The sequence below is a fragment of the Spirosoma pollinicola genome, from assembly GCF_002831565.1.
Classification (GTDB): domain Bacteria; phylum Bacteroidota; class Bacteroidia; order Cytophagales; family Spirosomataceae; genus Spirosoma; species Spirosoma pollinicola.
Genome location: NZ_CP025096.1, coordinates 6,948,020 through 7,409,392 on the forward strand (window position 1 = coordinate 6,948,020; position 461,373 = coordinate 7,409,392).

384 protein-coding genes, 1 tRNA gene, 6 pseudogenes, 1 CRISPR repeat array and 1 other annotated feature (2 of these 393 only partly in view) are annotated in these 461,373 nt (G+C 48.1%); of the genes and pseudogenes, 206 read left to right on the plus strand and 185 right to left on the minus strand.

Going from position 1 to position 461,373, the window contains the following annotated elements:
- On the minus strand, positions 1-171 hold the 5' portion of the coding sequence (locus CWM47_RS38850) for a hypothetical protein (RefSeq protein WP_170069389.1). 93 nt of this gene lie to the left of the window's left edge; only the first 171 of its 264 coding nucleotides appear in the window; it begins with the start codon at positions 169-171; the stop codon falls past the left edge of the window.
- 1 nt (position 172) lies between these two features.
- Here CWM47_RS38850 and CWM47_RS40400 point away from each other — a divergent pair, with 1 nt between their 5' ends.
- From CWM47_RS40400 to CWM47_RS29285, 3 genes and pseudogenes are all read left to right on the plus strand, one after another.
- The gene (locus CWM47_RS40400; protein WP_394341955.1) at positions 173-274 is read left to right on the plus strand and encodes an IS3 family transposase; all 102 of its coding nucleotides are present in this window, start codon (positions 173-175) and stop codon (positions 272-274) included.
- A gap of 195 nt (positions 275-469) precedes the next feature.
- Positions 470-679 (plus strand): hypothetical protein, encoded by a 210-nt coding sequence (locus CWM47_RS29280; protein WP_100992130.1) that lies wholly within the window; start codon positions 470-472, stop codon positions 677-679.
- Positions 680-701: 22 nt separating this feature from the next.
- A pseudogene (locus tag CWM47_RS29285) lies at positions 702-881 on the plus strand (IS3 family transposase); the annotation flags it as partial.
- Positions 882-1,274: 393 nt separating this feature from the next.
- Here the strand turns inward: CWM47_RS29285 and CWM47_RS29290 are convergent.
- The 4 genes from CWM47_RS29290 to CWM47_RS29305 form a co-directional block, all read right to left on the minus strand.
- Positions 1,275-1,961: a GNAT family N-acetyltransferase gene (locus tag CWM47_RS29290; protein ID WP_100992132.1), complete on the minus strand. Its 687-nt coding sequence runs from the start codon at positions 1,959-1,961 to the stop codon at positions 1,275-1,277.
- A gap of 91 nt (positions 1,962-2,052) precedes the next feature.
- Positions 2,053-3,474, minus strand: coding sequence for an MFS transporter (locus tag CWM47_RS29295; protein WP_100992133.1), 1,422 nt, complete (start codon positions 3,472-3,474; stop codon positions 2,053-2,055).
- A 64-nt stretch (positions 3,475-3,538) separates the two neighbouring features.
- On the minus strand, positions 3,539-4,279 hold the full coding sequence (locus CWM47_RS29300; RefSeq protein ID WP_100992134.1) for an SDR family oxidoreductase: 741 nt from the start codon (positions 4,277-4,279) through the stop codon (positions 3,539-3,541).
- A gap of 301 nt (positions 4,280-4,580) precedes the next feature.
- Entirely contained in the window at positions 4,581-5,183 is a 603-nt protein-coding gene (locus tag CWM47_RS29305) for a TetR/AcrR family transcriptional regulator (RefSeq protein ID WP_100992135.1), read from the minus strand.
- 118 nt (positions 5,184-5,301) lie between these two features.
- On the opposite strand from CWM47_RS29305, the gene fabF reads away from it, so the two are divergent.
- Positions 5,302-6,546, plus strand: a complete 1,245-nt coding sequence (gene fabF / locus CWM47_RS29310; protein WP_100992136.1) for a beta-ketoacyl-ACP synthase II — start codon at positions 5,302-5,304, stop codon at positions 6,544-6,546.
- A 646-nt stretch (positions 6,547-7,192) separates the two neighbouring features.
- Here the strand turns inward: fabF and CWM47_RS29315 are convergent.
- Positions 7,193-7,265, minus strand: a tRNA-Met gene (locus CWM47_RS29315).
- A gap of 145 nt (positions 7,266-7,410) precedes the next feature.
- Between CWM47_RS29315 and era the strand changes: the two genes are divergently transcribed.
- The 3 genes from era to CWM47_RS29330 all read left to right on the plus strand — a co-directional run bounded on the left by era (position 7,411) and on the right by CWM47_RS29330 (position 10,531).
- On the plus strand, positions 7,411-8,331 hold the full coding sequence (era, locus tag CWM47_RS29320) for a GTPase Era (protein WP_100992137.1): 921 nt from the start codon (positions 7,411-7,413) through the stop codon (positions 8,329-8,331).
- A gap of 187 nt (positions 8,332-8,518) precedes the next feature.
- On the plus strand, positions 8,519-9,826 hold the full coding sequence (der, locus tag CWM47_RS29325) for a ribosome biogenesis GTPase Der (RefSeq protein ID WP_100992138.1): 1,308 nt from the start codon (positions 8,519-8,521) through the stop codon (positions 9,824-9,826).
- Between the two features lie 396 nt (positions 9,827-10,222).
- Positions 10,223-10,531 carry an ArsR/SmtB family transcription factor gene (locus tag CWM47_RS29330; RefSeq protein ID WP_100992139.1) on the plus strand — a complete coding sequence of 103 codons (309 nt, stop codon included), beginning with the start codon at positions 10,223-10,225 and terminating at the stop codon, positions 10,529-10,531.
- Positions 10,532-10,617: 86 nt separating this feature from the next.
- Here CWM47_RS29330 and ruvB read toward each other — a convergent pair whose 3' ends face one another.
- Positions 10,618-11,646, minus strand: coding sequence for a Holliday junction branch migration DNA helicase RuvB (ruvB, locus tag CWM47_RS29335; RefSeq protein WP_100992140.1), 1,029 nt, complete (start codon positions 11,644-11,646; stop codon positions 10,618-10,620).
- Between the two features lie 98 nt (positions 11,647-11,744).
- Positions 11,745-15,413: a PKD domain-containing protein gene (locus CWM47_RS29340; RefSeq protein ID WP_240625516.1), complete on the minus strand. Its 3,669-nt coding sequence runs from the start codon at positions 15,411-15,413 to the stop codon at positions 11,745-11,747.
- 232 nt (positions 15,414-15,645) lie between these two features.
- Here CWM47_RS29340 and CWM47_RS29345 point away from each other — a divergent pair, with 232 nt between their 5' ends.
- Positions 15,646-16,677, plus strand: a complete 1,032-nt coding sequence (locus CWM47_RS29345; RefSeq protein WP_100992141.1) for a PorP/SprF family type IX secretion system membrane protein — start codon at positions 15,646-15,648, stop codon at positions 16,675-16,677.
- A gap of 170 nt (positions 16,678-16,847) precedes the next feature.
- On the opposite strand, the gene CWM47_RS29350 is transcribed toward CWM47_RS29345, so the two are convergent.
- Genes CWM47_RS29350 through ettA form a run of 3 tightly spaced genes read right to left on the minus strand, consistent with a single transcriptional unit; the run spans position 16,848 to position 19,255 of the window.
- A complete protein-coding gene (locus tag CWM47_RS29350) occupies positions 16,848-17,084 on the minus strand; it encodes a hypothetical protein (protein ID WP_100992142.1) in 237 nt (78 codons plus the stop codon).
- Positions 17,081-17,563, minus strand: coding sequence for a DUF6932 family protein (locus tag CWM47_RS29355; RefSeq protein ID WP_100992143.1), 483 nt, complete (start codon positions 17,561-17,563; stop codon positions 17,081-17,083). The genes CWM47_RS29350 and CWM47_RS29355 overlap by 4 nt, the downstream gene beginning before the upstream one ends.
- 24 nt (positions 17,564-17,587) lie before the next feature.
- Complete coding sequence (ettA, locus tag CWM47_RS29360) at positions 17,588-19,255, minus strand: energy-dependent translational throttle protein EttA (RefSeq protein WP_100992144.1); 1,668 nt, start codon at positions 19,253-19,255, stop codon at positions 17,588-17,590.
- 74 nt (positions 19,256-19,329) lie between these two features.
- Between ettA and CWM47_RS29365 the strand changes: the two genes are divergently transcribed.
- The 4 genes from CWM47_RS29365 to CWM47_RS29380 all read left to right on the plus strand — a co-directional run bounded on the left by CWM47_RS29365 (position 19,330) and on the right by CWM47_RS29380 (position 21,943).
- Positions 19,330-20,607: a DUF349 domain-containing protein gene (locus CWM47_RS29365; RefSeq protein ID WP_100992145.1), complete on the plus strand. Its 1,278-nt coding sequence runs from the start codon at positions 19,330-19,332 to the stop codon at positions 20,605-20,607.
- A 104-nt stretch (positions 20,608-20,711) separates the two neighbouring features.
- The gene (locus CWM47_RS29370) at positions 20,712-20,987 is read left to right on the plus strand and encodes a hypothetical protein (protein ID WP_100994110.1); all 276 of its coding nucleotides are present in this window, start codon (positions 20,712-20,714) and stop codon (positions 20,985-20,987) included.
- A gap of 34 nt (positions 20,988-21,021) precedes the next feature.
- Positions 21,022-21,474 carry an NUDIX domain-containing protein gene (locus tag CWM47_RS29375; RefSeq protein WP_100992146.1) on the plus strand — a complete coding sequence of 151 codons (453 nt, stop codon included), beginning with the start codon at positions 21,022-21,024 and terminating at the stop codon, positions 21,472-21,474.
- 22 nt (positions 21,475-21,496) lie between these two features.
- A complete protein-coding gene (locus CWM47_RS29380) occupies positions 21,497-21,943 on the plus strand; it encodes a DUF1572 family protein (protein WP_100992147.1) in 447 nt (148 codons plus the stop codon).
- Positions 21,944-21,952: 9 nt separating this feature from the next.
- On the opposite strand, the gene CWM47_RS29385 is transcribed toward CWM47_RS29380, so the two are convergent.
- The 12 genes from CWM47_RS29385 to CWM47_RS29440 all read right to left on the minus strand — a co-directional run bounded on the left by CWM47_RS29385 (position 21,953) and on the right by CWM47_RS29440 (position 33,295).
- Complete coding sequence (locus CWM47_RS29385) at positions 21,953-23,335, minus strand: sodium:solute symporter family protein (protein WP_100992148.1); 1,383 nt, start codon at positions 23,333-23,335, stop codon at positions 21,953-21,955.
- A gap of 87 nt (positions 23,336-23,422) precedes the next feature.
- Positions 23,423-23,746 (minus strand): hypothetical protein, encoded by a 324-nt coding sequence (locus tag CWM47_RS29390; protein WP_100992149.1) that lies wholly within the window; start codon positions 23,744-23,746, stop codon positions 23,423-23,425.
- Positions 23,747-23,800: 54 nt separating this feature from the next.
- Complete coding sequence (locus tag CWM47_RS29395; RefSeq protein WP_100992150.1) at positions 23,801-24,655, minus strand: inositol oxygenase family protein; 855 nt, start codon at positions 24,653-24,655, stop codon at positions 23,801-23,803.
- A gap of 82 nt (positions 24,656-24,737) precedes the next feature.
- Complete coding sequence (locus CWM47_RS29400; protein ID WP_100992151.1) at positions 24,738-25,826, minus strand: serine hydrolase domain-containing protein; 1,089 nt, start codon at positions 25,824-25,826, stop codon at positions 24,738-24,740.
- A gap of 5 nt (positions 25,827-25,831) precedes the next feature.
- Positions 25,832-27,469 carry a sodium/sugar symporter gene (locus CWM47_RS29405; RefSeq protein ID WP_100992152.1) on the minus strand — a complete coding sequence of 546 codons (1,638 nt, stop codon included), beginning with the start codon at positions 27,467-27,469 and terminating at the stop codon, positions 25,832-25,834.
- Positions 27,470-27,623: 154 nt separating this feature from the next.
- The gene (gene accC, locus CWM47_RS29410; protein ID WP_100992153.1) at positions 27,624-28,967 is read right to left on the minus strand and encodes an acetyl-CoA carboxylase biotin carboxylase subunit; all 1,344 of its coding nucleotides are present in this window, start codon (positions 28,965-28,967) and stop codon (positions 27,624-27,626) included.
- A gap of 90 nt (positions 28,968-29,057) precedes the next feature.
- Positions 29,058-29,528, minus strand: a complete 471-nt coding sequence (gene accB / locus CWM47_RS29415; RefSeq protein WP_100992154.1) for an acetyl-CoA carboxylase biotin carboxyl carrier protein — start codon at positions 29,526-29,528, stop codon at positions 29,058-29,060.
- Positions 29,529-29,597: 69 nt separating this feature from the next.
- On the minus strand, positions 29,598-30,161 hold the full coding sequence (gene efp / locus CWM47_RS29420) for an elongation factor P (RefSeq protein WP_100992155.1): 564 nt from the start codon (positions 30,159-30,161) through the stop codon (positions 29,598-29,600).
- A gap of 130 nt (positions 30,162-30,291) precedes the next feature.
- Positions 30,292-31,275: a beta-ketoacyl-ACP synthase III gene (locus CWM47_RS29425; protein ID WP_100992156.1), complete on the minus strand. Its 984-nt coding sequence runs from the start codon at positions 31,273-31,275 to the stop codon at positions 30,292-30,294.
- A 100-nt stretch (positions 31,276-31,375) separates the two neighbouring features.
- Entirely contained in the window at positions 31,376-32,317 is a 942-nt protein-coding gene (gene plsX, locus CWM47_RS29430; protein WP_100992157.1) for a phosphate acyltransferase PlsX, read from the minus strand.
- A 145-nt stretch (positions 32,318-32,462) separates the two neighbouring features.
- Positions 32,463-32,657: a 50S ribosomal protein L32 gene (gene rpmF, locus CWM47_RS29435; protein ID WP_100992158.1), complete on the minus strand. Its 195-nt coding sequence runs from the start codon at positions 32,655-32,657 to the stop codon at positions 32,463-32,465.
- Positions 32,658-32,746: 89 nt separating this feature from the next.
- Positions 32,747-33,295: a YceD family protein gene (locus CWM47_RS29440; RefSeq protein ID WP_100992159.1), complete on the minus strand. Its 549-nt coding sequence runs from the start codon at positions 33,293-33,295 to the stop codon at positions 32,747-32,749.
- Between the two features lie 245 nt (positions 33,296-33,540).
- Between CWM47_RS29440 and CWM47_RS29445 the strand changes: the two genes are divergently transcribed.
- From CWM47_RS29445 to CWM47_RS29460, 4 genes are all read left to right on the plus strand, one after another.
- Entirely contained in the window at positions 33,541-34,452 is a 912-nt protein-coding gene (locus CWM47_RS29445) for a DMT family transporter (protein ID WP_100992160.1), read from the plus strand.
- Positions 34,453-34,498: 46 nt separating this feature from the next.
- Complete coding sequence (locus CWM47_RS29450) at positions 34,499-34,708, plus strand: hypothetical protein (protein ID WP_100992161.1); 210 nt, start codon at positions 34,499-34,501, stop codon at positions 34,706-34,708.
- 141 nt (positions 34,709-34,849) lie between these two features.
- Positions 34,850-36,361: a S41 family peptidase gene (locus CWM47_RS29455; protein ID WP_100992162.1), complete on the plus strand. Its 1,512-nt coding sequence runs from the start codon at positions 34,850-34,852 to the stop codon at positions 36,359-36,361.
- Between the two features lie 129 nt (positions 36,362-36,490).
- Complete coding sequence (locus CWM47_RS29460; protein ID WP_100992163.1) at positions 36,491-37,033, plus strand: 3'-5' exonuclease; 543 nt, start codon at positions 36,491-36,493, stop codon at positions 37,031-37,033.
- Here CWM47_RS29460 and CWM47_RS29465 read toward each other — a convergent pair.
- Positions 37,030-40,233, minus strand: coding sequence for a ligand-binding sensor domain-containing protein (locus tag CWM47_RS29465; RefSeq protein ID WP_240625517.1), 3,204 nt, complete (start codon positions 40,231-40,233; stop codon positions 37,030-37,032). The two genes, CWM47_RS29460 and CWM47_RS29465, sit on opposite strands and share 4 nt — an antisense overlap.
- A gap of 234 nt (positions 40,234-40,467) precedes the next feature.
- Between CWM47_RS29465 and CWM47_RS29470 the strand changes: the two genes are divergently transcribed.
- Positions 40,468-42,588 (plus strand): prolyl oligopeptidase family serine peptidase, encoded by a 2,121-nt coding sequence (locus tag CWM47_RS29470; RefSeq protein WP_100994111.1) that lies wholly within the window; start codon positions 40,468-40,470, stop codon positions 42,586-42,588.
- Between the two features lie 69 nt (positions 42,589-42,657).
- Here CWM47_RS29470 and CWM47_RS29475 read toward each other — a convergent pair whose 3' ends face one another.
- Both CWM47_RS29475 and msrA read right to left on the minus strand, forming a co-directional pair.
- Complete coding sequence (locus CWM47_RS29475; protein WP_100992165.1) at positions 42,658-43,182, minus strand: hypothetical protein; 525 nt, start codon at positions 43,180-43,182, stop codon at positions 42,658-42,660.
- Between the two features lie 290 nt (positions 43,183-43,472).
- Positions 43,473-44,039, minus strand: coding sequence for a peptide-methionine (S)-S-oxide reductase MsrA (msrA, locus tag CWM47_RS29480; protein WP_100992166.1), 567 nt, complete (start codon positions 44,037-44,039; stop codon positions 43,473-43,475).
- A 182-nt stretch (positions 44,040-44,221) separates the two neighbouring features.
- Here msrA and CWM47_RS29485 point away from each other — a divergent pair, with 182 nt between their 5' ends.
- From CWM47_RS29485 to CWM47_RS29500, 4 genes are all read left to right on the plus strand, one after another.
- The gene (locus CWM47_RS29485) at positions 44,222-45,103 is read left to right on the plus strand and encodes a PPK2 family polyphosphate kinase (RefSeq protein WP_100994112.1); all 882 of its coding nucleotides are present in this window, start codon (positions 44,222-44,224) and stop codon (positions 45,101-45,103) included.
- 88 nt (positions 45,104-45,191) lie between these two features.
- On the plus strand, positions 45,192-46,073 hold the full coding sequence (locus tag CWM47_RS29490; protein ID WP_100992167.1) for a PPK2 family polyphosphate kinase: 882 nt from the start codon (positions 45,192-45,194) through the stop codon (positions 46,071-46,073).
- Between the two features lie 256 nt (positions 46,074-46,329).
- Entirely contained in the window at positions 46,330-48,777 is a 2,448-nt protein-coding gene (locus tag CWM47_RS29495) for a TonB-dependent receptor (RefSeq protein WP_100992168.1), read from the plus strand.
- Between the two features lie 83 nt (positions 48,778-48,860).
- Positions 48,861-49,763, plus strand: coding sequence for a DUF4249 domain-containing protein (locus tag CWM47_RS29500; protein ID WP_100992169.1), 903 nt, complete (start codon positions 48,861-48,863; stop codon positions 49,761-49,763).
- A 65-nt stretch (positions 49,764-49,828) separates the two neighbouring features.
- Here CWM47_RS29500 and CWM47_RS29505 read toward each other — a convergent pair whose 3' ends face one another.
- Together CWM47_RS29505 and msrB are read right to left on the minus strand one after the other, a co-directional pair.
- Complete coding sequence (locus tag CWM47_RS29505) at positions 49,829-52,459, minus strand: T9SS type A sorting domain-containing protein (RefSeq protein ID WP_100992170.1); 2,631 nt, start codon at positions 52,457-52,459, stop codon at positions 49,829-49,831.
- Positions 52,460-52,617: 158 nt separating this feature from the next.
- Entirely contained in the window at positions 52,618-53,025 is a 408-nt protein-coding gene (msrB, locus tag CWM47_RS29510; protein WP_100992171.1) for a peptide-methionine (R)-S-oxide reductase MsrB, read from the minus strand.
- 105 nt (positions 53,026-53,130) lie between these two features.
- Between msrB and CWM47_RS29515 the strand changes: the two genes are divergently transcribed.
- Positions 53,131-55,068, plus strand: coding sequence for a RecQ family ATP-dependent DNA helicase (locus CWM47_RS29515; protein WP_100994113.1), 1,938 nt, complete (start codon positions 53,131-53,133; stop codon positions 55,066-55,068).
- 39 nt (positions 55,069-55,107) lie between these two features.
- Here the strand turns inward: CWM47_RS29515 and CWM47_RS29520 are convergent, their stop codons facing one another.
- Positions 55,108-55,902 (minus strand): carbohydrate-binding family 9-like protein, encoded by a 795-nt coding sequence (locus CWM47_RS29520; protein ID WP_100992172.1) that lies wholly within the window; start codon positions 55,900-55,902, stop codon positions 55,108-55,110.
- A 157-nt stretch (positions 55,903-56,059) separates the two neighbouring features.
- Between CWM47_RS29520 and CWM47_RS29525 the strand changes: the two genes are divergently transcribed.
- The 5 genes from CWM47_RS29525 to CWM47_RS29545 all read left to right on the plus strand — a co-directional run bounded on the left by CWM47_RS29525 (position 56,060) and on the right by CWM47_RS29545 (position 60,732).
- The gene (locus tag CWM47_RS29525; protein WP_100992173.1) at positions 56,060-57,394 is read left to right on the plus strand and encodes a hypothetical protein; all 1,335 of its coding nucleotides are present in this window, start codon (positions 56,060-56,062) and stop codon (positions 57,392-57,394) included.
- 6 nt (positions 57,395-57,400) lie between these two features.
- Positions 57,401-58,681 carry a metallophosphoesterase gene (locus CWM47_RS29530; RefSeq protein WP_100992174.1) on the plus strand — a complete coding sequence of 427 codons (1,281 nt, stop codon included), beginning with the start codon at positions 57,401-57,403 and terminating at the stop codon, positions 58,679-58,681.
- Positions 58,682-58,815: 134 nt separating this feature from the next.
- A complete protein-coding gene (locus tag CWM47_RS29535; RefSeq protein ID WP_100992175.1) occupies positions 58,816-59,694 on the plus strand; it encodes a dienelactone hydrolase family protein in 879 nt (292 codons plus the stop codon).
- A gap of 163 nt (positions 59,695-59,857) precedes the next feature.
- Positions 59,858-60,304 carry a hypothetical protein gene (locus CWM47_RS29540; protein ID WP_100992176.1) on the plus strand — a complete coding sequence of 149 codons (447 nt, stop codon included), beginning with the start codon at positions 59,858-59,860 and terminating at the stop codon, positions 60,302-60,304.
- A 101-nt stretch (positions 60,305-60,405) separates the two neighbouring features.
- A complete protein-coding gene (locus CWM47_RS29545; protein ID WP_100992177.1) occupies positions 60,406-60,732 on the plus strand; it encodes a hypothetical protein in 327 nt (108 codons plus the stop codon).
- A 103-nt stretch (positions 60,733-60,835) separates the two neighbouring features.
- Here CWM47_RS29545 and CWM47_RS29550 read toward each other — a convergent pair whose 3' ends face one another.
- Positions 60,836-61,267, minus strand: a complete 432-nt coding sequence (locus tag CWM47_RS29550; RefSeq protein WP_100992178.1) for a gamma-glutamylcyclotransferase family protein — start codon at positions 61,265-61,267, stop codon at positions 60,836-60,838.
- Positions 61,268-61,334: 67 nt separating this feature from the next.
- On the opposite strand from CWM47_RS29550, the gene CWM47_RS29555 reads away from it, so the two are divergent.
- Both CWM47_RS29555 and typA read left to right on the plus strand, forming a co-directional pair.
- A complete protein-coding gene (locus tag CWM47_RS29555) occupies positions 61,335-61,535 on the plus strand; it encodes a hypothetical protein (protein WP_100992179.1) in 201 nt (66 codons plus the stop codon).
- Between the two features lie 259 nt (positions 61,536-61,794).
- Entirely contained in the window at positions 61,795-63,609 is a 1,815-nt protein-coding gene (gene typA / locus CWM47_RS29560) for a translational GTPase TypA (protein ID WP_100992180.1), read from the plus strand.
- A gap of 85 nt (positions 63,610-63,694) precedes the next feature.
- On the opposite strand, the gene CWM47_RS29565 is transcribed toward typA, so the two are convergent.
- The 9 genes from CWM47_RS29565 to CWM47_RS29605 form a co-directional block, all read right to left on the minus strand.
- Positions 63,695-63,883 carry a hypothetical protein gene (locus CWM47_RS29565; RefSeq protein ID WP_157816086.1) on the minus strand — a complete coding sequence of 63 codons (189 nt, stop codon included), beginning with the start codon at positions 63,881-63,883 and terminating at the stop codon, positions 63,695-63,697.
- Positions 63,884-63,952: 69 nt separating this feature from the next.
- Positions 63,953-64,534 carry a hypothetical protein gene (locus CWM47_RS29570; protein WP_100994114.1) on the minus strand — a complete coding sequence of 194 codons (582 nt, stop codon included), beginning with the start codon at positions 64,532-64,534 and terminating at the stop codon, positions 63,953-63,955.
- 8 nt (positions 64,535-64,542) lie between these two features.
- A complete protein-coding gene (locus CWM47_RS29575) occupies positions 64,543-65,832 on the minus strand; it encodes an LVIVD repeat-containing protein (protein WP_100992182.1) in 1,290 nt (429 codons plus the stop codon).
- 132 nt (positions 65,833-65,964) lie between these two features.
- Positions 65,965-66,396: a hypothetical protein gene (locus tag CWM47_RS29580; RefSeq protein ID WP_100992183.1), complete on the minus strand. Its 432-nt coding sequence runs from the start codon at positions 66,394-66,396 to the stop codon at positions 65,965-65,967.
- A gap of 2 nt (positions 66,397-66,398) precedes the next feature.
- Positions 66,399-66,842 (minus strand): META domain-containing protein, encoded by a 444-nt coding sequence (locus tag CWM47_RS29585; RefSeq protein ID WP_100992184.1) that lies wholly within the window; start codon positions 66,840-66,842, stop codon positions 66,399-66,401.
- Positions 66,839-68,077: a serpin family protein gene (locus tag CWM47_RS29590; protein WP_100992185.1), complete on the minus strand. Its 1,239-nt coding sequence runs from the start codon at positions 68,075-68,077 to the stop codon at positions 66,839-66,841. Before CWM47_RS29590 ends, CWM47_RS29585 begins: the two co-directional genes overlap by 4 nt.
- A 68-nt stretch (positions 68,078-68,145) precedes the next feature.
- Positions 68,146-68,619, minus strand: a complete 474-nt coding sequence (locus CWM47_RS29595) for a hypothetical protein (RefSeq protein WP_100992186.1) — start codon at positions 68,617-68,619, stop codon at positions 68,146-68,148.
- 3 nt (positions 68,620-68,622) lie between these two features.
- A complete protein-coding gene (locus tag CWM47_RS29600) occupies positions 68,623-70,203 on the minus strand; it encodes an outer membrane beta-barrel protein (RefSeq protein WP_100992187.1) in 1,581 nt (526 codons plus the stop codon).
- A 14-nt stretch (positions 70,204-70,217) separates the two neighbouring features.
- Positions 70,218-70,787, minus strand: coding sequence for an RNA polymerase sigma factor (locus tag CWM47_RS29605; RefSeq protein WP_100992188.1), 570 nt, complete (start codon positions 70,785-70,787; stop codon positions 70,218-70,220).
- Between the two features lie 233 nt (positions 70,788-71,020).
- On the opposite strand from CWM47_RS29605, the gene CWM47_RS29610 reads away from it, so the two are divergent.
- Both CWM47_RS29610 and CWM47_RS29615 read left to right on the plus strand, forming a co-directional pair.
- A complete protein-coding gene (locus CWM47_RS29610) occupies positions 71,021-71,878 on the plus strand; it encodes a sugar phosphate isomerase/epimerase family protein (RefSeq protein WP_100992189.1) in 858 nt (285 codons plus the stop codon).
- Positions 71,879-72,050: 172 nt separating this feature from the next.
- On the plus strand, positions 72,051-75,113 hold the full coding sequence (locus CWM47_RS29615) for a PVC-type heme-binding CxxCH protein (RefSeq protein WP_100992190.1): 3,063 nt from the start codon (positions 72,051-72,053) through the stop codon (positions 75,111-75,113).
- Between the two features lie 301 nt (positions 75,114-75,414).
- Here the strand turns inward: CWM47_RS29615 and CWM47_RS29620 are convergent, their stop codons facing one another.
- Together CWM47_RS29620 and CWM47_RS29625 are read right to left on the minus strand one after the other, a co-directional pair.
- Positions 75,415-75,996, minus strand: a complete 582-nt coding sequence (locus tag CWM47_RS29620) for a peptidylprolyl isomerase (RefSeq protein ID WP_100992191.1) — start codon at positions 75,994-75,996, stop codon at positions 75,415-75,417.
- Positions 75,997-76,062: 66 nt separating this feature from the next.
- Positions 76,063-77,748, minus strand: coding sequence for a PQQ-dependent sugar dehydrogenase (locus CWM47_RS29625; protein ID WP_100992192.1), 1,686 nt, complete (start codon positions 77,746-77,748; stop codon positions 76,063-76,065).
- A gap of 226 nt (positions 77,749-77,974) precedes the next feature.
- Between CWM47_RS29625 and CWM47_RS29630 the strand changes: the two genes are divergently transcribed.
- Complete coding sequence (locus CWM47_RS29630; RefSeq protein ID WP_100992193.1) at positions 77,975-84,094, plus strand: alpha-2-macroglobulin family protein; 6,120 nt, start codon at positions 77,975-77,977, stop codon at positions 84,092-84,094.
- A 66-nt stretch (positions 84,095-84,160) separates the two neighbouring features.
- On the opposite strand, the gene CWM47_RS29635 is transcribed toward CWM47_RS29630, so the two are convergent.
- The 21 genes from CWM47_RS29635 to recF all read right to left on the minus strand — a co-directional run bounded on the left by CWM47_RS29635 (position 84,161) and on the right by recF (position 107,520).
- Positions 84,161-84,538, minus strand: a complete 378-nt coding sequence (locus CWM47_RS29635; RefSeq protein ID WP_100992194.1) for a Rid family detoxifying hydrolase — start codon at positions 84,536-84,538, stop codon at positions 84,161-84,163.
- Between the two features lie 139 nt (positions 84,539-84,677).
- A complete protein-coding gene (locus CWM47_RS29640) occupies positions 84,678-85,013 on the minus strand; it encodes a phage holin family protein (RefSeq protein ID WP_100992195.1) in 336 nt (111 codons plus the stop codon).
- Between the two features lie 99 nt (positions 85,014-85,112).
- Positions 85,113-85,721, minus strand: coding sequence for a bifunctional phosphoribosyl-AMP cyclohydrolase/phosphoribosyl-ATP diphosphatase HisIE (gene hisIE / locus CWM47_RS29645; protein WP_100992196.1), 609 nt, complete (start codon positions 85,719-85,721; stop codon positions 85,113-85,115).
- Between the two features lie 16 nt (positions 85,722-85,737).
- Entirely contained in the window at positions 85,738-86,544 is an 807-nt protein-coding gene (trpA, locus tag CWM47_RS29650; RefSeq protein WP_100992197.1) for a tryptophan synthase subunit alpha, read from the minus strand.
- 135 nt (positions 86,545-86,679) lie between these two features.
- Entirely contained in the window at positions 86,680-87,879 is a 1,200-nt protein-coding gene (trpB, locus tag CWM47_RS29655) for a tryptophan synthase subunit beta (protein WP_100992198.1), read from the minus strand.
- 87 nt (positions 87,880-87,966) lie between these two features.
- Positions 87,967-88,608, minus strand: coding sequence for a phosphoribosylanthranilate isomerase (locus CWM47_RS29660; protein ID WP_100992199.1), 642 nt, complete (start codon positions 88,606-88,608; stop codon positions 87,967-87,969).
- An 11-nt stretch (positions 88,609-88,619) separates the two neighbouring features.
- Complete coding sequence (gene trpC, locus CWM47_RS29665; protein ID WP_100992200.1) at positions 88,620-89,429, minus strand: indole-3-glycerol phosphate synthase TrpC; 810 nt, start codon at positions 89,427-89,429, stop codon at positions 88,620-88,622.
- Positions 89,426-90,412 carry an anthranilate phosphoribosyltransferase gene (trpD, locus tag CWM47_RS29670; protein WP_100992201.1) on the minus strand — a complete coding sequence of 329 codons (987 nt, stop codon included), beginning with the start codon at positions 90,410-90,412 and terminating at the stop codon, positions 89,426-89,428. Before trpD ends, trpC begins: the two co-directional genes overlap by 4 nt.
- A gap of 79 nt (positions 90,413-90,491) precedes the next feature.
- Entirely contained in the window at positions 90,492-91,058 is a 567-nt protein-coding gene (locus tag CWM47_RS29675) for an anthranilate synthase component II (RefSeq protein WP_100992202.1), read from the minus strand.
- Between the two features lie 60 nt (positions 91,059-91,118).
- Positions 91,119-92,555 carry an anthranilate synthase component I family protein gene (locus CWM47_RS29680; protein WP_100992203.1) on the minus strand — a complete coding sequence of 479 codons (1,437 nt, stop codon included), beginning with the start codon at positions 92,553-92,555 and terminating at the stop codon, positions 91,119-91,121.
- A gap of 280 nt (positions 92,556-92,835) precedes the next feature.
- Positions 92,836-93,606: an alpha/beta fold hydrolase gene (locus CWM47_RS29685; RefSeq protein WP_240625519.1), complete on the minus strand. Its 771-nt coding sequence runs from the start codon at positions 93,604-93,606 to the stop codon at positions 92,836-92,838.
- Entirely contained in the window at positions 93,603-94,943 is a 1,341-nt protein-coding gene (locus CWM47_RS29690) for a family 1 glycosylhydrolase (protein ID WP_100992205.1), read from the minus strand. Before CWM47_RS29690 ends, CWM47_RS29685 begins: the two co-directional genes overlap by 4 nt.
- Positions 94,944-95,067: 124 nt before the next feature.
- Positions 95,068-96,621: a GMC family oxidoreductase gene (locus CWM47_RS29695; RefSeq protein WP_100992206.1), complete on the minus strand. Its 1,554-nt coding sequence runs from the start codon at positions 96,619-96,621 to the stop codon at positions 95,068-95,070.
- Between the two features lie 89 nt (positions 96,622-96,710).
- Positions 96,711-97,352: a gluconate 2-dehydrogenase subunit 3 family protein gene (locus CWM47_RS29700; RefSeq protein ID WP_240625520.1), complete on the minus strand. Its 642-nt coding sequence runs from the start codon at positions 97,350-97,352 to the stop codon at positions 96,711-96,713.
- A gap of 100 nt (positions 97,353-97,452) precedes the next feature.
- Positions 97,453-98,319, minus strand: coding sequence for a glucose 1-dehydrogenase (locus CWM47_RS29705; RefSeq protein WP_100994116.1), 867 nt, complete (start codon positions 98,317-98,319; stop codon positions 97,453-97,455).
- A gap of 148 nt (positions 98,320-98,467) precedes the next feature.
- The gene (locus CWM47_RS29710; protein ID WP_100994117.1) at positions 98,468-98,938 is read right to left on the minus strand and encodes a DUF2141 domain-containing protein; all 471 of its coding nucleotides are present in this window, start codon (positions 98,936-98,938) and stop codon (positions 98,468-98,470) included.
- Between the two features lie 327 nt (positions 98,939-99,265).
- On the minus strand, positions 99,266-102,703 hold the full coding sequence (locus CWM47_RS29715) for an efflux RND transporter permease subunit (RefSeq protein WP_100992207.1): 3,438 nt from the start codon (positions 102,701-102,703) through the stop codon (positions 99,266-99,268).
- A gap of 44 nt (positions 102,704-102,747) precedes the next feature.
- Entirely contained in the window at positions 102,748-103,875 is a 1,128-nt protein-coding gene (locus CWM47_RS29720; RefSeq protein WP_100992208.1) for an efflux RND transporter periplasmic adaptor subunit, read from the minus strand.
- 18 nt (positions 103,876-103,893) lie between these two features.
- Positions 103,894-105,552: a TolC family protein gene (locus CWM47_RS29725; RefSeq protein ID WP_100992209.1), complete on the minus strand. Its 1,659-nt coding sequence runs from the start codon at positions 105,550-105,552 to the stop codon at positions 103,894-103,896.
- Positions 105,539-106,165, minus strand: coding sequence for a TetR/AcrR family transcriptional regulator (locus CWM47_RS29730; RefSeq protein ID WP_100992210.1), 627 nt, complete (start codon positions 106,163-106,165; stop codon positions 105,539-105,541). Before CWM47_RS29730 ends, CWM47_RS29725 begins: the two co-directional genes overlap by 14 nt.
- Positions 106,166-106,395: 230 nt before the next feature.
- The gene (gene recF, locus CWM47_RS29735) at positions 106,396-107,520 is read right to left on the minus strand and encodes a DNA replication/repair protein RecF (protein ID WP_100992211.1); all 1,125 of its coding nucleotides are present in this window, start codon (positions 107,518-107,520) and stop codon (positions 106,396-106,398) included.
- A gap of 178 nt (positions 107,521-107,698) precedes the next feature.
- On the opposite strand from recF, the gene pdhA reads away from it, so the two are divergent.
- From pdhA to CWM47_RS29770, 7 genes are all read left to right on the plus strand, one after another.
- Positions 107,699-108,757: a pyruvate dehydrogenase (acetyl-transferring) E1 component subunit alpha gene (gene pdhA, locus CWM47_RS29740; protein ID WP_100992212.1), complete on the plus strand. Its 1,059-nt coding sequence runs from the start codon at positions 107,699-107,701 to the stop codon at positions 108,755-108,757.
- A 160-nt stretch (positions 108,758-108,917) separates the two neighbouring features.
- Positions 108,918-109,856 (plus strand): ring-cleaving dioxygenase, encoded by a 939-nt coding sequence (locus CWM47_RS29745; RefSeq protein WP_100992213.1) that lies wholly within the window; start codon positions 108,918-108,920, stop codon positions 109,854-109,856.
- An 89-nt stretch (positions 109,857-109,945) separates the two neighbouring features.
- The gene (locus tag CWM47_RS29750) at positions 109,946-110,596 is read left to right on the plus strand and encodes an alpha/beta hydrolase (RefSeq protein WP_100992214.1); all 651 of its coding nucleotides are present in this window, start codon (positions 109,946-109,948) and stop codon (positions 110,594-110,596) included.
- An 11-nt stretch (positions 110,597-110,607) separates the two neighbouring features.
- Positions 110,608-110,904, plus strand: coding sequence for a muconolactone Delta-isomerase family protein (locus CWM47_RS29755; protein WP_100994118.1), 297 nt, complete (start codon positions 110,608-110,610; stop codon positions 110,902-110,904).
- Positions 110,905-111,097: 193 nt separating this feature from the next.
- Positions 111,098-111,544 carry a barstar family protein gene (locus CWM47_RS29760; RefSeq protein ID WP_100992215.1) on the plus strand — a complete coding sequence of 149 codons (447 nt, stop codon included), beginning with the start codon at positions 111,098-111,100 and terminating at the stop codon, positions 111,542-111,544.
- A 102-nt stretch (positions 111,545-111,646) separates the two neighbouring features.
- Positions 111,647-115,000: a transcription-repair coupling factor gene (mfd, locus tag CWM47_RS29765; protein ID WP_100994119.1), complete on the plus strand. Its 3,354-nt coding sequence runs from the start codon at positions 111,647-111,649 to the stop codon at positions 114,998-115,000.
- Between the two features lie 40 nt (positions 115,001-115,040).
- On the plus strand, positions 115,041-116,318 hold the full coding sequence (locus tag CWM47_RS29770) for an SUMF1/EgtB/PvdO family nonheme iron enzyme (RefSeq protein WP_100992216.1): 1,278 nt from the start codon (positions 115,041-115,043) through the stop codon (positions 116,316-116,318).
- Between the two features lie 61 nt (positions 116,319-116,379).
- On the opposite strand, the gene CWM47_RS29775 is transcribed toward CWM47_RS29770, so the two are convergent.
- Positions 116,380-117,090 carry a ComF family protein gene (locus tag CWM47_RS29775; RefSeq protein WP_100992217.1) on the minus strand — a complete coding sequence of 237 codons (711 nt, stop codon included), beginning with the start codon at positions 117,088-117,090 and terminating at the stop codon, positions 116,380-116,382.
- Between the two features lie 56 nt (positions 117,091-117,146).
- Here CWM47_RS29775 and CWM47_RS29780 point away from each other — a divergent pair, with 56 nt between their 5' ends.
- The 5 genes from CWM47_RS29780 (at position 117,147) to CWM47_RS29800 (ending at position 126,109) form a co-directional block, all read left to right on the plus strand.
- Positions 117,147-117,500 (plus strand): hypothetical protein, encoded by a 354-nt coding sequence (locus tag CWM47_RS29780; protein WP_100992218.1) that lies wholly within the window; start codon positions 117,147-117,149, stop codon positions 117,498-117,500.
- A 19-nt stretch (positions 117,501-117,519) separates the two neighbouring features.
- The gene (locus CWM47_RS29785; RefSeq protein WP_100992219.1) at positions 117,520-120,822 is read left to right on the plus strand and encodes a DUF4175 family protein; all 3,303 of its coding nucleotides are present in this window, start codon (positions 117,520-117,522) and stop codon (positions 120,820-120,822) included.
- Positions 120,823-120,978: 156 nt separating this feature from the next.
- Positions 120,979-122,841, plus strand: a complete 1,863-nt coding sequence (gene mnmG, locus CWM47_RS29790) for a tRNA uridine-5-carboxymethylaminomethyl(34) synthesis enzyme MnmG (protein ID WP_100992220.1) — start codon at positions 120,979-120,981, stop codon at positions 122,839-122,841.
- 309 nt (positions 122,842-123,150) lie between these two features.
- Entirely contained in the window at positions 123,151-123,798 is a 648-nt protein-coding gene (locus CWM47_RS29795) for a class I SAM-dependent methyltransferase (RefSeq protein ID WP_317046666.1), read from the plus strand.
- Positions 123,799-124,285: 487 nt separating this feature from the next.
- On the plus strand, positions 124,286-126,109 hold the full coding sequence (locus CWM47_RS29800; protein WP_100992221.1) for a tetratricopeptide repeat protein: 1,824 nt from the start codon (positions 124,286-124,288) through the stop codon (positions 126,107-126,109).
- A gap of 95 nt (positions 126,110-126,204) precedes the next feature.
- Here the strand turns inward: CWM47_RS29800 and thrC are convergent, their stop codons facing one another.
- On the minus strand, positions 126,205-127,512 hold the full coding sequence (thrC, locus tag CWM47_RS29805) for a threonine synthase (protein ID WP_100992222.1): 1,308 nt from the start codon (positions 127,510-127,512) through the stop codon (positions 126,205-126,207).
- 139 nt (positions 127,513-127,651) lie between these two features.
- Between thrC and pruA the strand changes: the two genes are divergently transcribed.
- Positions 127,652-129,283, plus strand: a complete 1,632-nt coding sequence (gene pruA, locus CWM47_RS29810; protein ID WP_100992223.1) for an L-glutamate gamma-semialdehyde dehydrogenase — start codon at positions 127,652-127,654, stop codon at positions 129,281-129,283.
- A gap of 385 nt (positions 129,284-129,668) precedes the next feature.
- Positions 129,669-129,946: a sequence feature (16S ribosomal RNA rRNA prediction is too short), on the plus strand.
- Between the two features lie 551 nt (positions 129,947-130,497).
- Here pruA and tyrS read toward each other — a convergent pair.
- The 3 genes from tyrS to CWM47_RS29825 form a co-directional block, all read right to left on the minus strand.
- Complete coding sequence (tyrS, locus tag CWM47_RS29815; RefSeq protein ID WP_100992224.1) at positions 130,498-131,799, minus strand: tyrosine--tRNA ligase; 1,302 nt, start codon at positions 131,797-131,799, stop codon at positions 130,498-130,500.
- A 115-nt stretch (positions 131,800-131,914) separates the two neighbouring features.
- The gene (locus tag CWM47_RS29820) at positions 131,915-133,144 is read right to left on the minus strand and encodes an S-adenosylmethionine:tRNA ribosyltransferase-isomerase (protein WP_100992225.1); all 1,230 of its coding nucleotides are present in this window, start codon (positions 133,142-133,144) and stop codon (positions 131,915-131,917) included.
- Positions 133,137-133,646, minus strand: coding sequence for a hypothetical protein (locus CWM47_RS29825; protein WP_100992226.1), 510 nt, complete (start codon positions 133,644-133,646; stop codon positions 133,137-133,139). The genes CWM47_RS29820 and CWM47_RS29825 overlap by 8 nt, the downstream gene beginning before the upstream one ends.
- A gap of 198 nt (positions 133,647-133,844) precedes the next feature.
- On the opposite strand from CWM47_RS29825, the gene CWM47_RS29830 reads away from it, so the two are divergent.
- From CWM47_RS29830 to CWM47_RS29845, 4 genes are all read left to right on the plus strand, one after another.
- A complete protein-coding gene (locus tag CWM47_RS29830; protein WP_100992227.1) occupies positions 133,845-134,411 on the plus strand; it encodes a cob(I)yrinic acid a,c-diamide adenosyltransferase in 567 nt (188 codons plus the stop codon).
- A gap of 160 nt (positions 134,412-134,571) precedes the next feature.
- Positions 134,572-135,642: a branched-chain amino acid aminotransferase gene (locus tag CWM47_RS29835; RefSeq protein ID WP_100992228.1), complete on the plus strand. Its 1,071-nt coding sequence runs from the start codon at positions 134,572-134,574 to the stop codon at positions 135,640-135,642.
- Between the two features lie 140 nt (positions 135,643-135,782).
- Positions 135,783-136,961 carry a hypothetical protein gene (locus CWM47_RS29840; protein WP_240625521.1) on the plus strand — a complete coding sequence of 393 codons (1,179 nt, stop codon included), beginning with the start codon at positions 135,783-135,785 and terminating at the stop codon, positions 136,959-136,961.
- A gap of 194 nt (positions 136,962-137,155) precedes the next feature.
- Positions 137,156-137,731, plus strand: coding sequence for a nuclear transport factor 2 family protein (locus CWM47_RS29845; protein ID WP_100992230.1), 576 nt, complete (start codon positions 137,156-137,158; stop codon positions 137,729-137,731).
- A 7-nt stretch (positions 137,732-137,738) separates the two neighbouring features.
- On the opposite strand, the gene CWM47_RS29850 is transcribed toward CWM47_RS29845, so the two are convergent.
- From CWM47_RS29850 to CWM47_RS29870, 5 genes are all read right to left on the minus strand, one after another.
- The gene (locus tag CWM47_RS29850) at positions 137,739-138,323 is read right to left on the minus strand and encodes a hypothetical protein (protein ID WP_100992231.1); all 585 of its coding nucleotides are present in this window, start codon (positions 138,321-138,323) and stop codon (positions 137,739-137,741) included.
- 57 nt (positions 138,324-138,380) lie between these two features.
- On the minus strand, positions 138,381-140,144 hold the full coding sequence (locus CWM47_RS29855) for an ABC transporter ATP-binding protein (RefSeq protein ID WP_100992232.1): 1,764 nt from the start codon (positions 140,142-140,144) through the stop codon (positions 138,381-138,383).
- The gene (locus CWM47_RS29860; protein WP_100992233.1) at positions 140,128-141,882 is read right to left on the minus strand and encodes an ABC transporter ATP-binding protein; all 1,755 of its coding nucleotides are present in this window, start codon (positions 141,880-141,882) and stop codon (positions 140,128-140,130) included. The genes CWM47_RS29855 and CWM47_RS29860 overlap by 17 nt, the downstream gene beginning before the upstream one ends.
- A 148-nt stretch (positions 141,883-142,030) precedes the next feature.
- Entirely contained in the window at positions 142,031-143,980 is a 1,950-nt protein-coding gene (locus CWM47_RS29865; RefSeq protein WP_100992234.1) for an SPFH domain-containing protein, read from the minus strand.
- A gap of 219 nt (positions 143,981-144,199) precedes the next feature.
- Positions 144,200-145,636: a BamA/TamA family outer membrane protein gene (locus tag CWM47_RS29870; RefSeq protein WP_100992235.1), complete on the minus strand. Its 1,437-nt coding sequence runs from the start codon at positions 145,634-145,636 to the stop codon at positions 144,200-144,202.
- A 122-nt stretch (positions 145,637-145,758) separates the two neighbouring features.
- Here CWM47_RS29870 and CWM47_RS29875 point away from each other — a divergent pair, with 122 nt between their 5' ends.
- Positions 145,759-147,291, plus strand: a complete 1,533-nt coding sequence (locus tag CWM47_RS29875) for an MFS transporter (RefSeq protein WP_100992236.1) — start codon at positions 145,759-145,761, stop codon at positions 147,289-147,291.
- A 122-nt stretch (positions 147,292-147,413) separates the two neighbouring features.
- Positions 147,414-148,361: a carbohydrate kinase family protein gene (locus tag CWM47_RS29880; RefSeq protein ID WP_100992237.1), complete on the plus strand. Its 948-nt coding sequence runs from the start codon at positions 147,414-147,416 to the stop codon at positions 148,359-148,361.
- A 78-nt stretch (positions 148,362-148,439) separates the two neighbouring features.
- Here the strand turns inward: CWM47_RS29880 and CWM47_RS29885 are convergent, their stop codons facing one another.
- The 4 genes from CWM47_RS29885 to lgt all read right to left on the minus strand — a co-directional run bounded on the left by CWM47_RS29885 (position 148,440) and on the right by lgt (position 154,358).
- Positions 148,440-149,060, minus strand: coding sequence for a transposase (locus CWM47_RS29885; RefSeq protein WP_100992238.1), 621 nt, complete (start codon positions 149,058-149,060; stop codon positions 148,440-148,442).
- A gap of 396 nt (positions 149,061-149,456) precedes the next feature.
- Positions 149,457-151,091 (minus strand): M1 family metallopeptidase, encoded by a 1,635-nt coding sequence (locus CWM47_RS29890; RefSeq protein ID WP_100992239.1) that lies wholly within the window; start codon positions 151,089-151,091, stop codon positions 149,457-149,459.
- A gap of 15 nt (positions 151,092-151,106) precedes the next feature.
- Complete coding sequence (locus tag CWM47_RS29895) at positions 151,107-153,236, minus strand: S9 family peptidase (protein WP_100994121.1); 2,130 nt, start codon at positions 153,234-153,236, stop codon at positions 151,107-151,109.
- A 276-nt stretch (positions 153,237-153,512) separates the two neighbouring features.
- The gene (lgt, locus tag CWM47_RS29900; RefSeq protein ID WP_100992240.1) at positions 153,513-154,358 is read right to left on the minus strand and encodes a prolipoprotein diacylglyceryl transferase; all 846 of its coding nucleotides are present in this window, start codon (positions 154,356-154,358) and stop codon (positions 153,513-153,515) included.
- Positions 154,359-154,546: 188 nt separating this feature from the next.
- On the opposite strand from lgt, the gene yidD reads away from it, so the two are divergent.
- The 3 genes from yidD to CWM47_RS29915 all read left to right on the plus strand — a co-directional run bounded on the left by yidD (position 154,547) and on the right by CWM47_RS29915 (position 155,761).
- On the plus strand, positions 154,547-154,756 hold the full coding sequence (gene yidD, locus CWM47_RS29905) for a membrane protein insertion efficiency factor YidD (protein WP_100994122.1): 210 nt from the start codon (positions 154,547-154,549) through the stop codon (positions 154,754-154,756).
- Positions 154,757-154,874: 118 nt separating this feature from the next.
- Positions 154,875-155,249: a co-chaperone GroES gene (locus CWM47_RS29910; protein WP_100992241.1), complete on the plus strand. Its 375-nt coding sequence runs from the start codon at positions 154,875-154,877 to the stop codon at positions 155,247-155,249.
- Positions 155,250-155,359: 110 nt separating this feature from the next.
- On the plus strand, positions 155,360-155,761 hold the full coding sequence (locus tag CWM47_RS29915) for a DUF4174 domain-containing protein (protein ID WP_240625522.1): 402 nt from the start codon (positions 155,360-155,362) through the stop codon (positions 155,759-155,761).
- 184 nt (positions 155,762-155,945) lie between these two features.
- Here CWM47_RS29915 and CWM47_RS29920 read toward each other — a convergent pair whose 3' ends face one another.
- A complete protein-coding gene (locus CWM47_RS29920; RefSeq protein WP_100992243.1) occupies positions 155,946-157,916 on the minus strand; it encodes a sialate O-acetylesterase in 1,971 nt (656 codons plus the stop codon).
- Between the two features lie 101 nt (positions 157,917-158,017).
- On the opposite strand from CWM47_RS29920, the gene CWM47_RS29925 reads away from it, so the two are divergent.
- Positions 158,018-158,914: an SDR family oxidoreductase gene (locus CWM47_RS29925; protein ID WP_100992244.1), complete on the plus strand. Its 897-nt coding sequence runs from the start codon at positions 158,018-158,020 to the stop codon at positions 158,912-158,914.
- Positions 158,915-158,916: 2 nt separating this feature from the next.
- Here the strand turns inward: CWM47_RS29925 and CWM47_RS29930 are convergent, their stop codons facing one another.
- Both CWM47_RS29930 and CWM47_RS29935 read right to left on the minus strand, forming a co-directional pair.
- Positions 158,917-159,828 (minus strand): hypothetical protein, encoded by a 912-nt coding sequence (locus CWM47_RS29930; protein WP_100992245.1) that lies wholly within the window; start codon positions 159,826-159,828, stop codon positions 158,917-158,919.
- A 245-nt stretch (positions 159,829-160,073) separates the two neighbouring features.
- Positions 160,074-160,601: a DUF2911 domain-containing protein gene (locus CWM47_RS29935; RefSeq protein WP_100992246.1), complete on the minus strand. Its 528-nt coding sequence runs from the start codon at positions 160,599-160,601 to the stop codon at positions 160,074-160,076.
- A 250-nt stretch (positions 160,602-160,851) separates the two neighbouring features.
- On the opposite strand from CWM47_RS29935, the gene CWM47_RS29940 reads away from it, so the two are divergent.
- The 7 genes from CWM47_RS29940 (at position 160,852) to CWM47_RS29970 (ending at position 168,358) form a co-directional block, all read left to right on the plus strand.
- Positions 160,852-162,657, plus strand: coding sequence for an acyl-CoA dehydrogenase (locus tag CWM47_RS29940; RefSeq protein WP_100992247.1), 1,806 nt, complete (start codon positions 160,852-160,854; stop codon positions 162,655-162,657).
- Positions 162,658-162,795: 138 nt separating this feature from the next.
- The gene (locus CWM47_RS29945; protein ID WP_100992248.1) at positions 162,796-163,767 is read left to right on the plus strand and encodes a YheT family hydrolase; all 972 of its coding nucleotides are present in this window, start codon (positions 162,796-162,798) and stop codon (positions 163,765-163,767) included.
- Between the two features lie 11 nt (positions 163,768-163,778).
- Positions 163,779-164,066, plus strand: a complete 288-nt coding sequence (locus CWM47_RS29950; protein WP_100992249.1) for a nucleotidyltransferase family protein — start codon at positions 163,779-163,781, stop codon at positions 164,064-164,066.
- Complete coding sequence (locus CWM47_RS29955; RefSeq protein ID WP_100992250.1) at positions 164,059-164,430, plus strand: HepT-like ribonuclease domain-containing protein; 372 nt, start codon at positions 164,059-164,061, stop codon at positions 164,428-164,430. The genes CWM47_RS29950 and CWM47_RS29955 overlap by 8 nt, the downstream gene beginning before the upstream one ends.
- A 3-nt stretch (positions 164,431-164,433) precedes the next feature.
- The gene (gene serA, locus CWM47_RS29960) at positions 164,434-166,338 is read left to right on the plus strand and encodes a phosphoglycerate dehydrogenase (RefSeq protein ID WP_100992251.1); all 1,905 of its coding nucleotides are present in this window, start codon (positions 164,434-164,436) and stop codon (positions 166,336-166,338) included.
- 81 nt (positions 166,339-166,419) lie between these two features.
- Positions 166,420-167,511, plus strand: a complete 1,092-nt coding sequence (locus CWM47_RS29965) for an aminotransferase class V-fold PLP-dependent enzyme (protein ID WP_100992252.1) — start codon at positions 166,420-166,422, stop codon at positions 167,509-167,511.
- Positions 167,512-167,662: 151 nt separating this feature from the next.
- Positions 167,663-168,358 (plus strand): hypothetical protein, encoded by a 696-nt coding sequence (locus tag CWM47_RS29970; RefSeq protein ID WP_100992253.1) that lies wholly within the window; start codon positions 167,663-167,665, stop codon positions 168,356-168,358.
- A 72-nt stretch (positions 168,359-168,430) separates the two neighbouring features.
- Here CWM47_RS29970 and CWM47_RS29975 read toward each other — a convergent pair whose 3' ends face one another.
- Entirely contained in the window at positions 168,431-168,952 is a 522-nt protein-coding gene (locus CWM47_RS29975) for a DinB family protein (RefSeq protein ID WP_100992254.1), read from the minus strand.
- A gap of 274 nt (positions 168,953-169,226) precedes the next feature.
- On the opposite strand from CWM47_RS29975, the gene CWM47_RS29980 reads away from it, so the two are divergent.
- The 4 genes from CWM47_RS29980 to CWM47_RS29995 all read left to right on the plus strand — a co-directional run bounded on the left by CWM47_RS29980 (position 169,227) and on the right by CWM47_RS29995 (position 172,762).
- Positions 169,227-170,303, plus strand: coding sequence for a spore photoproduct lyase family protein (locus CWM47_RS29980; protein ID WP_100994123.1), 1,077 nt, complete (start codon positions 169,227-169,229; stop codon positions 170,301-170,303).
- 154 nt (positions 170,304-170,457) lie between these two features.
- Complete coding sequence (locus CWM47_RS29985) at positions 170,458-170,913, plus strand: DUF4920 domain-containing protein (protein ID WP_100992255.1); 456 nt, start codon at positions 170,458-170,460, stop codon at positions 170,911-170,913.
- 74 nt (positions 170,914-170,987) lie between these two features.
- A complete protein-coding gene (locus tag CWM47_RS29990; RefSeq protein ID WP_240625524.1) occupies positions 170,988-171,404 on the plus strand; it encodes a hypothetical protein in 417 nt (138 codons plus the stop codon).
- 80 nt (positions 171,405-171,484) lie between these two features.
- Positions 171,485-172,762, plus strand: coding sequence for a metal-dependent hydrolase family protein (locus CWM47_RS29995; protein ID WP_100992257.1), 1,278 nt, complete (start codon positions 171,485-171,487; stop codon positions 172,760-172,762).
- Between the two features lie 57 nt (positions 172,763-172,819).
- Here the strand turns inward: CWM47_RS29995 and CWM47_RS30000 are convergent, their stop codons facing one another.
- The 4 genes from CWM47_RS30000 to uxuA are packed head-to-tail and all read right to left on the minus strand — an operon-like array spanning position 172,820 to position 177,058.
- Complete coding sequence (locus tag CWM47_RS30000; RefSeq protein ID WP_100992258.1) at positions 172,820-173,692, minus strand: alpha/beta fold hydrolase; 873 nt, start codon at positions 173,690-173,692, stop codon at positions 172,820-172,822.
- A gap of 9 nt (positions 173,693-173,701) precedes the next feature.
- Positions 173,702-175,132 carry a glucuronate isomerase gene (uxaC, locus tag CWM47_RS30005; RefSeq protein ID WP_100992259.1) on the minus strand — a complete coding sequence of 477 codons (1,431 nt, stop codon included), beginning with the start codon at positions 175,130-175,132 and terminating at the stop codon, positions 173,702-173,704.
- 45 nt (positions 175,133-175,177) lie between these two features.
- Complete coding sequence (locus CWM47_RS30010; protein ID WP_240625525.1) at positions 175,178-175,819, minus strand: Uma2 family endonuclease; 642 nt, start codon at positions 175,817-175,819, stop codon at positions 175,178-175,180.
- A 54-nt stretch (positions 175,820-175,873) separates the two neighbouring features.
- Complete coding sequence (uxuA, locus tag CWM47_RS30015; protein ID WP_100992261.1) at positions 175,874-177,058, minus strand: mannonate dehydratase; 1,185 nt, start codon at positions 177,056-177,058, stop codon at positions 175,874-175,876.
- Positions 177,059-177,130: 72 nt separating this feature from the next.
- Between uxuA and CWM47_RS30020 the strand changes: the two genes are divergently transcribed.
- From CWM47_RS30020 to CWM47_RS30030, 3 genes are all read left to right on the plus strand, one after another.
- A complete protein-coding gene (locus tag CWM47_RS30020; RefSeq protein ID WP_100992262.1) occupies positions 177,131-178,480 on the plus strand; it encodes an MFS transporter in 1,350 nt (449 codons plus the stop codon).
- Positions 178,481-178,520: 40 nt separating this feature from the next.
- Positions 178,521-179,513: a sugar kinase gene (locus CWM47_RS30025; RefSeq protein ID WP_100992263.1), complete on the plus strand. Its 993-nt coding sequence runs from the start codon at positions 178,521-178,523 to the stop codon at positions 179,511-179,513.
- Positions 179,514-179,878: 365 nt separating this feature from the next.
- Positions 179,879-181,387, plus strand: coding sequence for a tagaturonate reductase (locus CWM47_RS30030; protein ID WP_170069461.1), 1,509 nt, complete (start codon positions 179,879-179,881; stop codon positions 181,385-181,387).
- A gap of 80 nt (positions 181,388-181,467) precedes the next feature.
- Here CWM47_RS30030 and CWM47_RS30035 read toward each other — a convergent pair whose 3' ends face one another.
- Both CWM47_RS30035 and greA read right to left on the minus strand, forming a co-directional pair.
- Positions 181,468-181,857, minus strand: coding sequence for an HIT family protein (locus CWM47_RS30035; protein WP_100992265.1), 390 nt, complete (start codon positions 181,855-181,857; stop codon positions 181,468-181,470).
- A gap of 89 nt (positions 181,858-181,946) precedes the next feature.
- Positions 181,947-182,429: a transcription elongation factor GreA gene (greA, locus tag CWM47_RS30040; RefSeq protein WP_100992266.1), complete on the minus strand. Its 483-nt coding sequence runs from the start codon at positions 182,427-182,429 to the stop codon at positions 181,947-181,949.
- Positions 182,430-182,741: 312 nt separating this feature from the next.
- On the opposite strand from greA, the gene fmt reads away from it, so the two are divergent.
- From fmt to CWM47_RS30065, 5 genes are all read left to right on the plus strand, one after another.
- A complete protein-coding gene (gene fmt, locus CWM47_RS30045; protein ID WP_240625526.1) occupies positions 182,742-183,665 on the plus strand; it encodes a methionyl-tRNA formyltransferase in 924 nt (307 codons plus the stop codon).
- Between the two features lie 24 nt (positions 183,666-183,689).
- On the plus strand, positions 183,690-184,895 hold the full coding sequence (locus CWM47_RS30050) for an AAA family ATPase (protein ID WP_100992267.1): 1,206 nt from the start codon (positions 183,690-183,692) through the stop codon (positions 184,893-184,895).
- A 5-nt stretch (positions 184,896-184,900) separates the two neighbouring features.
- On the plus strand, positions 184,901-185,779 hold the full coding sequence (locus CWM47_RS30055) for an HNH endonuclease (RefSeq protein ID WP_100992268.1): 879 nt from the start codon (positions 184,901-184,903) through the stop codon (positions 185,777-185,779).
- Positions 185,780-185,823: 44 nt separating this feature from the next.
- On the plus strand, positions 185,824-186,834 hold the full coding sequence (locus tag CWM47_RS30060; protein WP_100992269.1) for a polysaccharide deacetylase family protein: 1,011 nt from the start codon (positions 185,824-185,826) through the stop codon (positions 186,832-186,834).
- A gap of 61 nt (positions 186,835-186,895) precedes the next feature.
- Positions 186,896-187,393 (plus strand): dihydrofolate reductase, encoded by a 498-nt coding sequence (locus tag CWM47_RS30065; RefSeq protein ID WP_100992270.1) that lies wholly within the window; start codon positions 186,896-186,898, stop codon positions 187,391-187,393.
- A gap of 192 nt (positions 187,394-187,585) precedes the next feature.
- Here CWM47_RS30065 and CWM47_RS30070 read toward each other — a convergent pair whose 3' ends face one another.
- Positions 187,586-188,353, minus strand: a complete 768-nt coding sequence (locus CWM47_RS30070; protein WP_100992271.1) for an MBL fold metallo-hydrolase — start codon at positions 188,351-188,353, stop codon at positions 187,586-187,588.
- Positions 188,354-188,472: 119 nt separating this feature from the next.
- Between CWM47_RS30070 and CWM47_RS30075 the strand changes: the two genes are divergently transcribed.
- The 6 genes from CWM47_RS30075 to CWM47_RS30100 all read left to right on the plus strand — a co-directional run bounded on the left by CWM47_RS30075 (position 188,473) and on the right by CWM47_RS30100 (position 197,549).
- Complete coding sequence (locus CWM47_RS30075; protein ID WP_100992272.1) at positions 188,473-189,972, plus strand: sugar ABC transporter ATP-binding protein; 1,500 nt, start codon at positions 188,473-188,475, stop codon at positions 189,970-189,972.
- Positions 189,973-189,996: 24 nt separating this feature from the next.
- Positions 189,997-190,983, plus strand: coding sequence for an ABC transporter permease (locus CWM47_RS30080; protein ID WP_100992273.1), 987 nt, complete (start codon positions 189,997-189,999; stop codon positions 190,981-190,983).
- A gap of 102 nt (positions 190,984-191,085) precedes the next feature.
- Entirely contained in the window at positions 191,086-192,039 is a 954-nt protein-coding gene (locus CWM47_RS30085) for a sugar ABC transporter substrate-binding protein (protein ID WP_100992274.1), read from the plus strand.
- Between the two features lie 120 nt (positions 192,040-192,159).
- Positions 192,160-195,384, plus strand: a complete 3,225-nt coding sequence (locus CWM47_RS30090) for a DUF1553 domain-containing protein (protein WP_100992275.1) — start codon at positions 192,160-192,162, stop codon at positions 195,382-195,384.
- An 89-nt stretch (positions 195,385-195,473) separates the two neighbouring features.
- Positions 195,474-196,922, plus strand: a complete 1,449-nt coding sequence (locus CWM47_RS30095) for a DUF1501 domain-containing protein (RefSeq protein ID WP_100992276.1) — start codon at positions 195,474-195,476, stop codon at positions 196,920-196,922.
- A gap of 81 nt (positions 196,923-197,003) precedes the next feature.
- Positions 197,004-197,549, plus strand: a complete 546-nt coding sequence (locus tag CWM47_RS30100) for a hypothetical protein (RefSeq protein ID WP_100992277.1) — start codon at positions 197,004-197,006, stop codon at positions 197,547-197,549.
- A 64-nt stretch (positions 197,550-197,613) separates the two neighbouring features.
- On the opposite strand, the gene CWM47_RS30105 is transcribed toward CWM47_RS30100, so the two are convergent.
- From CWM47_RS30105 to CWM47_RS30125, 5 genes are all read right to left on the minus strand, one after another.
- Positions 197,614-199,410 (minus strand): ABC transporter ATP-binding protein, encoded by a 1,797-nt coding sequence (locus CWM47_RS30105; protein ID WP_100992278.1) that lies wholly within the window; start codon positions 199,408-199,410, stop codon positions 197,614-197,616.
- 179 nt (positions 199,411-199,589) lie between these two features.
- Positions 199,590-203,339, minus strand: coding sequence for a PAS domain S-box protein (locus CWM47_RS30110; RefSeq protein WP_170069462.1), 3,750 nt, complete (start codon positions 203,337-203,339; stop codon positions 199,590-199,592).
- 598 nt (positions 203,340-203,937) lie between these two features.
- Positions 203,938-205,044: a hybrid sensor histidine kinase/response regulator gene (locus tag CWM47_RS30115; RefSeq protein WP_100992280.1), complete on the minus strand. Its 1,107-nt coding sequence runs from the start codon at positions 205,042-205,044 to the stop codon at positions 203,938-203,940.
- 8 nt (positions 205,045-205,052) lie between these two features.
- Entirely contained in the window at positions 205,053-208,850 is a 3,798-nt protein-coding gene (locus tag CWM47_RS30120) for a PAS domain S-box protein (protein ID WP_100992281.1), read from the minus strand.
- Positions 208,851-208,959: 109 nt separating this feature from the next.
- On the minus strand, positions 208,960-209,703 hold the full coding sequence (locus tag CWM47_RS30125; RefSeq protein WP_100992282.1) for a response regulator: 744 nt from the start codon (positions 209,701-209,703) through the stop codon (positions 208,960-208,962).
- 738 nt (positions 209,704-210,441) lie between these two features.
- Here CWM47_RS30125 and CWM47_RS30130 point away from each other — a divergent pair.
- From CWM47_RS30130 to CWM47_RS30165, 8 genes are all read left to right on the plus strand, one after another.
- The gene (locus CWM47_RS30130; protein ID WP_100992283.1) at positions 210,442-212,034 is read left to right on the plus strand and encodes a response regulator; all 1,593 of its coding nucleotides are present in this window, start codon (positions 210,442-210,444) and stop codon (positions 212,032-212,034) included.
- Between the two features lie 21 nt (positions 212,035-212,055).
- Positions 212,056-215,733 carry a response regulator gene (locus CWM47_RS30135; protein ID WP_100992284.1) on the plus strand — a complete coding sequence of 1,226 codons (3,678 nt, stop codon included), beginning with the start codon at positions 212,056-212,058 and terminating at the stop codon, positions 215,731-215,733.
- A gap of 105 nt (positions 215,734-215,838) precedes the next feature.
- Positions 215,839-216,204 carry a response regulator gene (locus CWM47_RS30140; protein WP_100992285.1) on the plus strand — a complete coding sequence of 122 codons (366 nt, stop codon included), beginning with the start codon at positions 215,839-215,841 and terminating at the stop codon, positions 216,202-216,204.
- A gap of 9 nt (positions 216,205-216,213) precedes the next feature.
- A complete protein-coding gene (locus CWM47_RS30145; RefSeq protein WP_100992286.1) occupies positions 216,214-217,023 on the plus strand; it encodes a CheR family methyltransferase in 810 nt (269 codons plus the stop codon).
- Positions 217,005-217,595 carry a chemotaxis protein CheB gene (locus CWM47_RS30150; RefSeq protein ID WP_100992287.1) on the plus strand — a complete coding sequence of 197 codons (591 nt, stop codon included), beginning with the start codon at positions 217,005-217,007 and terminating at the stop codon, positions 217,593-217,595. The genes CWM47_RS30145 and CWM47_RS30150 overlap by 19 nt, the downstream gene beginning before the upstream one ends.
- A gap of 467 nt (positions 217,596-218,062) precedes the next feature.
- On the plus strand, positions 218,063-221,470 hold the full coding sequence (locus CWM47_RS30155) for a GAF domain-containing hybrid sensor histidine kinase/response regulator (RefSeq protein WP_100992288.1): 3,408 nt from the start codon (positions 218,063-218,065) through the stop codon (positions 221,468-221,470).
- The gene (locus CWM47_RS30160; RefSeq protein ID WP_170069463.1) at positions 221,467-222,297 is read left to right on the plus strand and encodes a CheR family methyltransferase; all 831 of its coding nucleotides are present in this window, start codon (positions 221,467-221,469) and stop codon (positions 222,295-222,297) included. The genes CWM47_RS30155 and CWM47_RS30160 overlap by 4 nt, the downstream gene beginning before the upstream one ends.
- A gap of 180 nt (positions 222,298-222,477) precedes the next feature.
- Positions 222,478-223,593 (plus strand): hybrid sensor histidine kinase/response regulator, encoded by a 1,116-nt coding sequence (locus tag CWM47_RS30165; RefSeq protein WP_100992289.1) that lies wholly within the window; start codon positions 222,478-222,480, stop codon positions 223,591-223,593.
- Between the two features lie 753 nt (positions 223,594-224,346).
- Here CWM47_RS30165 and CWM47_RS30175 read toward each other — a convergent pair.
- The 6 genes from CWM47_RS30175 to CWM47_RS30200 all read right to left on the minus strand — a co-directional run bounded on the left by CWM47_RS30175 (position 224,347) and on the right by CWM47_RS30200 (position 234,698).
- Positions 224,347-225,861, minus strand: coding sequence for a right-handed parallel beta-helix repeat-containing protein (locus CWM47_RS30175; RefSeq protein ID WP_170069464.1), 1,515 nt, complete (start codon positions 225,859-225,861; stop codon positions 224,347-224,349).
- A 400-nt stretch (positions 225,862-226,261) separates the two neighbouring features.
- The gene (locus CWM47_RS30180; RefSeq protein ID WP_100992292.1) at positions 226,262-228,676 is read right to left on the minus strand and encodes a right-handed parallel beta-helix repeat-containing protein; all 2,415 of its coding nucleotides are present in this window, start codon (positions 228,674-228,676) and stop codon (positions 226,262-226,264) included.
- 310 nt (positions 228,677-228,986) lie between these two features.
- A complete protein-coding gene (locus tag CWM47_RS30185) occupies positions 228,987-230,117 on the minus strand; it encodes an acyltransferase family protein (protein WP_100992293.1) in 1,131 nt (376 codons plus the stop codon).
- A 158-nt stretch (positions 230,118-230,275) separates the two neighbouring features.
- Entirely contained in the window at positions 230,276-231,757 is a 1,482-nt protein-coding gene (locus CWM47_RS30190) for an O-antigen ligase family protein (RefSeq protein ID WP_157816087.1), read from the minus strand.
- Positions 231,758-231,810: 53 nt separating this feature from the next.
- Positions 231,811-233,994, minus strand: coding sequence for a GumC family protein (locus CWM47_RS30195; protein ID WP_100992295.1), 2,184 nt, complete (start codon positions 233,992-233,994; stop codon positions 231,811-231,813).
- Between the two features lie 2 nt (positions 233,995-233,996).
- Positions 233,997-234,698, minus strand: coding sequence for a TolC family protein (locus CWM47_RS30200; RefSeq protein WP_157816088.1), 702 nt, complete (start codon positions 234,696-234,698; stop codon positions 233,997-233,999).
- Positions 234,699-235,224: 526 nt separating this feature from the next.
- On the opposite strand from CWM47_RS30200, the gene CWM47_RS30205 reads away from it, so the two are divergent.
- Genes CWM47_RS30205 through CWM47_RS30225 form a run of 5 tightly spaced genes read left to right on the plus strand, consistent with a single transcriptional unit; the run spans position 235,225 to position 240,226 of the window.
- Complete coding sequence (locus CWM47_RS30205) at positions 235,225-235,659, plus strand: response regulator transcription factor (RefSeq protein WP_100992297.1); 435 nt, start codon at positions 235,225-235,227, stop codon at positions 235,657-235,659.
- 19 nt (positions 235,660-235,678) lie between these two features.
- Entirely contained in the window at positions 235,679-236,851 is a 1,173-nt protein-coding gene (locus CWM47_RS30210) for a sugar transferase (protein WP_100992298.1), read from the plus strand.
- Positions 236,848-237,810, plus strand: a complete 963-nt coding sequence (locus CWM47_RS30215) for a glycosyltransferase family 2 protein (RefSeq protein WP_100992299.1) — start codon at positions 236,848-236,850, stop codon at positions 237,808-237,810. Before CWM47_RS30210 ends, CWM47_RS30215 begins: the two co-directional genes overlap by 4 nt.
- Positions 237,807-238,976: a glycosyltransferase family 4 protein gene (locus CWM47_RS30220; protein ID WP_100992300.1), complete on the plus strand. Its 1,170-nt coding sequence runs from the start codon at positions 237,807-237,809 to the stop codon at positions 238,974-238,976. The genes CWM47_RS30215 and CWM47_RS30220 overlap by 4 nt, the downstream gene beginning before the upstream one ends.
- Positions 238,977-238,981: 5 nt before the next feature.
- Positions 238,982-240,226: a glycosyltransferase family 2 protein gene (locus CWM47_RS30225; protein WP_100992301.1), complete on the plus strand. Its 1,245-nt coding sequence runs from the start codon at positions 238,982-238,984 to the stop codon at positions 240,224-240,226.
- Between the two features lie 54 nt (positions 240,227-240,280).
- On the opposite strand, the gene CWM47_RS30230 is transcribed toward CWM47_RS30225, so the two are convergent.
- Together CWM47_RS30230 and CWM47_RS30235 are read right to left on the minus strand one after the other, a co-directional pair.
- A complete protein-coding gene (locus tag CWM47_RS30230; protein WP_100992302.1) occupies positions 240,281-241,465 on the minus strand; it encodes a glycosyltransferase in 1,185 nt (394 codons plus the stop codon).
- Positions 241,466-241,535: 70 nt separating this feature from the next.
- Entirely contained in the window at positions 241,536-242,888 is a 1,353-nt protein-coding gene (locus tag CWM47_RS30235) for a lipopolysaccharide biosynthesis protein (protein ID WP_100992303.1), read from the minus strand.
- Positions 242,889-243,142: 254 nt separating this feature from the next.
- Here CWM47_RS30235 and CWM47_RS30240 point away from each other — a divergent pair, with 254 nt between their 5' ends.
- Positions 243,143-243,823 carry an acyltransferase gene (locus CWM47_RS30240; RefSeq protein ID WP_100992304.1) on the plus strand — a complete coding sequence of 227 codons (681 nt, stop codon included), beginning with the start codon at positions 243,143-243,145 and terminating at the stop codon, positions 243,821-243,823.
- Here CWM47_RS30240 and CWM47_RS30245 read toward each other — a convergent pair.
- Positions 243,714-244,874, minus strand: a complete 1,161-nt coding sequence (locus tag CWM47_RS30245) for a glycosyltransferase (RefSeq protein WP_157816089.1) — start codon at positions 244,872-244,874, stop codon at positions 243,714-243,716. The two genes, CWM47_RS30240 and CWM47_RS30245, sit on opposite strands and share 110 nt — an antisense overlap.
- Positions 244,875-245,162: 288 nt before the next feature.
- Between CWM47_RS30245 and CWM47_RS30250 the strand changes: the two genes are divergently transcribed.
- Entirely contained in the window at positions 245,163-246,026 is an 864-nt protein-coding gene (locus tag CWM47_RS30250) for a glycosyltransferase family 2 protein (RefSeq protein WP_100992306.1), read from the plus strand.
- On the opposite strand, the gene CWM47_RS30255 is transcribed toward CWM47_RS30250, so the two are convergent.
- Positions 246,021-247,238: a sensor histidine kinase gene (locus tag CWM47_RS30255; protein WP_100992307.1), complete on the minus strand. Its 1,218-nt coding sequence runs from the start codon at positions 247,236-247,238 to the stop codon at positions 246,021-246,023. The two genes, CWM47_RS30250 and CWM47_RS30255, sit on opposite strands and share 6 nt — an antisense overlap.
- 80 nt (positions 247,239-247,318) lie before the next feature.
- Positions 247,319-248,527: an acyl-CoA dehydrogenase family protein gene (locus CWM47_RS30260; RefSeq protein WP_100992308.1), complete on the minus strand. Its 1,209-nt coding sequence runs from the start codon at positions 248,525-248,527 to the stop codon at positions 247,319-247,321.
- 309 nt (positions 248,528-248,836) lie between these two features.
- Here CWM47_RS30260 and CWM47_RS30265 point away from each other — a divergent pair, with 309 nt between their 5' ends.
- Positions 248,837-249,172, plus strand: coding sequence for a Bor family protein (locus tag CWM47_RS30265; protein ID WP_240625528.1), 336 nt, complete (start codon positions 248,837-248,839; stop codon positions 249,170-249,172).
- Positions 249,173-249,199: 27 nt separating this feature from the next.
- A complete protein-coding gene (locus CWM47_RS30270) occupies positions 249,200-250,717 on the plus strand; it encodes an FAD-binding protein (protein WP_100992309.1) in 1,518 nt (505 codons plus the stop codon).
- Positions 250,718-250,947: 230 nt separating this feature from the next.
- Here CWM47_RS30270 and CWM47_RS30275 read toward each other — a convergent pair whose 3' ends face one another.
- Positions 250,948-252,909, minus strand: a complete 1,962-nt coding sequence (locus CWM47_RS30275; protein ID WP_100992310.1) for a glycoside hydrolase family 88 protein — start codon at positions 252,907-252,909, stop codon at positions 250,948-250,950.
- Positions 252,910-253,147: 238 nt separating this feature from the next.
- On the opposite strand from CWM47_RS30275, the gene CWM47_RS30280 reads away from it, so the two are divergent.
- The 4 genes from CWM47_RS30280 (at position 253,148) to CWM47_RS30295 (ending at position 260,126) form a co-directional block, all read left to right on the plus strand.
- Positions 253,148-254,731, plus strand: coding sequence for an NAD(P)/FAD-dependent oxidoreductase (locus CWM47_RS30280; RefSeq protein WP_100992311.1), 1,584 nt, complete (start codon positions 253,148-253,150; stop codon positions 254,729-254,731).
- A 22-nt stretch (positions 254,732-254,753) separates the two neighbouring features.
- Positions 254,754-255,383: an NUDIX hydrolase gene (locus tag CWM47_RS30285; protein WP_100992312.1), complete on the plus strand. Its 630-nt coding sequence runs from the start codon at positions 254,754-254,756 to the stop codon at positions 255,381-255,383.
- 358 nt (positions 255,384-255,741) lie between these two features.
- Positions 255,742-256,911 carry an efflux RND transporter periplasmic adaptor subunit gene (locus tag CWM47_RS30290; RefSeq protein WP_100992313.1) on the plus strand — a complete coding sequence of 390 codons (1,170 nt, stop codon included), beginning with the start codon at positions 255,742-255,744 and terminating at the stop codon, positions 256,909-256,911.
- Between the two features lie 101 nt (positions 256,912-257,012).
- Positions 257,013-260,126: an efflux RND transporter permease subunit gene (locus CWM47_RS30295; RefSeq protein WP_100992314.1), complete on the plus strand. Its 3,114-nt coding sequence runs from the start codon at positions 257,013-257,015 to the stop codon at positions 260,124-260,126.
- 128 nt (positions 260,127-260,254) lie between these two features.
- Here the strand turns inward: CWM47_RS30295 and CWM47_RS30300 are convergent, their stop codons facing one another.
- Positions 260,255-260,941, minus strand: a complete 687-nt coding sequence (locus tag CWM47_RS30300) for a CAP domain-containing protein (RefSeq protein WP_100992315.1) — start codon at positions 260,939-260,941, stop codon at positions 260,255-260,257.
- 282 nt (positions 260,942-261,223) lie between these two features.
- Between CWM47_RS30300 and CWM47_RS30305 the strand changes: the two genes are divergently transcribed.
- Entirely contained in the window at positions 261,224-262,000 is a 777-nt protein-coding gene (locus CWM47_RS30305; RefSeq protein WP_100992316.1) for a glycosyltransferase, read from the plus strand.
- A 31-nt stretch (positions 262,001-262,031) separates the two neighbouring features.
- Complete coding sequence (locus CWM47_RS30310) at positions 262,032-262,304, plus strand: hypothetical protein (protein ID WP_100992317.1); 273 nt, start codon at positions 262,032-262,034, stop codon at positions 262,302-262,304.
- 75 nt (positions 262,305-262,379) lie between these two features.
- On the opposite strand, the gene CWM47_RS30315 is transcribed toward CWM47_RS30310, so the two are convergent.
- On the minus strand, positions 262,380-262,607 hold the full coding sequence (locus CWM47_RS30315) for a transposase (RefSeq protein WP_100990054.1): 228 nt from the start codon (positions 262,605-262,607) through the stop codon (positions 262,380-262,382).
- A 56-nt stretch (positions 262,608-262,663) separates the two neighbouring features.
- On the opposite strand from CWM47_RS30315, the gene CWM47_RS39855 reads away from it, so the two are divergent.
- Positions 262,664-262,945 (plus strand): transposase, encoded by a 282-nt coding sequence (locus CWM47_RS39855; protein ID WP_100992318.1) that lies wholly within the window; start codon positions 262,664-262,666, stop codon positions 262,943-262,945.
- Between the two features lie 4 nt (positions 262,946-262,949).
- On the opposite strand, the gene CWM47_RS30325 is transcribed toward CWM47_RS39855, so the two are convergent.
- The 5 genes from CWM47_RS30325 to CWM47_RS30345 all read right to left on the minus strand — a co-directional run bounded on the left by CWM47_RS30325 (position 262,950) and on the right by CWM47_RS30345 (position 267,051).
- Positions 262,950-263,705 carry an alpha/beta hydrolase gene (locus CWM47_RS30325; RefSeq protein ID WP_100992319.1) on the minus strand — a complete coding sequence of 252 codons (756 nt, stop codon included), beginning with the start codon at positions 263,703-263,705 and terminating at the stop codon, positions 262,950-262,952.
- A 79-nt stretch (positions 263,706-263,784) separates the two neighbouring features.
- On the minus strand, positions 263,785-264,600 hold the full coding sequence (locus tag CWM47_RS30330; protein WP_100992320.1) for an alpha/beta fold hydrolase: 816 nt from the start codon (positions 264,598-264,600) through the stop codon (positions 263,785-263,787).
- 120 nt (positions 264,601-264,720) lie between these two features.
- Positions 264,721-265,794, minus strand: coding sequence for a catalase family peroxidase (locus CWM47_RS30335; protein WP_100992321.1), 1,074 nt, complete (start codon positions 265,792-265,794; stop codon positions 264,721-264,723).
- A 503-nt stretch (positions 265,795-266,297) separates the two neighbouring features.
- Complete coding sequence (locus tag CWM47_RS30340) at positions 266,298-266,735, minus strand: carboxymuconolactone decarboxylase family protein (protein ID WP_100992322.1); 438 nt, start codon at positions 266,733-266,735, stop codon at positions 266,298-266,300.
- A 70-nt stretch (positions 266,736-266,805) separates the two neighbouring features.
- Positions 266,806-267,051, minus strand: a complete 246-nt coding sequence (locus CWM47_RS30345) for a hexameric tyrosine-coordinated heme protein (RefSeq protein ID WP_100992323.1) — start codon at positions 267,049-267,051, stop codon at positions 266,806-266,808.
- Positions 267,052-267,821: 770 nt separating this feature from the next.
- Here CWM47_RS30345 and CWM47_RS30350 point away from each other — a divergent pair.
- On the plus strand, positions 267,822-268,559 hold the full coding sequence (locus CWM47_RS30350; RefSeq protein WP_100992324.1) for a LytR/AlgR family response regulator transcription factor: 738 nt from the start codon (positions 267,822-267,824) through the stop codon (positions 268,557-268,559).
- Positions 268,560-268,587: 28 nt separating this feature from the next.
- Here CWM47_RS30350 and CWM47_RS38370 read toward each other — a convergent pair whose 3' ends face one another.
- Complete coding sequence (locus CWM47_RS38370; RefSeq protein WP_157816090.1) at positions 268,588-268,779, minus strand: hypothetical protein; 192 nt, start codon at positions 268,777-268,779, stop codon at positions 268,588-268,590.
- 378 nt (positions 268,780-269,157) lie between these two features.
- On the opposite strand from CWM47_RS38370, the gene CWM47_RS30355 reads away from it, so the two are divergent.
- The 14 genes from CWM47_RS30355 (at position 269,158) to CWM47_RS30420 (ending at position 282,513) form a co-directional block, all read left to right on the plus strand.
- A complete protein-coding gene (locus tag CWM47_RS30355; protein WP_240625529.1) occupies positions 269,158-270,012 on the plus strand; it encodes an NAD-dependent epimerase/dehydratase family protein in 855 nt (284 codons plus the stop codon).
- A gap of 49 nt (positions 270,013-270,061) precedes the next feature.
- Complete coding sequence (locus CWM47_RS30360; RefSeq protein WP_100994127.1) at positions 270,062-270,550, plus strand: YybH family protein; 489 nt, start codon at positions 270,062-270,064, stop codon at positions 270,548-270,550.
- Positions 270,551-270,604: 54 nt separating this feature from the next.
- Positions 270,605-271,144 carry a nuclear transport factor 2 family protein gene (locus CWM47_RS30365; RefSeq protein ID WP_100992325.1) on the plus strand — a complete coding sequence of 180 codons (540 nt, stop codon included), beginning with the start codon at positions 270,605-270,607 and terminating at the stop codon, positions 271,142-271,144.
- Positions 271,145-271,231: 87 nt separating this feature from the next.
- Entirely contained in the window at positions 271,232-272,326 is a 1,095-nt protein-coding gene (locus CWM47_RS30370; protein ID WP_157816091.1) for a DUF4440 domain-containing protein, read from the plus strand.
- 94 nt (positions 272,327-272,420) lie between these two features.
- Positions 272,421-272,933: a YybH family protein gene (locus CWM47_RS30375; protein WP_100992327.1), complete on the plus strand. Its 513-nt coding sequence runs from the start codon at positions 272,421-272,423 to the stop codon at positions 272,931-272,933.
- A 114-nt stretch (positions 272,934-273,047) separates the two neighbouring features.
- Complete coding sequence (locus tag CWM47_RS30380; RefSeq protein WP_100992328.1) at positions 273,048-274,031, plus strand: dioxygenase family protein; 984 nt, start codon at positions 273,048-273,050, stop codon at positions 274,029-274,031.
- A 15-nt stretch (positions 274,032-274,046) separates the two neighbouring features.
- Positions 274,047-274,538 (plus strand): nuclear transport factor 2 family protein, encoded by a 492-nt coding sequence (locus tag CWM47_RS30385; protein ID WP_100992329.1) that lies wholly within the window; start codon positions 274,047-274,049, stop codon positions 274,536-274,538.
- Between the two features lie 152 nt (positions 274,539-274,690).
- Positions 274,691-275,185, plus strand: a complete 495-nt coding sequence (locus CWM47_RS30390) for a RidA family protein (protein WP_100992330.1) — start codon at positions 274,691-274,693, stop codon at positions 275,183-275,185.
- A gap of 108 nt (positions 275,186-275,293) precedes the next feature.
- Positions 275,294-276,538, plus strand: a complete 1,245-nt coding sequence (locus CWM47_RS30395) for a DUF1624 domain-containing protein (RefSeq protein WP_100992331.1) — start codon at positions 275,294-275,296, stop codon at positions 276,536-276,538.
- A 117-nt stretch (positions 276,539-276,655) separates the two neighbouring features.
- Positions 276,656-277,372, plus strand: a complete 717-nt coding sequence (locus CWM47_RS30400) for a GNAT family N-acetyltransferase (RefSeq protein ID WP_240625530.1) — start codon at positions 276,656-276,658, stop codon at positions 277,370-277,372.
- Between the two features lie 30 nt (positions 277,373-277,402).
- Positions 277,403-277,963 carry a cupin domain-containing protein gene (locus CWM47_RS30405; protein WP_100992332.1) on the plus strand — a complete coding sequence of 187 codons (561 nt, stop codon included), beginning with the start codon at positions 277,403-277,405 and terminating at the stop codon, positions 277,961-277,963.
- A 320-nt stretch (positions 277,964-278,283) separates the two neighbouring features.
- On the plus strand, positions 278,284-278,697 hold the full coding sequence (locus CWM47_RS30410) for a hypothetical protein (RefSeq protein ID WP_100992333.1): 414 nt from the start codon (positions 278,284-278,286) through the stop codon (positions 278,695-278,697).
- Positions 278,698-278,706: 9 nt separating this feature from the next.
- A complete protein-coding gene (locus tag CWM47_RS30415; protein WP_100992334.1) occupies positions 278,707-279,219 on the plus strand; it encodes a YybH family protein in 513 nt (170 codons plus the stop codon).
- A gap of 72 nt (positions 279,220-279,291) precedes the next feature.
- Positions 279,292-282,513 (plus strand): histidine kinase dimerization/phosphoacceptor domain -containing protein, encoded by a 3,222-nt coding sequence (locus tag CWM47_RS30420; RefSeq protein ID WP_394341957.1) that lies wholly within the window; start codon positions 279,292-279,294, stop codon positions 282,511-282,513.
- Positions 282,514-282,913: 400 nt separating this feature from the next.
- Here the strand turns inward: CWM47_RS30420 and CWM47_RS38375 are convergent, their stop codons facing one another.
- On the minus strand, positions 282,914-283,057 hold the full coding sequence (locus CWM47_RS38375; RefSeq protein WP_157816092.1) for a hypothetical protein: 144 nt from the start codon (positions 283,055-283,057) through the stop codon (positions 282,914-282,916).
- Between the two features lie 135 nt (positions 283,058-283,192).
- Between CWM47_RS38375 and CWM47_RS40405 the strand changes: the two genes are divergently transcribed.
- From CWM47_RS40405 to CWM47_RS30445, 8 genes and pseudogenes are all read left to right on the plus strand, one after another.
- Complete coding sequence (locus tag CWM47_RS40405; RefSeq protein ID WP_394342028.1) at positions 283,193-283,354, plus strand: helix-turn-helix domain-containing protein; 162 nt, start codon at positions 283,193-283,195, stop codon at positions 283,352-283,354.
- Between the two features lie 177 nt (positions 283,355-283,531).
- Positions 283,532-283,756 (plus strand): hypothetical protein, encoded by a 225-nt coding sequence (locus CWM47_RS38380; protein WP_157816093.1) that lies wholly within the window; start codon positions 283,532-283,534, stop codon positions 283,754-283,756.
- A gap of 155 nt (positions 283,757-283,911) precedes the next feature.
- A pseudogene (locus CWM47_RS40410) lies at positions 283,912-284,061 on the plus strand (transposase); the annotation flags it as partial.
- Positions 284,062-284,519: 458 nt separating this feature from the next.
- Positions 284,520-284,678 (plus strand): hypothetical protein, encoded by a 159-nt coding sequence (locus tag CWM47_RS38975; protein ID WP_206170556.1) that lies wholly within the window; start codon positions 284,520-284,522, stop codon positions 284,676-284,678.
- A gap of 88 nt (positions 284,679-284,766) precedes the next feature.
- Positions 284,767-284,871 carry a hypothetical protein gene (locus CWM47_RS40415; RefSeq protein WP_394342029.1) on the plus strand — a complete coding sequence of 35 codons (105 nt, stop codon included), beginning with the start codon at positions 284,767-284,769 and terminating at the stop codon, positions 284,869-284,871.
- A 604-nt stretch (positions 284,872-285,475) separates the two neighbouring features.
- Positions 285,476-286,102, plus strand: a complete 627-nt coding sequence (locus CWM47_RS30435) for a carbonic anhydrase (RefSeq protein WP_100992336.1) — start codon at positions 285,476-285,478, stop codon at positions 286,100-286,102.
- Between the two features lie 477 nt (positions 286,103-286,579).
- Positions 286,580-286,775: pseudogene (locus CWM47_RS30440) on the plus strand (IS3 family transposase); the annotation flags it as partial.
- A gap of 354 nt (positions 286,776-287,129) precedes the next feature.
- A complete protein-coding gene (locus CWM47_RS30445; RefSeq protein ID WP_100994130.1) occupies positions 287,130-287,870 on the plus strand; it encodes a nuclear transport factor 2 family protein in 741 nt (246 codons plus the stop codon).
- A gap of 306 nt (positions 287,871-288,176) precedes the next feature.
- Here the strand turns inward: CWM47_RS30445 and fucP are convergent, their stop codons facing one another.
- Entirely contained in the window at positions 288,177-289,421 is a 1,245-nt protein-coding gene (fucP, locus tag CWM47_RS30450) for an L-fucose:H+ symporter permease (RefSeq protein WP_100992338.1), read from the minus strand.
- 148 nt (positions 289,422-289,569) lie between these two features.
- The gene (locus tag CWM47_RS30455; RefSeq protein WP_100992339.1) at positions 289,570-291,312 is read right to left on the minus strand and encodes a M14 family metallopeptidase; all 1,743 of its coding nucleotides are present in this window, start codon (positions 291,310-291,312) and stop codon (positions 289,570-289,572) included.
- Positions 291,313-291,478: 166 nt separating this feature from the next.
- Between CWM47_RS30455 and CWM47_RS30460 the strand changes: the two genes are divergently transcribed.
- The gene (locus tag CWM47_RS30460; protein WP_100992340.1) at positions 291,479-293,071 is read left to right on the plus strand and encodes a serine hydrolase domain-containing protein; all 1,593 of its coding nucleotides are present in this window, start codon (positions 291,479-291,481) and stop codon (positions 293,069-293,071) included.
- Positions 293,072-293,232: 161 nt separating this feature from the next.
- Here the strand turns inward: CWM47_RS30460 and CWM47_RS30465 are convergent, their stop codons facing one another.
- From CWM47_RS30465 to CWM47_RS30475, 3 genes are read right to left on the minus strand one after another with little or no spacing between them, the layout of a single operon-like run.
- Positions 293,233-295,479: a xanthine dehydrogenase family protein molybdopterin-binding subunit gene (locus CWM47_RS30465; protein WP_100992341.1), complete on the minus strand. Its 2,247-nt coding sequence runs from the start codon at positions 295,477-295,479 to the stop codon at positions 293,233-293,235.
- Entirely contained in the window at positions 295,476-296,471 is a 996-nt protein-coding gene (locus CWM47_RS30470; RefSeq protein ID WP_100992342.1) for an FAD binding domain-containing protein, read from the minus strand. The genes CWM47_RS30465 and CWM47_RS30470 overlap by 4 nt, the downstream gene beginning before the upstream one ends.
- The gene (locus CWM47_RS30475) at positions 296,468-297,007 is read right to left on the minus strand and encodes a (2Fe-2S)-binding protein (RefSeq protein ID WP_100992343.1); all 540 of its coding nucleotides are present in this window, start codon (positions 297,005-297,007) and stop codon (positions 296,468-296,470) included. Before CWM47_RS30475 ends, CWM47_RS30470 begins: the two co-directional genes overlap by 4 nt.
- A gap of 220 nt (positions 297,008-297,227) precedes the next feature.
- Between CWM47_RS30475 and CWM47_RS30480 the strand changes: the two genes are divergently transcribed.
- Positions 297,228-298,184: a YihY/virulence factor BrkB family protein gene (locus tag CWM47_RS30480; protein WP_100992344.1), complete on the plus strand. Its 957-nt coding sequence runs from the start codon at positions 297,228-297,230 to the stop codon at positions 298,182-298,184.
- Positions 298,185-298,249: 65 nt separating this feature from the next.
- On the opposite strand, the gene CWM47_RS30485 is transcribed toward CWM47_RS30480, so the two are convergent.
- The 6 genes from CWM47_RS30485 to CWM47_RS30510 form a co-directional block, all read right to left on the minus strand.
- Positions 298,250-299,296 (minus strand): sialidase family protein, encoded by a 1,047-nt coding sequence (locus CWM47_RS30485; RefSeq protein WP_100992345.1) that lies wholly within the window; start codon positions 299,294-299,296, stop codon positions 298,250-298,252.
- Positions 299,297-299,413: 117 nt separating this feature from the next.
- Positions 299,414-299,728 carry an L-rhamnose mutarotase gene (gene rhaM, locus CWM47_RS30490; RefSeq protein WP_100992346.1) on the minus strand — a complete coding sequence of 105 codons (315 nt, stop codon included), beginning with the start codon at positions 299,726-299,728 and terminating at the stop codon, positions 299,414-299,416.
- 158 nt (positions 299,729-299,886) lie between these two features.
- Positions 299,887-301,023, minus strand: coding sequence for a glycoside hydrolase family 88/105 protein (locus CWM47_RS30495; protein WP_100992347.1), 1,137 nt, complete (start codon positions 301,021-301,023; stop codon positions 299,887-299,889).
- A gap of 27 nt (positions 301,024-301,050) precedes the next feature.
- Positions 301,051-302,463: an FGGY-family carbohydrate kinase gene (locus tag CWM47_RS30500; RefSeq protein WP_100992348.1), complete on the minus strand. Its 1,413-nt coding sequence runs from the start codon at positions 302,461-302,463 to the stop codon at positions 301,051-301,053.
- Positions 302,464-302,551: 88 nt separating this feature from the next.
- Positions 302,552-303,826 carry a TIM barrel protein gene (locus CWM47_RS30505; RefSeq protein WP_100992349.1) on the minus strand — a complete coding sequence of 425 codons (1,275 nt, stop codon included), beginning with the start codon at positions 303,824-303,826 and terminating at the stop codon, positions 302,552-302,554.
- 101 nt (positions 303,827-303,927) lie between these two features.
- Complete coding sequence (locus CWM47_RS30510) at positions 303,928-306,033, minus strand: bifunctional aldolase/short-chain dehydrogenase (protein ID WP_100992350.1); 2,106 nt, start codon at positions 306,031-306,033, stop codon at positions 303,928-303,930.
- A gap of 383 nt (positions 306,034-306,416) precedes the next feature.
- Between CWM47_RS30510 and rhaT the strand changes: the two genes are divergently transcribed.
- Complete coding sequence (gene rhaT / locus CWM47_RS30515) at positions 306,417-307,469, plus strand: L-rhamnose/proton symporter RhaT (RefSeq protein WP_100992351.1); 1,053 nt, start codon at positions 306,417-306,419, stop codon at positions 307,467-307,469.
- 114 nt (positions 307,470-307,583) lie between these two features.
- On the opposite strand, the gene CWM47_RS30520 is transcribed toward rhaT, so the two are convergent.
- The 12 genes from CWM47_RS30520 to CWM47_RS30575 form a co-directional block, all read right to left on the minus strand.
- Positions 307,584-308,348 carry a phytanoyl-CoA dioxygenase family protein gene (locus CWM47_RS30520; RefSeq protein ID WP_100992352.1) on the minus strand — a complete coding sequence of 255 codons (765 nt, stop codon included), beginning with the start codon at positions 308,346-308,348 and terminating at the stop codon, positions 307,584-307,586.
- A 62-nt stretch (positions 308,349-308,410) separates the two neighbouring features.
- Positions 308,411-309,370: a methylenetetrahydrofolate reductase [NAD(P)H] gene (gene metF / locus CWM47_RS30525; protein WP_100992353.1), complete on the minus strand. Its 960-nt coding sequence runs from the start codon at positions 309,368-309,370 to the stop codon at positions 308,411-308,413.
- Between the two features lie 51 nt (positions 309,371-309,421).
- Complete coding sequence (locus CWM47_RS30530; protein WP_100992354.1) at positions 309,422-310,276, minus strand: phosphatase PAP2 family protein; 855 nt, start codon at positions 310,274-310,276, stop codon at positions 309,422-309,424.
- A gap of 20 nt (positions 310,277-310,296) precedes the next feature.
- Positions 310,297-313,632 carry a UvrD-helicase domain-containing protein gene (locus CWM47_RS30535; RefSeq protein ID WP_100992355.1) on the minus strand — a complete coding sequence of 1,112 codons (3,336 nt, stop codon included), beginning with the start codon at positions 313,630-313,632 and terminating at the stop codon, positions 310,297-310,299.
- Positions 313,633-313,743: 111 nt separating this feature from the next.
- Positions 313,744-314,274 (minus strand): hypothetical protein, encoded by a 531-nt coding sequence (locus CWM47_RS30540; RefSeq protein ID WP_100992356.1) that lies wholly within the window; start codon positions 314,272-314,274, stop codon positions 313,744-313,746.
- Positions 314,271-315,407: a histidinol-phosphate transaminase gene (gene hisC, locus CWM47_RS30545; protein WP_100992357.1), complete on the minus strand. Its 1,137-nt coding sequence runs from the start codon at positions 315,405-315,407 to the stop codon at positions 314,271-314,273. Before hisC ends, CWM47_RS30540 begins: the two co-directional genes overlap by 4 nt.
- A 69-nt stretch (positions 315,408-315,476) precedes the next feature.
- Positions 315,477-316,379 (minus strand): MBL fold metallo-hydrolase, encoded by a 903-nt coding sequence (locus tag CWM47_RS30550; RefSeq protein WP_100992358.1) that lies wholly within the window; start codon positions 316,377-316,379, stop codon positions 315,477-315,479.
- A 130-nt stretch (positions 316,380-316,509) separates the two neighbouring features.
- Positions 316,510-317,604 carry a DUF3500 domain-containing protein gene (locus CWM47_RS30555; protein WP_100992359.1) on the minus strand — a complete coding sequence of 365 codons (1,095 nt, stop codon included), beginning with the start codon at positions 317,602-317,604 and terminating at the stop codon, positions 316,510-316,512.
- A 38-nt stretch (positions 317,605-317,642) separates the two neighbouring features.
- Positions 317,643-320,093: an outer membrane beta-barrel family protein gene (locus CWM47_RS30560; protein WP_100992360.1), complete on the minus strand. Its 2,451-nt coding sequence runs from the start codon at positions 320,091-320,093 to the stop codon at positions 317,643-317,645.
- A gap of 146 nt (positions 320,094-320,239) precedes the next feature.
- Entirely contained in the window at positions 320,240-321,010 is a 771-nt protein-coding gene (locus tag CWM47_RS30565; RefSeq protein WP_100992361.1) for a LytR/AlgR family response regulator transcription factor, read from the minus strand.
- A gap of 55 nt (positions 321,011-321,065) precedes the next feature.
- Positions 321,066-322,199, minus strand: a complete 1,134-nt coding sequence (locus CWM47_RS30570; protein ID WP_100992362.1) for a sensor histidine kinase — start codon at positions 322,197-322,199, stop codon at positions 321,066-321,068.
- Positions 322,200-322,462: 263 nt separating this feature from the next.
- On the minus strand, positions 322,463-325,024 hold the full coding sequence (locus CWM47_RS30575) for a TonB-dependent receptor (protein ID WP_100992363.1): 2,562 nt from the start codon (positions 325,022-325,024) through the stop codon (positions 322,463-322,465).
- 388 nt (positions 325,025-325,412) lie between these two features.
- On the opposite strand from CWM47_RS30575, the gene CWM47_RS30580 reads away from it, so the two are divergent.
- From CWM47_RS30580 to CWM47_RS30595, 4 genes are all read left to right on the plus strand, one after another.
- Positions 325,413-326,399, plus strand: coding sequence for an amidohydrolase family protein (locus CWM47_RS30580; RefSeq protein ID WP_100992364.1), 987 nt, complete (start codon positions 325,413-325,415; stop codon positions 326,397-326,399).
- Positions 326,400-326,487: 88 nt separating this feature from the next.
- On the plus strand, positions 326,488-327,648 hold the full coding sequence (locus CWM47_RS30585) for an esterase (RefSeq protein WP_100992365.1): 1,161 nt from the start codon (positions 326,488-326,490) through the stop codon (positions 327,646-327,648).
- Between the two features lie 415 nt (positions 327,649-328,063).
- The gene (locus CWM47_RS30590; protein WP_100992366.1) at positions 328,064-329,185 is read left to right on the plus strand and encodes a sensor histidine kinase; all 1,122 of its coding nucleotides are present in this window, start codon (positions 328,064-328,066) and stop codon (positions 329,183-329,185) included.
- Positions 329,182-329,952: a LytR/AlgR family response regulator transcription factor gene (locus CWM47_RS30595; RefSeq protein WP_100992367.1), complete on the plus strand. Its 771-nt coding sequence runs from the start codon at positions 329,182-329,184 to the stop codon at positions 329,950-329,952. The genes CWM47_RS30590 and CWM47_RS30595 overlap by 4 nt, the downstream gene beginning before the upstream one ends.
- A gap of 18 nt (positions 329,953-329,970) precedes the next feature.
- Here the strand turns inward: CWM47_RS30595 and CWM47_RS30600 are convergent, their stop codons facing one another.
- From CWM47_RS30600 to CWM47_RS30630, 7 genes are all read right to left on the minus strand, one after another.
- A complete protein-coding gene (locus CWM47_RS30600; RefSeq protein ID WP_100992368.1) occupies positions 329,971-330,885 on the minus strand; it encodes a helix-turn-helix domain-containing protein in 915 nt (304 codons plus the stop codon).
- Positions 330,886-331,052: 167 nt separating this feature from the next.
- Entirely contained in the window at positions 331,053-331,913 is an 861-nt protein-coding gene (locus CWM47_RS30605) for an SDR family oxidoreductase (RefSeq protein ID WP_100992369.1), read from the minus strand.
- A 32-nt stretch (positions 331,914-331,945) separates the two neighbouring features.
- Positions 331,946-332,827, minus strand: coding sequence for an NAD(P)H-binding protein (locus tag CWM47_RS30610; protein WP_100992370.1), 882 nt, complete (start codon positions 332,825-332,827; stop codon positions 331,946-331,948).
- 34 nt (positions 332,828-332,861) lie between these two features.
- Positions 332,862-333,533: a pyridoxamine 5'-phosphate oxidase family protein gene (locus CWM47_RS30615; RefSeq protein WP_100992371.1), complete on the minus strand. Its 672-nt coding sequence runs from the start codon at positions 333,531-333,533 to the stop codon at positions 332,862-332,864.
- A gap of 55 nt (positions 333,534-333,588) precedes the next feature.
- Positions 333,589-334,041: a nuclear transport factor 2 family protein gene (locus CWM47_RS30620; protein ID WP_100994131.1), complete on the minus strand. Its 453-nt coding sequence runs from the start codon at positions 334,039-334,041 to the stop codon at positions 333,589-333,591.
- A gap of 143 nt (positions 334,042-334,184) precedes the next feature.
- Positions 334,185-334,730, minus strand: coding sequence for a carboxymuconolactone decarboxylase family protein (locus CWM47_RS30625; RefSeq protein ID WP_100992372.1), 546 nt, complete (start codon positions 334,728-334,730; stop codon positions 334,185-334,187).
- A 203-nt stretch (positions 334,731-334,933) separates the two neighbouring features.
- The gene (locus CWM47_RS30630) at positions 334,934-335,488 is read right to left on the minus strand and encodes a TetR/AcrR family transcriptional regulator (protein ID WP_100992373.1); all 555 of its coding nucleotides are present in this window, start codon (positions 335,486-335,488) and stop codon (positions 334,934-334,936) included.
- Between the two features lie 207 nt (positions 335,489-335,695).
- Here CWM47_RS30630 and CWM47_RS30635 point away from each other — a divergent pair, with 207 nt between their 5' ends.
- From CWM47_RS30635 to CWM47_RS30655, 5 genes and pseudogenes are all read left to right on the plus strand, one after another.
- Positions 335,696-337,240 (plus strand): glucuronyl esterase domain-containing protein, encoded by a 1,545-nt coding sequence (locus tag CWM47_RS30635; protein WP_100992374.1) that lies wholly within the window; start codon positions 335,696-335,698, stop codon positions 337,238-337,240.
- A gap of 204 nt (positions 337,241-337,444) precedes the next feature.
- Complete coding sequence (locus CWM47_RS30640; protein ID WP_100992375.1) at positions 337,445-337,963, plus strand: SDR family oxidoreductase; 519 nt, start codon at positions 337,445-337,447, stop codon at positions 337,961-337,963.
- 55 nt (positions 337,964-338,018) lie between these two features.
- Positions 338,019-338,909, plus strand: a complete 891-nt coding sequence (locus tag CWM47_RS30645; protein WP_100992376.1) for an SDR family oxidoreductase — start codon at positions 338,019-338,021, stop codon at positions 338,907-338,909.
- Between the two features lie 17 nt (positions 338,910-338,926).
- Complete coding sequence (locus tag CWM47_RS30650) at positions 338,927-339,847, plus strand: helix-turn-helix domain-containing protein (protein WP_100992377.1); 921 nt, start codon at positions 338,927-338,929, stop codon at positions 339,845-339,847.
- 35 nt (positions 339,848-339,882) lie between these two features.
- A pseudogene (locus tag CWM47_RS30655) lies at positions 339,883-340,136 on the plus strand (SDR family oxidoreductase).
- 13 nt (positions 340,137-340,149) lie between these two features.
- Here the strand turns inward: CWM47_RS30655 and CWM47_RS30660 are convergent.
- Positions 340,150-341,118 carry a helix-turn-helix domain-containing protein gene (locus tag CWM47_RS30660; protein ID WP_100992378.1) on the minus strand — a complete coding sequence of 323 codons (969 nt, stop codon included), beginning with the start codon at positions 341,116-341,118 and terminating at the stop codon, positions 340,150-340,152.
- Positions 341,119-341,211: 93 nt separating this feature from the next.
- On the opposite strand from CWM47_RS30660, the gene CWM47_RS30665 reads away from it, so the two are divergent.
- Positions 341,212-342,384: an FAD-dependent oxidoreductase gene (locus CWM47_RS30665; RefSeq protein ID WP_100992379.1), complete on the plus strand. Its 1,173-nt coding sequence runs from the start codon at positions 341,212-341,214 to the stop codon at positions 342,382-342,384.
- A gap of 70 nt (positions 342,385-342,454) precedes the next feature.
- Here CWM47_RS30665 and CWM47_RS30670 read toward each other — a convergent pair whose 3' ends face one another.
- The 9 genes from CWM47_RS30670 to hisG form a co-directional block, all read right to left on the minus strand.
- A complete protein-coding gene (locus CWM47_RS30670; protein ID WP_100992380.1) occupies positions 342,455-344,065 on the minus strand; it encodes a Na+/H+ antiporter in 1,611 nt (536 codons plus the stop codon).
- Positions 344,066-344,151: 86 nt separating this feature from the next.
- Positions 344,152-345,396: a hypothetical protein gene (locus CWM47_RS30675; protein WP_100992381.1), complete on the minus strand. Its 1,245-nt coding sequence runs from the start codon at positions 345,394-345,396 to the stop codon at positions 344,152-344,154.
- A gap of 218 nt (positions 345,397-345,614) precedes the next feature.
- Positions 345,615-346,367 carry a LytR/AlgR family response regulator transcription factor gene (locus CWM47_RS30680; protein WP_100992382.1) on the minus strand — a complete coding sequence of 251 codons (753 nt, stop codon included), beginning with the start codon at positions 346,365-346,367 and terminating at the stop codon, positions 345,615-345,617.
- Entirely contained in the window at positions 346,364-347,992 is a 1,629-nt protein-coding gene (locus tag CWM47_RS30685; protein WP_100994132.1) for a sensor histidine kinase, read from the minus strand. The genes CWM47_RS30680 and CWM47_RS30685 overlap by 4 nt, the downstream gene beginning before the upstream one ends.
- Positions 347,993-348,213: 221 nt before the next feature.
- Complete coding sequence (locus CWM47_RS30690; RefSeq protein WP_100992383.1) at positions 348,214-349,872, minus strand: carboxylesterase/lipase family protein; 1,659 nt, start codon at positions 349,870-349,872, stop codon at positions 348,214-348,216.
- Between the two features lie 587 nt (positions 349,873-350,459).
- Positions 350,460-350,966 carry a peptide deformylase gene (locus CWM47_RS30695; protein ID WP_100992384.1) on the minus strand — a complete coding sequence of 169 codons (507 nt, stop codon included), beginning with the start codon at positions 350,964-350,966 and terminating at the stop codon, positions 350,460-350,462.
- On the minus strand, positions 350,963-352,147 hold the full coding sequence (locus CWM47_RS30700) for an aminotransferase class V-fold PLP-dependent enzyme (RefSeq protein ID WP_100992385.1): 1,185 nt from the start codon (positions 352,145-352,147) through the stop codon (positions 350,963-350,965). The genes CWM47_RS30695 and CWM47_RS30700 overlap by 4 nt, the downstream gene beginning before the upstream one ends.
- 127 nt (positions 352,148-352,274) lie before the next feature.
- Positions 352,275-353,564 carry a histidinol dehydrogenase gene (hisD, locus tag CWM47_RS30705; RefSeq protein WP_100992386.1) on the minus strand — a complete coding sequence of 430 codons (1,290 nt, stop codon included), beginning with the start codon at positions 353,562-353,564 and terminating at the stop codon, positions 352,275-352,277.
- A gap of 8 nt (positions 353,565-353,572) precedes the next feature.
- Positions 353,573-354,433, minus strand: a complete 861-nt coding sequence (gene hisG / locus CWM47_RS30710) for an ATP phosphoribosyltransferase (RefSeq protein ID WP_100992387.1) — start codon at positions 354,431-354,433, stop codon at positions 353,573-353,575.
- Between the two features lie 358 nt (positions 354,434-354,791).
- On the opposite strand from hisG, the gene CWM47_RS30715 reads away from it, so the two are divergent.
- The 6 genes from CWM47_RS30715 (at position 354,792) to CWM47_RS30740 (ending at position 362,693) form a co-directional block, all read left to right on the plus strand.
- Positions 354,792-355,418 carry a 7-carboxy-7-deazaguanine synthase QueE gene (locus tag CWM47_RS30715; RefSeq protein WP_240625531.1) on the plus strand — a complete coding sequence of 209 codons (627 nt, stop codon included), beginning with the start codon at positions 354,792-354,794 and terminating at the stop codon, positions 355,416-355,418.
- Positions 355,373-357,346 carry an OmpA family protein gene (locus CWM47_RS30720; RefSeq protein WP_100992389.1) on the plus strand — a complete coding sequence of 658 codons (1,974 nt, stop codon included), beginning with the start codon at positions 355,373-355,375 and terminating at the stop codon, positions 357,344-357,346. The genes CWM47_RS30715 and CWM47_RS30720 overlap by 46 nt, the downstream gene beginning before the upstream one ends.
- A 200-nt stretch (positions 357,347-357,546) precedes the next feature.
- Entirely contained in the window at positions 357,547-358,512 is a 966-nt protein-coding gene (gene trxB / locus CWM47_RS30725; protein ID WP_100992390.1) for a thioredoxin-disulfide reductase, read from the plus strand.
- Positions 358,513-358,621: 109 nt separating this feature from the next.
- Positions 358,622-359,692, plus strand: coding sequence for a peptidoglycan DD-metalloendopeptidase family protein (locus CWM47_RS30730; RefSeq protein ID WP_100992391.1), 1,071 nt, complete (start codon positions 358,622-358,624; stop codon positions 359,690-359,692).
- A gap of 106 nt (positions 359,693-359,798) precedes the next feature.
- Entirely contained in the window at positions 359,799-360,398 is a 600-nt protein-coding gene (locus CWM47_RS30735; RefSeq protein WP_100992392.1) for a hypothetical protein, read from the plus strand.
- Positions 360,399-360,446: 48 nt separating this feature from the next.
- Positions 360,447-362,693, plus strand: coding sequence for a B12-binding domain-containing radical SAM protein (locus tag CWM47_RS30740; protein ID WP_240625532.1), 2,247 nt, complete (start codon positions 360,447-360,449; stop codon positions 362,691-362,693).
- 200 nt (positions 362,694-362,893) lie between these two features.
- Here the strand turns inward: CWM47_RS30740 and CWM47_RS30745 are convergent, their stop codons facing one another.
- On the minus strand, positions 362,894-364,195 hold the full coding sequence (locus CWM47_RS30745) for an amidohydrolase family protein (protein WP_100992393.1): 1,302 nt from the start codon (positions 364,193-364,195) through the stop codon (positions 362,894-362,896).
- A 65-nt stretch (positions 364,196-364,260) separates the two neighbouring features.
- Positions 364,261-367,344, minus strand: a complete 3,084-nt coding sequence (locus tag CWM47_RS30750; protein WP_100994134.1) for an amidohydrolase family protein — start codon at positions 367,342-367,344, stop codon at positions 364,261-364,263.
- A gap of 347 nt (positions 367,345-367,691) precedes the next feature.
- Here CWM47_RS30750 and CWM47_RS30755 point away from each other — a divergent pair, with 347 nt between their 5' ends.
- From CWM47_RS30755 to CWM47_RS30800, 9 genes and pseudogenes are all read left to right on the plus strand, one after another.
- Positions 367,692-368,930 carry a BamA/TamA family outer membrane protein gene (locus CWM47_RS30755; RefSeq protein ID WP_100992394.1) on the plus strand — a complete coding sequence of 413 codons (1,239 nt, stop codon included), beginning with the start codon at positions 367,692-367,694 and terminating at the stop codon, positions 368,928-368,930.
- A gap of 124 nt (positions 368,931-369,054) precedes the next feature.
- Positions 369,055-369,618, plus strand: a complete 564-nt coding sequence (locus CWM47_RS30760) for a pentapeptide repeat-containing protein (protein ID WP_100992395.1) — start codon at positions 369,055-369,057, stop codon at positions 369,616-369,618.
- Positions 369,619-370,297: 679 nt separating this feature from the next.
- A complete protein-coding gene (locus tag CWM47_RS30770; RefSeq protein ID WP_100992397.1) occupies positions 370,298-371,890 on the plus strand; it encodes a site-specific DNA-methyltransferase in 1,593 nt (530 codons plus the stop codon).
- Positions 371,891-372,027: 137 nt separating this feature from the next.
- Complete coding sequence (locus CWM47_RS30775; protein ID WP_100992398.1) at positions 372,028-374,667, plus strand: DEAD/DEAH box helicase; 2,640 nt, start codon at positions 372,028-372,030, stop codon at positions 374,665-374,667.
- Positions 374,668-374,960: 293 nt separating this feature from the next.
- Entirely contained in the window at positions 374,961-375,563 is a 603-nt protein-coding gene (locus CWM47_RS30780) for a TetR/AcrR family transcriptional regulator (RefSeq protein WP_100992399.1), read from the plus strand.
- Between the two features lie 137 nt (positions 375,564-375,700).
- Positions 375,701-376,234, plus strand: a complete 534-nt coding sequence (locus CWM47_RS30785; protein ID WP_100992400.1) for a YceI family protein — start codon at positions 375,701-375,703, stop codon at positions 376,232-376,234.
- A gap of 11 nt (positions 376,235-376,245) precedes the next feature.
- Entirely contained in the window at positions 376,246-376,950 is a 705-nt protein-coding gene (locus CWM47_RS30790) for a DsbA family oxidoreductase (RefSeq protein ID WP_100992401.1), read from the plus strand.
- A gap of 160 nt (positions 376,951-377,110) precedes the next feature.
- Positions 377,111-377,362 (plus strand): annotated as a pseudogene (locus CWM47_RS30795) (IS701 family transposase); the annotation flags it as partial.
- Between the two features lie 42 nt (positions 377,363-377,404).
- A pseudogene (locus tag CWM47_RS30800) lies at positions 377,405-377,641 on the plus strand (integrase core domain-containing protein); the annotation flags it as partial.
- A 17-nt stretch (positions 377,642-377,658) separates the two neighbouring features.
- Positions 377,659-381,251: direct repeats of the CRISPR family, unit length 30 nt; unit sequence ATTTCAATTCCACTCTGGTACGATTAAAAG.
- Positions 381,252-381,467: 216 nt separating this feature from the next.
- On the opposite strand, the gene cas2 reads toward CWM47_RS30800, so the two are convergent.
- The 9 genes from cas2 to cas6 form a co-directional block, all read right to left on the minus strand.
- Positions 381,468-381,731 (minus strand): CRISPR-associated endonuclease Cas2, encoded by a 264-nt coding sequence (gene cas2 / locus CWM47_RS30805; RefSeq protein WP_100992403.1) that lies wholly within the window; start codon positions 381,729-381,731, stop codon positions 381,468-381,470.
- Between the two features lie 12 nt (positions 381,732-381,743).
- Entirely contained in the window at positions 381,744-382,757 is a 1,014-nt protein-coding gene (cas1b, locus tag CWM47_RS30810) for a type I-B CRISPR-associated endonuclease Cas1b (protein ID WP_100992404.1), read from the minus strand.
- A 45-nt stretch (positions 382,758-382,802) separates the two neighbouring features.
- On the minus strand, positions 382,803-383,315 hold the full coding sequence (gene cas4, locus CWM47_RS30815; protein WP_100992405.1) for a CRISPR-associated protein Cas4: 513 nt from the start codon (positions 383,313-383,315) through the stop codon (positions 382,803-382,805).
- Positions 383,316-383,319: 4 nt separating this feature from the next.
- Entirely contained in the window at positions 383,320-384,330 is a 1,011-nt protein-coding gene (locus CWM47_RS30820) for a PDDEXK nuclease domain-containing protein (RefSeq protein ID WP_100992406.1), read from the minus strand.
- 3 nt (positions 384,331-384,333) lie between these two features.
- Positions 384,334-386,610, minus strand: coding sequence for a CRISPR-associated helicase/endonuclease Cas3 (locus CWM47_RS30825; protein WP_100992407.1), 2,277 nt, complete (start codon positions 386,608-386,610; stop codon positions 384,334-384,336).
- A gap of 6 nt (positions 386,611-386,616) precedes the next feature.
- The gene (locus CWM47_RS30830) at positions 386,617-387,321 is read right to left on the minus strand and encodes a hypothetical protein (protein WP_100992408.1); all 705 of its coding nucleotides are present in this window, start codon (positions 387,319-387,321) and stop codon (positions 386,617-386,619) included.
- Positions 387,314-388,411, minus strand: coding sequence for a DevR family CRISPR-associated autoregulator (locus tag CWM47_RS30835; RefSeq protein ID WP_100992409.1), 1,098 nt, complete (start codon positions 388,409-388,411; stop codon positions 387,314-387,316). The genes CWM47_RS30830 and CWM47_RS30835 overlap by 8 nt, the downstream gene beginning before the upstream one ends.
- A complete protein-coding gene (locus CWM47_RS30840) occupies positions 388,398-390,410 on the minus strand; it encodes a hypothetical protein (RefSeq protein ID WP_100992410.1) in 2,013 nt (670 codons plus the stop codon). The genes CWM47_RS30835 and CWM47_RS30840 overlap by 14 nt, the downstream gene beginning before the upstream one ends.
- Before the next feature lie 139 nt (positions 390,411-390,549).
- Entirely contained in the window at positions 390,550-391,368 is an 819-nt protein-coding gene (cas6, locus tag CWM47_RS30845) for a CRISPR-associated endoribonuclease Cas6 (RefSeq protein ID WP_100992411.1), read from the minus strand.
- 143 nt (positions 391,369-391,511) lie between these two features.
- Here cas6 and CWM47_RS30850 point away from each other — a divergent pair, with 143 nt between their 5' ends.
- The 5 genes from CWM47_RS30850 (at position 391,512) to CWM47_RS30870 (ending at position 400,256) form a co-directional block, all read left to right on the plus strand.
- The gene (locus tag CWM47_RS30850; protein ID WP_100992412.1) at positions 391,512-392,492 is read left to right on the plus strand and encodes a helix-turn-helix transcriptional regulator; all 981 of its coding nucleotides are present in this window, start codon (positions 391,512-391,514) and stop codon (positions 392,490-392,492) included.
- A 1,123-nt stretch (positions 392,493-393,615) separates the two neighbouring features.
- The gene (locus CWM47_RS30855; protein ID WP_100992413.1) at positions 393,616-396,030 is read left to right on the plus strand and encodes a glycoside hydrolase family 15 protein; all 2,415 of its coding nucleotides are present in this window, start codon (positions 393,616-393,618) and stop codon (positions 396,028-396,030) included.
- Positions 396,012-397,553 carry a GMC oxidoreductase gene (locus tag CWM47_RS30860; protein ID WP_100992414.1) on the plus strand — a complete coding sequence of 514 codons (1,542 nt, stop codon included), beginning with the start codon at positions 396,012-396,014 and terminating at the stop codon, positions 397,551-397,553. Before CWM47_RS30855 ends, CWM47_RS30860 begins: the two co-directional genes overlap by 19 nt.
- Positions 397,543-398,268 carry an MIP/aquaporin family protein gene (locus CWM47_RS30865; RefSeq protein WP_100992415.1) on the plus strand — a complete coding sequence of 242 codons (726 nt, stop codon included), beginning with the start codon at positions 397,543-397,545 and terminating at the stop codon, positions 398,266-398,268. Before CWM47_RS30860 ends, CWM47_RS30865 begins: the two co-directional genes overlap by 11 nt.
- Before the next feature lie 1,142 nt (positions 398,269-399,410).
- Positions 399,411-400,256 carry a bacteriorhodopsin gene (locus tag CWM47_RS30870; RefSeq protein WP_100992416.1) on the plus strand — a complete coding sequence of 282 codons (846 nt, stop codon included), beginning with the start codon at positions 399,411-399,413 and terminating at the stop codon, positions 400,254-400,256.
- A gap of 225 nt (positions 400,257-400,481) precedes the next feature.
- Here the strand turns inward: CWM47_RS30870 and CWM47_RS30875 are convergent, their stop codons facing one another.
- Both CWM47_RS30875 and CWM47_RS30880 read right to left on the minus strand, forming a co-directional pair.
- Complete coding sequence (locus tag CWM47_RS30875) at positions 400,482-400,877, minus strand: hypothetical protein (protein ID WP_100992417.1); 396 nt, start codon at positions 400,875-400,877, stop codon at positions 400,482-400,484.
- A gap of 64 nt (positions 400,878-400,941) precedes the next feature.
- Entirely contained in the window at positions 400,942-401,163 is a 222-nt protein-coding gene (locus CWM47_RS30880; RefSeq protein WP_100992418.1) for a hypothetical protein, read from the minus strand.
- 69 nt (positions 401,164-401,232) lie between these two features.
- Here CWM47_RS30880 and CWM47_RS30885 point away from each other — a divergent pair, with 69 nt between their 5' ends.
- The 6 genes from CWM47_RS30885 to CWM47_RS30915 all read left to right on the plus strand — a co-directional run bounded on the left by CWM47_RS30885 (position 401,233) and on the right by CWM47_RS30915 (position 407,077).
- Complete coding sequence (locus tag CWM47_RS30885) at positions 401,233-401,658, plus strand: response regulator (RefSeq protein WP_100992419.1); 426 nt, start codon at positions 401,233-401,235, stop codon at positions 401,656-401,658.
- Positions 401,659-401,816: 158 nt separating this feature from the next.
- On the plus strand, positions 401,817-404,225 hold the full coding sequence (locus CWM47_RS30890) for a PAS domain-containing protein (protein ID WP_100992420.1): 2,409 nt from the start codon (positions 401,817-401,819) through the stop codon (positions 404,223-404,225).
- Entirely contained in the window at positions 404,222-405,436 is a 1,215-nt protein-coding gene (locus CWM47_RS30895; protein WP_240625533.1) for a response regulator, read from the plus strand. The genes CWM47_RS30890 and CWM47_RS30895 overlap by 4 nt, the downstream gene beginning before the upstream one ends.
- A gap of 134 nt (positions 405,437-405,570) precedes the next feature.
- Positions 405,571-405,867: a hypothetical protein gene (locus tag CWM47_RS30905; RefSeq protein WP_100992421.1), complete on the plus strand. Its 297-nt coding sequence runs from the start codon at positions 405,571-405,573 to the stop codon at positions 405,865-405,867.
- Between the two features lie 18 nt (positions 405,868-405,885).
- Positions 405,886-406,455, plus strand: coding sequence for a DUF308 domain-containing protein (locus tag CWM47_RS30910; RefSeq protein WP_100992422.1), 570 nt, complete (start codon positions 405,886-405,888; stop codon positions 406,453-406,455).
- A gap of 154 nt (positions 406,456-406,609) precedes the next feature.
- The gene (locus tag CWM47_RS30915; RefSeq protein WP_100992423.1) at positions 406,610-407,077 is read left to right on the plus strand and encodes a hypothetical protein; all 468 of its coding nucleotides are present in this window, start codon (positions 406,610-406,612) and stop codon (positions 407,075-407,077) included.
- Positions 407,078-407,125: 48 nt separating this feature from the next.
- On the opposite strand, the gene CWM47_RS30920 is transcribed toward CWM47_RS30915, so the two are convergent.
- Positions 407,126-407,473: a hypothetical protein gene (locus CWM47_RS30920; protein WP_240625534.1), complete on the minus strand. Its 348-nt coding sequence runs from the start codon at positions 407,471-407,473 to the stop codon at positions 407,126-407,128.
- A 426-nt stretch (positions 407,474-407,899) separates the two neighbouring features.
- Between CWM47_RS30920 and CWM47_RS30925 the strand changes: the two genes are divergently transcribed.
- Positions 407,900-409,480 (plus strand): vitamin K epoxide reductase family protein, encoded by a 1,581-nt coding sequence (locus CWM47_RS30925; RefSeq protein ID WP_317046669.1) that lies wholly within the window; start codon positions 407,900-407,902, stop codon positions 409,478-409,480.
- Between the two features lie 24 nt (positions 409,481-409,504).
- Positions 409,505-410,578 carry an NAD-dependent epimerase/dehydratase family protein gene (locus CWM47_RS30930; protein WP_100992425.1) on the plus strand — a complete coding sequence of 358 codons (1,074 nt, stop codon included), beginning with the start codon at positions 409,505-409,507 and terminating at the stop codon, positions 410,576-410,578.
- 58 nt (positions 410,579-410,636) lie between these two features.
- Here CWM47_RS30930 and CWM47_RS30935 read toward each other — a convergent pair whose 3' ends face one another.
- From CWM47_RS30935 to CWM47_RS30950, 4 genes are read right to left on the minus strand one after another with little or no spacing between them, the layout of a single operon-like run.
- The gene (locus CWM47_RS30935) at positions 410,637-411,626 is read right to left on the minus strand and encodes an SDR family oxidoreductase (RefSeq protein WP_100992426.1); all 990 of its coding nucleotides are present in this window, start codon (positions 411,624-411,626) and stop codon (positions 410,637-410,639) included.
- Positions 411,627-411,649: 23 nt separating this feature from the next.
- Positions 411,650-412,033 carry an SPW repeat domain-containing protein gene (locus CWM47_RS30940; protein ID WP_100992427.1) on the minus strand — a complete coding sequence of 128 codons (384 nt, stop codon included), beginning with the start codon at positions 412,031-412,033 and terminating at the stop codon, positions 411,650-411,652.
- A 2-nt stretch (positions 412,034-412,035) separates the two neighbouring features.
- A complete protein-coding gene (locus CWM47_RS30945; RefSeq protein WP_100992428.1) occupies positions 412,036-412,623 on the minus strand; it encodes a vitamin K epoxide reductase family protein in 588 nt (195 codons plus the stop codon).
- Between the two features lie 8 nt (positions 412,624-412,631).
- On the minus strand, positions 412,632-412,994 hold the full coding sequence (locus CWM47_RS30950; protein ID WP_100992429.1) for a SpoIIAA family protein: 363 nt from the start codon (positions 412,992-412,994) through the stop codon (positions 412,632-412,634).
- Positions 412,995-414,060: 1,066 nt separating this feature from the next.
- Between CWM47_RS30950 and coxB the strand changes: the two genes are divergently transcribed.
- The 10 genes from coxB (at position 414,061) to CWM47_RS31000 (ending at position 425,338) form a co-directional block, all read left to right on the plus strand.
- Positions 414,061-415,005 (plus strand): cytochrome c oxidase subunit II, encoded by a 945-nt coding sequence (coxB, locus tag CWM47_RS30955; RefSeq protein WP_100992430.1) that lies wholly within the window; start codon positions 414,061-414,063, stop codon positions 415,003-415,005.
- Positions 415,002-416,687, plus strand: coding sequence for a cytochrome c oxidase subunit I (gene ctaD, locus CWM47_RS30960; protein ID WP_100992431.1), 1,686 nt, complete (start codon positions 415,002-415,004; stop codon positions 416,685-416,687). Before coxB ends, ctaD begins: the two co-directional genes overlap by 4 nt.
- An 8-nt stretch (positions 416,688-416,695) precedes the next feature.
- Positions 416,696-417,274, plus strand: coding sequence for a cytochrome c oxidase subunit 3 (locus CWM47_RS30965; RefSeq protein WP_100992432.1), 579 nt, complete (start codon positions 416,696-416,698; stop codon positions 417,272-417,274).
- The gene (locus CWM47_RS30970; RefSeq protein ID WP_100992433.1) at positions 417,258-418,154 is read left to right on the plus strand and encodes a cytochrome c oxidase assembly protein; all 897 of its coding nucleotides are present in this window, start codon (positions 417,258-417,260) and stop codon (positions 418,152-418,154) included. Before CWM47_RS30965 ends, CWM47_RS30970 begins: the two co-directional genes overlap by 17 nt.
- The gene (ctaF, locus tag CWM47_RS30975) at positions 418,151-418,390 is read left to right on the plus strand and encodes an aa3-type cytochrome oxidase subunit IV (protein WP_100992434.1); all 240 of its coding nucleotides are present in this window, start codon (positions 418,151-418,153) and stop codon (positions 418,388-418,390) included. The genes CWM47_RS30970 and ctaF overlap by 4 nt, the downstream gene beginning before the upstream one ends.
- Entirely contained in the window at positions 418,365-418,892 is a 528-nt protein-coding gene (locus tag CWM47_RS30980; RefSeq protein WP_100992435.1) for a QcrA and Rieske domain-containing protein, read from the plus strand. Before ctaF ends, CWM47_RS30980 begins: the two co-directional genes overlap by 26 nt.
- Positions 418,889-420,277: a cytochrome b N-terminal domain-containing protein gene (locus CWM47_RS30985; protein WP_100992436.1), complete on the plus strand. Its 1,389-nt coding sequence runs from the start codon at positions 418,889-418,891 to the stop codon at positions 420,275-420,277. Before CWM47_RS30980 ends, CWM47_RS30985 begins: the two co-directional genes overlap by 4 nt.
- Before the next feature lie 135 nt (positions 420,278-420,412).
- The gene (locus CWM47_RS30990; protein WP_100992437.1) at positions 420,413-423,031 is read left to right on the plus strand and encodes an MGH1-like glycoside hydrolase domain-containing protein; all 2,619 of its coding nucleotides are present in this window, start codon (positions 420,413-420,415) and stop codon (positions 423,029-423,031) included.
- A gap of 384 nt (positions 423,032-423,415) precedes the next feature.
- Positions 423,416-425,152, plus strand: coding sequence for an APC family permease (locus tag CWM47_RS30995; protein ID WP_170069466.1), 1,737 nt, complete (start codon positions 423,416-423,418; stop codon positions 425,150-425,152).
- A gap of 12 nt (positions 425,153-425,164) precedes the next feature.
- A complete protein-coding gene (locus CWM47_RS31000; RefSeq protein ID WP_394341960.1) occupies positions 425,165-425,338 on the plus strand; it encodes a response regulator in 174 nt (57 codons plus the stop codon).
- A 96-nt stretch (positions 425,339-425,434) separates the two neighbouring features.
- Here the strand turns inward: CWM47_RS31000 and CWM47_RS39440 are convergent, their stop codons facing one another.
- The 4 genes from CWM47_RS39440 to CWM47_RS40425 are packed head-to-tail and all read right to left on the minus strand — an operon-like array spanning position 425,435 to position 426,823.
- Positions 425,435-425,647, minus strand: a complete 213-nt coding sequence (locus tag CWM47_RS39440; protein ID WP_240625535.1) for a hypothetical protein — start codon at positions 425,645-425,647, stop codon at positions 425,435-425,437.
- A gap of 24 nt (positions 425,648-425,671) precedes the next feature.
- Positions 425,672-426,178 (minus strand): hypothetical protein, encoded by a 507-nt coding sequence (locus tag CWM47_RS39445; RefSeq protein WP_240625536.1) that lies wholly within the window; start codon positions 426,176-426,178, stop codon positions 425,672-425,674.
- A gap of 51 nt (positions 426,179-426,229) precedes the next feature.
- Positions 426,230-426,496 (minus strand): DUF389 domain-containing protein, encoded by a 267-nt coding sequence (locus tag CWM47_RS40420; protein ID WP_394342030.1) that lies wholly within the window; start codon positions 426,494-426,496, stop codon positions 426,230-426,232.
- 12 nt (positions 426,497-426,508) lie between these two features.
- Complete coding sequence (locus CWM47_RS40425; protein ID WP_394341961.1) at positions 426,509-426,823, minus strand: DUF389 domain-containing protein; 315 nt, start codon at positions 426,821-426,823, stop codon at positions 426,509-426,511.
- Between the two features lie 94 nt (positions 426,824-426,917).
- Here CWM47_RS40425 and CWM47_RS31010 point away from each other — a divergent pair, with 94 nt between their 5' ends.
- From CWM47_RS31010 to CWM47_RS31095, 18 genes are all read left to right on the plus strand, one after another.
- Complete coding sequence (locus CWM47_RS31010) at positions 426,918-428,171, plus strand: cation:proton antiporter (protein ID WP_100992439.1); 1,254 nt, start codon at positions 426,918-426,920, stop codon at positions 428,169-428,171.
- Between the two features lie 415 nt (positions 428,172-428,586).
- Complete coding sequence (locus CWM47_RS31015) at positions 428,587-429,168, plus strand: fasciclin domain-containing protein (protein WP_240625537.1); 582 nt, start codon at positions 428,587-428,589, stop codon at positions 429,166-429,168.
- 140 nt (positions 429,169-429,308) lie between these two features.
- On the plus strand, positions 429,309-430,643 hold the full coding sequence (locus tag CWM47_RS31020) for a DUF2254 domain-containing protein (protein WP_100994137.1): 1,335 nt from the start codon (positions 429,309-429,311) through the stop codon (positions 430,641-430,643).
- 11 nt (positions 430,644-430,654) lie between these two features.
- Positions 430,655-431,041: a DUF1622 domain-containing protein gene (locus CWM47_RS31025; protein ID WP_100992440.1), complete on the plus strand. Its 387-nt coding sequence runs from the start codon at positions 430,655-430,657 to the stop codon at positions 431,039-431,041.
- A gap of 460 nt (positions 431,042-431,501) precedes the next feature.
- Positions 431,502-433,193: an OmpA family protein gene (locus tag CWM47_RS31030; protein ID WP_100992441.1), complete on the plus strand. Its 1,692-nt coding sequence runs from the start codon at positions 431,502-431,504 to the stop codon at positions 433,191-433,193.
- A 391-nt stretch (positions 433,194-433,584) separates the two neighbouring features.
- Positions 433,585-434,628, plus strand: a complete 1,044-nt coding sequence (locus tag CWM47_RS31035; RefSeq protein ID WP_100994138.1) for a YrzE family protein — start codon at positions 433,585-433,587, stop codon at positions 434,626-434,628.
- A 232-nt stretch (positions 434,629-434,860) separates the two neighbouring features.
- Complete coding sequence (locus tag CWM47_RS31040; protein WP_100992442.1) at positions 434,861-435,334, plus strand: YsnF/AvaK domain-containing protein; 474 nt, start codon at positions 434,861-434,863, stop codon at positions 435,332-435,334.
- Positions 435,335-435,372: 38 nt separating this feature from the next.
- On the plus strand, positions 435,373-436,224 hold the full coding sequence (locus CWM47_RS31045; RefSeq protein ID WP_100992443.1) for a YsnF/AvaK domain-containing protein: 852 nt from the start codon (positions 435,373-435,375) through the stop codon (positions 436,222-436,224).
- Positions 436,225-436,330: 106 nt separating this feature from the next.
- On the plus strand, positions 436,331-437,251 hold the full coding sequence (locus CWM47_RS31050; RefSeq protein WP_100992444.1) for a hypothetical protein: 921 nt from the start codon (positions 436,331-436,333) through the stop codon (positions 437,249-437,251).
- 131 nt (positions 437,252-437,382) lie between these two features.
- Complete coding sequence (locus tag CWM47_RS31055) at positions 437,383-437,862, plus strand: sll1863 family stress response protein (protein WP_100992445.1); 480 nt, start codon at positions 437,383-437,385, stop codon at positions 437,860-437,862.
- Between the two features lie 41 nt (positions 437,863-437,903).
- Positions 437,904-438,863: a sterol desaturase family protein gene (locus tag CWM47_RS31060; protein WP_100992446.1), complete on the plus strand. Its 960-nt coding sequence runs from the start codon at positions 437,904-437,906 to the stop codon at positions 438,861-438,863.
- A gap of 29 nt (positions 438,864-438,892) precedes the next feature.
- Positions 438,893-439,156: a hypothetical protein gene (locus CWM47_RS31065; protein ID WP_100992447.1), complete on the plus strand. Its 264-nt coding sequence runs from the start codon at positions 438,893-438,895 to the stop codon at positions 439,154-439,156.
- 47 nt (positions 439,157-439,203) lie between these two features.
- Positions 439,204-439,764, plus strand: a complete 561-nt coding sequence (locus CWM47_RS31070; protein ID WP_100992448.1) for a hypothetical protein — start codon at positions 439,204-439,206, stop codon at positions 439,762-439,764.
- Positions 439,765-439,799: 35 nt separating this feature from the next.
- On the plus strand, positions 439,800-440,771 hold the full coding sequence (locus CWM47_RS31075; protein ID WP_100992449.1) for a mechanosensitive ion channel family protein: 972 nt from the start codon (positions 439,800-439,802) through the stop codon (positions 440,769-440,771).
- Positions 440,768-441,301, plus strand: a complete 534-nt coding sequence (locus CWM47_RS31080) for a DUF421 domain-containing protein (RefSeq protein WP_100992450.1) — start codon at positions 440,768-440,770, stop codon at positions 441,299-441,301. Before CWM47_RS31075 ends, CWM47_RS31080 begins: the two co-directional genes overlap by 4 nt.
- A gap of 47 nt (positions 441,302-441,348) precedes the next feature.
- On the plus strand, positions 441,349-442,401 hold the full coding sequence (locus tag CWM47_RS31085; protein ID WP_100992451.1) for an AI-2E family transporter: 1,053 nt from the start codon (positions 441,349-441,351) through the stop codon (positions 442,399-442,401).
- 57 nt (positions 442,402-442,458) lie between these two features.
- A complete protein-coding gene (locus CWM47_RS31090) occupies positions 442,459-443,391 on the plus strand; it encodes a DUF3078 domain-containing protein (RefSeq protein WP_100994139.1) in 933 nt (310 codons plus the stop codon).
- Between the two features lie 177 nt (positions 443,392-443,568).
- Entirely contained in the window at positions 443,569-444,765 is a 1,197-nt protein-coding gene (locus CWM47_RS31095) for a baeRF7 domain-containing protein (RefSeq protein WP_240625538.1), read from the plus strand.
- 99 nt (positions 444,766-444,864) lie between these two features.
- On the opposite strand, the gene CWM47_RS31100 is transcribed toward CWM47_RS31095, so the two are convergent.
- The 9 genes from CWM47_RS31100 to CWM47_RS39460 form a co-directional block, all read right to left on the minus strand.
- On the minus strand, positions 444,865-445,866 hold the full coding sequence (locus CWM47_RS31100) for an endonuclease/exonuclease/phosphatase family protein (RefSeq protein ID WP_100992453.1): 1,002 nt from the start codon (positions 445,864-445,866) through the stop codon (positions 444,865-444,867).
- A 139-nt stretch (positions 445,867-446,005) separates the two neighbouring features.
- Positions 446,006-446,254 carry a hypothetical protein gene (locus CWM47_RS31105; protein WP_100992454.1) on the minus strand — a complete coding sequence of 83 codons (249 nt, stop codon included), beginning with the start codon at positions 446,252-446,254 and terminating at the stop codon, positions 446,006-446,008.
- A gap of 43 nt (positions 446,255-446,297) precedes the next feature.
- Positions 446,298-446,558, minus strand: a complete 261-nt coding sequence (locus CWM47_RS31110; protein ID WP_100992455.1) for a hypothetical protein — start codon at positions 446,556-446,558, stop codon at positions 446,298-446,300.
- Positions 446,559-446,809: 251 nt separating this feature from the next.
- Positions 446,810-447,082 (minus strand): hypothetical protein, encoded by a 273-nt coding sequence (locus CWM47_RS31115; RefSeq protein WP_100992456.1) that lies wholly within the window; start codon positions 447,080-447,082, stop codon positions 446,810-446,812.
- Between the two features lie 111 nt (positions 447,083-447,193).
- Positions 447,194-448,687: an NrfD/PsrC family molybdoenzyme membrane anchor subunit gene (nrfD, locus tag CWM47_RS31120; protein ID WP_100992457.1), complete on the minus strand. Its 1,494-nt coding sequence runs from the start codon at positions 448,685-448,687 to the stop codon at positions 447,194-447,196.
- 322 nt (positions 448,688-449,009) lie between these two features.
- Positions 449,010-449,360 (minus strand): hypothetical protein, encoded by a 351-nt coding sequence (locus CWM47_RS31125; RefSeq protein WP_157816094.1) that lies wholly within the window; start codon positions 449,358-449,360, stop codon positions 449,010-449,012.
- A gap of 724 nt (positions 449,361-450,084) precedes the next feature.
- Positions 450,085-451,419 (minus strand): chloride channel protein, encoded by a 1,335-nt coding sequence (locus CWM47_RS31130; RefSeq protein ID WP_100992459.1) that lies wholly within the window; start codon positions 451,417-451,419, stop codon positions 450,085-450,087.
- A 456-nt stretch (positions 451,420-451,875) separates the two neighbouring features.
- The gene (locus CWM47_RS39455) at positions 451,876-452,469 is read right to left on the minus strand and encodes an IS630 family transposase (protein WP_240625539.1); all 594 of its coding nucleotides are present in this window, start codon (positions 452,467-452,469) and stop codon (positions 451,876-451,878) included.
- Positions 452,411-452,884, minus strand: coding sequence for a winged helix-turn-helix domain-containing protein (locus CWM47_RS39460; protein WP_240625540.1), 474 nt, complete (start codon positions 452,882-452,884; stop codon positions 452,411-452,413). The genes CWM47_RS39455 and CWM47_RS39460 overlap by 59 nt, the downstream gene beginning before the upstream one ends.
- A gap of 201 nt (positions 452,885-453,085) precedes the next feature.
- On the opposite strand from CWM47_RS39460, the gene CWM47_RS31140 reads away from it, so the two are divergent.
- From CWM47_RS31140 to CWM47_RS31150, 3 genes are all read left to right on the plus strand, one after another.
- Positions 453,086-454,402, plus strand: coding sequence for a family 1 glycosylhydrolase (locus tag CWM47_RS31140; protein WP_100992460.1), 1,317 nt, complete (start codon positions 453,086-453,088; stop codon positions 454,400-454,402).
- A complete protein-coding gene (locus tag CWM47_RS31145) occupies positions 454,402-455,145 on the plus strand; it encodes an SDR family NAD(P)-dependent oxidoreductase (protein WP_240625541.1) in 744 nt (247 codons plus the stop codon). Before CWM47_RS31140 ends, CWM47_RS31145 begins: the two co-directional genes overlap by 1 nt.
- Before the next feature lie 592 nt (positions 455,146-455,737).
- A complete protein-coding gene (locus CWM47_RS31150; RefSeq protein WP_100992462.1) occupies positions 455,738-456,112 on the plus strand; it encodes a hypothetical protein in 375 nt (124 codons plus the stop codon).
- A 142-nt stretch (positions 456,113-456,254) separates the two neighbouring features.
- Here the strand turns inward: CWM47_RS31150 and CWM47_RS31155 are convergent, their stop codons facing one another.
- Positions 456,255-456,578 carry a hypothetical protein gene (locus CWM47_RS31155; RefSeq protein ID WP_100992463.1) on the minus strand — a complete coding sequence of 108 codons (324 nt, stop codon included), beginning with the start codon at positions 456,576-456,578 and terminating at the stop codon, positions 456,255-456,257.
- A 391-nt stretch (positions 456,579-456,969) separates the two neighbouring features.
- Here CWM47_RS31155 and CWM47_RS31160 point away from each other — a divergent pair, with 391 nt between their 5' ends.
- The 7 genes from CWM47_RS31160 to CWM47_RS31190 form a co-directional block, all read left to right on the plus strand.
- On the plus strand, positions 456,970-457,239 hold the full coding sequence (locus tag CWM47_RS31160; RefSeq protein WP_100992464.1) for a YtxH domain-containing protein: 270 nt from the start codon (positions 456,970-456,972) through the stop codon (positions 457,237-457,239).
- A gap of 233 nt (positions 457,240-457,472) precedes the next feature.
- Positions 457,473-458,516 carry a YrzE family protein gene (locus CWM47_RS31165; RefSeq protein WP_100992465.1) on the plus strand — a complete coding sequence of 348 codons (1,044 nt, stop codon included), beginning with the start codon at positions 457,473-457,475 and terminating at the stop codon, positions 458,514-458,516.
- Between the two features lie 124 nt (positions 458,517-458,640).
- On the plus strand, positions 458,641-459,009 hold the full coding sequence (locus tag CWM47_RS31170) for a hypothetical protein (RefSeq protein ID WP_100992466.1): 369 nt from the start codon (positions 458,641-458,643) through the stop codon (positions 459,007-459,009).
- A gap of 76 nt (positions 459,010-459,085) precedes the next feature.
- A complete protein-coding gene (locus tag CWM47_RS31175) occupies positions 459,086-459,538 on the plus strand; it encodes a YsnF/AvaK domain-containing protein (RefSeq protein ID WP_100992467.1) in 453 nt (150 codons plus the stop codon).
- Positions 459,539-459,608: 70 nt separating this feature from the next.
- Positions 459,609-460,481, plus strand: coding sequence for a YsnF/AvaK domain-containing protein (locus CWM47_RS31180; protein ID WP_100992468.1), 873 nt, complete (start codon positions 459,609-459,611; stop codon positions 460,479-460,481).
- A gap of 85 nt (positions 460,482-460,566) precedes the next feature.
- Positions 460,567-460,818, plus strand: coding sequence for a hypothetical protein (locus tag CWM47_RS31185; protein WP_100992469.1), 252 nt, complete (start codon positions 460,567-460,569; stop codon positions 460,816-460,818).
- 73 nt (positions 460,819-460,891) lie between these two features.
- A protein-coding gene (locus CWM47_RS31190; protein ID WP_100992470.1) for an OmpA family protein crosses the window boundary here: on the plus strand, positions 460,892-461,373 show its beginning. The gene runs 739 nt beyond the window's last position; only the first 482 of its 1,221 coding nucleotides appear in the window; its start codon is at positions 460,892-460,894; its stop codon lies beyond the right edge, outside the window.

Below are 461,373 nucleotides of genomic sequence, written 5' to 3' on the forward strand. Positions count from 1 at the left end.
TTTCCTGTTGAGAAGATGTGTAAAGTCCTGGATGTAAGTATCAGTGGCTATTATTATTGGCGTAAACATCCAGTTGGAAGCAGGCAACTCAATTAAGATGAGTAGATCAACTACATCCGACAAGTGCATGGTAAAATAAAAGCCAATCTCGGTACGGTAGCCCCGCGCCACGGTGGCCCGGATTGGGGATGAACTCCGCTACCAGGGCGTGAAAGCCTCCCGTAACCACATTGCCAGACTCATGCGGAAGGTAGGTCTTCGTAGCATCATGTAAAAAAAGCACCGGGTGCAGACTACGGAATCCAATTACAACTACCCCGTGGCAGAAAACGTGCTGAATAGAGAGTTCACGGCCGATAAACCAGGACAAAAGTGGGTCTCAGATTCGACTTATATCGCCACTGGTCAGGGGTAGCTTTATCTAACGGTTATTTTAGATCTGGCCGACCAAAAAGTGATCGGTTGGGCAATGAGCGATAGTATGAAAGCGATGGAAACGAGTATGTCTTCTTGGCGTATGGCTCTCAAAAACAGGATTATAGAGGGTGAACTTCTGTTTCATTCGGACCGTGGTTTCCAATATGCCTGCACGGACTTTATGGATGAACTAAAGGACTTGCCGGTGGTGCAAAGTATAACCGAGCTGCCGGAGCAGTCGGAAGGGAAACTGTTGGGATAATGCAGTTGCCGAAAGTTTTTTTAAGACCCTCAAGTTCGAGATGGTCAATCATACTTATTTTGCCACGCCGGTAGCGGCTCGGTTGGCTACCTTCGAGTATATCGAGAGTTGGTACAACCGCCAACGGAAACATTCGTTGTTGAATTACTGCACGCCCAGTCAGCAGGAATCATATTTTTATACTTCCTCAATGGCCGCTTAAAAAATCTCCCCTATACTGTTGCAAGTCCAATTGGGCGTAGCATACCGGTCTAATAAGCGTAATAAAACGAAGCTGTTCAGCGCTACATTCGTTATGTATCAAATTTTAGTTCGCTTATCCTACTTCGTGCTCAGTATGACAAAAATAGGTCCAGATTGACTTTATCTCATTAATACTGAAATGTTTTGCAGGCCAAAAGTAGAAACACCTTCCGGAACTATAGCCAGAAGGTGTTTCCATATGCGACAGAATGTCGTATACAGATATTAAAATTTGAGCACGGGATGCCCGTCCGAATCGGACGTTTTTGTGGAAGATTTATTGAGTCAACTGTTGCATACGATCCCGGAATGAATGAAGTACGCCTGCGGCTAAATGCCACGAGTTTATGGGCTAATTTTTCTGCAAAACATAAATGTACATGTCGGTTCGGATCTCGAAACCCATCGCTTCATAAAGATGGATGGCTCGTTGGTTCTCCGCCTTCACATGCAGGAAGGGGGTACCGGATGCGGCTTGAATTCGGCAAATCTGCCGCCTGAGGAGATGGCGGGCGTAGCCTTTGCTGACATGATCCGGGTGGGTGCAGACCGCACTGATTTCGGCAAATTCATAAGCCTGTAATCGTTGGCCCGCCATCGCGACCAACTCATCACCCTCAAAAATGCCTTCATAATGACCAAACGCAATCGTCCGGTTGGCAAAAGGGCCCGGGGCAGTTAAGGCTGTTAAAGCCAACATCTGAGGGACATGCTGGCTGGTTAACGACATGATTTCCGGGCCGATGGGTGCTGGTTCCGCTGGTTTGGTATAAACCAGTTGCCAACCATCTATCCGTTGCCGTAGGGTCCATGGGGCTGCTATCGCCAATTTTTCCGGGCTGAATAGCGCAATAGGCGAATCAAAGGGAATCGTCTGGTACAGCCGGGTCAGGTTAGCCTGAGTGAGTTCCGATAGCGCGGCAAAGGGGGATACGTCAGGCGTAAAATAAGGTATGGTATTCGGGCCATGGGCGAGGTGTTTATTGCCTGACCTTAAGGCATGCCAGACGGGGTTATCCAATACATGATTCGGGACCATAATGCAGAGAGAAAATTGATTCACCGTAAATAATCGTACACCGATTACTGATCAGGCGTGTTGCTGTTGAGGCTAGCGATTCCGACCAGGATCATTCCGCTAGGATCGTACTCGCCAGCCTGGCTACTTTCGTTGGCAAGAACAAGAGCAGAAGGCTCACTAAAGCCAGACAAATGATATTGGCCCCCATACTGTACTGAAAAGCCTTGATGTAGTTCGTATTGGGTCCAGATGACAGGAGAACCGAATAGAAAAGGCCACCCACAATACATACGCCCAGCGCCGAGGCTGTTTGCTGACAGGTAGAATAAATGCCTGCCGCTGCCCCCGCGTACCGGGTTGGCACGCTGCGTAGGGTGATATTCAGGAGCGAGGGCAGTACCAGCCCGTTGCCCAGTCCGTACATCCCCTGGAGGGCAAATACCGTAACGCTACTGACATTCCCCCGGAAGTAGACAATCTGAAGCAGAAGGGTAATCATGAGTAGAACCAGTCCAACCTGAAGAACACCCGGACCATAGTGGATGATGAGTTTGGCCGCGACCATCGATGAGAGGGTAAACAACAGGCCCGGTAGCACAAAATATAATCCGGAAACCAAGGGCGAGAGGCCAAGTCCATTCTGCATAAAAACGGCACTAATAAGTAGGTACGATGTATGCATCATAAAATGAAATACGGCGGCCAGCAGACCAATGTCAAAGTCCTTATTGGCAAACAAGGCCAGGTCAATGAGCGGCTCAAGACCGCGCGTACGCTTTTTCTGCTGATCGATAATGAAGTAGCCGAAAATGAGCCCGGAAAGAAAAAGTAGCGTAAAGCTCCACCAGGGCCAGCCTGATTCCCGGCCCATAATAAGGGGAACAATCAGGCAGAACAGACCCATTGTCAAGATCACCACCCCTGAATAGTCGAGTTTCTGTTGATCTTGCTTCGGGGTTTCCGGTAAATAGACATGCGTGGCCCAAAGGGCGGCCAGACCAATGGGCAGGTTAATGAAAAATATCAACCGCCAGCCATCAACAAGAAAATGTGTATCGGCCAGATACCCACCCAGTACCTGCCCGGTGATGGACGCTATCCCCAGGGTTATTCCGAAATAGCCAATGGCTTTTGATCGGTCTTTCGGTTCGGTAAACAACACTTGTATATAGGCAATGGCCTGAGGAACCATGAACGAAGCACTGACGCCTTGCAGAAAACGCATCGCATTCAATTGAAACGCCCTGTTTGACAGGCCGCAAAAGCAGGAAAAGACCGTAAAGCTGAGCATCCCCCAGAAAAATGTGCGCTTCCGACCCAGGTGATCGCCGGTTCGACTCCCGGTGATCAAGAAAGAAGCATACCCCAGCAAATAACCCGCAATGACGAGTTGCACCTGCCCATTGGTGGCATGAATGCCTTTTTGGATAGCTGGTACCGCGACATTGATGATGAACACATCAATGACCGAGAGTAAGGGGGCCGTTAGCACGACCAGTAGAGCAATCCAGTTGGAGGGTTCTTTTTTCATTCGCTGGGTAATAGTCCGTGAAGATCGTCTTGGTGATTCGTTGCCGGGTTAGGCCTGTGTAGGATTACCCAGCTGGCTGCATGACCTGTAAGGCCATGTCGGGCGATTGGCGATACAGCTCATAGATTACCTGCGTATTGCCAACCCGAATCTCGTAGGTGTCGGTTGCTAGCGCGTCGAAAAAGGCCTGAGCCACGGCCGACGGGGCGATGCCCGTGTGGCCGTTGATGATGGCTGAAAATTCCGTATCGACCAGCGGAGGCATCAATTCAAACACCTTCACCCTACTGGTCCGGCTCAGGGCCACCCGTAACGATTGGGTGTAGGAGTGAAGTGCTGCTTTGCTGGCCGAATAGGTAACCAAGCTACCCGGAACGAAAGCCACCACGGAGGAAACATTGACAAGGGCGGCTTCGGCTTGCGTTTTCAGGATGGGCAATAACTTTTCATTTAACCGGATAACGGCCAGGTAGTTGGTCAGCATCTCGTCCTGAGCGCTCTCAAAAGCCCCTTCGCTGTTGGCAATATCGTATAGAATAGCCCGGCCTGCGTTGTTAATAACCAGATTCAGGGTCGGAAAGTCCTTCGCCAACCGGCTAACCAGCGCGTTCACATCAGCCTCATTACTGACGTTGCTGAGAATACCCGTCGCCTGGTTTAACTGGGCCAGGGCGTTATCGAGCCGCGCCTGATCCCGGCCGGTTATAATAACGGTATTGTCGCTGGCCAACAATGATTTAGCGACTTCCAGGCCAATACCGGCACTGCCGCCGGTAATCAATACCGTGTTGTTGGTGGTTTTCATCGGTCTGTTTTTAGTTGATTCGTAATTAAGTTCGGTCTGACGACCTGCGTACCGGTAGGTTCAGCAAGACGGTCAGCGAGTCGTTAGTGCTCGGATAGGGAAATAAGCGTGGTCGGTTTAGCGGCACCTACCACCCGATCACGGAGGTCGTTCGTAAAATCAAACGCAGTAGGCTTGTAAAATACCGATTGGTATATTTTTAGATAAAAAAATAGGTCTGAATGCATTTACTAGTAGTTCAGGGGTAGACTGGCTGTTAACGGATACGGGTAAACAGGTGTGAATGGACGCGGGAGCCAGACTAATCCACGAGTTGATTAATGAGACCTTCCAGGGTCTTTAGAATTTTATTCAGGCTGGCCGGATTGTTGGTCACTTTAGCGATCATGATGCCCCCTTCAATTAAGGCAATCATGGCTAATGCCGTCGATTCGGGCTCCACCTTGGCCTTAAATTCTCCCGAGGCCATGCCCGTGTTAATGATCTCGACGATAGTTTGTTTCCAGGCCAGAACCGCTTTCTCGGCTTTTTCTTTCAACTGGTTGTTGGTATCATCGGCTTCGGTTGCGGTGTTCAGAATGGGACAGCCCCCAACGGGAAACCCTTTCTGATTGAAACTATGATACACCTGCGCATATACCAACAGTTTCTGCTGGCAGGAGAGGGCCTGGCTCATTTGTTGCTGAGTCGCCCGCTGAATCAACGAGAGGTTATAATCAAAGGCAGCCAGGGCTACTTCTTCTTTGTTGGCGAAGTTTCCATAAATACTCCCTTTGGTCAGCCCCGTAACGTCGGTCAAATCCGCAATCGACGTGCCGGCATACCCTTTCGTATTGAATACCCCGGCTGTTGTCTCAATGATGAACTGGCGGGTCCGGTCGGCTTTTGAGATCTCGTTATTCATGGTGCAAATATACCGTTTGGTATTTTTTATCCTATCTTTGTCGCACTATTTTTTTATCTACTAAAAATCAACCGGCTCTGGCGAGTGAAGTAGCCGGGGTGGTTCAATCGCGAATAGCATGTTACATCGAGTTGTAATTACGGGTATGGGCGCCCTGACACCGCTGGGCCATGATGTACCCACCTTTTGGCAAAACGTAGTTGCCGGGCAGTCGGGGGCCGCTCGCATCACGCGGTTTGATGCGTCTCTGTTTCGGACTCAGTTTGCCTGTGAGCTTAAAAACTATACCGCATCCGCCTATTTAAGCCACCAGGACATCAAGCGAACCGATCGGTTTACCCAATATGCCCTGATTGCGGCCGATCAGGCTATTGCCGATTCGGGGTTTGACCTGGGCCAGATGGACCCCTTTGATGTGGGTGTTATCTGGGGTTCGGGCCAGGGTGGTATGGACGTATTTGAAGAGCAGGTCAGCGAGTATGTCCGGGGTGACGGGCACCCTCGGTTCAGTCCCTTCTTTGTGCCCAAGCTGATCATCAATATGGCCTCGGGGATGATCTCCATTCGACACGGGTACATGGGTATTAATTACACAACGGTTTCCGCCTGTGCCACCTCCAATACGGCCCTAATGGACGCCTTTACCTATATCCGGCTGGGCAAAGCCAAGATTATCATCAGTGGTGGTTCGGAAGCACCGATCACACCGGCCTCGTTTGGTGGGTTTAGTGCGCTGAAAGCGATGTCTACCCGGAATGATGATCCCACCCGGGCGTGTCGGCCCTTCGATACCGGGCGGGACGGATTTGTGATGGGCGAAGGGGCCGGGGCCTTGGTCTTGGAGGAATACGAACACGCCGTTCAGCGGGGTGCCACCATTTATGGTGAACTGGTCGGAGCAGCCATGACGGCCGATGCCTATCACATGACGGCCACCCATCCGGAGGGTATTGGCGCGCTGAAATCCATGCAACTCGCCTTATCGGAAGCCAGGCTGACGATAGCGGATCTTGATTACCTGAACCCTCATGCCACCTCCACCCCCGTTGGCGATCTGTCGGAGGTCAACGCCATCTCGAACCTGATCGGTCACCAACCAACCCGGATGAGGATGAGTGCCACCAAGTCAACAACGGGTCATTTACTGGGTGCCGCCGGTGCCATCGAAGCCATTATCTGTTTGCTGAGTATGCGGGACGGTATTATTCCGCCGACTATCAATACGACGCAAGTTGATCCCCTCATTCCCGACACTTTACAGATTGTGTTGAACGAAGCGATTCAGATGCCGGTCCAAACGGCGATGAGTAATACATTCGGTTTTGGGGGCCATAATAGTACGCTCGTATTTCAGAAAGTGTAACTGTTTTTGTGAAAATCAGTCGGACGTTTAATTGAACAATGGAAAAGTAGAAGGAAAGTGGCGAAAATCTGCCTTGTTGCGTTCAATAAATCCGTGCAGTTTACTAGTTCAGTGTTTTCCACCGAGTTGAGGTTTATTTGGACGGTTTTTACAAATGCTACTAACGCGAACAAAATAGCAAAAAAGGACCTCTTTTATTTTCGCCTGCAATTGTCCACTTTAGGCTAACGACGTAAGTAGGACTTGCCCCCTTTAACTGGACACTCAGTTAGATCATGCTTAACTTAATGTCCAGTCAAAGGGAGCAGGTCCACCTTTGAGTATATCGAGGGTTGGTACAACCGCCAACGGAAACATTCGGTGTTGAATTACTGTACACCCAGTCAGCAGGAATCTTATTTTTACACTTCCTCAATGGCCGCCTAAAAAATCTCCACTATACTATTGCAAGTCCAGGATTAAGTGACAGGTAAGTTTAACATATAGATATAGGATAGTGGCTATAAACAGCTTTCGGGCTTGTTTATAGCCACTATCCTATTAGAAATTACTCTGTTTTTGACTAATTCAGTACACAAACCCGTACACGATGAAAAGAGAAAAACCCTTAACTAACTGATTAACAGTTAATTAAGGGTTTCTTGAGTAGCGGGAGCTGGACTCGAACCAGCGACCTTTGGGTTATGAGCCCAACGAGCTACCAACTGCTCCATCCCGCGGTGTTTGGTCTGCAAAAGTAGGCAAACTTTATAGAATAACAAGTACCTTTGCAAAAAAAAGTTTTAATCACTTCCGAAACGTTTTCTTTCTAAAGAGAGTTGTTTCCGAAAGCCGCTGGTAATCAGCCAGCGGGATCACCTAAGAATGAATACACAAACCATTGCCAATTTCCCAGCCGATCATAAGGCTGGCTTCGTTAGTATAGTCGGTAAGCCAAACGTAGGCAAGTCCACACTGATGAATCAACTCGTCGGGGAGCGGTTATCGATCATCACCGCTAAGGCACAGACCACCCGCCACCGCATCATGGGCATCCTCAACGGAGTTCATAATGGCCAGGAATTCCAACTCGTTTATTCTGATACACCCGGCATCATTAAGCCATTGTACAAACTCCATGAGTCCATGATGAGTTTTGTTCGTGGTTCTATTGAAGATGCCGATGTGGTGCTGTTCGTAACCGACATTTTCGAGCAACATGACGAAAACGACGTGATCGAGCGACTTCAGAAATCTGAAGTCCCTGTTATTCTGATCATCAACAAAATTGATCAGGCAACACAGGATCAGGTAAATGAGAAAATAGACTACTGGCAGGAGCATTTTAACGCGCAGGAAATCATCCCTATTTCGGCGTTGAACGCGTTTAACACGGAGCGTGTGTTTGAAGCCGTTATGAGCCGACTGCCGCAGCACCCACCCTATTTTCCGAAAGACGAACTAACCGACAAACCCGAGCGGTTTTTTGCGTCAGAAATTATCCGGGAGAAGATCTTCCTCAATTACAAAAAGGAAGTACCTTATAGTAGCGAAGTCGTTGTTACGGGATTTAATGAAAAGGATGATATTATTGTCATTCAAGCCGAAATTCTGGTTGAACGAGCTACGCAACGGGCCATTTTGCTTGGCGAAGGCGGCAAAATGATCAAGAAAACGGGCATTATGGCTCGTGAAGAACTCGAACGCTTCTTCGGTAAAAAAGTATATCTCGAACAATTCGTTAAAGTAGAACCCGATTGGCGGCAAAAAGAGCGTATGCTCAAGCGGCTGGGATATGATGAATAATATGTAAGAGCTGGGCGTGAGGAGCTATCCAACGGCATAATATGCGTCAGTTCTCCTAACTCCTCACACCCAATTTCTCCAAAACAAAAGGAGATACAGACAAGGAACAGAGCGTCTGACGCCGGCATACCATGAACGCGCCAGTCCTCCTCACTCCTCGCTCCCAACTCCTCACTCCTTAAAAAAAATGGCAAACATCGTTGCAATCGTTGGCCGCCCAAACGTGGGCAAGTCCACGCTGTTTAACCGCCTGACGGAACAGCGGCAGGCCATCATGGATAACCAAAGTGGTGTTACACGCGACCGGCATTATGGCACGGCTGAGTGGAACGACAAGTATTTTACGGCCATCGACACCGGTGGTTATGTGGTTGGCTCTGAAGATATATTCGAAGAGTCGATTCGCGAACAGGTGGAAATGGCCATTCAGGAGTCGACCGTATTGCTGTTCGTAGTGGATACGCAAACGGGTATTACGGGCTTGGATGAGGACTTCGCCGATGTATTGCGCCGGTCGAAAAAGCCGGTCTATGTAGTCGCCAATAAGGCTGAAACCGCCGAACGCGCCCACGGTGCCGCCGAGTTTTATGCATTAGGCTTAGGTGACCCTTACGCTATTTCGTCGCAAACCGGCACCGGTACGGGCGATTTGCTGGATGAAGTAGTGAAGCATTTTCAAACGCCAGGCGTCGAAAATCCTGATGCCGGTGTTCCGCGCATTGCGATTCTTGGCCGCCCTAATGTTGGAAAATCTTCTTTCCTGAACGTGCTTACCGGACAGGAGCGCAGTATTGTAACCGATATTGCAGGTACCACTCGCGATGCCATTAACACACGGTACAGAGCTTATGGTAAAGACTTCATTCTGACCGATACGGCAGGTATTCGACGTAAAGCAAGGGTCGATTCGAACATTGAATTTTACTCCGTCCTGCGCTCCATCAAAGCCATGGAGGATTCGGATGTGTGTATCATATTGCTCGATGCCACGCGAGGCTTAGAAGCCCAGGACCTGAACATTATTGGCCAGGCGGTGAAAGCCAAGAAAGGCGTCGTTATCATGGTCAATAAGTGGGACGCTGTCGAAAAAGATCATCGCACCGCCGATGTGTTGCGCAAAGAGATGATTCAGCGGATGATGCCGATTGACTATGTGCCCATTATTTTTGCGTCGGTCCATGAAAAACAGCGCATTTTCCAGGTTATGGAAAAGGCAATGGAAGTGTATGAAAACAAGACGAAGAAAATTGCAACCTCTAAACTAAATGAGGTTATGCAGGCGGAAATTGAAAAATATCCACCACCGGGCGTAAAAGGCAAGTTTGTGAAAATTAAGTATATGGTTCAGGTACCTACCCCTTCGCCAACGTTCATATTTTTCTGTAATCTGCCGCAGTATGTTCCAGAAGCGTATCAGCGTTTTTTAGAGAATAGACTTCGCGACCACTTCGATTTTACAGGTGTACCGATTACCGTCTTTTTCAGACAAAAATAAACTTTGTCTGAGTCAATGAGGAATGGCATGGTCAGGAATTGGGGAAGGCAAACGAAAACGGCTGCCTTCCCCAATTCCTGACCCTTTTTTGTACACCTGCTTTTGTAATAAACTATGCTTTTGCAACCCTTTCGTTCGTTAAACGGTATAGATAAATGTCTAATTGGGTGGTGTGCTAACTTCAACTGAGTAATATATTACAGATTGAGTATAAACACCTAATAACACATCACCTTACTTACCATAAAGTTACCAAGCGGACACATAAACCTATTGACATACCCTAATAGGATTTAAAAAACAACCATTAAATAAATTACTTCTCACTTTCAGGCTGTTAGTTGCTAATATGCGTTACCTTTCATTTACTATACCTTTTCGCTAAACGATATTCTTATGGCCATTGACAAAGTAATAGACGACGAGAAGCGCATCGATAAAGCCGCGTATGTACTCAAAGCGGTCGCCCATCCTTTGCGCATCAGAATCATTCAAATGCTGAATGATAACAGGGAACTTAATGTGTCAGCGATCTATAAAAATCTGAATGCTGAACAATCGCTTATCTCGCACCATCTTATCAACATGCGCGATAAGGGAATACTTGACATTCGGCGGAGTGGTAAAAATATTTACTATTTTCTGGTTGATTCAGCCGTAGCCGAAATAATCGAGTGCATTTACAAGAGCAAAATCCTTAACTAGGTAGCTCATTACCAGTAACAAAACGTGTCCCCGGAGAGCCATTAACGAATGGTTTTCCGGGGACACGTTTTTGTATTGAGTATTAGTTATCCGAACAACTCAGCAGCCTTATAGGGCGGCACAATGCCGAGGTGAACATAGGCCCGTTCGGTTGCTTCCCGACCACGTGAGGTGCGTTTCAGAAAGCCTTCCTGGATTAAGAAAGGTTCATAAACTTCTTCGATCGTTTCAGACTCTTCACCGCAGGCGGTAGCAATAGTTGAGAGACCTACCGGCCCACCTTTGAATTTCTCGATAATGGTTGTCAGAATACGAATATCCATATCATCCAGCCCATACTGGTCAACTTCAAGTGCGCTCAGTGCTATTTCGGCGATTTCTACGTTGATGTAGCCATTTCCTTTAACCTGAGCAAAATCGCGGGTACGGCGTAGCAGGTTATTGGCGATCCGTGGTGTCCCCCGGCTACGTCGGGCAATTTCGTAGGCGCCAGATTCATCAATGGGCGTTCCCAGAATTGCCGCCGACCGCTGTACAATGGTCGTGAGCAATTGCGCATCGTAATACTCCAATCGGGCACTAATGCCAAACCGCGCCCGCAAAGGCGATGTAAGCATACCTGCACGGGTCGTTGCACCAATGAGTGTAAAAGGATTTAACTTGATCTGAACGGTTCGGGCATTAGGGCCGGAATCGAGCATAATGTCAATCTTATAATCCTCCATTGCCGAATACAGGTACTCTTCCACAATTGGGTTGAGCCGGTGTATTTCGTCAATAAAGAGGACATCGTTTGGCTGAAGATTGGTTAGCAAACCAGCCAGATCACTGGGCTTATCCAATACCGGACCGGACGTCATTTTAATACCCGCACTAAGTTCGTTCGCAATGATGTGCGAGAGTGTCGTTTTGCCTAAGCCGGGAGGGCCGTGTAACAGCACATGGTCGAGTGCTTCGCCCCGTTGCATGGCCGCTCTAACAAACACTTCGAGGTTGTCGAGTATTTTTGACTGCCCCGTAAAGTCTTCGAACGATAAGGGCCGGAGAGCCCGTTCAATTTCTTTGTCGGTACTGGTCATCCCGTCGCCTGAACCTTTCAAAAAGTCGTTTCGCATGGTTTTGATTCGTGCAGTCCCGCTTCTATACTACCTGCAAAGCAGGCAATTTCGGCCGAGTCGTTTACCTCAAATTTACACAAAAAACAGGAGAATTACTACCGAATAAGTAGTACAGAACCTCGTTTTATGACCCGCTCCCGATCAGGGAAAAACTCGCTTTTGAAGATGACAACATAAGGGTAAAGCATCGCTGGATAAATGGCTCCCCGGTAGGTTCCATCCCATTTTTGCTCAGGGTTGTTACTGGCAAATATCACCTCTCCCCACCGATTATAAACCCTGAATTCATAGTCAGTGATGTAAGCTGTAAACACCTGTAGCAGGTCATTCATACTATCGCCGTTGGGCGTAAACGCTTCCGGCACATTGACCCTTGGTTCGCATAAATTCAACACGCGGGCCAGACCCACAGCCGTACAACCCAATGGGTCTGTTACCCGTATCGAATAGGTTCCTGCCTGCTGAACCGTTATGGTTTTCGTCGTGTCGTTTCGATCTACCCACAAATAGCTTAGACCGGCAGCCCCGCTAGCCGAAAGCTTTGTTGTTTCCCGATCGCCTTCGCAAAGAGATGCCTGCTGTGTGTATGAAAAGGCCGGTGGTGGCCGGTTATCAACACGAATGCTGGCCTGGCCTACGCAACCTGATAAGGTGTTTCGCAAAACCAGACTGTATGACCCCGTCTGTGTTACAGAGATAGTTGGGCTTGTAGCACCTGTACTCCATTGATATACGTTGCCGGGAATATCACCCGTTTGAGGCACCAGCGTTACAGCACTACCCACACATTTGAGGGTGTCGGGCCCTAACCGGGCAAATCCGGTGCTGTCCAACCCTACCTTTATGCTGTCCTCCAGCGCTTTACACCCATTTATGTCAACCACCTGTACGGAATAAAGTCCCGGTGCAGCCTGGCCGAACACAGCCGTTGTCGACACTACTTTTCCCGTTCCATCCAGCCATGAATAACTTGCGGCCGTTCCTCCCGAGACAGTCAGTGTAATAGTACCGCTATTTGGTATGCTACATAAAGCTCCTTTTACAATAGGGGTGAGCTGCAGCTGGTTTGCTGGTGATTTCAACGTGAAGCCTGTATCAGCTTTACATTCATGAAGTGTATCGGTTACGCTAACTTTATAACCGCCCTCAACAAGACCCGTCAGTTGGTTCGAGCTATCCGTTCTCGCTACGCCATCCGAACCCGTCCAGGCATACGTGTACGTTCCGGCGGGAGTCGTGGTGAGTACAATAGAGCCATCTGCCGATGTACAGGCTTTGGGGCCTGTGAGAGCTGCCCGCATTTGAATTTTGGGTAGTTCAGCGACCTTGATTGTGTCCGAGTTTACGCAGGTCGTTCCATTAACCGTTGCCTGAGCAGTTACCGAATACACCCCGGCCGCTGCTACAGAAATTGTCTTTGTATTCCCTCCATTACTCCACTGGAATTGCGTCCAGGTTTTCTGCGGAACGGTAAGGTCTACCGATGCTCGATAACAGAAAAGTGTATCGGGCCCTAAGTCAAGAGAGGGCACCGGCTTTATCTGTACTTCGATGGTGTCACTCTTGAAACATTCGCCATTTGCGGCTATACCAACCGCTATGTAATAGCCCGGCCTGTTTAATGTCAGGGTTCGTTGCCTGCTGACTACCGCGCCATTGACGACCCAGACGTACACTTTGGCCTGTACCTTAATATCGAGCGTAATTCCCTTTTTATTACAGATCGCGGTATCGGCCCCAAGCTTTATATCAGGGGGAAGTTCGACAATTGTCAGCGTGTCTTTAATGAGCGTATCCTTACATATAGCGCCTGTGCTGGTTTTCGTAATGATGCGCAGGCTGATAAAATATGGACCAGGCGTTTTATATGCGTGCGTTATGGGTTGCGTTGATGTGGTGGATGTGGGGCGACTACCATCACCGAAGTCTAATGTATAGGCTTCTTTTAATTTAGGGCAATTAGGACTTATCTGGAATACAGTAGGCGCATTAACGCATGTATCACTATAGGTTATTCCCGGCCCGCTGGAGTTATCGTTGAAATTAGCGACCAGGTTCGGTAATCCTAATTGGCTTGTCTGCCCACCCAATGATTGACCGGATGGATTAAAAACCAGGCTATCGAGCAAGCCACCATTTGGATTTTCAATAGTGCCGAGCGAACTACTTCCCTTTATGGCAACATATATTCGCCCGTCAGGCCCAATCTGAAGGGAGCCATATTGCCTTGTTGTACTGCTATCAATAACTGTTTTTGAGTTTGTCAGCAAGGAGTCCTTCTGATTCAAATCATATTTTAGAATATACGATGATCCTTTCTGACTACCGTCGGAATTGGTATCGGCCAGCATTGTAACGTATAGACTCTTGCCGTCAGGCGAAAACTCAACCCCATAGGCTTTGGGTGGCGCCGGGCCAAGATCGAGCGTTCGATCAAACTTCATTACGCCTGTTGAGTCATTAAACGTATAGAGATCAACAGAATTCTTGGGCGGCCCCGGAATAACAACGGCCATCGGACGATTACCGTTGTTACCGCCCGTCGTATCGGCTGGCCCAATTTTGATGTAGCCTTCAGCATTAGACAGTGAATCAATAGCCTGACCGCCATTGTATGTGGTTAGAACTGGCGATTCTGCTTTCGTTAAATGCCGTATCTCAAATTGGTTCGTTCCATATTTCCGGGTGATGACCCAGAAAGTTGAGTCGCGGGTATTTTCTACAGACGCCGATTGTTCTGTACCCTGGGTTGACAGAGGAACGTTCTTTTCAACAATGGCCCCTTTACCCCCATTCTGGCGCATATCGACCACGCTATACGTGAGTGTCTTTTGCCCGCGAATTTCGGATGTTGTATACACATAGTACAGATACTCACAGCCCCGACAGGTAGGTTTTGGTACAATCAGAGCCGATTGGGTTGAATTCTTACTTCCATCCAACGGCTTTTGTGTAGCTAGTGTATCGCCCGGCACAAGCGACTTCATCGGAATGCCACTTTTGTCATAAATGGTAATCCCGTCGGAGTAAAAGAGTAAAACCCCTTTTGTGTTAGCGATAGATGATGAGCCTTCTATAGTGCTTAATTTACCATCTGTGATGGGTTTTGGGGTACCCCCGCCACTAAAATCCAGACCGGCATTTTGACCAAAATACCATTTAACACCCTGAGATTCTTTTTTCTCTCCGCAAACGTCAACATTGATGCGATCCTGATAGGAGCAGCCAACGGAATTAATAACTTCTACTGAATAACAACCGGAACTATCGACTTGTATACTTTGTGTTGTATCGCCCTTGGGATACCAAATATACCGAAGTCCCGATTGAGGGGGAGCCCCGGCATAAGGATCTAAAGTTATTACTTCACCTTTACAAATTGTGGTATCTGTTCGCCAGTTGGCAAATGATTGTGGCCGGTTACCAACATACACTGGCGGACTTGATACTGTTTGTGTTACTCCATTGACTGTTCGAGTTAGGGTAACTTTATATGTACCAGGTGTCTGGTAAACGTGTTTGGCGACCGAGTCCCGCTGTGTAGTCAGCGTTGTTCCATCGCCAAAATCCCAGACGCGGGTTGTTGTACCCGTCAACACACTATCCGTAAAGACTGCGGAGTCGGCTTTACACTCCAGGTCGGGCACACAAAATTTACCACTGACTTTAAAGCCTGTCTGTGCCCAGGACGTAACAGGCCCGGCCAGCAGGAACAGCATGGCCAGAAGTCCAATTAACCGAATATGCTTTATAAAAATTAACATGAAGAAACGCTGAATAAAGCCCACCCTCTCAAATTCAATCCTCAACATAACAACAACAGGGGCATTACGTTAGTATAAACGACGTTGTTCAATTAAAATTTTATTGGATTACAACCACAAAAGCGGTTAAAATCCAACTAATTTTAGAGGTTAATGCTCTACTAAATACTTCGTTTGCACTACTAACGTTGCATCAATAATATTGGCCCAGTCTTTGCCCTGATCTGCGATTATGCTTAACAAATACATATTAACAATTTTGGTGCTGACCCTGGCGCGAACGGCATTTGCTCAGGACCCTCAGTTTACTCAATTTTATGCGGCTCCGCTCTATTTAAACCCCGCTTTTGCTGGATCGGCTTTAGCACCACGCATTACAGCAAACTACCGAAATCAATGGCCGGCCATCACGAATTATGTTACAACAATGGTTGCTGTAGATCACTTCATTGAAAAATATAGCAGTGGTGTTGGCCTACTTATCCAAAGCGACAACCAGGGTCAGGGAAGGATTCAATCAACAGACATAGGGTTGCAATATGCATACCAGTTTCAGGTTAGTGAATCCTCATTTGTGCGGCTCGGCTTACAAGGCTCCTACGTTAACCGTAGTGTTAACTATTTTGGTTTAACAACAGGTGATCAATTTACAGACCGTGGTTTCATAACTGGCAGCGTTTCTGGCGACCCAACCTTGCAGGGAGGTTTACCAACCAAGAAATATATGGATTTTTCGACAGGCGGTCTGTTTTATTCTGACTGGTTTTGGTTAGGCGCATCGGCGCACCACATTAATCGACCCGATCAGGGATTTTTTATTGGTGAGCGGGAACGCCTGCCTATGAAAACCAGCATTCAGGCCGGACTGAGGATTCCGCTTGGGGGCTTTACAGGCCGGGCCGACGAAGAGGATCGTGAGATTAGCTTCTCGCCCGTTATTATGTACAAGCACCAGGGAAAGTATGATCAGTTAGATTTAGGGGCTTATTTGACCTATTCCCCATTAACAATCGGCGCTTATTATAGAGGGATACCCTTCAAAAAATATAATCAAACGTTGAACAATCACGATGCTGTGGCTGCACTGATCGGCTGGCGTATGGAGAAGTTTTCCATCGGTTACAGCTACGATATGACCATTTCAACCTTAGGCAACAGTGGTGGCTCTCACGAACTATCGTTGTCTTACATTTTCGACAAACCCGAAGGCCGTCGGGCGGGCGTGAAACGCCGGGACAAGAAACTGCCCTGCCCTAAGTTTTGATAATAATCATATTTATAAGAAGCGGGTGGGTTTTTATACCCGCCCGCTTTTATTTTACGCCAGTTTCTTGTACTTAATCCGAGTCGGTGTAGCGTCGGTACCCAGGCGTTTGCGTCGGTTTTCTTCGTATTCCGAGAAGTTGCCTTCAAACCAGTAAACTTGCGAGTTTGCTATGGATGGGTCAATAAAAGCTCTTCAAGAACTGGTTTCAGTTCAAGTGCCAGTAATGTGCTATCTAACTTATCCAGCAAATCGACTTTTTGACTAATCAATTGCTGGAGCATAAAGTCATCCCAGTTAACTTCATATGTTTTATCTGAGAATTGACGAATCTGCTCATTAATACGCCGTATGCGTTCCAGCCTATAAACAAGTTCGTCAAGTGTTGGCAGTTCCTGTGAGCTCATGAGAAATGTAATTTAACAATGCCTTTCGGATCGGTGTTCTTTTCTATTGACGAGCTAAATGTGTCAATCCAATACTGGTAATGCGCTTCAAACTTTGCCTGATCAGGATTTGATTCATCAGGGATCAGAGAAAAGAAAGTATGCAAGCCCGATTTTGCCGAGGAAAACTCATACCGCTCAAATAATTCCCTTAACGACTGTTTCAACGTGTTGTTCTGCTCAAAAACATACGGAACAAACGTCACAATATCAATATCTTGCGGCCAAGTCTTACAAGTTACGAAACTGCCCCCAATCAATTGAAAAAAAGGCTGTTCGACAATTTTAAGCAATTCAGATACATACAATTTATATGATTTGAAAAGACCTCGTCGGTGAGGTTCATTATTCATTCCAGTAAATATCTCCTCGAATTCATCAACTGTTAAGATATATAGGCCGGGTGGCGAGATATACCCAAACTTATTAAAACTGATCATCAGCCATTCACTTTAACGGCACCTTTACGCCAGTTTCTTGTACTTAATCCGAGTCGGTGTAGCGTCGGTACCCAAGCGCTTGCGTCGGTTTTCTTCGTATTCCGAGAAGTTGCCTTCAAACCAGTAAACTTGCGAGTCGCCTTCAAAAGCCAGAATATGTGTGGCAATACGATCCAGAAACCACCGATCGTGGCTGATGACTACGGCACAACCAGCGAAGTTTTCAAGCCCTTCCTCCAGCGCCCGCAACGTATTGACATCCAGATCGTTGGTTGGCTCATCGAGCAGCAACAGGTTGGCTCCTTCTTTGAGAATCATAGCCAGGTGAACACGGTTACGCTCACCACCCGACAGAGTTCCGATTTTCTTTTCCTGATCGGCTCCGGCAAAGTTAAAGCGGCTAACGTAGGCACGAGCGTTAGACTGTTTACCACCCATCATAATCCACTCGCTACCGCCCGAAATCGTTTCGAATACTGTCTTGCTGGGGTCAAGGCCATCGTGTTCCTGATCAACATAAGCCACCTTTACCGTATCGCCCACATCAAATGTGCCCGCATCGGGTTTTTCACGACCGGTAATCAACTTGAATAATGTCGTTTTACCAGCTCCGTTTGGCCCGATAATGCCAACGATACCACCTTGTGGTAGTCGGAAGCCTAAATGTTCAAACAACAGCCGATCACCGAATGCTTTGGCGACGTCCTCCGCTTCAATCACTTTCGCACCAAGGCGTGGCCCAGCCGGAATAAATATTTCGAGTTTATCGTCCCGCTGTTTAGCATCTTCGTTCAGGAGTTTCTCGTAAGCGCCCAAGCGGGCTTTTGATTTAGCTTGGCGGGCTTTGGGCGCCATTTTTACCCACTCAAGCTCGCGCTGAAGCGTCTTTTGACGTTTCGATTCGGTTTTTTCTTCTTTCGCCAGGCGGTTTTGTTTTTGTTCCAGCCAGGACGAATAATTTCCTTTCCAGGGAATACCCTCTCCCCGATCGAGTTCAAGAATCCAGCCAGCTACATTGTCCAGAAAATAGCGATCGTGAGTGACAGCAATGACCGTACCTGCATACAACCGCAAATGTTCTTCCAGCCACAGGACTGATTCGGCATCGAGATGGTTGGTTGGCTCATCAAGTAATAAAACATCAGGTTGCTGAAGCAACAGTCGGCAAAGCGCTACCCGGCGTTTTTCGCCCCCGGAGAGGTTGTCTATCAGGGAATCGGACGGAGGGCATCGCAGCGCATCCATAGCCCGTTCGAGTTTCTGGTCAAGCTCCCACCCGTTGAAATGGTCAATCTTTTCCTGAACCTCCCCCTGCCGGGCAATCAGCTTATCGAAGTCAGCATCGGGGTCGCCAAATGCCTCGTTGATTTCATCAAATTCTTTCAGCAGATTAACGACCTCCTGGACCCCTTCTTCTACAATTTCCCGCACAGTCCGACCCGGTGTAAATTGCGGTTCCTGCTCCAGCATTCCAACCGAATAGCCTGGAGAAAAGACCACTTCACCGGTATAATTCTTGTCCATACCGGCAATGATGCGTAACAAAGTAGATTTACCGGAACCATTCAGACCTAAAACACCAATTTTAGCGCCGTAAAAGAAGGAAAGGTATATGTTCTTTAGGATTTGTCGGTTAGGCGGAATATTTTTACTCACGCCGGCCATTGAGAAAATTATGGTTTCCTGACTCATTAAAATCTGATAGATTTGTGGTTGGCATTAATGTCCAAATTTAACCCACAGCGCAGCCTTAACCAAGCACAGTAATGGAAAACGCTTCACTGGTAGACGAATACGGTTACGTCAAAGACGGAAAGGTATTTTTGAAAGGCTACCTGAATTATGAAGACCGCCAGATCGGCGAAGTCAAACGAACCGAGCAGGAAGCGCTCGATTATTTCAAAAACCGCTTCATAATCGCTGAAAACAAAGTAAGCCAGCTAGAAAAGGACATTGAAGAAGCCCAAAACAAAGGCTCTTATTTGACCAAACTGGTTCAACTCCGTAAGAAGCTTCTTGGCTTCGACGCACTCGGCGATTTCCCACCCCTGCTCGACCGTTTAGATGAACAAGAGAAACTGTTGGCCGATTTAATTACGGTCAATCAGCTCAAAAATCTTGAGATTAAACGGGCACTTATTGCGGAAGCAGAAGCAGTGGTGGATAGCACAGAATGGCGCGAAACGGCTGATGTGCTGCAGGAGATAAAGACCAAGTGGATCAAAACCGGTCCAGTCGATAAAGCCGCAGATGCCGAGGTTGAAGGTCGTTTTCAAGAACTTCTGGATGGATTCTTTACGCGTCGGCGTGAATTCTTCAACGAGCAGAATAAAGTCATTCAGGAACGGCTCGACAAGTATGATGAGCTTATCAGACTGGCGTTCCGGGCCAATCGCCTTGGCGATCTGGATGCTGCCTTCCAGGAAGTGCGCAAACTCAACAATGCTTGGAAGGTGGTTGGAGAGGTGCCGATCAAGAAGAGCGGTAAACTGTACAAGCAGTTCAAGAAAGCGACAACTATGTTTTACGCCAAGTACAACGACGCGAAGGGCATTGTTATCGTCCCCAAAATTGATCCGCGTATTGAAGCCCAGATGAAAATGGCCGAAGAGGTTGAAAGACTGGCGAAATCATCAGACATTTTTGCTGCGGCAGAACGGGCCAAAGTTCTGTTGAACAGCTGGAAAGAAATTCGGGTGCCGTTTAAGTTACAGGACAAAGTTGTTAACGAACGCTTCCGGGCCGCCTGCGACAAGATTTTCGAATTGAGTTATCTTGGCCGCGTACTTACCCGGAAATATCCTGCCTTTGAGCTTAAAAGCCAATCTGAACAAATCAGAACAAAAATTCGGGAAATGGAGTACCTCGTTAAGCGAGAGAAAAACGACCTGCAATTTGCTTTACAGGACGCCGATGGCCTTGACCCGAACAAAGACGAAGACAAGCAAATCCTGAATAAAATCAATACCCAACGTCGCAAAATTGCGATGAAAGAAACTATTCTGCGCGAATTGCAAAAGGAATTGGAAACGGCAGGTTATTAATTTTCTTGTCTGTCATGCTGATGGTTGGAAGCATAACAAAAACACGAAACGTGCCCCGGTTTACTACTGGGGCACGTTTCGTTTATAAGACTTGTTCTACTGACATGGAAACCAATCTAAGTAATTCCGATTTTATTGTTGATAAAACTTCCTTTAGGACAGCGATTATTCCCGGCAAATTTGTTCGACTTGAATACCTAACCGATTTAAACGAATTTATAAAAGCCGACGTAACCATCAAACAACTTCTGACTGAAAATGGCGTCGAATCACTGGAACTAGCCACCGGTGACGTAGTGCCTTTAGACCGAGTGGTCAGTATTTCGGGTAAGTTATCGCCCCGCTATCCGGGCTATGGGAATTACTCCTGCGATTGTTAATTTGGCAGGAATTTCCTGATTTATAGTGATTATTATGAAAGTTCGTCCGTCTGCTCTCATCTGGCGTCAGTTTACTGGCCAGACCCAAATCCTGCTTATGCGCTACAATTATGGCGGTCAGGACGTTTACGCCTTGCCCGGCGGTAATCCCGATCGGGGGGAAATTCTTACGCAGACTGTTATTCGGGAAATCCGGGAAGAGTTAGGTGTTTCGGTTGAGTTGGGCGAGATGATCCTAGCGGGAGAGATGCTTTTATCAGAACGTAATGACGATGTATTGCACGTAGTTTTTGCCGCTCGCAATCTTCAGGGCGAACCAATACTCAATTCCGACGAAACAACCGCGCTCAATCTAGTCTGGATACCGGTTGATGAATTAGACAAGCTTAACCTTTATCCTAATATTGGGGCAAGACTACAGCCCTGGTTTAGTAGTGCCACTTACTTGGGCTACGTTGGCAGGATTGAGCAACAGTATTTTGGATAAAAAATTATTCATCTCCCCACGTATGCTCATTCAAACCCTAAAAACGCTATTTCAACGGGATCTTACCCGTTTAAGAAAGGAGATTGACTTATACAAAAACGAAGCTGTTATCTGGCAGATTGAAAAAGGAATTGCCAACTCGGCCGGTAATCTGTGCCTGCATCTGGTGGGCAATTTGAACACTTACCTTGGCGCAGAACTCGGCAACACAGGCTATATCAGACAGCGTGAATTAGAGTTCTCTTCAAAGGATGTTCCCAAAACTGAACTTTTGCGGAAAATTGATGATACACTTATCGTTGTTAATACGGTGCTTGACCATCTTACCAGCCACCAATTAGAGGCAGAGTATCCACAATTGGTTTTTGAAGAAAAGACATCGACGGCTTATTTTCTGGTGCATTTGACAACACATTTAAGCTATCATCTCGGCCAAATTAATTACCATCGGAGATTGCTGGATGTGTAGCTCCTAAAGCTAAAGTTCTACAAACTGAGGCTTACTCATAAAACTCCCAACGACCATTGCCACGGTACTGGCTACTAATCCCCATAGCATTGGCGAATGCTCCGTATCTAACCACAGGCAGCCAAGCCATACACTAAAGCCTACTGTCATTGACAAGAGACAACCTGTAAGTGTAGCTCGTTTCCAGTAAATTCCAGCAGCCAGTGGTACGAACAATGAGACCAAACTAAAGGCTGAGGATTCGCTAACAAGATCAAAAATATTGGTATTACGGCTAATGCTCATCCCGACGCAGATAATGGTAATCAGCACCACCATCCATCGAATACTTTTCAATAAGGCCTGATCTGTAATGTCGGGCTGGAAGAACTTCATTATGTTCTCTCCAAAAACGGTTGCTGGTGCCAGTATAGCGCCACTCGACACACTTAGAATAGCCGACGTAACGGCCCCAAAAAACAAGACTTGCAAAGGCAACCCGCCATGACGCATCACCATATTTGGAATAATGAGTTGGTTGTCTTTCGGTAAATCGGGATGAAGCAGCTTTGCACTCAGCGCAATAAAAAGGGGCAGCATAGCAATGGTCAAGTACATACCCGATGCTAGGAAGGACGCCCGAACAGCCGTTTTCTCTGTCTTTGCAGCCATAACCCGCTGAAAAACGTCCTGTTGCGGAATAGACCCCAGCCCTATGGTCATCCAGGCGGCAATATAGGCGAGCCAGTCTTTAGTAGTGGATTGGGGCAAAAAGCGGAAGAAGCCCACAGGTGTTCGTTTTTGAATATTTTCCCATCCACCTACCTCGCCCCAAAGCATTACGCCCAGTACAGCTAAAGCCAGAATAATGATAAGGTTATGAAAAAAGTCTGTAACAGAAATCGACCACATGCCACCCAGTAATGTGTACGCCATCACGATAGCTGCACTACCAATAATACAGTACTCGCGCGGAATATCTGTTACAACGCTCAACACGATACCAATAGCCACAAGCTGAGCCGCAATCCAGCTAAAGTAAGAGGGTATTACCATGATGGCTGATAGTAGTTCGGCTGATCGTCCATATCGAATCCGGAAGTAGTCGCAGAATGTAATGATATTCAGGCGGTAGAGCGGGCGGGCGAAGAAAGCCCCCACCAGAAACAGGCATAATGATGACCCAAAAGGCTCTTCAATGACTGCCAAAAAGCCTCCCTCCACGAACATAGCCGGTGCACCCATTATCGTTTCGGAGCCAAACCACGTTGCAAAGGTTACAGAAGCCGCCAACATAAGGGGTAATCGACGACCGGCCAGTACAAAATCCTGCGAGGTTGTTACACGTCGAGCCGCCCAGGCCCCAACCGCTACGTTGGAAAGTAAATAAAGCGAAATAAAGAAGAGGAGCATTGACCAGTGGTTAAACACAAAGGCACAAAATATACAAATACGCTCTGTATAGCTTGTGCCTTACTAATTTTTAACGTTAATCCTGCTTTAAGGAAGCTTTTCCTGCAAATAGGCAAGAACTAATTGTAGTGTTTGTTTTATAGTGCCAACGTCCAGCTTTAGTTCGCTAACATCCTGCTTCAATACGCTTACATCCTGCTTCAATACGCTTACGTCTTGCTTCAATATGCTAACATCCTGTTGCAATACACTTACGTCCGTTTCCAATCGGCCAAGTCGGGCATTAACTTGTTTAAATCCTTCAGTTTGATCACGACGAATAGCGCGTACATCAACTGTGAGGTCAGCCACTGCGCGGGCAGTCGTGGCATTTTGTCTTTCAACCTGCTCAATGCGTTCTTCCAGATACATACTATACTATTTTCGGTGGGAGTTCCTTTTGAGCAGCAATTATAACAATAATAGTTACAACCGCAATGTGGCGGGCAAATACTTGGCTATCAATTCTTCGTAATAAGGTTTTAATTCACTAACAACCGGTGGCTTCGGACTTTTTGAGTACAGATCATATGGATTGAATTTACGCACCCATTTGAACATTTCATGGTCATGCTCATCCATCAAATGATTATAAGCCTCCTCGCGGTGCTGCGAATAAAACGAGTGATAGCGCATCATGTACAAAGCTGGCTCAGGAAGGTAATTCTTCATGATCTGGTACAGATACTCGTCGTGCCCCCATGACATATGCACGTTGCGCAACCCACAATTAGGCTCATAAACGCCGTATTTCGTGTTATAGCGCTCATCGTGAGCGTCAGGGTTATTGGCAAAATATTCAGGATAGACAATCTTATCTGAATGTTGGCAACCTACAGGGAATGTATCCCCCACAACGGCCCATTGCGGCTCACCAAACAGGCAAAGCACTTTACCCACATCGTGCAGAAAGCCCGTTAGTACGAACCAGTCCGGGTGGCCATCAGCGCGGATGGCTTCGGCCGTTTGCAGTAAGTGCTGAAGCTGGTCAAGGTCTGTGTCTGGATCGGAGTCGTCTACAAGTGTATTCAAAAACTCCATTGCCCCCCAAACAGGCAGTTCTTTTTTGTCGAAAGCCAAAAATTCGCGTTCCTTCTCCCGTACGAAATCGTATGTCTGGTAGGTATGGTTGAGTCGGTAAAACTCCCGAACTGTGTCGCGCTCCGGCGAGTCATAATTTCGGTAATCTTCTTTTGATTTATGCTCCGGTTCAGGGTAGCGGCTCAGCACATCGTCTTCCCATTGATCGAGGCTGGTAAGGGGAGCGGTTTCACTAATCATGGTCAAATGGATTTAGAACACAAAATTATCAATTAATTGCTGTCAACCAGTGAGATAGATCAAAAGTTATCGTTCGGAACAGTTACTGTGTCAAGTCATCTAACGTTAAAATAGTGGCAAGTTCAGGGTAGCCCGCGTCAACGAAAATTTTTATAATTGCCAACGCATTGGCTTTGTTATCGGCTTTATTAGAAAAACAGGCCATCAGAAACCGTTTCGACGGTATACTCACAACGTAATTGTTAAAGCCACAGGTACTTCCTGAGTGGAATAGAATTGGCTTATCGGGCTGTTGGTAAAACCAACCTGCAGCATAATAACTCCCCTTTGTTTGTGGAATGGATTTCCCGGTTCGTAGTAGGGCCTTGGGCAAATCAAGCAATGAACCGGTTCGAAGCGCATCATTCCATTTCTGATAGTCAGTCAACGACGTATATACTCCGCCATCTCCTTTGGTGGCGCTCGTTACACTCTGGTCAGAGAAGACAAATGCATTGTCTTTTTTTCGATAGCCCATCGCCCGGTTCGGTATCGGTCTTCCTGCTTCATAAACACTCGACTGATTCATATGCAGCGGCTGAAAAATTCGCTGTTTTAAAAACGAAACGAACGGCTTCCCCGACACGCGCTCAGTAATCAATGCGAGTAAGCAGTAAGCCGAATTGCTGTATCGAAATTGGGTACCCGGTTCGAAATAAAGTGAGTCATGAGGTTGTATCAGCATTAACACATCGGCATCTGACAGTTGTTTTTCCTGCTTAGGACTCATAACGGCCTCATAATCCAGAATGCCAGAGGTATGTATCAACAAATGCCGAATCTGTACTTGTCGACCCACATGCGGATTGAATTCGGGAAAGAATTTAGTCAATGGATCATTTAACGATAACTTTCCATCTTTCTCCAGCAACAGAATACCCATTGCCGTAAACTGCTTTGAGACAGACGCCATTCGGAAGTTCGTCTCGGGTGTAACAGGCGCCCTCGTATCTGTGTTCGCCAGACCATACCCCTGATTATATGTCGTTTTCCCGTCAATAATCACCAGCAAGGCAACCCCCGGCATAGCAGGCGGGTTAGCCAGTCTCATCAAAGAATCCAGTCGTTCCCGTACTTGTGCCGCTGCCGACAGTGAGACAAGCAGAAGCCCTATAACTAGTGATTTTGACATTAGTTCTACCAGAACTTAATATATAATACAGCCAAAACAGCGAAAATAACGACCGACCCAGCCACAAATGATGGTGTTACGCGGAACATTTTCTTGTCGACGATAACGCTTTTCCCGTTTGCGTAGCCTGCCGGATCCGTTAGCGATACAATCACCATGATGACCATGTCGATACAGAAAACGAGGGTTGTCCGGTGTAGAAAGGGGATAGAATCAACCTGAACATCGATGAGTCCCATTACTTCCGGCCAGAATTTGAGTAAGGTCGAAAACGGAATTGTCAGGATAGCTACTGCCATAGCGGCCCGGTTTGTGGCGCGTTTCCAGAAGAAGCCTAACAGGAAAATGGCGAATACTCCCGGCGTAATAAAATTGGTGTACTCTTGAATGTACTGATATACCTGGTCAAGCGAGCGGAGCATGGGAGCCAAGGAAATAGCCACCCCAAACGACGCAACAATAGCCCACCGACCCACATTGACCAGTTTCTGTTCCGACGCCGATTTGTCTATATATTTCTTGTAAAGATCGAGCGTAAAAATTGTTGAGATCGAATTGCATTTACCAGCCAATGAAGCTACTACAGCGGCTGTTAGGGCAGCAAACGCCAACCCTTTCATCCCTATGGGTAACAGATTCATCAAAACGGGATAGGCGTGGTCGGGTTTAACTACGCCCGACGCGTCGGTCATGGCATTATGAAATGGTCCGCTTTGGTATAGTACAAACGCGGCAATGCCAGGAATAACGACAATTATGGGAATCAAGAGCTTCAGGAAGGCCGCAAACAGAATGCCTGATCGGGCAGTTTTCAAATCGGCCCCCAGTGCCCGTTGTACGATGTACTGATTACAACCCCAATAGGATAAGTTGTTGATCCACATACCACCCGTTACCAATGCCATACCTGGCAGAACTTCATAATGAGGATGTCCCTTGGGGAAAAACATGTGAAAATGACTGTCAGCTTGTTCTCGAATGGCCACCAAGCCATTCCAGACGCCTGAAATACCTGATTCCTGCGCAACCAGTTGCAAGGCCAGATAGGTAACGACTAAGCCGCCAAAAATTAGTACAACAACCTGAATAACATCGGTATAACCAATTACTTTCATTCCCCCCAATGTGATAAAGATGGCAAACAACGCCAGTCCAATTGTGCAGGTTGTGAAAGAGATTCCTACAAGCGACTCAATCGCAATTGCCCCTAAGTAAAGAATAGACGTCAGGTTAACCAGTACATAAACTACCAGCCAGAATACCGCCAAAATGGTGCTGACGGTATCGCTGTACCGTTGCGCCAAAAACTGCGGCATGGTATAAATGTGATTTCGGAGATAGATCGGGATAAAAAATACGGCGACAATAATCAGGGTTGCCGCAGCAAACCATTCATAAGAAGAGATAGCCAGTCCCATTGCAAAGCCGGAGCCAGCCATACCAATAAAATGCTCGGCCGATATATTCGAGGCAATTAGCGAGGCACCGATGGCCCACCACGTTAACGACCCTTCGGCCAGAAAAAAATCGGTCGTGTTCATCTGAGCCTGACGTTTCCGCCGATAGACCCAGTAACCATACCCAACAACAATGATGAAGTAAACAAAGAAAACAACGTAATCGGCAGTAGCGAGGTGATTCATGCAGGAAGTACAAAAAACGGGGTGTCCTGACACTAAAGCAGGACACCCCGTTTTTTTAATGTAGCGCGGGAAGAAACCCGCGACTATGTGTCAGCAATGTTAAAGGCTAGTCGCAGGTTTTTCCGGCAACAGCCGACCGTCCGCCTTACCTATATTATAACTTGCTAAAGTCAAACGTTTCCAGAAAGGCCGTTGTGAACTGACCCGAGCGGAATTGGGGATCGTCCATCAGACGGATATGGAATGGAATCGTGGTTTTGATCCCTTCAATAACAAACTCCTGTAAGGCCCGCTTCATCCGGGTAATGACCTCTTCCCGCGATTGACCCGAAACGATCAACTTGGCAATCATCGAATCATAGTTCGGTGGAATGGTATACCCGCTATAGACGTGGCTATCAATCCGAACGCCATGTCCACCGGGGAAGTGAAGATTGGTGATCTTACCGGGCGACGGCCGGAAACCATTAGCAGGGTCTTCGGCATTGATCCGGCACTCCATCGCAAACAGTTTCGGCGTGTAATTACGGCCCGAAATTTCAGCTCCGGCAGCAACTTTGATCTGCTCTTTAATCAGGTCAAAATCCGTCACCTCTTCGGTAATGGGGTGCTCAACCTGAATCCGGGTATTCATTTCCATGAAGTAGAAATCCCCGTGTTTGTCGACCAGGAACTCCACCGTTCCGGCTCCTTCGTACCCTATGGCTTGCGCCCCTTTGATTGCAGCCTCCCCCATCTTCTCCCGAAGTTCGGGCGATACAACCGGCGAAGGTGTTTCTTCGATCAGCTTCTGGTGCCGGCGTTGAATCGAACAATCGCGCTCAGACAAGTGGCAAACTTTACCGTACTGATCGCCTACGATCTGAATTTCGATGTGGCGGGGCTCTTCAACGAATTTTTCCAGATAAAGTCCGTCGTTACCAAAGGCAGCACCCGCTTCAGTACGAGCGTCATTCCAAGCTTTTTCGAATTCTTCTTCAGCCCGCACAATGCGCATACCACGTCCACCACCACCAGCTGTGGCTTTCACAATAACGGGATAGCCCATACCTGCCGACAGCTTCTTACCCTGCTCAACGGATTCAAGTAGCCCCTCGGAACCGGGAATAACCGGAACACCAGCAGCTCTCATGGTTGCTTTGGCCGTAGCCTTGTCACCCATACCGTTAATTTGTTCAGCGGTGGCACCAATAAATTTAATGCCGTAGTCGGCGCAGATTTGCGAGAATTCAGCATTTTCAGACAGGAACCCGTAGCCGGGGTGAATGGCATCAGCACCGGTAACTTCGGCAGCCGAGATAATATTAGGGATACTTAAGTAAGATAGTTTGCTGGTAGGTGGGCCAATGCAAACAGCCTCATCGGCAAAACGCACGTGCAAACTATCGCGGTCGGCGGTTGAATAAACAGCCACCGTTTTGATGCCCATTTCGCGGCATGTCCGAATAATTCGCAGGGCAATCTCTCCCCGATTGGCGATTAATATTTTTTTGAACATAAGTTTAAGAGCGAAAGAGCGAAAGAGCGAAAGAGTGAAAAATAGCATAGGCTAGTGTTTCACTCTTTCGCTCTTTCGCTCTTTCACTATTTAGATGGGTTCTACCAAAAACAGCGGCTGGTCATATTCAACCGGCGTAGCATTCTCAACGAGAACTTTCACAATACGGCCCGATACTTCCGACTCGATTTCGTTGAACAGTTTCATGGCTTCGATAATACAGACCACTTTACCTTCACTCACGCTGTCACCCACCTCAACAAACAAAGGCGAGTCAGGATTAGCTGAGCGATAGAACGTGCCAATCATCGGCGATTTAATGGTAATATAGTTCGACGTATCGGCTTTAGGCGCTGACGGTATTGCAACAGGTGCTGCCGGAACGGCAACAGCCTGTGGTTGGGGCGCCGGAACCTGTGCTACCGGAGCAGGAGCTGCGGTGGGTACGCCAGTACCATAACGCTTAACACTGATTTTCAGATCAGTTGTTTCGATGTTAACTTCGTCTAAACCTGATTGTGAGATGAAGTCGATAAGTTGCTGTATGTCTTGTGTGCTCATAGTTTAGTCGATAAGTTGATAAGTCAGTAAGTCAGGTACATATAATACTTACCAACTAAATAACTAATGTTATTTCACGCGTTCTACATAATCGCGGGTGCGTGTGTCAACCCGGATTTTCTGACCAGATTCAATGAATAGGGGCACCATAATTTTTGCGCCCGACTCTACCTCAACCCGTTTTTTAGGGCTATTGGCCGTATCGCCTTTAACCCCGGGTTCGGCATAAGTCACTTCCAGTTCAACGAAAGGCGGCAACTCACACGAGAGTGGTGTGTCGCTTTCAGCATTAACTAATATTTCAACTTCCTGCCCTTCTTTCATCAAATCGGCTCCTTCTACGATTTTTTCGTCCAGGTTAATTTGATCAAATGACTCTTGGTCCATAAAGTTATAGCCCGATTCGTCTTTGTAAAGGTATTGGAATTTCCGGCGCTCAACCCGAACCGGGTAAATTGTTGCACCCGAATTAAAGGTATTATCTATCACACGGCCCGTTGTCAGGCTCTTCAACTTGGTGCGTACAAAAGCCGCGCCTTTTCCCGGTTTTACGTGTTGAAACTCGGTGATTTGAAAAAGATCGTGGTTGTAGTTAAGAACTAATCCATTACGGATATCTGCGGTCGTTGCCATTGGTTTTTAATGGATGATGATTAATGGATAATGGATAATGAAAGCGAATAAGAATGGCTCTACTACTTGTCTACTAGTGTTAAGCATTACTCATTCGGGGCCGCCCGTGCGGTTCATTATTCATTTAATTTCAGTAGGCCCATTTTACGTATGCGGCTCCCCAGGTAAAGCCACCACCGAACGCTGCCAATACCAGATTGTCACCTTTTTTCAGTTGCGACTCATAGTCGAACAAACAAAGCGGAATAGTGGCCGCTGTAGTATTACCATACTTATGAATATTCATCATGACCTTTTCGGTCTGAATACCCATTCGATGTGCCGTAGCGTCGATAATGCGTTTATTGGCCTGGTGTGGTACCAACCAGGCGACATCATCGCCAGCGAGGTGGTTCCGTTCCATAATCTCAGCCGATACATCGGCCATATTTTTTACGGCGAATTTGAAAACCGATGGGCCGTCCTGATAAACGTAATGCCAGCGTTTTTCGACGGTTTCGTGGGTGGGTGGATAGCGGCTACCGCCCGCTTTCTGAAACAGATGGTTTTGTCCAACGCCATCCGACTTGATAATGGTATCCAGCACACCAAGGCCTTCTGTATTAGGCTCAAGCATCACGGCTCCAGCTCCATCGCCAAATAAAACGCAGGTTGTGCGGTCGGTATAATCCGTAATGGCCGACATTTTATCTGCCCCAACGACAATAACCTTATTGTATTTACCTGACTCGATAAATTGCGTGCCAATCGTGAGGGCATACAGGAATCCGGAACAAGCCGCCTGAATATCGAAACTCCCCACATTGCGAATACCCACCATATCGCAAATCAGATTTGCGGTACATGGAAAAACAAAATCGGGTGTAGTCGTCGCGCAGATCAGCAAATCGACCTCTTCGGGTTTGATGTTCAGTTTTTCGAGCAGCCCTGCCACGGCTTTTGCTCCCATGTGTGAGGAACCCATGCCCTCACCTTTTAGAATATGCCGTTCTTTGATACCGGTCCGGCTAGTAATCCATTCATCATTTGTATCCACCATACGCTCCAATTCGGCATTGGTCAGCACGTAATCGGGAACGTAGCCGTGAACTCCAGTTATGGCAGCTTTACTCATAAGATGATAGTACAGTTATCAGTCAACAGTAGCTGGTGAACAGTTATCAGTGCATCAGATAATCAAAATCTGTTTACTGCTCACTGATACTTGCCCACTCTTAACTGAGTGCCTGTGCAATTTTAGTGTATGCATCGGATTCAACCTGCCGGATGGCTAAGTTGATCATATTTTTGATAGCTAACGGCGATGAAATACCGTGGGCAATAATTACATTTCCGTTAACGCCCAGAATTGGACTTCCGCCAACTGATTCGTAGTTGGTTTTATCCAGAAATTCATCGCTGAGACCTCGTTGTGCGGCCACTTTATAGAAGGACTCACCCAATTTAAACATCGCGTTACCCGTAAAACCGTCCGTAATAATTACGTCGGCATGGCCAGCGAAGAAGTCTCCACCTTCTATATTGCCAACAAAGTTAATTCGGTTATTGTCTTTTAGAAGTTGATGTGCGGCCTGGGCTATCAAGGATCCTTTTTGCTCCTCAGAACCAATGTTCATCAACGCCACACGTGGTTTTTCGATGTTAAACGTACACTGTGCATAGATAGAACCGATTTCGCCAAATTGAGCCAGCATCTCGGGTTTACAGTCGGCGTTGGCACCGATGTCGAGCATAACGGCATACCCACCGGTTAATTGGGGAACGAATCCGGCAATACATGGCCGCAAAATTCCATCAATAGCTTTTACGCTGAATAGAGCCCCAACGTGCATAGCGCCGGTATTCCCCGCGCTGCAAAATGCCTGCACCTTACCCTCTTTCAAAAGTTTAAACCCAACCCCGATACTGGAATTGGGTTTCTGCGAGAGCGCTTTGGTTGGGTGCTCGCTCATATCAATAACATCGTCGGCATTTACCAATTCGATGTTGGCAACTGCACCGGCACTATGTTTGTCAATTAACTCCTGTATTATAGCCTGCTTGCCAATTAGCACAATAGCTACATTCTCCGGCAATTCAGCAGCGGCCATCAACACTCCTTCCACAATTGCTTGGGGAGCAAAATCGCCACCCATTGCGTCCACTGCAATTTTCATTGACTCCGTTTGTTCAATACCTCCCAGTTAAGCTGGACTCTTAATAAATACGCGTAAAAATAGGGAGGTGGCAGGCAATAAAAAAGTATTTCGCGTTCATCTTGGGAAAGACGTCAACGAAATACTTTTCAGAAATAGGTGAGATTTAAGCTGTTTTAGCGTAATTCTCAATAACCATTTGCCCTTTGTAGAACAGATTGCCTTCAAAAACGTGGGCGTGGTGACGCTCGTGTACTTCGCCGGTTTGGGCGTCGGTTGAAAGCGCTACAGGAGTAGCCTTATAGTGCGTTCTGCGCTTATCGCGCCGGGTGCTGGAGTGGCGTCGTTTGGGGTGTGCCATATCAGTTTACAGTTGTCAGTTATACAGTTGCAGAATTCTAAAGTTGGTTGTCAGTAAAACTATACAACACGATAACTTTATCACTCAAATTAATTATCACTCAGTTTTCGCAAAGCGGCCCAGCGAGGATCAATATCCGGCTGGTCGTCTGCATCGTCATTATTCGTTTCTACGCCAGAACTGTAGATAAGTTTTACATCCTGGTCATCGTCATCCTGATCGTCCTCCGCTCGAAAACGGGGGTGAAGCCGCTTCATGGGTAGAGACAGGCTTATGAACTCAAAAATGTAACGGGCTACATTAATCGTTGATGTATTCCGTTCAATGAGTTCAATCTCGTCGCTTAACTCTTCATTGTGATCGCCGAATTTCAGCAACATTGACCGTTGCGTATCGACCAACTCATCATATTCATCGAGGCTGCGGTCGCAGGTCTGCTCAACCGCTCCCACAATATGAAAGTCCAGACGAATCATCGTCTCCGACTTATCGAGCACCAAATGTGTCTGAACATTGCCCGCTTTGATCAATTCCTGTTCAAGCGCGACAAAAAACGAACTATCCGACGTGAAGTCGTATTCGTAGCGTTTGTTGTCAAGACCAACAATGTGAATATCGTATGCGCGTAATGGGTTCACCTCGTATCTCCTCCGCTCCGGTTACCCGGTCAAAAAATAAGACCGCAAAGGTACGAAACGTTTGTTAATCAGGAAAGTGCTGCACCAAAAAAGGTTGCTCCTAATTGATTAATTACCTTGATTACAGCCGTTTTCACTGTAGAATCGCCATGTTATCATCCTAAAGTAGGATTCAGTATTTTCAAAGAGCGTCGGGATTGGTGGAGACAAGGGTTAATGTTCAGCGTTCTTTCAATGAGTAGACTATGCTTTTAACCATTCTCACGATCTCCTCGTTGGCAGTTTTGGTTCGCATTGTGGCCAATCCCCTCTCGAATGTATTTCAGAAACAGTTGACCCAGCGAGCAGCAAATCCATTGTTCGTTACGTCGGTTACCTACGGTATTCTGATGCTGGTTTGTCTTGTCTTTTGGACTCAGCTTCAGTTTACAGGTTTATCGTCCGGATTTTGGTTGAGCATGTTGATCGCCAGTCTGTTTGCTATGTTTGGCAATGTCTTTTTAGTAAAAGCGATGCATATTGGTGATTTGTCGGTGCTGGGTCCAATCAACGCCTACAAAGCCATCGTAGGAATGCTGATCAGCGTTTTTCTTCTCAACGAAGTTCCGGGATGGTGGGGGCTTGTTGGCGTGTTGCTGATTGTAGTGGGCAGTTATGTTGTGCTGAATGACAAAAAACGGCAATCGAATGAATTACCGACGCAGACAAATAAAACCGGACTGTTTCAGCGACCGGAAGTTAAGCTGCGGCTGGCAGCACTGGTGTTTTCGGCTATCGACGGGGCTTTCTTAAAAAAAGCCATTATTCTTTCCACGCCCTCAACTGCATTTTTTTACTGGTGTACATTGGGTTTCGCTTTTACCTTTATCTGGATTCTTCTGACAATGAGAACCACCTGGCGGGTCCAGACAGCTTTACTCCTTTCGCAGAAAAGTACCTACCTTGCCTTATGTATAACTGTTGGTGTGACTCAGATGGCCAGTAACATTGCCCTGGCCAATATGCCCGTTGGCTACGCGCTGGCTTTGTTTCAAACGTCAGCATTGGTGAGTGTTCTGTTCGGTTATCATTTCTTTAGCGAACAGGGTATTCTCCGAAAGCTCATTGGCGCGGGTATTATGGTTGCCGGTGCAGTACTAATTACCGTTCTGGGCTAACATCTTGCCGATTTACGAGTTATCGTTACCTAACTATTTTTCTATTATGGCACAGTATCAACTCGTCGAAAAACACAAAATTGAGCACCACAACGAATACTATGAGGTGCGTACAACACAGGATGATGACCAACCTAAAAGCCTGTTTTTCAGTACAAATGAAGAAAATCTGGAAGAGGTTGCTGCGGCTGTTGTCGCCGAACACCTGCCCGGAGCGAAACACTGGACTGTTATTCCACATCGGAAAGACAATTGAACCACATTATAAAAATTACCGAATACAAAATTTTAATGAAGTCTTAAACAAATATCATTGATTATAGTTGCGCTAAAGTTTATCTTCACGAAACGAATACCAAGAAGCCCTATAGAGTTTCTCTGACCGTAACGTGTACCGATGAAAATTAGCAAGATTCTGCGTTTAGTAAGTTTATTTGTTGGTTTAAGTTGCCAAATTTCACAAGCTCAGGTACTTACGCCTAGTCAGGCCCGTACCGACCTTAGTTATCTAAAACGGAAGCTCGATTTGCTCCATCCAGGCATGGGTTATTACACACCCCACGCCCGGATGGAACAACTATACGACTCCTTATATAATCGTTTGACATCCCCCGTCGACTACCTGACGTTTTTTCATCATGTCAGCCCCTTCGTGGCCGCTATCAAGGATGGCCACACAAACCTGAACCATCGAAAAAATTACATTGGCAAGTCCACCCGATTCTTTCCTTTCTATATTCGATTGGTCGAATCACAGTATTTTATCAGTCATAACGTGTCGTCAGATACGACCCTTCAGCGTGGCACCGAATTGCTGGCGATTAATGGGCGGGCGGTTGCCGATGTGCATGATGAATTGATGAATGCTGACCACTCCGGCTCTGACGGGGATAATCTTACAGGCCGACGCCAGTGGAGTCTGATACAATTTGCCGACTACTATGCGGCCTGGTTTGGCTCGGCAGATTCCATAAAAATCACCTATCGACTGGCAGACGACAGCCTTGTCCGGCAAACGAAGCTAAAATGCCTGACTCTGGACAATTTCCGGCACAGAATACAACGGCGGTATGGTATTGAAACAGACCGGCGTCCCAATTTATCGGTTCGGATGGTCGATACGCTTACGCACACGGCTGTACTGCGCATTTCCACGTTTATGGGCATTAAGAAGAAAGACCCATTTCAGTGGGCCTTCAATCGTCGCTTAAAACGAGCATTCAAACAGATACGGCAGGAAAACGTACAAAACCTGGTGGTCGATATGCAGGGAAATGGCGGGGGTATTGTTATGAACTCAGCGCACTTGCTACGGTACTGGATGCCAAAATCCTTCCGCATAATGGACCATGAGGAAATGAAAAAGGGCGCTCGTGCCGAACTCGTGACGCGCTGGAATCCTTTTTCGGCACTGAACTTCAGTCTGCAATACCGGGATGATAACCGGGGTGGCTTTGCAAGCCGGTTGGCAAACCGACGCTACCGACCCCGGCATCGGGATGCATTTGCCGGGAACCTGTATTTTCTCATGAATGGCGCGTCGTTTTCGGCTACTACGTCGGTACTGGCCAAAACGCTTGATGCAGGTATGGGCACTTTTGTTGGCGAAGCGAGCGGCAGCGCTTATTGGGGCGACTTTGCCGGACATTTCAAAACCGTAACGTTGCCCAATTCCAAACTTCAGGTACGAATTCCACTCAAAAAATTAACGCATGCCGTTGAAACCGAACGGGCAAATGGCTTTACCGTAGAACCGGATTTTATCGTTACACGCAGTTTCGACGACCTTATGCATAACCGGGATTATGTGCTGGATTATACGCTTCGGCTCATTCGCGAGGGTATCGTGGTGCGGCCCGGCGTAGAGAAACAGATGAATCGGAACCGGGCGTTGCAGGCTTCACGTTAAACTCGTACCTTTATATTGTATTCGGTTCATTCATTACGGAACTCGGTGATAAGTATAACCCAGGCAACAGCTTGTCAGACAATTGCCTACTATCACCGACGATCGTAAACGGCCGTAAACTATTCATTTGTGTATTGCATCGTTGACGTTGAAACGACTGGGGGCGTTAAAGGCCCTACTCGCCTTACCGAAATTGCCATCTTCCGCCACGACGGACAGCAAGTGGTTGACTCATTCCATTCACTGTTGAATCCCGGCTGTCTGATTCCTCCGTTTATCCGGCACTTAACCGGTATTTCGAACGAGATGGTGCAGGACTCCCCCACTTTTGCCGATGTTGCCAACGACGTGCTGAACATTACGAAAGACGCCATTTTTGTAGCGCACAACGTTGGTTTCGACTTTGGCTTTATCCAGAAAGAACTAAACTGGCTAGGCCACGATTACTTCCGGCGGACTCTCTGCACAGTGCGTACGAGCCGTAAATTATTGCCGGGTCACCCCTCCTATAGCCTGGGCAAACTTTGCCGTTCTCTTGAGATTCCGCTCAATGGTCGCCACCGGGCGCAGGGCGATGCAGCCGCAACGGTGTTGCTGTTCGAAATGCTGCTGCGAAATGACGCGCAAGGCTTAATTCCCCGCATAACTCCTCACATTGAGTACACCCGCTAATCGGGAAGAAGGCTATTTGTTTTTGATGAGGTTACAGAACGCTTGTTAACCTTACCAATGGGTACGTCGATTGTGGCTTGTACACCCCGCCCCACCTGCGTTAACCAGGTGATCTTTCCTCCTAACATAGCTACCCGCGACTCAATATTTCCGATGCCCAAACCAGCGGCTTTTTTTTGTGTTTGTTCATAGTTGAATCCCCGCCCATTATCCTGATAAATCAGTATGAGCCGGTCGGCCTGCCGTAGCATGTGCAATTCGATCTGATCGGCATAGGCATGTTTCAGCGAATTGCTGAGCAGTTCCTGCGTGATTCGATACAACATCACTTCGATGTCGGCCAGGAAGCGACTGCCTTGCTCGCTTAATTCAATCGGGTCAAATTGGGCATTAACAATACCGCTGGCTGTGATCCGGGAAAACAGTTCCTCAACAGCGGCTATATATCCATGTCGCTCCAGTGTTTGCGGGTTTAGTTTACGAAGCAGGTTTCTAACATCGCCGATGGTATCGTTAATTAACTGGAATATGGTCGTTCTGAGGGCCAGGATAGCGGGTGTTTCGCCGGCTTGCTGCGTCAGTTGAGTCGTATACAGTTTTATGGTGGCTAACCGGGTGCCGATCTCATCGTGTACATCGCGGGCAATATCTTTTTTTACCTGTTCCTGAATATTGTATGACAGCCGAAGCCGATCTTCCTGTTGTTCACGAATAGCATTTTCGCGTTGGCGAACCCACAACCAGATAACGGCCGCCAGCAAAAGAATAGCGAAGAGTACGAACGGCCATTTTTGCCAGAAAGGCGGTTCAATATGGATCATTAATGTGCGTATGTGCTCACTCCAGTGTCCATCCCGATTAGCGGCTTTTACCTGAAAGGTATAATCGCCGGGGGGTAAATTGGCATACCGAACGTAGTTGCGTTCACCGGCCATTACCCAGTGATCATCATAATTCGTTAGTTGATACTGATACACATTATGCCCGTTACTCGCGTAATCGAGGGCTGCAAACTCCAAGGACAGGGTGTTCTGGGTATGCTCAATATCAATACGTTTAGCCTCCCCAACGTAGGTGTTATTAACGAAAGGGACCTCGTTGATGTTCAACGAATAAATATGAACGTAAGGATTAAACGAACTACTCCGAAAGGCATCGGGCACACAGCGATTGAAGCCGTTGACACCCCCAAAGTACAACTCACCCGAAGCTGTTTTTAAAAAAGCGTTGCCATTAAATTCATAACTCTGGAGGCCATCGTTCAATCTAAAATTCTTGATCGTTTGCGTAGCAGGATTAAGTCGGGATATACCCCGATTTGTACTCATCCAAATGTTATTATCAGCATCTGACAGGGATCCATACACGAACGAATTGGCGAGTCCCTGCTGCTCTGTATACAAATGAAACCGGTTTGTTTGATCTGTTAATGCAACCAGACCTCTATCGCATGAAAGCCAAATTGTTTGCTTGCTATCGTCTGGCCGGATGTTAAGCACCATGTACCCTTTCAAACCCGATTTAACGAGTTTCCAGGGTTTTGTTGGTTGATTTACCCCCGGCATTTGGTAGCAATAATACCCGTTCAGAAAAGTACCAACCCAAAGTCGTCCATTGGTGGTATCATACGAAAGACTAAAAATATTTTCGCCTTCAAGAACGGGCACTTTTGACCAACGGCGCCGGGCTGTGTTCAGCGCATATAGCCCTCGCTCGGTGGCAGCAATCAGTGTCGTGTCAGAAATACTAACCATGGTTCGCACATAGTTATCCTCTACCAAACTAGCTGTAGATGAAGCAAATAGAATGGGGTCGAATGTTTTCGTTGTAGGCTTATAGGCCAGTACCCCTCCCGTAACACCCACCCAAATACGCCGTTTTGGGTCACGATACAAACTTTTAATGGTTGTTTGAGCAAGGCTGCGTGTCAATGATGAGCGAGTCAGGTATCGGTCAACGAGCCGATTGCTGCGTGGGTCAATAATATTGATTCCGTTTTCGGTAAGTACCCAGAGCCGATCGAACCGCTCCTCCAGAAAACCCCGAATCGAGTAATTATTTAGTTTCTGCCTATCGGGTAATGTATCGGTAGCCAACCGTTTTACCATACCCCCAAACAAAAAAGCATCGGGTAAAATACGAGCCAGTCCGTTGGGGTCTGTATTTGCCCAAATTATACCCAGATTATCCACATACACCTTACTGATTTTGAATTCATTCAACTGATGGGTATTGTTCGTAAAATCATTTACCCTGCCAAACAGGCGCGTCCGCTTGTCGAAATACAAAACGCCATCATCCTGCGTACCGAGCCAGATTCGCCCGCGTTGATCCGGCGCGATGCTGTAAATGGCACTAATGGGTTTTGTACCCACAGTTGCGTATATCTGTGACGTCTGTTTGCGGTAATCAAAGCGAATCAGGCCTGCTTTGGTGCCAATCCAGGCGATATCGTCGGTGTCGATAAAAAAAGAGAACACGACTTGCGCCGAGCCAACTTGATTGTTCGGATCACGGCTAAAGTAATGTGACAGGGTTTTGTTCCGAATAGTATACCGCATAAGGCCCGTTGGGGAATGCAGCCAGATATCGCCCGTTGGCGTCCGCACCGTCGAACTTTGAAGGTCGTATTCTTTTGTCGGATGAAGGTCGGGCGACAGTATGGTTTTATGCCCCGCCCTATAGTCGAAGCGTACCAGTCCTTCAGCATCGCTGAGGTACAGCAACTCTGTTTGATTGACAAAAAACGGCAACGTTCGGCTGGCCAGTTGTTTCTCTTTACGAGTACGATCACTGATAAAAAAACAGTCGAATCGATCCCGCTGGCGGTCATAGCGATTTAGGCCCTCTTCGGTACCAATCCATAAATTACCGTCGGGGTCTTCGATTATACCAAAAATATTGATGCCTCGGATAGAGCCTGTCAGAACAGCGCCATTTTTGCCTAAGGCCGGTCGGAAGGTGCGAAAATGATGCCCATCGTAGCGATTCAGGCCATCCTGCGTGCCAAACCACAGAAACCCCCGGCTATCTTTCAGCATGTAATAGACAGACCCCTGCGTTAGTCCGTCATTTACACCAATGTGATCGACCCGAAAAACGGGGGCGTTAGCAGACAAACTTGTTTGTGCCAATGCACCCCATGTGAATAGAATACAAATGCAAAATTGAACATAGATGCTATATAGAATTCGCATCATTAACAAGTACGGTTACAGGAAGGATACTGTAAATGAGCTACCTATTTGGCTAATATCCAAGCTAGTCTGCCGATAAATATGATTAGTCGCTTTCCACTCCTTCGAAACACGACTCTGTGTACACGCGCACTTCATTTGGTTTTTAACGCTTGTGGCTGTAACTAGTCAGGCATTTCATCCTTTCTTAACCACTATTCCTGTATGCGTTTTTTTCATTTTATCCGACCGCTTCTTATGTTGAGTTCAACAGTAGTACTGGGCCAAACGACCAATCCTATAGCCTATCCCGTTGCCCGAAAAACGAATCAGGTAGATACCTATCATGGCACCCAGGTAGCTGACCCATATCGCTGGCTGGAAGACGATCGATCAACAGAAACCGCCGATTGGGTAAAAGCCGAGAATAAAGTTACGTTCGACTACCTGGCCCAAATCCCCTACCGAAAGCAGTTTCAGGACCGGCTGGAACAGGTGTATAACTACCCGAAATACTCAGCCCCAAGTCGTAAGGGGAGCGGTCCGACGGGTCGGTGGTTCTATTTCTCAAAAAACGACGGGTTGCAGAATCAGGCCGTCTTGTACCGGCAGAAGGGTCTTGACGGTAAGCCTGAGCTAGTTATCGACCCGAACAAACTATCGGCGGACGGCACCACGCGGCTGGGTGCGTTTTCGCTATCAAAAGATGGTAAGTATGCGGTAGTTGGCTTGTCGAAGGGAGGTTCCGACTGGCAGGAGTACCAGGTGATGGAACTGGCTACCAAAACGTATTTAGCCGACAAAATCGAATGGGTAAAAATATCGGGAGCTGCCTGGCAGGGCGACGGCTTTTATTACAGCCGATACCCAAAACCGGAAGGCAGTGCACTGGCGGCTAAAAATGAGAATCATCAGGTGTATTTTCATAAACTAAACACCCCGCAATCGGCCGACCGGCTGGTGTATGAAGATCCGCAACATTTGCAGCGGTTCCATATTGTCAGCACGACAGACGATGAACGATTTGCTCTATTATCCATCAGCGATCGCGGACAGGGGAAAGACGGTAATTCGTTGCTCTTTATTGATGCAAAATCTACCAATAAAACCTTTGAACCCGTTGTTTCTGAAATCACCAATTTCAGCTATGGTGTTATCGACAACGATGGCGACCGGCTTCTGATTTTAACCAACGAAAAAGCGCCGAACAGTAAAGTCATAGCGTTCGACACGAAGAAACGGGCCTTTACAACACTCATCCCGGAGAAACCGGAGCCCATTGCCGAAAATAGTGTTAGTGCAGCCGGAGGCAAGTTATTTGTTGAATATGCTAAAGATGTGACCTCGAATGTGGAGATTTTTGATTATTCCGGGAAGTCAGAAGGAACGGTCAAACTACCTGCCATAGGCTCTACAAGCGGATTTGGCGGTGAAAAAGACGACAAATTCGTTTTCTATACGTTCACGTCTTTCACCTTTCCGCCCACAATTTACCGATATGATATTGCCACTCGGAAAAGCACTGTTTTCCGGGCGCCTGAAGTGGATTTTAACCCCGCCGATTACGAGACGGAGCAAGTCTTTTATACCAGTAAGGATGGGACCAAAGTGCCCATGTTCCTGACGTATCGCAAAGGACTTAAACTCGACGGTACAAATCCGACATTGTTATATGGATACGGCGGTTTTAATGTCAGTCTACCACCAGCCTTTAGCCCCTTTCGAATTCCATTTCTGGAACAGGGTGGTGTTTACGCACAGGCTAATTTACGGGGTGGCAGTGAATATGGCGAAAAATGGCACGAGCAGGGAATGAAGCTAAAAAAGCAAAACGTTTTTGATGATTTCATAGCTGCTGCCGAATTTCTGATTGCTAGGAAATACACGAGTCCAGCTAAACTGGCCATTCAGGGTGGGTCCAACGGGGGTTTGCTGGTTGGCGCGGTGATGAACCAACGGCCCGAACTGTTCCGGGTGGCCATTCCGCAGGTGGGCGTTATGGATATGCTCCGGTTTCATAAGTTCACCATCGGCTGGAACTGGATTGCCGACTATGGCAGCAGCGACAATGCTGATGAGTTCAACGCGCTTTATGCCTATTCGCCAATTCAGAACCTCAAACCCGGCATCAACTACCCGGCCACGCTAATCACCACCGCCGACCACGACGACCGTGTTGTACCGGCTCACTCGTTTAAATACGCGGCCACTCTACAGGAAGTCTACAAAGGGCAAAACCCGGTCCTGATTCGGATTGACACCAACTCGGGTCATGGAGCCAGCAACACCAAAAAGAATATCGAAACCGCTGCCGATATATACGCCTTTATCCTCTGGAATATGGGCGTGAAGAGTTTGAAGGAAGTAGCGAGCAAGTAATTCAGTTTACATACAGAAAAAGGCCATCTGACAATCAGATGGCCTTTTTCTGTATAAAATACGTTTCGACTACAGCTTAAACGTTACCCCTAGCATTAACGGAGCAATACCGCTGCCTAACTCAGCGAAGCCGCCTATTTTCTCACTAAAGAAGTACCGTCCACCAATGTGAACAGGAACAAAAATACCGCTACCAAAAGCACTGCCACTATAAATACTATTGCTATATGAAACGCTTTCGTAGCCTAGTCCTAAACCTGCATACAAATCAGCCTTATCTGTACTTAAGTTCAAAATTTCATTGAAGTGATATGAAGCCCGCGCAGCAAAATACAGGTAGTTTATTTTATCGTTATAGCCAATATAGCCATAATTAAAACTACGATAGGCCACTTGCCCACCTACCGTAATATTCGGTGCAACACCAAAGTCAGCTGAAGCTCCGAAGGCTATACCGCCTGCACTAGAATAACCACCTACGCCAATACCGAGGTTGATGAGTTTTGTGCCTTTGTCAACGGCAAGTTGTGCAAACGATTGAGTTCCGGCTAACAGGCCAAGAACCAGCAAAATAGAAAAGTGGATTTTTTTCATGTGACAAAACTGATTATGTTAAAATTTGAGACAAAGAAAGCGCGAAACCGTGGGGCCACCAAGTATAAATATACTTCACTTATTAATCGGTCATATAGTGTAACTACCGCAACACGCTATAAACCTAGCAAACTCACTGTAATTTATAAATATGCTAAGTAAAATTTTCATATTAAAAAGACAACATTTAAATTACTGTTTTGCATCAGTTGTATAAATAACTCTTATCATAAAAAAAGACAACTCCTATGGAGTTGCCTTTTTCAAAAAACCGTTAATCTAGCTTCCTGTTAATGAAGCACTTGAGTCTTCAATTTCTCTTTAAACACTTTCTTGAACTTGTCGACCTTGGGGGCAATTACAAATGCACAATACCCCTGGTTAGGGTTATTGGCAAAATAACTTTGGTGATAGGCTTCTGCTTCATAGAAAGTTTCGGCAGGACTGATCTCCGTAACGATGGGTTTATCATACGCACCGGATTTGTCCAGTTCAACTTTAGCGGTTTCGGCCAGTTGCTTCTGTTCGTCGTTGTGATAAAAAATCACCGACCGGTACTGAGTACCGACGTCTTCGCCCTGGCGATTCAGGGAAGTTGGATCGTGGCTGCGGAAAAACGCTTCCAGTAATTCCTGATAGGTAATTTTGGCCGGGTCATACGTTACCTCCACGCACTCGGCATGACCGGTTGTGCCAGTGCATACTTCCTTGTATGTCGGGTTTGGTTTCTGACCTCCTTCATAGCCGGATACAGCACCAATAACACCGTCCAGTGATTCATATAAAGCCTCTGTGCACCAGAAACAGCCGGTACCAAAGGTTGCTTTTGCCAGATTCTCGGATTGATTTGTGGTCATAAAATTTGATCTAGTTTGCGTTAGCGGTTGTGTGTGCCCCTTCAACCCAAAAGCCGAAGCAAGCCAGCTTACCAACCGGACAACTTGTTTGCGACCTGAGTCGCAACCATTCGTTAGGTTTGTGGTTGTAAAGTAATTCAAATAACATAACTGACCTGCGTAAAGTTTGCGCCCCCGTGCCTGTGAAAGACTTCGATACTGACCGTTTTCGCTATGATGGCGATAAAGCCTTTAAAATCAAAAAAGCACCCACCAAAGTAGATGACCTCTACGAAGATGATGAACATTACGAAGCATTGCTTCGGCAACAGGCTGCCGATATCGACAAATGGCAGGAGCGTATGTATGCCACCAATCGGTATGGCTTGTTAACTATTTTTCAGGCGCTTGATGCCGCCGGGAAAGACGGCACTATCCAGAATGTGTTTACGGGTACCAATCCGACCGGCGTGCAAGTCTATTCATTCAAACGCCCAACAGAACAGGAACTGGATCATGATTTTCTGTGGCGCTCCTGGCGCGAACTGCCCGCACGAGGTAACATCGGCATTTTCAACCGGTCGTATTACGAAGAAGTACTGGTCACAAAGGTTCACCCCGAAATCCTGACGGAGAGTCAACGCCTGCCTGATAAAACCACCGACGACCTGGATAAACTCTTCAAGCATCGCTATGAGGCTATCTGCAATATGGAGACCTTTCTGTACAGGAATGGCTTTTCGACGGTCAAATTTTACCTACATGTTTCCAAAAAAGAACAGGCAGATCGGCTGATAGCCCGTATCGAAGACCCTGAAAAAAACTGGAAATTTGAAGAGGGCGATGTGAAAGAACGTGAGTTCTGGGATGACTATCAGGATGCTTACGAACAATGTATCAATGCAACCGCTACAGACAAGGCTCCCTGGTACATAATTCCGGCAGATGACAAGAAAAATATGCGTTTGCTGGTAGGACGAATCATCATTGATGAACTCAAGAAACTACATATTTCAGATCCGGAACCCGATGAGGACCGGTTTAAAGCCTTACAGAAATTGATTCCTATTATAAAGGCACAGTAATCTCAATGCGGCAGGAAAGCCGTGATTTCCTTGTCGTCTAAATCACGGCTTTCCTGCCACCTAACGACAGGCCGGACGCTTTATACAAATGAAAAAACTCAACACAACCGCATTTCGGTACGATGGAAAACGGCCGTTTTCGAGCAAGGATGCCCCAACGCTCATCGACCCTTTTTATACCGACGAAGCCGACCAGAGTCGCCAGTTAGATGAACTGGCCGAGCGCATGGATCAGGCGCAAAACCGGATGCATGCCGATGAGCAGTATGGCTTGCTGGTTGTGTTTCAGGCTATGGACGCTGCCGGGAAAGATAGTATTATTCGGCGGGTGTTTAAAGGCGTTAATCCGTCGCGGTTTCAGATAGCTCCTTTCAAGAAACCGGAAAAAGAGGATTTGAAACACGACTTTTTGTGGCGTTTCTGGCAAGAGTTGCCTGAACGAGGCATTATTGGCGTATTCAATCGCTCGTATTACGAAGAAGTACTGGTACTGCGGGTGCATCCAGAGCGTTTGCAGGAGCAGTCCATTCCCCAAAACCTGCTACCAACGAACGAGAAAACACTCTGGAAACAACGTTTCGGCGATATTGTCCACTTTGAAGATTATCTGTTCCGTAACGGTTTCCCAATTGTGAAATTTTATCTTCACGTAGCAAAGGAAGAACAGGGAAAACGACTTGTAGCGCGGTTGGAAGACACCGAAAAACAGTGGAAATTCAGCGAGAATGATTTGAAAGAGCGTGAGTTTTGGGACGACTATTTACGGGCTTATGAAGACACGATCAATGCAACCGCAACCCAACAAAACCCCTGGTATGTGATTCCGAGCGATGACCGGGTTAATCAACAGCTTATCATCGCGCATATTCTAACTGAACTACTGGAATCACTGCCCGTGCATTTTCCCAAAACCGACAGCAAGGAAGCGCAGAAATTGATTAAACAGATCAAGAAACAGGATGGTAAATAAGCTGCAAAGAACACAATGTTTTATGATTAGTATGATTTTACGAAAAGATCGCAAGCTATCATAAACGTCATAAATATCTGTGTTCCATCATATCAGCAGCTTTTCGATTATTAGTTTTATCCTATATGGCGTGCCGTTCAGCCTTGTATTTAGGTGCTTCATCTATTTTTCATCTATAGTTACTACAGCCCTACGTACTTTTGCGTCAGCGATCTGAAACCACTATCGTGTGGCTAAATCGCTTATTGATAACGCAATGAAACATACGATACCACTTTGGCTGTGCGGCCTTTTTATTTTTCTCCTGCCGCTACAAGCCAGCAAAGCGCAGGGATCGCTGAGTACCAATACAATTGGCAGTACACCGCAAAAAGGTGTTCGGGCGGCAGGGCTGACAATCAGCGGCTATATTAAAGACGCCGTAAACGGCGAGGGGCTGATTGGCGTGTCTGTTTATGTGAAAGAAACGGGTACGGGCGCCGTAACAAACAGCTATGGTTTTTATGCCGTTACGTTGCCAGCGGGCAACTACAATCTGGTTATCAGCTATGTTGGCTATGCCAAGCAAGCCCGAACAATTGACCTTGTCGACAAGAACATACGACTTGACCTTGAGTTGAGCCAGGAAGGTAAAGAGCTTCAGGAGGTTGTTGTATCGTCGAAACGGGAGGACGATAACGTCAAAAATATTGAAATGAGCGTAAACCGGATCGACGTAAAAACGCTGCAACGGATTCCGGCGCTACTCGGTGAGGTCGATGTTATCCGGAGCATCCAATTACTGCCGGGGGTATCGACGGTGGGCGAAGGCGCAACCGGGTTTAACGTTCGTGGAGGCAGTATTGACCAAAATCTGGTGTTACTCGATGAGGCCCCGGTTTATAATTCTTCCCACTTGTTCGGTTTCTTTTCAGTCTTTAATCCCGATGCGGTGAAAGACGTGAAGCTGATTAAAGGCGGTATTCCGGCAAATTACGGCGGTCGGATTGCGTCGATATTAGATGTCCGCCTGAAAGAAGGTAACGCAAAAAAACCGGAGCTGAACGGAGGTATTGGCCTTATCTTCAGCCGATTGTCCTATGAACGTCCTTTGTTTAAGGGAAAAGGTTCATTTATTGTAGCCGCCCGACGCTCCTACGCCGATATTCTGGCTCAGCCGTTTTTGAATAAAGATCTAAAAGGGGCCAAGTTCTATTTTTACGACCTCACGGCAAAAGCCAATTACCACATCAACGATAAGAACACCGTGTTTATATCCGGCTATCTTGGCCGCGATGTGTTTGGTTCTGACTTTGGCTTCAACTGGGGAAACACAACGTTGTCGACCCGCTGGAATCACGTGTTCAGCGACCGGCTCTTTCTGAATACGACGGCCTATTACAGCAACTACGATTATTCGCTGAATACTGACCTGAAACAAAAAACACCAAATGATTACTTCCGAACAGATTCGCGCATTGTTGACTATAGTCTAAAGCCCGACTTTTCACTGTTTCTCGGCAAAAACACGATTACCTTTGGCGGACAGGCAATTATCCATGATTTTCAGCCCGGAACGGCTACGGCCGCCAGTGCGGGCAGTGTACGCTCGTTTGGTCTGGTCAACAAGCGTGCCCTCGAAGCGGCACTATATGTAGGCAATGAACAGCAGTTAACGCCCAAACTGCAACTCCAGTATGGGCTGCGCTATTCAATGTTCCAGTATGTTGGCGCGGGCGAGGCCTACACCTTTGCGACGGATGTGCCCGCTGGAACACGACGTCCAGTGCTTTCTACGCAGACATACAACACGGGGGATGTTATCCAGACTTATGGCAACTGGGAGCCCCGTTTTGCAGCCAAATACGAACTCAACAGCAACAGCTCGTTCAAGATGAGTTATAACCGGCTGGCGCAATATATCCATCTGATTTCCAACACAACAGCCTCAACACCACTCGATATCTGGACCCCATCGACCAATAATATCAAACCGCAGATTGGCGATCAGGTTGCCGGTGGTTTCTTCAAAAACTTTGGTCGGTCGAATGGTGCAGGCAGCGAATTTGAGGCATCGGTAGAGGTTTATTATAAATGGCTACAGAACCAGATTGACTACATCGACGGTGCCAGCCTCATCCTGAATAAATACCTCGAAGGCGATTTGATCAGTGGAAAAGGCCGCGCTTATGGAGCCGAGTTTTTCGTTAAACGAAATACGGGTGTAGTCAATGGATGGATTAGTTATACGTTGGCTAAAACTGAGCGGCAGGTATCGGGAATCAATAACGATAACTGGTATCCAACACGTTACGACAAACGTCATACCTTAACGTCGGTTCTATTAATTGATCCGTCCAATGCCAAACGCTGGAACTTCTCGGCCACGTTTACCCTGGCCAGCGGTACCCCCGGCACGTTCCCAACGAACCGGTTTGAATATGCGGGCTACGTGGTACCGCAAAACACCGACAATTCCCGCAATAATTACCGCATTCCGGCCTACCATCGGCTCGATCTGGCGGCAACGTTACAGGGCCGGAAACGTCCCGGAAAACGGAAAGAGGATAATTGGGTTTTCTCAGTTTATAACGTTTATGCCCGAAAAAACCCGTTCTCGGTGTATTTCCAGGCCAACGCCGATAATCCGCGCGTGACCGAAGCAATTCGATACTCGGTGTTTGCGACGCTGATTCCGTCGGTGACGTACAATTTCAAATTTTAGCAACGCCTTTTGGCGAGCTAGTCGATTAGTGTAGCTCTATTAAGATATTCATAAATACCCGACCGAGACGGTCGGTACTACATATGCAACGGTATTTTATTCTTTTATTTTTTCTGGCTACGGGTGCGGGCTTAACCAGTTGCACGACAGTCATTGATGCTAAATTAGACACAGGCCCGATCCAGTTGTCGGTAGATGGCACATTGACCGATCAACCCGGCCAGCAAACGATTCGACTAACACAAACGGCAGCCTATTTCGATAGTAGTACGCCAACGCCCGCTACCAGTGCAACGGTTACTGTAGTGGATAATGTCGGTAAAACGTATCCGTTTTCGGACCCCGATAATGATGGTTACTACGTGTGGCAGCCAACGGGTAAAGACACGCTTGGGCATATAGGGCGCACCTATCAACTTACCATTGCCTATCAGGGAGATACCTACAAAGCCAGCTCGAAAATGAACCCTGTTCCGCCCGTCGATTCGCTCATTTTTGTCAAGAGAAAGCTTAATCCGCTGTCTAAAACTGAAGGGTATCGGGCGGAGTTTTATGCGGTCGATATCCCAAACGAGGTTGATTATTATCGCATTCGATTCTTCAGAAACGGAGAATTACAGAGTGAACCGAACAACATTATCACATCACAGGACGGCGCGTTTCGGGGGGCAAGCACGGTCACGGATGGCTTAACGTTTATTGTTCCCATTCGGCGGTCTATCAATCCAGACAGTTTGTATGCGCTTAATGATGTTGTGAAGGTCGAAGTACAATCTCTCACGTTAGATGCCTTTGACTTCTGGCAGCTACTCCGAACGCAGATCACGAACGGAGGGTTGTTTGCTACGCCTTCGGTAAATGTTCCAACTAATATTAGTAACACCAACGCCAACGGCCGGAAAGCAACGGGCTTCTTTATCACCTCGGCCGTGCGAAGCCGAACAGCGACAGTAAACGATGCCAATATTCGAGTGCGAGAAGATTAAGTTGCTTTCGAGAAGCGAGGCTCCAAAGCAGCCTAACACAATATAATCCAAAATAACTTTATTCTTTACTTCGCCACGATCACTTTTTGGGTCAGCACTTGATCACCAACGGTCAGCCGAAGAAAATATAAACCTGCTGCCAGGTGACTGAGGTCGAGTGATTCGCTTAGTTTCCGACTATTCACATTGACTATTTTCTCGTGAAGAACCTGCCCGGTTTGGGCGACAACATTAAGTTTCACATGGGTAACGGCATTGAGCAATGTGGCTTCCAACTGTAATAGGCCGGTCGTAACTGGATTGGGGTAAACGCTGAATATACTGGCACTGATTGGCTCAACTCCCAGCACAATGGGGGCGGGAGGAGCCTGAATACGAAGATTATCAATAGCCCAACCCCAGCCGTAAGCCAATTGATCGGCCAGTAACCGAAAGCGAATCAGAATCTGGTCGCCCGCCCGAAAAAGGGTTTTCTGGTTTAGCAGAGGTATATCCCGATGCCGGTACAACGCCGGAACGCCTACCCTCGTTGAGTTTTGTTCACCCACCGCCCCAGTCGCCATGCTACTTTTGTAGGCGTTCAGCCAATCGGTTTTATCCGCCGAGCTATAGCCATCGAGTAGCGGCTTCCACGTCAACCCATTGTCGGCAGAGCCTTCTACCACAACATAATCATAGAAATTTTTATCCCCTGGCTTACTGCCGGCGTCACCCGGCTCCACCAACACGATCTCGTCGAATCGAATAACGGCACTATCGGGGTTGGCTTTTATCCGAATGGGCGACAGCAGTACGTACTCAGCATTGCTTTGGCTCTGAAAATCGGTACCGTTCCGGTATGGATGTTCCGAGTGAATAGCCGGGTCGCCAAATCCGGCGGGTGTAGTCTGGCTGAAACCATAGCTCACAAAATCGCTGGCTGTGGCGGCATCGCTAAAGGTGTTTATATATTGATCGCGAACTGCCTGCTGCGCGACAACAGTCAGTGCATAATAGCCAGTTGCTGGACTGATAGCCTGGTTTTTGGCTTTTGATGAATCCCTCGCCACAATTCGGTACGTAATCTTATCCCCTACCTTGAGCGAATTTGCCGGAAAGTCGAGCCGGCTTACATAAACGCTATCATACGTGGTATTATTCACCGTTTGGCGGCTGTATCGCAACGGGCGGTTTGCCTGTGCCACCCCATTTACCTGATACTCGACATAGGCTGCGCTCAGGCCACTTCGGTCGTCGGTAATGCGGGCATAGATGGGTAAGCTGTCGGTTACTGCCCTCGAAAAAATACTATTTTTCGAGGGGCTGTATTGGATCGTTGGGGGCGTATTATCGGGGCCAATGTGTATTTGATACCAGGCTTGTGCGCCATTCATCAGCTTACCCGGATTTGTAAACGTGCGTCCCGAGGCATCCTGCGCCTGAAAATAGTACCAGATATCGCCCTGTGCCTGTGCCGCCGGGAGGGTGTATTGATAGGTATCCGTTGTTCCTAATCGGCTTGGCGATACGGTCGTGGCTACTGTATCTTTCGCTGTCGGAGCCGTTTTGCGGTAAACCAGCCGGACCGAATTGGCGGTCAGAACCGTATCGCTAATAACCCGAACAGTGAACACAAAGTCTTTGACCTCTTCAGAATTCAGGATTGGCTCGTGTAGTACCGATGTCGTTTTCCATTCCAGATCAGTAAAGAAGGCCAACACCAGGGGACCGGGCGTGTGAATCGACTCAGCCCGCCCCAGCGAACTGGTCATCAGCGAGTTGATATCACCCGTAGGATAGGTCTCTTCACGTAAGTGATAAATACTTGTCGACCGATCGAACTGGGCTGGTGCATTTAGCCTCATTTTCTGGCCGGTTTGCTGACGTAAAATCGTTCCATTCAGAAATAGATCGCCCCCCGTTAATTGGCGGTTCAAGGGAATCGAGTTATTCGGATAATCGGTTTGCGATGTTACCAGTCGCTGTCGAAGGCCATTTTCAATAAAGTGGTCGTACACCGATGGCAGGTCGGCCAGGTATTGACCATCGCTCTGATCACCCTTATCACTTTTAACATTAAAGAAACCAATGAATCCTAATCCATGCGTCAGTTCATGCAACACCGCCGTTACCAGATCGGTCTGGCCTTTTGGGGTTTTCCCGTCTGTGCCGTAGTACCAGTCATTATTCCGGTTAAAATCGGCAATAATATCAGGATCGGTAGGGTTGTTAAGCTGGCGTCGGGCAATTTTCTCGGCCAGTGCCACCGGATAAAACGCGCGGGCTTTCTGACCACCATCAAAGCTATACTGATAGGACGCCGGCCCGGCAGAACCCAGTAAATTAGGCTCCTGCGAGACCCAATTTGCCTGGATTCGAATAGGCACCGACGACACAATCAGCGTCGACCAAATATCTACGGCATACTGAAAGGCTCGCTGTGCTTCGGGGGTAAAATTTCTGTAGGTAACAATAAATTGGGCCGTAGGGGCCATTGGGCGGCCTGATGGACTGTTACGTTTGAGGAAATCATCGGGCGCGGGTATGCGCGACGGAGCATCATAGCCCGTTGAATAATAGCTACTTGTTGAGCCCGGCAGCGATTGGCTTGTCGGTTTCGTCAATAACTCATGCAGGGCTGATGTCTGCGCCAGCCCGGGATTCACGCTCAGTAGTCCGATTGCCAAAACCAATCGGGATACAGTCCAATAATTCATACGAACAGCTACAAGTCGGTCAAGTCGGTTTGTTAACGACACAAAGTTCAGGGCTAAACGGTCACTAATGGCACAAAAAAAGGGCCGTTTAGTAGTAAAACGGCCCACAATATGGGAAGATAATCGATTACAAAGCCAATCGGCAGGAGAGCCGCAATTTATTCGGCATCAGCGGTACGCTTCAATACCAGCGAAACGGAATTTAGGCAGTAACGAAGACCGCCCGGCGGAGGGCCATCATTAAAAACGTGCCCCAGGTGGGCATCACAAATGTTGCACAGCACCTCAACGCGCGACATGCCGTAGCTGTTATCTTTTTCCAGCCGAACACGCTCTTCTTCGATGGGCTCGGTAAAACTGGGCCAACCCGTTCCTGACTCAAACTTGGTTTTCGATTCGAATAATTCCGTACCACAGCATACGCAGGCATAGGTGCCGGGCTCGTGGGCTTCGCAATACTCGCCCGAAAAAGCCCGCTCGGTCCCTTTTCCCCGCGCTACCCGATATTGTTCTGGTGTCAGTTGCTGCTGCCACTCTGCGTCAGATTTAATAACTTTCTGAATCATAGTCATTCCCGTTACGACGAACGTCTTTGTTTATAAATCTAAAACCGAAAGTACGCCGATTTGTCTTTCACCTACCGTAAATTTGTAACAACCAATGACAACCTATTGACCACCCGGCAGATTTTACAGCAATTTTGGGGTTACTCCACCTTCCGGCCCATGCAGGAAGACGTGGTCGATACGGTATTGGCCCGGCAGGATTCGCTCGTGCTGATGCCAACCGGCGGAGGAAAATCCATCTGTTTTCAGGTGCCGACACTGGCCATGAAAGGCGTTTGCATTGTGGTAACGCCCCTCATTGCCCTGATGAAAGATCAAGTTGAGCAGTTGCGGAGACGGGGTATACCGGCAGCGGCAATTTACTCCGGTATGCACTACCGTGAGATCGACACCGCCCTCGATAACTGCATTTACGGCAACACAAAATTTCTGTACGTCTCGCCCGAACGGCTTCGTACTGAGCTTGTTATCGAGCGAACCAAGCAAATGACCGTCTGCCTGCTGGCCGTTGACGAAGCCCACTGTATTTCTGCCTGGGGGTATGATTTCCGGCCACCTTATCTGCAAATCGCCGAGTTCCGCGAGCTCATTCCCGACACGCCGATTATTGCCCTGACCGCTTCGGCTACGCCCGATGTGCAAACCGATATTCTGGAAAAACTGGCCCTAAGAAACCCGCAGGTATTCCGGCAATCGTTTGCCCGGGCTAACCTGTCATATTCGGCGGTTCTGGAGGAAAATAAAGACGCTCGCCTGTTAAAAGTCCTGCAAAATGTACCGGGCTGCGCTATTATTTATGTCCGTAGCCGAAAGCAAACCCAAAACATAGCGCAGTGGCTTGTCCGTCAGGGTATTTCGGCCGATTTCTACCACGCCGGGCTAACCAGCCTGCAACGCGCAGAAAAACAGGATGCCTGGATACAGAACAGGACACGGGTAATCGTAGCCACCAACGCCTTCGGGATGGGGATTGACAAACCCGATGTGCGCGTGGTGGTGCATCTGGACGTGCCCGACTCCCTCGAAGCATACTATCAGGAAGCGGGCCGGGCCGGGCGGGATGGCCAAAAAGCCTATGCCGTAATGCTGTATACAAACGGCGATCTGGAGAATCTGCGATTTCGAACCGAACAGCTTTACCAGCCCGTCGAGATGTTGCGCCGGGTGTATCAGGCCATTGCCAACTACACGGCGGTGCCTGTTGGCGGGGGGGAGTTTACCAGTTATGATTTCGATTTAAGTGCGTTCACGAACACCTTTAACCTACCACCACAGGAAACGCACTACGCCCTGAAACAGCTTCAGCTGGAGGGATTTATTCAACTAAACGAGAATTACTACCACCCATCCCGGCTCACCATTATACTGGACAACAGGCAGTTGTACGAATTCCAGGTATTGAATCCGCGTTTTGATTCATTCCTCAAATTACTGTTACGGCTTTATGGGGGCGAATTATTTACGGATTTCATTACGATCTCCGAATCGACGCTGGCACGTGCTTTTCATATAAACCAGCCCGAAATTGAGGAGATGCTGGAGCAACTACATCAGCGCAATGTGGTTATCTACGAGAAACAAAAGGACAAACCTCAGTTAACTTATTTGTCGCCCCGGCTCGATGCGCCGTCGCTGCCTGTCAACGTGCAGGAATTGAACCGACGCAAGGAGCTGGCAATGCGAAAAGTGCAGTCGGCCATCCTCTATACCGAACACCCAACGCAGTGCCGAAGTCGACTCTTGCAGGCTTATTTTGGCGAAAAACCCGGCGCCGAGACGTCGGACCGCGATACGTCGGACCGTGCGTGCGGCATTTGTGACAACTGTATCAAGAGAAAGAAAAAAGCGGACGTTACGTCTTCGGTAGTGCGGGAGCAGGTGCGCGATTATGTAGCATTGGCAAATGGCCCCGGTGTGTCGCCCAAGCAGCTTTCGTATCATTTCGCCCAAACCGACGCCGACACGCTCACCCAAACGCTGAAGATGATGTTGGCCGAAGAGGAAATTCAATACAACAAAAACGGCAATCTGACACTGAAATAAGCATCTTACCACAAACCGCTCTTTCATTCTATAGCTAATTTACTCGTCGAATCGTACTCGGCTCCATTTCTCGGGTTGATGGGTATCGTATACTCCATGTGGCGTCATAACCATAGCCGGATGCGGCTGAACTTCTGTACCCGATACCATTAATTTCTGAAATCGCCCCAACAGCATGCGCCACTCATCGCCCGCTTTTGGAGGCAGGTTTCGACCGTTAGCCAGTAGCGCCAGACTGTTCCAGGGAATGGCGATTTCAAGTGTCCAGCCGGTATCTATATCGGTGTTATCGTTTAACGTGCCGTCAATGTGAACGGCCGTTTCCAAAGCCGGCATATCGTAGTTCAGAAAGGCCCACCGTAGACCACGGGGGTGTGTACCGTACCAGAACGATGGGCCACTGCGGTCAAGATCTCCGCCAAAAGTCAATGCCTGTGGCTGATGTACATCAAACTGTGGCACATCAAATCGGCTGCCCCGCTGGTAAGCATCCTTCCAGATAAAAAATACCTCGTAAAGCGTATTTCGGGCGTTTACTTCTAATTCGTAATAGCAATCTCCCCCATCAATGAACAGCTCAAGGTCGTTTTCGAGAAAGATAATCGAATCGCGTTCGGTCAAGTGAGCTTCTATAAAGGGCTCCTCAGCTCGAAACCCTACATACAAATGTGTATCATTCCAGAGGATGGCCGCTTTGGTGTCATATAGGCCCGGATCGCCCGTTACCATATCCACAAAGCGATGACTCCAGACCGCATTTTGCCAAACGGGTTTTGTCAGATCCCCGTCAATAGTTATTAAGTCGGTGATTTTATTAGCAGTATAATTGAGCATACTAAACTGGAGGTTAACAGTGTAAACCTAAAAAATAAAGAAGTATACAGCCCGAACGCCGGTTGTGTATTATGGCAATTTAGTAGTTGAAGCGTGAAGGCGCCTTATGCTTGTCTACCGATGTAAAGTTGATATGTCCCAACCTTTAACTGCTGCCATGAAGACAAATAAGTCAATCGTAAGAATACTGGTGTCAGGCCTTTTATTTAGTATGAGTCTGGCAGCCTGTTCCACCAAAAAAGAGACTACCCAAACGGTCAGGGTAACGCCCGATTACAAACTTATTCCGGCAAAAAAAATGCTGTTCAACTCGTTTGTTGATTGCAATATGGCTGAAGTCTGGGTAGGCGATACCTTCCGAATTTTTCCGGGTAAATACGGTGAAGACCCCCTTTGGGGAAACGCCCGCGACCTGAAGTATACTGATGGCGCAAACGCGGAGGAAACATTTGCCCGTAAAGGAACGGACTTTATCGAGCCCAAAATGCCGAAAAATGCCCCCGTTGGTTTGCCGGGTGTACACGGTGCCGTTTGGTTCGAAACGGTTTATCAGGACAGTACCGACAAATCCGGAAAAACGCTCTATGCCGTTTATCACAACGAAAATTACCCTGCCACCCTACCCTTCGATCCAAAGACCGGCGAAGGCTATAAAGCCGACAACTGGCCTCAGGGAATAACCGGCCCCACTTCGCCAGCCGCCGTTTGTCGGATTGGTATTATGAAATCAACCAATGGTGGGAAGGCGTGGGAGAATAAAGGAATTTTTATCGAGGATCTACAAGCCCGGATGATTCTAAAACCGCACAACACATCCAAAACGTTTGCCGGTGGCGTAGGCGACCCATCGGCTGTGGCAAGTGGCGAGTATCTGTATTTGTTTTATGGGGAATATGGCTATCCGGGTCAGTATGACGGCAAACGTTATGATCCAAAAAAGGAATCGAGTGGACAATGCATCAGTGTTGCCCGAATTCGCCTGAGCGATCTCGACAACCCCGCAGGAAAAGCCCGCCGATGGGATGGTAACGGATTCAATGCGCCTTACAACGGAATTGGCGCACCCATTGCATCGTTACAAATTCCCGAAAACGCGGGGGGCGGCCCGGCGTCATCACCTAAAGGCAGTTTTTACTGGGGACCGTCTGTTAGCTGGAACACCTACCTTCGTTGCTGGGTTATGCTCATGGGCAAAGCCGTTGGTCCATCGTGGGCGGGTAGTAGTATTCATATTTCGTTCAATACAAACCGGGATCTGGGCGAAGCACTCCAGTCGCAGCAATGGTCGAAACCTAAACTACTGCTGGATAAACCGGGATTTTTTCTGTGGTATCCTTCGTTGCAGCCAATGAATACGCCGGAAGATATTGCTCAAAAAAATACCTGCCTGCGGTTAGGGAAACGGGCAAGGTTGTTTGTTAAGAACATCAAACCCGAAAAAAGCGAGTACCTGTCCGAATACATCCTTGAATTCAGCGGGGACACTAACTAGAAATAAATGAATCGTTCTGTCTTATTTTTTATTCTTCCCGCTATCCTGCTGTTGATAGACTGGTATGTTTTTCAGGCGGTTAAGACCCTCAGCCGATCGGCTACAGAAGGCACACAGCGCATCATTGCCATTGCCTTTTGGGGGTTTACAGCGGTTTCGTTGCTGCTATACGTAATCATGCAGCTGCTTCCCCCCGACTCTATCAGCCGCAACACACGCACGTTTTTATGGGCATTTATCGCAATCCCGTATTTCTCGAAAATCTTTGCGGTGCTTATTATTTTGATCGACGACATCGGCCGGTTTTTTCGGTGGATTGTTTCGCTCTTCTATAAGCCTGAAGTGCAGGAAGCAGTTGAAGACACGACTCGCAAAACCATGCCCGCTACAGATACGATTACCCGATCTGACTTTTTAATGAAAACAGCGCTGGTCGTAGGTACTGTGCCATTGGTTGGTTTTACCTGGGGTATATTGTCTGGAGCACATGACTACCGTATCCGGCGTATTAAACTACCATTAAAAAATCTGCCGTCTGGTTTTAATGGGATGACCATTGCCCAGATTTCAGATATTCACTCTGGTAGTTTTTTCAACAAAACCGCCGTAAAAGGGGGCGTCGAAATGCTCCTCGGCCAAAAGCCCGACATGGTATTTTTTACCGGCGACCTGGTGAATAGCCACGCAGATGAGGTGAATACATATATCGACGTATTCAACAAAGTAAAGGCGCCCCTTGGTGTTTATTCAACCCTGGGTAATCACGATTATGGCAAGTATGTGCAATGGCCCAGTGCTCAGGCCGAGCGGCAAAATGTGCTGAACGTCATTGCAGCTCACAAGCAAATGGGCTGGAATATTATGCTGGATGAAAATAAGATTCTGGAACAGAACGGCGATAAAATCGCGCTCATTGGCGTTCAGAACCTCGGCTTTGGTCCGGCGGCACTTCGGGCAGGTGATCTTGCCAAAGCCTACAAAGGCACTGAAGACTACCCGGTAAAGCTGTTGCTCTCGCACGATCCAACCCATTGGGATGCCGAAGTCCGTCCGAAATACAAGGATATAGATGTTCAGTTTAGCGGCCATACACACGGTGCACAGTTTGGCGTTGACCTCGGCGATGTAAAATGGAGTCCGGCACAGTACTTCTACAAGCAATGGGCTGGCCTGTATCAGGACGGAGACCAACGACTGTATGTGAACCGGGGCTATGGCTACATCGGCTATCCCGGACGAGTAGGCATCCTGCCGGAGATCACTATTTTTGAGTTAGTGAAAGCCTGAGCAATCTATAAATTATATGTATTGACATCAATTATTGGGTAAGTTGGTTGCAAATTGTATCAGCTTACCCAATACGGCTTTAACTAAATCGGTTTACAGTCAGTTACCTTACTTTACTAACCATCACATACCTTATGAAAATCGTATTTATTACGGGACTAACATTTATTATGTCGCTGATTTCGTATCTGAAACCAGCCCAGCCTCAGGAATCAGCCATTCCTCTTTGTCATGTACCTGCTACCGAACTGCCGGGACTTGGTAATGATATGTCGGCAATGGCTGCTGATCCAGCTTTTCAGCGCTTGCACGTAGCTCCCCTACCCTTTACCTATACGGGTGCCGGTGAGATGGTTAAGTTCTCAACGCCCGATGGTCAATCGGCCAATGGTTTTTTGTTAAAAGCTAAAAAACCATCGAACAAATGGCTTTTAGTTTATCAGGAATGGTGGGGTTTGAACGACAACATCAAGCAACAATCCGAAACATTCTACAATGACCTCAAGGACGTAAACGTACTGGCGGTTGATATGTATGACGGTAAAGTAGCGACCGAACCAGCCGAAGCTGGTAAATTAATGCAAGGCGCCAGTAAAGACCGGCTAATGAGCATTCAGAAAGGGGCGATTGCCTATGCTGGCTCGAAAGCGGAGTTTGCTAGTGTTGGCTGGTGTTTCGGCGGTATGTTGTCGCTCCAGTCGGCTATGCTGGAAGGCAAGCAGGCCAAAGGGTGTGTCATGTATTACGGTCGGCCTGAGCAGGATGTTGAGAAGCTAAAAACCCTTGATACCGATGTATTAGGCTTCTTTGGTAGCCAGGACAAAGGCATTACGCCCGAGTCTGTAAAAGCGTTTGAAGAAAACATGGGAAAAGCAGGAGAAAAAGTAACCGTAAAAATGTACGACGCTGGCCACGGCTTCGCTAATCCAAGTAATCCAGTTTACAATAAAGAAGCTGCGGCCGATGCTTACAAACTGGCTTTAGCGTACCTGAAAGATAAATTGAAAGCCTAAGCGTTGTCGAAAAGGAATACCGTATTTGATCATCTGAGAGCCTGACTACTGCATAGTGGTCAGGCTTTTAATTAAACTTTAACCATAATCTTCTCGTTTAAATTAAACGCAATGGTCCTGGCTCTGTCTAACTAACAAATCGGGCGAAAAACCTGCCATAGCGATGAAAACGACAAAATGGAGTGGAGTTATAGCTGGCCTGTTGGTAGGCGTGGCTACAGTTAGTTTCGGGCAAGGATACGGGCCGGGCAACGGCTATGGTCAGGCATATCCACAGGGTAACGGGTATAATCAACCTTATTCGAATGGTAATGGCTACGGTCAAAACTACCCCAATCCGAATTACCCAAACGGATACAACAATGGCTATAATCAGGGGTATCCACAGGGTGGTTATAATCAATATGGGCAGCCTTACCCTGGTCAACCACAGGTAATAGTTGTTCCACCGCGAGTTATCATTGCTCCTCCTCCTGTTGTTTACGCGCCACCAATTATTGTTCGTCCCTATTCAAATTATGGGTATGGCGCTGGATGGTATGGTGGTCGCGGGGGATATAGTCACGGTGGTGGCCGTGGCGGTTATGGTCGTGGCGGACACCGTTGGTAAATTGAAAAAAGTGAATAATCGTATAGATTAGGTAAGCCTTAATTAAGTGTTGCTAATCCATACCAGTAATTAAATAGTTCAATGGATAAATTTAAGAGATCATGAAAACGATAAAAATCTTGCCCTTATTTATGGCTGGTTTATTAGTTGTTCTAATGACCAGTTGCGGGCCATCCTACGTAAGTACAGGCGTTGGCTATGGTAACCCGGGCTACTATGGTGCCCGGCCTTATTATGGTGGTGGCTATGGTTATAATCCATATGGCTATTATCGGCCGCCTGTTGTCGTTCGTCCACCAGTAGTTGTTCGCCCACGCTATTATTCGCCAGCTCCACGATATTATGGTGGTAGCCCACGTGGCGGGTACAACGGCGGCCGTAGTGGCGGAGGTTACAGTGGTGGTGGCCGTTCGCGTGGCCCTAGATAAGTTAATTGGTTAATAAGTTGATGGGTTATTAAGTTATTCGAGGCCGATAGCCTACTTGCGAATGACTTAATAACCCATTATCGCATTAACCAATACCTACTAATCAGGCTGGCCAGGAAAATGGCTTACCAATATGTATGGAATAATCACCTGACTCAATAAGGGGTTTGTCGTCTGTTTTCAGGTTATATAAGTAAATCCAGCAATCGGCTACGGTATCATTGAAGTGTACCGGAATCACCGAGCGAATGTATTCGGTAGGTTGCTCAAACCCATCGCCAACTCCCTCATAATAATCAAGATAGGTCAATATGGCACCTTTTTGATTACTAATCTCAAAGACGGAACCATGCACCCGGGTTTCGCTGTTTTCCTGGTAGATAGCACCGGGGTAACTGCCCATGTCGAACGATTGCCCCGAAAATGAGCCTTCGCCCACATAACGTCCTCGCTGCCGAAGGTACTGAGAGAACGTGTTATCGAAAGGTGGACGAAGCGTTCCGTACACAATCAGGAAGTCAGGATTACGGGTCATTTAATAAAAAAGTAGGGTAACGCGACGAAAGTAGGTGATTTGGCGTTACGTAAGAAATAGGTTGGTGATGAAAAAGACAAAAATCATTCTACTGCTAGCTGCATCGCTGGTGCTGGTTAACGTACCGTTGGAAACGATGGCGTCTAAAAATACGACCGAATCATCCATCTTTGGCCGTAAGCGAAAGGGCTATAAAGCCAAGCGTGGCGGACTGTTTAACACGGGCCTTTTTCGTAAGAAAAATGGCTGTGGCTGCCCGAATCATTAAGCAATTGTTAAGAAATTGTACTTATATCATAGTCAGGCCCTTAGATGGGCCATTTTTCTGTAAATTAGTTGTAAAAATCTGTGTTTCAGCGTAAAATTTTGTACCTTTGCGGCTTGAAACATCTGAACCGCTCCAGTAGCCCGGTAGAATTTATTTGATTTTTCATGATTTTCATGATTGCTTATAAATGGTTCAGACGAATACAATCAAATCATGAAAATCAAACGAATCAGGTAAACCCTGGTTCAAAACCATTTGTATGCAATCAATTCGCAATATAGCAATCATCGCCCACGTTGACCACGGCAAAACGACCCTGGTTGACAAGATTATTCACGCGTCAAAGCTCTTTCGGGACAATCAGGAGTTTGGAGACCTGATCCTGGACAGCAATGACCTCGAACGTGAACGGGGTATTACCATCGTTTCAAAAAACGTATCGGTTCGGTATAAAGACGTTAAAATCAATATCATTGATACCCCAGGCCACAGTGACTTTGGCGGTGAAGTTGAGCGCGTTTTAAAAATGGCCGATGGCGTTTGTCTATTAGTCGATGCCTTTGAAGGTGCCATGCCACAAACCCGTTTTGTGTTAGGCAAAGCGCTTCAGCTAGGCCTGAAACCAATCGTGATCGTTAACAAGGTCGACAAAGAAAACTGTCGTCCCGACGAAGTACACGAACAGGTTTTCGACCTGATGTTCAACCTTGGTGCTACCGAAGATCAGTTAGATTTCCCAACCGTATACGGTTCATCGAAACAAGGCTGGATGGGACCGGATTGGAAAAACCCAACCGACAATATCACTTACCTGCTGGACACGATCGTTGAGCATATTAAGCCAGCACCAATGAACGAAGGTCTGCCACAAATGCAGATCACATCGCTAGACTATTCGGCTTTCGTTGGTCGGATTGCTATTGGCCGTGTACACCGTGGTACGCTGAAAGAAGGCGACAACATGGGCCTCATCAAGTCTGATGGTACGGTTAAGAAAGTGAAAATTAAAGAACTTCAGTCATTCGAAGGTCTCGGTAAGGTTAAAGTTGCCGAAGTTGCCTGTGGTGATATCTGCGCTGTAACTGGTCTGGAAGAATTTGAAATTGGCGACACCCTCACCGATCTTGAAAATCCGGAAGCACTGCCACGTATTTCAGTTGATGAGCCAACGATGAACATGTTGTTCACGATCAACAACTCGCCTTTCTTTGGTAAAGAAGGTAAGTTCGTTACATCGCGGCACTTGCGTGAGCGTCTTTACAAAGAAATTGAAAAGAATCTGGCACTTCGTGTAGAAAACACAGACAGTGAAGATCGCTTCCTGGTGTATGGCCGTGGTATTCTTCACTTGTCGGTTCTGATTGAAACCATGCGCCGTGAAGGATACGAATTGCAGGTTGGTCAGCCACAGGTGTTGTATAAAGAAGACGAGAACGGCCATAAAATGGAGCCTATCGAAACCCTCGTGGTGGACGTACCAGAAGAAACAGCCGGAAAAGTTATTGAATTAGCTACTCAACGCAAAGGCGAACTGCTGATCATGGAACCGAAAGGCGACTTACAGCACCTTGAGTTCGAAATTCCTTCACGTGGTTTGATCGGCCTGCGGTCGAACGTTCTGACCGCTACCTTCGGTGAAGCCGTTATGAGCCACCGGTTCAAGGAATACCAGGAATACAAAGGGCCAATCGCTGAACGGATCAACGGTTCGTTGATTTCGATGACCAGCGGTCAGGCTACGGCTTACTCGATTGATAAACTTCAGGATCGGGGATCATTCTTTGTAGAACCCGGCGATGAAATTTACACGGGGCAGGTAATTGGTGAGCATAACCGTCAGAACGATATCGTTGTGAACGTGCAGACTGCGAAGCAGTTAACGAACATGCGTGCATCCGGTTCGGATACAAACGTTCGGATCGCTCCGAAAATCTCGTTCTCGCTTGAAGAGTCTATGGAGTATATCCAGAAAGATGAATATCTTGAGGTGACACCAAAGTCGATGCGTATTCGCAAGATTTTCCTGGATGAAAATGAGCGGAAACGGAACCAGAGCAAATTTGCAATGGCTTAAGGGATAGCCAGTAAACTATACTATAAAAAGAAACCCGGTCAGACTAGTCTAACCGGGTTTCTTTTTGACAATAAGCTAAGCTGTTTCAGAAAGTAAAATATTTTCCTGATCGGAATGCGAAAGCAGGCAGCGTTTTAAAAGGAATTGTGCTTACTGGCTTTTGAATACTTAGCTGAGCATCTTTTGTGTCGACAATAGCAGAATGGCGATGGACGTGGTAATAGCCAGCAACGAATAGCGAACCACCGATGACTGACATTGCAATTTTTTTCATAGCGTATTGAGTAGAATCCATGAATAATGTGTCTACTGTTGATCTTAACAGAGATAAATGACAAATTGTTTAAAAAGCGACCCCAATTCGAAAACAAATTCGGTTATAAACGCGATGCTCATCGCGTTCAATATCATTTCCCGCAAGCGGTTTTTGAACATCAGCGATCTGCCGCTTATACGACAGCGACATGACGAAGGCCGTTGACGATGGCTTCCCAACGCGTAAAGCTAAACCCGGATTGAGCATCCAACCACCTTTTGTTTCGTAACCGGTCGAGTTTTTATTAAACCACGCAAAACCATAGCCCGCATCGGCAATTGCCAGCAAGCGCACATTTTGTTGAGGATGCGGAATTAAATCAACCCGTAAGCCTGCACCAATAGGCATTAACAGAGCCGTTTTGTACCAGTCAACGCCAACCAAACCTCCCACAGCCAACTGACTGTTAAGCTGTATACCGTTGAATGTTTGTGCCGTGAAACTAAGTCGATTCTCCACCGTCTGAGCGGCAGCTGGTCCGGAAGCAACTCGCCCAAACAGCCCCCCAAATTCCGTGTAATTCACATATGCTGATCGCTGCATCGTAGATTGAGCCTGTACGCCTGCAAAGAAGAATACACTCGTGATGACTAGAAAAAGTCGTTTCATACCCATGCTTAGTAATAGGAAGGACGGCTAATCGGAATATGACTCAACTGGCGCATTTGGCGCGGATTACTGATGTCAAATTGATAAAACCCATCTTTACCAATCAGCAACAACGATTTTTCTAAAGGAATGACATCGTAAGCATTCAACGTCTCGATGTACTGCATCAGGTTTTTGTCGATGCTCATAGCATCTCGCATATCGAATGATTTCAGACCATAGGCCCCCTCGCAAATGAACAGGTTCGGGTAGGACACACCTAAGCCATGCGGATTGCGCATGGGATAGCTCTTGAGCAAACGCGGACTTAAAAGATTCGAAATATCGACAACATCAAGCTGGTTGGTGAAACCGCCACACTGGTTTCCCGAACGGAGGGTTACATAGGCAATATTGTCATGCACAACTACTGGATCGCATACGCGGGCGTGTTGGAAAACGGATAGAAGCGTCGGTTTTTCGGGATTGATATTGTCATAAATGTGCATTCCCGATTGCGAGCCGATAAACAGCTTGTCTTTATACGGGAAAATGGTTTCTATCCCCCACCCCAACTGCACTTGATTTCCGATTTTTGGATCGGCCGGAGTTTTAATGTTAAATAACTGCAAAGCCGATTGATTGACCGTATAGAGGTAATCATTATACAGGGCAAAGCGCGCCATGGAGCCCGCCACCCCGTTTGTTGTTGCGCTACCAGAGTTATCAGAGCTGAAAGACGCCTGTGCACTAAAGAAAATATCCGTTACCCACCCCCCCCTGTTCGGGCTGACGTTTTCTTCGCAGTTGGTGTCAACGGTTTCTGTTACATAGCTAACCTTCTGATCATACACTATCTGATTGTTAACGTCATGGCTCCACCAGCCCCCTTCAAAAGAGCCACTGGGAAACACATTCTGAACGCGTTTTACAAGCTGAATCGAAGACGGGTTGCTGATATCAAAGGCAATGAGATCCATGTAGCTGTCAGCATACAGAATATTATTGCGAATGGCCATATCCCCGTTGCCGGGAATCCGGATGAAGGCAACTGGTTTTGGCGTTGCTGGGTCACGGTTATCAATAACGTGAATACCTTCTTTCAACTCGTTGATAAGCAGAAACTGATCTTTTGCGTAAATCTTACCGGGATTGACCAGCAACTGGGGCGCTTCTGTCTGAACACCCTGCCGAAGTTGAGTTGTCGTGAACGTTATGGGTGAGTAACGACGATACGTGCGGGTCTCTTTACACGTGTCTGTACAACCCGATAAGAAGAACCATGGGAACACAAATAGAAGTAAATAATTTGGTTTCATATGCAAGATTAGTAGGGTTCGTGGATAGGATTCTGATAAAGGGCAAAGCGTTGTAAATCAGCAAAAAAATTACCCGGCTGTCCTGATTACGGCCGGGTAATATTGATCTTACACAAAAAAGTTAGCAATTAATTATCGTTGATACTCGTAGGTCGAACCATCAGCAATGGTTACGCCACGCGGGCTTCGTTCCGACAAGTATATTTTATTATCGGCTAGCCGGAAGGTTTGTTCTGTCGTGTCGGCCTGGAAAGAAATCAGGCCCTGGGTACTGCCACCGTTTGGGAAGGAAATAGAATATGTACTGGTTTTCAGGGGTAAGCCATTTCGCACTTGCCGAAAATTGCCGCCCGTGTCGGAGAAGCCCCCAAACGATACCGTTTCCGAGTAACCCGCTTCGGCGGCCGTAACGGTTTTCTGTGTCAGGCCATACGTAATGCGGGCCAGTACCCAGTCGCCAGCCAGGGGCGACGGTGGAAAAACGCAGCCACAATCTTTATGTTCACAGCCTAAAATCAAGCCAACGGTTAGGGCAATGATAATGTTGATCTTCTTGATAGCCATAATCAGTTCACGCGTTTATAGACCAATAGATGAGGCTGTGCTCCGCCATGTATCAGGTGTAGTTGGTTATCTGACGTTATTTCGTAACGCACAACGGCTTTCAAATTCGTAAAATAGGCGAGTTCAAAGGCCATAGCTTCAGCCGATCCGGCTACCTTTGAACTCACCAGCTCATCAGCCGACAACATGCCGTCTAACGTGGCAAACATATTTACCGTATAGTCATTTACAGCTGTTTTTCCACTGGCTTTGAAGGGTGTAACATCGTGCGGTGGGTTGGCCGTGTCATAGGCAAATCGCAGCGTTGTGGCATAGGCCGAATCGGGTTCAGCCAGTTGCCATGTACCAATTAACTTGGCTATTTGCGGAGCCACGACACTTTCTTTCTGACGACACTGACTGGCTAGAAAGAGGATCAATAAAAAAACGGTTAGTACGCGTCTCATGCATTTGTTTTCGTTGGATCGGCAATTTTGCCAATAAACAATACCGTTCCTGATGTTTTTTCGTGAATGACAAACACAAACGGGCGATTGCACAGCGTCGGCAGTTGTGCCGATGTTGTTGAAACCCCGCTGGTTGTAACGGCAGCGGCTTCTGTACCGGTCTCATCGACCGACACAAACGTATTTTGTTTTACAAAACTGAGTGTTAAGCCGCCCTGAGCGTTTATTTTCGTAAAGTCGGCCTGGTTTGTAAACGCGGTAAGCATACCCATAGTACTTAACGCCTTGTTCAGGTTGATCTCATACGACAACGTGAACTTTGGTAACCCGATATCCAGCTTTCCCAAAATCATATCTTTTTGTAATTGCGCCCAATCAGAACTGTTCAGGCTGCTTATGAGCGCGTCGGCGGTTGTGCTTTCGGCGGGTAGCAACACCGTCATAGCGTACTTATCGGAACCATAGGGAAGCTCAAACGCTACATAATTTGCCCGGAAAGCCCGCTTCAAGTTCATGTTCAGGCGCATCATGCGCACAGTGGCCGTAGCATCTGATACCAGCTTAAACGGGGCATCTATGGTTTTGGCCGCGTCGAACTGCGTTTTCCAATTGCCCTTGAAATACAGGGCGTTCATCAGAAACATGACATTATCGGGCTGTATCTGGTCAATGACCTTTGTAATCTTACCGTTCGTTTTTTGGCTCGCCCAGTTGTTAATTGTGCTAACTGTAGCCGGATTGTTAAAATCCTGCGCCGACACTTCGGCCTGAAATGTCTGTTTCAACAGGTCTTGAAACGATGTCTCAACCAAAAATGTGTTCCGATACCAGACCGAGTTGGCCAATGTCAGGGTAACTTTCGGGTCAACCGCCGGTAGGTTGGTCATCAGGTTTTGGTAGGTCGCATTCGCTTCGGCTAAAGTCTGCGCATCCAGTTTAAGCGTTTTCTGGATTTCCTGAGCCGTTTGCCCATTGGCCCCATTCAGAAGCATACCGAGTGCTATATGAAGACTTAATGGCGAGATAAATACATTTTTAGCCTGACCTTCTGCTGTGTTCACCTGTTTGGCCAAATCAAACGCAAATTGAGTTGTTTGATCGGCAAAGGGAGCCGATACCCGCAATTCGCCTGTAGGGCCAGGTGTAGGACTAACCGTTGATGTATGGCAGCTAACAGCAAGTAACAGCACAGCCGCCATAACGGCTGTTGTGATGGAAAAAAGAGTCGTTTTCATGGTAGTGTTGGATTGGTTTTGTTGCAGTCACGAACACGAAAAGCATTGAAAAGAACCGTTGTATGCGGTTATGGGCATTCGTCGAAGGCTTTGCGCTGTGTACGCAGGGCGTCAACCAGCAATTCGAAGCCCGGAATCGTTTGGCCATATTCGAAGGTGACCCGGTGTTTCTGGTCACCCGCTTGTAGCTCAATATACTCGGCTCCGCCATCAGCACAATCAGGGCAGCCCAATCGTTCGGGTTGCTTACTAAAAGCAACCGGATTCGCCAGCGTCTTTAATGACTGCCAGGTTTCCTGGCTAAGGGTTGTCTGGCATGCTTTTGACGAAGTTTGCGTTCTTGACCGATTGAGCATGGCCAGATCAACCCTGGTTCCGCTAAACACATAGTCTTTTACGCAATACCCAACGCACATACCAAATGATGTGCCGGTACGAATTGTGAGCGTATCGGTTGAGGATAGGCCTTCTGACAGGATCGTACTTTCCGAGCAACGCCCGAAAATAAACAGCAGCAATAGGGTGATACCTGTCAGTTTCATAGATTAAAAATGATAATCAAGACCGAAACTCATACCCGTTGAGGTAGGATGACTTTGTACCTGCGAATCGGCTTTGGTGCTCGATTCCAGTGAGGGTTGATAAACGCCAGCCAGCGACGCCGACCATTGGCGCGAGGGACGGTAGCGAAGGCGGGCACCCATTGTAGCCGCCAGAGAAACAGGCCGATACACACCATCTTTACTCGTAACTACCAGCGCATCGCCAATTGTATTACGAACAAAAATATTGGTCAATATGCCACCCAATACGGCCATACTCAGCTTCTTACGCGGACGCAACTGATAGCCGAGCTGAACCGGAACCTGCACATACTGATAATTATTCGTTATCAATTGCAGCTCGCGGCTATCAGGAACGATGTTTGCCTGATAGGCCCCACCAGACAAGTTCGCGTTACTGGCCAGTGCTAAAGTCGATCCAGTGGGTTGTATGCTGTTCCGTACAGCATCAACAAACACGTTGGTAGTCACCGTATTTCGGTTCCCCAGTAAATCCATTTGAGCCGATGCCCGCTGGCCCGGCGTCTCGACCGTAGAGCGACCGGAAAGGTAGCCAATCCCTGACTCCACCGACCAGTGTTCATTTAATTGCATACCAGCTCCTGCCTGATAGGCCACTGAAAAATTAGCCCGGCTACTAACCGATGCCTGATTCGGCGCGGTTGCAGTGACATAAGAGGTATTTGGCAACGATGTCTGCATGGAACGAACCGATACTGATGGATTGAACGAACCCGGCATCATACTCACCGACGCCCATAGTTCGCGTGGCTGGCGCTTCACGTTACGTATGTCCGGCTCCGTTGTTAACTCGGCAGGACGAACCCACACAATTCGCGAAATCATGCCCGGCCGACGCATACGAAGTGGCTTGCCGGACAATCTGTTGAACAACGAAAAGGCAGTCTGTTCAGACTCCGTGTTGCCTGACGGTGTGTGTTCATTGGATGCATACGAAACCCCCACCCTACTTTTGGCCGACTGACTGTTCATGGGTGTTGCCGCTTGCATCTCCCCTGAAATGGGCGAAATTTTTTCGGTGACATTCGACAGATTAACGCCGTTAATCGACTTTTTCCCCTGAACAACTTCGTCCTGAACGGCTGAATTGGCCATCAATGAACCAGCTGAACGACCGAACGGGTTTGGTGATTTCGGTAACGACTTTGTTGTTGCCAATGCGTCTGATTGAACATTCGGTGCTTTATTGACTGCCAACGCCGTTCTGGTTGACACCGATTGGTCTACTGATTTGGCTCCATTGCCTCTATTCGACGATTGGCTGGCAATCTGCATTGGCGCTGTAGGTTGTGTAACCGATTGAGTCGTAACAACCCACCAGCCAACGAGAAGCAACGCTACCGAAGCCGCCAGAAGACTACCCCAAACGAGCGGACGCGACGAAGCCAGACCCGTTCCCCAAAGCGGTAAAACCTTCGGCCCCTTGGACTCGTCCAGTCGTTGTTCGATGGTAGCCCAGACCCGTGGTTGAGGCATTTCGGCCGCATCCTCAAATGTCTTTCGCCAAAAATCGTCCGGTAAGTTTTTATCTAATTCATCCATTTTTGTACCGTTGGTCAAAGTGGGTTTCCCTGGGCTGGATACCCGTCAGCTAAGCGTTTATCCGATTGTAATTTTTGTTGTAATAGACCCCTTGCTCGGGAATATTGCGATTTAGATGTCCCCTCGGCAATGTCGAGCATTTCGGCAATTTCGGGGTGATTATAGCCTTCGATTGCATACAGGTTAAAAACCGCCCGACAACCGGGCGGCAATTCCTGAATTAATTGCAATAGATACTGATAGTTTAGTGCGGGCAAGCTTTCGTCGGCCTGTGGGAGTACAGGTGCCAGTTCCTGCACATCGGCGGTATTTTCCCAGGGCTTCTGTTTGCGTATTGCTTTCAGGGCCGTATTTATAACTATTCGTTTCAACCAGGCTTCCAGAGGGCACTCGAACCGAAAAGAGTCGATGTGCTTATAAATCTTCACAAAGGCATCTTGCAAAACATCTTCGGCTTCGTCAGGATCACGTATGTATCGTTTACAAACGACAAAGAGCTTCCCGGCAAACCGCTCATAGAGCTGTCGCTGCATAATCCGGTCCTGCCGTCGGCACCCTTCAACTAATTCGTATTCATCCTGCATAACAACGTTGACAACCCAATGACCTCATTTTCAAACGAACCGTTGTAAGCCCTTTGAAATTTTTTTCTTTTTTGTACAAGACAACCTAGCCAACAACGAACACCTGGTCTTACTTATAAAGGTAACGTGCGTATAAGCGAATTTGGAACGAACGTCTTAATGGTAGTATTAAGATAATTAATGTTGGCTATTTTATAGATATGTATATTTGAGAACCTAATCAATACACAACGATGAATCGGCGTGATGCATTACGTTACTCTTTAGGTGCCGGTTTTTCGGCACTGGCATACCCCGTTTTTTCTGAAACAAAACCGGTACAGGCTAGATTCACTATTGGCGCCTGCGATTGGTCTATTGGCCCGGCTGGCGATATCAAAGCCTTTGATGTGGCAAAACAGATTGGCCTGGATGGTGTACAGGTAAGCCTGAATACCGCTACTGACCATGAGCACCTTCGAAAACCGGCCATGCAGCAGATGGTTAAAGACGCGGCTCGTCAAGCGGGGGTGCAGATTGGCGGATTAGCCATTGGTATGCTGAATCAGATCCCTTATAAATCAGATCCACGCACCGAAGTTTGGGTGCAGGATAGCGTCGATGTTGCCAAAGCACTGGGCGTGAAGAACATTTTGCTGGCTTTCTTCTCGAATAATGATTTAAAAAATGACCCACAAGGGACTAAAGTCGTTATTGAGCGCTTAAAAGCCGTGGCCCCTAAAGCCGAAAAAGCCGGTGTTGTGCTGGGTATCGAATCATGGCTGTCGGCATCCGAGTTGATGGCGATTCTGGATGCTGTTGGCTCACCAGCGGTTAAGGTTTATTACGATGTTTGCAACTCGACAGATATGGGGTACGATATTTTCAGCGAGATTCGTACGTTAGGTAAAGATCGAATCTGCGAAGTTCACTTAAAAGAAAACGGTTATTTACTGGGGCAGGGAAAGGTCAACTTGCCCAGCGTTCGGAAAGCATTGGACGACATTAACTACACCGGCTGGCTTCATATTGAAGGCGCTGTGCCCAAAGGAAAGCCAATGCTGGAGAGTTATATAGAGAACAATAAGACTGTGCGGTCGCTGTTTGTCTGAATGTCCATCTGGCGCTGGCATTCGCCCGTGCTTGTTCTATAAACGCGAGCATATGCTCGCTATATTGATGGGCACGGGCAAATGCCCGCGCCAGAACGTGAATCGTGTGTTATTGTCATCCCGCTTTCGGCGGGATGACAATAACACACGATTCTAGAACTTAACACGAAAAATGAAGCTGACTTCTTCTTTACATCCACTGCCGGTCGTTCTAACAACGCTTGGTTTTTTATACCTGGCTGGCACAACATTCCGGCCAGATGCGCAGTTGACTGGCCCCTCGCCTAAAATCGAACCGTCTGGCTTGGTTGTTAGCGCCGATTCAAACACGCTCTACCTGCCCAACGACCTCGAAGCAACGCTTTGGGCCGAAGCGCCAATGTTCTATAATCCGACCAACATGGACATCGACGCCAAAGGGCGTGTATGGATTACGGAAGCTGTCAATTATCGAAAATTCAATAATAAACCAGACAGTCGGCTCGACCACCCCGAAGGCGAACGGGTTGTTATTCTGGAAGATACCAACGGCGATGGTAAAGCCGATGCCAGCAAGGTATTTGTAACCGACCCTGACCTTGTGTCGCCCCTCGGCATTGCCGTTATTGGGAATAAAGTCATTGTTTCAGCCGCTCCTAATCTGGTAGTGTATACCGATGAGAACGGCGATGACAAGCCCGACAAAAAAGAGGTGATGCTAGCGGGTTTCGGTGGATTGGACCACGACCACTCACTCCATGCGGTAGTAGCCGGACCCGATGGAAAATACTATTTCAATACCGGAAACGCCGGGCCGCACGTCGTGACCGACAAAGACGGCTGGACACTGCGGTCGGGGAGTTTATATGTAGGTGGAACACCGTATAGCAAAAGTAATCAGGGTAATCAGGTGAGCGACGATGGCCGCGTCTGGACCGGCGGTATGGCGTTACGCATTAATCCCGATGGGTCTAATCTGAAGGTGATGGCGCATAATTTTCGTAATAACTACGAAACAGCACTGGACTCCTACGGCAATATGTGGCAGAATGACAACGACGACCAAGTGGTGGCCTGCCGCACCAGTTTCCTGATGGAAGGTGCCAACGCCGGGTATTTCAGCAGTGATGGCACACGCTACTGGCAGGGCGACCAACGGCCGGGGCAAACCGTTCCTACAGCTCACTGGCATCAGGAAGACCCCGGTGTGATGCCTTCAGGCGACATTTCCGGAGCGGGCTCGCCCACGGGTATGGTTATGTATGAAGGGGATGAACTTGGGCCGCAGTACCGGGGTATGCTGCTCAGTGCCGAAGCCGGTCGGAACGTAATTTTTGGTTATAAACCCGAACCCACAGGCGCAGGATATCGACTTCCCCGAACCGATTTTATCAGCACCTTTCCCGAGGTAGACCCAAACTATAAATGGGATGCCGCTACGACCGACATTCGCAAATGGTTCCGCCCCAGCGATGTGGCTGTTGGGCCGGACGGTGCTATTTACATTGCCGATTGGTATGACCCCGTGGTGGGCGGGCATCAGATGCAGGATCGTAAAGGATATGGCCGTATCTATCGAATTACGCCCAAAGGCAAAAACCTGAGAACGCCAAAAATGGACTTACGTACAACACAGGGGCAGATTGCTGCCTTGCTGAGTCCCGCCGTTAATGTTCGGATGCTTGGGTTTCAGGCACTTGTTGCCCAGGGGGAAAACGCCGTTGAGCCAGTCATGGCTATCCTGGCGTCGTCGAACCCATACCACCGGGCGAGGGCTATTTTCCTGCTGGCGCAACTAGGCCGCGAGGGTCAGTTTGAAGTGGAGCGATTATTAAAGGCTGTCGATGCGCCCGTCAGAATCGCAGCGTTGCGGGCGTTGCGGAGTATTACGCCAGAGAACTCTAAGTCGATTCCAGCCATTACCGCATCTCAACGGGCGTTATTGCCCCTGTTAGGCAATCTGTCGCTGGATCGAAATGCGGCCGTTCGTCGTGAAGTAGCTATTGCCCTTCGGGATGTTCCTTTTGAGGATTGTCGGTTTATGCTGCTTAACTTATTGAAAGGCTACGATGGGCAGGATCGCTGGTACTTAACTGCCCTTGGCGAAGCGGCAGATGGAAAAGAAGAGGCTTTGTTCTTCGAGATGCGTAAGACAATGCCGGAAGACCCTGCCCAATGGGACCAGCGAACGGCCGACCTCGTTTGGGAGCTGCACCCGCCCTCAGCAGCTCCGATGCTGAAAAAACGGGCCGAAAGTGCGTCGCTTACCGCCGATGCCCGAAAGCAGGCTATCGTAGGTCTGGGATTTATCAAAAGTCCACAAGCCGCCAAAGCGATGGTTGACTTATCAAAATCGCCCGATAAAGACGTAGCTGATCAGGCCATGTACTGGATGGGTTTTCGGCGGGGCAACGATTGGGCTAAATTTCTGAATTGGGAAGAGGTGATGCCCACCAAAATTTCGGAAAGCGAACAAAAAATGTTAGCCAACCGACAAATTCTATTGGACGAATACAAGACCGATACCGAAAAGCGGAAAATAGCCTTAGAAATGGCTCGCGACCCCGAAGGCGGTCAGATCCTGATTGGTCTTGCAGCCGACAAAAAACTGTCAGACAAGCTAATCAAAGCTATAACACCCACGATTCTGAAAAACCCGGATCAAAGCGTTCGGACACAGGCGAAAGAATATTTCTCGATCAAAAAAGAGACGCCGGCTGTTGTCGAAACGGCTTCTGTTGCTGACTCTCCCGTTCAGGCCGTCACGCCCGAATCCGTGGCCAGTAAGCCTGTGGAAGTGGTTGCCAGCACTAGTTCAGACCCATTAATTGCACAAATTGCCATGCTGACGGGTAATGAACAAACGGGCCGGTCGGTCTTTAAAACTAACTGCGCCACCTGTCACAAGCACGGCCAGCAAGGAAGCGATGTTGGCCCGGAGCTGACAAAAATTCACCAGAAGTTTGATAAGAACAGCCTGTTAGATGCCATTGTCCACCCAAGTGCCGGTATTGCATTTGGCTACGAGCCCTGGCTGATTACGACAAAAACCGGGCAAACCTATTATGGCTTTCTGGTTAGCGATAGCGATCAGGCAGTTGTGATAAGAGGTATACGAGGGCCAAAACACACGATTCCGACCGATCAGGTTTCTTCTCGTCGGCAGTATAAAAGCAGCCTAATGCCTGACCCTGTCGCTATGGGACTTAATAATCAGCAACTAGCTGACTTAGCGGCCTTTTTGTTGAAACAGTAGATTCAAAGGCTTCACTGTTGTAATAGATTTTTTTAATCACAGAGGCACAGAGAACACAGAGGGTTCATATGCGAGCTTCTCTGTGCCTCTGTGGTTAAAAAAATCTATTATATACCTTATAAGCCTATCATAATGGCGCAAGGCCGGGCCACGTTGGCCCTGATGGCGCAAGGCTCTGCCTTGTGTCTACTATTCAGCGGCCTCTGGCCGATAAATGACAATGGCTAAAGAACGGCCAGAGGCCGCTGAATAGTAGACACAAGGCAGAGCCTTGCGCCATCAGGAGCCAAAATAGGTTTGTTCATTTCACCACGTAGCCCAGTTTCTTCAACTCTGCCGCTGTGAGCTTGATCACGTTTACGTCCAGCTTAATGGGCGATAGGGGCATATCTGTAGAATCTGTCTTGACCGCTACGATGGCGTCGACCACGTCCATTCCTTTAAAAACCTGCCCGAACACGGTGAACTTATCATCCAGACGCGCCAGTCCTTTCTTATTCTGCACAATATAAAACTGGCATCCCGCCGAGAGCATTTCCGGATTATTGTCCCGCCCGGCGCCAACAGCCCCATACACGTGCCGTATGGCAGGCACGAACTCAGGTTTTAGCAGGTAAGGCGAATCCGAAAAACCAGCTGGCGTATCGGGGCAGCCGCCCTGCGCTACAAAGTTGTTGATGACCCGGTTGAAGGTCAGTGTATCCCAATAGTTTGCTTTCGCCAGTTTCATGAAGCTGGCTTTGTGGGTTGGCGTTTCGTCATACAGCCAGAAAAGGATCTCGCCTTTGGAGGTCTTTATCTGCCCAACGGGATAGGTTTTGGGGGCCTTCGGGGGCGTAAAAAAGGATACCAGGCAGGCTAATACTAGTAGAATAGTAGGCATGATCGTTTGGGTTAATTAGTCAGGGTGTATTAATGATAAGACGCAACGGTTTTACAGTATACGAGATTATTTTATCACCTTATACATCATGCCGTCTGATTTGGTCATCAGGTAAAGTTCGCCCGCGGCATCCTGCCCGATTCGCAAATCGACTTTGCTGGCTTTACTTAGTTCTTTCAGGCTTGTTGGCTGGCCTTCTAACCTGAGTGGAAACTCATGGATCGTCGCTTGTGTCCCTTCTTTGATCTCATTTAGATTAACGTAGAAAACCCGCCCCCGAACGATTTCGCCAAATATGTATTTCCCTCTCAATGGTGGGAGTTGCTTCCCGGTGTATTCGAATCCACCTATAATTGCGTTACCCTCATCGTGGTCGAATTGTGCCACCGGATACGAATAACCATATCGGGCATCATTTTTAGGCAGTGGGTATACGTTGTTCACGTTGTCGGTCGAGTCGATTAGAAAGGTGCCCTCCCGGTCGGGCCATCCGTAGTTTTTTCCCGGTTTCACCAGATACAGGGATTCAATTTGCCGCTGACCGATGTTGGAAACCAGCATTTTCCCATCTTTAGCCCACGAAATCCGGTTGGGGTTACGAAAGCCTGCCGCGTAGACCTCATCCAGCCCATCTTTACCAACAAACGGATTGGATTTGGGAATACCGTATTGGCCGTTTGTACTCGTTCGGCCGGTTGGGTCAATGCGAAGTACTTTACCCCAGACGTGGTTTTTATCCCGCGCAATAAACGGGTATCCTTTTTCGACGGCCCCGCCATCGCCTATACCAATATAAAGCAACCCATAATCCATACTGTTTGGCGTTGCATACGGATTGAACGCAATTTCCTGCATACCGTGAATCTGGTCGACCACATTTACGCGGAGCAACTCACGGGGCTTTCCGGTCAAAACACGCGATGAAGGATCATCGACGGTCCATTCGTTGACCACCCATTGCAGCCGAACGGGAATGCTGTCGGCATAGGCGAAATCAGCTTTGGCCGTATTTTTGGGTTCCGTATGGGTCGTGTAGACAAGCCCGTTTTTGGCGTAGTCCGGATGAAAAGCGAAACTGCCTAAGCCCGTTGCCAGACCGGGCGAGTTGATAAAATTCTTAAAATGTTCCGTGGCCTCAAAATACACTTCGGGCTGGTTATCTGCCGTCAAAATGTAGATCTTCCCCTGTAGATCGGCCACCATTGTTTCTTTGGTTATCGGGTGAAAACCCATTTTATTGATCCGTGTACGGGGCTGCGTTTTGTTTGTAAATGGAAACTGCATGATCTTTTGCAGATTCAGAGCAATAGCCGATGGGGCTATTGTGGGAGCAATCGGGTTTTCCAATGCCACTTTTCCAGTCGAAATTCGAGCGATGGGAGCGGGTTTATCAAGAATATAGGCCACCACATCGTCGAGTTCTGTAGCCGTCAGTTGCTTGAAATCGGGCATAACGGTGCCGAATTTTTTGGCTTTATCAAGCGCCCGCGCCACCCGTGCATCAATCTGAGCTTTGGGGCTTTTAATGAATTCGGTCAGGTAGGTTCGGTCAACAACGCCTTTTAATCCACCCAGTTGAGGTCCAATGCCATCCTGTTTGAAATTATGGCAACCGGCACAATTGGTGTCAAAAAGCTTTTCTCCGCTTTGCACATTCTGAGCAACTGAGGACTCGCAGTACAGGATAACGAATACAGGGAAAATGAAAAGCCGACATAGTGATGCAAGAGAATACTGACGAAACAGGTGCATACGGTATAAAAATTACCAAACAGTTGAAAGAAACAGACTCTACACGCTTACTGACCGACCTGGCCTGACTAGCGCGGTTATCTGAACAAAGCCTGATGGATATCCTTATCTAATGTAAATTCACCGGCGGTTAAACCCTTACCCATAAATCAGAATCATAGTAGCGACCGTTGTGGAAATGTACCTTTATCGGCATCTATCCCAATAACTACCTTCGCAACCAACCATGAACGCTTATTTTTCGCTCTTCTTTTTGCTGATTACAATGGCTGCCACTACGCAGAATACTCCACAGCCTGACTACGCCCGAGACTGGAAGCGGGCCGACTCGCTGGCAGCCAAAGGTTTACCGAAATCGGCACTGGACATTGCGAATCGGATTTATAAAGAAGCAAAAGCCGCACACAATCACCAACAGGTAACCAAAGCCGCTATCTACCGCGCCATTTATCGGAGCGCGTCGGATGAAGACGCCTATGTTGACCTGATTAAATCAACTCAAGCCGACGTTGCCGAGACACCCGAACCTGCCAGGTCTGTTCTTGAATCTACACTGGCAGACCTTTACTGGCAGTATTTTCAACAAAATCGCTACAAATTTTATGATCGGGCCACGATAGGCCGCGCCACGATAGGCCGGGCCAATCCAGGCCGCGCCACGATAGGTAAAACGACAACGGGTAAAACCGATTCAGGCAAGCCTGAAAACACGAATACTTCAACCGCCGATTTTACAACCTGGGATGCTCACCAGCTTGTGGAAGCAGTCACAAAAGCTTATCTGGCGTCGGTAGAGCAAAAGGCGTTACTACAAAAAACACCCATTGCTACCTATGAAGCCCTGATCGAAAAAGGCGACGCCGACGCCCGGCATCTTCGCCCAACACTCTACGATGTATTGACTCACCGGGCTATCGGGTTCTTTCAAAACACCGAACCCGACCTATTGAAACCGGTTTTTAAATTCGAACTGAATCAGACTAGCTACTTTGCAGAACCGGCCGTTTTTGCCAAACTGACCATTCAAAGTCAGGATTCCCTTTCGGGTCGGTATCAGGCATTACTGCTGTACCAGCAACTACTGGCGTTTCATTTAGCCGATACGAATCCCGATGCACTGGCCGATGCCGATGTACTTCGTCTGGCGTTTGTGCACCAACACAGCGTTCTGCCTGCTAAAGATTCACTGTACAAACAGGCTCTTGAAAAGCAGATTGCCCGGTTTAAAAATCAACCTACTGAAGCGGTTTACGCCTATCAACTGGCCGAATTTTTGACGAATTCTGGTACGCCCATCAGACCATTCGATGAGAATGACGATTCGGCAACAGAGCCCGTTCCTGTAAGTCCGTCACGCTGGAACCGTAAACAGGCCGCAGATATTTGCCGGGATCTGGCCAAAAGGTTTCCAAATACGCGGGCCGGAAAGCAGGCCAGCCAGTTGCTGGCTCGTTTGCTGACGCATACCGTATCTGTTCAGCTTGAGCATGTCAATGCGCCGGGTCAACCTTTTCGGATGCTGGTCAATTACCAGAACACGCCTAAACTGATTTACCGAATTAGTAAGGTAAGCACCGCCGATATTCAGAACCGTATTTCGGGCGACGACGATCAACGCAAAAAAATCCTGACGGCTTTGCTCAAACAGGCGAGTGTCGTTGAAAAAACGGTTTCGTTGCCCGACGATGGCGATCTGAATCAGCACACTGTCGAAGTGCCGTTGTCTGGCTTGCCAGTGGGTCAATACATAGTGCTGGCTACGGCAGATGATAAACTTCAAAACAAACCAGAGTCGGTTCAATACGCGGCTTTCACGGTGTCGACACTTGGGTTTATCACCTTATCGGCGAATAACGCTGAGCCAAACCAGACCATTTACGTAACCAATCGACTAACGGGGGAGCCGATGAAAAATGCCTCGGTCGTTGTGATTCCGGCTCAAAAAAATACGACCGCCAGTAACCGGAATGCCATCCAGACGGATGGGGCTGGCCGAATAAAAATTCCTGTCAGCACCCTGCCGATGCAGGAAAGCTTTCAATACCTGATAACGGCCGGTACCGATACCCTGCTGTCCGATCCGCAATACAGTTACCGGTATTTCAGTGGCCGTAATGAAGAGCTAGCTCAAACCTACGCCAAGCTCTTCACCGACCGGGCCATTTACCGGCCCGGCCAGGCGATCTACGTTAAAGGCTTGCTGTACAACGGCAAAACGAATCAGTATGCCGTTGTTGCTAACCATGTTGTTGCCATTGAATTACTGGACCAGAACGGCGAACGAATTACAAAGCAAACCGTTCGGACAAATGAATTCGGGACGTTTACCACCACGTTTACGGCTCCGGTTGGGCGATTGACGGGCATTATGACCATTCAAACAACTTATGGCGGTACCAGCATCCGGGTCGAAGAATACAAACGACCAACGTTTGAGGTAAAGGCCAATCCCATAAAACAATCGTTTAAGCTAAGTCAGACTGTAACACTTACAGCGTCGGCAAAAACCTTTTCGGGAGCGGTTGTCGATGGGGCCGATGTGCGCTATCGGGTAGTTCGTAAACTCCGCCCACGCTGGGAGTGGTGGTACGTTCCGAGAAATACAAATCAAACAGAAATAGCCAACGGCACGACGCAAACGGATGCACAGGGAAATATCAGCATCGCGTTTCCGGCAACGCCAGACCTTGGGAAAGCCCGTCAGGAAAACCCGATTTTTGAATTTGAGGTTACCATTGATGTAACCGATAAGGCAGGCGAGACCCGAAGTACCGTACAAACGCTGTCAATTGGCTATTCGGCTTTGCAAATCAGCTTAGCGATTCCGGCCCAGATAGAGCTGGATAAACCAAACCCGTTTCCGGTAAAAATTACGAACCAGTCGGGCGAGAAGGTGTCTGCAAAAGGGCAGTTGACGGTTTACCGGCTTCAACCACCTGCGCGTCCCCTGCGTAGTCGCTTGTGGAGCCGCCCCGACAGGCAATTGCTGACGAAGGCCGAGTTCGAGAAATTATTCCCCAACGATCTGTATGCCAACGAAAATGACCCACGTTCGTGGTCTAAAGGCCCAATCGTTCAACAGCAGCCGATCAATTCACCTGCCGATTCGCTCGTAAAACCGGACATTAGCCGTTACACACCGGGAGAATACGTTGCCGAGCTAACCGTGACGGACTCAGCAGGTGATTCCACAAAAGAACAGGCGTTTTTTGCGGTTGTCAACGATAAACAGCCGGTCGCTTCTGCCCGTCCGGATAACTGGGTACAGGTTCGCAAAGCCACTGCTGAACCGGGAGAAGACGCTGTTTTCTGGGTTGGCAACAGTCTGCCCGGCTGGATTCTTATGACAATAGAAGAAAATCAGAAAACGGTTCGGCAGGAGTGGCTCAAAACGGATGGACGGCCCCAACGCGTTTCGTTGCCCGTTACCGAAAAACAGCGGGGCGGCTTTTCGGTGCATTTCGCCATGATACAAAATGGGCGACTGTACCAGAAATCACAGTTGATTACGGTACCCTTCACAAATAAAGAACTTCAAATCGCTACGCAGACATTTCGGAATAAGCTGAAACCCGGCGAACACGAAGAATGGACGCTGACGATTGGTGGTCTGAATAAGCAACCGGCCGAATTGGTCGCCACGCTCTACGATGCGTCACTCGATGCCTTCGACCGGCTCAACTGGCCCACAAGTTTTTATCAGACCTATTCACCTGATTTTTATGCCTGGCAGTCCAGCAGTTTCAACGCCCAGTCGAGTAGCCCAATCGTTTACCGTTATCGTCCGGAACTGGCTCTTCCCGCCCGGCGATATGATGTGTTAATCGGACTACAGAATGGTCAATCCAGGGTGTATAATTATCAAATGAGAATGGCTAAAGGGGGCGCGGTTCAGTCGATGGCAATGGCGGCACCCATGCAGGATAGGGCCATTGAACTGAAAGAGGCAGTATCTGCGGAATCTGTAGTTACTGCTTATGGCAAAGATGCCCCCAAACCATCGCTCCAGCCTATTATTAACCCCCGCCAGAATTTTAACGAAACAGCATTCTTTACACCGCAGGCCCAAACAGACAAGGATGGACATCTCGTTCTAAAATTTATCATGCCGGAAGCCCTTACGCGTTGGCGCTTATTGGCCTTTGCACATACCAAAGACCTGAAAACAGGAACGCTGGAACGGGAAATCATTACGCAGAAAGAGCTGATGATTACGGCCAACGCGCCCCGGTTCTTCCGCGAAGGCGATACCATCCGACTAACGGCCCGCGTCAATAACCTAAGCGAAAAATTGCTTAACGGTACCGCCACACTTCAACTCACCGATGCATTGACCGGGCAACCACTCGACCAGAAAATTAAGGTTCTGGAAAGTCAGGGGAAACTGGCGATAGCCGCAGGAGCGGGGCAAGCCGTTGGCTGGACGCTGGTTATTCCTACTGGAATCGAAACCGTAACCTGCCGTCTGACAGCCCAATCGGGTCAGTTTACCGATGGCGAAGAGTTCACCATTCCGGTTTTACCTAACCGCATGCTCGTGACAGACACGAAGCCGTTTTGGGTAAATGGCAAAGAAACAAAAACGTTTACCCTGAAGCCATTAGCCAACCTTTCGCCTGAATTGCCCGCCCAACATGAACGCTTGACGGTAGAAGTGACGAGCAACCCCAGTTGGTACGCGCTGCAATCGTTGCCGTATTTGATGGAATATCGGTACGAATGCGCTGAGCAACTGTTTAGCCGGTTGTATGCCAATAGCCTGGCGGCCCACATCGTAGCCAGCAAACCGGCTTTCAAACAGGTTATTGCCGAATGGCAAAAGAATCCCCCTCGTAGCTCGCTTCAATCAAACGAAGAGTTGAAAGCGGTAACGCTGGAAAACTCGCCCTGGCTGGCTGATGCCCGTTCTGAAGCAGAACGGCAGGCTCAACTGGGGCAGTTGCTGGATGCCAATCGGATGGAAAGCGAGCAAATCCAGGCGTTTGAAAAACTGAAACAACTGCAAACTGGCAGTGGTGGCTTCCGGTGGTTCGGAGGTATGGAACCTAATCTGCCTATGACCCTGCACATTCTGAGCGGATTGGGCCATTTGAAAAAACTGGGCGTTACGTTCCCCGCCGAGCTACAGAATGAACTGAGCGACATGCAAGCCAGTGCCATCAATTTTGCCGATGCCGAAATTCTGCGGTGGATTAAGGAGCAAAAGAAGCTTGAGGAGCAAAAGAAGGGTAAAGTAGCTGGTGGATGGTATTTTTCGGCCACCCAATATCTCTACGCACGAAGCTTTTATCTGGATAAACCAATGGATAAAAGTGTGTTGGCCTACCTGAAACAGCGTGTGGCTGGTGATTGGCTTACGCAAAGTTTACAGGGACAGGCGCTTTCGGCAATGGCGCTTAACCGGTTTGGCGATACCAAAACGGCGGATGGAATCATGCGTTCCCTGAAAGAACGGTCGCGAAAGTCCGAGGAAATGGGATTATACTGGCCCGATAATACGAGCGGGTTGCAGTGGTATCAAACGCCCATTGAAACGCAAGCCTATTTGATCGAAGCGTTTGACGAAATCAAGCCGGATCAGGTTTTGGTGGATGACATGAAACGCTGGCTCATTCGTCAGAAACAGACGCAATCGTGGTCATCGACAAAGGCAACGACCGAAGCGGTTTATGCACTTCTGCTCCGGGGCAGCGACTGGCTCGGAACGGGCGTACATACACAGGTTAGCCTTGGTGGACAGCCTATCGAAAGTCGTGTGACAAAGGCCGATGCGATTACGGGTTACGAAAAAGTGACCTATGCTGCCAGCGAAATAAAACCGGAAATGGGCGCAATCCAAATCACTAAAACTGGTGCTGGACCAGCTTGGGGCGCTCTATACTGGCAGCATTTCGAACCGCTCGACCAAGTAATGCCGGGCAGTGCAGGTTTATCCGTTCAGAAAACACTCTACGTGCAACGCGATTCACCCAATGGCCCGATCATTTCAACGGTGGCGTCGCAAAAGTCGCTCAAACCGGGCGACCTGATCAAAGTCCGGCTCGTGCTCAAAACCGACCGGGCAATGGAATATGTACACCTGAAAGACGGACGGGCATCGGGTTTTGAGCCCGTGGTAGCATTATCAGGCTATAAATACCAGAATGGACTTGGTTATTACGAATCTCCCCGCGACGCCAGTACCGATTTCTTCATGAGTTACTTGCCCGTTGGTACGCACGTATTCGAGTACAATTTGCGTGTTGCCCAATCCGGCGATTTCTCGGCGGGTGTCGCTACCGTTCAGTGCTTTTATGCCCCCGAATTTTCGGCGCATTCGGCCGGTGAACGGGTGAAAGTGAAGTAACGCGGGAGGAAACCCGCGATAGTGATTACGGATTAAATTCGCCGTCGTCGCGGGTTTCCACCCGCGTTACTCAAGAATTGCAATGGCTTCCAGTTCAATACCAAAGCCGTAATGAAGGGGAGAGCAAGGAACTACCGAACGGGCTGGACGATGGTCGCCGAAGAACTGAGCATAAATTTGGTTGACAGCGCCCCAGGCGTTTATGTCAGCGATAAAGACAGTAACTTTCAGCACCTTATTGCGCTGACTGCCAGCCGCCAATAGAATGGCGTCAAGATTAGTCAGTATCTGTTCCGTTTGTTCAGCAATAGTAGCCTGACTTAGTTTTTCGCCGGAGGGTGTGATAGGCAGAATGCCGGATATGTAGACCTGTCCGTTGTGAACAACGGCTTGCGAGTAATGGCCGCCCGGAACCGGCGCGTCTTGAGTCTCGATAAATGTCATGGCGTATACGGTTAATCGAAAATTGCACTCTGATGGATAGCAAAAATAAAAGTAGCTGGATAAGATAAGACAAATGCCATATCTTGAAGATATGGCATTTGTCTTATCTTATCCAGCTACTACCAGAAAGCTCAAACGGTTATACAATTGCGTCGATCAACGCGGTTACAATGGATACGACTATACTAAAGAGCAGAGCCGCAATGAAACCGGTAACGTGAAAATTAGGAATCAGGTAAGCCGTCAGATAGACCATCAATACGTTTAGCACCAGAAGAAACAGGCCAAGCGTGATGATCGTTATTGGAATGGTCAGTACGGTCAGAATTGGCTTGATGAAGGCGTTTAAAAAGCCCAACACAATAGCAACAATCAGGTAAGTACCAGCGCCACCCGAAACAGAAACGCCGGGAATAAAATACGCGGCTACCCAAACGGCAACTGCGCTAATCAGAATACGGATAATGAGGCCCATGAATGACAGGAGTTTTTAAGGTTCAACGATTACAGTTCCTTGTGGCCACTTGACGCACGCTCAACAGGGAACACGGAATCTTGAACATGAAACCCGAATCTATTGTTTGACGTGGCGCGTCTGCAACACGGCCACAATATCGTCTAAATCCATATTTTTCTGCTCTAGCAGAACAAGAAAGTGGAATAATAGATCGGCGGCTTCGCCTTTGAAGAGGTCGTCGTTGTCGTCCTTGGCTTCAATGACCAGTTCAACGGCTTCTTCACCTACTTTCTGTGCAATCTTGTTCACACCACGCCCAAATAGGCTCGTGGTGTATGACTTCTCGGATGGGTTAACCTTCCGATCATGAATAATGCCTTGCAGGTAATTTAAGAACTGACCCTTCCCCTGATTTACTTCATCGAAACACGTATCGGCACCTGTATGGCAGGTTGGCCCGGCGGGGGCAGACTTAATTAAAAGCGTGTCGCCGTCGCAGTCGATCAGGATTTCCCGAACGTGCAGGAAGTTATTAGAGGTTTCGCCCTTGGTCCAGAGCCGCTGTTTGCTCCGGCTGAAAAACGTCACCACGTTCTCAGCAACGGTTTTGTCGTAAGCTTCGCGGTTCATATACCCCAGCATCAGGACTTTGCCGGTTTCGACATCCTGAATTACGGCTGGAATGAGGCCGTCGGGCGACTTATCAAAGTTAATCTCGGAATTCATGCCGCAAAGGTAGTCGTTACGACCGAATCGTTTCTACAAACGCACGAATGCTCTCGGCCGATGTGCCTTTTTCAGACAAATGCCGGATAAACGCGCTACCCACAATAGCACCGTTGGCATATTGACTAGTCATATCGAATGTCTCGTGATCATTGATGCCAAAGCCAATCAGGCGTGGGTTGCGCAGATTCATAGCCTGAATCCGCTCAAAATACGTTTTCATGGTGTCACTCACGCCTTTTACCGAGCCGGTTATACTCGCCGACGAAACCATGTAGATAAATCCATCCGACTCGGCGTCAATGAAGCGAATCCGGTCTTCAGTGGTTTGGGGCGTAATGAGGTGGACATTCAGAATGCCGTATTTGCGGAAGGTCGGGGCGTAATCTTCCAGAAATAAATCCAGTGGGAGGTCGGGAAGTATAACCCCATCGACACCGACTTGCTGGCATTTTTGACAGAAATTTTCGACACCAAACTGGAGTACGGGGTTGATATAACCCATTAGCAAAATGGGAACCGTAACGGGTTCGCCGTTCGTAGCGTTCCGGCAATCGGCCAGTTGAGCGAAAAGCGTTTTGATAGACATGCCGTTATCAAGCGCGACGCCGTTGCTTTGCTGAATGGTTTCACCATCGGCAACGGGGTCGGAGTAGGGCATACCGATCTCAACCAAATCCACTCCAGCGGCTTGTAAGCCACGTAGAATGGTTGTTGTATCGGTAAGGCTCGGGTATCCGGCGGTAAAATATAGGTTCAGCAACCGCTCGCTTTTTTGCGAGAAAAGGCTGGTGATGCGGTTTTGTGTTAGTTCCTGCGTCATTGGTAGTGTAGAACGGAAAGGTTTCGCTCCGACGGTCCGGTCCGTTTATCCGTTAGGCTTACTTTTAATAATAGGCAATTAGCCTGGCAGCTAAACGGACCGGGTCGCCGGAGCGAAACCTCTTCGTTTTATATGTTACAAAAACTTCGAATATGTGCTTAAATCCTTGTCGCCACGGCCGGAGAGGCAAACCACCACGACATCGTCGGCGTTGAGGTTCATCTTTTCCAGCGCTGCCAGTGCGTGGGCTGTTTCCAGAGCAGGAATGATACCTTCTAGTTTACTTAGCTGGAAACCAGCCTGTAATGCTTCATCGTCCGTGATGGCATAGAAATCGCCCCGGCCCGATTCGAACAGGTGCGCGTGGAGCGGACCAATGCCCGGATAGTCCAGACCCGCCGAAATGGAATACGGCTCCGTTACTTGTCCGTCTTCGGTTTGCATCAGAATCGTGCGGCTTCCGTGCAACACACCGGGTTTACCCAGCGCCGTCGTGGCGGCCGAATGCCCCGAACTAACGCCTTGGCCAGCGGCTTCGGCGGCTACCAGCCGTACTGTTGGCTCGTTCAGATAATGATAGAAGGCCCCGGCGGCATTGCTGCCCCCGCCTACACACGCTACCACATAATCAGGATTCTCGTTACCCGTTTTGGCAAAGAGCTGCTTTTTAACTTCTTCGGATATAACCGATTGAAAACGCGCCACCATATCCGGGTAGGGGTGAGGCCCCACCACCGAGCCAATGATGTAATGCGTATCAATGGGATTATTAATCCAGTGGCGCATGGCTTCGTTGGTAGCGTCTTTGAGCGTCTGGCTACCTGATGTAGCCGGTACCACTTTAGCTCCCAGCATCCGCATCCGGTCGACGTTAGGCTTCTGGCGCTCCATGTCGATACTACCCATGTAGACAATACACTCCAACCCCATTAGGGCGCAAACTGTAGCCGTAGCCACGCCATGCTGACCAGCGCCCGTTTCGGCCACGATCCGTTGCTTACCGAGCCGTTGCGCTACCAGAATCTGGCCGATGGTGTTGTTGATCTTGTGCGCTCCGGTATGGCAAAGGTCTTCGCGTTTGAGGTAGATCGTAGCGCCGATGTGCGCTGACAACCGTTTTGCCAGAAACAACGGCGTTGGGCGGCCAACGTACTCTTCGAGCAACTGCCAGAACTCGGCCTGGAAAGCCGGATCGGCAATGATTTTCAGGTAATTCTGCCGTAGTTCTTCTACGTTCGGGTAGAGCATTTCGGGGATGAACGCTCCACCGAAGTGGCCGTAAAAGCCTTTATTTGATACCTCAAAAGAGGTTTTTGGTTCAAGAGTGGTTTGCATAATACTTAATGCTTAGCTAAGCGTAAGTCAATCATAGACTTATAATTGAAATTGTCACTCGTGCTGGTGATCTGCTCGTAAAGTGAATTACTCCACCTCTTCCTCAATGGGCCGGAGCCGGTCAATGAGTTCTTTTACTTTTTCTACATCTTTAACGCCGGGCGCCGTCTCTACCTGACTGTTTACATCTACACCGTACAGTTTCATACCTTTCAAAGCCGCCAACTGATCGAGGTTGTCGAGTCCAATACCGCCACTAATGAAAAATGGCTTCTCGTTGTCGTAGCGGCTCAGAATGCTCCAGTCGAACGTATGTCCATTACCGCCGGGTTGATCGCCTTTGGCGTCGAACAGGAAAAAGTCGCACTGGGCTTTGTAGTTGTTCAACATAGAGAAGTTAAACGACTCATCGACCCGAAACGCTTTGATGACGTTGATACCCCGGTTGCGCAGACTCCGGCAGTAGTCGGGTGTTTCGTTGCCGTGCAGTTGCACATATTGAAAATCGTATTTTTTCACAGAGCGTAGAATGAACTCCGGGCTGGCGTTTACAAACACACCCACTTTCCGAATCGAACGGGGAAGCGCTTTCACCACATCAGCATCTAACTCTTCGCCAACAAAGCGGGGGGACTGATCGTAGAAGATAAACCCAACAAAATCAGGACCAAGGGCGGCAATCTCTTTCAGGTTGTCGGCATCACGCAGACCGCACACTTTGATTTTCATGGCTGTACAAGCTAAATAGTTAACGTGTTATTGATGGAGTATTGTTTGACCAAATCCGCCAGAGCTTTTGCTGGGTCGGTCGTATTCATGAATGCTTCGCCAATCAGAAACCCATCGAAACCCGCCCGAAACAGTTTAAGCATAGTATCGGCATCGTGCAAACCACTTTCGCTGATCTTGGCGAAGGTGTCGGGAATCTTCTCGACCAGTCGCAACGATGTATCGATGGATGTCGTAAACGTTTTGAGATCGCGATTATTAACACCCACCAGATCGACATTATGCGTCAACGAGCGATCCAGTTCTTCTTCGTCATGGACTTCCAGCAATACCTGCAGGCTCAAGTCGTGTGCCTGAAGGCTAAGTTCGACGATCTCCTCGGGCGTTAGGCATGACGCAATGAGCAACACTAGGTCGGCACCCCAGGCTTTGGCTTCCAACAATTGGTAGCGATCAATGACAAAGTCTTTACGCAAAATTGGCGTTCCGGGATTTGCCAGCCGTGCGGCCTGTAGATCGGCAGGCGTTCCACCAAAGAACGGCTCATCGGTCAAAATCGACAGAATGGCTGCGCCCGCCTTCACATAGCCCTGCGTTGTCGTTACAACATCGGACCAGTCGTTGATAATACCTTTGGATGGCGATTTGCGCTTAAATTCGGCAATGATGCCTGTTGAGTGCAAATCCTGAATGGCATCTCGCGCCGATATAGTCTCCCGCAGGAAGCCGGGCATTTGTTCCAGCGACTGTACCGAATTAGCGGCTTTGCGCTGTTCTACTTCTATTCGCTTTTGGGCAATTATTTCGTCAAGAATCGTCATGCTATCAACTTCTTAAAACACGCCAACGCCCGTTTACTTTCCAGCGACTCGCGAGCCATAGTTACGGCCTCTTCGCGGGTTTTGGCTTTGCCCGCAGCCAGGAGCGCCATAGCTGAATTGGCTAAAACGGCCTGCTTTTGAGCCGGGGTGGATTCGTTATTCAGTACGTTCAAAAATATCTGCGCCGACTCGTCCAGAGTTTGCCCGCCCGCCAGCGATTCGGGCGACAATATGTCCATACCTAAATCCTGTGGCTCAAGCACTTGCTCGGTTTTATTGCTAATGACTTTAAACGCACCTGTTAACGAAATCTCATCGTATCCGTCGAGTGCGTGCAGAATCATAAATTGCTTGTCGGTTTGTTGATAAAGGTACGCATATAATCGTGCTAATTCAAGATTAAAGACGCCAACGAGCTGTTTAGCAGGCTTTGCCGGATTGATCATGGGGCCTAACACGTTGAAGAATGTTTTCACACCTAAATCCCGCCGAATTGGTGCTACGTTCTTCATGGCCGGGTGAAACAGGGGTGCATGCAAAAAGCAAATCCCAGCCGTTTCCATCTTACGCTGCAACTCGCCCACATCGTTGGTGAACTTATAGCCAAGTCGTTCCATCACTGTCGATGAGCCAACAAGCGAGGATACACCGTGGTTACCGTGTTTGGCTACGCATTGGCCCGCCCCCGCAACCACAAAAGACGACAGTGTCGAGATGTTGAAGGTGTCTTTTCCATCGCCCCCGGTTCCGCAAAGATCCATCGGGTCATAGGCATCGAGGTCAACGGGCAGGCAGAGTTCAAGCATGGCATCGCGGAAACCTTCGAGTTCTTCCAGACGCAAACTGCGCATCATGTAAACGGTGAGAAATGACGCTATCTGGGCGGGGTTATACTCCCCACGACCAATACCCAGTAACACCTCCCGCGATTGATTTTTCGTGAGGTGTTTGTATTCGAAAAGGTGATTTAAAATGGCTTTCATATAAAAAATAAAGAGTGAAAGAGCGAAAGAGTGAAAGAGTGCACTTTGGTCGTTTTGTGGGTAATCGCTCTTTCGCTCATTAAAAATTTAACCAGTTCTCGATCATCTTCACACCATTCTCGGTTAGTACCGATTCAGGGTGAAATTGCAGACCTTTTACGTCGAATCGGGTGTGTGACAAGGCCATTACGCGACCCTGTTCATCAACGGCGGTGGCGCGCAGGTCAGCGGGCATCGAATTGGGCATGACTGTCCAGGAGTGATACCGGCCAACCGTTAACTCATCGGGAATGCCGGAGAATAATTGTTCGGAACGGTCCGTTATAGTGGCTTTGTGGGCAACACCGTGCAGTACATCCCCAAGATTTTCAAGCGTTGCTCCGTAAACCTCGCCAATGCCCTGATGCCCCAGACAAATACCCAGAATGCTCTTTGTTGGGCCATATTCGGCAACCAATGGCTGCATGATGCCTGCTTCGGAGGGTATTCCCGGTCCCGGCGACAGCATAATTTTGTCGTACTGACCCACCGCATCGAGGGCGATTTTATCATTCCGAATAACATCAGGCCGATGCCCCAGCTCGCGTAAAATATACACGAGGTTGTAGGTGAATGAATCGTAATTATCTAATACCAAGAGTTTCATAGTAACGCGGACATCCTGTCCGCCAGTATAATATATATGAGTACGGACAGGATGTCCGCGTTACAATTGTTTCGCTTGTTCAATGGCGGTTCTCAGCGCAGCCAGTTTGTTGTGTACTTCCTGCGATTCGCTTTCGACTACCGATTTGGCTACTACACCGGCACCGGCCTGGTAGTAGAGGGTGTTGTCTTTGCTCATAAACGTGCGGATCATGATGCAGTGGTTAAACTCACCGTCGAAGCCCATATAGCCAATGCTACCCGCATAGAAGCTCCGGCTTATGTTCTCGTAGCGGTCAATCAGTTGCATTGCGTTGTGTTTGGGCGCACCCGAAAGCGTGCCAGCAGGGAAGGTTTCGGCTACGATCTGAAGCGGATCAGCGGTTTCGGTCAGATCGCCAGTAACTTTCGAGACGAGGTGAATCACGTGTGAATAATACTGCACCTCTTTGAAGGTTTCGACTTTCACCACATCGCAGTTACGGCTTAAATCATTGCGGGCGAGGTCGACAAGCATGACGTGCTCAGCCGATTCTTTCGGGTCGTCGTATAGTTTCTGAGCCAGTTCGGCATCCTGAATATCATTTCCAGTGCGACGAAAGGTGCCGGCAATAGGGTATATGGTGGCTTTGCGATCTTTGACAACGATCTGCGATTCGGGCGAGGAGCCAAACAGTTTGTAATTGCCGTAATCGAAGTAGAACAGGTAAGGGGAGGGGTTCAGTGAGCGCAGTGCCCGGTAAACGTTGAACTCGTCGCCAACGAAAGGCGTAGAAAACCGGCGAGACAATACAATCTGGAAAACATCGCCCCGCTGACAATGGTCTTTCCCTTTTTGAATCACCGCCCGGAACTCATCGTCCGTGAAGTTCGATTCCTCTGCCCCGGCCGAGTTGAATGAATAAGTTGGATAATTACGGCCCGTAATCAATTCACTAATGTAATCGAGGGTACTTTCTGCTTCGGTTTCGCCATTCTGCAGGTAGCTGTGCTCGAATAAATAGAGCTCATCTTTGAAGTGGTTTATGGCCAATACGTACCGGTAAACGGTAAAAACAGCGGCCGGAATCTGATTCTCCGTCGGAATGGGTGCGTGCAGTGAAATGTCTTCAAAGCTCTGCACCGCCGGATAACCGAAGTAGCCGAACAAGCCGTTAGTGATAAATGGAAACGGCGCTTTTTCGTGCTGAAAGCTGTCTTTAAATTCCTGAAGAGCACCCAGCATTTTGTGTTCAGGCAGTTCGTTCGTCTGCTCATTTCCGCCCGGCATTCGAATGGTTAACTTCCCGGAATCATACGAAAAGCTGGCTACGGGATCGAAGGCGATGTACGAAAAATTATTGTCGTTAGCGTGATAATCAGAGCTTTCGAGCAGAATGCTATTCAGGAAACGGTCGCGAATACGCAGGTAAATACTAACCGGTGTTATGATGTCGGCCAGCATCCGCTTATGTCGGCTGACAACACGATAGGTGGTTGAGGTTGTGAGGGTTGGCATAGTTTTTTTGTGGTTACAGGCAAAAAAATAAGGCTCACCGGGATGACGGTGAGCCTTTGTATATATGTTGGATAAACAACAATAGCGGCAACCTCATCCCTGTTGAGAAGAGTGCCACCACCAGATCATGTTGTTTACCGAATTATTCATGTCTTTTCTAAATTTTCCTTTTGTTGTCGGAGTTGCCTTGGCGGCCCCTCGGGATTCAAACCGCAACGGTGACTTCTACACATCGCCTTGCGGTCACAAATATAAAGCCTTTGTTTTGTCTTGAACAAGACTACTCTATTTTTTTCTGAATAAAAGTTGCCAGTTCATTCGGAATTTCCCAAGGCAGCAGGTGCCCGGCTTTTTGTACAATGTCGATTGTAACGTCCTTAAGATAAGGTAAAACCAGCCTGTCTTGCACATCGGGTGGTAAAGCCCGGTCCTCCTTCCCAACGATAATATGAACCGGCACACTGATCGACGTCATGCGATCTGAGATATTTTCTTTACTGCCCGCCAGCAGCCATGCATCCCAGGCCTGCTTGGATGTTCGTAAATCGTCGGCTATAATCTGTTCACGAACAGTTTCGGAAACGGGAGCTTCGGTTATGTTCTTTAACGTTTTTTTGGCTGATGACCGTTTCCCATGTCCGTCCAGCAGCTTTTGTCGCTCGTCATCGGGAATAGGTTCCGGAACGGGGGGCGAAGGCGACACCAGTATTAGTTTTTGAAGTCCGGCGGGTTGCCGGGCTGCCAGTGCCAATGCTACTTTGCCGCTCATGGAGTGGCCAACCAGTATAAACTCCTGAACGTCTAACTGACGAATCAGCTCCGAAATATCATTGGCCATATCGTCAACCGAATAGCCCGTTTGTGGTGCTTCGGAGTCGCCATGCCCACGTAAATCAACGGCGAGACAGCGATATTCTCCAGAAAGCGTGTTCATGACCGACTCCCATTCCAGTGCAGAACCACCGAAATAGTGTAAAAAAATCAATGTGCGTGAGCCGTTGCCCTTCTCCAACACATTAAGCGAAATGCCGTTAATGGACTGTTTCATCATACCTGAACTTTAAGCCGGGCGGGCCGGTCGGTTAGCTCAAGCACCTCGCCATACGGCACGACAGTAATCTGACCAAACTCATTCAGCAAGTTCTTGTAAGCCTCGGCCACAGGGCGCGGTTTGCGGTTGAGGTCATACAAACCACATTCATTGACGTGGTTGTTTAGCTCGCCCAGTTGCGTATCCCAGTCCATCTGGTCAATCAAACTATACCAGGTGAAGCCAAGCACCGGCACGCCATCCCGACGCATACGCATTACACTTACCCATTGTTTATAGAGCCACATAGGTGCCTGATCGGCTTCAAACACGTTAGTTTCGGTGTGCATCACGGGCATGCGGTAGCGCTCATAATAGTCTTTCGTGATTTCATACCACCCCAGCACATCCATTGACGTTTGGATTGACCCATCGGCCAGTCGAATGCGCTCGTTACGACCGTAGTAATCATTTCCCATGATCTGATAGCCCGGCGGTTTTCCGACCATAAACCAGTCATATTCTTCACGAGACATGCCATTGTCCAGCAAATACATGCCAACCGTAGCCGATGGCGCATTCGCATATAAAAGATCCAGCGATAGAAAGCGGAGTTCATTTTCCAGGGCTATTTGTGGCGAAGGCTTTGCGTACAGTTCGTGCGTGAATTCTGCACTTTCGCTCTGCACAATCACGCAGTCATTCCGGCGTTTAGCGATTTGCTGATTCGCCATGATGCTCGCGGCAGCACAGTGCTTAAGCGCGGTAACGAACCCTTTGTCACTTTTAAGCTGCTCGTTCCAGACGCCATCTTTCGCGCTGATTCGGGCCGTGACGTAAATTTCATTCACGGGTGTATAAAACCGCACCCACGGATAACGCTCGGCCACGGCTGCGGCATAGTCGGCAAAGTGAATAGGTAGCTCCGGGTTCTGAAAATTCTCAATCCAGTCCGGCACGCCAAAGTGCATCAGGTCCAGAATGGGTGTTATACCAAGCCGTTTGATTTCGGCCATCACTTCATCGGCAAAACTCCAGTCGAATTTTCCCGGTGCCTGATGTATGCTGTAATAAGGCAGACCGTAGCGGAGTACATTCAGACCCAGCTCCTTAACCAGACCAAGGTCTTCCCGCCAACGGTCGTAATGGCCGCATTCGCGCAGCAAATCCCGACGTACTTTTCCCTTCTGAATGGTTGGGTACGAACACTCAATACCCGTAGCAAACATAAAATTAGACGGGTTATTATCGGGTAGTCCGCTACCGTCGTGGCCACCGGCCCCGCCAAACTGGTCACCATCGTAATTGCCGTTACCGTATGTTTTCTTAATAATGTCGAGAAATCCTTTTTTTGCCATTGTTGTGCGGACGTTGATATAAAAGCCCGCTTTAGTTTTGTGTTGTATCTACCCCACGGCAGCGGCCGCCCTCCCCAACCCCTCCCCTAAAAAAAGGGGAGGGGTTGGGGAGGGGTATTCTCTTCTACCTCTTTAAAAATTTATCGGCTGTTCGCAACGCTACAGCCATAATTGTTAAAGCTGGGTTTACGCTCAATGCACTTGGAAATGTTGAGTTGTCACTGATGTACAGATTCGGAATGTCGAACGACTGCCCATTCGCGTTGACAACGGCAGTTTCAGGATCGTTGCCCATGCGGCAGGTACCAATAACGTGGGCATTTCGCTGGAAAGCCCAGCTATTTTTAGCACCAGCCGCAGTCCAGATGTCGCGCATGAGCTTATCGGCGTGGGCCGTCATCCGTTTTTCGTTTTCGCCGTTGGTGAAATAAATACGCGGTTTGGGTAGCCCACGGATGTCTTTCTCATCCGATAATTCCAGATAATTATGGTCGTAGGGTAAGCAATCACCCAAAATATTGATACCCGCCACATGATTGTAGGCGAGTGCAGCCTGCTTTAGGGCATCTCCCCAAAGTCCTCGTCCCCGCGCCATTTGTGTCATATACGTGACCGGCATCACACCGATTGACTGGAGGAGGTAGCCCCCAGCGAAATCGACAGATCCACCATTGCGGTCTTTCGGGCGGTGGGTATCTTCCGAAATCAACGCGCCGGGAATGCCTTTGTATGGGCGAACATCTTCGTCAAATTCGCCCCAGATTTGCAAACCGGGATGCGCCATCACATTTCGGCCAACCTGTCCGCTGCTATTGGCCAGGCCGTTCATTAGTAAAAGTCGGGCGGTTTCTATGGTACCGGCGCAGAGAAACACGTAGCGGCAGCGTTGCCGGATTTCCTGCCCATTGTGGATGTAAATGACTTCGCTGATAGTACCGGATGTGTTCCTGATCAGTTGGGTTACGAAACATTCCGGGCGGATCTCGGCTCCGTAATGGATTGCCAGCGGGATATACGTTACGTCCATGCTGGCTTTTGCACCGATGTTACACCCTGCCTGACAGAACCCCCGGTTGGCACAGGCAGGCCGGTGACCAACGCCTTCCTGATAGTAACCTGCGGATAAGGCTGCGTTGGCTGCCGGAGACGTTTTAATACCTACTGTTTTACAGCCCCGTTCCATCAGTTGCCCTGCCCCGTTGATGGGTAACGGGCCCAAGGCATAAGGCTGTTTTCGAGTTGGCCCCCAGGGGTAAGCCGCCGGGCCGGAAATACCCAGAAATTGCTCAACTTCCTGGTAATAGGATTCAATCTGATCAAAGCCGAATGGCCAGTCGTGCCCCACACCAAAATCAGTGTGAAGCTGAAAATCGTCGGGTTGGGCGCGGGGTGTATAGGCGGTATAATGAAGCGTGGAGCCGCCAACGCCGGTACCGGAATTGTTACTGCCAAAGGGCAGCGGGTTATCGCCCGCACTTAGCCTCTCGTCATTCCAGAATAATTTTTCCTGCTCTTTCTCGTCGGTGGCAAAGTCTTTGGCTGGATTCCAGTGTTTACCGGCTTCCAGCGCCACTACCCGCAGGCCAGCTTTTGCCAACCGGGCTAAAAGGGGGGCACCGCCCGCTCCTGTGCCAATAACGACCGCGTCAACGGTTTCTGTAGTTGAATACGTTTGCATAGAGTCCTGACTGTGGGCATACGATCTGCAAAGGGCGTTGATATACAGAACAAGCTATCTTATGCCCGTTGCCCAATTACCTTTGTCTTTTACCCAATGCTTTTTGGTTCGCGGTCTTCCAACTCATTCAAGCCGATGCGCTGCCAGGTTGGTACGTCGGCCATACCGACATACCCGATTTCTTCCTGAGCAAGCGGATGGCTATAGTAGTTTTCGACTGCTTCGGTTACTAATTCTTCAAAAAATCGGTTTGCGGGCAGATGTTGCCAGCTATCGCCGGGCGCTTCCTGCCGCTGAACTGCGTTTAGAATAAAGTCCTGTTGTTCAGCCGAAATGTTTAAAAATGGCTGTTTAAATGTTAATTGAGCACTTTCGTCAACACCTTTTAAGCCAAGCTTATAGGCATCTCCATCGGCGGGCATAGTGTCATACCGCCACCCGTCCGATTTGTTCTCGCTTAGCCTTTTGTCAATATTTCCAGCGACATCAATCCGGTCAGAACGATCATCCTGCGGTATCAGCCGGTCGCAAACGGCATGTAAAAGCGCAAATTCACTAGCCGAAAAGAAGGTCGGCTGGCGAGGTGGTGCGCTTAACCGCTCGGTCAGGGCCTGCCGTGTTGGTTCGGTTACCTGATTGGTGCTGAGTAAGTTACGAACTGTGTTAAGAGGGTAATGAGGCATGGTAGGCTGGCGCGAGTATTCACTCGTGCCTTTAAATAAAGTCAGCATTCGCTGACCAGATAAATGTTTATAAATCTTCGTCAGTAAATACTGACTTTATAAAAAGGAACGAGTGAATACTCGCGCCAGAAAAGCTCTACATAAATTCTTACCCCAGTTTCCCACCGGTTACTTCGACAATGCTGCCGGTCATGAAACTACCTTCGTTTGACGCTAGCAGCACATAAGCGGGGGCCAACTCTTCAGGTTGGCCGGGGCGGGCAAGGGCTACTTCATGGCCAAAGTTTTTGACTTCATCTTCGGGCATGGTAGCGGGTATGTTGGGCGTCCAAACGGGTCCGGGAGCCACACAGTTGACCCGGATGTTTCGCTTGCCCAACTGAATGGCCAGCGATTTTGTGAACGAGTGAATGGCACCCTTTGTAGCGGTGTAATCGACCAGAATTGGGTTGCCCACAATACCGACAATACTGCCCGTATTGACAATGGCGTCGCCCTCGTTCAAGTGCGGGAGGGCCGCCTGCGCCATAAAGAAATAGGCCAGAATATTAGTATCGAAGGTGCGCCGAAGCTGTTCTTCGGTAATGTCCTCCAGTTTCTCCTGCGCCATCTGAAAAGCGGCATTATTAACCAGAATATTCAACTTCCCGTAGTGGTCAACCGTTTGCTGAACGGCGTCTTTGCAGGCGGCCGAACTCCGAACATCGGCCTGAATTACCAGACACGAACGGCCTTTACTCTCAACAATGCGCTTTGTATACTTCGCATCGTCGGTATTTTCGTTGTAGACAATCGCGACATCGGCACCCTCCAGCGCAAAAGCTATAGCCACTGCCCGCCCGATTCCAGAGTCGGCACCCGTGATGATGGCAATTTTGCCGGTGAGTTTACCGGCGGGTTTATAGTTGGATAAGTCGCTGTCGGGGGCCGGGTCCATGTCCGACTGACGAGCCGGGTAGGGGAGTTGCTGGCCCGGTATCTCTTCAGCTTTTGGTCGAAATTCAGTAGTTTCCATATCTTCGTTGAGTACTATGATGTTAGCCGGGTTAAGGCCAGTCATACCATTCATAAACAAACTGCCGTTCAACGGTTTTGTTAAAACACAAAAGGAGCCTCCTACTACAAGAAGGCTCTCTATAGTCAGTAAAGAACACTTGCTGTTCTTACAAACTCATCATACCCACCTGAATCGACTTGTTCCCTGCCAGATCAAAGGCGCACTGGTCGAATGTAGGCGGTCCCATAAGCATGGTTACGTTCGAGAAACCGAATGGTTCTGTGGGCATCTGTCCCGAAAAGTCCATTTTCTGATTAGCATTTAAATCCTGATAGATTCGAACGGCATAGCGTCCCGGAGCCAGACCGTCGAAGGTAATCGTAACGTCGCCCGATGCGGGCACGTCGACCGCTATTTTATTTGTCGATTCACCGTCAAATGTCTCGGCACTGGTCGCCAGACCAGCATACAGCTTTCCCGAATGTTTTTCTATACCCGAAATCACCACGGTTAGTTTATAGGTAGCGCCAGCAACGGAGGTTGACGTTACGGCGGTTGATTGCTGCGCCAGGCAAGGCTTAACACTATTGCCTATCAGTAAGGCGATTGTAAGGAGGGTGGTGATAATTGTTTTCATAGTAGTCAGTAGAAAAGTTTCTGGATGTTGCCGCTCGTTCGACAGCACAAACATAGGCTCTCCTCATTTACCGACGCAACGAAAAGGGACAAACAGAACGACTGTGGTATGAATGACAAACTCAGGGGTAAATGGCGGGTGTTTTGGGGCAAATGGAACTTCACTGACTGATTTTATGATCAAAGAGCTCTGTGAGAAATTACGCAAAGTTTGCTGACGCATAACAGGTTCATAAGGCCACAGACTTTGAGATGAAGTCGTTATAAACACCAACTGCCGACCGGTGTTAACCCGTCGGCAGTTGGTGTCTTACATTCTATGATAGGCTTACACTAGCTCTTCTTCCAGTTGTCGCTCACGTATTTCAATTGCAGGGTCTTTTTTACCAAACCACTTCATCCGAATCCGCTCGTTTATCCAGTACATACATGGCACAATTACAAGTGTCAGGATGGTAGAGAACGTAAGCCCGAAGATGATTGTCCAGGCCAGGATATTCCAGAATACAGAACTATCACCACCCACGATTACGTGCGGTTTGAAATCGCGGAACAGACCAACGAAATCGACAGTGATACCCAGCGCTAACGGAATCAAGCCCAGAACGGCAGCCGATGCCGTAAGCAATACAGGTGTCAGACGGATACCGCCCGCTTCAATAATTGCCTCACGCAGCGGAACTCCCCGGCCACGTAGCTCTTCGATAAATTCAATTAGCAGAATCCCGTTTTTCACCACTATACCAGCCAGGGCGATAATCCCGACGCCCGACATGATAACCGAGAAGTCTTTGTGGAAAATCACGAATCCAAGCAGAACGCCAATCAGCGAGAACAGGATCGTTACGAAGATAATCAGCGGTTTCACTACCGAGTTAAATTGCGTAGCCATAATCAAGTAAATCAGCAACATCGCTATACCGAAGGCCGACACCAGGAAGTTCATTGACTCCTGCTGATCTTCCTGCTCGCCACCCATTTTGAGCGTATATCCGTTTGGAACATCAATATCTTTGATTACGTCCTGAATCTGCGCCACAATCTGGTTGGCGTTAAAGCCCGGCACAACGTCCGAACTTAACGTTACAAGACGTTCCTGATTTTTCCGGTTGATCTGGCTAAACGTTGTCGAATAGCTAATGTTCGTTACCGATGTAATAGGCACCTGACGCAATTGGCCACCCATTACCATATCACGATAGACTACATTCAGACTCAGCAAACGGTCAATCTGGCTGCGGTCATCGGGTTTCAGACGAACCATAATTGGGTATTCATCTTTAGCATCCCTGAACTTCGACACTTCAGTACCGAACAACGCTGTCCGAATAGCCAACGCCACCTGAGCCGACGAAATACCTTCGCGTTCGGCTTTGTCGCGGTCAATGTCGATCACGATTTCAGGCTTGTTCGTTATCAGATCTGACTTTAGCTGGTCAATTCCTTTAATGCCTGCCTGTGAGATTTTCTGACGGACCTGTTTTTCCAGTTTTTGCAGTTCACCGAATTCTTCACCCGCAATTTCAATTGCGATGGGTTTACCCGTTGGTGGCCCATTGGATTCACGTTCTACCGAAAGCTCACTACCGGGCAAACCACTCACGGCTACCCGAACTTTAGCCAACAGCGAATCGGTAGAAATACCGTGCCGCTCTTCGTTTGGTTTAAACGCAATCGTTACCTTCGATTTTTGTGGTGTTGCCGACCGGTCGGGGTTCATTGGGTCGCCCGCGTTCTTACCAACGTTCGATATTACGGAGTTAACAATATCCGTTGCCTTATTGTCGTCGAGCACCTTGAACACGCGTTTCTCAATCACCCTTGTAACTGAGTCTGTTACGCGGGCATCGGTACCAATAGGCATGACGTTGTAGACGTAAATATAATCGGGCTCACCGCTGGGGAAGAAAAGCACCTTGGGCTTGGCAATACCAACAATAATGAAGGTCAGAATCAACACGCCAAATGCAGCTACGATTGCCAAAACAGGTCTCCATCCGGTCAATATCCAGGAAATTAACCGGCGATATCCATGTTTAAGCGCAGGAAGCATACTTTCCTGGAAAGGCACGATCAATTTCGGCGTCAGTACATAATGGTTGAAAACATAAAGGGCAAGGAACAACACAAACAGGTTGCCGATACCCCGATCAATCACGTAGCCAATACCCGCCAAAACGGTCATGATAATCAACGGAGTTTTAATTTCGGCAAACGATTGCTTGTCTTCGTGATTATCATCTTCGTGCCGTTTCATAAACGTAACGGCAAACACCGGGTTGATCACGTAGGCCACAAACAACGAGGCAAACAGGGTCAGAATCAGCGTTAGCGGCAGAAACTTCATAAACTCGCCCACAATTCCCGGCCAGAACAAGAGCGGGAAAAATGGCGCAATGGTCGTGAGCGTCCCCGATAATACCGGCACGAATACCTCACCGGCAGCGGCTTTCACCGCTTGCTTAATATCCCAGTCTTTATTCTCATTAAAGAGACGGTGGGAGTTTTCGATAACCACAATGGCATCATCTACCACCAGACCCAAACCAAGCAGGAACGCAAAGAGTACCATCGTGTTCAGCGTGAATGAAGCACCCACTAAAGGCCCAAGAACCGGCATCAGCACAAAGGCTACCAGTGCCGATAAGGGTACCGATAAGCCTACGAAAATGGCATCACGAACACCCATGAAGAACATAAGCACCAAGACAACGAATATGAAGCCCAGTACAACGGTGTTGATCAGGTCATTAACATTTTCGCGTGTCCGCTCCGATTGATCGGCGGTGATTTTCACTTCCAGACCTTTTGGAAAACGAGTTTCTTTATACTCTTCGATCGTTTTCTCGATACGGTCGGCGGCTGAAATCAGGTTAGCACCTGCTCGTTTGATCACGTTCAGCGTCACAACCGACTTGTTGTTCAGACGGGCGAAGTCCTGCTGTTCTTCGAAATTATCCTGAACATCGGCAATGTCGCCAAGCCGCACAGTGGCGCCCGTTGCTGTTCTGATTTGCAGATTTTGCAGTTGGGAGACGTCCGTAAACTCACCTTTCACACGCACCGTCCGACGAACGCCATCGAGCGGTAATTCACCACCCGACACGTTTATATTTTCACCTTGAATAGCCTGTTGGATATCGCCAAATGCTAAACCTGCCGACTGCATTCGGGAAAGATCAACATTGATTTGAATTTCGCGCTCCAGCGCACCAACAATGTCCACACGTCGAATTTCGGGCATGCCTTCAATCACATCCTGTAAATCTTCGGCGTATTCTTTCAGTTGTTTCAGCGAAAAATTACCGGCCATGTTGATGTTCATGATCGCCATCTCCGAGAAATCAACATCCTGAGCGGTTGGTCCGGCATCCAGTTTTTGTGGTAAATCTGGTTTGGCTTTATCAATGGCGTCACGAACCCGTTGCAGCGCTTCGGCCGACTGTACATCGGGGTTGAACTCAACCAAAATAACCGATACATCCTGCAACGCATTGGATTTGATCCGTTTAACGCCCGAAATGGATTTTAGCTGCTTCTCAATCTGCTTGTTAATTGTATTTTCAATATCGGCCGGGGCAGTACCAACATACACTGTGTTGATATATACTTGGGGCACCTTGATATCCGGGAACTGCTCTTTCGGCAGGTTATTATACACGAACAGCCCACCAAGTGTAATCAGGAAGGTGAAGATGTAAATCGCCGTTCGGTTCTCAACGCACCAGTTGGTAAATCCGAGGGTTTTATACTGTTCAAATTTCATAAAGAAGGAGTTTGTCGTTTGTCTGTTAAAGACGAATCGTTCAATTAAAAACTAATTGCCTGACCGTCAACCAAATCCTGATACCCGGTTGTAACGATTTGGTCACCCGCGTTCAATCCTTGCGTAACGGCAATTTTACCACCGTACGACTGTCCCGTTTTAACGGTCCGTGCTTTAGCAACTTTCTTACCACCTTCGTTCACGGCCACATAAACAAGTTGCCCGTTTTCTGTATTCTGGATCAGGTTCTGGTTAATGACAATAGCGTTGGCGATAGTCTGATCGTTAATTTTAATACGAGCCAGCATATTCGGTTTCAGCACATTATCAGACGGAAGGGGAGCTTCAATGGTAAATGTCCGCGTAGCAGGATCTACAATCGTAGCCACAAACGAGATGCGCGAATTCATTGTTTTTTTCAGATCAGGGAATTCAACCATAACCGGATCACCTTTACGAACACTGCCCGAATAACTATCGGCTACTTTAGCCACAACTTTGAGTTGCGACAAGTTTACTACCCGAACCAACCCCATACCCGGTGCAGCCGATTGACCCACCTTCACCACAACCTGATCAACAACACCCGAAATTGGGGCTGTTACCGTTGACTGACCTAGCTGAGCATTCAGCGTCGACAGTCGGCGTTCGAGCGATTCTTTGTTGTTTTTTGCCTGTAAGTACTGAATCTCAGTACCTATTTGCTGTTTCCACAAAGCTGCCTGTTTTTCATAAACCGTATTTACGAGCGATAGTTGGGTTTTCAACTCTGCCATTGACTCCCGCAAAAGCTGATCGTCAATTTTAGCAATGGCCTGTCCAGCCCGAACCTGATCCCCTTCTTTCACATAAACCGCCGTCACAACACCGCCTGATTTGGGAGATACCTGCACGTTGTTCTTCGCATCAATCGTACCCTGTAACTCGACAAAGTGCCGGAACGTAGACGCTGCTAAAGGAGCTACCGAAACGTCTTTCACACGGGCGTCTTCCTCCTTTTTAGGATCAAGTTTGGCCAAATCGGTTTCCAGCGCTTTAATTTTCGTCGTTAACTCGGACTGCTGAGATTTCAACTCTGTGAGTTCATCCCGTTTGCCCTGTACATCTGTTTTCTTTTCCTGTGAGCAGGCAGCTAGTAGGCTCACGAGGACAATTGCGTAGTATGGTTTCATTGGTTGTTTTTTAAAATTTTAGTTTCCTACATAAAGCCGACCTAAGGACCTGTCCTGATCAACTTTCGTTATTAGAAAATCATATAAAGACGCGAAGTAGTTAGTCTGTGCCTCGCGGAGTGAAGACTCAGCGTTTAGAACTTCGATACTTGACCCAACACCTTCTTTGTATTTAATCTGTGTTACCCGGACAATCTCCTGCGCCAGATCGCGGTTGCGTTGCTGGGTCTGAAGCGTTTGCAGGCTATTCTTAAGGGTAATACTCGATTGCCTAATTTGTAAATCAATTGAGTTACGAAGCAGTTCACCGCTGTTCTGGGCTTTTTGCAGCGTAATCCGTTTCTGAACAATCTGGTATTTCTTCTGAAACCCGTCGAAAATAGGAACCTGTAAGCTTAACCCGATGGTCGAGAAATTGAGCCAGGGCGCAGTAATAAGCTGCCCAAGCGTATTGCGACCACTGTTGTAGCCATAGTTCGCAAACGCCGACAGGGATGGGAAATAGCCTTTCTGTGTTAACTCAATGTCCTGCTCAGCCAGTTTGATTTGTGATTCCAGGGTCGAATACTCAATACGACTACTATATCTAAACGTTGGATCAGGCGAAATTAAAGGCCGAAGGTCATCTACGTTTCGATCCTGAAGCTGTTCAGCCAGCGTTATCTCATCATTAATGCCTAAGCCCATCTGGTACTTCAAAAGGGTATAGCTTAGTTCGATAAGGTTCTGTACATTCTGACGTTCTGCCTTTAAGTTATTGGCCTGCACCTCCAACCGTTGAACATCCAGTCGCTCCACGAAGCCCTGCTTATTCAATGCGCCGGTTTCTTTCAACAGCGTATCCAGACGACCAATATTATAGTCGAGCAGTTTGGCACGTTCCAGCGCAACCAGCACACCATAATAGGCCTTGGCAACTTGTTCTGCTACAGTAACTTTGCTAGACTGCAAATTCCGCTGAGCCAGCTCACGATACGTTGCAGCAGCTCGCAGCCCAACGTTCAGACTGGCACTGTAAATGACCTGATTCACACTTGCCGTGGCATTGGCTGAGTAATTCACACCAAACTTTACCGGTATAGAAAGATCGGCGGGCGCAGTTGGATCGAACGTGTTTGCTGGTAAGAATGCTTTCTGAATGATTATGTTATCGGTCAGTGAAGAGCTAATGGCTACCTGAGGTAAAGCCGATGCTTTTATCTCCCGAATGCGTGCTTCGGCGCTTGCCCCATCGAGCTTGCTGTTCCGAATATTAATATTCTGACTAACGGCAAAGTCGATTGCCTCCTGCAACGTAAATGACCGGCCCGCCCCCTGCTGACCCGATGGTGTCAAACCTGTTGGCGCTAGTCCTAAGCCAGAATTAAATGTTGTGATAACGTTAGGCTGAAGATTTACTGGTCCATTTGACGAGTTTATGGAAGGAACTTCCGTTTGCGAATTTACACTTGGTTGCGATGGGACTGATACACCTGTACCTGGTGTAGTGCCTGGTTGCGCTACTATAGCCCCGGTACCGGCAGGTTGCTGAGCCCCTGGCTGTTGACCACTTGCTGCTGCTCCTGTTGGTTGCTGCCCAACAGAAGGTTGTGTAGCAACCTGTGCCCTTGCTCCAGCCCCAAGCCAAAGGCTCGGTAACCAAAGTGCAGCCACAAAAAGTATATTATTTGTTTTCATAGATAATCGGTTGTACTCCTTTATTCAAAAACTGGTTATAAACTTCAAAGCCTTTTTCGGTAAGCATACCACGTACGAAGTGATGGATCAGTTCTGACTGAATATCGTGCATGGAAAATTGGTCTGTTGGGAAAATCTCATTGTCGAAGGCCAGCTCGATTTGCTCTACTCGAAGACGAGCCAAAATAGTCGGCTTTATATCAGATCTGTATACTCCCTGAAATATACCTTTTTGGATATTTTCTAGAAGAGATCTCATAATATGTCCTTCTTTGTACTGCCTGAAAATGGCAAACGCCTGTGGGTAGTACCGTTTTATATCAATTAATAAATTAGGGCTAACCCCATCTGCATTCTTCTGCATCAGGGTAAGAACACTCATTAACTCTTCGACTGGATTATCGGTCTCAATGACCATACATTCCATAGCAGACTGATCTTTACCGGCTTTGTCCTGAATAACCTGGTACAAGATCTGTTCTTTATCAGAAAAATGCTGATAAATAGTCTTCTTCGAAATACCCAATTTTCGGGCAATATCTTCCATTGTAACCGAGCGAACGCCGTACTTCCAAAACAGTCGTTCGGCTTCTTCCAGAATTCTTTCTTTCATCAAGTAATAGAACTTTTACAGGATGAACTTTGGAAACTCAAATATAGTTCTCAGTTTCCGAAGTATTTTTACTAAAATGATGAACGGTCTTAAAAGTAGAGTGAACCAACTGAAAAGCCCGACGAACCTACAGGGCGCCGGGCTTTTTTGGAGTTATCTTACGAACAGAATTGACAGAGTTACTGTCATCTGACGAACAGCGATGACCTGTCTATTGAACCTTGGCCAGATTAATCATGGCTAATCTCAAAGAAGCGAACATCGGCCTTTACGTTGTTAAGTAATTCTCGTGTTCGCTCCGGACGGGCATCTGTAATGAAAAGCTGCCCGAAGGCTCCTTCATCCATTTGCTGAATAAGCTTGCCAATGCGCCGGTCGTCCAGCTTGTCGAAAATATCGTCTAACAGCAAAATAGGCTTAACACCTTTCTCAGCCTGTAGCTGGTCGAACTGCGCCAGTTTAAGGGCAATCACAAATGTTTTTTGCTGCCCCTGCGAACCAAATTTCTTTAAGGGTACGGCCGGTTGGTTATTGCCTCCACCAATCACAAACGTATAGTCATCTTTATGAACGCCCATCGTCGTGCGCTGCAACACGGTGTCCCGCCGACGAAAGTGTCGGAACTCATCGGCAAATCCCGGATTACTCACTTCCGATTCATATTGAATACTCACCTCTTCGCGCTCATCGCTTAGGAAAGCGTAGTGCAGCCTGAAGCTGGGCAGAAACTCCTGGATAAATTGTTGTCGGCGGTTATGGATTTTTTGACCCAGATCGAGTAGTGGTTCGTCGTAGGTGTCCAGCAGATCATTATCCACCTGGCTGCGTTCGGCAAAAAGCTTGAGCAGACTGTTTCGCTGTTTGAGCACCTGTTGATACATCAGGTAATCGCGCAGGTAATTCGGGTCGAGTTGGGAGAGTACACCATCGAAAAAATGCCGGCGATCTTCGCTATGCTCCCTCACCAGATCAGTATCATTCGGGGCTACCAGCACAACCGGAAACCGGCCGATGTGCTCACTTATACGCTCATATGGCTTTTTATCGGCCATTAGTACTTTCCGTTGGCCCCGTTGCAGGCTAATCGTTATTTGTGTCCGGCCTGGGTGGGCATTCCGATCGTCGTGCTCTTCAAAAACACCATCAATGATAAAATAATCGGCATCGTGCAGAATGCTCAACGCATCCTGCGTTTGGAATGCACTCTTACTTAATGATAAAAAATAAACTGCATCTAACAGGTTGGTTTTACCGCTTCCGTTCGGCCCTACGATTACATTTACCTGTTGCCCAAATACATAGCGGGCATCTTCATAATTCTTAAAATTGGTCAGGCTAAGCTTTTCGAGGTGCATAGATGTAGCGTATAACGCGATAATGCGTAATTTCGCAGAAGTTTATTGCTCGTATAGTTATTATAAATGCATGAGCAATAAAATTGGCAACAAAGATACGGTCGGTTTGTTAGGTAAACAGTCTCCTTCCGTAACGGCAGAGCGCCAGCGATAGCTCATTTTATCGAACACATTCCTCATGGCAAGCGTCAAAGAGAAACCCAAACAAAATGGTAAGGCTACGGAAGCCCAGTCGGCCGTTGCCACGAAAGTACAGCATCCCAAAGAGCGGTATATGTATTGGTATGAATCCATGCAGTTGCAACGGAAATTCGAAGAGAAAGCCGGGCAACTTTATGGTCAACAAAAAATCCGTGGATTCTGCCATCTATATATAGGTCAGGAAGCCTGTTCGTCGGGTTCTTATTCTGCCCTTACAAAAGATGACAAATGGATTACGGCCTATCGTGATCACGGTATCCCAATTGCGCTTGGCTCAGACCCCAAAGCGATCATGGCCGAGTTGTTCGCAAAACAAACTGGCTCATCGAAAGGCAAAGGTGGCTCGATGCACATCTTCGATAAATCTGTCAACTTTGTAGGCGGTCATGGTATCGTTGGTGCACAGATTCCAATGGGAGCGGGTCTTGCCTTTTCAGAGAAATATAACAAGACTGGTAACTTATCAATCACCTTCTTTGGTGATGGTGCGGTTCGTCAGGGAGCATTACACGAAGCCTTCAACATGGCCATGTTTTGGAAGCTCCCGGCCATCTTCGTTGTTGAAAACAACGGTTACGCAATGGGAACTTCGGTAGAGCGGACCTCGAACGTTACCGAACTTTACACCCTTGCCGAAGCCTATGATATGCCAGCAGAACCCGTCGACGCAATGAGTGTCGAAGCCGTTCACGAAGCGGTTAGTCGTGCCGCCGAACGTGCCCGCGCTGGTGAAGGCCCAACCTTCCTGGAATTCCGCACCTATCGTTACCGTGGTCATTCAATGTCTGATCCGCAGAAATACCGCTCAAAAGACGAAGTTGAGAAGTATAAAATGCGTGACCCGATTGAACAGGTGAAAGCAGCTATTCTCGAAAAAGGCTTTGCTACCGAAGACGAGTTAACGGCTATCGATCAGAAGATAAAAGTGATTGTCGATGAATCTGTCAAATTTGCTGAAGAGTCGCCTTACCCACTTCCTGAAGAAGCGTTCAAAGATGTTTATATGCAGGAAGATTATCCGTTCCTGATGGAATAATTTTAGTTGTTTCTCTTTGCTGAGAAAATCGTTCAACAAAAATGCCTGGCTATAATCAGTCGGGCATTTTTGTTGAACGATTTTCTAAAATTAAATGTATATACATCAAATACACATACACGAATTAAACCTTTTCAAACGTTAACCACTTTTCAATTGTATGAAAACTCTCATAAACGGCCTACACCACGTTACAACGCTTGCAGGCGACACACAGCGGAATGTTGATTACTATACCGACATTATGGGTCTTCGGCTGGTCAAAAAAACCGTCAATTTTGATGCGCCCGATGTCTATCATTTATACTATGGTAACGAAACCGGGTCGCCCGGTACGATTCTGACGTTTTTTCCCTACGGCAATTTGCCTCGTGGACGGAAAGGTGTTGGGCAGTTGACGTACACTGCTTTTTCTGCACCTATTGCCGCCATTAGCTTTTGGATGGATCGGCTACACGAACGTAACATTCCGTATGCTGGCCCTTACAAACGGTTTTCAGAAACCTATGTGCGGTTCGAAGATTTTGACGGCATGGGCATTGAGCTTGTGTTTACGGACGATGATCAACGGCCGGGTTGGGATAATGGCCGCATTCCCGCTGAGTACGCCGTTCGTGGTTTTCACACAGTAACGCTGAATGAGCTGAACCCTGACCGTACGATTAAACTGCTAACCGAAACCATGCAACATACGCTGGTAGGAGAGGAGGAAGGCCGCTTCCGGTTTACCGCCGGGAAAGGGGGTTCAGGCAACTTTGTCGATGTATTGCATTCACCTAAAGATGTACATGCATTACAGGGTGCTGGCTCGGTTCACCACGTTGCGTTCTCTACCGATTCTGACGAGACTCAATTGATCATTCACGAACAATTGGCAGAGGGTGGTTATCATGTGACGCCGGTCCAGGATCGTAATTATTTCAATAGTATTTATTTCCGCGAGCCAGGTGGTATTCTCTTTGAGATAGCTACAAATCCTCCAGGATTTGCTGTCGATGAGCCCGTAGTCGAGTTAGGTACTGCCCTAAAACTTCCACCTCAATACGAACCCCGTCGGGCAAAAATTGAAGCTGAATTACCTGTAATCAGTTTAAAATAATTTTTTCAAACACAGAGGCACAGTGAACACAGAGAATTACCATTTGCTTAAAAACTTTGTGCTCTCCGTGCCCCTGTGTTCATCGACTTATGATACACAATCCAAACAATTATCGCACCGCTGGCAAGCCGCTTGACGAAGCAAGTAAAGTCATGATATTGGTTCATGGCCGCGGTGGTTCAGCCCGGGACATCCTGTCATTGTCGAATTATATTCAGGATAAAGATTTCGCTTTCATCGCGCCGGAAGCAGAAGGAAACACTTGGTATCCGCAATCGTTTTTGCGACCTATGCATGACAATGAACCCTATCTTTCTTCGGCACTGGAAGTGATGGCAAGCATACGAGCTCGTTTGCAGTCAGACTATAATTTTAAATTGCCACAGATTTACTGGCTAGGATTCTCGCAGGGCGCTTGTTTAATGCTTGAATTTGTGGCGCGCAACGCTATGGAATACGGGGGCGTATTTGGTTTAAGCGGTGGCTTGATCGGCCCCGACGATACGCCCCGAAATTATGAAGGTTCATTTAGCAACACCCCTATTTTTTTAGGCTGTAGCGATATTGATTCACACATTCCAAAAACCCGTGTTCTGGACTCTGGGCGTATATTTGAGCAGATGGGCGCGGATGTAACAACGAAATTGTATCCAAATTTTCCGCACTCGATTAACGAAGATGAGCTAAACGTTGTTAATTTGCTGATAGCCGGAGACCGACAAACCTCGGCTGTTAGCTAATGCTAATGCCTATGAGCCAATATATGGTTGAATTTGATCTTCCGACCGTGATGGATGAAGGGTTCGAGAACCGGATACCAGCCCAGCGGCTCAAGGTGGAGGAGTTAATGGAAAAAGGGTTCTTGTTATCCTATTCGTTATCGATTGATCGTCAAAAATTGTGGTGCATCTTTAAGGCCGATTCGGAACTGGAAGTTATGGAATCTATTTCAGAATTTCCGCTCATCAAATACATGACGCCCATGATAACGGAGCTTATGTTTCACAGCATGGTAGCCGCCCGAATTCCCCTCTTTTCTTTGAACTAGATTGACCCAAAAACCCTCTCAAAAAAGAGGGTTTTTTTGTGCATGCAAATTGTACTTTTGCTAGTGCGTTTTACTAAAATCACTTAAGTCACCAGGGTTTAAGTGGTTACATAGCATTACAACTGCTTGATTATCAGTTTCACGTGGAAACATTTTTTAGATTCCACAAGTACCGCTTTTTTATAAAAAACACATGACACCCAACGTCCTTATCTGTCAATCTGAACGTGAGCTTGAAGCTCGATTTGCGACTGATTTTATAGCCCATATCGACGGAAAACACGCAACAACGCTTCGTCATTTTTACGAGGAAATGGCTGATATAATTGAGATTCCCAATTTCACTTTTAACCTGGAAGCGCTCAACGATTCGCTCAATGACTTACAATGGCTGGAAGACGAACGGCTGATTTTGTATTTCACAAACACAAACGAGCTCATCAGCAAAGAGCGAGATCCAGCCAAATTGGGAAGTATTTTAAACGTCCTTGATGCTACAGCCGAAGACTGGAAATGGGTGGATGAGGAGGAAGATATTGATAAAAAGGAGATCGTAATTGTATTTGAAGACAGTCCGCGAATTCAAAAAATGCTGGATAAAGAAGGCATAGCCTATTCGCAAATGTCGGAGTTGAAATGAATGATTGACGCAACAAATTTCTAAAACTTGCTGTTACCCTAACTTGCCGCCGGAGTATCCTTCGAGCGGCTTTTCGTGCTTGACAAACAACCTGACTTTCGCTTGAAACCTGAAGAATTGATCGGTCTTTATACCGATGATAGTTTTATAAAACTGCTAACAGAACCGTTTAGCCGAAAGCCTTCCAAAGAGCCACAACGGTTGCAAATAAAGGGGTTGGCAGGAAGCCTGGATGCAGTACTTGCCTCGGTAATTTTCAAATCCGTCGGGGGGAATCATCTCTACATTTTAACCGATCGCGATGAGGCCGCTTACTTCTTCAATGACCTGCAAAATTTGTTGAGTCGTGAGGTACTGCTATTTCCGATGTCGTATAAGAAACCATATCAATACGAAGAAGTAGAAAATGCCAACGTTCTGATGCGGGCCGAAGTGCTGAACAAACTTAACCCGGCACCTAAAGATGGCTTGTTGATGGTAGCTTATCCTGAGGCATTATCGGAGAAAGTTATCAACAAACGCTCCTTACAGGCCAACACATTAACAATAAGAGTAGGGGAGAAACTGGATACGCATTTTGTGTCGGAATTGCTTCAAACCTATGAATTCGAAAAGACAGACTTTGTATACGAAGCAGGTCAATTCTCCGTACGCGGGGGTATTATCGATGTATTTTCGTTCGCTAGCGAATTCCCATTTCGGATCGATTTGTTTGGTGATGAGGTAGAGAGTATTCGCAAATTCAATCCGGAATCGCAACTTTCGACAGATCCGGTTGAGTTCATTAACATCATTCCAAATATCCAGACGAAGCTAACGCAGGAAACCCGGGAACCGTTTTTTGATTTTCTACCCGAGGCAACAACCATCTGGGCAAAAGACGTTGAGTTCACTCTGGAGATAATCGAAAAGTGCTTCGAGAAAGCTGAGCAAAACTTTGCGACAATCGTGGCCAGTAGTGGCGGTATTCAGGTGGTATCAGATCCAAACGCGTTGTTTGAAACCCGACGAACATTCCTGAACGAGTTAAAGCGTTTCCGAACAGTCGAGTTTGGGCGAAAATTTTACTTCAAGACAGAGGGTCGCCAGCAGTACAGTTCCAAACCTCAGCCGTCGTTTAACAAAGATTTTAAGCGGTTGATCGATACGCTGGGCGACAACCAAGCAAAAGGCTTTACGAATATTATTGCGGGTGAATCCTACAAGCAGCTGGACCGCCTGCGAACCATTTTCGAGGAGCTTGATCCCTTCATTAAATTCCAACCCATGAACATCGGTTTACGGGAAGGTTTCATGGATGAAGCCCTGAAAATTGCGTGTTTCACCGATCACCAGATCTTCGACAGGTACTATAAATATCGAGTTCAGGACAAATTCTCGAAGTCAAAAGCTTTAACCTTACGGGAGCTAAAAACACTTCAACCGGGCGATTACGTTACGCACGTAGACTATGGCATTGGCCGTTTTGCTGGTCTCGAAAAAGTGGATCATGCCGGAAACGAACAGGAGGCAATTCGACTAATCTACCGCGATAATGACATATTGCTGGTGAGTATCCACAGCCTTCACAAAATCGCAAAATATAGCGGTCGTGAAGGTGGTCCGCCAACCATGAGTAAGCTTGGCTCGCAAGAGTGGGAGCAGAAGAAATCGCGCATCAGAAAGCAGGTAAAAGACATCGCCCGCGAATTAATAGCCTTATATGCCAAACGCCGAACCGCTCCGGGTTTTGCTTATAGTCGCGACAGTTTTTTGCAAGTCGAATTGGAGTCATCTTTCATATACGAAGACACGCCCGATCAGGCAAAAGCGACCAACGATGTGAAAGACGACATGGAACAGCCGCACCCAATGGATCGGCTCGTTTGTGGCGACGTTGGTTTTGGCAAAACAGAGATTGCTATACGTGCGGCTTTCAAAGCTGTAACAGATAACAAGCAGGTTGCTGTGCTGGTGCCCACTACGATTCTAGCCATGCAGCACTTTAAAACGTTCACAGACCGTATATCCGACTTTCCGGTTAAAATCGAGTACATCAATCGGTTTAGAACAGCGGGTCAGATAAAGGAGATTTTGAAAGGCGTGGCTTCTGGTGAAATTGGTATTCTAATTGGTACCCACCGAATCGTCAATAAAGACATCAAGTTTAAGGATTTGGGTCTGCTGGTAATTGACGAAGAGCAAAAGTTTGGTGTTAAAACAAAAGATAGATTAAAGGAAATGCGCGTTGAGGTCGACGTGCTTACACTCACAGCTACACCAATTCCGCGAACCTTACACTTCTCGTTGATGGGTGCCCGCGATTTATCGGTTATTGCCACACCACCACCAAATCGCCAGCCTGTTACTACAGAAGTTCATCCATTTAATGAAGCCACGATTCGGGACGCCATAAGTTATGAAGTTAGGAGGGGCGGACAAGTCTTTTTTGTCCATAACCGCGTTAATGATATTGAGTCGATCGGCAACTTAATTATGCGATTGGTGCCAGAAGCTCGAATTGGGGTAGCCCACGGACAGATGGAAGGCGACCGACTTGAGCGGGTAATGACGCGGTTCATAGAAGGCGATTTTGATGTGCTCATCTCTACCAATATTATCGAATCGGGGCTGGATATTCCCAACGCAAATACAATCCTGATAAACAACGCTCATTATTTTGGTTTATCCGACTTACACCAAATGCGGGGAAGGGTGGGGCGTTCGAACCGAAAAGCTTTTTGCTATTTGCTGACACCACCGCCATCCGTGCTGACGGCAGATGCCCGCAAGAGACTCCAAACCCTTGAGGATTTTTCAGATCTGGGCGAAGGATTTAAAATTGCCATGCGTGATCTTGACATCAGAGGAGCAGGTAATTTGTTGGGGGCTGAGCAGAGCGGATTTGTGAATGATCTTGGGTTCGAAATGTACCACAAAGTACTAGATGAGGCTGTTCAGGAGTTGCGTGAGAGCGAATTTAAAGACTTGTTCGAGACCAAACCTGGAGACTTTAAATTGTCATTACCTGACACCGTTATTGAGACTGATCTGCAAGTAGTTATTCCTGAACGATACGTCTCGAATATTTCTGAAAGACTAGCGTTATATACTCGCCTGGATAGTCTTCAAAACAAAGAAGAGGTTCAGGCATTTCGACAGGAGGTTATCGATCGGTTTGGTCCAATGCCAGAAGAAGTTGAAAATTTAATAAAAATGGTCAACGTTCGCTGGAAAGCTGAGCAATTATACCTTGAAAAACTGACGCTCAAGAATAATATCATGAAAGGATACTTCGTTTCTAACGGGAACGATGAGTTCTTCAAGTCTGACCAATTTGGCAAGGTAATTGAGTACATCAAGCGGAACCCAACGAAGGGTTCCCTGAAAGAATCGAAAGGAAGACCCATTATTACACACTCAGATGTTTATTCTGTCGAGCAATTAGACGAAATAATGGGTGCGTTGACGAATTAATTACGATTTTTGCACCTACGTTTTACACAAAAATAGAGCAATGATTCAAAAGTATCACCTGCAACGAGCGGCTTATGTGCTTCTGGCAATGGCGGCCCTGGCATCTTGCAAGTCCAAGCACCCAACCAGCGTGCAGCCTGGCAAGAAAAGTACAGCGACGGGGATTGCTTATAACCAGAAAGACGGTTTTCAGGTTAAAAAATTCGCAGGCCAAAAAGCTGGTCCTAACTTAGTTTTCATCGAAGGCGGTCGCTTCACAATGGGCGCCCTTGAGGAAGATGTAATGAACAGCCGCGACAACCGCGAGCGGACAGTTTCGATTCAATCATTTTATATGGATGAAACGGAGATGGCAAACGTTCACTACCTTGAATATCTGAACGCTATTTCACGCGATTCATCAGAAGAAGTAGTAAAAGCAGCCCTGCCCGACACAACTGTATGGGCAAACCCATTATCGTTCAACGATTCGTATGTAACGCAATACCTGCGTTATCCTGCATTCCGCTATTACCCAGTAGTGGGTGTATCGTGGGTGCAGGCTAGTGATTATGCTGTTTGGCGTTCAAACGCGGTAAACAATGAATTAGCCAAAGGGGGCGCTCCAAAGGAAAAGAAAAAGGGGGGCGGTTTTTCGTTGAAACGGAAATCTAAAACCGTTGAGGAGCCTGCTTTAGCCGAAGCTACTACAGCATCGACATCGGCGGCTCCGGCAAAACCAAGCCTCGAAAGTGGTCTGGTATTACCTGATTACCGACTTCCAACAGAAGCCGAATGGGAATATGCAGCAAAAGCCCTGATTGGAACTCAATACATGGACGAGAATCAAATCAATCAGCGGATCTACCCATGGGATGGTTCTTCTGTTCGTAACCCTAAGAAGGGCCGGAAACAGGGTCAAATGCTGGCAAACTTTAAACGGGGTCGTGGTGACTACGCTGGTATAGCCGGTCGTTCGAATGATGGAGCTATTATCACCGCAGAAATTTATGCATATCCAGCCAACGATTTTGGTTTGTATAATATGGCTGGTAACGTAAATGAATGGGTATATGACGTTTATCGCCCATTGTCTTACCAAGATGTTAACGACCTGAACCCAATTCGCCGTAATGGTTATCTGGATGAATCTAAAAACTATGATACAAAAAATCGTCAATCATTGATAGATGATAAACTGCGGGTTTACAAAGGTGGTTCGTGGGGTGATGTAGCTTATTGGTTATCTCCTGGTACCCGTCGGTTCTTAGATCAGGATTCTGCAACAGCTATGATCGGTTTCCGTTGTGCTATGATCGGAGTAGGTAGAAACAAATAGATTTTCAGTAGAGACGTTTATAAGCAAAAGCGCTCATTCAGAAATGGATGAGCGCTTTTGCTTATCGATGAGTTGCGGCTAACGTCAGGATGCCAACTGACTTACATCCAGCTTTCAATAATTCAATTGCACATGCTTCAAGTGTGGCTCCTGTTGTCAAGACATCATCCACCAGCACAATTTTTTTGTCTTTAATTTCATCGGCATTATTTACAGAAAATACTGTTTTCACATTCTCCCAGCGTTCTAGTCTATTTTTTCGGGTCTGTGATTCATTAAAACGTTTCCGTATGAGAACATCAGCACGCATTGGAACGTTAAGTGCTTCAGATAAGCCTTCTGCAATCCAATCGGCCTGGTTATAGCCCCGCTGTTGAAAACGGCTCTTGTGCAACGGAACGCCAATTAATACGTCTATTTCATTAACCAGATTACTTTCAGAAATTAACAGATAGCCATACCATTTAGCCATCTCTTTTGCCGCTTCTTTCTGACCCTTGTACTTAATACCATGAATCAGCTTTTGTACAATTCCACCTTTGGTAAAAAAAACATACGACGCTAAAAACTGAACAGGCACTTTTCCGGCAAACTTATTGAGGAGATCAAGATTATAGGGTTCTTGATGTTTGTTGGTTTCCGGTAAATTGATTCGGCATCTCGTACACAACACTAATTCATTTGCACCTAATGACTTATTACAACCCAGGCAAAGAGTTGGAAAGAGAAGGTCAAAAAAATTGGCGAATAATCTATGTACAATCAGAAGCATGAAAGGCATTCGTTAGATAAGATAAAACGTTGTAATTTAGAGAGAAGAAAAAATGTATGAGCGTCGTGAACGAAAATAGTATTAATAAATCGTGGGAAGAGTTACTTGATCAGTTACAGACTCTTGTAGGAAAACGCCCAGTCGATCTCAATGCAGTTCTGTTTTTGATTGGGGTACAAGAATTGGGAAATGGTCCGAAACGTTTTTCCAAGGAAGCGAAACAGGATTTGATGCATATCGCTGTTTGCCGAATTTTAAGCTCACAGGGTTATTACACATTTGAAGGGCTTGACAAAGACGGTTGGCCGCAATGGACATTAACGAAGCCACTCCCATTTGGCGATTTGATGGCCCAGGAAAACTTCTTGAAGCAACATGTTATTCAGTATTTCGAGTCATTATTAGTTTAACTGATGAACCTGAATTCTTATGCAATCATCTAATGCATATTCTACGTTGCTCCAACGCATCGACGAGTATAAAAGACGCTATTTTCAGAACCAGTTAGTAAAGGGTAGCTTATTTTTTGTCGCCTTACTAGGAAGCGGTTACCTGTTCATCAACACCGCAGAATTTATTGGTCGATTTAATTCGGTAGGTAGGGGAGCCTTATTTTTCGGCTTTCTACTGACTGTTATGGTAGGCCTTTACTTATTAATAATTCGGCCTCTACTGAATTTATATGGCCTGAGCAAGCCTTTATCTAATGATGAAGCAGCTCGCCAGATTGGCACCTTTTTTCCTGAAGTAGGGGATAAGTTATTAAACACATTACAACTTCAGCGCATCTCAGCTGATCAAAGCGATTTACTGAGTGCAAGCTTGAATCAACGCTCGCAACAGTTGCTGATAAATCGATTTGCGAATGCTATTCAGATAAGTCGAAATCGGGAATTTCTAAAGTATGCTATTCCGCCGTTAGCCTTAATTTTACTTATCCTGATCTTAAATCCGGGCTTTTTCACAAAGTCATCAACTCGTCTTGTTAACTATAACAAAGAATTTGCAGAGGAAGCCCCGTTTCAATTTATTGTACAGAACAAAGCGCTTAAGGCTTTTAGAAACGAAGATTTCCCGCTTTCGGTGAAATTGGTTGGTGATGCAGTACCCCAAGCAGTGTATGTTGTCGCTAATGGCACCCGTTTTAAACTTGAACAATCCGGTAATCAATTCACCTATAACTTTGACAATCTTCAACGTGATTTAGACTTTCATTTAGAAGCTTCAGGCTATAACTCGCCTGAGTATACAGTTTCATTACTAGACCGTCCCTCAGTCCTTTCGTTTAACGTTAAGCTTGATTATCCAGCTTACTTGAATAAGCCTTCCGAGCAGCTTTCTAATGTAGGTAACTTACTGGTACCACAGGGAACGGTAGTAAATTGGGAGTTTGCAGCAGATCATACAGACTCACTTCTATTCCGTTTTAATACGGATGCAAAGCCTTCACCAGCCAAACTAGTTGATGAAAATACCTTTGTTCTGAATCGGCGTTTGATGCAAAATTCAGCTTATACCGTTTCGCTTAAAAACGGTCAGGTTGCATCGCCATCAACGATTCAGTACAATGTTCAAATCATTCCAGACCGTTATCCTCAAATTTCGGTCGATCGAATTCAGGACACCGTTACATACAATTACATTGCCCTTTCCGGTCTTGTTTCTGATGATTACGGTTTTTCTAAACTACGCTTGAATTACAAAATTAATCGTAACGGAAAAGCGTCACTTATATACGTTAAGGATATTCCAATTAATAAATCGACAACTTCTCAAAACTTCGTTTACAATTGGTCCTTAGACAGTTTAAAGCTTGGACAGGAGGATCGTCTTGAATATTTCGTACAAGTTTGGGACAATGATGGAGTTAATGGAGCTAAGTCTAGCCGTTCGAATCAATTAAATTTTACGGTGCCTTCAAATGCTGAAATTCAAAAACAGGTTGATAAATCTGCTGAAAAAACAGAAGAGCAGATTGACAATGCATTAAGCAAAACTCAGGCAATCAAGAAAGAACTCCAGACAATGGAAGACCGGATGCGAACGAAAAAATCATCCGATTTTCAGGACAAAAAACAGCTCCAGGATATTTTGCAGAAGCGAGAAGAGTTGATGAAAGAAGTTCAAAAACTGCAGGAGCAGATGCAGAAAACGAACGATACTCAACAACGGTTTGCAGAAAAGAATCAGGCCATGCAGGACAAAATGGAACAGCTTCAAAAGCTTTTCAAAGATTTACTTGATCCGGAATCCAAGCAGCTTTATGAGCAATTGAAACAACTTCTTGAACGTAAACAGGATGAAAAAGCATCAGACATGCTTGACCGTTTAAGCCGGAAGGAAAAGAACATGGAACGCGATTTAGATCGCGCTCTTAAGCTTTTCAAACAAATGCAACTTGAACAGAAGGTCAACAACATAGCCGAAAATTTAGAGAAGCAAGCTGAGCAATTAGAGAAGCAGGCAGAAGAAAACGCGAAGAAAGACCAGACATCACAGGACCAGCAAAAGCAACAGGAGAAGTCACAGGAAGACTTTAAAAACACCCAGGAGCAACTAAAAGAGATTGATAAGCAGGCTGAAAAGGACGACTTAAATAAGCCTGAGCCTTCGGAGAAGGAGCAGCAGGAAATTGAGAAGGATATGGAGGAAGCAACTAAAAATATGAAGAGTGACCAGGGTAAACAGGCCTCCTCTAAACAGAAAAAGTCAGCCAAATCTATGAAGGCAATGAGTAAGGCGATGAAAGAATCCATGCAATCCTCTGAGATGGAAGAGATGCAGGAAAATATTGACGACTTACGCAACATCCTCGACAACCTTATCACTCTATCATTTGGGCAGGAGCGTGTGATGAAGGATTTCCGTGGAATGAGCCTTCAAGATCCTCGGGTCACCAAACTCTCTCAGGAGCAATTGAAGCTTCAGGATGATGCTAAAATTATTGAAGATAGTTTAAATGCTTTAGCTAGCCGCGTGGTACAAATTCAATCCTTTGTAACACGAGAGTTAACAAATATGAAGTTCTATATGGACGAAAGTGTGCAACAGTTGCGCGATCGTCGGTTGAGCATGGCTTCCTCCAAGCAACAATTCGCAATGACATCGATCAATAATTTAGCATTAATGTTGAGTGATGTATTGAAGAATATGCAGCAGCAAATGAACGCTATGGCCATGCCAGGAAAGGGTAAAGGTGGCAAAAAAGGTGAAAAACCTGGAGGCATGGGCGATATGCAGAAGCAATTGAATGCCAAAATGCAGCAAATGCAGAAAGGAGGGAAGACCGGTAGAGGACTTTCTGAAGAGCTTTCTCAGATGGCTGCCGAACAAGCAATGATTCGCAGCATGCTAAAGAAGTTGGAAGAAAATGCAAAAGGCACTGAAGCGGGTAAACAGCAAGAGAAACAAGTTAAAGAGCTAATGGATAAGATGGATGAAGCAGAAACTGATTTAGTCAATAAGCGTGTGAACTCAAATACAATTAACCGCCAAAACGAAATCTTAACTCGTTTGCTCGAATCCGAAAAAGCACTTAAACAACAAGAAGAAGATCCCAAGCGTCAAGCTGAAGCTGCTAAGTCAACAAAGCACAGTACTCCGTCCTTTTTTGATTCCACTAATACCCAGCAAAAAACGAAACAAGTCGAAGTGCTTCGCTCAGTTACGCCTAACTATAACCTTTTTTATAAAAAGGAAGCAAATCAATATTTACAGAAAGTAAGCAAGTAATTTCTCAGTTTTTTTTTAAAACCGCTGATCTCGCACTAAGGTCAGCGGTTTTTTGTTGCTTTCGTATCAGTTTCTTTACACGTTTTACCTTTTCAACAACTTTCTACAATTTTGTGAAAAGTTTCCACGTGAAACATTTTTCAAAAATTATCAAAAATGCATTTTTCATACGATGTCATTGTAGTAGGTGCAGGTCATGCTGGATGCGAAGCGGCCAACGCTGCAGCAATCATGGGCTCTAAAGTTTTGCTTGTTACAATGAATATGCAAACCATAGCGCAAATGTCCTGCAACCCAGCTATGGGTGGCGTAGCTAAAGGTCAGATTGTTCGTGAAGTGGATGCACTTGGGGGAATGTCCGGTATCATTAGCGATAAAAGCATGATCCAGTTCAGAATGCTGAATAGGTCAAAAGGCCCTGCCATGTGGAGCCCTAGATGCCAAAGTGATCGAAATGTATTCGCCTGGGAGTGGCGTAAAGCATTAGAGGAAAATAAAAACGTTGATTTTTGGCAGGATTCGGTTACTGAAGTAGTCGTAAAAGATGGTCGCGCTAGTGGCGTAAAAACGAGTTTAGGTGTTGAGTTTTCTGCGAAAGCCGTTGTGTTAACGAACGGGACTTTCCTGAATGGACAAATGTTTATAGGCGAGAAAGTATTTGGTGGCGGTCGTACAGCCGAACGAGCATCCACTGGTATAACAGAGCAATTGGTTCAGTTAGGTTTTGAGTCGGGACGTATGAAAACCGGTACTCCTCCACGTGTAGATGGGAGAAGTTTGAATTACACCTTAATGGAGGAGCAACTGGGGGATGAAAATCCAGGTAAATTTTCCTACACAAATACCCCGTCATTGACCAAGCAACGGAGTTGTTGGATCACCTATACCAACCAGGCAGTGCATGATGAACTGAAGACTGGCTTTGATAAATCACCCATGTTCACGGGTCGTATCAAAGGTCTTGGGCCGCGTTACTGCCCCTCAGTCGAAGACAAAATAAACCGTTTCGCCGACAAGGACCGGCATCAGATTTTCGTAGAACCAGAAGGATGGGATACAGTTGAAGTCTACGTAAATGGATTCTCGACTTCATTGCCCGAAACAGTACAATACAATGCTTTGCGCAAAATTCAGGGTTTTGAGAACGTCAGAATGTTCCGCCCTGGTTATGCAGTTGAGTATGACTTCTTTCCACCGACCCAATTAAAGCCTACGCTTGAGACTCAATTAGTCCATAATTTATTCTTTGCAGGGCAAATAAACGGGACTACGGGATATGAAGAAGCAGCGTGTCAAGGACTGATGGCTGGCATCAATGCGCACCGGAATACCAAAGAAGAAGCCGAATTTACAATCAAAAGGTCGGAAGGATACATTGGAGTTTTGATCGATGACCTGATTACAAAAGGTACCGAAGAACCCTACCGCATGTTTACGTCAAGGGCTGAATATCGAACGCTGCTTCGGCAGGACAATGCTGATTTAAGGCTTACCGAAAAGGGGTATGCGATTGGACTAGCTTCACAGGAACGATATGATTCAATGGTCAAAAAACGTGAAGGTATAGCTCAACTGACCGATGCTATCAGATCAGCTAAAGTTAAACCTGAAGAGATTAATGGCTTCCTGGAGTCGAAAGGCAGTGCTCCATTGAGGGAAAAAAGTAGCCTTTACACATTACTGAAACGCCCTGAGATAGATCAGACTGACGTAAAAGGAATTCTCAGTGCAATGCCAGAAATGCCCGATGGGGTAGGGGAGGAGATCATTGAGCAAACAGTGATTGAAATCAAATATGAAGATTACCTTAATCGGGAGAAATTAAATGCGGACAAACTAGACAGATGGGAAAGTTTGTCAATCAACCCAACATTTGACTACGACCGATTAAAGGCGCTCTCATTTGAGGGTAAAGAAAAACTTAAGCGGCTTCGTCCATCAACTATTGGTCAGGCATCAAGGATTAGCGGAGTAAGTCCCTCAGATGTATCAATCTTATTGGTCTATATGGGCCGTTAGTTTTTAGCTGTGGCTTTATAGGTTTATCTATAAAGCCACAGCTTTTTTGTGTTCACTCATTTTTTGATAAGCGTCTTGGAAACCGTAACTCAATGCCCGGTTTGTGGCAATAGCACATTCAGTAATTATATAGTTTGTCAGGACTATCTGGTTAGCAATCAAAAGTTCACTATCCAGCAATGTCAAAAATGTAGTTTCAGGTTAACAAATCCACGACCAAATGAACAGTCAATTGGTTCTTACTACAAGTCGGAAGAGTACGTTTCACACAACGATAAAAGTGGTGGTCTGATTAACACGGCGTATCGGATGGTTCGAAACTACACGCTAAGATCCAAGCTCAATCTTATCAATAAACTAAACGGTAAGCCCGGTCAAATCTTGGATGTAGGTTGCGGGACAGGTGCCTTTCTAGAAAGTTGCCGGGCAGGTGGATGGCAAGTAGCAGGTATGGAGCCTGACCCCGATGCACGGGCTATTGCCATTGAAAAGCTTCAGGCAGAGATCAAGCCAAATCTGGCGACACTATCCACTTCGCAACCTTTCGATATTATTTCACTTTGGCATGTACTTGAACACATTCCTAATTTAAGTGAATCCATATCCATGCTTCACCAGTTACTGAAAGAACAGGGGACATTACTAATAGCCGTTCCAAATTCAGATTCGTATGACGCCAATTACTTTAAGGAGTATTGGGCCGCTTATGATGTTCCTCGACACTTACACCATTTTACCCCTTCGACCATCGAGCCGCTATTCAACAAACATGGCTTTGTATTAGTTAATAAGCTACCAATGGTATTTGATGCTTTTTATATAGCTATGTTAAGTACGCGCTATCAAACCGGAAAAACAGACTATTTAAAAAGCGTACAGGTAGGACTAGCCTCAAATGCACAGGCAAAGCGCACCGGTAACTCATCAAGCTTAATCTACGTTTTAAAGAAGGCATAATAATTGCCTTGATACCCATATAAGTACCCGTTTTCAGCCCTGTAAGGAAAAGGTCAATTCTAAATTAAAAAAGTTAAATTTTTGTGTGAATAACCATGTGTATAACTCCTTGTGCAACGTGGATAATTTGTTTACAAGAGGGACATACACTGTGGAAGACTATATAAGTAATCCACAATGGTTTTCTACAACGATGTTTGTGTGGAGAAACAGCAACATATACCCTGTCACTCCACAAATTTTCCCCAACCAGAATTGTGTATTAAGTTTATAAACAAATCCACAAGCTATCAACATACCATTTGTGGATAAAATGTTATTTACTTAATAATAAGTACTTTAGGGGTGGATAAGTAAAGTAGAAATGGTGGATATGTTGCTGGTCTTATCCACATTCAGTATATTCATAAGTGGACAACTTATTTATACACATATCCACACAGCTAATGGTTAAAACAACGTTTCTTTTAAAAAGCTCTTTTATAAAATGTTAATAAGGTCAAAAGTCATTATTGCATTATTGTGGCTGATGTCTGCCGGGTTTGCCTGGGGACAGGCCGTGCCTTTATCAGGGGGAGCGAGTTTGGCAGAAGAGTATTATAAAGCCGGCGATTTCGAAAAAGCTGCGAATGAATACGCCAAGCTGTTAAAAGTAGATGTGACGTGGATAAAGTTGTCGCGGTATGTGTATAGCCTACAAAAAAGTAATAAGACCGAAGAAGCCGTAAAGTATTTGCGTAAGCAACAGAAAAGTGATGAAGGTAATCGGCCTTACTACGATTTGTTGAGTGGACAACTGGCAACCCAGCAGGGTGACACGACACAAGCGAAAACAATGTACGCTGCGGCTATACAATCAAGCAAATCATCAATTGCAAAGCTTGAAAAAATTGCGGCAGCCTTTAACGAAGCCGGAGAGAGCCGCTGGGCCATCCGTTCATTGGAAACGGCACGAGAGGTAAGTAAAGAACCAACGGCCTACAGTGAGGATTTAATGGCCTTATATCGGGCAACCGGTCAAACTGAAAAATCAATAGATGAGATCATCACAACAAGTAAGCAAAGTGAGAAGAAAGAAACAGTATTAGCCGCCTTACAGGGGTTTATCAACACCAAAGATGAACCACTTGTGGAAAAAGCACTTTATACCAAAATTCAGCAGGAACCAAACGAGTTGGCCTACAATGAACTGCTTATTTGGTATTTCGTACAAAAGCAAAAATTCAGCCGAGCACTTTTACAGGAGAAAGCAACTGATAAACGACTCAAATTAAATGGCAGTCGGGTGTACGATCTTGGCATGTTAGCCATGAATAATAAAGAGTACAAAACGGCTGCTGAATCATTTGAATACGTATCCACAACTTATCCACAAGGTCAGCTTTATCCATTTGCTCGTCGATTGGTGATCAATGCACGGGAAGAGCAAGTAAAAAATACATACCCTGTGGATAAAGTTGAAATTCGCAAACTAATCGGTGACTACCAGCGAATGCTACAGGAAGTGGGAACGAATGTAAAAACACTCGAAGCACTACGTAGCACCGCTAACCTCTACGGAAACTACTTGGATAGTAAAGATACCGCTCTTACGGTATTAGATCTCGCCATTGACCTGGGCAAGTCTGACAGAAATTTTGTGGATCGGTGTAAGCTTGACAAAGGCGACATCTATCTGCTCAAAGGCGAACCCTGGGAATCGACCTTACTATACTCACAAGTTGAGAAGTCCCAGAAAGAAGAGCTTTTGGGTTACGAAGCCAAGATAAAGAACGCAAAGCTTCATTATTACAGGGGAAATCTAGCTGTATCGAAAGATTTGCTGGACGTACTTAAATTAGCTACTTCCCGAGAAATTGCTAACGATGCAGAACAACTTAGCCTGCTAATAGTGGATAACACAGGCATGGATAGTACTGAAGCTGCTATGAGGGAGTACGCCGACATTGATCTGCTACTGTTTCAGAATAAAACAGATGAGGCCGTGAGTGCCCTAAACAAAATGTTGACAAAATATGCAGATCATAGCCTGGCTGATGAAATTCTGTGGCTTAGGGCAAATACGTATATGAAACAGGGGAAGAATGCAGAGGCTCTTGAAGACTTAAAAAAAATCATCGCATCATATCCGAACGATATCTTGGGCGATGATGCAATGTTTACGCAAGGAAAAATCTATGAAGAGCGGCTAAAAGACAAACAAGCTGCAATGGATGCTTATCAAAAGGTACTTACTCAATATCCCGGAAGCATTTACGGAGCCGAGGCTCGTAAACGCTTCAGAGCCTTAAGAGGTGATACCCTAAACTAATATTAGAGTTAATTGGTACTTATCAACACCAGTAAAAGTTATCCACAAAAATGGCCCTATTCATCCAAATGGGGCCATTTTTGTGGATAACTTTATTAAACTGTTTGCAGAAATGATTCCTTGAATGCTTCATACTCTGCGGGAATGGGGATACTTTTCTTTGAACGGTGAGCTAATTCAGCTAATCGTTCAGGAACTTCGACTGGATGTCCAAGCACTTCTTCAACGAGTGGTTTAAATTTCGAAGGATGCGCCGTAGCTAGGGAGATTCCCATAACATCTTGCTGACTGTCTGTCATGTAATCTTGTAAACCCATGATACCAATAGCCGTGTGAGGACAAGACACATAATTGTACTGATCGTAAATACGCTTCATACCAGCACGTGTTTCTTCGTCGTCATAAAAATAGCCAGAAACATTCGTTTTAAATTGGTTGTAATCGTAATTGTACAGATGAGCCAACCGAACAAAATTGCTGGGACTACCCACATCCATAGCGTTTGAAATAGTTGCAACGGAAGCTTGAGGTAAATAATTACCCGATTTTAGGTAACTGGGAACTACATGGTTAAGATTAGTCGCAGCAACAAAATGAGCTACTGGCAAGCCCATTTTTTGAACCATAGCTCCAGCACTTAAATTGCCAAAGTTTCCACTTGGTGTGGAAAAGACCACCGGCTTGCCATAATGTTGGACCTGGCCATAGGCGCTCACATAATAGAAACCTTGTGGAATAAGTCGAAATATATTGATAGAATTGGCAGATGACAAAGATAAATGCGCATTCAGTTCGGCATCAACGAAGGCTTGCTTTACAATAGCCTGACAATCATCGAACGTGCCATCCACTTCAAAAGCCTGAATGTTTCCACCCAGAGTTGTTAACTGTTTTTCCTGTAATTCACTTACACGACCACTCGGATATAAAATCGAAACCCGAACACCCGGAACATTATGAAAGCCCATGGCAACAGCTCCACCTGTATCTCCTGATGTGGCGACTAAAATGTTAACCTCCTTGTCACTCTGTTTAGAAAAATAGGACATAAGTGCAGCCATATAGCGAGCACCAACATCTTTAAACGCTAATGACGGACCATGAAACAACTCCAAAACGCTTGTTTTACCAGATTCAAGCTGAATAACAGGTGTTTCAAAAGGGAATGCATTATGTGTCAACTCCTCCAGATCAGCTTTATTAATTTCATCCCCAAATAAAGCATAACTAATTGCGAAGCCAATATCGGCCAAAGATTGGTCGGCAATGGCTGTGAAGAAGTCAACGCCTAGAGTAGGTAAAGGGGTTGGCATGTAAAGCCCCTTATCAGCAGGCATACTTTGGAAAAGGGCTTGCTTGGTGGATACAGTCGACTGTGGACTGTTTGTGCTGTAAAAACGCATAAACGAAGTCAAAATAAGGCTACAAAGTACGTTAAATCAATGTAATGAATTGAGTAGAATAGCGTAAAATGTGGAAAACTATTGTTGATTAGTGGATAAGTAGCGTAATACCTAAATTTGTAAAAACTAACACTTCATTATGTCATTCGGATTTTTCAACGTGCCAACACCGGTAAACGAACCGGTAAAAGAATACCGTCCTGGTTCGCCGGAACGTGAAGTCATCAAAAAAGCTTTAGCTGAATTTCGTTCTCAGGAAACGGATATTCCAATGTATATAGGGGGAGAAGAAGTACGCACTGATCGTAAACTCCGTGTTGCGCCCCCACACGATCATCAGCACACATTAGGGTATTTCTATGAAGGCGATGCAACGCACGTTGAAAAAGCGATACAGTCAGCATTAGAAGCGAAAGAATCTTGGGCCAACTTATCCTGGCAGCATCGAGCAAGTGTGTTTCTGAAAGCCGCCGATCTGCTTGCTGGCCCGTATCGTGCTCAAATCAATGCGGCTACAATGCTTGGACAATCGAAAAATGTGTATCAGGCAGAAATTGATTCCGCTTGCGAACTGATCGACTTTCTTCGATTCAACGTTCATTACGCGACAGATATATACAAACAGCAACCCAGTTCATCGCCAGGAGTGTGGAACCGGTTGGAATACAGACCACTCGAAGGGTTCATATTTGCACTAACGCCCTTCAATTTTACGGCGATAGCCGGTAATTTGCCAACATCTGCCGCCTTAATGGGAAACACAATTGTTTGGAAACCGGCGTACTCACAAGTCCTTTCGGCTAAAGTGATCATGGACGTGCTTCGGGCAGCAGGACTTCCATCTGGCGTGATCAACTTGATTTATGTAGATGGACCCGTTGCGGGAGAGGTAATTTTCAATCATCCTGATTTTGCCGGAATACATTTTACGGGTAGTACGGGTGTGTTTCAAAAAATCTGGGGTACAATTGGCGCAAACATTCACAAATACAAAACGTATCCACGTATAGTAGGGGAGACGGGCGGGAAAGATTTTGTTATGGTTCACGTGTCGGCAAACGTCGATGAAGTGGCAACAGGATTGGTACGGGGCGCCTTTGAATACCAGGGCCAAAAATGCTCAGCAGCCTCAAGAGCTTATATCCCTACTATACTTTGGCCAGCCGTAGAAGCTAAGATAAAACAGTTCTTAAGCGAAATAAAAATGGGCGTGACCGAAGACTTTTCCAACTTCGTCAACGCTGTTATCGATGAACGTGCTTTCAAGAAAATTACTGCCTACATCGACGAAGCCAAAAAAAGTGAAGGCGTGGAGGTAGTAGCAGGTGGAAATTATGACGGGTCAAGAGGCTATTTTATCGAACCTACAGTATTAAAAGTAAATGACCCGAAATACCGTACAATGTGTGAAGAGATCTTTGGACCCGTCTTATCGATACATGTTTATGAGCCCTCGGAATTTGAAAATGTGCTTCAAATCTTGAATACTACTTCGCCATACGCACTAACAGGATCCATATTCGCGAAGGATAGATATGTAATTGAACAGGTAACAAAGACCCTTCAAAATGCCGCTGGTAACTTTTATATCAATGATAAACCAACAGGGGCCGTAGTTGGACAACAACCATTTGGTGGCGCGAGGGCGTCAGGAACAAACGATAAAGCTGGATCAGCTCTGAACTTATATCGTTGGGTATCAGCACGTACTGTTAAGGAAACCTTTGTTCCACCAAAATCATACGAATATCCGTTTCTTCAGGAAGAATAATATTTCAAAAAAGTTTTAAAGAATGCTTGCGTAAAGGAAATTAAACACCTAATTTTGCACTCCCAAACGACGAAAGAGTAAGCGGATTTAAAATCTAATTGCTTTTTAGTCAACGAGTTACAAATGGGAATTTTAAAAGTTGATGAAAAATAATTTCAACTTTTACTTGACAAGAAAGAAAGAGTGTTGTACCTTTGCACTCCCAAATATAAGTAAGGCCAACAACGGTTGGCCTCAATCTCGAAAGAGAGACAGTTCTTTGACGTATTGACATCAATAGGTTAGCACTATTTAAGGCTATAAACATCGTGACTACTTCAGTGGTCACACAATTATTTACGATGGAGAGTTTGATCCTGGCTCAGGATGAACGCTAGCGGCAGGCCTAATACATGCAAGTCGAACGGTTCGCAAGGACAGTGGCAAACGGGTGCGTAACGCGTAAGCAACCTGCCTCATACTGGGGGATAGCCCGGCGAAAGCTGGGGTAAACCCGCACGGTCCCGTGTGATCACCTGGTGATACGGGTAAACATTTATGGGTATGAGAGGGGCTTGCGTCTGATTAGTTAGTTGGCAGGGTAACGGCCTACCAAGACGATGATCAGTAGGGGTTCTGAGAGGACTAGCTAGCTAGTCGTAAATAATTGTGTCACGCCAGTGGCGTGACTGTCTTGTTCAACCGACGACCGAAGTCGTGAAGTTGAGTTGTTTATTGTGCTGACCGTTTGTCAAAGAACTTGGCGCCTGACCCGTTGGTCGAAGCGTTGTTGAGGTGTCGTTTAAACCAGTTAAACTGTGTCTCGTTGTTTGGGAGTGCAAAGGTACACTTTATTTCCCGATTGTCAAGTAAAGTTGAAGTTATTTTTAAAACTTACTTTTTCAACTTTTCCTGTCAACTGATTGATAACCAAAGCGTTGAACTTGTTTTCTCAATCATTCCCGATATTTGGGAGTGCAAAGGTACGAGACGTTCGTTAGTTTGTCAAGTAAATCTGAAAATAAATTTTGACATTGATTCTCAGCGAGTTGCACTTAATGAGCTGATAGTCAATGACTTGCGTCGTTGTTGTCAACTCATTCCCGATGTTTGGGAGTGCAAAGGTAGGTTCATTTTTGCCTTCTGTCAAGACCTGTCTTGAAAATAATTGGGGGACTGCCGAAGATCATTCGGTAATCCCCCCAATCTCAATCACTTAACCAATGAAAGTTTTTCTAAACTTTTTTCAACAGATGATTTTTTTTACCTTTTGATATTAGCACATAACGCTCCTGGAGCCATTCTAAGTCAACTGAGGCCGCAGGATCGACTACTTTGGTTTTATTTATGCTTACGGCATTTTGTGTAATAGCACGACGCGCTTCGCCTTTAGATGTATAAACTTCTCCCCTACTGGCTATTGATAACAGGTCCGTTATATCTTTACTATTAGCTAATTCGTCAGCCGAAATCTCCGTTTGAGGTACTCCTTCAAAGATAACATCAAACTCATCGGCCTGAATAGACCGTAACGTTTCGAGCGTGGCTTTGCCAAAAAGTACTTCGGATGCTTTTACAGCCAGATCATAGCCAGCTTGAGAGTGTATCCGAATCGTTACTTCTTTGGCAATAGCTTTCTGTAAAATACGCAAATGGGGTGCTTCGGTATGCTGTCGTTCCAAGTCTTCAATTTCCTCTCTTGGCAACAAGGTAAATACACGTATCAGGCGCGGACAATCGGCATCAGTCGTGTTGAGCCAGAACTGGTAAAATTGATAAGGCGATGTTAAAGCAGGGTCAAGCCAAACGTTACCACTTTCTGATTTTCCAAACTTGGTTCCATCTGCTTTGGTTACCAATGGTGTTGTCAGGGCAAAAGCCTGGTATTCTTCCCGCAGATTCGTCTGACCGCTTTCTTTGCGTCGTATTAACTCAGTTCCGGTTGTGATATTCCCCCACTGATCGGAGCCACCCATTTGTAAGCGTACACTTTTGTTATTGTAGAGCCAGTAGAAATCATAGCCCTGTAATAACTGGTAGGAGAACTCAGTGAAGGAAATGCCCGTTTCAAGCCGTTTCTTCACCGAATCTTTGGCCATCATATAATTGACACTAATGTGCTTGCCCGCTTCACGCAGAAAACCCAGAAAGGAAATTTCCTTGAACCAGTCGTAGTTATTGACCATCTCGGCGGAGTTAACTCCACAATCGAAATCAAGAAATTTAGTTAGTTGCTGCCGGATGCCTTCCTGATTGCGCCGTAAGGTTTCTTCGGACAAAAATTCACGTTCAGAAGCTTTACCCGACGGGTCACCGATCATACCAGTGGCACCACCAACCAGAGCAAATGGTTTGTGACCTGCCCGCTGTAGATGAACCAGCAGCATTACAGTTGCCAGATTACCAATATGGAGTGATGCCGCCGTAGGATCGAATCCGATATAGCCAGCGGTGATTTCTTTCTGTAGTTGTTCTTCGGTGCCGGGGGTCATGTCGTGCAACATACCACGCCAGCGGAGTTCTTCAATGAAATTCATACATGTAAACGAATGAAAGAGTGAGAAAGTGAATGAGTGAAAGACCGCTCGGTTACGCTCTTTAGCTCTTTAGCTCTTTAGCTCTTTCACTCTTTGAGTTTGCAAAATTAACGGTTTATGGCAAAAGCAGGGACGAATCGCCGTAACTCAGGAAACGATAATCTTTATCGAGTGCTTCCTTATATATACGCTTCCAATTATCGCCAATCAGGGTAGCAATGAGCAAAATCAATGTTGACCCCGGCTGGTGGAAATTAGTAACGATTCCTTTGCACATCCTGATTCGATAACCGGGTGTAATATAGATACCGGTATGCGCGACAACTGAGTCCTTATCAGCCATAATCAGGTAGTCCAGAACAGCACGTAGTGAATCGGCTATGCTCGGTTGCTGATCTGTCGGAAGTTGATAGGCATAATGCTGATCGAGTTGAAATGGGTCTGCTTCGTTTCGTAGTAGCTTAGTTCCTATCCAGTATAAACTTTCCAACGCCCGCATAGATGTCGTACCAACCGCAATTATGGCGTCACTATGACTGAGTAAATGGTGTAGATTTTCTCGTGTGTAGACAACCTGTTCGGTATGCATCAGATGCTGCCGAACATCCTGGGCCTTGATCGGCTGAAAGGTTCCGGCTCCCACATGTAACGTTAGGTAGTCAAACTCAATATGACGTTCGGTAAGTCCGTCAAATATTGCCGGTGTGAAATGCAGTCCGGCAGTGGGCGCGGCCACGGCTCCCTCCGCTTTTGAATAAACAGTTTGATAGGTATCCCGATCTGAGTCTGTTACATCACGTTTAAGATAGGGCGGCAACGGTATCTCACCCGCGTACTGAATCAATTGAGCAAACGTCAACTCGGCGGGTTGCCAGCTAAGCCGGACGGCCGACTGTTCATAGTCGTGCCATGAAGCCATAAGCGTAACGTCACCCGATGGCGTTGGAAAGGTTGTTATCAGGGTTTCGCCAAGTTTCCAGCGTTTGCGGTTTCCAATCATGCCCTGCCAGATGGCCGAACCGGTTGCCTCCATCGCAGATGTGATTGGTGGTAATTCTCCGCTTTCCTTGTCTGGGTATGGATTTAATAAGAACAGCTCGATGATAGCGCCAGTTGTCTTTGTAAAATAAAGCCGTGCTGGTATAACCTTCGTGTTATTAAAGACCAGAAAGCTGTTTTGAGGCAGCAAACCGGGCAAATCCGAAAATTGTAGATGGCTAATCTGCCCATGCTGATAAACGAGTAGTTTCGATGCGTCGCGCTGGGCTAATGGAAAGCGAGCAATACGATCGTCGGGCAGTTCATACTGAAACTGACTCAACAACAACTCATTCATTTCAGTCATCGTCACTGGGTTTCATGGACAAACGGATTGGCAGGGATGCAACTACTGCAAGTAAAATAAAAATGCTGAGCGGCATCAGCCACGCATATTCAATAGGTCGAATTGGGCGGTCTGACCGGTTAAGGAACGAAAGAACGAGCAACCCCAGGGCCAATACAGTGATTATGGCCGAGTTAAGCAAGCTGAACCAATCCTTGAAAACAAGGTTCAACTTTGACCGACGAGCTTCCCAGGCTGCTTTGTTAGGGACTGGTATCTGGGCTGTCGGAATCTTCATGAACAGACGGGCAATCAGGTTGATCATTGTATTACTGACCAGGAAAATACCAATCGCCAAATAAAAAATGACTTCGCGACTCATGGTTTGAACAGGGTGGTTCAACTCATCGAAACGCACAACAACCTGATCGGGATACGAAATGTAACTACTGAATAGAGCAAATAAGAATCCGGCGATGGAAACAATGCGCCATACCCGGATGAAAAAAGGACCTGCTTTCATTTAAATGACCGGGTCGCCGGTACGATGAATAAGTGAATGAGCGAATGAGCGAATTCCATCGCTGGATAGCACTCTCTTCTAACAATCACTTTATGAAATTTACGTTTAGCTTTTTCAAATCAGGGCGCAAAGGTAAGGCCAGAACGGTGGAAATCCGTTAGCTTAGCCATTTGTTGAGCATTTTGGTTTAAGTATAGTATGAAGATTTACACAAAAACAGGCGATAAAGGCCAAACCGCCTTAATTGGTGGGCGTCGAGTGAGTAAAAGCGATTTACGAATTGATGCCTATGGAACAGTCGACGAACTCAATTCGTGGATTGGTCTGGTACGTGATCAGCCAGTCAATATAGTTCGCCGGGAGTTATTGAAAGAAATTCAGGATCGACTATTTACAATTGGATCCGAACTGGCAACCGATCCGGAAAAGGCGCCGAAGCGTGTGATGCCCACTATCGCACCCGATGATATTATGCTTCTGGAACAGGCAATGGATACTATGGATGCTGAACTGCCCGAATTACGCGCGTTTGTATTGCCGGGTGGTCATGAATCTGTTTCATTCTGTCACCTTGCCCGGACAGTTTGCCGCCGAGCTGAACGTAACATTATAACGCTCAATGAACAGGCCCTTACTTCGGTCGATACTGTTGATGAACTGGTTATGCAATACATCAACCGACTATCTGATTATCTATTTATGTTGAGCCGAAAAATGGCACAAGAATTGAACGCAGAAGAAGTAACCTGGAAACCAAGGACGTGATTTTGAATGCAGCTAATCATATGCCATATCTTCAAGATATGGCATATGATTAGCTGCATTCAAAAAAAAGTTGTCTTGACAACTAAATTTACTCAATCTAATTTTTTAGCTTTGCCACAGCCTGTTCACAAGCGGGCTAACTCATTAACCACAAGCTGTTATGACGACGGACGTATTACAAATTGAATTGCGAAAAGCGGAACGCTCACGCATTCAGGAGGTAGACTTCAATCACCTGCCTTTCGGCAAACATTTCTCGGACCACATGTTTGTGGCCGATTTTATAGATGGTCAGTGGCAGAATCAAATGATTGTGCCGTTCGACAATTTCACACTAAGCCCTGCCCTGTCGTCGCTGCATTATGGCCAATCCATTTTTGAAGGCATGAAAGCGTTCAAAAATGAGGCTGGTGAGGTGTTCCTGTTTCGCCCTTATGCGAACTTTGAACGCATCAACGAATCTGCTCGACGTATGTGCATGGCTACGCTCCCAGAGGAAGTATTTATTGGTGGCCTGGAAGCACTTTTGCGCGTTGATGCTGATTGGGTACCCGGTACACCTGAGAGTTCGCTCTACGTTCGCCCGTATATGTTCGCTACAGACACGTATCTGGGTGTTGCTCCATCAAAAACGTACCGTTTCTGTATTTTCACCTGCCCCGTTGGTGCTTATTATTCGAACCCGCCGAAGCTGAAGGTTGAAACTGAATATATCCGTTCGGCACCGGGTGGTGTTGGTTATGCGAAATGTGCCGGTAACTATGGAGGCTCGTTATATCCAACCTTGATGGCACAACAACAAGGCTACGACCAGTTGATCTGGACCGACGCCCGCGAGCACAAATACATTGAGGAATCGGGCACAATGAACATCATGTTCATGATTGATGGTAAATTATTGACCCCGGCCACGTCTGACTCAATCCTGAAAGGTGTTACCCGCGACTCGATCATCAAAATTGCCCGCAGTTGGGGTATCGAAGTTGAAGAACGGCTGGTTTCTATTGATGAACTTATCAGTGCCATCGAATCAGGTCGGCTGACCGAAGCATTCGGCGCCGGAACAGCTGTTGGATCATCCCCATACTCACTCATCGGGTATAATGGTAAAGATTATATGCTGCCCGAATTTGCACCCGAAGATTCATTCGCCGTCCGTATCAAAGAGTATCTCTCCGATCTTCGCACTGGCAAAGTAGCAGACACCTTTGGCTGGATGCATCAGGTGTAGTAGTATGTATTCCTTTATATAGAAAGCCCCGACTATCTGATCGGGGCTTTTGAATTTATAATGTACTTATTAAGGATAAAATTAAGCAAGATATTTATTGACATATTCTGTGATTATATTGTTTTAATACGTTATTTGGTGTGACTATCTTTACTTTCACTTTCCACTCACGTGTTATGCATCGTCTTGCCTTTTTAGTTGGCATATTGTCTGTTCTTAGCCTGAAAACCTCAGGACAAATTTTTGTTTATCAGGAAAAAGACGGCAATGTGTTTACAAGTGTGGATTCTTATAGCCCAGGCAAAACAAACACTTATACGAAACTAACTTATTTGGGTAGCCCTTTTCTTACGTTTCCAGTATGGCAACCGGGTAAGATTCGTCTGGACATGGAGGGTAATGTTCTTGATTGTCAACTAGCCTATAACTTGAATACTAATGAAGTCCTGTGTCGTTTTGAGGGCGATTCGGCAGTTAAAACGGTTACGCCAGCTGTATTTTCAATCAATAATACGGAGTTCGTTCGTTATCAAAATAGCCTTATGGGCATAGACTATCGGCTATATTATTCGATCATTCATAATGGGCCAACCAAGCTCCTCAAAAGTTTGAGTAACCAGTTGGGCTATATGAATAGCGAAGAACAGATACGAGTTAGAAGTTATAGAGATTTAAATCTCAGTGGTTCTTATCGGATCATAACGAAGTATTTTATTCAGAAAGGAAATGGTGAGCCCAAACTTATTAGTCTATCAAAAAAGTCGCTCATGGATGCCCTTGCAGACCAGGCATTTGCGCTTGAATCAAAAATTCCAACCAAATCATTGACGACCAATGAGGTTATCGACATCTTAAATCACTATGATTCATTAGTGGCAGAAGCCAGAATAAATCGGGCTCACTTAAGCAAGGAAGATGTATTCAGACAGATTTTCCAGAATAAAATTAGTTACCCAGGCTGGGTTGGAAATCAGGGGATTTATGGTCGCATTTATGCCGGGTTTGATATTGATTCGCTGGGTTATGTCAAAAATGTAGTCATTCTAAGTCCGGACAATATTGGGTTTGGCTTTACATCTGAGGCAAAAAAAGCATTAGAGACAATGTCTAATGTCGCTCCGGCTTTTCAGGGCAGGTATGCACTTCCTGTTACCTTCACCTATGAAAACGCTAAAGAAAAGACAGGCCCACATATTCCCGTCAATCGGTTGCCTGATGACCGGCTTAACAAGCGAACTGTACTGGAAGAAGTTATTGTGCCATTTACTACCAACAAAGCCGGAATAGCCAGTAGAGAGGTTTGGGGGTATTATAAATGACAGGCAAACATCACAATTAAGTTTGTTTGGTCAAGAGTTTGCCACTAAACTATTACTTGCTCGCAGTAGGATGAGCGTTCTTTCTTATAAGAACAATAAATGGATTGGCTGTTATTCAGAAAAAGAACAATAGGCGTAACAGTTACCGGTTACTAAACTGATTGATAATCAGTTTAGTAATTTATTATACATTTATGCAGGTCTACTTAATGACCTGTGTAGATATGAAATATAGCCTATTAATCATCCTGCTGATTCTTTATTCGGAGTTGACATCGGCACAATCAACCAACCTTCCTACAAATGTAGTTTCCCAACTCGACAGTATGGAAAAGGCTATGTTTATTGCCTCACAGAATGCAGATGCCTTCGGGAGCCTCATGGGTAATGACTACATTACAATCAATGCTGATGGGGTTATGGCAAACAAAACTCAAACGTTGGAGGCAGTGCGTACCCACCCATTACCCAAAGCGGACATAGTACTATCTGACAACCGACAGCGTGTCTATGGTGATTTAGCAATTCGTACAGGTCGGGCTAAAGCGTACAAAGCTGGCTTACTTCTAGCTGATTTTATGTACACTGAAACGTGGATATACCGAGACGGCCGCTGGCAGTTTATTGGGTGGCAAGGTACAATGGCAGGAGTGCCCAGCTATTATGGCGTGTTAATTACGTTAGTGCTTACCTCTATTATCGCTGCTGTGCTATGGTGGTTTATGAAACATCGGATGAAACCAAGACGACACTCTCTCAGTCAGGATTGACTCCAAATCATTTTACTGAAGCTGTCGCGGCACCACTTGCCGAACCAATCTTGACCTTCAAACCGAAATCTTTGCCTTTCGAAACGTCTTTTAACGAAATGTTTTCACCGGTTGAACCTGCCCAGACGGCCCCACCCGCAGTAGGTTTCGAGGCACCGTAGCGAGATGTAAAATAAGTCTCCAGTTCTTTTTGATACTCATTAACCGATTGACGGCTATTCAGAAACAGATCGACATCGATCGATGATACCTTATTATTTTTTTGATAATAGAGCATGTCGGCCGATTCGAGATTTGTCAACTCAATGGTATAGCCGATGTGGTCGGCATCACTCTCGAATGATTCCCCTTTTTCGGTCACTTTCACTTTCGCAAATTCGTCGCCGAGGTTAATGCCCCGCCAGTGACTCTCAGCAGTCAAACCGAGTTCGGCTAAATGACCAGAGATAGTTAGACTGGCCGCAGTTTTAGAAGCCAGTCCTGTTGTTGATGTCGAATCTGTTATTTGTGAATTAGCCTGTTGCCGACTACGGCAAGCCTGTTGATGTAGAGAAAAACTGAGTACTATAAGGAGTAAACTTATTCGTTTCATAGGGTCCTGGTTAATATACTTGCAAAGGTAAATTCTCTAGCCCGATTTTCACCTTCCTTAACTCACTCGCTTGCCATGCAGCAGCATATCTACGGCATCGTTAAGTGACCCTGCCAGCGTAACTTGCCCCGAATTAATAAAAAAGATTTCATCGGCGCTTTCAATCGTATTCAAGCGGTGAGCGATGATAATCCGAGTCGTTTTTTCGGGAAGATTTTGCAAAATTTCGTCCAGCAACTGTTCCGTAACAGTGTCGATATTGGCCGTAGCTTCATCCAGAATAAGCAAATCGGGGTTACGCAAGACGGCTCGCATGAACGCAATAAGTTGTTTATGCCCCAGACTGATGGCATCACCGCTTGTCTGAATCTTCGTGTCCAGACCGTCATCGAACCGCTCGACCAGGCCAGCCAGATTAGCCGCCCGAATAACCTCAGCTAACTCCTCGTTCGAATGACTTTGATAGGCTTCGTTACCGTATAAAATGTTCTCCCGAACGGTACCCGTAAATAAAAACGGTTCCTGAAGAATAAAGCCAATTTTTTGGGTGCGCTCTTCGGGACTATAGGCGCGTATGTCCTTCCCATCAAGTAACACCGTACCGCTGGTTGGGTCATATAAACGTGCAATCAGCGATGCTGTTGTAGTTTTACCGCCCCCCGTTGGCCCAACCAGCGCATAGGTCTTACCACGCGCAAGGTCGAAGCTGATGTTATGCAAAACCTCCTGCCCATCGGGATAGCTGAATGATACGTTCTGGAAAGAAAGTAAGGCTGAGGACGATGCAGACACCGAATCCGCTACGGTAACCAAATCCGTTTGCAGAACCAGTAATTGCGAGATTCGGTCCCAACCGGCTAGCGCCACCTGAAAGTTTGCCCACAGTGCAGCCAGTTGCCTCAGTGGGTTATAGAAATTGTTGACATACGAGAAAAAGCTAATCAACAAGCCAATTGTAAACTGGCCTCTTGAGATCAAGTATATACCATACGTCAGCACAACGAGTTGACCGAGGTTAGCGGCCATGCCAATAACAGGCGTAAAAACGTTGTTAGCCAACCCAGCCCCAATGGCCGTTTTGTAGTTTTGCTGGTTCGCTTCTTCGAATCGTTTTCGGAAATAATCGCGCCTGTTGAAGGCGATGATCACCTTGAAATTGTTCAGGTTCTCCTGAATTTCGGCACTCAGGTTACCAACACTTTTAAGGCTCCCGGCATTCTTGCGTTTCACCCAGGCCGAGGTGGCTTGTGTAAAAATCCACATGAGTATGGCCGGAGACAGGGCAGCAGCTCCGAGCGGCAGGTTGATGAACAACAGGAACAGACCAGCCCCGGTCATGATAAAAATACTTCCAACAAACTGCATTAACGACTGCGAGAAAAACTGATTCAGCTTATCGGTGTCGTTGTTGATTCGGGAAATGAGGTCGCCCGCTTTGTTCTGGTTAAAGAAAGCGACGGGCAATTCCTGTAATTTGTTGAATACGGCATTCCGAAGTTTGAACAGTGTCCGTTGGCCTATTCCGCCCATCAGGCGCGTCTGCACATAGTTCGTTACAAGCGCAATCAGGTAAATTCCGAGTAAAATACCTGCGTTCTGCAAAATCCCATTGTAATTCCTGGTCTGAACATAGGTATCAATTGTACGACCAATCAGCATAGGACTCACCAGTGTCAAACCCGAATTGACCAAAATGGCAACGAACGCCAGAATAAGGATTCGGCGTTCGTCCTCAATAAGCGCCAGTAGTTTTCTGAGGGCTTTATAGGTGGCATTTTTTTCTTTTTTCTGCCCAACGTCCTGACTAAGATCGTACTTCATATTGACTGGTGCTGCGTTGGGATTGATAAATCTGAACGTATTCGGGGCTGGTAGCCATCAACTCGGGATGGGTGCCTTTGGCAACAATTTCTCCCTCCATCAGCAGAATAATCTGCTCGTAATCTTCAACGGGTGCAATTTTCTGCGTTACGGAAAGCAGCGTCAGACCAGGGTAATTCTGCAGTACATTTGCCAGAATTTTCTCCTCGGTGTTCGTGTCTACCCGTGCCGTAAAATCATCCAGCAATAATACTTTAGGCTTGAGCGCCAACGCTCTGGCCAGCATAATACGCTGTTTTTGACCACCCGAAAGGCTACTTCCCCGCTCAGAAACGAGTGTATTGAGCTTGTCAGGTAGCGCGTTAATAAAACCCTCCAGTTCGGCAGTAGCGATGGCTTTTTCGAGCGATTTATCGGTTACAGTATCGCTAAAGGCAATGTTTTCGCGGAGGTTCACATTGAAGATGATGCTATCCTGAAAAACAAAACCCACCTGCCTATGAAAAGTCTCCTGATCGTAGCTGGCAATTGGCCTCCCGTCGTAATTAACACTGCCCGAATCGGCATTGATCAATCCCGTGAGCAAGAATAGTAATTGACTTTTACCGGCCGCCGTTGGCCCCACAATGGCTGTTCGACTACCGGCCTTTGCCGAGAATGAAATATCCTTCAATACGTGTTTTTCACCGTATGAAACCGATACGTTAACAAGTTCAATATCGCCATTTAGCGAAACATCTACGGTGCCTGTATTGATGGTTTCGGGAGCCTGCAACACCTGGTTGACACGCTCGTAGGAGGCCGATGCCTGCGCAATGACATTGCTCATAAACCCAATCACAATGATCGGGAAGATCAGTAGAGCCAAATAGCTATTGAATGCCGTAAAATCGCCCAGTGACATGCTGCCTGTGATGACGAAGTGCCCACCCAGCACCAGAATCGTCAGAGCGGCCATATTTGCCGTAAAGCTGATAACCGGAATAAGGGCGGCAAATAATCGTAAAATGGAAAGTCCCAGATCCTTAGCTTCGGTATTGGCCGCCAGAAACTTATCGTATTCCAATTGCTGCGAATTGAGCACCCGAATAATAGCTGAGCCAAGAATACTCTCGTTTATAACTTTATTGAGCCAGTCAATTACCTCCCGGCTCCGCTTAAATAGAACCCGCACTTTCTTCAGAACCAGATAAAATGTAATGCCAATAATAGGCACAATGGCCAGCACCGCCAGCGCCAGTGGCCAGTTGATATTGAGCATCAGGATACTGGCACCTATAATAATGCAAAGCGAGGATACGATGGACACAATGGCCTGCGAAACAAACATCTTGACCGAATCAATATCTGAGGTCAGGTTTGTCAGTAATTTGGAGGGGTTCGCCTGCTGAATATAGGCAAAGCTCTGGCGGGATATTTTAGCCGAAAGCTGCGTCCGTAAATCCTTCGCTACCTGCTCCGAAGCGTACGTTTGGACGATACTTTGCAGGTAGGTAAAAACAAAAATAAACAGAGCTGCCACCAGAAACTCGATCACTGTAGTCTGCAAAACGAACTTTCCGGCTGTATAGTCGTCGATGCCGTGCGAGATTAGCAGGGGCAGTAGCAGATTGACGCCATTACTGATTAGGGCAAACAAAATCAGCAACAGTATCATTCTGGAATATGGCTTTAGCAGGCCCAGCAAAGGCGATGACGTTTTTTTAGGTGCTTCTTTTCTCGGAGTGGCAGTATCCATAATCGAACTTTGAGGTGAAGCGTTGGCGGAGAGTTCAAAGATAACAGTAACGCAGTTGGAAAGCCGCGAAGCCGAAGTCTAAATTGTGCATAAAAGCTACAAATTAACCTTCGGCTTCGCGGCTTTCCAGCCGCGTTACTTAACACCGCTATTCTTTCTCCGTCGGCTTCGTCACATCAACGATTTTAATCGGTATACCCGTTTTTCGCTCTTCGATTTGCTCAAGCAACTTCAGACCCATCAGACCATTCATCGACCCTTCGGTACCAGTTCCCGATCCATTAATAACAATATCAGGAATAACGCGAATGTGGCCTTTACCAATCTCTTCCGTAATCTTGAAGCGCGTAAAGTTCTCTTCGCCCATCGCCTTCACCTGCAACTCGTAAGCTTCGGCAGTGGAACGACCAATGGCAAGAATTTTCTCGGCTTCAGCCGTACCTGTTTTGGCAATCCGCTCCGCTTCAGCATCAGCGGTCAGTTTTGTAGCCTCGGCATCAGCAGCCGCCTGACGACGACGGGCCTCTGCGTTGGCTTCGGCACGCACTTTTGTAGCCTCCGATTCTGCGCCGACCTGCAACTTTAGGCTACGGGCCTCCCCTTCCGATTTTTTAACGGCTGCATCTGCCGTGCGCTGGGCAATCTCAACACTTTGCTGCGCCTTCACGACCTCCCGCTGAATATCGGCCAGTGCCGTTTCGCGTTCCATACCCTGCCGTTTTTCCTGCGCCATTCGCTGCGTTTCGTAAGTCTTTTCCTCCTCCTGCGCAATCTTCCGGTCGGTCAGGGTTTTCATCAGGCTATCAGGTGGCACAATATCGCCAATGAGGGTATCGACGGCGTTTACATTATAAATTTCCAATACTGCCCGGATGTGCTCGCGGGCAGCCTCCTGCCGCTCTTTCCGGGTGCTCAGGAACGCAATCACATCAGAATCCTGCGCCGAGTTTCGGAAATAGTTACCAATGGTTGGCTCTAAAACCTGCGAAACGAGGTTAGTCATACTCCCAAAGCGGGCAATCACTTTTGGCGCTTCGACCGACGGAATATGAATAATTTGCGCTACGTCGAGATTGAACGGGAAACCATCTTTCGACCGTACCGTAATGGTGGAAAGATTCCGGTCGAGTGCGTGGGCTTCTGTGCGGGCATTGGCCCAGTTCAGCACAAGGTTCGTTGTTGGCACCACTTCTACCTTCATTGTAAAGGTATTGATCGGGTATTTACCCGGCCCCACAGGCTCCATCCATACGCCCCGAAATCCCTTCTGAACGATATTCCCGTGCTTGAACGCCACCCCGGATTGATCCTCACCATCTTCACCAATGTATGAAATTACCACACCCACATGACCAATGGGCACCTCGGTCATGGGTATCTCTTCAATCTGGACAGCCCAGGGGTTTATGTAGTACGAACCCGCTAACACAACCTGCGGTTGAAGCCCCCGGTTGCCACCATTTTGCAGGAAGAAATCGACGTTCTGAAAGTTGTTATGTCCTTCTACATTCTTACCCGCAATTTGTCCCGGTTGCAACGGTGCCCCATCGAGCGTGGTAATAATGCCGACCATATTCTCCTTGATAACGGTCATATCGGCAATCGTAATCGTAAAGGCGAAAGGGTTTATCCGATAGGTTCCCGGCGTGAGTACCGACGTTTGACGACCTTTTTGCCCGCCACTGTTTAGAAAACGTTCTGTGTCCTGAAAATTATCGGACTCCACCCGCCGGGCCAGAATATTACCCGTTGGCAGTTCGGCCCCGTCATTGGAAAGGACAAGCCCGATTTTACCTTCGGGAACCACCATAAAAGGCTGCATGGTGATGCCATACTGCCAGGGCCAAAGCCACCAATACAGCCCCGGAGCTAAGGTTTGTGCCTGATAACCAGCCTCCCCTTTTGTTGCAATGATACGACCGTCGGGCAGGCCCCGGTCTGTACCAACGAGCACATATTTTTTGGTCACCAGACCAATTCGGTCTTCGGGAACGATCACCATCCCGAATAAAAAGCGCAGTACCAATTTGTAAAGTACAACCATAAGAACCAACACGATCAGCCATGACCATGTTGACATCAGGGATAAAAATTCCATGAATGAAACAAGTTTAAACGATTAAGAAAATGATATGGGAATTAAAAACAATCCGACTAATAGTCGGAAAATGAAGACGGTGCGTCTACATTGGCGTAGGGAAAAGTTCGTCGAATTGACGCGTCAAATGTACGTGAAAGCCTGAATCCCTACGAACCGGGTTAGGATGATTGGTGACCTGCGAGGTAAATTGTGCAGGGGAATTGATGAGCGGCTTGATTACAGTTCCTGGGCCAGATTGAAGAAAAAGCCCACATTACCCTGGGCGTTGACAGTCCCGCTGAAACGCATTACAAGATTATAAAAACTCACTACGTCCAGGCTCATGCCTGTACCCATAAGTAAGCGATTCGCCAGCTTACTCTGATACTGTTCAGCGACTGTACTGCTTACATAACCAGCATCACCAAAGGCCGTTAGGTAGGCCGCAATAGGCACGGTGTTAAATTGACGGACATGAAGCCAGTTAAGCTGTTTTCGAACATTGAAAAGCTGATAACGCAGGCTATTACGAAAAATAAATGTTCGTTGCCCATCCACTACATAGAGTTCATACCCCCGAACCATGTCAATAGCATTACCTAATCCACGCAGGTTATAGTAGGGCTGACGAGTGGGCCAGGTAGCGCGGGCGCGTACGTTTCCGGCAAAATAAAACCGCCCACCCAGGGCCCAATACCGGGTGGCCGATGCCGACAGATCCAGAAAATGAAAGTTGTCATGCGGCAATAGCCCCGACACGCCCACCGCCCCCGCCAGTAACGTACCCTGTAGTGGATACACAATATTATCACGCCGGTCGTAGCGATAGGCATAGCTCATCGTCAGGTATTGCTGACTTGTGCGGCCATCTAAAAAGTAATCAGGGTTCAGTTTGGCAATCGTATCGGCAATGGTGTTGCGGATATAGCGCGTATCGAGCGTATGGTAATGATAGAGTCCGCGTCGGTGGGTCAATATCACGGCGGCATAAGCCCGCTCACGAAGCACCTCATCCGACTTCACATAAACCCACTTATCAAACTGTGTCCGGTAAGGTATTTCCTTATTGGTTGTATAGGCCAAATCAACACGAAGGCCAATTTTCTGCGCCAGATCAATGTAAGGCTTTGAATAGGACAGCACCGTTCGTTGCTGAAACCCACGTTCAACGACTACCTGAACTCGGTCGTTGTTACCGGTGACGTTGCGATAACTAAGGCGGCCACCATAAATAACCCGACTAAAATCTCGACCCCTGTCATACCACCACTCGTTAAAATTTCGGTCGGCCAGATCAAAAACGGGATACGCGATAACGTACCAGCGCTCCTTCATGAGTATAGTCAGATCGAGTTGGGCTAGGGTTTTGGCATCAACAGCGGGCGTGATCTCGGTGGCCACATCGACCGTAACGAATAAGGTCGTATTATTGATATTCCGCTGATCCCAGGCTATACGGCCTGGCAAATCGGCCAGTTGAACGGAGTCGCCCATGTGCAGGGTCATTTCCCGAAGGATGATCCGGTCGCGGGTGCGGTAGTTTCCTTTGAGCGTAATGGACCGGACAATAACTTTCTGAGCCGAGTCGGCTGGAGCAGACGCAAAAACGGAAAAAGACGATAAAAGGACTACCGTTATTACCGGAAATAAGAGCGGCCACCGTTTCGGAATCATGCTCAAAAGTACGCCTTTTCAAAAAAATAAGACAAGTATATCTCCGTATCCTGCAAACGAGTACGTATTATTGTTAGCTTTTAAGCAACACCTATGATAACTATTTAAATATACGCCAATCCATGCAAACAGGAAGCATACAGAAATCTACGGGCACGGCTAAACCCAGCTTGAGTTTCTGGCAGATCTGGAATATGAGTTTCGGATTTTTGGGTATTCAATACGGTTTTGGTCTACAACAGGCCAATATGAGTCCTATTTATCGCTACCTGGGCGCTGACGAAGCTTCCATTCCGGGTCTTTGGCTCGCGGGGCCATTAACAGGACTATTGCTCCAGCCAATTATTGGTGCTATTTCGGATAAGAGCTGGTCGCCACGCTGGGGCCGACGAAAGCCATTTATTCTGGCCGGGGCTTTGTTAGGTAGTATTGCCATGATATTCATGCCCAATTCATCTTACGTTTGGATGGCAGCAGGCTTGATGTGGATGCTCGATGCCGGGTTGAATTCAGCCATGGAACCTTTCCGGGCTTTTGTGGGCGATATGCTTAACGACAAACAACGACCTACCGGCTTTGCCATACAATCATTTATGGTCGGTTTTGGGCAAACCTTAGCCAATCTAATGCCGTATCTGCTACCTATTGTGGGCGTTTCGATGGTGATGTCAGATGACCAACTGTCGAATGGTATTCCCAACTCGGTGCGTTATCCGTTTTATATTGGAGCTGCTTCTATTCTGATCTCGGTGTTCTGGACAATCCGCACAACAAAAGAATACCCACCCGTCAACGACAGTTATAAAGACCAGCATGTTTTTACGGACGAAGAAAAAAAGTCGATTTCGTTCTGGCATCTGGCGTTAACCCTGGGCGGTGCAGTTCTGGCTTTCTTTTTTGCCGCGCGAATTGGCGGTTTAGTAACAGGTTCACTGTGGGGTGTGGGTGTATTTGCAGGCGGCTACTTACTCCTTAGACTTCCTATTTTCAAAGAGATACTAGCTTCACTCTCGGCCATGCCTACTGTTATGAAACAGCTCTGGTGGGTCAAATTTTTCACCTGGTATGGGTTGCCACTTATGTGGCAATATCTGTCATTGGCAGTGGCAAAATATGCGTTCAACGCGCCCGACGCGGTTTCGAATAAAGTTGGGTTTGAAGAAGGCACTAAATGGGGCGGACTTTGCTTTGCTATGTTCAGCATCTCCTGCGCCGTTATTTCATTCTTTATTCCACGTATTGCCAAAGCTCTCGGTAGTGCCCGCGCTACCCATGCCGTATTCCTCACGATTGGGGCAATGGGCTTCTTTCTGACCCTTACCTCCAATGATAAAATGATCTACCTCATCGGTATGACGATTATTGGGTTTGCCTGGGGATCTATCATGTCGATGCCTTATCTGATGTTGGCAAGTGCGGTTCCCAAAGAACGTATGGGTGTTTATATGGGCATTTTCAATGGATTTATCTGTGTGCCACAATTTATCGGTATGCTCACCGTACCCCTTTTTTACAAACCCATTCTGGGCGATGATCCGCGCAACGCGCTTGTGTTAGCCGGTATTTGTCTGCTGTTGGCAGCTGCCTCCTGCTTCCTGGTTAAAGAAATCAAACCGAGGGCCGAAGAAGATACGATTCCAGTTGAGTTTGGCTGAAATTAACCTGAATTTACTGTGCACGACTGCGCGGGCGGCTTCGTTACGTTTTTTGCTCACGTCGAAAAAAACGTAATTCGTACATCGTAACGAGATCGCCCGCGCGGTCGTAATTCATTTATATGACAAATTCACCCCGCCCCTACGCTCTCCTTTCCGTTGGCGAACTATTAGCCGATTTGATTGGCCACCATGTTTCACATAGCTTACTCGACGCGCAGGATTTTCGTCGGTATCAGGGAGGTAGTCCTGCGAATATGGCAACCAATATGGCCCGGTTAGGTAATCCAACGGCCCTGGTGGCCTGCGTTGGTAATGACAACATTGGCACCTACTTAACACGTCAGATTGAAGAATCGGGTGTCGACATCCAGTTCATTACAGCCGACTCGCAGGAACCGACAAGTATTGTTCTGGTTTCCCGTACGGCAGGAACACCCGATTTTGTTGCCTACCGCCATGCCGATTGTCTCCTTAAACCCGAACAACTTCCCGACTCACTATTAGCGCAAACTCAGTTGTTTCATACGACCTGCTTTGCGCTTAGTCGACAACCGGCGCAGGATACGATTGTCGATGCGGCTAAACGGGCTCGGGCTGCTGGCTGTCAGGTTACGATCGATACCAATTACGCCCCAAGTATATGGCCAGACCGCGATCAGGCCTGGCGTGTTATCAGCGACTATTGTTCGGCTGGAGCTTTGGTAAAAATCAGTGAAGATGATGCCGAGCGGCTTTATGGCGGAACCCAAACACCCGAACGGATATTGGAAGATTTCCATCAAATGGGTGCAGCCATGATCTGCCTGACACTTGGCCCGAATGGTAGTTTGGTTTCGTATGATGGCGGCTCAAAACAGTCGCGCATTCCGGGCAGAAAAATCGATGTTGTCGATGTTACCGGCGCGGGAGATGCGTACTGGGCTGGCTTCCTGACCGCCTATCTGGATGGCTATGCACCCGGCAACTGTGCCCATGCAGGCGCAGCTTTAGCTAAAATGAAGTTGACTCGGCAAGGTCCATTACCTGATAAAGTTGACAGGAAGGTATTATATACCCAGTTCGAGTAAGAGTTTTGTTACCTAAAAGAGGTTGGTTAACCAAACTTGTAAGTCCTGTTAACCAACCTCTTTTCTTTGTATCGTTTTTTACTTTAAGTCGCCTAACTTATCCAGATCAACATCGTTCAGGGCCGCTTTCATTTTGTCCATGCTTACGCCCCTACCTTTTACCGTTACGAGAAAACGCTTGTTTATCAGCATAGCAATTTCGCCGTCTTTTTCTTTGTTATCGTATTTTTCGTACGATTTATTATCACCAATAGTGCTGGTTTTCTCGTAACCATTTTCGGTTTCTTTATCCACTTCCATCATCGACCAGGCGGCTAATCCCATCATCATAGCCGAGCCACCTCCATCCACGATAGACATCTCAATAGTTTCGGTGTCGTCGGTGTTCCCATATTTACCAGTTGCGGTGGAGATTGAGAAACCAGCGGCTCCATTTTTTTCACCAGTTGCTTCTTTCCGCGTCAGGCCATCCGCATCGGCAGGCAGGAGTTCTTTCAACGACCGAAAATCAACGGTAGATACGGGACCTTTTTTCTGCATTTCTTCGGCTTGAGCGGCCATCTCTTTCATGGCACTGGCAGCGCCCATAACCGATACTGACTCTTCATCTTTTTTCTCTTCTTCTTTCTTTCCTCCGCAGCCGGTGAATAATAGAGCTGGCAGCAATCCGGCCCAAAGCAGGTTTAGATTTGTACGCATGGTCGTTGTGAAACTAAGGATGGGATTGGACAATTAACTGTCAGAAAGTTACATTTTCTATTCACATTAGTGTTAATCTTTTGATTAAACGTTATGATCGAACCCTTCTCTTTAGGCAGATTCAGCATACTCAGTTAAGCTTCTGTTCGTAATACTCTGTTTCACCTACTGTTATCAAACTTGAATACGTGCATAAATTATAGCACACATGTAGCTATTTATTTTCGACATTTAATAAAAGGTTTTTAACCACAGAGGCACAAAGAGCACAGAGATTTGAAAGGGTACTTTTTACCCCATTAAACCTCTGTGCTCTTTGTGCCTCTGTGGTTAAAAACCTTTTATTAAACGTCAAGGATATCTACAATTGACTGTTATAGTCAACAGTTCTTTACATCACTCTACCAATTTAGTAAGTACATAATAGTTAGCGTCGACCGTGAGCGTGGTCTCGTTTTTTACGGTTAGTGTTTTCCATTCTGCCGTGGGCTGTACCTGAAAATAAGGTCCCGATGCGCCCGCACATACCCGAACAGGCATATCGAAACCTGACACAGAGTTGGCCCAGCGATACTGAAACCCACCCATTACTGGACGATATTCGAGTATAGGAATCTTATTCGTACGCAGATATTGATCAAATACAGGCATTAAATTGAGCCCCGTTTGCTGACTCATGTATTGCTCAATCTGATTAGTCGTCACTGTCTGGTGATAGAAGGTTTTATTCAATCCGCGCAAAACCTGTCTCCATTTTTCGTCGTCGCCTACCAGTTGCCGGATCGTGTGCAACATATTACCGCCTTTGTAATACATATCCCCCGACCCTTCGTGGTTTACGTTATATACACCAATGATGGGTATATCATTTCTGATATTAGCACGACAACCAATTACATACTGAGCACCAGCTTCTTTTCCATAATAATACTCCGTAAACAGGCATTCCGAATAGTTGGTAAAACTCTCGTGAATCCACATGTCGGCTACGTCTTTATAGGTAATATTGTTGGCAAACCACTCATGCCCCGACTCGTGAACGATAATAAAATCCCAGAGCAATCCCCAGCCTGTGCGAGAAAGATCGCGGCCCAGATATCCATTCCGAAAGTGATTTCCATAGGTCACCGAACTCTGGTGTTCCATGCCGAGGTAAGGAGTCTCGACCAGTTTATAGCCATCTTCATAAAATGGATATGGACCAAACCAATGCTCAAACGCTTTCATCATCTTAGGTACTTGCTTAAACTGCATTCGGGCCGAATCGGCATGGACAGCGAGTGCGTAATAATTTAACGCGAGAGGGCCTTTTTCTCCCTGATAGGTTTCTGACCAGTGTTCATAGTGGCCAATATTCAAATTGACCCCGTAGTTGTTAATAGGATTGACCACATACCAGTCGAAGGTGCGGGTGTGGTCGGGGTTGTTGGTTACTTTACGGAGTCGACCATTCGAGACATCCATCAGGTCTTCGGGAACGGTAACGCTGATCGCCATGGAATCAGGCTCATCGTACATATGGTCTTTGCAGGGCCACCACGCGCTGGCACCCAGTCCCTGACAAGCCGTAGCAATAAACCAGTTTCCCGATTTATCATGCGACCAGACAAGGCCGCCATCCCAGGGCGGGCGTTTTGCAACTCGGGGTTTACCAGCATATTGTACCGTTACAGACTCCGTCTGACCCGTTTTCTGCGGTTTCGTTAGGGTAACAAAATAGGCGTTGCCGTCCTGCCGAACGGCAAGCGATTGGCCGTCCTGCTCTACCCGAACAACGCGCAACGGGCGCTGTAAATCTACCTGAAGTATTTGACCGGGTTTCAACACCCGATACCTGATTAAAGTTGAGCCGCTTAAGGTACTATCCCTGGGCTGTACCCGAACGTTCAGGTGATAATACGCCAGATCCCACCAGGCACGTTCGGGTGTGATAGACCCGCGAAGGGTATCATCGTGCGTAAAATGAGTTTTCTGCGCTTTTGCCCAAACGGGCAATGTCAGCAGCAAAATGAGGAACAAGAGTCGATTCATGGATTAATCGAGTGATTAACGTGGGCCGGGTGGGCAGTATTTAAGCAGGTAATTCGTATACAGTGTTTGCAGGTGCTGGGAGGTTCCCGGTCCCTCGCTGATACCATGCGAGCGGTTCGGGTAGGGCATCACCTGAAACTGTTTGTTGTTCTTTATCAATTCGTTGATAAGTACCTCGGCATTGTCGTAATGCACATTGTCATCGCCGGTGCCGTGAATATAGAGCAGGTTGCCGCGCAGATTTTTCGCATACGTAATGGGCGAGCCGGCAACAAAATCCTCCCGATTTTCCTGAGGAAGACCCATATACCGTTCCTGATAAATATTGTCGTAAAAGAGCTGATTACCCACGGCGGCAATAGAAATCCCCGTTTTATAGATGTCCGGGTATTGAAACAATAGATGCAGGGTTGTGGAGCCTCCCCCGCTCCATCCCCAAACAGCCACGCGGCTGGTGTCTATGTAGCTGTGTTGTGCGAATAATTTACGCGCACCCATTGCCTGATCGCGGATATTGATCCGGCCAATTTGCCGGTAGATCGACTTCCGCCAGGCGGCTCCTTTCAGGTTGGGCGTTCCCCGGTTGTCGAGGGCGACATAGATATAGCCAGCCTTAGCCATGTCGCCTTGAAACAGTCGATTCTGACCGATAGAAAAATCATCATTTACGGTGCTTCCTGCCGGTTCGCCATACACATAAAAGACAATCGGGTATTTTTTGGTACTGTCGAAATCCGTCGGTTTGGCCATCCAGCCATCGAGTGTTACCCCATCGTCGGTGGTGAGTTTAAAAAAGTTGACGTTCGATTTGGTAGCGGGCTTGATTTTGGCCGCAATACTCTCTGTTTCGTTGACCGCTTTATGGTCAGGCAGGCTTATCCACTCACGTGCCGGGGGTGTTTGGTAGTTTGTGAAGGTGTGCTGAGCAAACCGGCCATTGGGCGAAATCGTGTACCCGTGGGTTCCTGCCTGCCCGGTGGGCGTTACGCGCTCAGCCTTCCCTTTACCGTCCAGGCTGGTTCGGTACAGATACCGTTGGTTTGTATTATCGGGCGACGCAATGAAGTAAATCTGAGTGGTAGCCTCGTTGATTTGACTGATTGTAGCAATATCGTAATCCCCAGGCGTCAGAAGAGTTTCTTTTTTACCATCGGTAGTAATGCGGTACAAGTGCCGCCAGCCGTCTTTTTCAGACACCCATACAAAGGACTTTCCCCTTTCCAGCCACTCCCAGCCACTTGGATCGTCGCGGCTCCAGCGTGCTTTAATATCGATCCAGCCTTTATCCGTTTCTGTATAAACAAGGTTTGCCGATTGGCTGGCTGGGTTGCAAATAAACAGTTTACTTTCATTTTGCTTCCGGTTCAATTGCTGTACAATCACACTTCCCCCAGCAGGAAGCCACTCCAGACGAGTGAGGTAATGTTGCTGCGAATCGCCGGGAATGTTCAGCCAGGTTGTTGGTGGTATGGCATTCGGGCCACCCGTTACAGACACAACCCCGATGCGCGTTGGCGATGGGCTTTCGCCTACTTTGGGGTACTCAACCGGCACCACGTGCGAATAAGCAGAATCTGTTGTGTTCAGCATCAGGTAATCGCGGATATTGGTAGCGTCTACCTGCCAATACGCAATTTGCTTGTTATCGGGACTCCACCGAAAGCCATCCCGGCAACCGAATTCTTCTTCATACACCCAGTCGAACGTACCATTGATGCGTTTCCGGGTACCATCGGTCGTGAGTTGGGTCGTTTTGCCGGTTGCTACCTCTTCGATAAACAGGTTATGTTCGCTAACATAGCCTACCGTGCGCCCATCTGGCGACAATTTGGCATACATCAGCGATTGCGACGGGCGTTTACCAGACAGACCAACTTGCCGGGCCTGACCACTTGCCCGATTAATCAGGTAATAATCGCCTTTGGTGTTATACCGCCAAACGCGGGCCGTATTTGTAAAGATTAGAACGGTCGCACTATCGGCGGTGAAGGCAAAATCGGCAACGGGCATTGGCTGTTCACTACCGGGCCGATGCAGTTTGTCTTTAGCCAAAAGAACCGTTTTTCGACCCGCGCGAATATCGGTCTTTACTACTTCTCCCTGCTCAACGGTGGCTAATGCGTTTCCATCAGCAGACCAATGCATTTGTCGGCCGGGGACCTGAGCCGATACATTGCAAGCGATTAAACCTATCAGGAAAGCTGACAGGTATTGACGTGGCATAAAAAAAGACGAACTCACAGAATGAAGTGTAAAATTGAGGTAAGATATCCTCAAAAATACAGCATTTTCTGTGTTCCCGTCTTTTTATGAATGACATTCCCGTTTCTCACAGATGGGTAGGGGTGTAAACCAGATCGACACAGAATTTCTGTACCTATTTGGCTATACATTTACACCTATCCACCCGAACGATACAGGCTACGACTTAATCGTTCTTGGCTCCTCAGATACCGGTAAAACAGTGGGCGTCCGGTAGCTGCGTACCAGGAAATAAATACCCATCAGCACGGCCGGAATGCTCAGAATTTGTCCCACGTTCAGGGGCAGACTATCCTCGAATGCTACCTGATTTTCTTTCAGGTATTCGTAGAAAAATCGCAAGCCAAAAATCCAGATCATGAAAATCCCCAGCATACTGCCACGGGGCGTCCGTTCTTTTGTGCGATTCCAGAACCACAGCAGGATAAAAAACAGGATCAGGCAGGAAATGGACTCATACAATTGCGCCGGGTGGCGGGGAATTTTGGCGTATTCTGTATTATTCATGAACACAAACGCCCAGGGGACATCTGTTGGGCGGCCAACAATTTCGGAGTTCATCAGGTTGCCGAAACGGATACAGGAACCCGCCAGCGCTACCACAATCGCGATGCGATCAGTTACCCACAAAAAGGTCTGATTTGTGCGAATACTTTCTTTCCGTCGGGAGTACAACCACAGTCCTGTCAAAATGCCGATAATGGCTCCGTGGCTGGCTAATCCCGCGAAGGGCGGAGTAATAACGGTAAGTGGATGATGCAGGAGAACATCTGGTTCGTAAAACAAAAAATGACCAAACCGGGCACCAAGTATGGTGGATACGACCATATAGATCAGCAAGGTATCGGTGTCAGCAAGGGGCTTATCTTCCTTCTTGAAAACGTAGCCCATGATTTGCATCCCTATCAAAAAACCCAGTGCGAACAATAACCCATACCAACGCACCGAGAATGAGCCAACGTGAAAAATTTCGGGATTAACTTCCCAAATAACGTATTGAAGCATAGAATTAAATAAGTTTCAGGTTTATGGTTATAGGTTTACGACGGTTCGCCAGAGCGACGGTCCGCCGTTGTGATGGTTCGCCGTAGCGATGGCCCGCTGACTGATAAGCCCAAAACCGATTACCGATATTGGGCAAAGATACAGATTGCGGGAAAGTTTTTGGTCGTTTTAATGTTTAGCGGTTTATGATGAAATCAATTTTAATCGGACTTGTTAAGGTGTATCAGGCCATTGTGTCACCTTACTTTCCAAATGCCTGCCGTTATACGCCAACCTGTTCGCAATATACAGTCGACGCTATTCGAAAACATGGTGCCCTCAAGGGTGGCTGGTTGGGCTTAAAACGTATTGGCCGATGCCATCCCTGGGGCGGGCACGGCTATGATCCTGTTCCGTAGCGACGCTGTGACATTTTGGCCTATCCATAAAACTCGCCTGATTTTTGACTGATAAAAATAGCCCGAACAGCTTATGCTCCTTTGGGTTCAAAATCGATGTTTACGACTCCTTACACATATGCTTGGAATTACTGCCGATAATAAACTGAAACGCCTGATTGTTGTGGGCGACCGGGTGTTAATTAAACCCAAAGACGCATCAGACCGTACGAATAGTGGCTTGTATTTACCCCCAACGGTTCAGGAAAAAGAACAAGTTCAATCGGGTTACGTTATTAAAGTGGGACCGGGTTACCCTATCCCCTCGCCATCGGAAGATGAGCCCTGGAAAGAAACCACCGAGAACGTAAAGTATATGCCGCTTCAGGCGCAGGAAGGCGACATTGCCCTGTACTTACAACGAAGCGCCATTGAATTACAATACGAAGGTGAACAGTATGTCATTGTGCAGCAAGCATCAATTCTGATGCTGGAACGTGAGGAAGATTTATGAGTAAGGCGGCTGGAAAGCTGCCAGCTTGAAAGACAAATTTGAGGCTGGAAAGCCGCAAAAGGACAAACACTATGCGATACTATTGGTTGATACCCTTGACAATCCTGCTAATGGGATTTGCCCTTACTATGGAAAGTGTAGCGAATCAGCAAAAATCGCTCAAAGCGATATTAACCGAAAAGAAAGACCATCGGCGCGTGCTCTTACTATACACCCGCGACGATGCCCAGCATTATAGCATTCAACAGCAGGAAGCGTTGAACGAAGAAAAAGCGGGACTCGACGAGCGTGATCTGGATGTAATCGTTCTCCTATCCTCGCTGTTGATGGAGCCGGATCGTCAGTTTTTGATGCACGACTTCAAACTCAATCCTTCCGACGAATTTTCGGCCTGGCTAATCGGAAAAGATGGTGGTGTCAAGCAAACATACAAAAAGCCAATCGACGTAAAAGACCTGTTCAGAATCATTGACAGCATGCCGATGCGGAGACAGGAGAAAAGTAAACCTTGACCGGGATTTTATCAAGATTTAAAAGATTAAACACGATTATTGCACAATTACAATCTGCGTAAAACAATTCAAAGATTAGAGGATTAAACTAGATTATTTGGCATCAACAATACCCTATCCTAATAGCTCGAAGAGCTATAGTCGATAATCTTGTTTAATCCTTTAAATCTTGAAAAAATCCCGGTTAGTGCTCTTCAAACTTAGCCGCTTCTGTTATGCCTTTCCAGGTGTCGGTGCGGAAGGGAACCGCCGGGAAGTTTTCCTTATTATATAAATTCACGTCGCCATTATCGTCGGCCCAGCCATAGCGAACAGCTACGGGTATTGTTACAGAATCGGCTTGAACAACAATACTGTTGCCCTGAATAGCAGCCTTCGCGTAATAGAATTTCTTGTCGGCTCCGGCTATTTCAAAGCCTTTCAGATACCCGTATTTGTCCTTCACCAGTAGGCCGCTCCCTCCGTTGCGGAACGTCAACACTGCCTTGTTACCCTCAACGGTCATTTTATCCAGCATTGGCCCGCGAGACACGTCACTACCCTCCTCACCAGGTTGATGATAGGCAACGCGCATGGCTTCGGCGGCTAAGCGATTACCAACGTCCAGCTTATTTTTTGGGTGAATATCCGTTCGCTCCCCAATATCTGACGTGACAGCCATGCCCGTGTTTGGCAACTGGAGCGTCATGGTTTGTGCTTCCCGCAGTTCAGCCCAGCCACTACCATGCCTGCTGTCGCCGTTAGATGCGTTGAAACTGGCTAGCTGAACAAACAGGAATGGAAAATCGTATCCCCAATGTTGACGCCAGTCCTGAATCATGAGCGGAAAGGTTTTCCGGTACTGATAGGCCCGGCCCGCGTTCGATTCCCCCTGATACCAGATGGCCCCTTCAATCGCGTAAGGTATCAGTGGATTCAGCATGGCGTTGAATAACTGGGTCGCATAGGTATTAGGCCCTGGCTTATAAGACGATTCAAAAACACTGGCAACCCGGTATTTCCATTTTCCGGCCAGTGGAATACTAAGTCCGTCGCCCGCGAGCTTGAATTGTTCCGGGCGTCCCATTATTCCACCGCTACCACCATTGTCTGCAACGCGTATGGCAATCACATTACGACCCGGCTTCAGCAATCCATCGGGCACAGCATAGGCACGAGGCCGCCCGCCTTTTATACTTCCCACCATCTGCCCATTTATAAAAGTCGAATCACTATCAGCAATGGACTCAATGTTTAGTGTCATTTTCTGTAGGTTGCTACCTTCGGGAATCATGATCTCCTGCCGAAACCAGACAACGCCATCTAAGGTTGGCAACCCACTCCATTCCCAATCGCCGGGCATATTCATGGATTTCCAATTCGTATCATCCAAATTGGCTCCACCCCAGGCTTGCTCCTCGGCGGCTGTTGGCAAACCGCCCTGTTGTTCCTTCATCAGCGCCTGCGTACGGGCGGCCCCACTCTTAAGCACCTCCTCATCTGTAGCGGGTAGTTTAGCCGCAACCAGCTTGAGTTCGTCATTCTGGTTCATAGCCTCACGGCTGGTCCAGGTTTCGGAATGCGTGCCCCCCCACGAGGTGTTAATCAGGCCGATAGGTACGTTCAGTTCTTTCTGTAACTGCTTTGCGAAGAAATACCCAACAGCCGTAAACTGAGGGGCTGTTTCTGGGGTGCATACACTCCAACTTCCGTCAATGTTATCTTTGGGTGTAAGGCTCAGGTCTTTCTTTACCAAAAGTTGACGGATGTTGGGAAAGTTGGCCGTAGGAATTTCGGTTTTGGCGTTGGCAGCTGCGGAAAGTGGCCACTCCATATTCGATTGTCCGGAGCAGATCCATACTTCGCCCGCCAGAACGTCATCGAATGTAAGGGTGTTTTTCTTTCCCTGAACCAGCATCTGGTAAGGCCCGCCAGCTTCCATTGCGTCGAGTGTAATACGCCATTTGCCATCTTTTCCCGCCTTAACCGTCTTGATCTGTTTGTTCAGGGTCACAGTAACTTTCTCGCCCGCATCGGCCCAGCCCCACACAGGCACGGGTTTCCGGCGTTGCAAGACCATGTGTGAACCAAAAACGTTTGGCATACGAACATCAGCAAACGTGCTTTGAACAGCCATCAAACTAAAAAAGAGCAAGTGCCAGATTAAACGATTCATTAGTAGCTATAATTTTAGTTATTTGTCTATGCCAACCCGGCAGGGGCCGCTACTCTAAAAGATAAAATTCTAGGTTTATCCTTATCGATTAACAACTATTCATGGCAGCAAAAGCGGTTGAACGCATTTTACTTACAGGCGCTAGCGGAAATATTGGACAGGAAACCTTACGGTCGTTAGAACAATCTCCTGATAGAAAGCAATTTAGTATTGTTTCAGGACAGCGTGATCCAGAAAAATGGATTAACAACTCAGGAATACAACCAGATGAATCTGTTTACTTCGATTTTGAAAATCCATCCCGATTCGATGAAATTCTGAAAGGTATTAGCCGGGTTCTTCTTGTCCGGCCACCTCAACTGGCCGACGTAGATACGATTTTTAAACCATTTGTTGACGCGATGCAACGGGCTGGTATAAGGCAAGTTGTCTTTTTATCGCTTCAGGGCGCAGAGAACAACCCAGTCACACCTCACCACAAAATTGAGCAGTTGATTGTTGACGCGAATATACCGTTCACGTTTTTACGGCCGAGCTTTTTCATGCAGAATTTAAGCACAACCCACCGCGATGAGATACGGCTTCGAAACGAAATCTTTGTACCGGCAGGAAAGGGTCGAACCAGCTTTATTGATGCTCGGGATATTGGCGAGGTTGCTGCTCTGGCCCTAACAAGCCAAACAAGCGAGTTCATGTTTCGGAGTTATGAACTAACGGGCTCAGAAGCCCTTACATACGCTGAAATAGCGCAGATATTGACAGACATATTGGGTCGAAAAATCACATACCGAAACCCATCTATATTGAGGTTTGTCTGGCAGAAATGGAAAAAGGAGCACTTGCCTCTGGGGTTTGTCCTAGTTATGGTAGCACTCTACACCTTATCGAAACTAGGTAAAGCAGCTACCCTCACACACGAAACAGAGCAAGTGCTTGGACGTCTTCCGCGTACGTTCAAGCAATTTGTTGAAGACTACCAAACAGTCTGGATGCCGTGATATCAACGAATGTGTGGCGTTTTCCCCCGCACCTCAAGGGCGTTGTTCAAATGCCGGCGAATGGCATACGTATAACGTACAGTAAAGCCATAACTCATACCGCTGCCATCGCCAACCAGTTGCGCCCTCTCGACCGATGTCCGGCTCCCAACAGCAGCAACGTTGCCATTTGGCGAGTTAGGGTAATTGACCGCATACGTCACGTTTGTGGTCAGTGCATTGCCCAGGCCCCAGAATTTACGGACAGAAAAACCCAGATCTATTGAGTTACTCAGCTTTATATTGTATTCAGCACCCAGCTCAGCGAGGGTAGTAACACTGCCATTCACCTGTGTATCGCTGGTCAGGCGAAGCGTATCGGGGGTCTCCCGACGGCCACTATACCGATAGCCTAATAACGAGAATTGACCTGCCTGCTGTCCACTGTTTGGCACGAGCCACATGCCTCCGGTTAACCAGAATCCCGAACGCAACCAGGGTTTACTGGTGGACACAATAAGACGCTTTCCACGAAGACCGAACGCACTTGGCGATGTGCTGTACCGAAACACAAGGGGAGAGCTGGCATTCGTTACTGATACCTGCGTATGAATGGGCATTCGGGCGTATCCGCCTTCTATGGCCCATCGTTCGCGATACGACCAGCCAATTACGGCACCCCAACCTAACTTACCCACCAGGTCGGTCTTCAGCAATCCATCAATTGAATTATCGAGTTTGGCGCGGTCTGTTCTTACAAATCCATCCAGCGCCACATACCAGCGGCTTTTTATAGCAGGCCCACCATATTTTGTGAGCAAACGGTCGTATTGATGACTCCGCTCCGGCAACCGATAGTAGTCCGTAATACCCTGGCCACAGGCAGGTAGTACGGCGAGTCCGAGTAGTACGTACAGCAAGTAGCGTTTCATCATCGAGTATCGGTTAGAGCGTTTCACAAATAACGCGATAAACGTTTGTTTGTTAACTACTTATACTCATTTTAATTCGTGTACGGCCAATTTAGTTAACACCTGTACCAAATCATGTGTGAGAATGTCCACTATTAAGTAATAATACGCTACTTCACAGCCTATTATAAACAACAAAACCCAGCCACGAAGGCCAGGTTTTGTTGTTTGTAAATCCGTAAATTAGATAAAGGAGCTTACCCCTTTTCTCAGCCGTGTTTCATCACAGGCACCGAAATCGCCATATTGTCCCAGGCAATTGAAATGCTGCTGTTTGCGGGGGTGATCGTTAATTTTTCGAGAGGTGTTTTGTTCATCGAAACTGGCACTTTCACCATTGCAACGTCTGTACCTTTAATTTTTTCGTAGTCATAAGCACCCCACTGACCCAGTGTGCTGTTCAGAATAACGCTCCACTCTTTTTCGCCGGGAATAGTAAACAGCGTGTATGTACCCGCTTTCACCATCTTACCGCCAAACATAACGTCGCTCTTAAATGTCACTTCGGTTGCGTTGTTGGCACCTGTCCGCCATACTTTACCATATTTCTCGAGGCTGTTTGATGCATCGGCACCAAAAATAACCCGACCTTTCTTGGAAGGCTGGCCATAAACTACTTTAATGTTCTTGTCTGGGCTTTCGACAGTTACTTTAGGACTTGCGGGTGCTTTGTCCTGCGCTTGTACCAACGATACCGTTGCAAAAAGGAAAGCCAAAAGGGCAACTAAATTTTTCATGTGTCAATGATTGGTTTTAAGGTGATCTCTTTCTAAACGATACAAAGTAAACGATAGTTTTTGGAGAAGTATATAAAGATTGACAGAGCACTGATTTTATGATTCATATTGGATGGCCTTATTTTCATTGAAAAATCATAATGGTTCATAAAAAACATAAAAATCAGCGTTCTCTTATCAAGTTAAAGATTGGTATTTTTAACTTTACGATCGTATGTAAGCATACCTTTTCCTAATCGCATCAGCCCACATGGCAACAACTTATTTCAGCAAGCGTAATCTTCAGTTCCTTCTACACGAAGTCTTCAAAGCAGAAGAACTGACTAAATATGAGTACTTCAGTGCCCATGACCGCGAAACTTTCAATCTTGTGCTCGACTCGGCAACATACATAGCCGATACGATCATGCACCCCTATTTGAAAGATGTGGATAAGAACCAGCCTGAACTAAAAAATGGGCAGGTTACGGTTCATCCTAAAGTAAAGGAATACCTTAAAGCTATGGGCGAAGCTGGCCTGATTGGGGCTGGTTTCCCATTTGAACATGGCGGGCAGCAATTGCCCGAAATGATTAGCTCGTGCGTAGGTTTTATTCTAATGGCGGCTAATAATGGCATGATGTATACCGGCCTGACCTCCGGTGCCGCCCACCTGATCACCTCGTTCGGGTCGGCCCAACTGAGTGAATTTTACGTACCAAAACTGTTGGATGGAACCTGGCAGGGTACAATGGCCCTCACCGAACCGCAGGCCGGTTCGTCACTATCCGATGTAACAACCTCGGCAACGCCCCAGCCCGACGGTACCTACACGATTAAAGGCCAGAAAGTGTTTATTTCGGCGGGCGACCATGATGCGTGCGAGAATATTATTCACCTGATGCTGGCACGAATTGAGGGCGCTCCAATGGGCACAAAAGGCATTTCGCTGTTTGTCGTCCCTAAATACCGCCCCGATGGTACGGGTAATTTCATTGATAACGATGTTGTGTCAACGGGCGTTTACCATAAAATGGGGCAGAAAGGCGTTCCCGCCATGCACCTCACAATGGGGTCCAGCGATAACACGATTGGCTATATTGTTGGGGAGCCACACCAGGGCTTGCCCTATATGTTTCAGATGATGAACGAAGCCCGCATTGGTGTGGGCATGACGGCGGCCGCTATTGCCACTGCGGCCTATTATGCGGCCCTGCAATACGCCCGTGAACGCCCGCAAAGCCGACGATTGAACGAGAAAAATCGCCTTGATTCGCCCCAAACGGCAATCATCAATCACCCAGATGTTCGGCGGATGCTGTTGTTCCAGAAAGCGGTAACGGAGGGTGCTTTATCCGTACTTATCGAAGCGGCCCGCCTGTATGACATTAGCGAAGTAGCCGAAGGTGACGAAAAAGAAAACGCGTTTTTGATGCTCGATCTGTTGATGCCCGTTGCCAAATCCTACCCCTCCGAGATGGGTGTACAGTCGGTAAGTCAGAGTTTGCAAACGTTTGGTGGGTACGGTTTTACGGAAGACTTCCCGGTTGAGCAACTGTATCGCGACATACGGATAACGCCTATTTATGAGGGCACAACGGGCATTCAGGCGCAGGACCTCCTTGGTCGCAAGATGACGATGAAGGGCGGCAAAGCACCCCAACTATTATTTGCCGAGATCAACAAACTAATTGGCGAAGCCAGCACGTTCGATGACCTGAAACCCTACGCCGACCAGCTCACTGCCGAACTCAAGGGTATACAGGACGTGATGGCGAGCTTAGTGCCTCATGTCCAGAAAGGTGATATTGAACGCTATTTATCGGATGCAACCTTGTTCCTGGAAATGTTCGGTATTGTTGTGGTGGCGTGGCAGTGGCTCAAGCAGGCGGTTGTGGCGAAGCAAGCGCTCTTGACCCAAAATCCGCAGGGCGACGATCTGGTCTTTTATGAAGGCAAAATTCACACGATGAAGTTCTATTTTCACTACGAAGTCCCAAAAACGCTGGGTCTGGCGGTGCGTCTGAAAGACACCGAAGTCCTGACGATTGTGTCTGAGAAAGAGCTGGCGTTGTAAATTAAGCTTATCGCTCAGGCAAAAAGGCCGCCCTGTGAAGGGCGGCCTTTTTGCCTTCTTACTATGTTTTTTACGGTTTATCAAGCTTCTAATTCCCAGAACCTTTACCTTTGCGCCTTCAATCGCCCGCGCCCGGTAATGCCGCTGATTGCCCCATCAAGTTATATGCCGCCTGCCCGCTTGTGGAACGGCCATCTGCAAACCATCATTCCCTCGCTGTTTCGTAGGGTTTCCTCGAATTATGTTCGAGACCGGATCGATACGCCCGATGATGACTTTCTGGATCTGGACTGGAGCAGGGCAACAGAGAAAAACGACACCCTGATTATTCTTACACATGGTCTTGAGGGCAGTTCAACAAGTTCGTATCTGGCCGGCATGGTCAATCACCTGACAAAAAACGGCTTTGACTGCCTGGCCTGGCATTTCCGCTCGTGTAGTGGCGAAATGAACCGTCAGAAACGATTTTATCACATCGGCGAAACCAGCGATCTACACTTCGTTGTCCAACACGCCCTATCAAAAGGTTATCAGACTATATACCTCATGGGCTTCAGTGCGGGCGGCAACGTCACACTAAAATACATTGGTGAGAACGGTACAACTCTACATCCAGCCATTAAAAAGGCGGTCGTTTTTTCGGTTCCGGTCCATTTAATGGGCTCGGCCCGGCGACTTGAACAGTGGGATAGTCTGGTTTATAATTATCGTTTTAACCGAACGCTCAAGCGGAAAATTTTGCAAAAAGCGGCCGTTATGCCGGGCGTCTTTCCAACAGAAGCCTTATCTAATGTTCGATCAATTCGGGAGTTCGATAACCTGTTTACGGCCCCCATGAACGGATTTCGGGACGTAACTGACTATTACACCCGAAGTAGTGCACTCCAGTTCATACCTGACATAGCCATTCCAACCTTACTTGTGAATGCGAAGAATGACCCGTTTTTATCACCCGAATGTTTCCCAACAGAATTAGGCCGGGAACTAGCCAACGTCTGGATGGAGTTTCCCGAACAAGGCGGCCACTGTGGATTTCCACCACATACTGGCAAAATTCAGGGCACCTACTGGTCGGAAGAGCGAGCCTTGCAGTTTTTTGTGAATCAATAAAAGCAAATGATATGGATGGGGATCATATTAAAGAACTGCTAAAAGCTAACAAAGAGCGTTTATTTATCGCTTACCCGCTGGCATCATTAGCCTTATTTGGTTCCTACGCAGACGGTACAGCAACAGAAGACAGTGATGTAGACATATTGGTCGAGTTTAAAAAGCCTGTTGGCTTCGAGTTTATAGACTTGTCGATTGAGCTGGAGAACCTGCTTCAAAAGCCCGTTGATTTAGTAACTCGAAAAGCGATAAAGCCAAGGTTAATGCCTTATATCACACAACAGTTATACTATGTCTAAGCGGTCAGCCTACATATTATTAACAGATATGCTTGAGGCTGTCAATGCTATACAGGAATACACTGTTGGTCTGGACTACGAATCGTTTTTAGCAAACAGGATGGCAAGAGATGCAGTTATTCGAAACGTTCAGGTTTTGGGCGAAGCTGCCAACCGTATCTCTAAACCATTCCGAGACCAGTATTCAATGATCGAATGGATGCGTATTATTCGGACTCGTCATATTTTAGTACATGACTATTTTGGTCTTGATTATGAAATTATATGGCGTATAATAACCGTTCATATACCTCCTCTTCGAGAGGCAGTTAAACAAATTTTAGACAGTGCCCCGCCAGAAGATGCGGATATTGAACAAATCTAAATCATGCTCACCAAACCACTAGAACAAACGTATTACATCATTGATTTTGACAGCACCTTTACCAAGGTTGAAGCGCTCGACGTGCTGGGTGAAATCTCGCTGGTAGGCCGCCCCGACCGCGATGATGTGCTGAACGAAATCAAAGCGATTACTGACCGGGGTATGTCGGGCGAAATCTCGTTTACTGACTCCCTTGTCCTGCGTCTTAATCTCCTGAAAGCGCATAAAAGTCAGCTGCCTGCCTTGGTTGAAACGTTGATGGGTAAAATATCGGATTCGTTTCAACGCAACAAACAGTTTCTGACGGAGAATGCCGAAACAATCTATATCGTTTCGAACGGCTTTAAAGAATTCATCATTCCCATCGTTACCTCGTTGGGCGTTCGTGCAGAAAACGTCTTTGCTAATACGTTTGAGCTCGACGAAAATGGAGCAATCGTTGGCTTCGATTCAGAAAATCCATTATCATCCAATGGAGGCAAATCGCAGGTGATTCGGAATCTGAATCTCGACGGCGAAGTCTACGTCATTGGCGATGGCTACACCGACTATGAGATCAAGGCATCGGGTCTGGCCAATCGTTTTTATGCATTTACGGAAAATGTAATGCGCCCCCGCGTTGTGGCACAGGCTGATCACGTGGCACCATCGCTCGATGAGTTCCTGTACCATAACAACCTCAGCCGCAGCCAGTCGTATCCAAAAAGCCGGATCAAAGTCCTGTTGCTGGAAAACGTACACCCAAATGCTATTCAATTATTCGAACAGGAAGGCTTCAACGTTGAGATTCGAAAAGGCGCCCTGGACGAAGAGGAGCTGATCGAAGCTATCCGCGATGTATCTATTTTGGGTATCCGGTCGAAAACGAATGTGACAGCCCGCGTATTGGAGCACGCCAATAAACTAATGACCGTTGGCGCGTTCTGTATCGGTACCAACCAGATCGACCTCGATGCCTGTACCGAAAAAGGGATCGCCGTCTTTAATGCTCCTTATAGTAATACACGGTCGGTGGTTGAGTTGGCCATTGGTGAGATAATCATGCTGATTCGCAGCATTGTACCAAAGAGTAACCTGATGCACAAAGGCGGATGGGATAAATCGGCTAATAACAGCTTTGAAGTTCGGGGTAAAAAACTTGGTCTGGTCGGCTATGGCAATATCGGCACACAACTTTCGGTAGTAGCCGAAGCTCTGGGCATGGAAGTTTACTTCTATGATGCCGTCGACAAACTGTCTCTTGGCAACGCCCGCAAGTGTAAGTCATTGGACGAATTGCTGGCTATTTCGGACATTATCAGCCTGCATACCGATGGACGGAAAGAGAACAAGAACCTGATTAGCTACCGTGAATTTGGGCTGATGAAAAATGGTGTCATCTTCCTGAATCTTTCGCGCGGCCACATTGTCGATATTCCGGCTTTGGTTGATGCTATTGAACGCGGGAAAGTTGCCGGTGCCGGTGTTGACGTATTCCCGAATGAGCCTAAGACCAATAATGAGGAGTTTATAAGTAGATTGCGCAACTTGCCCAACGTGATTCTGACGCCCCATATTGGTGGAAGTACAGAAGAAGCGCAGGCCAACATCGGTAGCTTTGTACCGAGCAAACTTCTCGAATATATCAACAATGGCAGTACCTACGGCAGTGTAAACTTCCCTGAACTGCAATTGCCTCTCCTGAAAGGCGCGCACCGCCTGTTACACGTCCACGAAAACGTTCCGGGTATTCTGGCCAAAATGAACACCATTTTTGCTAAACACCACATCAACATTCACGGCCAGTATCTCAAAACCAATGAGAAAATCGGCTATGTAATTACGGATGTCGCCAAAGAATATGCCGAAGAGGTTGTCGAAGAGCTAAAGGACATTGATAACACAATTAAGTTTAGACTATTATACTAAAGAGTGAAAGAGCGAAAGAATGAGAGAGCAGACAAAAGCTCTTTCGCTATTTCGCTCTTTCACTCTTTCGCTCTCTTAAAAATGCAAAATACCTACTTCACTCCCGGCCCGGCCGAGCTTTATCCAACGTTTTATCAACATCTGCAACAAGCTTTAGATGAACAGATTGGCTCGATTTCGCACCGGAGTCAACGCTTTCGGGACATCTACAAGTTTGCCGATGAACAACTCCGGACGTTGCTGAATATTCCGGCAACGCACGGCATATTCTTTACCGGTTCAGCGTCGGAAGTGTGGGAACGGGTCCTTCTTAACTGTGTGGAGCATGAGAGTTTTCACCTCGTCAATGGTTCGTTCTCCCAAAAGTTTTATGACTATGCCAATTCGCTGCACAAGCACGCGCATATTCAGGAAAAGCCATTTGGCGAAGGGTTCGACGCGGCCGATATTGAGGTGCCTGCCTATGCCGAACTCGTTTGTTTGACGCATAACGAAACCTCATCGGGTGTGCAGATGCGGCCCGGCGAAATGCATAAGCTTAAACGCAAATATCCAAAAAAGTTGTTTTGTGTGGATATGGTCTCGTCGGCCCCCTACCCCGACCTGGATTTTAGCCTTATTGACTCTGCTTTTTTCTCGGTTCAGAAAGCGTTTGGTATGCCCGCTGGGCTGGGCGTCTGGATTGCCAGCCAGGCCTGTCTGGCTAAAGCCGAACAGTTAGAAAAAAGCGACACCTTAACGATTGGAGCACATAATACCCTGCCAATGCTGTGGAAGCATTATAAAACGTTTGAAACACCAGCTACACCAAACGTCCTGTATATCTATCTGCTTGGCAAAATTGCGGAGGATTTTAACCGGATTGGTATTGATACAATACGGAAACAGACCGAAGAAAAAGCCCGGATGCTCTATAAATTCCTGGACAGTTCGGCTGACTTTTCGCCTTTTGTAAAGCAGGAACGTCACCGTTCACAGACGGTTATCGTAGCTACTGTCGGATCGCCCGAACGGCCAACGTCATCGACCGATGTTATATCGTCGGCCAAAACAGCCAATATGATCGTAGGTAGTGGCTATGGTAAATTTAAGGACTCACAAATACGGATCGCCAATTTCCCGGCCGTATCAGTAGAGCAAGTTGGAAGCCTGATCGAGCAGTTGCAGAAATAGAGCGGTAGCTACACGTTCACCTGACGCCACCTCACTCGTTGAGGTGGCGTTATTTTTTGCGGGCAGTTGTCAATAAGCAAAGATGGTAACAAACCTTATGTAGGCTTCGTGGTTAATAGGACAGTGTTTTTATGAATTCAACTCAACGACGATGAAGAAATTACTTACAACTACATCACTTTTTATGGGTCTGGCTATTTGTGGCCTTGCTCAAAGCCGCTCCGACTCATCGGGCAGTGGGAAACCACTTATTGATGAAAAAACGAAGCGAGAAGTTCGGCAAAAAGCAGAACAGGCGAGCGAAAAAATGGATGAAGAAATAGATAAGTCCATTAGCTATCAGCAAGCAAATCAGTTGAGCTGGTTTGAACCAAACAACCTGTTTCTAGGTGGCGGTCTTGGCATGGGAGCCAGTAGCGGCCAGGTTTATCTGGCTTTCAACTCCCGTATCGGCTACTTTTTTCAACCCGGTTTTGCCGCAGGGCTACGGTATGACGCCGACCGGCTTGTGGGAAATAAGTACCATTCGCGGCAAGTTGGTGCTTTTGCCCGTTACTACCCTTTCCGTACTCGAATTAGCAGCTTTGTTGGTGCCAGCCTGAATAGTGGCCGCGAATTTTCGGAGAATGTTCCAGCCGATGCCAAGTACAAGTACACCAGCGTTGGGTTGGAAATTGGGGTAATGGCCTGGATTCTACACCGTTTAGGTGCCGAGGTTTCTTATGAGAGTAGCTTCTACAATAAAATTGACCCTACCGTTAGCCGGGGTAAAGGCGGTCGACTAAAATTTGGTGTCAATTACTACTTTGGCCGGGTTGCCGGTCGTGGGGTTAAGTTGGCAAAATAAGTACCCTGTTTTAACAAACAGCTTTACTCAGACAAACGGCCACCAATCAACTGGTGGCCGTTTGTCATTCCGCTAAACCAGTGCCAATAACTTCAAATTGTGTCGCGTATGTATACTTGTAAAATAGAGCATTTCCCGAACGGTTAATTTTCCAAGCACTGGATGAGGTACGTAATAATTATCCAACTCACTAATCGACCAACTTTCGAGAACAGCCGCCAGAGCATCATAAACCCCTGCAAATCGCGCCCCCATCTCGCTTTTTTCCACCTGCACATCTTCGGGTCGGGGCGATAAGGCTGCGGGAGCTTTAGCACCTGTTTCCAGAATAATCTGGTACGCAACTGCAATGTCGTTGTACGATCTTGACGAAGTCTCCACTGGTCCCCACTGGCTCAATACCTCACGAGGTCCGGTCATTAATCGAATAATTGGACGAGCCGACAGATACAAATGCTGCAACACCTCAGCAACCGACCATTTACTATTGGCTTTAGCTGCAAATTGCTCGCCTGGCAAACGGTTTGCCCATTCCATGAAAGCATGACAATCGGCTTGTAATCGCTCTTGAATAGCTTTTTTCTGCTCATCCATAGTAACTTTCTCTTCAGAAAAAAAATAAAAATCGACTGCCCTGAGAAAGGCAATTTTTCACCCAATCATATTTTTTATATAGTATTGATAATCAATAGTATAACCGCAAAAAATTTCTATCTCGCGGGGATTCTTACACCCATAAATTTTGTTCTGTATATAGGTAGCTAATGCCTGATACAGGCTTATTTCCAGCCCTTTTTACTCCGTTATGACAGTTGACTTAACCGAAACACCAGTCGTTAAACCACTCACAAAATCGGCCCGTTTATGGATGCCCAAACGCGTTGTTTTTACCGCCGACGCGCTGAAAGAGTCATTTGGTCAGGCTATGTACGAACGCATATCAGGACTCAATCTACCTATTGAGGTTGCTAAAAACAACCGCATTACAGGGTTGCGCGGAGCTGATGAACGAGAGACCTATCGCATCGCCAAAAATACGCTGGCTATTGTGAATGCACCGCCCGGTGCGTTTCGACTACAGCCTATTCCGCCCTCAGCCGATTGGCAAATGAATCTTGCAGAAGGGTGTCCGGCACATTGTCAGTATTGTTATCTGGCCGGTAGTCTTTCGGGGCCGCCGGTTGTGCGGGCCTACGCAAATCTACCCGGTATGCTGGTGCATACCGCAACTTATGAAGGCACTTATCCGCCCAATCGAACCTGGCAGAAAACAGCCAACGATTCAGACACTGGTTTGCGCCCCACAACCTTTGAGGTTAGTTGCTATACTGATGTACTGGGAATCGAACACCTGACGGGTAGTATGGCCGAATGTATTCGGTATTTTGGTACACGCGAGATGGCCGAGTTACGCTTTGTTACAAAATACGATCAGGTTGATAATCTGCTTAACCTGCCCCATAACGGCCACACCCGCGCCCGCGTCAGCCTTAACGCCGACACTGTTGCCAGGCGGCTCGAAGGTGGTACGGCCTCTGTAGAAGCCCGGCTGCAAGGTATCCGTAAGCTGGCGATGCCAAAAGAGTTGGGCGGAGGGGGCTACCCAGTTGGGCTGGTTATTGCGCCTATTATGGCGATTCCTAACTGGCGTGAACATTATACAGCCCTGCTCAACCGTATGTCGGCCGTTCTTGACTTTCCTCAACTAAATATGAATGTCGAGTTTATAAGCCACCGTTTTACACCCGGCTCAAAAGACGTGCTGTTGCAATGGTACCCCAATACATCGCTCGATCTTGACGAATCGACCCGCGCCGAGAAGCGGAATAAGTTTGGCGGCACCAAATATGTGTACCGCCCTGAAGAAATGAAGGAGATGAAAGTTTTCTTTTATACAGAATGGACGAAGAGATTCCCGAACGCACCAATTTTGTACTGGACTTGATGGGGTTACATCTGTATTTAATTAAGTGCAAGAATTAATGTGTTCATTCTGTGAAGTGTTTTGCGAATGTTGTGAAAGTGGTAAATTTGGGAACAACAATAGGTATCGACAATTATCGTCCGTGAGTAATTCCTTTATAATCATCAAATAAGCTATGAAAAATATCCTGCTTACCGGCTTGCTCATTGCCGCATCTTTTGGGGCATTCGCACAAAATGAAGTGAGCAACCACGGCAAAAAAATCACATCAGCAGGAGCCATTCCTGCAACAGAATTATCGGCTAAGATGGACAATAAAACGGAGATGCCAGCCAAAGTGGAAGGCGTTGTTGAGTCTGTCTGCAAGGTAAAAGGCTGCTGGATGCAGGTCAAAACCGGCAATGGAGAGACGATGCGCGTAACGTTTAAAGACTATGGTTTCTTTGTACCTAAAGACATTGTTGGCAAAACCGTTGTGGTTGAAGGAACCGCCGAAACGACCACCACACCCGTTGCTGATCTGCGCCATTTTGCTCAGGATGCCGGAAAGTCAAAAGCTGAAATAGAGAAAATCACTGAGCCCGAAAAAGCTCTCACGTTTGTTGCCGATGGCGTCATTGTGAAAAAATAGGGGTGCCATTCCAACCTTTTTCCCGGCAGCCGTATCCTTGTAAGAAATCAATTACAGGAAATATGCTTAACTCAATGAAACGGCTTTCTGGTTTACTCATCGTTGGAACTGTACTTTTTTCAGCTTGTAAATCATCTAATACCAGCCCCACAGACTCTATTTCGCTGGGGCTGCATCAATCAGGACGGCTTGGCTCCGAGATTGTTGTTCGTGTCGACTCAATTCAGGATAGCCGCTGCCCGCTGAACGTTACTTGTATATGGGCTGGTCAGGCTAAAGTTAAATTCCTGTTGTCAAAAGATACAGACTCGACTGCCGTTCGACTGTCCTTGGGCGCTGACCCCGGTAGTTCCAACAAGCGACCCGACTCAACAACGGTTTCCTTAAATAGTGAACGGTATAAGGTGATTTTGCGCGAGGTAAATCCTTATCCAGGGTCTACTACTACTAATCAGCCACAAACAACCGTTGTTCAGGTAACAAAATTTTAGGGGTTCTTCATAAGCTTTTCGTACTTTAAGGGCTGCAACATTCTGTTGTGGCCCTTTTTTGTACCCTACTAACTTCATTTATGAAAAAACTATACCTACTGGCAGGCTTATCGCTGCTGGCCGCTCCCCTGTTTGCCCAACGGACACTAATTCACTGCGGAAATCTCTTCGACGGAATTAAAAATGATCTCCAGCCGCAAATGACCGTTGTGGTTGAAGGCAACAAAATTACAGCCGTTCAGAAAGGCTACACTACACCAGCCGGACAGGATCGGGTGCTGGATATGAAGTCAAAAACCGTTTTACCCGGTCTGATCGATATGCACGTTCACCTGGAAAGCCAGACGCGCCGGGGCGGTGCTATTGATGGGTTTACCAGAAATCAGGCTGACGTTGCTTTTCAGGCAGCTCAATACGCTAAAACAACCTTGATGGCGGGCTTTACAACGGTGCGTGACTTAGGTGGCTCGGGCGTAAACGTTTCCCTTCGCAACGCTATTAATGCCGGACTAGTTGATGGACCACGTGTATTGACCGTAGGCAAATCCATTGCGACAACGGGCGGACACGCCGACCCAACGAATGGCTATCGTAAAGACCTCATGGGCGACCCCGGCCCCCTGGAGGGCGTTATCAACGGTCCCGAAGATGCTCGTAAAGCTGTGCGGCAGCGGTACAAAGATGGGTCTGACCTGATTAAAATTACAGCCACCGGTGGCGTTCTAAGCAATGCAAAAGACGGCTCCGGCGCTCAGTTCACCGAAGAAGAAGTAAAAGCGGTCGTTGATGCGGCTAAAGATTATGGCTTTGCCGTAGCGGCCCACGCCCACGGTGCCGAAGGTATGAAACGGGCCATTCGAGCGGGTGTACAAACTATTGAACACGGTACACTGATGGACGATGAAGCGATTGAACTGTTCAAGAAATACGGCACCTATTACGTGCCAACGATCATTGCCGGAAAGACAGCAGCTGATTCGGCCCGTCATTTTGGCTATTATCCGCCCCTGGTAACGCCAAAGGCATTAGCCATCGGTCCGAAAATTCAGGCTACGTTTGCCAAAGCCTACAAAGCAGGCGTGAAGATCGCCTTCGGCACCGATGCCGGGGTTTATATTCACGGTTACAACGCAAGGGAGTTTGAATATATGGTGGAAGCAGGGATGCCGCCGGTAGAAGCTATAAAATCAGCCCTGATGACAAACGCAAAATTACTGGGTATGGACGCGCAGGTCGGGTCTATCGAAGTTGGTAAATTTGCTGACGTAATTGCCGTAGCTGAAAATCCAATCCAGAACATCAAAACCCTGCAAGCCGTCCAGTTCGTAATGAAAGACGGGAAGGTGTATAAACAGTAAGAGGGAGGAAAGGGAAGAGGGGGAGACCGGGTGGTGTTTATCCTCCCTCTTTTACCCTTATTCCCTTTCCTCCTTCTCTCCAATTATCAACTCATTTACCCGTTCCGGTTCTTCGTGCTGAACCCAGTGGGAAGCATTTTCAAGAAATACCACCCGACCGTTATCGCACAAATCAATACTGGGTTGGGCCATTTCGCGTTTCAGAAACTTGTCGCGAGCACCCCAGATAAGCAACGTTGGCACGATAACCCGAATGGAGGAGCGTTTTGCAGACGGTTTACGAAGCGCAGCCCGGTACCAGTTTATCATGGCTTTCACTGCTCCCGGCTGCGACCAGGCTGCTTTATATTGTTGCAGATCGGCCCGTCGAAACGTCCCCGGACGACTACTTCCCAGCAACGTTTTAACCAATGCCGACCAGTTCCCTAAACTTGACATAGTTTCAGGTAACCACGGTAGTTGAAAAAACCCGATGTACCAGCTTTTTCGCATTTGCCCGAAATCACGGCTGGCGAATTTCTTCATGACAACCGGGTGCGGCACGTTCAATACAACTAACCGTTCAACCCGTTCGGGATACGAAACCGCCGTCCACCAGGCTACAGCCGCACCCCAGTCGTGGCCTACAATCACGGCTTTTTGCCGACCCGATGCGTCGATCAACCCAATTACATCCGCCACCAGCGTATCAAGACCATAGGCCTCAATCCCCGTTGGTTTATCGCTGAGATTATAGCCCCGCTGGTCGGGTGCCCAAACCCAGAAACCAGCTTCGGCTAACGCGTCAATCTGTTTTTTCCAGCCGTACCAGAATTCCGGGAAACCATGTAGCAAAATGATAAGAGGCCCATCTTCCGACCCAGCCTGAACGACGTGTAACCTGACCGGGTCGCCAGCCTGCTTATTCGTTTCGACAAAAGTGTGTGTCATTAACCGAGTTTAAAACCCGAAATACCGTTCGGCATTGCGATAACAGATGTCCTGCACGATTTGCCCCACCCACTCCACATCATTTGGCAATTCACCATTTTCGATGTCATTACCGAAGATGTTGCAAAGAATTCGCCGAAAATACTCGTGGCGACTATAGGACACAAAGCTGCGAGAATCGGTGAGCATACCCACAAACGCGCTCAATAAACCCATATTCGACAGTGTATTGATTTGCTTTTCCATGCCGTCTTTCTGATCAAGGAACCACCAGCCAGAGCCAAACTGCACTTTCCCTCGCACAGACCCATCGTTGAAGTTGCCAATCATGGTTGCCATCACCTCATTATCGGCTGGATTGAGGTTATACAGAATCGTTTTTGCCAGTTTATCCCGGTCGTCCAAACCACCCAGAAACCGCGACAGCGAGGCCGCCTGTGGGAAATCGCCAATGCTATCCCAACCCGTATCGGGGCCCAGGTCGCGCAACCGGCGAACGTTGTTATTCCGAAGGGCACCGAGGTGAAACTGCTGTGTCCAGCCCTTTTCATGATCCCACTCGGCAAACTGCACCAGCATGAAAGATTTGAACTTCAGGACATCTACCGGCGAGATGTCGACCCCTCGGCGTAAGTGGTCAAATATCCGCTGAACATCCCCCTCCTTATAGGGTTCGGCATAGATCATTTCGAGGCCGTGGTCAGATAGTCGGCACCCCATTTCGGCAAAGTAATCGTGACGGGATTTGAGCGCATCGAGGTATTGTGTCAGATTCTGAATCTCGCGGTTCGTTACCTCCGCCAGCTTTTGTATGTAACCCCTCAAAGCCGTTGGATCATCGGCAGCCATTGCCTTATCGGGGCGGAACGTAGGCAGAACTTTTGTCTTGAGGCTCGTTGTACCGGCTGCCCGCTCCTGCGCCACTTTGCGATGGTGTTCGAGCGAATCCAGTGGATCATCGGTTGTACATACCACCCGTACTTCGAAATGCATCAGCAGTGCACGTGCCGAAAGGCCCGGTAACTGTTCGTTGCAGGTATCATAAATAGCACGTGCAGTCGATGGATTGAGCACGTCGGTTATACCAAATGGATTTTTCAACTCCAGATGCGACCAATGGTATAATGGGTTTCTGAGCGTATAGGGAATCGTTTCAGCCCATTTTTCAAACTTCTCCCAATCGCTTGCATTACCGGTGCAATACTGTTCGGGAATGCCATGCGTGCGCATGGCCCGCCATTTGTAGTGGTCGCCGTGAAGCCATAGTTGAGACATATTCTCGAACTGACGGTCGGAAGCAATCTGATCGGGTGGCAGGTGGCAATGATAATCAATAATCGGCATTTGCCGGGCATAGTCATGGTAAAGCCGACGAGCGGTTTCAGTCTGTAACAGAAAGTCGTCGGACAGGAACGTAGAAGCAGGAGCAAGTGTATGCATAGATGGTAAAGCAAAAGCCGGGTAGTTTCTCCCGGCTTCATATTATTATTTTGTTCGATTCATTAAATTGTCAGGTATAAATTCGCATTCTGGCAATACCTCAACAGTCTGGCTCCAATCGCGAATAATCCAGTCTTTACCTGATTCGGCAATCCATACTTTACGGGATTTTGTAAATAGCCAGATTACCTTTTCGACGCCGAACTCAAGGAAGTTAGTCGTTTTTTTTTCGTAGTACTCAAAGGATGATTCGAACTGCCCCATATCGGCTTTTGTATCTACCTCAATTGCTATTTTAGGCGGAACCCAAGCGTATTTGCTCCAATCTTCTCCTTCTAATTGCTGAAGCATAAAGACAGCGACATCACAAGACCGCCAATCACCTTTTTTAAACTGGACGCCTAGTTCATTTCCTGCTACAGCATAGATATCCATATCTAATGTCGATGACAGTTGAAAAATTAACCGGCTCACCAACAAGCTTTGTAAAATACTTGAACCCATAACCTGTTCAACCGTTTTCGTGCCCTTCAGTACTTCCTGATAACCGACATAGTACACTGGCTTACCATCCCACATTTCATAGACAAGTGATTTGAGTAAGCGAGCGCGTTCAACACGGCGCTGGCGTTGTTCTGGTGTAAGAGGAGAATGTTTCGGCTTATTGATGGCTTCCATAGTTTGCATACGTTGGCTAGTGCAAGATACCAAAAAAAATCCAAAAACGGGCCTGTCTCCCAGCTACTCGACCGCCGACAAGCCTACCATCAATCCACGCAATTCGGCCAGACCGCGCAGGCGACCAATGGCCGTGTAGCCAGGGTTCGTCCGTTTCCCTGAGGTTAAATCATCCAGCATCCGGTGGCCGTGGTCTGGCCGAAAAGGTATTCGGGTATCGGGTCGGCCAGCTAATTGACGCCTTTTTTGTTCGGCAAGTAACGCCCGCATAACCCCCGCCATAGGCACATCGCCCTCCAGGTGATTCGCTTCCTGAAAGCTGCCATCTCTATCACGTTGGGTGCTACGGAGGTGAACAAAATGAATGCTTGCCCCTAATCTGTCTGCCATGCCTACCAGGTCGTTATCTGCCCGAACCCCATACGAACCGGTACAGAAACACAACCCATTGGCAGGCGAGTTAACAGCGGCCAACAGCGCGCGGGCATCGGCCTCTGTACTCACTACGCGCGGCAGTCCCAGAATAGGATACGGTGGATCGTCGGGGTGAATAGCCAGTCGAACCCCTACTGATTCAGCCACAGGCACAATTTCGCGCAGGAAGGCATACAAATTCTGGCGCAACTCGCGGTCGCTGATGTCTTTGTAGGCATCCAGCGCATCGCGAAATTTTTCAACGGTGTAACTTTCTTCCGAACCGGGCAATCCCGCAATGATCGTGCGTGTCAGGCGCTTCACCTGGGCATCGGTCATGCCATCGAGCGTAGCGCGTGCATTGCGCTTTTGCTCCTCATTATAGAGGTACTGAGCGCCCGGCCGCTGGAGAATATAAAGCTCGAAAGCGGCAAATTCGGTGGCATCGAAGCGCAACCCCGTAGATCCGTCGGGCATGGGAAAGTCGAGATCCGTCCGGGTCCAGTCGAGTACTGGCATAAAGTTGTAACAAACCGTGTCGATACCCGCTTTCGCCAAGTTAACAATCGAATCTTTGTAATTGTCAATGTATCGAAGAAAATCGCCCGATCGGGTTTTGATACCCTCGTGTACCGGAATACTCTCCACTACCGACCAGGTCAGCCCTTTCGCTTCTATCAGCGCCTTACGGCTGATGATTTCATCAAGCGTCCATACCTCCCCATTTGGAATAGGATGCAGGGCCGTTACAATACCGGTGGCACCTGCCTGCCGTATGTCGTTGAGCGATACGGGGTCATTTGGACCGAACCACCGCCAGGTTTGTTCAAGCATAATCGAGTTAGTTGGTTAGTAAAAAAGCACCTATCCTGCCTTTTCTCCCCAAATCTCCTATCTGATTTACAAATGCCAACCCCTTCTGGCCGCTTCCGGTGGCGAATTGTTGCGTTACTTTTTCTGGCAACGACGATAAACTATATAGATAGGCAAGTGCTGTCATTCACGATGACAGATGAAATCTTTCGGAAAGACATGCTTGATATGGCCCCTGATGCCATACTAACTAAAGAAGCTACAGATCGATTTAAAGTACTCTATGGCGACGTTGATGCAGCGTTCAAATTTGCGTATGCGATTGGTTTTCTACTTATGGGCTGGATCATTGACCGTGTTGGCACCCGGCGAGGTTTTTCGCTGGGTATCCTGCTCTGGAGCGTTGCCGCCGTGCTCACGGCCTCTATTAATACCATTGTTGGCCTCCGCTGGATGAGGGCATTGCTGGGTTTGGGTGAAGCGGCTAATTTCCCCTCGTCGGTAAAAACCATAGCCGACTGGTTTCCCCGACGCGAACGCTCGTTTGCCAGTGGGCTTTTCAACGCCGGCACCAACGTGGGCATTATCCTGACGGCGCTGGTCGTTCCCTATTTGATTTTGCATTTTGGCTGGCGAAGTTCATTTTTGATTACCGGCGTTTTGGGGTTTGGCTTGCTGATTTTCTGGTGGTTTATGTACAGAAAGCCGGAGAGAAGTCCCCAGCTCTCGGCCAAAGAACTGGCCTACATTCGGCGGGATAAAGAGGAAATTGTTCCCATTAAGGTGTCCTGGGGGCGATTGTTAGGCTATAAACAAACCTGGGCTTTTGCCTTGGGAAAGTTCTTGGCCGACCCCATCTGGTGGTTCTATATGTCCTGGCTTCCCGATTTTTTTAACTCAAATGATGCCCTCGACGAAAAACTCGACCTCAACAGTTTCGGCGTTCCTTTCCTGATCATATACATCGTTTCTGATGCGGGTAGTGTCTTTTTTGGCTGGCTCAGCACCCAGTTTATGCGGTGGGGCTGGTCGGCCAACCGGGCCCGCAAAACGACCTTACTCATCTGTGCGCTCTGTGTAGTGCCCATATTCTTTGCAGCCAAAACCAGCAGCTTAACGGTTGCTATTGCACTCATTTCGCTGGCAACAGCCGCTCATCAGGGCTGGGCAGCCAATATGTATACCTTCGCATCAGACTTATTTCCGAAGAATGTGGTTGCATCCGTAACCGGAATTGGTGGTATGTTTGGCGCCGTGGGTGGTATCTTGCTGGCACTATTGGCGGGACGTATCATTACTGCGTTTGGCTATTTACCTATGTTCATTATTGCCAGCTGTTCGTATTTGATCGCGCTGGTTATTATCCATATGGTCTTACCAAAGCTGGAGCCGGTACGACCCGAGGAGTTAATGAGCGACTATAGTATCGACAAAAAACTGTAATTACGCTTTCTTACCTTGTTTTTAGACATTCATCGTACCCATGAAAATTGTCACTTTTGGCGAAGTTATGCTTCGATTAAGTCCTCCCGGTGTTGAGCGGTTTGCGCAAACAGACACGCTGGATATGCACTTCGGCGGCACCGAAGCCAACGTAGCCGTATCCCTGGCTCAGTTTGGTTTACAGGCGGCTCATGTAACCCGTTTCCCAGACCATGCCCTTGGGCGGGCGGCTTCGGGTTATCTGCGCAAGTATGCTGTTGATACGCAACATATACGCTACGGGGATGGACGATTGGGCCTTTATTTCCTGGAAACGGGCGCCGGTAGTCGGGCTAGCCGAATTATTTATGACCGGGTCAATTCGGCCTTCGCACGTATTCGTCCTGATGACATTGATTGGGAGTCGATACTGGCGGGTGCTTCGTGGTTTCACTGGACAGGCATCACCTCTGCCCTTTCGCAGGGTGCCGCCGATTGTTTGCTGGCGGGCATCCAAACCGCAAACCGGCTGGGCGTTCCGGTTTCAACCGATATTGTTTACCGCAGCAATTTGTGGCAGTATGGCCGAACACCCCAGGAAATTATGCCCGCTCTCACCGCAGGCTGTACCCTGGTATTAGGTAGTAAAAACCTGTTCTCTGAACTATATGGTGTTGTGGGCAGCACCTTTCAGGAATCGGGGCGGGCACTGATGAAACGGTTTCCGAATGTGCGTTACGTTACCGATACCAAACGAAAATCCATCAGCGCATCGCACAATCAACTGTCGGCCAAATTGTTCGATGGCGAAACCGTCTATAAATCAAGAATACATGATATAAACCCCATCACAGATCGGATTGGTACAGGAGATGCTTATATGGCCGGGTTGATTTATGGCCTACTCACCTTTAACGACCTGCAACGAGCAATAGAATTTGGTACAGCAGCTTCGGCACTAAAGCATACTATTTCAGGCGACGTAAATCTGTCAACTATTGCCGAGGTCGAGACATTGGCAAGTGGCGACACTTCCGGCAAATTGAAGCGATAAAGGTCGGCCCGATTTTTATGTTCGTGAAATTCGCAACGATTTATTGCTCAGTCACCTACCGATTTCCAAAAGAAATGCTCATTAGCTATAGATCGCTGATTTTTATGATCGCCAGTATTTACAGTGATTTTTGTCTAAATCTAAGGGGGAATCAGTCATTTTATTGAATTAAAACATGAAAAATTGCAGAGACCATAAGAATCAGCGGGCTATTGATAATAGCTCTTTCGATAAAATAGCCGCTAGGTTAACGATGTAGTTCGTATTATTGCTGAATTATGACTAACCAGTGCAAATCTTCACTTTCTGTTAATAGTAAACCTGTCTGACCGATGACCGCAGACCCGCTTGACGCACATCCAACCATGGCTAAATTAACCCGTTCGACCCACCCCGCTCCCGTTTTTCCCGAAAAGATTCTGCAATTCGGTACCGGCGTTCTTTTACGCGGATTACCCGATTATTTGGTTCAAAAAGCGAATAATGAAGGTCGATTCGAGGGCTCCATAGTTGTTGTCAAATCGACGGATAGTCAGACTGATGAATTTTCAGAACAGGATAACCTGTATACGGTTGCTGTTCGGGGTTTTCAGCAAGGACAGGAAGTTACCGAGAATGTGATAGTATCGGCCATTAGTCGGGTATTGGCAGCCCAAACCCAATGGAGTGAAGTGCTGAAGCTGGCCCGAAATCCTAAATTACAGATCATCGTTTCCAATACCACCGAAATTGGGCTGAACTACGTTGAAGAAAGCATTTTCCAGAATCCACCTCAGTCATTTCCGGCGAAATTAACGTCATTTCTGTACGAGCGCTTCCGTAGCGTTGGCGGGTCAAAAGCCAAAGGGCTGGTTGTTATTCCAACCGAACTGGTAACCGACAACGGGCTGAAACTACGCGATGCCGTTGAACGGCTGGCGCAATTCAATGAGTTGGGCAAGTTGTTTACCAAATGGCTAAAGTTCCACGTTCGGTTTTGTAATTCGCTCGTCGACCGCATCGTTACCCGCCCAACAGACGATTCCCAGAAAATATTGCAGCAGGAGGTTGGCTATGAAGATTCGTTGCTCACCTTCACCGAGCCTTACTACCTGTGGGCCATTGAGGGCGACGACCGCGTTCGGGAAACTCTGTCCTTTGCAGGCCCATCCAGCCCTCAGATAATTATTGACGAAGACATCAATTTTTATAAAGAGCGCAAGCTTCGGGTGCTGAACGGCACGCATACACTCACTATGCCATTGGGCTATTTGTTAGGACTGGAAACGGTAGCCGACGAAATGCGCCACCCGACTATGAGCAAGTTTATCGAGTCGTTGATGCTTAACGAAATTGTGCCGACAGTACCCCATTACGACATTCCGGGTATGGATAAAGCCGCCGTGACGCAGTTTGCCAACGATGTGCTTGATCGGTTTCGCAACCCTCACCTCGATCATTTATTACTTAAAATCTCGCTGCAACAAACCGCCAAAATGCAGGCTCGCAATGTAGCTACGCTGCAACGGTATTACGAACAAACCCATGAGGTACCCAAACTGATGGCGTTGGGCTTTGCTGCTTACCTGCTTTTCATGAAAGTGGTTCGGGAAGAACATGGACAGTTTTTCGGCGAAATTGCCCTGGCAAGTGGAGGTAGTCTTAACTACCCAATTCAGGACGATAAAGCCGGGTATTTTTATGGTGACTGGAAAACCGTAAAAGAGCGCGCTCCGGCAACGGTACAAACGTTTGTGCAAAGTGTACTGTCAGACAAAACACTTTGGCAAACCGATCTGACGACCCTGCCGGGTTTCAGCGACGCCGTTGCCAAAGACCTGAATTTATTGCTGACTAAAGGTGTGGTCAAAACGCTGGAAAGTGCGGTAGCGTAAGTACAAGTGCACAAATGCCAGAAGGCCGCGATGAAACAGGATTATCTGTTTCATCGCGGCCTTCTGGCATAAAAAAGTTCTTACAAGAAACTCCTTATTTTCGCTGCTGTTACGGTTAAATCATCCTGACTTGGCTTCATTTTATTGTTAAAATTCATGTCGGCCATAGAGTTGAGCGGAATAAGGTGAACGTGCGCATGTGGCACTTCCAGACCCACCACCGCCACGCCAATACGCTTACAGGGAACCGCTTTCTCGATAGCCGGAGCCACCTTTTTAGCAAACGCCATGAGGCCCATATAGAGGTCGTCATCCAGATCGAATAGATAATCGACTTCTTTTTTAGGGATAACCAGCGTATGCCCCGTTGTGGTCGGCATGACATCCAGGAAAGCCAGATAATCGTCCGTTTCGGCAATTTTGTGGGCTGGAATCTCACCAGCAACGATTCGGGAGAAAATAGACGGCATAACTAATGGATAATGTAAAATGGATAATAGATAATGTAATATGATAATTAGACGCTACCCGTCCTCATCCATTTTACATTATCCAATTTTTACTCAAACTGCCGGGCAATTTCCATTACTTTAAATTCGAGTACGCCAGCCGGTACTTTAATCTCGGCCGTATCGCCAACGCGCTTGCCGAGCAACCCTTTTCCTATGGGAGAACCTACCGAAATCCGGCCAGCTTTCAGGTCTGCTTCTTCTTCAGAAACCAGCGTGTAGAGCATTTCGGCTCCGCTTTTCGTATTCTTGATTTTGACTTTCGACAGAATCGACACGAGTGAAGTATCAATGGTCGATTCGTCGAGAACACGGGCATTCGAGAGAACCTCTTCGAGTTTCGATATTTTTAGTTCGTGTAAGCCCTGTGCATCTTTTGCCGCATCGTACTCGGCGTTTTCGCTGAGATCCCCTTTATCGCGTGCTTCGGCAATTTGATGCGCAATGGCAGTCCGTCCTTTCGTTTTTAACTCAACCAATTCGGCTTTGAGTCTGTTGAGTCCTTCTTCTGTGTAATATGAAATCTTTGCCATAATATTTTAGTACTTACTCGTTATTCGTAATGCATTGGTGTGCTCCTTAAAAACAAAAAGAACGGTACACTGACCGTTCTGCAACCAAATTGGTTTTCTTTGCAGACGCGTCAGAGTCGCAGTCGGGTTTCCGAAGCGCTCGGGTTAGGCATATAATAACTTATTCGTCGCATTGGTTAAGCCAGTTATTGGCCGGTCATATTCTGTTACAAAGCGTTCGGAGTAACGCGTTTTGTGATACAAAAGTAAAAATACTTCACGGCTATATCAACAAATAGCTATATACCCACTTAAAAAACGATTTACTGATTCATGCCTCAGCCGCTTCGCATTGTGTTTATGGGTACGCCCGATTTTGCCGTTGCCAGCCTGCAACGGCTGCTTGGCGCCGGTTGTCAGGTTGTGGCGGTTGTTACCGCCCCCGACCGTCCCTCCGGTCGTGGACTACAACTTACGCCATCGCCCGTTAAAAAAGCCGCCGAAGCCGTCAATTTACCGGTTCTTCAACCCGAAAAATTACGCGACCCTGCTTTTTTGGAACAACTAGCCAGCTATCAGGCTGATTTACAGATTGTCGTTGCCTTTAGAATGTTGCCCGAGGTCGTTTGGTCAATGCCCACAATTGGCACCTTTAATTTACATGGATCACTATTGCCCCAGTATCGGGGGGCAGCGCCGATCAACTGGGCTATTATTAACGGAGAAACCGAGACGGGTGTTACAACTTTTTTTATTGAAAAAGAGATTGACACTGGCCAGATGATTTTTCAGGATTATGAACCCATCTACCCCGATGACAATGCCGGAACAGTTCACGACCGGCTGATGGAGCGCGGGGCTAATCTGGTGCTAAAAACGGTTCACGCCATCGAAGCGGGTGCGTATCCGCGCACGCCCCAGCCCAGCGCCGACGATCTTAAACCCGCCCCGAAACTCAGCCGCGAATCCACCGAAATCAACTGGAATCAACCGGCGATTACGATTCGGAATTTTGTGCGTGGCCTGTCGCCCTACCCAGCGGCCTGGACAAAAATCAACGGAAAGGTTTTCAAGGTTTATTCGGTGTCTTTGGCCAATGAGTCCCCTTTTGCCGCTGAGCCTGCCGAAGCGTATTCTGACAATAAAAAAATTATTCTTGTGCGGGCAGAAGATGGCTGGTTGCAAATTGACGCGCTACAGGCAGAAGGCAAACGACGCATGACGGCTGAGGAGTTTTTGCGGGGGAATAAATTGTAAATTGATATTGTTGTAAATTGACGAATGAAACAAGTCAAAGCCATGAATCCTGTGCTCATTACAGAACCTTCTACTAGTATTTATAATGAGGAAAATCGGCGTTTACCGTTTTGTATTAAAAAGATCGTAATCATTAACGCTCAAGATATCATTGAGAGTCGGGTAGAAAATATCCCGATTGACACAAATTGGGTTTTTATTAGTGGAGAGAATGGCTTTGGGAAAACCACATTCTTACGTGCTATTGCAGTCGGATTGTGTGGTTTGCATAATGATATAGTAAGTTTAAAGAAAGGCCCTTTTGACTACCCGTTCATAGGTATAGAGTTTATCAACAATAACAGTAATACTATTAATAATTTATGGCCAAAAGATGATAATGGCTTTTATTCTTTTAAATACCTAGCCTGCTACGGTCCCTCTCGCTTGCAAATTCAATCCAAAATGAGCCAGAACGAAGTAGCAGAAAAAAGTACTACGACGTATGGTTTATTTAATCCAGATGGAATTCTGCTTAATATCGAAAGCAAGCTTATCGAATGGCATCTGGAAAATAATGTACGTTTAGATCAGGTTAAAGCACTATTCAAAGCAGTAATTCCTAATTTGGCTGACATCATAGTGCGAAAGAATGAGCAGGACGATTATGAAGTGCTATATGTAGAGCAAGCAGAAGAAGATGAAACAACTACATTTGACCCCGTCCCATTCAATCAGTTAGCGGCTGGCTTCCGAAGTATCATCGGTTTAATAGGTGATTTATTGATTCGGTTCATTAGAAAGCAACCTCATGTCAACCAGTTGAGTGAACTGGCAGGTATCGTGCTGATTGACGAACTGGAAAATCATTTACATCCCAAATGGCAGTATCAATTACCTACTTTACTATCAAAGGTCTTTCCCAATATCCAATTTATTGCTGCTACCCACAGCGTTATTCCCATTCTCGGAGCACCTAAAAACTCGGTTTTTCTAAAATTAGACCGTTCTAAAGAGAAGGGCATTACGGTTGAGCGCATAGACATAGACGTAGCCAATTTGCTACCTAATTCTATTCTGACCTCGCCAATTTTCGATATGGACACGATCAGGCCAATCGCGAATGAGGATATAGGAAAGTTAAGAACGGAAGATACGTATGACGAAGTAGTAGCCAACGATGCCATAGATAAACAACTTCGCGAACTTGACAACGATCCTTCTCAATATCCAGCCCTTCTTCAGGAATAAGTTGCATGATTCGCGTACAAAAAGATTTCGACGCTCCACCTACGGGGCTTGTCAGTGAGTCGTGCCAGGCACAGCAACAAAAAGCACTTACAGAAAAAGCCACACACAATTTCAGCGGGTATTACTATCGTGACAGTACGATTAAAACGCTACGAAGAATATACAGTCATAAATGTGGTTATTGTGAAACGCATGAATCAGCCGGAGCATCGTTGCGCGTAGATCATTACCGCCCTAAAGCTGGTGTTAAAGATGTTCCTGGCCATGAAGGTTATTATTGGCTGGCATACGAATGGAGTAACCTCGTTTTAAGTTGCGAAAAATGTAATGGTAGAAAGCTACATAATTTTCCCTTACAGGACGAAGCCAACCGCGTTTCAGTGCCTACCCTTACTAATAATGGCTTACCCATAAGCGACTGTTGCCGTGCCGACAAGACGATATTACTTGCCGAACACCCATTACTGCTCAATCCCGAATTAGACAATCCTGACGAGCATCTCATTTTTCGGCCCAACGGAACAATTGATGCGAAAACAGAGAGGGGGAAAAAATCAATTGAGTTGTACTTTCTGGAACGAGACGAACTCATCACGAATCGTAAGAATATGACGGACGACGTAGTAGAGGACTTAAAAAAACACTTGCTCAACTTTCTCAGCCGCGAGATTAATGAACAGACATATCGTTATGTAACGCAGGGTGTTTATGAAAGAGCTGCGTTGAATCGGCAGACGGATAAAGCTTACTCCCGAGTGGCGAACGCCCTATTTGATGATTTTGAAACCTTTGTTGTGTCTCAGTTCCCTTCTGGACAGCAGGCGTATATCAGGCAAAGTTTTCAATTATATCAGCAGGGAAAATTATGGCCTATTCCTAAATAGCAATCGCTTTCTGATTAGTATAACTTTTCCCAAACCATCCACGCATGAAACTATTCCTTTACTGTCTTTTCCTGACCACGCTTAGCCACTTGACAAGCCTTGCCCAAACCGAAACCTATGCCGAGAAACTGGGCTTCCCGAAAGGAAAGAAGGTTGTTATTTTTCACGTCGATGATGCCGGGATGAGCTACGAATCGAATGTGGGCACCATGAACGCGCTCGATAAAGGTATTGCCAACTCGACCAGCGTGATGATGCCCTGCGGGTGGGTGCCGCAATTTTTCGATTACCTCAAACAACATCCAACCGTCGATGCGGGCGTTCACCTGACGCTCACGTCGGAGTGGAACAATTACCGATGGTCACCGTTGGTGGGACGGGATAAAGCACCCGGCTTGTACGATGAACAGGGTGCTTTCTGGCATTCGGTGGCGCAGGTCGTTGAGCACGCATCTGCCGATGAAGTAGAAGCTGAAATCAGGGCTCAACTGGCGCGGTATCGGGCGTTTGGCGTACAACCGACCCATATGGATTCGCATATGGGCACGCTCTTTGAACCTAAATTCATTATGCGCTATGTGAAAGTAGCCATCGAAGAAAAAATTCCGGTGCTGTTTCCGGCTGGCCATGCTACACTGATCTTTAAAGCCAATAACGTACCCGTTCAGATGCAACAACTCGCTCAGCAAGTTGGCAAGCAACTGTGGGACGCGGGCCTGCCTGTTCTGGACGACCTCGACGGTACAAGCTACGGCTGGAACCTGCCCACCGGCACACCCGTTACCGACGCGAACATCCAGAAAAACAAAACCCAAAAGTTCATTGAACTCCTCAACTCAGCAAAACCGGGTCTGACATACATAATTATGCATTGTACCGCTCCAACGCCAATATTCGATCAGATAAGCGGTTCCGGTCAATCCCGCAAAGGCGATATGCTGGCCATGATGGACCCTGCTCTAAAGGCATTCGTCGAAAAGGAAGGAATTATTGTAACAACCTGGCGGGAGTTGATGGAACGACGTAAAACAAAGAGTGAAAGAGCGAAAGAATGAAAGAGCGTATTGTAGCACGCTAACCACTCTTTTGCTCTTTCACTCTTTCGCTCTTTAAATTATGAAAATCAGTTTAATTTCTGCCGTTGCACAAAACGGCGTTATCGGTCGCAATAACGATATGGTCTGGCATTTGCCTGACGACTATGCGTTCTTCAAACGCAAGACTAGCCATCACCCTATCATAATGGGTCGAAAGTCGCTGGATGCGCTCGGCAAACCGCTGCCCAATCGCACGAATATTGTCATTACCCGCAACCCGGATTTCATCGCATCTGGTGTTACTGTCGTACACACCCTTGATGATGCGATTACGGAAGCAAAAAAAGCGGTCGGTGCCACCGACGAGATATTCGTCATTGGTGGAGCCGAGATCTATAAAATGGCCTTGCCCATTGCCACAACGCTTTACCTGACCGAAATCCATCAGGCTTATGAAGGCGACGCCTATTTCCCAGCTTTCGACAAAAGCGAGTGGACCGAAGTTAGCCGACACCCGCACCCCATCGACGAGCGCCATGCCGCTGCTTTTGATTTTGTGGAATATGAACGACGTTAACTGGCGCGGGTTTGGGCTTCTGGCGCGGGTTTGAACCGCACAGGCGGCCCTGCCGTGCCTTCGAATAAAGCAAGCCGGTCCGGCGCCCCGGTTCGCTTGCGTCAGTGAATACTGACTTCATGAAAAGGCACGGCAGGGCCGCCTGTGCGGTTCAAACCCGCGCCAGAAGCCCAAACCCGCGCCGGACACCCCTTACGCCCTAACGGAATAAACCGGCGTTTCTTCAAAGCGGGAGGCCACAATAACCTCGGTATTAGCCCGATGGAGGGAGAATAGCTCCTTTGTCAGATCGGGGCAGTTGTTGTCTTTCGACAGGTGCGACAGCAATATATGGCTCATGAAAGCAGGTTTATGGGTCTTGAATAGATCCAGAGCCTGCTGATTGGATAAGTGTCCGTTGCCCCCTCTGATTCGATTCTTCAGGAAATACGGATACCGCCCTTTTTCCAGCATTTCCTCATCATAATTAGCCTCCAGAAAGGCCGCATGACATTGCTTGAAGTGGTGAATAAGGTGTTCGCAGGGGGCACCAATGTCGGTAAATACGCCCACGACCGTATTTCGTCCTGCCACAATAAAGCTGTGCGGATCGGCCGCATCGTGCCGCTTCGGGAAAGCCGTAACGCAGAGCTCGCCAACCCAAACAGGCTCATAGCCCCGCAACGGGCGCAGTGGAAAACCCAGTTGCGGCAAGCCCGAATTATTCAGGGTGCCGGGAGTTATATAAACCGGCAACTGATATTTTTTGGCCAGTTGAGGAATACCTCTAATGTGGTCGCCATGCTCGTGAGAAACGAAAATAGCTTTTACGGTATGCATCGACAGGCCGAGCCGGGCCATTCTTCGTTCGGTTTCCCGGCACGAGATGCCCGCGTCGATTAAAACAGCTTCCTGCTCATTGCCAACGTAATAACAATTACCGTTGCTGCCCGAATTTAACGAGGTAATAAACAATTCCATAAGACGACAAAGTACGGGTAAAAATCGACACAAAACGCCTTGTATTGCCGGAGTTACGGGCAGGTTTAACGTAATTATTCCCCGTTTAACTCTTAGCAGCAAAAGCCTTTTTATCAGGTATGGGTGTCGATCAGGCGTATATTCTCAGGGTATCTGGACTCACGAAATCATTTTCGGGTGTAAAAGCGCTGGATAATGTTCAGTTAAGCCTTAAACAGGGCGAAGTTCACGCGGTGATGGGCGAAAACGGGGCAGGTAAATCCACGTTCATGAAGTTGTTGATCGGGCTCCTCAAACCAGACTCCGGCGAAATCATTTTTGACGGAAACGACTTAACTGCCAGCAACGTCCACGATATACTAAAGAAGGGTATCTCCATGATTCATCAGGAAATTCTGGCGGTTCCGGAATTGACTGTTGCTCAAAACATTTTTCTGGGTCGAGAAACAAAAACCAACCTGTTTAGCTGGTTAAACGACCGGGAAATTACGCAGCAAGCGGGCCAACTGCTGGAGCAGATGGGGTTACACATACAGCCCACAGCCAAAATGAAGTCCCTGAGCGTGGCCGAAAGGCAAATGGTTGAAATCGCCAAAGCCATTTCGAATAACGCCAAAGTGATTATCATGGATGAGCCAACCTCAGCCCTCGCCGACCATGAGGTGGCAACCCTGTTTGGCATCATTAACGACCTTAAAACCAAGGGAGTCGCGATTATTTATATCTCGCATAAGATGGACGAGATTTTCGCTATTTCCGATACCATCACCGTGTTGAGAGATGGGAAATACATTGCAACCAAAGCCGCTTCGGAACTTGACGCCCGTTCACTAATCACGCTGATGGTTGGCCGTGAACTTGATACGCTGTTCCCGGATACGGTCAGTAAAAAAGGCGAAGAGATTCTATCGGTAAAAGACATTAGCAGCGCCGGTAAATTTTCTGATATAAGCTTTACTGTTCATGCCGGAGAAGTGCTTGGGCTTGCGGGTCTGATGGGTGCCGGACGCACTGAAATCGCCCGCGCCATTTTTGGATTAGATCGCCTGACAAGTGGCGAAATTTACCTGAACGGCCAGAAAACAGACATACAGTCTCCGCACGACGCTATTCGGCAGGGCATTGGCTATGTGAGCGAAGACCGGAAAGCTTTCGGGTTTATCCCCCGTTTATCGGTCAGGCACAACATCACCTTATCTAGCTTACCACAGCATGTTCGGGGCGGTTTTATTCAACCCAAAAGCGAGTCGGCAACGACCGAATCGATGATGGCCGACCTACGAATTAAAGCGTCCAGCCAACAGCAACAGGTGACGTTTTTGAGTGGCGGCAACCAGCAAAAAGTAATTATTGGTAAAGTGCTTCTTTCTAATCCAGACCTGGTTATCCTCGACGAACCAACCCGAGGCATCGACGTTGGGGCCAAAGCCGAGATTTATAAACTAATCAATCAGTTGACGGCCAAAGGTATAGCGGTGATCATGATCTCGTCGGAGCTACCCGAAATACTGGGTATGAGCGACCGGGTGCTGGTGCTGTCGAAAGGGAAGCAGACCGCGATGCTCTCCCGGGCCGACGCTACACAGGAAATGATTATGCACTACGCGATGCAACCTTAATCTATACATCATTACCCACTTTCAATGAAGAACAGTATTACGTCTTATTTATCAAAACCTGAAAATTCATACAAAGCACGCATCCGGGGCATTGGTCAGTACGGGCTTCTTATTGCCTTCATCGTGATCTGCCTCACGCTTACCACTATAACGCCGAAGTTCCTGACGGTGCAAAACCTGATGATCATTGTCACACAGGTTTCCATCAATGCCCTGCTGGCCTTCGGGGTTACGTTTGTCATTATAGCGGGTGGCATCGACTTGTCGATAGGCTCGATGGTGGCCGTAACGGGCGTGGTGGCAGCCTCCTTCGCCCATCCGGATACCTATCCCGTGGCCGTTCCTTTGCTCGCAGGATTAGTGTCGGGTTTACTCTTCGGTGCGGTCAACGGGTTTATCATCACCCGTAGTAAAGTGCCGCCATTTATTGTTACGCTGGGAACCATGACAATTGGCCGGGGATTGGCCCTTATTCTGAGTAAAGGGCGGCCAATATCCAATCTGTCAGATTCGTTCAACTTCTTGGGTGGCGGCAAAATCCTGGGCGTACCCACGTTGATCATCATCCTCATTGTGCTGTTTATTGGCTGCTCCATTGTATTGAAACGGACCGTTTTGGGCCGATACATTTATGCCGTTGGGGGCAACGAACAAGCCGCCAGAGCATCCGGCATTCAATTGAATAAGGTCAAAATGGTCGTGTATACGCTTTGTGGCGGGTTGGCAGCATTAGCCGGAATCCTGTTGACATCGCGTATTACAACGGGACAGCCAAACGCCGGAACCGGTTTTGAACTGGATGCCATTGCTGCGGCCATCATTGGCGGCACCAGCACCTCGGGCGGCACCGGAACCATAACCGGCACTTTACTCGGTGCGTTATTAATCGGTGTCATCAGCAATGGCCTCGACTTACTCAACGTCACTTCATACTACCAGCAAGTTGTGATGGGAGCCATTATTATTGGCGCGGTGGTACTGGATAGCATGAATCAGACAAACAAAGGGTAAATTATGTACCAAACAGCTTCTAGCTGTTTGCGTTAAAGAGGCTCTTTCTATAGACTTCGCCAAAAACAGCTAGAAGCTGTTTGGTACAACTTAAAAGCCAATATGAAACGTATTTCACTAACCTTCAGTATCGCTACCCTTTCCCTCGCCATTCTGCTCACAAGTTGTAACCCATCCCCATCGTCCGAAAAGAGCGAAGGTGATGGCAGTAAAAAACTCGTGGTGGGGGTCACCATGCTCAGTATGCAAAACGAGTTTATCGTTAATGTGAATGATGAAATGACGAAGAAAGCGCAGGAGGCCGGTATCGAACTTATTACCGTCGATGCAGAACGGTCGGCGTTGAAGCAGGTGGAACAGGTCGAGAGTTTTATTGCGCAAAAGGTCGATGCCATCATCATGAATCCCTGTGAAGTAGAAGCCAGTTCTCCGGCGGTGGCAAAGGCATTGGCGGCTAAGATTCCCATCATCAATGTCAACTCGGAGACAAGTGCGAAACCGTCGGCTTTTGTTGGTTCCGATGATGTAGAATCGGCGCGGATCGCGATGAAATACATTGCCGAACGATTGGGCGGCAAAGGAAATATCGTGATGATGGACGGCTACATGGGGCAGGCAGCCCAACTGAAACGCGAACAGGGTGCCCGCGAAATCCTGAAGCAATACCCAAACATCAAGCTCCTTGCCAACCAGACCGGCGAATGGGACCGCGCGAAGGCCATGTCATTGATGGAAAACTGGATTCAATCCTTTGGGCCGCAGATCAACGCGGTCTTTGCCCATAACGACGAAATGGGCCTCGGTGCCGTAAAAGCCCTGACCGATGCGGGTATGAAAGACAAAGTCATTGTGGTGAGTATCGACGCGATTCCCGACGCATTACAGGCCGTTAAAAAAGGGACGCTGGACGCTACCGTTTTTCAGAATGCCGAACAACAGGGCTCAAAAGCCATCGACACGGCGATCAAAGCAGCAAAAGGGCAACCGTATGAGAAACAGACACTTGTTCCGTTTCAGTTGGTTACCAAAGACAATTTGAGTAAGTTTCTGAAATAGCGGTGTTTAGTAGGAACACGGATGGTACGGATTACACGGATCAAAAACAGATCTCCTTTTTTATCCGTAAAAATCCGTACCATCCGTTCAATCCGCGTTCCATTTGCTTTTTCACAGAAGATGATAACACAACTGGGCATCATAAAGGTGATTTATCGACGTATCCATTGGATAACGGGCATCGTGTGCCTGAGCGTGAGTATACTTCTGCAAAGTTGTGGCGTCGATAAACCCGCCGAGATTGTCCAGTTAGCCGATAAACTTCCCGAAACGGTTGATTATAACCTGCACGTGAAGCCAATTCTCTCCGACAAGTGTTTCTTCTGCCACGGACCAGACAAGAACAGCCAGAAAGCCGGACTTGAATTAGCCACACCCGAAGGGGCTATGGCGGCATTGAAAAAAGCGAAAGGAAAGCACGCCATCGTCCCCGGCGACCTAGCCAATAGCGAAGTGTATCATCGCATCATAACGGCGGATGAACACGACATGATGCCGCCCAAAGCATCGAACCGGGTGCTGTCTGCCTACGAAAAAGCGATCCTCATTAAATGGATTGAACAGGGCGCAGAATATAAACCACACTGGGCGTTGATTAAGCCCAAACAACTCGATTTACCCGTTGTAACCGATACCCGCTGGCCCAAAAACCCGATTGACTATTTTACGCTGAGTAAAATGGAGGAGAAGGGATTGAAACCTTCGCCCGAAGCCGATAAGGAAACCCTCCTGCGCCGGGTATCCCTCGACCTCACCGGCCTGCCGCCAACCGTAGCCGAGACAGACGCTTTTCTGGCCGACACCTCCCCCACTGCCTACGAAACGGTTGTTAACCGGCTGTTGCACTCTCCTCATTATGGCGAGAAAATGGCCGTCGACTGGCTGGATTTGTCCCGCTATGCTGATACCCACGGCTACACCGTTGACCGCTATCGCCCCATGTGGCCCTGGCGGGATTGGGTTGTTCAGTCGTTTAACAAAAACCGTCCGTTTAGCCAGTTTCTTACCTGGCAACTGGCGGGCGACCTCCTGCCATCCCCCACCCCCGAACAACGACTGGCCACGGCTTTCAACCGAAACCATTCGCAGAATATGGAAGGCGGTATCATTAACGAAGAGTTCCGGGTCGAATACGTTGCCGATCGGACCAACACCCTCGGTACCGCCATGATGGGACTTACAGTCGAGTGCGCCCGCTGCCACGATCATAAGTTCGACCCTATTTCTCAAAAAGATTACTACAGCCTGTTCGCGTTTTTCAACAACGTCGACGAAGCCGGGCAGATCTCCTGGGACGACGCCATGCCGGTGCCAACCATGCTCCTAACACAGCCAAAGCAGGATAGTATACTGGCTTTTATGGACACCAAAATAAAAGCAACGGAAACCGGCCTGAAGCAAACCGTAAAGGCTGAACAAAAGGCGTTTGACCAATGGCAATCGCAAACCAGTTCGGTAGCGTTCGACCCAAAAAAGGGCTTACAAGCGCATTTCAAGTTCGACAAATTGGTTCACGGGCGATTCGTGAACGAGATAAGTGTCAAGGACAGCGGTAAGGTACTTGACCCGGTTCTGGTTCCGGGCAAGCTGGGCAATGCTTTCCAATCCAACGGCGATGATATTCTAACCCTTGGGAATGCAGGCATTTATAATCGCTCACAACCGTTTTCGATTGGGGTGTGGGTCAACATCCCAAAAGGGGTTTCCAAAGCGGCTCTCGTCCACAAAGGTAATGGCGATATTCTGTATAATTTCCGGGGCTATTTCCTTAATCTTCGAGACGATAAAGCAGAAGTGTTAATGGCCCATACGTGGCCCTATAACAGCATTGTGCGCGTTAGTCGGCAGGTATTGCCCAAAGACAAATGGATCCATCTGACCATGACCTATGACGGCTCGAGCAAGGCGAATGGGCTTCGGCTATTTGTAGATGGCCATGAAACGGCTATGATTACGGAGAAAGACAATCTTTACAAAGACATATTGTTTACCGGAAAACAAACCGGCCTTATGGTGGGAGCCGATATGCGGGGCCCCGGTTTCAAAAAAGGGCTGGTCGATGAGTTGGTGGTGTATAACCGCACCCTGACGCCCCCGGAAGTTCAGGCGCTGGCGCAGTCCGTTCAGCAGGTAAGCCCCATGAAAGGCGACCCGATGAAGCAATATTATTTCAGTCACCTCTCAACGGCCTATCAGGAGCATCAAACGGCCTTGCAGAAACTACGCGCCGAGCGGAATAGCCTGGTGGAAGCCATTCCGGAAATTATGGTGATGGAGGACATGAAAAAGCCCCGCCCCACCTACATCCTCAAACGGGGCATTTATGACGCTCACTCAGCTCAGGTACAACCCGATGTACCTGCCAGCGTTTTGCCCTTCTCCCCAGATTTGCCCCGCAACCGGTTGGGTCTGGCGAAGTGGCTGCTAGACGCGAATAATCCGCTGACGGCTCGGGTGGTCGTTAACCGATACTGGCAAACGTACTTTGGAACGGGCATTCAGAAATCGGCGAACAACTTCGGAAATCAGGGCGGCTTACCCACCCACCCCGAATTACTCGATTGGCTGGCCGTTCGGTTTCGGGAGGGGAACGGTAGCGCTACAGACCGCTGGAATATGAAAGCGATGCAAAAGCTGATTGTTATGTCGGCTACGTATCGGCAGTCGTCCCGCGCTACGCGCGATGGCTTACAGAAAGACCCCGAAAACGTCTGGATATCGCGTGGCCCTATGTCAAGGTTAACTGCCGAAATGATTCGGGATAATGCGCTGGCAGCAAGCGGACTCCTATCCAAAAAAATGGGTGGTCCAAGTGTGAAACCTTACCAGCCCGAAGGCTTGTGGGCTGTAAATAACACGACCTATGAGCCTGACAAGGGAGAAAGTTTGTACCGTCGGAGTTTGTATACCTTCTGGCGACGGACGAATCCGCCCCCGTCTATGAATACGTTCGACGCACCCTCGCGCAGCTACTGTGTGGTGCAGCGGCAGAAAACCAGCACACCGCTACAAGCCCTGATTTTACTCAACGACCCGCAGTTTGTTGAAGCCGCCGAAGTCGTAGCCGAGCGGGCCTTTACGCAGCAAAAAACGTTACCCGACCAACTCACGCAGGTATTTCGCCTGCTGACCAGCCGCAAACCGACCGTCAAAGAACTGACCATTTTGACCCGGCTTTATGAACAGGAATACCAGTTGTTCAGGAAAAACCCGGCAAAAATGAAGGGGTGGCTTCAGGCTGGAGAGCATACGCCAGGTGCTAATTTTGATAAACCGGGATTAGCCGCAGGCGCGGTTGTTGCCAGCACCGTTATGAACTCAGAAGCCTTCGTGACGAAGCATTAGTTTACTTTTTGTAGTACCGACCGTCCCGGTCGGGAGAGAAATACTTGAATAAACGCCCGACCGGGACGGTCGGTACTACATAACCAGCAATGAGTGAGAAACTAGCGCAACATCTGGCCGACACCTTCAACCGGCGGTCTTTTCTGACGAAGGCTTCGCTGGGCTTAGGCTCAATGGCGTTAGGTGCCTTATTGCCACAAAACCTTTTCTCTACACCCAATGCTCAACAGGCATTGACGGCTCCGAATCGTCCGCCAAAGGCCAAACGGGTGGTGTATATGTGCCAAAGCGGTGGACCATCGCAACTGGAATTGTTTGACTACAAGCCGTATTTAAAACAAATGCATGGCAAAGACCTGCCCGAATCGGTGCGAAAGGGGCAACGATTAACGAGCATGAGCGCTCAGCAATCGGCGCTTCCGCTGGTGAGTTCGCCCTTTCAATTTGCCCAGCATGGTAAAAGTGGGGCGTGGTTGAGTGAACTAGTGCCCTACACGGCAAAAGTGGCCGATGAGCTGTGTTTCATAAAGTCCATGTACACGGAGCAGATCAACCACGACCCGGCGTTGACGTTTTTCCAGACGGGAAACCAACTTGCCGGTCGACCTAGTATTGGTGCCTGGGTGAGTTATGGGTTAGGGAGCGCGAATGAAAACCTGCCCGCCTTCATCGTTCTTGTTTCGAATGATGCGCCCAAAGATCAGCCGTTGTATGCCCGGTTGTGGGGGAATGGGTTTCTACCCTCCCGGCATCAGGGTGTACAGTTTCGGTCGGGTACCGATCCGGTGCTTTACCTGAGCAACCCCGGCGGCTATACCACGGCCGACAGACGTACTATGCTCGATGCGCTTAAGGATTTAAACCAGGTTCAGGAAGAAATTTATGGCGACCCCGAAGTGGCCAATCACATTGCTCAGTACGAAATGGCGTTTCGGATGCAGACGTCCGTTCCCGATGTGAATGATCTGTCGAACGAACCCGATTGGGTATTTGACCTATATGGCCCCGAGTCCCGCAATCCGGGTACGTTTGCCGCCAATTGCCTGATGGCCCGGCGATTGCTGGAGCGCGACGTGAAGTTTGTGCAACTCTATCATCAGGGTTGGGACCAGCACGGAAACCTGCCCTCGGGCATTACCAAGCAATGCAAAGCCACCGATCAGGCGTCGGCCGCTCTGGTGCAGGACCTCAAACAACGCGGTTTACTGGATGACACCGTCGTGATTTGGGGCGGTGAGTTTGGCCGTACTAATTACTCGCAGGGCAAACTAACAAAAGACAATTATGGCCGCGATCACCACCCGCGATGCTTCACGATGTGGATGGCAGGCGGGGGTATAAAACCCGGTATTACCTACGGCGAAACCGATGAGTACGGCTACAATATTGTTCGAAATCCTGTGCATGTGCATGATTTTCAGGCAACGTTACTACACTTATTGGGCGTCGATCACGAAAAGCTCATCTACGAATTTCAGGGACGACGCTTCCGGTTAACGGATGTAGAAGGGAAACTGGTGAAAGGCATAATGGCCTAACCAGCTAGTCTATTTCTGCCAGGCTTGCGGAAACATCCATATACTCTGGCAGGTTTACAAGCTAATCAACCCGAACAACGAGTGACGCCTTTTAAAATCCGAATATCGATAATTACAATTTTACTATTGTTCGTTGGGGAGATTTACGCCCAACAAGCTCCTGATTTCCGCAGTGTTCGCTGGGGATATCGGCCTAAACAAGTTAAAGAATCCGAAACAGTGAAGCCTTATTCGACTAAAAAGGATAAGCTGATTTATTCGCAACTACCGCTTGCAGATCGTAAAGTAGGGCTGGAATACGATTTCAACGGCGATTCGCTGCATTCAGCATCCTACTTCTATTATTCAACAGCCTCCATTACAAAAGATGATGTGCTTGCTGCAGCTACCGATTTCGAGTCTTTATTAACAGAAAAATACGGGCGTGGAAAAGCTTCATTTTTAGGCGATACAAGAAACGTCGCTTGGCTTACCCCCAGAACACAAATCAGTCTCTCAGTTGGCAATGTTGACCGTGGATGGTCTGTCGAAATTGTCTACCTCTGCCGGGTTTGCTCGGGTGAAGTAGTTAAGGCGGTACAGGGCCGGAACGCCTATAAACCACTAAAAGACATAAAGGACTTTTAGACTTTTTTTCATCTGGCGCGGATTCAAACCCGCGCCAGACTGCCTACACCCTGCAAGATGAAAACTAATTGACTGACAGCGTTTTTTGTACCGGTACCGAAACCTCTTTCCGCTCGCCGATTTGCTGCCGCCACATGGCGTAATACAATCCCTTTTGAGCCAGCAGATCAGCATGGGCGCCCTGTTCGGCAATGTGACCGCGTTCGAGCACGAAGATTCGGTCGGCGTGTAAGATCGTACTTAGCCGGTGGGCAATCAGGATGGTGATGTGCTGACGAGAGCCCGAAAGCTGGCGCACCGTTTTGCCAATCTCTTCCTCGGTCAGTGAATCAAGTGCCGATGTAGCTTCATCAAATACCAACAACGTTGGTTTACGCAACAAAGCGCGGGCAATACTCAGGCGTTGTTTCTCTCCGCCAGAAACCTTTACCCCACCCTCGCCAATAACCGTGTCGAGCCCCTGCGGAGCGCGGTTAAGTAAGGTATCGGCGGCAGCCTGATGCAAGGCCAGTAAACATTCTTCGTCCGTTGCCTGGGGTGCGACGAAACGTAAGTTCTCGCGAATGGTCCCGGCAAATAGTTGCGTATCCTGCGTGACAAAGCCGATCTGCTCCCGCAGTTCGTCCAGGTCAATTTCCGAACCAGGAATGCCGTTGTATTCAATCTGGCCAGCTAATGGCTGATACAGACCCACCAAAAGTTTCACCAGTGTTGTTTTGCCAGAACCCGATGGGCCGACAAACGCAATGGTTTCGCCGAGTTTTGCCGTAAACGAAATACCATCGAGTGCCGGGAGGTTTGCCGTAAGGTGTTTAAAACGAACGTCTTCAAACGCAAGAGTCTGAACTTTATTAATGGCTTGCGGATGAAGGGGCTTTACATCGCGGGGCGTGTCGAGAATCTGCTGAAAATTAGCCAGCGACGCTTCCGTTTCCCGGTATACGTTAATGATGTTACCCAGTTCCTGCAAGGGCCCGAAGATGGCGAAGGAATAAATAAAGAGCGAGAAGAACTCACCCACCGTGATGCGTCCCTGAACAACCAGAAACAGCATGAGCAACATGATTGCATTGCGAAGTAAATTCACAAACGTACCCTGAATAAATGAAAGCGAGCGGATATACTTCACTTTCTTCAGTTCTAGACGCAGAATTTTGTCTGTTGTGGCGTTCAGCCGTTCGGTTTCCTGTTGGGCCAGACCAAGACTTTTTACCAGTTCGATATTGCGTAAACTTTCGGTAGTTGAGCCAGCCAGAGCCGTTGTTTCGGCCACGATGGTCTTTTGAACGACTTTAATTTTTTTACTCAGCAATGAGCTGACAAAACCCAGCAATGGAATAGTCAGAAAATAAGCGGGTGCTATTGGCCAGTAGACCGTTGTGGCGTACCACATGACGAAAATAATTCCGACAACAGACGTAAACAGCACATTGACAAACGACTGAATAAGCTTTTCGACATCGGCCCGCACTTTCTGAAGTTTGCCCAGCGTTTCGCCCGACCGCTGGTCTTCAAACACCTGATAGGGCAACTCAAGTGAGTGACGCAATCCATCGGTGTAAAGACGGGCACCCAGTCGTTGGGTAATAACATTAACGTAATAATCCTGGAAGTTCTTGGCAATCCGGCTCACCATCGCAACACCCAGCGCCTGCAAGATCAGGATACCGGCCCCATCGCTCAAAAACTGCCAGAAGCCAATATCCGTTAGTTTCCCGCCCGGCTTGACGACGTACTGGTCAATAATCTTTCGAAAAATATACGGATCAAGTAAGGAGAAAACCTGGTTGATGGCGGCAAGAAATAAGGCCAGCACAAGCAGACCCCAGTAATGACGCAAGTATGAGTATAGTAATTGCATAAACAAAAACAGGTTGTTGTAGAGTGAATGGACTAACTATTGCCCCCAACGCGGCTACAGATACAGGCAAAGTACCTACTCCCTTAACGATATTAGCGCGGGATAATTCCTGTCTATATAAATGCGTGAACCATCATACCTATTATTCATTACTCGTGTAGCATTTTCAGGCGATATGCTTATTGAGAAAAAGGTAGTATGATCCTGAACGTCGTGCCGACACCCTCTATGCTATCGACCTCAATCTGACCTTGCTGTAAAGTTACATACTCTTGGCAGATGGCCAGGCCAAGACCGGTTCCCTGAAACGAGGTGACATTGCCCGCTCTGAAGAATTTTCCAAATAAATTTGGTATGTCTTTTTCAGGTATACCAATTCCTTCATCACTGACGGTAATAAGAACGTCTTCCGGTCTGAAATTTAATTTTAAGAGTGGGTTTTTGGTTGAAAACTTAAATGCATTCGACAATAAATTCGTCAGGACATGTTCTGTTAATTTTTTATCGAGTGTAACAGGTTCAGCATTACCAAAAACATTGAATTCTACGAATCGTTTATCACTTCGATCACTAAAATAGAATTTTATTGTACTTTCACTTAGGGCTATCAAGTCGATCAATTCCAAATTTACGTCAACTTTTCCCTCATCAATTTTGCTAATAGTTAATGTGTCTGATATAAGATCATTTAATGTAAATATTTTATTAGTTATCTTATCAATATGTTGATTGATTAATTGAATAGCTGTACCGGTCTTATTCTCGTTTACGTAATATTTTACCAGTTCAACACTAGAATTAATAGCTGCCAGTGGCGTTCTGAACTCATGAGAAGCTGTTGAAATAAATTGCGATTTAAGTACATTTAAAGTTCGTTCCTTTTGTAGAGATTCTTCCAGGATCAATTCCTTTTCTATAGCCATCGTAACATCTGTTGCAACTCCGATTCTTCGTGTGATCAGCCCTTCCTCATTTTGTACGGTAAATACCCGGACGCTCATATAACGAAGTGTTCCATCCTGATGCCAGGCTCTAAAGTCAAAATTAGTATTGTTGCCATTATGCATAAAAAAATCCATCACTTTGCCCCGGTCTTCTTCGAGAATAAAATTTAAAAATAGAAGCGGATTTTTATACAGATCATCGGCAACCTGCCCGGTAAATTTCTCATAAGCTGAATTCATATAAATAAACTTTGGCTGATTGAGATCGCGAATCCAGAAAATTTCATCCACATTTTCGGCAATGTCGCGAAACCGTTGTTCACTTTCCAAAACAGACTCTTCAGCTTTTTTACGTTCCGTAATATCCGTTAGTGTGCCTGTTATACCTGTTATTTCATTGAATTCATTCAGGATTACCTGGGCAAATACATCAATCCATCGGTACCCACCCTCTTTATGTTTATAGCGAATAATATGGGTACATACTGACTTTTGGCGACTCATCAGCAACTCACACAAATACTGATTTCGCTCCCTGTCTTCGGGAAATACTGAATCCAGAAATGGTTTGCCTAATGACTCTTCAACTGTAAAGCCCGTTATCTCCTGCCATACCGGGTTTAGATAGGTCCACGAACCTGCCAGATCTACGTGAAAGACAACATCGTTCAGGTGATCGACCAGCGAGCGATACCGATGTTCGCTTTCCTTGAGGGCAAAATTGGCTTGCTTTTTCTTTGTACGATCCCGCACTACGCCGATTAGCCGATGATTAATGCCGTTTTCATTTTTAAGTAGTAGCCCATCGGCCTTTATATATAATATCGCTTGATCGATTGGGGAGACAATCCTGAATTCAACATCAAAAGGACTCTTGTCATCAATAATTTTCTGAACATTAAGTTTAAAAAATGCTAAGTCGTTTGGGTGCACCAACGGCTCGACATCCTCGATCCGGTTAATTTTAACGGTTTGAGGGATACGAAGCAGGGTAAAAAAATTGGCATCCAGTAGAAGTTCATTAGTAAGTAAATTCCATTCCCATACGCCCAGTTTTCCTGCCATCGTTGCCAGTTGACTCCGCTGATTGGCCTGCTTGAGTTCCTGCTCAATCGTCTTTAGATAAGAAATATCCATGGCCGTATCAACATACCCAATGAGTTGATTTTGCTCATTATAAAGCCCACTTAATGTTGATAAGACAGGAATTAACTGTCCCTCCTTCGTTAAAAATGTGTTTTCTCTTCGCAGGTAGTCGTTTGTCAATAAATAATCAATAATTAATTCTTCTCCATTTTGGGCTGGATTAGTCGAATCTGACCTTAGTTCTTCGATTTGTCGTTTAAATAGTTCAGGCTCTCTCAAGGCACCAGGCGTAACTTTCCCGACCAGTTCATCAGCCTGATAGCCACTTAAAGCCTCGAGCGCTGGATTAACGAGTTTAATAATACCACGAGTATCGGTTGCAGAAATAGCCAGACCGGCGTACTTCAGTATTGCCTGCTGCATGGCATAAAGCTCTTGTATCTCAGCTGCCCGCTCGGCTACCCGCTGCTCCAGGTCCGCATTATTCTGCAGCAGTTTTTCTTCGATTTGTTTTAACTGGGTAATATCTTTAATAGAGAGTAAAACATTCCCTGCAACTCGAACAAGGGAATAGTCTCCCCATAACTCCCCTGTAACCAGGGTTTCCCGTAGCTCAAACTGCTGGGGTTCGCCTGTTTCGATTACCTCGACCAGTCGATTAAATAGTCCATTTTTCTGAGCAAAAGGAAATAAGGCCAGCAACGTTTTCTCCATTAGTTCGTCGTGGCTCAATCCGGTAATGACTGAATTCACCGGATTTGTTAACAAATAGGCAAAATCAACGATACGACCATTTTTACGGACTGGCTCCCAAAGCACCAGGATAGATGGAGTGTTGTCAATAATCGCCTGCAAAAGCTGGTTATTTTCAACAAGTTTTCTGGCCTGAACGGTTAACTGCTGATTTGCTTCTTCCTGTACTAATAAAATAGAGAGCTGACCGGCTACTTCCCGTGCGATGAGTACGTGTTCCTGGGTGAAAAAGCCAAGTGATTTATCCAGCAACACCAGCAAGCCAACATAATGTTGTCGGGAAAAAAGAGGTACGGCTAAAAACGAGCGATGTCCCCAATTATAAGGATTTAAGTTAGCCGGAAACTCAGATGAATCGGCATTTAACTGGTTAACCAGCGCTTCCCGACCCTGAGTAAACAGGCTATTATGCAGATACGTTGCCGGGAAACGGATACCCGGCCAGGCTTCGCGCTTACCCCGTCGCATTCGACTTTCGGCACTGGCAAACTCGCCTGTTTTATCGATGCGAAACACAATGCCAACCTCGCAGGGAATCATATCATAAATATGTTCAAGGGCAATCATGTCGGACTGTTTGTCTTTCAGTTGGCTGTTGATCAGAGCGTTACTTATACGACTCAACCCCATTAGTCGTTTATTGACACGCACTAGCAGTTGCTCCCGTTTAACCCGGTTGGTAACCGTAACAAGTAAAGACGAAAAGGTTTTTAATAAATCAAGATCATTTTTATCCCAGTCCCGCTCCTCCCGAACAGCATCAAAGCCAACAAAACCAATCAAATTCTGGTCATATAATAACGGCACAACCAGAAGAGACTGAATATTCTGAGCCTTAAGGCTTTCTTTTTCCTCAGCCGCGCCGGGCGGCAATTCATCAAGCGATGTTATTCGAATGGTTTCCTGATTCAGCATTTTCTGGTGCCACCAGGGGAAAAACCGGGTAGGTTCTTTTTGAAGATATTCCTGTTGCGACTCGATACCCTCTGCGCACCATTCATGCGTACAATTCATTAAGGCCTTGTCTGTCGAGTAATTAAAAATATAGACTCGATCCGCTTTATTATATAACCCAATTTGAGCTAATGATTCAAGAATATACGTATCCAGACTGTCGGAAGTTACGTTGAGCAGACGCCCGGACATTCCAGAAATAATTGATTCAAATTCCTGCTTTCGCTGGAGATTTTTTCTATAATTTTCCCTTGAGTTATTATTTTGCAAATAGATTATACACTTATTTTCATTTCTATAAACTGAGCTCTCCAACCAACACTCAATTTCCGGTTCATAGATGTCAATAGTCAACGAAACTCCGGTTTCCATAACCGTGCAGGCAGTAGTAAAAAGTGCGTTTAAATAGGGAATATCGCCCAGAAAATGTGTATCCGGGATACTGGACATGTCCCTTAACAATGAATAGGCAAATGGATTCAAATAAGTTATACACAGGTTATTAATTGAACCCACATCGTTCCTTACAGGCTCACACAAAATGATGCCTGTTGGCAAATCCGGGAAATCATCAATTGATAAGTTGGATTTCGTAAAGCCATCAGTAGCTTTTTTGAAAATATTTTCCATTCAGTTATAATAATTCATTGTAGTATTGGTGGAGATTCCTTACACGACACGCTATCTATTTCATAGTTTATGCTCCCGGTTTACGTCGTTTCAGAAGTAATTTATCTCCTTTTATTAACCCATTCCATTTCCCTGTTTCGTCAGCAGAAATTGAACAAAACTAGTTTCCACCCAGCCATTGGGGCAACCAGATCAAGACTGTCGTATCGCCCGGTGTTGGGCTTTCAACCGTTAGCTTTCCTTTGTTAAACTCAACGATTTTTTTGACGATAGCCAATCCCAGCCCAAAGCCCTGCTGTTCATATAGACTACGGTCAAATTGTTTATAAGGGCCAATGTGTGCACTATCTTCTATGTTGAACGGTTGCCCTCGGTTGGTAACCGCTATTTGGTAACCAGATTCGCAGATTTCTCCTTTTACCGTAAAACTTTGCCCCGCATCAGAGAATTTGACTGCATTGTCGACCAGCTCAACCAAGCAAATCCGTAGATTATCGGCCGAGATACTAAGCTGAACGGGCTCCACGTCAACCTGATAACTAACATGGCGATCCTGCCGCTGCTCAACAGCAAGGGCGCATCTATCAATGAGTTCTGCCGTTAGCAGGGTGTTGCCACTGGAATAATGGATATAGGCCGAGTGGTCGGGATCGATATGTTGCAACGCATCTATCAATTGGATGTTATCCAGCGAACGTTTTAGCCGAAGACCACAAACTTTGATCATCTTCACCATTGTTACCGTTTCTTCGCCATTAAACTGGTCATGCTGGTCAATCAGCATAGACGAAAAACCAATGATACCTGTCAGGGCGGTGTTGTATTCATGCACCGCTACTGAAGCCAGGTTGTGTCGGTAGCTTTCCAGTTTTGCTTTGAGGTCTGCCTTACGCAAAGCTTCCCGCTGCAACCGACTTTCGATGGTGTGCATCAGATTCTGAAGCGTAAACGGTTTGGTCAGGTAATCATCGGCACCCTGATCCATGCCCCGACGCAGGTCGACAGGCTCTGTTTTGGCCGTCAGGAAAATAAACGGCACGTTAGCAATCAGGCGGTTATTCCGAACAACTTCAAGCACATGATACCCATCGACTTCCGGCATCATAATATCGCACAGAATCAGATCTGGCGGGTGCAGTAGAGCCTGGCTGATGCCTTCCCGACCGTTGACAGCGGTTTCGACGTTGAAACCGTGCAGCGTCAGCATTTCCTTCAGGTTTTCCCGAATTTGGGTATCGTCTTCAATGACGAGTAATTGAGTAGTCATTCGTTTATCTATAATTCGTTACTATGTACTATGTGTTGACTTGAGATTGTGTCTTTGGTTTGCACTGGGTATGCTTCCTCAGCACACGAAATTGGCATCGTGACCGTGCAGGTAGTTCCCTTTTTCTCCTCGCTTTGAAGCGTAAGATGGCCGCCGTGGAGTTCCACAAACTGCCGGGCAATGACCAACCCAAGTCCGGTACCTGGAATGGCCGTTGTGTTACTAGCTCTAAAGAATGCCTGAAAAAGTGTTGCTAACTCGCGGGCCGGAATACCAATACCCTCATCAATAATTTGGATAACAAAACAGGTTTCCTCAAACGCGATGCGTAAACAGGGTGCTTTGGTAGAGAACTTAAACGCATTGGAAAGCAGATTGACGATCACATGACTAATCAATTTGGCATCCAGGAAAACCAGACAGGGCGCCCCTTCCCGTATCAGGCGAACACCGCGTTGGTTGACTGGCTGACTGAAATGGGTAGCAATAATTTCGTTGCAAATTGAGAAAATATCTACCCACTGAGGATTGAAACTTACCTTACCCGACTCAATGGTACCAATTGTCAGGATATCCGTCAAAAGAATACCAAATTGATGAATCTGTTTTTCGATTACGGTAAGATGTTTCTGAATAGATGGGCCGGAACTGGGGGCGGGTAAATCCAGGTAGAGTTTTATAAGATCGACGCTGGTTTGAATTGTTGCCAGTGGAGTACGGAATTCGTGGGAAGCCGTCGAGACAAATTGAGACTTGAGTTGATTGAGTTCCTGTTCACGCTGCAATGTTTGCTGCAAAACAATCTCCTTTTCCTTCTGGCTGGTCACATCGCTTATAATGCCAATGTGGCGAATAACCTTGTCGGCGGCATCGCGAATAATAAATGTGCGAACAAATAACCACCGCAGTGGCCCGTCACTCTCCTGAGTACGGAAATACAATTGACCCTCCTGCCCTGCCTTATATTGGTTAATGAGTTCCCAAACCGCCAGTTGGTCTTCCTTCAGAATAACGTTCATAAAGGCAAACGGGTTTTCGTCCAGCTGACTAAGGCTGGTTCCCCAAATTCGCTCAAAGGCTGGATTAATATAGAGAAGCTGAAACGGTTCGGCGGAATGAATCCAGAAGACCTCATCGACGTTTTCGGCAATCTCCCGAAACTTTTGTTCACTATCCCGCAAGGCTTTTTCGGCTAGCTTTTGCTCCGTTATATCCCAGGCTACGCCAACCTGACGAATAGCATTCCCTTGTGCGTTCCGGACTGTTTGACCAACAGCCTTAATGTATCGGATCGCTCCATCCGGCCGTATAAAACGGGCTACATTTTGAATTGAATCACCGCTTGAATCTAACGTATATCGTTCCAAAAAACCGGGTAGATCGTCCGGGTGTATCAATTCTAGAAATTCGGCGAAGGGGGGGCTTGATTCTTGTGGTTCCAGACCATAAATTTCCCACATCTTTTCGTCCCAATCCGATTGATTCGCTTCTAAATCCAATTCCCACACCCCCTGGCCGGCTGCCTGAGTGGCCAGTTGAAGCCGCTGGTTCAGATTTCGTAATTGGACTTCAGCCTGCCGTCGTTCGGTAATATTTCTGGCAGAGGCATAAATGAGATGATCAATTTTTACGGCATTCCACTCCAGAATACAATAGGAACCATCTTTTTTCTGAAACTGGTTTACCTGATTACGAAGCGGCTTTTTGTCGATCTCTGACAGGATACGTTGATGAATTAATGTCAACTCATCGGGATGTATCAATTTTTCAAACGTCAGTTCAACCAGTTCGTCAACCCGGTATCCCAGGGTTATTTCCCAGGCGTGATTAACGGTCAAAAAGCACCCGTCGGCGTTTACTATACAGTGTAAATCAATAGCTCCTTCAAAGACTGTATTCAGTTCCTGGTTCTTTTGTACCAATTTTGCTTTGGTTGCTTTCAAGGCCGAGATATCGGTAGCGATACCTACAAATCCAATTGCTGCTCCGCTTTCATCCTGTAAAATACTGGCAGTCAGCAATATTGGCACTTTCTGATTATCTTTAGTGACAAAAAGACATTCATTAAAAAAGTACCCATGAGCAGCTATGGCCTGGGCAAAAACAGTGGAAGGCTCGGGCAAATCTGTGCTGTCCCGATAGGCAATGATCGGTATTAAGTTTTCGGCGGTTTCCGGTTCAAGGTGTACAGACCGACCAATTAATTCATCGACCGGGTAACCCATCAAGCTCTCACAAGCCTGATTAGCGGTTTGGATAATGCCATTTATATCTGTTGAAATAATTGCCTGCCCTGCATGTTTCAAAATGGCCTGATGTAAGGTCGACAAGCGTCTTACTTCTTGCGTACGCTCTTCTACACGCTGTTCAAGTTGTTCGGTATATTGTTTAAGCTGTTCGTCAAGACGTTGTTCATGTAAAATAATGGCAAACGAACCGGCCAGTTCACGGGCAATATCCCGGTATTCATCAGAAAAGAAAAAAGGCGTTTTAGACGCCAGCGCGAGGGCGCCAATGCATTCACTCCGATCATACAAGTGAATGATAACCAGTGAACGGAAGCCTTGCTCGTAAGCAAGTCGTTCAGCCCCTTCACTTAACGACTCTGGTTGTAGATCAGGGTGGTAAGAAGTTTGATTTCCAGTAACAAACTGGTTCTGAATGTAGCTGACCGGAACAGAAAAACCAGGAGTCGCATCTAGTTTTCCTTCATCTGCCCGGCATTTAACCACTGCCAGACCCGCCGATTTGTCAAGTTGGAAGACAATCATTCGTTCGCAAGGCACCATGAAATATAAATACTTCATAGCAATCAATAAGGGCGACTGCCCCGCCATCCGATAATTCAGCAATGCCTGATCAATGTCATGTAAGCCCTCCAAACGCTGGTTTGCCCGCCTGATTGCGGTTTCCTGCTGCAACCGCTGAAACACGCTGGCGATCATTGTTGCGAAGGTTTCCAGCAATGAAACATCGTTCTGATCCCATGCTTTGGGCTTGCTAATCGTATAAAACCCGATAAAGCCCTGCGTTTTTCCTGACAAAATCAGGGGAACAAAAATCATCGATTGAACGCCCAGCCAAGTCAGCCTGTTTTTTTCATGGCCGGCCTCCACGGGTAATTTATCCGTTTGTAGCCGAAGAGTTTGCCTATTTTTTAGCTGCTGAAGCAACCAGTCGTTACGGGAAATAACTATATCCTGAAGGGTATGTTTTTTTGATCCAATGTCAGCAGCACACCATTCATGAACACAGTCACCCCGCTGGTAATCATTCGAGTACAAGACAACCGATGCCCGTTCGGCACCAATATGCTCACTAATTTCTTCAAGCGCTTCAGGTATGTAAGCGTCCATCTCGAAGTCAGACACATTGACTAACCGGCTCGACAGACTCGAAATGATTGACTCCATCGAAAACCGTCGTTCCAGTTCCTTCTCCGTTTTTTCGTGTTCACTTACATCCTGCACATTGACCATCAACTGGTCGTCGATGCGGCTCAGCGTAATATCATGCCAGATATCCTCTCCCTCTATATGGTAATGTTTTAATAAGCGTTTCTCGTGACCTGACTCTAAAACGGATACCAGAATGAGAAAAAAATCATTATCCTGAGTGGGGTCGAAAACTTTTTTAACTACCTGATTAATAAGCTCCTCTTTCGGTTTACGGATAATTCGGGCAAATGCAGCATTAACCATCCGGTATTTAAAACACGTCACCTTTCGCTGACTATTACGGACAGGCGTTAGAAAGGCCACACCCTGTAAAGACGCATCAAACCATGATTGTAAAAGCTTATTCATTGTGAGCCAATTAGTTGATCATAAAGAGGTGTATGGTACTTGACTTATAAAGAAAGACACGGTACTTCCTGGTATCAACAAGTCAATAAATTATACATTTTGCCCATAACTATCCTGACAGCCAGGCCTTGAAAGCACTAAAGCGTGCTTTGGGCAGGATCACTTCCTGAGTTTTTTCCGAAACAGAAATAAATAAACAGTACTTACCCTTTTCCCAGTAGGCATATTTCTGAATGCTTTTCCGATGCAGGACAACATGCCGATTGACCCTGAAAAAGTCCCGGGGATTAAGCTCACCAGTTAACTTTTCCAGACTTTTATTGAGTTGAAAAAGCCCTAATTTATGCCATACATAGTAGCCCCTTTGCCGGGTAAAAAAGTAAAGGCAGTCTTCGACCTGAAGTACCATACTACCTTTTTCGTCGTGGCCGAAGATCGTTTTTAGATAATTTGTCGAGAGGTCCGGATTGCCCTGCTGTTGCTGGCTTCGCTTTAATCGACTTTCAATCGCCATCAGCAAATCACTGCCCAGAAATGGTTTTGTCAAGTAGTCATCAGCACCCAGGACCATGCCCCGACGTACGTCTACTATATCAGCTTTGGCAGTCAGGAATATAAATGGTACATGGACCAGCCCCGGGTAGTTTCGAATCGACTCAAGCACCTGATGGCCATCCATATCCGGCATCATAATATCGCATACGATCAGGTTAGGCTGCCACACTTTAGCTTGTACAATACCTTTTACGCCATCGGCAGCTGTTCGTACTGTGTATCCGTTTATAGTCAGTAGTTCAGCTATATTCTCCCTGATTTGCGCAAAATCTTCAATGACCAGTAATTTAATTGACATTTGGATGAGTGACACAATATAAATTTTAGCCCTACACATTCACTACATTAGTTACAAAACACCGTGTAACATACTGATAGAAAGATACATTTGGCCCTAAAATAATCCCTGCTTTTATTGTGTTGAGTCCAAAACGCGTTAAGTCAGAAGCCGATATGTGGCTTAAGAATCTATAGTTAAGCGAGTATAAAAGAAAAAGTCGTCAAATAAACCGACGTATTTATTTATTAAAACCTATATAACTTCTAATAAATGGTACAATATATAGTTGAGTATAAATATAAAGAATCGATACACAAATATACATAATTACTACTATGAAAATAATAAGTTAAATATTTTTATACATAGTATCTTACAATAATTTCTTTACTAATATACTGAATTTGGAATTGTGTTTATTTAAGAAGTGCAGCGTCATTTTATTTCTTGGTACAGCACCTATTCAAATCATAAAAGAAAGTATATGGCAACTAAATTTAACCATTCAACATATTAAATAGCGAGAATAGATATACTTGTTTTGTGGATGTATTAAATAGCACTAGCTGAACTCCTTGACATGGCTTTTTCCCATATAATAATTCAGCCAGAGCCTGAGCGGGCCAGATTTGGAATCACCCAAACCAAGCCTTTATATTCACGCACTATTTCGGTGTTACAACCGATCTCGAATTTCTAAACGAACCCACATTATTTTTTTGCGCGGTCGTACTCAACACCTTACAGGTATACTACATGATTCTTCTTGTCGATGATAGACCCGAGAATATTCTTCCACTAAAAAAAATTCTCGAGTTACATCGCTTTTCGGTCGACACCGCCGGGTCGGGCGAAGAAGCCCTCAGGAAAGTCCTCAAGAAAGATTACGCGGTTATTATCCTTGACGTGCAAATGCCGGGCATGGACGGCTTTGAGGTCGCCAACGCCATTGCCGGTTTCAGTAAATCCAGGGATACGTCCATTATTTTTCTGTCGGCAGTTAACACCGAAAAACGGTTCATAACTCAGGGGTATACGGCTGGCGGAGTCGACTACCTGACCAAACCCGTCGACCCGGATATTCTGGTCCTTAAGGTCAAAACGCTCCGAAAAATATATGATCAGCAACAGGAATTACGGGCCACTCAGGAATCGTTACGTAAAGAGGTAGAGGTTCGAAAACAAGCGCAGGAAGCCCTGACGGCGCGAATGCAGGAGTTACAGGTGGTGCTGGCCTCATTACCGCAAATGGCGTTTACTATAGCCCCTACCGGTCGAATCGAGTACGTTAATGAACATTGGTATCAGTATTCAACCAGTGCGGAAACATTTCCGGTTACCCATCCCGACGATGATGTTTGTGACGAATGGAAAAAGGCACTGGCCGACGAAACCGAGTTTATGCACGAAGTGCGTCTGCAAGATTTGCTGACCGGCGATTTCAGATACCATCTTCTACGAATTATTCCCATTAAACAGCAAGGCGTTCTGAGCCGATGGATTGGCACCTTTACCGACATTCATCCGCAAAAACAGGCGGCAGAAGTGCTTGAGCAACAGGTCGAGTTGAGAACCAACGAACTCCTGAATAAAAATGCGGAACTAGAGCGCACCAACCACGAGTTGCAGCAATTTACCTGGGTCGTTTCGCATGACCTGAAAGAGCCACTTCGTAAAATACAGTTGCTGAACGACATTCTGAAAGAGAAATTCTTCAAAGACAATCCCGAAGCTACATCCTACCTTAACCGGTCTATTCAGTCGTCGGCCCGCATGTCTGAACTGATCAAGGATCTCCTGGCTTACTCGCAACTATCAGCCCCTGAGGCATTTCAACCCACTGATCTTACTGTCTTACTGAATGAGTTGCTTACAGATTTTGATGAACAGATTAACCAGAAAAAGGCTGTGATCAAAGTGGATACCATGCCCACTATCGACATGGTACCAACCCGAATCAGGCAAGTCTTTCAAAACCTAATCAGCAACGCACTCAAGTTCTCGAAACCCGATCAACCCCCTCATATTGAGATCAGTGCAGAGCGCATTGATACCAAATCGATTGACAGCAACCCATCTCCTGCCGGCGACTTTTACCGGCTTATTGTGCGCGATAACGGCATCGGGTTCGACGAGAAATTCCTGAACCGGATATTCATTATTTTTCAGCGACTACACAATCGAACCGCCTACGAAGGGACGGGCATTGGCCTGGCCATAGCGAAGAAAAATATAGATAAACACAATGGCCTAATTTCGGCTAGTAGCCGGGTCGATGAGGGAGCCAGTTTTATCCTTATTTTACCGATTCACCAAACTCATTCGCTGTCTGTTACTGACCTCCTGTAAGCCGATTTTAGTTAACTACTCATGCCACAAACTGCCATCTCGAACTCCGTTATCAGACAACTGCGCATTGTCTTTTCGTTGTCGACACTATTGCTTTTGATTAGCCTCACGGCTTCGTTTTATAGTATCCAGAAACTGATCAGTAATTCTCAACTGGTCAACCATACCAATCAGGTAATCATTGAATCAGAGAATATTATCTCCTACATGAAAGATGCGGAGACAGGCCAGCGTGGTTACCTCGTTACGCTTGACCCGCTCTTTTTGCAGCCTTACACGGGCAGCCATGCCAACGTGAATGCCAGCTACGACCGGCTACTCCAACTTACCACCGACAACCCGGCACAGCAAAAACTTCTTGCCAGAGCCAAGGTTCTATATGAAGCCAAATTTGCCCAGATGCAACGGATTATCGACATGACCCGGTTGCGTAAAGCATCAATCCGGGATACGGTGGCGCAAAAGCGGGAAATGGTCGTGGGAAAACAACTAATGGACGACCTCCGGCTGGCGATTAATCAGACAAAAACAGAAGAAAATAATCTGCTCCAAACACGTATCCAGCAACAACAACTCTACATTACCTACACGCCCTTTCTTCTGGTTGTGGCGGCTATAATTTCTATGATGATCACGGCTTTTACCTACGTGCGTATCAAGAAAGATCTCGACGAACGACTGAAGCTACAACAACTGGCCGAAGCTAAATACATTGAAACAGCCAGACGCATTACGCTGATGGAGAACATCACGCATGACATTGCTAGTGGCAATTATTCGGTGCGAAGCCAGGACACAGCGAGCGATGAATTGGGCCGTATTTCGGCAGCACTGAACCAGATGGCGACCGCCCTTGAACAGACATTCAAGGATTTAAAAGACAAAAACTGGCTGCAAACGGGTACTGTCAGCCTGAGCGATGCCATTCGGGGAGAAAAAGAAATAGGCAAGCTGGCAACAAGCCTGATTAATACCATTGCCGAGTACACAAACGCCCCAATGGGCACTATTTACCTGACTGACACTGACTCAAGTTATAAACTGGCAGGAAGTTACGCAGCCCAACACGTGCCCACTTCGGTTAAAGCTGGCGAAGGATTGATTGGGCAGGCTATTAGCCGTAAGAAAACAATTATTGTACAGGATATTCCGGCCGATTACAGCCAAATAACATCTTCGCTGGGCAACGCCCGTCCGGCGGCCCTGGTTATTGCACCACTCATTTACGGCAATGCATGCCTCGGTGCCATTGAGTTGGGCTTTTTGAAAAAACCAACATCGCTGGAAATCGGCTTTTTAGAACACAATCAAGAAGCGATGGCCATCGGCCTCAACGCGGCTTTCGACTACGTTAAGCTGCAAAATTTTCTGGAAGAAACGCAGGCACAGGCCGAGGAGCTTCAGGCGCAGCATACCGAAATGGAGTACCTGAACGCCGAACTCGAAATGCAGGCCCAGAAATTGCAGGCGTCGGAAGAGGAGTTGCGCGTTCAACAAGAGGAACTGCAACAAACCAATACCGAACTCGAAGAACGTGGTTTGCTGCTGGAAGAGAAAAACAGCGAAATTCAGCGAAAAGCCGATGAGCTTGAGTTAACGACCCGCTACAAATCGGAGTTTCTGGCGAATATGTCCCATGAACTCCGCACACCGCTCAACTCTATTTTACTGTTGAGCCGACTGCTGGCCGAAAACCACGAGGCAACCCTTTCGGACGATCAGGTTGAATATGCGCGCGTCATTCAATCGTCGGGCAACGGGCTGCTTGGCCTGATCGACGAAATTCTCGACCTGTCGAAGATCGAAGCCGGGCAAATGAGTCTTGATTATCAGGATACCGCCGTTGCCGAAGTTACCGATGAACTCAACTCGCTGTTTGCGTTGCTGGCGAAAGATAAAGGGCTGGACTTCAGCATTTCTGTGGACGCCGATGTGCCCGCAATTATTGAAACCGACAAATTGCGGCTGGGGCAAATCCTGAAGAATCTGCTCTCGAATGCACTCAAGTTTACGGCCAGCGGCAGCGTTTCACTCACCATCAAACGGCAAGTGGGTAGTTCGGCTAATGCGTCGGCAGAAAATATCTGTTTTGTCGTAAACGATACGGGTATTGGTATTGCGCCCGAAAAACAACCGCTCGTTTTTGAAGCCTTCCAGCAAGCCGACGGGTCGACCAAACGAAAGTATGGCGGCACGGGTCTGGGCTTGTCGATCAGCCGCGAACTGGCCAAGCTGCTGGGCGGAGAAATCGCCCTAACCAGCCGGGTAAATGAGGGTTCAGAATTTACGGTAATCTTACCGTTATCGAATACGCAGCTGGCAAAAACAGCTGTCCAGACGAGTTCGCAGCCGGGCTTCGGTCAGTCACCATTTCCATCAACCGGCGCACCAGCTCATCCGTTTCACACGCATTCGGACAATCTGCCCCAGAAGTCTTCGAACGAGACAGCTAATCAATACATTAGCACCAGCATTCCGGAAGCAATTCCAGACGATCGTGGTGGTATTACCGAAAAAGACAAGGTCATCCTCATTATTGAAGACGATACCAACTTTGCCAAATCCCTGCTGGATTATGCCCGTAAAAAAGGCTACAAGGGTATTGTAGCGGTGCAGGGCGACGAAGGGCTAAAGCTGGCCTCGATCTACAAACCGCTGGGGATTCTGCTCGATATTCAACTCCCGGTCATGAGCGGCTGGCAGGTGATGGACGCACTGAAAGCTGACCCGCAAACACGGCCAATTCCGGTGCATATCATGTCGTCGCACAAGATGAAGAACGAAAGTCTGTTGCGAGGAGCCATTGATTTTGTCGACAAGCCGGTGGCCTTTGAACAGCTTCAGGATGTCTTCAAAAAAATAGAATACGTCCTGAACCGTAACGCCAAGAAGGTACTCATCATTGAAGACAACCCCAAGCACGCCAAAGCACTGTCTTATTTTCTGGAAACGTTTAACATCTCCTCCGAATTAAAAAGCAACATATCCGAAGGCATCAGTGCTTTAAAACGCAAAGAAGTGGACTGCGTTATTCTGGACATGGGCATACCTGATACAAACGCCTACGAAACGCTGGAAGAAGCCAGAAAAAATCCGGGGCTGGAAAACCTCCCGATCATCATCTTCACGGGCAAAAGTCTGTCGATGTCGGAGGAGTTGAAAATTAAAAAATATGCCGACTCGATTATTGTCAAAACGGCCCACTCTTACCAGCGTATGATTGACGAAGTATCGCTCTTCCTGCATTTGGTTGAAGAGAACAAGCAGACGAAAAGCAACAACGGCATCTCGAAAAAGCTGGGTGCCCTGAGTCAGGTATTGAACAACAAAACGGTACTGGTTGCCGATGATGATGTGCGAAATATATTCTCCCTCTCGAAAGCCCTCGAACAGTATAACATGACGGTCATTGCGGCACTGGATGGAAAAGAAGCCCTGCAAAAGCTGGAAGAAAATCCGGGTATCGATGTGGTACTGCTGGATATGATGATGCCCCAGATGGATGGCTACGAAACTGCGAGAACGATTCGGGAACATAGCCAGTGGAAAACCTTACCCGTTATTGCCGTAACCGCCAAAGCCATGACCGGCGACCGTGAGAAATGCATACAGGCTGGCGCATCGGATTACATTACCAAACCCGTTGATATTGACCAGCTTATTTCCCTATTGCGTGTTTGGTTATATGATAAAAGTTAGTCACAGAGATACACAGAGACGCACGGTGATACACAGAGAAAAATTAAAATCTCTATGTATCTCCGTGCGTCTCTGTGTATCTCTGTGGCAAAATATCCCAACAAAATGATTAAAAAACGAGTCTTACTCATCGACGACGATCCTCGCAACATTTTTGCGCTGACGGCTACACTGAAAGCGAAATCATTCGAGTGTATTGCCTGTAGCAGTGCGCGGGAAGCGATCGATGTTTTACAAACCAATGAGATTGTCGATGTGATTCTTATTGATATGATGATGCCTGAAATGGATGGTTACGAAGCTATTCCACGCATTAAAAATCTGGAGAACCGAAAACTGACGCCCATCTTCGCGGTAACGGCCCAGGCTATGGTGGGTGATCGGGAAAAGTGTTTGCGGGCAGGAGCAACAGATTACCTGTCGAAACCAATTGATGTAGACAGGCTCATTCTACTCCTATCGCAGATTTAATAGATTGCCATGATTACTGAGGAAGACGTTGATCTTTTACTGAACGATCTGCTTGAGCTATACGGGTATGACTTTACCCATTATTCCAGAGCGTCACTGAAACGGCGGATTAACCGTCTGCTGGCGCTGGATAAATTTCCGAGTTTTGCCGAACTCCGATACCAGATTCGATCGGATGCGCATTACCTAAAGCGTTTTGTAGAAGAATTGACAGTTAACGTGACTGAGATGTTCCGCGACCCGCTGTTCTATAAATCACTCCGAACAACGGTACTGCCAACGCTGACGTCGAAACCGTTTATAAGAATCTGGCATGCGGGCTGCTCAACCGGCGAAGAAGTGTTTTCAATGGCTATCTTGTTAAAAGAAGTCAATCTGCTTCAAAAAACGTTACTCTATGCTACCGACCTGAACCCCGAGGTTCTGGAAACAGCCCGGAAGGGTATTTTTGCGTTGGGGCCGATGAAGCAATATTCTGAAAATTACATCTTATCGGGCGGCACAGCCGATTTTTCAACTTACTATACAGCCCAGTATGGACACGTCAAGTTCAGGAATGACCTAGCCGAAAAAATGGTTTTTTCGACGCATAACCTGGTATCTGACCGCTCTTTTAACGAGTTCGATTTGATCCTGTGCCGGAACGTGCTCATTTACTTCGACAAAGACCTGCAACAGCGGGTCTTGTCGCTTTTCGACGAAAGTCTCGGGCCTTTAGGCTATTTGGCTTTAGGGGCTAAAGAAACACTAAATTTCTCATCATTAAAGCCTATGTTCAGGCAACTGGAGGGTGAAAAAATATGGCGGAAAATAGGCTGACCCACCCCTGTGAAGCCATTGTTATGGGGGGGTCTACAGGAAGTATTGAGGTGTTACTTAGTGTATTACCACAACTACCCGATCCACTTTCGTTTGCCCTGATCATTGTCCTGCATCGTAAAAATACAGCCGACTCCACTCTGGCGAACCTGCTTTCACTTAAAACAACTATTCCCCTCCGCGAGGTAGACGATAAAGATGTGGTCAGACCGGGAACCATATACCTCGCCCCTGCGGACTACCATCTTCTGATTGAACAGGATAGAACATTTTCATTGGACGATTCCGAGAAAGTGAATTTCAGTCGGCCCTCTATCGATGTCACGTTCGAATCGGCTGCCGATGTGTATGGTTCATCGTTGGTAGGAATATTACTCTCCGGAGCCAATGCAGATGGTAGTGCAGGCTTGAGAGCTATAAAAAAAGCAGGGGGTCTGCTCGTGGTTCAGCAACCCGAAACGGCCCAGGTTGGCTTTATGCCTCAACAGGCAATCCTGAACACTGCTGTCGATTATATACTGACTGTTCCACAGTTAATTGACTTTATCAAGTCCCTGAATTTGACTCATTGATAAAGGGAGTTTTACAGGTCTTGTTAGCCAGTTATCTGAACAAATTTTTTTAACCACAGAGACGGTCCGCCGTTGCGGCACAGAGTGCACAGAGGTTTATAAGGGTAGAAAATAACCCATTAGACCTCTGTGCACTCTGTGCCGCAACGGCGGACCGTCTCTGTGGTTAAAAAAATTTGTTCAAGTAGTTGTGATATTTTCCCGAATGACAAAATCACGCTCAAAACATAATCCTAAACAGTCTTAATAATACGACCAAACACATTAGCACTTACTCTAAACTAAAAATCATACGGCTAACGTCACTACTCATACGCATCATCCTGATTTAGTAAGTATAAATACTCAGTATTTTTGACATATAAACGTACCTTATAATTGATATATGAACTATTCATAATAGATTTCTTTGTTTTTGCTCTACCACCAAAGTATCTTTATTGTTTACATATTATAAGATATAGTAAATGACAAAATCGTTAACTGGCCGAATATATTTTGGTACAGCACTTACTTTTCTAACTGTACCGGTAATTATCTTACTTTATTTTAGTGCCTTTCGCCGACACGACGCTTTACTGGTTCATTCGACTCAGGTTGAGAAAATAACAGAGCAGGTTTCCAGCCTTCAACTAGCATTGCTTGAGGTAAAAAATAATCCACAAAATACTGTTTCATCTGCGCCAAAAGTATCAGCGAACCCGCTTACAGTTGTTGCTATTGATCGAATCCTGAACGACCTGAAGGGGTTACTGGCCGCGGAACCCACCCAATTGAACCGTTTTAATCAGGTTGAAAAAAAAACCACTCGTTTTCTGTTAGGGAACGCCAGCCAATTGGATGATATACGTAGTCAGTTGACCCGGATAAAGCAGCAGTCTCAACAGGAATTGCTGGCCAGAAAACAAAAAGAGGCCGATACTGACTACATGGAAGAGTGTGCCATGTGGGTAGCAGTGCTAGTGGCCGTTGTCAACATTGCGATTCTTATACTGGTCATTTTTGAAGAGTTCCGAAAACGCCGACGTGCTGAACGTGAGCTCAAGGAAAACCTGAATACGCTTCAAATTTATAATCAGGAAAGCGAAGAGCGAAACTGGCAACTTAGTGGCCTGTCGGCCATCAGTCATAGTTTGCAGGATATGGAAAGTCCGCAGGATATAGCCAGAAAAATACTTGTTACCCTTATCGAACACCTTGATTTACCAGCCGGAGCTGTTTACCTGTTCAATACAGCAGAACGCCAGCTGGAACGGGTTGCTGCGGTTGGCTTACCTGCCGATGTTCGCTGCACCTTTTCTCCAACCGAAGGGCTTGTCGGTCAGGCGTCGCAAGGTCAGAAAATGATGATAGTAAACCAGGTTCCAACTGACTACTGGCAGTTGAAATCGGGTAGTGGCGAGGCACAGCCGGGCCAGCTTGTGCTGGTGCCTTTATGGTACCGCAAAAATAAAGAATTGATCGCGGTGCTGGAACTGGCCTCGTTTCGAACGCTCGAACCGCCGGTCATAAACTTGCTCAAACGACTGATGGAACCTCTGGCGGTAGCGATCAATTCGGCGCAAACGCATGAGCAGGTCCGGGCTTTGCTACAACAGGTTCAACAGCAAAATGAACTGGTGGCCGATCAGCAGGAGGAACTCCGGCAATCGAACGAATCACTCATGCGGCAGGCCGAGAACTTGCAGGCATCGGAAGAAGAACTGAGAGTTCAGCAGGAAGAACTTCGGCAGATCAACGCCGAACTGGTCGAAAAAAATGAAGCCGTAGAAATAGCCCGACAATCGCTGTCCCTGAAAGCCAGGGAACTGGAGGTAACCAGCCAGTATAAATCTGCCTTTCTGGCTAACATGTCGCACGAATTGCGGACACCCCTGAACAGCGTGCTGATTCTGGCGAAACTACTGGCCGATAACAAACTCAACAACCTGACAACCAAGCAGATTGAGTATGCGAATGTCATTTATAAATCGGGAAACGATCTCCTTGAACTGATCAACGACATTCTGGATCTGGCGAAAATTGAAGCGGGCCATATCGACCTGCATCAGGAGCCCGTACCCGTGAAGACTATTCTGCGGGACCTTACCCAGCTATTCACCGTTGTTGCCGAAGAAAAAAAGGTACAACTCATTACGACCATCCACGAATCGGTACCAGCAGAGATCGTTACTGATCGTCTACGGGTAGAGCAAATTCTTAAAAACCTCTTATCCAACGCCTTCAAGTTTACTCCGGCAGGCGGTCACATTACGCTGAACTTCTCCATTGAGCCTCATTCTCCATTGCTCACCCGGGCAGAGCTTCGTCAGGAAAAATCACTGTTGACCATTTCGGTAGCGGATACAGGCATCGGTATTCCGGTTGATAAACAACAGCTTATATTTGAAGCTTTCCAGCAGGTAGACGGTTCAACGAGTCGTAAATATGGCGGCACGGGACTGGGCCTGTCCATCAGTCGGGAACTGATCAAACGGCTGGGTGGCGAAATTACCTTGCAAAGCGAAGAAGACCGGGGCAGTACCTTCACAATCTGGTTACCACTCTCGGGCTGGCACAGTAAAGAAACACCACAGGAGTCGCTTCAGGAAGCCAGCGATAAGGCCTATTGGAACCGCTCAACCAAGGCGAATCACCAGTTGACGCCTGTGTTGCAGGATACCGTTTCCGATGATCGGAAATCGCTGGTGAAGGGCGACAAAGTGATGCTTATCATTGAAGATGATGCTCGTTTTGCCAGCATTGTCCGGGACTTTTCCCGCTCTAAAGGCTACAAAACGCTGGTTGCTTTACAAGGCGATGAAGGGCTGGCTTATGCCCGCCAGTATGAACCATCGGCCATTATTCTGGATCTACAGCTACCCGTACTCGATGGCATCAGCATTCTTAAACTCCTTAAAGACGATGCCCATTTAAAACATATTCCGGTACATGTGGTCTCGGCCAGCGACGAGCCAAAACTAGCCTTGCCCGGTGCGCTGGCCTATCTTCAAAAACCCCTGAAGCGCGAAGATCTGGAAGATGCCTTTACCCGAATAAACAACAGTCTTGCCCAGCAGATAAAAAATGTACTGGTACTGTCGGGCGACTACCTGCCCGATGACTCACTCACCAAGCTAATTAATGATAGGCACTTCGGTATCACCTGCGATTATGCCGTTTTGAATGACGAAGCGCTGCAAAAAGTACACGACAAAGGGTATGACTGTGTCATTGCCGATATTGGGAAAGACCTGGAAAAAGGCATCATAAAGCTACGCCAGTTGCAGGCAGCTATGCCCGACAATCAGATTCCGGTTATCATCTATATGGATAACGAGCTTTCTAACATCGACGAGCTGCAACTGAAGAAATTGTCTGATACGGTTGTGCACGATTCCGTTCAGGCTAAAGATCGGCTTATGGACCAACTGGAGCTGTTTCTCTATAAAGTTCAACAGGAAACGACAACCCAACCCCTCCCCGCCCCGGTAACGCAGTCTTCGCCAGGTCGATCAAACTGGCATGGAAAAACAATTTTGCTGGTCGATGACGATATGCGTAACGTTTTTTCAATAAGCACTCTGCTGGAAGAGAATAACTTACACGTTGTTACCTCCAGCGATGGTCAGGAGGCCATCGATACGCTGAACGAGCAAAGCCATGTAGATCTGGTTCTGATGGATATTATGATGCCTGTCATGGACGGCTACGAGGCCACCCGGCGAATTCGGACCGATAAGCGATTTATTGACTTGCCAATCATTGCCCTGACTGCCAAAGCGATGCCCGGCGACCGCGAAAAATGCCTTGAAGCGGGTGCATCAGACTATATCACAAAACCACTGGACATCAATCAGTTATTATCGTTAATGAATGTCTGGATACCCGCATGATAAACCCGGACTGTGAACTAAGTACCACTGAGCTGGACGACATTTTGACGATTGTCAGGCTCGTACACGGCTACGACTTGACAATGTATGCACAGGCATCATTGAAACGTCGGATTGTGCGCTGTATGGGGCTGGTCAAGATTCAGACGGCCGCCGACCTACGTTATCGGCTAACGAACGACGCGATCTTTTTCGCCTGGTTTTTACAGACAATCATGGTGAACGTTACTGAAATGTTTCGTGATCCGCCGTTTTACAGCAACCTGATCGAGAAAGTATTCCCACTACTAGCCTCCTATCCGATCATTAAAATCTGGCATGCCGGATGCTCCACGGGCGAAGAGGTTTACTCAATGGCTATTTTACTAAAAGAGGCTAATCTGCTGGAACGCTGCCGCATATACGCCACCGATCTTAACGCGGCAAATCTGGACAAAGCCCGGCAGGGTATCGTTAACATACAACACATGGATGACTATGCACTTAATTATAAACAAGCCGGCGGTACTCACGATTTATCGGATTACTACACGGTAGATGGCAACCATGCGGTCATGCAAAAAAGCCTTCGGGATTCGATTCTCTTTGCCCAGCATAATCTGGTAACCGACCGGGTTTTCAATGAATTCCAGCTAGTATGTTGCCGTAACGTGCTGATCTATTTCAATAAAGACCTGCAAAATCACGTTATCCGGCTTTTTCACGACAGCCTGGCGTCATTAGGTTATTTAGCCATAGGACCAAAAGAATCACTCATGTTTACTGATTTACGCAATCAATTTGAACCCATCAATGCCGAAACCCGAATTTTCCGACGTACCCGATAGGGGGACTCTGCCTATTTATACCGTTCACTATCCGTCCGAACACTAAGTAAATGGACAATGTGAAATTGATAATGTAAATTTTTAAAATACTGATTATCAGTCACTATTCATTTGACATTATTAATTGTCCATTTACTTACATTCATTAACGTTCCGTAACAATTCATTCATCAGCATTCTATGATGCTAACATCTACAAATCAATCCAGTCCGTTCACTATACTTCTGGTCGATGACCGGGCAGAGAACCTGCTGGTTCTGGAAGAACTTCTTGACAATGGAAAGCGCCAGTTTATCAAAGCTGCATCGGGCAACGAAGCCCTGAAACAGGCTTTGAAAAATGACCATATCGGCCTGATTATGCTGGACGTGCAAATGCCTGACATGGATGGCTTTGAAGTGGCTAAATTTTTAAAAACCAACCCTAAAACCCGCGACATCTCCATCATTTTCGTAACGGCCATCAGTAAAGAAGAACAGTACGTAATGAAGGGGTTTGAGGAGGGCGCGGTCGACTATCTGGCCAAGCCGCTTGACAGCAACGTGACCAGAGCGAAGGTAAACGTGTTTGAGCAATTATGGCGCTACCAGCAGGCATTGAAACAATCGGCAGGTGAATTGGCAACGATAAACAAGCAACTCGAGAAGTTCGTCTATATGGTGGCGCATGACCTTAAATCACCACTTACAGGCCTGTTAACCCAGTTACACTTTGTTGAAGCAATGAACGATAGCGGTCCGGTTGCCCAGGCAGAACTGGCTGACTATGTAGGCGATTTGAAGGACGCCGGGTATCATTTGTCTACCATGATCAGTACCATTTTGGACTATTCCCGTCAAAGTATTGATCAGCAAAGCGTGGAAGAGGTAGCTGTCGCCGAGCTTTTATCCCAAACGGTTCAATTGCTGTTTCCGCCGAAGCACATAAACATTCAGGTCATTGAGCCGTTGCCGGTACTTTCTACCAAAAAGATAAAGTTGCAGCAGGTCTTTCAAAATCTGTTAAGTAATGCGATCAAATACAACGATAAGGCACAGGGTCTGATTGATATTGGCTGTACGGATAAGGGTAAATTTGTTGAATTTTTTGTCCGTGATAATGGCCCCGGCATGACGCAGGAACAGCAAGATAAACTCTTTCGGCTTTTTCAACCGGGTGGACATTCGCAGCGGGAAAGCAGCACGGGTGTAGGGCTTAATATCCTAAAAATGCTCGTGGAGGAACAGGGAGGGGCACTTCGCGTCGTTACATCGCCGGGAGCAGGCTGTATGGTGTCCTTCGATTGGCGTAAATAATTCGAGGATCAGATAAAATGAATGGCCCTCTACATCTAGCCGGTACACTGGTCAGATCTGGAGGGCCATATGCATGTATGGGTTAAGCTATGCAATATCTAAAACCGGTTTATGATGCAATGGCACGCGTAATGGTTCAACGAGATGCAGTTGATTTAAGAGAATCCAATCTTGCTCCGAAATATGCCGTTCGAGATAATTCTCAAGACTGCCATAGGTGTGCTTCGCAAAATTTGGATGGAGACTATAGTATTGACGTACATACCTGACAATTCGCTTGAGCCGGTTAAGTTTATCAACCTGTTCGTCTAACTGGTAAAAAGCTTCTTGACTAAACGTTGACAGGAGAGCACACCGAAACACGATCACTGCCATCAATTTGTGTAATTTCCAGACCATCCTGCACTTTCTATCGTATGTTCAAAAACTTTCTTGAAAAAGCTTACCGACATAGCCAGTTGCTCATTGAGACTTTCAAAGAAAGGCCCTCCTGTGCGAAACAAATATAATCATAAGTTACCGATAATACTATATTAATTATCAGGTATTTACTTAATAAATTAATTGAAAACTAAATGAAGCTATTCAACTTGTTACACGAGTAGGTTTATAACAAAATATATGCCAACGTTTGATTTTGCTTAAAAATTAAAGTGTATAAATGAATATAGTTCTTAGTAAGTACCCAACACAGGCAACAGTAAAACCTTGGACCCTATCTCGTCTATCAGCGAGTCGAGAGGTAATTTCTGCTTATTGTTTGATAAAACGCCCTCGGATTATGTCTGACGGGTTGATAAATATATCGAAGAAGTAATGGCCTGATGGTAAATGTGCCACGCTGATTGTCAGTGTATTTGTTCGGCCCTGGGTGTTCAATTGATTGATTACCCGTTGACCCATTGAATTATAAATGTGTATCTGGTCAATAAACTGATCTTCGGGCAGTAGCAGCGTTACCTGATCGGAAGTTGGTGATGGGTAGGCAATAACCAACGCTAATCGCTGATTTAAGCATGCCAAGGCCACGTCAATTGGTGCCGTATTGAGGCTATCGGGACTAAAGCTATAAGCGCCTATATCGTAGGCGCCGTCCCGCAACTTCCCATCCAGATCGGCCAGAACACCCCAGGAAGAAACATTGACACCAGCTCGAATTAATGGTGAGCAGGGCGTTAGACGAAAATCGGCGGAGTCAGCCGACACATCAACAAATCCGGCTGTTGCGGTGTTGATTGCCACAAAGTTAGCGACCATATCAGCCCGCGCCCCTTGCTGAAAAACAAAAGCCCTTCCACCCAGAGCCGGGATTGCATTGGTCTGGGTTATAACGTTATTAGCAATAGTATTTACGTTGATCTCGTTATACAAACGTATGCCGTCGCGCCCCGCCTTGCTGATGGTGTTGTTCAAAAAAGCCATCGACGTATTGGACAGCGAGCCTGGCCGGTCATCACAAAAGATACCATCCTGCCCCACATCATAGATCACATTGTTGTAAATTCGATTGTTACCCAGATGCCCCAGAATGGCCAAGCCCGTGCCCGCCACATGGCGGATGATGTTGCTGTAACAATCTCCGCCGGAGCCACCACTAATTTGCAGACCATTATTCTGATTTTTGGCAAAGGGGCTGATTCCTGCATAGTCAATATGATTGTGATGTACCTGAGCATCGGGAGCACATCCGTACTGCAGACCCTCGGCTCCTGTATGCTCAATACGGTTATTGTAAACCTCCAGCCCCTGAATCAGATGAGGATAAACCACTTTAACAGCCCCATTGCAGGTAACGTTGACGCCACTGTAAAACGAGTTGCCAATATACATGCCCTCTCCACCCGTATCATGGATGTAGTTATCGTGGAGTTTGACATTGTACATCGTAAACTTTTCCCGCCAGGTGACTGGGTCGCAGGTGGGGTCGGTTTTGATGAAAAAACCGGCAAAACCAGCTTTGGCGACTTCTACGCGCTCAACCTCACAGTCTGAACTCAGTACGCCAATGCTTAAGCCAGATGCATCAGTGTTGGACTGATCCAGCTTGAAACCGTACTGATAATTACTGTCTCCCGATCCCGACAGGACAAAGTAACGACTGGCTTCGAACTGAATACCCGAGTAATATTCATCTATACCGACATTCACTTGTCCACCACAATTAATGAATCGGATTGGCTGAGCGGACGTACCAACAAAGCCAATGAAGCGTAAATGATCATATCGACCTGACTGAATACAAACGGTTTTGCCCGGCAGGACATTCATGAGGCTATTCATGTAAATCCCGCCCTTACTTATCGTATAATCACAATTGCAACCTGATGGGCTCTGCGCATCGACAATTCTACCCCCATACAATAACACAGCAATAACTAGTAAAGCTATTCGTACCATTACAAACTATCTAATGCATTCACCTGTGTTTCTCAGTTTGCGTTTTGTACATTACTTCGCATTGACTATTAATGTCATATACTTTACGAAGATAAGGCCGAATAAGTAATTAATAATAGCAAAATATTGGTAACATTATAACTTACCTCTGGTTCAAGTCCCCCCAGTTGTTAGCCGTTCTGACTCGAACCTACACAAGGCCCAAACCAGAACGGTTTATCAGGGTAAATCCCCTCCCATTTGAGGGTATTCCGCTATCATATCACAGAGCTTATAGCTTTACAAACCGCCCCCGAACTGTTTGAAGTGGACTTTTGATAAGATCAAAAATGTACGTACCAGCCAATAAGTTAGCTACGCTAAATGTCATCCTATCGACTCGTTCGCTTCGTTGCGTAATTACCAGCTGACCCATCGCATTGTATATTGACACTTGATCAATAACCTGCCCCTGAGGCAACTGAAAGGTAATCTGACTATAAGCAGGTGATGGATAAATGACGACTTTGGATGTACTCTCTTCGGGTGAATACGCCCCTGCTACTGCCGTCTGAGCGTCTGTTTGCGGGGTCGCCCCTACGCGAGCGTAGGCTGAGTTCGTCGCGTTTGTGCCTTGATTGCCCGCCACATATTCATAGGCCCCTATGTCGTAACTTGTGTCGCGCGGGTTGCCATCCAGGTCAACGGTTATACGCCAACTCGAAACATTGATCCCGAAATCGATTAATGGGGAGCCGCTTTTCAAATGAAAATCTGTCGAATCATTTTCAAATCCCGCCGTCGATGCACTGGCAGCCGTAAAGTTTGCCGACATGCTGGCGGTTGCTCCCTGCGCAAAGACGAACGCTTTACCGTTTAACGATGGGGTTGCATTTGGGCGCGTAATAACGTTGTTGGCAATGGTATTTACATTGATCTCGTTATACAAGCGTATGCCATCACGCCCCGTCTTGCTGATAGTGTTGTTCAAAAAAGCCATCGACGTATTGGACAGCGAGCCTGGCCGGTCATCACAAAAAATACCATCCTGCCCCACATCATAAATCACATTATTGAAAATGCGACCATTTCCCAAATGGCCCAGAATGGCTAACCCTGTACCAGCTACGTGTCTGATACTGTTGCTGTAACAATCTCCCCCCGAACCGCTGCTTATTTGCAGTCCATTGTTCTGATAATTGGCAAAGGGGCTAATACCGGTGTACTCAAGCCGATTATGATGTACCTGTGCATCGGGGGCGCACCCGTATTGCAGGCCTTCGGCGCCGGTGCGCTCAATGCGATTGTTGTAAACTTCCAGCCCCTGAATCAGGTGAGGATAAACCGTTTTGGCGACTCCATCGCAGGTTACACCGAAACCATCGTAGAATGAGTTGCCAATATACATGCCCTCTCCACCCGTATCATGGATGTAATTATCATGAAGTTTGACATTATACATCGTGAAGTTTTCCCGCCAGGTGGCCGGATCGCAGGTGGGGTCGGTTTTGACCATGATCCCGGCGAAATTGGCAGCTGCTACCTCGATGTGGTCAATCTCGCAGTCGGAGCTTAGGCCACTTACGCTAACGCCCATTGCGTTGCCATTCGTCCCGTTACTTTGCGTAAGTTTTATGCCATAAAACGAATTGGAATCGCCCGCTCCACTAAGCACGAAGTACTGACTTCCCGACACGACAATACCCGTTGTTCCCGTAGTAGTGCCCGCCGTTACCTGCCCGCCACAGTTCATAAACCGAATTGGCTGCGTGGTTGACCCAACGAAGTTACTCAGCCTCAAATAGTTGTATTGCCCAGCCTGAATACAAACCGTTTGTCCGGGCTTTACCCCCAGTCGGGCGTTGTTATACGTGTCAGCCTTTGTAATCGTATAATCACAACCGCAACCAGCTGAGCCGCCTATTTTCCAACCAGCCGGTACCGGCCCTAAACTGGTATTGACAAGCGTGTTGTTGTAGACACTGGCATTGGGGGCATTATTGATATTCAGGCCTACACCGGTTGTTAGGTCAATCCGGTTGTTATACACCTGTAGACCGGTCATTTGAACGGGATAAACTGTTTTTGTGGTACCATTACAGGTGATGGTTGCACCCGTTGTAGCCGAGTACCCACTCCCTATAAACATACCGGGACCGCCGGTATTATGCACATAGTTGTCATGAATACGAACGTTGCGAATGGTGTAATTATCACGCCAGGTGGTGGAGTCGCAACCGGGGTCCAGCTTCATAAAAAATCCCGTATAACTTGCCACGGACACCTCTACCCGCTCAACCTCATACTCTGTACTTGCCCCGCCTACCGATACGCCAGAACTCCCCGTGCTGTAGGATTTATCGACCAGAAAACCGTATGGGATAGCCGCGTCGCCCGATCCGGTCAGTGCAAAATAACTGCTGTTCGTGAATTGAATACCCGACGTGGTTGCATTGGCACCAACTCCTACCTGCCCTCCGCAATTGACGAAACGAATGGGCTGGGCAGCCGTACCAACAAACCCAATAAATTTCAGAAAATCGTAATGCCCTGCCTGAATACAGATCGTCTGTCCAGGCTGTACATGCAATGTACTGTTGTTATATGTACCGCTCTGCGTAATTGTATAGGCACAGTTACAGGCCATTGACTGTTGAGCGTTGACAAGTAGGAGCAGACCACATACTAAATATAAACCTTGTTTCATGGGAAGAGGAAATTTGGATTCAAACCAGAATTACAACCAAATTGTTGCTAAAAATGCCTGATTCGCAGCAGTAATATAGCGCGAATCGGGCATTGCCTTTTAGTTGAATTTTACTTTCCTCTCTTCTTTATGAATTTTAAAACTTCATGTTTTCTACTCCCGGTTAACGGCCTATCTGGTGTATACAGTATGAAGAATTAGTATGGGAAATTACAAAAAAGAGGTCACCTACTCCTGAGCTTTTCACAGGAATAGGTGACCAGAATAAGTTGACTTTTTAACGTTTCGCTCTAATGCACTCTAAACTTAATTACGCCTGAGGGGCCAACTCCGACGACTTTTCCGGACTGGGAACGGGCTGTTTTTTCGACCGAAGAAAACGACTTTCAAACCATTCGTACGAAGCTGCGGAAATACCAATGGATAGGGCAATGCTCAGGCCATACAACAAAACGTTGCTGCCGGGTGCCAGCCAGTTGGTCAGCGCATGAGCCATGGCGATGCCGACTAAATGGTACATGTACAAGCCATACGAAATCTTGCCCAGGTATTTAAATACACTAATTTCCAGATTGATGATTGATGCAGGATTGGCGGCTAAATTCAGGATGATGATCGCAAACAGGACGGCATAACATTCAAAATTTACATACGGAACCACCACGCCATAGCCAATCATTACGCCACTGATCCCGTATGCCAACACCTGAACTGGCTTACTGAACAGAAATTGTAACGCCCGTTCCTGTTTGCGGTGTAGCAAAATGGCCGTCAAACCACCAATGGCCATACAATCCACACTGAACTTGTTCCAGATTCGAATAGCTGTGCGTGCCCACGATGCCTCATGTGTCAAGTTCGACAATACTGGCAACCCAACAAATTTGACAACAAGATACCCGCCCAGCACAAGACAGCATATGAGTACCGGGTTGCGTATTTTTTTGAATAAGACAGGCCATATCAGGTAAAACTGTTCTTCAACGCCGATGGACCAGGTCTGATAAATACCCGGTATGGGCATGACAACCATATTCGGCAGAATCAGGAGCAACAGAATCAGTTTCGTCGTGAAGCCCGAAGCGAGTTCACCGGACAGGGTTGGCAGATAAAAAATCGAGATAGCAGGAAACACAAACAGTCCCAAACCAACCATCAAATAATATAAGGGCCAGATACGCCGTACCCGACGCATGTAAAACGCCCAAATCGATATCGTATTCGTTGTCCGTTGCTCCTCCAGAAGCAGGTAGGTAATTAGAAAACCACTCAGTACGAAGAAAAGAACTACAGCCACTTTACCGACCACCTCGAAAAAGGGAATGTGCCATAAATTTGGCTCGTTCAAAAGAAATTTATACTGTTCCAGATGGTGAATAATGACGGCGAATGCCGCAATAAATCGTAACCCATTCAGGTTGGGGAAATATACTTTTGCCATTATGAATACTTATAGATAGACTACTTATTTGATACTGATAGCGTACAGAATTGAACAACCTGGAGTGTTGTTTGCAGTAAAAGCGGCAGATGGTCAACAACGACAATTCGTCAAATAAGTCTCAGTAGTACAGATCGTACAGGCATATAGATAGTAGGTTAAGGTAAGGTACGGTTGGGCTGTTGAGCAGGGGGCGGCACTTTATCAAATTGATCTGCCTGCACAAAAAAGATAATGCTTATATAGATAATGAAACAGGTTGGCTTTTGGCCCATAATCTGATTCCCGTAATTGGCCACCAGAATACCAAAGTAACCACACAATAAGCCCGACATCACAGATCGAAGATGTGGGTCGTGTATATAAAAGACCTTCCGGAAGCCTAGAACGAAAAAAGTCAAAATGCCAATCACGTGTATGACCAAGCCAATGACGCCGGTTTCGACCCAGATTTTAACGTACCAACTGTCGATACCCTGTGTGGTGACCACCACTTGCCAGTACTTTTTACCCGAATCACCAGCCAGCCCCAGGCCAACTCCAAACGGGCGCGTCGACAGAAAATCGGCAAACAGCCGCTGGTTGGAAAGCCGCAACTGGAGGGAGGGATCTTCGGGGTCAAGCGCACTTCGAAGCCGCTGAACCTGGCTATTGGCCTGAAGAATTGTCGTGTATTTAAGAAATCCGAAGGCCATAGCACCCACTGTGCCACCAACGACCAACACGACGATATTGCGCTTAAGAACAAGGTAAACGGCAAAACCAGCCCCCAAAACCGCCAATGGACCCCGACTGCCCGCTATGGCAAAACCCCAGAAAAATACGAGGGTCATTATACCGTAGCCAATTTTGCGGAGTTTAGATGGCTCGTCGAGCATTCGGATCATAGCAAACAAGGTAGCCTGAGCCATTACTGCCCCAAATTGACCCGCATCCGGGCACATGCCAAAACACCGCATTACCCCATTAATGATGTGCGTTGAAAAAGCAATGTTATCCATCCAGAACTGCTCTTCGTTTGTTAGCCCCATGTACTGCTGCTTGAATGACCAAAGCGCCATAATCATACAGCCGATCATCCAGATATTGACAAATAGCCGTAGATCAGACTCTCGCTTTAACACGATAAACCCGATAACCGTCAACTCAAACCAATACAGCGAAAAGCCCCGTACTGCCACAAACCAGGGTTCGCGACTGATTGACATTGGGTTAAACAGCTCCAGGATTGTATAAAGAAGCCAAAGCAGGAGCAGGTAAATAACCGGGTTGTTGAGCCGCTGCCAGTCTTCTGCTTTGGCCGTGAACAGTACGCCCAGGAGCGACACAAGCAGACACCCATCCAGTAACAAACCCAACTGAAATGACGGGCCGACAATTTTGGCAATCATGTCGCCAATACTATGACTGAATAAAAAAAGGCTCAGTATCAGACAGCTGAAAATACCAACCTTCGGCTGATTAAAGCAGAAACTCAAAAACAGCAATGCCGGTGGCGCAACGATCAGCAGGCCCGCTACCGCTATTCCACCCTTTGCGATAATAAAGCCTAACACCAGAGCGGCCAACAGGCAACCCAGCAGTGCGAGCAATAAGCGACCGGAGCGGTTTTCGGTAAAATAGTGCGTAATAACTGACATGGTATCGGGTATAGAGCCAGCCAGTCGTTCCTTAACAAAGCCGGTCAATGAACTCAGACAAGATCAAGTGGTTTGGGTTGGGCAGCTTTGCTACTTTTCTTTTTTTTCAGTTGTGGTATTTTCCCCAGCAACGGCTCCAGCAAATCGGCCTCGACCCCATTCAGAACGGTCAATAACGCATGGTGGCTGGCTTTTTCAACCAGCACCTTTAGTCCTTCATCAGCCTTTGACCAGGTCGATTTAGCATGAAGCACCAGCAGCGATAAATGACTTTGACCAACCAGATGAACAGGCATCGCATTGGTCAATAAACTGGGCAACTCCAGAAAGACGTAGTCAAATTCAGGTAAATCAGCCGCTTCAACTCCTTGAAGTAACACCCCTACAGTACGGGTGTCGGCAAAATCGCTGTTGACAGGATAGGCAATGGTTTGTGCGTCGGTTTCCGGTTTTTCTTCAGCATCGGCAGGATACAGATAGCATACCCGGTGACCTGCCTTCACCAGCCGATGACTGATTCGTTCACCAACCCATGTTTTCCCTTGTTTTTCCTGCGTTCCCAAAAGTGTAATTAATCGATAAGGGGGCCACTCATCGGTGTCTGGGACGGTTATATCAATTAATAGACGCGTGCGAAGTTTCTCGACCATGCACCGCTCAATGTAGTCCAGATCGTATCTGGCGAATAGCTTACTTATTAGCGGAAAAGCGGCTGCCAGCGGTATACCCGACAGTTGCTCAGCCCGCTCAGGCGTTTGAATACTGCCGTTCACAACCTCCTTACCCAGGAGTACCGCAATCAAAAGCACCAGCGACCCGATAAACGACACGGCCACGAGCATAGATCGAATAGAGGGCTGCGATTTCATGGGTAGTGCGGGGGCGTCGATAATGCCCATAGACCCGGTCATTTCGAGGTCTTTCTGACGAAGACGAGCCATATTCAGGCCATGCAGTACAAACAAATACTCTTGTTCGGCAAGCCCTATTTTCCGCTCCAGCCGGTGTATTGCTGATCCTTGCGGAGCCAGATCATTATAGATGCCTGCATACTCCTGAACACGTGTTTTCAGCACATTCAAGCGGGCATTCGATCCCTGAAGTTTCAGCGTTTGCTCCACATAGTCGGTCAATAGATCCTGCTTGGGAATCGACTCAACCGTATTTGTTGAGTTATATAATCGTCGGACTGCCACCTTCAACTCGGCCGACAGTTGGTCTGTAGTGGCTTGAAGTTTGGCAATTTCTGCCGGTGGTTGCTCATACACCATCGCATTGGCCAGCCTGGTCTGTATTTTAGCCAGTTCATTCCGTTTCTTTGTCACATCGCCATTAGCAAGGAGAACAGAAGCATTGTCATCCAGTTTGCGTTCCAGAGCCACCAGAGATGCCTGAGCTGCCTGTTGTTGCATTTTTTCGTGGACATATTCCGTCGACGTGGCCTCTTTTGCTTCTGCGGTGTATTTTGATTGTTCAGCGTAGTTAATAATCTTATTCTGAACGCCATAGTCTGTCAGTTGGTCCTCTGCCGACTTCAGATGCTGCTGGATGGTTTGGGCCTGATTCTCGAAGTATTTAACCACCGTTCCATTTTCTGAAGCCCGAATTGCCTGATAGCGTTTCTGGAACGTGTCGATCAAAAACACAAGTGTTTGCTGACAAATGGCAGGATCGTCGGCTTTGCAGGATAACTCCAGCATATCACTACTGTTCTTGCGGCTAACTGTAATCCGGCCCAGAATACTCTCGACAGAATAGGGCGAGTTGGACTGATATAAAAGTTTTTTGATGGCATTTCCGTCCTGCGCCCCGGCAAGCCTCTCCAGTTTTTTCAATGTAGCAAGTTCATTATAACCAACTGAAACGCCTTTCAACTCAGTATTACGCAGTTTTTGCAGATCGTCAAACGACTTTTTACTCAATTTGTCAGGGCTGGCTTTCCGGAGGCTCAAATGATAAGCCAGCAGATGTAAGCTTACCTCAGTGAGCGTTTCGCGTGATTTTATAGTAGTAATCAGGTTATCGAAGGCATTGCCAATCTCCTGGCTGGTCGTCTTGGTGTTGTTTTCAACAATGGACATTCCAGAGGCAAAGCCTGTATAAACTGTTGCTGTCGCAATATAAGAGCGGGGCAGATCGCCGGTCAAATACGCTACGGTGCAGGTAACCATCACGGGAAACAGCAGTAACCAGATCAGGTTCTTTCTGAGTACACGAAAAACGGTGGCCAGTGTCATAGTTATCGTTGTAAACGTTGCAGTTGCGCCATTGGAACACCAGCAAGCGTGACCAAATCGAACAGATTCATGGAAACGGCAACGCGTTCCCCTTCAACTTTGGCTTGCGCCTGTGTGTACAATTGTGATGCACTTGAATAATCGGACGCTGCCAGCCGGTTCTCCTTCCAGTTGATTTCTGCCGTCTGAAACGCCACCAGCGCCACCTGTTGCCCTTCTATATACAGCCGCAGCATCCGTTGCGACAACAGCGTTGCCTGATAAATGCGATATAGTTCACGTCGAAGTTCCTGAGCGAGTACGTCGCGCCTGGCCATGGCAAACTTTTGCGTAGCCTGTGCCTGCCTGATGTTGGGTCGGCGGCTTAGCAAGTCACCAACCGAGATGTTGGCATTGAATCCAAACCGATACCCATTGGATAAACTCAGAAGCGGATAGTTTGAATTGTCATTTGTTACCACAGATTGATTGCCTCTGGTTAAACCCGATGTCAGGCCAACACCACTTAGAAATGTCCATTTAAGGGATTGAATGGCGGCTGCTTTACTCTCGATATCGGCGTTTTGCTGTTTAAGCACAGGTGAGTGAAATTGGGCGAGTTCGTAGATACTTTCAAAAGGCAGTAGTTGGGAAGCCAGGTCTTTGTCAATATCCAGATATACCGTATCAACCTGCCCAATTGATTGCCCAAAGCCGTTTGCCATAACACCGACAAAGACAAATAAGGCAAAAATGAAGGGTAGCTGTCTAATTACAGTTAACACTATATATGTATAAATAGCTTGCATTTACTACTATATCTTATAAAATATAAGCTTGCAATTTACGAAATTATATATTTGTTTTGAATACATTGACTATTTTTCAATTAATTTTCATTAACTTATACTATAACATTTGGCATTAATGTTCATTATTCATACTTTTGATTTCTAGTCATAACGTACTATCAGGATCAACCATACCCATAACTAACTACTGGTCAATAATTTAACTCGAATTCCGTTACCCATTTACTATTAAAAACAAGTAATAACAAGTGAGGTTTATATTTAAATAAATCAATATTGTAGTTAAATAATTCAACTCAATGGTTTATTTTGTCACTGCAAGGGCTAAAAAACACAATAAACTAACAAAATTCGCTTTATTTACTTTTTTTATTTTTAATAAACTTATAGTTTGCTATATTTGAATTGAATCCTCAATAAAAAGCAATAATAAACCTTAATGGAAAATCGATACCATATACTACATATAGATGATGATGTCTATATAAGAAAAATTATTCAGCTCACGATGAGTGCTGAATTTGACATTAGCTCCTGCACAAATGGCATAGAAGCGATGGCCTGGCTCGAAAAGGGCAACTTGCCTGACATTATTCTCACTGATTTGCGCATGCCACAGCTGGACGGACAGGAGCTGATTGCGTTAATCAGGAACAGTTCCATTTATCGAACTGTACCCATTATTGTGCTGTCGAGCATGGAAGATAGCTCATTGAAAATTACCTGCATAGAGCAGGGAGCAGATGATTTTATTGTGAAGCCTTTTAACCCTCTGGAGGTGAAAGCCAAGATCAAAGCCATTCTGCGTCGGACCAGTGAACGCCAGAACTTCCGATCAAATTTTGACTCAACACGCTTAAGTCCACTTCGTTAGTTTTTCTTCCTACACCTGTATGCTTACGGAATCGATCACTCAAGAGGGCGTTTATCACGTCCTTTATGTTGAAACTAGCCCGCATAAAATTGCGGAATTTGAGCAGGCTTTTTCGCAAATGGTAACTCTAACGGTCGTTTCCAGCCGGGGAGAAGCTATTAAACTTTTGCAGGAAGGAAAAGAAGTTGATCTGGTCATTATTAATGATGAACTGGGTGGCCTCAAATTCCTGAATACTATTGATTCGTCCAGAATCAAACATGCATTTTCCACGATGCTGCTCAGTGCTGGTGCTGAAACCGACATGAACGTTCAGGCCGAGGGAAAGCCCATAATCGATATATTCCCACTCGATTTTGATGAAAATGCGCTTCGAAACCGAATGGCTTACCTGGTTCGCAGAAAGAAATACAATGAAATTGGGCACGAACTAGAGAACGCCCGAAAGCAACGAATTCCTTTTGGAAAACGGTTTTTCGATATAGCGGTTTCTTTTACTGTTTTGTTGTGCATATCTCCCCTGCTCCTGGTCGTTGCTGCTTTTATTCGACTCGACTCCAAAGGGCCTATTTTTTATAAATCCAGGCGAATTGGCATGGGGTATAAATTATTTGATATGTACAAATTCCGAACCATGCGCACCGGTTCGGATAAGCTGATAGCGGGTATGGCTTCGCAGAATATGTACAAATCAGCCTTGCCCGAACAGGCAGCCGATGAACTCTGCGACACATGCAAACTGGCAGGCACACAGTGCCAACGTCCTTTGTTTCAAGATAATATGCAGGTTTGTGAAATACAGGTGCAGCGTACGCGCAAAGCGAAGGCTATGTTTATGAAGTTTAAGGAAGACCCTCGCGTTACCCGGCTTGGCAAGTTTTTGCGCAATACAAGCATCGACGAGTTACCCCAACTGATCAATATTCTTAAAGGCGATATGTCGTTTGTCGGCAACCGGCCGCTACCGCCCTACGAAGCGGAGAAACTGACCACAACTGCCTATGCCCGCCGATTTGCCGCACCCGCTGGCCTAACCGGTCTTTGGCAGGTTACCAAACGGGGCAAGGCTGGTGTATCAGATCAGGAACGGATACAACTGGATGCCCTTTACGCAAAAACGTACTCATTCAAAGTAGACCTGATCATTTTAATCAGAACCGTCAAAGCCGTTTTTCAGAAAGAAAATGTATGAGGTCTGTCCCGCTCGTATCACTAATTACCCTCAATTTTAATCAGGCAGAGCTAACCTGTGCATTACTGGAATCCATTCAGCGATTGTCTTATCCTGCCATTGAGGTCATTGTCGTCGATAATAATTCCGAAGAAGACCCGACTGAGTTAATCAGAAAGCGAAATTTCAAGGACATAAAAGTCATTGTAACCGACAAAAACCTGGGTTTTGCCGGTGGCAACAACGTGGGCATTCGGCAAGCGAAAGGAGATTATGTTTTGCTTCTGAATAACGATACAGAAGTGACACCCGATCTGATTGAACGCTTGCTGGAACCATTTGAGCATGACACTACCCTTGGGGTGACGTGCCCAAAAATTCGGTATTTCCAGGAGCCAACGGTCATACAATACGCAGGCTACACGCCCTTAAACCAATACACGGGGCAGGCATGGTCCATTGGAAGTCATCAGGAAGACATTGGCCAGTTTAATACATCAGGCATAACTCCTTTTGCTCATGGTGCTGCCATGATGGTAAAACGGGAGGTTCTTGAGCGAGCCGGTTTATTACCCGAACTGTATTTTCTGTATTACGAAGAACTCGACTGGTGCTGCCGGATTATTCAGGCAGGCTACAAAATTTACTACCAGTCCTCGGCGCTTGTCTTTCATAAAGAGTCGATGACCGTAGGCAAAGGAAATCCGATGAAGGTCTATTATCAAACCCGAAATCGGATAGTTTTTATGCGCCGAAACGTGTCATCGCTCTCGCTGCTCATCTTTTCAATTTACTTCACCGCACTGGCACTGCCAAAAGCGGTACTTATCTATTGTCTCAGAGGTCAGTTTCTTTTCTTGAAAGCCTTTTTGCAGGGCGTTAGGTGGAACCTTCATCATACCGTCGAACGCCCAACCGTATCTACTCAACAAACTACACTGATAGATAATGATTTAGTGACACTAAAAGCAAGTGTATGAGAATTGGAATCGAAGCGCAGCGATTGCTACGACCTCATAAACACGGTATGGATATTGTGGCGCTGGAACTCATTCGTGCGCTTCAACAACTCGATCATGAAAATGACTATTTCATATTTGTTCGTCCGGATGTGGATGAACAATGTCTGAATCTTCACGATAATTTTACATTGGTGAAAGTACCGGGAGCAAATTATGTACACTGGGAGCAAGTAGCACTTCCCCGAGCTATTCGTACCTATAAATTAGATGTATTACACTGTACCGCCAATACCGCTCCCCTACTCCTGAATATACCATTGATTCTGACGCTGCATGATGTACTTTTCTTAAATCCAAGCCAGGGAATCAATACAGCCACTCTTTATCAGAAATTCGGGAACAGATATCGAGCCTTGCTGGTACGTCGGTTAGTATCGCGTTGCCAGGCCATTTTAACGATATCCAAACACGCCGAACAGGAAATAATAGACGCCCTTCGTATTCCTCAATCTCAGATAAAGGTTCTTTATAATGCGGTTAGTGATCGATTTATGGCCCCTGTTACAGATACGAAACTGGCTGAGGTTCAAAAGAAGTATAAGCTACCGGCTCGCTATTTCTTTTTTCTTGGAAGTACTGATCCACGTAAAAATCTGAAAAACGTTTTATTGGCGTTTCTTAAATACAGTCAAACAGATACCGATGTTCGTTTATTAATCAGTGGCAGGCTCCCGGATTTCCTGCATCGCTTACTAACCCCAGATGAATATGCGTATATAGAGCAGCGTTGCCAATTCGTCGGATACATACCCGATGAAGATCTTCCTGCATTATATACGTTGGCCGAAATTTACCTTTTCCCATCCATTAGTGAAGGGTTTGGTTTACCAATTTTAGAAGCCATGGCTTGTGGTACACCGGTGATTACCAGCACGCTAACGGCTATGCCCGAAGTGGCCGGAAACGCAGCTTTGCTGGTTGACCCGTTTAATCCCGACAGCATTACCGATGCAATGCAACAGTTGGTCAACAAGCCGCAACTTCGCCAACAGCTGGTTAAGCGCGGGCATGAACAGATAACTCATTTCTCCTGGAAAAAAACGGCTGAACAGGCACTTGATATCTATAAATTATTCGAACCGGCTAGCCAAACGACTCTTTCTCATTTTCATACACTCGCATAATCGTCATGCAATTTTTTCTTCTGGTATGCCTCGGCATAGTCGCCTACACGTATGTAGGATACGGAATTCTGATTACACTGCTGGTTAAGATCCGCAGTAGTATAAAACCTCGTTTGCCACTGGCAGATGACGACAACTATACACCTATGGTAACGCTGGTGATGGCAGCCTATAATGAAATGGGCTGCCTGTCGGCAAAGCTAAAAAACTCCCGTGAATTAGATTACCCCGCCAAAAACCTCAAGCTTTTGTTCGTGACCGAAGGGTCGACAGACGGGTCGACAGCCTGGCTGGAATCGATTCGGGCAGATGGCGACAGTCAGATCGAGGTATTAGGCGGAAATGAACGGGCGGGCAAAGTAGCCGCTATGAATCGGGCAATGACGCATGTTAAGACGCCTATTGTCATTTTTAGCGATGCAAATACACAACTCAACACACGGGCAATTCGTAATCTGGTACGTCATTTTCGAGATGAAACGGTTGGGGCTGTTGCTGGCGAAAAACGAATAGAAGTACTCGACAGCGAATCGGCAGCGGGCTCAGGCGAAGGGCTATACTGGAAATATGAGTCTTATTTAAAAAAGAAAGATGCACAATTGCATACCGTTGTAGGCGCTGCGGGCGAATTATTCACCTTACGGACATCTCTATACGAGACCGTTGAACCCGATACGCTGCTCGATGATTTTATTATTTCGCTTCGAATTGCCGGTCACGGCTACCGGGTTGAGTACGAACCGGATGCCTATGCCCTTGAGCGCCCTTCTTTTTCTATAGACGAAGAAAAAAAGCGAAAAGTACGTATTGCCGCCGGGGGCTTCCAGTCGATCATGCGCTTGCTGTACTTGCTAAATATTGGGCGCTATGGCTGGTTAACTTTCCAGTATGTATCGCACCGGGTATTGCGCTGGGCGGTAACGCCTTTTTGTCTGCCATTAATCTGGCTGGCAAATCTGGCATTGATCGTACCCGTTGATCAGGCCACCAGTAACCCATTATACCTATTATGGGTCGTGTTTTTTGCTGGCCAGTGTCTTTTTTATGGAGCCGCCTACGTAGGCTATCGCCTGGAGCACCGGGAAATCAGGGTGAAAGCATTGTTTGTTCCCTTTTACTTCACCTTCATGAATGTTTGTGCAATTCTGGGCTTTATGCGTTACTGGCGGGGCAATACCTCGGGCGTGTGGGAAAAAGCCCGCCGGGCTGATGACGTTGATGTTAATCTAGTCAGTAAGTCAGTCAGTTGATAAGTCAGTCAGTAGCTTTCGCGAGGCCGGTTAGTCAATTACTAACTTATCAACTTACTGACTGACCGACTCCTTTTCACCATGTGGGGTGTGGAGGAACTGATTTTTAGCCGTTTTCATATTATATATTGACTTCAGAAAACTGGTAAAGAGTACCGGTAGTTTCAGTAACTCGGCCAGGCCGATCTGTTTGACTAAAGCTCTGGGCGTTGATATGTAGAATGTAAGCAGTAAAAGTGTTAATTGGCTTGCTGTAAAGAAGAAGAAGAACGTACTGCCTACTAAAGAACTGACCAGTATGCCAATTACCAAACTACCCATCAATAAAATTCGGGGCGGCAGCATTGTTTGAAACACTTTGTCGGCATAGTCGATATTGCCGGTAAACAGGGCTTTCAGACCCGGCCAGAAATTCAGTCGCATGTATTTATACTGAGCAGCAATCCAACGGGTGCGCTGGCGCTCGAAAATTGCTTCATTCGATACTTTTTCATCATACACAAGTGCAGTAGGCAGATAAGCAAACGAGATTCCCTGACTTAGCAATCTCATTTCCAACTCCTTATCAAATCCGCCAACAGCCTGTACAGCGGGCATTATCCCTTTTAACAACGCATAGTCAAAGGCCATTCCTGAGCCGATCAAAGCCGCCGAAAGCCCTACGGCCCGATGGCCCTGACGGAAAATATGGTTGTTAATTTCCTCACTGATCGCATCCAGCACCGCTACACTATTATTGGTATTTTTAGCCACCCGGTGGCCCTGCAAAATACGGCAGCCCCGTTGAAAAGCCGTATCTACCTGTTGTAAAAAATCAGGTGCCATCAGGTTGTCGGCATCCAGAATGACGGCTACATCGTAGACTGCGGGCAATTGTCGAAAAGCCACATTAAGCGCTTTTGATTTGGTCGATTTATCAAAAACTACTTCAATCACCTTAATCGGGAGCTTTCGTAAAGTCTCCACGGTCTCGGCGCGCAACGAATCAGCGATAACGATAATATCGTACATCGACGCCGGATAATCCTGAAGCAATCCATGCTGCGCCGACTCCAGAATAACCGCATCTTCCTTATAGGCAGGAATCAGAACAGCAATTCGTCGGTTTGTATCCGAATTAAATCGAACCATCCGTTGAATTTTCCGAAGTCGGCCTGCAATCGCGAAAAACGAGAGGTAAACCGTGACGAAAGCCGTGTAACCAAAAACGATTGCCGCAAGCAGTTTAAGTATAAGCATGGTATTTACATTTACGATGGAGATACAGATTGATTAAGGAAGAGTTGATTAAGTTATTTTATAGTGATGGTTAGCGGGCCCATTCATGCCGAACATGTTTGACAAATTGTTGTATTGACCCCAATCCTGTGTGCATGGCAGTGAGTAGCGATACGGGCGCAAACCTCCGCAAAAACTGGAACCCTAAAAGCAATCCCAGCAGGAATGTGGCGATAGAAACGAACGCGACCCCAACCACCGAATGGAAAACCTGAATGGCGATCACGTCACCAATCACATTGACAGCCAGCATACAAATGACCTTCACCAGATTTAATTGGGGTTTATTGACAACGTCCAGTCCAACACCTGCATACCGATCCAGTGGCAGGATGAGTGCGTAGATCATGAAAAAGCGCAAAACGTTGCTACTATCGCTAAAGCCATTTCCGCCCAATAGTTGCACAAGTGGTTGAGCGGCCAGAAAACCGCAAATCGACAAAGGGAGCAATGCTATCCAAAGGCGACCAGCCTGTTGATTGAAAAAAGTAGCCCATGCCTGTATGGATTGATTGGCATACAGTTGGGCCAATCGGGGCATATCGGTAATTACAATACTTCGAATAGGCATTTCGATCAGTTCAAGCAATCGTTGTGGCAACGTATAAATAACCACCGCTTCGGGACCTAAAAGTGCCCCAATCAACAATCTGTCTGAGCTGCGTAATAAGTTAGAAACCAGCAGCGAAACCATACTGAATCGTCCAAAATCCAGTAAACGTCTACGCTCCTGCGCCGTTCCAGTAAACAATGTGCCACCCTGCGCCCAGCCCGCCAGTAAAACTCCCAGTCCAATTAATCCATGCGTGAGGGTATAGGTCGCCAGAAGGTACGTACTATCCAGACGATTTGTGTAATGACCAATCGCAATAAAGGCCAGAAACAGTACCTGAACACCCACTCGCACGGCCTGCATCGACTTAAATCGGGAACGGGACTGAAGCAACCAGCCACTGATGTTAACGGGCAATGCCACGATACTCAATCCGACTATCCAGCCAGCGAGAACCGGCCATTGCTCACCATAACCAATTACTCTAGCTACGACAACAACGATGCCAATCAGGACCGTCATCACACCAAGAAATGCTCCGGATAGTTGCCAGGCTGCCCCCGCCCATCGCCTGATCATGGGCAGTGTGGTTTCTGCGGCTAAGTGACGGATAAGTGCATTAAGAATTAAACCGGAGCGAAGCGCATCAGCCAGTGAATAGACCGTTAGAAATAAAATCCATATACCGAACTCACCTTTACTGCATAAGCGGGCTAACAGAGCCAGCGTCAATAAACCCAGGATGGCTGATAAGCCATTACCCGCCAATGACACAAACGCGTTCGTTCGTAAGAGCCGCTGGCCAGTTTCGTATAGTGATTTTATAGTCATGACAGAACGGCGGGTGATAAGCTCCTATCGTGGATAGCAATATCAACTACCCGTGCAACAGTATTTAGACACTAAATAGGCTATAGTACAGATAAACGTCAATACATCCGCTATATAGAAAAGGCATATTAACGCTTTTTATTAATTATTTAACAAATATATATATATTTACTTTATCAATTTCAAATAAAGTAAATCATAAATTCTATCGAATTAGTGTTGTGCTTTCATCACCGTAAACTCGCCTATTCAGCATGACTATTTTAGCGTCTATTAAAAACAACAGCCACACAAAGAAATGGTTGCATTACCTCCTTATTCCAAAAGGGCAGGCCCGACCACGTAAATGGGTGAGCTGGTTTGTCAATCCGTTTATCCACAAAAAAGGCAGTAACAGCCGTATTTGCTCCTCTGTTCGGCTTGACGTTTTACCATTCCGGCGTTTCGAATTAGGTCAGCAATCAACCATAGAAGACTACTGCGTTGTCAACAATGGTGTAGGCGATGTGCTGGTTGGTGCCAATACACGGGTGGGCATTGGCAGTATCCTTATTGGGCCTGTTTCTGTTGGTAATCAAGTGATTATTGCCCAACACGTCGTCATCTCCGGTCTTAATCATGGCTATCAGGACATTCATGTACCCATTCGATTGCAACCAGTTAGCATACTTCCGGTTGTACTTGACGATGAATGCTGGGTTGGCTCTAATTCGGTTATTACGGCTGGTGTTCAAATAGGTAAACATGCTATCGTAGCCGCTGGTAGTGTGGTAACAAAAAACGTTCCAGCTTTCTCGGTGGTAGCAGGTAACCCGGCGCGGGTCATTAAACTATATAATCCGGAACTACAGTGTTGGGAGAAAGTGTCGACTTCTGCGCCAGCACGTTCGCCAATACCTCCCCAAATTGCCGACCTCGATTTTCCCATGAATTAGCCTCAGCGAATAACAATCGTTGTTTTGGTAAATCTGGATTTGTTTCGACCAGTGCGGCCTCTATGGCGGCAATAAATTCATCGGCTGATGGACTTATCGAAACAACTGGCTCAAAGGCGGTTAAGTCGGTGAAATTTGTACTGACAACCGGTAAACCAGCCGCTAAATACTCATTGATTTTCAGCGGATAGATAGCCTTGGTCTGCTCATTTAAGTAAAACGGAATTAAGCCTACGTCCATTTTCGTCAAAAATTCAGGCAAACTGGAAGGCGGTTGTGAACCGGCGAGCATTACATTCGAAAATCGACCTAACCGCTGGGCCAGTGCCGGATCCGGTACCCGCCCCACAAACAGGAAACGAAAGTCAGGAAACTGATGGAAGCACCGTTCCAGTAAATCAATATCCAATCGATTGTCAATGGAGCCTATATAACCAATCGTTTTTGACTCCCGGTTAATGCGCGACACATTGGCCCGACGAAACAGGGGTATATCGACGCCATTTTCAACCAGAAAGCAATTTGGTTGTAACCGGCGTTTGCTGGTGTACAAGCTATTGGAGGACGTAATAACGGCATCGGCCTGTTGCAGCAGTTGCTCTTCGGCCACCTGCCCGTGTGCCCGACTCCAGGTTTCAGCCTCGATGGCGTCGTAGCAATAATAAACAAGTGCTTTTTCGGATAGCTTACCCGCCATACCAATGCCTACGGTTGGATGAAGGGCATTCAGAACAATAGGCGTTTTGAAGCCCAAACGCTGCATAGCCCGTCGGGTACTTTTTGTAATTCGGTGGGTATTCCACCGCAGCAAAGCGTTATATAGCCAACCCGGACGGAGTTGATTTATGGGTAACATGGGGGGAGGAATCAGCACATATACTTCGCGACCATCATCGAGCTGATGACAGGAAAGGCGATCCTTGTAGCCAATTACCTGAGCCAGTGGAATTTGCTTTTGTTTTCGAAAATACTGCCATATATCCTTGACCGTACAGGCATAGTTTACAAAAAGCACTTGGTTATCGCCCGATAGCTCGGATAGCAGCTGCATAGTCGACTTTGTATAATCATTTTCCCAATTCAACAGCCCTACACCAACAATATCATGTCCCTTTAACATATGGTCGTTATATCCGGATTTAGTAGAGGTGAAGACATAATTGGTCTACCAGCATATCCTTATTAACAAAAGTAATTATTTTGAAAATAAAAAGTGTAATTAGCTCATAAACAATAAACTAAAATACTTAATATTGCCAGTATTAATGCTTAAAAAGCCATATCTATACCGTTTCCCAATAAGTATTTTATATCTCCGAACTTGTTAAATGCATTTACTATGAGACTGTTTACCATACCTGAATGGGTACAGAAACACACCCAATTTGCTGGAAAAGGAAGCACGATCAGCGCAAATGAGCTTCAATCGTTAAAAGCTAACTTACAGCAATTCAGCGTATCAGACCCTGAAGTATCCATTGTTATTCCAGCTTATAACGAAGAAGAAAACATCCTTCAGACCCTCTCGTCGCTTGCTTGTTTGAAAACATCGTATCGTACAGAACTGATTGTGGCTAACAATAACTCTGCCGATAGAACGCAGGAGCTTCTTGATTTGTGTGGTGTGCAGTCAGTCTTTGTCGCCGATCAAGGCATAAGCTACGCCCGCCAGGCAGGCCTCGATAAAGCGAGAGGTACGTATATTGTTAGCGCCGACGCTGATAGTCTGTATCCTCCTGATTGGCTCGATGCGCTGGTAACACCGCTGAAACAACCGAATATTGCCTGTTCGTACGGCACCTATTCCTTTATCCCCAGCGATAACAAAGCACGTTTTCCACTGGGTTTACATGAACTGACGTCTGAGACATTCAAAAAAATCAAGCGAAAAAACCGGGAATTTGTTGATGTCATGGGCTTCAACTTTGCTTATCGCAAAGCAGATGGTCTGGCCGTTGGCGGCTTCCGGCATGACCTCGACCGTAAGGCAACGGGTCGGTCTGAAGATGGCTGGATGGCCTATTGTTTATCCCAAAAGGGCGCACTTCATCGGGTTAGCTCCAGTAATGCGCGGGCCTGGACTGGTGACCGACGTTTAATGGAGTCGGGCAGTTTAGGAAAAGCCTATTTGTTCCGGGTGAAAAAAGAGATGAAACGATTGAATTTGTACTTCACCCGCAAGGGAGTTGTTAAACCGTTATAATGGAAGATATACACTGAATGTAGTACCCTGACCGAGCTGGCTGCTGGCTGCAATTACGCCCCCGTGATTGGTCACTACTTTTTCGCAAATTGCCAGGCCAATGCCCGTACCGGCATACTGGCTGACCCCATGAAGTCGCTGAAAGACCTGAAAAATTCGATCTACGTATTTTTCATCAAAACCAATGCCGTTATCTGCCACATCAATCCGGCAGTATTTGTCAGCCTCTCTGACAGGCTGCACCAATGTAGGCAAGTTCCCAGCCTCTACTACGTCTGCGCGAACAATTATAACAGGTGGTATACCTATCCGGCCAAACTTGATGGCGTTGCTCAGTAAATTTTGAAAGAGTTGGGTCAGTTGCGACACATCGCCCTGCACCTTTGGTAGGGGCCCAAGTTCAACCTCGGCACCGGTTTCCTGAATGGACAATTCCAGATCAAGAAGAACGTCGGTTACAATATCGGTTAAGGATACCCACGACATGGCCTCTTTCCGGATAGAGAGACGGGAGAAAGTCAGCAAGTCTTTAATAAGTGTTGACATCCGGCGGGCCGCAACCTGCATACGTTCCAGATACGTAATGCCATCGCCAAGTTCTATCGTATACTGGTCTTTTAGTATATCGCCAAATGACTGGATTTTACGCAGTGGCTCCTGCAAATCATGCGAGGCTATGTAAGCAAACTCAGCCAGATTCTCATTCGATTTCTTGAGTTTCTGGTTGGCTTCCTTAAGTGCCTGCGTGCGTTCAGTAACCCGCTGCTCCAACACCTCGGCGCTCTGTCTCAGCGCTTCCTGCGCCTGTTTCAATTCCGTTATATCGAAAACAATACCGTTGAAACGAAGGATCTGGCCCTCCTCATTTAAAATGGTTCTACCTTTTGCCTGAACCCACCGATATGTTTCGTCTTCCCGCTGGGTTCTAAAGATTACGTTATGGTCACCGTCACTGTGGGGGCTTAGTATCCGGGCATTGGCCTGCGCAACGCGTTCCTGATCATCTGGATGAACCTTGGCCAGCAGCGTGGCCGATGTGATATGCATATCGGCTGGCAGGCCAAATAACTTCTTGCAAATATCTGACCATTGCGCCTGATTTGTTTCCAGATTATAATCCCACGTACCCACCTGAGCAGCTTGTAAGGCCAGTCGTAGTTGCTCAATTTCCAGAGCGGCTTCGTTATCAAAAGAGGTTTCTATGCCCGTCATTTGTTACCCGGTTAGTTTACTCAATTAACCAGCTAGCTAAGGTAGGGTAAATCAGGCATAGTCAAAACCGACAGTCTCTCTTATTTGAACGCGGGAATACCCGTGATTTCGGCGCCCAGAATAAGTAGTTGAATATCATGGGTTCCTTCGTAGGTACTTACCGATTCAAGGTTCATCAGGTGGCGCATAATTGGGTAATCGCCCGAGATTCCCATAGCACCCAGAATCTGGCGGGCTTCGCGGGCAACCCGCAACGCCATCTCTACATTACTGCGCTTTGCCATCGAAATCTGTGCAACGGTGGCTCTGTCTTCGTTTTTAAGCATTCCAAGTCGCCAGCAAAGCAATTGTCCCTGAGTAATATCGGTCAGCATTTCGGCCAGTTTTTTCTGCACCAACTGAAAACTAGCAATGGGTTTGCCGAACTGAATCCGTTCGAGAGCGTACCGACGAGCCACTTCATAGCATTCCATAGCTGCACCCAACGCGCCCCAGCTTATGCCGTAACGAGCCTGCTCCAAACATTTGAGCGCACTTTTCAGGCCAAAAGCTTCGGGCAGAATGTTTTCTTTAGGGACCTGAACATCGTTAAAAATGAGTTCGCCGGTAGTGCTGGCCCGTAGCGACCATTTGTTCTTTATCTCAGCTGAGGTAAATCCTTCCAAGCCCCGCTCGACAATCAATCCACGTACTTTACCCTGATCATTTCTGGCCCAGACAATAGCAATATCAGCAATATTGGCATTGGTGATCCAGAGTTTCGAGCCGTTGAGCAGGAAATAATCACTGCGTTCAATAAAATTGGTTTCCATACCACCAGGGTCAGAGCCGTGGTTGGCTTCGGTGAGGCCAAAGCACCCGAGCAATTCGCCTGTTGCCAGACGAGGCAGGTATTTTTGTCGCTGAGCCTCGGTACCAAAGGCCCAAATCGGGTACATCACCAGCGAGTTTTGTACCGATACAATCGAGCGCATCCCCGAATCGCCCCGCTCAATTTCCTGCGTCATCAGGCCATACGAAATCTGATCCAGCCCTCCCCCGCCATACTCTGTCGGAATGGTCGCACCAAATACCCCGATCTGCCCAAATTTCGGCACGATATGACTTGGGAACTCGGCCCGTTGGGCATATTCCTCGGCAATGGGCGTAATCTCACGCTTTACAAAATTGCGTACAGCCGACCGAACCAGTTTGTGTTCAGCCGTGAGTAAGTCATCAAGACAGTAGAAATCCGGCGACTCAAACGAGTCGACCTTATTCCGGGACGAGGTTAGGGTTGGGGATTGCATAGGGGGTTAACTTGAAAAAAGTGGGGCTTGTTACCAGATGATCTAATTTCCTTAAAACTATTTAGCGTAAATAACTTTTCGCACAGTTAGGCTTAATTCCATGTATACTACTCATTATCAGAAGACAATACACACATTCATACCGTACTTACCGATAACTAACTATCGCTTACCCTTCCCTCAATTTATTCAGCAGGTAATTCTTTCGCTTAGTACCTATGCATGAGGCTAATTCTACCGCACACTTGCCTTAAAGTCAGTTCGTTATATCTTCCACCCTGAGTTAATCACTCTTGAAACGCACCAGTCATGAAATCTACAACGCGTTTACGGATTCAACAAATCTCGCTGGTGAGTCTACTGTTTTTTACGCAGAGTTGTTATCACTATCGCATTACGACCTCAAAATTTGATCCGTCGACCGGCTATCAGAAAAAAACAGCGCACGCCTTTTTTTGGGGTTTGGTTCAGAAAAATGTTATTGCCACGAACTGCGATTCGCTGAATCTCAAAAGCCTCGACGAAGTTCGAATTACCAGCAACTTTGGCTATTCGGTCATTACGGTTGCTACGCTGGGCATCTGGAGTCCCGTCCAGATCGAATGGAAATGCCCAAAGCCCTGCCCCCACGAAGGTGAATTATAATTTTCATGCTCCAAACCACCACACCCCATGCGCATTCATCCCACCAACCAACGGAAATGGAAACCCCGCCATGAAACCTTCGAACAAGGTATCGAAAATCTATATGATTTAGTGAATGACGAGACAGATAGTATCGTTGATGATTACAACTCAACAACGGTCGGCATTCAGAAAATCATTGCGGAAGCTGTTCAGAAGAAACGCCACCTTCGCGCTATCGGTGGCGAATGGTCGTTCACGAAAATCTCCGCTACCGATGGCATCCTGCTTAATACGAAACTCCTGAATCTGACGATAAAAATCACCCCGTCGAGTGTTCAGGCCAGCTACCCAAAAACCGCCGATGATCTGTTTTTTTGTCAATGCGGGGTATCCGTTCAGGAAATAAGCGACAGGCTGCGAAAACGAAAACGGTCGCTCATGACATCGGGGGCCAGCAACGGACAAACTATCGCCGGAGCATTATCGACCGGCACGCACGGGTCGGCCTTCGATGTTGGTTCCATCTCGAATTTTGTGGTTGGCCTTCACATCATTGTCAGCCCAACCCGGCACGTCTGGCTCGAAAAGAAGTCGTATCCGGTAGCGTCGACGTCATTCGTCAGGAAGATCAACGCCGAACTGGTCCAGGATGATGAGTTGTTCAACGCGGCTCTGGTTAGCTTTGGGAGCTTTGGCTTTATCCACGGCGTCATGATCGAAACAGTTCCCCTTTTCCTGTATGAGTGTTATCGGGAGCGAATGCTGATAGATGATGCGTTGTTAACGCTGATGACAACGCTTGACTTTACAGACTCTGCGTTGCCCTGCGGCAATGAGCGACCCTATCATTTTCAGGCCTTACTCAACTTGTATGACATGGATAACGGCGCTTATATGACCAGCATGTACAAGCGCCCCTATACGGATAAATACACGCCCCCGGAAATTACATTAGGTGCTATTGGCCCCGGCGACGATGCACCCTCGTTTATCGGAAAGCTGACCGAAGGCCTGCCATCGCTGGTTCCGGCAATCGTGAACGCCCTCACAAACTCAACCTACAAGCCGTTCAGTAAGGTGATGGGTACGCATGGTGAAATCTTCTCAAACACTGATATTCACGGCAAAGTGCTTAGCACGGCTATCGGGGTAGATGTTTCGAACGTGTTGCGAGTGAAGGACATAATACTGGACCTCAATGAAACAAATGGTCCTTTTACGGGTGTCGTGGCGTTTCGGTATGTAAAAGGCACCGATGCCGTTCTGGGTTTCACCAGGTTCCCAACTACCTGTGTAATTGAACTGGACGGTATTTTTTCGAACCGCACGATTACATTTTGCGAAGCCTTGTGGGATACGTTAGAGACCGAGTCGATTCCGTTCACGTTTCACTGGGGCAAGATTCTGAAGCTGACAAAAGACCGTCTGCGCATGATGTATTCAGATACCAACGTTGACCGATGGATAGCCGCCCGAAATAAATTGATGCAGGATGCAGACTGCATGCGTGTGTTCACAAACGATATGATGACTGAGCTTGGATTAAATACCGTTTTGACTTGAGTACAGTTGCTGTACCTATGGGCTTTAGCCCGTAATTCGCCAAGTACCTAAATTGAGCTTAATCTCTCCCTGGCCTATATGGCCCAGACTGCCAGACCAACCAACTGCACTGCGAAGCAACTGAATACACTAGGGTTGTCATAAAATTGGAACGCGGATTGAACGGATTGAACGGATTTGCACAGATTCTATATCCGTCCAAATCCGTTCAATCCGCGTTCTATATTTTCTTATTTACCACTAACCAGCCACGTAGCCAGGTCTTTTGCCGCCTGAAAGTTCTGGAACTTAGCCGGAATCCGGCGACCATCTACATATTCGTTGTACAGCCAGGGGTCGCCCACAGCAAACACGCGGCCCTTACCCACATTCGCAACACCCATAATCACATCGCCCGAATCGGTTACGACCGCTTTGGCTGGTGCCTTCACATCGAGCGGAGCCAACTCTTTAATATAAACTGTTTGAGTATGAGGGAATATACTATTTCCGGCGGGGATGCTAATTGTACCCTGATCCCACTGTGTTCCCTGCACCATGTTCCGATTTTTCGGCAGAAACTGCATTCCAAAGCGGGCAGCTAACTGACCGAAATGTTTATGCTCACAGTTCGATGTATCGTTGGCCATCAGCACCAGCGTACCACCCGCCCGTACCCAGGCATCAATCGCATTGATATCAGTTTCGCTAACGTAATTTGGTTTGGCTGTTTCCTTTGGCGTATCGGGGTCGACGATAATGTAAACGTCTACGCCTTTAAGCGAAGTTGCCGTTGGTGCACCAGATATGGTAGTTGTCTTAGCCCCCAGATTCTGAAAGATGTTGCCCCACCAGAAAAATCCCGAGTGCATCCGGTCGTCCCAGAGGTAATGAAAGGGTTCCTGTTCGCCTGTTGCGCTCTTCCGAAATTCGTGGTTGAAGTAGTTATCGACGGCCACCGTTTTCCCCTTCCCAATACTACGATCAGCCGGTGCGCCGGACCCTGCTATTTCCATTTCGACGCTAGCCATAATGAACGGCCCCACACCTTTCAAATCATCCTGACGCAGCGGTTCGCTCAGGTAATAGTCATAACTCCCATCGCGGTATGGCGTACCGCCCAGACCACCCACCAGCACGGTTTTCTCTAAGTGAATCTGGCCTTTGGCATCGGTCGAAATAAAGTTTTTCAGCATGCCGTCATATCCCTTTCGGGCTGATGCCAGCATCGTTTCGGGCAAATACCCCATCCGAACGCCTTTAGCAATGGCATAAACGAACATACCAGTGCCCGATGCCTCGACGTAGTTGCTCTTCTCACCTGGGCGATCTGTTACCTGATACCAACAGCCAGATTTCGGGTCCTGATACGTTACAATGGCAGGTATCGTCCGTTGCAGAATCGTGATCAGTTCAGCACGGCGAGGGTACGATTGCGGAATATAGTCCAGCACATCGACCAGTGCCATCACGTACCAGCCCATTGCCCGGCTCCAGAAATTGGGCGACTTACCCGTTTCTTTATTAGCCCATTTCTGCGCCCGGCTTTCATCCCAGCCATGATAGAGCAGGCCCGTTTTAGCATCGCGGGCATGGTTTTCCATCCACACAAACTGATTCACAATGTCGTCGAAATCCTTCTTATCCGTTCCGGCTGCACCGCCATATAATTTAGTATACTCCGCATAGAATGGCTCAGCCATGTACAAACCATCGAGCCACATCTGGTAAGGGTATCGTTTTTTATGCCAGAAACCGCCTTCGTTGGTACGAGGTTGCTGCGCCAATTGCTGACGAAGAACCGCAGCAGCTTTGCGGTATTTTTCATTGCCGGGCAGCGATTGCTGAGCCAGCATTAACAACGACCGACCGGGCGTTATATAGTCGATATTGTATTCATCCATTTTATAGGTTCGAATAGTGCCGTCGGCGTTTACATATCGATCCATATTTTTCTGGATATACTGGAAATAGCGATCATCGGCGGTGCGGTACCATACTTGCTCGATGGCTTGCAGGATAACGCCCATTTCATACTCCCAGTGGGCATCTTTACCCTCCTTCACATACGCTATAGAATCGGCATTGTTGGCCATGATGGTAGCTACCATACGTTGCGACCAGGGCGTATTGCGGTCGGGCGGGGCGGTCGTTGACTGCGCTAGTACTATATGGCTAAAAACCAGCAGGCAACCCAAAAGACTGAACTTCATCGTCGTTTTTCTTGATTATTACCCTAAATAGAACATTAAAGCCTGATTCTACCCTACTATTCAAGGCTAAATTGCTGAACCAAACGACCTCTATACGCTCCACGTAAGGAATCTGGCAGAAATCAGACTGAAAGAACCCAAAGCCATGTGTACTTGTTAGTATATTGCAAAAACCTTACAGGATAATTTTTTAGTTGCCTACCCGCCGTAACGACGAATCGTACCGGCTTTTTTAACGATGATTCACCAGATTTCACTTACCCTACCACCCGAACTGGCCCTGGACGAACAAGCATTCCGGGAACAGGCCCTAGGTCATCTTGCCATACCCGACAACTCCGATGTGGTGGTACGAAAGCGTAGACAGTCGATTGACGCACGCAACCGGCAGGTTCGGGTGAAGGTAGATGCCGATGTGTTTTCCGGCGAAGCCCCTCCCCCGCTTATCCAATACCAAAAACCACAAACCGATGTTAGCAGGGCACCACAGGCCATTATTGTGGGGGCAGGACCGGCAGGACTCTTTGCGGCCCTTCGTCTGATTGAGTTGGGCATAAAGCCCATTGTGCTGGAACGCGGCAGTGATGTACGTGCCCGTCGGCGCGACCTGGCCGCTATCAATAAAGATCATATTGTCAATCCCGAATCAAACTATTGCTTTGGCGAGGGCGGAGCAGGAACCTACTCCGATGGTAAGTTATATACCCGCGCCACCAAACGGGGCGATGTTCGGCGTATTCTGGAAATATTCGTTGCCCATGGTGCTACCGAGCAAATTCTGGTTGATGCACACCCGCACATTGGCACCAACAAACTGCCCGGCGTCGTTACCGACCTTCGCGAAAGCATTCTACAGGCCGGTGGCGAAGTCCGATTCGACACTAAAGTAACCGACTTGATCCTTGCTGGAAATTCCCTGCATCCAACTGAACTAAAAGGCGTTGTGCTGGCCAATGGCGAGTCGATCATGGGAATTGGCGTTATTCTGGCAACGGGGCATTCGGCACGCGATATTTTCTACCTGCTTCAACACCGTAATATTCATATTGAAGCCAAGCCGTTTGCGATGGGTGTCCGGATTGAACATCAGCAAAGTTTAATCGACCAGTTTCAATATCACCAGCCCACAAAGGGAGATTATTTACCGGCGGCCTCGTATAGTCTGATCGCCCAAACCCGCTTCAAAGGGGTAGAACGGGGCGTTTTTTCGTTTTGTATGTGTCCGGGTGGTTTTATTGTTCCGGCCGCAACAGCTCCGGGCGAATTGGTCGTTAATGGAATGTCACCCTCACGTCGGGATTCGCAGTTTGCCAATTCGGGGCTGGTTGTTGCCATTGCCGACGAAGACCTTCTGCCCTATGCCGACGAAGGTGCCCTGGCCGGGTTGGCGTTACAACAGGATCTCGAGCGCTGGGCCTGCAAAATGGGCGATGGCCGACAAACAGCACCGGCCCAACGAATCGCCGACTTTGTAGATGGCCGTTTGTCGAACCAATTGTTGCCTACCTCCTACCAACCTGGTCTGGCATCGGTTGATATGAGCGAGGTACTGCCCGATCATATTGCCCAGCCACTTCGGCAGGGGCTGCGCGATTTTGGTCGAAAAATGCAGGGATACTTGAGTAATGAAGGGCAGGTTATTGGCGTCGAAAGTCGTACATCGTCGCCCGTAAGGATTCCCCGCAACCGGGAGACCTGTGAACATGAGCAAGTTAGCCGTTTATTTCCCTGTGGCGAAGGGGCTGGTTATGCGGGGGGTATTGTTTCGGCAGCCATGGACGGTGAACGTTGTGCCGAAGAATTAGTTAAGTTGTATAAATAGGGGAATACAGTAAACCTAAAAAATGATCGACACCACATTCCATACCTTCGCAGAAGATCTCCGTCAACGGTTGCAGAAACCCCTGCCGGGCGAATCCGCCCATCAGAAGATGGCGTCGACAGCGCGGTATCGGCTTGGTGTCAAACCAAACGAGCGGACGCGTCGGAGTGCCGTGCTGATCTGTTTTTATCCCTATCAGAATTCTATTTATCTGCCGCTGATTCTGCGCCCTCAGTATGATGGTGTTCATGCCGGACAGATGGCCTTTCCAGGCGGGCGTATGGAACGAATTGACGAAAACCTGACCCGGACGGCCCTGCGTGAAGCTCAGGAAGAAGTGGGTATCCGTGTATCGGATGTGAAAGTGCTTGGCTTATTGACTGAGTTGTTCATTCCTCCCAGCAACTTCTATGTACAGCCAGTGGTGGGGGTGCTTCCCTACCGTCCCGACTTTTACCCCGACCCGCGCGAGGTCGAAGCGGTTGTTGAGGTTACGCTCGATACACTTCTTGACGAAACGATTGTGGGCGATAGCCAGATCGAAGTTAGAGGTGTTATGGTTGATGCCACCTTTTATCAAATCCAGGGATACCGGGTGTGGGGCGCTACGGCCATGATGATCAGCGAATTATTGATGGTACTGGATTCCTAGTACGTTAAAGGTACAAATGAACATCCCTGAAACTTATTTATAAGTACTTACTGAATGATACGTGTATAGGTTTACGTCATCAATTCATCGACTAAAATATGTATATCATTCATAACCAATATATAAGAACTCGACCAAACAGAACGAGCTGCATAATTACCAAAACAACCAAGTAAGCATTTTTACGGATATAGGTTATCTTTTATAACAAAGAGGCTCCAAATAAATCCCGTAAAATCCATCTATATTCAGCTAGCTATCGATTGATATAGTCGTTAACCTTGATAGCTTTGCAGTATAAGAACAAATGCGGCCATTCGGTCGTTAACCTAAAGTCCCTTCTGACAAATAATTTCCTGTGAAAAGATGGATTGCTATCGGTCTCGTCGTTTTGGTACTCGGCGGGATAATTGTGTATAATAAGGTTTTACATCCCGCTCCCGGTGCTAACGGCCCCGGCGCGGCTGGCGGTGGTGGTAAAGGCGGAGCCGACGCCAAAGGCGGACCCGGTGGTGGAAAAGGTGGCCCCGGTGGTGGTGGCCCTTCCAGCGTGAATGGCTTTGTGGTTATCTCGCAAAACCTTCGTGAAGACATTGTATCCAGCGGCTCCCTGCTGGCATCCGAGCAAGTTGATATTTATCCCGAAATTTCGGCTCGTATCATACAACTGAATATTAAGGAAGGACAGCCCGTTGCCAAAGGCGCATTGCTGGTTAAACTTTTCGACACCGATCTTCGGGCTCAACTTCAGAAACTTCAAGCCCAGGCCGATAACGCTCAACGCACCGAAGACCGAAATAAGCAACTGCTGGCTCGGGGTGGTATCAGCCAACAGGAATATGATATCGTTACGACCAACCTGCGTTCATCGCTGGCCGACATAGAACTGGTGAAGGCAAATTTGCAACGGACTGAAATTCGTGCTCCTTTTTCAGGTGTTATCGGTCTCAGGAATGTCAGTTCCGGGGCTGTCGTATCGCCCGGTACACTCATTGCCCGATTACAGCAAATAGCCTCACTTAAGCTCGACTTCTCGATTCCTGAAAAATACGGTCCATCTGTACGTACTGGAAGCAAGATTTCGTTTCTTGTAGATGGTAGTGACCGGCAAAGTCAGGGCGTTGTCTATGCGATTGAGCCTGGTGTGGATGAACAAACCCGTAACCTTCGCATTCGGGCACGGGTCAACAATACCACGGCAAGCAATGGTCAGCCACTTTTCCGGCCCGGCACATTTGCACGGGTAACGCTCACGATTCAAAACAATGAGAGCCTGGTTGTTCCAACACAGGCCATTATTCCACAAACGAGAACCAATCAGGTTATTCTGGTAAAAAATGGAAAAGCTGTCTTTAAAGATGTGACGACTGGTTTACGAACAGCCGGATCTATCCAGATTTTGACGGGACTCCAGAAAGGAGATACCGTTGCTACAACAGGTCTGCTGTTTCTAAAACAGGATGCCCCGGTTAAAATTGGCAAGGTAATTACACTGCCATCTACCGGGCCGAAAGTCGCGCTTCAATAGCAGGCTGGTTTATACCATTTGGCTTACGGTTTAGTAGGCTGACCGCAATTCTGATACCGTAAAGCGAATACTATAAACGAATTTAAACACTCAACTCAACCATGAGTCTCCCCGAGCTTAGCCTGAACCGACCCGTCTTTGCCATGGTGATGTCTATCGTCATCGTGCTGTTCGGAATCATCGGTTTTACCTTTCTGGGTGTTCGCGAATACCCAGCCATTGACCCGCCGGTTATCTCGGTGCGGACAAACTACACGGGTGCTAACCCCGATATCATCGAGTCTCAGATAACTGAGCCCATCGAGAAATCGCTGAACAGTATCGAAGGGATTCGCACGATCTCGTCCAATAGCGCCCTCGGTGCCAGTACCATCACGGTTGAGTTTAACCTCGATGCCAACCTGGAACAGGCCGCCAACGACGTTCGCGACAAGGTAGCCCAAGCCCAACGCCAGCTTCCGCAGGACATCGATGCCCCGCCAGTGGTTACCAAAGCCGATGCCAACTCTGACCCGATCATTTTTATGACCGTTCAGAGTACAACACGCAACCCGACGCAATTGTCTGACTATGCTGAAAACGTACTCCAGGAGCGGCTGCAAACGATTCCGGGCGTGAGTCAGGCCAACATTTACGGACTGAAACGTCAGGCCATGCGCCTTTGGATCGACCCGATCAAATTATCGGCCTATCGACTGACATCACAGGATATTCAAGCTGCACTCAATGCACAAAACGTTGAACTCCCCAGCGGAAAGGTATACGGAAATAGTACAGAATTAACCGTTAAAGCGGTTGGGCGATTAACAACCGAAGCCGACTTTAATAACTTGATTCTGCGGCAAACAAGCAATCAGATTGTACGTTTCAAAGACGTTGGTTATGCGACCATAGGGGCCGAAAATGAAGAAACCATCTCCAAACAAAACGGAGCAGTGGGCGTTATTCTGGCCCTGATTCCGCAGCCGGGTGCCAACTACGTGAGTATTGCCGATGAGTTCAATAAGCGATTCGATCAGCTCAAGAAAGATTTACCGGAAGACATCATTGTAAGCATCGGTGTTGATCGAAGTATCTTTATCCGACGGGCTATTGAAGAAGTGGGCGAAACCCTGCTTATTTCGTTTGTGCTGGTGGTACTGGTCATCTACTTCTTTTTCCGCGACTGGCTTATTGCTTTCCGTCCGCTCATTGATATTCCAGTATCCCTTATCGGCGCGTTCTTTATCATGTACGTTGCTGACTTCAGTATCAATGTACTAACCCTGCTGGGTATCGTGCTGGCTACAGGTCTTGTGGTGGATGACGGCATTGTAGTTACCGAGAATATCTTCAAGAAGATTGAAGAAGGAATGGATACCCATGAGGCTGCCAAGGAAGGTTCTAACGAGATATTCTTCGCCGTTATCGCCACCAGTATCACGCTGGCCATTGTGTTCCTGCCTATTATTTTTCTGGAAGGCTTTGTAGGCCGATTGTTCCGCGAGTTTGGAATCGTTGTAGCAGGAGCCGTATTGATTTCTGCCTTTGTATCGCTGACGCTAACGCCGGTATTGAGTGTAAAACTGACCAGTAAAAACCACGGACGTTCCTGGTTTTACCGGAAAACGGAACCGTTTTTCGCCTGGCTGGATACCTCCTACCGCTCCTCGCTCAACGGCTTTATGAACAAGCGGGGTTGGGCCTTTGTCATGATCGGCGTTTGTTTGCTGCTCATCTTCGGCCTTGGTTCATTGCTCAAATCCGAGTTGGCACCCCTTGAAGATCGTGGCCGTACACGGCTGGTCATTACCTCACCGGAGGGTACCAGCTATGAAGCACAGGCTTCCACGACAGATCGGGTTATGGATTTCGTACTTGATTCCATACCAGAGACTAAACTGGCCTTTAGTGTGGTGGCACCTGGTTTTTCTGGAGCTGGGGCGGTCAACTCTTCATTTGTCATGCTCAATCTGGTGGATGCTGGCGAACGTAAACGCACACAACAGGACATTGTCGATTTCGTTAACAAAAACCTCAAGAAGTTTACAGAAGCCCGCATGTTTGCCACGCAGGACCAGACCATTCAGGTAGGTCGGGGTGGCGGCTTACCGGTTCAGTTCGTTATTCAGAATCTAAACTTTGAAAAGTTACGGGAAAAACTGCCTACGTTCCTGGATGAGGTGGCAAAAGACCCTACGTTCCAGAACTCCGACGTTGACCTTAAATTCAACAAGCCCGAGCTGAACATCAGTATTGACCGCGAGAAAGCCACGAACCTTGGTATTTCGGTGCAAGACGTAGCCCAAACGCTGCAGCTTGCCCTTAGCAATCGTCGTTTAGCTTACTTTCTGATGAACGGGAAACAGTATCAGGTAATCGGGCAGGTGGATCGGGCTGACCGCGACGCTCCCGTTGATTTAGCCTCATTCTATGTTCGCTCCAGCCAGGGTCAACTTATTCAGTTGGACAATCTGGTGAAATTCCAGGAAGTGAGTAGTCCACCTCAGGTGTATCACTACAATCGCTTTAAATCGGCTACAGTATCGGCAGGACTGGCTCCCGGCAAAACCGTTGGGGATGGTGTAATAGCGATGCAGGCCATTGCTGCCCGCACACTTGATCAGAGTTTCCAGACGGCGCTTTCCGGCCCTTCTCGTGATTATGCAGAAAGTTCGTCTAATACACTGTTTGCGTTTGGTCTGGCTCTGATTCTGGTCTACCTGGTACTGGCCGCGCAGTTCGACTCCTTTATTGATCCGTTAATTATCATGATTACGGTACCTCTGGCACTTGCCGGAGCGGTGTTCTCGCTCTGGATGTTCAACCAAACGCTAAATATCTTCAGCCAGATTGGTATCATTATGCTGGTTGGTCTGGTAACCAAGAACGGTATCCTGATTGTGGAATTCGCCAACGAACAGCGGCTAACAGGTAAGAATAAATTTGAAGCAGCTGCTGAATCGGCTGCGCTCCGGTTACGCCCTATCTTGATGACGACCCTTGTGGCGGCATTTGGTGCGTTGCCATTAGCTCTTGCCCTTGGATCGGCCTCTAAAAGCCGTGTTCCGCTCGGTATCGTTATTGTGGGTGGGCTTATGTTCTCACTGGTTCTTACGCTTTATGTCGTTCCGGTTATTTACACTTACATGTCTCGCCGGAAGGATGTTAAGCCCGAAGTTGCATCAACAGTAGAAGACAAGGAGAAACCCGAAGAATTGGAATTGCACGCTTAGCTATACGCTTATCCAAAATTTTGAGGATGTCAGCTATTAAAAAAAGTGCCTGCCTGTTTAAAACAGGCAGGCACTTTTTTTAATAGCTGACATGATATCTTTATTGCCATCGCTTACTAGGAAATCCTTTATCGACTAGCTTGATTTGCTACTGATGGAGCGCCAAAATTTTGGGCTAGGCGACCAAAGGGGGCTCGACGTTCACGAAAAGGACGGCTTGAAAGACGTACAGCACAACCCACATGAGTAAATAAAGGGTTTAATAAATTGGCACGATGGCGCGCCGAATTGAGCAGTTGACCCACCGCATAACGTGCGTAGCTGGCATATGTATGAGGCCGGTAGAGTTGATTATTATATATATCAAGGAATTCAAACCGTTGAGTTTTTGCGTTAAAACGAACCCCAAACCACTCAGGCGTGTCAATAGTTTGGTATTGGCCAACGTTTTCGGCCAACCGTCCGAAACGATTCGTCTGTTTCTGAATACGCTTCAGAAGGGTCATTTCAGACAGGTCATACAAGTCCTCATGACTCGTGTAATTATACTGAATCATCGACTCAGCATGACGCTGAGCTGCTTGAGACAAGGCCGGGTCATAGCGCAGACTTGGCAATCCTGCCAGTCGACGGGCTTCATTGGTTGCCTGAAATAAAGCCACATCTAACAAAAGGGTATCCGGTTTTTCTAAAATCAACAGTTGCTGGCTTCGGGCGTCAGCAAAAAAAGCATCCGCACTCAACATGTAGTCTTGTGGTGGACCAGGTACACTAGCTAGCCATTGGCTCATCTGAAAAAGTATCCACCAATTCATCTTTCGACTTTTTAACCCGAATTACGTCCCACCGTAATTAGTACTAAAAGTGGTTACCAACAGGCTTATACTTATTACAACAAAGCTTGTTACTGGGCCTGTTTTACAGGTTAGTCAGCCCACCAATTTATCGCCATTTATTACAGAATACCGGGACAATCTCACAGATTATCGAAACGTAGACATAGTAACATATAGTACCCGCTACTTTTGATTCAGCTAATCTAGTCAATTGGATAGCTACCAATAATCAACGTATAGCAAACTAAACAGGCGATTCAGGTGAAACACGTATTTGATAACGTTACGCTACTTATTACAAATTATAATAGGAGTCTTTCTCTCGAAAACCTTTTAAAGACCTTTCAAAAAATTGACTGTTGCTTTGGCGCAGTTATCGTGACTGATGACGGCAGCCAATCTAATCACGTAGACCATATAAAAAAACTCCAGCAGACTATCCCTTTTCAATTGCTGACATCACCCCAAAATAGAGGTGCCGGATACAATATGAATAAAGGCCAGCGTGCCGTAAAAACACCTTATACCCTGTTTGTAGAAGATGACTTTGAACCCAGCGCTCAATTTCCGCTTATTCTCAGGGAAGCATTAGATCAGTTAGAAAATCAGTCAGATTTAGACATTGTCCGGTTCTACGCCTATTTCCAGTATCCTTATTTGAAACCATTTTCGACAAATTTTTCAGAAATGGTTTTTTCCCCTTTGGCCACCGATTACCGAAAAGTTCACTACTATAGTGATCATCCACACCTTCGTAGAAGTTCATTTCTCGATAAATTTGGTATGTTTGATGAAACTGTTTCTCCCGACCAGACTGAGTATAGAATGTGTATTTCCTTCCTCCAGAATAAAGGCAAAGGACTCTTCTACAACGATTACAATGGCTTATTTTTTCACAACAATTTGCTTGAGGGTAGTACAATACAACGAAGTGGATGGAGAAAAAACACTGGGCCAGCGCTGAAATTTTTGCAATCTATCTATAGACAGGTTAAGCATAATTATGATATACACTTTATGAAATTTTCGTTTAATTAACCAGACGAATTGCCTGTTAACGCTAGATTACATGAAACTAACCTGGACCTTTTACGCAAAGCACGACACCCAATCGGTAACGCTGACGGTTATCTACGTTCCCGAATTGGATGCGGAGAAGTTGACTACAGGAGGATTTCTGGCAGTTGATATCAATACAGCCTACGTGGATTGGGTTACGTACAAGCGTTTCGACACTGCCGATGTTGAGGGGCGCAGGGATGCCTTTCAGCGATTGGTCAGTGTTGACCAGAATGGAAACGGTCGTAGGGAAAATGGTGAGTTGATAGTACTGCCAATGTAATTATGATAAAGTCAGAAAGTGTGGAATTGATCTGTAATTATGGGATCAATTCCAAAAGTTGTGGAGCATCAAGGATTAAGCATATAACTGAGTTAGGCGGTACAGAAAGAATTCGATGTTTCGCACCCCGCGGAATTGACTTCGAAATGCTTTGATCTTCGCATTGAACGACTCGGCTGAAGCGTTGGTACTGCGGTTGTCAAAGTAGTTGAGAATCGTTTCATAATGATTTTGGATAGAACGGGCCACGGTGTTGAAAGTTTTGAATCCCGCTTGGCGTACTTTTTCATGCCATTTGGCCAAGCGGGCTAAGCCATAAAGCTTATCGGTCGTCTTCTCTAGCTAGCTAGAATGGCCCTATTCATCATGCAAAAGTGGTTAAAACCGAATTTGATACTTGGGAAAGCCAAGGTCTATCCATTTTTTATTTACCTACCTACAGTCCTCATCTGAATCCCATTGAAATTCTGTGGCGCTTCTGCAAATATAAGTGGCTTAACAAAACGCATTATAAAAGCTGGTCAACCTTAAAGAAAGCTATTCTTTATATTTTTAAGGAGTATGGGTCGATATATACCATCAGCTTTACAAACCTTATTGTAAAAAATACCCAAGTTAGTATCAAGCTTAATTCTGCCTAATTACTTATTCGGCATCTTCGCGCCAGGTCGGCTGGCCTAGCACAAAGTGATTACGCCCGTCAAATTCTTTGTAGTCGGTGATGGAGCGGCTGACTTTGTACTTCAGGTAATTGGTATGGTTCAGTGAAGCCGGAATGATGTGGTCGGTGCTCCCCGAGGTTATCAACAACGGCGGGTGGTATTTGGCAAAATCAATATGAGCCGCTTCGGTTAAGCCGTCCCTCGATACTTTTTTCGATTCCGGCACCACAAATTTGTCGTACGCTTCGCGCTGGGCCTCATAGGGCATTCCGTTGGTGAAGATATACTGCCAGTCCTCGAACGACATTAAATAGCTTTCGTCCGAATCGGTAAACAGTCCCAACGGGTGCCAGGTCGATTTGTAAAAAGATAGCTCAAACGTTAAAAGCCCCTGCGGAGCAACGGGATGAATCGCTACGCCTGCGGTTCCCAGATCACGCTGTAGTAAAAGCTGAACCATCAAACCGCCAATCGAGTGGCCAATCAGGATGGGCTTTTCGGTAAATCGATTGGCAAGTTCGGCGTAGTAATCCGTCAATGGAGCCAGCCGGATGGAGGCAATATCCGGGTCGGGCTGACGGCTTCGGAGCTCGGCGGGCGAAGCGTCCTTATGGGGCCAGGGCGGGGCACTACAGGTGTAGCCTTTCGCGCAGAAGTACGAGATCCATTCATCCCAACAGTTGTTGCCGACAAAGGCACCCGTAATAAATAGAATCGATCGTTTTTTGCTTGCTTCCATGTTCGTAGAAATGTGTTTAGAGACGTGTTCATCAGTCAATCAATTACTAACGGCACTTACTATACGTATTTAATAAATGTCACTGTGGAGCGTTGCCGATGTCCATGAGCACAGTGGTTACCTGGTCGGGCATCGAAAGGAACGGACAGTGACTACTGTTGAGCGTGTATGTTTTCTTGATTCCTGCCGCTGCCACCATGCGCTTTTGCAGGGGCAAACCAACGGCATGATCCTGGGCCGTATGCACGTAATACTTATTTACTTTCCCGAAATTGGCAGCCGTAAGCGTTACGGGGTTCGTAAAGGGAATAGCCGGTTCGGGCTGGTAGTTATCGACAACCAGTTTCTTCACTGCGTCCGATCCATCCTGAATAAAAATCGGGATCAAGCTCTCCGGCTTTATCCCCAGCGTCAGATTGTCGGCCGACGGTACCAGGGCGGGGCCAAGCAGTGACGTGCTGTCTGTCGAAGCCAACGCCAGCAGTGACTGTCCGTTGGCCGGGAGAAACGCACCAATGTAGACCAGTTTATTGATACGGGTCGGAATCTTCTCGGCCGTTGCGGTAACCACCACCCCACCCATACTGTGTCCCACCAATATGACATTCCCCTGAATATTATTAATGGCAGAAATGACTTTATCCCGATAAACATCCATTGTTAAGGTCGCCGGGGGTGTTTTGTCGGCGCCGTGGCCGGGCAACTCCACAACGACTACCTTTTGGCCTTTTTGTTCCAGTTGGCTCTTGACATATTGCCAGGCATAAGGCGCCTGCCAGGCACCGTGTACAAGTACAAAAGTGTTTACCGGCGAGGGGTCATCATCTTTGTTGCAGGCCGTGAGCGTAACCAGCATGGCACTGGTCAGGAGTAGAGAGACGAATAAAGTTTTCATACGTGTTGTGTGTTTTGAAAAGAGAATTAAAGTTGTATTCGGATCTATTATCTATCGGTTGCCAGGCTGTCGTCATGGGTTCAACCTCATCATGACATGGCTATTCCGAACAATTGACACTCAATTCACCTCAAATGCCCCCTGCCGTCCACCCACCGAAATAGGATAGGCGCGTGCCCGGTCCAGCAGCATAGGATCGGCGAGGTTAATCCCTTCGGGTATATTGTTGGGATTGAAAAACAACGTCTTATCTTCAGCCACCGTATTCGCTGCCACTTTAGTAATTGTCACCGTTCCGAGCAGAACACGCTTCCGGCTGTCGGGCCAGGCAATGGAAGGGTCTTCGATCTTATCGCCTTTCTGGGCAACCTGAGCATACAGCTTGAACACAACCGGTTTATTGGCGACCCGCTCTTTAATTTCTTCCTGTAGATAATTGGGACCTAACTTGGCAACCTGCTGAGCCGTCAGGAACTGCTCCCCGGCTTCGGGAATGATCTGATAACGAATAAATTGCGATTGGCCAGCCTTGTTGGTGAACTTAAATGAATTTACTCCAAAGTAGGCCAGCGTACCCCAGCTTGGCGTGAACGGTTTTTGCGTTGTCAGGAACGTCTTGGCAATCGGATGTTTCGCCAGAAACTGGTTTAACGGGGCCGGATTCCCTTCACGATTGGCACCAATGGCTTCCAGCATGACTTTAAACTCGTCTGTTGTGGATACCGGAAAGCCATTGAAACTATGGAAGATGATATCGGTCGATTGATTTTCGGGCATCTGAAACTTGATCGCCATGCCCCGTGGGTGGGAGGCCCCTACCGTGTCGGGAATGTCGGGAATACCCGTAAAATCAGAGAATCGAACGAGAACCGGCAATGAACTGCCTTGTAAATGGGCCGCTTTTGTGAGCGTACGGGCTTCGGGTGCGGGTGTAAAACTACCGGCCAGAATAAAGCCCTTTGCATGAACAGCCCGACTATCGTGTTTTCCAAAAGCCGTGTGAAACATATCAACGACCTGAATGGGTGTGGCCTTCGTAGTAGATTTGATACCGGCATTTCCATCCTGAGCAATGACCCGATTTCCAGAGCCGGGCATCAGGGTAATCAGCAGCATTGCTACATTGAGAAAGCTGCGTTTACTGCTACGGCTTACGCCGGTTAGCTTGTTCGGAGTAAATAAAAGGAGTTGCATATAGCTGATTAGTACTGGTTCAACAACCCTGTACCAAACCCTGTGCCGAAGGCCGCTACATACCAATTACGATTAATACCCCCTCCTGTAAGGGCAGAAACGGCCTTTATACCTGGCAGACGATTGCACTGGCAGGCTATAGATAGTTTGTGCAATCCAGTATATCTGGAGTAGTTAAACAATTCTGTAAAGAAGTACGACTCAATTGGAGAAAGCCTGCAAGCAGCATTCATTTCGACGAAGTTTCACCTGCCAATGCGATATTTTGTTAACAGTAACTACCTTCTCGCATGTAGTCAGACTAACCAGTTTGTCTTTATATGTCAAAAAGTTGTTTTCACCCTCCTTGCCCCGGTAGCGTATCTGGCTGGCTACAAACCTACCTACGCGAAATACATCAACTGGCCTGGCTTAAACGAAACTACCGCAGGTATTGCCTGCGGTAGTTTCAACGTGTTGTATATAATTAATCTACTGCTGCTTATTTACGTTGTTTTCTCTATTCATACAGGCGTCATGCGGGTGGCTATACCAATTCGATTCCAGGCGTTGATGCTGATGATCGCCATGATGAGGTGTGCCGTTAGCTGTTCGCCAAACAAAGCAATGGCCTGTTGATAGGTTTCGTCAGATACCCGTTTTTCGCGAATCAGGGTCACCTCTTCCGTTAGTGCCAGCAATGCCCGTTCTTCAGCCGAAAAGTATGGACTTTCATCCCAGGCATCCAGGGCGTAGATGCGCTTTTCGGTTTCACCGTGTGCTCTGGCGTCATTGGTATGCGATTGAATGCAATAGGCGCACCCATTCAGTTGCGAGGCACGGATCTTCAGCAAATCCAGTTGCGATACCGTCGGGCCGGAACCGGCGACATGCGTGTCAAGGGCCGAAAGCATTTTATAGTACTCGGGCTCGATATAGCCAATTTTTAAGCGCTTCTCCATTGGTTTGGGTAGTTAAACTCAAATTGAATGTTGTTTGGACGTCCGCAACGCATCGATGCTAAACGCATATTCAGCGAGGGCTTCGCCAATAATCATTAGCAGCCGCAATGGTCGAAAACTCGATAGCTACAGTATGGCCAACCGCCAGTAACAGCATGGCATCATTGGCATAAACAGCCCGCAAATTTTCGCGAATCTGTGCATCGGGCTGCGTCGTTTTAATAATCAATCGGGCCATTTTGATAGCCAACTGGCGACCTTCTTCCGGGGTAGCCGTCATGAGGCTGTTCGCAGGAATCAACGTTGTAGTTTCCATGTCTCTTGAAAAGGGATTGATTTTGGGTGTTCGTTTGAAAGTTGAACAATGAAATGGCCTTAAAACCACCCTGGCTGTTCTCCTGTTCAATAGGGATGCGCCAAACCTTGTGCCGGAAGTGTTGTTTGGAAAGACAATAGTTGGAAACCTTCTTTAAAGGCAGCGTGGACCGTTTCGGTAGCGATTTTTGGCTACTTACTTAGTCCAGCGTTGAGTTAGTGATCCGGAAATTCTGGAGTCCTCAACCACATTTGGAGAAAATTCCGGGTACACTGGAGCAGCACGGCTACTGTGTTCTCCTCCGATAGCTATATCCCGTGGACAGGTTGTAAAGAAGTGATTAATCTAAGGGCCTGATAACCCTCATTTCTACGGCTCGGGCCACCCCGCTGAATCTGGTGTTCGAGGAACCCCACAGAGGCCTAGATCTACTGATAGCCTGGCCGCAGGAGCGGTCTTACCTAGCATACGCTTTAAGGCAACTCTGTGGGGCCTGCCGAAGCAGTAGGGTAGCTCACATTTGTGAGTAATCGAAGGTAGCTACAATAGGAAAGCCAACCTTGGAATAATATAATGGCACGAACCTAAAGGCATACAGGGTATGAAACTTAATATTTTTGATGGTTTACTGAATGTCATAAATCCTTCTTAACCTAATGGCTTCGCTTAATCAAGTCATTGACTTTCATAACTATAAAATTTGAGTTTAATTAGTATCGGATTTACAATGTTGTTTACAATGAATACTTGACGAACGATCAACAAATAGAATGGACACTCCGTTGAAGTTGCTCGTCGTGGAGGACGACATGATCATTGCCGCCAACATCGCCCTGCAACTCACTAAACTTGGCTATGAGGTGAGCGGGATTGTGCCCAGGGGCGAAGAAGCCATCCTGCATGCTGAAACCAACCGGCCTGACCTGATTCTGCTCGATATCAGTCTCAAAGGCTCACTCGACGGTATCGACACAGCCCATGCTATCCACCAGCGGTGGAACATCCCGATTATTTACGTCACGGCCAATACCGACGAGGCCACCTTTGACCGGGCAAAAAAGACGCACCCTTACGCTTTCATCGCTAAGCCAATCCGGGCCACTGAGCTACAACGGGCTATCGAGCTGGCCATTAGCCGCCTGGTCGACGAGCCTCCCACCTCAGCCAACCCTGCCCCAGACGCCCCCCTTGTGCTCAATGACCGGGTTTTTGTGCGGCACCGCGAAAAGATCGTCAAGATTTTCATCGCCGATATTCTCTACGTGGAAGCCGACCGCAACTATTGCCACCTCTACACGGCCGACAAAGAATACCTGCTGACAACGACCCTGAAGGTGATGGAAGATAAACTCCCGGTCAACTATTTTGTGCGGGTGCATCGTTCCTATCTGGCGAATCTGACGCAGGTTGATGAGGTAGGCGAAGGCCATATCGGAATCAGGGGTAAAACGATTCCGCTCAGCCACCTCCTGCGCGATGCACTACTGAAACGAATCCAGACCATTTGAGGCCGCCGGGCAAAACCGGCATTACCGTTCACACATCCGGTAAGAAAATACCCCCTTTCGGACAGTAAAAGGATGCGCTCGTCCGGGCGAACTTGGTTGGAAAATACGCTGGCGATAGTTTAGATCCGTTGTCGGCCAAATCGCTTTGCCGGGCTGATTGGGCCGCTCCGTTCCAAACCACACCCAGACTATGCTTAACTACGCTGTTCCCGTTTGCCACTATACGTTCGCCGACGATTCTCTACTTCCTGTAGCTCGTGCCAGCTGCCATTTTATAGGCTTACAGAGGCCTGGCGTGGCTGCATTACCGATTATACGAACCACCGCATCAGGCTAAGTTATACGCGCGGTTCAAAACGGAAACCCCTCATCTGGGGAATAGAATCGAGAACTGGTCCCCTCCTGCCCGATTTGACCTATACGGTCGCGAACTAATTACGTCTTCCTCTTTAACCAGGTCTATCCACCCCCCCATCACCGGGCTATAAACGGCTTGGTGGTTTACACCCATAACTTTATGCAAACGGTAGGCATCCTTGGCGGAGCTGGCTTCATTGGCAGCTACGTCACCCAAAAATTTCTGAACTAGGGCTATACCGTGAAGGTATCGGCTTCTGACCCGGCCAACGCCGAAAAGTACGCTCACCTGAGCACCCTCAATAGAGCCGAAAACCTGATGCTGGTGACCTGCGATGTGCGCGATGTGGCTGCGCTTGAGTCCTTTATGCAGGGCTGCGCGATTGTGGTACACGGCGGCACACCTTTTCAACTGGCGGTAGAAGACCCGCAACGCGACCTGCTGGACCCCATCATTCAGGGTACAGAAAATTTTCTGGCCATAGCCAATCGAACCGAGGAACTCAAACGTGTGGTGTTCATCGCGTCGGTGGCGTCCTATAATACTTCGTTTCCGATGCCTCACCCTAACCACCCCACCGGTCAGGTATTCTCTGAAGCCGATACGCCCTGGTTCAGTGCGGAGGACCATCCCTACGGACAAGCCAAGTTTCTGGCCGACCAGGTCGTACGGAAATTCATCAAGGCAAACCCGGATTTATCCTTCGAGATCACTACCGTTTCACCCGTTTTTGTCATGGGCAATAGCTTGTCGCCCCGCGCCGATTCCACGTCGATAGGTATGCAATATTTGTTCAAGCACAAGATCGCCCCCAACCAGTTTGTTGAAATGCTTTTTGCTGATGACATAGCGTTTTCGGTGGTGGATGTGCACGACGTGGCCGAGGCCGTTTTTCAGGCAGCTTTTCGGTCGGGCTTGCACGGCAAAAACTACCTCCTTTCGAGCGAAAGTTACCGCATCTCCGATCTGTCGCTCATGCTGAACCAGCAAACGCCCGCAGCCGAAGCCGCACTTGTATACAGCAGCACTCTGGCGACCAATGACCTCGGCGTAGCGTTCAGGCCGGTGCTGGAAACGCTACAGCAGGCCATGTAGAAGGCTGACTCAGGAATTTACCCAATCAATCCACATAACATATACCCCAATGAAAACCCAACCCGCTTCGCCCATCCTGGCCATTTTTGCCGCCCTGCTCCTGTTTGCCGCCGGTTGCAACGCACCTGCTAAAGAAAAGCACGCCACGGTCGAGGAGCTCTCACAGGTAAACCGCGATTTTGTGAAAGCATTAAACGCTAAGGATGCCACAGCAGCCGCTAATTGCTACGCTGATGATGCCGTAATACTGCCTCCCGGCCAACCCACCGTGACGGGTCACGAAGCCATTCAGAAATACTGGCAGGGCTTCCTGGATGGTGCGGGCTATGTTGATGGCACCGTCTCGACGATCGCTACGGGCAGCAACGGCGACCTAGGGTACGAAATCGGGACGGCTGACCTTCACCTGAAAGGCCCTGACGGGAAAATCATGACCGAAAAAATAAAATATACCATCGTTCTCAAACGCAATGCCGAGGGAAAGTGGCTCCAGACCTACGATATGTGGAATCCGGTTGCTGAACCTACGGCTAAGTAGGTCAATTACCTCAATCAATCCTGTTACAAAAACTCGCTTTTAACTTCACCCCCCATGAAAACCCAATCCACTTCGTCCATCCTGGCCATTTTTGCCGCCCTGCTCCTGTTTGCCGCCGGTTGCAACGCACCTGCTAAAGAAAAGCCCGCTCAGACGACCGGTGTGTCGACAATGACAACCGAAAACAAGCAAGCGATTGAAACCGAAATTTCTGGCCTTGTGAAAGAATTCTTCCAACAGGCCGAAAAACTGGACATTGAAACGTGCATGACCTACTTTGAAAATACACCTGATTTCCAGGCCGTCAATCCCGATGGCACCTTCGGCGATTACAACGCGCTAAAAAAATTGAACGCAGACGCGTTTAGCCAGATGAAGACGTTTAGCGTCGTGCCAACTAAGGAAGCCATTCGGGTTCTGACTGACTCGCTGGTGCTTTATACGTACACGATGGAGCAGAATGCAACGCTTAAAACCGGCCAGAAAATAAAGTATGAACACGTAGCGGGAACGATGCTCTTCACCAAAATCAACGGCGCGTGGAAAGCGACCTTTTACCAGGAGTCGGCAGCGGCACCGGTAGCCGTCAAGTAGATCGTCGGTATAAGGGGCAGATCGAAGGGTTGCCCTGCATACGAATTGGCCCTGTTGAACAAAACCAATATTCAAACCAAATCTCTTATGAAACTCAGCCATTTACTCATGATCGTCGCCCTGCTGTTGGGCAATTTCTCGCTTCACGCCCAGTCCCTGAACCCAGAGGCCGTGGCCTTCGTGAAAACCTACCAGGATGCCTACAACAAAGGCGACCGCACCACCCTGATGACCCTGTTCAGCGATAGCGTTGGCCGGGTCAACCGCGACGGCAGTGTTAAAATGCTGCCCAAATCGTACTGGAACGACGATTACGTTCGCGATTTCGGCGAAACGGTAGGTACCTATCAGGACTTCACCGTGAAAAGCACCAGAGCCCTGCCCGGTGGGAAAATGGCTATCGCCAGTACGTTCACGGGCTACGATTTTGACCGAAAAACAAACGCCAAAGTACAGCCCGCACCGGGTTCGATGGACCTGATTATTGGTAAGGAAGGCGGTCAATGGAAAATACAGCAGGAAAAGCTGCTATTGGGTATTTCGAGCCTCGCCGATGAGATGACCGAGGTGGTAAAGAAATTTCAGGATGCCTACAACCGCGAAGACCTCACCACGCTCAAAACCCTGATGACCAGCGGCATCGTCAGGACCGCACCCGATGGCACGACCAAAACCGGACTCGATACCGAGGTTGCCGGTCTGACCAAAGCCTTTGCCGATTCGGATGTGAATACGGTTATCAGCATCTCGAACGGCATACCGCAGTTTGATGGCAGCGTCATCCTGACGGGCATCTTTCGTCAGACTGGCCGTACAACCAAAGGCCAGTCCATTCACTACGACGGAGCCTACAGCAACCGGGTGGTCAAGGAAAACGGGCAGTGGAAACTCAGCGAGATAAAGACGATGCCCGTCGTTAAAACCATCACCTACCACAAGGTAGCCGACTATGCCGCCTGGAAGAAGGGGTTCAACACCTTCGCCAACGAACGGCGGTTTGCGGGCGAACTGAGCGCCGAAGTCAGTACGTTGCAGGACGACCCCAACATGGTATGCATCATTGCCGAGTGGGCCTCGGCTGAAGCGGCTCAGGCTTTTTTTGCCCGCCCTGACCTGGCCGCCACCATGCAGAAAGATGGCGTTCAGGGCAAGCCAACCGTCATGGTTCTGAGCAAAAAATAAGTTGCGGCCTTTCCGTCTGTGTACATATCTGCCGGGTGGCGCGGGTTGCCCGGCGGGTCACAAGTTCAAATCAATTCAAATCTCTCTATCACCAATGAAAACCAATCTATTTACCCTGATTCTGGCCGTTGTTGCCCTTACGTCTGTCTGCGTTACCGGTTGCAACGCCCCCGCTAAAAAAGAGGAAGCTGCGACTGAACAGGCAGCTGCTAAACCCGACATGGCCGCGCTGAAAGCAGAGATTCAGGCCATTGAAACCCAATGGGCCAAGGCGACAACTGCAAAGGATATCGCTACGGTCATGTCGTTCTATGCGGATGATGCCGTGGAAATGAATGACGATGAACCGATGGTGGTTGGTAAAGCCGCCATTCAACAGTCATTGCTTAAAAGTATGGAAGCGCGCAAGGCAGGCACTACCGTTTCCTTTGAGACGATGGACGTGTACGGCGATGGCAACGTAGTGACCGAAGTCGGAAAGACGACGACCACCGATGCGGCTGGCAAGATTGTGAGCACCGGCAAATACGTGGGCATTTTTGAAAAGCGCGACGGAAAATTCATCTGCATCCGCGATATCAACAACGAGGATCAGAAGGGTAAGTGAGAAGCGCCAGACTATTAAAACTCCTGACAAACAGATAGTTAATCATGGGACTGGTCCAAGGAAACCGGCCCTGCCCGGTCAGCTCAACGACATTGAAACGGTTTAATCACAACTATGGACAATCAACCAAACATCCCCCGTCGAAGCTGGCTCCGCTTAAGCGTTGGCCTTGCTGCCGGCACGGTCGGCACGGCGTTTACGCTCACCGATGCCGACAAAGACCGTTGCGCTGTTACGCCCCGTCAGGAACTTGGGCCATTCCCAACCATGCAGTTCCGTTCGCAGGCCGACCATGACGTTGACCTCACGCAGCTAACCGGGCAGGCAGGCATCGCTACGGGTGAGGTCATCATCGTGAAAGGTAAAATACTCGACACCACTTGCCAGCCAATTGTCGGGGCTATTGTTGAGATTTGGCAGGCTAATCACCACGGCAAATACCGCCACGAGTATGGTGACTCCGGAAAGTCGGACCCCAACTTTCAGGGCTGGGCGCAGGCAGTTACCAATGCAAACGGAGAATACCAGTTCAAAACGATACTGCCGGGACTGTATGGTCATCGGGCGCGGCATATCCACTATAAAGTGGCCAAACGCGGCTACCACGAACTGGTTACGCAACTTTACTTCGATGGCGAGGAACGTAACAGGACCGACGAGATTCTGAACTCATTTACCCACGAAGAACAGATGCGGCTGACGGGTAAATTAGACAAAACTACCCCAACGCCAACCATCGAGTTTACGATCAACCTCGACAAGGTGCAGGTGGGCGCGTTGCCCGCGAAGGTCCTGACCGACTACACCGGCGAGTATGTATTGCAGGTGAAAGGCACAGACTACGAGCAGCTTCTCAATAAGTTTCTGGGCGGACCCTACGACAAGGTTACCATGCAGGTGGAGCAACAGGATGGTCTGCTTTATCTGACTACCACCAAGGCTCCTAAAGCCGAACTGTTCTGGAAAGCCAAAGATCAGTTCGATGCGGCTTCATTTTACGACACGGTACTGACGTTTGGCCGCAATGCCGCCGGGAAGGTAGTGTCAGCCACGTTTCGGGCGCGGGATGGACAAGAGTTGCATGGCACACGAGTGTAGAAAAACGCCCAAACCATGCTTACCCAGAAACCAATCCACTTTGTCTGGCTGGTCGGTACGTTCATTGGCTTGGCACTCGTACGTTGCAACGCGCCCGCTCCGTCCAGTGATACACACAGCCGTACCGACATGGTGGTCGCCAAAAAAATTATTCAGGACAAAACTAGCCGGTTCACCAACGCACACATCACCGGCGATACGGCCTTTCTGAATAACATCTTCACGACGGATGCCCGAATTTTTGCGCCTGGTTCGGCTGTGGTAACCGGGCGACGCTCGATTGAAGCCATCAACGCAGAATACGTCAGTTACGGTATCAGTGAGTTTCGCGAAGAGATAACGGCCCTGTACGGCAGCGGGGACTATCTGATTAGTGAAGGCCCGTATTTGATGCGCTACGGCAAAGACAACACCACCGAAAAAGGGAACTACCTGAACGTTTGGAAGCAAGAAAACGGCGACTGGAAACTCTACGCCAACATCTGGAACACAAGCGCGCCACAGTAAGGCGGATTTTTAACGTGAACCCCATGCGCAAAACAGAACAATGAAACCATAAACCTACCCGGTCCTGCTTGTTGCCTTTCTGCTTTTTTTAGGTAGCTGTAGAGCGGGTATAAACCAATAACCTCACAGCCTTTTCTCTATTCGATAGACCCATGAAAATCAACCAATTTATTCCTGCTTTTGCCGCCCTGATCCTGTTTACCGTCGGTTGCAATACCGCCCCCCAAAAAGCAGATGAGAAACCAGCGGCTCAATCCGATGCACCGGAGTATTTTATGTTACGGCCCGAAGTCGAAAAAGCGTATGGCTATTCCCATGCCGTTCGGATCGGCAATGAACTGAAAATATCGGGTGCGGTCAGTATGGACGAGAAAGGAAACCTGACGGCCAAAGGTGATCTGGGGCAACAAATGAAAAATTGCTACGCCGATCTGGACAAAATTCTGAAGCACTATGGCTACACCTGGGACGACGTTGTGGTGGAGAATATTCTGACCACGAACATGCCCGAATTTGTGGAACAGTCGGCTTACCGAAATACGATCTACAAAAAGCAGTTTCCGACCGGGTCGTGGTTTGGCGTAAAGGAATTAGCACTGCCCGGCCAGTTAATTGAGATTGAGTTAGAAGCCTATAAAGTGCGCTAATTCAATGAATCGGATTCAATGATGAGCCTCGTCATTTTTACAGATTTTTGCTTGAGGCTATCCCAAATCTCCCATGACACATAGACGAGTTTTAGCCGCTATACCGAAATGACCTTTCCGCTCCCTTATACATCGGCAACCGCAGGCTCTCTGAATCCAGCGCCTTCAGTACTCAAAAGCCGCATCGACTCCATCGACGTACTGCGGGGCCTGATTATGGTCATTATGGCGCTGGATCATACGCGCGATTTCTTTCACGCCCAGGCCAATACCAACGACCCGCTCAATCTCGATACCACCACGCCGGTCCTGTTCGCCACCCGCTGGATTACCCACTTCTGCGCCCCTACGTTTGCTTTGCTATCCGGTACGTCCATCTACCTGCAGGGTTTACGAAAATCGCGCAGCGAGTTGAGTCTGTTCCTGCTGAAACGGGGTCTATGGCTCATTGCAGCCGAGGTACTCCTGATTGTGCCAGTGGATACATTTACCCTGTTTAATACCATCACGCTGGTCGTTTTCTGGTCGCTGGGCATTAGCATGGTGTTTATGGCCGGGCTGACGTGGCTGCCGTTCCGAGTCATCCTGAGCATTGGGTTAGCGATCGTTTTAGGCCATAATCTGCTGGATGCAGTGGAACAGGCACCGGGATTTACGTCGGGTTTTTGGTGGGCGCTGTTTCATGGTGGCGGTCACCGTGTGTTTGAGTATGCGCCTGGTCGGGCCATTGTGGTACTGTACCCATTTCTTCCCTGGTTGGGGCTAATGATGCTGGGCTACTGCCTGGGCCGTTTGTTTGAGCCAGCGGGTGCCGCCAGGAAGCGTCAACGGTGGCTATTTTATCTCGGTGCCGGAGCCATTGGGTTATTTGTGGGGCTGCGTTTGCTGAATGAATACGGCGACCCCTTCCCATGGAGCGTCCAGAAAGACGGCCTCACCACGTTGTTCTCGTTCCTGAAGGTGCATAAATACCCACCATCGCTGCTGTATATGTGTATTACAGTAGGGCCGGGACTGCTGGGACTGGCGTTGCTGGAGAACGTACATAATCGCGTTATGGGCGTGCTGCGTACCTACGGACGAACGGCCTTTTTTTATTACACGCTCCATTTTTTTGTGCTGCATACCCTGCGCATGATTGTCTTTTTTGCCGCTGGCCACACCATGACAGAGGCCGATAAAGCGCTGCAAACCATACCGATGCGGTTTGTACTACCCGGCGAGGGAGGCTACAACCTTGGGGTGGTTTACCTCATCTGGATAGCGGTTGTCGCATCCTTGTATCCCCTGTGTCGCTGGTTTGACGACTACAAGACAACGCATAAAGAGCAGTGGTGGCTGAGCTATCTATGATCAATCAATTCGGAATGAAACACCTCATAGTTGAAGGCAGCAATCGGCGAGTTAGCGGCAAGGTTGCCACAGAAAGTAAACAATGAGGCTGTTTAAACTATCGTAAACCCTTGAATAATGAATGCTTTTTTTGTCATCCCGACCGGTCCGCCGGTGCGGCAGGAGGGATCTTCGGTAGGCGGCCTATATTTTCACTCCTACCGAAGATCCCTCCTGCCGCACCGGCGGACCGGTCGGGATGACAAAAAAGCTTCAAAACAAAAATTTAAACAGGTTCAATCAATACCTAGTCAGGCAATGAACACAAGTGAAAAAGTAAACACAAGAACTGTTGTCATTCCTGACGACGTAGAAGCCGTTAAAAAATTATGGTTCGACTATTTAGTTTGGGGTAACGACAAGATGCAGGAACTCTATGGCGTCCATCCTCATAACCCCGAAGAAGCTGTTGAACAGGACATCCAACAGATTGAGAAGTTTCAACCACCTTACGGACAGCTAATCCTTGCTATTTATGAAGGTAAAGTATGTGGGCTTGGAAGCCTAAAACGTATCAACTCCGATATCGGTGAAATAAAACGGATGTTCGTTGATCCAGCCAGTAGACGAATTGGGGCTGGACGAGCAATCCTTGACCGACTTTTACTTGAAGCGAAAAAAGTCGGTTATAAAAAAATTCGGCTCGACAGTCCGAAGTTTATGGAAGCCGCTCATAGCTTATATAGGAGTTTTGGATTTCGTGATATTGACGCGTATCCGGAAATGGAAATCTCCGCAGAATTTAAAGACTATCTGTTATTTATGGAATTGGATTTAACTGACGATACAAAATAAATCATATTTAAAAATGAAAATCGACTCAATATGCAAAGACGAAAATTAATTCAGTTGTTTGTTTCGATCGTACCGATTGCAACTATCACACCTTTTCTTACAAAGGCGCAAGGGAAACTCAAATTACTAAAAGGAGGATTTAAAGTAGAAGCTGATAAAGACCGATGGAATGAGAACACGATTTTTGGAAAGGAAAAAAATATGAAGTGTAAGGTTTCAGGTAAAGACACTAACAATACTTTATATGTTGTAGAGGAAAATGACCCCGTAGATGTTGGCCCACCTTTACATATTCATCCTAATCAAGATGAAGTGTTCTTTATTACAAAAGGAAATTACCTTGTAAAAATTGGGGATGATGTATTTAATCTTAAAAAAGGCGACACTGCGTTTGCACCAAGAAATATCCCTCATTGTTTTCTTACAATTGGCGAAGGTCCTCACCAAATGATTCTCACCTACCAACCTGCGGGTAAAATGGAAGAGTTTTTTTACAATAGAAAAAATCCAGCATATACGGACGGAAAAACTCTTGAGCAGCAATTTAAGGAACATGACATGGAAATTGTCGGCCCTAAACTCACTAAATAAAAACGTTGCTTGAATTCTCATTCCCAGTTTACATCACTTTTTTCTGAAGAACAATTAAATCAATACACCCATAAAAGTTTAGGTTATCTAAGCTTAGCTGAATTGGCTCAGGAAAATATTTATGTACTGCAAATGTGAATCTGCGTTGTCCTTTAAAAAAAAGAAGACGAGAGTTGGGAATTATTCAGAGACATTTTTTAAGTCAAACTTACCTGATTCAGCATCTAAATAAATAATCACCAAGTTGAGTAAAACAAATAAGCCCAGCCTATAATGCTGGGGAGTCGATTTTAAAACAGTCAAACCATCCAATCAAATTCATGAAACAACTACTGATTTCACTATCTGCACTTTGGCTACTGGTTAGCTTCGGCCTGTCGGCCTCTGCACAGGCTCAGCAAACGTCAACGCCCCAACTCAAAAGTATTCACCTTTTCGACATGCCAGCCGGTGTAACGGAGGCCCAGTTGTCGGCGTTAATTGGCGAGTTGAACACGATCATTACGCGTCTGGGGTACAGTAACGCCGGATACACATTTTACAAAGTAGAGGAAAAAGGAGCCGACAAATACGGCTACTACTTCGAGGGAAATTGGCCAAATGCCGAAGCGTACAAGAAAATTCACGACGACAAATCGTTTCAGGAAGCCGATAAAAAATTGGGTACAGTATACGAGAAAATAAAGGCCGTTGAACTCTATCGTCGCTTAGTGAGAGTGCCCCAAATCGTTTAAACCAAAACTATGAAAACCAATCCATTTACCCTGATCCTTGCCGTTGCTGCCATTACATCCGTCTGCGTTACCGGTTGCAACGCCCCCGCCCAAAAAGCAGACGCTACCACTGAGCAGGTAGCTGCTAAACCCGATATGGCCGTCATCAAAACGGAAATACAGGCCATCGAAACCGAATGGGCCAGCGCCACAACAGCCAAAGACATCGACAAAGTGATGGCACTCTACGCAGACGATGCCGTAGAAATGGCCGACGACGAACCCATGTGTGTGGGGAAGGCGGCTATCCGGCAGGTACTGCTCAAAAGTATGAAAGCGCGCAAGGCCGGAACTACGGTTAACTACGAGATGATGGACGTGTATGGCGATGACAACCTGGTGACCGAAGTCGGGAAGACAACGATTAAAGACACGGCGGGCAAGGTTGTGAGTACTGGCAAATACGTGGGTATTTTTGAAAAACGCGACGGAAAATTTATCTGCATCCGCGATATTAACAACGAGGATCAGAAAGACAAGTGAAGTAGCTTGGGCTAACAAAAGGTCAACATGAATGGATATGTCGTTTTTGGGTGGCTCCTTCTGCTATTGTGCTTGTCCGCGTCTGCCGGGCAGGCACAATCCACGGTGCTTTACTTCGACGAACCCCCCAAAGAGACGCTGGGCCGCAACCGGAATCAATTAACCATCAACCAGTTCTTTACCGACCGCGACGATTTTCTTTGGTTCGTCGGCGGCAGTGGCCTGAGCAGGTACGACGGCCATGAGATCGTAACGGTGCGCTCCAATCCGGCAGATTTGAACTCCCTCTCCTCGGCGCGTGTGGCGGATATGATTCAGGACGAGCGAGGCACGTTCTGGATAACCACCCGCGACGGGGGCCTTAATGCCTACAATCAGCAAACGGGCAACGTGACCCATTTTCAGTACCAGCCTACCAACAAAACCAGTTTATCGTCGGATAAGCTCCGATTTCTTCAACGCGATAAATCCGGTTATCTCTGGATTGGGAGCGATTATGGCATGAATCTGTTCGACCCCAAAACGGGCTGTACTATCCGTTTTTTGCCCAAACCAGGCGAGTTAGGGCAGTTGCAGGGCAATCCGCTGTCTCCTATTCTGGTTGAACCGACGGGCCAAGTCAGGCCGGGCTATGTTTACGTTTGCACAACGGCTGGGTTCGAGCAGTTTGATCAAACCAGTAACCGTTGGCGGTGCTTTCCGACTGTAACTAAAGCAGGTGTGCCCGTCATCAACGCTACTGATGGTCTCAATGTGACGAACGGCCTATGCAAAGATCGTCGGGGCCTGATCTGGATGGGTGTTCCGGGCCAAACCGGGCTGCGGGTTTTTAACCCCAAAACAGGGCAAATCAATTGGTTCGATAAGCGAACGGCCGATGGCAAATCCATTCAGTTTCCAAACGTGATTCTGGAAGATCGGGCAGGGCGGCTTTGGCTTTGTTGCGATAACGACATCTTCCGTATTTCAGCCGACCGAACCGTCGTGGAGCAATGCATACCCATAGCCATCAGCGATGGGGAACAACTCAAGGAATTTGTAACCCTCTACGAAGATAGACAGGGGTTAATCTGGCTGGAAAGGGCTAGCGACAAAAATCCACTTTTTTTCGACCCCCGTCAGGAACGCCACCCCAACATTCCACTGCCTAAATTGAGCAACTCCGCCGGTGCGGTACCGACCCGGCCTGGCGTGGCCCGGCCTGGATTGGCCCGACCCGTCACGGAATCCCTCATGCCCGACTCGGAAGGCTTCCTTTGGATCAGTACCGATCTGGGCCTGATTCGCTATAATCCGGTCCGGAATGAAATGAAGGTTGTCTTGAAACAACCCCTCACCTATTTCACCAGCCCGCTTCCAGGTGCGAACGGGACCAGCCACGATCCATATCTGCTGGTTGGTGCGGAGGCTGGCCTGTTCGTTTACAACAAAAAGACGGGTCGTCTCACACCCGTCCGTTTAGATAAGGCCGGGAGTAAGACGATCCCGAATGCCATCGCTTCGGTTATTGACGGGGATGGCGACCTCTGGATTTCAACCTGGGGGAAAGGACTTTTCCGTATTCCAAAAGGCAGCTTATCGGTCGAGACGGGGCTGGTGAGTAACTATGAACAGTGGAAAAATGACCCTACCAACGCCAATAGTTTACTCTCAAACACGCTCCAGAAAATTGCGGTCGATGCGCAGAACACGGTATGGGTGTGCGGAGCCGCTCACGGCCTTAGTCGGGTAAATAAACGAACCCGGCAAGTTCAGCGGTTTGTACTCCGGCAAGGCGACCCCTACGGACTGGCCAGCAACTACACCTTTGCGCCCCTGATTGATAAGCAGGGTGATGTATGGATAACAAGTGGGTATGCAGCGCCCCTACAGAAGCTGTCGGTCAAAACGGGGCGATTCAAAAAATATGGCATCGCCAACGGGTTTACGGATGATTATTTTGCCCACGCTACCCTCGACAAAACCGGCAAAATATGGTTCAACCAGAACCAGGTGGTCTCCTGTATCGACCCCATTACGGAGCGCGTAACCACGTTTCCGCAGTTTGTAGGCAACTCGGTTTATTCTACGCCCATTACAGCACTGGCTACTACCGGCGAGATTTATTTCGGTTGCCAGAACAACTTACGGCGGTTTGGGCCAAACGATACCATCCACAGCATCCCTAAAGCCTCCTCACCGCTGCGGTTGGTGGGTGTTTCCTGCTTCGACACCGACGGCACACAAACCATGCGGCCCATGCCCCCGGATCGCTGGCGAGCCAATGAGCTGACATTATCGCATCGGGAAAACACGGTAGAACTGAAATTTGCGCTGCTGGATTACCGCAACACCAGCAGTCGAGCCTATGCCTATTCCCTGATCGGACCGAATGACAAGCCACAATGGGTAAACATCGGCCTGAAAAATACCGTTGATTTTGCCCAGATGAAGCCGGGAACGTACCTATTCCACCTGAAAGCCCGTAATAGCGACGGAATTTGGACAAATCTAGCGCCCCTCCGCATACACATCAGCCCGCCCTGGTGGCAAACCCTCTGGGCCTATGCGGCTTATGCGCTACTGCTGCTACTCGGCTTCTGGTACTTATTGAAGGTCCGTCTGCGTGAGCAAGCCCGCGAACTGGCCCTACAGGAAGCCGTCGTCATTAAACAACAGCGCGACGAGATTGCGCAGAAAAACGCCCAGAACGAACTCCTGCTGAAAGAGATTCATCACCGGGTCAAGAATAACCTGGAAGTGGTGTCAAGCTTGCTGGCCTTGCAATCGGCAAAAGTTACTGACCCCAACGTACAGGAAGCCATACAGGCCAGTCAAAACCGGGTGCAGAGTATGGGCATCATTCACCAGAAACTGTACCAGGGCAAGCAGTTAGGGGCGATTGAGATGCGCGATTATTTTCTTAACCTCAGCGAAAGCATTCTCGATTCGTTCGATGCAGCCAGTCGCGTCACCATCCATTGTTCGATGCCCGAGCTCGTACTGGACATTGACACAGCGGTTTCCATAGGACTGATAACGAATGAGTTAATAACGAACTCGCTTAAATATGCCTTTATCGGCAGGGACAACGGCACCATTCGCATCAGCCTGACGCGGAGGGGCGACGATTCGTTGCTGTTAATGGTAGCCGACAATGGTATCGGTAAACAGCCTGTGGAAGCCGTCAATGAAACTGGCTTCGGCACCCAGTTGGTGGAACTGCTTACCCGCCAGCTCGATGGTATACTGACCTACGAAAACCAGAATGGGACGTTGGTCAAACTACGCTTCAACCGGCCAGCCATTGCTTAAGTCCAGTCAACATCAGAACCCTGTATTCGACCCTTTGCTTATCTGGCAAACAATTTTCGGCTTTCCATTGGGGTCACTTTTGTTCTACAATGAACCAGTTGATTACCGTACCATTTTTTTGAGATACCCACATTCTTACGAAATGTTCCATCATCGCAAAATTGATTTTCGAAAAACCCGGGCATATCGCCTGGCGACCGGTGCCGTGGCATGGGTATCGCATTGGATCACCCGATTGTGCAGCACCTTCTCCAGTACATAGCCTGACTCGCGCTCGGCCGCATTGTTTACGACGGTATAGATCAGTTAGCCAGCTTCGTCCAGGCCCCAGTACACTAAAACGCCTTCACCTTTGCTATGCCTGCTACCCGGTCTTTTCTCAGGTATTGAGCTTCATAAACTAACCACCTGAGTTAATGATGCGAAGGCCAAGTGCCAACAACACCCACAAATAAGGGAGCGTAAGGGTCCGATAATCGGCTATAACCCGCACCCAAAGCGTCCAAAGAATATGCGGCACAATGGCCAGAAGCACCAAATCCACGCGGGAGTACTAATTAGAGTAGAGAGTCATTAAAATCTTGTAATTATAGAGATTGACCGGACTTGGCTAAATTAGACACATAAAAAGTACAACTTTATAGCACAGGTAGATGAACCCGCTCGACCACAGGCTTTCATCAATAATCGGCTCGTCTATAGCGACGATTTTAAAGCCCTTTCCCTCAAGCTCATTCAACAAGGCCACTCGGTTAAAGAAGTTGCTACACTAACCGGGGTCAGTCAGCCTACCTTATACGAGTGGCTGGCCAACTGGAATAAAAAAAAGAGGCTGGCCTAACCAAACAGCCGGGACAGCATGGGGGAGCCACTTATCGACTCACCATTAGCTAACTAGAACAACTCCGCAAGTGCTGGCCAAGCAAGACTTTTGGACACTTGACAAGATCGAGGCTCTTAATCCCACCACTTGGGACATCACAACTCCACAAGTGGCCTTTATCAGCTTCTGAAACGGATGAATCTGTACAACTACAAACCCCAACCCCGCGAATATCGCCAATCCCCTTCCGCCGAAAAACAGTTGAGCACCACCCTACAGGGCACCCTAGACGCATTGTCCTTGCGGCAAGAATCACTGACAAACTTTGCCATCGGCTTTGCCCCCAGCGTCATCACAATCGTACCAGGCACTGGAGCCTCTTTAAAGAGAAGCTTCGCCCGCTCAACACCACCCGCCTGAGTCAGTCAACTTTTGGTTTTTATGTCTTGCAAGGCCAAAACCTAGTCGAATTTATGGCCAATGGGAAAGCCCTTACCATCCAAACCCTCCTATGATCAGTATGCGCGTCTAATCCGACGGCCCAGCGCATTGTGTTGATTTAGGACAATGTCTGCTCCCATCTGGACAAGTCGGTTCAGGCCTTAGCCTGGCAAGTGGGCATTTATTTGGTGGCTTTGCCGCCTTATTCGCCGAATCTGAAACCCATTGAGCGTATTTGGAAAACGATTCCCTATGAGTTGTCGCAAGTAGGTCTGCTTAATTAAGTGGATACGCTACGTCATCACATTCAAGTACTTTTTGAGCGTCACAGCCAAAGTCGTTCGTTATCAGGTTAACTAAATTCATTTGTAGGCTATTGATGCTTACGTAGTTGTCTGGTATTGGTAACAGCTCCAAGATGTCGGGCCTGTTTTTGTAATAGCCCTAATCCTCTGTCAATCGATTCAGTTAAAATAAAAACCTGACCAACTCAAACTTATCAGATCCGCCCCTTTACAGCAGGTACCATCGAGTTGCGCAGAAAAAAAAGGTTAGGCTAATCAAACCCAATAATAATGGCTTCTTTTTTTTTACACTTCTAGATGATATCGCCCTCTTATTGGATGATGTGGCCACCGTTAACAAAGTAGCTACCCGCAAAACGGCTGCTATATTAGGGATGACCTAGCCGTGAACACCGAAAAGGACACGGGGTTCCTAGCAGAACGAGAATTGCCGATCTATGGTCAATTACGAAGGGCTCACTGCTCAACAACCGTTCATTGTTTCGATAGCCCACCTGCTGAATGCGTTTCTATCCATTGCTGTTACAACAATTTTGCTGGTAGGGGATTGTTCTCTGGCCTATCAGGGCGCGAGAAAACACTTGATTACTTCGTAAAGCGAAAAAAACAAACCGGCCAGTAAGCTATGCGCTTCGTCATAAGAAGCCAGCGGTAGACGCTGAAAAAGCTAAAATAAGCTCCGCTATTTCGACTGATTTTATCCTTTCGGTGGAAATTGTCATCATTGCCCTGAAGACGGTAGCTCAAAAACCCTATCTAATAAAGCAACAGCAGTGGTTGACTTGCTAGCAACGGTTGGTGTGTATGGCTTGGTGGAGTTGCTGGTGCGCATAAATGATGCAGGCTCTAGGTTAATAAACCGGTCGAGTACTAAGGGGATTTTCTACAAGCTGAGCCAGAAGTTAGTAAGAGAGCTATAGATTAGCATCAGGCTGTTAAATTTGGTGGGACAGTGGCTCTCTCGCTGGAAGCTGGTGGAATCTTTGTTCATAACATTCCTTACTGCATATTTGGTCTGCTGAACTTCCAGCTACTGTAACAGAATTTGGGGTTGGCTCACTTGTCTGCTTGGCAATTGTTGGCCCTTTATCCTTTATGAAGATACATAGTAATCCAATCTAGCTGATTTTGGGATTATACTCTTGGGAATGAACATTCAGTAAATATTAAAAGATGGTTATTTAGGTTGTGCCCATTCTCTTTTTGCTTAGTCATTACATCTGCAAGCGAAGTATTTGACTACCTTGGTTTATAACCATTGAGTACTCTTTAGCTAGTAATAGGGTCAGCATTCGTGAACGATATTACCTTTGCCCTGATTAAACAGAAAGCGCATTGGTCAGTTCATAGGAGAGTGCTAGGATAAATCAGAAGTTAATTTGAAACAAGGACGATGGATATTAACGGAATTTTCAAGAACAATCAAGATTGGGTTCAAAAGAAGCTCAGTGTGGAACCTAATTACTTCAGTGAGCTCTCTAAAGGGCAAACGCCAGATATTCTCTATATAGGATGTTCAGATAGCCGTGTTACAGCCGAAGAACTGATGGGCGTATCACCAGGCGAAGTGTTTGTGCTTAGAAATATCGCGAATATGGTGCCCAATACTGATCTCAGTGTTATGTCCGTGATTAACTACGCTGTCTTACAGCTTAAAGTGAATCACATCGTAGTTTGTGGTCATTATTTTTGTGGTGGTGTTCAGGCGGCCATGAAATCAGAAGATTTGGGCATATTGAATCCGTGGTTGAGAAATATTCGGGATGTATACCGAATGCATAAAGATGAATTAAATAATATTGAAGACCAGGAATTACGCTATAAAAGATTAGTAGAGCTTAATGTAGAAGAACAATGCATCAATGTTCTTAAAACGGCAGAGGTGCAAAAAGCCCGCCGGGACCGGAATCTTACTGTTCACGGTTGGGTTTTTGATGTCCATTCCGGAAAATTGATCGACCTCAAAATCAACTTCATAAAACTGCTAGAAAACATAAAAGAGATTTATCGTCTCGATTAGAAAAAATTTAGACGAACAATTGAAAAGCCTAAGAACACTTGGTTTGTTGATACCAGATTATAGCGGTAAACAGAGTCGAAAAGGCTGAAGCACTCAGTTGGTACGGTTGCCTGATTGGACTTACTTCATTTAACTGGACATTAAGTTAAGCGCGATTTAACTTAGTGTATCATGAAAAGTAAAAGACAGTACGACTGCACATGCGTCCCTGCAGGAGTTCAAAAAAATTGCAGTCGAGCTATCAGTAATTAAAGGCTCCTTAAAAAAGACTGCTATTGAATTAGGAATTAGGCCCAAATTCTTACCCGGTGGCGACGCGAACAAGTAACCTCCCCAGGCACCAATACTAGTGGGAAAGCCCAACTGAGTCAAGACAAACAGGAGATCCAACGGCTAAAAAAAAGAACTAAAACTGGCTGAATTAGATCGGATCGATTTCAATGATTCAAGCAACAACGGGGATAAAAATCGGTCCGATGGGACAATGCGGTCGCGGAAAGTTTTTTCAAAACGTTGAAAAATGAACTGGTTTACCAACAGAACTTTACCACGGTCGAAATGACTAAACAGGCTCTGTTTGAATACATTGAAGTGTGGTATAATGGCATAGGCCACCCTGCGTCAACGGAGGCATTCGGCGCATGGCTACCTTTCACCCCCGTTAATACAGTAAAAGGCAAATTCAACATGTTGCTTAAGTTTTTGTCCAGTATTTTGTAGCAAGTCCAAATCGAACTTCTAAAGAAACGGCTACCTTTACGCTACGAATCGCCTAATCACATACCGCTAACCTAGTCCGAAGCCTCCCGCCACATCAGGCAGGACGCTTTTTGCTGTACTGCCCATATTTGCGCAGCAGCAAGTCCACGTCTAAATCATAACGGACTCAGGCCAATTTCTCCAATAGTCAATTTTCTTTCTTATGAAATTTCATGATTTCATCATGGGTCTCCTATGCATAGGAAGCACCCTGACATTGTCATGCTCCCAAAGGATGTCCAACCAGACATCCAAACAAACAAATATCATGCAATTAGAAACACACAATAAATCACTCATACGGGATTTCTATCGGCGGGCGGTCAATCAAGGCGATATTGCCTTTGCCGAACAACTCATTGCTGACGACTACATTCAACACAGCAACGCGATGAAACCCGGCAAAGCAGGTATCATTGAAGCGCTTACATTTATGAAACAGATGCCAAAACCGGCCTCTGCTTCAACACCTTACTTTCGGCTTATTGCCGAAAGCGATTTTGTTGTGACCAATCTAAGTTTTGATTGGGAAGGCAGGCAAAAAGTAGTAGTGGATTTGTTTCGGTTTGACAATGGGAAAGTGGCCGAGCATTGGGACGCCGTTCAGGATCAGCCCGAAACCAGCTTAAACGGCCATGCGATGATGGATGGCCCGCTGCCAATTGTAGATGCTGACTTGACCGTTACCAATAAGAAAATTACAATCGAGTTTTTTCAGCAGATTTTTATAGGTCGACAACTTGACGCATTGCCTCAATTTGTTGCGACTGACCTTGTCCAGCATCAGCCCGAAATTGCCAATGGGATCAACGGCTTACAGGCTTTTTTAAGCCAGAATGCCAGCGCTATTTCCCGCTCTGTTGTTCACAGAATCATAGCTGAAGGTGATTTTGTCGTGATTCAGTTCGAGGGGACAGTTGCGCAAAAGGCAACGATGTTTTATGACATTTTTCGGCTAAGGCAGGGCCTTATCGTAGAGCACTGGAGCGTGAATCAACTGATCCATTAATTAGGTATGGATGATGCATAGCGTCAGGCTCTAGCCAACGTAGCCCGCATCGAGTGTTTACAAAAAAGAGGATTAACCACAGAGGCACAAAGGCCACAGAGAAGAAAGTTCTCTGTGGCCTTTGTGCCTCTGTGGTTAATCCTCTTTTTTGTAAACACTCGATGGCGCAAGGCTCTGGCCTTGTGTCTGGTATTCCCCGGCCTCTGGCCGGTAAGTTATGATTACTTGATATACCGGCCAGAGGCCGGAGAATACGAGACACAAGGCCAGAGCCTTGCGCCATCCATCATACACACTAACGATTAGCTACTTCACTTTATAAAACTTTGCGCCGAAGAGGAAGATAACCGAATAGCAAATGATAGGCAGATAATACGCTGACGCAATATCCTTTTCGGCAACCATACCCATTAAAAATGGAAAGATAGCTCCACCCACTACGCCCATCGAAATAAACGAAGACGCTTGCTGTGTGTGTGAGCCGAGATTTTTCAGTCCCAGACTAAAAATTGTTGGGAACATGATACTGAAAAAGAAATTGAGCATCAGCAATGCAATGAAAGAAGGCCAGCCAAAACTTTGCGCAATGATGAGACACATCACAATATTACAGACAGCAAAAATAGCCAGCAACGAATGGGGAGCAATCACGCGCATCAGGAATGTACCCACAAAACGCCCGGCCAGCATCAGGCCCATAAACAGCACCATATAATTGCCCGCCGTAGCATCGGAGAAGCCCATTTTCTCGTGACCAAAATTGATAAAGAATGCCCAGGTCCCCGCCTGAGCGGCCACATTGAAAAACTGAGCGATGACAGCCCAGACAAAATGCTTATGCTGAAACAGGGTTTTACCCGGCTCTACGTCAACGTTTGCCGCATCGGGATCGGCTACAACCACGTGTGGGTCTGTTAAGACAGGTACTTTTACGAATGAGAACAGGATAGCAATCGTCGCTATGACACTGCCGATAACAATGTATAAGGTCTTCACTGAGGTCAAATCGGTACTCCCCTCGCTGTTATTCCGCAACAGAAAATAAGACCCAACAGCAGGTCCGATAATAGCGCCTAACGCATTGAACGCTTGTGCAAAATTGATCCGTTGATCGCTGGTACGCTGGTCGCCAAGGGCAGCTACAAATGGGTGAGCAACCGTTTCGAGTGTCGAAATTCCACAGCCTAATATGAATAGAGCGATTCCGAAAAAAGTAAACGATGCAGCCGCTGCGGCTGGAACAAATAAAAACGAGCCAATAGCAAAAAGCGAAAGACCCAGTAATACGCCGTTTTTATACCCAAACCGCTTCATGAACAAACCTGCCGGGATACCCATGACAAAATAGGCGCCAAAAATAGCAAACTGAACAAAGGCCGATTGGGTCTTGGTGAGGCTCAATACGTGTTGAAAGTGCTTGTTCAATACATCGCCCATAGTGATGGCGACACCCCAAAACATGAACAGAGAGGTAACAAAGATGAGGGTAATCAGGTATTTATTTTCGGTAAAAGCGGCTTTAGACTGGCCAGCGATAGGGGTTGCCTGCATGATTTAGAAATAGTGTTACTGTTTTCGTAATGGCGCACGCTTGTCCTTTGGTTGATTATCACGCACGCATACGGTGATAAAGTGTTTTCAACGACCAAATTACCGCTTTCGGGGTTAATTCGGTCGTTTTAACTCAATGAAGTCGGTGTTAGTTGAGTCGGTAAACGGGATAGCGATTGTGCGTTTTCTCGTAATAAGGCGTTTGTCGGTAAATGAAATCGAGTTGGGCATCTGCATTTTCGGCAAAGGCTTTATCAGTAGCCCGTTTTTCTTCCAGTTGCTTTTTTAAAGCCGGGTTGTTTTTCACCAATTCGGCGGCTGTATCTTCAAAGATGTAGTCGGAAAAATATTCTTTCTGGTCGAGAACGCTATCGAAGAAATTCCAGGCGAAAAAGGAGTCAACACCCTGCGGCTCCAGTGTCTCGACAATGTACCGATTGACTGCCTGATTTGTCTGAATCAGGAAATCACCTTTGTAAAATTGAATACGCTGCGGCTCTGTTTTTACCTTTACGCCCGTATGGATGAAGTGCCCCTCGTAGGGTCGTTGTGCACTTTTATACTCGGTAATGTAATAAGCCGACACCCCCATTAAAGTATCTTTCGGTAACGTTTGCAGCGTCACACCATTCCGTTTCAGTTCGCCAATCACCTCCTGCCAGGCTTGCGGAATAATATAACTACGTGGCTTATCGACCTGCATGTCAATCGAGAAGGTGTTCCAGTAGGGCACGCGTTTGGTAAACGGCTTTGCGCGATCGTAATACAGCCGTTTAAGCCCCGAAACGTCGCTCGGTTTATACCCCGCAGCGTATCCCAGAAAGGTGACCGAATCCGTTTTGGTCCGGTCAAGTTTCGTACTTAACGTGAAGGTTTCCTGCTGGCGAACAGCTTCATTTGCCCGTTGCTGGTTCGTTAAAATCGTTTGGGCATCGCGCTCACACAACCGCATAACGGCTTCGTCGAAGGCATACGATGCCTTGACCCGGGCGGGATAGGGCTTCCACATATGCGTTTCCAGTGTAAAGCCGAAACAGTTGAACAGCGCGGCATATCCCGTTGAATAGCGGGGGGTATCATTATAGCCAATCAGACCACTTTCGGGTGTATCGCCCGCATGATTAATATAGGGAGCCGGTGGAAATCCTTTAGCAGTCAGCATCTTATCCAACTCCGGCTGGAAACTCCTGGTCATATAGCCTGACACCACAGGCTGAAGTTTATCTTTCTGTGTAGCAAAATAGGTCAGTACGTGCTGGTAATCAGCCCCATCGCTGGTGTGGTTGTCAATAAAAACCTGCGGTTTCAGCGATTGAAACATGGTCTGAAACGCTTTCGTATTTTCGGCTTCGGCCTTAATAAAATCGCGGTTGAGGTTCAGGTTACGCGCATTGCCCCGAAACCCGTAGGATTCCGGCCCGTTCTGGTTTACCCGCGACACCCCCCGGTTCAGGGAACCCCCTACATTATAAACCGGCACTAGGGCAATCAAAACGTTTTTGGGTAATTTATTCGCTTTCAGCAGGTCACGCGCCAGCATCATGCACGCATCAATTCCCTCGGGCTCACCGGGATGTATGCCGTTGTTAATTAATAACGTAATGCGATTCGGGCGGGCAGTAAACTGTTTATCGGACGCCAATAGAAACAGATGCAACGGCTTACCAATATCGGTTTTCCCAATCTCAACCAGTTTGGCCTGCTCATATTGCCGATCCAACTGTTGGTACCAACTGATAATTTGCGAATATGTAGCCGTCTGATTCGTATCCCGTTCGTAGGGAGTCAAGTCCGACGGTTTAGGCTGGCCGAAAACTGCTACCGGTATAAGCCAGCTTATAGACAAGCTTAAACGGGCAAGTCGAAAAAGTAAAAAGGAGCGTTTGGTCATAAATACGATAAGATGGGCATAAGCCAATATATATTGACTTGCGAATATAAGTCAACCTCATTATTTAAGCCGTTAGCAATAGTAATTCTATTCGGGCATCCTCTTTTGCGTTTACCACGTTGAAACCATAAACTGTCATTCTGTCTTTAACTCCTTCCTACAATAAATGAACCTCAACCGCAGAGATTTCCTTAGGCAGCTTGGCTTCGGTGCCGCTGGCCTGGTCATTGCCACTTCTCTACCCGAAACGGCCTGGGCACTGCCCACAAAATCAGGCAAATTACCCCGCAGTTTACCCGAAGCACAGGGTGTTGCGCCGGGAGGCCTATTGGATTTTGTCAATACCATTGAATCCAAAAAGCTGAACGTACATAGTGTGATGGTGATGAAACACGGGCAGGTTGTTGCCGAAGGCTGGTGGGCACCCTATGCACCCAATCTTAAACATACGCTCTATTCGCTTAGCAAGAGTTTTACCTCCTCAGCGGTGGGTATGGCAGTAGCCGAAAAACGGTTGACTGTTGAAGACAAAGTCGTTTCGTTTTTCCCGAAAGACCTTCCCGCCACCGTCAGTGAGAATCTGGCCGCCATGCGCGTGAAGGATTTACTCACCATGTCGACAGGGCATGACAAGGACACAACGCCTGCGCTGCGTGAAGGCGGGAACAGCAACTGGATCAAAGCTTTCCTGGCTCAACCCGTTGACCATAAACCGGGAACATTTTTTGTCTATAACAGTGGGGCTACATACATGCTCTCGGCCATTGTGCAAAAACTTACGGGTATGCCCGTTGTCGAGTACCTGAAACCTCGCCTATTCGGGCCACTGGGTATTGAGGGTGAAGACTGGGAAGTTGACCCAAATGGTATTAATACAGGGGGCTGGGGTCTTCGCCTACGCACCGAAGATATTGCCAAATTCGGGCAGCTTTACCTACAAAAAGGCATGTGGAATGGCAAACGGTTACTCGCTGAAAACTGGATTGCCAATGCAACCCGCAAGGAAGTAGACTCTAAAGGCGGCAAAGGCGATGCCACCGTAAATGACTGGATTCAGGGGTACGGCTACCAGTTCTGGCGGTGCCGGCACGATGCCTTCCGGGGCGACGGTGCGTTTGGACAATATTGTATTGTGCTTCCTAAAGAGGATGCGGTCGTAGCGATTACCTCCGAGACAAGTGATATGCAGGGCATTCTGAATGCGGTTTGGGACCATATTTTACCCGCCCTTCAGGGAACAGGTCTACCCTCCGATAAAATTAAACAGGCGGCACTAACCCAAAAACTGACTACACTAACGTTGACACCAACCGTTTCGCAAACGTCGACATCAGTGGCGAGCCAGATCAGTGAGAAAACGTTTACCGTTGCCGATAATTCATTACATGTTAAAGCGGTCACGCTGACCTTCGGAAAAGACGGATGCATTTTTAAACTAACAGACGATCAGGGCGATCATCAGGTGTTATGCGGTGTTGGTCGCTGGCGCGAGGGCACGACTACATTTTCTGTCGCTCCCCTGTCTCTAACGCCAACGGTAGTGCCAGGTGGGCCCGTCCGAAAGGTGGCCGGAAGCGGAAGCTGGCAGGATGCCAATACGTTTGTTATGATTTGGCGGTTCATCGAAACCGCTCACTATGACACCGTTACCTGCCGATATGGTAAAGAGGGCGTGCAGGTCGAATTTCAGAGTAGTTTGAGTATTCTGAATAAAACCAAAGACAAACGGCCAGTATTAGACGGGAAAATGGTGGCTTGATTTTTTGTCATTCTGACGAAGGAAGAATCTTAATGTATCCCCACTTCCAAACATGGATACGTTAAGATTCTTCCTTCGTCAGAATGACAAAAATCACCTACTGATGAACGTTTAAACAGATTCCTCAAGATTCTTCGTTACTCACCTTGACAAAACAAAGATTACAACAATTTATCCAGTGTAATCGGCAAATCCCGAACACGACGGCCCGTTGCGTGGAAAACGGCATTGGCAATGGCAGCGGGCAAACCCACAATACCAATTTCACCCAATCCCTTCACACCCAATGGGTTAACGATATCATCGTGTTCTTCGACAAAAATGACATCAAGATCATGAATATCGGCATTAACCGCTACATGGTATTCGGCCAGACTGTGGTTCATGAATCGTCCGAGATTATGATCCATTACACTTTCTTCTTCCAGGGCTTTGCTAATTCCCCAAACCATCCCCCCCAGAATCTGACTTCGGGCTGTTTTGGGGTTGATGATGCGTCCGGAGGCAACAGCCGTCACCACGCGATTCACTTTCACTGTGCCAAGCTCCTCATCGACCATCACCTCCACAAAAACGGCTGAGTGCGTACTACGGGTGTAATTCTTCTGTTTGAAAGCATTTGGCAATGCGCCTGTAATTTCCCGAATGGCTTTACCCCCATTTTGGTCAACGAGCGTTTGCAGCGAAATAGCCACCAACGGATCATTTTTTAAGCGCAGATGCTTGTCGGCAAACGTTACATCTTCCCATTTGACCCCTTTAAACGGCGAATCAGGCATCTTTTTTGCCAGCTTAAGTAACGATTTCCCCACTTCTTCACAAGCGGCCTTCACAGCAGAACCAACAGTGGCCGCCGTCCAGGAGCCTCCCGAAATAGGCGCTATCGGCATATCTGAATCCCCTAGTTTGAAGAGCACATCGCTCACGGGCATTCCGAGCGTATCGGCGGCAATCTGCGTCATAATCGTGTAGGTGCCGGTACCGATATCGGCGGTGGCGCTACTCACCCGCAGTTTGCCATTCACCATTAAAACGGCTTCGGCGCGTGCGGGCATCTGGTTTGCATCCCATATTCCAGTAGCCATCCCCCAACCAATGAGATTATGATCTTTCTTCATGGAGCGTGGTTCCGGGTTGCGACTGTTCCAGCCAAAGCGTTCGGCACCCTGCCGGAAACACTCCCGAAGCTCCTTACTCGAATAAGGACGTTTTTCGTTGTGGTCCATATCGGTATAGTTCTTCAACCGAAGCTGAAGTGGGTCCATACCGAGGTCATAGGCTAGTTCATCCATCGCTACTTCCAGCGCATGCATGCCCGTTACCCCACCCGGTGCGCGCATATCGAGCGGACTATATACATCCAGCGGCACCAGCTTATAGTCCATCTTTACGTTTTCTGTTGGATAAAGCTGTCCGCCCCAGTTAACGACCACTTCGGTATAATCTTCAAACTGCGACGTTTCGCCATATGCGTCATGATAGAGGGCATTCATTGTGCCATCTGCCAGTGCGCCCAGCGCGACATTCTGCACAGTTGCCGGACGATGCCCGAAGGTGAACATCTGCTGGCGTGTAAGCGAAACCCGCACCGATCGTTTCAGTTCACGAGCCGCCATCACCGCCATAAACAATTGATATTGAGGCCTTAATCCCGACCCAAAACCACCGCCCATGTAAGGCGAGAGCACCCGAACGTCTTTAAAAGGGATGTTGAATACCTGCGAAACGTACAGAATACTATTGGTTACGCCCTGCGTTTTATCATAAATCGTCAGTTTGCCACTTTTGTCATATGAAACCGTTGTGGCAAACAACTCCATCGGGTTGTGGTGCTCGGCGGCATGAACGTACCGCCCAGCCATTTTATTCGGGTCTTCATTATAGACCTTGTCAAAGTCGCCACGCGGTTTTGGCGGTGGTGGTTTCAGCAGGTCGGCGACACCATGTTTGGGTTTACGGGCTTTGTGCAGATTGGCTTCCAGGTCAGTTTCATGAGTAGCTTCTTCATACTCAACCCGAATTAACGTGGCCGCATAGCGTGCCAGTTCAAACGTTTCGGCAACGACCAACGCAATGGGTTGACCGCTGTATTTGATGGTGGCATTGTGCAATGGCCGAAACGGTGCCCCCGGTGGAGCATCCTGGTCTTTATAGCTTATGTCGAACCAGGCAAGTTTTGGCCGGTTTTCGTGCGTAAATACCTGCAAGACACCGTCGAGACCCAGTGCATCACTAGCGTCGAAGGATTTGATTTTACCCTTGGCAATAGCACTGGATACAACGACGCCATACGTTAAATCGGGCACGTTGAACTCAGCGGCATATTTGGCTTTGCCTGTTACCTTATCGACACCGTCGACACGGTTAATTGGTTTACCGATTGACCCGGTTATTAGTGGTGCGCTCATTCGGTTGGTTCGAGTTTAGCGGCTTGTCCCAACGCCCGTACAATAGCGCGTTTAGCCAGTTCGATTTTAAAAGTATTATGTCCAAATCCCTGTGCGCCAGCCAATAATATGTCGGCTGCTGCCTGGAAGTTTTCTTTCGTGGCCGGCTTACCAACCAACGCGGTTTCTGCTTCGGGTTTGCGCCAGGGTTTATGAGCTACTCCACCTAATGCAATTCGAGCCGTGGTTATGGTATCCCCATCCATCTCAAGGGCGGCAGCCACCGACACCAGTGCGAAGGCATAGGAAGCCCGGTCGCGGAGTTTCAGATAGGCGAAATAGTCCGGGAAGCCTTTGGCGGGCAGGTCGATGGCCGTAATAAGTTCATCGGGTTCAAGGGTATTGTCGATTTCGGGGGTATCGCCGGGGAGCCGGTGAAATTCGGCAAACGGTATCGTCCGTTCTCCATTTGGCCCTTTCACGCGTACCTCCGCTTCGAGGGCCGCCAGCGCCACACACATATCAGACGGGTGTGTAGCGATGCACTGATCGCTTGTCCCCAGAATAGCGTGAATTCGGTTGTAGCCATTGATGGCCGAGCAGCCCGAGCCGGGTTCCCGTTTGTTGCAAGGCGTAGCGGTATCGTAGAAATAATAGCAGCGGGTGCGTTGCAACAGGTTGCCACCGTCGGTCGCCATATTTCGCAACTGGGGCGACGCCCCCGCCAGAATTGTTTGCGACAATAATGGATATCGTTCAATAACCTGCTCATTATAAGCCGTATCGGCATTTGTTACGAGTGCTCCAAGGCGCAAACCACCATTTACATTTTCAGAAATAGTCGCCAGCGGAAGCCGGGTTATGTCGATCAGGTGGGTAGGATGCTCCACATTTTCCTTCATCAGGTCAATGAGGTTAGTGCCGCCCGCAATGAATTTGGCGGTGTGTTCGGATGCCCGTTCGCGCACGGCGGTATCTACGGCATCGGTTCGGGAGTAAGTGAAGCTGTTCATGCGGTTTTCAGGTTCATGACGTCTTCAATGGCATCCACAATGTTTGTGTAGGCTCCACAGCGGCAAATATTACCACTCATAAGTTCACGAATATCAGCGGTAGTTCTCACTTTGCCTTCGTTCATCAACCCAACTGCCGAACAAATCTGGCCGGGCGTACAGTAGCCACATTGAAAAGCATCATGTTCTATAAATGCTTTTTGTAAGGGGTGTAATCCACCTGCTGAACCGTTTACAGTATCAGCAAGACCTTCAATAGTTGTAATTTGAGCATCTTCCTGCATCACAGCTAGTGTTAAACAGGAGTTGATGCGTTTGCCATTAACCAATACGGTACAGGCCCCGCATTGTCCATGATCACACCCTTTTTTGGTACCGGTCAAGTCCATATACTCCCGAAGTGCATCGAGAAGCGTGGTCCAGGGAGCAATTTTCAGTTCGGTTTCTTTGCCATTGACAGTCAATTTGACCGACTGAATCGGGGGCAGCGAAGGCGGTCGCTGGTCGGGCGGATACGTTTCTACAGCAGAGTTCATAGTGATTTGAAGTAAGTCTATACCTGATTACCCAACCCCCATGAAATCGTTGTTGTTTTAAAAAATAGGTAAACGGTCCGTGATCTGGTTAATCCGGACTTTAACTGTAAATGAGTAACAACTCACCCGTATTCTTGTTAATTCAACGTGCCTGTCACGACAACCTCTTTGCATTTGATCTGCAACCAGACAGCGCAATAACTCAACGACTATAATCAAAATGACTGCTAAATCATTTTTCACTAACACCTGGACTGTTATCAAAGACGCCTTTAGTGGCTTTATGGATGATCGGTGTTTAAAGCTTAGTGCCGCTTTAGCGTATTATACTGTTTTTTCGCTGGCCCCTTTGTTGGTATTAATCATTTCTGTGGTGAGTATTTTTCTGGGACAGGATGCTATTCAGGGAGAAATATTTTCGCAGATCAACGGGCTGGTAGGAAACGAAGCCGCCAAACAGATACAGGATATGATCAAGAGCGTCAGTTTGTCGGGGAAAACAAATTCGGCTCTGGCGATTGGCATCGTTACGCTGATCATTGGCGCAACCAGCATCTTTGTGGAGATTCAGGATTCTGTCAATATGATCTGGCGCGTAAAAGCCAAACCCAAGCGTGGCTGGCTGAAATTGATCAAAGACCGGCTTCTGTCTTCATCGCTAGTCGTCAGCTTAGGATTTTTACTACTCGTTTCGCTGATTGTTAACGGGTTAGTGCTGGCGATGAGCGGTTTCCTGACGCGCTACATACCCGGCCTGGGCGTCTATATAATCAGCGCCGTTAATTTTATGATCAGCACAGGCGTAGTTGCCACGCTCTTCGCAGTTATTTTCAAGGTCCTGCCCGACGCCAAAATTTCGTGGAAAGATGTTCGCTGGGGGGCTCTGTTTACGGCTCTGCTGTTCATGCTTGGCCGCTACCTGATTGGCCTGTATATCGAAACAACCAGCACCAGTTCCGCCTATGGAGCCGCCGGGTCGCTCATTGTGATTCTGACATGGATCTATTACACAGCCGCTATTCTTTATTTCGGGGCTGAGTTCACTCAGGCGTATGCGAATCACTTTGGCATAAAAATCGAACCGGCAGACTATGCTGTGTACGTTGAACAAACCGAACGGGAACGGGATGTAAAGACGATTCCAATCCAGCAAAAGGTAGACGCCGGTAAAAAGTGATATCTATTTACAACCCTATAAAGTTTCTATAACCTTATAGGGTTGTAATCTAAGCCCAGACTCAATTACGCTCCCTTTTTAGGGTCAATGACAACGTGCCTGATGCGCTGACGCTTCCATGTGTAGGTGACATGCACCAGTCCATCGGCGGTTTGAATAACGGCCGGATAAGAATATTCTCCCGGTTCGTTTTCGAGAACGGCCAATGTTTTCCAGGTTTTACCATCGTCGGAAATAGCCACATCGAGGGGGGTGCGCGGCCCACCGGATTTACCAGGCGTGGGCGCTACCGGATTATAGACGAGCACCTGCCGACCGTCTTTCAGGGTAACGGCATCCGTTCCGGAGTTCGGGTTTGGCAGCGACGTTTTTTGTAAAGGTGACCAAGTTTTACCCCCGTCCTTTGACCATGTCTCGGCAATAAAACCACTTTTCTGACTCCGGCATAATGCCTGTAATTGCCCGTTGGGGTGGAACAAAACGCTCGGCTGGATGGCGCCATCTTCGACACCGTCATTGATAGCTGCCGTTTTCTGCCATGTTTTACCCCAATCGCTGGTCTGCTCAAAATGCACGCGCCAGTTGTGATCCTCTGAGCTGGTAGGGCACAATAAAACACCCGAAGGCAACAAAACCGGTTTGTTCTTAATGGGGCCTGCAATCCCCTCCGGCAGTCGCTCGGCCTCCGACCATGTTTTACCATTGTCTTTCGAGCGTTTCAATAAACCCCACCAGGTCGACGGACTTGGCCCTACTTTATAAAACAGAATTAACTCACCTTTGGGAACTTGAAATAACACCGGATTCCAGCAGGGCAACCGCTTTCCATCAGGTTGCACACCCGTTGCCACCTCTACAGGTGCTGTCCAACTTGTTTCAGACCGACTACTGACCCAAATGCCTACATCAGGATTCCGCTCGTGTGTGCCACCAAACCAGGCAGCCACCAGTCCCTGTGGCGTTTGAGCAATTGTAGAGGCATGGCATTCCGGGAAAGGAGCCTGTTCATAAATGAACTCACGTTTGAGAATAGCGGGGTTGCTTTGTTGCGCGAAAAGGCGCGGGATAGATACTAGACTTACAACCAGTAGGCAAAGGGCGATTTTTTTCATACGCTCAAAATACGTCAAAATTAATTTCTTACTCTTCATCCCGAATACACCTGATCGATATCATTTCTCTGGTAACATACCCCTTTTATCAGAATGAACACACGCTATAAGGGTTATTCAATCCTGATGAAATACACGCTCCAACGTGTTGGTTACCGGCGAGTTGTCGGGATTCGTCTCCATCAGATCAGCCATGTATGCCCACCATTTTTTCATAATTGGCAAGCTTGGCAAGGCATCTATAGTATGGCCGGGCATACGTTTCTGAACAGCGAAAAGCGTGCCCGTCGAACGGTCAAGGTAGATCGAATAGTCACGAATGCCCGCGTCTATGAGGGTTGCCGTTAACTCCGGCCAAATTTCATCATGCCGACGTTGGTACTCAACCTCAACGCCCGGTTTCAACTTCATGGTAAAGGCTATTTCTTCCATATGTTATGATGGCGCAAGGCTCTGGCCTTGTGTCTACTATTCACCGGCCTCTGGCCGGATTACAATATAATATATAAACAAATCCGGCCAGAGGCCGGTGAATAGTAGACACAAGGCCAGAGCCTTGCGCCATCGCTCACGGCCTTGCGCCATTGCAACTAACGTTTCATTTTATACAATTCCGTACCAGCCAGCAGAAAACAGCCTAACCCATAATCGTCAAAATCGGGCTTACTGTCGTAGGTTACTGGCTGGCCTTCTTTGGGTTCTTTGCCGGTTCCCTGCACATAGCCTAAAAAGCCATTCGGATGCACGGATTCGGTTGCCATCGCGTTCCAGGCTTTGGTGATAATGGGGGTGTACGTTTTCCCATCCAGCAAACCATGATTAACGCCCCACGCCATACCGTAAGCAAACAGAGCCGTACCTGTCAGCTCTTTGCCGCCAAAATTTGCAGGGTCATGCAGACTCACATTCCAGTAGCCATCCGGGCGTTGCAGCGGTGGTAGTGCCTTCATCATCTCAAGGTAAGTTTTCTTGTACTCGTCACGGTGTGGAGCATCTTTGGGAATAATATCCAAAACGCGCACCAGGGCGGCTACAACCCAGCCGTTCCCACGCGACCAGTAGCAGTCTTTGCCGTTTGGTTCTTTGTATGGCGGCACAAAATCTTTATCCCGCCACCACAAACCATCTTTCGGATTATACAGCCCATTACCCCCGTGTTTGGTTTTCGAGTACATATAAATCTGGTACATCTTCTCCAGATACTTGGAATCTTTTTCCAGAACACTCAATTGCGCAAATACGGGCATGGCCATTTGCAGCGCGTCGACCCAGTTCCAATCGTCAACCTTATCGCTGTTCACCATCGCATCAACTGACGCTTTGATGTCGTTCAGGCGCTCGGGCTTTCGATCAATTTGGTATAGATCGATGTAGGTTTGACCACAACACTGGTCATCGGCGTTGCGCGTTTTGATACCGCTCCGTAAGCCCCAATGATGTTTATTGCCCCAGTCAACCGCGTAGTCGTAGTAGGGTTTCTGTTTGTCGATACCATACAACGCCATGAGGCCTTCATAATATACGGCCCGCGTCCAGATGTTGCTGGGTCGTGTTTTATTGGTTACGATTTCTTTGCCGGGATCAGGCCATGACGCCATGAAGTAGGCATTGGCAAGCGTCATTTTTGCCAGAATATCTTTCTTTTGAGGCAATTTCTGCGCCTGCGTACTTAGCGAGAACACGACAAGTAACAGCCCAAGACTACCTGTCAACGATTTAATTATCATTGTGTTACGATGAATTCGATTGACTTATCAGGCAATAACTGAAGCCGTATATTTTTTAAGTTCTACACAATCGCCCGGTAAGGGATGTGAATTCCAGTGCTGGTGAGTTGCCAAAGCCGCACCCAATGCCGATGCCTGTGCCACCGACGCAGCGTAAACTTCAATGTTGGGGAAAGCCCTGGCCAGCAGGTTCATATAAATTGGGTTTTTACCAAAACCCCCATCCACAAAAATCCGTTTTACATCGGCCCGGTTAGGCGATGTGTCCGTCAGCACAAGGTTGGTGGAGATTAATTGCTGGGCGACAATGTCCAGAATCAGCTGGTGATACGCTTCTTCGTACGTCGAAAAATCCGACAGGTTGCGCTGCCCGAACAGAGAACCCTGCATCGACAGGAGTTGCTTCCCCTTCGCATCATTCTGTGTGGTTACCCGACCGGCGTGTAGACGCAATTCGTCAATGCAATCAGGACTGTATTGAACCCGAATATATTCATCTACAGGGACTTGAAACTGTTCGGCAAGTCGCTTTATCTGCTGCTCATGTTCGTAACCCGCGAATAGTCGGGACGATTTGACCGACCGTCCTTTATAATGCATGAAGTTCAGGCAGTCGTATTGCAACTCCTCAGCCGTAAGCGGGCTATTGTTGAACGGGTTCATGCTAAGGCACCACGTACCGGTCGAGATCAGGACAAACGGGTCCTGAAACGAAGCCAGATACGGAATCAAAGCCGCCGAACTGTCGTGAAGACCAACCCCCACCTGCACTGTAGAACCGGCAAACGACGTTTGGCGGGCGGAGTCAGACGGAACGATTGGGGCTAAACGTGTGTCAAGTTCCTCTCGTTTAACCCACTCATGATAGGTCTGCCGGTCGAAATCCCAGAGCATGGTATGACAACCGATACTCGTTAATTCAGAAACGGGCCAGTCACTAATCAATTGGCTCACATACTGGGGTAAATGCAGGGCAAAAGCCAGTTTGGCAAAAACTTCGGGTTGCTCGTGTTTGAATCGATATACCTGAAGCCCCGAATTCAAACTACTTAACGAGGGCGATGCTGTTTGTCGGGTTATGGCTGATTCGGGGCCGTATGTGTCAAAAAACTGCTTTAATAACCCTTCGGGATAGGCTTTAAGGTAATTATAAAGTGGACTGAGGGAATGCCCTGCTTTATCAATAAACACCATACTGGCGCCATAAGTCGAAAAGTTAACGGCCCTGATGGAAAACTCAGGTAATGCCATTACCTCCGCGAGAGACGATTTCACCCAGTTGGTCAACCGGTTTAAATCCTCGCACGAATCGCCGTCCTCATCCGTAATTTCGGCAAACTGCTCGGATTTTTCCCAGACGATCCGGTAGTGTTCATCAAAGAGAAATAGTTTTTTATTGGTCTTGCCAATATCGAAGATGGCAATAGCGGGAGTAGGCATGAGTTTTGAATGAGTGAATGAGTGAATGAGTAAATGAGATTGCACCAGCTATTCACTCATTCACTCATTCGCTCAGTCAAAATTAGGTTTACAGTCCTGTTGCTACCGTTTTTGCGCCCCGCTCGCCAATGAGTTGCTGACGCACATCGAGTTGACGATACAGCGCAAGCGGATTCAATGACGCACCCGCCCGACGACGCGCTTCGGCTACCAGTGGGCGAACATCTGTTCGGAAAGCGTCCTGTAAAATCTCCTGTGCCCGAACGGCATCATTGGCCTCGCGAGCCTCTTCCAGCGCTTCACGGTCGACTAAAAGCGCCTGTGCGTACGCTAATTGAATGGCTTCTACCGACTGTAGCAGATCTTCGAGAGGGTCTTTTACATTATGACTGGCATCAATCATCCAGCCGAGATCTTTGGCGTGATTCATCCCTTTGGCGTCTAATCCATCGACCAGCTCCGTAAAAATCAGGAATAACTGGTAGGGCTTAACGCTTCCGGCGGTCAGGTCATCGTCACCATATTTGGAGTCGTTGAAGTGGAAGCCACCAAGTTTACCCTGATGCAGCAGAATCGCGACAATCTGCTCGATGTTGGCATTGGGCAGATGATGGCCTAAATCCACAAGTGTATAAGCTTTCGGTCCGAGTTTATTAGCATACAGGAAGCTGCTGCCCCAATCGCCAACGGTCATCGAATAGAAGTTAGGCTCGAAAGCTTTGTATTCCACGAATAATTTCCAGTCGGCGGGCAAAGCCGCATAAATCTCTTCCAGGCTCGACAGTGTCCGGTCGAAGGCTTTGCGGAAGTTAAGCTGACCCGGAAAACACGAACCATCGGATAACCAGACCGTCAGCGCATCGGACCCTAAGGCTACACCATGCCGGATCACTTCGATATTGTGGTCGATAGCTTGCTGGCGAACAGCCGGATCAGTATGTTGAAGCGACCCGAATTTATAACTCTGTTCAGCCTCGGGCTGGTCCTGAAAGGTATTGGAGTTTACGGCATCAAACCGCAAGCCATGCTGAGCGGCCAGTTGTTTAATGGCTTCGGGATCGGTTGGAATATCCCAGGGTATGTGCAGTGAGATAGCGCCACTTGCGCGATTCAGGGCATGAAGAAGCCCCACATCGGCAATTTTCTCTTCCAGACTGCGGGGTTCTCCCCCGCCCGGAAACCGTCCAAAACGGGTACCGCCCGTTCCCAGCGCCCAGCTTGGAATAGCAATTTGAAACTCTATAAGTTTCTGGATAATGGGTTCGGCCTTTGCGACCTCCTGCGTCCAGTATGACAATTTACGCTGATGGCCTTCTAGCTGTTTCTGGTTATAATCAGCGATGTGTTCGGGTTTAAGTTGCATAGAGGTTTAGTCTAATTAATGAATAATGGATAATGAACAATGGTCAATGTTTTAGTCATAGCCCATCCTCATTATCCATTATTCATTGTACATTATTTATTTTACCGAACAAAGGCCATTGCCACACCGCCGTCTACGTTCAGGACGTTTCCTGTCGATTTGGCCAGCAATCCGTTCACGAACGCCAGACAGGCATTGGCAATGTCGTCGGGTAAAATAATCTCGTTCAGTAAGGTACGCTTGGCGTAGTAAGAAGGCAGTTCGGCAACAGTAATTCCGTAGGCTTTGGCGCGGCCTTCGGCCCAGGCACCGGCCCAGATTTTCGAGTCGGAAATAACCGCGTCAGGGTTTACCACATTTACCCGAATATGATCTTTACCCAGTTCGGCAGCATTCAGGCGGCTTAGGTGCAATTGAGCCGCTTTCGCCGATCCATAGCCTGCGTTATTTGGTCCCGAAACCAGGGCATTTTTGCTGACGATATTCAACACATCGCCCCCCAATTTCTGTTTCCGCATGACCTCAACCGCTTTCTGCGTTACCAGAAACTGGCCTTTTACCAGAACGTCGTACAGCAGATCCCAGTCTTTCTCGGTATGCTCTTCGATGGGTTTGGAAATGCTCAGTCCGGCGCAGTTAACAACGATATCGACACCACCAAAAGCCAGCGACGAAGCACTAAACGCATTGGCAATAGTCTCTCCACTCGTCACATCCAGCAATACAGCCGTGTAAGCATCTTTCCCGTATTGCTTTTGAAATTCTTCTTTGGCACCCGCCAGCCGGTCGGCGTCATTGTCGTTGATAACCACAACGGCCCCTTCGGCTAGGAACGTTTTGGCAATGGCTTTCCCGATACCACCCGCGCTACCCGTAATCAGGGCAATTTTGCCCGAAAGTGGCTTTGGTTTGGGCATCCGGGAGAGTTTTGCCTCTTCCAGCAGCCAGTATTCAATATCGAAAGCTTCCTGCTCCGGCAGGCCAACATAGTCTGAAACAGCTTCGGCGCCCTTCATTACGTTGATGGCGTTGGTGTAAAACTCAGCCGCCACCCGCGCCGTTTGTTTGTCTTTGGCAAAGGTGAACATGCCCACGCCCGGATACAGAATCACAACCGGATTCGGGTCGCGGATAGCAGGGCTGTTATCATGCTTACACCGTTCGTAATAAGCCGTATAATCGGCACGATAATCGGCAAATGCCTTGTCCAGATACGCTTCACTTTCAGCTGATGATAGTTGAACCGGGTCAAGCACCAGCGGGCGAATTTTGGTCCGCAGGAAGTGATCGGGGCAGCTTGTGCCCAGGCGAGCCAGACGAGGCAAATCATTCGAGTTAACGAATTCCAGCACACGTTCGTCGTCGGTAAAGTGACCAATCATCCGGCGGTGGCCCGATGCCAGACCCCGCAAGGTAGGCATCAGCGCTGCCGCCTGTGTTTTACGTGAATCGGCATCCGTACTTTCGCGGGCCACGCCACCAAAAACTGGTCGTTTTTTGCCGTAGTTTGCATTCAGATATTCCGATGCCTGCTCAATAACTTCCAGAGTGTTGATATATGATTCGTAGGATGTGTCGCCCCAGGTGAACAGACCATGTCCGCCCAGAATTACGCCCCGCAGATTCGGGTTGTTTTTTACGGTTTCCTCAAGTTTCAACCCCAGGTCGAAACCGGGACGCTGCCACGGAAGCCAGGCCATTTTGTCGCCCCAGATCTGGTGCATAATAGCTTCACCATCGCGACTGGCGGCAATCGCAATCAGTGCGTCGGGGTGAAGGTGATCAATATGTTTAAACGGCAATAGCCCGTGCAAGGGCGTATCGATAGACGGTGCAGCGCACTTAGGATCGAATAGACAATGGTCAAACAGGCCAACCATCTCATCTTCGAATTCCAGCCCCCGATAGCGACTTTTTAATGCATGCAAACGATCAACATAGAGGTTAGCACAGCCTTTTTTGGTGAGTGTGCCAATGTCCCCACCCGATCCTTTCACCCACATCACCTCAACGGGCTCACCCGTTAGCGGGTTGGTTTCCAGTAATTTAACTGATGTATTTCCCCCGGCATAGTTTGTCAGGCGCAAATCGGCCCCAAGCAAGTTGGAGCGATAAATAAATAAAGCAACTTCGTCACCTGCTAATTCTGCTGCCTTTTGATCATCCCAGAGGTAGCTAACATAGTTGAACGTTTGCGTCGTATTCATAGAAAATAAGTAAGTAGTATCGGTATGCAATCTTGTTTAAGACAAAGAAAGCGTTTTTTGTTTTCTCCTGCTTCATGTACTCTCCTGTTAGTCTTATTAAATTATTTGATTATTTTTTAATACCTTACCCAGATTTGAATGCAGGAGAGAACAGGTAAGTTTCTGAAATAAGCAAAGATAAATTTGTTAAAAATTATGACTGGGCTGTGTCTCTACGACTGACCGTCTTGTGCCACCAAATTTACAATTACTTAACCGTGGCCTTAATCTGGGTGTAGTATTTCACAAAATATCAGAATTGAGTCGGACAAAATTTGGCAACGCCAAACAACTGGTCGTACCGGTTACCAAAGTATTAAAACAGTATTGTAATTGATTTCTTTATGCAAGTTCTGATTGGTATTATTTACCACACAATTGGTGGCGGTTTTTCAGGCAGTTTTTATATGCCTTTTAATAAAGTGAAAGGCTGGGCCTGGGAAAGCTTCTGGATTGTAGGAGGTCTTTTTTCCTGGCTCATCGTACCTCCCATAGCCGCCTACTTAACCATCCCCGATTTTGGCGCTATCATTGCCTCGGCCGATATGAATGTTAAGACGCTTACGTTTGTATTTGGTTTGCTTTGGGGTATTGGTGGGCTAACGTATGGTCTTGGCGTTCGCTATCTGGGCATGTCGCTGGGAAATTCAGTTGTATTAGGGTTCAGTTCGGCTTTCGGCGCACTGGTACCTTCCATCTACTATAATTTTAACCCGGTTAAAGGAAAAGTCTCCTTTACCGATATGCTGGGCTCTAGTGGCGGGCAGCTGGTGTTGCTGGGTGTATTTGTTTGCCTTATTGGCATCGCCATATCGGGTAAAGCCGGTATGATGAAGGAAGCTGAACTTTCGGAGGCTGAAAAGAAAGCCTCTGTCAAAGAGTTCAGCATTGTGAAGGGCCTGATCATTGCCGTGATTTCCGGGATTTTAAGTGCTTTCTTCAACTATGGAATCGAAGCGGGCAAACCCCTGGCCGAACAGGCTGTTGTGCAAGGCTGCAACCCACTGTTTCAGAATAACGTAACTTATGTGGTACTACTGTGGGGTGGCTTGACCACCAACTTTTTATGGTGCATGTACTTAAACGCCAAAAACAAAACTTTCGGCGATTACACCAATACCCGGACACCCATTCTGGCCAATGTTCTTTTTTCGGCAACCGCTGGTACCATGTGGTTTCTGCAATTTTTCTTTTACGGAATGGGTGAAAGTAAACTGGGCAATGGTGCCAGTTCCTGGATTACGCACATGGCCACCATCATTCTGACCGCGAATATGTGGGGCCTATATTTGAAGGAGTGGTCGGGCGTATCGGCCGCAACTTACCGCACCTTCATCACCGGTATTGTTGTGATTCTTATTTCAATTGTCCTGGTGGGAATCGGCAATTCTCTTTAAACAGAGGATGAATACGTCAACACGACTCCCACGAGTAGAAAGGGGTTAACAGGCACTCATAACGGCATAAAACGGATTTGGTGGCGGGTTTGACAACCTGCCACCAAATCCGTTTTATGCCTGGGCTAACCCCAATCGTATGGCTTGCTCAACAGGCGAATAGTTGTCATCAGCTCGATACAATTGTATTGGTTCGGCTGGCAAGAGTGGTGGCTGCGCCATAAAACGCGGTCGCAGGCCGTGGTGTGCCTGAGCCGCGTGGATCAGGAACGGGTGGCAAAGGTAAACGGTCCCCGCTTCACCCATCGCTAATTCCAGAGGTCGGTTTAGTGTCCCGTCCAATTGCTGAGCCAATTCAATAAACGACAATCCTACATCACCAGCCGGTTCCAGAAGCGTAGGCACATCCAGATGAGAGCCCACCAGAATTCGTGTTGGGGCATCGTCCGGGCCAACATCCGAGAATAAAAACAGCATCAGTAAGGCCCGACCTTTCGAGGATACGTTGAGCCGCCAGGAGCCGTCGTCACCCGCAAAGCTGGCTTCGGCATGCCATCCGTCATCGCCGGGGTCCTCATCACTCGGAAACCGCACAGGAAATGTGCCTAAACTCCCTATCGGACGCCAGCGCCCTTTGCCAACCAGTTGGTCATACGCTTCCTTCAAAACGGGGGTGTTGACTGCCTGCCGAAACGGTTCCTGCGCGTAATCACCCAGTCGGATAACAGGCTTCGTCCAGGTTGCGGGATCGTCAGGGTTACAGTTGGTATCGCGCCACAAAATAGCCCGGCCTTCGTCGGCTAGTTGCCGGGAAAATGCCCGATCGATTCGAACAAAGCCATTCTGAATAAATTGCTGTATTTGGTCGTTGTTGAGCATCCTGTTTTCAGTTAACCGTTGATGACAACTAGTTTCTATTCCAGCCCACAGGAACGGCCGGGCTAGAATAGGGCTCCTGCTATTTTCATTACATTATCAGCCTTCCCCATTGTGTAGAAGTGCAGTACCGGAGCACCGGCAGCAACAAGTTCCTTTCCTTGTTGAATGCACCACTCTACCCCAACCTGACGAGCCTGCTGGTCGTTCTCACAGGCTTCGACTGCCTGAACCAGATCGGCAGGCATTTCGAGGTGAAACAGTTTAGGTAAGATCTGGAGTTGCTTGCGGGTACTGAGTGGTTTTAGACCGGGAATAATGGGTACGGTGATGCCTTCATTCCGGCAGCGGTCCACAAAATCGAGGTACTTCTTATTGTCGAAAAACATCTGTGTTACGATGTAATCAGCCCCTTTATCGATTTTCTGTTTCAGGTACCTGAAGTCCGATTCGTGGTCGGAGGCTTCAAAGTGTTTCTCTGGATAAGCCGCCACGCCAATACAGAAATTACTGGGTGCTAACGCCGTATCTTCTTCATGCAGATAGATTCCCTGATTCATATTGGCGACCTGTTCGACCAGTTCACTGGCATAGGAGTAGCCGTTTTCCTTTGCCTTGAAGGTTGAGAATGGTTTGGCCGGATCGCCCCGAAGTATCAGCGCATTGTCGATTCCCAGATAGTGTAAATCAATCAGGAAATCTTCGGTTTCTTCACGGGAGAAGCCGCCACAAAGCACGTGCGGCACCGCATCGACACCAAACCGATGCATGATGGCAGCACAGATTCCAACTGTGCCGGGCCGTTTCCTCGTCACTATTTTTTGAATGGTGCCATCGGGCAGTGGTCGTTCAATGTACTCTTCCCGGTGATAGGTAACGTCAATAAACGGGGGCTTAAACTCCATCAGCGGCTCAATATTATCGAGCAGGCTTTTCAGATTATCCCCTTTGATGGGCGGAATGACTTCAATCGAAAAAATGGGTTTGCCGTTAGCGGCCTTGATGTGATCGGTAATTTTAGTCATCAGTCAGTTACGCCCCTCAGCTTATAAGAGCCAGCGAATAGTGGGGCAAAGTTAACGGGAAAACACCGCCAGCCGCATGTAAATTCCGTTTGCAGCGCCATTACTCCAGGGTTGTATGTCAACTCGCTGGCCCAGTGCTGTTTTGTTTTTCACCTGATGGAGTTTTGGTATCCCCCAACCCACCAGCGACCCGAAGGCAGCCCCTGCCAGCAAATCGGTTGGATAATGTAAGCCACCTTCATACCGAAGCACACAGGTTGCCGTTGCCAGTCCCAGCGATCCTATCCAGACCACGGGTTTCAGCCGGGAGTTCGGGAAATAATGACGGAACACTTCGCCTGTAAAAACCGCCGTGGCAAAAGCATTTGTAGCATGTCCTGAAAAAAATGACTGACGGGCATCCCGGGTCATTTTCTCGTCTAACGGCGCAACTGGATTATACACAAACGGACGAGTGCGCTGGGTAACCCCTTTTACGCTTCGCTCAATTCCATTGGCCAATGCGATGGTTTCGATAAACATGACCGCAACGGTTTTAACATCCTGACGCATTGGTTTCGTGCCAAGTGTCAATGCGCCGAGCAGAACTGCGTTACCTGCCAGCGTTACATCACTTAATCGGTCGGCAGTGGTTGACCAGTGGAACGTCGCTTTTCGGTCGAACGCATTGATTTCGTCGCGATTGAGGGATGATATCTCTGTTGGCGTCAGTGGGTCGACCGCTGAGCGAAGTGCAACCGAGGTTCCAAGTGTTATGGCCCCAACACCCAGCAACGTAAGTTCCTTACCCGTTTTTAACTCATAAGGAGACTGCGCAAAAGTGGGAAGAATGAAGAATGAAGAATGAAGAGTGAAGAGTATACAAATAACTAGTTGCTGGCAAAAAAAAGGTTTACTATGCTTCATGTGTCAACTATCAAATTTTATTAAACCACTTTCACAACTACCGGCTCATTGGCAAGATAAACCAGCACGCCCTCCACTTCATGAAACCCCATCTCACGGTATAAGTTCGTGAAGTATTTTAGTGAATCTTTTGGGTTAGTCATCACTGCCCCTTCCTCTCCTGAACTGACTGGCACCGATTCATATTGCACCAGCACAATATGTCCATCGGCAAAATGCACAACCCGATGCGGGGCACCGTGCATACGTCTGCTGCTCAGGATAGTACGATCTGTGTCTACGCGGAGTGCCGGATCAAACAACGACACCAGAGCCGGATGGGATACAATTGCCGTTAAACTCTGCTTCAAATCAGCTCGTTCGACCTGCCGCACCAGCCCCTCGCTCACCAGTTGCCGAAGTACGTTATCAATACTTTCGGGACCTCGTATCAGGCTCAGGGCCGCGCAGAGTTTGCGGTCGCGTTCGCGGGTACGCTCAAAGGTTGCCACATCAAACATACGGTCGGCCTGTCGGCGGAGCTGCAAATCCTGCCCCCGGCTCCCACTGACGATTTCGTCCAGCACAATCTCATCGAGTGGCCCAGTGTCTTTCTTGTGCGAGTACGAATCTCCGCATAAACTGATCTGGTAACTATACTGACCTTCCTGCCAGGCGCAGCCGCAGTTTCGGGCCACATCACTATCGCGCAGGAACGCCTGAAGCCAATGGCTGATGGTGTTTGGCTGGCCTTTGAAATCCTTTACGTCACCGATAATATAAAGCCGGTCTGTTGGGCGGGTGAAGGCCACATAGAGCAGGTTCATGTTTTCCAGAAACGTGCGAGTAAATTCATCTTCATACTGGTCGGCAATGACCCTAGGTGTTCCCTTCAGTTTACTGGTCGTATTGGCGGGTGCCGATAACAAGCGTGTAAGCTGACCGGAGCCGTTTTCGTGCGTTAGTGCGTCGGTACGAATCTCTGTCAGATCGAGCCAGATCGTGCTGTCGTTAATTGGCTCGACTTTCCAGTTGGCAAACGGGATGATCACAACCGGAAACTCCAGCCCTTTCGACCGGTGAACGGTTTGGATACTGACCGCATTGCTGGCGTTACCCTCCACCGAAATTTTCTGCCTGACACCCTCCCAATACAGCAAAAAATCGCTGAGGTGTCCGCTCCGTTTGTGATTGAACGCCAGCACTTCGTCCAGAAAGCGAAACAAAAACGGGTTGTGTTCCGCCTGGTTAAAGAGGCCAAACTGAGCCGTTAACTGTTCAGCCAGTTCATATGGATTTAGTTGCCCCATCACATACGGATCGAGCGGATAGCCTTCGTCGGCCAGGTAGGCGTAGGTAGCGTCGATATCTGCCTCGGCCACGAGCCGTAGTTTCCCGGTCAGCGCATCATCAGGGAATATGCCCCGCACCACCCGATGAAACAGGTACAGCAATTCATACCGCAAAAGCTTTTGATCGGGTCGTTGCAGGAGCTGCATCAGCGTGACAAGCCACTTTACCGGGTCCGAAAACTCCAGCGACAGCGAATCGGCCGACACCAGCGGAATTCGCTGCGCATTCAACTCATTGGCCAGGGCTTTGGCATGCGATTTTTTGCGACAGAGAATGGCGATGTCGCCGTATTTGTAGCCATCTGCCAGCGATTTTTTCAGATGCTCGATTGTTTTTTCGAGCATCTGCGCTGTAAGGTCTTTATCAGCTTCATCGTCTTTCGCCACAAAGTCGATCTGTACATGACCGGCAATGTGTGCGTTTGGCTGGGCTTTCTGGTGAAACAACTGTTCCGCATCAAACACATCGGCTAGTTTTGGATGCATCTTTTCGAACTTGCGGGCCGTAAATTCAAAGAAGTCGTTGTTGAACCGCACAATCGGCTCGGCGCTTCGCCAGTTTGTATCCAGCATTTCGGATTCCAGATGACCGTCGAGCATATCAATTCGGTCGGCGGTCCAGGAGCCGGGTTTATGGGCCTGTTTCAATGTATCCAGATCCTTGCGGTGCAGGGATACAATCTGGTCCATATCGCCCCCCCGGAATCGGTAAATAGCCTGTTTCCCATCGCCAACGGCCAGGTTGAAATGCTCGGAACCCAGCGCATTTTCGATCAGCGGCAACAGGTTGGCAAATTGAAGCCGGGAGGTATCCTGAAACTCATCGATGAGGATGTGATTGTATTTCGTACCCAGCCGTTCATACAGAAACGGCACCGGCTCCGACGCCACGACGTTCAGGATTTTTTTATTGAATTCTGAAATATGTACCCGCCCATCTTTCCGCAGTAAATCATCGAATTCAACGCGTATCTGTTTGAGCAACGCCAGTTTCTGCAAATGCGGTAGCAAGCACTCGAACAACGTAACCTGATGACCTCGATCGGCACGAATGGCTATAATCTGGGTAATACAGTCGCCCAGATCGGCGGCCATATTATCAATCATCCCTTTTATGGACAGGGGTGCTTTTTTGGTGTACCATTCGCCATTATTGAGCGCATTATTAACGCGTACACCTGCATCTTTTTGTGCATTGCCTTCGGCAATACTTTTAAGAAATCCACCTACTCCGCTAGCTCCGTAACTAAAATCAGTCTCGTCCAAGCCCGCATCCGCAATTAACTTCCAGGCTCTCTTACCTTGATCAACAATCTCACGTTCAACCTGTTGATTGTGATTCATCAACTGCGTACGGATGGTCCTCAGTGCCCCCGGCGATAACTCCTGAGCGGCATTGACAGCTTCGTAGAATTGGTCGGAGGTGAGGTTGCGCCCAAACTCTTTAAGTAATTCGGGAAGCTGGTTCCAGCTTTTACCCTCCGTAGCCGTGTGAGAATAGTACTCGCTCAGGATGGTTGTAATTTCTTCCATCTCGTCGGTACCCGCCTTCTCGATCAGGTTGTCGATAGCGAGTTCGAGTACTTCGTCGGTTTCGAGTTCAACATCAAACGAATAAGGTAAGCCTAACTCGTCGGTGAAGGCGGTTACAATGCGCTGCGTGAAGGAGTCAATGGTGGTGACGCTGAAATCGGCGTATCGGTGCAGAATCGTTTTAAAAACATCGGATGCTTTTTTCCGCAACTCACTTTTAGCCACGTCGAACGCATCGGTTCCCGGTTGTAGGTCATAGAGTTCAACAACCAGATCGTTCAGCAAGGGCGATTCTTTTGTTCCGGCGATACCCGACAGATTTTCCAGAATCCTATTCTTCATTTCGTTGGCAGCCGCGTTCGTAAACGTAACCGCCAGAATACGCCGAAAATAGTCCTCTTTTTCCTTCGGCTGCAAGGCCAGTTTGAGGTACTCTTTTGTGAGCGTGTATGTCTTCCCCGACCCAGCCGAAGAACTGTATATCTTGAACATAAGGAATTGAAGGAGGAAAGGGAAGAGGGGGAAGAAAGGGAGGAGGAAGGAGCGTCACTAGTCTATTTTCTCCTCTTTCAATCCCTTTCCTTCCTCTCCTCCTTCCTCCCTTTAAAAATTATACCGCAACCCCACTCCAGTATTCAAACTCAGAAAAAAGGGAGATTGCAGGAGTTCGATGTAAGCACCGGTTTCCAGAAAAAAGGAGTACGGTTTGTTGACCGGAAAAAATTCGAGTCCACCAACACCCGAACCGCCCAGCGACAGGGTGCTTTGATATTCGCCATTGAGTCGAAGCGGATACGTTTTACGGTTATTGATCTGGCCACCAAAGCCGTAATAAGCCCGCAGACTTTCGCTTTTTGTCAGCGCGGTGTGCCAGAGATAATGCCCCTGAACGGTCAGTCCAACAGTTTTGTAATCGCCAGGGCCGTAGCTTCGTCGGGTGCCATACAACCCGCCATAGGTACCGATGTTGAGGTCGAAGGCGTGGTTGTTGCCAAAATATTTGCGAATGTTCACCCCCGATGGTTCGCCAATCCGAAAACCGACCGCCCAATTATTATACTGCGCCTGAGCCGTATTTGATGTTGTCAACCAGCTCAACAGAACCAGTACCGTACCCAAAAATAATTTTCTCATAAGAATTTAGTAGCGCTTGATACAAGTTCGGGTTTGGTAGCTTCCTCGCCCGTGCCGAGGGGCAAATCTGTTAAAGAAGGCGATTCCGGCATTTGCTGAAGCACCTCGATGAGCCGTTTATTTTCTGCTGATGTTCCAACCGAAATACGCAGGCAACCGTCGCAAAGTTTCACCTTCGAGCGGTCGCGAACAATTACCTGCTGCTCAATCAGATAGCCGAATGTAGCGTAGGCATCAACAAAATGAACCAGAAGAAAATTGGCATCGGACGGGTGAACGACCTGCACTATTGGCAAAGAAAGCAGGTTGTCGGCCAACTGCTGCCGTTCGCTCAGGATTTGGCTGACCATATTGTTCTTGTCAGCTTCGTGCGTCAGGGCTTCGAGTGCAAGAGTCTGCGTAGGTGCCGAGATGTTGTAAGGCGGCTTGATTTTATTGAGCACACCAATCAACTCCTCCGACGCAAAGCACATACCCAGTCGCAGTGCAGCCAACCCCCAGGCTTTCGAGAAGGTTTGCAGTACAACAAGATTGGGGAAGTTGTCCAGCTCGCTCGTCCAGGAAGGCGTGTCGGCGAAGTCAATATACGCTTCATCGACAATCACCAGCGACTGACTGGCAGTCTCCAGAATCGTCCGAATGGCGTCGGCCTGAAGTAAATTGCCCGATGGGTTGTTAGGCGAACACAGCCAGATCAGTTTTGTATTCTCATTAATAGCCGCTAAAACGGCATCGACGTCAACCTGAAAGTCGGGCGTGAGCGGCACCTTGACAATAGTTACGTCGTTTACTGCCGCCGACACTTCATACATGCCATAGGTAGGCGGCATAATCAGTATCGAATCCTTACCCGGTGTACAGGTGGCCCGAACCAGCAGGTCGATCGGTTCATCGGACCCGTTGCCCAGAAAAATCTGCGTTGGCCGAACGCCCTTTATTGGGGCCAGACGGTGCTTTATGGCTCCCTGGTGAGGGTCGGGATAGCGATTATAATCACCCTGGGTCGCGGAGCCCAGGGGATTTTCGTTGGCATCAAGGAATACGCCTTCTGTGCCGGTATACTCGTCGCGTGCGGACGAATAGGGTGTCAGGGTCAGAATGTGTGGGCGCAGGAGATTGTTGAGACTGAACATTGGAAACGGTATCACGTAAAAATCATGCAAATATACCGCCTTCCATTCGAGCTAACCAGTTACAGGACTTTATTTGCCAGCCGTTATTTCCTCATAGGCCGCTTGCAAACTTCGTACAATGCCATCGCCCTGCCATTCTGTTACGCCCGGAATAGCCGTTGCTTTCAAAACATCTTCTTTAGTTTTCCCTGCCTTAACTTCCTTCCCAACAAAGACCAATAGCTTTTCCAGATAATCCTTAAAAGCCCGAATATCGTCTTTGTTGCCAGTGATTTTTTCCGGATCGAAGGCGTGGCCAAAAACGAAAATAGTTTTGGAATCGAACGTCTTCAGCGTTTTGTCCAGCACCTTAATCCAGTTTTTGATACTGGCTCCGGCACTTCGGTCGATGATTGGATAGCGCCGATTGGACATCAAATCACCCATATGCAGGACATTGGCATTCTCGAAATGGATCAAACCATCACCATCGGTATGGCCCGGCCCGAAATAATAAGCCCGAATGCTTTCGTTACCTACCTTCTCTTTCCAGCCATCGCTGAACGTGTTATCAGGATAAAGCTGCTTGTCCTCCGTTTTCGACTTTTCGGCGACTGCTCTTTGATTTTTCAACGAATTCTCATGCGCTACAACATGCCCCACAAGCCCTTTAAAGGCAATATTTCCGGCCGTATGATCGCCGTGGTGATGGGTATTGATCAATAAATTAATAGGTATATCGGCAGTTTTTTTCAGCGCATCAATCAAGTGCTGAGCCTGTTCCGGAAACTCAGCGTCTACCACCACCCACCCTTCTTTTGTTCGAAGATAGGCAATAGTGCCCCCTTTTTCTGTAAAAACGCCCACCGTTTCGCGCACCATTTTCATCTTATAAGGCTCATCGGCAACGAGTCTAGCAAACAGCGAATGATTGATGAGCGATACACCGCCGAGGGCCAGCACGGAGTTTTGAACAAAATGTCTGCGATTCATACACGTATTGAGTTAGGATTAGTTTTACCTAAAGTGCTTGTTCCGGAACTCACCCGCGACACTTAGCCAATAGGGTTCGTTACGTGCAATTTGGAAAAATTTATGGCAACTACAGCATTAACCGTTACGCTTAGTTACCTCCATAATCTGTTCGGTGGTCGCGCCAGACGGAGTGCGGATGAACGGTGCCCGGAAAATCGCGACTTGGCTGAGCCGAATATTCGATCCAGACACCTGGTCCGTCTATCCGCACATAATCATTTTGCTGGCTCATCGAACCGCTACCTGCGTACGCGATATAGGTGTCGGCTAGCTCAGCCGTGTAGTTAGCCAGAACCGGAGCGGCTGTTGCCGGGTCCAGATCGTTTACGTACAGCTTGATCGCATTGAGCACCAGTTTTTGTCTGGCGGCAGGCAAATCGCCTACTTTCAGGCCCAGTTTTTTCGATGGGAACTGCCCGTCTCTATCGGGGCCAAGTACCACATCTGAAAAGGAGGACGATAACCTGGCTGCAGCCTGCTCATTACTGCTCAGGCTGCCCAACATAGTGCCAAATGCCTGTTGCTCCTGCGCAACGGGTTGGTAGGTGTGTCCATTTACCGTAACGGCACTCATTGGCTCAACGCCCCTGAACGACGGCGTTACACCTGCAACGTTGCCCCCGTTGTATGTATTGGCGAAGGCATAGTGATGCCCTCCAAACTGCAACTCCCATAGACCGGTAGTGCTGGGTGTACCCAGAAAGGCCATGTAATAATTACCCGATGAGAATGTACCGGTCTTGCCGGTAGTCTTTCCAAAGTAATCATCGGCAGCTAAGTTACCTTCCAGCTCATCGAAACCCTCATTGGGTACGTTTTGGGCCATTACAGCGGCCATCAACGCTTTGGCCGCTGTTAGTTGAGCGGCATTGAGCGTGCCCAGCTGAATGCCAACCCGCCTGGGTCGGGCAGAGAACTCCGGAAAGTTTGACCATTTGGTGGCATCAGCTTTCGAATAAGTCAGTTGCAGCATGGCGCGTTGTTCGCTCGTGAGCGTAGCGTTGAACGCATCGGCCAGGCAAACTATCTTTTCCAGCCCTTTAACCGACGCACAGTCGGCGTTTGACTGCGTAGACAGGGAATTGAACACCGGAGAGACAGACGGCGTATGAGTTTGCTGTTGATCAACCAGCAGGGCGGAAAGGATACACAAGCCGATTCCATAAAAAGTGAAGAATTTCATCGTTTAGTTTTGGCTATTGTTTATTGATTATCAACTAGCTACTGCAGTTTTACCCGGTCTTTCTCGTCTTCAGCACTGGTCCTGGCTCTGGCGGCTCCACCTTTGATGGATTGCCCGAATCGGTACACGAACGAAATGTTTGCTACCCGCGTATCCCGCGTGAAGTTGGCGGTGGAGACGACATTCTGAAAATTCTGAATTTCCCGCGAAATCTGGCTGTGGAATACGTCCCGAACATTGAAAACCAAACTAGCTTTTTTATCCCAGAGTTGCTTCGACAATCCCAACGACAACTGGCTGATGGAGCGTATGATGGCCTGTCCTTCGTCGCGATTGCGCCCATGATAAAAACCTGATACCTCGGCGGCCCAACCACTACCAAGTTTGAACTGGTTCGTCAGGTTCAGGTTCATACTGAAAGCTGACGCCTGAAACGGCAGGTCGGCAACGGTGCCGTTGAAAGCCGTATAGGCTCCATTAACAAACAAGTTGGCCGACCAGAACGAGGTAACCGGTAGATGCATACTTATAGCCAGCCCTACGTTGTCGCGAATGGCGATGTTGCCCACACTGCGAACAATCACGTCGCCCTGTTTTTGCAAGGTTTCGGTAATAAATCCATCCGTACGACTATAGTTAAGCGTGGTGGTCAGAAAGTTGTTGTAGGTGTGGCTTAGTTCGAAATTATTGGTGAACTGGGGCCGCAAAAACGGGTTGCCTGTTGAGTAGGCATACCGGTCGATGATGCTCAGAAATGGGTTCAGGTCACGGTAGGCAGGCCGGTCGATCCGTCGGCCTACTGACACCACAAACTGGTTACGCTCGTTGGCTTTATAACTCACAAATAAGGTTGGAAACAGGTTACTATAGTGCCGTACGAACACCGAATCGGGTTTTTCGGGGTTCCCCAACTGGTGACCGGTATATTGCGTATTTTCATAGCGCAACCCCAATTGGCCATACCACTTGCCTACCTGCCGACTCAGGTTACTGTAAACCGCATTAATGCTTTCGTGGTACTTGAACTGGTTGCTCAGACCGTAGTCAGGAGCCTCTACACCATTGGTAGTCAGGAAGTAATTGGCCTGATTGTTCGTGTTGCTGGTGGCCGTTTTTACCCCCGTTTCGAACTTATACTGACCCAGCGGCTGCATGTAGTCCACTTTGGCGGTGAAGATCGTAATGTCGAGGGGAATATCACCCCGGAGCGGAAGTTGACTCAGCAATGCCCCATCCGACGAGTAGGTATTGGTCACTAAGTTCTGAGCGTTACTGGCATTGTAGGTCAGCAAATCGGCCGACGCGCTGATTTCCCGACCTGCGCTCGCTTCGCCAAAGGTATGACGAGCGTTGACATTGATGGCCCCGTTGCGCCACAGCGCCTGACCCGACGATGGCGTTGAAAGCGTTGAATCCACCTTTCCATTTCCATCTGTCAGGCGGGTCGTGGTTTCACCCGTGGGACGTTGCGGGTTATAAAAACCAGTTAGACTGAAACCTAATGTCGTACGGGCGCTGGCAAAATAGTCCATACCCAGTTTGAGGTTGTTGGTTTGATTTTGGTTGATGCGGTGCGCCGACTGATTCAGTTCGCCGGTTTTCAGGCCGTTGGCATCCAGGAAATTACGATGGGTTTCGATGTTGAAATAGCCGTTATTCTGAATAAAGCCGTAGTTGAAAAAGGTATTGACTTTTCCCGAACGGTAGTTCATGCTCAGTCCGTCGTTGCTCTTAAAATAAGGCGAGTAGCCGAGACCCAATGTGAGCGTACCGTTGAAGCCCTGAACGGTTTGTTTTTTGGTGCGGATGTTGATAATACCTGCATTGCCGGATGCATCGTATTTTGCCGAAGGGTTGGTCATGATCTCGATCTGGTTCAGTTGGCTGGCATTCATCGAGCGCAACAGATTCACTAACTCATCACCCGAGAGGTAAGTGAGTTTGTCGTCGAGCATGATCATTACTTCTTTTTTGCCTTTTAAACTTACATTACCGTTGGGATCGACCGATACGCCCGGCGATTTTTCGAGCACATCCAGCGCCGTAGCGCCAGCATTGGAGGGCAGGGCATCCACGTTCAGCACCATGCGGTCGATTTTCTGTTCAATAACGGCTTTCTGGCCCGTCACCACCACTTCGGAAAGTTGCTTCGTCTGGGGTTGCAGGGCAATACTACCCATATCTGTAGCTGGTTGATTGGGCGTTAGTACAAGTACGGGTGATGCCGCGTTCTGATACCCGACAAAGGTGATTTTAACCCGATAGCGACCCTCATTCAGTGATTCGAAGGCGAACGCACCCGTTGGGTCGGTGTAGGTGGCTTTCACAAAAGCTGAATCAACACTGGCAGACACCAGCGCAACGGTGGCAAACTCAATGGGTTTCTGATGCTCATCGAGCACCCGCCCGCTAATATGACCTGGTTTGGATTGAGCCGAAACCGTAAACGACAGGCCCCAGAGTAAAAATAAAATAATAGACGTTTTCATGGCGAAGGAGGCAACTGCCCCGGTGAGTATTTTGATGTTCCAAAGGTCTCACCCTCGCTTCGGGCTGGAAAAAGAACCGGACCAGATCGCCTAAATCCGAGGTTGGACACCCGCTTTTGGCCGCCGAATCCCTGGCCATCATGTTCTCATTTCCCCAGCCATTCCTTAAAATCGGCAATCCGGTCGCCACTCACAAAGATTTCCTGTCGGGGCACGGGCTTTAATTCAACTTTCAGTTTACTGCCCGAATAAGTATGAATGGTCTGAATGGCATCGAGTGCCACCAGAAATGCCCGGTTGACGCGAAAAAATCGTTGCGGATTGAGGAGCGTGGTTAGTTTATCAAGGCTGTACTCAATACTGACATGCTGGCCATCGCGCGTGGTCAGCCAGGTCGACTTGTCCTCAAAGTAAAAATAAGCGATATCGGGTGTTTCGATGCTGCGAATTTTGGTGCCGATGGTCACCATAAATCGGTCTCTGTAGGGCGAAGGAGCCATTTTCAACGCCTGTAACAAGGCGGTCATGTCGGGTAGCGGAGTTAGCACCGCCGATCCGTACAACCGTTTGAACTTGTCTAGCGCAGCGCCCAGTTCGTCGGCATCGATGGGTTTGAGCAGATAGTCGACACTATTGGTCTTGAACGCCTGCAAGGTGTATTGATCGTAGGCCGTCGTAAAAATAATGGGCAACGACAGTTGGGCCTGTTCAATAAGCTGAAAGCCCGAACCATCGTCCAGGTGAATATCGAGCAGCAGCAGATCAGGCTTTTCATTAGCCGGGTCGGCAAACCAGGCGAGCGTTTTGGCAATCGACGGCAATTGAGCCATCACCCGGATGGTTGGATCATACTGCATCAACAGGCCCTCCAGGCGCTGGGCAGTTCGTTTTTCGTCTTCAATAATCAGTATGTTCATAGGGTAAAAAAAGCGAAAGAGTGAAAGCCATTCGGTCCTCGGTACTTTCGCTCTCTCACTCTTTCGCTCTTTCGCTTAATAAGGGTAGTTTAACGACAAAAGTCCCATTTTCTTCACCAACCCAAACGGGCTGGGGCGTTAGCAGGCGATAGCGATTGGTAATATTCTGCAATCCAATGCGTGTTGAGGGTTCCAGATCGGGACGGGGATGAATGGGGTTAGTTACCCGCAGGTAATCGCCATCCAGTGAAATTCGCACCTGAAGCGGCTCTTCTTCCGACAGGCGATTGTGCTTTACGGCGTTTTCGAGCAGTAGCTGTAACGTCAGCGGGGCAATGGAATAGCGGTCGCGAGCCTCTTGAGATACCTCTATACTCACAAAAAGCTTGTCTTCGAAACGCAGGGTGAGCAGAAAGGTGTAAGCCGCAATGAAGTCGAGTTCGGTGCGCAGGCTTACCTGTTCATTATCTCTTTGTTCCAGAATGTAGCGGTATGCTTTGGACAGTCGATTGATAAACTGCCCCGCCAGTTTGGTGTCGGTATCCACCAGAGACGAAAGAATACTAAGGCTGTTGAACAGAAAATGAGGATTCACCTGGTTTTTCAGGGCGTCGAACTGGGCCTGTACGGCTTCTTTCTCCAGTCGCTCAGCCTGGAGCTGCAATTGCTGGATTCGCCGGGTCGAGCGCCGATTCGCCGTTAAATAGAAAGCGGCCAGCAACGCCATAACCGTCAGCCCATTATTCATACGTCGCCGTTGCCCCATATCGTTCGGTCGGGCATCGAACGGGTCATCGGAAGCGTGCCCCAATCGGGGAAATTCATGCTCAATTCTCCGCTCCGAACGTTGATGCAACTGGCCAAACAGGCCATTGAATAACAAGGCCAAACCGACCGCTACAACTACCGTAAGCAACTGCGTTGGTAGCTGTAGTTCGCCCGTGTCTGTCTGCCCGAACCGGCGCATCAGCCGCCCCTGAAGTTCATCCATCAGAAAAACCCAACCCAGCAACAGAACAAAAGTCAAAACCAGTTCTACGGCAAGAAAAGGCAAATTGTGGCCTACAACAACCCAGCTCAAAGGGCTTATGTTCACATACACACGAATAGGCCAGTAGATGGCCAGCACACTGAGTGCTAGTCGAACTTTCTGGCGAATGGTAAGGTAGTTGGCAGAAGGCGAGTCCATTATCGGTAAAGCTACGGGCTTGAAACGAAACGTCGGCAAACCGGACCGATGCCAGTTTTGCAAGTCGTTTTAACAAAGCCAAAATTGCTCCATCCCGCTCACTTCCGAAACTAAATCGGACTGAGTGACGGAATCTGCCGGTCAGGTAAGGCAATTTGCAAGACGAGTGGGTGTATAAGACAAGACCGTCTCCTAAATTCCAGAAGACTGCACACAGCTATCAGGAGTTTAGGAGACGGTCAAAGACAATCTATACAACTAACCTAAAACCTGGGTTCCCAGATTAAATTCGTGTAATAAAACCCGCCAACGGCTGGTCCACCGATGAAGGTATAGTAGGGTTTATTCGCCAGATTCGTACCGCCAGCTTTTACTAAAAGACTCAACTTCGAAATCCGATAACTTACCTGTGCATCCAGCGTGTTGATGGCCGAAACAGTACCTGAAGCCAATTCCGACTGCCACAAAAAGGCATCCTGATGCTTGTAGTTCACCGAGAAACCAAGACCATTCCACAGATTGCCATTCGAGACAGTCAGGTTCGTAATCCAGCGGGGCGTGTTAAAGGAGCTTTCCAGTCCATCGCCATAATCGGCGCGGTCGAGTTTGGCAAACGAGGCATTCCCCCCCACCGACCAGTTCTGGGTCAGGCTATATCGAAGGCCCAGACCAGCTCCGTAATTGTAGACTCGCGTTTGCGAATTCGTCCAGAGACGGTACCGATCCTGGGTTGTGGCTGACGAAAAATAGTAGGCCAGCGAATCCGGATTAGTGCCTTTTGCGATGTTCGCATTCACCTGAGCAATGAAGTTTTTATAAGACGCGTAGTAAACATCGGCATCCACATAAAGGCGACTTCCGAAAAGCAACCCTTTGTAACCCAGCTCATAACTGTTCACCTGTTCGGGTTTCAGGTAAGTATAGGGACTCTTTTTTAGCAACCCTTTGTTTTTCTGGATAGCCTGATCGGTCGTGAGTTTGTTTGTGTTGACATCGGTGGTGATGGCTGCCTGAAAGGCATTGATTGAGGTGACCAGATAGGCGTTTTCATAAATCCCGTGCGACATGATCGGTAAGCCGCCAACCCGTTTTACACCGCCCGAGTTGATATTGGTGAAGCCCTCAAACAGCGAGGGAAACCGATACCCATTCTGGTACGAAAGACGAATGTTATGCGCTTCGGCAGGCGAGTAAACCATCGACAGCCGGGGATTCAGGCGTGCGTCGAAGTAGTAACTTTTGTCGAGTCGCAATGATCCGGCGACTTTGAGTTTGTCATCAAAAAACGTGCGACTTAGTTGAACGAAACCCCCTGTTTTGCCGTAAACAAGGTTTTTACCCTGCTCGGTGGGGTTGATGAAATAATTGCCGTCCGGAAAAACCACATACCGCCGGAAATCGAACCCAGCCTGGATGTTGAGACCAGTCTGCTGGCGAAACCGCTGCCAGAGCACCCGCGTTGGTTCGAATTGCCCTTCGGCATGGTACATCCAGGACTGCACCCGCAGGGCCGCGCCAATGTCCCAGTTATTAATATCGCGCAGTTTCGCAATCAGGTCATTAAACGCAGGCGTTCCCGGAACCGGTCGACCTTTGTCGGCAATGGAGCGGGCATCGCGCAAGGCATCCGGCACACCCAAACCAGCCTTCGTGTCGGCGTTAAACTGGTTGCTAAACTCTGAAAACCACTGATTATCGGTTTTAAATGACTTGTCGATATTTTCAGCCATAGACCGGATGTTATAGGAATCGCCCGTGTTTTCATGGCTTCGGTATGCCCGAATCTGTACCGAAGGCGTGGTTAAGGTGAGGCTGTGCTGGTCGAGCCGGTAATTCTCAAGCCGAAAGCGGTTGGTGCGTTGGTACACATTATTCAACGTAGCCCCTTGGTATGTATAGGCAAGTTCGACCGTTGGCGAGAAGCGGTAGAGCAGCGAGATATCTCCCCGCAGGTTTTTCAGGCCATAATCGGTGGCCTCTGCTTCGTAGTAACCCGTTCGGCCAATGCTATACCGTTTGCCACCCAGTGTCAGGGTTCGACGGTTAGCGGCTTCGTTGCCATAGCCATTTACGGGGTCATAAGCCGGATTGTCAGCTCCGAACAAACCGAGCGACGCATTTCCATTCGGGTTAAGGTCATCGCGATTACCAGCTATCCAGTCATACCCTCGCTGATACACCAGGTTCACCTTAAACGCAAAGCGGTTACCAAGTCGGTGGGCGTAACGAATACTGGTTTCGGAATACGCTTTGGCCGATACAGCCGCATCGCCAACATGGTTAATGCCTGTTTTTTGGCCGACACTCAATCCCTGCGAATCGAAGGGGTTACGCGTTAAAATATTGACCAGGCCGTTCAGCGCATTCATGCCATAAAGCGCCGAAGCAACTCCCGGCACCACTTCAACCTGCTGAATGTCGAGGTCAGAGGGAGCCAGGGCGTTGGCAATAGGTGCGCCAATATGTGGTGCCTGATTATCGCGCCCATCAACGAGTTGGACAAAGCGGACGTTGGTGGTGGCGGCAAACCCGCGGGTGTTATAAACTTTAAAACCCAAACTTGACGTGAGTAACTGAACTCCTTTTATGTTTTCGATTGCGTCAAAATACGACGGCTGGGCTGAGAGCCGGATTCGCCGGGCATCGATCACCTCAATACTTACGGGCGATTTTAAGATACTTTCTGCCACTCTGGAAGCAGATATGACCACTTCACTGAGTTGAATCTTGCGGAGTGAATCGTTGGGTGTAATCGTACTGTCGGGCACAATACCCGCCTTTACCGTTGAACTCACCAGGATTAACAAGAGGAAGATGTATTTCATAGAAGAGCGTTATTTCCCTGTAAATATAACGACTCGTTGTATTTACAGGGAAATAACGCCCAAATAATCAAGCATTGAATCAGTAAAATTTAGTGTATGATCAGTACGGGGCTTGTTTGAAGTCATGCGAAATGGTCTTGATTGCCAATAATTGGTTTTACTCTACTCACTCCCAGCCCTAACTACCTTACTTTTTTTTCATTTTAGGAGTTAAAAATTAGATTTAACCCCTAAAACAGGTATTTCAACCGCGTAAATCTGGCCTTAGTCATCTTTTTTTTACGTAACCGCCAACCGATTAAGAACTTACCGGACGGTATACCTACCAACGTTTATTAGTTGTGGCGACGCAACGCCTGTAATTCGTACGTTCTTATCCATTATTCCAATGAAAACAAGACTATCGTTCCTTCTTTTTTTGCTGGTGGCCGCCCAGTCAATCGCACAAACGACGCCCCCCAAACGACCACTTCCTATCATAGATGTGCACGTACACGCGATGAAAGTGAACCCCAGTTTTTCTATTGAGATGTGCCCCTGGTTTTTGAGAGATATGCCGGGTGGCGACCCCAATCAACAGATGCGGGCCTTCCTCAACACCGAATGTGTTGACCCCTTGCAACCGGCCAAATCCGATGCCGAAATGGAAGCCGCCGTGCTGGCAACCATGAAGCGGCTCAATATGACCATAATTGCGTATGGTGATCCCGGAATTTTACGGCGCTGGAAAAAAGCGGCTCCCGACCGGGTTATTGCCGGTATTGGCGTTAGCTCGCCCAAAGAAATGAGCGTAGAAGCCTTTAAAGATTCGCTGTCGTCCGGTTTTTATCAGGTAATGGGCGAAGTCGCCCCGCAATATCAGGGTCTTTCGCCAAGCGATTCGTCCCTCGATGCCTATTTTGCCGTGGCAGAAAAACTAAATGTTCCCGTCGGTATTCACATGGGTACGGGCGGCAACGGTATGGCCAACATTACCCAGGCCAAATACCGGGCCTCACTGGGTCGGCCATTTTTGCTTGAAGACATGCTGGCGCGGCATCCCAAAATAAAAATTTGGGTCATGCATGCTGGATATCCCATGATCGACGAAATGATTGCCCTGATGGGCGCGAATGCCTACGTATACGTCGATCTGGCTGGTTTTATCTGGAGCTATCCCCAGGCCGAAATCAACGCTTATCTCCAACGGCTGGTACAGGCAGGCTTTGGCAAACGGATCATGTATGGCACCGATTTTATGGTTTGGCCCAAGTTGTTTGAAACCTCCCTCAGCGTGATCGAGAATGCGGATTATTTGTCATTCGATCAAAAGCGCGACATTTTATTCAATAATGCCGTACGCTTTTTCAAACTGGATGCCAGCAAGTTCAAGTAAACTCCAGAACATCCCCTGCTTTTCAAGCCGTTAGAACCGAACCGGCGAACTAGGTAATGAGTCTTCCTAAACCCTTTTTCCTATTCTTATGAAACCACCAATCCCAACCCGCAACTTTTTGCTGGGCCTATGCGCCACGCTCCTTTCAGCCAGTGTTATGGCGCAAATGCCCCAGCGGACACCCACGCCCAACGACACGCTGAAATCCGTAAACGTGCTGAATGACAAGCGCGTACTGATTCAGATTTACGCGCCCAAAGCAAGCGAGGTAACCGTAGGGGGCGATTTCCTTTCGGACAATAAACCCCTCAGTCTGACGAAGAGCGATCAGGGGGTGTGGTCGGTGCTGACGCGCCCGTTGACACCCGATTATTATTCGTACACGTTGACCGTTGATGGTGTGCGGACCATGGACCCTAAAAACCCGGTTGTCAAACAGGGCATCAGTAGTCTGGAAAACATGATGGTGGTGCCGGGTCCCGAAACGGCCTTTGAAGATAATAAGGCGGTGCCGCATGGCGAAGTTCGGGAAGTCTGGTACTCGTCTGGCAGCCTGAATATGATGCGCCGGATGCACGTGTATACCCCACCGGGTTACGAAAAAGGTGCCACCAAATACCCGGTCTTTTATTTGCTGCACGGCGGAGGGGATGACGACTCCGGTTGGAACACCATCGGACGGTCAGGTTTCATTCTGGATAATCTGCTTGCTGCCGGTAAAACAAAACCCATGATCGTGGTCATGCCCAATGGCAGCATGCCATTGCCACCTCAAACCGGTATGCCCAATTCAGAAACGATGAACCGACTGCGAGACATGTTCACCGTCGAACTATTAAAAGATATCATGCCGACCGTCGAGAAAACATACCGCACCCTGCCAAACTCAGAAAACCGGGCCATTGCTGGTCTGTCGATGGGCGGTTTTCAAACCCTAGACGTTACCCTGACGCACCCCGAATTATTCAACTACGTTGGTGTATTTAGTTCGGGCTTTTTTGGCGCTGCGGCCGATGAAGCCGATACAAAGTATGCCAAAGCACTAAATGACCCGTCGTTTAATAAAGGCAAAAAATTATTCTGGGTGGGTATCGGCAAGGACGATTTTGTGATGGAATCCAACAAGAAAACGCTGGCTCTCCTCGACAAACACAATATCAAATACCAGTATAAAGAAAGCTCCGGCGGCCACACCTGGGTTAACTGGCGGCAATACCTCAATGAATACACCCCAATGCTGTTCAAGTAAGGGATGCCCTTTCGCAACCCACTAAGTACATATTAATAAGCCAACCGACCGGAATAGTTAATTCCGGCCGGTTGGCTTGTATGTAAATGGACGATGTAAAATTGATAATGTAAAATTTAAAAAAACTGGCTATCAGCAATTTACTATTCGATATCCATTATCAATTTTTCATTGTTCATTTACTTAAACGCTCAGGGCTTTCTTATAAAAAAAAAATGGATCCGCACGGGCGGCCCCGACGGATGATACAGATTAAACAGATTTTCACAGATAAAATCTACAAGTAGCGGTTTGATCCGTGAAAATCTGTTTAATCTGTATCATCCGTCGGGGCCGCCCGTGCGGATCCATTTTTAGTCATTAGCGGGTGAATCTAATTTTTATAAGTAAGCCCTGCTTAAACGCTTTATCATAAATGGCAAAAACCGCAGGCGACAACCTGACGAATCGGCAACGGTGGCAACTGGCAACAACCGTTTTTGCCATTTACTGGCCCATCCGACTGTATGTTGCCGTCAACCAATTTTCGCTGGCTTTGATTGGAAAGGTATGGCCCTTCTGGATCATGGAAATTGTGGTGACAATTCTTTTTTTCGGTTTGTGGCTCACCGTAATCGACTGGTTTCAGCAGCGCATTTTCCGGCTGTTCCATAAAGGCTTTCTCATTGAATTCGATTTGCCCGCTCAACTGGCTACTTTGCTTCTGGCTGGTGGATTAGCCGTTTTATTTAATATGGGTTTCTATCGCTTATGGATGGAAATGGCCCAATTGACGCCCATACGAGAGTCAACAGCGGTACATTCGCCGGTTGACCTTCGCCGATCCAATCGATTTACGGACGGAGGTCAGCACCAGAAATTTGACAATGGACTGACCATCATGGCCATGTTAGCTGCCTTTTACCTGGCCGCTAACCGAAGGGGATACAAGCAGTTGGAAGATATCCGTTTCAAGGCGGAACAACTGAAGCAGGAAGCCGCGCAGGCTCAATTTGTTGCTTTGAAAAATCAGGTTAACCCTCATTTCTTGTTCAACAGCTTCAGTATTCTCTCCTCACTCATTGCAGTTAATCCTAAACTCTCCGTTCAATTTGTAGGCCAGTTGGCAAAATCGTACCGCTATGTTTTAGAGCAGCATGAGGCCCATTGTGTTAAGCTTCAGCAGGAATTAGACTTTATGAAAGCTTATACTTTTTTGCTGCACATTCGCTTTGGCGATAAGTTTCAGGTCACGACAACTATTCCGCAGGAACAAGCGAACCGCTACAGCATTGCGCCATTGACACTTCAGTTATTAATTGAGAACGCCGTAAAACACAACCAAATGTCGAGCGAGGCTCCCCTACTCGTCACTATTGATATTGAGCAGGATTGCTTACGTATCCGTAATTTGATACGCCTTCGGCGCAACTCTGAAGCCTCCACGGGACTGGGTTTGAAAAATATTATCAAACGCTACCAATTACTGACAGATCGCCCTATCTTGATCGAAGATAAGGCGGATGTGTTTATGGTAAAAATCCCCCTACTCGAATGAATGTAGTTATCATTGAAGACGAACCCTTATCGGCACAGGGCCTGGAACTACTCCTGCATGAGTATGATCCCCGGATACATGTACTCGCCAAACTATCGTCGGTGAGTAAGTCGATTGAGTGGTTCAAAGCCCCGCAAGCCCTTCAGCCTGACCTGATTTTTCTCGACATTCACCTGGAAGATGACCTGGGATTCAGCCTTATCAACGAACTGAGCTTAACCATTCCCATCATTTTCACAACGGCATTTGATCAGTACGCTTTACAGGCGTTCAAGGCGAACAGTATCGACTATCTCCTAAAACCCATTCAATTTGATGAACTGGCTACCGCTATCGACAAGTTTAAGTTGGTTCGGCAGGCTCCCTCACCGACCGGACTGGATACAACGGTCCTGAATCAACTGATAAAAAAATTAAGCTCCCCTACCTACCGCGACCGGTTTCTAATGAGTATTGGGCCTAAACTGCGGAGCATTCGAACCGACGAGATTGCTTATTTCTTTTTTGAAGCGAAAGCTACCTTTTTATCACCCCATATAGGCATACCGGTGCCGATAGACTATAGTTTGGATCGATTAGGGCAACTGGTTGATCCCGACCGTTTTTTCCGTGTCAATCGCTCGTTTCTGGTTAGCGAGTCGGCGATAAAGTCTGTTTATGCCTACTCGGGCAGTAAACTAAAAGTGGAATTGACTCCTCAGCCCCGTCAGGAAGTATTTGTCAGCGTTGAACGGGTCACCAGTTTTAAAGAGTGGATGGGTAAATAGCCGGTTCAACAGCAGAACTCAATTAAACGAATTGCGAAACTCCAGGGGCGAACGATTCGTCTTGCTCTTGAACAGGTTATTGAACGACTGTGAATGCTCGAACCCTAATGCATAGGCGATTTCACTCACGGTTAAATCGGTTGTGGATAGTTTTTCCTTCGCAATTGAAATTACTTTATCGTGTATGTGATGCTGTGTAGTATGTCCCGTTAACACTTTCAGCATAGCGCTCAAATAATTAGGCGATACATTCAGGGCGTCGGCAATGGACTGAACCGTGGGCAGTCTCCTTTCTGCCAGCGCATCGGCACTAAAATAGTCGGCAAGAACAGCCTCGAGCCGATCGAGGAGTTTATGATTTGCTAGTTGCCGCGTAATGAACTGACGGCGATAAAATCGCTCGGCATACGTTAGTAATAAGTCGAGTTGGGCAATGATTACGGGCTGGCTGAACTCGTCAATGTTGGAGCAATATTCCTGCTGAATATTCTGCATAATTCCCTTAATCACAGCTTCTTCCTTATCGGAAAGATGCAGGGCTTCGTGGACTGCATAACTAAAAAAATCGTATTGCTTAATAGTTTTGGCCAGTGGTGTATTCCATAAAAAATCGGGATGAACAAGCAACAGCCAGCCCGTATGCTGCAACTCGGCTTCAGCCTCGATGGAGAAAACCTGACCTGGCGAAATGAAGAGCAGTATTCCTTCATCAAAATCATACTCCTGCTGACCGTATTTTATCTTACCATTGAAATTTCGCTTCAATGCGATGGAATAAAAGTCATGTATTAGGCTCTTCGGTTTGTCGGCTGACATTCGTTTGATGTCGGCAAAGTTGACCACACTCACCAATGGATGCTCCGGTTTTGGAAGGCCCACAAGTTGATGATAATCCGATATCGTTTTAAGCCGGGCAGGCTGCAGATTTTTCATACCTCAATAACTGTATATGGTTGAGCAACTGAATTAGGTATTTATTATCAAACCCTGAATTAATTTGATTAACGGCGGGTAATGTCCTTAGACAAAAGGCATTACCAGTCACGTTGTTTTTGTTATGTACCGATAAATTAGCAAAAACGATGTCATCTCCGGACTTCCTATAACTTATACAGCATTTTCAGACCGTCTTTGAGCGAAGCAGGCTTTCGCCCGAGTAGCGTTTCGAGGTCGAGACACACGTAATCTTCCTGCCCATTTGCGATATCGGTCATAAAACCGACAACCCGCTGCACCATCGGGTCGGGCAAGCCCCGCGCTTTCATTTGCGACTCAAAAGCCGGTTTTTCAACGGGCGAGTAGGTTACGACCTTCCCCGATAACTCGGCCAGGGCAAGGGCTACATCGGCAAACGAATACCCCTTACTGCCGGTGAGTGTATAAATAGTAGAATCGACATCTGCTCCCGCCAGTACCGTAGCCATTGCCTCGGCCATATCGTTTCTTAGTGCGAACGCTACTTTCCCCAGGCCTGCCGGTAAGTGAATCCCCGTTTCAAATACGTTAGGCCCAACAAACTGTGGTATGGCATCCATATACAGGATGTTGCGAAACAAGGCGTAGTTCAGGCCACTCGCTATCAGGTAATCCTCGGTCAAAAAATGCCCCTCCATCAACCGGTTCGCCAGCGTGTGTCTATCTTTTAATGCGCGACTGGTGTAGGCAACCAATTGAACGTGCGCTTTTTTGGCAGCATCAACAACATTCATGTGTTGCTGAACGCGCTTGTCCTCATCAGTCCCGGCAATCAATAGAACTTTGTCGATCCCCTGCATGGCCCGATCGAGTGAAGCCTTATCGTCATAACTCCCAACCCGGATTGTTACGCCTTTTTCGGCCAGGTCGGCGGCTTTGCGTTCATCACGAACGAGGGCGGCAAGTTGGGAAGCAGGCAGTTTTTTTAACAGAAAGACAAAGGTGGCAGAGCCGAGTTGGCCTGTTGCGCCGGTCACTAGAATCATGGTTGTTTGGGTTGAGAGGGCGTTTAAAACGATCAGGCGTTATACACAGCCCCAAATTCCCTGGCGAAATCTTCCAGCTTTACGTTGCCTACGGTCGTTGGGGGATGCAGGTCATAATCCTGCCGCATAGCACCGCTGTGAATACTGGCTCCCAGATCAGCCATGTCGGCGGCAATGTGTGCTGGCATTCCGCTTTGTTCCATGCCACTCCGCGCCTGCTCATCCGTAAAGACTACCCAGTTTAACGCTGGCATGCCAATGGCATTTCCCAAAACCTGCGCGACCTCACTGGCCGTTCGCTCGTCGCTGGTAATATACCGGACAGGCTGGCTAACGTTCTGTTGCAATTCTTCGGCGGCCACTACGGCAATATCGACCGGAGCAACCATCAATAAGCGATCGTCGCCACCGTAGTTTGCGCCTATAAAGCCCAGACCGCGTATCATGTCGACAAAAGCGTATAGGTTATAGTAAAAGTAAGTAGGCCGCAGGTGCGTAATCACTACGTCGGGCAACGCGTTCAGCAGATTCTCTACATCATGTGCACCGAGAATGACGCCGGTGCCTTCGGCCAGATCGGCCCCGTAACTGCTCAGGTTGACTACCCGCTTCAAACCCGACTGTCCAATGGCCTGAACATAATTGCTGCCGATCCTGCCGTAGTAAGCACGCATATCGGCTGTGGCATAGTTGGGTGGCACCATTGCGAACAGAGCATCGGCACTCACAAATGTTTTCGTCAGGAAATCAACATCTTCCAGCGAACCAATGGCGGCTGTGGCTCCCAAATCTTCAATGGCTGATTGTTTATCCGGATTACTGCTGATGACCGTGACTGTATGTCCTTTTTCGACCAATTCCTGTGTCAGTGGTTTACCGATATGACCCAGAGAACCCGTTATAATAATGTTCATTGCTGCGTTTTTTTGTTATAACAAAGGTCCGCAGCTACGCATAATCGACTGTAGGCAAATCAACTGTTGTTGTAGGCAAAACCAGAATTTGCAGAATTAATTGTGCCCGTAATTGAGCGAGTTCAGCTTCGAGTTGAGCAATATACTCCCGTTGAGGAGCCAGAGCCTGATTGATTTCCTCGGCGGTATACCGTGGACTGATGTGCTGCGGACAATTCCAGTCGAAGGCTTCCAGGTGTAGTAGCAGCATCCGTTCGGGTCGGTGTTTGTAGCCCACCGGGTCCAACTGCTCAAACAGTTCCGGCCGGTCGGCCAACTCAACGGTTTCGGCGGTGGCATAGAGTTTCAGCCGGGCCTGCCGGGCATAGTCCATCAGTATCAGTGAGACCTGCGGATGCGTCTGGATATTACCGACAGAAATGTATTGTTTGTTGCCACTGAAATCCACAAAGCTCAGGGTGAGTGGGTCTATCACGTGCAGAAATCCTTTGGGACCACCCCGATGCTGAATATACGGGAATCCGTTTTCGCCAATGCTGGCCATGTAAAAGCTGTCGCGGTCGGCAACAAACCCGGTTTCGGCGTTGGTCAGGCCATTGAAGCGGGTTTGTTTTTCAACGCGGCTGTATGTGGAGCGGCTTCCGTAGCGTTCCTGTAACGCTTTAATTGGTTCAGTGAACGCTAAAGAAGCATAATTACTAGCCATCTTAAGTCAAGGAGAAAGTCCGTCTGCCTACTAAGCAGACGGACAGATTGTTCGATTAAAAAACACGCCGGTCACTTTCGTTGATTGGTGCATCATTGATGCTGGCAAAGCGTTTAGCCATCAGCCCGTTTGTGTCGAATTCCCACAGTTCGTTACCGTAGCTACGATACCATTGCCCGCTTTCGTCGTGCCATTCGTACTCAAATCGAACAGCCATCCGATTTTCCCGAAACCCCCAGAGCTCTTTCTTCAGCCGATAGCCATTTTCTTTAGCCCATTTACGCGTTAGAAACGCTTTAACTTCGTCGCGGCCGTTGATGAACTCTGTGCGATTGCGCCATTCGGTGTTTACGGTATACGCCCGGCTTACCCGCTCGGGGTCTTTGCTGTTCCAGGCATCCTCGGCCATTTGCACTTTCTGGAGGGCTGTTTCAAGCGTAAAGGGTGGCAAAGGCGGGCGTTGTTCCACCGATTCTGTCAGGCCATTCAGTACATCATTGTCCCACATCGTATCGCCACATTCTTCGCGTACGAAGGGAACATCATCGTCAAAATCGTTGGTCGGGTTCATGGTTTTATTTGATTGATTGGTTGTTACTAACTATTGGTCACGGGGTTCCGTTACGCACGACCAATGGCGGGTTGAAACATTTATACAGCTTCGCTTTCCAGGGCAGGGGCAATTGGGAAGTCAATCGGTATTTGCGTCAGGTTGTGCAGGTAGTTCATGGCGATTTTGTCGCTTACCTGTAAAATTACATCCACCAGATTTCCCTTCGAATAACCGGCGGCATAGAAAGCATCGATGATAGCTGGTGAAACGTGGCCTTTATTTTCGGTAGCATCTTTAGCCAGTGAAACCAGTGCATTGAGTTTGGGATTGTGGCTGTGACCCGCGCGCAAATTCAATAGTTCATCGTCCGAAAACCCATTCATTCTACCAATTACCGTATGTGCACTCTGGCAGTAGCGGCAACCATTCACTTCGCTAACCACCAGGTTAACGGCTTCTTTTTCTTTGTTGGAGAGCGACGTTTTAGCCCCCTGGAAGGCTAAGTACCTGGGTAGTCCATTATCTGAATACGCGATAGTCGCATACAAGTTTGGCACGAAGCCAATATTTTTTTGCAGGCTATCAAAAGCGGCTTGCGATGCGGGCGACACTTGATCGCGGGTTGGAACGGTGAATTGTGACATGATTTTACTTGGTTTAAACTGAATTGATACTTGATAAAGAGACTATGACCGGGTTAAAAAATTTCAGGTTTTTTGATCTGCAATTCTTAATTCGCTGATCGGTGTTGAAGCATGACGCTCTGCTTCAATGACTGTACTGGTAAAGGTTTTAACAGAAAGACGATCAAATGAACAGACAGGTCTGTATACATTATTAAAAAAAATTAGATAATTCGACTAACTACTTTTTTTGCCTGCTCAATTGGTTCTAGACTGTGGTAAAGTTGGCTGGTAATCAGGGCACCTTCAAACAAGAGAGTAACTTCATCGGCCAGGCCGGCATCGGGGAGCAATTCGGCAAATACCCGCCCCATCCGCGATTTATGCTCAACAATCACCTGGCGTGTAGCCGTGTCCTGAATGCCAACCTCAACCACTGCGTTCTGAAAATTACACCCCCGAAAGTCCACGCTCAACGAAAAGTCATGCATCATATCGAATAGAGCGAGTACTTTTTCTTTAGTTGAAATAGGTTGTCCCAAAATCGCATTGACATTGGCAAACCACGATTGGCTGGCTTGTTCAAGATAGGCTTTCAAAATAGCTTCCTTCGTACGGAAGTGCTGATAAAGACTGGCTTTTGCCACCCCCGCTTCGTCGATAAGCTGGTTGATACCAGTTGAATTATAGCCCTGCTGGTGGAAGAGCCGTGCCGCCGTATCCAGTATCCGCTGGCGAACAGCCGAATTTTCCAGTTGTATTTTATGCCTCGATTCCATGACTACTCTTTTCAAAAACAGACAAGTCTGTATGTTTTACTATGGGTCTATAACTAACCTTTTTTTGAAATGGTTTCAACGGCCAGAATAATTTTTAATTTTTTTTGGCCGTGCCTTTCAACGCGGGGTATGCTAGACTCAGAAAGCAAAGAGTATTTCTTTCCAACTATATGCTTATTTTCAGTGGCTTCCCCAATCCCAAACCCGATGCAGAAATACCTGATCTTTGTGCTGTTTATATGCTTTTCGTATGCAGGGCTAGCCCAACAAGCGGCCATTGACAGCAGTAAATACCCTGCGCTTAAAACGTTTACGGCCGTTCAGGATCAGGCCAATATGATGCAACAGTTGGGCATCAAAAAGCTACGTCCCGGCCCAAGTCCCAATGAATCAGAACCCAACCATGCCAATTACGATGAAGCCCTGGCCGATCCCTGCCCGCAACTCCCCGACGTACTCACTACCCGGAACGGCAAAAAAGTTACTACTCCCGATCAGTGGTGGAAGCAACGTCGGCCCGAACTCATTGAGGATTTTGAACGGGAAATGTATGGCCGGGTTCCGAAGAGCGTACCCAAAATAACCTGGATCACCAAGGTGACCGACAACGAATTTGTTGGCCGTATACCCGTGGTGGCGAAACAGTTAATTGGCCGGGTCGATAACAGTGAATATCCTTTGGTCAGCGTGAACGTCAATATGGTACTGGTGCTACCCCAAAACGTAAAAGGCCCAGTTCCGGTCATGATGATGCTCGGCTTCCCGGCCCTGCCCGCTCCTGCCCAGCCCTCACCCGCCGATCTGGAAAAGATCAATACCACGTTCAAGGAATTGATGATTAAGCAGAACCCGGAGATGAAGGTTATTTTTGACCGCTACCCGGCCTATGCGCCCATTACCCGGCTATCCGGTCCGGGTTTCTTTGCGCCACCCATTACAGGCGACTCACCACCAACCGAACAGTTGCTGGCAGCTGGCTGGGGTTACTGTACCATTGAACCAAACAGCATACAGGCCGACAACGGAGCGGGACTTACCCGAGGTATCATCGGCTTGGTGAACAAAGGCCAGCCCCGGAAGCCCGACGACTGGGGGGCGTTGCGAGCCTGGGCATGGGGCGCTTCGCGGGCATTGGATTACCTGGAAACCGAACCGCAGGTAAACGCCAGACAGGTGGGTATCGAAGGGGTTTCCCGCTATGGAAAAGCCGCTTTGGTAACCATGGCTTTCGACCAGCGTTTTGCAATGGTTCTGATTGGCTCATCGGGAAAGGGCGGCACGACGTTGCAACGCCGGATATTTGGTGAGGCCGTAGAAAGCCTTGCCAACAGTGGCGGGTATCACTGGATGGCGGGTAACTACCTGAAATATGCCACCGAAGAGTCCACATTTGGCCGGAAAACCGGTTGCGACCTGTCTGTAGACTCGCATGAGTTGCTGGCCCTGTGTGCCCCACGGCCCACCTTCGTCAGTTATGGAATAGCCGAAAAAGGCGACGCCAAATGGCTCGACCAAACCGGTAGCTACAAGGCTACAATTGCCGCCGGACCCGTGTTCAAACTGCTTGGCGTTCGGGACCTGGGGGTGAGTAATGACTATACATCCGAGAAGATGCCCCCGGTATTGACAGGTCTGACGGACGGAGAACTCGCCTGGCGACAGCACAATGGCGGCCATACCGATGCGCCTAATTTTCAATATGTTATACCCTGGGCAAGCAACTTGCTAAAGTACGAACGTACAGCCAAATAATGGGCAATTAGTCCTTTTCAGTATTTCAATGCTATCGGTCAGCTAGGACTACTGATCGTGCAATTTGATGTTTAGAAAACCGCTTCCATAGAAGGCTGCTTGTAAACATCAGTTATCCATTTTCGGCTAATACAACAGTCGATTCGGCTAAATCTGTTTCTGTATTGATACGGACCTTTGTCCCACAAAAACAGAAACAGCGATATGAAAATCATTATAACCGGTTCGTTAGGAAACATCAGCAAGCCACTGACAGATGAGTTGGTCAAACAGGGCCATACCGTAACCGTAATAAGCAGCAAGCCAGAGAAAAAGGCAGCAATTCACGCATTCGGAGCCACCGCTGCCATTGGGACTATTGAAGACGTCGCGTTTTTGACGAATACCTTTACTAGTGCCGATGCCGTCTATTGCATGCTGCCGCCTTTCAATTATTTCGATCCTGATCTCGATATGATGGGAACTACCCGCAGGCAGGTTGGCAATTACTGTAAGGCCATCCAGGCATCGGGTGTAAAGAATGTAGTGCATTTTAGCAGTATTGGTACGCATACCGATATCGGCAATGGATTACTCGCTTTTGCGCAGGGTGTTGTTGACATGAACGCCTTTATGCACAACGGTCTGGTAAACGAAGACTATTACCGCCACCGGCCAAAGGTGATGGGAAACGTAAAGATGGCCGATTTTGCCAACGAATTTGCGGTTGCCATTGGCCAGTAAGGCCGCTTGAACTACATCCAAAAATTTCAGTTTTACTTAATATATACGTCAGCTAATGAACGTTTTTCTTACCGGAGCCACAGGCTTCATAGGCTCTGCCATTGTACAGGAATTAATTGGTGCTGGTCACCAGGTTTTGGGCCTTGCCCGCTCAGAATCAGCCGCCAGTGCGCTTATAGCCGCAGGCGCAGCGGTTCATCGGGGTGATCTGGAGAATCTGGACAGCTTGCGATCTGGGGCCAAAGCAGCAGATGCGGTTATTCACACCGGATTTATCCACGACTTTGCCCGCTTTAACGAAGTATGCGAAATAGACAGGGTAGCCATTGAAGCCATTGGCGAAGCTCTCACTGGTTCAGATCGGCCCTTTATCGTTACGTCCGGTACCGCGCTAGTTCGTCCCGGCACACTCGCGACCGAGGCCATGATGCCCGTTACTGGTGCCGACGCACACCCCAGGCGTTCTGAACAGGCAGCGGATGCAGTGGCTGAGCGGGGAGTACGCGTTTCGACGGTCCGTCTTTCGCCATCCGTACATGGCAACGGCGATTATGGCTTTGTACCCATGCTTATTAACATTGCCCGTGAAAAGGGTGTTTCGGCCTACATTGGCGAAGGACTGAACCGCTGGAATGCCGTGCACCGGTTTGATGCGGCCCATTTGTACAGGCTGGTAGCTGAACAGGCGACTATTGGAGCCCGGTTTCATGCAGTTGCCGAAGAAGCGGTGAATTTCAAAGCGATTGCAGAGGTTATCGGCAAACAGCTAAACATACCGGTAGTATCCGTATCGCTGGAGGAAGCGGCTGGACATTTCGGCTGGTTTGCGGGTTTCGCAGGTTTGGACTGCCCGGCATCGAGCCAGCAAACACAGTCAATTTTGAGCTGGCATCCCGCCCAGATTACGCTTCTTGCCGACATGGCACAAGGAAGTTATTTCAACTAAAAGCAGTATCCAGAGCTATGACCAGTGGGCAACCTAACCGTATTAAAACGATCACCGACTACCATCGGATGCTGGGGCTTCCCAACCCGGAACACCCGTTAATCAGTGTGATCAATCTGGAATCGTTTCAGCGTCCGGTTACGGATGAACCGGTCAGTTTGATCTTTGATTTTTATTCGATCTCACTGAAAAAGAATTTTCATCTCCGGATGAAATACGGGCAGCAGTCCCATGATTTTGATGAAGGTGTGTTTTTCTGCATGGCGCCGGGACAGGTGATAACGATTGAGCTTAATTCAGATGCACTCCACCGACCGTCGGGGTGGATGATATTGGTTCATCCTGATTTTTTGTGGAATACGGCGCTGGCAAAAACCATCAAGAAGTACGAGTTTTTTGGGTATTCAGTCAATGAAGCCTTGTATTTATCGGACAGGGAAGAGGGCATGATTACCGGTATTGTGCAGTATATGGAGCAGGAATACAACACCAATATTGATAAGTTCAGCCAACCTGTCATTATCGCCCAGCTTGAGTTATTGCTGACCTATGCCGACCGGTTTTACCAACGTCAGTTTATTACCCGGCAAATCAGTAATCATAAAATTCTGGACAAGCTGGAGACGTTACTTACAGGCTATTTTAACAGCGATGATCTACTGAACAACGGGTTACCCACTGTTCATTACGTTGCCGAAACGCTTAACGTATCGCCCAGTTATTTAAGTGGATTACTTAAAGCATTGACGGGGCAAAGCACCCAGCAACACATCCACAATAAGTTGATTGACAAGGCAAAAGAACTGCTATCGACGACGGATTTATCGGTAAGCGAAATTGCTTATGCGCTGGGCTTTGAACATCTACAATCGTTCAGCAAATTGTTCAAAGCAAAAGTCAACCGTTCGCCGTTGGAATTCCGGCAGTCTTTTAACTGATAAAACAATTAGCCATCGAACTTGGCGACTATGGTGTGCGGGCCAACTGCGTTTCTCCCGGCCCCGTAAAACCCAGTTGGCGGCAGCCGTTCACTCACCGGAGATCATTCAGGCGTATTATGACGGTATTCCGATAGGCCGCTCGGCAACAGAGCGGGAAATTGCGGAAACCATCTACTTCCTGTGCTCCGAAAAAGCCGCCTTCGTTACCGGGCAAATGATTGCCGTCGACGAGGGCTTCGATGCGTCGGGTATTGGCCTGCCAGTCCTGAGGGCTTCACGGGAATAGGGTGTTATTTTAGTTAACTCTCCATACTCCACCGTTTTGGCTTCACCCCTATATGTTCTTCAAAAAGCCGCGTAAAGTGACTCATATTACTGAAACCTAATCGGAAACCCACTTCCGATACCGACAGTTTATGCGCTCGAAGCAAATTGGCGGCCTCCTGCATACGGAACGATTGGTAGTAGTGAAAAAGACTGATGCCAAATATTTGTTTGAAAAGACGTTTGAGTTTCGACTTACTAAAATTTGCTACAGTGGCTAATGCATCAAGATTGGGTGGCGTATCCAATTGTGTCAGTATAGTATCTCGTATTTTATAAATTGTTTGCACATCATTACTATTCAATGCTGACACGGTAGTGTTTTCTCGTTTTAACAATTCGGCAATTAATAAACATAGTAGTTCTTCAGCTTTTACCTTGTAATAAAAATTAGTGAGTTTGTCGGGGATATGGCTTGTCAACATTTCATGGGCCACTTTCTGTATGCCCGCAGGTAGTTGCTCTTCAAATAAAAAAGACTGGTGATGGCTGGTAATTGTGCCAATAATATTATTTCCATAATCTACTTTCAGCAATTCTTTCAGGTAATCAATGTCAATACCAATTACAATTGATTTAATTAAAATCATACTCGGAAAGAACATTTCCGCATCTATATTGCCTGAAAAGATCTGAACAGACTGCAATAAGTTTGTCTTAATCCCCGAGTTATAATTTTCCGATTCCGATACGGAAAGATTGTGAAAAATGACAATTACTTTCTCCGTCTCCACCTGTGCGGTGGTTCTTTTTATTAACAAGTCTTCTTTTAATTCGTAATCTCTAATCATCATTCTGAGGCCTGGGCTAAACTTAAACCGTTGTAAGTAGCCTTTGCCAAATTGAGCCGGAATAATGACTTTACCAGTAGCATCAACAGCCGTATTCAGCCGGTCTGCAAAGCGTTTAAATAAACTAACGCCATCGTCTATCAATATCTCCATAAATGAGCTTTTAAGACTAAAATAACGCCAAATACAGCTATTTTACGTCTATATGGCAGCCTAATTTTGCATTGTACTAAAGAACAATGTCAAATGAATTTACTACAAAACAAAAAGATAGCGATCATTGGCGGAGGTCCTGGCGGACTAACGCTTGCCCGACTTTTACAACTCAAAGGAGCAACCGTAAATGTGTATGAACGAGATTTAAATAGAGCGGTGAGGGTTCAGGGTACGAGACTTGACCTCCATGCCGAATCGGGATTGAAGGCACTTGAATACGCCCGTTTGACGGATGCCTTCAAAAAAAATTATATACCCGATAATGATCGAACACGGGTTGTTGATGAGCATACAAAAGTTTTCTTTGACCAACATAATGGAGAAACTGCCGGAGATTTTGGCGATGAATGGTTCAGGCCCGAAATAGCCCGTGGGTCACTAAGAACTATCTTACTGGATTCTCTACAACCCAACACCGTTGTTTGGAACAGTCATATCGTTTCTCTTGAACCCATTGACAATATGTTCCAGCTACTTTTTCAAAACGGCAATACAGTTAGTGCCGACATTGTCATTGGAGCAGACGGAGCAAATTCCAAAATTCGCCAATTTGTTACACCTATCAGGCCGTTTTATTCAGGCGTAACCATTTTACAAGGTGGTATTGATAAGCCCGAAACGAACGCGCAAAAAATCCATGATTTTTTTAAAGAGGGAAAAATCATGGCTCTGGGCGATTCAAAAACAATAACGGTTGTCAGCGACAAAGTTAATGGCAATCTGGAATTTGGTTTAAGTTGGAAAGCCGATGCCAACTGGGTTGCAGACAGTGGTATTGATTTTAATAACGGCAAACAAGTTGCTAAATGGTTCAAAAAAGAATTTGCCAATTGGGATAGTATCTGGCATGAATTAGTCGAAGCAGAAAACACCCTATTTATCCCAAGACCACAATACTGTATGCCTCTGGATCAATATTGGAAAGCCAAACCAAACATAACACTCCTAGGCGATGCTGCTCACTGGATGCCGCCCTTTGCCGGCGAAGGCGTAAACATGGCAATGCTTGATGCGCTTGAATTAAGCGAAAGTCTAACCAATGAAAAATTCACTGATTTAACATCAGCCGTAGCTCATTATGAAAAGCAGATGTTTGCACGGTTTGCCCACATAGGAAAGCTAACATTGCATAACACCGAATGGATGCACTCACCTGAGGGATTAAAAAAAATGTTGGGCAGATTTAGGCATGACGCAAACTAAAAACACGTAGCCCGAAAAAAAATCGCTAATAACATGGGTTTAGAATAGCGCTGAATTGGACACGTGTGTGCTAAATAGAGGTCGTATCCTCCTGAACCAGTTTTTCGCGCACTTTTAGTTCTTCAAGATCGACCAGTGAGAGGTATTTCCGAATCAAATCTTCATCAAATTCCATCTTATGGTTCATATCGATCAGTGTGGTTCGTTGCTGTTGAAGCAGTTCCAGGTAAGTCCGTTGAAACGTCATAAGGTTCGTTATTCGGGTTTTGTCCGGTTCGTGCAGTTCCTGGCTGAGTAATCGGGAATCAATTGATAACCGTTCGTTCAGATTGGCAATGTGTTCATTGGAAAGTTCTGTTTTTTCTAAAAAATGAAGTGAAGTCCGGGTAATTGCCTGTTGGATGATAAGTTCTTGCCTCCTTTCTGGAATCGCGTTTTGCATACCCTGTAAGTTTACTTTTTTAATCAGCAAAGGCAGAGTTAATCCTTGAAAAACAAGGGTTACCAGAATGACAACGAATGTGATAAAGAGAATCAGGTTGCGGTGCGGGAAAGGCTGACCTGCGCCAACAACTAACGGTATTGACAGAGCTGCGGCCAGCGATACTACCCCACGCATTCCGGCCCAGCCTAAAATTAGGGGGCCGCTCCATTCAGGATTTGGGTCGGCCACGGTGATAAAGCGGCTGGCAAAGCGGGTGAAAAGCGCTGCGCCATACGTACACAACAGCCGGGTTACCATCAGCACGACCGAAATGACAAGTCCATAGCCAATGGCGCTGGGTAGACTTACATCGCCAAGCTGCCTGACAATAGGGGGCAACTGAAGACCGATAAGCAAAAACACCAGTCCGTTCATGACAAAAACAATATTGGTCCACACGTTTACGCCCTGAAGCCGACTCTGGTAGCTTAACATACTTTGTCGCTTGTTCGATAGCAACAGCCCCCCGCTAACCACCGCCAGCACGCCCGAAAAGTGAAAATGCTCTGCCGCATAATACATGCAGTAAGGCGTTACGAGCGTTAGCACGATTTCGATACTGGGCGTAGTTGGCAGCCAGCGAAGAATGGCATATAGAATGATACCCACCAACAGGCCAATGCCGATGCCCATAAAAACGACCAGACCAAAACTGGTAGCGGCTTCCTGCAAGTTGAATTGCCCGGTTATGACGGCAGCCAGCGCAAACCGAAACACGATCAGGGACGATGCATCGTTGAGCAGGCTTTCGCCCTCGGCAATACTCACCAGCGACTTAGGTACGTTTACCTGCCGCATAATGGTCGTTGCCGAAATGGCATCGGGTGGCGAGATGATGCCACCCAGGAGAAAGCCTAATGCCAGCGTGAAGCCCGGAATGAATGCCTGCGATACCACGGCAATCACGCAGGAGGTCAGGATAACAATGGGAAAGGCAAAACTGGTAATAACCCGACGCCATTTCCAAAACTCTTTCCAGGATGTCTGCCAGGCCGCTTCAAACAAAAGTGGCGGTAGAAAAATAAAGAAAACCAGATCCGGGTCGATGGTAATTGTTGAAAATTCGTCTGTAAGGCTGAGTGCTAATCCGCCTACTACCAGCACAATAGGATAAGCCAGGCGAAGCTTATTGGCCAGCATCACCAGCGCCAGAATAATCAGGATGAGGTATACATATTCAATGAAAAGACCTTGCATATCGTTCTGTTTTCATAAAAATAACAAAAGCACAAGGCAAGAAAACCAATTGTTAATTTTTTTAGGATGTCGTACGTTCCAAGCGCTTATTTAAACCCAAAGAGGAACGGGAATAAAAAGGTTACGACTGCACTCCAAACGCTGTAGATCGGGAGAAAAACGGCCATTGACTGACCCACCAGCACGAGGTCGGTCTTTCGGGTCAGTGCCCCCAGGAGCCTTACTCCCACATACAGTAAATGTGCGAGCATCAACACATTCGCCCCCAATACCGCTGCCCGGTTGGGCGTAAATCCTCCTTCGGCAATTCGAAAAAGGACCGCCGATAAGGCAATGCCATTAACCAAAACAGTAACCGCCGATAAGAGGAAAAGAATGAGAATCTGGGTAGGGCTCTTGCTGGTTGGTGTGGTTTCGGCGACCGAAAAGAAAATAAGAGCCATAACGCCAATTAACAGCACGTTGAAAAGCAGTAGAAACTCCCGATCATGATACGGGTCTTTCCCCGAGAAAACCGTGGCTACCAGATAAACAACCAGCATGACCAGCGCCATCGGGCTGAATAGATTGGCAATTACCGGGGCAACTTTATTAACCAGGGTTGGCTGGGTTTGGGTAAGAAAAGTGCCCACAATGGGTACAGCAGCCAATCCGCAAATTACTACATAGTTGAAGTAAACCGTTTCAATGTTCCAGCCAATCAGTCTGAATAAATTAATGGTGAGTGCCGTTGTCAGCCCACCCGTGATTAACAATAGGGCAGTCATTATGGCTAATTCTCCATTGTATCGTAGAAAGCCCAGCCAGTTTACCCCGGTTTTCAGTTTGCCTCCGCCAAACGAGAAACCCAAAAGAGACCACAGCCACAAGGGTAAGTGAATACAGGCTAAGTTCAACGTATCGCCGGGCTTGCTCTGAGGAAGTGCGTTGATAAAAATGATCGCTAGCAGGATGAATCCAGCCAGCAAGGCACCTGTTTTCCAGGCAATTTTGTTTTTCCAGGAAAAGTAGGCGATCAACAGCGGGAAAACGATAAAGCCAATATTGCGGACGTAAAAAGATTCCGGATCCAGCGATAGCAACGCGGGCAGTTTAGCCACAAGTGCCGCCAGCAGTGAAGCAGCAACCACAATTATTCGCTCCTTGGCCGTGCCCCAGAATAAACCTTCGGGACTGTAATTGAGTCGTTGGTACCAGCCTTCGACCAGCGGATTCTCCCGCAATTGTGGATATAGCGTGTCAAAGGCCGTTTTGAAGGTTGCCTTGTTATTCCGGTACAACTTTTCCAGTTGCCGGGGATTGTCGATGTTCAACAGTATTTCTTCGCGCATGGTAGAATTAGGGAACAGCTCACAGAAACACAAAATAAAAAGTACTTTGCGTTTCAAAGTTAATGCAAATTTCCATTCTACAGCAAGTACATAATTAAAAAATGTTTATCGTGACTATTGACTACCTATCGGTGAAAACTTGCAGGGAAGAAAATCAATAGGAAGTGAATTAACCAACATATAGAAGATTACTATTAAACCTGTTCAAATGCTCCTTTTTACAAACGCAACGCTTTTTTCAAGTCTTCTTTTTTACCTCTGGATATTGGCAATTCTGCCCCGTCAGTCAACAACAAAAAGTCACCAAACTCCTTTTTCCAGCTCTTGATAAACTTTTTATTGACCAGATGCGATTGATGGCAGCGTATAAAACCATAGTCGGTTAATAAATCGTCATACGCATAAATGGGCTTGCACACCAGAAGTGTTTCGCCACCGGCCAGGTAAAATGTCGTGTAATTATTAGACGATTCACATCGAATAATTACACTGGTTTTTACAAAGCGCGTCTCTTTTGCCGTTGCTAAAGCAATTCGCTGTTCTTCCTGATGATGGCCTGCCTGCACTAAATGCACCAGGTTCTGAAGTAATTGATGCTGCTCTTTAAGACGATGCTGCCTATACGCTCGCTCTACAGCCGCTTGTAATTCATCAATATTTACCGGTTTTAACAGGTAATCGACTGCGGCAAACCGGAGGGCCTGTATGGCATACTGATCGTAGGCCGTTACAAATATCACCCCAACATTACTATTGTGCAGGCTGCTTAACAAATCGAAGCCGCTTTGTCCCGGCATTTGTATATCCAGAAACAGCAAATCAGGGTGGTGAAGATAGAGCAGGCTTTTAGCGGTCTCCGCATTCCGGGCCGTAGCACATACGTCCACTTGTGGACAGTAGGCCGCTAATAGGGCTCGCAGATTATCCAGATTATGCTGTTCGTCATCAATCAAAAGGGTTTTAATACTCATAAAAACCACTGCTTAAAGGTGAACGTAAGTTGCATACCCGATGGTAAAGCATTACTGATCGCATAGGTAATCGGCTGGTCGGGATGCAGTCTATTTAACAACTGAATCCGGTCACGCGTTAACTTTAATCCCATGCCCGGGGTTAATTTATCCTCCATATAGCCCTGGCCATTATCGGTAATAGAAACGAGCATGGTGTGATCAACCCGGCTAATAGTAACGTTGATAACTCCCTTTTCCTGTAGTGAGGCTACCCCGTGTTTTACTGCATTTTCAACCAACGGCTGTAGAAGCAGCACCGGCAAACTCGTTTCATACACATTTATCGTCGTGTCGACATTGATTGTGTACTGAAAGCCAAACCGTAGTTGCTCCAGCTTCAGATACGTGTCTAACGTCTGGATTTCTTCGTGAAGCGATAGTTCATCTTTATGGCTATGTTTTAGCGATTCCCGCAGGAGCCGGGCAAAGTCTGACAGGTAGCTATTGGCCCCTTTAATATCCTGTTTATTAATGAGGCCCTGAATTGAGCTGAGCGCATTGAAAACAAAATGAGGATTTAGCTGTGCGTAAATTGCCTTTAGTTCGAGTTGTGACCTGGTCTTATCAAATTGTTCCTGTTGTGTTTTCCGGCGCTGCCCAATAAACAACAGTAAGAATAAGCAAGCACCCAATAAAGCAGCGACAAAAACACCGACTGAAATACGGAACAGGTTTGTTTGGTACCAGGCAGGCAGAACGTCAAATCGGTACTCATCGATATTCTGTGGTTGGGCTGAAAAGCGTATTTTAAGCACATAATTCCCTGGCGGAAAATCCTTAAGCCAGACAAAGCTGTTGTCATAATCATTGAACCGCCAGGGGGTGTAAATACTGCTATTTCGAATCAATTCGTATTGTATCTGCTCCTTGTAAAAAATTGTTCCCCGTAGCACAAACACAATATTGGTGTTTGTAGAAGGTACAACAAGCACTGGCGACTGCTGGTCTGTTGTTTCTTTAATCGCTGCCCAGGGGAATTGCAGCTTTTTCAGGAACTGATCAATAGTTTCGGACGTGTAGATATTCGTTATGACCGGTTTTATTGATTCCCAGGCAACCAGCGAGGTAGCCACAATCTGGTCGGTGGCAACTTTTCTAACATCCAGAATCAGCATACTGCCAAAGCGGGTTCTGTAACCACCCAGGTAAGCCATTTGAGGATTGTCTGAGTCACGAATTAGCGTTGAATCTGTAAATTGGCTGATACCACGCCACGGCACCAAAACACGATTACCAGGGTATTCGATTACGCGAAACTGGAACAGGTTTGCGTTTTTCGGACCAACGCCATGTAAAAAAAACTGTGCACGAGCCGTATCAAACGTAGTGCGGGCCAGTAGCTCTTTAGGGCGCAACTGATGGAAAGCAGAATCCTTTTCCAGCGCAAAAAAATGGTCGCTTGTTTTCCGTATCGACCATAGAAAATCGTTGCCTTTACGCAAGGCTAAAACCAAACCAACCGATGGTGATTTCCCGGTTGCTCCTTCTGTATAGCTTTGTGAATAGTCGTCCCAGTTGATTTGCGCTTGTGCAGAAACAGCAGTATATAGCCATCCAATAAGTAATACGATTATCGTTTTCATGTTGTCGATAGTATGACAACAAAAAAAAGACTGTTTCTGCCGAAAATTCAGACCAATGTGAATTCGGCGTGTCTGACTGTGAATTGGTAGCAATTGGCCCAAAAAGTACAGCATTAGTTAACCTGAATTCGTAAAGTAGAAAGCCCCAACTTGTTTGTTGCTCGTCTATAAATTTGTCGAACAACAAACCAGTTGGGGCTCAAAAGATAAAGAGCTCTCCGTTACACCAACGCTTTCCGGGCCTCCCGGTCAGGGTCATTTACCAGCGCGGGGGTATCATCCAGCACCATCGTTTCGCCATTCTGGACTGTATAGGGTTTCCAGGCGGGCAAACCTCCTCCGTTTGGATTGCCGGTTTTTACAAAGTTAAGGAAGGAGCCCGCCATCTTTTCCGATAACGCTCTGGGCCGTTTGCCTCCCCCTGTGTGGGTCAGCATCAGATCGGTGTTGTAGAACCAGAAACAGATGTCGTCGCAGTGGAACGCCCGCATCCGACCATCGAACAGGGGTGGCTGCCAGCCAAACCAGGCCACATAAACGGGGGCTTTCTGGCCCGACACTTTCGCATCGGCGGTGGCAATGGCATTCTTCCGGTTAGAGACAACTAACGCCCATATCTCGATAGGGCGTGCTTTTGGGAAGTTTCTGGCGTAGGCATCAACGACGTCGCTAGTCTTATCGCCAAAGCGGGATTTGAGTTTTTCTTTCACCTCAGCCAGCGAAATACTTTCCAGACTGGCATCTGTCCGGTCGGGGTTTTGCTCATGAAAGGTGGAACAGATCATCAGAGGAATACTGGCCGAGAAGTGATTCGGGTCGGTGAAGAAAGGCCCTTCTTTCAGTGTAACGCCATCGCCAACGGGGGCATAGCCACCCCGTTGAATACCCATCTTTTTGGCTTCATCGGCCATTTTCTCCGTTGCCCGATTGGCAATGTCGATATATTCACGCCACGGAATTTGCTGGAGCTTGTCTATTTCGCCAGACTTGAGACCAGCTTCTTCCATAATTTTCATCCCCAGCTTTTCTGCGTATTCTTTATTGGTGCCTGCCAGCGAACTGCCGCTCAAGGCAACCGCCTTATGAAACAGCCCTTTCGCCGATGGCATATTCATTAGCGTCGTCACCTTGGCTCCCCCACCCGACTGACCGATGATGGTGACGTTAGTTGGATCGCCCCCAAAGTTGGTGATGTTGTTTTTAACCCATTCGAGGGCTGCCACCATATCCAGATTACCGACATTGCCCGATGCCGGATTGCCACCAGCCGCTTTTAGATCACTGTAGCCCAGCGCACCGAGCCGGTGGTTTATGGAGCAGAAAACGACATTACCCAGGCGAGAAATATTCTCGCCATGATAACCGTCCTGTTCAATGGCGTTACCATTCACGAAGCCCCCCCCGTGCAGCCAGACGATTACGGGCCGTTTTTGGGTATCAATGGCGGGTGTCCAGACATTGAGTTTCAGACAATCTTCCGATACATCGTCATAATTCCAGTGATCGACAAAGGAAGCATAGACATTTGAGTACCGTTTTTCCATAATCTGGGGAGCCGAGTTTCCCCACCAGAGGGCAGGCCGAATCTCGGTCCAGGCGGTTGGTTTTTGCGGGGGCATAAACCGATTCTTTCCAGCGGTATCGGCTCCGTAGGGTATGCCCAGAAATTGGTTTATGCCCCGGAGAATGAACCCTCTGACTTTTCCGTGTTCTGTGTTGGCGATCGCTATCTTGTCGCCTACTAACAAAACCTGATCGTCGGCCGTTGGCTTTGCTATTTTTGGCGGTTTTAATCCAACGGCGGTGGCTTGTTGAGAGACACCCAAACTGGCCACGCCAACCCCGAGTGATTGTAAGAAATTACGTCTTGACGGTTTCATCTTCGACTAGCTGTTAGAAGGTAAGGAAAATCTCAATAAATGAGCTTACCGTAAAAGGGACGCAATAGGCCATTTTTACTATTCCAGACTAACATATTCACTGCTGATTATCAGCAGTTGAATGACACATACGACAAAACCCATCTTTTCGTAAAAAGCAGTCACTTTATCGCTGCTTTCCATAGCTTTCAGCCAGACAACCTCCTTATTTAGCGCCCGTGCCTGATCGACGACAAACGTTATTCCTGGTCGCCAATACCTCTGCCCGTTGCTTTTTTCTGCAAATAAATTCGCTCTAATTCCAGCGCATTACGGCCGGGTTAACAGGCTGACGGCTGATCCATATTTAATTTTAGAAACCCGATTGGTTCATCATCTGAATAAATCAGGTAGAAGCGGGCATTGGGGTCGTTTAGCTACCAGTTGAACACATCGGGCGTAAACGAGCGATCTATATACCAGGCTCCCCCATCGTACCAGAGATGAAGATAATGGTCAGCATAAGCCCGTTTAGCAACTTCCTAGAGCAACTCTGCGTCGAGAGCGGATAATAAGTCAAACCGAAGCTGGGTCTTGGTAAGCATACGTTAAGGGTGCGATTGAGGTGTTGGACGCCATTTAAAGGCTTGTTCGTCAACGGCTCGCATGGTACAGAGAACGCCATTCAGGTGGTCATATTCATGCTGAATCAACTCCGATATTGGCCAATCGGTAACGGTCCAGGTGTGGAGTTGCCAGTGTTCATCCCGGTAGGTCAGCGTTACGTTGCGGTGCCGCCGAACACGCACTAACAGGTTTGGAAAGCTCATGCAATCGTCCCAGAGTTCGTCGGTTTCTTCACTAACAGCCACCAATTCAGGGTTGATAATTACCTGAGGGCGGTCTACATTCAGGTAGATCAACCGTTTCATAATACCCAGTTGAGGAGCCGCAATACCCCTGCCAAATTGATATGTCGACCGAATTTCCTCCATAACGTTGTGCAGATCGGCTACCCAGTTCATTAGCTGTGGTAAGTCTGATTCCAGAACGGGCTCGCAGGTTTCGTACAGGCGAAGGTCGCCCAGGAGTAAGAGGTCGGCGAGGTGTTTCATGCCAGGATGCGTTTCAGCGTGGTAACCAGGGTAGTAATCTCTTCGTCGGTATTGAAATAATGGGGCGAAATACGAATGGCGGCTGTTAGCATACCTTTTCGATCAAAATCCAGAATAGCGGCTCCGTGCGGGCTTATCGACACATTGATGTGTTCGGCAGATAACGCGGCTTTTATCTCCTCCGCCGATTTGCGCTCACTATACAGGATGATAATGCTGGACAACTGATCGCCTTCATCCAGCAAACGCACGCCCGGTACCAGGGCCAGTTGGGTTCGCAGTGTTTTGCAAAGCTGCAAGTTCCGTTCGGCAATAGCGGCTACCCCTACAGCAAGGGCGTACCGATGGGCTTCGGCGGCACCCAGCACGAGGGCGTATGGAAACTCCCAATCTTCAAATCGTTTGGCCGTTGGCTCCAGTTCAAATGTATCTGCCGACGCCCAGGATGCGCCGTGAAGATCGACAAATAAGGGAGCCATATTGGCAGATAAAACGTTGTCGGAGACGTACAGAAATCCCATGCCGCGTGGACCACGCAGAAACTTTCGGCAGGTTGCCGTCAGGAAATCACAGTGAATCTGGCGAACATCGACCGGCAACTGCCCCACCGACTGGCAGGCGTCTACCAGATACAGCACATCATGCTCACGGCAAAGCTGACCAACTGCTTCGACGGGCTGAACCAGCCCGGAGTTCGTCGGCACGTGCGTTACAGCAACAAGCCGTGGCCGAAGCGATTTGATTTTATCGGCCATATCACTCACCGATACCCCGCCCGATGCTTCATCAGCCGCCCGAACGACCTCGACACCAAACCGTTTTTGTAACGACAAAAAGGCGATTTGATTGGACACGTAATCGTTGGTGGTCGTCAGAATCACATCGCCCTGTTGAAACGGAATTGCCGATAGTGCACGGGCATAGGCATCCGTAGCATTGGCGGTAGCGGCTATGTTGTCGGCAGTCGTGTTTAGTAAAGAGGCCGTTGCGCTGTAAAACGCCTGAATAGCGTCTTTCTGCTGTGCTGCGGCTTCATAGCCACCAATCTGAGCTTCCAGCGCAATATGATTCGTCATGGCGTCGATCACTGATTGCGGCATCAGCGATGCGCCCGCATTATTAAAATGTATGACGTGTTGAACGCCGGGCGTATCAACGCGGACGGTAGCGAGATCAAGCATTAATGGGGGTACTAAACGTGTAAAACCGATTTCAACGAGATGACTTCAAGACTTGTTCATCTGAATTTACCTCGATCACTAACTGGCTCATGATTTCTTTGATCGTTTAGACAGCAAGGTAACAAAATCAAACCGGTTTTAAGTCTGCCAGACTCGCCAGCCGTATACCCACGGCCCGCTTGTGGGCATCGAGCGATTCGGCTTCGGCCATTGCTTCTACAACGGGGCCAAGCAACTGCAAACCTGCGGGTGTGATGTGCTGAATCGTGATTTTTTTCACGAAACTATCCAGCGAGACGCCACTATAAGCCCGCGCAAAACCGTTTGTCGGTAGGGTGTGGTTCGTGCCCGAGGCATAGTCCCCCGCCGATTCGGGAGTGTAGTTACCCAGAAAAATAGAGCCGGCGTTTATAATTTTTTCGGCTACAGCTTCGGCATTATCAACACTAAGTATCAAGTGTTCAGCCGCGTAGGCATTGAGCAGATCAATGGCATCGGCTTCCGTTTCGACCAGAATCGCCTTGCTGTTTTCCAGTGCTTTGGCAGCCAGTTCGCGACGGGGCAGTTTGCTCAGTTGGGTTGGCAACGCCAGATTAACCATCGACACCAATTGCTTACTGGTCGACACCAGCAACACCTGGCTGTCGGCACCGTGTTCGGCCTGCGAGAGTAAATCGGCAGCAACGAAAGACGGAATCGCTGAATCATCGGCATACACGGCAACCTCGCTCGGTCCGGCGGGCATGTCGATAGCCATACCTTCCTTCGCCACCAGCATCTTTGCCGATGTGACATACTGATTACCAGGACCGAAGATTTTATAAACTCGTGGTACCGATTCCGTTCCGTAGGCCATTGCGGCAATGGCCTGGGCTCCACCAATGCGGAACACCTTTGTGATACCCACCAGTTTGGCGGCAAAATAAATGGCCGGGTGGTTGCTGGGCGTACATAAGATCACCTCACGGCAGCCCGCCAGTTGAGCCGGAACACCCAACATCAGCACCGTGCTAAACAGTGGGGCTGTGCCGCCGGGAATGTACAAACCCACTTTTTCGATACCCACGCTTTTGCGCCAGCACATCACCCCCGGCATGGTTTCCACTTTCTCGATCGGCTGTTTTTGCCTTTCGTGAAAGAGACGAATATTGGTATAGGCCTGACCTATTGCGGCCTTCAACTCATCGCTCAGTTGGCTTTCGGCGGCATCGAGTTCCGACAGGGGCACTTCCAATCCGCCTTCCGACAAATCGACTTTATCAAATTTCTGCGCCAGCTCAACTAAAGCCGCGTCGCCCCCACGGCGAACCTGCGCCAGAATGGGTGCTACTGCCGCTTCAATCTGTTGTGTCGACTGTACCGGGCGAGCCAGTAACGAAGGCCACTCAATACGGTCGGGAAAAGGAATGATGTTCATGGATAAAATCAATAAATCATTTTCTCAATCGGGATCACCAGAATCCCTTCGGCACCAGCGGCCCGAATGGCTTCAATGTTTTCCCAGAATTCATTTTCGTTCAACACCGAATGTACCGAACTCCAGCCTTCAGTAGCCAGGGGCGTTACTGTTGGGCTTTTCATACCGGGCAATAAAGCGGTAATCTGGTCGAGCGCATGGTTGGGCGCATTCAACACAATGTATTTGTTATTTTTTGCCGCCTGCACCGACTTGATACGGAACAACAGCTTATCAAGTAACGCCTGTTTATCGGCAGCAAGTTCGGGGCGGGCGATCAGGATGGCTTCTGACCGAAAAATCGTTTCCACTTCTTTTAACCCATTGCTCAACAGCGTACTTCCCGAACTGACGATATCGCAAACGGCTTCGGCCAGACCGATGCTCGGCGCAATCTCAACCGACCCGCTGATTTCGTGAATTTCGGCCTGTACACCCTCACCAGCCAGGTAATTGCCAAGCAGATTGGGGTATGATGTAGCAATGTTTTTCCCATGCAGATCCTGGATACCCGACCACTCGGTACCGCGCGGAATGGCAATGGACAGGCGGCATTTAGAGAAGCCCAGTTTATGAACTGTCGTAACGGGACGACCTGTTTCAACGGCCACGTTCTCGCCAACGATCCCCAGATCGGCTACGCCATCTTCGACATAACCTGGAATATCATCGTCGCGCAGGAACAGGAACTCGGCAGGAAAGTTAGAGGAAACCGATTTAAGTTTACCCGTTCCGTAATCGAAACGGATGCCGCACTCTTTAAAAAGCTGATACGAATCTTCGCTCAACCGACCGGATTTTTGCAGGGCAATACGTAATACAGAAGACATTAACAGAGGTATGATATAGGATGTATGATGTGTGTCATACAGCTCGTGATACCAGATAACGATGGCATCAGGACAGGTGAATTGAATTAGGGAACAAAAGTAAGCGAAAAACGGGGAAGGACGTGCTGAACAACCAACACGAGGGCTAAAGAGCCTTACTGATGGCGACGATGTCGGAAATGAGAATGAGTAGCCCGTTGGGAGATCATGGCGCAAAGGTAAGCAGTTCGTCGTAATTTCAAATGGAAATACTAATCAGTTCTGTTTAGACCTATAAGGTTTTAGAAACCTTATAGGTCTAAACAGAACTCCCTATCTTTGTACTATGCTTTTGACACAGAAAAAACAACCTATAGAAATGAACTCACTTTTGGCCGTGGAAGCGACCGCCCTGCCCGTTATGGAAGCGTTTTATACGATTCAGGGTGAGGGAGCGCATACAGGTCGGGCGGCTTACTTTATACGGCTTGGCGGCTGCGATGTGGGCTGCCACTGGTGCGATGTAAAAGAATCGTGGGACGCTGAGGCTCACCCAAAATTGTCTATTGATTCGCTGGTTGACGGTGCCCTGCAATACCCCGGCCGTATGGCGGTCATTACGGGTGGGGAACCACTCATGCACGACCTGACCGAGCTAACGGCAGCTTTACAAACGGCTGGCTTTCAAACCAATATTGAAACCTCTGGCGTATGCCAGGCCGTTACGGGCTCCTGGGACTGGATTTGTTTTTCTCCCAAGAAATTCAAAAAGCCCAATCCCGCTATTTATGACAAAGCCGACGAACTGAAAGTTATCATTTATAATCAGTCCGATTTCGCCTTTGCCGAGTCGTTTGTGCCTTATTTGCGACCCGGTTGCAAACTCTTTTTGCAAACCGAATGGAGTCGTTCCAATGAAATGCTGCCTCGCATCGTTGATTATGTAAAAGATCATCCGCAATGGCAAATTTCGTTGCAGACACACAAGTATCTGGATATTCCATAGGAGACAGGAGAAAAGGGAAGAAAGGAATTTTTCGATTTATTATCCCTCTCCTCCCCTTTTTCCTTTTTTCTCTTCCCTCTTTCTCACAGGCTCCAAAGGCCAAAGAACTTTATGCGCAATCCATAAAACTCTTTGGTGAACGGAAAGCGAACGAAGCGATTCCGTTCATGGAGCAGGCCCTCAAACAGGACCCCACCTTTACGGATGCGTATCTCAAACTCGGTCAGTTGTATGAGTTTACCCGGCAGTTTGATCCGGCCCTGAACGCATACCGAAACGCTATAAAACTTCAGCCCGACAGCCCTGCTTCCGGTGCGGCTTACCAGTCGCTGAGCACGACTCTGCTTCGGTTGGGCCGGTACAGCGAAGCAATTCCTTATCTGGAAAAATACCAGACGCTGTTTGCTCCGGAGTCGGCTCAGGGCAAACGCATTGCCCGCCAAATCGAAACAGCCCGTTTCGCTATGGATGCGATACAGCATCCACAGACCGTTGATCCAAAACCGCTTTCGTCGGTATTACAAACTACACCGTCTCAATATTTCCCGGTCCTGACAGCCGATGAACAGACGCTGGTTTTTACAGCCCTGAAGCCCGAAGGCGATGAAGATCTGATGACCTCCACGTTCAACGGCGAAACCTGGTCACCACCGGTTTCACTGGCGTCGACTATCAATACCCCCGAAAACGAGGGAACAGCCAGCCTTTCGGCTGATGGGCGCACCTTGGTTTTCACAGCTTGTCAGGGTCGAAAGGGCTATGGTAGCTGCGACTTATATGTGAGCCGTAAAACCGGTAACGATTGGTCTTCGCCCGAAAACCTGGGCCCAACGATCAATACCCACTTCTACGAATCACAACCTGCCCTGTCGGCCGATGGTCGGCAATTGTATTTTGTGTCGGACAGGCCGGGCGGAAAAGGCCGACGCGACATCTGGCGCAGTGACCTTGGTGCCGACGGCAACTGGGCCGAACCCGTTAACCTCGGCGAGCCCGTCAATACGCCTGCCAATGAAGCATCTCCGTTTATTCACGCCAACGGCCAAAGTCTGTTTTTTGCTTCCGAGGGCCATATTGGCCTGGGCGGTTATGACCTTTTTGTGACCGATCAGGGCGCGTCCGGCTGGTCGGCTCCAACCAATTTGGGTTATCCCATCAATACATCCGAAGATCAGGCATCATTATTCGTAACAGCCAACGGAACACGGGCTTATTATTCATTTGAAGAACAAAAGGAGGGCGTCTCGCAGAAATCGCGCCTGTATACCTTCGATTTACCCGAGTCATTACGGGATCGTATCAGACCGGTGAGCTTTTTAAAAGGCATTGTTGCCGATGCCAAAACAAAAAAACCATTGGCCGCTTCGGTCGAGTTGGTTGATTTAAAAACTAATCAGATTGTTTCGCGGGTTGAGGCAGATACCCAAACAGGGCAGTATACGGCGGTGTTGCCCAGTGGTGGTGAGTATGCTTTATACGTTAGTATTCCGGGCTATTTGTTTAAAAGTTTATCCTTCGATTTCACGCAGAAAACAAAAGGTGAAGGCATAACTTTAAGCGTACCGCTTGAGCCGTTAGCTACCGGAGCATCGGCCAACGAAACCTTGAACAATCTCTTTTTTGAGTCCGGCCGCTACGATCTGGCCGACAAGTCGCGCACCGAACTTGACCGGTTATCTGCCTTTATGCAGTCAAATAAAGCCGTTAGCGTCGAAATTTCAGGGCATACCGACGATAAGGGCGATGTAGCCGCAAACCTGGTACTTTCGCAAAAACGAGCACAGGCCGTCGTTGAGTATCTCACCAAAGCGGGTATTTCACCGACCCGCATAAAAGCCATTGGCTACGGCAAAACCCGACCGCTTGTCCCCAACACTACCGACGAAAACAGGCGGCTAAATCGCCGTATCGAGTGGCGTGTGCTGTGATATACGATGTACGAATTACGATGTACGAGTTTGCTTATGCTTGCGAATCAACGCTAAGTCAAATCGTAGGTCGTATTTCGGCTATCGTAAATCCTTTGCTTTCCGAGGGATTTTTTTCAATTTTGTGTATGTTGTCGAAATAGCCTCTCTTTCTTGTGGAGGGTATTTTTTTATTGACAGACGCTTTCGCTCCTTTTGCAATGACTTCCGAACACGTTAAGTGCTTAATTATAGGTTCCGGCCCAGCCGGTTATACGGCCGCTATTTATGCGTCTCGGGCTAACATCCAGCCCGTCATGTATCAGGGTCCACAACCCGGTGGCCAGCTTACCATCACAACCGAAGTAGATAATTTCCCAGGCTATCCCGACGGTGTTCAGGGGCCTCAAATGATGCTGGATCTGGAAGCGCAGGCCCGGCGGTTTGGCACGGACATTCGATATGGCATGGTCACTAAAGTGGAGTTTTCTGACCAGCCGGGACAGGGTGCACCCCACCGCGCTATCGTTGACGATAAACACGAGATCACGGCTGACTCTATTATTATTTCGACCGGAGCCTCGGCCAAGTGGCTGGGTTTACCCTCTGAAATGCGGCTGAATGGCCGTGGCGTTTCGGCCTGTGCTGTTTGCGACGGGTTCTTCTTCCGTGGTCAGGACGTTGCCATTGTTGGCGCTGGCGATACAGCAGCCGAAGAAGCCAGTTATCTGGCCAACCTTTGCCGCAAAGTGTATATGCTGGTTCGGCGCGACGAAATGCGGGCTTCGCAGTTCATGCAAAAGCGCGTTAAAACAGCGCACAACATTGAAATTTTGTACAACACATCGACTGAAGAAGTGTTGGGCGATGAAGATGTAACGGGTGTGTTGGTGAAGAATACGGAAACTGGCGAAGAACGCGTTTTAGATGTGACCGGCTTTTTTGTCGCCATTGGTCACAAACCAAATACCGACATTTTCCAGGAATACCTTGAATTAGATGATAATGGATACATCCTTACAGAAAAAGGGAGTACCCGAACCAATATACCCGGCGTGTTTGCCTGTGGAGACGCTCAGGATAACATCTACCGTCAGGCCGTTACCGCAGCCGGTACAGGTTGTATGGCTGCTCTCGACGCAGAACGTTATCTGGTCACACTGGAAATGCAGGCCGAAGAAATTTGATTATTAAAGGCTAGTTTACAGTATTCAGTTTATGGTATTCGGTTAGCTGACGCACAGCACGCAAACCCAACACCATAAACCGAATACTGTAAACTCATTTAAAAAAAAGATGAGAGAAACCGTTACACGATGGCTACTGGCCATTGGGTGCTTGTGTTTGACCGTAACGACACAGGCCCAGGAACGCGGGCGATTTAAAAACAACCTGCGTATCACGCCAAAAAATGGGTCTAACCCAAACTCGCCGGTCGTTGAACAGCCACAAAAAGCGGACGACCAATTTGACCAGGAATCAACTCAACTGCGCTTTAACAGCCAGTTTGAGCCAAAAAAAGAACTGAACCCGGTTGTCAGTGAAGACACCAGCCAAATTGATCAGGGCGAAACCAGCGTGGTTGAAGTCATTGATTCAGTACTGGTAGGGACTGAGTGGGTCAAAATTGCCGATTACTACGCCGTTTGGGACTCCCGCACCATTGATCCCTATAATATCAATCCGCTGGAATTTGACGAAGCCATTGATATAAAACTATTTGATCCTCCAGCTAACCGCTTCTGGTCGGCACCACTGGAGGAGGGCAAAATGACCTCAAACTTTGGGTATCGCTGGGGGCGCTGGCATACGGGTACAGACCTCGATCTGGACACCGGCGATCCGGTGTATGCGTCGTTTGATGGCATTGTACGGGTAGTGGGATGGGATGGAAATGGGTATGGCCGCTATGTACTGGTGCGGCATTATAACGGCCTTGAAACACTGTATGGCCACATGTCCAAACAAACGGTTGAACCCGGCCAACTTGTAAAAGCGGGCGACCAGCTCGGTTTAGGCGGTAGCACAGGCCGCAGTTCAGGTCCTCATCTTCACTTTGAGACACGCTATGAGGGCAACCCGTTCAGCCCTTTGAACATTTATTCATTCCCGGAGAATACCATTAATTCCGACCACTTTCTCTTGACAGGTTCCGTTTGGGATTATCTGCGGGGTGGCCGTTCATCATCGTCGGAAGTTAGTTCGAAACCACGCTTCAAACGGACGGTTCTACACCGTGTCCGGTCCGGCGAAACACTCAGTTCCATCGCCGACCGGTATGGTATGTCGGTATCTGCATTAAGTCGCAAGAATCATTTATCCTCCCGTTCGCGAATTCGTCCGGGACAGAAAATTCGGGTGCATTAAATGTCCGATTTCCAGTAAAGGCCAACTGCCATATCACGATGATATAGTAGTTGGCCTTTACTGTGTTCTATCAAGTTTAACGCACCGTGAAAGACCGCTCTATAGCATGAAAACACTTATTCTCGCCCTCAGTCTGTTGTCATTTCTTAGTTGCACAACGAAGAAAAAACTCGACCAAACAAGCGAAACAGATCGTGTTCAGGGAACATCGGCAGACACGGTGAGCCAGGCAACTAAACGTAAATTACCGGGTGGGCCAGCTCCTCAAAAGGGCCTTTCTGATAGTGCTACAACATGGGTTTACGAGAAAAAAATTGATAAAGAAGGCAACACAGTTCACAAAGCGTCGATCCATTCACCAAATCTTCTGGAATTCGGTTTCCCTTATGCTGGCGGATCTACGGCCACACTTAGCATCAGGCATAAAAACGGCACGTCTTATTTGTACCTGGAAGTGTCGAAAGGGCAATTCAACCGGAGTTTTCAGGGCGGCACGGCTCGCATACGATTTGATGATAAACCCGCCCGTGATTATTCATTTTCTGCGGCAGAAAATGGACGGGCCAACATCATCTTTTTCGATTCGGTGCAGCCTTTGGTCGACCAACTAAAATTGGCCCGGAAGGCGGTTGTGGCTGTCGAGTTTTATGCACAGGGAAAGCGTCAGATCGAGTTCAGAACTGGCAGCCTACGCTGGAATCACTAACAGGAACAGAACACCCAGCCACCGAACCATTGCCGAAATCACAAGGTTATGCTCTTTCAGGATAGGGTGATAACCTATCCACGAATTTATACCATTGTGGCTCAGACGCTCCTTCTCATTACTCCGCCCTTCACGCAGTTGAACACCCCCTATCCGGCAACGGCTTACCTGAAGGGGTTTCTACAAACTCAACATATCACTTCGTATCAGGCGGATTTAGGGATTGAGGTTATTCTGAAGCTATTTTCATCGGGCGGGCTAGCCTCAATGTTTGCCGAACTTGAGGCTACGGATGCCGAACTGTCCGACAATAGTTATCGCATCTGTCGATTGCAGGACGACTATATAAGCACCATAGACCCGGTCATTCGTTTTTTGCAAAACAAAAACCCAACCCTCGCCCACAGCATCTGCGACCGTACTTATTTGCCCGAAGCTTCGCGGTTTGCACAACTGGAAGAACTGGAATGGGCGTTTGGCACAATGGGCATTCACGACAAAGCCCGACATCTGGCTACGCTTTATCTCGAAGACCTCAGCGACCTGATTCAGGAGGCCGTCGACCCGCACTTCGGATTCAGCCGCTACGCCGAACGGCTGGGGCGTTCAGCTACGCATTTCGATGAGTTGCACGAAGCCCTGCAACGGCCAGATACACGAATATCAACTACGTTAGTTGATTTGCTGGAGCATAAAATTCAGCAGTGGCAACCAGACGTTGTTTGCCTGACGGTTCCATTTCCGGGCAATCTTTATGGTGCCCTGACCTGTGGAAAATACCTGAAACAGCATCACCCGGCGATAAAGATCATTATGGGCGGTGGCTATGCCAACACCGAACTTCGGTCGCTTAGGGAGCCGCGTGTTTTTGATTACGTGGATTTTATCTGTCTCGATGACGGCGAAGCTCCCCTCCTGACGTTGCTGGAACATTTGTCGGGCCAACGCGAATTGGGTCAGGTCAAGCGAGTGTTTGCCCGTACCAATGGCGTGGTTACGTATTATAACGGCGCCCCGGAAAAAGATGTACCCCAGCGTGAAACGGGTACACCCAATTACCGCGATCTGCCGTTGACCGATTACCTCTCGGTCATTGAGGTTGTTAACCCAATGCACCGGCTCTGGAGCGATGGCCGCTGGAATAAGTTGACGTTGGCACACGGTTGCTATTGGGGGAAATGCTCCTTCTGCGATGTAACGCTGGACTATATCAAACGATATGAACCCGTTACGGCATCGCTTCTGTGCGACCGCATCGATGAGATTATTGAGCAGACCGGACAAAACGGCTTTCACTTTGTCGACGAAGCCGCTCCCCCTGCCCTGATGCGCGATCTGGCAATGGAAATTATCCGCCGGAAACTGACGGTTACCTGGTGGACAAATATCCGGTTTGAAACCAGTTTCACACCAGACCTTTGTACGTTATTGAAAGCCTCTGGCTGCATTGCCGTTTCGGGAGGGCTGGAGGTAGCTTCCGATCGCCTGCTGGAGCGAATGAAAAAAGGCGTGACAGTGGCACAGGTAGCCAGAGTTGCTGACGCCTTCACACAGGCGGGTATCATGGTTCATGCCTACCTGATGTATGGTTTTCCAACGCAGACGATGCAGGAAACCGTCGATTCGCTGGAGATGGTTCGGCAGTTATTTATGAACGGCATCGTTCAGTCAGGATTTTGGCATCGGTTCGCAATGACCGCCCACAGTCCCGTAGGTGTTGACCCTGCCGGTTTCGACGTTATGCGAATAGGCCCTGATTTTGGTGGCTTCGCCGATAATGACCTTGACCACGCCGACCCCACTGGTGCTGATCACGACTTGTTTGCCGAGGGACTACGTAAGTCTCTGTTCAACTATATGCATGATGTGGGTTTCGATTTACCCCTTCACACGTGGTTTCCGTTCAAAATACCAATTACCTCCATTCCGGCCCGGTATATTGAGAAGGCTATCCGTCAGAAAACGGACAAAGACCCACGGTCAAATGCTTTTGTTATCTGGCCGGGAAATATGCCCAGCATGGAAGTCTTCGAGTTGCAGCAAGGCCTTAAGGTAATCGAAATGGCCGAGTTGGAGTTCTACAGCAAACAAAGCCATTGGTTACTCGAAGCCCCGACGTCTGTTGGTGAATGGATCATGAATGTACTACCCAGGCTCATCATTGGCCAACACGAACCGTATTCGTTAGCTCAAGTTAAAGTCGATTATGATGCTAGTGGAAATGGCGCTTTTGACACCTTTAAGCAATCGCATGTGTGGGCCAAACTTCGGGAGCATGGGTTGCTCATTGTTTAGGCGATGGCGTAAGGCTCTGGCTTTGTGTCTAGTATTCTCCGGCCTCTGGCCGATATGATGTAGTTTCATTAAACCGGCCAGAGGCCGGAGAATACTAGACACAAGGCCAGAGCCTTGCGCCATCGTCACTGAGGTTCTATAATTAAAGAAGGGATGGTATTGCCATCCCTTCTTTAATTATAGAACCAGTCTGCAATTAATTACTTCTGCTCGTACTTGTCTTTGTACGTTTTGTAAAGACGCTTATGCCGGTCGTCCAGATTTACTTTACGGCCCTGGATAAATACCTGTTCGATCACATTCGTACGCATATCAAGCGCATCCCCTGCCGAAACAAACAGTGTTGCCTGTTTTCCTTTTTCAAGCGTGCCGACCATACTGTCGATACCCAGAATTTTGGCGGTGTTCGACGTTACCATCTTCAGCGCGTCTTCGCGGTCGGTCACACCGAAACCAGCGGCTGTGCCCGCTAGAAAGGGCAGATTGCGTGTCCGCCACCATTCGTCGGCATAGCTCAAGCTGACCAGAATACCCGCTTTATGCAGAATACCCGGCATCCGATACGGCAAGTCTACATCTTCATCTTCGCGATTTGGCAGTCGATGCAACCCGCTTAGAATGACCGGAATATTATTTTCTTTCAAAAACGTGAGGGCGCGATTGGCTTCTTCTCCCCCAACGATCACGATCTTTTGCACACCCACCGACTTGGCAAACGTAACGGCTTCGATGATGTCTTTGCCATAATCAGCCCGGATATATAGATTCTGTTTTCCAGAGAACAAGCCCCGCATAGACTCCAGTTTGAGATTCATAGTGGCCGGTGTCGGTGCAGCCGCATAGGCTCTGGCATCTGCAAAGGTTGCCTGTAAGGCGTCAATGGCTGGCCCGCGTTTGTCGTTTTTCTTAACGACAGTAGTGAAATCCTCGAAGTTGAAATCATTGGCGAAATAGGTAGGCCAGTTGAGCCAGATCCCATCGTCCTTTTTCAGCACAGCATCTTCCCAGTTCCAGCCGTCGGCCATCATCACACTCGAACTTCCCGATACAGTGCCCCCCTGCGGCATGGCTTGTGTGAGCAACACGCCATTGTTCCGAATGGTCGGGATAATTTCGGAGTCGGTATTATAGGCAATCAGCGACCGGATGTTTGGGTTCAGAATACCAATTTCCTGCTTGTCGACCGTAGACCGAACAGCACCCGTTTCCTGCAAGCCCACCGTTGAAGCCGGTGAAATAAGGCCCGGATAGAGGTGCTTGCCCGATACGTCGATAACTTCCACATCGGTGAGGTTCAGCTTCACCAGTGTTCCGTCAACAACGTTCGTGATAACGCCGTTTGTGAACAGCACAACGCCGTTTGGAATTACCTGCCCGGTGCCCACGTGAACCGTTCCGCCCATCAGCGCAATGGTCTTCGTCTGCGGCTTCGCCGGGGCTGGGTTCTGGCCATAGCTCATGAGCGAGGCCAGGGTGAATATAGATATTAGTAGTTTTTTCATGTTTTGTTAGTTTTGATAAACGGAAATCGGAGCGTCAGCCAACAGTAACCCGTATACCGTATACCTTATTTGCCCGCTTCCCCTTCGGCCATAACACCTTCTATATCTTCGCAATGCCACATCCGAGCGCGTTTTGGCATGGGCCGTACGGTCGATGCACCACCCGCTTTTGCAGTCAGCATTTTTTGAATAAGGCGGGCGCGTTCGGCCTGCATCTGATCACGCTTCTGATCTTCGTCTTTCAAACTGAAGTAGATCGCTCCGTCGATCATCGTGAATTCAGGACGGGCGTAAATGGCCAGCGGGTTCGCATTCCAAAGCACAAGGTCAGCATCCTTACCTGCCCGAACACTACCCAGTTTACTGTCTAGGTGCAGTAATTTAGCGGGGTTCAGCGTCACCATTTTCCAGGCGTCCTCTTCGGTCATACCACCATACTCGATGGTTTTTGCCGCTTCCTGATTCAGGCGACGAGCCATTTCGGCATCATCGGAGTTGATTGATACCGTTACGCCCTGGCGATGCATTATGGCAGCGTTGTAGGGAATAGCATCATGTACCTCCATTTTATACGCCCACCAATCGGCAAAAGACGAACCACCGGCTCCGTGTTTTGCCATCTTGTCGGCCAGTTTGTAGCCTTCCAGAATGTGCGTAAACGTGTTGACTTTAAAGCCCAGCGAATCGGCCACTTTCAATAGCATGTTGATCTCCGACTGCACATAGGAGTGACAGGTAATGAAGCGTTTGTTCGCCAGGATTTCGGCCAGCGCATCAAGTTCAATATCCCGGCGTGGCGCAATAGCGGTTGCTTTCTCTTTCGTACTTAACTTGTTGTAAGCCGCCCAGCCTTTTGCGTATTCTTTAGCCCGCGTAAAATGGTCGACAAACACTTGCTCTACACCCATCCGAGATTGTGGGAAACGGGTTAACACATTCGGGTTCGGGTAGTTGGATTGCTTCACGTTTTCGCCGAGGGCGAACTTGATAAACCCATCTGCTCCTTTGATCAGCATACCATCTGCCGATTCGCCCCATTTCAGTTTTACGATAGCCGACTGCCCGCCAATAGCGTTAGCCGAACCATGCAGCAATTGTGAGGTTGTAACCCCCCCGGCCAACTGACGGTAGATATTGATATCGTCCGGGTTGATCACATCCGCCATTCGAACCTCCGCTGAACTCGACTGAGCGCCTTCGTTGATCGACAGGAGCGCAATGTGCGAATGTTCGTCAATGATTCCATTCGTGAGGTGTTTACCTGTTCCGTCAACGACTTTAACATCGGCAGCGGCCGTGAGCCCTTTACCCACTTTCGAGATTTTGCCGCCCGTAACCAGCACGTCGGTATTAGTCAACACGCCGTCTTTCTCATTTGTCCAGACAGTTGCGTTCCGAATCAGGATGGTCTCTGCTTTAGGTTTCTGTGCATTGCCCATACCCACAAACGGGTAGAGAACTGTAGCCGCCGTGTTGCTGGCAGGTGAAGTAGCCGACGCCATAGCCGTAGTTGAACTGGTGGCAGAGGTCGACGTAGCTGTCGTTGATACAGGTGCATCGCCCGTGCGCACCGCCGACCAGGTTATGGCTTTACCATCCGGGCTTTCGCCATCCCCTTTTAAATTCGTCGGTGTGGTCCGATAGCCCGTCAGGCGTGTAGTGCCCGGTTTCTTTTTGTCAAGCTGTACCTGAATCGAGATAATATCGCCCGAGAAAGCCACTTTTGGCGTGAGTTTCAGCGTATCGGCAACAATCTGGTACTCCGGTTTTTCGGGCGATTTTCCCGTAATGTTCAACTTCAGATTGGATTGCGAACCAACCGTCAAGGTCCAGACCCCGCGCAGATCGGCGGCATCTTTGCTGTTCACAATGTATTGTTTACCCCGCATCCAGTTCTCATAGATCACGTTGTCGGCGCTGAACAGATTGCCCGAGGTAATAATAAAATTGGCAATCTGGCCTTTTTTCAACGTACCAAGTTCATCCTCAGCCCGTATTAATTTGGCGGGGATGGTGGTTAGGGCTTCGAGTGCTTTTTGTTCAGGGAGGCCGTTTTCAATGGCTTTACGAAGATTAGCCCAGAAATCAGCCTTGTTTTTAAGGCCCGCTGTTGTCAGCGCAAACTGGACATTGGCTTTAGCCAGCCGACCGGCATTCATTGGTGCCATTTCCCAATGTTTGAGTTCGGCGAGGGCTACATTGTCGGCATCCCAGGCGTCTTCGATATCATAGGGCTGTGGGTAGTTCAAGGGCACAATCAACGATGCTCCGGTCGCTTTTACTTCGTCGAGCCGTTGATATTCATCGCCCGAGCTGCGGATAATGTATTGAACGCCAAACTCATCCCCAATTTTATCGGCCCGCAGTATTCCCAATTTATCATTGGCTTCAAAAATGGCAGGTAAATTCTGGGTACGGTTCAAGGCTTCGAGCGACATATTTGCCTGCTCTTTGCTACCCGACCGTTTATACCAGTCGGCATCATAGAAAGCTTGCCGCAACAGGGCCACAATACCCATCATCGAGTTAGGATATTGCTGGCCCGACGTTCCTTTGCTGAACGAGTAGTGAGCAGTGACATTGGGCTTCAGCACGAGCGTATTCTCCCGGTCATCGGCCAGAATTACCAGCGAACCTGTACCGCGTGCAATGCCATCATGTGGATGGGTAAGCACAGCGCCGAAACCTAACTTCCGTAATTCGTCGGCTTTTTTGGTATCGGCTTTAAACAAAACACTGGCATCATTTTCGGGCTGTATGGCTTGATTCCAGTAGTAAGCCCCTTTTTTATTCGATTCATACTGCGGCACACCACCCCGGCCACCGGCTGGCCCACGGGTAATTTCGGGCATTCCATAATCGGAGTCGATATCAACCAGACCCGGATAAATTCGTTTCCCTTTCAAATCGGTGATAACAGTGCCGGCAGGTATACTAACCGCCGTACCAACGGTTTCAACGCGCCCATTCCGAATGAGCAGGGTAGCATTTTGAAGGGTGGTTTGTGGGTCGACAACAATAGTAGCATTCGTAAATGCATACAAACCGGGTCGCTCATCATAGACGCCATTTCGCGGAAAAGTCGTCTGGGCCACAGAGGAATATGCCAGACCAGCCGCCAAAAGTGCTGTCAGATAATGTTTTGTCATGAACATAATTGATTAGTTGATGATTGGGGTTAACCGTCAAAAGTACGGAAACTGGCGTGCCTTTTGGCAATTTATCCAAAGAAGATTTTGCATTACCAGTTTGTTAAAACCTTAAAATATCGCTGGTTTTTACGATTTTCAGGATGAGTAGGACTCTTCCCTGATTTGGGCAAAAGCGTTGATGTCAAGTTGCTTGAACATCCGCCCTGACAATCCGTTTACTCATGCAACGTTCAACCTTTTTTTTGCGTTTGGTTGACTGTGCGGCCGATCTAATCTATTTATTTTACCAATCGAATACGCCGTAAAAACCATCTATCATCTATGCCTTTGGTACAGCCCCACTCATGAAACTCATTCTTGGTTTATTTGTGAGTTTCCTTGTAGTATGTAGTTCGGCTCTTACCCCTGCTGTGGCCCAAATGCCGCTGGCGGATACAATCGCGACCAATACGACTGCTATTCGGCATGTACCTCCTCAACACGACGTTGCCGATCTGGTAAAACGCTGGTATCCACGGCTTCCTATTACCCAACACGATTCTTCAACGTTGCATGAAGGCAAACGCTTTGTTCTGGTCATACCACAGATAGGTTATACCCTGCAAACGCGCGGCTTGGTGGCCGTATTGGTGAATACGCCTTTCAGAATGGCCAACGCCAACATGTCATCAATGACAGGGCAGGTTGCCTACACCCAGAACAATCAGATTATTTTTACTAGTACATCATCGATCTGGACACGGGATAATCGCTTTCTATGGACCAACGACTGGCGGCTGATGCATTACCCGCAAGCAACTTACGGGCTGGGCATGTACACCTCCACCGACCGGGTTATTAATATGGATTATGCCTATTTCCGGTTTCATCAAAGTTTACTGCGTCGGTTGGCTCCAAATTTATATGCGGGCATGGGTTATCATTTGGATTTGCACTGGAACATAGACAGCTACAACAGCCGCCGGGAGGTGACCCGTATTTCGAGATACACCAACGGGGTCGTAGGTCGTTCGGTATCGTCGGGGCCAACCGTTCACCTCTTATATGATAACCGCCAGAATGCCATTAACCCCGCTGGCGGCTTTCTGGTGAACGCTACGTTACGGGCTAACATGCGTGTACTTGGCAGCGACGATACCTATCAATCTGCATTAGTTGAAGTACGAAAATACGTCCACGTCCCGGCTAATTCCGACAATATTCTGGCATTTTGGTCATACAACGCATTGACCTTGAGCGGCAACCCACCCTTTCTGGATTTGCCCAGTACGGGTTGGGACTATAGCGGCAATGTGGGACGTGGATTTATCCAGGGACGCTTTCGGGGCAAGAACCTGTTATATGCAGAAACCGAATACCGTTTTCACTTAACCGCCGACCGCTTGTTGGGCGGTGTTGTTTTCGCGAATGCCCAGACGGTTACGGAACAGAACAGCGGCCAGTTCGAAAAGATCGTTCCGGCGGTTGGCGCGGGACTTCGAATCAAAATGAATAAACTATCCCGTACAAATCTTTCCGTTGATTATGGCGTAGGCTTCGACGGCTCCAAAGGATTATTTTTCAATTTGGGCGAAGTTTTCTAATTGCCTTACACTAGCAGATAATACCAACCAATTAGCCTGACCCTGATTTGATGTTTCCCTAAACGGAGCGTAGGTTTACCGTATCGTCCAAATTAACGTAGCGCCGACTACACAGCTTTTATAAATGGATTTTTGTGACCAACTATTTGATCAAAGTACCAGCCCTGTAGACCAGTGGGCCCGGCAAAATTTTGAACAGTGTACCTTCAAAAACCTCGATTTATCGAAAGTCGTTTTTGCCAACACCAGCTTTATCAACTGTAGGTTTGACTACTGCAATCTGAGCGCGGCCCTATTCGAAGGCACGAAGCTGGATGATGTGGTTTTCGTTGATTGTAAATTAAACAGCGTCAATTTTGGGCAGTGCAGCGCATTTGGCTTCCACGTTGACTTCCAAACGTGTCAACTTGACTATGTTTCGTTTTTTGGCCGAAACCTGAAAAAGACGCGCTTTGTCGATTGCTCTTTACTCGAAGGTCGTTTTATCAACTGCGATCTGAGCGGGGCTTTGTTCAAAAACTGCAACCTCGAACTGACTCTCTTTGCGACGAACGTACTCACACAGACAGACTTCTCCAGTTCCTACAACCTGACCTTAGACCCCGACGGTAATAAGCTAAAGAAAACGAAGTTTTCAGTTCACAGCCTTCGCGGTTTGCTTACGAAATATGATATTGTGGTTAGTTAGATTATTACATAGACTACTAGCTTACAAGATATTAGCTCTCGTTTAAAAAAGGATTAACCATAGAGCGGTGCGCCGTTGCGACACAAAGGCCACAGAAATGGTCGCAATGACACTACCAATAACTTCGTCGTGAATTATTACGTACCTCCACCCATGTAAAGTCTGTTGACCAGCCAAATTCCGCTTTTAGGGTTAATTGGGTTTTTGTGATCGTGTAGGGACCTGTGCGCCGGTGCGACAATACCTTGCGTCTACTGACCGGGTGGTTATGGCTGGATTAATTTTATATGGATACGAATTACTGAAGCGAAGGAGACGCAAAGGATTGTCGCACCGGCGAACCGGTCTCTACTTGCCCGTCTCAGTGAATCAGACTATCTTGCTGGCTAAAACAACCCAATTTATAGCGCAAAAAAGACAACTCATTCTATCATAAAGACATAGCGTTGCTTACAGTTTCCCCTCAGGAAAAACGGCCAAATTTTTAGCGAGGGAGGAAATGGTGAAGCGGACGCACTCGAAAGGGTGCGCCCCTTTGCTGTTTCTACATTTAACCCTTGCTGGGCGCTTGGCCGTGCCTTCCTGAGATACAATGTGGGCAGCGGAGGCCAGCGTACCCCTATTTTTTTGCCCCCTATTGAGCCTCGGGGCGTTCATCTGCAAATCCCCGACGCTCATAATGCCCACACTTACCTGGATAGGGAAAGATAAAGTAATCAATCATCACCACGACGTACCGTTTCGGATTCTCGATCCGCAATACAGTTATGGCACTCCTTCCCCTGATTTAGGAGAGGGACGGGCTGAGGGTAACCGAATTATTCACGGCGATAATCTGGAAGCCCTGAAAGCCCTCTTGCCGTATTATGAAGGCCGCATCAAGTGCATCTACATCGACCCGCCCTACAATACCGGCAACGAAGGCTGGGTCTACAACGACAATGTCAGCGACCCAAAACTGAAACGCTGGCTCGGTAAAGTAGTAGGCAAGGAGAGCGAAGACCTTAGCCGCCACGACAAATGGCTGTGCATGATGTATCCGAGACTACAACTATTGCACAGACTACTGGCTGATGACGGGGCCATTTTCGTATCCATAGACGACAATGAACAAGCGAGTTTAAAGTTGGTAATGGATGAGATTTGGGGACCGGGGAATTTTGTCAGCTCAATAGTTTGGCAAAAGAATTTTGCTCCAAAAAACGATGCAAAACACTTCTCAACCGATACAGAGTCAATTATCGCATATGCAAAATCACTTACTTTATTAAAAATTTATCGACTAAAAAGAAGTGAGAAGAACCTTCAAAATTATAAAAATCCAGATAATGATATACGTGGTTTGTGGGCTTCCAGTGATCTACTCAGAATGGAGCATCGCGATAATTCGGTTTATACAATAACATCTCCTTCTGGAAGACAATGGGCACCTGAGCCGGGTACTAGTTGGCGTCATCCAGAACCGGAACTTATTGAATTAGTAAAAAATAACCGAATTTGGTTTGGCTTAGATGGCAATACTAAGCCAAGGCGAAAACGATTTTTGAGTGAAATAAAAGAAGGAGTTATTCCTCAAACTTTATGGAAACATGAGGAAGTAGGAAATACACAAGAAGCGAAAAAAGAAGTAAACTCGATATTTAAAGGTACAAACGAGCGATTCCCAACCCCTAAACCAACTCGCCTAATTGAGCGTATCCTCCAAATCGCCACCGGCCCAAACGACATCATTCTCGATTCCTTCGCGGGTTCCGGCACTACGGCCCATGCTGTATTAAATTTGAATAAACAGGACGGCGGCAATCGTCAATTTATTCTGGTGGAAATGGAAGACTATGCCGAAACCATTACCGCCGAGCGGGTTCGGCGGGTGATTGACGGCTATGGCGGGAAAGACGGTACCGGGGGCGAATTCACCTATTACGAACTCGGCCCTGCCCTGTTTACGGAAAATGGCCTGCTCAATGAAGACTTGCCCCTGAATCGCATTCGGGAGTATATCTGGTATTCCGAAACGCGTTTGCCCTTTCTCAGTACGCCCAAAACTGAAAACGAAACTCCGCATTTTCTGGGCAAGCTGTTCGAAACAGCGTATTACTTCTATTACCAGCCCAACGAACTCACAACGCTGGATTACGACTTCCTGTCGACCGTGCAAACCCCAGCAGAACAGTACGTTATCTACGCCGACAATTGCCTGATTAGCCCCGACTGGCTCCAGCAACGGCACATCATCTTCAAGAAAATCCCCCGGGATATTTCCAGATTTTAATTGATGGCGCAAGGCTCCGGCCTTGTGTCTATTATTCTCCGGCCTCTGGCCGGTTTATTAAAATTACATTCGCATACCGGCCAGAGGCCGGAGAATAAGAGGCCCAAGGCCAGAGCCTTGCGCCATACGCAACAACTATGGAACTCAAACCCTATCAGGCGGGCGTTATCCGCGATCTCGACCGCTATCTGCACTATGTTCAGCAGGAACAGCGCTATGATGTGGCTTATAACCGCTACTGGCAGGATGAAGTGGGCGACTACGACCCGCTGAACAACACCGGTATGAGGCCCTACCAGAATAATGTACCCGGCACACCGCATGTCTGCGTGAAAGTGCCCACGGCGGGCGGCAAGACCTTTATTGCGGTCAACGCCCTCCATACCCTCTTCAACGCCTTTGCGACTGACAAGCCCAAAGCCGTTGTCTGGCTGGTTCCCTGGAGCAATCTGCTCGACCAGACGGTGCGGAATCTGTCGAACCCCGCCCACCCCTACCGGCAGAAGCTAAACAGCCTGTTCAATCACCGCGTAGCTGTTTATCAGAAAAAAGACCTCCTGCAGGGCGCTAATTTTAGCCCGGCAGTGGTGCAGCAGCAACTAAGCATCTTTGTGCTGAGCTTCGGGAGCTTACGGGCGAAAAAGAAAGAAGACCGCAAGATTTTCGAGGAAAACGGTGCTCTGGCCACCTTTGCCAGTCAGTTCGAATCCGACGATCATTTGCTGGCCGATACCGACCAAACGGCTCTCATTAACGTCATTCGCAGCCTGACGCCAGTCGTTGTGGTCGATGAAAGCCACAATGCCGAGAGCGATTTAAGCGTCGATATGCTTCGCGATTTAAACCCGTCGTTTGTGCTTGACCTGACGGCCACCCCGAAGAAAAATGCGAACATCGTCAGCTTTGTGTCGGCTATTGAGCTTAAAAAAGAGCAGATGGTAAAGCTCCCGGTCATTGCCTATAACCACAAAGAAAAATCGCAGGTGGTGGAGAGTGCGCTGAACCTGCAACGGCAGTTGGAGCGTCTGGCTAAAGTCGAACAAAAAGCGGGAGGGCGCTACATTCGTCCCATTGTGCTGTTCCAGGCGCAGCCCAAAACTGGCGACGACAATACGACTTTCGAAAAGCTGAAACAGCAGTTGCTGAAACTTAAAATCCCCGAAGAGCAGATCAAAATCAAAACCGCCGACATCAATGAACTAAAGGATATTGACCTGATGAGTCCGAAATGCCCGGTGCGGTACATTATTACGGTCAACGCCCTGAAAGAAGGTTGGGACTGTCCGTTTGCCTACATTCTGGCATCGCTGGCCGACCGATCTTCGGCAGTAGATATTGAACAGATATTGGGTCGGGTATTGCGGCAACCTTATGTCATGCGCCATCAGAATGACCTGCTGAACGTATCGTATGTACTTACAGCTTCGGCCAAATTTACAGAAACACTGCAAAGCATTATCCGGGGGCTGGAATCGGCCGGATTCAGCCGGAACGATTATCGGTCGTCCGACGAACAGCCAGTCGACGCTGCGCCCCAGACAACAGCACAGGCACTGCAAGGATTTTTATTCCCCGAATCAAGTGAATCGGCCAGCGACGAGATCGAGCCGGAAAAAATTCAGTTCGACCCCGGCGATATAGCCGACGAAACGCCTGTTGAGGTGTTGCCCACGCTGGCGGCCATCACCCAAATAGCCGTAACTAAAAATCAGGAATTTGAGCAACAAATCAACCAACAGGCGTCCGACGTTCCGTCGCCCCTGTTTCAGGAACTCGGCGATAAAGTGAAAAAGATCTCTATCAATCAGGATTTTGCAGCCCTTGCACAACAATTGGCCTTGCCTCAGTTTTACCTGGCCGTACCGCAAACGGGTCTTTTCAGTCAGGGCGAACGGGTTTTATTAAATCAGGAAGTCTTGCTGAATGGCTTCCGGCTGGCCGACGAAGACATAAAAATCGACTGGAATACGGTCGAAACAGACCTATACAAAATCGACATTGAGCGGACGCAGGGCAACCAATACCGCCCTGTTTTCCTGCAACTAGACAACATTCAGATCAAAGAAGCCTTTGTCGAGTATATTTTAACCAAACCAAAAGCAGGCCAGATAAAAGACCTCGCTCACCGGATGCTGCAACTCATTGGAAATATGTACCCCATTCCCGACCAGCAGATAAAATTGTATCTGGAGCGTATTTTGAGCAGTTTCGACGCCGAACGCCTGAAAGACCTGCTGGCTAGGGAATACACCTACCGGGACAAAATCAAGAAGAAAATTCGCGCCCTGGCCGATCTTCATGCCGAAGGCCAGTTTGAAAAACTATTGGTTGTAGGCAAGATTTCGGTAGAGCCGAACTTCACTTTCAGGAAAACGATTGTACCGGGTCTGCTCGGCAAATCGTTGGGAAAATCGCTTTATGCGCACGAAGGTAGTATGAACGGTTTCGAGGAGCGTATCATTAGCGAACTAGCCGCTCTGCCAAACGTTCTGTTCTGGCATCGGAACTTGGGTCGAGGTAAAGGTTTCGCCATCAATGGCTTTAAGTCGAATCACTATCCCGACTTTATAGTATACACCCAGTCAGGCACGTTGATTCTACTTGAAACCAAGGGTGACGACCGCGATAATTCAGACAGTGCAGCCAAGAATCGACTGGGCCGGACTTGGGCTGAGCAGGCCGGGAGGCAGTACAAATACTTTATGGTTTTCGACACCCACCGGCTAGCGGATACATATACAATAGCTGAAGTGAAAGAATTGGTAAAACAACTGTAAAAAGGCTACCCCTACCCTTTACTTAAAGAAGCTGTTTAAACTTTTAAAATTAAAACCATACGTTCGATATGATAAAAACCCCAATTAATTCGGGATCGCTCGCATTTGGGTATTTTATTGAACTATCCAGTTTCTCAAAACGAAACGTCATTTGTGGCCTTTGTGTCGCAACGGCGCACCGCTCTGTGGTTAATCCCTTTCATAAAATCTATTCATAAGATTAACTAACCCTTATGAAACTTTATCAGCAGTAGAATAGTTAACACTGTTATAAAGACTAACATATACCCAAAATGGGAATCCTTGAGCGTCGGTTACGGCAGAAAGTAGAAGTCAAAACAAGCATCTTACAGGCGGCCTGGCAACTGGTTCTGGAAGAGGGCTGGCAGGCGCTTTCTATCCGCAAAATTGCCGACGCCATTGAGTATAGCGTTCCGGTAATCTACAGTCACTTTGAAAACAAGGATGCTATTTTACAGGAATTCACCAGAGAGGGTTTCCAGTTATTGACGGAAGAAGTGATTTGGCAGCGCGACACTAAAATCGAAGCCAGCCAGCAATTAGAAGCCATTGCCCAAGGCTATTGGGATTTTGCCTTTACCCATAAAGAGTTTTACCAACTGATGTTTGGGCTAGGTATTCCCCGTTGTGAGCAGGTGAATCAGGTGGCCGAAATAAAGCAGTTCTCCGGTGTTTTAATAGGAGTTATTCAGGAAGTTATCAGTTCAAGCAAACAACCGAAGGTCGATGCATTCCTGAAATTTCATACATATTGGTCGATTCTGCATGGGCTTGTCTCAATTCAGATGATTGACTCTAATTCAACCGCTAATCCGTGGAGCCAGTTGGTCTTGAAAGATGCCATTGATGGATATATTAAAGCCCTGAACGGCTAATTTTTTTACCCACTACCTAACACCGTTAGGAATTATACCAATGTAATTAACAGCTTTCCCATCAACGGCTACGCGCTATCTCAATTAACAGATTCATCGCAAACATTCATAAATAAATCACTCAATTTAATACAATCATGGCAACAACTAACTGGGTCGTAGACCCGATGCACTCCGAAGTACAATTCAAGATTAAACACCTTGTCATCTCGACCGTAACCGGCACATTCCGGAATTTTGAGGGTGGTGCAACGACAGAAAGTGACGATTTTGACAACGCAGAAATTCACTTTTCTTTACATGTCGATAGTGTCGATACAAATCAGGAAATGCGCGATGCACACTTGAAAGGAGCGGATTTCTTCGATGCAGAAACCTTCCCTAAAATCGCCTTCAAATCGACGTCCTTTAAGAAAATTGACGACGATGAGTACGCCCTGAACGGCGACCTGACGATGAAAGGCGTTACCAAACCCGTAACCCTGAAAGCCGAATATGGCGGAACAGCTAAAGATGCCTATGGTAATCAGAAACTTGGTTTTGAAGTGACGGGGAAAGTTAACCGCAAAGAGTTTGGCCTGACCTACAACGCGTTAACTGAAACGGGTGGTCTGGCCCTCGGCGAAGACATCAAACTATCCGCAAACATTCAGCTGGCCAAAGCTGCCTAACTAAGAGACCAATGGACGTTGAAATCTGGAGTGATATCATGTGCCCTTTTTGCTACATCGGTAAGCGAAAGTTCGAGCACGCCCTTAGTCAGTTTCCACACAAAGACCAGGTAAATATTGTCTGGAAAAGCTTTCAGCTTAACCCGGACATGCAAACAGAACCGGGCAAAAATATTAACCAGTATCTGTCCGAAATTAAAGGCTGGAGTCTGGACGAAGCTAAGCAAATGAACGACCGGGTTACGGCTATGGCGCAGGAAGTTGGCTTGTCCTACGACTTTGACAAAGCCGTGGTAGCTAACTCTTTCGATGCACACCGCCTTATTCAACTGGCTAAACAAAATGGTCTAGGTGACGCTATTGAAGAACGTTTATTCAAAGCTTATTTTACCGAAGGCCGCGACACATCAGACCACGATACGCTTGTCGAATTAGGCACCGAAATTGGTCTTGATGCCACGGTTATCCAGCAAATGCTGGCTGGTACCGAATTTACCGAAGCCGTTCATGGGGATGTGTACGAAGCGCAGCAGGTGGGTGCAAGGGGCGTCCCCTTCTTTGTACTGAACCGACGGTATGCGGTTTCGGGCGCACAACAACCCGAAACATTCCTTGGCGCTCTTGATACCGCCTGGGCCGAATGGGCGAAAACCAATCCTGTCATCCCTCAACTTACTGCCGACGGACCTACGTGCACACCCGGCGAAATTTGTTAATTATAGACCACAGATTTTTATGATTTTCGGGATCAAACATGATTCTAGTGATGAATTGATCTTAAAATCATATTTGACCCTGAAAATCATAAAAATCTGCGTTCCGTTACAACCTAACTGATGTTACGCCACCTTCTGGGCGGTTGGTTTAAATTTGAGTATGCAGACTACACTTGATCTCTATACCGACTATCTACTCAGTAGCTTTGGACAAACCACCGCTACCGGACTTTCCCGCTTAACCGACGGGGCAGTTGGCCACGATGCGGTCACGGATTTGCTCAATCGACTTCAAGGCGATAATCGGACCCTATGGCAACATGTCAAACCCCTAATCCGCCAAATTCAGGAACCTGACGGGCTTTTGTTGACCGATGACAGCATCGCTCACAAGCCACATAGTGATGAAAATCTAGCTAGCTAGAGGGATGAACTAAAGGACTTACCGGTGGCGCAAAGTATGAGCCGCAAGGGAAATTGCTGGGATAATGCGGTTGCTGAGAGTTTTTTTAAGACCCTCAAGTGCGAGATGGTCAATCATACTTATTTTGCCACGCGGGCAGCGGCTCGGTTGGCTACTTTCGAGTATATCGAGGGATGGTACAACCGCCGACGGAAGCATTCAGTATTGAATTACCGCACGCCCAGTCAACAGGAATCTTATTTTTACACTTCCTCAATGGCCGCCTAAAAAATCTCCACTATACTGTTGCAAGTCCACTCTGGTACGATTAGAAGCGGGATCAATGCCACAGACATAGTTCGTCTTTAACTATTTCAATTCCACTCTGGTACGATTAGAAGTTCCCACGGCACCACTTGCAATCCTACTGCCTGTCCGAATTTCAATTCCACTCTGGTACGATTAGAAGTCTTTCCCCGCAACAATTACAACAGATCTAACTAAAATTTCAATTCCACTCTGGTACGATTAGAAGGCAATTATTCCGTACCCCAACCCGGTCCCAAACCCATATTTCAATTCCACTCTGGTACGATTAGAAGGATTACGGCCAATTGTGATTTTATGATCCATTTGCCTATTTCAATTCCACTCTGGTACGATTAGAAGACATACAGGCTTAAGTTCGCTCAATCCTTTTACCCATTTCAATTCCACTCTGGTACGATTAGAAGATTGTTTATACGTCCTCCGTACCCCTTTTTCTCCCATATTTCAATTCCACTCTGGTACGATTAGAAGCAAAAAGAATAAAGAAATTGACCGCTTGCAGTCCATATTTCAATTCCACTCTGGTACGATTAGAAGTCAACGCAAACCCGACCAATTATATAAAATTCAAATTTCAATTCCACTCTGGTACGATTAGAAGGCACTCGCTACGGCCACAGCTACAGCCGTAAATATATTTCAATTCCACTCTGGTACGATTAGAAGCTTGCAAGGCTTGTAGTGAACCGCCAACGGCATACGTATTTCAATTCCACTCTGGTACGATTAGAAGCGGATTAAATTTTCCGCTCCTTTGAGTTTAGTCAAATTTCAATTCCACTCTGGTACGATTAGAAGGCACTAATGATGCTTGTCTTTACTGCCGGAAACTTCATTTCAATTCCACTCTGGTACGATTAGAAGCGCTTACCAGTGACTCAAGCTATACCGGTATTGGTAATTTCAATTCCACTCTGGTACGATTAGAAGGGCTGAATTAGAAATGATAAACGTTTTCCTGTCGGTATTTCAATTCCACTCTGGTACGATTAGAAGGATTCAATCCGCAGCGGATTCAGGTCTGAACTTAAATTTCAATTCCACTCTGGTACGATTAGAAGTTGGCCACTCCGAACGGGTTGCCCCCGTTGTCCGAATTTCAATTCCACTCTGGTACGATTAGAAGGAGTTCCATGCGCCGACGTGGGCGTATAGGTTTATATTTCAATTCCACTCTGGTACGATTAGAAGCAAGGCATCAAGACTAGCCGGGGGCTTTATTGCCAGATTTCAATTCCACTCTGGTACGATTAGAAGCACTTCCCTTTGAGGGGGCTATCATTGTTCATCCAGAATTTCAATTCCACTCTGGTACGATTAGAAGAGGATTTAGTATCCATTAGAATGCTCTATAGCCACATATTTCAATTCCACTCTGGTACGATTAGAAGGGACGCCTTCCCGCACCGGCATCTGATCGGGTATTATTTCAATTCCACTCTGGTACGATTAGAAGGGAGTATCTGGGCAATATCTCATTGATTCTGAAGAATTTCAATTCCACTCTGGTACGATTAGAAGAAGGATTGGAAGGGCTTGAGGAAGCGTTTAAAGAAATTTCAATTCCACTCTGGTACGATTAGAAGACGGCTGTTTCGGAAGACGATAAGCTGAATTATCTGAATTTCAATTCCACTCTGGTACGATTAGAAGTCCTGATTCGACAACTCATCCAGCCCGGCCTGTGAAATTTCAATTCCACTCTGGTACGATTAAAAGTGCAAATCTTCCTCGAACGATTCAACGATGCTTTCGAATTTCAATTCCACTCTGGTACGATTAAAAGTCATGCTGATGCACTTGGAGCGGGTGGTAATGTTGTATTTCAATTCCACTCTGGTACGATTAAAAGACAACCGGGGCGAAGCCGGTAAGTGCATCTGGTACAATTTCAATTCCACTCTGGTACGATTAAAAGATTCGGGCTTGACCAGCAGGGCCCGCAACGGGGCGAAATTTCAATTCCACTCTGGTACGATTAAAAGCAATCACAAACCTACCCGCACCGGTGCCAGTGCCATATTTCAATTCCACTCTGGTACGATTAAAAGAAGCGTTCTTTTGATTGCCTCTGGCTGGTAGGGTTATTTCAATTCCACTCTGGTACGATTAAAAGCAAGTAGGATACCGTAAAGAAGCCGTTCCCGGTTCTAATTTCAATTCCACTCTGGTACGATTAAAAGCTAACAGCAGCAGCCAATCCAAACTAGATACTGGAACATTTCAATTCCACTCTGGTACGATTAAAAGCCGGCGGCTAACACGGTACTCGCGGGTACTTTATGAATTTCAATTCCACTCTGGTACGATTAAAAGTAGAAATGGTAAACCAAAACACCCACGGGCATTTTATTTCAATTCCACTCTGGTACGATTAAAAGGAAGTTGTCGGCCACGACGCGGGTGTTCTGTACGATATTTCAATTCCACTCTGGTACGATTAAAAGTTAAGGTGATCTGGTTGTTGTCGCCCAGTGAGATAAATTTCAATTCCACTCTGGTACGATTAAAAGGTGCGGGCTCGGCAACATTCCGGTTAAAGATTGCCAAATTTCAATTCCACTCTGGTACGATTAAAAGTGTGTTCAGGCCCGCGTGATACCCCAGAAATACGTATTTCAATTCCACTCTGGTACGATTAAAAGTGTCTTGGCGGCTTCGCCCTGCTCTTTCTGTCGGTATTTCAATTCCACTCTGGTACGATTAAAAGTACGTCAAAATCCTCCAAATCGTTAAGCATCGGAAAATTTCAATTCCACTCTGGTACGATTAAAAGTCAAAAACGGCGTGATGAATCTATCCGGTCAGATATTTCAATTCCACTCTGGTACGATTAAAAGTAAAGGCGGACGACGTGATTGACTCCCTGGTTAAGGATTTCAATTCCACTCTGGTACGATTAAAAGCCAAGTGCGTCAGGGGGAAGCACACTCTCTACGTTATTTCAATTCCACTCTGGTACGATTAAAAGAACGGCGGCCTGTCCGGAAACACCACTTTCACGATATTTCAATTCCACTCTGGTACGATTAAAAGTAAAGCCTGCATTCGTGTTTCTGATTCGTTCCTGAAATTTCAATTCCACTCTGGTACGATTAAAAGATCGTTTAGCACAAGACATTAGGTTCTACCTGTATGGATTTCAATTCCACTCTGGTACGATTAAAAGTGCCGACGTTTTAGTGCCGGTCGTGCCCATCAACAAATTTCAATTCCACTCTGGTACGATTAAAAGGTGATCGCTTCACGTTCCGGGTGCCGCCCATCACGATATTTCAATTCCACTCTGGTACGATTAAAAGGCCCCACTTTTCATCCCGCAGCGGGTGTTCCTCGTTCATTTCAATTCCACTCTGGTACGATTAAAAGAACAATTGAGGTTAAAACGTCGGTTCTTGCTCCCGAATTTCAATTCCACTCTGGTACGATTAAAAGGCTTCGGCATTGGCCGGGCGCTCGGCGGGGCCATCAAAATTTCAATTCCACTCTGGTACGATTAAAAGTGTGTCGCAGGAAAAGCCTGTTAATCCTGAGCGTAATTTCAATTCCACTCTGGTACGATTAAAAGCCGTCAAATTAAGCCTAAAAAAGGGCGTTTCCAACGCCCAGACGCCATCTCCTTGACCGAAAATAAGGTACAAAAGTCGTCGGTCGGCAATAGTACAAAAAACCCGGCCGACTGACGACTAGCTACCTTACAGACAGTTAAGCCGATTAAACTATATTTTTTACCCTATAATAAGAAGTCAAAGAACAAACTAAGCCCGACCGACGACAATAGCCCCTACAAAAAATTGTCTGTCGATTGGCGCTCCACACCCACAATTTGTTTATCGAGCCATTTTAGATCTCGATTTTTGAACAGAATCAGGCTATCTTCCTCTTCGTTCATAATGCGTTTGGCTTCGTGCAGCAGCTCGCGTAACTGCACCTCGGTCAGTTCGCCCTCGAACACCGAGTTCTGAATCCAGTTCATATACCGCCGACAGAGTTTCAGCATCTTCCCGACGCGTTTCTGCCCCATGTCATACACTAAAATTACGTACATAGTCCCACTTATTTACCACCACGCCTTAAAGGGCCGGTATTCTTCTACTCCTAACAGATGTTTTTGCAATTTATAGCACTCCAGCTTCATTAGGTGCCGATAACTGACACTGCGCCCCAGTGCCCGATGTTTAATGGTCTCTTTTAGCTGCTCATCGAACCCCTGCACGAAGCGCTTTCGTGCCGCATCTTTCAGCACGCACCCGCCCACTTCCGACCGGAAATCGGACGGCTGCAACTGCCGTTTATTGATCATTCGAAAAATGAGCCGATCTACCAGAATTGGCTTGAACACTTCGGATAAATCCAACGCCAGCGAATACCTTCTGGCACCCGGCTCATGGAGGAAACTGATCGTCGGGTTCAATTGCGTGTGATAAATTGTACTCAGGCAAGCCGTGTAGCAGAGCATATTACCAAACGAAATCAAAGCGTTCAATTCGTTTTGGGGCGGCCGTTTGCTACGTCCATCCATACAAAAGGTTTGCCCCACGATGGCGTCAAAACAACCATAGTAGGTCTGGCGAATATTCCCTTCGATGCCCATTAACATGGGCACGTCAGTTGTCGTTGGCACGCTGACCAATAAACGTTCGATGCTGACAATTGCCTCGGTCAGATCCTTGACCTTATCCCGGTTGTTGTAGTATTTCAGTACTCGCAGGATGTTATTAGCTGCGCCTTCCACAAATCGTCGGGCAATTTCAATTCGTTTTTTAGCTGTCATGTAGTGCTTCGTCTGATCGACCTGCATCTTACCCGCCAACAGGTATTCACGGGGCATGAACGAGCCGGTATAGTGCTCGTAATAGTTGAAAAAATGAACGGCAATACCCTCCTGCCCCAGGAAATTGTATAAGGCGCTATTGGCATCCAGACTGCCAAATACGTACAAATCGCCTACCTGTTCAATGGGCAGATAGCGCGGTTGCTCTTCCACCCCGGCCTCATCAACGGGCGTAAATTTCAACGTGTTGTCTTTGCGGCTCATCCGGCCAGCATTGAAGAGGTATTTGGGTTGTTTCATTAGGGAGGATGGATAGGGCTGAACTAGTATATAAAATAAACGTATTTATTCGGGTAGCTCTTCTACGTAGCAAAAATCAAAATAACTGCATGAGCGACATTTCGATTTAGCGATACGGCCCGGGCATTTTTCACTGTCGACTAGTTGCTCGATAACTCGTATCCATCCCTCAACCATCGGCACATCTTCCTCCGTCAGCGAGACTTGCTGCGTCTGACGCAGTTTGGGATATTCAATTAATCCGGTTGCACCCTCGACGCCGTTTTTCTGTAACAGATACAGGTAAAATTGCACCTGTGCAATGTGGGAATGCTCCATCTTATCCGACTTCTTCATTTCATGCACTACCTTGTTGTAAGGATCGTAGAAGTCGATGACGGAGCCGTCGAGGGTGATTTCCCGGTAACGCTCGGTGCGTTGGGGATACGCGTGTTCGTGGAGTTGCTTTCCTTCGGCTACAGCCTCCGATGTGTGCTCCATGCGAATATGATTGGCGTGCAGCCAGAGTTTGCGGTGGCACAGGTGCAGGTAGTTAACGAGCGTAGCGGTAGGAAACATCAGGTTATAAGTTTAGGTGCTGTAAACGCTCCTGGATTTCGTCGGCAGAGGGCAACAGATGTTTGAACTCCTGCGGCAGTTCCTCCCGAATACTATAGGCAGATACACCAATCGGTTGATCAGAGGTTTTCAGCGCGTACTCCACAATGGTTCGATTTTTGTTTTGGCAGACAATGATACCAATCGAAGCCTGCTCATCGGGTAGCTTCACGGTATCATTCAGCACAGCCAAATAGAACTGCATCTTACCGGCATATTCCGGCTTGAACTCCCCAATTTTCAGTTCAAGCGCAACTAAACAACGCAATTTTCGGTGATACAGCAGTAAGTCGATAAAATACTCCTGGCCACCAACTTCCATGCGAAATTGATTACCAACGAACGTATAATAGCCGCCCATCTCCAGCAAAAACTTACGAATATTTTGAACGATAGCGGTTTCCAGCTCGGCTTCGCTGTGTTCTTCGGCTAGCTCCAAAAATCCAAATGTATATTCGTCTTTGACGGCCAACTTGGCTTGTTGTTGATACACGTCGGGCAGTGTTTGGTCAAAATTTGTCTGGTTCAACAGGTATTTCTCATAGGCTTGTCCCGCCAACTGATTGGCTAGCACGTTCTTTGTCCAGCCAAATTTTCGGGTCATTTTGAGGTAAAATTCCCGTTGCAACGTATCCTTACATTTCTCGACAATCAACAGGTTGTGCGACCAGGCAATTTCTGCCACCAATGGTTGCAGAATTAGATCGTCTTTATAGGTCAGGTAAAACAGCCTCATATTCCAGATGTTACGAGCCGAGAATCCGCTAATGCCCGGAAACTCCGTCTGCAAGTCTGCTGATAGTTGATCAACGACCGACTTTCCCCATCCATCCGTTTCCTGCTTTTCCACAATCAGCTGACCCATATCCCAATAAAGCTTAATCAGCTGCTGGTTGACAACCCGTAACGCATCGTACTGCGCCTGCCGGATACGGGTTTTAATGGTGGAAAGAAAGTTGGTGTAGTTGGGCTGCATAGGTTATAAGAAATTAAAATCAGGCGAGCGTTCAATACGTTGGTAACCAATACCCGAATCGTATTTTAAGTTTGTTGCGACAAGTGTATTTTGCTTATCCTCTAATTTATTCTGATACTCTTTTGGGCATTCCCATGGGTACACTTGAACAAACAGTTGACTGGCTTCAATGTATCTACCCTCAGCGCGCCTTTTTTCAAATTCGCATCTAAGGTTATGGCATAAAATGTCAATTTTTAAGTTGCTTTTTTCAATTACGTCTTCTACCCAGTCTGACCAATCGCCAGCAAAGAAGGACGTTTCAAAGTTGGCAATGCGGTCATGAGTAAAACCAATTTGAAAATTTCGTTCCTGCTCATCTGTGTATCCATTTACGTAAACTTCGTCGCACGCATCTACCAAATTTTGTTCTGATAGTTCTTGGCTGTCAAGAGTTGATAATACTCTCCAAGTTTCCTTAACAATAGCCTCGTCATAAATACGTTTGGTATTGCCTATGCTTTGTTCAAAGAGATGTATCTCTGAAGGTTTCTTCCGTTTGCCAGCACGGTTGACCCGGCCGAACCGTTGGATTAGAGCATCCATTGGCGCATTTTCAATAAATGCAATGTCATAATCAATATCGAGACTGACCTCTACTGCTTGGGTCGCAATTAACAACCGAGGGCGTTTTGACTTATCGCTGGCCGTGATAGCTTTTTCTATTTCGGAGCGTTCTTCTCGGTGAAATCCACCATGTAAAAGCTTAGGCTCATACTTGGCGAATGCCTTTGCCAACTCCTGACAGGATTTTACATTGTTGACAATGATGAGCACCGTTTTTTTACTCTCTTCAAGAATCGTGGTAATCTGACTCAACGAATTAGAAATCATCTGTTGAGGGTGGCAGACAAGTTTGTGCCGGATACGTTTTAGTATTTCGGCATCGGCAGGCTCTTTGGCTTTGGGCCGAACGATTCTTAATTTATCTCCGTCAAATAATTCTGTGATAATTCGATCAAGCAGAAACTTAGGGATAGTGGCTGACATCAGTAAGATCTTGGCATTACAGAAATGTTTCAACCATTTCAATGTAGCCAGCATCATGCCGGTTAAGTGTGCATCGTAAGTGTGAAACTCATCAACGATAAACAACGCATTATGGTAATCGAACAGGCTCATATCCCAGCCTTTGCCATGCAACGCATGTTTCAAGACCTGATGCAACGTGGCAACTTTGACCGGATAGAATAACTCGCGAGAAGCCGACCGCTTATTTCGGGCGATTTGCTCACTTCGTTGAAAGTTATTTGTCTCATTGATAGCTTCCTCGTAGAAAAAATCAAGGGCTTTGCTATGCAAGGCTGTTACCCGTTCTTTGCCATATACTCCTTTTAGCCTACGCACCATAGCGTTAATGCTGGCAGTGTAAGGTAGAATGTAAAAAAGTCTGACATTCTCGGTTTGATTGGCATAAACCCAACTTAGTGCCGCTTCAGTTTTTCCCGAACCCGTAGGCGCATGTAGGATTACATCGCCTTTGAACTCCTGCATTCTAATCTGAAACGGTCGAAAGGCAGTTCTAACGAGTTGCTTACTCTCAGTTGATATCGTCGGATATAAATCGGTTAGTTCAAGTCGCTTCCAAACAGGTAAATCACACTCCGTTTTAGCCGAACCAATGTGGTCAGCAGCCATCAGTAAACCTCGCATCCTAGCTAATTGCAGCCAATCGACAGGTTGGTTGCGTTGCCGATCTTTCATCAGAAGATTGCTAATTTCATGTGAATAGATGGTTGCTGGCGAAAGGTTGTTAAGAACTGGCGAAGTATCATCGAAAAGAATAGCCCACGCTTTAACTATTTCTTCAGCGTTATTCACCGATTTTGAATCTTCCGTCAAATGATAAGATAGATCAGTCCCTATTTCCTCAAAAGAAAGGCGCTTGAATCCATCTGAGACAATTCCTTTATGATGGGTAGCGATAGCAAATAACTCATCAATAGGCAACGTTAAGAACTGCTCACAAAACCAGAGCGAAATCAATTCATGTCTTATACTAACAACGGTTGTTCCTTTTCTAAGATTTAGCTGAAAGCTGGGATGAATTTTGCCCAGATCATGCCATACGGCACACCGAATAGCTTTCTCCAGCCATTCGGTGCGCTCGGTTTGGGTAAATGGGAGTCGATTGACCAGTTCGGTAGCTGCCCGGATTACTCGCCGTGTGTGTTCTTCCAGCGTCATGCACAATGCATGTGTGGGGTCATCACTTTTAGCCTTATAGACACTAAAATCCATATACAATTACTGCCAATTATGTAGGTAAAAGCTCTGGCCTTCACTGGTCCTGAACAAGTTGGCCATTGTGACTTCCTGATTCGTCTCGTGAGAGAGATTTATAAATACGCGTGGGTTTATCGGCTTCCGACCTGCGCCGATGCGTTCGTATTCTTCGTAAGCATCGGCCAATTGAACTAATTGACCCGCTACCTGCATGCCCGATTTGAATGGTAGTGCACAACCACCAACGTTTGTGGTAGAAACCGGCTCAACGGACATGATTTTGACCGAGTCAAAACGAATGTGTAGTAAATCCTGAGAACGCCCTAAAGCAGGTGTACCAATTGGATATCGGAAATAATCAATCCAGTCTATTCGGTTTAGCCAGAGCGTCAGGCAGGGTTGTAGGTCGCCTGCTGAGTCGGTAGTGGATACGACGTGAAACTCACGTTTATAAGCATCTGTCCCCTTTGCGTGTGGCTTCACCATTCGGCCATCAAATTCTAAGCGTTGCCGGGTTTCCAGATCATTTCCGGTCGTTGAATATTGATAATGAAAACCAAATTGCACTTCTGTATGCGAAACAATTCTGCCCAAGCAACAGCCGATAAGTCCTAACAAGGAAGAATAGGAAGGCACAGTCATACAAAGCGCATTTCCTGAAAGTACAAATGGAAGCCGGGGGGTAGTCGTCCAACCGTCGAACTTAACTTCCAGAACCTCATTCATTGGGTGTTGTGATTAAGTGGGCTTTGATGAACGATTGTGCAACGCTAATCGGCGAACCGACGACAACATTGGTACCGTCCGCGAGTGCTTTTACATCGGCTTCATTTTGTAAATACCCCTCACGAATGCCGATATACACAGGTGTGGCCAGCTTATTTCGGTAATCGTCCATAATTTGCTGTAAGGCTTTGATTTTTAGTGAAGGCATTTCGCCTGAACCCTCAAAAAGGTTGTTGAATACAGGGTTAGCGCATTCAAGCCCCGCCAGAATTAACACCTTTGGGCTTACATCGGTACCGAAAGCAGCTTGTTTGGCACCACCCCTTAGAAAAGCTAACCCACGTAGTAAACCAGCCGCCCGTTCTTTACGTGACTGCTCTGCATCTTTTAGGGTAAATCGCCGGAATGTCCCTTTAGAACCCAAAGGCTGGCCTGTTAGATGGTCGGCATACTGCTTAACAGTTTCGGAAGCCAATTCCTGTTTGCTTCCAAGGTTGTCAAACTGCCCAAGTCGGTAGTATTCAAGATTGAAGAACCCTTCGAGGTGAGCCGCATAAAACTGCGTAGAATAGGGTAGTGGCGTGTTTTCTTTAAGGTGAACAAATCCCTCGTCAACATTTAATACACGTTTTCCTCGAATACCTTTAAGAATAGAGCATTTGAACGGCGATGTCCGCTGAACGCTTTCAGCTTTGGTTTTTGTAGGTGCTTCATCTTCCTCATCTTCATCACTTGCCGCCGACTTGTCATTGCCGCCACTACGCATATAGCCGAACAAATCGTCTTCGGGGTACGCAATTGGGTCGAGAAGCGTAGAAATTTTGTTGGTGGTCCCTTTTTTGGAGACACCGATAGCCTGTAGGTCGCTGGGCGTCCAGCTATTTTCTTCATTAGAAGTATTTCGGAGCCACCGACGCCATGCTTGCGCCGATACGTAAGGCACTTTTTCTCGGCGTCCATTGATCATTTCCTCAAATACTTTTGGGACAACTTTGTTGCGATCTTCGCCAGCGCCTAGGCCAGCACCATTCAGGAAAGCGGCCGTGCCGTCGATGACTAAAGCACCCGTAATGTTGTTAAGCGTTGCCATAATAAACAGTTGTGAGGGTAAGTGTTAATTGGTGATAGAATTGATTTAAGAGATACTCAAGAGCGAACCGAGCAAACGCGGGGTTGTATCGGCCTGTGTAGTCGTATAAAAGTTCTTCAGAGGAAAGGGCCGACGCAAAAGATTGACCTGATAACTTGTTGATTTCTCCTGCCATATTTTCAGTGACGTTATTTAACCATTGCGAAATCTGGAAATTGTCCTGACGCATAGGAAGCAGCACATGCTGTCGAAACTTTGCTTCATCCAGCTTTCCTTTATTTCGCCCGTCACGGTAATAGGCTACGTACTCGTTTGCAAAATCTCGAAGTTTATTCAGATAGGCCATTTGCTCCGAATCAGGTATGGGAAGCAGATTTGTTGGCTGGACGTCCAGTTGCGGAAGGGAGCTATTGTGGTGGTAGTTAAGGTAAACGCGCAGTATATCCCGTAAACCATAGGCGATTTGTCTATTCTCCAAGTCGAACAATAATGCGTAGACTACATCTAAATCGTAGAACCGACTACCCTCACGAACCAATAATGGTAATGGATTCACTTCCTGGTAGCGAGAGCCTAACCAACGGCTGGAGTAGTTTCGTTTATCCTCACCCATCACCTGAAAGAACACGTTGACTGCCTGTCCAATGAGTTGATTTGATACATCAGGAATTGCGGGCATGACTACGTCGTCTTCAGCCGACAACGCTGAATAATAGAAATGGACCATCCGATACATTCGACTAATGGTGCTATCTATTGGAATCTTATCAGGCGAATTTAGGATTGAGACATGATGCGCCCAATGCCACTCCTTACGACTTGCGGCGCCTACTAACGCTTTATAAACCATGCTTTTATATAATGCATAATCGCTGGTTGGTGCATCCGTTTTGCTTAAAAACTTGTGCTGGTTTTTGTTCCATTCCTCTTTGCTTAGTAGGTGAGCAACGTATTTCGCATAGCCTAGTCTTTCTCCGTTTCCAATCAAACGCTGATAGGCTTCATAGAAATGGATGGAAACTCCATCTGAGTTTTTGTTGGGATAAAGCCCATAAAAATCAAGGTGCCCTTCCAGGTTGTCCAAAAAGTCTGACTGAATCTTGGAGTTTTTTAGAATACCTTCCACAGTTGGGCGCAAGGAAGGGTTTTTGTAGAGGCTACGGAGGTCGTTTATAAGCTGACTAGGAATACGGTCAATCTCGCAACTAGCTCCGGTCCCTGAATTTGTGAAACACCAAAGATTAAAAGCTGTGATTGTATCGTCACGCTCCTTACTGGCAAGAATATTCAACGCTCTAAGCAGATAATGCCCTTTTGTATAATCCTTTATATTCTCGACCGATGAGGTAGCCGCGCCCGCTGTTGCTTTGCTTTTTATCAATGAAACGTGGTCAGCAATTAATCGTTTGGACAGATCCTCATTAGATGCATCAACAAGGAGAAGATTACTTTTATAGAGAACGGCCGATAAAGGCAAGAACTGCAATATGGCTAAGCAAACCGGATGTACCGTAAGCGCGAACTTGGCCTGTGGTAATGCTTGTGCATCTGAGCCTAAACCACCTAGCAATGGAAACCAGCAGCGGTTAACTGTCTTGTCCTTTCCGTTAATTTTAATGGCAGGGTAGCCAACTTTACGGAGTGTCTGTTCATAGAAGACCTCAAACGTTGTCTTAAAGCGAAGGCCTGATAACTCACACGTGTACGGCCCTTCATTTTCAACATTTGATAAAATGCTGGTGATTAAGTGCTTGTAAATAGCTTCACCAAACTCTTTGTCATTAAAAAGGGGGCCATTTTTCGAGAAAAACATCGTATAACTTTTCAGACGCTTGTTCAGGCCTGTGAGCGTGTGCAATCCGTCTCGATAGGGATTGTTAAAGAGCTTAAGCAAGGTATCAGCATCAATATTGCTGATACCTTGTCCTGCCAACGCTTCAATAGTTTGTAGTGCGTTGTTCAACATGGCGTTACCGGTGTAATCTTTAAACAGAATCATCGTCTTTTGTAAGGATAGTATGAATAGCTCTTATCATTGAAGCTTATTTACATTTGCCGCCAAGCAGATCTGATCGAGTGCTGAAACTCAGCTTATGTTGGGAATTGCATTAGCACGGGTTTGATGGGATCTGCTTTTATTACTTCACACCCACCGCCCCAAACCCTTCCGCATTATATCGCCCCACTCCGGCAAGCACAGCCAGTTCCAGCAATTCGCTTGGTCCGCTTAGTTCAAAAGTGAAGCCGTAATACCCGCGCACTTTGGTTTCTTCCCGCGAGCCTTCCTTTATCGTTACTAATCTTGATTTTGGTTGGGCTGCACTACGCCCCGGATTGGGCAACAACTCATAGATTATCGAAACAGGGTCCGGATCATCGTCAAGATTTCCACCAGCGGCTAAAGTTTTTTGTATACTGTCATACTTCGCCAGTAGATTCGATACCAGAAAAGGGCCAAACTGCGCATCGGCGGGGTGTAAATATTGATCCATACCCCGCGTGTCTTTCTCGGCAATCACTACCGGTGACAGTGTACGTAACAACACAGATTGACTGGTAATCTCTACAGGTACGGCCTCTACATGTTCAATGATAAACTCCGCTCGATGACGGGGGGTTGCAATCACGCAACGCTGGTCCTGAAACAGGCCCATGATGAAATGCTGGGCCGCTGAATCGATGTAAAAACTAACGACCCATTCAATATAAGGCGAGTTGACCCACATGCCACCCGCTCGTGCATCCAGGCGCGCATTGGGCATAATTAAATCCGAAAACGTGAACAGCTTGAAGCGTCGGGTACTGGTTGCCAAGTACCCCTTTTCATGCAGGAAACGGGCATATTGTGCATCAGCATCGGCTATTACCGAATAAATAAAACCACTAAGCCGATACGCGTAATTAAAGGGAACCAGCGTCTGGCTAGCCGTTGGACGAAGTGTAAGCTTAAACTGCATGTGGATATATAGGACAAGGTAGCCAAAGGTGAGTGTGATTGACAAAAAAGGCTAGTTTCTTATCAGTCACTCAACAAAGGTGCAGTAGTTCCGTGCATACTCCATGCACGATACTTATATTTGATCAGTTATTTTTTGACCTCATGCCTGTCTCACAATCGCAACGTTTCCAGCGCATCAATGACCAGCTCCGGCGCGGGGCCGCTATTCCTACCGCCGAACTTATGCAGGTTTGTGGAGTGGCCGAACGCACGCTCAAGGAGGACATTAACCAAATGCGCGACCGGTACCGGGCACCCATTAAATTCAGTCGTCGACTGGGAGGTTATCATTATTACGAATCGTTTGATTTGAAGACAATTGAAATTGAGTTGACCAACCAGGATGTAGCGGCTCTGAAAAACGCAGTGACTACGCTGAATCAATTCAGGGATTTAGCCGTATTTGCCGATTTCCGGGGGGCTGTGGAGAAGATTGAGCAGGCAGTCCGCTTCCGGATTAGTCAGCCGTCAACCTCACAGGCCTACATTGCTTTCGAAGCCGTTCCACCGGGACAGGGTAACGAGTTGCTGGACGAGCTACTGGTGGCCTGTATGAACCGACAAGTTATTGAATTTAAGTACCAGAAGTATGATGATGCTGCTCCCCGCCTACGCACGGTGTTTCCACATTTAATGAAAGAGCACCGCAACCGGTGGTACATTATCGGATATGAACTTTACCCACCCCAACTGCGGGTATTCGGATTAGACCGCGTGATTGCCGACTCACTCAAATCGACAGCCCTATCTATTGATCCACCACCGTTTGATGCCGAGGCTTATTTTCGTCCGGCTTTGGGTGTGGCCGTGTATGATGATCCGGCTGAGGATGTGATTCTATCATTTACTCAAAAAGCCGGGCTTCATTTTCGGGCCCAGCCCTTTTATCCGTTTCGGAAAGAGGATATTTTAGTGGATAGCAAGGATGAATTTCGGGTAAAGCTATGCATCATTATTAACCAAGAACTTGTATTTGAATTAGCTCGATTCGGTAATTCAGTGAAGATTATGGCTCCTGATTCATTAGTCCAGAAACTAATAACCTTTTTACAGAGTACCTTAAATCAGTATCAACTGTACTGAAATTAGCTCAATCATTGACTATCCGTCTGGTGTGATAGAAAGCTTATTAAGCCAATCAGTATCGGTTGATAAAGGCTTTTCAGTGATTCGTAGGACTTTCCTGGCAAGTTCGGCTGTAGTGGGAAAACTTTTCATTGCCGCTGATGGGCATCAAACGTCCAAATAAACCGCAACACATTAAAAAAGTCTGAACTACTAAACTGAACGGGTTTATTGAACGCAGAAAGGGCCGTTTCCAGCCCCTTCCCTCCTACCCGGCAACCGTTCAATTAAACGTCCGAATAAAATCAGGATAATACATTAGCAAAAACGGACAACTATTTCTATTTTCCTTAAAGTACTTCTTTAGCTGTTTACTTAACGAAGCTGTAATAGGGCTGATGACGTATTCACTCGATTAAATGAGCTGTTATTTGCGCGCTCTTGAGCGTTAGCAGACACCAGGAGACTATGTGCCGAAGGGCTCCCGTCGGCACATAGTCTACAAGTCTACAAAAGCCTGTAATTTTACTGGATCATCTTTATCGCCGTCTGGCCCAGGCCCATCACAATCGTTTTTGTTACCGATGATTATATAGGCCTTGTCGGGCGATAGGGGGAACAAATTGGATGATCGATCCGGCTACTCCTACAATTTATGATAGCGGCTCGATTAGGCAAGGCGAAACGGTCTGGGTTCATCAGGTACCTGTTGGCCGCGACCCGTCGTGGGAGTCGGCCAGGTTAGCGGGCGGTAGTTTTTGTCTCGATCAGGCCCTATCATTTTGATGAGTTGGTAAGCTGATTGGCTCTGCCTACCGTCGTTCGCACTAAATCACTTAATCTGCCAAACGAACTAAGGATAAAATACACAAGCGTGGCTCGTTTGCTTCAGTGTCCTTCTAAAGCGAACGAGCCCAGTGCACTAATGAAGATGATAACCATCAGTATCAGCCCTGCTTTTTATCATCCTGCTTCCTGATAACCAATATCACTATGCGGGTAGTCTATCATTGGCAAAACGGCTTCTACCCGTGAGTTTTGTAGGCGGTTTAACAATTTACTGGTGAGCAGATACGCTCTGGAAAAGCTGAAACTGCCAACTCATGGCACGGACTTCAGTTCAACGCTAAATTTTAGCCTTATGAATAACGAAACCCACTATGCGTTTGGCGCACCGGGGATTCCTGGTAAATGGACCTCCAGTGCTAAGTCAGGAATTGGCAAAGCAATCGACGCGAGTAATCCCATCAGTTTTACCATTAGCCACGGCATTCTAAACGAAGTGTATTATCCCCGGGAAGACAATGCCTGCACCAGGGATATGGAATTGCTGGTGACCAACGGAACGGATTTTTTCTCCGAAGAAAAACGAGATGTTGACGCCGATGTGCAGATGTTGGAACCGGGTGTGCCAGCCTATTTGATTTCGAGTACCTGTAAGGACAAACGCTACACCCTGAGAAAAGAGATTATAGCCGATCCGCTGCGCAATACGGTGTTGCAGAAAATTAAATTTACCTCCTCAACCGGCCCGCCGAAGGATTATCAGGTTTTTGTTCTGCTGGCACCGCATATCAGCAATCAGGGGGGGGGCAATACCGGATGGACGAGTGATTACAAAGGGGTTCCAATGCTTTTTGCGGAACGAGAGGGTATTACACTCGCGTTGGCCTGTTCCCTGCCATTTGTCAGGCGTTCAGTGGGGTACGTCAGTAGCTCAGATGGCTATCAGGATATTAGTACCCATCGCACGATGGAATGGACCTTTACACAGGCTGAAGCGGGTAATATTGCCCTGACGGCCCAAATAGGCATCGGAGAGGATCAGGAAGAATTTACGGTGGCCCTATCGTTTGGTCGTAACTACAAGGAAGCAGCAGTTCGTGCCAGGGCCAGCCTGATCCAGGGGTTTGACGCTGTCAAAGAACTGTACGTGAGCCAATGGCAGCAATGGCATAGCCGGATTCAGGCGTCAACTGGCGGAAACGTCGGCAAACTATTTCGGAACAGCATCGCCGTCATGCGCATGCATGAAGCCACTCATTTTCCAGGCGCGGTAATCGCCAGTTTATCCATTCCCTGGGGCAATACCAAAGGCGATGGAAACATCGGCGGCTATCACCTGGTATGGCCACGTGATCTTGTGGAATGTTCAGGTGGATTTTTGGCCTTTGGCGCGCACGACGATGCTATGCGCGTGCTAAACTACCTGATGGCTACCCAGGAAGCCGATGGACACTGGCCCCAGAATATGTGGCTGGAAGGCGATCCGTACTGGAATGGCCTGCAACTTGATCAACTCGCGTTTCCTATATTGCTGATGGGACAATGCAGCACCAAAAGTGTATTGACGAAACAGGCCGAAAAAGCGGCCTGGGATTGTGTCCGCAAGGCCGCTACCTTTTTGCTGCGTTACGGTCCACTCTCCCCGCAGGAGCGGTGGGAAGAAGAAAGCGGCATCTCGATTTCTACGTTAGCTACCTGCATAGCAGCCCTGTTGGTGGCTGCCGACTTTGCCATCCGAAATAATGATAAAGCCCTGGCGCAGTACTGCTTCGAGACAGCTGATTACTGGAACAGCAACATTGACAATTGGCTCTACGTTACCGACACGCCGATGGCCCGGCAGGCCGGTGTCGATGGGTATTACATCCGTATCAATCCGTCAGGTTGTCGATCCGAAGCCCTCAAGGGCCAGAACATTAGCCTGAAAAACCGGCCCGACGATAAAAAAAATATGCCGGTCAATGAATTGATCAGCGTAGATGCCCTGTGCCTGGTGCGGTTTGGATTGCGCCAGGCAGATGACCCCAGAATACGGAACACGATCAAAGTCATTGATGCCCACCTAAAAGTGGAGACCCCATCCGGTCCCTGCTGGCACCGCTATAACAACGACGGGTACGGCGAACATGAGGACGGCACCGCCTTTGATGGCACTGGCATTGGTCGCCTCTGGCCGTTGTTGACCGGAGAACGCGCCCATTATGAAATTGCGGCCGGCAACATGCAGGGAGCGCAGGAACTGATGCAAACCCTGGAAGGGTTGTCTGACCGGGAACTGCTCTCCGAACAGGTGTGGGACTCGGCAGACATGCCTGAAAAAGAGCTGTTTTTCGGCCGCCCCTCCGGTTCGGCTATGCCGTTGGTGTGGGCCCACGCTGAGTATGTAAAACTCTGCGCATCCCTCCGTGAACAAAAAGTTTTTGATAGGCCAACCCATACCGTAACACGCTACTTGGTCAAAAATACCAAATCCAAACTGGACATCTGGCGGTTTATGCTGCCCTGTCGATCGGTAAGAAAAGGAAATTCACTGCGTCTAGAAACCCGCACCGCTGCGCGCGTTCACTGGTCGGTAGACAACTGGGCTACCGTGCAGGACACGCCAAGTAAGGACACGGGCTTCGGGTTATATTACACCGATATACCCGCCAACTTGCTCAGCGGAGAAACAATCGATTTCACATTTTTCTGGATCGAAGCCAACCGTTGGGAAAACAAAAATTATTCCGTTACAACCCTTAACCAAAAGGCATGGAAACGTATGATCTGATCATTATCGGCACCGGCGCAGGCGGAGGCACCCTCTTACATCAGCTAAAAGGGTCCGGAAAGCGTATTCTGGTGCTTGAACGGGGGGGCTATCTCCCCCGCGAAAAAGCGAATTGGAACAGCAAAGACGTTTTTCAAAAGGAACGCTATCACACCAACGAAGTCTGGAAAACCAATGAGGGCAAGGATTTGCATCCGGGAACGGGTTATTGGGTGGGCGGTAATACCAAAGTATATGGGGCCGCCCTGTTCCGATTACGGGAACAGGATTTCGATGAACTACAACATGAAGGCGGTATATCACCAGCTTGGCCTTTGAAATACGTCGATTTTGAATCCTACTACACCGCTGCTGAACAACTTTACCAGGTACACGGCAAGATGGGTATCGACCCCACCGAACCGTTCCGAACGGAAGACTATACCTATCCTGCGGTAAGCCACGAACCCCGAATACAGGAATTACACGACGCCCTGGTCAACGATGGTCATATGCCATTCAACATGCCGGTCGCTATCAGGCTAAACGAAGCTGATCCGCTAAACAGCCCCTGCATCCGGTGCAATACCTGCGATGGGTATCCCTGCATGATCCACGCCAAAAGCGATGCGGACATCACCTGTGTCAGACCTTCATTGGACCAGGAAACGGTTACGCTGCTGATCAACGCCAAAGTTGATCAGCTTATAACGTCCGAAGATGGAAAAGCAATTGATTATATTAATGTTACGATTGACGGGAAGCCCAGACAATTTAGAGCGGCTATCGTGGTAGTTGCCTGCGGTGCCATCAATTCGGCAGCTCTGCTGCTCAAGAGTGCGAATGAAAAACATCCAAACGGGCTGGCCAATGGAAGCGGGCAGTTAGGCCGTAATTTCATGAAGCACAACAGTGCGGCTATGCTTGGTATTAGCCTGAAAGAAAATCCGACCAGTTTTCAAAAAACACTGGCCTGTAACGATTACTATTTTGGTGATAGGGATTTTCCGTATCCTATGGGTCACGTTCAATTGTTGGGCAAATCTGACAAAGGACAGATTGCACCCGACGCTCCATTTTTCACCCCGGGTGTGGTACTGAGCGAAATGGCTGACCATTCCGTTGACTGGTGGTTTACCGGCGAGGACCTGCCCGACGAAAACAACCGGGTGGCGGTGATCGATGGACAGATTCACCTGAATTATACGGAAAATAATTTAACGGGTTTTAACCGGCTCATTGCCACCTGGAAGGAGGTATTAGCCAAAATCGATACCAAGCATGTATTTATGCCACACGATATTTATCTGAGCAAAGACATCCCGCTGGCTGGCGTTGCCCATCAGGTGGGCACGGCAAGATTTGGTACCGACCCGAACACCTCGGTGCTGGACCTCAACTGCAAAGCCCATGAAATCGATAATCTGTACGTGGTCGATGGTAGTTTTTTTCCATCCATTGGCGCGGTGAACCCTTCCTTAACCATCATGGCTAATGCATTCCGGGTTGCCGAGCACCTGACCAAAACGTTGAATGCGCTGTAACTGGATCGCCCAATACCCTAAATACGTTGACGAAGCCATGGGTCTGGGACTGTTCATGGTATCAGCCTGTTTCTTTGATGCCGTGGTGGAATACCATGGGTTGCCTCTCCGGCACGCGCTAACATCAGCTTTGCTAAGGCGGTTTCTAGTGGGGCTGGCCATGGGGTTGACGGGATTATATATTTTCACGTCGCGTTTTGGTCGGCAATCCGGTGCTTATATCAACCCGGCTGTAACCCTGGTCCGTTACCGATTGGGCGACATAAACCGGCGAGACGCTATCTGTTATGTTTTATTCCAGTTGGCTGGCGGCAGCCTGGGGGTGTATCTGGTTTATCTGATTTTTCCGGACTGGATGCGGTCGGCTGAGATCAACTACGTAATCACGATACCCGGCAAATCGGGTGTCGTGATTGCTTTTTGGGCGGAGTTTTTCATGTCTTTTTTCCTGATCGCCGTGGTGTTATTTATGGGTCTCAAAAAACGATGGGATCGCTATACGCCTTACGTGGTCTCGTCGCTGATTACCCTGTTCATCACGGTTGAAGCACCGCTTAGTGGAATGAGCATGAACCCGGCCCGCACATTTGCCTCCGCCATCGTGGGCGGAGAGTGGCACTCATTTTGGCTGTACTGCATAGCTCCCCTGTCAGGGATGCTGACTGGTGAATGGATGTACTGCCGACTGAAGAAATACATCAGTGCGTTAACCTGATTGATCCGGGATCCTGCCCGCACTCGCTTCTGTTCATCAATGACTTAGCGCTTAGGGAGCCTGAAAAGAAGCCCATGCCCACTTGACCTTGTCATCGTTTATCGGCCAATGATCTGTCAACTTTACAGACCTTAACGCAGTAGACCGAATTTAAACACCTACCTTGAGATTTCGGTGATACTGACCGCGTCACGATAGACCGCGTCACGATAGACCGCGTCACGATAGACCGCGTCACGATAGACCGCGTCACGATAGACCTTGTCACGGTGGCCAACGCCGGGAGGTCCCGCTTATTCCCCTTTCCAACAAATAGTTAGCGACATGTGCAGTTTGAACAACTGGTGGTTACCTTGACGCGGTCTATCATGACGCGGTCAAATGCCTACGGAATTTACTGGTCTGTGCTTCCAAAATCTCCATCTAACATTCATTGGGTAACTAAGTTATAGCAATCCTGGATAGTACAAAGATGAGTGGTAGCAGACCCATGACTAATTTGATCATCTATTATGCGGGCATATTGGTGGCTGAAGTTTGGCCAAATGAATTTAGCTGATTATCAGTAGAGATCAAGTGGGGCGGTCCGTGCTGTTCATTTGCATGACCGTAAATAATTTATCCCACTAATCCAGTTGTGAAACTTCAGTTTCAAGTTGAGACGCAAAAACTCAGTCCTGATCGTTCTCAATGCGCATACTGACAGTCATCATTGCCTCCACTGATAACCCTCATAGTTCACTTTTTTTTGATACTATACCTTTACAACCGGGCTTTCACCAGTAATTAATCTTGACATCAATAACGTACGGTTCGTTAGCCTGCTAAACGGATTAGTATATTCTCAGTCTATAAAGTATCGATAGAGCAACTTTTTGTTTTGTCAACAGCGTAGTTTATCCTAATTACTAGGTATGTTTTTAATGTTCTACCAGCCGAATTGCTTTATCGAATTTAGTGGTGGATGAACGAGATGACTTTCCCAGCCACTATGCGGGTCGCCAATCAGTTATTGTGGGCTACTCAAAGTTGGCCAATAAGTGTAGAGCGTGTTAAACCCCTTAGAAAGTAGTTACGCTGCGGTCAATGGGTGGACAATCGGTCTTGAATCCGCCAACAGCTTTTTTAACCTGTCTAACCGAATGGAATTTGCCCATACGTTTTTACCGACCGCAGCCTCAGTCGGTTTATTGCCGGTAATCACCTGGTTTTTTATGTTGATCGCGTTATACGCATTTATCGGTAATTTTATCTTTGCGCTGAGCACACGAACCAGCGTGGCACCCGAACACCGCATTTCCCGCAACTATACCGCTATCATTGCCGCCGTGGCGGGCATCTCCTACTTTCTGATTCAGAGCTATTACCATGATATGCTCGAAGAGCTGGCACATCTGTCCGACCCCGACAAACGGCTGACACTGATCAATCGGTCGTATAATGCTATTGGTCAGCTTCGCTACATGGACTGGGCTGTAACCACACCCCTGTTACTATTGAAAATAGTCTCGATGGTAAAGATTCGCTATCGTGATCATCAATTGCTCATTAACACGCTGCTGATCGCCGATTTCTTTATGATTCTGACCGGCTACATCGGCGAACAACAGTTATCCGTTGATAATCAGATTCTGGTGGTGCCTAAACTAATTTGGGGCGCAGTTTCAACTATTGGCTATGTGATTGTTCTGCTCACGCTATGGCGCATCTGGCGAACCTTTGCTCAGAGTAGTTCCGTTCATCCTGAGGAACGCTGGGGTTTTCGACTGATGGCCCTGATGACCGCCACATTCTGGGGCGTGTACCCCATTGGCTATATCCTGACAACCATGGAGGGTGTTAATCTGAACTGGATTCATATTGCCTTCTCCGTTGCCGATATTATCAATAAAGTAGGCGTAGGCGCGATTGCCTTCCAGGCCGCCGAACAGGTGTTGGAACGACGGGTTTCTGAAGCGGCAACGGCTCCTTACCATACGGTTGGGTAAACGAATTCTATTTATCGTCGTTGCCTGTCTGCATCGGGATTATTTACCTGCCAGTTGGACCGTGGTTCACCGGACGCTAGTTGATAGTAGTATTTCCGCTACACGTTTGGTCTGTTCTTCGCCCTGTTTCTGTTGTTTGCCAAGTTTCTGGCGGTGCTGACCATTGCGGAGGTGAAAGCCACTATACAGTCATTGGTCGAAAAGCGGTCGGTATCAGCTACACAGTTAATCCGTGGTAGCTCCGGCGCTACAGAGTAATTCGGTAGCCCGCTCAGCTTCAGTAGTCGATTGGACCTGCACCGTCACGGTAGCATGGATGTTAAGGGAGATGACCTCAGCGTTTGGGCTAGGACTATTCCCATTTGGATCGGGTTGGTGTGGTTCGGCTCCCTCAAGGTTACCAAAGAGTGAAAACAGAAAATAACCGGATGTGGTCTTACCCGGGCCAGAACCACCATCGATAGAATTAGGAGGGACAAGGTCGGTAGCGGCCCGTAAAGACGATTGCGTTGATAGGCTAAGTAACTCGCTGGTAAAGCCACTACTCAATAATAATTGCACGGCCTGTTGCGCTTCAGCTACGTGTTTAAAAAAGCCAGTAACAGGTTGTAGGGGTATCATTTGTAAGGATCCTGACTAAAGTAGCCATGAAAAGGTATCGTCAATTACCGATCTGGGTTATCGACTAGTATAGATAGCCAACCACCAGCCAGATTTTGACGTGGCGTAAAGATAAGAATGCCTGGCCCGCCCGACTATGATGAACGTCAACCGGGTATATGACCATTATCGGACTAATAGAGGACTGGCTCCGTAAACCTGCCCGAATCAAAGGAAATGGCGATTCGCCAAAAACACCCTGTCCAGATGCAATAAGCTCGAAAACCATCATATTCGGGGTTGACATCCGTCATAGTTTATGTTTTTTACACGCTTCACCTTTATGCTCCCCGAATGCACGTAATCGACTTAACCAATGAAAACGACTACCTCACTCATTTACATGGCGGACGATGATGCCGACGACCGGTATTTTATCCGTCAGGCCATCCACGCTACCGATCCTTCAGTAACGATTATAGAAGCGGAAGATGGCGATCACTTGCTATCCTTACTAGATAATTGGTCGCAGGAGCCTTCTCCCCATCCGGTGCATCTGATCCTGTTGGATATAAACATGCCCAAATCAAATGGGCTGGAGACACTGTTGGTTCTCAAAGCCAATCCAATGCTTCAATACATTCCGACCGTCATGTTCTCGACCTCCGCTCATCCTGACCAGGTAGCGACTGCTTACCAAAGCGGCATTAATAGTTATATCCAAAAGCCAGTATCATCGCTGGATATGAAACCGATTGCCCAGGCCCTTAACGTTTGTTTTTTAAACGCGGGTTCGATATAAATCACGTAATAATTACCGGACGGGTGAAATAACCTACACACAGTCAGTTGTAGCTGATTAAGTGCGAAACGGTTTTTTATGGATAGCCAACAGAATAACCCATGAAATGTAGTAGGTTGGCTATACTTTCTTTGTACATATCCACTAAATGACGCACTATGGCAGTAACCAATGTCGCTACCTGGGCCTTCCTGGCGGGCGGGGGTGAACTCGGCGAACTGACCCGTACCAAAGACTGGTCGCAAACCCCCATTGGCCTGCCTGAACAATGGCCCCCACCACTGCGCACCATTTTGAATATGATGCTCCACGCGCAGGCACCTATGTTTCTGTGGTGGGGGCCTGAACTGATTCAATTCTACAACGACGCGTATCGGCCCAGCCTGGGCACGACCGGCAAACACCCCACGGCGCTGGGGCAACGCGGGCAGGATTGCTGGCCCGAATCCTGGCACGCGATTAAACCGATGATTGACCAGGTACTGGCGGGGGAATCGGTTGGAGCCGAAGATCAGTTGATACCGATCCATCGAAATGGGCAACTCGAAAACGTGTACTGGACCTTTGGTTATAGCCCCATCCGGAATGAAACCGGTCAGGTAGCCGGGGTGCTGGTCATCTGTCAGGAGACGACTCAAAAAGTAATCATGGCTCGGGAAGAGCAGGCCCGCTTCCGGTTTGCCATCGAGGCCGCTCAATTTGGCATCTGGGAGGTAGACCCGGTAACCAACCTGGTGCATTGGGATAACCGGAGCGCCGGGCTTTTTGGGTTGACCAGCAATCAGGATATTCCCTATGTGGCCGCTATTCGGCACATACATCCCGATGATGTAGGCCTAGTGAATCAAACCGTCCGGCAGGAGATGAGTTCCCGCTCGAACGGACAGTATGACCTTACATACCGTACTATCGGAGCCGAGGATGGACGCCTGCGCTGGGTTCGCTTCAAGGGCCGTTCGGTCTTTAGCCCGGAGGGTAAACTGGAGCGGTTCAGCGGTATTGCCTACGAGGTTACCAAAGAGGTGTTGGCCCGCCAGGCGGTAGAGGCCAATGCCACCTATCTGCAACGGGTATTTCGGTCAGCCGCCGTCGGCATGGCTATATTTGAGGGACCCAGTTTTGTGATTGAAGTCGCCAATCCCAGCGTATGCGCCATCTGGGGACGTACCGAAGCCCAAGTGATGGGTAAGTCCCTATTCGAGGCTCTGCCCGAAGCCGCCGGTCAGGGCTTTGAAGAGTTGCTCATGAATGTTATGGCCACCCGGCAACCCTTTGTGGGCAAGGAGCTACCCGCCATCATTAACCGCAATGGCCAGTTCATTACCGTTTATTTCGACTTCGTTTATGAGCCTTTGCCCGATGCTGACGGGCGGGTGAGCCGCATTCTGGTAACGGCCAGCGACGCAACTGAGCGCAGACGCACCCGGCAGCAGATCGAAGCCAGTGAAGCCAATCTGCGGATACTCTTTGCTCAAGCTCCGGTGTCCATTTGCATCCTGCGTGGTCCGGAACTGGTCTACGAAATGGCCAACGAACGCTACCTGAACCTGGTAGGCCGATCCGCGCTTGGGGATCTGCTGGGAAAGCCGTTGCTGGTGGCGCTACCCGAATTAAAAGAACAAGGCCTTGATGCTTTGTTACAGGAGGTCATGCGCACGGGGAAAGCCTTCAGAACCAATGAACGTAGCATCGAGCTTTTTCGGAACGGGCGGCTGAAGACCGGCTATTTTGATTTCATCTATGAACCCCTGCGGGAAATCAATGGTGGGCAACAACTCACCTCTATTTCCGGCGTATTTGTTATGGCCACTGAAGTAACGGAACAAGTACTGGTCCGCCAGCAAACCAATCAACTGCTGGCTCGGGAACGGGAGCTGAATGAATTGAAGTCGAACTTCGTCACACTCGCTTCCCACGAGTTTCGCACCCCGATGGGGACTATTCTTTCGTCGGCCTCCCTGATCGGTCGCTACAACGGGCCGGACGAGGCCCACAAACGAGAGCGGCATGTGCAGCGGATCAAATCAGCCGTACTGAGTCTGACGGGGCTACTCAATGATTTTCTCTCGCTCAGCCAGATGGAGCAGGCAACGATGTACGGCCGACCAGAACTGCTCGATATCCAGCTGTTTTGTGAGGAAGTCATGGAGGATATGCATGGCGTTATTAAACCGGGTCAACGGCTGGTGTATCGGCATGGGACAGGCCCTACCACGCTGTCGATCGACAGTCAGATGCTGAAGAACATCCTCATTAATTTGCTGGTGAATGCCAGTAAGTACTCCACCGAGGAAAGAGAAATTGAACTAACAACCGCCGTAGAGGACGATCAGCTTCGGATAATGGTCAAAGATGAGGGCATCGGCATTCCTGATATCGATAAAGACAAACTGTTTATCAGCTTCTTCCGCTCCTCCAACGTAGCGCATGTGGAAGGAACCGGCTTAGGTCTTTATATCGTGAAACGCTACGTTGATTTACTGGGCGGCACCATTACCTTTACCAGTGAGCTGGATTCGGGCACCATCTTTACCATCCACTTACCCTTAGCTATGCCAACTAAATGAAAACCATATTAGTCATCGAAGATACCCCCGATATGCGGGAGAACATCGCCGAAATTCTCCAGTTAGCCCCCTACCAGGTGTTGCAGGCCGCCAATGGCAAACAGGGCATCGAGCTGGCCCGTCAGACGCGCCCCGACCTGATTATCTGCGATATTATGATGCCCGAACTCGACGGGTATGGTGTCCTGCATATTCTGGGGAAAGACCCTGCTTTAGCCGATGTGCCCTTTATTTTTCTGACGGCTAAAGCGGAGCTGACGGATTTTCGCTACGGCATGAACCTGGGGGCGGATGACTATTTAACTAAACCCTTCGACGACCATACGCTGCTGAACACGGTGGCCGTACGGCTCCAGAAAGGCGAACGCGGGCAAACCGAGCCAATCCAAAACCCCGTAGGGTTAGACAACCTGACGAGTGCCCTCTTACAGGAAACCGATACCCACCAGTCGCTCTGCGATAATTATCCTACCGCGCAGTTTAGTCGGAAACACCGGCTTTTTACGGCGGGTAGCTGGCCGACAGCGCTGTATTTCATCCGCCGAGGTAAAGTCAAACTGTCCAAAACCGATCTTAGCGGTAATGAGTTCATCACGATTCTGTTCGGGGCGGGTGATTTTGTGGGTTACCTGGCGCTGCTGGAAGAAACGGTTTACCCCGAAACGGCCGAACTGCTGGATGATTCCGAGGTATGTACTATTCCCAAAGCCGATTTTCTGGCCCTGATTTATCACAATCAGGCAGTGGCCAACCAATTTATCCGCCTGCTGGCGGGGAATGTGGCCGCTCATCAGGATCGACTGCTGAAACTGGCTTATCAGTCGGTACGCAAACGGGTCGCCGAAGCCTTGCTGATGGTTCAACGTAAATATTATTCACCTTTCAGTGATCCTGGGCAATTGGAAAACCGCACCGCATCGGCGGACCGCTCGGATAGCCGTACCACCGACGGTTCAGTCACTTCGCCCAGGATAGACCACACCAGTGGACTGCGGGTCCACGCTGGTGCCTTGCAGCCGGTTCGCCCGGAGGATGCCAATACATCCCCACCGATGATGCTTTCACGGGAAAACTGGTCGCACCTGGTGGGAGCCTCCACCGAAACCGTCATCCGAATTCTAAGTGATCTACGGACCGAGGGGTTGATTGATGTGAACGGGAGCCAGATTACGTTGCTGGACATTGATAAACTTAACCATCTAAAGCGCTGACAAGGCTCACGCTCAGCAGGTGCCCACCTGATTTCCATCATGGTGCTGTCTGATGGGGGTTTGTATGGGTAGAATTATTGCTCATAGGTCGGATCGCTTAAGCGAGTGACCTTTGCCTTGTCTGATCAACGGCTATGAACGTCTTTACCACGCCCCCACCACACCCTACGAAACCGCCCCCACAGGCCTTCAGGGAATTCTATGCTACGTATGCCCCACGGCTTTGGGGATTTGTTCTACTCGCCCACCTACCAGCCACTCAATCAGAAACCATTTTAATCAACACGGTTCGCAAAGCCTGGCAGCAGCTTCAGTCACCAATTCAGTCCAACACGCCTTGTTTCTCGCATATCCTGCGGGTAGCGTATTTGGAAGGCTTACCCATAAATTCATCCCTAGCAACGGCCATTCGGCAGACACGCCATCCGTAATACGACAACTACATACTCATGGAAACAATCACCAAAAAACAAACCCCGCCGGGGTGGCTCACGCATCTGCACAGTGGCTGCTACGTACTGATGGGTCTTATTCTATTCATGTATCCCATCCAAGCCTCCACGCTATACACGGGTCTACTGGGCGGGTTACTGGTACTGGCGGGTTTGAGTACGGCCTGGTTTGGCTACCGCCGTCGGCAGGGCGGTCAACGCGATAATTCCTGGTATCTCCTCTCGAGCATCCGGGACAGCCTGTTTGGACTTACGTTGCTGGTCGAGATGGATTCATCACTAAAAACAACGGTGAATATACTGGGGCTCTGGGCCATTATTTACGCCTTTCTGCAAGCCATCGAAGCCATGTTTTATTTTCTGGGCACCCGGGCCAATGACGACAAAGATTACTGGGTCGAAGTTATTCACGCTGTTTGTGTGCTCTTGGCGGGCGGATTTGCGTTCGTGCTTATCATGCGACCGGAAGGGCAACCGACCTCCCTGCAATTTGGGAGCCTGTTTCTGATTGGATTGGGCATCATTCAGGGCGTACTGACCCAACGGTTACGGGCTGGGATAGCCTGATCCGTTCACCAAATAGCATCGTCAAACAAAGCTCATACAGCCTACCCGGAAGGGCATAGGTACCCGATGAATTAAGATAAACTATGGCATTTTAACTGATCGGTAGCCATTTACGTACCAAATTTATACGTTTATCCTTTAACGCTTATCCTACATGGGACTTACAGTCATTGGTGTATTTACTACGACATCGGCAGCCGAGCAGGCCGTTGACCAATTAATCCGGGTCGGCACGCCCAGGAACACGATTGAGCTTTCACACCAGTTGGGGACTTCCCTCACGGATGATGAGTTGGTGCCAAATCCATCCACCAATGGAAGTGGTCTGCCCAGTGAAGCCTTACTTGACGAATCTGAAACGGGCGGTGATAGTCTCCAAACCTTTTTGCGTTCTGTGTTTGACGATGATCCGGGCAAAATCGATACATTCACCCAAACCGCAGCCACAGGTTCGGTGGTTATTATACAGGCCCAGACTGATTCGGAAGCCAAACGGGCGGCCAAAATTCTAACCGATAACGGCGCGGTGGATGTCAACGAGCGCATTGGTACCTATAATCTGGTGAGGACGTCGTTGAGCAACGCAGGAAAAGCAAATCTTGGCCGAACCAAAATCGAGTGAATCGGTGTGGGCAGGATTTGGCGATAGGAACAAGTATGAGTGAGCTACTTACTTCCGGTTCGTTGTCAGAACGACATCACCGGCTGGATACTGAAGACTAACATCATTTTCGGCGGTGATAAACACTCGGGTAGGTTCGGCTACAGCAGTTGCGCTCACTTCGCCTTTCCTGGTTTTGGAGAGCAAACCAGAAGATGTATCGATCTGACCCAATTTTTTTACCGAATTGCCGCTGGATTCCATCCAGACGAGGTAGGATTCTTTAGCGGGCGTAAGTTTTTTAGGGTCGGCCAGGTTGAGCACCGTTACGTTGATGACATAGTTTTTGTTCTTGTCCTTCTTAACTTTTACCTCGCCCGTGGCAGCCGGTACGACCGATGAGGTTACGAAATTCATCTTTATGGTTGAACAAGACCCCAAGAGTAGGCTCACACCGAGCGCAAGGATAACTGATTGAATCGTTTTCATATGTTTTAGCGAAATCGTTTAACAGGAAAATTGGTAATCAGCCGTCTACCACTCAAAACTTACAGAGTATACCAGGAGCTTTATCCGGTTACTGATCAACCAAAGGTAGACTTGACGTTTCGCGTTAGCTATGACCGTGGTCACCCTACTCTATGATGATTCCTGGCTAAACGCACAATCAATCTTTATATCAAGTAAGCTGACGAAGCCAAGCCGTACTGCATACGATTAGAACAGATACGGTGATTCCTTGGTAGTGAGGTTGACAGCCAGACATTATCGCCAGCTATCGTACCAGTCCGCTTGTTATTCCATTAAGCGCATTAATGCATTGATAATCAAGAACCTATTTCTGTGACAACTTTGTATCAATTTAAAGTCATATCGCACCAGTTAACAGCAGATGGAATGATGGAACAGGACATGGGGAGCCGGGGTGTGGCCCGGACAAAGATGCAGGAGCATAAGGACCCGTCGAAAGATAAGATGAAGGATATGCAGATGGGCGGTCAGGACGGGGACATGATGATGAGTCCTGAGCAGCGGATGGACATGCTCCAGATGCACCAGAAACAAACGCTGTGGGTCTACTGGCTGGTAGTGATTCTGGGGTTCTGGACCATTCTTTCACCCCTCACTTTTGATTACACCAAACAGGTCGTCATGCCCAGCGGAGACCGTTCGGTCTGGATTTCCCTGGCCGACCGGCTGCTGGTCTTAAAATGGAGTGATATTGTCTGTGGGACGCTGCTGGTTATTTTTGGTTATCGGTCACTATCCCCCAACCGCCCCATCAGCGTCTGGATCTGTTGCTTTGTGGGCATCTGGTTGAGCATGGCTCCCCTGTTTTTATGGTCACCTTCGGCGGCCAATTACGTCAACGATACACTGGTAGGTACGCTGGTCATGGGTCTAACGGTGCTGATTCCGGGTATGCCTAACATGATTCTCTACATGGAAATGGGTCCCGATACGCCCCCCGGCTGGAGCTATAATCCGTCGAGCTGGCCCCAGCGCTGGATTATGATCGTGACGGGGTTTCTGGGCTGGATGGTATCGCGCTACCTCGCGGCTTTTCAACTGGGCTACATCGACCACTCCTGGGACCCATTCTTCGGCAATAGTACGCTCCAGGTACTGAATTCGACCATGTCGCATTCGTTGCCCGTATCCGATGCTGGATTGGGGTCACTGGCCTATACATTTGAGTTTTTGATGGGCTTTATGGGCAGCTCGGCCCGCTGGCGGACTATGCCCTGGATGGTTACGTTCTTTGGTATTCTGGTCATTCCGCTGGGTTTCGTGCATATTTTCCTGGTGATCTCGCAGCCCATTCTAGTGGGTCACTGGTGTACGTTCTGTATTCTGGCAGCTTCCATTATGTTACCTATGCTCCCGCTGGAAGTCGATGAAGTGATTGCCATGATTCAGTACATGATCCGGCAGACGAAAAAAGGCGAAGGGTTCTGGAAGGTGTTCTGGAAAGGGGGCGGCATCGACGAAGGCGACATGGACAAACGCTCACCCGAACTGATCAATTTTCCAGCGCAACGTGGCACTATTTTTCAAGCCTCGATCTGGGGAATGAGTTTTCCCTGGACGCTGACCGTATCAACGATGCTGGGCATCTGGCTGGTCTTTTCGCCCTACCTCTTCGGCGTTCCGATTCAGACACCGGCCGCCAGCCTGAACCACCTCTGCGGATCGCTCATTGTGGTCGTATCAGTGCTCAGTATGGGCGAAGTACTACGAATCGGACGGTATCTGAACGTATTACTGGGCCTGGGCGTGGCCGGAAGTATCTGGTTTACCGGCAATGCTCCACTGGGCATAAGCATTAGCTGCGTCGTGGTTGGACTATTGATTGCCTGGCTGGCTATTCCGCTTGGTCCCATCACCCAGCACTATAGTGGCTGGGATAAATACATAAAATAAAAATCCTGAATAGCCCCTACTAAGATGACTCAACCTTCCGATCCGTCTATTCAGAAAGATGTAATTCTGGTGACGGGCAGCAGTGGCCTGATTGGCAGCGCCGTGGTTCACAAACTAGGTTTACTCAATACCGTAATTGGGTTTGACCGGGCTGGTCCACCCTATCCGCCTGAAGAAGCCGTTTGTATCACGGCCGACATGACCGACAAAGCCAGTATCGAACAGGCACTAGCTGAGGTACGCGAACGGTTTGGCAACCGGATTGCCTCCGTCGTTCACCTGGCGGCTTATTACGATTTTTCCGGCGAACCGAGTCCGTTGTATGAAAACCTAACGGTGCAGGGCACAAAGCATCTGCTGGAAGCCCTGCAATCGTTTGAGGTAGAGCAGTTTATTTTTTCGAGCAGTAACCTCATCTACAAGCCAACGACGCCCGGTCATCCGCTCGATGAAAATGCCCCGCTCGATCCGGCCTGGGATTATCCAAAATCGAAAGTAGAAACCGAAAACGTTATTCACCAGCAACGCGGTCAGATTCCAACGGTGATTCTACGAATTGCTGGAGCTTACAACGAAATGGGGCACTCGGTGCCGGTTGTTCATCAGATTCAGCGGATCTACGAACGTACGCTAACGAGTCATTTTTATTCGGGCGATACGGCTTCGGGCAATGCCTACGTTCACATAGACGATGTGGTGGACGCCATCCGTCTCACTATTGAACAGCATCATCAACTGGCACCGGAAACTGTTTTCAATATCGGCGAAGCGAAACCGGTCAGTTACGGGGAGATTCAGGAAACAACCGGACAGGTACTTTACGGAACCGACTGGACAACGATTGAGCTTCCCAAACTACTGGCCAAAGCGGGTGCCTATGCGCAGGATCTGGTGGGCGATCCGTTCATAAAGCCCTGGATGATTGAGCGGGCCGATGACCATTATGAACTAAATATCGACAAAGCGAAACAGCAACTGAACTGGCAACCGCGATATACCCTGATGACAACCTTGCCAACGATCATCAAGAACTTACAGGCTCATCCGGACCTCTGGTATAAAGTCAATGGCCTGGAACTACCCAGTGAGTTGCAGTAGACATAGTTCTAAAAAAGAACCCCAACGAGTTCTTTTTTAGTGGCAGCAATAGCCGCAATTATTTCCTGATAGTCAGAAATATTCCCGCTATCACTGCCAAACTCAAAGCAGCCAAGGGTAACTTGTTTTTGGCCGCCCAGAACTCCGGACTCATTGACCACGACTGGTTCTCGAAAGGACCATGGGCACCGTGGTCACCGGGTATCGGTTCCCACAAATTATCCTGCCGGTCGGGCGACTCGGGTTCGGAAGTCATCTGACCATCAAAGCCTGTCTTTGCCAGTACGTAGTCGACCACCGTTGGCGCTAACTTATTGCCGACAATGGCTTCGACGGTGGGCCAGCCAATGTAATATTCCCGGTGATTGTGCTTGCTGGCATACACAATACCCCTGGCCGCTACTTCCGGCTCATAAATGGTACCCATTGGGCGGGGTTTGCGGGGCAAACGGCTCTTGACGAAGCCAAACTGGGTGGTGTTCATGGCGGGCAGCTGCACCATACAGGTTTTTATTTCACTTTTATCGTGCAGCAGTTCAGTACGCAGGGAATCGTAAAAACCGTGAATGGCGTGTTTGGACGCACAATACGCTGATTGCAGCGGAATACCCCGATACGCTAAGGCCGACCCAACGAAAATAATACTGCCCCGGTTGCGCGGTTGCATTCGTTTTAGAGCCGACATGGCTCCGTATACCTGGCCCAAGTACGTGACTTCCGTTACCCGTTTGTATTCTTCGGCTTTCATTTCTTTGATGGGCGAAAAAACGCTGTTCATGGCGTTGTTGACCCACACGTCGATTGGTCCGAGCGTTGCCTCAATTTCATCGGCGGCTTTCTCAATGGCTTCCGCATCGGCTACGTCGAGCTGGCAGATGAGCGCCCGTCCCCCACAGGCTTCTACTTCTTTTTTGGCGCCTTCGAGTCCATCGATGCCACGGGCTATTAGGGCCACGTCGGCGCCTTCTTTGGCAAATTCCCGGACAATCGCCCGACCTAATCCGGCGGATGCCCCGGTAACGACCACTACTTTTTTCCCTTGATCCATTGTGTTTATCCTAAGTTAGAAACTTACTTTCTTTCGGCTGACGTAGTAACCACGCTATGGGCTGGTTTTTTTGTGAATAACGAGCGCCAGCCACCCCCGAACCGATTTTTGATGGTTCCCCGGATGAGCGAAAGCCCAATTAGCAACAGGCCGCAGCTCATTTCAGTCAGTACTAAGTGTGTACCCTGATGATGAAGAATCCACGGAGCAATCAGCAGCCACAACCCAACCAGCATATTTACGTACCTGACGCTACGGGTCGACTCGCTGATGGAAATGACCGCCATCGACACGATAATTGGTCCGACGATATGTTCGTGATTGGCTACAGGTTTGGGCAGATTCCAGACGGCCGGTAAAACCATCAATCCTATACCAATTCCGATGCTAACGAGCTTGGCCCACATGATCAGATGACAGTTGAACTGATTTCTTTGTCGCCCCAGAAGGCGTTCCAGACTGACCATTCGTTTTGCTTCACCCGTTGCAGGTATTGTAGACTGGCCAGTACTTCATCCATTGCGGGACCAATTAACAGCGTCGAGATAGCTGCCGATACCAGACATAAGCTGCACCAAGCATGTATTAAAACAGGCTGTACAATCACCAGAGATAAACTGGTTACGCCGACGGGTCCTACCACAACGCCAAAAAACAGGACGTGCCAGGGACTGGTTTTCCAGCGTTTGGCATCGCCCAGACTTCCACCAACGGCGTCCAGTAAATAGGCAAACGCCCCTAACAAAGCGTCGGGAATGGGCAATGCCTTCGCAAGGGACGAATTCAGAACAGCCTCACTGGAGGACGAACCGAAAAAAGGGTCCCAAATGCTGGGAATCAGCCGCAACTGATAAGCACTCAGGTACAGGGCCAGTAGTAAACCCATACTGGCTCCAGCCACAAGGGGACACCGTTCACGCCATTCGGATGGGTTATAACTCCAGCCGGGCGGAATAGCCGTTGAGTCAATAGGCGGAGAATAAGTAGTCTTTAGCATCCGGCGCTCTATTTGTCAGCTTTTATCCACTGTCGAGCCTCTTCTTTTTCGTCCAGCGAAAACTGTTTGGCATGGATGCCGGGAACCAGATCGGCCAGGAACGTTGAAATCTTGGTCCAGGTATCATCCGAAACAAAGGCGGCTTTGTCAAAATCGCCCAGGTGCGTTACGTCAAACTTCAGGTCGGTTAGGGCCGCTTTCACCGTAACGGCATCCATATCGTCCGCTTCCACATAAACACGCAGTTTACCCAGCGTATCGCTTTTCCGGTCCAGTTTTCCGGCCCAAGGCTTAATATCGGCTTTCGTAATCGTACCAGTCATACGGAAGCCAACAATGTTATCATCCTGAAAATCAATGGCTGTAATCATTACCGTTGTCTATTAAAACAAGCAATCAAGTGGTAAAAGACACTAAAATCTATTTAGTAGGAAGCCACAGGAGTAAACGATTTGCCCAATTTGGATCGAACAGGAGAGCTACTCCCAATGGATTAAGTGGCTATCCTCCATTTCGTTATTAATTCTTCGTCAAAGACATTAATTCAGTACGTACGTTATCCTCGGCCTGGTACCAGAATTTGAAGGGAGCGTAGATCGTTCCTTCATATTCTTTTAGCCGCCTGTAAAATGCGTTAAGCGATGGCGCATTCTAAGGCAGTAAATCCTGATTATTAACAAATGCAGCTCGTTCTATGGGTCGTAAACGCTGCCAACATAGCCAGCTCTGGCTTGACAAATGCACTTTTAAGTAAGCGTTAATGGATTCGCTCTCGGCAGGGTCCCGGTAATCGGAGGTTTGACGGCAATACGTCCGTATCGCTTTGATAATACATATCAGCGTAGCTACCGAATTAACAGAGTTCGTTCGTTTATGGAGGTAGAGTCTGCGTAAACATCGGATGACAGAGCGGGAAGACATGATCGACTTGTTGAAGGTGACCAAAAGTATCGGATTCTAGTGGAGTCGCCAATGATGGTTATCATCCTGGCTAATGATGACCATCATCCTGTAAGATCGAGTCTGATTTCGCCTGATAGCTAACCCGTCAACCCACCAGCCGAAAAGTTTGAAATACTTTGCCAGAAATTCATAAACAGAAATTTCTATTCCTTAAGAAGCCAATTAACCGACTGAGAAAGCGCAGAAGTAAAGCCGTTAACCATCATAGGACAGGGTGATGGATGTCATAGACAGGATAATTGGGCAATTCTACATTTGTCAGGTAAATCAAGTGCTTATGAGCGCTTAGTACTAACCTGTTAAATTTCAATTAATAAGCTCTCTAATAGAGAACGCTTGGAGTGCTTTTGAGTACCTTTTTAAAAAAATAGGACAGAAAGGATAGACAAGTAAACCTTCTGTGCGCCCACGACTAGAGAAGACTTTAGCCACGTAGCTATCGCAAACCCCATCGGCCAGGGAAAACAATTTCGAATGACTTATCCATTGTTTATCCCCTCCATCTTCTCGCCCGCATCGTATGAGGCTGGCGAAATCTATTCCCTGACCATCTACTTCATCATAGCCGCTATGGCGGTGTTGCTAGTCGTGATCGGGCTGCTGATTTATGTCGTGGTGAAGTTTCGGGCCAAACCCGGCGATGGAGAGCCCCGGCAGTTTACGGGCAACAAAGTAGTCGAGTCCTTTATGATTGGCATTCCGACGCTGATGGTGGGCGGCTTCTTTTTGCTGACCGCCCGAACCATGAAGCACATTCTGCCCCCGGCCCCCAATCGCCAGCCCGACGTCGTGATTACGGGTCATCAGTTCTGGTGGGAAGCGCGGTATCCCGGCACGAAAGCCATCGTCGCCAACGAAATTCACCTGCCGGTCGGCCGCCGAATTCTGATGCACGTAGCGGCTTCCGATGTGATTCACGACTGGTGGGTGCCGGAACTGGGTCCCAAGATGGACGCCATTCCGGGCCGGACGAATCACCTCTGGGTAACTATTCGTAAGCCGGGCGTTTATGAGGGTGCCTGTAGTGAGTTCTGTGGGGCTCAACATGCCTGGATGCGCATTCGGGTAGTGGCCGAATCAGAAGTGGACTATCGGCAATGGCTCAGCCAGCGTGGGCAAAACGCCGTTACACCGACGGACGTAGCCGCCCAAACGGGAGCGGCTTTCTTCAACCGACAAACCTGCGGGAGTTGTCACCGCATTCGCGGCACGGCCGCGCAGGGCAACGTTGGACCCGATTTAACGCATTTTGCCAGCCGCAAGACGATGCTGGCCGGTATGATGCCCAACAATCGGGACAACCTGCACCGGTGGCTGCACGACCCGCAGGCCGTAAAACCCGGCTCCCTGATGCCCCGATTTATTTACCCGAAAGACAGCCTGAACGTACTGGTCGCTTATTTATCGACGCTCAAATGATCACGGATATCCAATTACCTGAACCTCAGGAATCTCTACCTGGCGCTGGCGTTACGACCAGTCAGGGATTGTTGCAGTGGATCTCATCGGTCGATCATAAGCAGATTGGTATTCTGTATCTGCTGATGGCCTTGTTTTACCTGCTGGTTGGTGGCGCGATGGCGCTGTTGATGCGCTGGCAACTGATTGTGCCGGAAAGCCAGTTTCTGGGACCGGATACGTATAATCAGTTGTTTACCATGCACGGCACAACGATGATTTTCTTCGTGCTGACCCCGGCTATTCTCGGCTTTTCGGTCTACCTGACGCCCCTGATGATTGGGGCCAACGAAATGTCGTTTCCCCGTCTGAACGCCTTTAGCTTCTGGATCGCCTTTTTCGGTGGTTTACTCCTGTACTTTAGTTTTCTGGCCGGAGGAGCGCCTAATACAGGCTGGTTCAACTATGCCCCGCTGAACCAGACGCAGTATTCATCCACACCAGGTGTCGACTATTATTGCATTGGTCTGTTGCTGGCGGGTATCGGTACGGTCAGCACGGCGGCTAACCTCATCGTCACCATCGTCAGCCTGCGTACCCCGGGCATGAGCTATAAACACCTGACTATTTTTGTCTGGATGATCCTGATCAACAGCTTTTTGATTCTGGCGGCTTTTCCGTCACTGAACGCGGGACTGGTCATGCTGCTGATTGATCGGCAACTGGATGGGCATTTCTTCAACACGAACAGTGGCGGGTCGGCTCTTTTGTGGCAGCATCTATTCTGGCTGTTTGGCCACCCGGAGGTTTACATCGTGGTGCTGCCACCGTTCGGAATTCTCTCGGAAGTATTTCAGGTGTTTTCGCGCAAACCTATTTTTGGCTACCCATTCGTGGTTGGGTCGGGGATGGCCATTGCCCTGCTGGCCTTTGGGGTCTGGGTACACCACATGTTTGCGACCGGTATGGGCAACACCATGAATAGCTTCTTTGCCGCCAGTAGTATGCTCATCGGCATTCCAACGGGCGTCAAAATCTTTAACTGGCTCGGCACGATGTACGGCGGCTCGATCCGCTTTACGACCGCCATGTTGTTTGCGACGGCCTTTCTAGTCGAGTTCACCATCGGTGGGCTGAGTGGGGTTTCGTTCGCCATCGTACCTATCGACTGGCAACTGACCGATACGTATTACGTCGTGGCTCACCTGCACTATGTCTTTCTGGGCGGTAGTTTGTTCGGTCTGTTTTCCGGTCTGTTCTACTGGTTCCCCAAAATAACGGGGCGGATGATGGACGAAACGCTGGGCCGCTGGTTTTTCTGGCTGTTCGTCATTGGCTTCAACCTGACATTTTTTGTTCAGCACATTCTGGGTGTGATTGGGATGCCTAGGCGGGTGCATACGTACCCCAACATCCCCGGTTACGGGTCGCTCAACCTGGTTTCGACGCTGGGGGCTTTACTGATGGGTGTATCGATGCTTGTGTTTATGTACCTGCTGTATAAAACTCTCAAACGGGGGAAACATGCGCCCGATAACCCCTGGGACGCCTACACGCAGGAATGGCTGACGACCTCGCCACCGGCCCTTAAGAACTTTACGACGCTGCCGCCGGTGCTGAGTTTTCGGCCGCTGCACGATCTGAATCACCCCGAAATCGGCGACCAAAAAAAATCAGAAGACGATAAATACGGCACCAACTAACGACACCTATGGAATCTAAACTGATGATAAAACTGGTAGTGGGCACTGAAACCATCTTTTTTCTGGCGCTGATAATGGGCTTTGTGTATTTCGCCTACTATCCGGGCTTTAAACCGCAGTCGGTGACTATGTTGGATTTACCAGCGACGGCGGCTTTCACAGCGTTATTACTGTCGAGCAGTTTTACATTCTGGCGAGCCGAAGTGAATTTTCGGGAAGGAAAACCGGGTCGGCTAAAAGGCTGGCTGCTGGCTACGATTGTGCTGGGCTTCGTTTTCCTGAGCGGTCAAATCCGTGAATACAATCATTTATTAACCAACAAGCTGACCATCAGTCAGGGTACATTTGCCACCGGTTTTTTCACGCTCACGGGTTTTCACGGACTTCACGTATTGATTGGCCTGATTGTCCTGTCGGTGGTACTCTATCTGGCCTTTCTAGGCGATTTCGATAGCTCACGCTCGCGTGTCATCAGTGAGGTGGGAATCTACTGGCATTTCGTCGATGTTGTCTGGGTTATCGTGTTTACGCTCGTCTACATACTGCCTCACTTCTTAACCCTAAGCGGCCATGAATCAACTCAGTAGCTACTGGATTTTCGACTGGTTTACCGGGCTGACATTGGCCGGCTTTGGCGTTCTGTATGGAATACTGTCGGGTTGGAAGTGGCAACCTGGAGCGGGTTTGTATAGCGTGGGCCTGCTGCTCATGGGCCTTGTGCAACTATCGCCCCTGCATACGTTAGGAGCGCATTACCTAATTAGTGCCCACATGGTAGGGCACATGCTGCTCCTGTTAGTCGTGGCACCGATGCTGGTAGTAGGCCTTCCAAAGCAGTTGAATACCAAGATAGTAACTCCGCTAATGCAGGTATCAGCGTTTCTTGGAAAATGGCCCTGGCTGGGCTGGCTGACCGGTCTTGGCGTGATGTGGTTCTGGCACATTCCGGCGGTATATGATGCGACGATGGCCCACGACTTTGCAACGGCCTATGGGAATATTCTGTCTATTCCCCTTTGTCGAATAGGGGGAACCTCAACGGTTAGTTGGATGAACGTAGTGCACGTTCTGCATCCGCTGAGCGTGGTGTTGGCCGGCATCTGTTTTGTGTGGCCGGTGGCGGGTCCGTTCAGGCAATACCGCATTCATCCGCTGACGGGTGTGCTGTATTTGTTCACGGCCTGCGTAGGCTGCTCGGCGCTGGGTATGCTCATTACATTCGCGCCGGTTGGCCTCTATCAAACCTACACCGGTGTAGACTACTACGGATTAGTCCATCTGATTCGTCAGGATTGGGGTTTCGACCCGGCTACTGACCAACAAACGGCGGGTCTGCTCATGTGGGTGCCTGGCTGTTTTCTTTATCTGACGGGGGCAATGTACCTCTTATTTAACTGGCTAATGGAGCGGGATGACGTAATAAGCGTATCCAAAACTAACCTGATACTGGAAGGCGAAAAGGCATGACCCCAGACGAAAAAACACACTACCTGACGAATCGGGCCAACTGGAGCAACGCCCGGCCGCGGCAATTGCCCCGCCCAACGTACTGGCCGTTTTTTCTGGCGGCAGGCCTGGCACTGCTGGTGTGGGGAATATTGGCGGGATGGATCATTGGTACGGCGGGGCTGGTGGTGATGAGCATTGCCCTGACCGGTTGGATAACGGAACTACGACATGAGCGACGAGAACACAACGACTGAAGGTGATAGCCGCCGGGACTTCATGATGAAGGTGAGCCTTGGACTGGGGGGTCTGGCTGCGGCAGCAGTAAGTGTGCCGGTGGTTGGCGCGTTGATTGCCCCGCTCCTGCACGACAAACCCGAAGTCTGGCGCCCGGTCGGCTCGCCCGACGATTTTCAGGTGGGCACCACCAAACTAGTTAAGTTTGAGAATGCCGATCCCAAAACCTGGGCGGGTACGACGGGCAAAACCGGTGCCTGGGTCCGGCGCGAAACGGACGATAAATTCACCGTCTTCTCGGTAAACTGCACCCACCTGGGTTGCCCGGTACGCTGGGAAGCCGATGCGGAACTGTTCATGTGCCCCTGCCACGGCGGGGTCTATTACAAAGATGGGTCGGTCGCGGCTGGTCCGCCACCGAGGCCCTTGCAGCAGTATCCCGTTCAGGTAAAAAACGGCCAGGTCCAGATCGGTACCGCCCCGATTCCCCTTACCACGTTCAGCAACGACTCGACTACATGAGTATTCTGCAAAAAATCGGCTACTGGATCGAGGATCGAACGGGACTGTCTGCCAACCTGGGTCCACTGATCAAACACCTCGTTCCGCCGGGGGCTAAATGGGCCTACGTATTTGGGAGCGGTACGTTGTTTTGCTTTATTCTCCAGGTCGTAACCGGCATTGGGCTGTCCCTGCTCTACCAACCCTCCTCCGAAGGAGCGTATGCCTCGTTGCAGTTCATTACCGATCAGGCCACCTTCGGCAAGGTGCTGCGGGGCATTCATTACTTTGGCGCATCGGGCATGATTATCCTGGTGGGTATCCATATGATTCGGGTGTATATCACCGCGTCGTTCAAGTACCCGCGTGAAATGAGCTGGATTAGTGGGGTTTTTCTGCTGTTTCTGACCATTGCCATGGGGTTCACGGGGCAACTCCTGCGCTGGGATTCCAACGGTGTGTGGTCGGCGGTGGTAGCCGCCGAAAATCTGGGCCGGATTCCACTCATTGGTACTAGCCTTGCCCGCTTGCTGATGGGGGGTGATACCATTGGTGGGCAGTCGCTGAGCCGCTTCTTTGCGTTTCACGTCTTTCTGTTTCCGGCGCTGATGTTTACCCTGGTCGGCTTTCATCTGTACCTAGTGTTTCAGAATGGCATTTCCGAGCCCCCCAAAGCGGGTCGTCCCGTTGACCCGAAAACCTATAAAAAGTGGTACGCCGACATGCTCAAGCGCGAAGGTGTACCGTTCTGGCCCGATGCGGCCTGGCGCGATGCGATGTTCGGGTCTTTGGTGATTATCGCCATCATTGGCTTCGCCGTGCTGGTCGGCCCACCTGCCCTGACGCAACCACCCGACCCGTCGATTATCCAGACCTCGCCCGCACCGGACTGGTACATGCTGCCGATTTTCGCCCTGTTTGCCCTGATGCCGCCCAAAATCGAGTCGATTGTCATTTTCGTGGGGCCAATCCTGTCCATTCTGGCGTTGCTGGCGCTGCCGTTTTTTTCGGGTACCGGCGAACGTAGCCCCATCCGCCGGCCCTGGGCCGTGTTCGGCGTGGTCTGCGTAGTGGTGTTTGTGGGAAGCTTGTTAGTGGCAGGTGAAATTGCGCCCTGGTCGCCCCGCTTTAAGACTAAACCTTTGGCGCAGTTCGTGCATTATACGAATCCGCAACTAGAGCGGGGGACGATTCTGTTCTATAAAAAAGGTTGTCAATACTGCCATCAGATTACCGGGCAGGGCGGCATTAAAGGTCCGAATCTAAGCCAGATTGGTCGCACCTGGACACGGGCACAGATTAACATCCAGATTGTAAACGGTGCCAGCGAGATGCCCGCCTATGGTGGGATGCTGACTAAAACCGAATTAGACGACCTTGTCTCCTTTCTAATGGCTCAGCAGTAAGTATATCGTTATTGGGTTGTCATTAGATTGTCATTGGGTGTTCACAGCCTGTTAATTATCTGCCCGTGAAAAATAATGTGAATGACTACTAAAGACTTAATGACCACTGAATGACCATTCATAACCACCTTACGTATGAATCACGAACAGAATCGACTCCAGGAAGTTCATCAGGGAAAGGCTGACTGGTATAAATATGGGCCGTATCTGAGTGAGCGCCAGTGGGGAACGGTACGGGAAGATTACAGCCCGGACGGAAACCTCTGGAGCTATACCACCCACGACATGGCCCGCAGCAAAACCTACCGCTGGGGCGAGGAAGGCATTGGCGGACTCTGCGATAACCAGCAACTTCTCTGCTTTTCGGTAGCTCTCTGGAACGGGCTGGACCCCATCCTGAAAGAGCGCCTGTTTGGGCTGTCGGGTCCTGAAGGCAACCACGGCGAGGATGTGAAGGAGTGTTACTATTATCTGGATAACACGCCCACGCATTCCTACATGAAAATGCTCTACAAGTATCCCCAGCAGGCATTTCCTTACCAGAAATTAGTCGAAGAAAACCGGCGCCGGGGTAAGCATGAGCCGGAATTTGAACTAATCGACACGGGTATTTACGATGACAATCGCTATTTTGACGTGTTCATCGAATACGCCAAAGCCGATGCCGACGACATCCTGATTCAGATAACAGCCTGTAACCGGGGACCGGATGATGCTACGTTACACGTATTACCGCAACTCTGGTTCCGCAATACGTGGGCCTGGGGCTACAACGATACCCGCCCCCGGCTGTCGGTCGGACCGCAGCGAACCATTCATGCTTCTCATAAAACGCTGGGTAATAAGTGCCTGTTCTGCGACCAAGAACCAGATTTGCTGTTCTGCAACAATGAGACCAATACCCAACGGCTGTACGGTTCGCTATCGGGGGAACAATACGTTAAAGACGGTATTAACAACTACCTGATTCACGGGGATCACGAGGCAATCAATCCGGGGATGCAGGGGACCAAAGCAGCCGCCCATTACGTGCTGACGATCCCGGCGGGCCAGGAGCAAACGGTACGGCTACGACTGGCGGACCCCACCCTGAAAAAGCCCTTTGCGTCCTTCAACCCGATGCTCAAAACCCGTCGTCAGGAAGCCGATGCGTTTTATCAGACGCTTCAGGGCAATACGGCGGATGACGATGTCCGACGGGTACAACGGCAGGCGCTGGCCGGTATGCTCTGGAACAAACAGTTTTATTACTACGACGTAGCGCGCTGGCTCGACGGTGATCCGGCGTATCCGGCTCCGTCCGCGTCGCGCAAAACGGGACGGAACAGCGACTGGGTCCATTTTCATACGGCCAGTATCCTGTCGATGCCTGACAATTGGGAGTTTCCGTGGTTTGCTGCCTGGGACCTGGCTTTTCACTGCATAACCCTGACCCTGCTGGACCCCGCCTTTGCCAAACAGCAGCTCACCCTGCTGACCGATACGTATTTCATGGGTTCCGAAGGGCAGCTTCCGGCCTATGAGAATAATTTCAGTGGCACCAATCCGCCGGTACACGCCTGGGCGGCCTACCGGATGTATCAGATGGACCAGCAGCGAAACGAGGGGCGGGGCGACACAGCCTTTCTGGCAACGATTTTTCATAAATTACTGATCAACTTCACCTGGTGGGTGAATCGAAAGGACCGCAACGACCGCAATATTTTTCAGGGCGGCTTTCTGGGCATGGACAACCTGGGCGTGTTCGACCGCAACGCGCCCCTGCCAACCGGTGGGTACATCGAACAGGCCGATGGCACCGCCTGGATGGCCATGTATGCGCTGAATATGATGCGGATCGCCCTGGAACTGAACCAGAAAAACCCGGTCTACGAGGATTTGGCCGTTACGTTTTTCGAGCATTTTCTTTCCATCGCGGGTGCCATGACTAACCTGGGGAATGAGGGTGTGGACCTCTGGGATGACGAAGACGGGTTTTACTACAACGTATTACGTACGCCGGACAAAGCCCTGACAACCCTGAAAGTTCGCTCGATGATTGGGCTGATTCCGTTGTTTGCCATCGAAGTGCTGGACGATACGCTACTCAAGCAGTCGCCCAAATTTACAGAGCGCATCGACTGGCTCTTAACGTACCGCCCGCAACTGGCCAAACTGGTACCAAGCTGGCAAACAAAGGGTCAGCAAAAGCGGCATCTGCTGGCCTTGCTGGATAAAGACCGGCTGAAGAAAATACTGACCCGAATGCTCGACGAAACAGAATTTCTATCGGACTACGGGATTCGCGCCTTGTCGCGGTGTTACCTGGAGCATCCATACGAATTTCTGGTCGATGGCAAGTCCTTTGGCGTTCATTATACCGCCGGGGCTTCCGATTCTAACCTGTTCGGTGGCAATTCCAACTGGCGCGGACCGATCTGGTTCCCAATGAATTTTCTGATTGTCGAATCCCTCCAACGCTTTTACTTATACTACGGAGACGATCTTCAGATTGAGTACCCAACCGGTTCGGATAAGATGCTCACGCTCGGGGCCATTGTCGATGCACTAACCCAACGCCTGGACCATATTTTTCTGCGAGATACCAAAGGTCACCGGGCTGTTTTTGGGGATAACCCCAAATTACAGACCGATCCACACTTTAAGGATTACATCTGGTTTCACGAATATTTCGACGGCGATACGGGCTATGGCCTAGGGGCCAGTCACCAGACTGGCTGGACGGGTCTGATTGCTAAACTGATGAAACGATAAAATCAATTGGATAGAATTGGTTCGATCCAACCGAACCGGCATGGGATGGCCCCGCTACCTCGCCCGACTTACTATCAGGCATTCGTACACTTATAATATAGCCAGGATTTAATTCGTATCATAAAGCCACAAGGTAGCGAGTTAGTACCATTGGAGGCAGCCTGCCACCCGCACTTATACGCCCTCTTATCAAATTCTAATCAGATCTTAAGTTGTCGTTAAGCATAGTAACGGAGTGGCGAAACTTGGTTTCAATTAACTCAACTCATTCCGTTTCTGCAGCAGGAGGCCTGGTTCCGAAATGAATTCGCTGAGGCAAGACCAATAAAGTAGGAGAATGCGTAGTATTGTCTACCTTCAACACCATACTAACAAACGTTACTGATGAGCACGCATACCAAACTTAGTGAGCTACCGGCAACCGCCATTTGTGGTAATGACATCAGTTCGTCATGTCTGTACGTGTCAGCGCTGAGTATTTTGTACGCGGGTCAATACGCCTGGATTTCCCTGCTCCTGGTGGGCGGTACGTTGTTTTTATTTCGAAAGATATATGGGGAAGTTGTCGGCGCTTTACCGCTCAATGGCGGGGCATACAACGTATTGCTCAACTCGGCCAACAAATCGGCGGCTTCCCTGGCAGCCTGCCTTACCATCCTCTCTTACGTAGCCACGAGTGTGATTTCGGCCAATGAAGCGATCCATTATGCGGTTTCGTTCTTTCCATCCGTACCGATCATGATGGGCACGGTAGGGCTCTTACTTTTATTTTTCCTGCTCAATTTACTGGGTCTTAAAGAATCATCGAAAGCCGCCGTCATTATCTTTATCATCCATTTGGTTACGCTGGTTGCGTTATGTGGCGTCTGTGGTTGGTATGTATTCACCCACGGGGTAAGCCAGTTTTCGATCAACTTTGCCACCAAATCTGAGCACAGTATTTCCTTTCAGCTTTTTGCGGGCTTCGCAGCCGCCATGCTGGGCATTTCGGGTTTCGAAAGTTCGGCCAATTACGTCGAAGAACAGGACAGAGGTGTTTTCCCGAAAACGCTGCGGAATATGTGGCTTATCGTGACGGTGTTTAATCCACTGATTGCGTTGTTGGCCCTGAGTATCATGCCAATTGGCGAGGTGCACAACCACGAGGCATCCCTGCTGGCCTTTATGGGTGAGCGTTCCGGTGGTCACTGGCTAGCCTGGCTGGTTTCCCTCGATGCCATGCTGGTATTGAGCGGGGCCGTACTTACCTCATTTGTGGGGGTAAGCGGCCTGATGAAACGCATGACGCTGGACCGAATATTTCCCCAGTTTTTCCTGAAAGAAAATGGTCGTCAGGCACCCTATTACATTCTTTTCCTGTTTTTTGCCCTCTGCGTAGCGATTCTGCTGAGTACGAATGGAAACCTTCAGGCATTGGCGGGGGTCTATACCATTTCGTTTCTGTCGGTAATGGGCTTGTTTGGGATCGGGAATCTGCTGCTTAAACTCCGCCGGAAACGCCTTCCCCGCCCCGAAAAAGCCACTGTCGGTTCGGTATTACTGGCGCTGCTCGCTGTGGGTCTGGCCCTATCGGGAAACGTCATGCTGAATCCCAAGTACGTCTGGGTCTTTTTCGAATACTTTATACCCACGTTTCTGATTGCCCTGATGATGATGGACCGGTCGCTGATCTTAACGGGCTTTTTATCGGTGATTTTGTATTTTTTCAGACCACTCAAACGCAGCATCGAGCGATTGACAAGCTGGACCAACCAGACCATTAAAGAAATCAACGATCAGGAATTTGTTTTCTTTTCGAAAGGCGACGACATAGCCTCACTGAATCGGGTAATGATTTACATACAAAGTAATGAGGAAACTAACAGGCTGCGCATCGTAACAATTGAGAATGAACATTTTAAAGCACCGGAACACTTGCACCGGGACATTGAAACCCTTGATCGGGCTTATCCCGAAATTGATGTTTCCTACGAACGTATTAACGGTTATTTCGGTCCAGAGCTAATTCAGGAGCTATGCGAAAAATGGTGTATACCCACCAATTTCATGTTTATTGGCTCCCCCGGTCAGCGATTTCAGTACCGCGTTGAAGAATTGGGTGGTGTCCGGCTCATTATTTAAGGTTGTTACGTGATGAAACTCTTAGTGGTCGAAGATGAATCCAAAACCCTGCAAGCCATTCAACAAGGCCTGGAAAAAAGTCAGTTTGAGGTGGACATGGCATACGACGGGCTGATTACCAGACGCCTGGGGCTGAAGAATAATTGCGCGGCTATTATTACCGGACCAACCGATTCCGATGGCTGACCTGTATTTTCGAACCTTTCCGATTGCCTGACTGGCCATAATGCCTGCTTGATTGCACTAATTCAGCCAAAAGGGAATAGATAGGTCAGGTTCCGTTCAGTCAATGAATAAATTAATCCGTTTGCTTTTGGTTCGACTTTGCAGCCAGCATTCGATCCGTCGTTTTTCGCCGGGTGTATGCCGACGGGAAAATTTGGCATAAACTAGCATGACCGTATCGGGTTTGCTGCTGGTTTCATTCATAACCAGCGAGTGGGTGGCAGTGAACGTCTGCACATCCGGCATGAGTGTCTTGAGTTCGTTACGCAAATCCGCTACTGGCAATCGCGACGTTTAGGTCAAATCAATATACCGAAGAAGGGAGTCGATGGTGTGGTCTTTTCGAGAAATGGATGCCTGGCTATATTGAATAACCTGGTCAGCCAGCGTGGTTTTAAGGGCGTCTACGTCGATTTCCGTATCTTTAAAATTCCCCTGTTTAACGACCAGGTTTGCAACCTTCAGCCCGTAGGCTGGCATTTTGGCCCGTAGCAGGGTAGTTGAATCGTTTGGTAGTGGCTCACCCACAAACGAGAGTTCCAGCGTACTCTGTCGCCGATTCAAGCGGGCTGCGTAATTGATAACCTGCCGGTATTGAAAAGTACATTCGGCCGTAACAAAGCGCTTCGCGTTCTGCTCAAAAATCGTTTTGCGAACAATCTGATAGTCCAAGTAGCTACTGAGAACTACGACAATCAATACAGCCAGCCAGATGGTATGTCGAACCCGCCGTTCGACGGCGGCCGTAGGATATGCTTTTTGGTGATAGCCCAGAAACCGGACAATCAGAAACGTAGCCAAACTGATACAAATGCTATTAATGAGAAACAGATAAAATGTTCCAGCGAAGTACTACAGATTTCCGATTGCCAGTCCGTAGCCTGCCGTGCAAAGGGGCGGCATAAGGGCGATTGCGATGGCCACCCCCGGAATGACATTGGTCACCTTATCCCGGGGCGATTCTGCCACGATGCCCGCCAGTCCGCCAAAGAAGGCAATAAAGGCATCCCAGACGGTGGGCGACGTGAGAGCCAGCAATTCGGACTGAGCACTGTGCATCGGGCTGATGAAAAAATAGACGGTTGACGTCAATGGGCTGATAAAAACGGCAATGCTTATATTTTTGAGCGCCTACTGAATCATTGTCTGGTCATTGATACCAATGTCCAGACCGATACCCATAATCGGTCCCATCAGGGGCGAAATGAGCATGGCACCGATAATGACCGCCGTTGAATTAACATTCAGCCCAATGGAGACAATGAAGATAGCAAAGATGAGCGTCCAGAAATTAATCCCTTTAAATTCGATTCCCTTGCTAATGGACTGAATAATGCCCACCTCTTGCGCCTTATCCTCTTCCAAGCTGAAACGCTCGCGAATCATCAGGCTGAAGCGGGTGAGTGGATCAGGGCGATTTGCGCGTGGAATTTTAGGATCGTTCACAAACCTTATCGGAGCGACTTAAGTGACCGAGGCCTAAAGCCGGGTGGTTTTAAGGGAAAGTTAACGTATTCTTGTAAAATTCTGATAGCATGTGATGGACTTATTCTCGCTGATTACGTTACTGATTGTTATGGCCGCCCTGTTTGCGTACCTCAACACACGCTGGCTCAAGCTTCCCGACGCCATTGGAATCATGGTGTTATCGCTTGCTTTCTCAGCCCTGCTAATCAGTCTGAACGCTATTCACCCACCCTGGTTTGCGCTGGTCCGTCAAGCGGTTCGTGAACTGGATTTCGGTCGACTTCTCTTCAATGTAATGCTTAGCTTTCTTTTGTTTGCCGGAGCCTTCCATACGGATGCCACTCAACTCCGAATCGAACGCCGTTCGGTGATGCTGTTTGCACTGGTGGGAGTTCTGCTCAGCACAGCCCTGGTTGGCACAGGCCTATACCTGATCGCTGGCTGGTTGGGGTTTGTTTTACCCTTCTCATTCTGCCTGCTGTTTGGATCCTTGATTTCGCCCACTGACCCGATTGCTGTGCTGGGTATTCTGGCCAAGTTCAAATTGCCCGAAAACGTTAAGCTTAATATCGTCGGCGAATCCTTGTTCAACGATGGAGTAGGCGTCGTCGTGTTTGCGACGATCTACCGCGTCGTTATAAATGGAACGGACAGTATTGGTGCCGGGAATATAGCCTTTCTGTTTCTGGAAGAAGCCGGGGGTGGCGTTCTGTTTGGTCTGGCCCTGGGCTACGGCATGTTCTGGCTGATGCGCTCGATTAATCACTACCAAACCGAAGTGATCATCACCGTAGCAGGGGTTATGGGGGGCTATCTGCTGGCGCAGAAACTGCACATTTCTGGCCCCCTGGCCATGGTGGTAGCGGGCCTGTTTGTAGGTGATCACGCCCGCCAGGAGGCCATGAGCCGCCAGTCGGAAGATTATATTGATAAGTTTTGGGAATTGATCGACAGTATCCTGAATGCGTTGCTGTTTGTGCTGATTGGTCTCGAACTACTCATCCTTGATTTTCAGTCGGGCTACTGGCTCATCGGCATCGTAACGGTTGTGTTAGTGCTGGCAGCTCGGTTTGTTTCCATCTGGCTTCCTTATCGGCTGGCCCGGCGCTGGCTCGATCTGGACGATAAAGCGCCCATTATGCTAACCTGGGGCGGCTTACGGGGCGGATTATCCATTGCTATGGCACTTTCCATCTCGAATGCATTACCCCATAAAGACCTGCTGGTAATGATCACCTACGGCGTGGTTTTATTTTCCGTTATCGGGCAGGGGTTAACGATGGAATGGCTCATCCGGCGACTTTACCCAACGGACGAAGCCTCTTAGTGAATGGGCCGTTACAGGCCAGATTTGGGTTGCGGATCTGAGGGCACAGGCCGACCCGCTATGTCCGTACGGGTGAAGGCTAACTGTATTTGACGATTAGTATGGATCTATATGATCGGAAAATTATTGCCGGGCTGCCAGAGCGATATAACAGATAACGAAGGTACTGCGCCGGCATCGCAGTGGCGTCCCACCCCGGTCAGCGCTGGGTTATCTTTCTCCTTTTGAATACTATAGCAGGCAATTCCAACAGGTTAATTAACTATTTGTCCCGTTCCACATCGGCGGGGACCGCGTCCAGTGTCGTGTTGCAAGTCCGGTAAGGTATCTGTACTAAACATTAAGCAGGGCCTTAGGTTAACGCTACAGTCAGTAGACCAGCAAAAGGCTGGCTGACCCTACTAATTAACTAATCATGAAACTGATTCGTACCATTATTTTTTCGCTCATCGGGGCTATCCTGCTACTCCTGCCCAAGCTCGCAACCGCTCAGGCCATGCCAGCGGCTTCGTCGGCTACCGATCTGAAGGCTAGTGGCGTAAAGACGGGAACCAGCCTGGGTCTAAGTGCGGCTAAATCAGCTGACCACACGACGTTGCTTCAGTTACTGAAAGCATCGGGTTTACTGGAACAGGCCTATGGCAAGGAGCCTTATACCGTGTTTGCACCCACCAATGCGGCTTTCTCCGAACTTCCGGATCGTGAACTGCCTGAACTGTTGCTGCCGTCGAGCAAACAACGATTGATCCAGTTTCTGGCGTACCACGTTGTCAAAGGGCGACTGACCACTGACCAACTGAAAGACGGTCAGACCCTCACCAACCTGACCGGGCAGATTTTGATCGTGCACAAACAGGGGAATGACATCACGATTAAAGATGGACGGGGTACGGTCGCCGAGGTCCTAGAGGCTGATATTCGCGCGACGAACGGGGTCGTATATACTGTTAATCGAGTGCTGCAGCGGATTGTGAATAAAGGTCCAATTGTTCGCTGACAGCCGGTAACAAGGTATCGTTATCTATGATTTTATAAAGTCGCTCAATTTGTGGATTAAGCGACTTTTGTGTCTGATGCCAGTCGACCTTAACTATTCGGGTGCTGACGGGTTTGATTAATAAAGCTTACGTTTTTTATATGCCTACCCGATTTCGTCAATACTGGCAGCAACTTCAGGAATCGCTTTGGTTTGTGCCGGGACTGATGGTCCTAACTTCTTTCGGGATGGCCTATGGCTTTGTGGAGTTTGATGCAACCACCAACTGGAATGGGGCCAAGCGGTTTCCGTTTCTATTTGGCAACGGAGCTGATGGCGCACGGGGTATGCTATCAGCCATTGCGGGTTCGATGCTGACGGTAGCAGCCCTGGCCTTTTCACTGACCCTGGCCACCATCACCCAGGTCAGCAGTCAGTATTCGCCCCGGGTACTGCGTAATTTCATGCGTGACCGTGTGAATCAGGTCGTTATGGGGTACTTTGTCAGTGTGTTTGCCTACTGCTTGATCGTACTGGGCACTATTCGGGGTACCGACGAAGTAAAGTTCGTACCCGCAACCGCCGTATTAGTTGGCTTGATACTGGCCTTGGGTGGGGTAGCGGCCCTGATTTTCTTTATTCACCACATTGCCGAATCCCTCCAGACGGGTACCATCGTTCAGCGTATTTTCCAGGAGGTCGACAAAGCCATCGACGAGCTGTTTCCCGATCAGTTTGGTGAACCGATTGATGATCCGAAAAAAGCCGAAGCCGCCTTGCAGTATACTGATGAGCAGATCGACTGGTATCCGGTTGAATCGAAGCAAACGGGCTATTTACAGCAAATAAATACGGAAGGTCTACTTCATTGGGCAACCCGGCACCGGGTCGTTCTGCGCATTGAGCAGCCTATGGGTGCTTTTATCGGAACAGGTACAACCCTGTTTAGCGTCCGGAGTGGCATGGAACGGAATGCCCCCAACCAGGCCGACTGGCCGGATAACCTGATGGACTACGTCAGTATCGGGCGGCACCGCAACGTTATTCAGGATGTTTCATTTGGTATTCAGCAATTGGTCGATATTACCTTAAAAGCGCTTTCACCCGGTATCAACGATACCACCACCGCGATTATGGCCATTGACTATTTAGGTGCTGTTGGTGAACGACTGGCCCGACGGGAATTTCCGGCCCGGCTTCGCTCGGATGGGAACCACTTACGCGTGCTGGTCCGGGCCGACTCGTTTGATGATTACATGCGGTTGGCATTCGATTTATCCCGCATCAACGCGACCGGTAATTTTGCCGTATTTCGGCGGTTGCTACGGGCACTGGCCCTGGTGGCATCAGCCGCCTGCTCGACCAACCGGCTGCCTGTTCTGCGTAAACAGGCTTCGTTACTGATGACCTACGCCGAACAAACGCTGGTTACGGACTACGAAAAGGAAGAGGTCCGGTCGTTGTACAAAAAACTTATGGAAACCTGGCCTGGCTAAGGATTTATCCAATGGAAGAGATTATTAAAACGATTACGTTGTTACTGGCCCGCTGGATTGAGGCTGGCGCAGCTACGGTCATTGCGTTTGCATCGGCTCGGTCATTTTACCTGTTTGTCCTTGCCATCGTCACTGACCGGAGCCTACTTATTCCCAAAGAGGAGATTCGCCTATCGCTGGGCCGTTCACTGGCATTGGCCCTGGAAATGGAGTTAGGGGCGGATATTTTGAAAACGGCCGTTGCCCCAACCTGGAATGATATTGGACTGCTGGCCGCTATTGCCGTACTGCGAACGGCGCTCAACTACTTTCTGGAGCGCGAACTCCGTAATGCCGAACAGCGGGGCGGAACGCCGAATCAACCAGTCGAATCAGATGTTGGTCTGATGGGCTCATGAGAAGAGTCCTGATTTATTGAAAAGTATCAGGCAGCATAGGGTCTAGCTTCCCAATGGTGGTCAGCAAGTTAATTAATTGGTCTTGCGTCGGCTTATCGACAAGAGTTATGTATTGATCCGCTACCGTAAAAACGTACTCTTCCAACTGCCGATCCAAAACCGATTTGGCATTAGCCTGTTAATCAGTCGTTTCGGGAAATTCCAGCCTAAAAGGCCACATAAGGTAGATTTACTAAGTGAATTCAATACGAGTACTACTACGCTGGTCTCTGGATGTCTTCCCCGGCAAACTTACAAACCTAATTGACTGACTTGATCTCATCTATGATCCTTATCATCGAGTCTAATGATCATTAGCAGTCTGGAAACCTGTGAACCATCAGGTTTCCAGACTGCCTCCATCATAGGTATTGAGGGATAGGCAAGCCTACTTTTGCTCGCCACAACTACGCATTTACTCATGGCAACGATAACACCACTGGATCATCTGCGGTCTGTTTTTACCCCTTCAGCCGTTAACAATCTGGCCCACAGTCTGAATGAGAACAGGACGAACACCCAAAAAGCAATTGATGGGCTTCTGCCCACCGTAACGGCTGGTGTCATTAACGGGGTATCTGACAAAGATGGCGCAAAAACGCTTTATTACTTGCTCACGAACACTCCCTTCGCTACTGAATCAGACATAGTTGAGCTGATCGGTACAGGCAGCGAACGGCAGAAAGCGACCGAATCGGGAAATGGCCTCCTTAAAAAACTGTATGACCAGCGGGTTCACCAGGTAGCTCAGGAAACAAACCAGTACAGCGGAGTTAGTTTAGGATCAGCCACTACCCTAACCGGGCTGGTAGCGTCCGTATTAATGGGCTTTCTACATAAACAGATAGTCGCCCGCGAGCTGACCCAAGCCCAGTTGGCGGCAATGCTACATGGCGAAGTCGATGCCACCCGGTCGGTTATACCAGCCATGTTTGGCGTTCCACTGGCCTGGTTCATTGGGACAGCTTATAACCCAGTTGCACAAGTTGTTCCGGTCCGGCAGGAAACAGCATTGGCAAGCGGTCTGCTGTGGTGGCAATGGCTGCTTATCGCCCTGGGGTTATTCCTGCTAACCTTGTTTTTGCTACGTTCCTGCAACCTGAACAAAACCACCGCTGAGCAGACAAACGATTCGGGTATGGCCGCAGCGACCGATACGGTAGCCAGTGATCTGGATGGGAACGAGCCCCAGGTACGAACTGGCGTCGATTTGCCGGGTGGCCGCAAACTGAACATTGTCGAGAATTCATTCAATTACGCGCTGGCCATGTTCTTAGCCACGAAGAATGGACAGTTCCCTAAGGTCTTCACATTCGACAACCTGACGTTTGAGCCTAATTTGGCCCAGGTTACAGCGCAGGCCCGTTCTGACGTGGCTGATCTGATCCAGATTATGCAGGCGTACCCATCGCTTCGCATCCGCATCGAAGGCAACACCGACAGCACCGGCACCGATGCTACTAACGACCCCCTATCCAGCGAACGGGCCGAAGCCGTCAAACAGGCGCTGATCGCCGGGGGCATCGAACCGGATCGCATTGCTACGCGGGAACGGGGTGATACGAAGCCGGTAGCAACCAATGAAACGGAAGCAGGACGCGAAAAAAACCGCCGGATTGATGTAGTTATCCTGAGCCTGAGTGCGCCCCCCGCCGGGCCCAAAGTACGCGTGGCTGTCGATGCACCCGATGGGCGGAAACTTATCCTTACCGATCAATCCTTTACGTATCAGTTAGCCCGCTTTTTAGCTACAAAAGGGAGTCGACCCAATAAATCATTTCTCTTCGATGAGCTCCGGTTTGACACCAATACCGCCCGGATTACCCCCGATGCTCAAGTCGAAGTAAATGATCTAGTCCAGATTATGAAAACCTATCCAAAGCTGCACATCCGCATTGTTGGGTATACGGACAGCGTCGGGCCTGAGTCGATCAATAAACCGCTCTCAGCCGCCCGGGCCAACTTTGTCAAAGTGGCTTTGGTAAAGGAGGGGATTAATACCAGCCGGATAACGACCGGCAAAGAAGGCGAAGAGGAGCCCATTGCGACCAATCAGACGGCTAAAGGGCGCCATCGAAACCGGCGCGTCGAGATCGTCGTGACGCGGTTATAGTAAGCGTCCTCCCGTACTTGCTCATGCCGGGCAGGAATAAAGAACATACGCTGACTTGACATTCATCATAGCCTATAGTGACAATGCACATAGGGTTTCTTAATCGAGGGAATTAGTTTTGCTACCACCTCACCATCAGTAGGGGGATTTGTGTCCACTGGCATTTTTTCCCGCTCCATTACACAACATACCCACACGTTCCTGAATATCCGGTAAACATAAAGCCTCGTTGCATTGCCTTTACCGGTTTTTGAACATAGCGGCATCAGGAGTGCCTGTCTGATTGCTTTCTGATTTACTCAATACGTAACGAAGTATCCAATGCCCAGAAAAGGTCTATGGCAGGATGGCCAGTTTATTCCTGCCTTACTTAATTACCAATCAATACGTAATGGAAACAACAACCCTATACCAGGACCGCCCAAGTCGGGTGGACTTTATGAAACGAATTTCCTGGAGCGCCGTTTTTGCCGGTGTTCTGGTGGCCATTGTTACCCAGATGCTTCTGACCTTACTGGGTCTGGGTATCGGCCTGGGCACGATTGATCCGGTGGAAGAACATAATCCCATGGCAGGTTTGGGTATCGGCAGTGCCATCTGGTATATTGTCAGCAGCCTGCTCTCCCTGTTTATTGGAGGATGGGTGGCGGGCCGACTGGCCAGTACGCCCCGGCTCTTCGATGGGATGATTCATGGCGTGCTGACCTGGTGTCTGGTTACGCTGCTAACCATTTATTTTCTAACGACGACCCTGGGTAGTATTATTGGCGGAGTAGGTCAATTGGTGGGTGGCATCGTTAAAACAGCCAGTTCAGGGATAGCCGCTGCCGCCCCCGGTATCGGTAATGCCGTTCAGAATCAGCTACAGGCCAATGGCATCGATACGGATAATCTTGACTTGGGCGACCTGAAAAACGAAGTCAACTCCATGCTTCGCCAGACGGGTGATCCGGCACTGAACCCCAACACACTGGCGCGTAAGGCAAACCAGGCCACCGACCGGGCAGGTAATGCCGCCGAGCGGGCCGCATCGAATCCGCAGGCCGCCGACGACGTGGCCAGCAATTTATTTAGTCGGCTATTCAAACAGGGGCAGGCTACGGTCAATAGTGTGGACAAAGAAGATGCCGTTAACGTGTTGATGAAACGGACGGGTAAAAGCCGGGCCGAATCGGAGCAAATCGTTGACAACTGGATCAATACGTACAAACAGGCAGCTGCCAAATTCGAACAAACCAAAAAAGAAGCCGAAGTGAAAGCCCGTCACATGGCGGACGATGCCGCTTCCGCAGCCTCAAAAGCCGCTATTTATAGCTTTTTTGGCTTGCTGATTGGGGTCGTTGCCTCGGGTTTCGGCGCCCGAATGGGTACCGATTCCAAAGACGATTATAATCAGTACGACCGTCCCATTCGAGAGACTCAAACGGTGCTATAAAAAAAACTAAACGTAAAGGGTTGTTTTGTTTCGTTTTCCAGGTGGACTGGGGAATCGTAGTGAGTGCCAAAAGGGGCTGAGCACTTGCCCAACCCTTTTTTCTACCCTCACAACCGGTCAACACAGTCCGTATGTCTCCCGGAAGGAATTCAACTGTGTTCAATGAACATGACGTGAAGCGTCCCTCAACCTACTTCATTCAGCCTCGAAGCCGTTTATTATCTATTCCGTTATGATTCCTCAGAAACCGTTCGATGAATGGGTTGACCAAACCCCGAACTCTGCTTCGCCTGCCGTACCGATCCCTGCTGGCGCTTCCGAGATTCTTCTGATACCACTCATCAGCGAACAACTTCAGGTAAGTAAGCAGGTCATCGAAACGGGGCGTGTCAGGCTTACCAAAACGGTTCATCAGTACGAGCAGGACATGCAGATTCCCCTGATTCAGGAGGACGTAGTGGTTGAGCGGGTGGCTATGGATCGACTGGTAGACGACGTACCGGCGGCCCGGCAAGAAGACGATACGATAATCTATTCCGTACTGAGAGAAGAGTTTGTCGTTCAGAAACGACTGCGGCTAGTGGAAGAAATCCGGGTGACCAGACGGCAGTCCCAGATGACCGATACGCAAACAGTCTCCCTCCGACGGGAAGAGATAACCGTTGAGCGTTTCACTACTGTATCCCCTGATGCATCCACCGTATAAGTTCCCAACTAAATTCTTACCAAAAAACAATTCTGATTATGGCACTTACAGTGATTGGCGTTTTTGATAACGCTTCCCAGGCCCGCCAGGCCGTTGAAAATTTAGTCGATGCAGGCATGATGCGCCAGAACATCGATCTTTCCCTCCAGTCAGATTTGACGGCAGACTATGGTAACACCTATTCAACTACCAATAGTACCCATATGGACGACGATAAAGACACCGGCAGCAGCATCGGCAATTTCTTCAGTTCGCTCTTTGGTAATGACGACGACGCTGACCGATACACGAAGGCTACCGAAACAGGTTCGCTGGTAACGGTCCATGCCCAGACGGAAGACGAAGCCGAGAAGGCGGCCGATATCCTGGATGAGGCCGGAGCCGTCGATGTTAACGAACGGACGCCGGTATACGATAGTCTGACCAGCCAACCCAGCGCATCGATGGGCGCGGCCTTCACCGATACAAAGCAGCCCGACGGCGATCAAACCATCAAGGTCATCGAAGAAAACCTGGAGGTAGGGAAACGGATCGTTGAGACGGGGGGCGTCCGGCTACGTAGCCGAATTGTTGCCAAACCCGTGGAAGAAAGTATCCGCCTGCGCGAAGAACGGGTTAGCGTGCAACGTAATCCGGTCAATCGCCCGGCTACGGCCGCTGATCTTAATGCCTTTCAGGACGGACGGATTGAGCTGACCGAACACAAAGAAGTGCCGGTGGTGTCGAAAACAGCGACGGTCGTTGAGGAAATCTCGGTTGGTAAGGATGTGACCGAGCGCGACGAGGTAATCCGGGACACAGTCCGTAAAACGGAGGTAGACATTGACGATACAACCAATTCGATGAAGCCCAAAAGCGATGGCGATGAGGTGACGTACTCAACGAAATAATCGAACGAAAATTCAATCATTGGGACGCCAGGAAACGGTCGCCCCAATGATTGTGTCCTGTACTTTCTGCGGAATCACCCAGATCGAGTAAACTAACGGCTAAGGAATGGAAACACCCGCTACCCACTGGAGACTAGCAACCGGAATTCTATCAGTCCTGTTACTGCTATTGCTGATCGTTGGAGTTTATTTCTGGAACACACGTAATACCCCAACTCCTGCGACTAGCCCGCTTAAAGGTCAGGTCGATTCGCTGGTATCGGTTAAACGCCAGTTGGAAAGCAATCTAAATGATGTAAAAAGTCAGTTGGAGTCTGCTACTGAAGAGAATGCTTCGCTGAATAGTCAGATCGATAACCTGGATAAGCTATTATCTCAGACCTATGATCAACTTAATATGCACTATGGGGATAACATCGACCACACGTTCGCGATGAATGGGATGAACCGTACCGTTGCCAGACTCAACCATCTGCACGACAGCGTAAGCAGTCAACTGGGACCCCTTCAGGGAAATGCAGCCCGACTATCAAAATCCAATGACGTATTGACGGACCAGAACCGGAAACTACAGCAATCCCTCAACCAGCGCGACACCAGTCTGTCAGCTATGGTGCTCCGATCGGCCCTGACCAGTGATGCGTTCCGGTTTGACGCCATCAAGCCAAATGGAAAACAAACGGCAAAGGCGAAGAAGGTCAACACGCTAAGCGTTTCGTTTACCGTACCCGACGAAAAGGGATTAACTGGTTTGCAGGACGTCTTTCTGAGTCTGACCGATGATCACCAGCAGGCCATGATTCCTCCGGTTCACACTGTCAGCGTTAAGCTGGCGAAGGGTACGAAGGAGGTGTCGGTTCAGGCCGTGCAGTCCGTTGATTTTGATCAGCATCCGAAACGTATTTCGTTTAAACTTGATCCGGCAACGGCCATCAAACCGGGTATTTACCGGGCGTCAATTTATACGCAAACCGCTTATCTGGGCCTGGTGGAATTTCGCTTCCGGGATAGTTTCTGGTTTTTTTAATCGCCGTCTGTTCCTGATTCGGACTAACCGAAAACCAGTCGGTCTAAGGACTTTATAAGGTTTGCCTAAGCTCATTCTAAGGTCGCTGTTCATACTTTGACATCAGTTATTAGCCCATAAATACGAATGTTATGAACCTAAAAACAAATACGTTACGGTCGCTGCTGGCGACCTCATTCATCGCTTTGTCATTGTCTGGCTTTCAGGCCTGCAGCAATCGCGAGGACAAGTCGCGAACTGAAGAAGCGGTTGACAATACAGGGGATGCCATCGAAGCAGACACCAAAGAAACGGAGGATCAGGTTTCTACTGATTTCCAGACCGAGCGGGCTAAAGCTGTCGCTAATCTGGAAGAACAACGTAATAAACTTGATCAGAAAATCGACGAGTTACAACAGAAGACGGACCGTAACCGCAATAAAGCCGACAATACAATGACCCGGCAAGTAGATAAATTGAAAACAGAACGGGAGGATTTAACTAAAGACATTGATAAGGCTAAAAATTCAACGGCCGATGCCTGGCAGGACGTAAAAGCAGGCTTCAAGAAAGCAGGACGATCCATCGGTGATGCCTTTGATAAAGCAGGTGATAAGCTCGATAACAAGTAGTCAATGACTCGTTGTGACCAAAATGACACCATTCCATATCTATGCTCGAAGCCTTATTTGGTGCGCCGGTTATTCCGTTAGAGCGACTGTGGACCATTGAAAAAGCGGCTCCCGATCTGATCATCTGGGCCGCACCCATCATGTTTCTACTGACGGGAATAGAAATCCTGATTACCCATCTTCAAAAGAAGCCGTATCACAATAAACAGGAAACGATTGGGTCGACCCTGGTGGGTTTAGGCTCCGTTGTGATTGGCACCAGCCTGAAATTCGGCCTGCTGTTCGCGTTCGTCTGGTTATACAAAGGGCTACCCTGGCGCATGGCGCTTCAATGGTGGACGTTTATTCCCTGCTACCTCATTTTTGATTTTTTTAATTATTGGGCGCACCGTATTGCGCATGAACGCCGGTTCTGGTGGACTACCCACGTGGTTCATCATTCGAGCGAACACTATAATCTGACCGTCTCGTTTCGCTTGAGCTGGATTCAGAATGTAAAGGTTATCTTTTTTCTGCCCGTGGCGCTGTTCGGATTTCACCCCATTGTTTTCTTTACCGTTAGCCAGATCGCCGTCCTGTTTCAATTCTGGGTGCATACCGAATACATCCGGCGGTTGCCAAAGTGGGTCGAGTTTATCTTCGCTACTCCGTCTAACCACCGGGTTCACCACGGATCGCAGGAGAAGTACATCGATAAAAACTACGGGGCTACGTTTATTTTCTGGGACCGGCTCCTGGGCACGTACCAGCCGGAAGAAGAAGCGCCGGTTTACGGCATTACGAGCAACATCGGCAATAAGGCGAACCCAATTCACATCAATTTTCACGAGTTTATCGACATGGTAAACGACGTGAGAAAGGCCAGTGGGCTACGGCAGAAACTGTTTTACTTCTACGGGAGTCCCATTGCCGTGGCGCAAAGAAAGCAGCAACAGGCCCTACAGGACGCCGATTCGACGACTGAGATAACCGGGCAGCTGGTACAACCTACGCAGCATTAATTACTTACTTTTTAACGATCAATACTACTATGGAAAGTGAAGACCGAGAAGACATCATCCGGGCCAAACAGGCTATTTCGCCCAATGGGCTGGAAAACCAGTCCGCCGAGGGGCACAGTGGCGTAGGCAGTGAACAACCCGTCAGCGATTTACCCGACGAGGAACTCCCCAACCAGGAACTGCTGGAAAAGTACACGGACGGCCCCGACGAGCCAGGTGAGAACGTGCGGGTCATGAATCCGAATCGTAACCCGAACGACAAGCCGAACATCGACAAACCTGCTTACGATTAGGCAGTCAGAAAGCAGATAATTAGTCGTTTCATTTTACTCAGTTTACGATGGCTACCGACCAACGAACCCAACCCGCAAACGCTACGCGCGAATCAAACGTACAGTACATACTTTATGGCGTCATTGGCCTTCTGGTTCTGGGCGTAGGCTATCTATTGTACAGGAACACAGCGTTGACGAATGAATTTGAACGGGAACGCAGCAGTTTACGGGAAACCGTTCGGAAAAACCAACTCGCCAACGATCGGCAGCAACTCCTGTTTGGCATGAAAACTTTTGTCTGGGCGGTTCGGAATGCGATGCTACAGAAAAAACCCGGCGAGATCAACGAATATTTCAACACACTGGTCAAAGACCGGGGTATTAAGGAAATGTTGCTGGTTGACCCCGCCGGGCAAGTGACCATTTCAACCAATAAGAAAAACCAGGGTATTGCCTTTGCCAGCCGTTTTCCAGACTATCTGCTTCAACAACAGGATGTTTATTTCAGGGCGAAAGCCCCTTATGAGTTGTCGGCACCGGTTACCTCGCCTAACAAAAGGCTCGGAACGCTGGTTATGTTCTATACGCCTGCTTCCTTAGTGCCTGACTCTCTGGCATTACAGTAATTACCCTTCTTTCTTTTTTTATATAAAAGACCAAAATGCGCTCCATTCTCCTGTTGCTCCAGCCTAATGGAGTGAACGAACCTCCGTTTACGTTCAATGACGGCATAACTCTGTTCTGGCATACGGTTCGTGACTTTATGAAAGGGACCGTCGAACGGCTACCCTATATCATCGTGGGCGTGGTTGTGTTTATGCTGTTCTGGCTGCTGGGAAAAGGCGTCAAGAAAATTATTAACAAAGTGGCCGTCCAGAGTCACTCCATCGACGATACACTGGCTAGCCTGGTGAGCCGCATTGCCAGTGCGCTGATTACCATCATTGGCTTTCTGGCGGCCTGCGTGGTTATCTTTCCCTCCTTCAAGCCCGGCGACATCATTGCGGGCCTGGGCGTCACCTCGGTCGCCATCGGCTTCGCCTTTAAAGATATTCTCCAGAATTTCTTTGCAGGTATCCTGATTCTATGGCGCAGACCGTTCAAAGTCGGCGACCAGATAAAAGTTAAGGAATACGAAGGAACCGTCGAAGAAATCAACATGCGCTCCACCCGACTCAAAACGTATGATGGCGAGCGGGCCATTCTGCCGAACGGTGACGTGTACACGAGTTCCATATTAGTCCGCACGGCTTATCCCAAACGCCGGATCAAATTTGTGGTGGGCATTGGCTACCCCGATTCCATCGAAGAGGCCCGGCAAGTTATTCACGATGTGCTGAACGACCTGGAAGGTGTCCTGAACGACCCAGGTCCGTGGGTGTACGTGACGGAACTGGCCGGGTCATCGGTGAATCTGACAATTTTTTTCTGGGTTGAATCCCAGCAGGCCAACACGTTGAAAGTAAGCGACCAGGTGGTGACGGGCGTTAAATTGGCATTGGATAAAGCGGGAATAGACATGCCCTTTCCTCATACGGTTGTTTTACTGGAAAATCAGCCTGATGATACCCATAAATCAGGGAATACGCATAATGGCAACACAATCGCTTCGCCCAACCGACAGCCTGTATGATCGATGACTGGGAAACGGTGAGCAGCTGGCTCTTCAAGGGCTGGGAAAGCATTGGGCGGGTGGTCGTTGTCGGGGTGCTGGCCTACGCCGGATTACTGCTTTTCCTACGTATTTCGGGCAAGCGGACCCTGTCTAAAATGAATGCGTTTGACCTGGTGATCACGGTGGCGCTCGGTTCCACGTTTTCAACCATTATTATTTCCCGGCAAACGGGTGTCGCCGATGGTCTGACGGCGCTGGCACTGCTGATTGCCCTTCAATACAGTGTCTCCTGGTTATCTGTCCGTTGGCCCTGGTTCCAGCAGATACTAAAAAGTGAACCTACCCTGCTGTTTCACCAGGGACAGTACCTGCGCGGGGCGCTGCGTCAGGAGCGGGTATCTGAAGGAGAAGTGCTGGCGGCCATGCGAAGTTCGGGGGCCGCCCGGCTGGAAGACGTGACGGCGGTGGTGCTGGAAACCGACGGTTCCTTCACGGTCATTCAGGAAAAAAGTCAGGGCACCGCTACCAGTCTCCAAAACGTTCAATAATCGCCTACCGACAAACGTCATCCAATGGCGTAACGTAAACTTTTTTCATGGAACATCCTACCCGCTCTTTTGCCCACCGCGTGGCCACGGCTGCTTTTATCAGCTTGCTGGTAGCGGCTTTATTTTTGTTGGCTGGCTACGCAGCCCATTTCTTTTTTTTGGTATTTGGCGGGATCATCGTTGCCGTCGTTATTAGTGGACTAAGCCACTTTGTGGGCCAAAAAACATCGCTGTCCTATGGGTTATCACTTGGGGTAGTTATGCTATTGCTAGTCGGATTGATTGGCGGCACCATCTGGCTGTTAGCACCAACCGTTAGTCAGCAGGCCGACCAGTTGGGAAAGTCATTACCGCAGTCGATCAGGCAACTAAAGACTACACTGTCGCAAACCGCCTGGGGCCAGAAAATACAGGACAACCTTCCTGACCAACCGGGCGAATTACTTTCATCGGGTGGACCGGGTAAAGGGGTACTGACCCAAATAACGGGTATTTTTTCCAGTACCCTAGGTGGGCTGGTCAACGTATTAATTGTTATTATTACGGGCATTTATTTAGCGTCCAACCCCGGTAATTATCGCAAGGGATTTGCCAGACTCTTCGCGCCCTCGTACCGAGAGCGGTTATTAGGCGTAATGGACCAGTGTTATGATACACTCAAAAACTGGTTTATCAGCCGTACGATCACCATGACGGTGGTCGGTGTGGTAACCGGTGCCGGACTGGCTTTGCTAGGCATTCCGTTTGCCATTGTGCTCGGCATTATTGCCGGTATACTCAATTTTATCCCTAATCTGGGTCCTTACATTGCCCTCGCCCCGGCCCTGCTGGTTGCTTTGCCGCAGGGCGTTGATCATATGCTGTACGTTTTTGCGCTTTACATGGGCGTGCAGTCGCTGGAAGGTTACATCCTGACGCCCCTACTCGATAAAAAATTCGTTTCGGTGCCGCCCGCCATGCTCTTATTTGCCCAGGTGTTGCTTGGTATCCTGGTTGGTCTGGCAGGGGTGCTGTTTGCCTCACCCCTGGTGGCGGTGTTGCTGGTCGTTGTCAACGAGTTGTACGTAAAAGACCGGTTGGAAAAGCAAGCACTTAACTGAATGATTTGGGGTGGCCAAATGCTTTTTCCGGGTAGTCAATCGATCCATTTTTGCGGCATGCGCCTTTGTATTTACCTGTTATTCCTGCTACTAATCGGGGTCGGGTCAGTCTATGGCCAGACGGATACGCTGCCTGCGCTTCGAAAATTATTCAATCAGGGTAATACCGTCGATAGTGTCATCGTGCGGCCCGACTCTACTTACTGGCGGCATAAGTTGGAGGCTGGGTTCAATCTCAATCAGGGTTCATTTAGCGGAAACTGGAAAGGCGGAGGTGTTAATTCAATTGCCCTGGGTTTATTGCTGAACGCGCGCCTGTCTTACCGACGAAATCGCTTTAACTGGAGTGCCAGTACGCAGTTGCAGTATGGAATCGTTAAAAATGCTCAACAAACACTACGCAAGAACACCGACCGCTTATACGCGGATACCAAAGCCGGGTATCGGCTTAGCACCCGCTGGCAATGGTTTGGGTCGCTGAATCTACTCACGCAGTTCGCGCCGGGCTACGATTACGTTACGCTGCCCTCGGGCCAGGAGCTGGCCAATCCAATCTCGAACCTGTTTGCGCCCGCTTACCTGACGGAATCCCTGGGGCTGTCATACGAGCCCAATGATGTGTTCGACCTACGGCTGGGCGTATTTACCGTCCGGCAGACGTTTGTGACCGACCCGGATGTTCGGCTCTATGTCCCCCGTAATTATGGCGTACCTCTTGACCAGACTGTACGAACGGAGCTGGCTTTTCAGGCGATTTTCAATTACGATCAAGACATTGCCCAGAACGTTAACCTCAAATTTCGCTACTTGTTCTTTGCTGACTATCGAGACTTCAAAGCAAGCGATCATCGGCTTGATTTCACGCTGACCGGAAAGATTAACAAGTTTCTTAACGCTACCTTAAGCGGTGTTGTGCTCTACGATCAGGATCAGGATTTCAAGATCCAATATAGTCAGGCCTTGTCAGCTGGGCTACTGTTTACCTGGTAAATTTCTTGGTGAAGAACGCGTAACTAGTTTTAAATGAGCTGATCAATGCAATTGTCAGATTGATGCTATTTCAGCCTGTCGATGACGTCAATCTACCTGTGAAGGGTCATGTTACATATTGACAGGCGTCATAGCAATAGCTGTTAGTCAAGTTTAAGTCAGGAACAAAAACGCTATATGATGACCGATCAACAACCCAACGGTATCAATCTGGAACATGTCGATAAAGACATCTTACTCGACCTGGCCATGCAGACGCACGCGCAGTCTATCTCTCTATTTATTCCGACCCACCAGCGTGGGAAAGAAGTGAATGAAGGGCAGGATATACTAGCGTTTAAAAATCATATCCAGCGTATCCGGCAGACTCTTGAAGCCCAGTCGCTCCGCAGCAATGAGATCACCAGTCTGATGCATCCGCTGGAAGCGCTGCTGAATGATACGCAGTTCTGGCGGCACCAGCAACAGGGACTAGCCGTGTTCCGAAATTCTGATTTCTTCGCCATCTTTCATAGTCCGATCCCCCTGGAGAACAGTAGCTGGCTCGACGCCAAATTTCATTTGCAACCGCTGCTTCCCTTTGCTCAACGATCCCCGGTGTATTGCCTGTTGCAGATTAGTAAAAAGGGGGTTAGCCTCTTCAAAGCCGATACATATACCATTGCACCCCTCGATTTGGCCGGTTCGATGCCATCGGGACTGGAAGACGTAACTAACTATTACGACTTTGACGAGGAAGTACAGGGACGTACCAACGGGCGGAATGGTGCAATGGCGATGTACGCCAGCAACGAGGATACGGATACGAAGGAAAAAGATCACCTGTTGGCCGATTATTTTCGATTGATCAATGCGGCCATCATTGAGATGATGGGTACGCAGAATTTGCCTCTGGTGCTGGCATCGGTAGCGTATTTTCAGCCCATCTATCATAATATCAATACGTATCCGAACCTGCACAAAGAAGGGCTGACGGGTAACTTTGACCATTCGCAGCCGGAGGAATTGCATCAGATGGCGCAGAAACTACTCGGCGATTCGATTGACCAGACGAAACGGCGTTTTATTAATCAGTATCAGAATAGCAATGGTAGCGAAATGGTGTCAAGCGACGCCCGTGCGTTACTGAAAGCGGGCGTAATCGGCTGTATTGATGCGCTCTTTCTAAAAACAGAGACCAGTCTCTGGGGATATTTCGACGAGATTACCCTAAAGACGACGATCCATGACAACAGACAGGATGGTGACGAATCACTGGTCGAGAAAATAGCCCTGCTTACGCTCCTTCATGGTGGTAAGCTGTATGTTATGGACGAGGTCAACCTGCTGGAGAACCAGGAGCCCGTCAATATGGCCGCCCTGTTCCGATTTTAACGGGTTCCTGTTGACGTTTAGTTACCCATGCCAAATAGGAACGAAAACAATGCTGGTCGTATGGGTTTGTCTTCCGTACCGATTTGGCTCTTTTATCGTTTACGGTTGCAAGGTTAACTGCACATAATAGGGGAAATGATCCGAGCCAAATTTGGGTAACTGCTCAACCGAGAGTACCTTGAATTGTTTGGAAACAAATACATAATCCAGTGGCCAGCGCATAAATAGGGACTGAGCATCGAAGGTATTGTACATGCCCCGCCCATACCGAACATCATTCAGGCCACTGATAGCCGCAAATTGAGTCGTGTTGTGCGACCAGCCAACATCATTAAAGTCACCGGCAACCACTATCGGTAGGGATGGGTGGGCAATCAGGCGTGCCTCTTTCAACAAAGCCATTTCTTTGCCCCCGATATTGGTTGGGTACTTACTGGGCGCCGGGGCTACCGGATGGATTGTACACAGTTTAAACCGATTGCTATCGGGCAAGGTGATGTCCATTGTAAACGAAGGCACCCGGTCGTGGTTAAGAAACTTGATTTGAGGATTGGTCAGTGGGATTTTTGAATACAGCGCCATCCCATAAGCATTATCCGTTGGAAACCTAAGACTATAAGGATAGCTTTTTTTCAGTACGTTTAATTGCTTTATCCACCAATCGTTTACCTCCATCGTCAGTACGAAAGTCGGGTCTTTGTTGGCGATAATCGTCAGTAATTCATCGGCATGGCGATTTTTTATCAGCACGTTTGCCACAATAATACTGAATACCGATTGCTTGTTGACAGAGACTTGCAAAGCCGATTTAACCGCCTTTTCGGCCAGAGGTGTATACGGAAATAGGATGCAGGCCTGTATACCAATGGAAACGACTAAGCCGGTTACAAAAACCAGCCCGGTAATGGTCCACTTTTTAGGAATGAGCAGAAAAACAAGCAAACATAGGCCTAGCGCAATCAGGACTTCTAACCTGGGAAAATTCAGCACCTGCAAAAACCACAGGGAGCTGTTATAAATCAGTGAGCCCAGCGTGACTATAATTAACAGTGTACCACAAAGTGGTAAAAGAGAGAACAGAACTTTCTGAATAATTGACATAAACCGGTGGTATCAACTTTCCTGTAAGGTATGCCTATTATTCACCAGGGACTACTAGTTGGAATGAATACTACTTCATTAACCGAAGGACAACGGGTGTCTATCCGTCAAATGAAGCAGAAAGCGGCCAGGCGGTCATTTATTCAACGACTACTTTTTTAAAATCAGCCAGTTGAACATACGGCAATGTCCTGTCCTCCAGACGAGCTTGCGTCCAAACCGGACCACTCCCAACTCGGTCTGGATGAAGCCAAATCGTTTCTCCCTGACGGATGAGACCGACTAGTTGATTGACTGGATTCGCTGGGTTACCAATCCATTTCGTATCGTGCATGGCTTGGTAAGCAATAGCGAATTCGTCAAGGAAGGGGGCGGGTTGCAGACTCATTTGAGAAGTGGTATGTCTGGTTAACGGGCTGACAGCATAGCCCCTATTCACTTCGATAAATTTGAATATCGTCTATATCGTATTCGCGTACCTGTTCTTCATGGCCAAACGTCGAGCAACGTACCCGATTTCGGTTAAGACTACTCGGTCCCGAATTGCTCTCGTTTACGTAACCTTCCAGCGTCAGAATAGGCTCGGGGTTGCCCCGCTCTACCACCAGAATAGACGATCGTTTTTGATCTAAATTCTTTCGAATTAGTTGAGTGTCCGAATGATATTGACGGGTAACGGGCTGAGTTGTCATGAGCGGTACAGATTAAGCAAATGATCAGGTAAACAACGAATTGATAAGTGGGTAATTGACGGATCAATTGACGGAAGGCAGGTTTTCTAAAAACGCCGATGCGGGTGGTAAACTAATGGCTGAAGACAGGAAAAAGGGGCTACTTGAGCCATGCGTGATAACGTTAACTGAGTAAGTTGGCTCTTGCTATTGTTTGTTGGCTGTGGTTACGGGCAGACGATGGCCCCAGTCGTGTTTTAGTAGAGCGTCATTCATACCGGCGTCATACCATATGGTCCCATAATTGAGTCAATGCTACGTGGCTGGTTACCCGGAGACCGGGTTTCAATTCGTAGTCCATAACGTGTTCCCTCGGACGGTGCATCAGCACGGTTGTATCCTTTGAGCAACCGCCCGCGCTGCAAGGCCTGAGTGAGCGTAGACCTGATATACGCACGCTGGGTAATCCAGTGAACAAAATCGGGTCGTTTTTCAGCTGGTAAAGCTGATAAATCAATTTGGTCTACTATTTCCCCAGAGTGCATCACAATCGCTCGGGTTAAGGTGAAAAATTCAAAGCCAGTTGCTGTTTAAATTAAGTATTGGTTGGTATCAATCTGCCCGTTAATAAAAAGACGGGGTACCGGGTAGTCCGATTATGGAAGCGGATGGGTGGGCGTAGCTGGCTTGCTATCCAAAACCGGGCGTTCCCGATCAACCCCGGAAGCGGGTACGGGTAGTATCGCCGAGGAGGACTTTAGAATCGCTTTCACCTCGGCGATATTGACCACAGGCAGAAACTTGGCAAACAACAGAAACAGGGTAAAGAACAGACCAAACGTGAAGAGAAAATCACTGATATCGAATAGCGTCGGGTGAAACATGGCCCAGCTGGAGGGTAAATAATCCCGGTGCAGGGAGCTCACAATGATTACAAACCGCTCAAACCACATCCCAATGTTAACCACCACCGCCAGCACAAAGGACCAGGCGATGCTCCGACGAATACTGCGAAACCAGAACAACTGGGGCGTAATGACATTGCAGGTCATCATCGTTGCATAGGCCCACCAGTAGGGGCCCATGGCTCGATTATGAAACGCGTACTGCTCAAACTCATTGCCTGAATACCAGGCCATAAACAACTCGGTCAGATACGCCACGCCCACAATCGATCCGGTCAGAATAATGATCTTGTTCATGGACTCGATGTGTTCTATCGTGATATAGTCTTCCAGTTTGAACACTACCCTAATAATCAGGATCAGGTTTTGAACCATGGCAAAGCCCGAAAAAATAGCGCCTGCCACGAAGTAGGGCGGAAAGATGGTGGTGTGCCAGCCCGGCACCAACGCCGTAGCAAAGTCCATACTCACAATCGTGTGGACCGATAAAACCAGTGGCGTAGCGATGCCCGCCAGAATCAAACTGACATATTCATACCGGGCCCAGGTCTTGGCTGACCCATTCCAGCCCAGCGCCAGCGTCCCATAGATGTAGCGGGAAACCCGGCTTCTGGCCCGGTCCCGGATGGTGGCCAGATCCGGTATCAAGCCAATGTACCAGAAAACGAGTGATACAGTGAAGTAGGTGCTGATAGCAAACACATCCCAGACCAGGGGCGATTTAAAGTTTACCCATAGGGAGCCCAGCGTGTTGGGCAACGGCAGCGACCAGTAGGCCAGCCAAGGCCGGCCCATGTGTAGAAAGATGAACATGGCTGCACAAATGACGGCAAAAATGGTCATCGCTTCGGCGGAGCGGTTTATAGAGGTGCGCCATTTCTGGCGAAACAACAATAAAACCGCCGAAATCAGGGTCCCGGCGTGGCCGATACCCACCCACCACACAAAGTTGGTAATATCCCAGGCCCAGCCTACGGTTTTATTGAGCCCCCAGACGCCCAGCCCCGTCCACCAGGTCCAAAACACACAGGCCGTTCCGTACAGCAGCACTACCAGCGCTAGCCCAAATGCTATGTACCACTCCCGGCTGGGTTTACCTTCGACTTGTATACAGACGTCGTGGGTCACATCGGCGTATGTTTTGCCCCCTGTGATCAGAGGCGTGCGTACGGCTGCAGTAACAGGCCCGTGATGAGATGTAAGATCATCCGGCAGCGGCAATGATTGATCAGAGAGGATACTCATCGGCGTACATCCTGCGGGCAATTGATGAAAAGAAGATAAATACGATTGACAGGGGGTGGGATACGTCGGCTCGTTTACTGACTGCCTACCGCTGTTGTTGTTTGAGTAAGCACCTTGAGCTTCGTAAAAGTAGGCCTGTCGATAGCGGTTACCTATGACGGCTGTCACCACGGGTTATGATGGTTCACAGGTGTATCGATGATGAAAAATGGTTCCTACCGAACCAGCGGAATGATTATCGTTGGTTAATAATCTTGATCAGTGAAGGTAAGCTTACCAAGCAGAATGGAATGAGCAACACCTGTAAGACCGGATGGAATCTCTATACCTGACTGATCTTGACGCCTAATTCCGTGCGGATTGTCGCCTGGGCTCGTTGCCAGAATCGATAATAGGCGCTCCCTTCCCGTTTATATCGTTGCAGGAGGAGATTAAATCGACGAAGGGACAACGCGTCAACAGGCAGGGACTCCTGACTGGCCACAAAAGCCGCTCGTTCCTGGGCCCGTAAGCAATTCCAGAGGAGTAAATCCTCTCCTTTCAGGGCCTGATTTACATACTCGTTGATACACTGCTTCTCGGCAAGATCCCGGTAATAGATCGTCTGGTAACAATAGATCTTGATGGCGTTGAGGATGCTCCCAAGCGCGTCTAACGAGTAGGTAGATTTCATGAACACTACGGAATAAGGGTTGGCCATAATCCCCCGATTAGCGGTTGCTATCGTGATCAGTCCGTAAACTTATTCAACGCGTGCCAGCCCATCTATGATCGTCATCATGCAGGACTATGATGAATATCTGACCAGTTCATTTAAATTGTCACCCTCATTCCAGTGATTTATTGTAGGCATTAAGCTTGTCCTGAAAAAAGACTTAATCACTGGTGCTTAGTGCAAAATGGCCCCACCATGGCGCGGCCAAAATGAAGATAAAGCTTTTCACACGAATTTTTTTTTCGGCTCAACTTGATTATTGGTTAGCCCGCCCATAGGCGTACATTGTTGACTTGCTATTAGCCAGGATCTCACAAACCTTCTTGATCGTTGTCTTTCAGATTCATAGAATTGAATAGCCAACTGTTGCTTGTCTGCATTCAATAGTTTGGGTCGTCCCCACCGTCCCCGCAGCCGACAGACCTGTCATCTCATCGTCCGCTCCTGAATTAAATTGCGATCCAACTCAGCCAGCTCAACAAACTGATGATACATTAACTTACCCGTTGACGTCGATGTACTGATCAATTCGTGCAGCCTCTTGGAAGAGGCTTCCTAGCTTTCCAGCTAAACGACCCTGTCAAGGATGCCTGTCAAGGAGCGATCTAATAGGTCCAGTCTGGCAAGGTATCTTGCCTATCTGAATAGCTCATCAACTCAAGATCTTTCGCATCAGCACTCGCTACGTTTTGTCGTTTCGACTCGCTGGCAAAAGCTTCTTTAGCCAGTCTGGAAAGCGAATGTCAGGGATCTTCCCAGGGTTGCTCATTTCGCTGATTTCTTTTCCCAATTCAGTTGGTAAGGCATTGGATTTACTGATACTTAATACTTGGGAGGTATATAAACTTCGGTGACCGGACATTACAAAACTAATCACGCAGGACACAGCCGCGTAGGGAGCTATCGTTGCCCCAAATAGTTCAATCGCCAGAATACTTGAAGCAATGGGGGTATTGGTTGTTCCTGCCAGAATACTGACAAAGCCAATGGCGGCAAAGGTTGATTGGTCTGCCCCAACCAGATCGGCAAAGTAACTACCCGCCGTAGCGCCAATAAATAAGACTGGCGTAATCACGCTACCACTTCGACTGATACTCAGTGTGATTATTGTAAATAAAGCTTTGAGCAGGAAAGTATACCAATTAACGTGTAGCCCTTTAATGCTTCCCTCCAATAGGTTGAGTCCTAACCCGAGATAGTCCCTGGAAAACAGGATCGTAAGGCCGACTAATAGAAGCCCTCCCAGAAGACCTTTCCAGGGCCGCCAGAGAGGAAGCGCATTGGTAAAAGCCGCACTTTGCTGAATAGCCCTAATTAAGACGTAGGCACAGAGACCAAAAAAAATACCACCAGTGAGTAGCTGAATAAAAAATCCCTGACCAAAAGCGGGAACGAATTTCAGTGGATAATAGAAAAAGGTGACACCAAGGGCTGATGACACCTGATAGGCGGTGATGGAAGCAACAAAAGCGGGCAACAGCACATCGTAAAAAATAACCCCGACGGCCAGCACCTCAATCCCGAATATGGCACCTGCGATTGGCGCTCCAAACACACAGGCAAAGCCCGCGCAGAAGCCGCAAAGTACCATTTTCCGACGATCAATGTTATCTACCCGGAATAAATTGGCGCACATACTGCCGATACCCGCCCCAATCTGGGCACAAGGGCTTTCTTTACCTGCCGATCCGCCTGTGGCCAGAATGAGTACGACATTTATAACTTTGGTAGGGATGAAGGAGCTTTCCAATTTGCCGTAGTTTTTGTTGATTGCTGCGATAAGCGTATCGGTTCCTAAATGTTTCTTAAGAACAAACTGACTAAGCAGATTGGCTAAAAAAAAACTGAGGGGCAATAAATAAAAAACGTTTTTGTACTGATTGCTCTGATCAATAATGTAGTGAATGAACGAGATAAATCCGGAAGCCGCAAAGCCAGTTAGACAGCCAATCAGACTGGAAATGAACAGCCATTTGAGGACCGTGAAAAATAAGATCAGTTCATCGTTGACGCGCATGGGGGTATAAACCGGCGAATAGCCCACTCAGTTTAGGAAGGTTTGGCTAAAGTACCCATTTCGGTAAATTGGTGCGAGTACTACCGACAAGCTGAATCGTCAGACATAATCTTTTTTAATCGTATGGACGAATAAAACTCCTGTTTTAACTATTTAGCCAACCTTAGTTTAGTTAATTGACCCGTCCTGGAATCGAATGATTGAACCTACACAATCATTCGATTCCAGGACAGGTCACCGGGCTTTTCGTTCAATAAAAGGATATTTAATTGGACTTGTTGATGAGTTAATCCGCTATCATTGAATGATTTATCCGTACTATAATCAAAAACTAAAATCGTTCACGAAAACCTCCAATATAATTGATTCCGAGTGCGGACACGTTTACTAACTACCAAACCTAATCAGTCGCTTATAATGGATATTATCCTTTCTGATAACTTATAGCTCTGTGAATTAACTTGTGATAAATCCAATCTCTTTCTTGTGAAAGAATGCTTCTACCAGTTTCGGATCTTTTTCCAAGATTTTGACTTGGTCAAGAACTGCTTTTTTAAGGGTCTCTAGATTAGCGAACACTTGATTTTTTAAACTCCGTTTTACTTGACTCCACACGAGTTCGACGGGATTAAGTTCGGGACTATAGGCTGGTAGACGTTCCAAATGAACTCGGCTTGGACGCTCTTTTAGAAAGGCTTTGACCGCTTCACTGCGATGAATCGCTGCCCCATCCCAGACAATAATCATGTTCCGTTTCCGATACCGACTGCAAAGTTTACTCAGAAACCATACAATATCTTCGCTTGTAAAAGCTTGATCTTGACCAGCTACATATAGACGCCCGTTGGGGGCAATGGCGGCAATCAGGCTCAGATGGGCTCGTCCAGCCTGTTCAATGAGTAGCGGTGTTTGCCCACGCGGAGCCCAAGTATGAGCTAAAAAGGGTAGTAGGTAACAAGCTGACTCATCGACATATAGAATAACCCGCTGTTCATCCTGCGCTTTTTTTAAGTTTGGGCAAGCGCTCGTCTCGCCACTGGAGTACGGCATCTCTATTTTGCTGACGCGCTTTGGCCTGCGGTTTCTGACGAGTCCAGCCTACCTTTTTGAGTAATCGCCCAACTTGGGAGGGATCATAACTGACACCAAATAGCTTTCTAATGACTTCATTGACACGAGGTCTTGTCCAAACTGCTCCGGCAAATCCATGATGTTCCGCACCTTTGTTAAGCTCATCCACCAGTTGATGGAGTTGTTCGGTCGTCAACCGAGCAGGTGCTCCAGTAGGTTTTTGCCATTGCAAAGCTGTTGCTCCTCGCTCTCGGTATTTCTTTAGGGTCTGGCTCACCCAGCCTTGGGTCAAACCTAATGCTTGGGCAATAGGCCCCTGCTTCCAACCGGCCTGATTCAGTTCGACACAGCGTCGGCGGAGTACTTCGTAGTCTGATTGTTTGTAGTTTGCCATACTAACAGCAAGATACAGTTATTATAAGCTTATTCACGCATCAATAAGCATCGGTATGATAGCGATAAACTATACCCAATGTGCTAGACAAGTAATCTTAATCGGCTCTTAATCTACATCAGTAAACACTCCATTTCGACCTGAGTTAACCTACTACCTCACCTGGACGCACTCTGTTTCCAGATGTGGCTAGTTAACCCTATGATCAATCAATTTCTATTCGCCACTGGCATTGAAAATAGCAATCCCACCATTCAGGGTGGAACCTATCGACAGGATGAACTGGAAAAATGTGGCCATTACCAGCACTGGAGAACAGATTTTGACTTGGTCGAGCAACTCGGGATTCGCTTCCTACGCTATGGCCCACCCATCCATACTACCTTCTTGGGGGAGGGGAACTATGACTGGTCATTTGCTGACCAGACGTTTAATGACTTGCGGCTGCGCGACATAGTGCCTATCGTCGATCTGTGTCATTTTGGCGTACCCGATTGGATTGGTAATTTCCAAAACCCTGACTTTCCTGAACTATTTGCTGGTTATGCCCGCGCGTTTGCTCAACGCTTTCCCTGGGTTCAACTTTACACACCCGTCAACGAGATGTACGTCTGCGCTGAGTTTTCCGCCCTTTACGGTTGGTGGAATGAGCAGCTCAGGAGCGATACGGCCTTTGTGACGGCCCTAAAGTATATCGTCAAAGCGAATGTACTGGCGATGGGTGCCATCCTGGAAATAAGGCCGGATGCCTTATTTATCCAGAGCGAATCCAGTGAGTATTTCCATGCGGAAAACCCGGCCGCCATCAAACCCGCTGAGATTCTGAATGCCAAGCGGTTTTTATCGCTTGACCTCAATTATGGACGCCGGGTCGATTCGGAGATGTATGAATACCTGCTGGACAATGGCATGAGTCGGGATGAGTATCACTTCTTTCTGAGCCATAATCTGAAACAATATTGTATTATGGGCAATGACTATTACCAAACCAACGAACATCGAGTCGCTGCGGATGGCAGTACGCGTGCGTCAGGGGAGGTATTTGGTTACCACGTGATTACTCGTCAATACCACGACCGGTATCGCCTGCCGGTCATGCACACGGAAACCAATCTCTGGCAGGGCCACAATGGAGACGAAGCGGTAAACTGGCTTTGGAAGGAATGGGCCAATGTCTTACGGGTTCGCAACGATGGCGTACCGATTGTGGGCTTTACCTGGTATTCACTCACGGATCAGGTCGATTGGGACGCTGCCTTGCGTGAAAATAAGGGGACCGTGAATCCACTGGGACTATGTGATCTACATCGTCAGATTCGCCCTGTGGGCCATGCCTATAAACAACTGATTAGCGATTGGCAGCAGGTACTGCCCGCCCAGAGTGTGTGTTTACAGGTGCCGATTATTATGCCAAGTGAGAGCGGGCAGCCCTGGGCTCAACAAAAACAGGACGATGCCAAACAGGCTCGCAACCAGGTAAGTAATAGTGTTTCAAAAACCAATCAGGCCGACGCCTAATGAGAATGCGATTTACGGATAAAGTAGCGATTGTGACGGGCGGAGCCAGTGGCATTGGCCTGGCCATCGCCAAACGATTGGCCTCCGAAGGCGCCCGGCTGGTTCTGGCCGACGTAGATGAAGTCAATCTTCAGACCGCCATGGCCGAGGTAACGGCGGCTGGTGCCCCGGGCGTTTGGGGCAGTGTTTGCAACGTAGCCGTAGAAGCTCAGGTAGAAGCTACGGTTAACGGAGCTCTGTCTCGGTTCGGCCGACTGGATGTGATCGTCAACAATGCGGGGCTCATGCAATTTAAGGCGCTGGAAGAACTGACCGGCGATGACTGGTTACGGATTCTGAATGTGGATCTGCTGGGTACTTTTTATTTCACCAAGCAGGCTTTCCTACAGATGAAACCCGGTGGCTGTGTGGTCAACGTGGCCAGCATCCATGCCGTTGAGACCGAACCTTTGGTCGCTCCCTATGCTGCGGCTAAGGCCGCTATACTTTCGCTGACGCGCTCCTCGGCGCTGGAAGGTAAGCCCAAGGGACTACGGATCAATGCGATTTTGCCCGGTGCCATTAATACGCCCATGCTGTGGAATAACCCGAATGTAAAATCGGGCGTGGAACAGATTGACCGTGCCGACGTTGGCCAACCCGCCGATGTAGCGGCCACGATTGCCTACCTGGCCTCGGATGATGCCGCTTTTGTGCAAGGGGCAGAAGTGCGGGTTGATGGGGGCCGACTGGACCGACTATAAGCGGAGAGCTAATCGGCTACTTCACCGCAGCGGATTAGAGTTAACTGTTTCTGAAACGGACCTAGCAACCCCTCGCCAAAAATCGTTCAGTTAAACCTCGGTATGATTTTCGGACAAGACACTTTGTCTAGTCAAGAAAAGTGGCCCAATACTAGCTGGCTCCAATCATCCACGAAGTACTACGTGTGCGGTTGGACTCAAAGTCCCAAAACTTGCGAAAACTGTCTCTCAAACTCAACTCTACGCTGAGAATTAGACTTTGATTCGTGAGATAACAATTTGAGATTGAGAGACGATACTAGTGACGATGACGTCAACTGCTTCTTAAGCATCGTAAATAAACGGGCGTTTGACGAGATACTGAAACACTGTCCGTTTCAGTATCTCATACCGATATACTTGCACTAATGCAATAGGCTACCACCCGTTTAGGTGTTCTGACATTGGCGCTTTATGAGTAAATTTGCCCATATTGGAAAGCCGACTGTGAAGGCCGTTTTTCTGAGCAACTAGTTACCTATGCAATCCATTACGGCCCTATTGACCCAAAAAATAGCCAACGCCTTTCTGGCCTGTGGGTACCAAAAAGAGGATGGCACGATGGTCGTTTCCAAAACTTGCCTTTTGTCAATTTCAGTATAACGGCGCGCTGGCAGCCGCCAAACGGCGAAAGCGCAATCCCTTAGACATTGCTCAGCAGGTCGAAGCAAGGGTTGGGGAAAATGACATATTTATCGTTGCTATTCTTAAGCCCGGATTCATCAATATAACCCTGACCGATAATATAACCCTGACCGATGACTTTTTAGCCCACTATTGCTCCCAGATGCTCAAACTAGACCAACCAGGATTTGAGCAAACCACCGATCCCCTCACTATAGTTACTGATTGTAGAGGCCCCCAAACATTGCCAAACCCCTGCATGTGGGCCCTTTACCCGATACCGGGGGCTGCTGTAACGTACTAAATAGACCCAATTCTTCGGTGTTCGACCAAGCTAATGATCGCCATCGGAAAAGCGGTCTACCCGATAGGGTGAAGGCAGGGTTAGTCAAGGAAGTAAATAGGCCCCGGTCGAGCACGACACTCGACTAAAGCCCAACGTCAGTTCATTGATTACTGCTCAAATACGTCTTATTGCCGTTCTTATTGATGTAGAATTTGCCGCCCCGCTCACCGGTATGCACAAGCTCCCCGTGCGGGCCTTTCTGGGTTTTATCGACGGGTGCTTTATAATCAGCCGGAGTCGCCTTCGGCTCGCCGGCCCCGGCGGGCGTTGTTTTGGTAGCGCTTTTGTCGGCTTTGGCCGCGCGGGCCTTTGCCATGCGGTCGTTGACCGACATTTTCGGAGCAGACGGGGTCGATTGAGCCAGCCCGTCAACGGACTGCCCTAAGCCAAGTAGGATCGCTAAGCCAAATAGAATCTTTTTCATGGTAGTAAGTCCTCAAGTAAGCCCTAGTGAACAAGTTCACCAAAACTAATCAACCAGAGTTGATTAGTCAAGCAGTGCCGAAAAACCATAGCACCAAGCCCCAATAGTCATCAGCCAACCCTACCGGATACCGTTTACAAAACGCCTAGGTCATTCATTAGTGGGCTCTACAGGGCAAATCATAATCCGTAATTAACTGTATTTGTGCGCGTTACGAGGTACTGACAGACCCCAAAACGAGGTAAGAATGCCCCATTATGGGGTAGGGGATTATGACGACTCTAGTAGCAATAGATAGACCAGGGAGCGCATAGGCCCTTTTTCCTTGATGGCATACTTTTATCAGAGATGCTGAATAGATTTTCTTATTCACCTGCTTAACCATACTGTTATGATCCGTTTTTTCACCGGCCTCGCTTCGGGCCTTGCCATCGCATACTTGACGGCTCCCCGGCCGGGTAAGCAGTTGCGCAACGCAGTGGTCGATTCGACTAAGCAAACCGTAGAAAAAGGCCAACAGATCAAAAACCAATGGGACGTAACCGCTACCCAAGTTAAGGAGCTACTTAGGGTGGTGCATGTGAACACGGGTCTTTCCTTGCCAAACTTACTAGCCAAAACACAAACAAATCGATTCGGTACGACCAAAGGCCGTTCCTGAAAAAGATCACTTAACGCCAGTCATCCCGCGATGGTTGGCGGATTACCTATTACAACGAGTCTGATTACGTAACAAAAAGATGAGCCCCCGCCAGGGGTAGTTGGGGGCTCATCTTTTTGTTGCCCCGCCTAAAATTCACCTTCGTGGCGCGACATTATAGCGGGGCATTAACCGGGCCAAGCAGGAGGAGCCCTTCAATCCCCTGATAACCAGTAATAGTCTACTTATTTACTATGGAACGTGAACCTCTGTACACTAACCAGCCCCTTACGGGCGGATTTAATTTAATGAAGCGCATCTCCTGGAGCGCTATTTTTGCCGGGGTGCTGGTGGCCATCGTTACCCAGATGCTCTTGACTCTGCTGGGCCTGGGTATCGGTCTGGGCACCGTTGATCCCCTCGAAGAGCGCAACCCGGTGGCGGGCCTGGGCATCGGCAGCGCCATCTGGTACATCATTAGTAGTTTGCTCTCGTTGTTTGTCGGAGGCTGGGTTGCCGGGCGGCTGGCCAGCGCACCCCGACTCTTCGACGGCATCATCCACGGGGTGCTGACCTGGTGTCTGGTGACGCTGTTGACCATCTACTTTCTAACTACCACCCTGGGCAGCCTCATTGGGGGGGCGGGTAAACTGGTGGGTGGTCTGGTCAGCACGGCTGGTTCAGCCGTCGCTTCGGCCGCCCCCGGCATCGGCAACGCCGTTCAGGACCAGCTTAAAGCCAACGGCATCGACACCGATAATATGGACCTGGGCGACCTGAAGGGCGAAGTGAACAAGATTTTGCGCCAGACGGGCGATCCCAAACTAAATCCCAATACTCTGGAAGCCAAAGCCGACCGGGCGGGCGATCAGACCAAAGCCGCCGCTAACCGGGCGGCCTCCGACCCCCAGGCGGCCGATGACGTGGCGAGTGGCTTATTCAGCCGCCTGTTCAAGCAGGGGCAGGCTACGGTCAGCACCGTGGACAAGGAAGATGCGGTCAACGTGGTCATGAAGCGCACAGGCAAGAGCCGGGCCGAAGCCGAGCAGACCGTCGATAGCTGGATCAAGACCTATCAGCAGGCGAGTGCCAAAGTTGAGCAGGCCAAAAAAGAGGCCGAAGTGAAGGCCCGTGAGGTAGCCGATGCGACGGCCTCGGCGGCCTCGAAAGCGGCTATTTTCGGCTTTTTGGGACTGCTCATCGGCGTGGCGGCCTCGGGTTACGGGGCCAAGCTGGGCACCGACTCTAAGGACGATGTCAATCAATACGACCGTCCGATTGGTAACCAGCGTAATTAATGACGTGCTCTGTCGGCCAGCGGGAGCCGTTTACGCCGCTGGCCACTATCAGCGGGCTTGGTAGGGGCCTGGTTGGGTAATGCTTTAGTACCTATTTTTTGTCCTTTCGACTGAATCCCGACGCATGCTGTCCTTAGCGGATACCACCGACTTACTCGACCAGACGACAACCCAGTTGATGGGCGAGTCAGACGCATTAACACCACAGGCCGGTATTGCCCTGATCGACTCGTGGCTGGCGCCCCTACAGGTCGGGGAAAACAGCCGGCCCCTGGCGGATCAACTCGTAACCCTTAAAGTCCTCTTAGCGGCCAACCCGGTGGATGAGTCAGCGGTGCGTGGGGTAGTCGGCCCGCTGGCCGAGCAGCTCACCCTGTTTTCCACCCAGATGGGCGGGGAGGGGGAAATGCCGGCGCTGCTGGAGGGACTTGCGACGGCGTTGCGGCAGGCGTCTGATGGGTCCAAAGCGGACACGGCGGAGTCGCCCAAGTGAGCGGCCCGGATTTAACTCGATGCATGTGTTGATTAGTGCGTACTGTATACTATTAACTGGTTTTTCCGCTGCGCTTATGGCCCCTTTAGATAACACTAGCCCATTGACCGACGACCCGCTTAGTTCGGCAGCCGACTCAACACCGGTCGAGACCCTACGCATTCCCGTGATTGAAGAGACGATCCAGGTAACGACCCGGCTGGTAGAAACGAGCCGAGTGACGCTCACCAAAACGGTACACGAGCAAGAGCAGACCGTCACCATCCCGCTCCAACAGGAGCACTACACGGTCGAACGGATGGCTCTGAATGCATACGTAGATGAACGGCCTACCACTCGCCAGGAGGGAGACACCACCATCTACCCCGTGGTGAAAGAAGTGCTGGTGGTGCAAAAGCGGCTGCTGCTCGTCGAAGAAATTCGGGTCACCCGCCAGCCAATCCAAACTGAGGAGACCCAGACGGTTACCCTTCGCCGGGAAGACATCACCGTCGAGCGGACTCCGTTGAATCCCGAACGTCCGGCCTGAGAAATTGGCCTTCGTTAATAAATCAAGTGTTTAATCTTACCAAAAACCGGAGTAAACCCCAAAACAACGCATGGCACACACAGTAATCGGCATTTTTGACAATGCCTCCGAGGCTCAAACGGCCGTTGATCAATTAGTTAGTAACGGTTTCAGCCGCAGCAACATTGACCTATCGGCTGGTACAAGCAGCGCGGCTACGGGCTCCGATGCCCTCATCCCGGATCGACACGTGAATACCTCGGGCACCCGCACCGAAGAGCTTGTCGATGACACCAAAGACGTTGGCAGCAGCGTGGGCGGTTTCTTTAGTTCGCTGTTTGGCAGCGACGATGACGACGACACTAAAAAGTATTCGACCGTCGGTAGCCGCGGCTCGATCGTGACCGTGCATGCGGACACGGATCAGCAGGCCGAACAGGCCGCCGACATTCTGGATGAAGCCGGGGCGGTGGATGTCAACGAACGGGCCGCCGAGTATGGGTATAGCAGCACAACACCAACGACCCCGGTGAGCACTGAAGGCGACCAGACCATCAAAGTGATCGAGGAAAATCTGGAAGTGGGCAAACGCACGGTCGAAACGGGTGGGGTACGGATGCGCAGCCGCATCGTGGCCAGGCCCGTGGAAGAAAGCATCCGCCTGCGGGAAGAGCGGGTTACGGTAAACCGCACCCCGGTGAATCGGCCCGCTACGGCGGCTGATCTGAACGCTTTCCAGGAAGGCGAAATTAGCCTGACTGAACACGCCGAAGTGCCGGTGGTGTCGAAAACGGCGAGCGTCGTGGAAGAAATATCGGTGGGCAAAGCCGTTACCGAACGAGAGGAGGTAATTAAGGATACAGTTCGCAAAACCGAAGTCGATGTGGAGAATCTGGGTACGACGGATCAATCGATTCGTCCGGCCGGTACGGACTCAGATGAGGTGACCTATTCGACCAAGTAATTCCCCTGATGGAGCAGACTGAGGCGGCTGTTTTAGCAAACAGCCGCCTCAGTCTGCTCCATCAGGGGAATTAATCGCTACCGAGATGGGCAAAAAACCGTTGTCTGCCGGGCTGGACGAACCGTTCAGCTTCCCCTGTCAGGCCAACCGGGATACCACCTGGGCCACTGATCCGGCTAATCCAGTGGCCGCACAAACCGGTCCCATTCGCCAAGGAGACACCATCTGGTTGCAGGCGGAACGGTTTGGCAGTGGGCCCCAATGGCAAGCCGCTCGACTAGCCGATCATCGGCTCTGCTTTGTGCAGCCCCACCATTTCGATTCGTTAAATCCCTAATCTTTTCGGATGGGTAGAGGCTGGTCTACCCGGCATTCTAAACCCCAATACTCATTTTACTCCCCCTACTTTTATGAGCAGTAGCCTACTCGACCACCTGCGCTCTACGTTTACCCCGGCGGCTGTTAGCGAGCTGTCCCGCACCCTGGGCGAAGCCCCGGCCCCCATCCAAAAAGCACTCGACGGCCTGCTGCCCGCCGTCACGGCGGGGGTCATCAACCGGGCCTCCGGGCAGCAGGGGGCAACCCAATTGTATCAGTTACTGCGCGATACGCCCTTTGCGCGTGATTCCACCCTGAGCCAGCTGGTTGACACGGGTGATCATCGCCAGAAAGCGGCGGACTCCGGCAATGGCCTGTTCAAACAACTTTATCCGGACCAGCCCAACCGATTGGCCGAAGCGACGGCGCAATACAGTGGGGTTAGCCCGGGATCGGCTACTACCCTGACGGGGTTGGTCATGTCGGTGCTGATGGGCTTTTTGCACCAGCAACTCAGCAGCCGGTCACTGACCCAGTCCCAACTGAGTGCGCTGCTTTTGGGCGAAACCGATTC

Excerpts from the sequence above, each read along its gene's own strand:
- CWM47_RS29280 (WP_100992130.1), top strand. The coding sequence starts at position 470 with ATGAGCGATAGTATGAAAGCGATGGAAACGAGTATGTCTTCTTGGCGT.
- CWM47_RS29290 (WP_100992132.1), bottom strand. The coding sequence starts at position 1,961 with ATGGTCCCGAATCATGTATTGGATAACCCCGTCTGGCATGCCTTAAGG.
- CWM47_RS29295 (WP_100992133.1), bottom strand. The coding sequence starts at position 3,474 with ATGAAAAAAGAACCCTCCAACTGGATTGCTCTACTGGTCGTGCTAACG.
- CWM47_RS29300 (WP_100992134.1), bottom strand. The coding sequence starts at position 4,279 with ATGAAAACCACCAACAACACGGTATTGATTACCGGCGGCAGTGCCGGT.
- CWM47_RS29305 (WP_100992135.1), bottom strand. The coding sequence starts at position 5,183 with ATGAATAACGAGATCTCAAAAGCCGACCGGACCCGCCAGTTCATCATT.
- fabF (WP_100992136.1), top strand. The coding sequence starts at position 5,302 with ATGTTACATCGAGTTGTAATTACGGGTATGGGCGCCCTGACACCGCTG.
- era (WP_100992137.1), top strand. The coding sequence starts at position 7,411 with ATGAATACACAAACCATTGCCAATTTCCCAGCCGATCATAAGGCTGGC.
- der (WP_100992138.1), top strand. The coding sequence starts at position 8,519 with ATGGCAAACATCGTTGCAATCGTTGGCCGCCCAAACGTGGGCAAGTCC.
- CWM47_RS29330 (WP_100992139.1), top strand. The coding sequence starts at position 10,223 with ATGGCCATTGACAAAGTAATAGACGACGAGAAGCGCATCGATAAAGCC.
- ruvB (WP_100992140.1), bottom strand. The coding sequence starts at position 11,646 with ATGCGAAACGACTTTTTGAAAGGTTCAGGCGACGGGATGACCAGTACC.
- CWM47_RS29340 (WP_240625516.1), bottom strand. The coding sequence starts at position 15,413 with ATGTTAATTTTTATAAAGCATATTCGGTTAATTGGACTTCTGGCCATG.
- CWM47_RS29345 (WP_100992141.1), top strand. The coding sequence starts at position 15,646 with ATGCTTAACAAATACATATTAACAATTTTGGTGCTGACCCTGGCGCGA.
- CWM47_RS29350 (WP_100992142.1), bottom strand. The coding sequence starts at position 17,084 with ATGAGCTCACAGGAACTGCCAACACTTGACGAACTTGTTTATAGGCTG.
- CWM47_RS29355 (WP_100992143.1), bottom strand. The coding sequence starts at position 17,563 with ATGATCAGTTTTAATAAGTTTGGGTATATCTCGCCACCCGGCCTATAT.
- ettA (WP_100992144.1), bottom strand. The coding sequence starts at position 19,255 with ATGAGTCAGGAAACCATAATTTTCTCAATGGCCGGCGTGAGTAAAAAT.
- CWM47_RS29365 (WP_100992145.1), top strand. The coding sequence starts at position 19,330 with ATGGAAAACGCTTCACTGGTAGACGAATACGGTTACGTCAAAGACGGA.
- CWM47_RS29370 (WP_100994110.1), top strand. The coding sequence starts at position 20,712 with ATGGAAACCAATCTAAGTAATTCCGATTTTATTGTTGATAAAACTTCC.
- CWM47_RS29375 (WP_100992146.1), top strand. The coding sequence starts at position 21,022 with ATGAAAGTTCGTCCGTCTGCTCTCATCTGGCGTCAGTTTACTGGCCAG.
- CWM47_RS29380 (WP_100992147.1), top strand. The coding sequence starts at position 21,497 with ATGCTCATTCAAACCCTAAAAACGCTATTTCAACGGGATCTTACCCGT.
- CWM47_RS29385 (WP_100992148.1), bottom strand. The coding sequence starts at position 23,335 with ATGCTCCTCTTCTTTATTTCGCTTTATTTACTTTCCAACGTAGCGGTT.
- CWM47_RS29390 (WP_100992149.1), bottom strand. The coding sequence starts at position 23,746 with ATGTATCTGGAAGAACGCATTGAGCAGGTTGAAAGACAAAATGCCACG.
- CWM47_RS29395 (WP_100992150.1), bottom strand. The coding sequence starts at position 24,655 with ATGATTAGTGAAACCGCTCCCCTTACCAGCCTCGATCAATGGGAAGAC.
- CWM47_RS29400 (WP_100992151.1), bottom strand. The coding sequence starts at position 25,826 with ATGTCAAAATCACTAGTTATAGGGCTTCTGCTTGTCTCACTGTCGGCA.
- CWM47_RS29405 (WP_100992152.1), bottom strand. The coding sequence starts at position 27,469 with ATGAATCACCTCGCTACTGCCGATTACGTTGTTTTCTTTGTTTACTTC.
- accC (WP_100992153.1), bottom strand. The coding sequence starts at position 28,967 with ATGTTCAAAAAAATATTAATCGCCAATCGGGGAGAGATTGCCCTGCGA.
- accB (WP_100992154.1), bottom strand. The coding sequence starts at position 29,528 with ATGAGCACACAAGACATACAGCAACTTATCGACTTCATCTCACAATCA.
- efp (WP_100992155.1), bottom strand. The coding sequence starts at position 30,161 with ATGGCAACGACCGCAGATATCCGTAATGGATTAGTTCTTAACTACAAC.
- CWM47_RS29425 (WP_100992156.1), bottom strand. The coding sequence starts at position 31,275 with ATGAGTAAAGCTGCCATAACTGGAGTTCACGGCTACGTTCCCGATTAC.
- plsX (WP_100992157.1), bottom strand. The coding sequence starts at position 32,317 with ATGAAAATTGCAGTGGACGCAATGGGTGGCGATTTTGCTCCCCAAGCA.
- rpmF (WP_100992158.1), bottom strand. The coding sequence starts at position 32,657 with ATGGCACACCCCAAACGACGCCACTCCAGCACCCGGCGCGATAAGCGC.
- CWM47_RS29445 (WP_100992160.1), top strand. The coding sequence starts at position 33,541 with ATGCTTTTAACCATTCTCACGATCTCCTCGTTGGCAGTTTTGGTTCGC.
- CWM47_RS29450 (WP_100992161.1), top strand. The coding sequence starts at position 34,499 with ATGGCACAGTATCAACTCGTCGAAAAACACAAAATTGAGCACCACAAC.
- CWM47_RS29455 (WP_100992162.1), top strand. The coding sequence starts at position 34,850 with ATGAAAATTAGCAAGATTCTGCGTTTAGTAAGTTTATTTGTTGGTTTA.
- CWM47_RS29465 (WP_240625517.1), bottom strand. The coding sequence starts at position 40,233 with ATGATGCGAATTCTATATAGCATCTATGTTCAATTTTGCATTTGTATT.
- CWM47_RS29470 (WP_100994111.1), top strand. The coding sequence starts at position 40,468 with ATGTTGAGTTCAACAGTAGTACTGGGCCAAACGACCAATCCTATAGCC.
- CWM47_RS29475 (WP_100992165.1), bottom strand. The coding sequence starts at position 43,182 with ATGAAAAAAATCCACTTTTCTATTTTGCTGGTTCTTGGCCTGTTAGCC.
- msrA (WP_100992166.1), bottom strand. The coding sequence starts at position 44,039 with ATGACCACAAATCAATCCGAGAATCTGGCAAAAGCAACCTTTGGTACC.
- CWM47_RS29490 (WP_100992167.1), top strand. The coding sequence starts at position 45,192 with ATGAAAAAACTCAACACAACCGCATTTCGGTACGATGGAAAACGGCCG.
- CWM47_RS29495 (WP_100992168.1), top strand. The coding sequence starts at position 46,330 with ATGAAACATACGATACCACTTTGGCTGTGCGGCCTTTTTATTTTTCTC.
- CWM47_RS29500 (WP_100992169.1), top strand. The coding sequence starts at position 48,861 with ATGCAACGGTATTTTATTCTTTTATTTTTTCTGGCTACGGGTGCGGGC.
- CWM47_RS29505 (WP_100992170.1), bottom strand. The coding sequence starts at position 52,459 with ATGAATTATTGGACTGTATCCCGATTGGTTTTGGCAATCGGACTACTG.
- msrB (WP_100992171.1), bottom strand. The coding sequence starts at position 53,025 with ATGATTCAGAAAGTTATTAAATCTGACGCAGAGTGGCAGCAGCAACTG.
- CWM47_RS29520 (WP_100992172.1), bottom strand. The coding sequence starts at position 55,902 with ATGCTCAATTATACTGCTAATAAAATCACCGACTTAATAACTATTGAC.
- CWM47_RS29525 (WP_100992173.1), top strand. The coding sequence starts at position 56,060 with ATGAAGACAAATAAGTCAATCGTAAGAATACTGGTGTCAGGCCTTTTA.
- CWM47_RS29530 (WP_100992174.1), top strand. The coding sequence starts at position 57,401 with ATGAATCGTTCTGTCTTATTTTTTATTCTTCCCGCTATCCTGCTGTTG.
- CWM47_RS29535 (WP_100992175.1), top strand. The coding sequence starts at position 58,816 with ATGAAAATCGTATTTATTACGGGACTAACATTTATTATGTCGCTGATT.
- CWM47_RS29540 (WP_100992176.1), top strand. The coding sequence starts at position 59,858 with ATGAAAACGACAAAATGGAGTGGAGTTATAGCTGGCCTGTTGGTAGGC.
- CWM47_RS29545 (WP_100992177.1), top strand. The coding sequence starts at position 60,406 with ATGAAAACGATAAAAATCTTGCCCTTATTTATGGCTGGTTTATTAGTT.
- CWM47_RS29550 (WP_100992178.1), bottom strand. The coding sequence starts at position 61,267 with ATGACCCGTAATCCTGACTTCCTGATTGTGTACGGAACGCTTCGTCCA.
- CWM47_RS29555 (WP_100992179.1), top strand. The coding sequence starts at position 61,335 with ATGAAAAAGACAAAAATCATTCTACTGCTAGCTGCATCGCTGGTGCTG.
- typA (WP_100992180.1), top strand. The coding sequence starts at position 61,795 with ATGCAATCAATTCGCAATATAGCAATCATCGCCCACGTTGACCACGGC.
- CWM47_RS29565 (WP_157816086.1), bottom strand. The coding sequence starts at position 63,883 with ATGAAAAAAATTGCAATGTCAGTCATCGGTGGTTCGCTATTCGTTGCT.
- CWM47_RS29570 (WP_100994114.1), bottom strand. The coding sequence starts at position 64,534 with ATGAAACGACTTTTTCTAGTCATCACGAGTGTATTCTTCTTTGCAGGC.
- CWM47_RS29575 (WP_100992182.1), bottom strand. The coding sequence starts at position 65,832 with ATGAAACCAAATTATTTACTTCTATTTGTGTTCCCATGGTTCTTCTTA.
- CWM47_RS29580 (WP_100992183.1), bottom strand. The coding sequence starts at position 66,396 with ATGGCTATCAAGAAGATCAACATTATCATTGCCCTAACCGTTGGCTTG.
- CWM47_RS29585 (WP_100992184.1), bottom strand. The coding sequence starts at position 66,842 with ATGAGACGCGTACTAACCGTTTTTTTATTGATCCTCTTTCTAGCCAGT.
- CWM47_RS29590 (WP_100992185.1), bottom strand. The coding sequence starts at position 68,077 with ATGAAAACGACTCTTTTTTCCATCACAACAGCCGTTATGGCGGCTGTG.
- CWM47_RS29595 (WP_100992186.1), bottom strand. The coding sequence starts at position 68,619 with ATGAAACTGACAGGTATCACCCTATTGCTGCTGTTTATTTTCGGGCGT.
- CWM47_RS29600 (WP_100992187.1), bottom strand. The coding sequence starts at position 70,203 with ATGGATGAATTAGATAAAAACTTACCGGACGATTTTTGGCGAAAGACA.
- CWM47_RS29605 (WP_100992188.1), bottom strand. The coding sequence starts at position 70,787 with ATGCAGGATGAATACGAATTAGTTGAAGGGTGCCGACGGCAGGACCGG.
- CWM47_RS29610 (WP_100992189.1), top strand. The coding sequence starts at position 71,021 with ATGAATCGGCGTGATGCATTACGTTACTCTTTAGGTGCCGGTTTTTCG.
- CWM47_RS29615 (WP_100992190.1), top strand. The coding sequence starts at position 72,051 with ATGAAGCTGACTTCTTCTTTACATCCACTGCCGGTCGTTCTAACAACG.
- CWM47_RS29620 (WP_100992191.1), bottom strand. The coding sequence starts at position 75,996 with ATGCCTACTATTCTACTAGTATTAGCCTGCCTGGTATCCTTTTTTACG.
- CWM47_RS29625 (WP_100992192.1), bottom strand. The coding sequence starts at position 77,748 with ATGCACCTGTTTCGTCAGTATTCTCTTGCATCACTATGTCGGCTTTTC.
- CWM47_RS29630 (WP_100992193.1), top strand. The coding sequence starts at position 77,975 with ATGAACGCTTATTTTTCGCTCTTCTTTTTGCTGATTACAATGGCTGCC.
- CWM47_RS29635 (WP_100992194.1), bottom strand. The coding sequence starts at position 84,538 with ATGACATTTATCGAGACTCAAGACGCGCCGGTTCCGGGCGGCCATTAC.
- CWM47_RS29640 (WP_100992195.1), bottom strand. The coding sequence starts at position 85,013 with ATGGGCCTCATTATCCGTATTCTGATTAGCGCAGTTGCCGTTTGGGTA.
- hisIE (WP_100992196.1), bottom strand. The coding sequence starts at position 85,721 with ATGAATTCCGAGATTAACTTTGATAAGTCGCCCGACGGCCTCATTCCA.
- trpA (WP_100992197.1), bottom strand. The coding sequence starts at position 86,544 with ATGACGCAGGAACTAACACAAAACCGCATCACCAGCCTTTTCTCGCAA.
- trpB (WP_100992198.1), bottom strand. The coding sequence starts at position 87,879 with ATGCAAACCACTCTTGAACCAAAAACCTCTTTTGAGGTATCAAATAAA.
- CWM47_RS29660 (WP_100992199.1), bottom strand. The coding sequence starts at position 88,608 with ATGAAAATCAAAGTGTGCGGTCTGCGTGATGCCGACAACCTGAAAGAG.
- trpC (WP_100992200.1), bottom strand. The coding sequence starts at position 89,429 with ATGACGATTCTTGACGAAATAATTGCCCAAAAGCGAATAGAAGTAGAA.
- trpD (WP_100992201.1), bottom strand. The coding sequence starts at position 90,412 with ATGAAAGCCATTTTAAATCACCTTTTCGAATACAAACACCTCACGAAA.
- CWM47_RS29675 (WP_100992202.1), bottom strand. The coding sequence starts at position 91,058 with ATGAAACTCTTGGTATTAGATAATTACGATTCATTCACCTACAACCTC.
- CWM47_RS29680 (WP_100992203.1), bottom strand. The coding sequence starts at position 92,555 with ATGCCAACCCTCACAACCTCAACCACCTATCGTGTTGTCAGCCGACAT.
- CWM47_RS29685 (WP_240625519.1), bottom strand. The coding sequence starts at position 93,606 with ATGATGAAACAGTCCATTAACGGCATTTCGCTTAATGTGTTGGAGAAG.
- CWM47_RS29690 (WP_100992205.1), bottom strand. The coding sequence starts at position 94,943 with ATGGCAAAAAAAGGATTTCTCGACATTATTAAGAAAACATACGGTAAC.
- CWM47_RS29695 (WP_100992206.1), bottom strand. The coding sequence starts at position 96,621 with ATGCAAACGTATTCAACTACAGAAACCGTTGACGCGGTCGTTATTGGC.
- CWM47_RS29700 (WP_240625520.1), bottom strand. The coding sequence starts at position 97,352 with ATGCTGACTTTATTTAAAGGCACGAGTGAATACTCGCGCCAGCCTACC.
- CWM47_RS29705 (WP_100994116.1), bottom strand. The coding sequence starts at position 98,319 with ATGGAAACTACTGAATTTCGACCAAAAGCTGAAGAGATACCGGGCCAG.
- CWM47_RS29710 (WP_100994117.1), bottom strand. The coding sequence starts at position 98,938 with ATGAAAACAATTATCACCACCCTCCTTACAATCGCCTTACTGATAGGC.
- CWM47_RS29715 (WP_100992207.1), bottom strand. The coding sequence starts at position 102,703 with ATGAAATTTGAACAGTATAAAACCCTCGGATTTACCAACTGGTGCGTT.
- CWM47_RS29720 (WP_100992208.1), bottom strand. The coding sequence starts at position 103,875 with ATGAAACCATACTACGCAATTGTCCTCGTGAGCCTACTAGCTGCCTGC.
- CWM47_RS29725 (WP_100992209.1), bottom strand. The coding sequence starts at position 105,552 with ATGAAAACAAATAATATACTTTTTGTGGCTGCACTTTGGTTACCGAGC.
- CWM47_RS29730 (WP_100992210.1), bottom strand. The coding sequence starts at position 106,165 with ATGAAAGAAAGAATTCTGGAAGAAGCCGAACGACTGTTTTGGAAGTAC.
- recF (WP_100992211.1), bottom strand. The coding sequence starts at position 107,520 with ATGCACCTCGAAAAGCTTAGCCTGACCAATTTTAAGAATTATGAAGAT.
- pdhA (WP_100992212.1), top strand. The coding sequence starts at position 107,699 with ATGGCAAGCGTCAAAGAGAAACCCAAACAAAATGGTAAGGCTACGGAA.
- CWM47_RS29745 (WP_100992213.1), top strand. The coding sequence starts at position 108,918 with ATGAAAACTCTCATAAACGGCCTACACCACGTTACAACGCTTGCAGGC.
- CWM47_RS29750 (WP_100992214.1), top strand. The coding sequence starts at position 109,946 with ATGATACACAATCCAAACAATTATCGCACCGCTGGCAAGCCGCTTGAC.
- CWM47_RS29755 (WP_100994118.1), top strand. The coding sequence starts at position 110,608 with ATGAGCCAATATATGGTTGAATTTGATCTTCCGACCGTGATGGATGAA.
- CWM47_RS29760 (WP_100992215.1), top strand. The coding sequence starts at position 111,098 with ATGACACCCAACGTCCTTATCTGTCAATCTGAACGTGAGCTTGAAGCT.
- CWM47_RS29770 (WP_100992216.1), top strand. The coding sequence starts at position 115,041 with ATGATTCAAAAGTATCACCTGCAACGAGCGGCTTATGTGCTTCTGGCA.
- CWM47_RS29775 (WP_100992217.1), bottom strand. The coding sequence starts at position 117,090 with ATGCTTCTGATTGTACATAGATTATTCGCCAATTTTTTTGACCTTCTC.
- CWM47_RS29780 (WP_100992218.1), top strand. The coding sequence starts at position 117,147 with ATGAGCGTCGTGAACGAAAATAGTATTAATAAATCGTGGGAAGAGTTA.
- CWM47_RS29785 (WP_100992219.1), top strand. The coding sequence starts at position 117,520 with ATGCAATCATCTAATGCATATTCTACGTTGCTCCAACGCATCGACGAG.
- mnmG (WP_100992220.1), top strand. The coding sequence starts at position 120,979 with ATGCATTTTTCATACGATGTCATTGTAGTAGGTGCAGGTCATGCTGGA.
- CWM47_RS29795 (WP_317046666.1), top strand. The coding sequence starts at position 123,151 with ATGGTTCGAAACTACACGCTAAGATCCAAGCTCAATCTTATCAATAAA.
- CWM47_RS29800 (WP_100992221.1), top strand. The coding sequence starts at position 124,286 with ATGTTAATAAGGTCAAAAGTCATTATTGCATTATTGTGGCTGATGTCT.
- thrC (WP_100992222.1), bottom strand. The coding sequence starts at position 127,512 with ATGCGTTTTTACAGCACAAACAGTCCACAGTCGACTGTATCCACCAAG.
- pruA (WP_100992223.1), top strand. The coding sequence starts at position 127,652 with ATGTCATTCGGATTTTTCAACGTGCCAACACCGGTAAACGAACCGGTA.
- tyrS (WP_100992224.1), bottom strand. The coding sequence starts at position 131,799 with ATGAATTTCATTGAAGAACTCCGCTGGCGTGGTATGTTGCACGACATG.
- CWM47_RS29820 (WP_100992225.1), bottom strand. The coding sequence starts at position 133,144 with ATGACTGAAATGAATGAGTTGTTGTTGAGTCAGTTTCAGTATGAACTG.
- CWM47_RS29825 (WP_100992226.1), bottom strand. The coding sequence starts at position 133,646 with ATGAAAGCAGGTCCTTTTTTCATCCGGGTATGGCGCATTGTTTCCATC.
- CWM47_RS29830 (WP_100992227.1), top strand. The coding sequence starts at position 133,845 with ATGAAGATTTACACAAAAACAGGCGATAAAGGCCAAACCGCCTTAATT.
- CWM47_RS29835 (WP_100992228.1), top strand. The coding sequence starts at position 134,572 with ATGACGACGGACGTATTACAAATTGAATTGCGAAAAGCGGAACGCTCA.
- CWM47_RS29845 (WP_100992230.1), top strand. The coding sequence starts at position 137,156 with ATGCAGGTCTACTTAATGACCTGTGTAGATATGAAATATAGCCTATTA.
- CWM47_RS29850 (WP_100992231.1), bottom strand. The coding sequence starts at position 138,323 with ATGAAACGAATAAGTTTACTCCTTATAGTACTCAGTTTTTCTCTACAT.
- CWM47_RS29855 (WP_100992232.1), bottom strand. The coding sequence starts at position 140,144 with ATGAAGTACGATCTTAGTCAGGACGTTGGGCAGAAAAAAGAAAAAAAT.
- CWM47_RS29860 (WP_100992233.1), bottom strand. The coding sequence starts at position 141,882 with ATGGATACTGCCACTCCGAGAAAAGAAGCACCTAAAAAAACGTCATCG.
- CWM47_RS29865 (WP_100992234.1), bottom strand. The coding sequence starts at position 143,980 with ATGGAATTTTTATCCCTGATGTCAACATGGTCATGGCTGATCGTGTTG.
- CWM47_RS29870 (WP_100992235.1), bottom strand. The coding sequence starts at position 145,636 with ATGATTCCGAAACGGTGGCCGCTCTTATTTCCGGTAATAACGGTAGTC.
- CWM47_RS29875 (WP_100992236.1), top strand. The coding sequence starts at position 145,759 with ATGCAAACAGGAAGCATACAGAAATCTACGGGCACGGCTAAACCCAGC.
- CWM47_RS29880 (WP_100992237.1), top strand. The coding sequence starts at position 147,414 with ATGACAAATTCACCCCGCCCCTACGCTCTCCTTTCCGTTGGCGAACTA.
- CWM47_RS29885 (WP_100992238.1), bottom strand. The coding sequence starts at position 149,060 with ATGCGTACAAATCTAAACCTGCTTTGGGCCGGATTGCTGCCAGCTCTA.
- CWM47_RS29890 (WP_100992239.1), bottom strand. The coding sequence starts at position 151,091 with ATGAATCGACTCTTGTTCCTCATTTTGCTGCTGACATTGCCCGTTTGG.
- CWM47_RS29895 (WP_100994121.1), bottom strand. The coding sequence starts at position 153,236 with ATGCATTGGTCTGCTGATGGAAACGCATTAGCCACCGTTGAGCAGGGA.
- lgt (WP_100992240.1), bottom strand. The coding sequence starts at position 154,358 with ATGCTTCAATACGTTATTTGGGAAGTTAATCCCGAAATTTTTCACGTT.
- yidD (WP_100994122.1), top strand. The coding sequence starts at position 154,547 with ATGAAATCAATTTTAATCGGACTTGTTAAGGTGTATCAGGCCATTGTG.
- CWM47_RS29910 (WP_100992241.1), top strand. The coding sequence starts at position 154,875 with ATGCTTGGAATTACTGCCGATAATAAACTGAAACGCCTGATTGTTGTG.
- CWM47_RS29915 (WP_240625522.1), top strand. The coding sequence starts at position 155,360 with ATGGGATTTGCCCTTACTATGGAAAGTGTAGCGAATCAGCAAAAATCG.
- CWM47_RS29920 (WP_100992243.1), bottom strand. The coding sequence starts at position 157,916 with ATGAATCGTTTAATCTGGCACTTGCTCTTTTTTAGTTTGATGGCTGTT.
- CWM47_RS29925 (WP_100992244.1), top strand. The coding sequence starts at position 158,018 with ATGGCAGCAAAAGCGGTTGAACGCATTTTACTTACAGGCGCTAGCGGA.
- CWM47_RS29930 (WP_100992245.1), bottom strand. The coding sequence starts at position 159,828 with ATGATGAAACGCTACTTGCTGTACGTACTACTCGGACTCGCCGTACTA.
- CWM47_RS29935 (WP_100992246.1), bottom strand. The coding sequence starts at position 160,601 with ATGAAAAATTTAGTTGCCCTTTTGGCTTTCCTTTTTGCAACGGTATCG.
- CWM47_RS29940 (WP_100992247.1), top strand. The coding sequence starts at position 160,852 with ATGGCAACAACTTATTTCAGCAAGCGTAATCTTCAGTTCCTTCTACAC.
- CWM47_RS29945 (WP_100992248.1), top strand. The coding sequence starts at position 162,796 with ATGCCGCTGATTGCCCCATCAAGTTATATGCCGCCTGCCCGCTTGTGG.
- CWM47_RS29950 (WP_100992249.1), top strand. The coding sequence starts at position 163,779 with ATGGATGGGGATCATATTAAAGAACTGCTAAAAGCTAACAAAGAGCGT.
- CWM47_RS29955 (WP_100992250.1), top strand. The coding sequence starts at position 164,059 with ATGTCTAAGCGGTCAGCCTACATATTATTAACAGATATGCTTGAGGCT.
- serA (WP_100992251.1), top strand. The coding sequence starts at position 164,434 with ATGCTCACCAAACCACTAGAACAAACGTATTACATCATTGATTTTGAC.
- CWM47_RS29965 (WP_100992252.1), top strand. The coding sequence starts at position 166,420 with ATGCAAAATACCTACTTCACTCCCGGCCCGGCCGAGCTTTATCCAACG.
- CWM47_RS29970 (WP_100992253.1), top strand. The coding sequence starts at position 167,663 with ATGAAGAAATTACTTACAACTACATCACTTTTTATGGGTCTGGCTATT.
- CWM47_RS29975 (WP_100992254.1), bottom strand. The coding sequence starts at position 168,952 with ATGGATGAGCAGAAAAAAGCTATTCAAGAGCGATTACAAGCCGATTGT.
- CWM47_RS29980 (WP_100994123.1), top strand. The coding sequence starts at position 169,227 with ATGCCCAAACGCGTTGTTTTTACCGCCGACGCGCTGAAAGAGTCATTT.
- CWM47_RS29985 (WP_100992255.1), top strand. The coding sequence starts at position 170,458 with ATGAAAAATATCCTGCTTACCGGCTTGCTCATTGCCGCATCTTTTGGG.
- CWM47_RS29990 (WP_240625524.1), top strand. The coding sequence starts at position 170,988 with ATGAAACGGCTTTCTGGTTTACTCATCGTTGGAACTGTACTTTTTTCA.
- CWM47_RS29995 (WP_100992257.1), top strand. The coding sequence starts at position 171,485 with ATGAAAAAACTATACCTACTGGCAGGCTTATCGCTGCTGGCCGCTCCC.
- CWM47_RS30000 (WP_100992258.1), bottom strand. The coding sequence starts at position 173,692 with ATGACACACACTTTTGTCGAAACGAATAAGCAGGCTGGCGACCCGGTC.
- uxaC (WP_100992259.1), bottom strand. The coding sequence starts at position 175,132 with ATGCATACACTTGCTCCTGCTTCTACGTTCCTGTCCGACGACTTTCTG.
- CWM47_RS30010 (WP_240625525.1), bottom strand. The coding sequence starts at position 175,819 with ATGCAAACTATGGAAGCCATCAATAAGCCGAAACATTCTCCTCTTACA.
- uxuA (WP_100992261.1), bottom strand. The coding sequence starts at position 177,058 with ATGCTTGAACAAACCTGGCGGTGGTTCGGTCCAAATGACCCCGTATCG.
- CWM47_RS30020 (WP_100992262.1), top strand. The coding sequence starts at position 177,131 with ATGCCAACCCCTTCTGGCCGCTTCCGGTGGCGAATTGTTGCGTTACTT.
- CWM47_RS30025 (WP_100992263.1), top strand. The coding sequence starts at position 178,521 with ATGAAAATTGTCACTTTTGGCGAAGTTATGCTTCGATTAAGTCCTCCC.
- CWM47_RS30030 (WP_170069461.1), top strand. The coding sequence starts at position 179,879 with ATGGCTAAATTAACCCGTTCGACCCACCCCGCTCCCGTTTTTCCCGAA.
- CWM47_RS30035 (WP_100992265.1), bottom strand. The coding sequence starts at position 181,857 with ATGCCGTCTATTTTCTCCCGAATCGTTGCTGGTGAGATTCCAGCCCAC.
- greA (WP_100992266.1), bottom strand. The coding sequence starts at position 182,429 with ATGGCAAAGATTTCATATTACACAGAAGAAGGACTCAACAGACTCAAA.
- fmt (WP_240625526.1), top strand. The coding sequence starts at position 182,742 with ATGCCTCAGCCGCTTCGCATTGTGTTTATGGGTACGCCCGATTTTGCC.
- CWM47_RS30050 (WP_100992267.1), top strand. The coding sequence starts at position 183,690 with ATGAAACAAGTCAAAGCCATGAATCCTGTGCTCATTACAGAACCTTCT.
- CWM47_RS30055 (WP_100992268.1), top strand. The coding sequence starts at position 184,901 with ATGATTCGCGTACAAAAAGATTTCGACGCTCCACCTACGGGGCTTGTC.
- CWM47_RS30060 (WP_100992269.1), top strand. The coding sequence starts at position 185,824 with ATGAAACTATTCCTTTACTGTCTTTTCCTGACCACGCTTAGCCACTTG.
- CWM47_RS30065 (WP_100992270.1), top strand. The coding sequence starts at position 186,896 with ATGAAAATCAGTTTAATTTCTGCCGTTGCACAAAACGGCGTTATCGGT.
- CWM47_RS30070 (WP_100992271.1), bottom strand. The coding sequence starts at position 188,353 with ATGGAATTGTTTATTACCTCGTTAAATTCGGGCAGCAACGGTAATTGT.
- CWM47_RS30075 (WP_100992272.1), top strand. The coding sequence starts at position 188,473 with ATGGGTGTCGATCAGGCGTATATTCTCAGGGTATCTGGACTCACGAAA.
- CWM47_RS30080 (WP_100992273.1), top strand. The coding sequence starts at position 189,997 with ATGAAGAACAGTATTACGTCTTATTTATCAAAACCTGAAAATTCATAC.
- CWM47_RS30085 (WP_100992274.1), top strand. The coding sequence starts at position 191,086 with ATGAAACGTATTTCACTAACCTTCAGTATCGCTACCCTTTCCCTCGCC.
- CWM47_RS30090 (WP_100992275.1), top strand. The coding sequence starts at position 192,160 with ATGATAACACAACTGGGCATCATAAAGGTGATTTATCGACGTATCCAT.
- CWM47_RS30095 (WP_100992276.1), top strand. The coding sequence starts at position 195,474 with ATGAGTGAGAAACTAGCGCAACATCTGGCCGACACCTTCAACCGGCGG.
- CWM47_RS30105 (WP_100992278.1), bottom strand. The coding sequence starts at position 199,410 with ATGCAATTACTATACTCATACTTGCGTCATTACTGGGGTCTGCTTGTG.
- CWM47_RS30110 (WP_170069462.1), bottom strand. The coding sequence starts at position 203,339 with ATGTCCGGGCGTCTGCTCAACGTAACTTCCGACAGTCTGGATACGTAT.
- CWM47_RS30115 (WP_100992280.1), bottom strand. The coding sequence starts at position 205,044 with ATGACTACTCAATTACTCGTCATTGAAGACGATACCCAAATTCGGGAA.
- CWM47_RS30120 (WP_100992281.1), bottom strand. The coding sequence starts at position 208,850 with ATGAATAAGCTTTTACAATCATGGTTTGATGCGTCTTTACAGGGTGTG.
- CWM47_RS30125 (WP_100992282.1), bottom strand. The coding sequence starts at position 209,703 with ATGTCAATTAAATTACTGGTCATTGAAGATTTTGCGCAAATCAGGGAG.
- CWM47_RS30130 (WP_100992283.1), top strand. The coding sequence starts at position 210,442 with ATGATTCTTCTTGTCGATGATAGACCCGAGAATATTCTTCCACTAAAA.
- CWM47_RS30135 (WP_100992284.1), top strand. The coding sequence starts at position 212,056 with ATGCCACAAACTGCCATCTCGAACTCCGTTATCAGACAACTGCGCATT.
- CWM47_RS30140 (WP_100992285.1), top strand. The coding sequence starts at position 215,839 with ATGATTAAAAAACGAGTCTTACTCATCGACGACGATCCTCGCAACATT.
- CWM47_RS30145 (WP_100992286.1), top strand. The coding sequence starts at position 216,214 with ATGATTACTGAGGAAGACGTTGATCTTTTACTGAACGATCTGCTTGAG.
- CWM47_RS30150 (WP_100992287.1), top strand. The coding sequence starts at position 217,005 with ATGGCGGAAAATAGGCTGACCCACCCCTGTGAAGCCATTGTTATGGGG.
- CWM47_RS30155 (WP_100992288.1), top strand. The coding sequence starts at position 218,063 with ATGACAAAATCGTTAACTGGCCGAATATATTTTGGTACAGCACTTACT.
- CWM47_RS30160 (WP_170069463.1), top strand. The coding sequence starts at position 221,467 with ATGATAAACCCGGACTGTGAACTAAGTACCACTGAGCTGGACGACATT.
- CWM47_RS30165 (WP_100992289.1), top strand. The coding sequence starts at position 222,478 with ATGATGCTAACATCTACAAATCAATCCAGTCCGTTCACTATACTTCTG.
- CWM47_RS30175 (WP_170069464.1), bottom strand. The coding sequence starts at position 225,861 with ATGAATGTCCTGCCGGGCAAAACCGTTTGTATTCAGTCAGGTCGATAT.
- CWM47_RS30180 (WP_100992292.1), bottom strand. The coding sequence starts at position 228,676 with ATGAAACAAGGTTTATATTTAGTATGTGGTCTGCTCCTACTTGTCAAC.
- CWM47_RS30185 (WP_100992293.1), bottom strand. The coding sequence starts at position 230,117 with ATGGCAAAAGTATATTTCCCCAACCTGAATGGGTTACGATTTATTGCG.
- CWM47_RS30190 (WP_157816087.1), bottom strand. The coding sequence starts at position 231,757 with ATGTCAGTTATTACGCACTATTTTACCGAAAACCGCTCCGGTCGCTTA.
- CWM47_RS30195 (WP_100992295.1), bottom strand. The coding sequence starts at position 233,994 with ATGACACTGGCCACCGTTTTTCGTGTACTCAGAAAGAACCTGATCTGG.
- CWM47_RS30200 (WP_157816088.1), bottom strand. The coding sequence starts at position 234,698 with ATGGCAAACGGCTTTGGGCAATCAATTGGGCAGGTTGATACGGTATAT.
- CWM47_RS30205 (WP_100992297.1), top strand. The coding sequence starts at position 235,225 with ATGGAAAATCGATACCATATACTACATATAGATGATGATGTCTATATA.
- CWM47_RS30210 (WP_100992298.1), top strand. The coding sequence starts at position 235,679 with ATGCTTACGGAATCGATCACTCAAGAGGGCGTTTATCACGTCCTTTAT.
- CWM47_RS30215 (WP_100992299.1), top strand. The coding sequence starts at position 236,848 with ATGAGGTCTGTCCCGCTCGTATCACTAATTACCCTCAATTTTAATCAG.
- CWM47_RS30220 (WP_100992300.1), top strand. The coding sequence starts at position 237,807 with ATGAGAATTGGAATCGAAGCGCAGCGATTGCTACGACCTCATAAACAC.
- CWM47_RS30225 (WP_100992301.1), top strand. The coding sequence starts at position 238,982 with ATGCAATTTTTTCTTCTGGTATGCCTCGGCATAGTCGCCTACACGTAT.
- CWM47_RS30230 (WP_100992302.1), bottom strand. The coding sequence starts at position 241,465 with ATGCTTATACTTAAACTGCTTGCGGCAATCGTTTTTGGTTACACGGCT.
- CWM47_RS30235 (WP_100992303.1), bottom strand. The coding sequence starts at position 242,888 with ATGACTATAAAATCACTATACGAAACTGGCCAGCGGCTCTTACGAACG.
- CWM47_RS30240 (WP_100992304.1), top strand. The coding sequence starts at position 243,143 with ATGACTATTTTAGCGTCTATTAAAAACAACAGCCACACAAAGAAATGG.
- CWM47_RS30245 (WP_157816089.1), bottom strand. The coding sequence starts at position 244,874 with ATGCAGCTGCTATCCGAGCTATCGGGCGATAACCAAGTGCTTTTTGTA.
- CWM47_RS30250 (WP_100992306.1), top strand. The coding sequence starts at position 245,163 with ATGAGACTGTTTACCATACCTGAATGGGTACAGAAACACACCCAATTT.
- CWM47_RS30255 (WP_100992307.1), bottom strand. The coding sequence starts at position 247,238 with ATGACGGGCATAGAAACCTCTTTTGATAACGAAGCCGCTCTGGAAATT.
- CWM47_RS30260 (WP_100992308.1), bottom strand. The coding sequence starts at position 248,527 with ATGCAATCCCCAACCCTAACCTCGTCCCGGAATAAGGTCGACTCGTTT.
- CWM47_RS30265 (WP_240625528.1), top strand. The coding sequence starts at position 248,837 with ATGAAATCTACAACGCGTTTACGGATTCAACAAATCTCGCTGGTGAGT.
- CWM47_RS30270 (WP_100992309.1), top strand. The coding sequence starts at position 249,200 with ATGCGCATTCATCCCACCAACCAACGGAAATGGAAACCCCGCCATGAA.
- CWM47_RS30275 (WP_100992310.1), bottom strand. The coding sequence starts at position 252,909 with ATGAAGTTCAGTCTTTTGGGTTGCCTGCTGGTTTTTAGCCATATAGTA.
- CWM47_RS30280 (WP_100992311.1), top strand. The coding sequence starts at position 253,148 with ATGATTCACCAGATTTCACTTACCCTACCACCCGAACTGGCCCTGGAC.
- CWM47_RS30285 (WP_100992312.1), top strand. The coding sequence starts at position 254,754 with ATGATCGACACCACATTCCATACCTTCGCAGAAGATCTCCGTCAACGG.
- CWM47_RS30295 (WP_100992314.1), top strand. The coding sequence starts at position 257,013 with ATGAGTCTCCCCGAGCTTAGCCTGAACCGACCCGTCTTTGCCATGGTG.
- CWM47_RS30300 (WP_100992315.1), bottom strand. The coding sequence starts at position 260,941 with ATGAATTGGTGGATACTTTTTCAGATGAGCCAATGGCTAGCTAGTGTA.
- CWM47_RS30310 (WP_100992317.1), top strand. The coding sequence starts at position 262,032 with ATGAAACTAACCTGGACCTTTTACGCAAAGCACGACACCCAATCGGTA.
- CWM47_RS30325 (WP_100992319.1), bottom strand. The coding sequence starts at position 263,705 with ATGGAAGCAAGCAAAAAACGATCGATTCTATTTATTACGGGTGCCTTT.
- CWM47_RS30330 (WP_100992320.1), bottom strand. The coding sequence starts at position 264,600 with ATGAAAACTTTATTCGTCTCTCTACTCCTGACCAGTGCCATGCTGGTT.
- CWM47_RS30335 (WP_100992321.1), bottom strand. The coding sequence starts at position 265,794 with ATGCAACTCCTTTTATTTACTCCGAACAAGCTAACCGGCGTAAGCCGT.
- CWM47_RS30340 (WP_100992322.1), bottom strand. The coding sequence starts at position 266,735 with ATGGAGAAGCGCTTAAAAATTGGCTATATCGAGCCCGAGTACTATAAA.
- CWM47_RS30345 (WP_100992323.1), bottom strand. The coding sequence starts at position 267,051 with ATGGAAACTACAACGTTGATTCCTGCGAACAGCCTCATGACGGCTACC.
- CWM47_RS30350 (WP_100992324.1), top strand. The coding sequence starts at position 267,822 with ATGGACACTCCGTTGAAGTTGCTCGTCGTGGAGGACGACATGATCATT.
- CWM47_RS30360 (WP_100994127.1), top strand. The coding sequence starts at position 270,062 with ATGAAAACCCAACCCGCTTCGCCCATCCTGGCCATTTTTGCCGCCCTG.
- CWM47_RS30365 (WP_100992325.1), top strand. The coding sequence starts at position 270,605 with ATGAAAACCCAATCCACTTCGTCCATCCTGGCCATTTTTGCCGCCCTG.
- CWM47_RS30370 (WP_157816091.1), top strand. The coding sequence starts at position 271,232 with ATGAAACTCAGCCATTTACTCATGATCGTCGCCCTGCTGTTGGGCAAT.
- CWM47_RS30375 (WP_100992327.1), top strand. The coding sequence starts at position 272,421 with ATGAAAACCAATCTATTTACCCTGATTCTGGCCGTTGTTGCCCTTACG.
- CWM47_RS30380 (WP_100992328.1), top strand. The coding sequence starts at position 273,048 with ATGGACAATCAACCAAACATCCCCCGTCGAAGCTGGCTCCGCTTAAGC.
- CWM47_RS30385 (WP_100992329.1), top strand. The coding sequence starts at position 274,047 with ATGCTTACCCAGAAACCAATCCACTTTGTCTGGCTGGTCGGTACGTTC.
- CWM47_RS30390 (WP_100992330.1), top strand. The coding sequence starts at position 274,691 with ATGAAAATCAACCAATTTATTCCTGCTTTTGCCGCCCTGATCCTGTTT.
- CWM47_RS30395 (WP_100992331.1), top strand. The coding sequence starts at position 275,294 with ATGACCTTTCCGCTCCCTTATACATCGGCAACCGCAGGCTCTCTGAAT.
- CWM47_RS30400 (WP_240625530.1), top strand. The coding sequence starts at position 276,656 with ATGAATGCTTTTTTTGTCATCCCGACCGGTCCGCCGGTGCGGCAGGAG.
- CWM47_RS30405 (WP_100992332.1), top strand. The coding sequence starts at position 277,403 with ATGCAAAGACGAAAATTAATTCAGTTGTTTGTTTCGATCGTACCGATT.
- CWM47_RS30410 (WP_100992333.1), top strand. The coding sequence starts at position 278,284 with ATGAAACAACTACTGATTTCACTATCTGCACTTTGGCTACTGGTTAGC.
- CWM47_RS30415 (WP_100992334.1), top strand. The coding sequence starts at position 278,707 with ATGAAAACCAATCCATTTACCCTGATCCTTGCCGTTGCTGCCATTACA.
- CWM47_RS38380 (WP_157816093.1), top strand. The coding sequence starts at position 283,532 with ATGAATCTGTACAACTACAAACCCCAACCCCGCGAATATCGCCAATCC.
- CWM47_RS38975 (WP_206170556.1), top strand. The coding sequence starts at position 284,520 with ATGGTCAATTACGAAGGGCTCACTGCTCAACAACCGTTCATTGTTTCG.
- CWM47_RS30435 (WP_100992336.1), top strand. The coding sequence starts at position 285,476 with ATGGATATTAACGGAATTTTCAAGAACAATCAAGATTGGGTTCAAAAG.
- CWM47_RS30445 (WP_100994130.1), top strand. The coding sequence starts at position 287,130 with ATGCAATTAGAAACACACAATAAATCACTCATACGGGATTTCTATCGG.
- fucP (WP_100992338.1), bottom strand. The coding sequence starts at position 289,421 with ATGCAGGCAACCCCTATCGCTGGCCAGTCTAAAGCCGCTTTTACCGAA.
- CWM47_RS30455 (WP_100992339.1), bottom strand. The coding sequence starts at position 291,312 with ATGACCAAACGCTCCTTTTTACTTTTTCGACTTGCCCGTTTAAGCTTG.
- CWM47_RS30460 (WP_100992340.1), top strand. The coding sequence starts at position 291,479 with ATGAACCTCAACCGCAGAGATTTCCTTAGGCAGCTTGGCTTCGGTGCC.
- CWM47_RS30465 (WP_100992341.1), bottom strand. The coding sequence starts at position 295,479 with ATGAGCGCACCACTAATAACCGGGTCAATCGGTAAACCAATTAACCGT.
- CWM47_RS30470 (WP_100992342.1), bottom strand. The coding sequence starts at position 296,471 with ATGAACAGCTTCACTTACTCCCGAACCGATGCCGTAGATACCGCCGTG.
- CWM47_RS30475 (WP_100992343.1), bottom strand. The coding sequence starts at position 297,007 with ATGAACTCTGCTGTAGAAACGTATCCGCCCGACCAGCGACCGCCTTCG.
- CWM47_RS30480 (WP_100992344.1), top strand. The coding sequence starts at position 297,228 with ATGACTGCTAAATCATTTTTCACTAACACCTGGACTGTTATCAAAGAC.
- CWM47_RS30485 (WP_100992345.1), bottom strand. The coding sequence starts at position 299,296 with ATGAAAAAAATCGCCCTTTGCCTACTGGTTGTAAGTCTAGTATCTATC.
- rhaM (WP_100992346.1), bottom strand. The coding sequence starts at position 299,728 with ATGGAAGAAATAGCCTTTACCATGAAGTTGAAACCGGGCGTTGAGGTT.
- CWM47_RS30495 (WP_100992347.1), bottom strand. The coding sequence starts at position 301,023 with ATGATAATTAAATCGTTGACAGGTAGTCTTGGGCTGTTACTTGTCGTG.
- CWM47_RS30500 (WP_100992348.1), bottom strand. The coding sequence starts at position 302,463 with ATGCCTACTCCCGCTATTGCCATCTTCGATATTGGCAAGACCAATAAA.
- CWM47_RS30505 (WP_100992349.1), bottom strand. The coding sequence starts at position 303,826 with ATGCAACTTAAACCCGAACACATCGCTGATTATAACCAGAAACAGCTA.
- CWM47_RS30510 (WP_100992350.1), bottom strand. The coding sequence starts at position 306,033 with ATGAATACGACGCAAACGTTCAACTATGTTAGCTACCTCTGGGATGAT.
- rhaT (WP_100992351.1), top strand. The coding sequence starts at position 306,417 with ATGCAAGTTCTGATTGGTATTATTTACCACACAATTGGTGGCGGTTTT.
- CWM47_RS30520 (WP_100992352.1), bottom strand. The coding sequence starts at position 308,348 with ATGCTCAACAACGACCAAATACAGCAATTTATTCAGAATGGCTTTGTT.
- metF (WP_100992353.1), bottom strand. The coding sequence starts at position 309,370 with ATGACTAAAATTACCGATCACATCAAGGCCGCTAACGGCAAACCCATT.
- CWM47_RS30530 (WP_100992354.1), bottom strand. The coding sequence starts at position 310,276 with ATGAAGCATAGTAAACCTTTTTTTTGCCAGCAACTAGTTATTTGTATA.
- CWM47_RS30535 (WP_100992355.1), bottom strand. The coding sequence starts at position 313,632 with ATGTTCAAGATATACAGTTCTTCGGCTGGGTCGGGGAAGACATACACG.
- CWM47_RS30540 (WP_100992356.1), bottom strand. The coding sequence starts at position 314,274 with ATGAGAAAATTATTTTTGGGTACGGTACTGGTTCTGTTGAGCTGGTTG.
- hisC (WP_100992357.1), bottom strand. The coding sequence starts at position 315,407 with ATGTTCAGTCTCAACAATCTCCTGCGCCCACACATTCTGACCCTGACA.
- CWM47_RS30550 (WP_100992358.1), bottom strand. The coding sequence starts at position 316,379 with ATGAATCGCAGACATTTTGTTCAAAACTCCGTGCTGGCCCTCGGCGGT.
- CWM47_RS30555 (WP_100992359.1), bottom strand. The coding sequence starts at position 317,604 with ATGAAATTCTTCACTTTTTATGGAATCGGCTTGTGTATCCTTTCCGCC.
- CWM47_RS30560 (WP_100992360.1), bottom strand. The coding sequence starts at position 320,093 with ATGAAAACGTCTATTATTTTATTTTTACTCTGGGGCCTGTCGTTTACG.
- CWM47_RS30565 (WP_100992361.1), bottom strand. The coding sequence starts at position 321,010 with ATGAACATACTGATTATTGAAGACGAAAAACGAACTGCCCAGCGCCTG.
- CWM47_RS30570 (WP_100992362.1), bottom strand. The coding sequence starts at position 322,199 with ATGGACTCGCCTTCTGCCAACTACCTTACCATTCGCCAGAAAGTTCGA.
- CWM47_RS30575 (WP_100992363.1), bottom strand. The coding sequence starts at position 325,024 with ATGAAATACATCTTCCTCTTGTTAATCCTGGTGAGTTCAACGGTAAAG.
- CWM47_RS30580 (WP_100992364.1), top strand. The coding sequence starts at position 325,413 with ATGAAAACAAGACTATCGTTCCTTCTTTTTTTGCTGGTGGCCGCCCAG.
- CWM47_RS30585 (WP_100992365.1), top strand. The coding sequence starts at position 326,488 with ATGAAACCACCAATCCCAACCCGCAACTTTTTGCTGGGCCTATGCGCC.
- CWM47_RS30590 (WP_100992366.1), top strand. The coding sequence starts at position 328,064 with ATGGCAAAAACCGCAGGCGACAACCTGACGAATCGGCAACGGTGGCAA.
- CWM47_RS30595 (WP_100992367.1), top strand. The coding sequence starts at position 329,182 with ATGAATGTAGTTATCATTGAAGACGAACCCTTATCGGCACAGGGCCTG.
- CWM47_RS30600 (WP_100992368.1), bottom strand. The coding sequence starts at position 330,885 with ATGAAAAATCTGCAGCCTGCCCGGCTTAAAACGATATCGGATTATCAT.
- CWM47_RS30605 (WP_100992369.1), bottom strand. The coding sequence starts at position 331,913 with ATGATTCTAGTGACCGGCGCAACAGGCCAACTCGGCTCTGCCACCTTT.
- CWM47_RS30610 (WP_100992370.1), bottom strand. The coding sequence starts at position 332,827 with ATGAACATTATTATAACGGGTTCTCTGGGTCATATCGGTAAACCACTG.
- CWM47_RS30615 (WP_100992371.1), bottom strand. The coding sequence starts at position 333,533 with ATGGCTAGTAATTATGCTTCTTTAGCGTTCACTGAACCAATTAAAGCG.
- CWM47_RS30620 (WP_100994131.1), bottom strand. The coding sequence starts at position 334,041 with ATGTGGGACAATGATGTACTGAATGGCCTGACAGAATCGGTGGAACAA.
- CWM47_RS30625 (WP_100992372.1), bottom strand. The coding sequence starts at position 334,730 with ATGTCACAATTCACCGTTCCAACCCGCGATCAAGTGTCGCCCGCATCG.
- CWM47_RS30630 (WP_100992373.1), bottom strand. The coding sequence starts at position 335,488 with ATGGAATCGAGGCATAAAATACAACTGGAAAATTCGGCTGTTCGCCAG.
- CWM47_RS30635 (WP_100992374.1), top strand. The coding sequence starts at position 335,696 with ATGCAGAAATACCTGATCTTTGTGCTGTTTATATGCTTTTCGTATGCA.
- CWM47_RS30640 (WP_100992375.1), top strand. The coding sequence starts at position 337,445 with ATGAAAATCATTATAACCGGTTCGTTAGGAAACATCAGCAAGCCACTG.
- CWM47_RS30645 (WP_100992376.1), top strand. The coding sequence starts at position 338,019 with ATGAACGTTTTTCTTACCGGAGCCACAGGCTTCATAGGCTCTGCCATT.
- CWM47_RS30650 (WP_100992377.1), top strand. The coding sequence starts at position 338,927 with ATGACCAGTGGGCAACCTAACCGTATTAAAACGATCACCGACTACCAT.
- CWM47_RS30660 (WP_100992378.1), bottom strand. The coding sequence starts at position 341,118 with ATGGAGATATTGATAGACGATGGCGTTAGTTTATTTAAACGCTTTGCA.
- CWM47_RS30665 (WP_100992379.1), top strand. The coding sequence starts at position 341,212 with ATGAATTTACTACAAAACAAAAAGATAGCGATCATTGGCGGAGGTCCT.
- CWM47_RS30670 (WP_100992380.1), bottom strand. The coding sequence starts at position 344,065 with ATGCAAGGTCTTTTCATTGAATATGTATACCTCATCCTGATTATTCTG.
- CWM47_RS30675 (WP_100992381.1), bottom strand. The coding sequence starts at position 345,396 with ATGCGCGAAGAAATACTGTTGAACATCGACAATCCCCGGCAACTGGAA.
- CWM47_RS30680 (WP_100992382.1), bottom strand. The coding sequence starts at position 346,367 with ATGAGTATTAAAACCCTTTTGATTGATGACGAACAGCATAATCTGGAT.
- CWM47_RS30685 (WP_100994132.1), bottom strand. The coding sequence starts at position 347,992 with ATGAAAACGATAATCGTATTACTTATTGGATGGCTATATACTGCTGTT.
- CWM47_RS30690 (WP_100992383.1), bottom strand. The coding sequence starts at position 349,872 with ATGAAACCGTCAAGACGTAATTTCTTACAATCACTCGGGGTTGGCGTG.
- CWM47_RS30695 (WP_100992384.1), bottom strand. The coding sequence starts at position 350,966 with ATGAAACACCTCGCCGACCTCTTACTCCTGGGCGACCTTCGCCTGTAC.
- CWM47_RS30700 (WP_100992385.1), bottom strand. The coding sequence starts at position 352,147 with ATGCTTGATCTCGCTACCGTCCGCGTTGATACGCCCGGCGTTCAACAC.
- hisD (WP_100992386.1), bottom strand. The coding sequence starts at position 353,564 with ATGAACATCATTCCTTTTCCCGACCGTATTGAGTGGCCTTCGTTACTG.
- hisG (WP_100992387.1), bottom strand. The coding sequence starts at position 354,433 with ATGTCTTCTGTATTACGTATTGCCCTGCAAAAATCCGGTCGGTTGAGC.
- CWM47_RS30715 (WP_240625531.1), top strand. The coding sequence starts at position 354,792 with ATGAACTCACTTTTGGCCGTGGAAGCGACCGCCCTGCCCGTTATGGAA.
- CWM47_RS30720 (WP_100992389.1), top strand. The coding sequence starts at position 355,373 with ATGGCAAATTTCGTTGCAGACACACAAGTATCTGGATATTCCATAGGA.
- trxB (WP_100992390.1), top strand. The coding sequence starts at position 357,547 with ATGACTTCCGAACACGTTAAGTGCTTAATTATAGGTTCCGGCCCAGCC.
- CWM47_RS30730 (WP_100992391.1), top strand. The coding sequence starts at position 358,622 with ATGAGAGAAACCGTTACACGATGGCTACTGGCCATTGGGTGCTTGTGT.
- CWM47_RS30735 (WP_100992392.1), top strand. The coding sequence starts at position 359,799 with ATGAAAACACTTATTCTCGCCCTCAGTCTGTTGTCATTTCTTAGTTGC.
- CWM47_RS30740 (WP_240625532.1), top strand. The coding sequence starts at position 360,447 with ATGCTCTTTCAGGATAGGGTGATAACCTATCCACGAATTTATACCATT.
- CWM47_RS30745 (WP_100992393.1), bottom strand. The coding sequence starts at position 364,195 with ATGAAAAAACTACTAATATCTATATTCACCCTGGCCTCGCTCATGAGC.
- CWM47_RS30750 (WP_100994134.1), bottom strand. The coding sequence starts at position 367,344 with ATGACAAAACATTATCTGACAGCACTTTTGGCGGCTGGTCTGGCATAT.
- CWM47_RS30755 (WP_100992394.1), top strand. The coding sequence starts at position 367,692 with ATGAAACTCATTCTTGGTTTATTTGTGAGTTTCCTTGTAGTATGTAGT.
- CWM47_RS30760 (WP_100992395.1), top strand. The coding sequence starts at position 369,055 with ATGGATTTTTGTGACCAACTATTTGATCAAAGTACCAGCCCTGTAGAC.
- CWM47_RS30770 (WP_100992397.1), top strand. The coding sequence starts at position 370,298 with ATGCCCACACTTACCTGGATAGGGAAAGATAAAGTAATCAATCATCAC.
- CWM47_RS30775 (WP_100992398.1), top strand. The coding sequence starts at position 372,028 with ATGGAACTCAAACCCTATCAGGCGGGCGTTATCCGCGATCTCGACCGC.
- CWM47_RS30780 (WP_100992399.1), top strand. The coding sequence starts at position 374,961 with ATGGGAATCCTTGAGCGTCGGTTACGGCAGAAAGTAGAAGTCAAAACA.
- CWM47_RS30785 (WP_100992400.1), top strand. The coding sequence starts at position 375,701 with ATGGCAACAACTAACTGGGTCGTAGACCCGATGCACTCCGAAGTACAA.
- CWM47_RS30790 (WP_100992401.1), top strand. The coding sequence starts at position 376,246 with ATGGACGTTGAAATCTGGAGTGATATCATGTGCCCTTTTTGCTACATC.
- cas2 (WP_100992403.1), bottom strand. The coding sequence starts at position 381,731 with ATGTACGTAATTTTAGTGTATGACATGGGGCAGAAACGCGTCGGGAAG.
- cas1b (WP_100992404.1), bottom strand. The coding sequence starts at position 382,757 with ATGAAACAACCCAAATACCTCTTCAATGCTGGCCGGATGAGCCGCAAA.
- cas4 (WP_100992405.1), bottom strand. The coding sequence starts at position 383,315 with ATGTTTCCTACCGCTACGCTCGTTAACTACCTGCACCTGTGCCACCGC.
- CWM47_RS30820 (WP_100992406.1), bottom strand. The coding sequence starts at position 384,330 with ATGCAGCCCAACTACACCAACTTTCTTTCCACCATTAAAACCCGTATC.
- CWM47_RS30825 (WP_100992407.1), bottom strand. The coding sequence starts at position 386,610 with ATGGATTTTAGTGTCTATAAGGCTAAAAGTGATGACCCCACACATGCA.
- CWM47_RS30830 (WP_100992408.1), bottom strand. The coding sequence starts at position 387,321 with ATGAATGAGGTTCTGGAAGTTAAGTTCGACGGTTGGACGACTACCCCC.
- CWM47_RS30835 (WP_100992409.1), bottom strand. The coding sequence starts at position 388,411 with ATGGCAACGCTTAACAACATTACGGGTGCTTTAGTCATCGACGGCACG.
- CWM47_RS30840 (WP_100992410.1), bottom strand. The coding sequence starts at position 390,410 with ATGATTCTGTTTAAAGATTACACCGGTAACGCCATGTTGAACAACGCA.
- cas6 (WP_100992411.1), bottom strand. The coding sequence starts at position 391,368 with ATGCAGTTTAAGCTTACACTTCGTCCAACGGCTAGCCAGACGCTGGTT.
- CWM47_RS30850 (WP_100992412.1), top strand. The coding sequence starts at position 391,512 with ATGCCTGTCTCACAATCGCAACGTTTCCAGCGCATCAATGACCAGCTC.
- CWM47_RS30855 (WP_100992413.1), top strand. The coding sequence starts at position 393,616 with ATGAATAACGAAACCCACTATGCGTTTGGCGCACCGGGGATTCCTGGT.
- CWM47_RS30860 (WP_100992414.1), top strand. The coding sequence starts at position 396,012 with ATGGAAACGTATGATCTGATCATTATCGGCACCGGCGCAGGCGGAGGC.
- CWM47_RS30865 (WP_100992415.1), top strand. The coding sequence starts at position 397,543 with ATGCGCTGTAACTGGATCGCCCAATACCCTAAATACGTTGACGAAGCC.
- CWM47_RS30870 (WP_100992416.1), top strand. The coding sequence starts at position 399,411 with ATGGAATTTGCCCATACGTTTTTACCGACCGCAGCCTCAGTCGGTTTA.
- CWM47_RS30875 (WP_100992417.1), bottom strand. The coding sequence starts at position 400,877 with ATGATACCCCTACAACCTGTTACTGGCTTTTTTAAACACGTAGCTGAA.
- CWM47_RS30880 (WP_100992418.1), bottom strand. The coding sequence starts at position 401,163 with ATGTCAACCCCGAATATGATGGTTTTCGAGCTTATTGCATCTGGACAG.
- CWM47_RS30885 (WP_100992419.1), top strand. The coding sequence starts at position 401,233 with ATGAAAACGACTACCTCACTCATTTACATGGCGGACGATGATGCCGAC.
- CWM47_RS30890 (WP_100992420.1), top strand. The coding sequence starts at position 401,817 with ATGGCAGTAACCAATGTCGCTACCTGGGCCTTCCTGGCGGGCGGGGGT.
- CWM47_RS30895 (WP_240625533.1), top strand. The coding sequence starts at position 404,222 with ATGAAAACCATATTAGTCATCGAAGATACCCCCGATATGCGGGAGAAC.
- CWM47_RS30905 (WP_100992421.1), top strand. The coding sequence starts at position 405,571 with ATGAACGTCTTTACCACGCCCCCACCACACCCTACGAAACCGCCCCCA.
- CWM47_RS30910 (WP_100992422.1), top strand. The coding sequence starts at position 405,886 with ATGGAAACAATCACCAAAAAACAAACCCCGCCGGGGTGGCTCACGCAT.
- CWM47_RS30915 (WP_100992423.1), top strand. The coding sequence starts at position 406,610 with ATGGGACTTACAGTCATTGGTGTATTTACTACGACATCGGCAGCCGAG.
- CWM47_RS30920 (WP_240625534.1), bottom strand. The coding sequence starts at position 407,473 with ATGAATTTCGTAACCTCATCGGTCGTACCGGCTGCCACGGGCGAGGTA.
- CWM47_RS30930 (WP_100992425.1), top strand. The coding sequence starts at position 409,505 with ATGACTCAACCTTCCGATCCGTCTATTCAGAAAGATGTAATTCTGGTG.
- CWM47_RS30935 (WP_100992426.1), bottom strand. The coding sequence starts at position 411,626 with ATGGATCAAGGGAAAAAAGTAGTGGTCGTTACCGGGGCATCCGCCGGA.
- CWM47_RS30940 (WP_100992427.1), bottom strand. The coding sequence starts at position 412,033 with ATGTGGGCCAAGCTCGTTAGCATCGGAATTGGTATAGGATTGATGGTT.
- CWM47_RS30945 (WP_100992428.1), bottom strand. The coding sequence starts at position 412,623 with ATGCTAAAGACTACTTATTCTCCGCCTATTGACTCAACGGCTATTCCG.
- CWM47_RS30950 (WP_100992429.1), bottom strand. The coding sequence starts at position 412,994 with ATGATTACAGCCATTGATTTTCAGGATGATAACATTGTTGGCTTCCGT.
- coxB (WP_100992430.1), top strand. The coding sequence starts at position 414,061 with ATGACTTATCCATTGTTTATCCCCTCCATCTTCTCGCCCGCATCGTAT.
- ctaD (WP_100992431.1), top strand. The coding sequence starts at position 415,002 with ATGATCACGGATATCCAATTACCTGAACCTCAGGAATCTCTACCTGGC.
- CWM47_RS30965 (WP_100992432.1), top strand. The coding sequence starts at position 416,696 with ATGGAATCTAAACTGATGATAAAACTGGTAGTGGGCACTGAAACCATC.
- CWM47_RS30970 (WP_100992433.1), top strand. The coding sequence starts at position 417,258 with ATGAATCAACTCAGTAGCTACTGGATTTTCGACTGGTTTACCGGGCTG.
- ctaF (WP_100992434.1), top strand. The coding sequence starts at position 418,151 with ATGACCCCAGACGAAAAAACACACTACCTGACGAATCGGGCCAACTGG.
- CWM47_RS30980 (WP_100992435.1), top strand. The coding sequence starts at position 418,365 with ATGAGCGACGAGAACACAACGACTGAAGGTGATAGCCGCCGGGACTTC.
- CWM47_RS30985 (WP_100992436.1), top strand. The coding sequence starts at position 418,889 with ATGAGTATTCTGCAAAAAATCGGCTACTGGATCGAGGATCGAACGGGA.
- CWM47_RS30990 (WP_100992437.1), top strand. The coding sequence starts at position 420,413 with ATGAATCACGAACAGAATCGACTCCAGGAAGTTCATCAGGGAAAGGCT.
- CWM47_RS30995 (WP_170069466.1), top strand. The coding sequence starts at position 423,416 with ATGAGCACGCATACCAAACTTAGTGAGCTACCGGCAACCGCCATTTGT.
- CWM47_RS31000 (WP_394341960.1), top strand. The coding sequence starts at position 425,165 with ATGAAACTCTTAGTGGTCGAAGATGAATCCAAAACCCTGCAAGCCATT.
- CWM47_RS31010 (WP_100992439.1), top strand. The coding sequence starts at position 426,918 with ATGGACTTATTCTCGCTGATTACGTTACTGATTGTTATGGCCGCCCTG.
- CWM47_RS31015 (WP_240625537.1), top strand. The coding sequence starts at position 428,587 with ATGAAACTGATTCGTACCATTATTTTTTCGCTCATCGGGGCTATCCTG.
- CWM47_RS31020 (WP_100994137.1), top strand. The coding sequence starts at position 429,309 with ATGCCTACCCGATTTCGTCAATACTGGCAGCAACTTCAGGAATCGCTT.
- CWM47_RS31025 (WP_100992440.1), top strand. The coding sequence starts at position 430,655 with ATGGAAGAGATTATTAAAACGATTACGTTGTTACTGGCCCGCTGGATT.
- CWM47_RS31030 (WP_100992441.1), top strand. The coding sequence starts at position 431,502 with ATGGCAACGATAACACCACTGGATCATCTGCGGTCTGTTTTTACCCCT.
- CWM47_RS31035 (WP_100994138.1), top strand. The coding sequence starts at position 433,585 with ATGGAAACAACAACCCTATACCAGGACCGCCCAAGTCGGGTGGACTTT.
- CWM47_RS31040 (WP_100992442.1), top strand. The coding sequence starts at position 434,861 with ATGATTCCTCAGAAACCGTTCGATGAATGGGTTGACCAAACCCCGAAC.
- CWM47_RS31045 (WP_100992443.1), top strand. The coding sequence starts at position 435,373 with ATGGCACTTACAGTGATTGGCGTTTTTGATAACGCTTCCCAGGCCCGC.
- CWM47_RS31050 (WP_100992444.1), top strand. The coding sequence starts at position 436,331 with ATGGAAACACCCGCTACCCACTGGAGACTAGCAACCGGAATTCTATCA.
- CWM47_RS31055 (WP_100992445.1), top strand. The coding sequence starts at position 437,383 with ATGAACCTAAAAACAAATACGTTACGGTCGCTGCTGGCGACCTCATTC.
- CWM47_RS31060 (WP_100992446.1), top strand. The coding sequence starts at position 437,904 with ATGCTCGAAGCCTTATTTGGTGCGCCGGTTATTCCGTTAGAGCGACTG.
- CWM47_RS31065 (WP_100992447.1), top strand. The coding sequence starts at position 438,893 with ATGGAAAGTGAAGACCGAGAAGACATCATCCGGGCCAAACAGGCTATT.
- CWM47_RS31070 (WP_100992448.1), top strand. The coding sequence starts at position 439,204 with ATGGCTACCGACCAACGAACCCAACCCGCAAACGCTACGCGCGAATCA.
- CWM47_RS31075 (WP_100992449.1), top strand. The coding sequence starts at position 439,800 with ATGCGCTCCATTCTCCTGTTGCTCCAGCCTAATGGAGTGAACGAACCT.
- CWM47_RS31080 (WP_100992450.1), top strand. The coding sequence starts at position 440,768 with ATGATCGATGACTGGGAAACGGTGAGCAGCTGGCTCTTCAAGGGCTGG.
- CWM47_RS31085 (WP_100992451.1), top strand. The coding sequence starts at position 441,349 with ATGGAACATCCTACCCGCTCTTTTGCCCACCGCGTGGCCACGGCTGCT.
- CWM47_RS31090 (WP_100994139.1), top strand. The coding sequence starts at position 442,459 with ATGCGCCTTTGTATTTACCTGTTATTCCTGCTACTAATCGGGGTCGGG.
- CWM47_RS31095 (WP_240625538.1), top strand. The coding sequence starts at position 443,569 with ATGATGACCGATCAACAACCCAACGGTATCAATCTGGAACATGTCGAT.
- CWM47_RS31100 (WP_100992453.1), bottom strand. The coding sequence starts at position 445,866 with ATGTCAATTATTCAGAAAGTTCTGTTCTCTCTTTTACCACTTTGTGGT.
- CWM47_RS31105 (WP_100992454.1), bottom strand. The coding sequence starts at position 446,254 with ATGAGTCTGCAACCCGCCCCCTTCCTTGACGAATTCGCTATTGCTTAC.
- CWM47_RS31110 (WP_100992455.1), bottom strand. The coding sequence starts at position 446,558 with ATGACAACTCAGCCCGTTACCCGTCAATATCATTCGGACACTCAACTA.
- CWM47_RS31115 (WP_100992456.1), bottom strand. The coding sequence starts at position 447,082 with ATGCACTCTGGGGAAATAGTAGACCAAATTGATTTATCAGCTTTACCA.
- nrfD (WP_100992457.1), bottom strand. The coding sequence starts at position 448,687 with ATGAGTATCCTCTCTGATCAATCATTGCCGCTGCCGGATGATCTTACA.
- CWM47_RS31125 (WP_157816094.1), bottom strand. The coding sequence starts at position 449,360 with ATGAAATCTACCTACTCGTTAGACGCGCTTGGGAGCATCCTCAACGCC.
- CWM47_RS31130 (WP_100992459.1), bottom strand. The coding sequence starts at position 451,419 with ATGCGCGTCAACGATGAACTGATCTTATTTTTCACGGTCCTCAAATGG.
- CWM47_RS39455 (WP_240625539.1), bottom strand. The coding sequence starts at position 452,469 with ATGCCGTACTCCAGTGGCGAGACGAGCGCTTGCCCAAACTTAAAAAAA.
- CWM47_RS39460 (WP_240625540.1), bottom strand. The coding sequence starts at position 452,884 with ATGGCAAACTACAAACAATCAGACTACGAAGTACTCCGCCGACGCTGT.
- CWM47_RS31140 (WP_100992460.1), top strand. The coding sequence starts at position 453,086 with ATGATCAATCAATTTCTATTCGCCACTGGCATTGAAAATAGCAATCCC.
- CWM47_RS31145 (WP_240625541.1), top strand. The coding sequence starts at position 454,402 with ATGAGAATGCGATTTACGGATAAAGTAGCGATTGTGACGGGCGGAGCC.
- CWM47_RS31150 (WP_100992462.1), top strand. The coding sequence starts at position 455,738 with ATGGCACGATGGTCGTTTCCAAAACTTGCCTTTTGTCAATTTCAGTAT.
- CWM47_RS31155 (WP_100992463.1), bottom strand. The coding sequence starts at position 456,578 with ATGAAAAAGATTCTATTTGGCTTAGCGATCCTACTTGGCTTAGGGCAG.
- CWM47_RS31160 (WP_100992464.1), top strand. The coding sequence starts at position 456,970 with ATGATCCGTTTTTTCACCGGCCTCGCTTCGGGCCTTGCCATCGCATAC.
- CWM47_RS31165 (WP_100992465.1), top strand. The coding sequence starts at position 457,473 with ATGGAACGTGAACCTCTGTACACTAACCAGCCCCTTACGGGCGGATTT.
- CWM47_RS31170 (WP_100992466.1), top strand. The coding sequence starts at position 458,641 with ATGCTGTCCTTAGCGGATACCACCGACTTACTCGACCAGACGACAACC.
- CWM47_RS31175 (WP_100992467.1), top strand. The coding sequence starts at position 459,086 with ATGGCCCCTTTAGATAACACTAGCCCATTGACCGACGACCCGCTTAGT.
- CWM47_RS31180 (WP_100992468.1), top strand. The coding sequence starts at position 459,609 with ATGGCACACACAGTAATCGGCATTTTTGACAATGCCTCCGAGGCTCAA.
- CWM47_RS31185 (WP_100992469.1), top strand. The coding sequence starts at position 460,567 with ATGGGCAAAAAACCGTTGTCTGCCGGGCTGGACGAACCGTTCAGCTTC.